The sequence below is a fragment of the Agarivorans sp. QJM3NY_29 genome, from assembly GCF_050870835.2.
Classification (GTDB): domain Bacteria; phylum Pseudomonadota; class Gammaproteobacteria; order Enterobacterales; family Celerinatantimonadaceae; genus Agarivorans.
The window spans coordinates 2027745-2489117 of the sequence record NZ_CP194036.2; the positions used below are offsets into that span (position 1 = coordinate 2027745).

A 461373-nucleotide genomic window follows, 5' to 3' on the forward strand; every position below is an offset into this window, starting at 1 on the left:
CGCGATGTGCTTAGTGTTGTTGGATCGCAACAAAACTGTTTGGGTATTCCTGCCGGATGTAAGATCCACTCTGCCGTATATGGGGTCACGCCAAAGGCGACCGGGATGGTGATTGCAAAGTTGCTACGTGGTGAGATCTTGAGTTTGAAAGTTGCTGAGGTGATGGATATCGATGAACAGGCTTTTCGTCAGGGGCGGGTGCGAGCTAAGTGTTTTGGTGAAATGCGAGTGCCTGATGAGCTTCATTATGTACAAGCGACTAAACAGGGCGGCATGGAAGTCGAAGACCTTGTGTTACAAGATATTGCCGCAGAAGTTATCGAATTAATGGACGACCAGCAGTTTATTGCAGGATCGGGGTCGACTGTTGCCGCAATAATGCAGGAGTTATCACTAGCTAATACGCTTCTGGGAGTAGATTTGGTTAAAGATCGTCAAATCCTTCAACAGGATTTGACCGAAGCGGAGTTGATAAATAGAATAGCCTCCGTAAAAACGCAGTTATTACTAACAATTATTGGTGGCCAAGGTCATTTGTTTGGTCGAGGCAATCAGCAACTCAGCCCTCGGGTGTTGCGATTGATTGGCCGAGAAAATATTGTTGTGGTAGCGACTAAAACTAAACTTAAATCTTTGCATGGACGCCCGTTGATAGTTGATACTGGCGATACAGAACTAGATAAATATTTATCTGGAAGCATCAAGGTAATTACTGGTTACCGCGATTATATTATGTATCGAGTATCGAACCCTGAAAATGAGGTTACCGATGCTCAAAAATTATGTCTCCCTACTTCAGTTGTTCCTGAATAGTTACGAAAATAATCTTAATGCGCCGCCAAAAAATGTGGTGCAGTATTTGAACGATCACTTGGGAGTCGCTGTGACTCAAACAGAGTTAAGTCGCTGTCCGATGATCCATAGTTTAAAGTCTCACATGCATATGGCCTTACTTGATGCTTACTTTAATGGTGAGACTGATGAGACCATGCAGCTGCAAGCAGAAGCATTGTGGCGTGATATGATTCAATTTGCCGACAAACAACAGCAAGACATTACTGCGGTTGCTTAAAAATGGATTCAAGTCGATTTTAGTGTCTGGGTAGGATTATCGTTATACTAAACTCATTACTGATTGATTTTGCTTGCTCAGGTCCACTATGACTAGGTTTAAGTCGATAATTTAATGAGTCGAATGGCTAAAAAAGCAAAGCCTTGGCTTTGCTTTTTTTATTTGTTTTACTCTGGTTGATGGACGCTGGTTTGATTACGGCCTTGATCTTTACTTCGGTACAAGGCTTGGTCGGTATTGCTTAGCCATTCTTTCTCACTCGCTGTCTGTTTGTCTAGTTGGGCGATGCCTAAACTAATCGTAAAGGGGACTTCTACACCTTTAACTAACGGGTTCATCTGAGCTACTTCCAGACGTAACCGTTCAGCAAAAACTAAAGCATGTTTGGCGTCAGTATTGGTGAGGATGATTGCAAACTCTTCTCCGCCATAACGCCCCGCAATATCGGTTTTACGCATAATGTTGCGTAATGTCTCTCCAAGTAAGCTGAGGATTTTGTCTCCCGTGGGGTGGCCATAGTTATCGTTGATATGTTTAAAATGGTCAATATCAAACATCAGCAGCGATGTTGGTTGAGCCGTTCTGACATAGCGCTCATATTCTTGTTCCAAGCGATCTTGCCAGTAGCCACGATTGTAAAGTTGAGTGAGCTTGTCGGTACGACTGAGCACCTTAAGTTTTTCGTTTACTTTTATGGTTTCGAGTCTGTTGACTGCGCTATCGGTAACATCATAAATAATTAAACTAATATGAGTTACCACGCCGGTTAGAGAGGTGAGCGGGATAATGGTGATATTTTGATACATAAAATCTACCGTACCAGTGATTGGCCGATAGTTTTTAAATGGAAATACATGAGGACGTTGCTCCCAGGTTGTGAAAGCGCGGTTTTTTAAAAAAAATACCGAATCGATCTTATGTTTTAACCAGTCTTCGGGAAGCTCTGGAAATAAGCTAAATATGCTTTGGCGCTGGGCTTGGTCGGCGCGAAGACCACTATGCGCCTCCATAAAATTGTTCCAAATTTGAACATTATAGTCTTTGTCTAGTACGACCAAACCGACATCGATGGTTTGTATCATGTCTAGCATCCAGTGGAACTCGTTCATTTCATTTTGATGTTGGTTCATGATGATCAAATAAGTAAGAGATTTTATTGTTAAGTGTTGGCAAGGAATCTTCGGTAATCAACAGTAACAAGTCACATTGAATATTGTGCTTTTCAATGGTGTAGTTGATCTCAATAGCTAAAGTTTTTTGCCAGCGATGGGTATTGTTTGCGATTAGTTCACTAAGATTACAATGTTGACCTAATACAACGGGGTGTCCTTGTGAAAAGCCAAGGTCGAGTTGATCAGAGACGCCTTGTAAACATGCCCCAATCAGAATATTGGCGATGTCCATCAGCACTTCCAGTTGACCGTTATCGTCAAGTTGTCCTTTATATTTCATTAATTTAGACATATCGGTGAAGCTTGAATCATGAAATAGCAGTAACGCCTCTCCGGCAATACCTGCACCAATGAAACCTTGGCATACTGCTGACATTTGTTCATTTTCTTCAACCGAGCTCAGTGCCATATGTAGTTCACTGGTTTCCAAAATGTTGACATTGGGGATGGGTAATACAATAAATGTATCGAGCAAACGCGCGAGTAAATCAGCGGCTCTACCCATGGCAACGTTGGCTATTTCCTGATAATGGTCTCGATAATCAACGATTTTGGGTGACAAAGTGTCTTTTGCAGGCGCGGGCATTTGGTCTAAAGCCGCTAAATCGCTCTCTAACTCGAGTAATTGCTGGGACTCAACGATGCCATAAGCCAATAGTATTTCGTCAATTTTGGCTTTGTTTGTCGGTTTTTTTATAAAATCTAAGGCGCCGAGTTGTTTTACGCGAGAGTAGGCTTCTGGCTGAATATCTCCAGAGACTACAATGATCAGTGCTGGTAAATCATTGCTTTGAACTTGCTGTAGTACTTCGTAGCCATCCATGATTGGCATGTTTAGGTCGAGAAACACCACATCGCCTTTTCCTTGGCGAATTAAGTCTAAGCCTTCTTGTCCATTTGTGGCAAAGCTGATCTCGACATCCCAGCCTGGCGGTAGACTACGTGCCATTTGTTTTCTAGCGAGATTGGAATCATCGCAGATTAAAATAGGTAACGACATAATATATTATCAACTCTCCTTGTCTTTTTACAGTATGAGACGAAATGCCTTGTTTGCTAAGGCGGAAGCGGTAAAAGTTTACATTGAGGGGCTGCGCTTTGACGTTCTTCACAAAAACAGCCTTGGTTTTATATCTAAAGATAAGTTTAGTCGAGAAGTATTTGATTATTCGTTAAAGTTTTATGCTTAACTAAAACAGCTGATATGCTGAAAGCTCAAGTATTTAATATGTCCAATGACTTAAATCTCGATTTCGTGCCGATAATCGATTATCTAGAGGACCAAATGTGAGACGAGCGAAATGGAATGGTAGAGTTATCCTATTGGTTTTTATATTATTTTCTCCAGTAGTCCATGCTGCGTCGGTACAAAGCGAGATCGAATATTATGATGTTAATGCGGGGGATTTAAAGCAACTTCGCGCTCAACTCATGTCTGAAGGCCCGCTGAAAAGAGGGCATCATTATAGTATTTCTGGACAATATTTGTTTAATTGGACTCCGAAAGTTGCGCGTAGAAACGCGCGTTGTGAGTCTTTAAGTCCCGAACTATTGTTACGCGCCGAGTTAATTATGCCGCGCTGGATAAGCCAAAGTAAAGCTGACTTTGCGACTCAACAATCATGGATAAGCTATATTGCTGCGGCCCAGCAATATCATCAAAAAATTGCTTGGCTCATTGAACAAAGTGCAGAACGTTTTGTTCAACAAACCAAAGGCTTGTCGGCTGCTGGTTGCCAACAACTAGAAGCGCTTATCAATGCTAAAGGGCGAGCTGCTTTAGCGAATGCGCGGCAAAAAATCCGAACCTACCAACGTCAAACTGCCTATGGTGAATCATTAGGTTTAACGATACCTTAATTCTAAGGGGCGATTTTTAAGTAGGCGTCGATTCCAAAATCGGTGTGGATGCAGATTATTTAAGGTGGATAGCTTCACAGGGATCGGTTCTTCACAAAGCTGAGCAGCTAACAATTCACCAGCAAAAGGCGCACTACAAATACCACGTGAACCAAAGCCTGTGGCAACAAAACAGCGAGGATAGGCGGGAGGACTTTGCTTCTGCCAGTTCAGTAAATAGTCGGGGTGATAGATCCGTTCTAGATCTGGTAATTGTCCTAATAGCGGGAAGTGGTCTCGCACTACACAGCGTATCGCGGCTCGGCCTTTTAGGTCCGCAAATTCAAGTTGTGTATTCCAACTTTGGGCTTGGCAATCGCGCAACGACTGTAAGTTCTCTTGGCCTTCTTGCTCATTGAGCTGGGTCTCTAAGTTGTTTCTTTTATAGCTCGCGCCAATGCAGTGTTGTTGATGATTGGCTGGCGTGAGGTAACCCTCATAACATAAGATTTTCTTTAGTTTAGAAAGCTGCGGGCTGCTCTGAATATGGCTCACTTGGCCACGCACTGGAGTGAGTGGTAATTGACGGCCTTGCTCTAACGCTAACAATTGGTGCGCATTGCAAAAAACTAGATTGTCATGCTCAATAGTGGCGTTTTCGAAGTGCAGTTGAACGCCTTGCTCTGCAATATCGAGTTTTTTAAGCTGATGCTGATATTGAATATTTAGTAGACCGCTATTTTGTGCCGCAATTAATAGCGCCTCAACACATTGCTTGGCATTGATCCAGCCAGCTTTAGGATAATATAAGGCTTCACTGGATAATTTTAAGCCCGCCAATTCACTCGCTAGTTCGGCAGAAACTATATCGACCAGCTCCTTAGGATAACCTGCTTGCACAATATTTTGATTTTTTTTGGCTGATTTACTATCGTGGCTTAATTGCAGTAGCCCACAATACTGATGTTCGATACTCAAGTTCTGTTGTGTTAACTGGGCAATGATTTGCCGTTGGTAGTTGAAGGCGTGTTGAAAAAAGTCACTCACATGTGGCTGATTAGGACTGAGCAGGGGGTAAACCGCACCTTGTCGATTCCCCGACGCTTCGGCTGCAGCTTGTGTCGCTTGTTCGTAAATGGTGACTTTGATGCCCCGCTTAACTAGCGCATAGGCGAGGCTGGCACCTGCAATGCCGGCTCCGATAATCGCAACATCGTCCTTTGCCTGGATGCCTTTACGATGATATAAACCTTGCGCTAGGCTAGGCAGCTTTTGAGCTGCCTGATATTGGCCGATTAGCATTTCTCGCTTTCGACCATAGCCTTTGGTTTTTCTTGCCTCAAAGCCTGCACTGATTAAGCCTCGTCTGACAAAACCTGCGGCGGTGAAGGTGGCGAAGTTAGCTTCAGGAACGGACAATTTTGCCATACCATTAAATAAATCCTGCGACCACATGTCGGGATTTTTACTGGGAGCGAAGCCGTCGAGAAACCAGCTATGAACTAAACCTTCGTCGGGGCACGGTATTTCGGGAAGGTGCTGATGCACATCGCCGACCCAAATATCTAAGGTGATCGCAACCGGGTGGCTAAAATTTATGCGATGACATCCTGGTGTCATAATCTCTGGATAATATTTCACTAGCTGGCTGGCAAATTCATTTAATTCGGGCCACTGAGCTAAGGCTTGGCTTAGATCTTTTACTGCTAAAGGATGTTTTTCAAAGCTAATAAAATGCAGTCGTTTGACAGCCGTTGATGGCTGCTGAACTAAAAATTGTTGGTAGTGTTGCCAGGTGGCTAGAAAATTAAGGCCAGTTCCAAACCCGGTCTCGGCAATGACATAGCTGGTTTTATTGTGGTTAAGCCAACGTTCAGTAAGTTGATTTTGTTCAATAAATACATAACGACTTTCGGCTAATCCATTATCGATAGAGAAATAGACATCGTCGTAGTCGGTCGCCACTGGTGTGCCTTCGGGACTCCAATGGATGGTTGCAATGGTGCTGTTGTTCTCATTATTTGTCGAAGACAAAATTTAACCTCGATTTTTACTAGAAAGTTTAAGCGTACACGTGTACTCTCATCCGACCAGATTAAGCTGCAAAATGGGTAACATAGCAGCAAATACAATCCGTGAGACCATCTGATGAAAAGAGCAGTTATCACCGGGCTAGGTATTATATCTAGTATCGGTAACAATAAAGAAGAAGTATTAGCATCATTGCAGGCTGGTAAGTCAGGCATTACTCATTCAGCTGAATTTGAAGAAATGAAGTTGCGTAGCCAAGTATGGGGTGATTTAAAAGTTAATCCTGCGGAGCATATTGATCGTAAGGTCATGCGTTTTATGGGCGATGCTGCTGCGTTTTCATATATGTCTATGGAGCAGGCGATAGCTGATGCGGGTTTAGGCGAAGCTCATGTATCTAACGAGCGCACCGGTTTAGTGGTGGGTTCCGGTGGTGCGTCTTCGAAAAACCAAACTGAAGCTGCCGATATCTTACGGACTAAAGGTGTTCGTCGTATCGGCCCTTACATGGTGCCGAGAACGATGTCGAGCACCACCTCAGCCTGTTTAGCAACACCTTTTAAAATAAAAGGTGTGAACTATTCAATTAGTAGTGCTTGTGCAACCAGTGCACACTGTATCGGCCATGCTCTTGAGTTAATTCAATTAGGTAAGCAAGACGTGGTATTTGCGGGCGGTGGGGAAGAGTTGCATTGGAGCCTGGCTATGGAATTTGACGCCATGGGCGCTTTATCAACCAAGTTTAATGAGACACCAGAACTTGCTTCTCGTACCTATGATACAGACCGTGATGGTTTTGTAATTTCAGGTGGTGGCGGTATGGTGGTGGTTGAAGAGCTTGAACATGCACTGGCTCGGGGCGCTAAAATTTACGCTGAAATCGTCGGTTATGGCGCAACTTCTGATGGTTATGACATGGTTGCGCCTTCGGGCGAGGGCGCAGTACGCTGTATGCGTCAAGCCATGCAGAATCTGACGGGTGATATTGATTATGTGAATACTCATGGTACCTCTACTCCTGTCGGTGATGTAAAAGAGTTAGGGGCGATTCAGGAAGTGTTTGCTGGTAATAGCCCTCTGATTAGTGCAACTAAAGCGATGACGGGTCATGCGCTAGGGGCCGCCGGTGTACATGAAGCAATATATTCTTTATTGATGATGGAAAATGACTTTGTTGCACCGAGCATCAACATCAATACCTTGGACGATCAAGCCGAAGGACTGAATATTGTGGTCAATCAAGCTCAACCGGCCAAATTAAATCGTGTGATGTCGAACAGTTTTGGTTTTGGTGGCACAAATGCCACTTTAGTGATGGAACGCTTTCAAGACTAAAAACCTAGTGCTAGGTGAATGAGCCGCCAGCAGGCGGCTTTTTTGTTTTTTAGATCTCTGAACTGGTATTTTTCACTAAAAAATAACGCCGTGTATCTGCAAGCTTAAAGTTCACCGAACTCTCGCTTGTGTTATATTGCTGCTATTGAAAATCGTGGATTGCAGTTGAACGCGAAATGAAAATAGTTGTAGATGAAAATATCCCCTTCGCCCAGCAAATATTAAGTCAACATGGCAAAGTTGTGCCAGTCGATGGACGGACGATGCGGGCTGAGCAGTTGCTTGATGCGGATGCGCTGCTGGTGCGCTCGGTAACCCAAGTAAATCGAAAATTGCTTGCGCAGGCGCAAAATCTGAAGTTTGTTGGCACCGCAACCATTGGTACCGAACATGTCGATCAATGCTATTTGGCGCAGCAAGGGATTGCCTTTGCTAGCGCGCCGGGCTGTAATGCCGTTGCGGTTGGTGAATATGTTATTACTGCTTTGCTGGCTGCGGCTGATTTTCGTCAGCAGCCTTTACAAGGTCAAACGATAGCGATTGTTGGCGCAGGTAATACCGGGAGCCAAGTCGCTAAATGTGCAGCTGCAGTTGGCATGCAAGTGTTGTTGTATGATCCACCTCTGGCCGACCTGGGACAGCTAAGTCACTCGGTAAGCTTTGAACAAGTGCTCGCTGCAGATATCATTAGCTTACACGTACCTTCGACTAAAACTGGCGAATATCCAAGCTACCATTTGTTTAATCAAACGGTGTTAAGTCAGCTGCAGCCTCGGCAAATTTTAGTCAATGCTTGTCGTGGAGAAGTCATCGATAACCAAGCGTTATTAGCTTTGGCCGAGCAGCAATTGGCACCATTACTTATTTTAGATGTTTGGGAAGGAGAACCAGCGGTGCTGACTCCTTTGGTTAAGCATGCATTTATCGCGACACCACATATTGCTGGCTATAGCCTTGAAGGAAAAATGCGTGGTACTAGTATGGTTTATCAGGCCATGTGTCAAGCTTTAGGCTTAAAGGTGAATGATATTAGTGACCAGCTATTGCCGTTGGCCGAGTTTAATGAGATCCGTGTTGCGGCATTATCTAGTGAGGCACAACTGACCAAACTGAGTCAGTTGGTGTACGATATTTTTGCCGACGATCGACGCTTTCGAAGTCATGGTTTAAGCCCAGAAGGCTTTGACCAATTAAGAAAACATTACCCGCAGCGCCGCGAATTTAGTGTATTGCGGGTGGTTAATCAAGAGAAGCAAGCTGAGTTAGCTCAACTTGGTTTTAATCGTTAAGAGAAAAAATAGATGCAACAGTTTCATAATGTCGCCATTATTGGCGCCGAAAGTGAGTTAAGCCAACATTTGTTGAGTGAGCTTGAACAACGTGAGTTTCCTCTGGCGCAGCTTTTTCCCATCAATGTAGAAGCTGAAGTCGAAGAAGATCGCCAGTTAAAGTGGCAAGGGCAGTCAATAGATGCGGCTGATCCGCAATTAGTGAATTGGTCAGAATTGAGTATTGCTTGGTTAATGTCTAATCAGGAATCCGCTCTCGATCTGGCTGAACAAGCCTGTCAGTTGGGTTGTATCGTGATTGATATGGTTGACGCGAAACCTGAAACTGCGACTTGGGTTCATGCAGACCTTAACCCCGAACATATTGCTGAGGGGGTCACCGAGCGTTGGTTGTCTTGTCCTTCTAGTTTGGCCGGACAGCTGTCTTTGTTGTTGCATATCATTCAGCAAGATGTCGAGCTTGAGCGGGTCGAAGTGAACGCGCTGCTTAGTGCGGCCAACAAAGGCAAAGCGGGGGTTGATGAGTTAGCGGGACAAACAGCGCGTTTGTTAAATGGTCTTCCTGTAGAAGCCAAGCTTTTCCCTCAGCAATTAGCCTTTAATATGCTACCTGAACAAGGAAATGAGCTGCTACAGGGGAGCAGTGAGTTTGAAGCTGAGTTAAGTTTGCAATGTCGCTATCTGTTGCAAGCCCCTGAATTAAGTATCAATGTTAGTGCTATGCATGTTCCAGTATTTTATGGTGATAGCTTGTCTGTGCATCTATATGCGACTTATGCTTTAGATAGACTGACTATTTGTGAATACTTGGAGCAACACTCCGCTTTTGAATTGATAGAAAACGAATTGGTGACCCCCGTTAGCAATATTGCGAATAGCGATACCATCTCGATTAGCCGTTTAAGGCAGAATTTGAGTGATGAACGTGGCTTGAATCTTTGCTTGATGGCTAATAATCCATTAGCGGGGGTGGTGAAGAATGCTGCGCAGATCGGCGAAACCTTGATAAAACAATATATTTAATTGAGTAAGCGGTTTAGATTATTGACACTGCGCCGATAACTCTAGTTGAGGAAAAGCGCAGTAAAATGGGATCTAGGCGTAAACTGTTAGCTGTTTAGCTAGATCAGCTTTTGTTAGCTGGTTATATTAAAGAGATAACAAGGATTGAGTTATTCAGTCTAAAGGATGAACACAAGGAAATACTATGGGGCGGAAGATTTCCCTCGTTGCATTGTCAGCCGTTTTATCACTGATGGTATTAAGACCTGCCATTGCCGAAGACAATGGAACCTTTTATGTCGAGTTAGTTGGCCCCGACGAAGTCGTTGGAGAGCCTGAGCCGCAAATTTATGGCCCAGTACGCAGCAACGATACCTTATGGGCGATTGCCAGCCTAAACCGGCCCTCCCGCTCAGTCAGCGTATATCAGATGATGTACGCGATCTTGAAAAAAAACCCACAAGCCTTCAATAACGGTAATATAGATTCGATTATTAATGGTAGCTTCTTAACCTTGCCTGTTGCGGCAGAGGTGGAGTCTGTTAACCATCAAATGGCGGTGAATGCATTAGCGCCAAAACCTAAACCGAAACCTGTCAAAAAGACTGTTGTTACCAATCCTACAGCTAGTTCAGCGGTTGAAAAACCTGTAATGGCCGAGTCAGTAAAGGTTAATGCAGCGGCTTTAGAGCAAACAGAGCACAATTTAGATTCCTTGCGTGACAAGTTAGAAACTCGTATCGACGAGTTAGAACAACTGAAACGTCAAGAATTTGATGTATTAAAACAGCAAATGGATGAGTCTAGCCAACAAATGATGGGTTTGGCTGAAGTCAATCATCGGATGAAGATGCGCATCCAAGAGTTAAGCGATGAATTGGCTGGTATCCGTGAAGAATTAAATGAAAACCGTAAGAATCAGACGCAAATATTACAATTATTAGAAAAGCCCAAAGTTGATGTTCTCGAGAACCAACCGGAAACCTCCTGGATGTCTGAGTTTTTCTCCTCGCCGCTGAATATTGGCTTAGTTGTCTTTATCCCTATTTTGCTCATTGCTTTAGTGATCACCTTAGTGCTTCGGCGTAAGGCTAAACGAGAGTTGGAAGAGCAAGATAAGGAAATGGCTGAGTCGACGATTTCGTTAATGGATGAAGAAGATGAATTTTCTAAGTTATTTAGTGAAAATCTAGATCCTGAAGATGAATCCTCAGATGAATTTGCGAGTGACTTTGCTGAAGAACCCGATTTAAGTGTTGAAGACGCAACATTGGTCGCCGACGAAGACTCGGATGATTTAGAGCCAGAAACAGAGGAAGCTAGTTTTGAAGATTTTGCATCCACTCAGCAGAATTTAGAAGATGAGATAGCGCTTGATGAAAGCGAAATGTCAGCTTTAGATGATTTTGAGATGGATGATTTGGTGCCTGATGATACTGATGCCCCGCTAAATACATCAGAGCCAGAGGAGGACGCCGATTCGATCATTAGTGCCGATGATTTAGCCGCGGCTTTAGCTTTGGACGATGATGAAGATCTATTTGATGTTGCCAAAAGCGAGCCACTCGATGAATCTGAAGAGATATCTTTTGAAGATGCGTTAAAGCAGCAGCAAGCAATGGAGGCGGAACTTTCAGAGGTTAGCGATCAAGATAAAATAGACCTCGATAATATTGATTTATCAGAAGACTTGGTTAATGACGAGCTAACCGAGCAGGCGAGCACTGCAGCGCCTGAAATTCAGGAAGAGTCTCCGGAAGCTGAAGTTGGATCGGAAGATGAGTTTGAAACTGAAACTGAAACTGAAACTGAAACGCCGCTCGCTACAGAGCTGGAATCTGAGTTGGTCGACTTTGATTTAGATGATGATCAAGTCGGCTTGGCAGATATAGAATTAGCAGATCCGACTATCGAAGATGAGAACGATAGTAACCAGTTTGCTGAAGCAAGCCAACCAGAAGCGCCATTAGACGTCGATTTAGCTAACTTAGAGCTTGAGAACAACGTCGTTGACATTGCTGCGGTGTCAGAGGTTTCAGCTGAGCCTGAGCAGGCTATGGATGCTGATGACGATATCGATGGGATGTTTGCTGATTTTGGTGAAGATATCTTTAAGCAAGATGCGGAACCAACGGATAGTGAGCTTCCCTCCCGTAGCGAAATCGAAGCACGCGAGTTTGTGGATATCGACATGTTGCTAAATGATGCCGATGAGCAGGAGGGTGATGATAATGATCCCTACGATAAGCCAAGTTTAGATCTGGAATTAGACTCTTTCCCAGACGTCTTACCGCAGGATGATAAGACTGATGTTGATATTAATGCAGAACTTGCTTCGAAGTTAGATTTGGCGAGAGCCTATTTAGAAATTGATGATCAAGATGGTGCGAAAAAGATTTTACAGGAAGTCATGGTCAGTGATGATCAGTCACTGAAAAAGGAAGCCGAAGACTTACTCGCTCGTTTTAGTTAGCATTAAGACCAACAATGGTTTTATACCATTGTTGGTTCAATTCTGTTCCGACCCGTCCGGCTCGATATTTACAGCATATTGTCGCTATCCCCCTTAACGTTGAATAAGCGGTGACTTTATTCAGTCATTTTTTTATTATATGCGGCTAAAGTTATTACTAGTGGAAAATTATGCGCATTGCTCTGGGCATCGAATATGATGGTGCCGGTTATTTTGGTTGGCAGCGCCAACGAGAAGTAAAATCAATTCAACAAGAATTGGAAGCCAGCTTATCGGTCGTGGCAAATACGAGTATTGGAGTACAGTGTGCAGGACGTACCGATGCTGGCGTGCATGCCACGGGGCAGGTGGTTCACTTTGATTCGCCTGTTGAGCGAAAGATGGCTGCATGGACCCTAGGTGTTAATGCCAATTTACCTAAAAATATTGCGGTACGTTGGGCCCAGCCTGTGAGTGATGAATTTCATGCTCGCTTTAGCGCAACGGCTAGGCGTTATCGGTATGTTATTTATAATAGTCGTTATCGCCCTGCGGTGTTGTCCCAAGGGTTGAGTTTCTACCATCATCCTTTAGATGTAGAATTAATGGAGCAGGCTGGACAAGCATTATTGGGTGAGCAAGACTTTACTTCATTTCGTGCGCTACAATGTCAAAGTCGTAGCCCCTGTCGTCGCTTGGAGCACTTGAAGGTGACCCGGTATAACGATTATGTTGTCGTAGACATTAAAGCGAATGCCTTTGTGCATCATATGGTGCGCAATATCGTGGGTAGCTTACTCAAAGTCGGGCAAAAAGAACGTCCCATTGAATGGATCGCTGAATTGTTGGCCCTGAAGGATCGAGCACAAGCTGCTGCAACCGCGAAAGCTGCGGGCCTATACCTGGTAAAGGTTGATTATCCGCAGCAATTTAATTTACCGGAACAAGCAATGGGGCCGTTGTTTTTGCCAGCAAGTTAAAAAAAATGTAACGTGATGAAGGGTTAGACCAGTTTTAAGTAAAACATTGTGGCTAATTGTGGTTTAATTGCGGCCATTCGATGCATTCTGTATTTTCGGCGTTTAGCGCCTATTGAGAAGTAAGGTTCCCGATGAGTTGGTTAGAGAAAATTCTTCCTAAGAGTAAAAGTGCTTCTGGTAAGCGACGTAACATACCAGAAGGTGTATGGACAAAGTGTGCTTCATGTGAGCAAACTTTGTACCGTGCAGAGGTTGAACGTAACCATAATGTATGCCCTAAATGTGATCATCACATGCGGATTGGAGCGCGTGAGCGTCTAGACGCATTTTTAGATAAAGATGGCCGCGAAGAATTAGGGGCTGATTTAGAGCCGCGTGATAAATTAAAGTTTAGAGATAGCAAAAAGTATAAAGACCGCTTAGTTGCCGCACAGCGTAATACTGATGAAACGGATGCTTTGGTGGTTATCAAGGGTGAACTCAAAGGTTTACCGGTCGTGGCCTGTGCATTTGAATTTGCATTTATGGGCGGTTCTATGGGGTCTGTGGTGGGCGCTCGCTTTGTTGTCGCGGTAGATAAATGTTTAGCGGAAAACCGCGCTTTAATTTGCTTTTCAGCAAGCGGTGGCGCTAGGATGCAAGAAGCGTTGTTTTCGCTGATGCAAATGGCAAAAACTGCAGCTGCCTTAGCAAAAATGAGAGAACAAGGTTTACCTTATTTTTCGGTGCTCACCGACCCTACCATGGGCGGCGTCTCAGCAAGTTTTGCGATGTTAGGTGATATTAACATTGCTGAGCCTAAAGCCTTAATTGGCTTCGCTGGGCCTCGAGTGATTGAACAAACTGTTCGAGAAAAATTACCCGAAGGTTTCCAACGCAGTGAGTTCCTGCTCGAGAAAGGAGCCATCGATATTATTATTGATCGGCGGAATATGCGGGACCGAATCGCGAGCATGGCTTCTAAAATGATGGGGATCGTAGAAAATGAGGTGGCTGTTGAAGTGGTCATCGACACCATCGAAGCCAATGAAGACGCCGTGTTTGCCGAACCGGCCAACGAAAAAGATTAATATGCCAGTTACAACTGAACCATCAAGCCGGTCTCTTGCAGACTGGCTTTGTTATTTGGAAAATCAGCACCATAGTGCCATTGACTTGGGCTTGGAGCGAGTTGAAAAAGTCGCTAAACAGGGTGGTTTGTGTCACGTCAATGCGACGGTTATCACAGTTGCGGGGACGAATGGGAAAGGCTCCAGTTGTGCGTTGTTAGAACAAATATTGTTGTCTCAGGGTTTTCGAGTTGGGGTTTATAGTTCTCCACATATTATTGATTATCGAGAACGGGTTCGAATTAATGGCAACTCACCCGAGGCCGAAGTATTTTGTCGCTCCTTCGCTGCCATTGAGCAGTTACGAGGTGATACTAGTTTAAGTTATTTTGAATTTGGTACCTTGGCCGCAGTGTGGTTATTGGCTCAGTCTCAACTCGATTATTTGATCCTAGAGGTTGGATTGGGAGGGCGTTTAGATGCGACGAATATTGTTGAGCCCGATGTGAGTGTTGTAACCACAGTGGCAATGGATCATATTGATTGGCTAGGTGATGATTTAGCCCAGATTGGTCGAGAAAAGGCTGGGATCTTCCGCCCAAAAGGGAAGGTGGTGATCGGTGATGAAGATATCGTCAGTAGTGTATTGCAATGTTCTGAATCGCTCAACTGCCAGCAGTTGGCTGCGGGTCGAGAATATCATGTCGTGAAGTCCGCTAATAGTTGGAGTTATCAAGGAGAGACACTTTGTTATCAGGAGCTACCTTATCCATTGCTACCTTTAAGCAATGCGGCGACGGTGTTGGCAGTTCTTGAACAGCTGGGCTTAAATATCGACCCCTTGCTTATTCAGCAGGCGATTAGTGAGTGGCGTTTAGCGGGGCGTTTACAAACGATTTCGCAACAGCCTCTGATTGTTGCAGATGTCGCCCATAATCCCCAGTCGGCCACTTATTTAGCATCACAGTTACCTAAATTGGCGCAGGGTCGTAAGGTGTTCGCTTTATGCGCGATGCTTTCTGATAAGGATATTGCTGCATCGGTAGCACCTTTGTTAAGTTTGGTTGAATGCTGGTATATCAGTGGTCTGGAAGGTGCTCGAGGCGATGATGGTACGAGTTTGGCAGCATGCTTAGCGCCTCCAATTAAGCAGCAGCGCTTTACATCGCTGACCGAAGCTTACCAGTCTGCTCGGCGCAGTTTGGATGAACACTCAATGTTAATTGTATTTGGTTCTTTTTTTACGGTTGCAGAGGTATTAGAATTCTCTTCAGCCCCTACTTAGCAGAGAGTCTATTTTGACTGCACAGTTTAAGAATCGCCTCGTGGGCACCATTATTTTGGTAGCTTTGGGGGTGATCATAATTCCTGATATTCTTGATGGGAAAAAAACGAGGGTAGAGGAAGAGTTTAATGCGATCCCCTTTGCGCCGACCGTAAACTCTTTGCCGCCGTTGCTTATTGAACTCGAGAATGAGCAAACCTTAGTCGAATCGTCTGACCAGATAGAGGCTAAATCTAGGGAACAACAAGTCACAGATAAACCTTCTGTTAGTGAAGTTGTCCCTAAGGTTAAATTTGAAAAACCAGCCTATATTGTTCAGCTAGGTACTTTTAAGAATGCCCAAAACGTGCTGCGTTTAGTGACTAAGTTACGCGATGCAGGTTTTCAGGCTCATTCTTTCCCGGAGCCAGCGGTTGAAGGGGAGTTGAATCGGGTATTTGTTGGACCCAACGTGTCGAAACCGACCTTGGCGCAGCAACAAAAAAAATTGAAAGAGCTGACGGGCTTGAGTGGTTCAATTCGCCAGTTTGACCCTTTATTTAAATGAAGATAAAAAAATACATAGACGCATTTGTTTTTGTTTCTGGTAGAATTCGCAGCGTTTTTCAACAAGTAGAAAATTTATGACTTGGGTAGACTACGTCATTCTTGGCGTAATAGTATTATCAGCATTAATCAGCTTGGTTCGTGGCTTTATCAAGGAAGCGCTTTCCTTAGTTTCTTGGGTCGCTGCGTTTTTTATCGCCAGTCAGTTTTATCATGATTTATCTAGTTATTTCACGCTTATCGAAAACCCCTATTATCGCAGTGGTTTAGCCATTGTTTTGCTATTCGTGGCCACCTTAGTGCTTGGCGCATTAGTGAATTACTTATTCAGTCATCTCGTCACTTCCACCGGACTAACTGGGACCGATAGGGTCTTGGGTATTTGTTTTGGTGCAATTCGCGGTGTTTTGGTGGTAAGCGCTTTGCTCTTTGTGTTGTCGTTTACCGGATTTCCAGAATCACTTTGGTGGAAGGGCTCAATATTGATCCCTGAGTTCACCGTGATTGTTCAATGGTTTTTTGAATTTTTAAAAGATTCTTCTAGTTTTTTGCATAACTACCAATCTTAATAAGGAAAAGCTTCATGTGTGGTATTGTCGGTATTGTCGGTGCTAGTCCCGTTAACCAAGCCATTTACGATGCACTAACCGTGTTACAACATCGAGGTCAAGACGCCGCGGGGATTGTGACGATTACCGAAGGAATGTTTAAGCAACGTAAAGCCAACGGATTGGTCAGAGATGTGTTTGAAGTCAAACATATGCAGCGTTTACGCGGTAATTTGGGTATTGGTCACGTGCGTTATCCAACTGCGGGTAGTTCTAGTGCTGCAGAAGCTCAGCCATTTTATGTGAACTCTCCTTTTGGCTTAGCCTTAGCGCATAATGGTAATTTAACCAACGCCAAAGAGTTACGAGAAGAAATGGCACAAAGTGCGCGTCGCCATATTAATACGACTTCGGATTCTGAAGTATTGTTAAATGTGTTGGCCCATGAGTTAGACAACATCGTTCAAGACGAACTTTGTGAAAAACAAGTTTTTCGAGCCATTAGTGCAGTACACAAGAAAGTCCGTGGTGCATATGCGGTTGCGGCCTTAATTATCGGTCAGGGTATGGTCGCTTTTCGTGATCCTCATGGGATCCGCCCTTTGGTCTTGGGTCAAAAAGTTAGTGATGTTGATGCAAATAAGATGGAATATATGGTTGCATCTGAGAGTGTTGCTCTAGATGCTGTGGGTTTTGAGTTTGTCCGTAGTGTCGCTCCTGGTGAAGCGCTGTATGTAACCGAAGCGGGTCAACTCTATACTCAGCAATGTGCAGAGAACCCTAGCTACAATCCTTGTATTTTTGAATATGTCTATTTTGCGCGACCAGATTCGACGATTGATAAAATCTCAGTTTATGGTGCTCGAGTGAACATGGGAACTAAGTTGGGAGAAAAAATTAGCCGAGAGTGGGACGATTTGGATATCGATGTGGTGATCCCAATCCCTGAAACTTCTTGTGATACCGCCTTGCAGATTGCGATGCATTTAAATCTCCCTTATCGTCAAGGTTTTGTAAAAAACCGCTATATTGGTCGTACTTTTATTATGCCAGGCCAAGTTCAGCGTCGTAAATCGGTACGTCGCAAGCTCAACGCAATTGACGTGGAATTTAAAGGTAAAAACGTATTGTTGGTTGATGACTCGATCGTGCGTGGTACAACCTCGGAGCAAATTATCGAAATGGCCCGAGAAGCTGGCGCGAATAAGGTGTATTTTGCATCAGCCTCACCAGAGATCCGCTTCCCTAACGTTTATGGGATTGATATGCCTTCGGCTAATGAGTTGGTGGCCCATGGACGTGAAGTTGATGAAATTTGTCAGCTAATAGGGGCTGATGGGCTCATCTTCCAAGATCTCGATGACTTAATTGAAGCCTGTCGACAAAGTAATCCTGAAATTCATAATTTTGAGACCTCGGTATTTAATGGTAAGTACGTCACCAATGATATTGACCAAGACTATTTGAATTACCTCGATCAGCTACGAAATAACGACTCTAAAGCGTTACAAGCAGAAGAAGATGTCGTTAGCTTAGAAATCCATAACGAAGATAGTTAAGCAGACTGGAAACAGCTGTTGATTGCTACTGTGATAAAAAAAGCACCTTGTTTGGTGCTTTTTTTAAGTACAGGTATTAAATAAACTTAGCGCGAGAAATGCTGTTTACTAAATTCAACACGTTCTATGGCGGAACGTTTGAGACCTTGTTTGGCTTGTTCTTCAACCAGCTTCAAACGAGGTAAAATGCCTTCACCGTTGGCGATTTGGATGGCTAAGCCTGGGCGAGCATTCAGCTCGAGCAACATCGGTCCATCAGACTTATCTAGAACCATATCCGTTCCCAAGTAACCCATTCCAGACATTTCGTAGCAGCTGGATGCCAGTTCTAGCAAGCGTTGCCAATGAGGAACTATCAGCTCTTTTAAGGGCCGATCGGTATCGGGGTGGACTTCGACTGGGCGATCAAACTGTACTGCGTGCAAGGCGCGACCGCTGCCTATATCGATACCGACGCCTACGGCACCTTGGTGTAAGTTGGCTTTGCCATCGGAAGCGGCAGTTGATAGGCGCATCATAGCCATCACAGGGTAGCCCTGAAAAACGATGACTCGTACATCGGGGACGCCTTCAAAACTAAAGCCTTCAAAACAGGAATCAAACTCGATTAAGGCTTCAATTACCGCTACATCTGGGCTACCTCCTAAGGAAAATAAGCCTGCCAGGATGTTTGAGCAGTGTCGTTTTATATCTTCATCATGGCTAGGAGCTCCACTGGGCTTATAAAACACCCCAGATTTTTGTTTGGTGATCACCAAAATACCTTTGCCACCAGAGCCTTTAGCAGGCTTGATGACAAATCCTGAGTGTTTGCGTAACATCGGAATAATGGAGCGAATATCATGTTGGGTACGTACTACACCAATCAGAGCAGGGATGGTGACGTTATCCCGCTGAGCGATAATTTTGGTCTTAAGTTTGTTGTCCACCAGCGGAAAAAGTTTACGTGGATTATAACGGCTAATATATCCGGTATTTCGCTGGTTCATGCCCATAATACCTTTACGAGCAAGGGCAAATGGACTGCAAAATTGATTAAACATCAGTCCTCCCTATCAGCCAATGGTTTGAAGCGACGTAATTCCAATAAGCGATATCCAGTGTAATTTCCTAAAATGAGGATAATGCCAAGAACGATAAATTGAATACCCATGAAGTTAAAGGTTAAGTGGCGTACATATTCGTTGTTCATTGCTAGGAACGCGAGTACCGCAACTAATAAGCTCCCACCGCCTTGTAGTACAACTTCTTTAGGACCTTCTTCTTCCCATAACACCGACATCCGTTCAATCGTCCAAGATAAAATAATCATTGGGAAGAAGGTGATTTTTAAACCTTCGGTCAATCCAACTTTAAAACTAATCACACTAAATATTGAAATAATACCAATCACGGTAATAATGACCGCCGATATTCGCGAGACCAGCAGTAGGTTAAGGTGAGATAAATACCCGCGGATGATTAAACCAGTCCCAACTACCAATAAAAAGCCGATTAAACCGGTGATTAATGAGGTTTGCATAAAGGCCATTGCAATCAGTACGGGCATAAAAGTACCCGAGGTCTTTAAACCGACTAAAACTCGAAGCAATACCACAATCAGCACCCCAATTGGGATTAATAAAATCCCCTTAAATAGGGCTTGTTCTTCCAAGGGTAAGCTGTCGATAGAGAAATTAAGGAAATCAGCCTCGCTAATTTTCGGTGCAACTGCAGATTGAGCGCTTTGTTCAACCAGCAACATCGAAAAGCTGACCCGCGAATTTTGCGCTCCGATGACTTCTAGTAAGCTGTTACCGTTATACTCCCACAATAAAGTATTCTCGGGACGACCTTGGGTCCCAGTGTTTAAGTCGAATATTTGCCAATTATTTTCGTCTTTAAATACCTGGATGTATTCGGTAATTGTTTGCCTGCGTCGCCCATCTTCGAGATGCAAGCCCCTTACAATTCGTGCAGGGACATCGGCATTATTTAACAAATCTACAATTAGGCGATTTTTGGGTTTGTAATCTAAGATGAGGCCAGTATTTTGGTTGCTACTGGCTGCGTCGATAGTCAGCGCTTTGATGAGTTCTCGTGCAAAGCTATAAGCATCTGCAGAGACTTCTTTTGCCTGCTTTGCTAAATGGTTAGCCGCGGTAAAGTAGGGTTCGGGATACTCGGTAAATAGAGTCTCGGGCATTTGACTTTGGTAGGTATCACCAGCCTTTGGATCCACTAAGAAGTCTACTTTGTAATACATTTCTTGATGACCGTTGGCTTGTCGCTTGGTCCAGATCGCGCGAGGGTTGTTTTGCTCATTCACAAAAGACAAGCCGTAAGCTAATGAAGCCGTTGATTCATGGATCCGAGTGTAACCTTGCTGAGTTTGAGGTAGGGCTAGTACGGCTTCAACGCTATCGCCTTTAGCATCAAACTCAACCTTTGCTTCAATTGACCATATTTGGCGTTTCTCTCCTGGAAACCAAGGTACTTCAAAGCTGATATGTCGATAGAAGGTCATGCTGATCCCTAGCAGCATACACAGAGTGACGATGAGGTAAAAAATATGACGAGAACTCATGTAAGTTAATCCTTAAAAGTCGGCTTTGGCTGGCTAAACTTGTGACTGATATCAACGACTGAAATGTCTTTCAAGAAGCTTCGTCCAAGTAATACCGGATAACTTAGATGAGAGCGATCGCTTAGGGTAAACTGCACTTTTTCGGAAATTGGCCCCAGTTTGACTAACATCGATACAACGGGGCGTTTCTCAGCGCTATTGCTGGACGATTGAATCACTTCTGCAGTTCTAATTACTGGACGCTCAATCATGATATCTTGTTTAATTGTGTCATGGCGAAGGTTGAAACGAACCCAGTTTTTCCCATCACGTTCAAATTTTACGATATCGACAGCATTGAGAGAGGAAGTTGCAGCGCCAGTGTCGATCCGCGCTTGAAAGGCCATTTTTTGATGCTCGAGGCTGACCCATTCTGTTTCACCGATTACAGTTTTATTACCCAGTTGGTAGCGACTGATATTGCTGCAACTTGGTTTTGTTTGGGGTTCGCTGATAATTACCGGAGCGGGGGTGATCTCGGAAACTTTTTGTTCGAGTTGTTTAAAATGTTGCTCTTGCTTCAACAATTGACCATTGATGGCTTCACATTGGCTTAATATCGTGGTTTGTTGCTGACTGAGCTGGCTTAACTGTTGTGTTAGTTGTTCAGCTTGTTGGTTCGGTTGCTGAATCGCACAAGCGGTGAGAGCGAGTGAAAATGAAATTACGGAAAGCTTTTTCATAGTTTGAATCCGTCGAATAAAGTAAAAATGACAGTCTAATTATTGCTTTTAGCATAGTCTAACAGCTGTTATTAGTCTGGATTAATGGCAATTAAAACAGCACGTTTGGGGGCTGGTAAGCCTTCCACTGTTCTCGTTTTGTCGCTTGGGTCTAGGTAGTCGTTTAAAGACTCATGAGTCATCCAAGGTGTGCTGCGTTGCTCATCGGTGGAGGTGATGTCGATATCGACAATACGCACGTCGACAAAGCCGACTTTTTCCAACCAAAGTTTTAATGCAGCAGTACTCGGTAAAAACCAAACATTCGGCATCTTGCCATAACGACCGGCGGGAACTAGCACTTGTTGTTCATCACCATCGATCACCAAGGTTTCAAGAACTAACTCTCCTCCAGGTTGGAGTTGTTCTTTCAGCTGGATTAGATGATCCATTGGCGAACGACGGTGGTAGAGTACTCCCATCGAGAATACAGTATCGAAGGCCTTTAATTTAGGTAGCTCTTGGATCCCCAATGGCAGCAGGTGAATGCGTTGATCGCGGTTGGCAAAATTACGAATGGCTTCAAATTGCATCAAAAATAAAGTCGAAGGGTCGATCCCAACGACAAATTCAGCGCCATCCCCCAACATTCGCCACATGTGGTAGCCACTGCCGCAGCCTACATCGAGAACATAGCGGTGCTGAAGCGGGGATATGTGCTTGCGCAGACGTTCCCATTTCCAGTCTGAGCGCCATTCGGTGTCAATATGAATACCGTAGATATTGAAGGGTCCTTTGCGCCAAGGATGAAAGTGGCGTAATAGACTCTCAATTTTTTTTCGTTCGCCCGGTTGGATATCTTCTGCTTTACCGATACTGACTTGGCTTGTTAGATCAATATCAGAGCTGGTTAATGTCGGGAGCTTATTGAGTACTCGCTGCCAGCGAGGAAAATCGCCGTGGGCATGTTCATTTTGCCAATCACCTAACTGGGCAGGGAGCGTATATAACCAATGCTTGAGGCGGTTTTTAGCGATAATTTGGTAGAAGTCAGAAAAATCTATCATGGAGGACAAAGGCTTGATACTGCTTAATTATTTAGTCGGTAATTATAGCAAGTTTTAGCTCAATCGGGCGAGAATTGAGCCTATAAAAGTCGATGATTTATGGTTTTTATCAATCTTTGTTTGTTTATTGCGCTAAGTCTATTTTAATCCAAGCCAATCGATTTGATTTTTGATCTCCGATATAGCCGCTATCACACACTGGGATATCCTTACTCGCAATCAGCTGTTGTCCAAATTGATGTACTTTAAAGTGCTGGGCTTTGAGCCGAGCCAAGTCGGATTGCCTAAATGCTTGTTCACTGGACACAAATAACAAGAGCGGACTGCGTTGTTGAATAAAATCATCCATCAATAGGGTTGTGAGCTGTTGTGGATGACTTAACAAGGCGCTCGCACTAGCCCAAGTTTGTTTATTAATTCGCATTAAAGCCAGGTAAGGACGAGGAGATAATGAACTCTGATTGGAGCGATAGGCTGTAAACCATTCAAAATCGCTAGTTTGCCAAAAATAACTGAGTCTGGTATTCGGTGATTTTGTATTGTTTTGGCTGATGTTTTTATTTGGTAATAAGAAATCGTTATAGGTTTTGCTTTGTCCGTCGATACTTAGCTGGGGAAAACGATTGACCAAGGTGCTGTCATCGATTAAGGCTTTTGTTTCGGTATTTTCATTTCTCAATTGTTGTAACTGCGACTCGTAAGTACTACTGATTGTTATGGCGGCACGAGAGCAGTCATTTGTCAGTAACGAGTCGTAGTCTAAGTGACTTATTTCTACGGCCGCTCCAACAGGAGAAATACAGCAAATCAGGGCTGTTAAAAGTAGTTTTCTGCTAAAGTTATTCATAAATCGAGATAATTTGTAAACGTAAGTAAAGACCAACATTAACATAAATTTGCCTCTTGGTTGTTGGCTTTATATGTTCATTCTATAGATAAGACTGCTAGGTTCGTAAAAGGAAAAACAATAATGGGTAATTTGTCAATTAAGCAGCGCCTGATATTAACGGTGCTGATATTACTAGCGGTATTAAGTGGTTTTCAAGCTTGGTTTCAGGCTAGAAATTTATCAGAGGAAACTCGAGCCGATATTGCGAGTGATGCCAAGCAGTTGGCTCAGGCTGCCAGTGACCAAGTGAGCTTATGGTTTGACTCTAAATTGGCGGTTGCGAAAGCGATGTCGGTCAAACCGAGTTCTAAAGAGTTTTTGTCCTATTTGGTTCAAGCGAAGCAAAGTGGTGATTTCCTATATTTTTACTTTGGCAGTGAGCAAGGTGAAATGACGATGAATGACCCGAATGACACTTTACCCGAGGGTTACGATCCTCGTACCAGACCTTGGTATAAAGGTGCGCAGAGTAACGGATCATATATTTCTGAACCTTATGTTGATGTCACTTCGGGGACGATGGTGATCTCGGTTGCTCAGAGAGTCGCTGGGGGGGTATATGCGGGCGACTTGAGTTTAGATGTGGTCACTCAGCGAGTGCTTAATTTAGCTAATAAACAAGTTTATCCGGTCATTGTGAATACCCAAGGCTCAATCATTATTCATTCGGATAAAAACTTGGTTCTTAAGAATGTCTCAGAACTTTCTGCAGATATGAATGCGAACTTTTTGGCTCAGGAAGCACGTAATGCGCACATGAGCGAGTTGCAGGTTAATGGGAAAGACAGTTTTGTTAGTGTGACGACAATTAGTGGCACCGATTGGTACTTATTATTTGTTTATGATAAACAGCAAGCGATGGCGCCAGTTGTCGATATGGTGAAAAGTTCGGTCATATTTGCAGTGGTTTTATTTGTCCTTGTGGCTTTGGTTATGTTTAAGGTAATTACCGTCATGTTGAAGCCAATCCAAGTCCTCGGGGACGCTATCCAAGATCTTTCTTCTGGCGATGGTGATTTAACCAAGCGTATTAACTTACAACGTAGTGATGAAATTGGTGCACTTGCCGAGGGCGTTGATCGGTTCATTGAGCAGTTACATGACTTAATGATAGAGATTTCTGAGGACGCTGATCATCTGCAACGAGCAGCGGCCTTAACCAGTAAGTCAACCGCTGAGTCGAATACCCAAATTGAGCGTCAGCAGGGTGAGGTGACCCAAGTGGCTACTGCGGTCAACGAGATGGCTGCGACGGCCAATGAAGTGGCAAATAATGCGGAGCAAACGGCCGAAGCGGCTCGACAATCAGCCGATTCTTGTGCACAAGGTAAAGTTTTGATCGGTCGTAATCAGCAGCAAGTCAATAGTTTGGCTGGGCAGTTGGATGGTGCTGCAGATACCGTTCAAGAGTTGGAACGAAACACCAAAGAAATTAGTGATATTTTAACCACGATCCAAGGTATTGCCGAGCAAACCAACTTACTTGCGTTGAATGCTGCTATCGAAGCCGCGCGAGCCGGTGAGCAAGGTCGAGGATTTGCGGTTGTTGCTGATGAAGTTCGTCATCTATCTCAACGAACTCAAAGCTCTACTGAAGAAATTAAAGCGATGTTGGAGCGTTTACAAAGTAACACCCAAAGCACCGTACAAACCATGGACGAAAGTCAGCAGTTAGTCAGAATTAGTGTTGAGGAAGCAACCAAAGCTGCAGAAATGCTAGAAAATATCACCAGCTCGATTACTCATATTAGTGATATGGCGACCCAGATTTCTAGTGCTGCCGAAGAGCAGCGGGCGGTTACTGAAGAAGTTGGGCGAAATACTCAAGGGATCCAAGATGCTTCCCTTGAGTTAGCCGAACAAGCTTCCGGAAGCTCTAAACGTGCGACAGAGTTGGATGCTATTGCCGACAAGTTGCACAAAGAAGTGAGTGCTTTCAAAATCTAAGCTTATAGTGGCTTATTGAGTATGAATGCTGATGAAAAACCGATCAATGCGTCGGTTTTTTTATTGATCATGTGACCCTTTGCGTCTGTAGAACGTTGATGGTCAATTGTTGTCATTCTTCCTTGCGTTAAAGGCCAAACCAGCTGTGGTGCGAATATTTTTTACTCGTTGAAATGAATTGTTCACTGATGAATTTGGTATTGCTCTTAGTGGCTGTGTCATAATGCACTTGCTAGCAAGCAGTAATAATGTGACAAAAATTTTAAGGAATCGAGTTGATGAGTTACGACGATAATAATATTTTTGCGAAAATAATTCGCGGAGAAATGGATTGTTTAAAAGTCTACGAAGACCAACATACTTTGGCATTTATGGATATCATGCCACAAGCCGACGGACACACATTAGTATTACCTAAAGAGTCCGCAGAAACACTGTTTGAGCTTTCAGATGAAGGCGCTGCTGCGACCATCAAAACAGTTAAAAAAGTAGCCTCGGCGGTTAAGCAAGTGATGCAGGCTGAAGGCATCAGCCTCGTCCAGTTTAATGGAGAGGCAGCAGGGCAGACTGTGCCGCATTTACATTTTCATATTATTCCTGGCTCACTCTCGGCGGCACGTAGTCACGCACGAACGGTGGTTGATAGTGACACTCTTAAACCTATTGCGGAAAAAATTGCGGCTTTGCTCGCCAATTAATAGTATGAGAGGGAGCGGGCGGGTGACGCTCGCCTATTTAATCGCGACTAAAGAACCAAAGTTAAAACATTGGAACCACAACTCACTGGCACTAAAGCCTGCGTCTTTAAAGCGTTGTTTGTGTTGAGCAATGGTATCAGGGACTAAGACATTGTCTAAAGAACTGCGCTTTTGGCTAATTTCTAACTCGCTGTAGCCATTTGCGCGTTTAAAATCTATGTGTAATTCGCTAATTAGTTCTTGTACTGCTGGCTCCGCAAAAAGAAACTTTTCACTCAGTACCAATAAACCACCTTTCAGCATACCTTGATAAATTTTTTTGAGCAGCGTTAAACGTTGCTCGGGCGCAATAAATTGCAGGGTGAAGTTAAGCACTACCATTGATGCGTTGCTGATCTCAACATCGTTGATGTCTTCACAGATAACACTGACCGAAGTCTCGGCGCGAAATGCATCTAAGTGTTTCTGGCAGCGTTCGACCATTGCTGGTGAGTTGTCTACTGCGATAATATTTACATTTTTTTGCGTCACGGCACGCCGCATCGCCAGGCTAGCCGCCCCCAACGAACAGCCTAGATCATAGATATTGCTATTGGCTTGATGAAATTGACCACAGAGGTGGCCTATGGTTGAGATAATGTTGCTGTAACCCGGTACCGAGCGTTGGATCATATCAGGGAAAACTTCAGCGACTTGTTCGTCGAAGCGAAATTCTCCAAGTTGGGTTATGGGTTGTGAAAATAGTTTATCTTTGCCTTGCATGGCGGCTTCTCGTACCAGTAATAATGAAAAGATGGCTTAAAGCATCACTTGGCGCGCATTGTAACCAGCTAATCGTGGCTTGTCTTTGTCAAATATAGCTTTTAGTAAAGATTTATTACGGTCTATCTATTCTTATTTACGGCAGATTTCCTTTATACTATCGCCTTTTCTCTCGGTGACAGTTAATTTTGTAGCTGTTATTGGAGTAGAATACTCGCTGAATTTTTAAAACGTAAAACGGGAAAGGCCAAATGCGCACTGTTTACTGTGGACAAGTCACCAAAGAGTTAGTTGAACAAGAAATAAATTTAGTCGGTTGGGTTAACCGTCGTCGTGATTTGGGTGGTGTTATCTTTATTGATTTGCGCGACCGAGAAGGCATTGTACAAGTCGTCTTTGATCCAGATCGTGCTGCGGTGTTCGATACAGCGAATAGCTTGCGGAATGAGTTTTGTGTGCGTTTAAAAGGTCGTGTTCGTGCTCGCCCTAATAGCCAAATTAATCCAGATATGACAACTGGTGAAATAGAATTGTTAGGTTTGGAGTTAGAAGTATTAAACCGTTCTGCGCCATTACCTCTGGATAGTAATCAAGATAATTCAGAAGAACAACGTCTTAAATATCGTTACTTGGATTTACGTCGTCCAGAGATGACTCAACGGATGATGTTCCGTGCAAAAGTCACCGGTTTTGTGCGTCGCTTCATGGAAGAGCATGGCTTCTTAGACATTGAAACCCCTATTTTGACTAAAGCTACGCCTGAAGGTGCGCGTGATTACTTGGTTCCCAGTCGAACTCATAAAGGACAGTTTTTTGCGTTGCCTCAGTCTCCGCAAATCTTTAAGCAATTACTGATGATGTCCGGCATGGATCGTTATTATCAAATCGTTAAATGTTTCCGCGATGAAGATTTACGCGCTGACCGCCAACCTGAATTCACCCAGATTGATATCGAGACTTCATTTATGACTTCGGATGAAGTTATGGCGGTTACGGAGCAAATGGTCCGTGAATTATTTATTGCGATGTTAGGTGTCGATCTCGGTAAGTTTCCAAAGATGACCTATGCCGAAGCGATGCGTTTATACGGCTCAGATAAACCTGATTTACGTAATCCGATGCAACTGGTTGATGTAGCTGACTTACTACAAGAGGTTGAGTTTAAAGTATTTTCTGGCCCCGCAAATGATGAAAAAGGTCGAGTTGCGGTATTACGAGTCCCGGGAGGCGCTTCGCTCTCACGTAAGCAAATTGATGATTATGGTAAGTATGTTGGGATCTACGGCGCGAAAGGCTTAGCGTGGATGAAGGTTAATGATCTTGCTGCTGGTATCGGGGGTTTGCAATCACCGATCCTTAAGTTTTTAACGGAAGATGTTGCCAAGGCCATTGTTGAGCGCTGTAAGGCACAAGATGGCGATTTAATCTTATTTGGTGCTGATAAGGCAACCATTGTTTCCGAGGCGATGGGGGCTTTGCGTCTTAAAGTTGGCGAAGATTTAGGTCTAGTCAGTGATCAATGGAAACCGCTATGGGTGGTCGATTTCCCAATGTTTGAAGAAGTTGACGGTCAATTCCATGCGATTCATCACCCGTTTACCGCGCCTGTTGTAGGCGTGAGTGCTGAACAGCTGGCCCAAAGCCCAGCGGGTGTATTATCGAACGCTTATGATATGGTGCTCAATGGTTGTGAACTTGGCGGCGGTAGTGTTCGTATTCATAAACAGGATATGCAAGCAGCGGCCTTCAAGGTGTTAGGCATAAGCGATGAAGAGGCCCAAGAAAAATTTGGCTTCTTATTAGAAGCGTTACAATACGGCGCTCCACCGCATGCTGGCTTAGCTTTTGGTTTGGATCGTTTGTTGATGTTGATGACAGGAGCCAGTTCGATCCGTGATGTTATGGCATTTCCAAAGACCACGACTGCGGCATGCCCTCTCACTAGTGCTCCGAGTGCCGCTAACCCATTGGCTTTGGCTGAGTTGGCTTTGAGTATCAACAAACCCGCTTAGCAGAGTGGTGCGGTTTTATGTATCAACGGCGAGCTAAGCTCGTCGTTTTTTTGTCAGTATTTATTTTTCAGCTTTTGTTGATTGATGATGGTGATAGGTTTCTTTGCGGTGGGTCAGCTGGCTTCGGTAGTTCAATTACGGGGTAAAGCTTTATCAGTTTACCGTCTTTATCTAACAGGCCGCCTTTATCGCAGCAAGCTTGATAAAAGGCAAGGGCTGCCTCCTTGGTTTGCGGTCGACCAAATAAATAGCCTTGAACTTTGTCAAAACCATTCTTGATTAGCCAATTGGCATGCTCTATGGTTTCCACTCCTTCCACTAATATCTCGTAATTTAAGGTGTACATTAATTTACGCATACTGAGTACGATATTCTGAGTCGGTATGGAAGTGATCGCATTATGACCAAATTCTCGGTCGAATTTTATTTTGTCACAGGCTAGATTACTTAAATAACTGAGTGAGGTGAAGCCTTTACCAAAATCATCGAAGGCAACTCTAATGCCAGCGCCTCGAATCTCCTTGAGTTGATTTTTTACTTGGGGATAGTTTTGTACCGCGACACTCTCGGTAATTTCCAGTTCTAGTAAGTTATTTCCAGGACTAATGGTCCTATATTTACTAATTAGTTTTTGAGCAAAGAGTTTGTCTTCAAACTGGTGGCCGCTAATGTTAAAAGCAACGGTGAGGCCTTGGTAACCAAGAGCATTGAATTCTTCTAACAGTGCCAAAGATTTATCGATGACCCAATAGCCCAGAGGCAGGATGTGACGACCGGATTCGACAATATCTAAGAACTGGCCTGGGTTCATTAAACCTTGGGTCGGGTGATTCCAGCGAAGTAGCAATTCAAAACCAGTTATTTTCTGTTGTTGCATCGATACTTGAGGCTGCAAGAACAGTTCCAGTTCATTGTTACTCATTGCATTTTGAAATTGGTTTTCAATGGTGAACACCATGTCGTTGTTGCGTGCTAATTCGATATCAAAGTGAGTACAGCAATTGCGGCCCTTTCGTTTGGAAGAGTACATGGCTAGGTCAGCATATTTTACCAACAACTGTGGCTCATACTCGGCCTGTTTCGCAGTCGCGATCCCAATACTGAGGGTGACCCGCATCGACACTCCGGAAATTGTAATATCCCGAGATATTTCTCGCGCCAAGCTATAGGCGTAACCTAATACACTGTCTTTATCCTGTTGATTGACTAAGAGGGTGAATTCATCACCACCAAGGCGAAAGGTGTTGGAGGCAAATTGACTTAAACGTAAGATCCGTTTAGCGACTTGAATTAAAAGCAAATCGCCAAAGTCGTGGCCGAGTGTGTCGTTAATTGTTTTAAAGTTGTCGAGGTCTATATAGATGAGGCAGAGCTCTTCGTCTTTTTGTTCAGCGTTTTTTAGGGCCTTGGTTAAGTGTTGTAAGAAGGCACTGCGATTCGGTAATTCGGTCAATGGATCTTCCATTGCCATTTTTTCGAGCACTTTTGTATTCGCAGCAATGTTGGTTCGCATTTCAGTAAAGCTATTGGCTAGCTGAATAGAGATCGAATCTAAGGCATCAAACTCATCATTGAATAGGTGGATATGCTTTTGTGGCTGGTATCCCTTGCCTTCCAATATGCTCGGTAAGTGAGTGGTATGGTAACGTAAACTTTTGACGGGACGGCGCATCAGCAGTAAGCCTATGGAGATACTTAAAAGCATGGTAAACAGCAATAGCAGTGCGAGTTTATTGCGGAAGTCGGTGAGCTGAGAGACTTGCTCACTCCAATCTTTAAGTACCACTAGTTTTAGACTATTCGAAGCACTGTCTTGGATTGAGTAAAGTTTGCCGACAATGGTTTTGTCTTCAACCATAAAGGTTAAATCATCGTGGTTACGGTATTCTATTGCACTGTCAAACCATTTTTGACTCAGTACTTGAGTATTGGTTGCGAGTAGCACGCTTTTGTAGATCGGTCGGTCAACATCAACGATCGCCAATTCTATGTCATCGAGTTGAGTTACATTGATGAGTGCATCGGCCAATTCTAATTGAAATGCCAGAACCCCTAGTTCAGCACTGCGAGTTCGCACCGGGAGTGAAACCCAGAGAAAACATCGTTCTTCACATTCGAGTAATTTCATCGGTTTCGTGTGTATTGTGACCTGTTCGAGTAAGCTTTTAGGTGGCATTATTTCTGGCAAGCTACAAGAATAATTGTCGAGATCGTATACGGTGCAACCATTTACAATGGGAAGTAGCCACTGTAATTCAGGTAATTGTTGGCTTAAATAGTGATCCAACTGAACCATATTCTCAGCCTTGCTAAACAAGGTTTGGGTTTCAAAAATGTAGGTGATGCTGTCACTTAAGCGGTCAATTTGGTCTTTAAATTCCAATGCATAGTTATCAAGATAACTTTGTTTTAATTGAGTTTGTTGATGTTTGTTGTGCTCCATGGCTGTCAAGCCAAAGATAGAGACGACTACGCCAGCAGCTAATACCCATATCAAGGTTAGTTTCAGTCTTACACTGATATAGCGATTTTTAATATCAATTAATGGGAATTTACGGAGCTTCATTGACCATCCCGATGTTTATTATTTTTACTGCGTGGTAAAACAGTCGCCACTTTAATTTATTAAGCATAGAGTTAATTGTCAAAAACGATAACTAAGTTGTATCGCGAATAAGCGCCAATAACGTTCTGGGTTGTTGACTGCGTTTGAATTTAGATCGTTAACTGGGGGGATCATGGAGGTTCCCGTGAGCCAGTGGTGTTCTATTTTTAGTTGGAAATGCTGATGAAAATTCCAGCTAGCTCCGAGGGCTAAATCATCGATATCCCTTAGGTTAGGAGTGATATCCGCATCAACAAAATGGCTATTATCGTAGCGTGCAAACAGGCTCCATTGAGGAGTCAACATGTAAATACCTTGAAGATAATAGGTATTCATATCGATACTGCCGTCAAAATTAGACGCTAAGCCTTGGGCCATAGCATTTTTCCCTTTTGCATAGGTACCACCTCGACGTAGGCTGTATTCAGCCGTGAGTTCATATTTTTTTTGAGCATACTGTAAAGAGAGTATGTACTGGTCAAGGTCGATAAAAAAATCAAAGGGTGCATAAACTAATTCACCATTAGGAGGAATTGGGATGGCAAGGTTAATCGCATCGATAAGTTGAGTTTTTAAGCGTCGATAGTCGAAGGCCACGGACCAATTGGCATTAGGTTGGATGGATAAATGCAGTGATGTGTTCCAATCGGCGGTGAATTTACCTTCTTGACTTCGCCCAAAAAAACGTCGGCTAAAGCTTTCATCGAAGGCTTCTTTGCCAATTGATGCAGCAAAATTGTATTGTTGCCCAGAAGGGCTGAAATAATCGATATCCATACGGAGTCCATCTGCACGTAAGCTTTGTTCTTTAAAAACATGCGGATAAACAGAAAATGGCAAGATAATACTTGGTCGGGTAAACGGAACATCGCGAGTTGCACCGTAAATGCCATTGGCGAGCTTAAAGCGTCCTAACTTAAATGCCAGAGCCCAGTCTTCGCTGGTTTGTGGTTGATAGTTTAGGCTAAGGTAATCGATTGCAAGGCCTGTTTCAAACCAATCCCCACTCTCACGAGCAATCAATAAACCTGACAGCGACCAACGAGGATCGATGTACCAATAGCCATGTAAACCGGCCTCATATAGAGGGCCACTATCACCGGAATTATAGCCATAGTAATTATTTGCACTTACATCGATATAACTGGCAGAGATAAACCCCCCCCAGTATATTTTCGCTTGTGCGAAAGAAACAGGAAGTAAGGTTAGTAAGCTAGTCAAGATTAAAAGAATGAAGTTCTTCATTTTCCACCTCTTGGCTGGCATACCCAATGGCATTAGGATTTAGCTTAATCATATTTAACATGTCATGCTCGGTAGATACAACGATGGGGGCGATGGCGGTACCTGTATAAATTTGTCTCTCCCAGATACGGCTTAATTGATAAGGAAATAATTTAAGGGCATCTAAACAAAAGTCTTTGTGTAAGTCGCTGTTGTTTTCCATAACCACGACTTGAATAGCTCGTCCATTGGACCAATTTTTTTGACGTAAGGAGAAAATTGAACGAATGCTCTTAGGCGTCACTTCTGTTTGATGACTGGGATTACTCACAATCCAAGTTTGGGCATCAATGGCGAAGCTTAAACTGAATAAGCTACAGAACACCATTGTTCTTGTTGCTACCCATATATGTCTCATGAGCAGACTGATAAGTGGCCAACAAATTGCTGTCATAACCTTCCATGGAATACTATTGATAATTTATTCATCTATACAAATATAGGCTGATTTTATCAGCTCGTTAACTTTAGTGATAAATAGTTGTTTATGGCTCACAAATGAACAGTAGAACCGAGACTATCAAAGGTTATTTATCGATGGGTATCAAAAATAATAATAATAGAGTTACTATATTAACTATCTAGTCAGTATTTGACTTGGTGCAAGATGTAAAGTCAATGCTACGACTAGGATTAAGATCCATGTTATGTAAAGATTGCTTTGCTCTTGCAGCCTATTATCACCTTAATTATCAGTATGATAAGGCGCTTTAAGTTCGATGGAGAGGAAGATAATGCTAGGCTTGTCGCGTTTATCGAGTTTATCATTGCAATGTATATTACTTTATAGGGATAACGATGGCCGGTCATAGTAAATGGGCAAATATAAAACACCGCAAAGCTGCTCAAGATGCTAAACGCGGGAAAATTTTTACAAAATTTATTCGAGAACTTACGGTCGCAGCCAGAGAAGGGGGCTCCGATCCCGATGCGAACCCTCGATTAAGAGCCGCAATTGATAAAGCGCTATCTAATAATATGACTCGGGACACTGTGAATCGGGCGGTACAACGTGGAGCTGGTGAGCTTGATGGACAACAACTGGAAACGGTTATCTATGAAGGTTATGGGCCAGGAGGTACTGCGGTCCTAGTGGAAACGATGACCGATAATCGAAATCGTACTGTATCAAGTGTGAGACATGCTTTTAGTAAGAGTGGTGGGAACTTAGGTACTGACGGAAGTGTTGCATATTTATTCGAGAAAAAAGGTATTATTTGTTTTACGGCAGGCAGCGACGAAGAACGGATTATTGAGGTCGCGTTAGACAGTGGTGCGGAAGATATTCAGAGTCACGATGACGGAAGCATTGACGTAATCACTTCCCCCAATGAGTTTGGGACAGTGAAAGATGCGTTCGATGCGATTGGATTTATCGCAGAAAATGCCGAAGTGACAATGATCGCTTCTGTTCAAGCTGAATTAGATGCGACCACCGCGCCTAAACTATTACGTTTAATTGACATGTTAGAAGACGACGACGATGTTCAAGAGGTTTATCATAATGGGGATATTTCTGATGATGTTGCGGCACAGTTATAAGTTATTGTGAGTATAATTTTAGGCATCGATCCAGGCTCTCGGATTACGGGTTATGGTTTAGTTCAGCAAGTACATGGGAAAATAACTTACTTGGGCAGTGGTTGTATTCGTATTAAAGCGGAGGCATTACCATTACGATTAAAGCAAATTCATGCGGGTGTGAGCGAAATAATTGAACAATTCACTCCTGACGAGTTTGCGATTGAACAAGTATTTATGGCCAAAAATGCCGATTCGGCATTGAAGCTTGGTCAAGCGCGAGGGGCTGCAATTGTTGCAGCAGTTTCTCGTGACATCCCAGTATCGGAATACTCGGCTCGGCAAATCAAGCAAGCCGTAGTGGGTACTGGTGCGGCAGATAAATCACAGGTTCAACATATGGTAACCCAGCTATTAAGTTTGTCGGCTAGCCCTCAAGCCGATGCAGCAGATGCTTTGGCAGTCGCTTTGTGTCATTGTCATACTCGGCAAAGTTTAATTAGTATGGCTGGTAAAGTAACTGGTACTGTTCGGCGCCGTTTACGGTAAGTGATTGATTAAAAAAGCAGCGACCTGCAGTTTTTTTGTTAAAAATACTCCAGGTCGAATTGAAACACGAAAAATTGACCCAATATAGCTGATAGAGTCTATTAGCTAAGGTAAAGAGGACGACATGACCTTAGAGCGTTCAGAACGATTTGAAATTCCTGTATTGCCGCTACGTGATGTAGTGGTATATCCACACATGGTTATTCCACTATTTGTTGGTCGTGAAAAGTCTATTCGTTGCTTAGAAAGCGCGATGAACCAAGACAAACAAGTCTTATTAGTGGCGCAAAAAGATGCAAGTAATGATAATCCACAAGTGGAAGACTTATACACTGTAGGCACGGTGGCTAATATTCTGCAGCTCTTAAAACTGCCTGACGGCACTGTAAAAGTGTTGGTTGAAGGTAGTCAACGGGCTAAGTTAGAAGAAATTATTCAAGAAGACGAGTACTATGTGGCCTCTGCTGAGTATGTTGTCTCTGTGCTGCCTGATGAGAAAGAGCAAGAAGTTATGGTTCGTTCAGCGATTAGCCAATTTGAAGGTTACATCAAGCTGAACAAAAAAATTCCACCTGAAGTATTAACCTCAGTCTCTGGAATTGATGATGCTGCACGTCTAGCGGATACCATGGCTGCGCATATGCCGTTGAAGCTTGAAGATAAGCAATCAGTATTAGAGCTCTCTAGTATCCCCGAGCGACTCGAATATTTGATGGCCATGATGGAGTCAGAGATTGATTTGTTGCAGGTTGAGAAAAAAATTCGAGGCCGTGTTAAGAAGCAAATGGAAAAGAGCCAGCGCGAATATTATTTGAATGAGCAAATGAAGGCGATTCAAAAAGAGCTGGGTGAATCTGAAGATGGTCAAGATGAATTTGAACAGCTTTCTTTGCGGATTGACGAAGCTCGCATGCCCAAGGAAGCCAAAGAAAAAACTTTGGCCGAATTAAATAAGTTGAAAATGATGTCGCCCATGTCAGCTGAAGCGACCGTGGTGCGTGGTTATGTTGATTGGATGCTCAGTGTTCCTTGGGTAAAACGCTCCAAAGTTAAACGTGATTTAGCCAAAGCTGAGGAAGTACTGAATCAAGACCACTATGGTTTAGAAAAAGTTAAAGAGCGCATTTTGGAATACTTGGCGGTGCAAAGCCGAGTGAACAAATTGAAAGGACCCATTTTATGCTTAGTGGGGCCTCCTGGCGTAGGTAAGACCTCCTTAGGCCAATCGATTGCTAAGTCCACCGGGCGTAAGTACGTTCGTATGGCTTTAGGTGGCGTTCGCGATGAAGCCGAAATTCGTGGGCATCGTAGAACTTATATTGGTTCTATGCCGGGTAAGTTGATTCAAAAAATGTCGAAGGTTGCGGTGAAAAACCCACTTTTCTTGTTGGATGAAATCGACAAAATGGCCTCTGATATGCGTGGCGATCCTGCTTCTGCGCTACTCGAAGTTCTCGATCCGGAGCAAAACAATAGTTTTAACGATCACTATCTAGAAGTTGACTACGACCTTTCTGATGTCATGTTTGTGGCAACTTCAAACTCAATGAATATTCCGGGTCCTTTGCTCGATCGAATGGAAGTGATTCGGCTATCGGGTTATACCGAGGATGAAAAGCTTAATATTGCCAAACAGCACCTCATTAGTAAGCAAATTAAGCGCAATGGTTTGAAAGAGCATGAGATCGTCATTGACGATAGTGCCATTATTGGCATTATCCGTTATTACACCCGAGAAGCTGGGGTTCGTAACTTAGAACGCGAGATTTCTAAGTTATGCCGTAAAGCGGTAAAAGAAATTTTGTTGGATAAATCGATCAAGAAAGTCGAAATTAGCCAAAAGAATCTCAGTCAGTATTTAGGTGTGCAACGCTGCGATTATGGTAAAGCCGATGAGAATAACCGTGTGGGTATGGTCACAGGCCTTGCATGGACTGAAGTTGGTGGGGATCTACTTACCATCGAAACCGCCTCTGTTCCGGGTAAAGGCAAGTTAACTTATACCGGTTCCTTGGGTGACGTGATGCAGGAGTCAATTCAAGCTGCGATGACAGTGGTTCGTTCGAGAGCCGATAAATGGCGGATCAATAGTGATTTTTATGAGAAGCGCGATATCCATGTGCATGTTCCTGAAGGTGCAACTCCAAAGGATGGACCAAGTGCGGGTGTCGCAATGTGTACTGCTTTGGTGTCTAGTTTAACGGGAAATCCAGTGAAAGCCGAAGTTGCGATGACTGGCGAAATTACCTTACGCGGAGAAGTATTGCCGATTGGTGGTTTAAAAGAGAAACTGTTGGCAGCTCACCGTGGTGGAATTAAAACGGTGCTTATTCCAAAGGAAAATGAACGAGATCTGGAAGAAATACCACAAAATGTCATTGGAGACTTAAAAATCATCCCAGTGCGCTGGATTGAGCAGGTGTTAGAAGCTGCTTTAGAGCAAAATCCTGAAGCCTTTGAGGTAAAAGCTTGAGTCAATGCAAATAAACGCAATTCAATCGTAAAATAATTCTTGCCAGCCTTGTTTAAGGGCTATAGCCTAAGGCTGGCATATAAGCCGTTATGACAAATTAATAGTATATAAATTAACTAACTGTAGACTGACTAGCCTGGTTCTGAGCCGCAAATAATAGGGAACTTTTCCCGCGGTAAAATGAAAAGGAATAACAACAAGGGGAACCCATTGTGAATAAAGCTCAACTCGTAGACAAAATCGCTGAAGGTGCAGATATTTCTAAGGCCGCTGCCGGTCGTGCTCTTGATTCTTTTATCGAAGCTATTTCTGATTCGTTGAAAGAAGGCGATAATGTTGCCTTAGTAGGTTTTGGTACTTTTCAAGTGAAAGAACGTTCGGCTCGTACTGGCCGTAACCCACAAACCGGTGCAGAAATTCAAATTGCCGCTGCTAACGTACCTTCGTTTAAAGCCGGCAAAGCGTTGAAAGACGCAGTAAACTAATTGTCAGCTGTAGATTGATTTGCGGTCTGTCAAAGGCGCATCCTACGATGCGCTTTTTCATTATTTATGTGGTAAAGAGTAACTAAGCATGTTGGAAAAGCTCCGTGAAGGAAGCCAAGGTCCGGTAGCCAAGATCATCCTCGGTCTGGTCATTTTATCTTTTGCACTGGCTGGTGTTGGTAGTTATATTGCGAGTCCAAGCGAACAATTAGCAGCAACCGTGAATGGCGAATCAATTAGTCGTGCCGAATTTGATAAAGCCTATCAAAATGAACGGGCGCGATTAGAAAATCAATTTGGTGACGCCTTTAATCAATTAGCCGCTGACCCAAGCTATATGGCCCAATTTAGAAATAACGTGTTAGACCGTATGGTGTCAGAACGTTTACTTGATCAAGCCGCTGAACAGTATGGACTCAGAATCAGTGATGCACAGCTTAAGTCGCAAATTCTCAAAATGCCAGAGTTCCAAGTTGACGGGCGTTTTGATAATGACCGCTATTTAGCGGTACTTTCTCGAGCACATTTTCAGCCGAGTCAATTTCGCGATATGATGCGTAATGACTTGACTCGTCAACAGTTGCAAAACGCTTTATTAGGCAGTGAGTTTGCGTTACCGAGTGAAGCAGAGCTACTGGCGAAGTTAAATCAACAAACTCGTGATGTTCGCTATGTGACGATCCCAACTGCAAATTTCGTTGCGGCAGAGAAGCCTTCAAGCGAAGATTTAAAGGCTTATTATCAAGCACATAAAGATAGCTTCAAAACAGAAGAGTCGGTTGATGTTGAGTATATTTTAGTTGATGCTGATGAATTGGCTAAAACTATCGCAGTAAGTCCTGAGGAAATAGATCAATTCTATAAGGCAAATAGTCAAACTTATACTCAGCCAGAAAAGCGTAAAGTTGCCCATATTTTGGTTAATTTTGGTGACGACGAAACCGCTGCGCTAACAAAAGCAGAACAGTTATTAGCCAAACTCAATCAAGGTGAAGATTTTGCGGCCTTAGCTGCAGAGTCATCCGACGATAGCTTTAGTGGTGAAAAAGGCGGTGAGCTTGATTGGTTCGAAAGTGGAGTGATGGACCCAGCATTTGATGAGGCCGCCTTCGCGCTTGCACAGAAAGGCGATGTGAGTCCAATTGTTAAATCCGCTTTTGGTTACCATTTAATTAAGTTGCTTGATGTACAAACTGCACAAGTGAAGCCGCTCGACCAAGTGAGTGAGCAAATCAGCCAACAATTACGACATGAAAAGGCACAAACAGCGTTTTATGAACAAGCGCAAAAAGTGGCTGAGCTGTCTTTTGAAGTTCCTGATTCTTTAGTTGAAGTGGCTAGCGAGACAGGCCTTAAGCTTGAAACGGTTAAGGGTTTAAGTCGTACTAATGCAAATGCAGTTTTAGGGCAAGCGCAGGTGATAAGTAAGCTATTCGACCCAGAATTTATTGCTGAAGGTTTAAATAGTGATGTTATTCAACTGGCGGATAATAGCTCTGTAGTGGTTCGTGTTACTGGGCATTCGGCGGCGACCGTGAAACCTTTCGAAGTCGTTGAATCGCAAATTGCCAGTAATTTAACCCAAACTAGAGCGACTCAAGCAGCCCAAGCATATGCTGACAAGTTGATTGCTGCGCTAAAATCTGGTGAAGGCTTAGATGATTTGCTTTATCAGCAACACTTACAGTTTACGACTAAGAGTCAATTGACTCGGGATAGCCAAGAGTTAGAGCCGCAAGTTATTCGGCATTTATTTATGATGGCTAAGCCGTTAGCGCAGAAAGTTGCCGGGCGAATAAGCACAATGAATGGTGATCAGCTAGTATTACAGCTTACCGCTGTCAATGAGGTGGAAACCGTAGAAAGCACAGAGACTCAACGTTGGTTACAACAGCTGGCCAGCATTAAAACAGAAGCGAGTTACCAAACCTTGATTGACTTATTAAAGAGTAAAGCAGAGATTAAAACTTTGCTGTAAACCTTATGTTGAGTTAACAAGCGAATAGAAGGGCGGTTTCGCCCTTTTTATTTATCGGAGACGTTGGTGAAAAAATCCTTAGTATTAATTTCGGCTTTGGTGGTTATCGCCCTAGGGGTGTTAGCATTTTTGTATTTTTCTTATCCTGAGTTAGTTGGAGCAAAGCGAAGAGTGACGATTAATCCTTTAATCGGAACTTGGGAATCTGAGCAGGCATTTTATGGCAAGAAAGATCGCTTGGTATTTGATCAAATAGGACAGCTAAAGTCTGGGAGTCGGGTCGCCACTCAATACGAAATCAAAGGTGAACGCGTGATCGTCACTTCGGCAGACAAAGTGGTAGAGTATAAAATCGCAAAAGACGGTTTATATCTTGATGCTTATTTACCGAGAGCGGGTCGAGTGAGATATAACAAGGTGAATAAATAACATAAATTGAACTCGGGATAATCAATCGCTTGATGACGTTGGTATTACTCTTTCTATATTCCGAATTCTGTTTAAAGTTAAAGAATAAAGAGCCGCTCAATTGTTGGGCGGCTCTTTTGTCATTAGGCGACTTCAATCACGTTGAAAGGAACCAAGGTATTTACGTCTGCCTCATAGTCAATTCCGGCAATACCAAAACCAAATAGTTTCAAAAACTCGGCTTTATAGTAGTCGTAATCCGTATGTTGACGCAGGTTTTCGGTGGTGATTTGTGGCCATAAATCAACACAAGCTTGTTGAATATCTTCGGCTAACTCCCAATCATCAAGACGTAAGCGATTGCTCTCATCAAGCTCTGGAGCATTGCCGTCTGTACGATAGAGGCGTTGACTAAACATCCGATAGATTTGTTCCATACAGCCTTCATGAACGCCTTTTTGTTTCATGATCTTAAACACCATTGAGATGTAAAGTGGCATCACAGGGATCGCTGAGCTAGCTTGAGTCACGACACTCTTCAGTACTGCAACGTTGGCGCTGCCATCACGTGTGGCTAATTTTTCATTTAAAGATACGGCGGCACGATCTAAATCCATTTTGGCTTTACCCAAAGCGCCATCCCAGTAAATTGGCCAAGTTAATGCGGTGCCAATATAACTATAGGCAACGGTTTTACAGCCTTGGGCGAGTACGCCCGCTTCATCCAGCGCTTTAATCCAAAGCTCCCAGTCTTCGCCACCCATTACCGTGATTGTATCTGCGATCTCTTGTTCTGTCGCAGGCTCAACACTGGTTTCAATAATGGTATCTTTATTGGTATCTACGGCGGTTGCGCTGTAGGTTTCACCAATAGGTTTTAGGCTGGAGCGTATTAGTTCTCCGGTATCTGGGAGCTTCCTTACTGGAGACGCTAAGGAATAAACTACTAAGTCAATTTGTCCTAGATCTTGCTTAATCAAGTCAACAGCTGCCTGCTTGGCTTGATGTGAGAAGGCATCACCATTAATGCTTTTGGCATATAAACCAGCTTCGTGAGCTTTTTGATCGAAGGCCGCAGCATTATACCAACCAGCAGTTCCTGGTTTCTTTTCTGTTGCTGCTTTCTCAAAGAAAACACCAATGGTTGCGGCGCCATTGCCGAAGGCCGCTGCGATACGTGAAGATAAACCATAACCGCTGGATGACCCGACAACCAATACTCTTTTTGGCCCATTTTTTATTGGGCCTTGCTGTTTGGTGTAGTCAATTTGCTCTTGGACATTGGCAGCACAACCAAGCGGATGGGTGGTTGTACAAATAAAACCACGGATCTTAGGTTTGATAATCATATTCGTTCCTTAAAGTCACCCAAAGAGGGGGAAGTAGTTTGTTTCATCACTATTTTTTATGCGCCGATTTTAGCACGTTTGTTTATAAAGTGGCATGGCAGCGGGCTGATCAGAGCAGTTGCCTAAAATATTCTGAAGAAAGGTAGATTTGGTTTATTTAAGGTGCTCTTACTGATTATTACAATGCGTCACGCTGGCTTATTGAGTACCAATTACGCGCGTGTACTATCGTCTATTATTATGACATTTATGACTTTAAACTTTGGGTTGGTAGGTAATAGAATTTCTCAATTTATATACTTTGATTTTACTCATGGCTGCGGGTCGTTTTGCAGCTACGCATACAAAGATATGAGTGGTGGACTTATAGCCGCTATTGGTGAGTTCAAGCAAACTTAAAACGATGGCCGACGATTCATAGGCAAAGGAGTTAAACAGCCGAAGATAATTGCCTTTGAAAAGCGAAAGCCCGTCGCTGATTAGGCGACGGGCTTTAATGTGGTCGGTACGAGAGGATTTGAACCTCCGACCCCTGACACCCCATGACAGTGCGCTACCAAGCTGCGCTACGTACCGATTTGAGCTGTGAATTTACTTAGGTATCGGTCCGCTGTCAATACACGGCCTACTAATTTGTGTTCGATTGCTCAGTGAATAGGCAAATTAGGGCTGTGGCTGATAAAAACGTTTTAAATCGTTCAATACTTGTACCAACATCGGGACTGAAACAGAGGCATTACTGGGCTCTAGTTCCCGATTAAATACCCGATAACTTCCGGATTTATTAAACAAGGTAATTTGATTTTGCTGAACAACGGCTTGTTGTTCCTGGTTGCCAATTAATATCCAATCACGCTTGCGTTTTTTGAAGATATTTTGCCCACTGCTATAGCCATTTGGGTTTGAGTTTACGCCGAGCAAACCTTCTAATAGGGTGGGTGCTAGATCGTTATGACTGGTATCACCATGTTGTAGCGTTGGTGTTTGCTTGGGCCAAGATATAAATAACGGAACTTGCGTTTGATAGCGGCTAAAGTTGCTACCATTGCCCCAGTAGTTGCTGTTGTTATCGCCTAATTCGTTACCATAATCAGAGGTGAAGATGAGTATGGTTTTCTCTAGTTGGCCACTTTGGCTTAGTTGTTCATAAACTTTTGCAAGTTGTTGATCGAGCTGCTGGGCTGCTTGTTGATAGCCGCTACGTAATGAGTCGGGGGTGACGACTTGGATGGCGTCACCGTTACCATTATCAAACGCAGCAACGCCATTTAAATAAAGAAAGTTAAACCAAGGTAATTGGGAGAACTTGCTTTGCTGCCAGATTAACCATTTTTGAATCGCTTGTTTATCGCCTTTCGCCCCGCTTGGCCATTCGGTCATATCGAGGTTTTTAACACCGGCGAAGCTGGTTCCGGCGAGTTCAGGGTGGTTTACTCCACGGCTACTGAAGAGCTCGATTTGGTAGTTATGTGCTTGCAGTGCGGATATGAGTACTGGGCTTTGATGTTGCTTGATAATATTAGACCAATAACTGCTTGGGATGCCATAGAACAAGCTGAATAAGCCTTCTTGTGCTCGATTACCACCGCTATAGTGACTAAAAAACTGACTAGAACGTTTGGCCTGTTTCCAGCTGTTGGGCATTGTTTGTTGATTGAGGGCGTCCCAGCGTAGGCCTTCTACGACAATCAGCATCACATTGTAGTGTTGTGCCGTAGGTGCATATTTCAGTGAAGAAATAGGGTAGCGCAATCCGCCTAGCTTTGCTGTCTCGCGTTTATTGACTTGTTGGTAATATGCATCAACATCGAAAATCCCTTGTTCTTGTAAAAAACTACGAGCCGTGAGTGGGTAGAACAATGGGTAGTTGTTTTTTTGTTGAGTAATCGAGCGATAATCGGTTGCGTCTGCCCAAGCGTGCACCAGATGGGTAAGCAAAAAACAAATAAATAGTAATACTGCGATAGGTACGCCTAAATGGGCATGCTCTAAACGTCGTAAATATTTCCAACAGAGTCGGGCCAGCCATAACTCTAGCAAGAAGATGAACGGTACCGCGACAAATAGTAAGTTAAGGGTGTTTGCTTGGCTATTTTGCTCTTTATCGACTAAGAGTTCCAGTAAGACTGGATTAAGATGAAGATTAAAGGAGGCGAATACCTCGGTATCAACAATCAGTAGACTAACCCCTAAAGTGGCAAAGAGCGCGCCAACAAAACGAAGGGTTCGATTGCTGGGGAATACAAAACTGAGGGGGAATAGGGTCACCAAAAAAAGTACAAAGCCAATAAATGAAAATTGGCCCAACCAACTGATCAGTAAATAACTCTGGCCTAAAAATGTCTCTGGCGCTGCGGCCAACACCAAATAACGTAAGCCTACAATTAATGAAAGAATGATATTAGACAAACAAAACCAATGTCCCCAGCTGATTAACTGTGACACCTTGTCTCGGTACTGCTTTGAGTTATTTACCATTGATTGTTCTTAAGTCCTTCAGGGTAGCCTATGATTCACTGATTGAACTTTTCAGTGCTTTTGAGAAACCTTCGGCAAGAGTCTTCCTTTGCTCTGGAGCAACACGTTGATTAATCAGGCAAGTCGTTGCATTACCTAACACCATTAATGCTAAATCGGTGGTTACATTATGGTTGTTGACTACTTTGAGTACATCATTTAGTAATTGTTCCACTTGCTCTGTGGAATATTTTGAAACTATTGCCATTTCTTCTCTGCAAAATTAACGATAAAGACGCGTATAATACCCCACCTTGTCAGTAAACACTAACAGCAAAAACTATGAGTATTTCATTAAAACATCTTATTTTACATTCATTAGAATTGGCAGCCGACGGCCAAATCGCCTTACAGGCCCGCAGCGAAGAAATGCTGCATAGCGAGCAGGCGCTCAGTCTCATTGAGAGTTTACACTTGAACTTTAGTGGCCGTGCAGCCAAAGGCTTTGGCTACTACCCGCCAGAAAACACCAGTACCTTTAAAGAGAAGCTCGATCTGTTATTGAGTAGCGAGTTGGATTTTCATCGGTTTAGTGTTGATAGCGGCTCAGTACTGGTTGAAGAACTCAAAAAATATGAGTTTATAGAGCAGGGGGTTTTGTTACTGGCTCATTATGAACATGTCGCTGGCGAGTATTTATTAATTATGTTGCTCGAAAATAAAACTTCACCGGCGGTTGATGAAAGTCTAGAGCTGACCGCGAGTCGTTATTTGGAAACCAGTTCAATTCAATTAGCAGCCCGGATCGATATTACCGATATGCAGCGTAACGCTGAATCGAGACGTTATGTTTCTTATGTGAAAGGTCGGGCTGGGCGTAAAATTGCAGATTTTTTTGTTGAGTTTCTTGGTTGTGATGATGGTCTTGATGTGAAGTTGCAAAATACCGTATTGATGCAAGCGGTCGATGATTATTGCCAAGCGACGCAGTTAGATAAAGAAGAGAAACAAGCTTATAAAGCTGAAGTGAAAAGTTATTGTGAGCAGCAGCTTAAAGATGGTGAAGAAATCGTTGTGGGTGAACTTGCTAAGGCCTTACCGACCGACGATGAAAATGTCGATTTTTATCAGTTTGCGGCCGAAAACTATCCTTTGGAAGAGCAGTTTCCAGCAGACCGCAGCACTTTGAAAAAACTTGCTAAGTGTTTTGGTCAAGGGAAAGGCGTTTCTATTAGCTTCGAGCAAAAGCTGTTAGGAGAGCGGGTATTTTATGATGAGGCGAGCGATACTTTGACAATTGTTGGTATCCCGCCTAATTTGAGAGAACAACTTAAAAATAACAATTAAGTCAGTAGCTATGTTTGAAAAGGTTGTCAGTTTCATTGTTGTTGTAAAATTACCACATGCAAAGGTTTTCAAGTGCTAATGTAGTTAATTTTGTTGTTTTATTACCAACTTATTGAGATTGGATTGCCTTTAAGGCCCCGTCTTTCCTTGCTTTTTCGTTATGTAGTATAGTTTCAAAATTGCGAGCTGAGTCATGTGAGTTTCAGTTCTGTTGAGCTAGAATCAAGTTCAGCAAGTTACTCTTGCGACTACAATAATCATAACGACAGTTAAGGAAAGGCTAATGAAAAAGACAATTCTTGCATCTGCTATTGCGGTTGCTTCTTTGGGCATGGTATCGAATGCTTTTGCTGCAATTGAGGAAGGTCAGCTCACTATTTGGATTAATGGTGATAAAGGCTATAACGGCTTAGCAGAAGTAGGCAAACGCTTTGAAGCCGATACCGGCATTAAAGTGAGTGTTGCTCACCCAGACGACGCCCCTGGTAAATTTCAACAGGCTGCTTCAACTGGTTCAGGCCCAGATATCTTCTTATGGCCACATGACCGTTTCGGCGATTGGGTTGATGCCGGTTTATTAGCAGAACTGAAACCGAGCGCTGAGAAAAAAGCGGCTATAGAGGACTTTGCTTGGAATGCGGTCACGATTAATGGCAAAGTTTATGGTTACCCTATCTCGATTGAATCAATTGGTCTTATTTATAATAAAGATTTAGTACCGACTCCCCCAAAAACTTGGGAAGAAATTCCAGCCTTAGATGCTCAGCTACAAAAAGATGGTAAACACGCTATTTTATGGGATTACAACAACACTTATTTTTCATGGCCGATATTGGCAGCCAATGGTGGCTACATCTTCAAATTTGAGAATGGTGCTTACGACGTAAAAGATACCGGTGTAGCGAATGCTGGCGCGAAAATGGGCGCGAAAGTAATTAAAGACCTGATCGATGGCGGTCAAATGCCGAAGGGAGCTGATTACGGGGTGATGGATTCAGCCTTCAATAAAGGCGAAGTGGCGATGATGATTAATGGTCCCTGGGCTTGGGATAACCTCGATAAAAGTGGCATTAATTACGGTGTAACTTACATTCCAACGGTTAATGGACAAAAAGCTAAGCCAATGGTTGGTGTATTGGCTGGTGCAATTAACGCGGCCTCACCCAATGCTGATTTAGCGGTAGAGTTTTTAGAAAACTATTTGATAACCGATGAAGGTTTGAAAACGGTAAACGATGATGTGCCGTTAGGTGCTGTTGCTCTTAAATCATTTATGAAACAGTTAGCGGGTGATCCTCGTATTGCAGCGACCTTTGCGAATGCTGAGGATGGCGAGCCAATGCCTAATGTTGCGGCCATGGGTAAATTTTGGTCGGCGATGGCAACATCTCTCACCAACATTACCAGCGGTCGTCAGCCGATTGATAAAGCATTAGACGCCGCTGCGCGTCGTATAGCGAAATAATACGGTCATATTATTTCGATTAGGGGGAGGGGCTTGGTCTACCCTCCTCTTGTTAATTTCGGTCTAACTCAAAGGTTGTACATAAGATGGGTCATTCTGCGTCTCCAGGTTTTATGCAGGGCAAGTATGCTTGGCTAAAACTGCTACTGGTTTCAGCGATTGTGTTGCTCAACGGCTACGCAATTGTGCTGATGTATGCAGGTGGTGAGTATGCATTTGCATTGCTCACCCTTGTTGTTGTTTCTACTGGTGTGTATGTTTTTGTGAATAAAAAAATGTATGCACATCGCTATATTTTCCCCGGCATTGCCGGCATGGTTGTGTTTATTATTTTCCCTTTGGCCTATACCATTGGTATTGCGTTTACCAATTACAGCGGAACAAATTTGTTATCGTTGGAGCGGGTAGAACAATTACATACACAGAAAATATATATGGCGAAAGGTGGCTCGTTTGGCTTTCAATTGCATCGAGCTGAGGATGGGAAGTATATTCTTGCGCTGAAGCAAGATGAAGTGATGTTTATTACACGTCCCATTGACGCTATTTCTAATGCGGACATTAAGGCTAAAAAGCTTAGTTTGGAAACGTCACGACTTAAATTGAAAGTTGTTGATAGTTTGCCAAATTCTCCCGTAACCCCAATTAAGGACATTATTACTCATCGGCAGTTTTTAGGTAGTTTAATTCTTGTGACTCCGAATGGTGATGAGTTAGTGATGAATGGCTTGCGTAAATTTTCTGCGATGAAGCCTTTATACTCTCGTTTACAAGACGGCGTGGTACTGAAAGATAGTGGTGTTATTCTGCCTGGCCCTTCGATCTTACGGAATAACCAGACGGGTCAACTGATGTTGCCGAATATGGAGACTGGTTATTTTCAGTATATTGATGGTGATGGTGAGTTCGTTGGTGAGCGTTTAGCCCCTGGTTTTACTGTGAAAGTGGGTTGGAAGAATTTTGATCGAGTGATGACCGATAAGGGGATTAAAGAACCTTTTATTGAGATCTTTATTTGGACGGTTATTTTTGCGGCCGCTTCCGTTGCCTTCACTCTTGCGATCGGTATGGTTCTCGCCTGCCTCATTCAATGGGAAGAGCTCAAAGGTCGAGCGATTTATCGCGTGGTGCTCATTCTGCCTTATGCTATCCCTGCATTTATCTCTATCTTGGTGTTTAAAGGTTTATTTAATCAAAACTTTGGGGAAATAAACGGCATTTTGGAATCTTTGTTTGGCATCAAGCCGGATTGGTTCACCGATCCCCTTATGGCCAAGTCGATGATTCTGATCGTGAATACCTGGCTAGGCTACCCATACATGATGATCTTATGTTTAGGGATGCTTAAGTCTATTCCTGAAGATCTTTATGAAGCCTCTGCAATGGATGGTGCAGGCCCTATCAGTAATTTTTTAAATATTACTGTGCCGCTGCTGATGAAACCATTGACGCCTTTGTTAGTCGCTTCATTTGCCTTTAACTTTAATAACTTCGTGTTGATTCAGTTACTCACCAATGGTGGGCCCGATATTATCGGTGCCTCAACCCCAGCGGGTACCACCGATTTACTTGTAAGTTATACCTACCGCATTGCCTTCCAAGGCGATGGTGGACAAGACTATGGACTTGCCAGTGCGATTGCTACCCTGATCTTCTTGGTGGTTGGCGCGTTAGCCTTAGTCAATTTGAAATTAACAAAAGCTGATAAAACGGCATAAGGAGGAGTTGTTATGGCAATGGTTCAAGCTAAGTCTTTGAAGTATAGAAAACTAGCAACTCACGTTAGCTTATGTTTATTTCTATGTTTAATAATTTTTCCATTATTGATGGTCATCACTATTTCTTTCCGTACTGGTAACTTTGCTGTTGGAGAGTTGATTCCGTCAAATCCCACGCTCGATCACTGGCGTTTGGCTTTAGGTATTTCGGTGTTGAATCCGGATGGTTCAACCACGCCACCACCATTTCCGGTACTGATTTGGTTATGGAACTCGATTAAAGTTGCGGGCATTTCAGCATTACTGATTGTAGCCCTATCGACGACCAGTGCTTATGCCTTTGCGCGGATGCGCTTTAAAGGCAAGGCAACCATTTTAAATGGGATGTTGATCTTTCAAATGTTCCCCTCGGTATTGGCCTTGGTCGCGATTTATGCCTTGTTCAATAAGATTGGTGAGTATGTTCCATGGTTAGGTTTAAATACTCACGGTGGTTTGATATTGGCTTATCTTGGGGGGATTGCACTACACGTCTGGACGATTAAAGGTTACTTCGAAACCATCGACCCGGCCTTAGAGGAATCTGCAGCAATTGATGGCGCAACACCTTGGCAGGCATTTAGGTTGGTCTTGTTGCCGCTGTCTGTGCCAATTTTAGCGGTCGTGTTTATCCTTGCATTTATCGGTGTGATTACCGAAGTGCCTATGGCTTCTGTATTGATGCAAGATGTCGATAAGCTCACCCTTGCTGTTGGTGCTCAGCAATACTTATACCCGCAAAACTACTTATGGGGTGATTTCGCCGCAGCGGCAGTATTGTCAGGTTTCCCTATTACCTTGGTATTCCTCATGGCGCAACGATGGTTGGTTGGAGGTTTAACTGCGGGTGGTGTGAAAGGTTAAATTATTTGGGCGTAGTTGCAGGTGTAACGACGCAATACAAAATCGATTGATGAATAAAGCAAAGCGCTTTATTCAGTTTGGAGCTGATAATGGCTGATGTAATTTTAAACAATGTACGTAAAAACTATGATCCGAGTATTCACCAAGACACTTTGCGTGACATTAACTTAGATATCAAAGATGGTGAGTTTGTGGTGTTTGTGGGTCCGTCAGGTTGTGGCAAATCAACTTTATTACGAATGATTGCCGGACTTGAAGATATCACTAGCGGCGAGTTAAAGATTGGCGGCAACTATATGAACGACGTACCGCCAGTAGAACGTAATGTTGGTATGGTGTTCCAGTCTTATGCTTTATACCCACATATGGATTTACGTGAGAATATGTCTTTCGGTCTGAAATTGAAGAAAGTCGATAAGGCGATTATTGAAAAACGTGTCTCTAATGCCTCAGATATCTTGGGCTTAGACCCTTTACTTGACCGTAAACCTAAAGAATTAAGTGGTGGTCAACGCCAACGTGTTGCTATTGGTCGTTGTATTGTCCAACAGCCAGGAGTGTTCCTATTTGATGAGCCTTTGTCAAACTTAGATGCAGCGCTTCGAGTGAAAATGCGCATCGAGATAGCGAAGTTACACAAAGAACTTCAATCTACCATTATTTACGTGACTCATGATCAAGTGGAAGCGATGACGTTAGCGGATAAGATTGTGGTCCTTAGCCCTCTAGAGCCAAATGCGTCCAGTAATTTGGAGCAATATGGTTCGCCATTAGAGCTATATCATAATCCGACCAATAAATTTGTTGCTGGCTTTATTGGTTCACCTAAAATGAATTTTATCGAAGGTAAGCTGATTGAAGTCGGTGAGCAAGAAAGCAAAATAAAATTGGTGACAGGTGACATCATTAGTGCTGCAATTGACACCACCCGAGCTAAAATGGGCGATACGGTTGAGTTAGGTTGTCGTCCCGAGCACTTGGTAGAAGATACCCATGCTCATGCAGAGAACTTCATTACAGGTACGGTTGTAGTTGCCGAGCATTTAGGTTCCGAGTCTTACGTTTATATGGACGTGAAAGGCTTTGATTTCACCTTTAAAGCACGTAGCGAATTTCCATCTAACAATGGTGATGATCTTCGTGTTGGCTTGCCAACTAAAGCATGTTACTTGTTTGATAGTAAAGGCAATGCGTTCCCACGTACTGCTAAGTACAACAAAGACTAGAAGTTGACCAGTAATAGCAAAGCGGCCCTTCGGTCGCTTTTTTTATAAGCGTTTAATTTATAGTCAATCTAACTCATTATCTGTTGATTCTTGCGGGCCTAAATCATCGCTAACTGGCTTACGTATTTTGTAATTAGAGCCACGAGTTACTGCACTTCATGCCTCGTTATCGGCAGGTTTATTCTGCGCAACAAGTTGATCATATCATTAATCAGATTGCTATTATTTGGCTTTATGGGTTGGTTTTATTCTCGCGTTGCATCATTTCCAGTAATGCCATTTGAACAAAATTTTTCTTTTCGGCGTTCTTGGCGTTAAAGGTTAAGCCATAGTGCAGACGTTCAGGTGTTCTTTGCTCTAAGTGTTGATTACAAATACTCGCATCAATACTGATGCTTGGATTATTATCGAGGTTTAGTTGTAATTTAAAAGGCAATGAACTCAAAGGTAATGGGATTGGCTCACAAACAAAACCGCCTCCATTAAGTGATAAATCTTTTAGGACCCCATGAAACGACGTCTGTGCTTGGTGCTGACAAAGTAGTGTGCTAGCTAAGGCAATGGGCATGCGGCTATGCTGACGCAAACTTATTTTTTGGATCCGACGAGGGTAATCCACCACCAACCATCGGCCAACACTACTCATCAGTTTTGATATATTGCCTCGATAAGCAAAAATGGTCGCGTTAGGATCGCCTTGATTAACTAGGCGAATCACAATCGACTGACCTTCTCGAATTTTCTCTTTAGCGGCTTCCCACTGTTGATCTATTCCCCTCGAAAGGATCAAACACATACCAGGTTCAATTCCGATTAAACGACTACGTAAACGCAAGGGTTTTGTGGCCGTCGGAATTTGTAAATGGACCTCGGTTTGACAGGGCAGGGCATTGAATTCAGCTAATAAATCTGGGGAAATCGGTTCCACGGCTGGTTCTGTATATTTTGATAATCTTATAACAATATCATATAAATCGTGTTTGTGTTTTAGTGCTGATGAGAAATGTGTAACAAACGGACTATTAGCGCAGCTTACGGTTATAATTAGCGACCTTGGTTAATATGGAAAGTTCTGATGAAATTGTTTGTAAAAGATTTGACCGTAATCGACTCCACCTACCTGTGCCCAGACCGTGGTTTAGTGGGAGAAAGTTGGTTAGTAGACATAGAATTAGCTGGCGCTTTGAATGATATGGATATGTTGTTAGATTTTGGCCAAGTGAAGAAACTAATCAAGCAACTCATTGATCAGGAAGTCGATCATAAGTTGTTAGTGCCTCAGCGGTCACCTTTATGCAAAACCGAAACCCTTAATGGTTATACTCATATTGATTTTGCGCGGCCAAATGGTGGAAGCATCCAGCTGCGTTGTCCTACTCAAGCGTTTGCGTTTATTGACACTCTAGAAGTGACCAACGATGCTTTGACTACTTATGTACAGCGGATCATTTTACAAAAGCTACCTTCGAATATTCAAGATTTAAAAGTTAAATTACGCCATGAAGCGATCGATGGACCTTATTATCATTATTCTCATGGCTTAAAAAAGCATGACGGTAATTGTCAACGGATCGCTCATGGGCACCGTTCGACTCTCGAAATTATGGTTGACGGTGAGCAAGATTTGGACTTAGCAACAAGTTGGGCGATGAAGTGGCGAAATATATATTTGGCGAGCAAAGCTGACCAAATTGAGCCAAGCAATATAAGCTTTTATCAGGCTCAAAATTGGCAAAAGCACTATGCTTTTGCATATCAATCTCCACAGGGTTTTTTTGAGTTGGTATTACCCCAACATGAGACTGATATTCTTCCCTGCGAGACAACTGTTGAGAACTTGGCCGCTTATATTGCAAGTACTTTGTCTGCCGCGATGCCAGAACATTCAATTGAAGTAATTGCTTATGAAGGAGTTGGGAAAGGCGCTATTTCAGAGGTTCATGGTTCGTCATGGTAAATAAAAAGCGCCTGTTGATAGGCGCTTTGAGTGTCATAGAGCGGCGTTATAAAGTAAATCGTTTGACTAACGCATCTTGCTCTTGAGCTAATCCACCTAGTTCTTCACTGGTGCTCGCCACGATTTCAATACTTTCATAGTTTTCGTCACTAATGTCTGAAATTCTATTGAGGTTCGCAGAAATTTCAGCTCCGGTGGCTTGTTGTTGTTCGGCGGCAGCGGCGATCTGACTACTCATATCTGAAATTTGAGTAATAATCCCTTGGATCTCTTCCATTGCTCCATTTGCATCAGAAGTTTGATCAATACTGGCTTGCATTTCTGAAGAACATTCAGACATGACTGTGACTGCGCGTTGTGCACTTTTTTGTAAGTTCTCAATCATGGTTTGAATCTCGGTGGTTGAATTCGTCGTTTTTTGGGCCAGAACTCTAACCTCATCGGCGACGACAGCGAAACCGCGCCCTTGTTCCCCAGCTCTTGCTGCCTCGATAGCTGCATTTAACGCTAGCAAGTTGGTTTGATCGGCGATGCCTCGGATCACATCTAAGATTGAACCAATATTGTTGCTCATTGCATCTACCTCACCAATTACCGCGCTACTATCGTCGAGTCGCTCTGATAACTGATGGGTGGTGGTTATATTGTTACTCATTACAGAGCGCCCTGAATTGGCCGCAGCCTCTACTTCCATCACTTTTTCAAGGGTCATATTGGCACTCTGGGCAACTTCACGAACCGATTGTTCCATTTCAGTCATTGCGGCTGCGACCGACGCAGTTTCTTGCCGTTGATTGTTGAGTTCGGTGGTCGCGGTATGCAACGTCACTGAGTTTCCTTGGGATACATTGGATAAGCTTTCGGCAGCTTCGCTAATATCGTGCAGTACTGATCGCATCTGTTTCATCATGCTATTCGCTGAATCCGCAAGTTGACCAAATTCGTTACTACTTTGATAATCGACGGTTTCAGTCATATTACCTGCAGCCGCAGATTTCAAGGTTTTAAGTAGTAGTTGCAAGGGTACTTTAATCGCACTTGCTACATTCCAGGCAACCAAGAAGGCTAAAGGGATAACGATTGCCATTGCGATATATAATCGTAGCCGACTGGTCGCTAGCATTGTATTCGCATTGGCCGACGCTTCGTCAACCAATTTATTGGCGATTTGATTAATGTTGGTGAGTTGTTCGATGGCTTCGGTAATCAGCAACGCTGTTTCGTCGGTTCGGCGTGAAATTGCCTCTTTGTCTTGTGAGACTTTTAAGTGCTGGGCTAATACACCATCCTTTGCAGTGGTATCTTTAATAAATTGATCGATTTGATGGCCCATGTCGTTGCGTAAGTCTGGGATTTCATCCTCAAGATCGGCATTGGCTGAGTTGAAGTTTTTAAGCAACTTTTGATTACGTTGCAAAATCACTGCAATTTTTTCTGATTCGCTGGTATTGAGTCCATCGAGGGTATTCAATTCGATCACTACCATCGCATTGAGAAAGCTTTCAGAGGCCCAGCGAATATAATCGTCATCTAATTCAACGACTTTATCTGACAAATTTTTCTTCAATTGAGGCAGCATGACTGATAGCTGATTGGTACTGCGTTTTACTGTTTGCAAATCAGCTAGATATTTAATGTTATCTGCCATGACCTGCTTGGCAACTTGAAAGTAACGTTCATCCAGGTTGCTTAAGGAATCTAAATGAGAGCCTAATTCGCTATTCCCCTGAGCCATCTTGCGTAAGGTTGCAAGTGAAGAAACGAACTCTTGTTCGCTCTGTTCAAAGGCTTTGCTACTGACTTTAATCGCATCAGGTTTAGTCGATGTTAATGCATCTTTAAAAAACTTATCCGCGGTGAGTAAATCAACAGCAAAGTCGCTGCTCTGCAGTACCAGTGGTGTTGCTTCTTCGGTAACAACATTTAACTGTTGTTTGAATTGATTCCCCGTTTGCAGGGAAAGGACATTTGTTAGCACCATCATGAGTACTAAAAAACCGAAACCTATATTGACTCGGTGAACAATAGATATGTGTTTATAAAACTGGAGCGATACGCCTAAGCGAGCTGACTTTTTATTCATAATTCCTCGACAAATTTTTTGCTAGCTATTTATAGTTATTATGTTTTTTTATTTATTAAAATTATGCCTTTACTCGTGCTGATATACTAGGTATCAGATCACAACTCTACTCGGATAAACCCTTTGTTTATCAGCTTCGATAAAGAAAGCTTCGATAATTGAGTGTTTGCTATCGTTAGGCGAAAAAATTGTCGGAATATTCACCGGTTAGATGTTGAGAGGTGGTAAATTGGCGCGAAGGTTAGGCGTGGACCGAAAAATGGTTTATAAATAGGCTTTGGACTGCTTATCAATTTGTCGTCTGTTAATTTATGCTAGCTTGATAAGTGAGTTATATGTAGGTGTGTTTTACTACATATTGCGACGAACTTAAAATCCAAGTGATCTGGTTCCTCTGTATTAATTAGTCATTATTGCTTTTTGTTTCAATAGGATAGATGGGCGACTGCTCAGCTAGAGGCTTTCTCTCAGTAGTTTGTCTGTCTTCGTTCTTTGGAACATAAATGCATAGCGAAAGACGAACAGTTTAGGGTTTATTCTCGAGAATGCTTATATTGATTGAATCATAGACTTGATGTTCCATCATGATTAATTCTATGTTGCGAGTATTTGTATTTGGGTATTTGGGATAGTAAATAATGCATCAATTTTGGCGTGTCGATAGCAACATTGGGGACCGCCGTAGCCAGTTGCGGTGTACTTGGCCGAAAATTGCAATATTTGTTATTGCGGCGCTCGTTACTGGTTGTTCAACAGCAGTGTTCAGTGATCTTTTTACCACTTATTCTGAACAGTTAAGAGCGAGTCGTTATCAATTGACCGCAGGACAATTTGAACACGCGGCCGAGTTACTGGCAGAGGGAAAGGTAACGGATAATAGCTATTATTTAAAGCAGTTGGAACTTGGTCGAATGTTGTTTTTAGCGGGAGACTTTGAGGCGAGTCAGCAACACTTTAGTCGCGTCGATCAACAGTTAAAATGGTTATCGAGTCAAGCCGAATATCGCCTTTCCACAGGCTTACAACAGCTTTCTACCTTAGCGACCAACGACAATTTTATTCGCTACCATATTCCAGTGTATGAACAAGTCATGTTGCACCATTATCAAGCGATTAATTACTTGCATAGCGGTGGTTTGGAGTCCGCATTGGTTGAAATTCGCCGCGCAGGACAACTACAGCAGTTGGCGATGGAAGAACAGCCAGTGAGCTTAGAGACGCAATTGCAAGACTATCAACAGCAATACGATGAACTGTTGAAGCAATATCCCAGTCCCGATACAACGCTTCCAAATGCTTATCAGAACGGCCTTAGTTATGCTTTGTCTGCAGTTTTGTATTTGGCGGCGGGTCAAGATAATGATGCCTATATTGATTATCGTAAAGCCTTAGCTTTAGCGCCTAATAATCATTATTTGCAGGCTGAAGTTGCTCGATTGGGGCAAAAACTGGCGATGAGTGATTATCAGCAATATACCCCATTGAAAGCTCAGCCGCTGACTGAAGATCAAGGCTTACTCGTTGTTTTACATGAACAATCTATAGTGGCTGCAAGGCAAGAAGTACGCTTTACTTTACCTCTCTATCACCAGCAGCGTTGGCAAACTTATACCTTGGCACTTCCGGTTATTTCTACCAAACCTCAACTGGCGATCCCGTTAGCTTTGTCTTTGGAAGGACACGATTTTGCAACGCAACAATTAGTTCAAATCGATGCTTTAGCTGCCAAGCAACTACAACAAGATTTACCTGCAGTATTGGTGCGGCAAATTTTACGAGTGCTGGCTAAAGACCAGCTGCGTCGAGAAGTGAACCAAGGCGACGCAAAGAAAGGGGAGAATTGGGCGAATGTTTTCGCAAATGTATACAATATAGTGTCTGAGCGAGCGGATACTCGAAGTTGGCAAAGCTTACCAGCATTGGCGCAAATAGCGATTAAACCGTTTGCTGTGGGAAAACATAAATTGACGATGTCTGGTCTGGGTGAATCAGAAGTTTCGGTTAACATAAGGCCAGGTCGAGTGACCTTGGTGTTGACCAACGATCTTGGTTCTACAGTTCAGTTATTTAACTTATAAAAGAGGAGTTGGTTATGAAATATATACTGATAATGCTGTCGTTATTGCTGGTGGCTTGTACTGCCGATACATCTGGTATGATAGCCAATTCACAAAAGCCAGAGGGGAAACAATGGCTGATTGTTGATAACTTAAATTTAGGACGAAAGTTAACCATCACAGAGGCGAGGAGTACTCAAAGTGCCGATCGACTACTGGGTATCGCAACGCTTCAATCTTTATTTAAAGGCGACTTGAGTTTGCAATATCGATTCAACTGGTATGATAGCGATAATATTCAAATCAATGATGCGAGATCCGCATGGACACCGCTCACTCTACATGGTCGTGAACAGGTTCAGATTCAGTCGGTCGCGTTAGTTGCTAATGCCCACCATTTCAAAGTTTATGTTAGAGAAGTTCAATAACAGAGAGATAAGTTATGAAAACATATGTTTTAGCCGTTTCGATGGCAGCCCTTATGCTAAGTGGTTGTTCTAGCCAGGTAAGTTATGGTGATCCGCAAGCCGTAGAAACGGTGGATGTGGCCTTTGGCTCTACGGATTTACAGACAATTGCAGGTCAAATGACAGACTCAATGGTTGCGTCGCCCTTATTAACGGAATTAACTCGTAACAAACGGCCAATCGTATTTGTTGATAAAATAAAAAATAAAACGAGTGAGCATATCGATACTGAATCTGTTAGCGATACTATCAGTACCCGCTTGTTACAGTCAGGTAAGTTTCGATTTGTAGATATGACCACGGTGAACCAAGTGCGTGAACAGTTGAACTTTCAAAATGACGGTGGTTTAGTTGATCCCGCTAAAGCAATTGCGTTCGGTCAACAAGTCGGGGCAGAGTATATGCTGTATGGCAACTTAGCGAGTATTGTTAAAACCAACAAAAAGACCAAAGATGTTTATTATAAGATGACGATGCGTTTACTTGATCTTAAAACTGGTTTAGTAGAATGGGCCGATGAAACCGAGATCCGTAAGGCTGAAACTAAATCTACCTTTGGCTGGTAGGAGTATCGAGCCGATGGGACCGCTGTTTTTAGATTTATTGGGCGCCGAGCTGAGTGCTGAAGAGCGAGATATGTTACAGCATCCCCTTGTGGGAGGTGTCATTTTATTTAGTCGTAATTATCAGGAGCGTGCCCAGTTAATTGAACTGGTTCGCTCAATAAGAGCTGCGAGTAAACAGTATTTATTGATTGCTGTGGATCAAGAAGGAGGACGTGTACAACGTTTTCGGCATCAGTTTTCTTGCATACCTGCGATGGGGGATATTGATGCAGGGGCAAGGCAACTGAGGATGGCTAGTGTCGATCTGGCTGAACAGTTGGGTTGGTTAATGGCCGTTGAGCTCAGAGCTTGCGATATTGATATTAGTTTCGCTCCGGTGCTGGATATCAACGGTTGTAGTGATGTGATTGGTACTCGTGCTTTTAGTTCTAACCCTGAACAGATCGTTAGTGATGCGGGTGGTTTTATCTCTGGAATGCATCACGCAGGGATGAAGGCAACTGGCAAGCACTTTCCCGGACATGGGAATGTTAAAGCAGACACTCATCACTTTGAAGCCACTGACTCGCGCTCATTTGATGAGATTAAACGTTATGATTTAAGTGTATTTAGGCGTTTAATTAGTCAAAATAAATTGGACGCAGTGATGCCCGCACACGTAATTTATAGTGATGTTGACGATAAACCCGCAGGATTTTCTAAGCGGTGGTTACAACAAGTATTGCGTAAAGATTTAGGTTTCAAGGGGGTTATATTTAGTGATGATTTGTCGATGCAGGGCGCAGCCCTTGCTGGTGATCATGTGCAACGAGCCGAGCAAGCCTTGACCGCAGGCTGTGATTACCTTTTGGCCTGCAACGATCGAGATGCCAGTATTCGCTTATTAGATGGCTTACCACATACTCAGGTTGCACGCCCCGATGCCTTGCGAGCAAAAGCTTATCCTATGACTTGGTCGGAGCTCACAGCATTGACTCAATATCGACAAATCGCTGCGCGCGCCCTAGAAATTCAGCAAATTAGTAGTGAACTGAGTGAGAACTAAATACACTTAGTATTCATGCGGGAATATAAACAAGGAATCGCATCATGATTATTTATTTACACGGCTTTGATTCTACAAGTCCGGGTAACCATGAAAAAGTACTACAGCTTCAGTTTGTCGATAGCGATGTGCGTCAAATCAGTTACAGTACCATTCATCCTCGACACGATATGAGTCACTTACTCAAAGAAGTCCACAAACAGTTAATGTTGAGTGCTGAAGAGGAAGTGGTGATTTGTGGTGTTGGTTTAGGCGGGTATTGGAGTGAGCGGATTGGTTATCTATGTGGAATTCCCTCCGTTTTGTTTAACCCGAATTTGCACCCAGAGCGGAACATGCAGGGCAAAATAGAGCGGCCCGAGGAGTATTTAGATATTGCGACTAAATGTGTTGCAGAGTTTAGAGACAAAAATCGTGGTAATTGTACGGTTGTGTTGTCTGAAAATGATGGTGTGTTAGATAGCCAACTTTCAGCTGAAGAGTTACAAGATTATTATCCGATTATTTGGGATAGCCAGCAAGCACATAAATTTCAAGATATTAGTCGTCATTTACAATTAATTAAGTCATTGCGGAGTCTACCTCGTCTATGAAATGATTGAGATCAGCGAATAGAGGCATTTCCCCCTCGTTTTTATAAGCCTTTTTTTTGTGATCCTACTCTCATTACGTATAATATGACGCAGCAGAGCGATTATTCAAAGGCGTAGTACATAATGATAAAGCCTTTTAAAAAGCGCTAAACACTTCAAGTTGTGAGAAGGAAATAAGCAAGAATGACTAAAATTGTTGTTGTAGGTGGTGGCGCAGGTGGCTTAGAACTCGCGACGAGTTTGGGTCACAAACTTGGCAAACGAGGTAAAGCCAAGATAGTTCTCATTGATAAAAATAGAACGCATTTGTGGAAACCATTACTACATGAAGTCGCGACGGGGTCGCTAGATGCCGGAATCGATGCCTTAAGCTATCGTTCTCATGCGGCCAATCACGGTTTTGAGTTTCAATTAGGTGAAGTTGCTGATATTGATCGCGAAGAGCAGTTGGTGACGCTAAAAGCCATGGTCGAAGAGGAGCAGGAAGTATTACCAGCTCGGCAGATCGACTATGACTATTTAGTGATGGCAATCGGTTCCGTGTCCAATGACTTTAATACGAAGGGTGTCAAAGAGCATTGCATTTTCTTAGATAATCCGAGTCGCGCCAATTTATTCCACTCTCGAATGTTAAATCGATTCTTGCAGTATTCTCAAGGCGATGAATCACAACAGGGAGAAAAGGTCAGAATTTCCATTGTTGGGGCTGGTGCCACAGGTGTTGAGTTATCGGCGGAGTTATACAACGCGCTTGATCAACTGCGGGCTTATGGCGTACCAAATCTTAGCAGTTCAAGTTTGGCGGTTACGCTGGTTGAAGCGGGTGATAAAATTTTGCCAGCATTACCGGTTAGAATTTCTTCGTCAGCGCATTCAGAATTGCAAAAAATGGGCGTTGATGTTCGCACCAGCACCATGATTACCGAAGCCACTGCGGAAGGGTTAACGACAAAAGATGGCGAGTTAATTAAAGCCGATTTGATGGTGTGGGCGGCTGGCATTAAGTGCCCTGAATTTATGAAAGAAATCGGTGGGCTAGAAACCAACCGGATTAATCAGTTAGTGGTTAGGCCTACGCTACAAAGTTCACGTGACAGTAATGTTTATGCGATAGGTGATTGTGCCAGTTGTGCCTTGGGTGAGAAAGGCTTTGTTCCTCCGAGGGCTCAATCTGCACATCAGATGGCTTCCTTAGTTTACAAAAACATCCTACGTCAGCTTGAAGAAAAACCGTTACTTGAATTTGAGTACAAAGATCATGGTTCGTTGGTGTCTTTAAGTCGTTATTCTACCGTTGGGTCACTGATGGGTAACTTGATGCAAGGCTCTATGATGATTGAAGGGCGGATTGCTAGAATGGTCTATATCTCTTTATACCGGATGCACCAAATTGCTTTACATGGTTATTTTAAAACAGGATTAATGATGCTCGTTGGGCGAATTAATCAGGTATTAAGACCGAAGTTAAAGCTCCACTAAATACAGGCTTTAAGATTCTATTAGAAAGGCAATAACTACTGGTTATTGCCTTTCTAATCCGGCTTTTACTACGATAAAAGCGAACATCAAACTCAACCACAGTGTGAGCGCACTCAGCGCTTCAAATCGCCAATGATGTAAATTCATTAAATAGGCCTGGCTGAGAATATCGGCCAGCAATAACACGAATACCCCCCATAACTGAAACGTTAAAGAGACCGTCTGCCACAGCTTGGGCAAGAGAAGACGAGATAGCGGAAGTGCGCCTAAAGCTAAGCCGACATAAAACCAATGATGGTCGGGATATAGTAAGCTGAGCAGCTTTTCTCCCATTTGACGAGAGCTAGCCGCGATTGCTAGCAATAGCCAGGTGCGACTTAATAAGGCGCAGCTGAATAGCACACTTGGTTGGTTCGCAACGACCACTGCAGCGCTTACGAAGCCGTTTGGCTCGCGGGAGCCGTGAATACTGCTTCAGTAGTGGCTGACTCGGCTGAGTTGCCCTCGAGTGATTTCTGTTCTGGTGCAATAATCTCTGCCATGTCGTTGTCCTGACCATCCGCTATGGATGTTGGTGAAAGTGCACTTTGATTTTCTGGACTACGACGAATTTGGATCAGCATGCCCATTAGTGGATGGTCGAAATAATGTATTTCTCCGGAACGGACACGACGTTTTTGATCAAACTTAAAGCTATGTAGCTCCTCTTCTGTTTGATAATTCGCAATTAAACTGCCATCTTCAACTCCCTTTTGTTCTCCACTTAATATCACCACTTGCTGCGGTTCATTATTTGGCAGGGGATTGGGGGGGGTGAGCTGTGTTTGGCGATCAGAGGGAAGAACCTCTCTTTCAACTTCAACAGGACGTTTTAGGATCAGTTGACTCTCGATATACAAGTAGTGTTGCAAGTAAATTCTAATCCCACCGTTTAGCTCCCAAATTTCGGCCGGTACCTGAGCAACGGCGTCGCTGCTAGTTTCACCATTTAGCGGCGTTGCTTGCTCAAACAAGCTGGTTTCACCAAGCTTATTCTGCTCATCGCTCTTGGCGTTAACGATTGCGTCATTATGAGCTGCAAAGTTAATCAGGTGGCCATCGGCTTGAAAGCGTTGCGAAAAGTCTTGGCCTGCTTGCAACTGATAAAATTTGGCTCGATGACGGGGTGCAACGACTTCCCGCCAAGCTAGATGTATGAGCGGTGTAAAGGCTGCGTGCTGATTTAATTTGGCAAATTGTTCACCTAACTCTAGTTGGTCGGCATTCAGCATCTGTCGATGGGTCGCACCAGTGATAGGCCAACCGCGTCCGTCAATGGTTACAGGTAACTGTTCAAATCGAGGCCGAATGCAGGGCTCGGTGTTACAAGCAAACAACGGTGCGAGCAACGGTTCACTGGTATTTACGCTGAACGTTTGTGGTTGCGGCCAATATTCTTGACTGCTTTCGACACTAACATTACGTTTAAAAACGATGACTTCAATGTCAAACCAACGCGGTCCATCTGCCATGCTAGGCGCGCTGGTCGTAACGATTGCGGCCAAGCCAAGAAGCTGTATAGCCTGTTTAAGAGTTGCTCGCATTGGCGTTAAATTGCTCCAATATAGATTCTATGAGGGTGAGGCGCTGTTCGGGACCGTCGCTTGGAACCGCAAATTTTAGCTTGTTGGCGCCTTCCATTCGATAAATAGCTGGCTGAGATTGTAGCAGGCTTACCAGAAAAGCGGCATTAACTTTTGTTGATTCGGCAAACTCGATAACGCCGCCTTTCGGTCCGGCCTCTAAGCGCTTAATACCGAGGTGGTCGGCTTCAATTTTAAGCCTTTGCACGTTGAACAAGTTTTGAGCAGGTTCCGGTAATAAGCCAAAACGGTCAATCAGCTCGACTTGTAATTCGCGCATTTCTGCAGAATTCCCGCAATTAGCAATGCGTTTGTACATAGTGAGTCGAGTTGTGACATCAAAAATATAATCGTCAGGCAGTAGTGCTGGTAAGCGTAATTCAATCTCACATTGTTCGCTTTGACTGAGATCCCAATTGAGATCTTGACCATTTTTGAGGGCTGTTACCGCTCGGTCTAACATTTCCATATATAGGGTAAAGCCAACGGCTTCTATTTGTCCACTTTGGTCATCTCCTAAGAGTTCACCAGCTCCGCGAATTTCCAGGTCGTGGGTAGCTAAGGTAAAGCCTGCGCCTAAGTCCTCTAGTTGAGCGATCGCCTCTAAACGTTTACGTGCGTCTTTACTCAATAGTTTTGGTGGTGGAGTGAGTAAATAGGCATAGGCTTGGTGATGAGAACGGCCAACTCGACCGCGTAATTGGTGTAACTGAGCCAAGCCAAAATTATCAGCACGATTGATAATAATGGTATTAGCACTGGCGATATCAATCCCAGTCTCGATAATGGTAGTACAAACCAGAACGTTAAAACGTTGATGGTGAAAGTCTCCCATAATGCGCTCTAGCTCACGTTCGCGCATTTGTCCGTGGGCCACAGTAATACGTGCCTGTGGCAGCGATTCAGAGAGTTCTTGGGCGACTCGCTCAATGGTTTCAACCTTATTGTGTAGAAAGTAAACCTGCCCCCCGCGCATTATTTCGCGACTAATCGCTTCCTTAATTAGTGCATTATCATATTGGCGCACAAAGGTTTTTACCGCTAAGCGTTTTGCCGGAGGGGTCGCAATGATCGATAGATCACGCATGCCACTCATTGCCATATTCAGGGTTCTAGGTATTGGTGTTGCGGTGAGTGTGAGAATATCAACATTCGCCCGCATCGCTTTTATTTGCTCTTTTTGACGCACTCCAAAGCGGTGTTCTTCATCAATAACCAGCAGCCCTAAATCAGAAAATTTCACATCCTTGCTTAATAACTTATGGGTTCCGATTACGATATCGACACGACCATCAGCCAGTTTTGTGAGTACTTGATTTTGTTCTTTGGTGGTGTTGAAGCGTGATAAAGAAGCGACTTCAATCGGCCAATTGGCAAAGCGGTCACTAAAGTTGTCAAAGTGTTGCTGGGCAAGCAGGGTGGTCGGGACGAGCACGGCCACCTGTTTTCCGCTGTTCACGGCGACAAATGCGGCACGCATCGCCACCTCTGTCTTACCAAAACCAACATCGCCACAAACCAGCCGGTCCATTGCGTTTGGCGTCTGCATGTCTTGTAACATCGCAGTAATAGCTTGCTGTTGGTCGTCGGTTTCTTCAAAGGGGAAATCGGCGCTAAATTGTTGATAGGCCGCTTCGTCAAGTTGATATCCATACCCAGGTTTAGCGGCGCGTTTGGCATATACTTCTAGCAGCTCTGCGGCGACATCACGGATTTTCTCGGCCGCTTTTTGCTTGGCTTTTTGCCATTGTTCATTGCCTAGCTTGTGCAGTGGCGCCGTTTCGTCGTTGGCTCCAGAGTAACGGCTAATTAAATGGAGTGCATTTACAGGTACATATAATTTTGCCTGATTGGCATATTCAAGGCTTAAAAATTCAGTTTTTATGCCGCCGTTTTCAAAGCTGGTTAAGCCCAGATAACGGCCCACGCCGTGTTCTAGGTGCACCACTGGTTGACCAATTGATAGTTCTGCTAAATTGCGGATCAGAACATCGGGATTGAGCGTTTTACTTGAGGCCTTGCGCTGTTTAGCGCGAACTTTGTCACCGAGTAAGTCGGTTTCAGTAATCAACTGCAAAGTTGGTGTGTTTAGTTCAAAGCCTTTTTCGATAGGCGCGACCACAATCGCCAGACTATCGTTACTCGCAACAAAGTTAAAAATGCTTTGATGATTTTTAAGCTTTAACTTGAGGGGGCGAAGTAAATTCTTGAGTGCTTCTCTGCGTCCCTCGGTTTCGGCAATAAAGCAGGTTTTAGGATGCGGGTGATGCTCTAGGTAATGGCTTAGGGCCTGTAATGGTAAATTGAGTCGATGATTGACGCTGAGGTCTGGTAATGCATGAGCGGCTAAATTGAGCCGTCCTTGGGCATTTTTGGCCGGTCCGCTACGCAGCTTAATGCCAGCAAAACTTTTTAATTCCTTAAAACACTGATCAACATTTAAATAGAGTTCATCTGGCGGCAAAATGGGCCGAGAGCGGTCATGGCGACGGTTTTGATAGCGTTCTTCGAGATTTTGCCAAAACTGTTTTCCAGCATGTTCTAAGTCGCCAATTTTTAAGATGATGGTATTGGCCGATAGTTGGTCACTCAGGCTTTCTGTATGTGAGTGAAATAGCGGCAGGTAGTATTCGATACCCGCTGGCATGATCCCTTTTGATACCTGCTGGTAGATTGATTCCGCCTCTCGGCTTGGCTCGAATCGATCACGCCATTGTTGGCGAAAGGTTTCGATGCCGGCTTGATCGGTGGGGAACTCATGGGCTGGCAGCAAGGTAATTTGTTGCTGCGTTTGCTCACTGCGCTGGGTGTCGGGATCAAACTGACGAATGGTGTCTAGCTCATCATCGAAAAAGTCTAAACGAAATGGTTGGCGACTGCCCATGGGGTAAAGATCGAGTAAGCTTCCGCGTAGCGCAAATTCGCCATGTTCCATGACTTGGTCGACATGTTGATAACCCGCGCTAACCAAGCGTTCTTTAAAAGCCGTGATGTTGAGCTGCTGGCCAACCTTAAGTTGCAAACTATGTTTGGCTAAAAATTCGGCCGGAGCACAGCGCTGTAACCAGGTTGCAATCGGTGCGATGACGACACTGTTTTTGTCCTGACTAAGCTGATTAAGACTGAGGATCCGCTGGGAAATGATATCTTGGTGTGGTGAGAAGGTATCGTAAGGAAGCGTTTCCCAATCTGGAAGTAAGTGCACTGCGCGTTGCGGTTGTAAGCCATTCACTTCTCGTTCTATTTGCAGCGCGCTGCGGGTATCTTCCGTTAAAATAACTAAGGGCGCATCTAAGGTGGTTACATATTGATGGACCACCAAGGCCAACGCACTGCCCGGTAAATTAGTGACTTGTTTATTGTCGCCCGCATGCTCAGGGCAAGGTAGATTTAATAACACGACTGACTCATTTTTTTTCGGCTAATAGGCGAGCGTCGGCTCGCGCTTTTAATTGTTGGCTTTGCACATGAAGACTGGCACGGACCAAGGTTTCAATATCTTCATCACGGATCCAGTGGTAATTGATATGCAGTAATTGTTGCTGGCTGTGGGCCACCGATTGTGAACCTTGAACTTGACCATAACAAAATACCGCGCTGGATTCTTCAGGTAAGAATATTTTTAATCTCACCATTTGTCCGGCCTTTAAGGGACTATCCCAAAAACAGTGGATTTCTGAGCCTCCAAACTGATGGCTAGTGGTGCGATGTTCACTACTATCTTGCTGGACTAAGACATAGCTTAAAACCCGATTCAGTTTCTGTTCTTGAGCTTGTAGATAAGCGAGTAGTTGTTCGCCAGCTTCGCCGAGTTGTTTTAGCGCACGTAAACCAAGCAAACCATGGTGGTGGCTACTATTAGCGAGGATGAATGGCTCTGGAATTAGGGCCTCAAACTCGCTGTACGAAGAGGGTAAGTTATCATCTTCAATGAGCTCTAAATTCACATTAAGCTGATGAGTCACACTAAAGTAATGTTGATCTTGCATATTTTCCTACAAGTGCCACGCGGCGAAGTTATTCCATAAAACCATGCATAAAGCCTAGTTGAGGTAGAAATTACAACAAGTTGTGTCATGGAATGCAAATAAACTAATTATCTTTATGTTTTACCGGATTAAGCTTGGGCTGTCACTTGTTGACGGATCATGGGCGCGGTATGATGACCGCGTTTTTTCGCCTACGGATGACCTTAGCCTCGATGAATTTGATTGGCTTTATAGCATGGCGCTTCTCTCGAGGAGCCAAACAGCAACGTTTTGCATCATTTGTGAGTTGGTTTTCAACGCTAGGAATTACGCTTGGCGTGGCGGCATTGATCACCGTCATTTCAGTGATGAACGGTTTTGAGAATCAACTCAAACAACGTATTTTAAACTTGGTCCCTCATCTTACGTTTAGCCAGCAAGTTGAACTACCGCCGTTTTTAGCTAAGTTCCCTCATTCGCCCTTAGTGCTAAGTGAAGTTGTTTTGCAAAGCAGTCATCAACTGACGGCGGTAACGTTGCAAGGAATTGATCCTAAGCAACAGGCCGACATTGATTTATTGCGACAACATTTGTTAATCGGCGAGCTGGATAGTCTTAAGCCAGGTTCTTACAAGGTGGTCATCGGGATTGGTGTCGCAAATGCGCTTGGCGTTCGTTTAGGCGATAGCATTCGTTTGATGGCAACCGACCGGGTGCTATTCACGCCACTTGGTGAAATGCCTTCACAACGTAATTTTGTGGTCTCCGGTATTTTTGAGTTTGCAGCAGAAGTTGATAAGCAGTTTGTTCTGGTGAATATCGATGATAGTGCTCGGCTGTTGCGAAGTTCTGTGGCAGCGGTGAGCCAACAGCGACTCTTCCTCGATGACCCTTTCCAGATCGAGTCTCTCAGTGTTGCCTTGGATCAACAAGGTATTCAATATCAAGATTGGCGGCGTTTTTATGGTGAATTATTTGCTGCGGTTAAGATGGAAAAAAACATGATGGGGATGTTGTTTTGTTTAATTATTGCGGTGGCTGCCTTCAATATCTTATCTAGTCTGGTGATGATGGTTGGAGAAAAACGCAGTGACGTTGCGATCTTACAAACTCTAGGTTTGACGCAACAGAAAGTCGTTTTGGTATTTATGGTTCAAGGTGCCTGGAGCGGTTGTATTGGTGCGGGGGTTGGTGCTTTCGCAGGCTGGCTTTTAAGTCATCATATTAACGGCGTGATGTCTGCCATTGGCTTGAATTTCGCCGCGAGTCTCGGTGGTGCAGGTTTACCAGTATTGCAACGTAGTGAGCAAATCATCTTTATTACGGTGGTTGCAATGTTATTAAGTATTTTAGCAACCATTTATCCTGCTTGGCGCGCCAGCAAAATTTTACCCGCAGAGGCACTTCGTTATGAGTGAGCAAACAGCTCAGCCCGTTTTAGTGGCAACAAATATTGTTAAAACTTATCAAGATGGTAGCCAATTTACTGAAGTATTACATGGCGTCGATTTCACTGTATATCCCGGTGAAGCGGTGGCTATTGTGGGAAGTTCCGGTTCCGGTAAAAGTACTTTGTTGCATATTTTGGGCGGCCTGGATGATGCTAATCAGGGCGAAGTTAGTATTGATAATCAAGCGCTTAACCAAATGAATTCCAAACAGCTTGCTAAGTTGCGTAATCAAAAACTAGGGTTTATTTATCAATTTCATCACCTATTAGGAGAATTTTCAGCCTTAGAGAATGTGGCAATGCCGCTATTGATCGCCGGTGAGACAAAAAAAGTTGCGATGGCTAAGGCCCAAAAGTTATTAGACAGAGTGGGTTTGGGGCATCGATTAGCACATCGACCCGCCGAGTTATCGGGAGGGGAGCGTCAACGAACGGCGATTGCACGAGCTCTGGTGAACCAGCCTCGTTTGGTGTTGGCAGATGAGCCTACGGGGAATTTGGATAGCCATAGCTCCGACGCAATTTACCAATTAATCTTGGAGCTCAACCAAGATTTGGGCACCGCCTTCGTGGTTGTGACTCATGATTTAGCTTTAGCTGCCAAATTTAATCGTCAAGCCTTTATGCAAGATGGCAACTTTAGTGAAGAGGCGCAGTAACGATGCGGCTTCCTTTATCGATTTTAATTGGTTTGCGTTACCACCGCGCTAAACATAGTAATGGGTTTATTTCCTTTATCTCCCGTTCTTCCACTTTAGGGATTGTACTGGGTGTCGCAGTACTCATTATCGGTTTATCGGTGATGAACGGCTTCGAGCGGGAACTTCGGGATCGGTTTTTGGGCATCGTGAGTCATGGCGAATTAGAAGCCGTTAATCCGCCGCTGGTTGATCATCAAGATTTGCTGACCCAAGCAACCAGACACTCCGAAGTTTTAGGTGCAGCACCTTACGTGACGCTGAGCGCCTTAGCGCAAAAAGGGAGGAAGATGAAAGCGATTGCCTTGAAAGGGATCGATCCCGCTATTGAACGCACGGTGACGGACTTACATCAGTATATTGGAGACGATGCGTGGCAAGCGTTACAGTCGGATCTGCCACAAGTTGTGTTGGGTGCCGGTATTGCCCGTTTACTCGAGGTTAGCGTAGGTGATCCGGTGACGCTATTATTACCTAAAGCTGGAACCCGTCAGCATTTGAGCGCGCCCCAGCGAGTTAGAGTTAAGGTGGTTGGCTTAATGAATGCTGGTGGTCAGTTAGATAATCAGCTGGCTTTCATTAACTTAGCTTATGCCCAAAAGTTGATGCAATGGCAAGATGGGGTATCTGGCATCAGTTTGCGCTTAGTGGATCCGCTTGATGCAGACCGCGTGGTTCGCTTAGTCGCCAAAGGGTTTCCCCAACTAGTGTATATTAAAAGTTGGACTCGCCAGCATGGCTATTTATATCAAGATATTCAGTTGGTTAGAACAATCATGTATGCAATTATGTTGCTGATTGTTGCAGTGGCAAGTTTTAATATCATTTCCACACTGATCTTGGCGGTGAGTGAAAAAAGAGGGGATATCGCCATTTTGAAAACAATGGGGGCCACCGATGCAAGTTTGGTGAGAAGCTTTATTGTTTATGGTTCATACAATGGCGTGATCGGCTGTTGTTGGGGGGCAATATTGGGGATCTTAGGCAGTTTAGGACTTCCTAAGTTGGCTGCTGTTGTCGAAAGTATACTGGGTCACAGTCTGTTGTCGGCAGATATCTACTTTATTGATTTTTTACCCACTCAGTTACTATGGCGTGATGTCATTGCAGTGGTGTGCGCAGCTTTGCTACTGAGTATTTTTGCCACGATTTGGCCTGCATGGCAGGCGGCTCGAGTTAAACCAGCGCAAGAACTTGCTTAAGGCTGAAGCACTGTGAACGATTTGAGGTGAGGAGACCCTATGCTATAAGTCTTTTCATTGTGTTTCGTGAGCAACCGTATAAATTACTTTTTGTGACTTCTTCGGGTCCCGAGGTAGCTCTTTTTCATACACAAAGTGTTCGCATATCCAACAAGTGACACAAGCGCTTCAAAGTTCAATTCACCTTCACCGCATCAAGGTTTGTTTATCGACGTTTTTTATAGCGTCGTCTGACCGAGTAACGCCAAGCAGCATTAATTGAAAAATAGCCGAGTGCTGAAAAGAAGATTGAACAAACAAGACAACCTAACAAAAATGCCGGGCCAATAGTGGCTATCAAATGCTCGATACTATGCCATGAAAATTTAAAATGATAGTACTCAATAGGTTGCTGCAATATGCTTGCGCCCACTAAATAGCAAAGATAAAAGATCGGTGGGATGGTTAAGGGGTTGGATACCCATACTAAGGCAACCGATAAAGGTAAATTCACCCGAAACATGATTGCCAATGCAGCCGCAATCACCATTTGTGATGGTAAAGGGACAAACGCAACAAATAAACCGACTGCAAATGCGCCAGCCGCAGAGCGACGATTGAGATGCCATAGGTTTGGGTTATGAAGCCACTGACCAAAAAACTTGAGATGTTTACTGGATTTTAAATCTTCAGTTTTTGGAATAAATCGTTGTAAGGTTTTTTTTGGCATATAGTTTGTTATTGACAATAAACTTTTTATCGCACATGAATGCATTTTTACTAGCAAGTTTGCTAGCTATGACATCATCGTTATTATGGGCTAATTTACTTAGCATACCATCGTTATATAGTTGCTACATCGCTCTATTTGCTTTGTTTTGGCGGCGAAGATATTTTTTAGCAGGCCTCGTATTCGGGATCTGCTGGATAACTAGCCATGCGCTATATTATCAATCTTGGATTGAGAGCATCCATCAAAAAGCGCACAACTCTAGCATAATTGGTCAGGTGTTGGCAGTTCAAAATAACGTTTATGGTCAAAAAATTACTTTAGAAATACATCAGTTAGATGGACGCTCTAGTTGGCTGTGGTGGCGGCCTAAGTTGGTATTGTATCAGTCTAAGCTTAGTGACCGATCGCAGATCGTGCTTGCTGGGCAGACCATTGATGTTGGGGCGCGTTTAAAACCAGCGTTTGCTAGTTTAAATCCTGCGGGTTTTAATTATGCCCGTTGGTTGGTCTCCCAGTCGATTATCGCCCGAGGTTCGGTATTGTCGCTTCGCATTGCGCAGGCGGAAAGCTCTAGTCGGGAGCGATGGCTTGGCTTTCTCAACCAGCAATTACAAGGCCTTGAATACGGCGGCGAGATCCTCGCGTTGATGGTAGGGGATAAGCGCAGCTTGAATCACCAGCATATGCAGTTGTATCGCCAATCGGGTCTGAGTCATCTATTTGTATTATCCGGCTTACACCTTGGCATCGTGGCGTTGTGGTCATGGTATATGGCTAATTTGTTGTTTTTGCTGATGCGTCGGCAGGAACGGTTGTGGTCCTTGACGCTGAGTTTAATGTGTTGCGGGTTTTATTGTTGGTTAGCCAATTGGCAACTGCCGATGTTACGTGCGTTGTTGATGTACAGCTGCGTTATTATAAGTATTGGATTGTTCAATCGGCGGCGAGCTTGGCACGGGGTGCTGATCAGTTTATTTATTATTTTAACGCTATGGCCATTTAGTATGTATGGCAACAGTCTGTGGTTGTCGTTTGCCGCCGTTGTGGTGGTATTACTGGCACTGTGGTGCGGTCCCAGTCACAAACTAATGATGTTGGTATTTATTCAGTTGATGGTTGGTATCATCTTGATGCCGCTTCAAGTCTTGATGTTTGGTGTGATTCCGAGTTGTGCGCTGTTGGTCAATCTTATTGCGGTACCACTGTTTAGCGTGCTTTTGGTACCTGCGGTCATGGCATTATTTGTTCTATATATCGTCGGTTTACCATTGGCTGACTGGTGGGCCGATTTACTCAATGATGTTTTTGGTCTCTTCCATCAAAGTTTGATGGCTTTAAATCAGTGGCAGTTACTTAGCTTTCATTTACCGCGTTTTACTATTGCTATGCTGTTATTGTTTGCTGCTTATGTTTGGGCCTTTGGTTTGTTTAGGAGGCAAGTCCATCTGGCTTGGCTAAGCTTGCTCATGTTCGTACCTGTTTGGCCGTCATCTCTTGCTCCAGACGACTCGTGGCAAATCATAGTATTAGATGTTGGACAAGGCCTATCGGTGGTGGTTATTCAGCAAGATGAAGCGCTGATTTATGACAGTGGTCCTCGCTACCGAAGTGGCTTTAGTTATGCGCAAAGTGTCACCATTCCTTTGTTGGTTGACCAATCGGTGAATCGACTTCCTTGGTTGGTGTTTAGTCATGGAGATAACGATCATGCCGGTGGGCGATTTGTTCTGGAACAGCATTATCCGGAAGCGAAGCGCTATTATGGTAGAGATCCGCGTTTGCCTGAGGCGAATTGTATGGGGGTTCATCAATGGAAAAAACTGCGACTTCAGTTTTGGTTGGCTGAGCGAGGGGAGGGTAATAATGGTTCTTGTGTGCTGAGAATCGATGATGGACATTATAGTTTATTACTTCCTGGAGACATTGAACAAGTGATTGAAGTTGAATTACTGAGCCAGTTTACGGCGCCCGTCACCATGTTGCTTAGCCCTCATCATGGCAGCAATAGTTCTTCTTCTGAGGCATTTGTTCAGCAATTTAAACCCGAAATAGTCATTCACAGCAGTGCTGCTTTTAACCGTTTTGGTTTCCCCAAACCTCAAGTGACACAACGATATGCGGCAAGCCAGCAATTCATAACCGGCAAGGTGGGCGCGATAAACATTAAAATCGATGACCGTTCATATCAAATTAGCTCGCAGCGAGATAAATTATTCAGCCCTTGGTACCAAAAAATCATCAGTTGGTGATTTGTCTATAAACCGCTAAACTAAGGCAATTTTTCCGATGGAATAACTCTGTTCTTATGATTCCAGATACAGCTACTGATACAAAAGCTAACTTTATCCGTTTATTAGGCTATGTGAAAGACCGCAAAATTGGCTTGATTGTTGCCGTTATTGGCATGATTGGTTACGGCGCGGTAGATACTATGTTTGTTTATTCAATTAAACCGTTAATCGATGAGGGATTGTCTGGCAGTAACCCTGCAGTATTAACCTATATGCCGATTTTTGTTCTCGGTATTGTGTTATTGCGGGGAATATGTGGTTTTGCTAGCGGTTACGGTATGTCTTGGGTGGGTGGCCATTTGGTGATGAAAATCCAGCGACAGATTTTTAATCATCTGATGCTCATGCCAGTGTCATTTTTTGATAAAAACCCAACGGGGAGCTTACTCTCAAAAATTACTTATGATTCGAACCAAGTGAGTACTGCTGCCACCGCTAGTTTGGTGAATCTAGTTCGAGAAGGCGCTACCATTATCGGTTTGCTGTGCTTAATGTTTTATAACAGCTGGCAGTTATCCCTGATCTTTTTCTTGATTGGTCCACCAGTTGGTTTTGCAATTAATCTCGTTAGTCGTCGTTTTCGTAAAATTAGCACTCATTTACAACACGCTGTCGGTAATGTGACCACCACTACCGAACAAATGTTGAATGGCCATCGTGAAATTTTGTCTTTTGGTGGCCAGAACAAAGAAGCACAGCGCTTTGATCATGCCAGTAATATGATCCGTCGCCAGCAAATGAAAATGGCAACGGTCAGCGCCATTGCCAACCCTGCTATTCAATTTATTGCCTCGATTGGTTTATCCGTTGTGCTATATGTGGCGTCATTTCCTGAGTTAGTTGACAAATTAACGCCGGGTACGTTTACGATTATTGTCACCTCGATGATGATGTTGTTAAAGCCGTTAAGGGTGGTGACTCAGTTGAACAATGATGTGCAACGTGCGATGGCGGCTTGTACTAGTCTGTTTACGGTCATGGATATGAATACTGAATCTGATACAGGCAGCTACAAAACCAAACGGGCGCAAGGCGACATTTGTTTAAAGCAAGTGAACTTTAAGTACCCGACTAAAAACGAATTAGTACTCAAAGGGATCGATTTAACGATTCAAGCGGGCCAAACCGTTGCTTTGGTCGGGCGTTCGGGCAGTGGTAAAAGCACCATTGCCAGTTTGTTACCCAAGTTTTATGAAGTTACGGCTGGTGAAATCACTTTAGATGGACGTTTATTGCAAGACTATGAGTTGAAGAATTTACGTGACCAGTTTTCTCAAGTGTCTCAAATGGTTCACTTATTTAGTGGTACTATCGCCGAAAATATTGGTTACGCCAAAGATGATGCTACTCGAGAAGAAATAGAGCGGGTGGCCGAGATGGCTAACGTAAGCGCCTTTGTTGAACAATTTGAAGAAGGTTACGATACCATCATTGGCGAAAAAGGGGTGATGTTATCTGGTGGACAACGACAGCGCATTGCCATTGCTCGTGCCTTGTTAAAAGATGCCCCGGTGCTGATCCTCGATGAGGCCACCTCAGCTTTAGATACTGAATCAGAACGTAAAATCCAACAAGCCATCGATCGCGTATGCTCTGACAGGACTGCGATTGTGATTGCGCATCGCCTTTCCACCATTGAGAATGCCGACATCATTGTGGTGATTGATGAGGGATGTATTGTAGAACAAGGTAGTCACTCCGAGCTTATGGCTTTAAAAGGGACCTATTATCAGTTACATCAAATTCAATTTGGCCAAAAATAGTGAAGTTTTGGTACCAAAGCGCTAAGCAGCACTGGTTTAAAATTGTCCCATTGCTGCTATTCAGTTATCTATTTCGCTTCATTGCGAGGCTGCGTCGTTTGGCTTATCAGCAAGGATGGCTGGGTCAATATGTTTGTCCCGTACCGGTGGTGGTCGTGGGGAATATTAGCGTTGGAGGGAATGGCAAAACACCGGTTGTACTGGCCTTAGTGGAAGCTGCAAAAAAGCATGGCTTCAAACCTGGTGTGGTGAGCCGAGGGTATGGGGCCAAGGCTCCACATTATCCTTTTCAAGTCGATGCCTCAAGCGACAGCGAACATTGTGGTGATGAGCCTTTACTGATTTATTTGCGTAGTCGATGTCCGGTGATGGTGGACCCAAACCGAAGTCGTGCTTGCCATGCTATTTTGCAAGCTGGCGTTGACCTTATTATTTGTGATGATGGCATGCAACATTATGCCTTAGCGCGAGATATTGAAATTGCCGTAATTGATGCGCAACGTGGTTTGGGGAATGGCTTGTGTTTACCGGCAGGTCCGTTACGAGAACCAGCTTCGCGTTTAGCTCGCACCGATATTGTGATTAGCAATGGGGAGCCAGCATTCTCGGCGGAGAGTTACATTTTAAGCTTGCAGGCTTCTGCAATTCGAAAAGTAATGGATGATTCGGTGGTGCAAAACTTATCTACGGTAGATCTTGCGCTCGCGGGGATTGGTAATCCCCAACGCTTTTTTTCATCGCTTATCCCTTTAGGGATTCATGCAATAGAGCATATGGCTTTAGATGACCATCGACCCTTAACTTTGCAACAACAACGTGAACTGTTTAATAAAACACTGATTATGACGGAAAAAGATGCGATAAAATATCGCCATACGGCAGGTACTGATTGGTATTATTTGCCTGTAGATAGTGTGCTGCCAGCTGCATTTTATCAGCACTTTTTCTCTTTATTACAGGAAAAAACCAATGTCAGTCGAACATAATTTACTTGAAATAGTCGCTTGCCCTTTGTGTAAAGGTAAGCTTCATTATGATAAACCAAACAACGAATTAGTCTGTAAGTTTGATCGCCTTGCTTATCCCATAAAAGACGCTATTCCGGTGTTATTAACCAGTGAAGCCCGTGAGATGTCTTTAAATGAGTTACCGCAATGAAGTTTGTCGTGGTGATTCCGGCGCGTTATCAGTCAACTCGACTACCAGCTAAACCTTTGCAAGATATTGCTGGTAAAACCATGATCGAGCGAGTTTATCAGCAAGCTTTATTGTCAGGTGCCGAACGAGTCGTGATTGCTACTGATGACCAACGAATTGTTGATGTCGCAGAGTCCTTTCAAGCCGAGGTCATACTCACGGCCCAGAGCCATGAGTCGGGCACTGAACGTTTAGCCGAAGTATGTCAGCGTTTAGCGTTTGCCGCCGATACTATCGTGGTTAATGTTCAGGGGGATGAGCCAATGATCCCACCGAAGGTGATTGCTCAGGTAGCTGGCTTATTAGAAGACGCACCAGCAGTAAAAATGGCTAGCCTTTCAGTGCCTATTCTTGAAGACACTGACATTCATGATCCAAACGTGGTCAAGGTGGTGTGTGACAAGGATAATCACGCTCTCTATTTTAGCCGCGCCCCGATCCCTTTTGAACGGGATGGTCAGTGGCAAGCTGATCTTTATTCAAGGCATATTGGAATTTATGCTTATCGGGCTCATTTCGTGGATGAATATATACAGCTGTCGCCTTCTCCTCTGGAAAAAATGGAAAAGTTAGAACAGTTGCGAGTATTGTGGCATGGCTACAAGATAAAAATGGCAAGGGCTTTAGAAACGCCGGCACACGGGGTTGATACTCCGGAAGATCTTGAAAAAGTCAGAGCCTTATTTAAGCTAAAGTGCTCTTCAATTAAGTCTTTAGACTGATTGAGTGATTTCATTTATTAATTAGAATTATTATGAATTACATTTCTTTAACTGAACATAAAAAATCGTGGATCTTTAGTCGAGCCGATATGCCGATTAGCGAGCAAGATGCTATTGCGATAAAACCAATGACTGAAACTAGGGCGAGTATGCTGTGGAAAGAGTTAGTCAGTAAGCAAGTTGATCATCCTGATTTTTTTCGTAAGGGAGATTGGGCTTTCAGTATCGAAACTTGGCAAGGACAAGGGAACTGGGAGAATGTTTGGGACAGTGAACAAGCGAGTCTTCCTGAAGAATTAGTCACGCATTTACAATGGCAAGACAACACTGTGGTTTATTACTGTAACGATCAACGTCATATTATTGAAACGACATGGAGCACATTTCAACGTTGTTGGAAAAACTTCTTATTTATGGATGATGGCGCTCTGTTGATAGGAAAAAAGCGTAACGAGGTGGTTCAGTTCTTGGCGAACGGTAGTTTTCAGTGGGGAAGTAAGGCCAGCTAAGCATATTTGGTCTTTGATTCGAATAAAAAATCCGAGAACTGAGTCTCGGATTTTTGTGTATATTGATTAGACTAAAATAACAACTTACTTAAACGGCCGTTGAGGCTCACCGGTATAAAGCTGGCGAGGTCGACCAATCCGTTGAGTATCTTCTTCCATCATTTCTTTCCAATGGGCGATCCAACCCACGGTACGAGAAAGTGCGAAAATCACGGTAAACATGCTCACAGGAATACCAATCGCTTTCAGTACGATGCCTGAGTAAAAGTCGACGTTGGGGAACAACTTCTTCTCTTTAAAGTAAGGGTCGGATAATGCAATACGTTCCAACTCCATCGCCACATCTAATAGTGGATCATCAATGTTTAATTCATTGAGAACTTCATGGCAGCTTTCGCGCATTACGGTGGCTCGAGGATCGTAGTTTTTGTAGACGCGATGACCGAAGCCCATCAGGCGGAATGGATCATTTTTGTCTTTCGCGCGTTTAAGAAACTCTGGAATGCGATCAACCGAACCGATTTCTTCTAGCATATTGAGACAGGCTTCGTTAGCACCGCCATGAGCGGGACCCCATAAACAGGCAATACCTGCTGCGATGCAAGCAAATGGATTGGCCCCAGAAGAACCTGCCAAACGGACCGTTGAAGTCGAGGCATTTTGTTCATGATCGGCATGCAGCGTAAATATCCGATCCATCGCACGTTCTACCACTGGACTCACTTTATATTCTTCAGTTGGTACCGAGAACATCATATTGAGAAAGTTTGCAGCGTAGCTCAAATCGTTACGAGGATAGACAAAAGGTTGGCCTGCTGAATATTTGTAGCTCATTGCCGCGAGGGTTGGCATTTTAGAGATCAAACGGTAGGCCGCAATTTCACGGTGACGCACATTCGTGATATCCATAGAATCATGATAAAACGCAGATAGCGCACCAACAACACCGACCATGATTGCCATGGGATGAGAGTCACGACGAAATCCTTGGAAAAAGTGGATTAATTGTTCATGCACCATGGTATGGCGGGTAACAGTTGTTTTAAATCTTTCGTATTGCTCAACGTTTGGTCGTTCACCGAACAATAAAATGTAACAAACTTCAAGGTAATCGGCATGTTTTGCTAATTCTTCTATCGAGTAACCCCGATGTAACAAAATGCCTTTTTCACCGTCGATATAGGTGATTTTTGACTCGCATGAAGCAGTCGCTAAAAAGCCTGGATCGAAAGTAAAATAACCTTTCGAACCTAGAGTTCGAACATCTATTACGTCGTGTCCTGCGGTACCTGACATGATGGGCATTTCGTATGCATCTTGTCCTGGCAGCTTGAGGGTGGCTTTCTTATCAGCCATAGCATGTCTCCCTTGCTTATTCTAATTGTATTAATTTTTTTGGATACAAAGCGAGGTACATTCTGACCTAGAATGACTTCAATTGTCAATTGGCTGTTGTTATGATTTGTGGTTGTTTGTGTCGGATGTGTTAATATTTAGCTTTAATTCGGCTGTTTAGTTGCATTGAAATAGCTAAATGAAGGAAATGTTAATTGTATTTGTGTTATGTGGGCGTTATAATTCTTGCGAAGTATGGCGCTGGCACGAGCATTTTTTGCACAATGGAAATGTATTTTTTAGACTTTAGTCTAGTTTTAGAGCTTAAGTTCACAAAATTAACATTATCGCAACTCAATGCCCTATACTGAGCCTAACTTTATCATCATAATAAAACTCTAGGAACTGAGTGGGCAGAGAACCGTGAAAACAAAACAAAGACCAGTAAACCTCGACCTACAAACCATCCAACTTCCCATCACTGCCATTGCATCTATTTTGCATCGTGTTTCCGGTGTGATTACCTTTTTCGCCTTAGCTATTTTGTTAGGCCTGCTTGCCGAATCCCTTCAATCGGCAGAAGGTTTTGCGAATGTTTTGTCCATCATTGACAATTTCTTTGTGAAATTGATTCTATGGGCGAGCCTAAGTGCGTTGATGTATCACATTGTTGGTGGAATACGTCATTTCATTATGGATATGGGCTATTGGGAAGAGCTAGATACAGCATCTTCTAGCGCTAAAGTCTCATTCATCATCACCGCTGTATTGGCGTTGTTAATGGGAGTAATTGTATGGTAACTAATGCTGCAACATTTGGCCGGAGCGGAGTACATGATTTTATACTCATTCGCGCAACCGCCATCATCTTAACTTTATATACCCTCTATATGCTTGGTTTCATTGCGTGTACCGACGTGACTTACCAATCATGGAGTGGTTTTTTTGCTTGGCTCCCAACTAAGGTATTCACTTTGCTAGCACTCATTTCCATGCTGATACATGCTTGGATTGGTTTATGGCAAGTTTTGACCGATTACGTGAAATTTACAGCATTACGAATGGGTCTGCAGTTTTCTTTAACAGTACTAGCGCTTATTTATGTTGCTAGTGGCTTGTTCATTATTTGGGGGTAGGTCGAGTGGCCATTTCTATCAGAGAATTCGACGCCGTAGTGGTCGGCGCAGGTGGCGCGGGTATGCGCGCAGCTTTACAAATTTCTAAAGAGGGCAAGTCTTGCGCTCTTATTTCTAAGGTATTTCCGACACGTTCTCATACTGTATCAGCTCAGGGTGGAATTACTGTTGCTTTAGGCAATTCGCATAAAGATAACTGGCAATGGCATATGTACGACACCGTAAAGGGCTCTGATTATATCGGTGACCAAGATGCGATCGAATATATGTGTAATGTCGGACCGGAAGTGGTCATTGAACTAGAGAAGATGGGCTTACCGTTTTCTCGTTTTGATGATGGCTCCATTTATCAACGTCCTTTTGGTGGTCAGTCGAAAGAGTTTGGTGGTGAGCAAGCTGCACGGACAGCCGCTGCCGCAGACCGAACTGGTCATGCTTTATTACACACGCTTTACCAACAGAATGTAAAAAATAAGACGACGATTTTTTCCGAATGGTACGCATTGGATTTAGTGAAGAATGCTGATGGCGATGTGGTGGGTTGTACAGCCATGGATATCGAAAGTGGTGAAGTCGTTTATTTCAAAGCGAAAGCAACCGTATTAGCGACTGGTGGGGCTGGACGAATTTTTGCCTCAACGACCAATGCACATATTAATACCGGTGATGGTGTGGGCATGGCGCTACGAGCAGGCGTACCAATTCAAGATATGGAAATGTGGCAATTCCATCCCACTGGCATTGCTGGCGCGGGGGTTCTGGTTACAGAAGGTTGCCGTGGTGAAGGCGGTTACCTGCTCAATAAAGACGGCGAACGTTTTATGGAGCGTTACGCGCCTAACGCGAAAGACTTGGCTGGTCGAGATGTGGTTGCTCGTTCAATGATGACCGAAATTCGTGAAGGCCGTGGCTGTGATGGCCCCTGGGGTCCACATCTTAAGTTGAAGTTGGATCATTTGGGTGAGCAAGTCTTAGAAAGTCGTTTGCCAGGGATCTGTGAATTGTCTCGTACATTTGCACACGTAGATCCTGTGAAGGAACCCATTCCAGTGATCCCAACCTGTCATTATCAGATGGGGGGCATTCCTTGTAATGTGAATGGTCAAGCGATTAGGCAAAATGACAAAGGTGAAGATCAAATCGTAAATGGTTTATTTGCGGTTGGCGAAATCGCCTGTGTGTCGGTTCACGGTGCAAACCGCCTCGGAGGTAACTCTTTACTCGACTTAGTGGTATTTGGCCGCGCTGCGGGTAAATTCTTGGGTGAATACCTGAGCCGCGATATCGATATGGCTGATGCTTCAGAAGCAGATCTGGAAGCGGCAATGCAGCGTTATAATCGCTGGGAAAATTCGAGCCATGATGGTGAAGACCCAGTGCAAATTCGTAAAGACTTACAGCAATGCATGCAACTTAATTTTTCGGTGTTTCGTGAAGGCGAGTCAATGGCCGAAGGTTTAAAAGAGCTGCAAGAGATCCGTAAACGTTTGGAAAACGCTCGCCTCGATGATAAATCGGTAGACTTCAATACCCAGCGGGTTGAGTGCTTAGAGTTAGATAATTTGATGGCAACCGCTATTGCGACTGCTCATGCGGCTAATTTCCGTACCGAGAGTCGTGGTGCTCATAGCCGGTTCGATTACCCCGAGCGTGATGACGCACAATGGTTATGCCACTCTATATTTGAACCGAGCACTGAAACTATGGGACGTAGAGAGGTGAATATGTCACCCAATCTACGTGAAGCTTTTGAACCTAAAATTCGCACTTATTAGGAGGCGGCAATGAACGTTAACTTTTCTTTGTACCGCTATAATCCAGAAACAGATACAAAACCCCATATGAAGTCATATCATCTTGAGGTCCCTGAAGGCTCTGATATGATGGTGCTGGATGCATTAATTCAGCTGAAAGAACAAGATCCTAGCATTGCATTTCGACGTTCTTGTCGAGAAGGCGTGTGTGGTTCAGATGGGCTTAACATGAACGGCAAAAATGGTTTAGCCTGCATCACGCCTTTGTCAGATCTATTAGGTAAAGGTGATATTGTGATACGCCCGTTACCTGGCTTGCCTGTTGTTCGTGACTTAGTTGTCGATATGGGACAGTTTTATGATAATTATGCCCGTATTAAACCCTATTTAATCAGCGAACAGAAAATGCCTCCGGCTCGCGAAAATTTGCAGAGCCCTGAAGAACGTGAAAAATTGGATGGTATGTATGAGTGTATTCTCTGTGCTTGCTGTTCTACGGCTTGTCCTTCATTTTGGTGGAACCCTGATAAGTTTGTTGGTCCAGCGGGTTTGCTTGCCGCTTATCGTTGGCTGGCAGACAGTCGAGATACGGCGACTGATGAACGTTTATCAGAATTAGATGATGCTTTTAGCGTTTTTCGTTGCCATGGCATTATGAATTGTGTAAGTGTTTGTCCTAAGGGATTAAACCCTACAAAAGCGATTGGTCACATTAAGTCGATGCTGATCAAACGGGCTGTTTAGTAATACAGTTAATTTTTAATTAACTGGTTCTAAATAGCCATTTTACCTCGGTAGAATGGCTATTTTTTTATCAAACCCTACAAAGTCTAATATGACGCAAAAAGAAAGGGATAGCGTTTAAATGCAAAATGGCGTAATGAAAGCCTGGCTAGATTCCTCGCATTTAGCTGGTGCTAATTCGACCTATGTCGAAGATCTTTATGAGGCATTTTTAGAAGACCCTTCATCTGTATCTGAACAATGGCAGGCAGTATTTTCAGAGCTCCCTGCAGTCAACGGTGCAGTCGAAGACACCCCCCACGCTCCAATCCGTGATTATTTCCGCCGTTTAGCTAAAGATAATTCACGCTTTAGCTCACCGGTTGAAGACCCTCAGCATAGTGCCAAGCAAGTTAAAGTACTGCAATTGATTAACGCCTATCGTTTTCGTGGCCATCAGCATGCTCAACTTGATCCACTCGGTTTATGGCAGCAAGAGCGTGTAGCCGATTTATCTCCAGAGTTTCATGCCCTAGATAGCGCTGATTTTGAAGAAACCTTCAATGTTGGTTCTTATGCTATTGGTAAAGAAACGATGGCATTAAAAGACCTGCACAAATCTTTACTCAAAACCTATTGTGGTTCGATTGGTGCGGAATACATGCACATTACCGACACTGAAGAAAAACGATGGATCCAAAGTCGTTTAGAATCTGTTGAAGGTCAGGGTGAATTCACTCAAGAGGATCGGTTGCGCTTATTAAAAAGCTTAACTGCCGCTGAAGGTTTAGAGAAATATCTTGGTGCGAAATTTCCCGGAGCTAAACGATTTTCTCTTGAAGGTGGCGATAGCCTATTAGTGATGCTCAAGGAAATCGTTCGTTCTGCTGGGATCCAAGGTACTAAAGAAGTGGTTGTGGGCATGGCTCACCGAGGGCGCTTGAACGTTCTAGTTAATGTTCTAGGCAAAAACCCTTCAGAATTGTTTGATGAATTCGCCGGTAAGCATGATGAAAGTTGGGGCACCGGGGATGTTAAATATCACCAAGGTTTTAGCTCCGATTTTGAAACCCCCGGTGGTAAAGTTCATATGTCTTTGGCATTTAACCCTTCGCATCTGGAAATTGTTAATCCGGTGGTGATGGGGTCAGTTCGAGCTCGACAGGATCGTCGGGAAGGCGAGAACTGCTTACCAATTACCATTCATGGTGACTCGGCTATTGCTGGGCAAGGTGTGGTGCAAGAAACCTTTAATATGTCGCAAGCGCGTGGCTTTAAGGTGGGAGGGACTGTGCGTATTGTGGTAAACAACCAAGTTGGTTTTACCACCTCGAATCCTCGAGATACGCGTTCTACCCAATATTGTACCGATATTGCAAAAATGGTTCAGGCGCCTATTTTCCATGTTAATGGTGACGACCCTGAGGCCGTTGCCTTTGTTAGCCGTATGGCTTTGGACTACCGTAATACTTTTAAACGTGATGTGGTGATTGATTTAGTTTGTTACCGTCGTCATGGTCACAATGAAGCGGATGAACCGAACGCAACTCAACCTTTGATGTATCAACAAATCAAAAAACATCCGACGCCGCGTAAAGTTTATGCTGATTTGTTAATACAGCGTGGACAGCTTGAAAGCACCGATGCGACAGCGCTAGTCAATGGATACCGTGACCAATTGGATAACGGCGATTGCGTGGTTGAAGAATGGCGTCCGATGACACAGCACAGTGTGGATTGGCGGCCATATCTTGGGCATGAATGGGATATGGCTTACGATTCTAGTTTACCCATCGAGGATATTTATAGCTTGGGTGAGCGATTAACCACTGTACCAGAAACGCACAAGTTGCATCCGCGGGTTAAGAAAATTAATGATGACCGGATCTTAATGAGCCGTGGTGAGAAGGCGGTTGATTGGGGCTTTGCTGAAAACTTGGCATATGCCAGTTTATTAGACGCTAAGCAGAATATTCGATTTACTGGACAAGATTCTGGTCGTGGTACTTTCTTCCATCGCCATGCGGTGTTGCATAGCCAAAATGACGCTTCTACCTATATCCCACTCAAGCACCTATCTGAGCAGCAAGGGCACCTAGCCTTATTTGACTCGGTATTATCGGAAGAGGCTGTGCTCGCATTTGAGTATGGTTATACCACTGCAGAGCCCTCAACCTTAGTTATTTGGGAAGCTCAATTTGGTGATTTTGCCAATGGTGCACAAGTGGTGATCGATCAGTTCTTGTCTTCTGGTGAGCAAAAATGGGGTCGGATGTGTGGTTTAGTGATGTTATTACCTCATGGTTATGAGGGGCAGGGTCCTGAACACTCATCTGCGCGTTTAGAACGTTACTTACAGTTGTGTGCTGAACATAACATGCAGGTGTGTGTGCCTTCTACTCCCGCTCAGGTTTATCATATGTTGCGTCGTCAGCAAATCAGACCGATGCGTCGACCTTTAGTCGTGATGTCTCCTAAATCGTTACTGCGTCACCCTCTGGCGGTGTCTTCTCTGGATGAGCTCGCCAATGGTCAGTTCTGCAACGCGATTGATGAGGTGGATGAACTGGATCCGAGCCAAGTTCGTCAAATTGTCATGTGTTCAGGTAAAGTTTACTATGATTTGCTCGAGCAGCGTCGTAAAAATGAACAGACAGATGTTGCGTTAATACGGATTGAGCAATTGTATCCATTCCCAGAGCAAGATGTGAAACAGATTTTTGAGCAATATCAGCATGTTGAACGTTTTGTTTGGTGTCAGGAAGAGCCGCTTAATCAAGGTGCTTGGTATAGCAGCCAGCATAATTTCAAATCGGTTATCCCAGCAGGTGCAAATTTACGTTACGCTGGACGACCAGCCTCGGCGTCGCCAGCAGTGGGTTACATGTCCCTTCACTTGAAACAACAACGCGCCCTAGTTACTGATGCGTTGACCGTTGAATAATTAAGAATTAAAGGAAGCCTTAATGAGCATTGAAATAAAAGTGCCAGACCTACCCGAATCAGTAGCTGACGCAACCATCGCAGTTTGGCATAAGCAACCCGGTGATGCCGTCGCGCGTGATGAAGTGATTGTGGATATCGAGACCGACAAAGTTGTACTTGAAGTTCCAGCAATGGAAGACGGTGTACTTGAAGAAATTATCGAAGCCGAAGGGGCCACGGTATTAGGTCAACAATTAATTGGTAAAATGAAAGCGGGCGCGGTCGCAGGTGAAGAAGCGAAACCTGCAGAAACGGTCGTAGAGAATAAACAAAGTAACGAAGAGCTTTCTCCTTCAGTTCGCCGTTTGGTGGCAGAAAAAGGCCTCGATGCCTCTGCAATTAAAGGAACGGGCCCGAGTGGGAGAATTACTAAAGAAGATGTTGAAGCGCATGTCGCTAAGCCAGCAGCTGCATCAGCCCCTCAAGCTGTTAAAGCTCAAGCTCCGGCTGTCGCTCAACCACCATTATCCTCGCGCAGCCAAAAACGCGTGCCAATGACACGTTTACGTAAACGTGTGGCAGAACGTTTATTAGAAGCTAAAAACACCACTGCGATGTTAACGACGTTTAATGAAGTGAACATGAAACCGATCATGAAGTTGCGCAAGCAATATCAAGAGGTGTTTGAAAAACGTCATGATATTCGACTTGGATTTATGTCGTTTTATGTGAAAGCCGTGGTTGAGGCTCTAAAACGTTTTCCAGAAGTCAATGCATCAATCGATGGGGACGAGATTGTCTATCATAATTATTTTGATGTGAGCATTGCCGTTTCAACGCCACGTGGTTTGGTTACTCCAGTCCTTCGTGACTGTGACTTGCTGAGTGTTGCAGATATCGAAAAAGGGATCCGTGAACTAGCGATTAAAGGCCGTGACGGTAAGTTAACCGTTGATGAGCTGATGGGTGGAAATTTCACAATTACCAATGGCGGGGTGTTTGGTTCATTGATGTCTACACCAATTATTAACCCACCTCAAAGCGCTATTTTAGGGATGCATAAAATTCAAGATCGGCCAATGGCGGTGAATGGGCAAGTGGAAATTTTGCCAATGATGTACCTCGCATTGTCTTATGATCATCGTTTGGTGGATGGAAAAGAGTCGGTTGGGTTTTTAGTCACCATTAAAGAGTTACTCGAAGACCCAACTCGCCTGTTGCTAGACGTTTAACACAAGTTTGTTTTGGGCCTGATCTTCAGGCCCTATTTCGGAAAGGTGTATTACACCTCTAATGTATCCCCTAACACTATGGATAGAACATCATGAATTTGCATGAATATCAGGCCAAGCAATTATTTGCCGATTATGGCTTGCCAGTGCCAGAAGGTTACGCCTGCGATACCCCACAAGAAGCAGCTGAAGCTGCAGGTAAAATCCCTGGTTCAACTTGGGTTGTAAAATGTCAGGTTCACGCGGGTGGACGTGGTAAAGCAGGGGGCGTAAAAGTCACTTCTGATAAAGAAGAGATCAAAGCTTTCGCGCAGCAGTGGTTAGGCAAAAACTTAGTCACTTATCAAACGGATGCGAATGGTCAACCAGTCTCTAAAATTTTGGTTGAAGAAGCTTCCGATATCGCCAATGAGCTATATTTAGGTGCTGTTGTCGATCGCGCTTCTCGTCGAGTGGTTTTTATGGCTTCAACAGAAGGTGGTATGGAGATTGAAAAAGTCGCCGAAGAAACGCCTGAGTTGATCCATCAAATGGCAATAGACCCATTGGTCGGGCCTCAGCCATATCAAGCCCGCGAGCTTGCATTTAAATTAGGTTTAGTTGGGAATCAAATTCGCCAATTTACTAAAATCTTTATTGGTTTGGCTGACATGTTTACCGATCACGATTTAGCCTTACTAGAAATTAACCCGTTAGTGGTCACTGGTAGTGGCGACTTAATTTGTCTCGATGGAAAAATTAATATCGATTCAAACGCGATGTACCGTCAGCCTAAACTGCGTGAAATGCACGATGCTTCGCAAGAAGACGAGCGTGAGGCGCATGCTGCTCAATGGGAGCTTAATTATGTCGCTCTTGATGGTAGCATTGGTTGTATGGTGAATGGTGCTGGTCTTGCGATGGGAACCATGGATATCGTGCAATTGCATGGCGGCTCACCCGCTAACTTCTTAGATGTTGGCGGCGGTGCGACCAAAGAGCGGGTTACTGAGGCGTTCAAGATTATTTTGTCTGATGACAAAGTGAAAGCGGTACTGGTAAACATCTTCGGTGGCATTGTTCGTTGTGATTTAATTGCCGATGGTATTATTGGTGCGGTTGAAGAAGTTGGCGTGAATGTTCCGGTGGTCGTTCGCCTTGAGGGCAACAACGCTGAATTAGGAACCCAACGTTTGGCTGAGTCTGGCCTTAACATTATTGCAGCGACCAGCTTAACGGATGCTGCAGAGCAAGTCGTTAAAGCTGCGGAGGCCAAATAATGAGCATTTTAATCGACAAAAATACCAAAGTAATCTGTCAAGGTTTCACTGGTGGACAAGGTACTTTCCACTCAGAGCAAGCGATAGAGTACGGAACCCAAATGGTTGGCGGAGTATCACCAGGTAAAGGCGGTCAAACGCATTTAGGCCTACCGGTATTTAATACTGTAAGTCAAGCCGTACAAGCAACAGGCGCCGATGCAACTGTTATCTATGTACCAGCCCCATTTTGTAAAGACGCTATCTTAGAAGCGATTGCTGCTGGCATTAAAATCATCATTACGATTACCGAAGGTATTCCAACCTTGGATATGCTTGAAGTAAAAGTGAAGTTAGATGAAGCTGGGGCGCGTATGATTGGCCCTAACTGTCCGGGTGTAATTACGCCTGATGAATGTAAAATAGGTATTATGCCTGGCCATATTCATAAAGCGGGTAAAGTGGGGATTGTATCGCGCTCTGGTACGCTCACTTACGAAGCGGTTAAGCAAACTACCGATGAGGGCTTTGGCCAGTCAACTTGTGTTGGTATTGGCGGAGACCCCATCCCAGGTTCAAACTTTATCGACATTCTAGAAATGTTTCAGAATGATGCTAAAACGGAAGCCATCGTGATGATCGGTGAAATTGGTGGTAGCGCGGAAGAAGAAGCTGCCGCATACATTAAAGCGAATGTCACCAAGCCCGTTGTTTCTTATATTGCGGGTGTTACTGCGCCTCCTGGTAAACGTATGGGCCACGCCGGTGCGATTATTGCCGGTGGTAAAGGAACGGCAGCGGATAAATTTGCTGCTCTTGAAGATGCAGGTGTAAAAACAGTGCGAAGTTTAGCTGATATTGGCAAAGCCTTACGTGAAGTCACCGGCTGGTAATTTCTATTAATCTTATAAAGCGCCTAAGGGCGCTTTTTTTATGTCTCGAATCGTATGACTGACCAGTCATACCAATCTAATTCATTATATGATCAACTTATTGCACAGAATAAATCTGCCGATAACGAGGCATTAAGTGCAGTAACTAGTGGCTCTAATGACTCGATACATCACGCAGTTAGTGGTTATTTAGGTCAGCAAGAACGAAGTGATAATAAGTTTGATGGGTATCACGAAGAGGTTTATGCGAGTCATTCAGTTTCAAATGTCACATCACTTATTCTTAATATCACAATAAGTGATGTTAGCGAGCTGAATCACTTGATTTTATCAAGCGGATCAACAACGATGGGGTACACGGATGCAAATATAATAATCAATAGACTAACGACAAGGAGGCATCATGAAGGATTCTCTGCCTATAGAACATTTGTATTACACGGAAAGTAGCTTAGAAAAGATTTTGAGCAACTTGGATAAGGTGAGACAAAATATCTTTCCCAATTTATCCGAAGAAAAAGACATATTGGAGCAAAGCTTCCCCTCGGTTTGCTTGATTGGCCTCGGCCGATGTGGCTCAAATATCGCGTTGGATGTAGCCACTTTAGTATACAACTCTCGAACGCATTATCTTAAAGAAATTGAGTATCAAGACCAGTTGGCGCAGGAGCGAGAGTTTAAGCCGATGCGCTGGATTAAAAATCATTTACCGATTGATTCTGGTAATGAAGACAATCCTGTTTTCTTGATTGAACCAGTAGTATTAGTCGGAGATTTAGACAAGGATATCGCGGGCCGAATCAAGTATTCCTCACAGTCAGGTCGTCAACAGTTTTTAGACGAATATAAAAAGCTGCAGTTAATGGATTTGTCGGAGGTACACGCGGGTGGTGCCGGTAATGCACCGATCCTAGGGCAATATCTTGCGAAAATCATTTTAAACAAAGACACCGGAAGCTTTAGAAACGAAGATTGGCGGCATATTCATTCTTATTTGGTTGATTCTTGTGGGATAAAAGCTAATCAGTCACGCTTGTATTTTTATATTTTTAGTGCGGGAGGTGGCACAGGCTCAGGCATGGCTTCTGAGTTTGGTTTAGCCCAACAATTTTCCTACCTTAGTAAAACGTTTGATTATCAAGTCAATCCATCAAATCAACCAGACAAGCGCGACTCATTTGTATTTGAGCCTATTTTTACTTCCGGTATCTGTATTTTGCCAAACATCTCAGGTAATAGTATTGAGGTATCCGAAGCCTTACATATTAATGCTGGACGTCTGCTTTGTAAGTATCTATCGGAAGAGTGGGATTTTTCTTATAACGTTGAACGAGAGAGCATCGATACGCCAGACGATGTCATGCGACGGATCCGTCCATGGAACTCAATGATGTTGATTTCTAACGATATTATGCGCTATGTCGAACAGGACGAGAGTGACATTGCTAAAGATATTGATGTCAATACGATGGAGAAACACGCCAACCAATATATCTCTCAGCAGATCTTTAATATTCTAACTGCGCAAGCTGTTACAACCGATTATGATGAAAATTACTTTAGGCGAGCGGGGATTGATATTTCAGAAACCGTTCGTTTAGACGCCAATGATCTATTTATGAGTATGGCGGGTCCCGTGGCCGTTGCCTATGCTGAGAGTGTGGTGAACAAAGCAGTACATGATGATATAGATATTGATGAATTATTCTTTCGGTCTATTGATCTTCCTCATTTCAATCAAGATACGCAAGCCATCGAAGGCATTAGTATTTTGCCGATTGAGTCGCAACGTTATAAGCAGTCATTAAAGAAATATCAAGATAGCCACTACGATGCAGAACAGTTAAATCAATTACACTTCTTCAAGCATTGTTCGTCGGTGATTTCCATTATTTCTCTACCGAAAGACTATAAATTGTCATTCATGGACCTAAATAAATTAAAAGTACATATCAATAAGTTGTTTCCAAATACTACTTTAAAGCGTTATGCCTTGGTGATTGGGGCTTCAGCGAATTTGTCCTTAACGACACTGGTTGCGAAAAGCCCATGCTTGAGTGATGACTTTTTAACCTTGGTTGTCGCTTATATTAAGCGCTGCTTTGCGAAAGATGAGTTCCGTTATAATGACGACATTGATCAAGCTATATTGCGCTTTATTATGGAAGATGAGTTTAAGCCCGAAGAGTTACATGCATTTTTGTGGGAGTTTGAAAATCCGGCTAAAATTCTTGATACGAATTGGTATGCGATTAAGCCTATGTATGAAAAAAAATATCGAGAGCTGATTGGAGACTCAAACAAGTTTGTGTCAATTAACGATATTCGTCTTGGCTTTAAAAATGTGGAGAATGCGGTGAAATATCTACGCGAGATATATCGTCATCGAATTAGTAAGACAAATATTCTTTCCTTGGATACTCAAGCCGATGGCGTGATTCATTTATCGCCAACGTTACATGCAATAGATCCGGTCATTAAAGCTAAGTAAATACAAATACCAGAGGGGGCTGCAAAGCCTCCTTTTTGGTATCTGTGCGCTTGCTTATGCAGAGGTTGTGGTGGCTGCTGTTTGGGACTCGGGCGTAGTATCTTGCTGTTGTTGTTTTAGTAAATTGTAATTCATCACGGCTTTGCGGTTAGTTGCGATGTTTCGTTCAATAATATAGTGAAGTTCAGACTTCATGTGATCTCCTTTTAAAGCATAAAAACTGAAAAATCATTTGTATGACATTCAGTATGTGGGCGCCATGCTACATAAATGTGAATCAAAAATGAACTATTTACTTCGTTTTGTGGTTTAAATTGATGTTTAACTAAATAAATGCGCTGTATGCCTGAATCAATTGGCGATTGCTAATGAGGCTCAGATTAACTTTGGACAAGTATGAGAATTTGTTCCAAAATGTCGGCGTTATCTGATTAGGGTCATAAAAGGTTAACCTTGTGCATGGCACAATGCCGACACAAAAAAGAGTCTCTAATGGCGATGTATATCGCAATAACTCTATTATTTTAAAGATTTTTTGTTCTGATAGATCTGTTTATCACGGTATATCTTTGGTTTAGAAATGATCCTATCGGACATATTTGTTGAATTATTTTTGTAAATTTGGTCAATTCAGCTTTTAGTGAGGGAATGATGGTTAAAAAAATTGGTGTTTTAACTAGTGGTGGTGATGCCCCTGGTATGAATGCAGCCGTACGAGCAGTGGTACGTAGTGCCTTGTCTCAAGGCATTGAAGTTTATGGTATTTATGATGGTTATATGGGCCTGCATGAAGACAATATTAAAAAATTGGATCGCTTCAGTGTTTCCGATGTTATCAACCGTGGTGGTACTTTTCTAGGCTCCGCTCGTTTTCCTGAGTTTAAAGAACTCGCGGTTCGGGAAGTTGCCGTTAAAAACTTAGAAAAACACGGTATTGAAGCTTTAGTTGTCATTGGTGGTGATGGTTCATACATGGGCGCCAAAAAGTTAACTGAAATGGGTTTTCCATGTATTGGTTTGCCAGGTACCATCGATAATGATATTGCAGGGACTGACTATACGATTGGTTTTGATACGGCACTCAATGTTGTGATTGATGCGATTGACCGTATTCGGGATACTTCTTCTTCACATAATCGTATTTCGGTGATCGAGATCATGGGACGTTACTGTGGCGATCTTGCGATGCAGGCGAGTATTGCAGGTGGTGCAGAGTATGTGATTATTCCTGAAAAGGGCTTTAGTCGCGAAGAGTTGCTCAAAAGCTTAAAAGATGGCCAGAAAAAAGGTAAAAAACATGCGATTATTGCCATCACCGAACATATCACTAATGTGAATGAGTTGGCGGCAGGTATTGAAATGGCGACGGGTCGGGAAACTCGAGCGACGATTCTGGGCCATATTCAGCGTGGTGGTACACCAACCGGTCGTGACCGAGTGATGGCCAGTCGTATGGGGGCTTACGCGGTCGACTTGCTACTTGAAGGCGAGGGGGGTCGTTGCATTGGTATTCAAAATAATAAAATGGTCCATCACGATATTATTGATTGTATCGAAAATATGAAACGTCCATTTAATGAAGACTTATACGAACTATCTCGTCGTTTGTTTTAAGCTTTTATTCTAACAAAAACCTGCGGATGCAGGTTTTTTTATGTTTATTGCCTTACTCATAAGCATTGAGTGACCAATCATAATCCAGATAAACAATTGAGGCGGCTTGGAGCTCCCGCGGTTCAGCCTTTAATTCTTTCGAATAATGACTTAAGTAACGTTTTAAGTCAGCACCAAAATCTTCTTTGTACCACTTAAATATCGATGATAACTGTAGTTGGTTATTTGTTGCATGGTAAGTATTTTTGTCACTGTTTAAGAAAGCTCGAAACGCGCGCTCTAGTTGTTGTTGCAGATGCTCCGCACGATAGGCTGTGCTTTGTAAGGGCGGGCAGCTTTTTGCGGCACAAACGACTGCGCTATGGATCCATGGATTATTGTAAACAGGCCTAATCAATTCATGTTCTATATCATCAAGGCTGACCTTTTCCCCAAATAGATCAAAGCGCTTTTTCTTCCAGGGCGATTGAAACCACGATCCTAAGTCTCGAATAGAAGTAATGTTTGGGTAGGCACTTAAGACGAATTGCACTGTATAAGCGTTATAAGCATTAATTAGAAAGGCCAGTTGTTGATCTTGAGTCCAGGCATTAAATTGGACTTGGCTTACCTTCGCAACGGATACCAAGTAACGCTGCAATTTAGCTTGATCAAAATTGCTGTAATCAACTCGACTTTCATGATTAGCAACTGGCCAATGCACATATTCTTGTAGTAATTCATCCCATAGTTGCTGATCAAAGGGCTGGGCAACCGCCATAGGTTGACTAAATAGACTCATAAGGATTAAAACTTGAGCAAACAGACCGATTCTAGGGTGGAAAAGTACTTTTAGCGTTTGCAATAAGGGAAGGCTTAAGCGAGAATAGCCTCGCTTCTTCGGAAGCTCATCTATGGTGGCCCTGTTGGTCCTCCCGCATTGATACTCTGTGAACTCGGCCAGGCCCGGAAGGGAGCAACCGCAGCAGACGACTCGAGTGCCGGGATGTGGCTGATAGGGTTGCCACCCAATCCCATATATTCTATTACATTCCATAAATTTCAATTGAATCAGTCGATTGCTTATATCACTTAGCTTAGTCTTTTTTGCGGCGTAGGCTATATCAATAGCGTTTTGGAGTTTGGGCTGGCCTAATGCCAATCGAACTCATTAATTGTTCATTCTTGTTAACCTAAATCAGCGCTAAATGTATGATGTATATTGTAATTAGAGTCACTAGTTACTGCACTTCATGGCTGGTTATCGGCAGATTTACTCGGCGCAATAAGTTGATCATATAATGAATCAGATTGGTATAAGCTTGCCTCACTAGCACTATTTGAACGTCTATTTATTTGAATAGCGGTCCAAACTTAGTTTTTCTTAGCTTCAATCCGATAGATACGCCTTCGCTAAATGCTTTCTACTTATCATTTAAATTAATGCCTTCATCGAGCTTAAAACTTAGTTTAACACCTGATAAATAACACATTCTATTTTGTGTGAAAGTGATGCTCGTGTTTTATCACTCTCATTCAGATATAGCGCAGCTTCAGCAATCGTGAAGGTTTTTACAGGCATTTTCCCAATGAGTTATAGCCGGTTTTATCCTCAAATGAGATATATCGATTGACATCACATTTTTTGCAATTATCATTGCAGTAACAATAATTGCATAGGCAACTAATGCAGTGGCAATCATTTTGTGAGTGAGTGATGACCGTAACCAAAGAACAAAAAGATTTTATGCTAGATAATATCGGCTTTTTGCTAGGTAAAAGCTGTTACATCAAAGATAGGCTTTTAGACCAACATCTTATCCCCGAGGACATTACGTCTACCCAGGCAAAGGTCTTGTTTCAGATTTATCATTTTCGCCTGAATAGGCCTTCAGAAATAGGAAAATCGCTCAATGTTGATAATAGTGCGATTACTCGAATGTTGGATAGACTTGAAAAAAAATCACTTATAGAACGAGTCCCAGACCCGACGGATCGTCGTTCGCAGATCATCCATTTAACCCCGACAGGGAGTTCGGTGGTCGAACGTTCGCTACCGCTTGCGAAAAGTGCTATCGATGAGTTAACTCAAGCGCTATCGAAGCAAGAAATCGAGCAATTTCGTCATTGTCTGATAAAGATTGTCACTTCTAAAATTCCTGAGAATTGCCAGAAAAAATATTTGAAAGGTACAGACCCTGAATGAGAAAATATACAAAGTTAACGCCAGTGATGGTGACGCTGCTGTTATATGGTTGTGCTGCGCCGAAAAATATCCAGCCCCACAATCAATTGGCCGAAAAATCGATAATTGAGCACAGTGAAGTTCTTAATGCACAGCATTTATCACCTGCACTATGGCCAGCCGAAAATTGGTGGCTACCACTTGATGACCCTCAATTAGAGCGTTTGATTAAAACAGCTTTAAAAAATAGCCCAGATATTCAGTTAGCAAATGCAGCTTTAGTCAATGCGTCGTCGATGGTGATGGCGGCAGACGCTCAATTTGATCCGGTGATTACCGCTGACGCCGGTGTATCAAGAGCGCGTTTATCCCGTTCCCAAGATTATAGTTTGCAGGGGAATCGCTATGGCACTGTTTATAACCTTGGTTTGAATGGCTATTACTCATTTGATTTGTGGGGGGGAGAGCGCGATAGCTGGGAAGCTGCGGTGAATAATCAGCGGGCGGCTGAAGTTGATCATCAGGCCGCGAAAATTACCCTGTCGACAGCGATTGTTCATCGCTATGTTCAACTCTCGAATGCCTACGCTTTGCAAGATTTGGCGCAGAAAGATTTAGATCGTACTGTGGGGATTGTTGATATTACATCACGCCTGTTTAAACACGGTTTAACTTCTGAAGATCGACTCTACACTGCACAAAGCGGTGCTGCGTCGGCTAAGCAAACCCTAAAGAAACGCACACTGGCGGTGAAGCAACTTAAAAATGTCTTAGCGACTTTAGTTGGCCAAGGTCCTGATATTGCTACGAGCATTCATCGTCCAAGCGTCCATATGGATACTCACTTAGCGTTACCGCGCGAGATGCCTGCAAACTTACTTTCTCACCGTCCCGATATTGTGGCTGCGAAGTGGCGGGTCGAAGCCATGAGTAAAGAAATTGATTCTGCAAAAACGCGTTTTTATCCAAATGTGAATCTTAGTGCGACCGCTGGATTTAAAGCCATGCTTGGTGATGCAGTGTTTGAAGATGCGAGTCGTGCTTGGAGCGTGCAACCTGCGATTTCTCTGCCGCTATTCACCACTGGCTTAAAAGCAACATTAATCGAAAAAACAGCGGGTTACGATACTGCTGTCGCGCAGTACAACAAAACCTTGGTGAATGCGCTGGGTGAAGTCAGTGATAGCATTTTGTCCCTCCAGTCTATTCAGACTCAGCTCAAAGATGCTCACGAAAGTATGCACTTGGCAGACAAGAGTTACGTGATCACCGAAAAACGTTACGAAGCTGGGATGGGAAGCCAGCTTGAGGTTCTTATGGCGGAGCAGCAACTTATTCTGGCTGAATCGTCGTTTACATTATTAAAAAATCAGCAGCAAGAACAGCAAGTGCTACTGGTGCGTGCTTTAGGCGGTGGCTTTCGCCAAGAGCAATCAGTTCCCTCTACTCGTGCTGATAACTAGTCGTTATTAAGGTTATAAGAATGCAAGATACACATATTGAAAATGTAGCGTCACCCCAAAAAGGTAAGCGTAAAAAAAGTTTCACTATTTTTGCAGCAGTGCTGTTGCTTGCTGGTGTAGGCGCGAGTTATTACTACACAAATTATGTTGTAGACAATGAAGAAACCGAAGATGCTTATGTGAATGGCAACGTGGTTCAAATCACCCCAGAAATCAGCGGGACTGTGACTAAAATTGTGGCCGACGACGGTGATTATGTTGAAAAAGGCCAAGAATTGGTTCGTCTTGATGATGCCGACGCCGAAGTCGCTTTTGAAAGTTCGATGGCAAACCTAGCACAAACGGTTCGCCAAGTTCGTAGTTTGTTTAACAATGTTGAACAAGCAAAAGCCGTGGTTGATGAGAAGACCATCGCCTTAAATAAAGCTAAAAGTGATTTAAAACGTCGTGCAGATATGGTGAAAGCGGGTGGTCTTTCTCAAGAAGATCTAAGCCATGCCAAAGACATGGTGAATTCAGCCAAGAAAACACTGGCAGTTGCAGAGCAGCAGTTGAAATCCCACCAAGCGATGATCCATAACACCACTGTTGAAACCCATCCCTTGGTCAAAACTGCAATCACTAAAGTGAAACAAGCTTATTTGGCGAAGCAACGTACTCGTTTGGTTGCTCCGGTTTCAGGTTATGTCGCACAGCGCAATGTGCAAGTGGGTCAACGGATTAATCAAAGTTCAACCTTAATGGCTGTGGTTCCATTGGATGAAGTATGGATTGATGCCAACTTCAAAGAGACGCAACTCAATGATATGCGGATTGGTCAGCCAGTGACTCTCACCTCTGATTTGTATGGTGATGAGGTGGAGTTTCACGGGTCGGTTGAGAATTTAGGGATTGGTACTGGTAGTGCCTTTTCTATCCTCCCGGCGCAAAACGCCACTGGTAACTGGATTAAAGTGGTACAGCGCTTACCGGTACGAATTGCCTTAGATAAACGCGAAATTGAAAAATCGCCACTGCGGATCGGTTTATCGATGATGGTACACGTTGATACCAAAGACACCAGTGGTCAGTTATTGGCGCAAAAGAACTCAAAGGCGGTAGCGCGTTACCAAACCGATGTATACGCACAATCGTTGCAAGGCGTTGATGATTTGATCGTTCACATTATTTCTGAAAACGATATTTTGGGCGAGTTATACGTTGCCCAGAAATAGAAAGGTAGTGAAATGAGTGAACAACAGGGGTTTCGACCCGCCAATATGGGCCTGTGTGTATTTGCAATTGCGCTTGGTGTGTTCATGCAAGTACTCGACACTACGATCGCCAACGTATCACTACCGACAATTGCGGGGAATATGGGCGTGAGTCTCAATCAAGGGACTTGGGTCATTACCTCCTTCACCGTGAGTAATGCCATTGGTTTGCCGATTACCGCGTGGTTGAGTCGTAGAGTGGGGGAAGTACAGTTGTATGTTGGTGCGCTAATCGCCTTTAGTGTCACTTCCTTCCTCTGCGGTATTTCGCAAAGTATGGGCGAGCTGGTGTTATTCCGTACTTTGCAAGGTTTTGCCGCTGCACCGCTGTTTCCGATGAGTCAAGTCTTGCTGTTGTCTATCTTTCCCAAAGAAAAACGCAGTATGGCTTTGGCATTGCTGGGGATGGTGGCGGTAGTGGGTCCGATTGTTGGGCCTATCTTAGGTGGGTGGTTAACCTACGACTATAGTTGGCCATGGATCTTCTTAATTAATATTCCTATCGGTATATTTACCGTGATGGTTATTTTGACCCAGCTCAAAGACCGTCCACATAAGCCGGTTAAGTCAAAACTGGATATTATTGGCTTAGCAACCATGGCTTTAGGGGTTGGTGCCTTACAAATTGTACTGGATAAAGGAAATGAGCTGGATTGGTTTGCAAACCCATGGATCATTGGCGGCACCGTATTTGCGGTGATTATGCTGGTATTTATGGTGATTTGGGAGCTCACCGATGAGAATCCAATCATCAACCTGCGCCTTTTTGCCAATCGTAATTTTTGCATTGGTACTATTTTATTGACCTTGGGGTATTCTGGCTTTTTTAGTATTAACTTGATCCTGCCGCAGTGGTTACAAAGTCAAATGGGCTATACCGCTTTATGGGCTGGGTTTGCAGCGGCACCATTGGGCGTGATACCGCTATTTATGACTCCTATTCTGGGACGGTTTGGTAGTCATCTTGATATGCGGAAATTAGCCGCGACATCATTTCTGGTCATTGGGATCAGTTGTTACGCGCGTGCTAAATTCAATATCGAGATTGATTTTGCGAGCATCGCGGCGGTTCAACTGTTTATGGGGATCGGTATTTCGTTGTTCTTTATGCCGATGACAACTATTTTGTTGTCAGATCTTAGTGGGCCCGATGTCTCTGATGCCGCCTCATTGTCGACTTTTATACGCACCATTGGCGCTAGCTTTGCTTCGTCGTTGACCACTTGGATTTGGTCGAGAAATGCTAGCTTACACCATTCGGTTATGACGGAGCATATCTCTCCGTATAATCCTTTGATTGCGCCTTCGCTACAGAGACATTCTGAAACTACCTTAGCCATTTTAAATGGTTCAATTACGACGCAATCATTCATGATGTCGACGATTGACTTGTTTACTATTTTGATGGTGTTATTTATCGCCTTAGTTCCGTTTATTTTCTTGACCAGGAAGGCGGTGAAACATGCTTAAATACTGCTGCTGAGTAAGCTTTCAATCACTCTTTTAAGTGTAGAGCCAGTCAATTGAAATGACTGGCTTTTCTTTTATTTGGGTGTTTTCTGTTTGCAGGTGAGTACTATTTTAACTGTGATTTTTACTTGGTTCTTAATGTTATTCTTCCATCGACAATAACTCTTTTTAGCATAACTTAGTTGTTGATTTATGATTGATGCTACTGAAATCAATATGAAATCGTGATACCACACCTAGTAATCAATGCATCAAATATGAGACAGCAGGAGCCTTATGGAAGAACTTCAAGGTGGTCGAAAAGGCTCGGTTTTTCGTTTAGCAGACAAGGTTTATCGTCCCTGTGGATTTTGGTCGCAATCGATTCATCAATTACTCAGGCACTTAAAACGTGAGCAGTTTTACGGCGCTCCAGAATCATTTGGTTTCGATGAGCAGGGACATGAGATCCTATCTTATATACTTGGTGATGTTTACAACTACCCATTGGTCGGTGCTATCGCAACGAAAGCTGCATTATGTTCTGCAGCCGCTGTTTTACGTCTATATCACGATGCCACCGTTTCATTTGTTCAGTGTGGACAAAGCAATCAATTCAAGTGGTTGCTACCGGCAAGAGAACCACAAGAAGTCATCTGCCACGGTGATTATGCACCGTACAATGTGGCATTAAATGGAAATACAGTGGTTGGTATTTTTGATTTTGATACCGCGCATCCAGCTCCAAGAATTTGGGATGTCGCTTACGCTGTTTATTGCTGGGCACCATTTAAGACTAAACCGAATGATGCCTTGGGGGATTTAAGGCTGCAATCCATTCGTGCAAAGCAATTTTGTGATTCATATGGCTTGCCATATTCCGAGCGTGTCCAGTTAGTTGATGTGATGATATCGAGGATACAAGCCTTGCTTGATTTTATGCACGACCAAGCAGCCAAAGGGAATGAGGCATTTATTGCTAATCTCAAGGATGACCATCATTTGGCTTATATAGCAGACATTGAATATTTAAAGCTGCATCAACAAATAATTACGGACAGTCTAAATGGCGATTAGTTCGGCCAATTGTTGGCGTACAATAAAGTATTGAACAATACATTAAAGTCTGATTATTTTTTGCTGTAAGTGAATAGTTCAGCATTCATGATTTATCTCATTGTTGTCGTATTACTTGTTACGACAAGCCAAAGCTATACTCCTGAAAAACCAGCTTACGCTTAGCTTTTCTTTTTTTATGGGTAAACTACTGTGATGGTATGGCTCTTCACCGTTCTTGGTGGAAAGTCATATCAAGCCCTCCAAAGTGAAATAAAATAGCTCGCTTAAAGCGTTCTTTATTTCTAAAACCCATCGAACGTATTTTTAGGCGCTGAATGTTTCCATTTATCGCTTCTGCCAAGCCATTTGATACCTTATAACGCATCGCATTGATGATGCCCTTTAAGTGCGTTTTCACGGTTTCTGCTGCTGTCATCATCGGCCTGATTTGACTGACCTTTATGAGTGCTAACCAATCATTCCAAGCCGCTTTGGCGTTAGCTGCATGGCCATACCAAATGGCTCTTGCTTGCTCTTTGAATATCCAGCTCAAGGCCAGTATTTTGCATCATCTTGGCCAGCGCATTCACTCTTTCTCTCAATGTCCCATGTAGGTGGCTGTTTCGTTTTAACCATCCATACCGTGTTTGGTGGCACTCTCTTTTTAAATGCTGGGGCAACGCCATGAGTTCGCTTTTTCTCACTTAATTCACCGCTTTAGTGAGCACCTTTGCGATATGAAAATGGTCTATGGCTATCATTTGCTTAGCCCGCTCACCGAAGTAGTCATATGCTGCGTTTATATATGCTCTGCTCATGTCCATCGATATGGAACGTGTAACCATTGTTGACTCAGGGGGCAATGCCTTAAAGCAAGCAGATAGGCTCATGCCTGTTCGACCGTCTTCAACCGATATCACCTGACCATCACGATTGGATAATACCGTGACATAGTCATGGCCTTTCTTAAATGCCGTTTCATCGACCAACAGGTCTTGGTAGTTGATGGTGGTTCTGGCTGTCAGACCGCGTTGAACGGCCCGAGTCATCATCCGGTCAATGGCTCCCCAGCTAAGCCGATAGGTTTTACTCACCGCGTATAAGGAACTGACTTTAAGCATCTCTATAACGCGAGCCTCAAACAGCTCTGTGTAGCGACTGTTACTTGTCGCCCAAGGCTCTTGAAGTGTTTGTACCCCATGCTCTGGGCAATCAGCCCTAGGTACTTCAGCCTCAATGCGCGTTTCAAACTGACAGGTATCTAAATGTCGCCAAACCCGCCGCCGAGTATCGTGTCGACGAACAGCCTTACCGCAAGAGGGGCAAGCCGTTAATGAGCCTCGGTCATAGTCAACGCGTACGGTGATGGTTTGGGTTAACTCATTGAGTTCAACAGATGAAACAGCCCAAGGATGAGTTAATCCAAGAATGGATTGATAAAGCGTCGTGTCTTGCATGGTCGCGAGGTATTCATGAACGTTTACTTATTATCTCGCTCATTAATGTTTGTTGAAAGTGTTTCCACTACATTCGGTGAAGAGCCAATTATATACAGTTAAGTGGATTCCCATCTTTCTGCAAATGCATTACCATCTTTCGCGCATGGTCAAAATGGTGATTCACTGATATGCTGTTGATAAAATTGAATATTAAAGGCTGTGTGAATTTCTGTGCTGCGTGATAGGTGGTAACTTCGCATGCGTGAAAGATGGGAATTTGCATATTAATATACTGTTAGCTATCCAAGTCATGAGGTACAAATAAGTTTGGAATCGGAATTCAATATAAGAGAAGCGACATTAGACGATCGGGCTTGTTCAACATCCGAATAAAGTGTTGGCTGCGTGACACCTATTCTAATTTGTATGGATTTTCTAATCAAGGGCGATTCTCATTTCAAGTAGGCTACTTTCAAAACCTGCTTTTTCGTAAGCTCGAATTGCAGCTTGATTGTCAGCATATACATCTAGATATAAATGATGAACATTTTTAGTTTTACTCCAGCGCTTAAGGGAGTTAAGAATCAACTTATTGATACCTTTGCCTCGATAAGCAGGGGCTACATACATAAAACCAAGATAAGAATGATATTCATGTTCCATATATGGCTTTGACTCTTTAATATCCGCGTATCCTGAACCTACAATATTATTATCCATTTCAGCTACAATAACTTTAGCATTTTCAGACAAAATTAATTCTTTTAAATCATAATATGAAATAGGTTCATCTTTTAAATGTTTATCAAATGAGCGCTCTACAGAAATTATATATTGCTCAAATTCAAGCAGCGTATTCATATCATTTAAATTTGCAGTTCTGATAATAACATCAGTCATATATTACTCCGTGATGGTTAGGAGGATAAACTAACACATAACGTCCACTTCTAGCGACCCCCTGTATCACCAGGGCGGGAGCATACTTTGATGGATTTATAACCCAAAGAAGACTCGTGCCCGATAATCGTCGCTCCATCCCGCTTTCTTCAACTTCACTTTGTGGTGTTAAAGTGGACATCCATGTTAAAGTGGACATCCATATTAAAAACCATAAATACAGTAACAACGTTAGTGAAGTGAACACCACTACAATCATTTAGTTCTGAGGCGATTGTCATGCCGATTAACGGCTAAATTCACAGTAGGTGACTCAGTTTGGTGATTTCTGGGCCAATGTGCGCCTCAGCAAGGTATCACCACCGATACAATACTGATGATTAAGACATAGTTCGAAAGTAAGCTCGCGCTTAAGCGCGGTTTAGCAAACGTTTGCTGCAACTTAAACCGGCCGTTCGTTTATGTCCCATATGCTGATGGTATTCCCTGAGCAAGCTTTCTTGACCGACTGCCCCAGAAAAGTGCCGTTCAAACTCACCGCTTAAAATCAGCCACTGCGCTTCATTTATCCCTAAGCGTTGGATGATGGAACTTTCGCCACTGTCGATGTCACCCCGTTTATCCTCTCTTACCATGCGTCCGGTCATATCAACCAACTCAAGATAGTCTTTCAGCTCAAAGGGTAAGCCTTGGGGCATCGGCTCTCTTGGGTTACCCACAAAGGGAAACAGGTTTGTTGCCTGGGCTTGTTTTAGCTGAGCGGCTTTTGCTCGTCGCTGTACGCTGGTATGGGCCGAGTCCTCTGGTGTACTTGCCATCTTGGCTCTGATGGGGTTTAAGTCTACGTAAGCCATACACGCCATGAGGGCGGCTTCATCCAAAAGCGCTTGGGATTTAAAGCGTCCTTCCCAAAATCGACCGGTACATTGGTCTTCTTGATTGGCGGCTCGCGCAATGTGTTCGTTTAAATGGCGCATAAACCAGCTTAAGTGAAGAGCATGGACATCCATGATAAAAACTACAGGGACAGTAACAGCGTTAGTGAAGTGAACACCACTGCAATTATTTAGTCCTCAGGCTATTGTCATGCCGATTAACGGGTAAGCTTGCCAAAATGGCTCATTTCGTGAAGAGCATGGACATCCATGATAAAAACTACAGGGACAGTAACAGCGTTGGTGAAGTGAACACCACTACAATCATTTAGTTCTGAGGCGATTGTCATGCCGATTAACGGCTAAATTCACCGTAGGTGACTCGGTTTGATAATTTCTGGGCCAATGTGCGTCTCAGCAAGGCAAGGTATCCCCCCATACAAGACTGATGATTGAGGGTGGTTCGAAAGTAAGCTCGCGCTTAAGCGCGGTTTAGCAAACGTTTGCAGCAACTTAAACCGGCCGTTCGTTTATGTCCCATATGCTGATGGTATTCCCTGAGCAAGCTTTCTTGACCGACTGCCCCAGAAAAGTGCCGTTCAAACTCACCGCTTAAAATCAGCCACTGCGCTTCATTTATCCCTAAGCGTTGGATGATGGAACTTTCGCCACTGTCGATGTCACCCCGTTTATCCTCTCTTACCATGCGTCCGGTCATATCAACCAACTCAAGATAGTCTTTCAGCTCAAAGGGTAAGCCTTGGGGCATCGGCTCTCTTGGGTTACCCACAAAGGGAAACAGGTTTGTTGCCTGGGCTTGTTTTAGCTGAGCGGCTTTTGCTCGTCGTTGTACGCTGGTATGAGCAGAGCCCTCTGGTGTACTTGCCATCTTGGCTCTGATGGGGTTTAAGTCTACGTAAGCCATACACGCCATGAGGGCGGCTTCATCCAAAAGCGCTTGGGATTTAAAGCGTCCTTCCCAAAATCGACCGGTACATTGGTCTTCTTGATTGACGGCTCGCGCAATGTGTTCGTTTAAATGGCGCATAAACCAGCTTAAGTCATACAGGCGAGTCCGATACACTTCGGCGGTGGCGCGAATGGCTTGTAGTTGCACCTCACTCAACTGCGGACGTAACTCAAGGTTGAGATACATCTGAGTCAGTAAGGTGCCCTGATGCAAGCTATGCCAGCGTTCTAAGACTTCATCCATTGACCAGGCTTCTGCTTGTTGCGGATTAACATGTAGCACGAGGTGGGTATGATTACTCATGACAGCATAAGCACAAACATCAATGGCGAACACCGACGCCAATTTGAGTAGATAATCCTCGACCCACTGGCGGCGGTGCTCATAGCTTTTACCACTTACCTTGTCTTCGCCACACAGAAACGCCCGTCGAACACAACGGGAAACACAATGATAGTAGAGTGTATCCGATAAGCTCACCTGCGAGCGTCTTGACCGAGGCATAATAATAACTCCCCAAATAAATCACTATTGATAGTTTAGACTATAATAAAGGCGTTTCGTTAGTTGGGGTGGGTGTCTTCTTTGACGTTTTTCGCCATTTGGTTAGTTGGGATGGGTGTCTACTTTGACGCTACTATTGACAGTTTAGACTGTAATAAGCATTTCGTTAGTTGGGGTGGGTGTCTACTATGACGTTTTTCGCCATTTGGTTAGTTGGGATGGGTGTCTACTTTGACGCTAATCTAATAGTAACAACTCTCGGAGAGTTAAGGCATTTTTTGTAAATATTATGACGTAGCTCAATAAGCATTTGGTGTAGAATTTGAATTTCGCGCATCCCGACTGCCTCCGTGTAGGGTTTGATAGAAAAGGTTTTTGGCGAAATTAATGAGATCAAACAACGGGGGGCGCGTCTACTTATATGAATTTCCTAGGGATTATGAGGGGATTCGCTAGCTACGGTGATGAGCACCGTTTGGCTTATTACTTTATAGTTTACTTAAAACTGCAACTTAACCAATCATTAAAGGAAAATATGAAAATATCAATGTTAAAAAATATACTATGCATGCCTATCTTACTTTTGATTCTTATGTCAGTATCATCCGCAAACGCAACTATTATTGAAACTTTTACTAGTGAATCTCATTTTACATCACAGCTAGTTGATTACGATCTTTACAATTTTGACGATTTTCAAGTGAACACCTTAATAAGCACTGAAGTCGAAGGAATTACATTTGCTAATGCAATAGTATATCCAGGTTGCTGTGGAGGAACGTCTAAGTCTGGAGCTAATGTATTGCTAAACAAAGATTTTGTTAATCCAATACAGATTAATTTCGATAGCCTTGTTTTTTCTATTGGCCTTTCAAATACCAGTTTAGCCGATGCAGAGCAATTATCTATTTATGACTCTAATGATTTATTATTGGAGTCTATATATTTAAGAAGTGGTGTCGTTAACTTTGGAGGATTTATTTCAAATGTTGGAATATCAAGAGTGGAAATTAAACCAGCTGCACCTACTAATGGAACAATATATATTGATGATTTAATTGTTGGGCATTCAGGAACAACAAGCGTTCCTGAACCACCTACAATTATATTATTTATGTTGCTTTTGATTTTTATTTTTACCTTTCGTAAATTGAAAGCTAAATAAAAATAGATATCTCATTGAAGATAGAAGATAACAAGACATCCATCTTAACTAGCGAAATGTTAGTCAATATCTAAAATTGTCATTGCGTTTCCCGCTGCGTTCGTTGGACTTTTTTGTGTGGCGAAGACTAACATGCTGGTAAACGCTATGGTAATTCATCCGCGGTGATGACCTTGATTGATGACATTCAATAGGCGCTTCGCCTCTTTTAAGTAGGGCGAAGCCGCTTATTAAACTTTCTCCTAGAAATTAGCAGACATACCAACATAATAAGTGCGTGGCGATTCCACATGACCTAAGGCAATAATATCGTCGCTTAGCTTTTGGTTACTTAGGTTGTCGATCCCTGCGCGAAACTTAAAGCTGTCGTTTAGCTGATAATTTAAGCCGATGTTGATGAGGGTATAAGGTGCTTGGATTAGTTCTTCCCCATTGTCATTTTGTTCGATTATTTTTCGACCGCGATAGTTGGCACTGGTGAATGCTGATAAGTGCTCGCTTGGCTTCCAGTTGAGTTGCAACAGTGAAGAATGCTTATAGCGATTGGTGAGCTGTTGATTGGTAGTCGCATCGCGAGCATCGGTAAAGCTATAGTTTGCTTTAATACTCAACTGTGCTGAAAGCTCAACACTGCTTTCGAGTTCTAAGCCTTGAAATAGGGCTTGCTCTACATTTTCATAGTATTCATAGGGTCTATCGTATTGGCCATCATCGATTTGAGTACCACTACGTTGGATCAGGTTATCGACTTCATTTCTAAATATTGTGGCGGCGAGTGACCACGAGTGCTGATGATATAAAGCCGAGAGTTCGTAGTTGACACTGGTTTCTGGCTGGAGATCTGGGGTACCAACCACATAACAATGGCCGCCACAGCTAGAGAGCGTAAAATCTGGATTCAGCTGTACCATGGTTGGTGCCTTAAAGGCTTTGCCCACACCGCCTTTAATCACTAGATTTGGATTAACTTGGTTAACCAAATAGGCGCGAGGGCTTAGCTCGGTCCCAAAGTCTTGGTGATGGTCGACACGAGCACCTAGCGTGGCGGTCCAGTCTCTCGCAAAGGCCCATTCATCTTGCACAAATAGCGCTTGCTGCTGAACACTAGTTTGTTTGCTATTCGGTAAGTTATTGGGGTCGTCAAGGGAACTATAACGGGCATCACCACCAAAGGTTAAGCTGTGGGTAGCCAGATAAGTGGTGGCTGAAGATTCGAAAATATGATTGGTTTCTAGCGCGTCTTCGCTAGTGGCTTGGCCTTCAACTTTGACTTGTTCGTGAGAATAGCGCGTTTGGCTATCTCCCCAGCGCCAAAAACCGCTGTGAGTCAGTGCTTGACTATGGCGTATTACTTTCTGTTCACTGGCGGTAATCGACGGTTGGCCGCCTTTATTCCCTTCGATTAGGGAGTCTCGAAAGTCATCGCTATAGCTGAGATCCAAATCGATAATTTGCTGATCGTTAAGATACCAAGACAGCGCTCCTTGCATACTTAGAGTATCGCGTTTCTCGATAGCGGTTACATCGGCTCGGTCGTAGGAGCCGTTGCTGGTATTGCCAGTGCCTGTGTAGGGGTTCCAAGAATTTCGATAGCTTTCGTTGAGCGCAAAGCGAGCATATAGCTTGTCGTTGATTAATGCGCCGCCAGTATTTAAGCCAAGTAAGTATTGCTCGCCACCGTTGCCATCGGCTGGGCTTGATAAATTGCCGTTGAGGGTAGATTGCCAAGCATTTTGTGGTGTTTTGGTGATGATATTAATGGTACCGCCCATCCCATCCGAGCCATAGAGCGCCGACATTGGCCCGCGAATAATTTCGATGCGTTCGATGCTGTCGACCGGAATTGTGGAAAGGTCGAAGTCATTTCCTCGCACAATCGCACTGCTAGAGCTCATTCGTCGACCATTCACTAGTACTAATGTATATTTAGCATCCATACCACGAATACTGACTTGCTCACGCCCAGCTCGGCCACTTTCTTTGATGGATTCTACGCCCACCGCTTCTTTAACTATATCTGCCAAGTTGATGTTGGGTTTACTTTGAATTTGTTCGGCGCTAATCACTGAAATAGAGGCAGGGGCTTTTGCCACGCTCGCTTGGGTACGCGATGCCGTGATAACTATCTGTTCAAATTTCTCAGTGGTTTGCTCGCCCTCGTTGGCCAATATGCTGGGGCTACTAAGTGTTGTAAGTGCAGCGACGAAGTAAGTCGGAGCAGTGCGTAAGCGAGCGTTTCCTGACAATGTCATTGGTATATCCATAATGCTAATGAGAATAATTTGCGCTAAAGTCGGTGAATTTCCCGATGAAGTCAACGCGAGTGCCATTGTAAATTTGTATGGTAACTATTCATCTATTGCATACTGGCTCTGATAAGACTAAGCAAAACGTTTAGTTGAGCGGCTTGTCAGCTTTGTTATTGTAAAGTGCTTTAAACTGTTCCCTTACCCAACAACACATTGCGTCGTTATGATGGCGCTTATGCCAGTACAAATAGATGATTGGGTTATTGATTTTTAGTGCTTTTAGGTTTGAGCGGGCCACCAAATTTCGCCCTTGGCAAATGCTGTCGGCAAAGTGGGCAGGCAGCTGGAAAATAATATCACTCACCTCGGCTAGGCAGGCGGCTGCGTTAAAGTTGGTCAGTGTCAGCGGAACTCGAAGCTGTTGCTGCTTTGTTAGTAAGCCGTTATTTCGGAGTTGTTGTTCTAAGGTAAAGCGTTTATCACCTTGAATGGAAATTGCCCCAAAATTGCACTCAAGTAGGTTGTCCAAGTTGATCACTTGCTTGGCTAAGGGGTGATCCTGATTCATCACCAATTTAAATTCCAATTGAGCGATGGGCATGCGATAGAGCTCTTGTTGGCTAGAACTAGGTGTAAATGCAGAGAGTACAAAGTGGGTGCCACCATTTTCCAGGGGACTAAAATGATCTTGCGGGATAGTGTCAACGTCTAGCGTCATATTGGGGGCTTGTTGACGCAGCAGTTTAAAAAAGGGCGGTAGTAGATAGTTGATATCTGGCAGTAGACCGAACATTTTGATGGTTTTTCTACTGTTGGCTGGCTCAAATTGTTGGCCGTCAAACAGGGTTTCCATCTCCGCAATCAGACGCTCTAAATCCTTGAGTAAAACTTTAGCACGATTAGTTAAATCGTAACCTTGATTGGTTCTGACCAGTAGCTCATCTTTAAAAATGACTCTGAGCTTTTGTAGTGCGCGACTCACCGAGGGTTGACTGATGTTGAGAGACCGAGCGGTTTTGGAGACATGCTTTTGATTTAACAGTTGCTGCAATATCAGCAGTAGGTTGAGATCGATACTTCGTAAATTCATAAGATGGATAGCTACTATTAACAATATTCAGTTGACGGATGAAGTCTATTTGTTACTGTTGATGCCAACAAGAATGATTTGCATTTAAATTTAACTTTAAGTTGATCTAGCGCGTGGCTTTGCGATTATTTTTTAGTTTAACTATTTGGATGCTTTATTTTGAACGTGTAATCACGTTGCATATTTTTTGATCTTATAGAGAGTTTGAGTTGAACATGTCTGTCAAAAATCGGTTGTTAGTTTGGGGTAAAGCAGTGCTGGTTACTGCGCTATGTTTGGTGTCTGGCGCAGTATTGGCAGAAAGTCTCACGGTACGTCACCACATGGGGGAACTAAGCCTTGAGAGTTCACCTAAAAGAGTGGTGGTTTTGGGGCATGCCAGCTTAGATTTGGTGGATGCGCTAGGAATTAAGCCCGTGGGTGTTGTTAAAAGCTTGTTACCCGATTACCTAAAGCAATATCAAACCGAGCAATATGGTAGCGCAGGAAGTAACACCGAGGCAGATTTTGAAGCGATATATTCGCTTAAGCCAGACCTGATTATTGCAGAAGCGCGAATGATGAAGGTTTATCAAGAGCTCTCAGCGATTGCACCCACCTATATGTTTTATGTGGAGCCCGGCCACTATTGGCGAGACACCCAAACTAACTGGCGTAATTTAGCCAAGTTGTTCGGTAAGTCAGCTGAAGCAGAAACTTTAATTCAAGGTTTCTCTCAACAATTCACCGCGCAACATCACTTGAGTGAGCAACAACAATTAACAGCGCTCACGGTGATGAATAATGGAAACAATTTAGCCAGTTTCGGAGATAACAGTCGTTTTTCTTTGGTATATCAAGAATTGGGTTTTTTGTCTTCGTTAGCTAAAAATGTTGAATCGACAGTGGGTCCTCACGGAAATCTCATTTCTTTCGAATATATTGCCGATGCAGCGCCCGATGTTTTATTGGTACTAGACCGCGAACAAGCAATAGGACGCAGCTCTGGACGTGCTAAATCACTATTTAATAATCCGTTGGTGGCGAGTACGCCTGCCGCCAAACATCAGCGGATTGTGTTTGTTGATCCCGCAGCTTGGTATTTAAGCGCCGGAGGGCCAAGGGCTACTCAAATCATGTTGGATGATGTTCATAAGGCATTCAATTAATTTAAGGTAGTCCCCTGTCTGGGCAATTTTTACTATGAAAATAAATCGCGTATTGTGCGCACTGCTTGCTTTGTTTAGCTTAGCAAGCTGTTCGCTATTTGTCGGGGTGGCGAGCATTAGCCCGCAAGCCTTATTGCAAGGTGATCACCAAGCTTGGCTTATCTTTATAACAAGCCGCATCCCAAGACTATTGGCCGTTTGTTTGGCGGGCGCTGGTTTAAGCATCGCTGGTTTAATCATGCAGCAAATCGTACAAAATCGTTTTGCTGCACCATCGACCACCGGAACCATCGATTGCGCGATGTTGGGTTATGTGTTGAGCATTATGCTGTTTAGTGATGCGAACAGTTTAGTTCAGCTTGGGGTGATCCTATTATTCTCGCTGCTGGGCACTTTAATCTTTGTACGTTTCCTGCAGCGCTTAAAGTTCAAGAATACGGTGCTGGTTCCGCTCATTGGGATTATGTATGGCAATGTTATTTCTTCGTTAAGCACCTTCATCGCTTATAAATACGATTTAATGCAAACCTTGTCTTCATGGACCGTTGCAAACTTCGCTTCGGTGCTACAGGGGAATTACGAAATTCTCTACTTAGCTTTACCTGTATCACTAGTCGCCTACTATTACGCAAGTCAATTTAGTGCCGCTAGCATTGGTGAAAGCTTCGCTAAAAATATAGGTTTGGATTACCAGAAAATCATCTTGATAGGCGTCATGATTGTTGCATTGTTGGCATCGTCGGTGGTGATGATTGTTGGTGTTATTCCATTTTTAGGTCTAATTGTTCCCAATTTGGTCTCGCTATTCATGGGCGATAATATGAAGCGAAATTTACCTTGGACGGCTTTTTGGGGAGTGGTTTTAGTTCTAATTTGTGATGTACTTGGCCGAGTCATATTGTTTCCCTATGAAGTTCCTATTTCAATGATTATTAGCATTTTGGGTGGGATAACTTTTATTGGATTAGTGTTAAAGGATAAGTCCAATGGCTAATTCGATGAAGGTGACATTACTGGCGATAGCGGCCGCGATTATTATTACATATTTTTTGTCAAAGGGATTAACCCTCGATAATTATCAATTCTTTTTGTCACGGCGGATCCCTAAAGTACTGGCAATGATGCTGGCTGCAGCCGCGATTGGAGCCTCTTCGTTGGCTTTTCAAACCATTACTCATAATAGAATTTTAACGCCTTCTATCCTAGGCTTTGACTCCCTTTACGTGCTGATACAAGTGCTGATTTTACTGCTATTTGGCAGTGCCAGCAGCTTGATGCTGAATAGCAAACTTAACTTTTTAATTGCGACCTTGAGCATGGTGGTTTTAGCCATGGGCCTGTTTACACTTTATTTTCGGCGTAAAAGCAACGATGTGTTTACTTTATTGCTAATTGGCATTGTGTGTAGCAGCTTATTTAGCAGTATGACTAACTTTTTTACGCTGGTGGTTGATCCGAGTGAATTTTCGCTCATTCAGGGGTCGATGTTCGCCAGCTTTAATAATGTGAACGGTGAGTTGGTCTATTGGTGTATCGCTCCCTTACTTTTGGCGCTTAGCTACTTGTATCGACTGTCTGGTCAATTGGATGTATTGCTCTTGGGCGCAGATAACGCCAAAAGCTTAGGGATTGATACACAACGGCTTACCATGAAAGTGATGTTTGTGGTCACAATATTAGTTTCAATCTCTACCGCACTGGTGGGACCGATCTTGTTTTTTGGATTGATTGTGGTGAGTTTGACACATCAATTATTTACGACTTTCAACCATCGTTTCCTGCTGATCGCCTGCTCGTTGTTAGCAACCGTATTGTTGGTTGGTGGACAGTGGTTGGTGGAAAACCTCCTGAGTTTTGAAACCACCCTCAGTGTGATCATTAATTTTATCGGTGGCAGCTACTTTTTGCTGTTGCTGATGCGTAACAAATTTAACTAACGGCTCTCAAGACTAGTCCTATGATAAAACTAACCAGCTTGTCAAAAATCTACAGTAATCACTATGTGGTAAACAACGCCAGTGCACTATTTCCCTTGGGGGAAGTGAGTGCAATCATCGGCCCCAATGGCGCGGGTAAAAGTACTTTGTTGTCGATGGCTAGTCGCTTAACGGACTGTGATGCAGGGGAGGTGCTCATTGCTGGTAAAGAACTGGCGCAGTGGGATAGTGAAGCGCTGGCAAAGCGTTTAGCAGTCTTAAGGCAAGCCAACAATATTCATATGCGTTTTACCGTGCGAGAGTTAGTGGCTTTTGGCCGTTTTCCTCACTCGAAGGGGCGGTTAAACCAGCAAGATCAGCAAATTATTGATCAAGCTTTAGAACATTTAGATATCGAGCATATTCAACAGAGTTATTTAGATCAGCTTAGTGGCGGTCAGCGACAAATGGCTTTTATTGCTATGGTGGTGGCACAAGATACCGATTACATTTTTTTAGATGAACCCCTAAATAATCTGGATATTAAACATTCGGTCGAGATCATGAGTACCCTGCGTCGCTTGGCTCATCAGATGAATAAGGCGGTGGTGATTGTGATCCACGATATTAACTTCGCCTCTTGTTATGCCGATAACATCGTCGCAATGAAAAAGGGCGAGGTGATTAAAAGTGGACCGGTGGCGGAAGTCATCGATGAACAAGTGCTCTCTCAAATTTATGAGATTCCCTTTAAGATCCGGGAAATCGATGGTGAGCGGATCTGCATGTATTATGGAACGGCTATTTAATCGCTTAAGGCACTGTAATAAAAAGAGTTTAACTCGTATTCCACTCGTTAAACTGAACTCGATAATACCGTTGCCTCGGACTTTGATTTTGGAGGCGAGGCCTTAAAGCCGTAATAAATATTAAAGCTGCTTAGTAAGGCAAATAGTCCGATAACTAATCCTAAATGCCAGGCGTAATGCATGCCCATTTTGAGCAATAGCATACTCGCCAGGGCGGCAAACAGCATCTGGCAGCCACCGGCTAAAGCGGCGACAGTACCAGCCTTATCTTTAAAAGGTAATAGTAATAATGTCATGGCGCAGGGCAGGGCAATTCCATTGCCAAGAGCCATTAAAAATTGGCCGCTCATCATCGCCAGCGGTGTTAATGGAGCCATAATCAACCAGATTGCAGCGCAAAGATGAACCACTGGTGAGCAGAACAACATTGCTTTGGTTCCTATTTTTGGCCGAACTCGATTACAAATGAGGCTGCCAGTGAGTAGACCACTGGCCGGTATTAAGGCCCATAAAGCGTATTCTTCCGAAGTCATCCCAATCTGGACTTGCATGATGAAAGGCATCAGTGATACCGAGATCACCACCAAACTGAAGTTAAGCCAATTAATTGCCGCAAAACTGACAAAGTAGCGCGAACGAAACAGTTCAACATAGTCACACACTATTTTTTGTGGCTTAGCCAAAGCAGACTTGGTTTGTAGGGTCTCTGTGAATAAGAAATACAGCAAAACCCAAACTAGCGAAATGTAGCAAAGCAAGCAGATAAACACGCTAAGCCAGCCTAAATTATGATTGATAAACCCACCAATGACAGGCGCGACAATTGGCGTGAATGAGGCGACAACGGTAATCCACGATAGCGCGTTAGGAAGCTCATCCTTAGAATAACTATCTCTTAGCGAGGCTCGTCCTAAAACGGCGCAGCAACCTGCCCCCAAGCCTTGGATAAAGCGGCCTAGCACCAGTAGTTCGAAGTGTTGGCTACCGACCACCGCTACACTTAAACCAAGCAAGGCAAGTAACAGTCCAAATAACAACACCTTACGTCTACCAATTGCATCTGATACCGGGCCATAAATAAATTGTGATGGACCAAAGCCTAGTAGATAAATGGCTATCAGTTGTTGTGCTTCATCGACGCTAATCGAAAAATCTTTGGCTATCCAAGGCAGCGAAGGAAAAACTAAACCCATGCTGAGTTGACCAATGCTTACGACTAAGCTGGCCAACAGAACGGGTTTCCAGTTAAATGAGCGGTTTGTCATCGCGTTACTTCATGTTGTGAGAGAAGGCGTCTGAGTCTTCTTTTTTCAATACTTTGTGACCATCTTCGGTCATCCCTTGTTTCCAATAACTACTGAAATAAGAATTTGAGCGCGGGACTTTTAGCTGGCTAATATACGCCCGTATCTTGCGCATGTCAGTAAATTCGCAAGCACACCAAACAGCAACACTGCCTTGAGGCCATGGATGATTGATCACTACATCTGCTAGCGTTTGCCTGTTGTCTTCTTCAATCAGCCAGTGAATTTGAATGCCTTCTGGTGTTTGGATTGACTGCTTATCGGCTTGATGCTTGAGCAATACGAAGGCTGTTCCTTGGGTGTTGCTCGGCAGTTGAGCTAGTTTTGCTTGCATTGCGGGCAAAGCAGTCATGTCGGCGATCAGCAATACGCTATCGGTATTCATGTCAATCGCTGCATTTGAGTTAGGGCCTGCCAGCTGAATGCTATCACCTACTTTGCAGTGCTGCGCCCAATGGTTGGCATAACCGCCATTTTCTGGGCTCGGCTGGGCATCGCCATGACGCACAAAATCGATGCTCAAGGTTTGTGTGCTTTGATCTAAGGCTTGTACGGTGTAAGTACGTACCACAGGGCGTTGTTCTTCGCTTAACGAACTCAGATCACTGCCACCTTGCGGATGAAATAATAGTTTTAGGTATTGACCTGCGCTATCTTCAGCAAACGACTTGATTGCTTCTCCACTGAGAGTGACCCGCTGCATATTCGGCGATATGGTCTCACTTTTGACCACGGTGAGTTGTTTTAACTGTAATTTTCTTTTCATGATTATTCACTTTGATTCTGTTTGTTGGATTTACGTTTGAGCCGCATATCGCCTAAGTTGCCTTGTTCCGCAATTTTGGCTTTTACGCGCTTCACCGTCGACAGACTGGCGCCACTCTCATCGGCAGTCTGTTGTAAGGTTTTCCCCTCAATTAAGGCTGCTGCGATTTTTTGATGCTTTTCTTGGTCACATTTGCGACCTTGATATTTCTTATTCCATTCGCTTGGATTTTGTCGCAATGCTTCACGGCTCAGTGCTGCTGCTGCGAGTCTGCGACAGCGCTGGTTATTGGCAAAGCCAGTCAATAAAGCATTTATTAAGGATAATTGTTTGCTGTCGGCATGGATGCTGAGTTGTTGGTCATAGGTTTTAATTGTGACCCCTTGTGTCAGCAGTTGGCTTATGGTGCTATGAATATCAGTAAAACTACTACCTAAGCAGTTAATCCACCAAACAATCAGCGTATCTCCAGTTTTGAGTTGCGCCATTAGGGTGCTTAATACCGGACGCTCAAGGGCTGGCACATTACCGCGGATCCCTGTTTCTAACTTCAGTTCGGCTTCTGGGTACTGGCTTTGAATGGTTTGATTTTGTGCTGCCTGCTGTATAAATTTGGGTGACATGCGCGCATAAATATAACTGCGTTCCATGTTTACTCCTCGAGCGTTCGTTGGGTTCTTTTGGTTGAATGGCTCACAATGTACTCCGGTTCATATGGAGTGTAAAGTTAATTTTGAACCCATTTGTTTTTCACTGTTCTATTTCGGTGGTTGTTTGACGACGAAGCTATCCGTTACTTAGCCTGTGATAAGGTATAAGCTAGACCCTGAAAATAGTGTGTATACCCAAGCAAAACAATTTCGCTCATGTTGGCTAAGTTATGCGTTATGTACATCTATTAAATGATAAAAATTCATTTAATACATTATTCAACAAGGATTACACTTCACCTTTGTTTTGTTATTTCAGTCATTTATTCGGAGCATATTTATGTTTAAGGCACTCGTACTCGATCTTGCTGATAAGAAAACCTGCGCTAGCATTTGTCAACTGGAAGACTCGGCGCTTCCAGAGGGAGACGTGGTGGTTAAAGTTGATTATTCCTCGTTGAATTATAAAGACGGCCTCGCAATTACCGGCAAAGGCAGAATTGTTCGTAATTTTCCAATGGTCCCTGGAATTGATTTAACAGGTACCGTAGAAAGCTCTTTAGATCCGCGTTACGCCGAAGGTGATAAAGTGGTATTAACTGGTTGGGGCGTCGGTGAAGGGCATTGGGGGGGAATGGCAGAGAAGGCCAGTTTAAAAGCAGATTGGCTGGTGCCTTTACCCAAAGGATTTGATGGTAAACAAGCCATGATGGTTGGTACGGCTGGTTTCACCGCGATGTTATGTGTACAAGCCTTAATTGATGCGGGGGTCACGCCTGAGTCTGGTGAAATACTGGTGACGGGTGCTAGCGGTGGCGTGGGCTCGGTAGCCGTTTGTCTATTGGCCCAACTTGGATATAGCGTGGCAGCTGTTACTGGGCGTGTTGAACAAAATGGCGAGTTATTGCGTTCTTTAGGTGCCTCTCGGATTATTGATCGAGATGAGTTTGCCGAAGCTGCGCGTCCCTTAGAAAAGCAATTATGGGCAGGTGCGGTAGACACGGTTGGTAGCAATGTATTGGCAAAAGTGTTGGCGCAAATTGATTACAATGGTGCGGTGGCAGCCTGTGGTCTGGCGGGTGGTTTTGACTTACCAACCACCGTGATGCCATTTATTTTGCGTAGTGTGAGCTTATTAGGTATTGATTCAGTGAGTTGTCCGACGGCCAAGCGCATTAAAGCTTGGCAACGTTTAGCTGAATTACTTCCACAAAGTTATTTCCAGCAAGCATGTACCGAAATTGAACTGCCGCAAGTTGCTGCATATGCAGAAGCCATTACCCTCGGTCAGGTGACTGGTCGAGTGGTGATTAAGTTATAATAATTGAGAGCCTTGGTATTGAATACGCCGACAAAGATCGGCGTATTGATTGACGCTTTAGACCAAGCCCATGTCTTGAACTCGTTTACTGATCAGCCGGCTGCACTCTTGTTTAATCAGATTTCGTAGCCACTGCTGTGGCGCAGCATGTTCACAGCGTAAAGGCCAAATTAGTGAATAATCGAAGGGTTCAAATTTAAAGGGTAAAGGTTTGATGAGTAGCTGATGTTTGTCTGCTTGCAAATAAGCTAAATCTGCGGGAACGGTAATGATGATGGGTTGCTTATCGGCAATGGCGATGGCGGCATCTAGGTGATAAGCACGTAATAATAATTTAGGTTTAGGGTGTCCAATCAGGGCTTCGTCAATCAACTGTTTTACGCCGTCACTAATTGCAATCATCGCATGTGGGTAATGGAGATAATTTTGTAAACTGAGTGCTTGCTTGGCTAAAGGATGATGCTTTGAGAGTAAGCAAAATACACTGACTAAGCCTAAGCTTTCACTGAGCAAAGGTGCAACAGGCTTTGTTGGTCGACTTATCGCCATGTCGTAGCCATCACTGGTTAACTGTTTGTTTAATTGGTCGTGTTGTAGCGGAACAAACTCGAGAGTGATGTTAGGCGCTTCTTGATAAATTCGTGGCAAGGCAAAGGGAAGGATCGTTTGCATCGCATAGTCGGTGGTGGCGATCGTGAAGTGTTGTTGGCATTCACTGGGATTAAAATCACTAGGGCTTAAAATTTGCCTTAGCTCTTCTAGGGGATGCTGTAAATGTTGATTCAGCTCGATGGCTCGTTGGGTTGGCACTAAGCCCTGACCCTGACGAATAAACAAGGGATCGTTGAGTAACTCACGTAGACGAGTTAATACTCGACTCATGGCAGATTGGCTTAAATTTAACCTTTGAGCCGCACCGCTTACGCTGCCTTCTTCTAAAAGTATTTTTAATCCGATCAGAAGATTCAGATCGCGTCGATAAATGTCTTCCAATTCCATAGACTAATATTTCACTGTTGCTTTACTTGCTCCGAGACACCCTCAAGCGAGACATTTGTATGAATGACTCTGCATGGTCATTGAATGGAGACGCCAATGACTAGGCTCGTACATGGGTTTCACTATTATTCGCCCAACACTATGCAATTCGTGCCATTACCACTCGATTTTGGGATTGTAAGCTTAGTCCTGAATAATAAGTATTATCTTAGGCTCTGCTCATCGGCAAGAGATCATCATACTAAACGAGTTATTATTTGGCTATTGGCCTCAATATGGTAATAAATTTGTCGCTTATCTCTGTGTTTAAGTATTTTTTATGTATGTTGCTCGATATATTGGTTACTATTAGTCATACTAAAGCCGAATAGTTAATAGCAGTAAAGTGAGTGATAGTTCAGGTCGCTTTATTACTATTAATTTTTATAAAGGTTGTTACATGTCTAACGAATTCAATCAAATAGAAGGGGCATCACGAAGTCTGCATTTACAAGTAGCTAGAGAAATCGCGAGAGGGATCTTATCCGGCGCTTTGGCTCAAGGAAGTATTATTCCTGGAGAAATAGCCCTTTGCGAACAATTTGGCGTTAGCCGAACGGCTTTGCGTGAAGCGATTAAATTGCTCAATTCTAAAGGTTTATTGGAATCTAGGCCGAAGATAGGCACGCGTGTTCGTGATCGGGAACATTGGAACTTCCTCGACGCACAGTTACTCGACTGGATGATGGGTTTAAGTAATACCGAGAGCGCTTATCATGAATTTTTGACACTACGTTGTGCTATTGAGCCTGAAGCAGCGGCTTTAGCCGCGCGTAATGCAAGTGCAGAACAGCGGATGCAGTTATCTGCGGTATTTCAGCAAATGTCGAATGTTGCGAGTGGAGTAGACTCGGAGACAAAATGGACCGATGTAGATATGGAATTCCATCGCTTGGTCTTTTTATCAACCGGAAATAGTTTTTATATTCCTTTTGCAAATGTATTGCGTACGATGTTTGTTGGTTTTATTGATCATGCCTCTCAAGAAGGGGATAAAACTTGTATCGAAGAGCATAAAGCGGTTTACGATGCGATTATGGCGGGTAATGCCGAAAAGGCACGTCAGGCGAATATCGATTTGCTGAACATTAGTAAGGCACAACTGGCAAGCGGTGTAGCTTAGTGTTAAAGCCGAGTTTATGAATATAAACTCGGCCATTTTATTGCTTTGCTTAGTGGTTAATGGCAAAACCTAAACCCAAACTTTGGTTGTGTTTATTGTAATCAATCAGTGATTCTCCATAACCGTTAAAATACTTTAGGTATATCGACAGCTCAGAGCTGATTGGATAAGACCAGCGCACGTCGATGGCACCTTTGTTATCTCGTTTTAGATTGTTACGGGCGAGTAGGTTTAAACGATGATACTGACTAAATTCTAAATCTACGCTTAGCTCGCCATAACCGTAATAGTCTTCCATATTCGGGTTATCATCATCCTCAGCCTCTTCTTTAAATCGATACCAAGGTTTGATTGCCAGATTGAGTTTGCCAATATCTAATGGTTCTCCTAAATCGAAATTAAACTCAGTGTAGATCCGGTTCCAAGAGCGTGAACGTAGCTGTGCCTGTCCGTTTGATTCGTGCACCAAACCTAGCCTTACCCAGCTTGGCGACCATGCGGTTTGACTTAAATCGTTGTCTGGTTGATTCCATTGATAGAATATCTCTGGCTCATAGTTGGTTTCTCTGATTGAATCGCCAGAGCGTTTGTAGGGCTGCCAGAAAGTTTGCTGGCTATAAGCAATGTTTATATTGTCGTTGTCGGTGAACAGCTTGAAGGGCAGCATGATCCCAAAGCTAATTTGAAACTCAACTTCCATGTTCTCGGGCTGTTCGCCGCTGAGCCCACCTTTTAAATCGGGAATACTGGGCGAGGGATTGTATTTGACAGGAAGAATGTAGTTATCGCGGAAAAGACTCATTCCTGCATATTGCCATATTTCGTGATTTTGGATGAGGTCATCACTGGCTGGGATACGGTTTAGACTGAGCCCTAATCCAAAGGATTGATTGTGGAAATTGTAGTCGAGTAAAGATTCACCATAACCATTAAAGTATTTAGCATATAGGGAAAAAGACTGAGAGACGCAGTAGGATAAACGTAAGTCAAATGCGCCTTTGTTATTTGATTTTAGGTTGTTTCGCCCCATGACTCTGACTTTATTTGGGCAGGTCGGCTCTCCAAATAGATAGGCCATTGATAATTCACCGTAACCATAATAATCAGTAAACTCTTCGCCTTGATTCGTTTCTGGGCCAACTGGTAGCCAAGGTTTGAAACTGAGTTGAAAATTGTTATATGCGGCATCAAATTGTGCATAGACACGTTCCCAAGAGCGAGAAAATTCGTCTTGAGAGCCGTTGGCTTGATGACTAAATCCTAGACTAACAGCTTTCAGTTGCCAGCGATTCTTGACGATGCTTTTGTCATTTGGTAACCAAGTGTAGATGAGTTCTGGTTCGTAGTTGGTATCACGGAAGGGCGCAGATACCGGCTTGTTATAGACTTGCCAGAAGCTTTGTTGCGTATAGGCAATACTCAGGTAATCTCGATTGTTGAATAGGGTACTCTTAAGAATTAATTTGCCGCTGATCTGAAACTCGGACTCCAATTTGTCAATCACCTGTTCATCTGTTGAGAGTTCGCTGGCCAGACGGGTTGAGTAATCTGCTAAGGCGGGCGGATCCGGATTGTATTTGGCAAATAGAATGTAAGTATCTCTATAAGCGACCAATCTGGGGGGGGGATCCGCATTATTCGCTTTTGCTATTGTTACGTTAAAAATGATAACCAACATAAGCGAGGTAATCGTTAATTTAGCCATATCTTCCCTGATGGTTAATCGTGTGAGCTGAAAGGTTCACTTATTTTTGGTGTTTGATTTTTGTTCAACTTAAAAGCATTTTGGCTACGGAGTAGACATAAATTGACTCATTATTTTTCGATGGTAGCGGTAAATGGGGAAAGATGCGAGTTAAGGTAAAGTAATTTTTTGGGGTTTTGGGGCGGATTTTAGACACTAATATTTAGGTTATTCTGATTTCATAGGCTAGATTTGGATATTGATGCTGCGATGAGTCATCGTGCAGCGAAAATATCAGCTTGCGCATAGGCTTGCTCAAGCTTGAGTCCATACCTTCCAATGTAAATAGGGGCAAACCTCTCCTTCAAAGTAAACTTACCCGCAGGATCTTGCTATCCATCTTGCTATCCATCTTGTTATGCTGATATTTGCTTGACTAGCTTTTGCTGCACAGCAGTGGTATCAATAAACCGAGAACAATAAATTAGCTTGTGTGAGTTGATTGAAGAAAAACTGGGCAAGTAAATGAAAGATAAGGTTTTAGCGTTTAGTCAAATGTCTCCGGATTACTTAGTGCATCAACAATTCCCGACAGCTTATCAAGCTGGCTGTTCGTTATTTAATTCACCTATATTTCTACAAGCACTGGAACAACAGCGTTGTGTTGGCGATAACAGCGGTTGGTTGCCGCGTCATATAGAATTGTGTGACGCTCAAATACTTATTCCAAGTTATATCAAACAACATAGTTATGGGGAGTATGTATTTGATTGGAGCTGGGCCGATGCTTACCATCGTTATGGCTTGCAGTATTACCCAAAGTTGGTCTCGGCAATTCCCTTTACGCCAATCACTAGCGAAAAGCATCTGGGTCAGCGATTGTCTGAGGCCGCAGTTAAAGATTGGGTGCAAGTGGTGATAAGTATTTGCCAAGAGCAACAACTCAGTTCGTGGCACTGTAACTTTATTGATGTTGATTTAGCTGAGCAATTGGCAGCGCTTGGCTTAATGATTCGTCATGGAGTGCAGTTTGAGTGGTTCAATCACCAGTATCATCATTTCGATGATTTTTTACAGACTTTTACGTCGCGAAAACGGAAAAACACCAATAAGGAGCGGCGCACTGCACAAGGTAGTGTTGAGCATATAAATCGTTTAGTCGGTCAACAAATTAGTCAAACAGCACTCGAAGCCTTTTATCAGTGTTATCAAAGTACTTATTTAAAACGTGGACAACAAGGCTACCTTTCTTTTAGCTTCTTTCAGCAGTTGCTCGAACAACTGGGCGATTCTATGTTGCTCGTGACTGCAGAAAATAATCAGCAAATTGTTGCTTCGGCACTATTCTTTTTTGATGCTGATAACTTGTATGGACGATACTGGGGTTGCCTTGAAGAATCCCCCTGCTTACATTTCGAACTGTGCTTTTATCAAGGGATCGAGTTTGCAATAGAGCGAGGTTTAAAACGTTTTAACCCCGGTACCCAAGGCGAGCATAAACTGTTACGGGGCTTCGAACCGGTCACAACTTACTCGGCGCATTATATTAAACAAGCTGACTTTGCGCAGGTTATCGCCGACTTTTGTGCCCAAGAACGCCAACAAATGGTTGAATATGGCCGCCAATGCCAACAACTGTTACCCTTCAAAACAAAACCCGAAACGTAGCTTTATGCTATCTTTAGGCTCGCAAGGATAGTGATTGCCGCAGATGGTCCATATACTAAGGAAGCTAAGATGGCACAATTAGAACTAAAATGTAAATGTGGTCAAGTGAGGGGGCTTGTACAACAGCTTAAGCCCAATCAAGGCACTCATTTATGCTGTTATTGTAAAGATTGCCAAGCTTTTGCCGCTCAGTTGCAAGCTGAAACGGCCACCCTCAATGAGTTTGGGGGAACCGCTTTATTTCAGATCTATCCCGCTGCAGTTCAAATTATACAGGGCCAAGAGCATTTGGCTTGTCTTCGTTTACATAAAAAAGGCTTATATCGCTGGTATACCAGTTGTTGTGACACGCCCGTGGCTAATACTGTTGGTTTGAATGTCCCCTTTGTTGGACTTATCCATAGCTTTATTGCACCAGATCAAGATATTCAAGAGATTATAGGCCCGTTATATGGTTCAGCTTACCAGCAACAGGCAACCAGTCATTTACCTGAGTCCTTATGGGGTAATAAGTCTCGAGCTCGGATCATTTTTCGGATCATCAGTAAAATGTTACTGTGGAAACTAATGCGCAGGGGGAAACCAAACCCATTTTTTAATGCCAATGGACAGGCGCGAGTTAAACCTAAAATTATTAGCGATGGTCACTAATACCAATCAGATCCATAACCCAGTTAGCGGTGATTTAAGCCCGCAAAAATTAACCGATAAGCAGTTAGATTGGTATAAAAACCTGTAATTTAAGTTGTGATAGCGCTATTTCAAGGCTGCGTATTTATTTATGCGTTCTTTGTTCACGGTATTTTTTCTGGTATCTGTTTTCCGCCACCCAGCATCTGATTTGTTCAATTCAATTTCATCTTCATGTCATTAAGAGCAGCCATGATCTTCTAGTGCGGGTTCATGGTTTGAGGGGTTTTAGATCTTAGAACGAGTCTCTAATGTTAGTTTTGTTTGCTTAAAGGCTCATTTTTATCGTTTCAAATACGCCAATTTTATTATTGTTACTATACTGAAAAAGCTTAATATTTTAATAAGGAAGTGATGATGCGAACAACACTTAAGACTCGCCTACTGCTAAGTAGTCTGTTTGCCGTATTGATCACTGTGGCGGTATTGGTGAGTATTTCCAGTTACTTCATTCGTAGCAATGCTCTCACCAATACTCAGCTCGAAATTGAACATTTGGCGACTACCTTTACCCAAGGAATAGGCCATTGGATTTATGATCGCAAAAAAGCCATTACGGGCCTCAAATCAACCATTGAGGCGCAACCAGATCTCGATCCTGTTCCTTATTTATTGCAAGCGCATAATAGTATCGGTTTTGCTTTAACCTATTTTGGTGATGAGCAAGGCAATATGTATCGTCAAGATCCTCGCTTGAATAAGCCAAATTACGATCCTAGAGTCAGACCCTGGTATAAGAGTGCAAAGGCTGCTGGCAGCATGATTATGACGGCGCCTTATGTGAGTGTGACCTTGCAGAAGCAAGTGGTGACGATTGCCGAGCCGGTGATGGTGGCTGGCCGATTTTACGGGGTTGCTGCGGCTAATTTAACACTTGATCAATTAACGGACGCAGTTCGACAACTAAAGGTCCCTGGAGAAGGTTACTCTATTTTGGTCGATAGCGCTGGTTTGATTATTAGTCACCCAGACAGTGAATTGAATAATCAACAACTAAGCGCGATTGATGGTGAGATGAATCAAAACTGGGTTAAAGCGCGCGCCAATACCAATCTCATAGAAAATCGCATTTTGGATGATACCGCTAAACTGGTATATGTAGAAGCGGTACCAGAAAGTGATTGGTCTTTAATATTCATCATGGGCAAACAGCAAATTATGTCACAGGCTGCTAGCCTCGCATGGTGGATGTCGGCGATGGGCTTTATTTTATTGATTCTATTTGGGTTGGTTTTAGTCGCGATTTTCAAATTTCAATTTAGAGGTCTCGAGCGAGTCGCTCAGGCGCTGAATGATATTGCCGAAGGTGAAGGGGACTTAACAGTACGCATTCAAACAACGAATAGTTACGATGAAATCGGCCAGTTGGCTGGCGGTTTTAACCGTTTTGTTGAACGGGTTCACGGTATGATCTCTCGGATGCATGAAATTGCGGGTCAATTGGGAGGACAAGCCACAACAACCAGTGCATCAGCCACCGATAATAGTCAGCGAATCGCGGTTCAACAAGATGAAGTGACCATGGTTGCCACCGCAGTGACTGAGATGGCCAGCGCAACCGAAGAAATTGCTAGCCATGCAGAGCTTACGGCGAATACCGCACAAGAAGCGGTGACTCTCTCTAGTCATGGTCAAACTCAAGTGATGCAGAGCCAGCAGTCGATTCGCAGTTTGGCGGACGAAGTGGCGACCGCCGGACAGATTATTGGTGAGTTGAACGAGCACTCACAGAAAATTAATAGTATCTTGTTAACGATTAGTGGTATTGCTGAGCAAACCAACTTGCTGGCTCTAAATGCCGCCATTGAAGCAGCTCGAGCTGGCGAACAAGGTCGTGGATTTGCTGTTGTGGCAGATGAGGTCCGAGTATTGTCGCAACGTACCCATTCATCGACCCAAGAAATTCAGGCGATGATCGAGACCTTACAACAGACGGCTGGTAAAGCAGTCACCTCGATGACCCAGAGTCATGATATGGCCGAAACCAGCGTTACCGATGCAAATTCTGCTAGCGAAAGCTTGTCTCAAATTAGTAAGGCGATTAACGATATCTCAGATATGGCGACGCAGATCGCGACGGCAGCAGAAGAACAAACTTCTGTGACCAGTGAAATCAATCGAAATACCGAATCGATTCGCGAAGTGTCGGAAAACTTATCTCAAGAGGCGCAAACCTCGATGACACAAGCCCAGGAACTGGCAAATTTAGCCGAATCGCTACAACAAGAAGTGAGCCGATTTAAATTATAGATTGTTGTTGCAATTTCTTAATCCCGTTGAAGGTTGCTATTTAACGGGATTTTTTATGGTTGGCTTGTGATGGTTCTCAAATCAAATGAGCATAAATGCTAAATTACTTCATGCCATTCTCCTTTGTACTGCGATTCAATATACCGTTTTGAATTCGAATCGAGAATACTCAAAGTTGACAATCTCGATACAATATTTTTATTAAACAAATGCTTAAAAATAGGTTCTAAGTGATTTATATCGTATTATGATTTTTGTCATAAGTATTACATTCCTTTTCATTTCACTGACTGAACGTTTGCTCGTGGATGAGTTTCGTTATGAGGTGAGCTGACAAGCATACTTAGACCTTCCTATAGCCTTGGGAAAATTTTTATAACTTAATTAAGGATTATTAAATGAGAATATCGACGATTTTTGTCATGTTACTGGCTCTTTTATCCTCCGCAAGCTTTGCTGAGAGCATGGGGTCGGCATACATTCCTTACAACTTGTCAGCAACTTCAAAGGCCAGTGAGATGGGGGTGACGATTTCAAATATTACTGACGAAACCGTTAGTGTTGAACTTGAAATGTACGATCTTAATGGCAGTTTAATTAGCAGCCCTTCGGCATTTACGAATTTAAACGGGGTTGCGATAAATATCAGTACTTCACCGGCTGATGCGACGATTAGTTTTGATATTCCAGCTAACGCGACCGCTGCGTTTATCTATGGCAACTGGAATGGTCATGGTTATGGCAAAATCGCTTGGAAACAAGACAGTAACAGGCGTACCGCATTATTAGCCCATGCCTTGAGAAATAATAATGGATCATTTTCAATACCAATTAATGCCGGATTACCATTCTGAAGTTAACTCTAGGAACTGTTTAAGCTAAATATTAGCGCCAAGCCAGCGAAAACAGTGGTATTTCGCTGGGTCGGCACTAGCAGTTTAAGGATTATCTAAACTTTGAAAATACTCATCTTGTTGAGGCTCCCAGTCTTCAGGGTCAAGTTCGACTACCGGGACTGCCTGATTTGCACTGAAATAAATACAAGCGGGAGCGGAATATAAGGGGACACCATCGTAAGAAAATATCGAGTAGTACTTAGGAATATTGGGATTACCAAAATCATCAAAAGTGTATTCATCCTTACCGCCATAAATTTTTACGCCATCTTGAGGTGATTTGGGAGGATGAAAGCGATTCCGCACCACAAAGGCACCCACAAAATCGTCATTGTCAGGGTTTTTCCAGGTGAGTTTCGCTAAGTTTTTTTCAAGCGTGACCGTGAAGTTTGTCGGGGCCGCTAAAGGGGTCTTCGGACGTTCGATATACTCGATGATTAATTTTGGTTGTTGCTGATTACTCGGATCATTAAGCCAATTTATCAGATCATCTTGGCCTTTTTTGCTGGCAGAGGTGGAGCGGATCACAAAACAAATGGGACTATGTTCACTATATAAACGCTCCAGTTCTCCACGACTAAAGCTATCAAAATTGAAGTAGTGTGGCTTTTTATCACGTAGCTCAGTATGACTGACTTCGTATCCAATATATTGAATTCGTTGACGTTCTTTAACTGATTGGTAGCTCAAGTTGTCCACTTCGGCCAATTCGACCGTGAATCGAATATCTTTTTTGGGGCCCAAGAAGTTGGTGTTTTGAATGACGAGATAGGCATCGGTAATCACGGTTCGTTGCGGGTCGGGCATCGCCTGCATAGCGAAGGCCAGTTGCCCATAAACTTTTTCACCTTCAGGGTCATAACCCGAAGCTAATTTGCCATTTTCAATTCCTTGGCGATAGATACTATTGACCATTGTAGGGTAGAGTTCTACACGCTGTGGTCGACGTGTATAGGTGAGTTCAATACTGGGTCGATAGTGAATGCCTGAACCAAAGCGACCAAAGCCAATATCAAACTGCATCATCTGCGATTCGTGCCCTCGGGGAAGCGTCGTGGGGCCGTCGATACGGATCACCAGACTGCCTTGTGCGATAAACTGTTCAAGTAATTTGCGCTCTGCACCGTTAAACGACCAATGACTCCAGACCCCTTGGGTTAACTTATCTGATTCGATAGCTTGACCGGTGTGTAGTACTTTGGCGTTTTTGATGGCTTCAAAATCGCGAATATCGGAAATACTCGCGGGGTCGAGTATTGAAATTCCCCATTCTCCATAGTTTTCTATTTTTGCACCAACACGGTTGAGAGGGTAAAGCGAGAATGATGCGGCTTCAATTTGAGCATTGTCGGGGACTCTATCTAGTTTAAATTCAATGACCCCATAGCAAACGCCTCGAGATTTATTCACTCCAATAAATAACGAGTTGTTCCCAAAATGTTCTCGATTTTTTTCTTGAGTGTATTGCCCTAGATAGCCAATATCGTTGCGCAGCGGAAATAAGGTTCGGCTAAACTGATGTTGCGCGAGGTCGGTTTTTAATTTCACTTCTGGCGCATAGGGGCCGCAGATCTGCTGTTTTGCATGAACCGCCCTAATTTTGTAGTAATAGTAGCTGCCGCTTTGCAGTTGAACATCGGTAAAGCTGGTGGATTTGGTGATGCCCACTAAGTTGTCATCTGTACAGGGACTTTTATGTTGCTGGTTGCGATAAATTTCGAAATAAACATCCTCGTCACCAGAATATTCCCACTCTAAAGTGGCTTCATTGGCGGCAAGAGCGCTAATCGTGAAGTTGCTCACTCGCTGCGGCGCGAGGGAGGAGTAACTGATTGCAGAGTTAAGTGCGAGTACCAGCGCGGGAATGTTTTCGTTCACGCTTTGGGTCATGTTTTCCATGTAATCGGGAATATTACGAGTGCCTACCTCAACAACGGTGGCAATGATGCCTTTGTCGTAATAGTACTCTCGGCCGCTACCATTAATTAAATTGGTGGGGGGCTTGCCACGATGTATCCCATATTGGGTACCAGAGACTTTTTGGATTTCATGTGCCATGTTGGCGCATAGGGTATTTAAGTCAGTGGTATCGACTTCGGCTTCATGATTAAATTTATGCGCAGGGAAAAATACGTTGCCTTGCGAGTGGTAATCTAGCGCGATCGTAATATTGTGGTGGTTGTCGACAAAGTCTCTAATCGCTCGAGTTTCTGGTTCAGAAAAGGCTTCAGGACCACCATAGGTGGTGGCATTGGTATCGTTACGGTGTTTGAAACGAGTGCCAAAATTGCGGTTTAGATCGACGCCAAAGCTACCATCGCCGTTATCTCTGCGGTTTTTTCGCCAAAAAGAAAAATGAGTGCGAGAAAATTCAAAACCATCGGGGTTAAGGCAGGGCACAATATATAGGGTATTGCGACTCAAGGCTTGCTGAAGCTTTGGGTTAAACTGATGATTGTCGATAATGTATTTGATGAAGCTATTGGCCAGCTCGATACCAATCCATTCACGGGCATGAATGGTTCCCGTATATAACAGTGCAGGCTTGGTGTTGGCATTGGCTAAACCTAAGGAGAGAGTGGCTAGAACAATAGGGCGATCTTCCCAAGTATTCCCAATGCTTTGCACGTGGATTAAGTCTGGGTAGTCAGCCATTGCTTGTTCAAGAAAAGCCATCGTATCTTTATAAGAAGTATATTGTTTTTTCATATTTGGCCTATTGCCAGGTTTTTTGCAAAGCCTGCATTTCTTCCTTGAGAGTGTACTTTAGTTACTGTTGTGGTGTTCAATCATCATACGAAGCAAGCTCCGTTCCCCCTTAGTTTACAGAATAAGGGGGATGGTTCGTCAATCATTTAGTCTGGTTGTTGTTGCGGGCTTGATTCGTCTGCTTCTTCTGAAGAGGGAATATCGCTTTGGCTTTGCGTATCAGCACTTTGCATGGTCGCTTGCCGGGGACTTGTGGATGATTGATTTCGCGGGTAGTTATCCTGACGATTCCAAACTTCACTTGGCCACTCTTCTGCACCGGGGATCGGATTTGTTGACACAATGGGGTAATTATCCTCGCTAAGTGCGGTAAAGGTTTCACCACTGTCACAGCTGGGAAAGTACTTTCGGCCAAAGGTGATATACCGCATCGTTCGCAGGATCGAAGCGCTCATTTTGCCCAGCTCTTCCCAGTTGTATAGTGGAATATTAGGCAATTTAAATTGCCCGTCGGATAAGTGCCACATCAGGTATTGGCCTATCCAGTCTCGAATATAGGGGAAGGCGGCAAAGGCGGTGGCGCATTCTAGAATGCGCAATTTACCATCGATACCAACAGCGATGTCACAGGCCCAATACTCGGCCTTGGCGGCTTTGGAGACTTGCACCGCCAAATCTAACACCTCTTTGGGGACATCCTGATAATCCATGCTGCCGCCTTGGCTGGTATTGGTTAGCCAATCGCCTTCGGGAGGACGGCGCCAAAATGCGCATACCGGTTTATGGCCAATCAGCATCACCCGTATATCGGCGCTCATGGGGACAAAGTTTTGCAGGTAAACCGGATAGTATTTTTTTTCGGCGAGTAAGGCTTTGGCTTCTTGAAAGTTGTCTACTTTATGGACAAAGTAACCACCGTAGTTTGATGGCCCGTAAGATTTTTTGATGATCTTGGGGTAAGTAGTGGTCTTTAAGAATGCTTCGGCTTCGGCATATTCATAAAAAATATCGGTGGGCGGAATGGGGATTTGGTATTTTTCACAAAAATGAGTGACATTTTCTTTCGATTTATTGCTGAACTGAGTATCTAGTGAGGGAATAAATCGAACCTCTGGCAATTCGCGTGCAATTTGTCGAAAAGTTTCGTAGGCCGTTGCGGGGATATTACCAATGAGTACTTCGATTTTTTTTTGCTTCACTTCTTCGATAAAGCGATTTTTATCGTGTCCCCAATGGTAAACCACGGTTTCAATTGTAGTTGGCCAGCCTTTAAAATTAGATTTGTCGAAAAATCTTAAGACGTGGTCTAGATAAAGTAGGCCTAGTTTAGGCAGTCTGCTGTTGCTCATATATGCTGTCTTCTATTCGGTCAACTAAGGGGAGAGGTTGGGTGTTGGTAAATATAGTGCGCTCTACTAATTCAACAATGGCATCAATTTTTCTCGAGTTAAAATCGATCCCCAGTTTTTCTTGTTCCGGTGTGGCAAAGGCAGGAATGCCGTTGACTTCCAACACTACATATTCTTCGGTATCTAAGTCATAAAGTAGGTCGACGCCAGCAATCTCTAAGCCGGTAACCTTAGCTGCCTGTATGGCGAGTTCAATCACTTCATCTGAGGGATGGCGGGTAATCACGCTGCCACCACTGGTGATGTTGGTCTTCCAGCTATCGGTGGGCGCTTTACGGCCGTAACAACCGATGTACTTACCGTTGACCACGTCGACACGATAATCAGTTTTATCGTAATTGATGTATTTTTCTAAGTAAAAGTGCGGGACATCGAGTCGATTTAAAAACGGTACCAGCACATCTAAAGAACGCTCGTCTTCGATCTTCACGATCCCTGTTCCGCCCCAGCCATCGGTTGGTTTGTATACAACTCGGCCATTCCATTCACGAACCGTGTCGCGTAGCCCAGAAAAATCTTCACGATTAAATAAGCGATAATCGGCACTGCGTATGCCGGCTTGATTGAGCGCGTAAGCGGTTAAAAATTTATCTTCGGACAGAGAAAAGGCTTCAAAATTATTGATAGTTGGCACCAATTTATTGATCGCTTGATATAAATACATTTGGAAAGGTGTTTGTTGGCCTGCATTATAAGAGAAGAATAAATCGAGTTGCTCCATGGCAATACCATTACAGATAATCTCGCCATTTTGCGCTGAGGCTTGTGCTAAATCTAAGCCGGTAATTACGTTAATCCCACGCTGTGCTAATTGCTTGATAATGTTGTTCTGGATGGTGTCCCCACCGCTGTTTTGATACATCCACATCCCTATGGTAGGGCCATTTTTATCTACTAGATTCTTACCCATAAAAGCCCCTTAAGACCAGAATTCATCACGTTCAAGGTTTATTTCCATTAAACCTATGGCCTAAATCAGCAATATTAATGCCATTAGATGTCGTTACCATTTCAATGGTTCACTTTTTGCAGTAGGCAAATGGCTTCGAATGATATGGGGGCTTAGGGGCACTTAAGGTTTGCGAGCGTTAGCGACCTATAAGGGCCGCTCCTTAAGGGAATATAGCGATTTTTAAGGCTTTAAAAATAATGAGGAACTAAGCGAGATGCTGAACTTTGCCCAATTGAAAAGTATTATCGATTTAAACTCTTATACAAAAAATAAAGCGGGGGTTGACCAAAATGGTGCAGTGTTTCGCGCTTGGATGGAGCAACTCGGCTATATCACCGAAGTTTTTCGGCGAGAGCATATTGGGGATCATTTGCTATTTACCAGTCGATATAACTCGGCATTACCACGGGTATTGCTATTAGGCCATCTTGATACCGTATTTCCTCCCAATAGCTTTGAAGGGTTTCGTGAAGACTCCGACTGGGTGTATGGGCCCGGCGTATGTGATATGAAAGGCGGTAATATTGTTGCTTTAGAATCGCTTAAGGCTGTGCGCTTGGCTCACGGCGGACTGGCTAATATCGATATGTTGTTGGTTAGTGATGAAGAAAGCGGCAGTGATGACAGCAAATACCTGAGTGCGGAATTGGCTAAAAATTATGACATTTGCTTGGTATTTGAAGCTGCCGGGGCCGAGCATGAAGTGGTGACTGAGCGTAAAGGTGTCGGCACGTTTACCATTCACTTTCAAGGCAAGGCTGCTCATGCGGGGAATCATTACGCCGATGGTTGCAATGCTAATTTGGCGGCGGCACAGATGCTGATTGCCTTGACCGATTTAACGGATCTAGCTGCTGGTAGCACCGTAAATGTGGGAAAAATTTCGGGAGGGATCGGTGCCAATACGATTTCACCGAAAGCTTCAATTGTTGTTGAGCTGCGCTATACCCAAATCAAGGAACGAGATCGTTTACTTGCCGGACTTGAACGCATTGTCGCAGAGCCAAAGGTTGTCGGTGTAATCGCTTCGCTGGAAGGGGGGATCCAACGCGATGTGATGCAGGCCTCCGCTGAGCAAGCTGAATTACTATCAACGATAGCCGAAATTTTAGATTATCCATTAAAAACCGAGAAGCGAGGTGGGGTGAGTGATGCTAACATCGTGTCGTCAGCCGGGGTGGCGACTCTGGATGGTTTTGGGCCGTATGGTGATGGTGACCACACGGTTCATGAACGCGCCAGTAAACAGAGTTTTGTGCGACGGATCGACGAGGTCACTAAAATCTTGTTAGCTTTTAATGCGAATGCTTCGCTATAGGTTTCGGAAGATAATAGTGTTTTTAGCATTGTAAATGCTAAAAACAGATCAGTGAGGGGGCTATTGTTCTAATACTCACGATTGGCCAAAACGAGTTTGAGCGGCCACTTATGCAACGGTGTTTGGAATTAGCGTTAGTATGGAATCGTTGGCGGTGACGCGCTTAGCATGGGGGCTGGAAGCGAGTTCAGCCCTCGCTTTTTGTGGGTGGTTTTTAATTGCCTTGTTAAATTTAGATTTTAAATTAAGCTGATAAATCTTTAGTCTCGCGATGCTTTGTTCGATTGAGTTCTGTATTCATGTTTTTTAGTACTTGGGTATTTGACGCCAGTTTACCAGGGAGTGGCATAATAATTTGGACACTGATGGGTGACACGAGGATTTGAGAGGTTTTAATTCAGTGAACTTAATCTGTTTTGTTACCGCATTGATAAGCTATACATCCTGCTGAATCGTTGTATTTGTCATTTTAGCGATGAGTCCACCAACTCGTTTGCGCATCTCACGTCTATCCACAATCATATCTAGAGCACCATGCTCTAAGAGGAACTCACTCTGCTGAAAACTCTCGGGTAATTTTTCTCGAACGGTTTGCTCTATAACACGACGCCCCGCGAATCCGATCCTTGCTTTAGGCTCGCCAATGTTAATGTCACCCAACATAGCTAAGCTAGCTGAGACACCACCAAAAGTTTGATCTGTTAGCACCGATATGTAGGGGAGTTTAGCCATTGATAATTGATTCAAGGCAGCGCTGGTTTTGGCCATTTGCATCAGAGCCATTAGCGACTCTTGCATTCGAGCACCGCCACAAGCAGAAAAGCATACGAACCCACAATTTGCATCAATGGCAGCGTCAACTGCCTGAACGAAACGAGCCCCTACAACTGACCCCATCGACCCTGCCATAAATGAGAACTCGAATGCGCAGGTCACAACAGGTATCCCCATTAGTTTTCCTTTCATCACCACGAGCGCATCTTTTTCTCCGGTGCTTTTTTGAGCTAGAGCAAGGCGTTCCTTATATCGCTTCAGATCCTTAAAATTTAGCAAATCTTTCGGTTCATGTTCACTGCCAATTTCAGTTCGTTCCCCTTTATCTAGAAAACTTTCTATTCGTTGGCGTGCAGCCATCCGCATGTGGTGTTCACATTTTGGACACACCGCCAGATTCTTTTCAAGAGCTATACGGTATAAGATCTGATCACAAGAAGGGCATTTAGTCCATACTCCCTCAGGAATCGACGCTTTACGTGTACGAATGATGTTCTTCTTCTCTAGTAGCTTTTCTAGCCAACTCATGGGAAACCTTATTCAGATACCTTTAGTGAAGGGTATTGTATTAGCCTGTATTTGGTAATAAAGTGGCAATTATTGGTTTAATAATCCCACTTTATGGGACAAATGAGATGCTAGACAAGATTGAACAGCAGTGGTTAAAAAGCTTTCACTGTGTCTATGAGAACAATAGCTTTAAACGGGCTGCAGAATTTCTAGGTTTGCCGACATCAAATGTTAGTCGCCATATCGCTTTGCTGGAAGATCGACTGGATACACGACTATTTGACCGAACGACCCGCAGAATCGCTCCAACAGATGCGGGAGAACATCTTTATTTACGCACACAGCCATTGCTGGACAAGCTTAATGATGCTCTTGAGGAAGTGACTCAGCACTCTCATCAGGTTATGGGTCAGCTTAAAGTCTTAATGCCTGATTCGCCTGCTTTAGCCCAAGCATTGGTTTCTTTTTGTACCCAGCACCCCTCGGTTTCATTATGTTGTGATAGGTAATCCCCCCGAAAATTAATCGCATGCAAAAGTAGAATTTTCTCGTATAGTAAATACAGGAGATTCAACATGAAAAAGTCACGTTACACGGACAGTCAGATCTTATCTATTCTCAAGCAGGCTGAGGCTGGTACACCTGTTCCTGAGCTCTGTCGTGAGCATGGAATGAGCAACGCAACCTTTTACAAGTGGCGTTCGAAATACGGTGGTATGGACGCATCCCTTATGGCGCGGATGAAAGAACTCGAAGATGAAAATCGACGGCTTAAAAAGATGTATGCGGAAGAACGCCTTAAAGCAGAGGTGATCTCAGAGGCGATGGCAAAAAAGTGGTGAAGCCCTGTGAGCGTCGATTGATGGCTCAGCGTTCGGTGGCGAACTATCACATCAGCATTAAAAGTGCATGCTATTGGTTTGGGATCAGCGAGACCTGCTATCGCTATAAATCGAAGCTTCAACCTGAGAATGAGTTGATAGCTCAAGAGTTAGTAACGCTGTGCAACAGTGAAGACTGCTCTGACTGGGGCTTTGGCCTGTGTTTTCACCATTTGCGGAACGTTAAAGGGTATACATGGAACCATAAGCGGGTTTATCGGATCTACTGCGAATTGGCTCTAAACTTACGTATTAGGCCAAAACGACGCCTGAATCGCCATACGCCAGAGCCTCTTAAAGAGCCGATTAAAACAAACCAAGTTTGGTCCGTGGACTTTATGCATGATCAGCTATCTGATGGCCGGAAGTACCGTTTATTCAATGTGATAGATGATTACAAACGTGAAGGTCTGGCGTCAGAACCTGATTTTTCAATGCCCACAGTACGAGTCACTCGGATCTTAGAGCAGCTCATCGAACAACGAACCAAACCTGTTGCGATCCGCTGCGACAATGGTCCTGAGTTCATTAGCCATGCGTTTATTAAATGGGCCAACAACCACGACATTCGAATCGATTATATTCAGCCAGGGAACCCACAACAAAACGCGTATATAGAAAGGTTCAACCGTACTATGAGGTTTGGCTTAGTGAGTAAGTATTTGTTTGACACACTTGAAGATGTTCAAGATCGGGCGACCCAATGGTTATGGTTCTACAATCATCAACGACCACACCTTGCAAATGGAGGGTTCCCACCACTAAAAACGGCAGCATGAATTCTACGAATAAATGCGGTTAATAATGGGAGGATTACCGGAGCAAAGTTGAAGTCTGTTTGAGCGTAGTGTTTACTTCAACGCCCTTGAGAATAAGCAACGCAGGGTTTAAGAAGATGCAGGGCGTGCTTAGCTAAGCTTTGCTCGTTGAAGCTTAATGACGTCGCCGTAGGCTAACCCAGAGCGGGGCAGCGATGAGTTAGCCATAAATGAATACAGAACTATTCATTTATGGCTAACAAACGGTTAAAATTTAATCTATCGCGCAAGCTTTATTGTTTGCCGACAATAAGAGTCTTTGTGATTAAACGATAACGGCAAGCGATGCTTGCCGTTGATTTAGTTTGACTGACGTTGGTGTAAACGTACGTTCAGCATTCGCAAGGTTGCTTGAATACCCGCAAATACCTGGTTTGAGTTGATTCCGCGCGTATGGAACTGTTTGTTTTCATCGCGCCATTGAATCACACATTCGGTTAAAGCGTTGGCTTGACCGCCCGGTGGGATGCGTACTTCATAATCAAGCAGTTCAGGCATGCTCAACTTAGCTTCTGATAAAGGATAAGTTAAGGCCTTCATAAAGGCATCAAAGCCACCATTACCATGGCCAGAGCTTTTATAGATCTCATCTCCAATTCGCAGACGGATGTTGGCCGAAGACTCGAGATCTAAACCACTGGTAATTGAACAGTTAAGCAACTCAATGTGAGCAAAATCGTTACTCTCCATGATGTCTGCAATAATAAAGGGTAGGTCGTCGGGCGTAATGGTCGCCTTCTGGTCACCAAGTTGAACAATCTTTTGGAGTAGTTTCTTTTGATTTTCGGGAGACAGCTCGATCTCCATCGCTTCTAAATTCTTCACGATAGAAGCTTTGCCGGCCATCTTGCCCAGCGCATATTTTCGCTCGCGGCCAAAACGTTCGGGGCTTAATTCGGTAATATATAAGCCCCCTTTATGATCGCCATCGGCATGGATCCCAGCGGTTTGGGTAAACACATCGGCTCCTACAATAGGCGTATTGGCAGCTAAACGTTTACCGGAAAAGCTCTCAACTAATTTAGCAATATTGTGGATTTCTTTCTCATCAATATTAAGTTGAAAGCCGAGTTTATCTTTAAGGACCACCGAGACTTCGGCCAGCGAAGCATTACCGGCGCGTTCGCCCAAACAATTCATGGTGCAGTGCAGGGCTGCGACTCCCGCCTCGGCGGCGGCCATACTATTGGCTGTTGCTAAGCCATAGTCATTGTGGGGGTGAAAGTTAAATTTGATTTGTGGGAAGCGAGTAATCATCTCTGAGATACTGATATACACTTCTTTGGGTGCCATCACACCTAAGGTGTCTGGCAGCATGAAGTGCTCAATGTCGAGGTTGCTGAGCGCTTCTACCAATTGAAAAACATAGTCGGGGCTATCGGCGTAGCCATTTGACCAATCCTCTAAGTAAACGTTGACCGATAAACCTTGGCTTTTGGCATAGTCTACGGTTTGTTTGATATCGATAATATGTTGTTCAAGGCTTTTACCTAACTGATTGGTACAGTGGTTTAAGCTGCCTTTGGTAAGCAAGTTGATGATTTTTGCACCTGAGTCTACGATCCAGTCGACACTCTTAGTGTGGTCAACAAAGCCCAGAATCTCGATTTGCTGTAAATAGCCGGTGGTTTTTGCCCAAGCGGTGAGTTGTTGTACCGCTGCCTTTTCGCCTTCTGAGACACGTGCCGAAGCGACTTCGATGCGGTCAACTTTTAGTGATTGGAGTAAGGCTTTGCCAATACTGACTTTTTCTTGTGGAAAATAAGATACACCTTGAGTTTGCTCGCCATCGCGTAGCGTGGTATCCATGAGTTGAATTGAGCGGTTTTGCTCCATAAAGCCGATCTCTCAGTAAAGAATTAGCTTAAAGAAGTAGGCGCAACCTGAGCTGCGCCTGCTAGATAACTATTGATGTACAAAACGGTACATCGTTGATTAGGCGTTAGGCCATAACCAAGGAAGTTGTTGTTTGTGTTTGGCTTCAAATTCAGAGATCTTGTCTTCGAATTTTAAAGTCCAGCCAATGTCGTCTAGACCTTTAGATAAAGTCTCTTTACGGAATGGGTCCACATCAAATGCTATTTCTTTACCGGCAGGGGTTTGAATGACTTGATTCTCTAAATCAATGGTAATTGAAATCCCAGGGGCCGCTTCGACTTCATCCATTAATGCTTGTAATGTTTCAGCATCAACGATGATTGGTAATATGCCATTTTTAAAGCAGTTGCTAAAGAAAATGTCAGCGTAGCTAGTTGAAATAATAGTATTAAAACCGTAATCGGCAATTGACCAAGGTGCGTGCTCACGTGAGCTACCACAACCAAAGTTATCCCCGGCGATTAGGATTTTTGAACCTTTAAACTCGGGTCGGTTTAATTCAAACTCTGGGTTGTCAGAGCCATCTTCTAGGTAGCGCCAATCGTGGAAAAGGTGAACGCCAAAACCGGTACGCTCCACTTTTTTCAAAAATTGCTTGGCAATGATTTGGTCTGTATCTACGTTGCTACGATTCATTACCGCAGCAACTGAGCTGTGTTTTTTATATGCTTGCATCATAAACTCCAAAAATTTCACTCACATTGATTAATCAACGTGTTTACATTATTTCCAAGTACGTAAATCGACGAACTTACCTTCAATGGCCGCTGCTGCTGCCATTGCGGGTGATACAAGGTGGGTTCGACCCCCTTTACCTTGTCGTCCTTCGAAGTTTCGGTTTGAAGTTGATGCGCAACGCTGTTCAGGTTGAAGATAATCACCATTCATCGCGAGACACATTGAGCAGCCTGGCTCACGCCATTCCCAGCCAGCTTCGATAAGCACTTTATCAATGCCTTCTTTTTCAGCTTGTTCTTTCACAGGGTAAGAACCTGGCACCGCAATCGCTTGCACACCTGATGCTACTTTTTTACCTTTAGATACAGCGGCAATGGCACGGAAGTCTTCGATACGGCCATTGGTGCATGAACCCACAAATACAACATCTACCGGAAAGTCGGTCATTTTCTTACCGGCTTCTAAACCCATGTAGCTAAGCGCACTTTTAGCCGCTAAAGATTTAATTGAATCTTCGATTTGAGTCGGATCTGGAATTGGTTGATCCACTGGTAGTACTTGCTCTGGTGAAGTACCCCAAGTCACTTGTGGCGCAATTTCTGCTGCGTTTAATTCTACTACAGCGTCGTACTCGGCACCTTCGTCGGTGGTCAATGACTGCCAATAGGCAACTGCTTGATCCCAGTATTCAGCTTTAGGAGCGAACTCTTTGCCCTTGAGGAAATCAAAGGTTTTTTGGTCTGGTGCAATCAAACCCGCTCGTGCTCCACCTTCAATGGCCATATTACAAACGGTCATGCGGCCTTCCATCGAAAGAGCTTCAATTGCAGAGCCTGCAAATTCGATGACGTAACCGGTGCCTCCGGCAGTACCAATTTTACCGATAATGGCCAACACAATGTCTTTGGCGGTGACAAACTCGGGTAACTCACCATCCACTTTCACCAGCATAGTTTTTGATTTGCCTTGTTGGATGGTCTGAGTTGCCATAATGTGTTCAACTTCAGAAGTACCAATACCGAAGGCGAGGGCGCCAAAGGCTCCGTGAGTTGCGGTGTGACTATCACCACAACAAACCACCATGCCGGGATGAACAAATCCGTGCTCTGGTACAACGATATGAATTACACCGTTGTTAGCATTGTTCATGTCGTACAGATTAATGCTGTTATCGGCACAGTTTTGCGCCATCACTTGAATTTGTTTCTTGCCAATCGGATCAGGGAGCGTTGCTCGGTCGGCTGCTTTGGTTGGAACACAGTGATCCATTGTTGCCAGAATGCTGTGGGGATTACGAACTGGGCGATTCGCGATGCGTAAACCTTCGAAGGCTTGCGGGCTTGTTACTTCGTGCATGAGGTGACGATCAACAAAAAGGATAGATGCGCTACCTTTAGGTTCGTGGACTACATGCGCGTCCCAGATCTTTTCGTACATTGTTTTTTTCATTGCTTCCTTTACACCCTGTCTGTTGCTCTCACTCGCGCTGTTTTTATTCTTTGTCAAGCTTTAAGCGACTACTAGTAAACTTAAACTGTCTATTTTTTCTGTCTGCAAATTATGCTCATTAGGTAAATTAGACGACCAAATCAGCATAATTAAGACTGTTCATCATAAAACAACATGCTAGGTGCAGCAAGGGGCTGCACCGAATCAATGCGTGATTATTCGCGAACTTGCTGTTTTGCCAAATGAAAGCGCTGTCAGTCATAAAATTAGCAAATAATCGTGCTTTGTTAGTGAAAACTTAACTAGCTTTTGTTTTCATCACTGTTATTGACGGAAAATAGGCCTTTGCAGCTTGTTTTTAGTGCTAAAACGCCAAGGAGTTTGGATGAAAGGTTTTAAATTAGGTCTAATCAGCGCTGCCTTAGTCATGTCCGCAGGTTCGGCGAACGTATCAGCGGCAATGATTAAAAGTCCCCTTTACTTGAATTACGCTGACAGTGGTGTGAATGCCGCACAACGTTTAAAGTTTTCAGGTAAAAGTCGCTATAAGATCACGCTACCGTTTGAAAAAGGCATTTACAAAATTCAAGTTTCAGACCAAGGGCAAAGTTGTGGACTTCGTTTTGGGCCAGAAGATGGTAGCAAGTTTGCTTTTTCTAAGCCTCTAGCGCTGAACGCATGCGCTAATGACCGTTATTTTGAGTTGAATATTCGCTTCGCGGGAAATTATGAACTGATTTTAGATAACTCACAAAGCGACAAACCAACGCTACAAGTGGCGCGTAAGGCCAAGGCCTCAAGTTTTAAACGTAGCCCCCCTGCAGTTGACTGCATTCAGTGGGACGGGCAGCCAATTACGGTTGATGTAAGTTCTACTTTTAATAACGGTCAATTGGTGAAAGATTTTTATTCGGGCCAAACTCAGACGGTGATGAATGGTCAAGTGAGTATGCAGCCCGACCCCGCCAGCGGGGGACTGCTGTTATTAGAAGCTGCAGATGGCAAAGCCAGTGAGTTTTCTTGGGACAATGCTAGCGTTTATTTCATTATGACCGATCGTTTCAATAATGGGGATACGAGTAACGACTTTCCTTTTCATCGTAAAGCAGACGGCAAGCAAGAAGCCGGTACTTTTCAAGGTGGAGACTTTAGCGGCATCACTGCCAAACTGGATTACATCAAAGATCTTGGGATGAACGCAATTTGGGTCACTCCCATTGTTGAGCAAATTCATGGCTTTATTGGTGGAGGCGATCACGGTCGTTTTCCTTTTTATGGCTACCATGGTTATTGGGCCTTAGATTTTACCAAGATAGATCCGAACCTCGGCAGCGAACAAGATTTTGGACGTTTCGTTGATGAAGCTCATAAACGAGGTATTCGCGTGCTGGTTGATGTCGTCATGAATCATGTTGGCTACCCCACGCTGGATGATATGCAAACTATGGGTATTGATGCCTTAGCGCCCCATGCGCCAGTACCTAAGCAATGGACCGATTGGCAGCCAGATTTGAGCAAGGGCCAAAATTGGTATCGCTACACTAATTTTATTCGTTGGAGCTCTAGTGAATGGGTCGATAAATGGTGGGGCCCGGATTGGGTTCGTAGCGGTATGGCGGGTTATACGGCGCCAGGGGGGGATGATATCACGATGAACTTGTCTGGGCTGCCGGATTTAATCACCGAAGGAACCAAGTCGGTGAGTTTGCCACCATTTCTTAAACATAAAAAAGATACCAAAGCCGTCGAACGTGAAGGTTATACGGTGTCGGACTACTTGATTGAATGGCATACCAATTGGGTTCGTGACTATGGTGTTGATGGCTTTAGAGCGGATACAGTGAAGCATGTTGAGCCCGAGGTTTGGGGTAAACTCAAGCAAGCTGGAGTTGAAGCTTTGGCCGATTGGAAAGCCAAACACCCGGATAAAAAATTAGACGACAAACCCTTTTGGATGGTCGGTGAAGTTTGGCATCATGGGGCCTATAAAGATTTTTATTTTGATAATGGCATGGATAGTTTAATTAACTTCGAATATGGCGGTGGTAAAGCGGCGCTGAAAGGGGCGCAATGTCTTCCCCAAAACGAAGGTATCTATGCTAGTTACGCGAAAGAGATTAATCGAGACCCTAACTATAACTTGCTCACCTATATCAGTTCACATGATACCAAGTTGTTCTATTCCAATTATGAAGATTTAACGCTACAGGCTGGGGCCGGAACGGCCTTGATGATGATGCCCGGTGGTGTACAGCTTTACTATGGAGATGAGAGTGCCCGCCCACGAGGGCCTCAATCAGATGCCTTTGATGCTCCCACGCGCTCATTTATGAACTGGCAGCAAATTACTAAAGAAGCGGATCGACAAGCGTTACTGAAACACTGGCAAACGCTGGGGCAATTCAGGAAACGTCACGTAGCCATTGGTGCAGGAGAACACCATAAGATAAGTGATAAACCCTATGCATTTAGCCGCAGCAAGGGGAATGATAAGGTTGTAGTGGTGTTTGCGGGGCTTCAGTAGTCACTCTCACTTAGATTTGACAAAAGGCGGCTCAATTGAGCCGCCTTTTTTATTTAAAATAACTCATTAAACGCGCAGCCATTGCTTGACTCGTTGTTACCTCTTAAAAAGATATCATGTCACAGTCGCAATCTCGTTTGTAAGAGGATGCGCTGCTTGCGATTACGACGAGCTTACTAAAATTATGATGCAGCTAAGCACGATGCTTGGGTTTAGCGAAGTCTATTGCTTGTCTTTCTTTCAGAAGGAGACTGGAGCGTTTACATGGCAGTCGAAAAGCCTGATAAATAGTTAAGGAGTATTTATTGTTGGCTATCATTCAATAAAGTTTGGATATCTTCAAATTTCAGTTTCTTCTTCTCGTTCGTCATAAGTGAACTTATATCAATTGTTTTGCTTATCCAGTCATTTTTTCCAGTTATTAATTCGTTTGACAATGAAGATATGTTTTTTTTGGCAAGAGTTGATTATGCAAACTACGCTTTAGGTTTTACACCTACTAAGACAAGCGCTTGAATATTATTTGAATACGGATCGTTCAATAATTAAACAGGTGAAGCATTGGTTTTATATCCGCACCGCTTTAAATGGAGTCAATATGTTTATATTTTTTAAAAATGTACTCGTGTCATCGCTCTGGTATTAACCACTGTATTTTGTATGAGTATGTTTGCTCGCTCTTAATGTCAGAGTGAAATTGTGAATATTTTCGCTCAACTTCCGCTTAAACATTACTCATTTTTACTCTCAAAATCAGTGAGTTAACCGCGCATCTTTGAATAACGGATGACTATAGAGTTGTGCCGTTCGATGAATAAGCACTCATGCTTTTGTCCTGCTATTCATGTGCTGCTGGGGAAGTGCTACTTATTGTTAATTACGGTGTGGTGTTTCATTTAATGACCAAATGATTATTAAAAGGGATGAGAGTTTATTACTCTATATGTCAATAAAAATGGAGTTATATCGTGTTTGGATTTTCAAAAAAATTATATTTAGGTTTTTCGGTGGTGCTTATTCTTCTCTGTGTCGTGGGAAGCAGCGCTTATTTTGCCCTAATGAATGCGTCATCGGGATTTGAAGATTACCGATCTTTGGCTAGAGCCACTAATGCTGTCAGCCGTATTCAGGCCAATATGCTGATGGTGCGAATGAATGTGAAAGATTTTATTACGACCTCGGCCCAAAAAGATAAAGATGAGTTTGAATCGTATTGGCAGAAAACACAAAACTATATGAATGAGGCAAAAGGCATTATTTCTGACCCTAAACGTATTGGGGTTATTAAGGATATTGATGGTTTGCTCAATGAATATAAAGCAGGTTTTTCACAGGTTGTTGTTCTTAAGGAACAAAGAAATGCACTGGTTAAAAATGTTTTAGATAGCAATGGTCCTTCAATTGAAAAGACACTGACTAAAATACTAATGTCAGCAGCAGCTGAAGAAGATATGCATGTTGCACATAAAACTGCATTAGCGACTCGCAGTTTATTATTGGCTCGATTATATGTTGTAAAATTTTTGATTTCTAATGAGCAATCTGATGTTGATCGAGTACATAAAGAGTTTTCTGATATAGATATGGAAATCAATGAGTTGGCTGATTCTTTGCAGGGTCAAGTACAGATGGAACTACTTAAGGATGCACAAAAAAGTATCAGCGAATATGAAAAAGTTTTTGATGAGGTTGTTCAGGCAATAGCTGATCGTAATGTAATTATTAATGGCACACTAAATCGAATTGGTCCAGTGGTTGCAAAAATGACAGAAGATCTAAAACTGTCGATTAAGAAAGATCAAGACATCCTTGGTCCTCAATTGCAAGAAAGTAATCATAGTGCAGTCGTTATTATCGAGAGCATTGTGGCTGTTGCTTTAATATTTGGTATTGCTATTGCCTTCTTTATTACTCGTTCGACAATGAATAGTTTAGGTGGTGATCCGTTATTGGTCACAAATATTGTTAGGCGTGTTGCCGAGGGGGATTTAGCGGTTGATTTACCCAGTCATAATGAACTCGATACTAGCTTGTATGCTGGTGTACGTATCATGGTTAAAAGTTTGCAAGATAAAGCAGTTCTTGCTCAGAAAATAGCTGATGGGGACCTCTCTTCTAAGATTGTGTTAGCGTCTGATAAAGATGTATTAGGCCTTGCTTTGCAAGAAATGGTACAGAACTTAAATGATATCTTAAGTGAGATCCAAAGCTCGGGAGATCAAATTGCAGCTGGCAGTGCAGAGGTCTCGAGTGTAAGTCAGTCACTTGCACAGGGGGCTACAATACAAAAAGATAGCTTACAAACCATTTCTGTAGCATTAGAGCAGTTGTCAACACAAACAGGCTTAAACGCAAATGGCGCCAATGATGCTCGAAAATTAGCTGAGACGGCTCAGCAAGCGGTATCTGATGGACAGAATCATATGAAAGAGATGGTTGAAGCGATGAATGAGATTAAGGAAGCGGGTGAAAGTATCGCCGTGTTTATCCAAACTATTGATGGCATCGCAGAGCAAACAAATCTACTCGCTTTAAATGCAGCGATAGAAGCGGCACGAGCAGGAGAGCAAGGTAGAGGGTTCGCAGTTGTTGCCGATGAAGTGAGAGGGTTAGCTTCGAGAAGTACGCAAGCGGCATCAGAAACAGCTAAATTGATACAATTATCATCAAATAAAACACTCAACGGTGTTGTGATTGCAGAAAAAACAGAGAAAGCACTGCTCGCTGTGTTTAGTGGTATTAACGAGACCACTGATTTGGTGGCCGGCATTGCTGCGGCCAGCAATGAACAAGCACTTGCGGTTGATGAAGTAACCCAATCAATTGCATCGGTTGGAGATGTTGTTGATCAAAATGCAGCAGCTTCGGTTGAAGGAGCCGCAGCAGCCGAAGAGTTAAGCGGTCAAAGTATTGCGATGAAAGAGGCATTGGCCCATTTCACCTTATAATAGATGATGGGAATAAAACGAATAGAATAAAATGGGTGCTCTTCTTAGTAGGTTTGAGAGCACTCATCATTCTGTGTTCGCTAATTTTGATTAGATGTTTAGGATATCATCCAGACGTCTATCAAAGTGAATTGCCAGTTGAGGCAATGTTATATTTCATTTCGGAATTGGCATTGTCTATTTACTGCAATTTAATATGCCTGCATAAAGAAGCTTAAGAAGCTGCTTTAATCAGGTAACTCCGCTTTTATATGACATGATTATCGATACTTTTTTTACGACTTAATGTTAGCTCGCCATCGATGTGGATGTCTCGCTGTGGGAAAGCAATTACAATATTTTGTTCTGCAAATAGTTCATCGATCCGAAAGCGGATTTCACTGCTTACCTGTCTAAGTTGCCCTTCCATGTTGGCGTCCATCCAGAAGTACACGATAAACGCTAAAGCATTGTCACCAAAATCATTAAATATCACCGTTGGTGCGGGGGTCGTCAGCACTGAAGTTTGTTCTTTTACTGCTTGTTCTATCAGTTGAGCGACTTTTCGGCAAGGAGAGCCATAGGCTACGCCAATGCTAATTGAAGTGCGAGTTTTGTTGTCAATGAGAGTCCAATTAACCACGGTATTTTCAAGTAATTTACTATTCGGAATAAGCAAGTGGACGCCATCAGTGCGTCGGATCCGAGTGGAGCGGGTATTGATGGCCTCTACATTCCCTTTTACATTATCGACTTCCAAAAAATCACCAATTTTAATCGGTCTCTCCCACATTAATATCCAACCGCTTATAAAGTTATTGATGATATTCTGAGCACCAAAACCGACGCCAATTGCAACCGCACCAGAGAGAAAGGCAAAAGCAGTAATCGGGACATTGATCAAATCTAGAGTGGTGATCCCCATGACTAATATACCGAGTACATAGGTGATGCGAGTGACTAAATGAATTAAATCAGGGGCGACTTTTTGCCGAGTCATGCGATTTGTGAGTAGCTTTACAATGGTTCTAAGGGATAAATACCCAACGAATAACAAACAAGGAATGATGAGCAAGTCACCAGCACTAATTGCTTTGTCTTGAATGTGGAATATAGGTGTCTTCAGTAAGCTTGCTAAACTGTCAATGGTCACGGACTATCCTTGTGAAAAATTTGTAGCCGCGTCGGGACGGCCTTTGCCTGTATCTAGCAGCATCTATAAATCAAAGTTAACTTGTAATCAATTGTGTCTAGTTTAAATAAGATGCTAGAGTTGTGAATTAATTTTTACTGCGTGAATGAGTCAGTATTGTGTTATGAACTATTTAAGTCAATTTGTCCAAAATAAACTAGTGCTAACCGTTGGGGTGATTCTTTTTACCTTCCTGGTCAAATTTGTTGCTGTTAAATTGATAGATAAACAGCAAAAAAATAATGGTAAGGACCATCGAGACCTGATTAGTAACGTTAAAAATTTTCTTATTTTCATATTAGTCTTATTGCTATTCAATTTATGGGCTGGCGAATTGCAAAAATTTGCATTTTCTTTAGCGGCATTTGCAGTTGCGATAGTGCTAGCAACCAAAGAGTTTATTCAATGCATCATTGGTTTTTTCTATCTGATGTCAACTCGTCCCTTTCGGGCGGGGGAGTGGATCCAAGTTGATAACACTGTAGGGGAGGTTTCCCAATTGGATTGGATAAAAACCACAGTATTGGAAATTAATATCAATACTTATCAATACACAGGTAAAACCCTGTTTATTCCCAATAATAAATTAATTACCAGCACAATCAAAAACTTAAACTTTATGAAGCGTTATGCGGTGCATCATTTTGTGCTGGTGCGAGATACCATGATTAACCCTTTTAGTTTTGTTGCTCAATTGGCTGAAAATGCTGAAAGCTACTGTAATGACTTTGAAGACGTCGCAGCTCGTTACAACCAGTCTATCGAGCGAAAAATGGGGGGCGCAATCGTTGGGCCGAAACCGCAATTGGAAGTTGGCACCACTGAACTTGGTTATATGAAAATAGAGTTTACAGTGTTTTGTCCGACCGAAAAGGCAATGGAAATAGAGCAACAACTAACTGCTGATTTCATGCGTTTATGTTTGGCTGAGCAACAAAAACTAGGAGAAGTTTTGGCTAAATAAGAGGCCGCTTTTATAAAGCCTATTGAGATAGCGGGTCTTACTATCGATTGAAAGCCCTTTGTTGGGCTTTTTGTCTATGTGTGGTCGAGCACATCATAAGGGATGTGTTTATGCAGGGGGCTCTGCGGAGTCAAAACACTCAAAACAGACACATAGCGGTAAATCGTCGCTTTTATTCGCGCTTTGCGATGATCTTTTCAACGCTTAGTTGATGGTCGCTTGTACTAAGTTAAAGAATCAGGGATTATACGGAATTATTTTGTATGAACTGTTTTTATAGGTAGGCTGGTATGAGTGAGGCGGAAAATCGCCCTAGCAATTTCATTCGTCATATTATTGATGAAGATCTTAAGTCAGGAAAACACACTAGCGTTCATACGCGTTTTCCTCCAGAGCCAAATGGCTATTTACACATCGGCCATGCGAAGTCGATCTGTTTAAATTTTGGAATTGCTCAGGATTACCATGGCGCGTGTAATCTACGTTTTGACGACACGAACCCAGAAAAAGAAGATATCGATTACGTTAACTCGATCCAGCAAGACGTTAAGTGGCTAGGATTCGACTGGGATGGCGAGGTTCGTTATTCATCAAATTACTTTGACCAGTTGTATGGCTATGCGCTAGAGCTGATTGAAAAAGGCTTGGCTTATGTTTGTTTCTTAAACGGAGATGAAGCTCGGGAATATCGTGGCACCTTGAACAAGCCAGGGAAGAACAGCCCATATCGTGATACTTCGGTTGAAGAAAATTTAAGTCTGTTCGAAAAAATGCGCGCTGGTGGATTTAAAGAAGGCGAGTGTTCATTGCGAGCCAAGATCGATATGAGTTCATCGTTCATGTGTATGCGAGATCCGATCATTTATCGAATTCGTTTTGCTCACCACCATCAAACGGCAGATAAATGGTGCATCTACCCGATGTACGATTTTACGCATTGTATTTCTGATGCTATCGAAGGCATCACTCATTCGCTATGTACCTTAGAATTTCAAGACAATCGTCGTTTATACGATTGGGTATTAGAGAATATTACGATTGATAGCATTCCACATCAGTATGAATTTTCACGTTTAAATCTCGAATATACCGTGATGTCTAAGCGCAAGCTAAATACCTTGGTGACAGACCATCATGTAAATGGTTGGAATGACCCTCGTATGTTAACTATTGCTGGCTTACGTCGCCGTGGTTATACCTCAGCTTCTATTGTCGAGTTCTGTAAACGGATTGGTGTCACTAAGATGGAAAACATGGTTGAGATGCCAATGTTGGAAGCTTGTATTCGTGAAGACCTCAATACCAATGCACCTCGAGCGATGGCAGTATTGGATCCGATTAAAGTGGTGATTGAAAATTACCCAGAAAATCAAACTGAGAATTTGCTTGCACCAATTCATCCAAGCGAAGATCGGGGAGAGCGAGTCGTTCCATTTAGTCGAGAACTATATATTGAAGCGGAAGATTTCCGCGAAGAAGCCAATAAGAAATTTAAACGTTTAGTCTTGGGTAAAGAAGTTCGCTTACGTAACGCTTATATGATCAAAGCAGAGCGTTGTGACAAAGACGCAGACGGCAAAGTGACCACGGTTTATTGTAGTTACGATGACACGACGTTAGGTAAAAATCCGGCTGATGGACGCAAGCCTAAAGGGGTGATCCATTGGGTTTCTGCAAAACATGCTAAACCGGCTGAGATCCGTCTTTATGATCGTTTATTCACGGTGCCAAATCCTGCTGCGGAAGAGGATTTCACCAAAGTACTAAATCCTGAGTCCTTGGTCGTTAAAAAGGCTTTTGTAGAACCGAGTTTAATTGATGCGGTTGCCGAACAAGCCTACCAATTTGAACGTCAAGGTTATTTTTGTGCTGATAATGTTGATTCCAGTCGCGAGCATTTAGTGTTTAATCGCACCGTGGGTTTGCGGGATACTTGGGCTAAAACCGGTGAGTAATGCTTTTTGTCAGCTTACAACTCTCAATGATTTGAAGGAATTCTGTCGATGGGCAAGAACCAAATAGTTAGCCAAGCGGATGCCTTAAAAGGCCGAGAAGAGGCGATTTGCTTAGATGGCATTCATGCAGTAAACGGGAGTGATTACCTTGCTGGCGTTTCTAATGGCTTGAGCGAAGCCTATTTTGCTTTGGGTTGTTTTTGGGGCGCCGAGCGTTTGTTTTGGCAACAGCAGGGGGTGGTGTCCACAGCGGTTGGTTACGCGGGGGGCTACACGCCTAATCCTAGCTATGACGAAGTCTGTACTGGGTTAACTGCGCATGCTGAAGCCGTGCGAGTCATTTATGACCCAACGGTGATTACTTATCAAGCGCTGTTAACTTGTTTTTTTGAGCAGCATGATCCCACTCAGGGAATGCGCCAAGGTGGTGATGTTGGCAGCCAATATCGTTCGATGATTTTTACTTTGAGTCGCGAACAGGCAGCACTTGCGGAGCAAGCGCAACGAAGCTACCAGCAGGCATTGAACAGCAAGGGCTTGGCGAAGGCAATTAGTACTGAAATTGTTGAGTTTGATAAATTTTATTATGCTGAGTCAGAACATCAGCAGTATTTGCACAAGAACCCTAATGGCTATTGTGGTTTGGGTGGTTTAGGGGTTTGCCTACCGCCTTGGCTGCAATAAGACTTTGTTGGTTTAAAAAAGCAGCGTATACGCTGCTTTTTTTATTAGCGATGAGGTTAATACCAATCTGAGTACTTATATGATTAATTTATTGCGCAGAATAAATCTGTCGATAACAAGGCATGCAACGCAGTAACTGGTGGCTCTAATTACAAGATACATTACGCAGTTAGCGCTGATTTAGATCCGCAAGAATGAACCGATAATGAGTTAGATTGGTATCAATCGAACTGTCGGAGAGTTATTTATTTTTAGTGGATATTCGCGACGTTATTCAGCTGATTCACCGAGAAATTTAATTTATGAGTGAGAGTACAAGGCGAGCTTTCGGGCTTAAGGCGACCAAATAAAACGATAGACAAAGGGGAGTAAGAACTCCCCTGTGCTTTGGACTAGCCGCGCAGTTTTAAGATACTAATTTGGTGGTTAATACCAAACTGTTCGGCTGCCTGTTTAAATCCGAGCTCCAAGCTTTCAAAACTCAAGCTTGATGTAAACTCCATACACAAAATGTCGCGTTCTTGCTCGATATTCCATAATACGGCTTCATCGGCAGTGGCACTTTGGAGTAATGGTAGAGCTTGGGTAATTGCTGCGCAAATTTTTGCTTTATATCTCATGAATCACCTTTAGGAAAGTAAACTTCGCAGACGGTCTACTTTCTAACATCTAGATATTAATCATTCCAAGGGTAATAGGGTGTAAGCAAATCAGGGCTTTTGCCCTGATAACAGACTTCCGCAAACACGCCTGTCATCATCCATGACTGAATTATAATAAAGCAATTTGCCATTTAAGGCTGTGTAAAAGTTCGCAAATTATAATCAAAATGACACGATTGACTATTTCTTGAGCGTGATGACCTTTTTTTGTGACTGTAGGTCGATGATGTAGAACTGAAACTAAGCTAATCTTCGTCGATGTCAATTTCTGGAAGTAAGTGTAAAACTAAATTACTCAGAGTAGGAAAGTTATTTTCTTTTAAAATTTGGTTCTTTGCGGTGGTTGAAAATGGTAATAGTTCTAGCCAGCGTAATACCACCCAGCGTGGATCATCATAGTCGAGATAATCTGGATGTTGTTTGTAGATTGGATGACGTTCAAGCACTTCTTTGAGTTTGCTTGTCATTCGTTGATTGTTTATTGCCTCCGAGCTGTCTTCCCACTCGGGGATTTTTAGAATGAGTCCACTAAGAAGGTTATCGTCAGCTTGGCTGATATCGGTGATAGAAACACGTTCGATAGCCTGAATGGAAATGCCTAACATCCCATCTTTTAACTGTTCAAAATCTTCGATAAGACAGAGTACACCGATGTCATTATCGGTGTTGTTGTGAGTTGGTTGGCATAATACAAATCCCTGTTGATTTTCACTTGCTAAGGCGACTAAGCGGAGATAACGAGGTTCAAAAATCCGCAGTTTACTTCGTCCGCCGGGCAGCATAAAAAGAGCTAAAGGGAATAAGGGTAGTCGCATAGTTCACCTAAATGGGGCTTGGCTTATTTGGTGCCTGTTGAGCTTTATGTTTTGGGTCAGGGGCAACGCGAGGTTGTCGCGATGCATATCGTTTAATCAGTTAAGCACACATATTGTAACTTTTCCTTGAAAGAATAAGAAACGAGTTTTCTACCGCACCGTTATTACTTGGATGTTTTCCTCGGTGAAAAAACGATGAAATCCTTGTATCAACTAGGTTCACCGAGATATTTGGAATAAAATGAGTGACAGAGGAGTCATGTTGGCAAGGCTATTTTTGTTCAGGCATTGCAAATAGTCTGCCGGCTCATCTTATGCTTAATAAGTAGGGGGTCTTCCCAAGTTCGCAGTAAAGGTGATTTGATATGTTTTACAATGAGAGATTTACGCCATAGCTAATGTCTGGTTTCCGAGATGAGGTCTAACTTGGAATGCGAGTATGTCATTGACTAAGAAATTGTATTTATGGGTATTATGAGATTTAAATAGTGTTTTGAGTATTTGTTTGTTCAATTTAATAATTCTTAGAGTTATTATTCTAAGGTCTATTGAGAGAGAGCCAATTATGCAACAGATCCATCGAGAGTTTGATCAGTTACTATCTCCGCTCGAACAACTTCAATCGCTGTGTGATAGATTACCTGATGCAGAACTAAGATCGCAGTTAATCAAACAAATTGCTTCAATCAGAGAGCAAAATGAACAAGCTAAACAAGAGCTATGTTCGCTGTTAAATCGTAATTCCTAGTGGTTGATATCTATCTGCATATCAATGTCCATAAATGGATCTTCTACTATAAATAGGTCTTCTAGTAGTACGTTATCCATGTTTATCGTTCCCTCGTAGAGGCTTGCCATTGACTGTATTTGATGCTGGGTTAAAAACTGGCGTTGTTCCTGAGTTAAACGACCAAGTTGGTCGGCGGTTAATAATTGGCTGATAAGCTGTTTGCTCTGTTCAAAATCTGTTTGTAAATACTGTTGGCGGGCTGAGCTAAGGCGCAGTTTCTGCTTCAGCTCCCATAGCTTGTAAGAGTTGTCCAAGGCATTGTCGGTCTGTGCGAGGGGGGGCATTGCTTGCTTGCTTGGGGAGATATCTGCCAAGGAGGGGGGCGTTTGGGGAACATCAGCTGCTTGACTGGTGTACCAAGCCCACGCCAAAGCAACATTCATCAGAATTAATAATGCCACTAATAGTGGCATGGTGACTCTTTTTAAAGCCTTGTTTTCTTTTTCTTGTTGCCGTTTAGCGATGGCAATACTGAGCTTTTGAATCGCAAACTGCTGTTGATGAATCGTTTTTTTTAAACTCTGGATCAGTTGTTTATCTTGTTGATTGACCGCTAGACTTAATTGCAGAGCCCCTTCACCTAAGATCAATTTGTGATAACTATTTTGGATCATCACCATTAGCGCCGCCGAACCACCTTTATCGGGGTGGCAACGCATCGCCAATTGCTTATATCGCGTTTTAATTTGTTGCTCGTCGGCATCTTCATTTAAAGCAAAAAGCTGGAAGTGAGTAGTCATTTAGCGTGTAACAATTCCTTTTATACAGGCTATTAGAATACAAAGTTTTGTTGTGCTTGTCTTAATATTTAAATGTGTTGTTACTGAGGATTGATTTGTCGATATTCTCATATTTATGACGAATGACTTGCGGAACTGGTGTTTATCATTTATTGCTGAAGCCATGAACCAATGGGCAATGCTGGTTGCATTCACGTCAAACCTTGTGCTTTGGCTTTATGCTCACTGATGTTGACAGATCCTTCGTCGGGGAGGAGAGGCGAGCCAGTTAGTGCTGATTTATTCGGCGTTGTTGGTGATTCATTTTGGTTGGCACACGTCAACGAGCCTGCCTTGTCTAAATATACAACAGCTCGCCGCAAAAACACGGATCAAAGTTTAACAGGCTCTAGTAGTTGCCACACTTTCTGGTAAAATCTTTGCGCAAATAATCGTTCCCTGTAAAACGCTCATCCTAATTACGGTTAGCGTCGCGTTTTCACTTTCTAAATAGGACTGTTTACCATGAGCCTCGCTGATAAAGTATTAGCAGTGAATAACGATCTTCCCATACGCACCGATAGCCCCGTTCACAGCGGTAAAGTTCGCTCGGTTTATTGGTTGACTGACGCCGATAGCAAACGGTTAATTTTAGAGAAGGGCTATGATGTTGCGCCTGACACTCCATTAGCGATTATGGTGATCAGTGATCGCATTTCTGCTTTCGACTGCATATGGCATGGCGAAGAGGGTCTCAAGGGCGTACCTGGCAAAGGGGCTGCTTTAAACGCTATTTCTAATTATTGGTTTAAGTTATTTAAACAACAGGGATTGGCCGATAGTCATATTTTGGATATTCCGCATCCCTTTGTTTGGATAGTGCAAAAAGCACGTCCAGTGATGATCGAAGCGATCTGTCGCCAATACATTACCGGGTCAATGTGGCGAGCCTACGAAAAAGGTGAACGAAACTTCTGTGGTATCAAATTACCCGAAGGCTTAAAACGCGATCAGAAGTTGCCAGAATTGCTGATTACCCCTTCGACTAAAGGCATTCTTAAAGGGATCCCTGGGGTGCCTGAAGCGGATGATGTGAATGTAACACGGCAAAATATTGCAGATAATTTTAGCGCCTTTAAGTTTCAATCGGCCGATGACATTAGTGTTTATGAAAACTTATTAAAACAAGGGTTTCAGCTGATTAGTCAAGCATTAAGCGAGGTTGATCAAGTGTTTGTTGATACCAAGTTTGAGTTTGGTTATGTGACGGATGCCGATGGAAACGATAAGTTGATCTATATGGATGAGGTTGGGACGCCAGATTCATCGCGGATCTGGGATGGCCCAGAATATCGCCAAGGAAAGGTTGTAGAAAATTCGAAAGAAGACTTCCGTCAAACGCTGTTAAATTATTTCCCCGACCCCGACATTTTGTTAAATAAAAATCGCATGGATGAACGTGAAGCCTTAGCGCGAGATAATAGTTTGCCTGTAGAGGTATTAATGAAGATCTCTAGTACTTATATTGGTATTGCTGAAAAAATTACCGGAAGTGAGATTGTGATAGGCGATAATCCTAAACAAGAGGTGATTGATATTTTGCGTAAAGAATATGACTTGATTGTCGATTAACTTTCTCTTCTCCTTCGACGCCAAATTATACTGGTGTTGTGCGCTGTTATGACCCGCTGAAGTTGGTCATAACAGCATATCGATTTAGCTCCCGCTTGTATGCATCACCTTAAAGCCGCCGTTGGCAGCGGTAGGCTGTTAGCGTTTAAGCTAAACCGCTCTGCTTTTACAAATATTCACTCAAACTTGCTTGGCAAAGCTCTAGGGCGTGACTGTCTTTGTTTAAACTTGCCTGAAGCATTTCGCCTAACAATGTGCTTAGTTTTACATCATCAAATTTTTGAGCACTGAGGATAATTTCTTGAACTTGTTTTTGCACTTCAGGCCATTGTTGTGCTTGCAATTGCCGATTGATCTGCGATAGCCGTTGCCGAGCTTCGCTGCTAAAGATGGGGTATAAGGCCTTTAGGTAACTCGCTGGTGTGCTAGCAGTGACTTGGTTCTCTATCTCTTCTGAGGTGGCTTGTTCTGTTGATGTACAGAGTTGATTAATTATTTGGCTATATTGCTGCTCGGTTTGGTTCAGAGTATCGAGTAGTTGTTCATCTTGAAATAACTGTTCGAAGAGCGATGATTTAAGTTGTTGTTGACTAATCACAGTGTATAGCTGCTCAGCAGTAACGGGTAATTCAATCTGTTGATAGCTTAGTTTTGCAAGGTATTTCGGCAGCTCTTGGAAAGACGAATCCTGAAGAATAATCAAATTTTGCAGTTTATGTTTTAAGGCTAATTGTGCGAGTTGAGGAGAGTGCACTTGGCTGGCATTGATGATTACACTTTCGATAGAGGCCAGATTCGCCAGCCGTTGCTGAGCTTGGTTAATGGTGCAATATTCAGCTTTTAAACCATAGCTTTCATTGAGAACGGCTATATAGTCTGGCGCTTGCGACTCGGTTCCTAGTGAGAAAACCAACCGTGCTTTTTCATTCGATTGGGCCAGCCCTTCTGCAGCGATAGCGGCCAAAGATGAGGCTTTTACTTCACGTTGTTGCTGTTGTTCGCTTTCAGGATTGCTAGTTATGAGTTGTTCATAAAGAAAACTACTCAGTCGTGGCCGTAAACAGTAACGGTGTTCCGATTCTAGTTGTGCCAATGGCGGCGGGGTGTCGACATAGATGAAGTGTTTTAACGATGTCGCAGCTAATTTAGTTATAAATTCAGGCAGCTCCGCTCGCTCACTGACATACCATAATGTTTGTGTGGTATCGATTTGCTCGAGTTGCTCTCGGGTGAGTAGTTGTAAACCAAATAATTGTAGTTGTAGATTAAGACACTGCTGGGCAAAACCGGGTTCTATATCGATAAGTACTTGGATTTGTGTTGCTTGAGTTTTTACCTGCTCGAGCATTGATGTTTTAGCGGTACTCTCTAGAGACATCGTTAAACACAAAGAGTCTTGGTATTGCTGTTGCTCGCCACCAATCTGTTCCAACAAGACTGAACTACAAGCTAACAGGGATTGTTGTATTGGCTGTAAGTGGTTGGCTTGTTCAACATCAATATTCAACTGTATTTGCTGTTGTTGTAAATCGAATTGAAATAGTACCTGAGTTCCCTCTGGATATAAGGAAATTAAATACAGCTGTAGGTCAAATATTGCCTGAGTGAGCGCAAGGTTTAACTGGTAGTAGGGCTTCAGTTCAGGGTTAATAACTAAGCCCCAGTCAATATTTTTACAGGCTAACAGGGGGGCAAATGTGCTGAGGCGCTGTTCAAATAGGTGAATCACAGAATAAGCATCGGTATTGAGTGTTACTGCTTTGTTTTGTACCCAAGGTAAACAGCGTAGCAAGCTCGATAAGCGCAAGCTGCTATCGAGCGCTAGACCTTTGTTGAGGTGATCCGCCAGTAAGGTGTTATTTAACTGGTGCAAGGTGCTGAAACATGCGGCTTTTAGTGGTGAATAAAGCTCAGCTAACTGTAACTGCTGGACGCTACTAGCCAAGCTTGTTTGGCTTGGTTTGGCTTTCGTTATTGTTGGTATTGGTACTAAACGAACTAAATACAAGGCATCGTCATGAAAGTTCAGCGTGATGTGAGTCGCATAGAATTGTTGATCGGAATTTTTACCACGGACTAACAAACAAAATTGTTCTGGGTAGGAGACTAAGAGCTCGATAAAATCAGCTGAATTTTCTGTATCTTGTTGGGCTTTAGGCTGAAAGTGCTCGTTTAAATTAGTGCGCGTTAGTTGCTCTGCAGCGATCCCCAAATAGCTTAAAGCGGATGGGCTCGCTTCGATCACATGATTATGTTCGTCGACCACATAGTAAGCTTGATTCAGCTGTTCTAAGAGGGCTTTTTTTAGACTATTGGCTCGACTTGATAGTGCAACTAATTGTTTGAGCTTTTGCTGATTTTGCAGTTGTGCACTATTAGCTTCACTGAGTTGTTGCTTAAGTTCTTGATATTGTTGTTCTACGGAAGCCGCTGATTGCTGATTTGTCTGTTGCGGTGCTTTTGTTGCATTTGATGTGGTTAAGGGCTTTGCTTGGGAAGTAACTTTGGGCCTGAGTATTCGTGCTGCGATTAAACTAAGTATTAATTGTAGAAAGGCGAGCAGAATAATTGGACGAGCTAATGGTTGTTGATTGGATTTCAACCAATCGACTAGCCTCGTTGGACTACTGAATTCAATTTCAACCCAAGCTAAAGGGTTGATCTGCTTGGCTGGGATCTGCTGATTATTAAATTTTTGGGCTAATTTATGGGCCTTCAGATAATTTTCACGACCCTGTTGCAAGGGTTTTCCGGCCTCCACCATTAGCTGCTGGCTGCTCTCATCTGTCACTTTCACGTAGTTGATACTAGGTGAAAGCAACAGTTGTTGAGCTAACGCTTCCAGCTGGGCTTTATTTTGACTATTTACCGCTTTTCTGGCACTGATTTCAAATAAACTTAAGGCCGTTTTCACTTCATTGACGCTAGCGTTACGTTGTTGTTCAAACAAGACCGGCAGACAAACAAAGCCTAGGCTGGTAATAATGACAAAGCTAACTAAGTTGATGATCAATACAGTTCTAAAAAAGTTATTCACAGTCGTCCTTGCAGTGAAAATATGCGTTTAGGCAAAGCGTTATTTGTGGATCATGATAACTCAAATTCATTGTCTCAGCAGTAATCTTGGCTCGCTTGTTGTTATCGCTGATAATAATAAAATTGTTGAGCTAGGTGAATTTTGCCAAACACACTGTTACATTAGCCTCGCAAAAACCAGTTTAGCGGAATGCCAATGAAATATAGTCCGAGTATCGATCATCTAATCAAATCATTACAAGTCTTACCTGGCGTGGGCCCACGCAGTGCTCAGCGGATGGCTTTTCATTTGCTAGAGCGCAAACGCCAAGATGGTTTGCAATTAGCCGCCAGTATTAATCAAGCCATGGAAGTCGTTGGGCATTGTGAATGTTGTCGTAACTTTGCTGAGGATGATTTATGTCCGATATGCCAGTCGACAAAGCGGATGAATAAGGGGCAGATCTGTGTGGTTGAAACCCCGGCAGACGTTGCCGCGATAGAACAAACGGCGCAGTTTTATGGTAGCTATTTTGTATTGATGGGCCATTTATCTCCCTTAGATGGGATCGGACCAAGTGAGTTAAACTTGGATAAATTGGAGAATCGGCTGCAAAACGAACCTATATCGGAACTGATCCTCGCCACTAATCCGACGGTTGAGGGCGAAGCAACCGCCTATTATATCTCTGATATGGCAAAACGTTACCAGGTAAAGGTGTCGCGTATTGCTCATGGCGTGCCGTTGGGGGGAGAGTTAGACAGTGTTGATGGGACAACTTTGTCTCATTCATTTATTGGTCGTCAGTCTTTCGATTAATTGCTGCCAGCCCCCGTGATCTTTAGACTCCTGCTTCGGCAGCTGTGTTTGTTTATAAGTCTATGTTTTTACAAGAAATCTCTTGCGAATTTGGAATTAACTTGCAGATATTTCGAGTCGCCTCACATAATCAAAAATAATTAGTGACCAGAAACAGTGATTACTGATAAATAGTACTTCATATTTGAAACGCTATTTTATTTTTAAGAGGACTGTTATGGGCTCTGCAAAATGTATGCTCGCTGTTTTGGTTTTAGGCCAGACGATGTTGTTAACAGCTTGTCAATCTCTGGATGTGGGATCGGTACAAGGTTCCGAGAAGATGGAGCCTCAGCTGAGTCACCAGACTGTAGAGCCTTCGGTCAGTCCGTTGCTTTTGAGTCGACCGATGGTCCCTACCTTAGCCTATGATGACCGCTCCTTGGTATTGGCTTGGAACAAACCCGATAATGGACAACAGATTGTTGATTATCGGGTTTATCAAAATGGGCAGCCATTGGGCTTGTCGAGTCAAAATAACACTACTCACAATCCAGCAAAGCCTTATATGGACCAGTTTTTTGCCGAAGATAAGGCTGGTTTTCACCAACGCAGTGTTTATCTAAACTTCAAGGTAAAGCATTTACAGCCAGCAACTGAATATCATTTCTCGGTTGCTGCTATCTATGCCGATGGTCGTGAATCGCCTCGCAGCCCGGTTCTCACAACCGAAACGGCAGCCCCCTTTAGCAGAGTGGTTGATATCCGAGACTTTGGTGCAATTGCAGATGGCCTAACGGTGAATACAAAAGCTATTCAGGCGGCAATTGACACTTGCTCGGTGGCCTCGACCAGTGCTTATGGATGTAAGGTGCTTATTCCATCAACAAACAGTGGCAAGGCTTTTGTGAGTGGGGCATTGTTCTTAAAAAGTAATATGACTCTGGAGATTGCAGCAGGAGCTGTTTTGAAGGGCTCGGGAAATGCCGATGACTATCCTTTAGGCCAGGGTTATCAACTGTATAGCTATCGAACCAATACGACCGATTCACGCCGTCCACCATCATTACTGAACGCCCTCAACCCGCATCAGATGAATGCTGAAAATCACAGCCAACATGGTTACGATTATCGTCGCGGTCGCTTTAACAATATCCGAATTGTTGGTGACGGAACCATCGATGGTGGCGGCTGGTTAAGGGGGAAGGACACTCAAGATGAACTAGGTCAGTCGCTGGCATATTATCCGGCAGGGAGTCGGGCGAAAGTATATCGCTTGGGATTATTGGCAAAAGACCAAATGCAAAAAGCTTATCGACAATTTAACCCCGCTTGGGATGGTGATACCGATGAAATTGACTATCAGGCGCAGTTACATCGTGACTTGTACTCGAATCGGCGCTCTAGCCTGGCAACCTTTCGTGGGGTGCGAGATATTTACTTTGCGGGTTTAACGCTACTCAACCCGGCCTATCACGGGGTGATGTTTCTAGAAGCCGAAAACACGGTGTTTGCTTATAATTCGGTTCAAACCTTTGATATTAACAATGCCGATGGGGTAGAGTTTGGTAATAGTGAAAACTCTCTGATCTTTGCTAATTTTATCGATAGTGGTGACGACTGTATAAACTTCGCTGCTGGTCAGGGGGCGGATTATCATTTGGGCTCTGCGCATGTGCAGGCCACCGATGGCGCTTGGATTTTTAATAACTATACCCGCGAAGGGCATGGCATGGTGGTTGCTGGCAGTCATACTGGTGCCTGGATCCAAAATATTCTGGCAGAAGAGAATGTTGCCTTTATGACCGATAATGGATTGCGAATGAAGAGCACTCCGGCTACTGGCGGGGGAGCGCGCAATATTACTTTTCGCAATAACGCGATGAAAGATATTGGTACCCAAAATTCCCATCAGATTGATGGCCTGATCATTGAAAATCGTGGCCGGGTCGGGAATCCATTTGTATTTACCTTGGCCTATAAAATGGGGGATAACGTATTTGAATCGGCACCCAAGGCTGCTCAATTTCGCGATATTGTGGTGCAGGATGTGAGCTTAGATAATGTTGATAGTGAAAGCCCGGCAAATTATTGGCTCAAAATCGATGGTTACGACGGTGCCGATCAAAGTTTGGTTTATCCAGAAACCTTTCAACAAAACTTTTTGTTTGAACATGTGCGAGTAAAAAATACTAAAGTTAGCCATATCAGTCGTCTGAAAGATGCAGTCTTTCGTGATGTGACGATTGAAAGTTGGGAAAATGCCGCGACTTCCCCATGGCAGCTCAGTGACTCAGAAAACATTCAGTTTATTGACGTCACGCCACCAATCAACCTCTAATCATGCACTCATCAGGCAAGCGATCTTGAATGGCTTGCCTTGTTGTTCGCTTTAACGAGCATCGGAACGCTTAACCCTATATGTTTTAGCCATTCAAAACATATATTCAGATTGACGACTAGCGCTTATACCCATCTGATTCATCATATGATTAATTTATTACGCAGAATAAATCTGCCGATAACCAGGCATTAAGTGCAGCAACTCGTGGTCCTAGTGACAAGATACATCACGCAGTTAGCGGTAATTTAGGCCCCCAAGAACGGCCAGATAATTAGTTCTATTGGATTAGTTAACCATAAACATTTCACGCGATGTTGGCCTTACTGAACGTCCAAACCTTGTTCTAGGTGTCGGTTTGGTAGCCAATATTAGCCATTTGAGCACCTTTAAAGGGGTGTTTTTAAAAGCTTTGTTTTTATTGCGATTTCGGGGGTAGCTGTTAGTCTTCAGGCTCGTGTGGCGCAAGGGCTAGTTATGAACGAAGAATATGAAGTGTTTAATCAAGTTGATTTTTCTCACCAGGATTTGGGTGATGCCCTTTTTAAACGTTGTAAGTTTTATCAATGTGATTTTAGTCGTACAAATCTAAGGGATGCGCAGTTTGTCGATTGTATGTTTATAGAACAAGGTGCGATTGAAGGTTGCGATTTTAATTATAGTGACCTTCGTGACAGTTCTTTTAAAAACTGCCAGCTATCCATGGCTAATTTCACTGGGGCGAAATGCTTCGGCATTGAATTTAGGGGCTGTGATTTGAAGGGGGCTAATTTCATCCAAGCTAGTTTCTCAAATCAAGTGAGTCATCGCATGTACTTTTGTGCTGCGTATATCACGGGATGTAATTTATCCTATGCTAACTTGGAACGCCAATGTATAGAGAAATGTGACTTATTTGAAAATAACTGGATTGGAGCCAATCTACAAGGCGCCTCTTTCAAAGAGTCGGACTTAAGCCGAGGTTTATTTTCTGAAGATTGTTGGACCCATTTTCAGCTGCAAGGTTGTAATTTGTGTCATTCAGAATTGAATGGTTTGGACCCCAGAAAAGTCGACCTTAGTGGTGTAAAAATTTGCGCTTGGCAGCAAGAGCAGTTACTTGAGCAACTTGGGTTGATTGTTTTACCTGATTAGTTGCACTGATATAGTGACATAGTACATCACAGAATTTATCATTTGGATCCGTCACAATTCCGGTCGTCAGTTCTCATGCGTCGTTGTGACAGGAACTGTCTGCTTATCCTAAGCAGGTTTAGCTTCAACAACTTCGCTCAGAGCGCTGTGGTGAATCTCCTAAGGCGACACCCATGACGGATGAGCCGCGCCGTATTTGCGAGTCAGAGACGCGAGTTAAGCGCCTTGAAATGGAAAAAGACATTCTAAAAACGGCTTTTGTCAATGTCTTTCACCATGCGTAATTCTTTGTTTTATTAACGTCATCATTTAAGTTCATCCCGCTCAGACTCTTCCAAGGTAATACCTAGTCGTTGAGCTTCATCTCTAAATTCCTGCGGATAGCTCTTGTATGATTTTTCAAACTCATATAGATCTCTTAACGGATTAACAATACGGTCTCAAAATTAAGTGTCCGATGGCATTAGACCAGAACAGGCTTGTTTTAATCTGAATTGATCTACGGAATTTCTGAATAAATGTGTTCATTTTATCTTCAACGGTCTTGCCAGTCATTTAAGTTTCACTGGCTATTTTTGCTCTTCAACTCACAATTTAAGCCTTTGAGATGTTGAGTGAATATAGTTTTGACTATTTATTGATTTTTGGTGTAGATAATTTTATCAAATTATGATTGATTTATATGTCATTACAAACAACTATTTAAAAAGGATTGGCGATGTCTGAACAACTGAGTGAAACATGCTGTGGAATTAGCTTGCCGTTATCGAAAGGGCCATTTCAAAATAATGGCGCTTCGCCTTGGTATGCGACACTGACTCTGGGGACCGCAAAACCGGGAACCGAAATTCAGCAATTAAAATTTAGTGTTGATACTGGCAGTAACTTTGTTTGGGTGAGCTCTTCGCTATGTGTAGAGAATGAGTGTAAAGAAAATAAATGCCAACATTATGGCGGTGATTTGTTTAATTACCATAATTCAAGCTCTTTTCAGTTCATCTCTCAGCAACCACAAATGGTCGATTTTGGCCCATGGGGGGAGATGCAGGTAGAGCTGGGTGAAGATGTATTCCATTTTATCGATAACCAGCCAACACAAAGTGAGCTTTATCTATCTCGAGCATTTGTTGATAAAGATAGTCAATTTAAGGAGTTAGATTGGGATGGTGGCATCGGTATGCCAAGTTATACTATTCCGACTGACGGAAAATCGGAACACCAAGCGAAGGCTGGTCATTATGGTCTTCGAGCGGTCAATAAATTAGAACCTTCATTTCACATCATGGCTAGCCTGATAGAGCAGCAGCTAGTGGAAGCGCATATGCCGTATGTCGCCTTTGAAACGGATGGGCCAAGCGGGGAAGGAAGTGTTAGTTTGGGTCGACTCGATCGGAGTTATCAAACCAGTAGAGAGTATTTGTTTTTGCCATGGAAAGAATCTTTGATCCCAAGCGTTTCCTACTTATGGTCGACGCAGCTGGAAAGCTTTGCACTGGGTGATCAGATCTTAGCCAAGGATGCAGATTTTATACTCGATTCTGGTTCCTCTCAATATAAAGGCGATGTAGAAGTGATGAATGCGGCGCTTAAAGCCGTGGCTAAAAGTCCAGAAGAGTTAATTATTACTTTCGGTGATACGGGTGAAACGCCTAATGGTGAGCTACGCATTCCTGCCAGTACATATTTGGTGAAGATAGAGGCCGGTCAAGATGAAGGGCAAGTTCAACCTCAATTTAAGCCAATGGAAGGGATCCCTGGGCTAATCTTAACCGGGTCGGTTCTGATGGATTATCTATACACCGTTTATGAATATCGAGTCAGACATATTGCCGGCAAGGTTGCTTTGTTTCCGGTGGGGACTTGGATATTTAATAAACCTGGCGGCTTAAACATTATTCAAAACCGTCAATCTTCTCCCGCAAGAATATTTACCCAAAACAAAGAGAACTAATTTATGACTCACGCAATCGATGGAATGTGGCAAAACAGTTATGGCTCTCAGATGAGACTGAGCGTTCAAAAAGATGGTTTATTGTTGGGAGATTACAGTTCTACGACTGGTTCTTCAGGACGTTATTTAATGATTGGCTATGTGAGTGGTCATGAACCAAATCCTTCGCTGGGCCAAGGCGTCGTGCTCTCTATTTATTGGCGATCTGTGGAACGCTCTGCTCCTGACGCTAGTTGGCATTGGGTGTCAACTTATTGTGGTCAGCTTCAAGCGAATCAGCAGATGGAAGTGATTAATTCGCTGGTTGCATCAACCCAGTTTGAACAAATTATCGTTGGGGACTACATTGATAAACTTGGTTTTCATAAAGTTGAATCAAATGTTAACTTGCAACCCTTCGAGCTAAGTATTAAGGGAGAGCATCCGGATTTGATGAATGGTACTTGGAGTGATCCAAGTAACTCTCTTAGTATCCAATTGGCAGTGACAAACCCTGAGTTAGGTATTGTGAGTGGGTCAGCAAGCTTCCAGCAACAGTGCTTTCCAATTTATGGTTTTACCGATACGCATCGGGCCGATCTTGATTTACAAAGTTTATCGATTAGTGGTTTGATACCTAATGATAAGCAGCCCATCTCGATTAGTGGGACTCTCGATGTCGTGAGTCAACAGTTAAACGTGTCGGCCTGGTTAGGTAATGGCACCGCGCCAGAAGAGAGTTACTTGCAGGCGAGTATGTCTGCTTGGGTTTTAAATAAGAGCTCTAAGTAGCAAGCTATAAGCTGCAGTGTAGTAAAACTACTGCACTGCAGTTTGGCTTTAGCGCATATTTTCCTACTGATGAGGGGATTAGATAAATGTTTATTCAGAACACGAAGCTTCGATTCAAATTAAGGTTTAGTGCGATAAATATGGTTATTTTCCGCTAATTCAATCTCATTATCGTGCATGTCTTCATTGAAGATGCTCACTCTATCTCTGCCTTGTTTTTTTGAGAAATACATTGCTTCATCCGCTCTAGAAATGATCTGCTCCGAGCTATCATCTTGCACTTCTATTTGGGACAAACCAATACTCACAGTGACATGAACGGTATAGTTTTCGACGACACAAGGGCTATTTGATATTTTTCGCCTTAAGCGTTCGGCCATTTCAAGTGCTTGTTGTAGGCTGGTATTACTCAATATGATAGCGAACTCCTCACCGCCGAGCCGGCCAATATAATCCACAGTTCTTATTTCTTTAGAACAGATATCAGTGACATGCTTAATCGCTTGATCTCCTGATTTATGCCCAAGTAAATCATTGATGCTTTTGAATTTATCGATATCAAGCATTAATAAACAAGTGTCACTCTTGTAGCGTTGATAGCGATGTAATTCGCCAGCCAGTTTTTCCATGAAAGCACGGCGATTTAAAATGCCTGTTAGTTCATCTGTTTCAGATAATTTTTTTAGTTGCTCTTGCAGGTGATGCCGTAAGGTGATGTTTCTTGCTGTCCATACTACCCGTTTCAATCCATTTACGAGTGTTGGAAGTGGTTTGATGGTGCTCTCTATCCATAAGGTATCAGGAACAATAAAACTGTCAGGCAGCTTTAACATGGTCTCATTGGCAAAGTGATAGCGTACTACCAATGTTGTGTCACTTTGGATTGTTTTCTTAATATAATCCAGAAATTCAGTCGCTCTATCGTGCGAGAGCACGTCATGTAAGGTTTTACCAATATAGTCTTTAAAATCAAAACCTGTCTCGTTTTCTTCGCCTCCAAACACTTCCAAATATTCACCTGCTTCTGAAAATACGAACACATGGTCGGGTAAGGCATCTAATATTTGGTAATAGTTTTTAGATAATGAGTATTTTTCATCCATAATATGACTTATTTTCTAACTGGTTAGACATCTGTTTGATACATTATCATTAGTGATGTATTTATTCTCTATACACTGAGCTCGGTATGAATAATGCGGTTTTTTTTCAGTAAAAATGAAGCTAAATCATAGATTTTTAGACTTCAATGATCAGATCCTATCTGATGAAAAAATATTCACAAGTGTACATTTTTAAGTGAATATTTGATTAATAGTAGACCTATTTTTTATTACATGCGAAATACAGAGCTGCATATCTAGAAATAGAACAATAAAGTGAAATGAAATTTTGTCCGTTTTTTCAAATGATTACCTTGATGTGAATCGATGATGTTAGTCGTGGATGTGTGTCGTTTGCATATTTTGATACCCGCTGTTTCATCAACGGAGCCATCGCACTTGGTATAGACAATGGTATGTACCGACTAGGAGTCAGCCATTTTAATTGAAAATGATGACTTGGCGCTTAGCCGTCGCAATCAGTGAGCAGCTAAGCTTGGGAAGAGGATTATCATCAGACTTGACTTGCGAGCTTATCAAGCATTGGTTTTTAGGGCGAAAGTTTATAAGTTTTCCACGGTGAATGGCTAGCTTAATGAATGGGAATAACGCGATGAAGGTATTGATAAACGCTCGAGTTCATTAAGCTTTATTTTTACGAATATGGCTATGCTGAGTTAATTCAATCTCATGATTGCAAAGCTCATCGTGGAAAATTCTAACTTGGTCTCGGCCTTGTTTTTTGGCGTGATACATAGCTTTATCGGCTCTCGATATCAGATATTCTGAGCTATCAGCTTCGGTTTCTATTTGAGACAAGCCAATACTCACGGTGATATGAATGGTATAGTCTTCAACGACACACGGAGAACGCGCTATTTTTTGCCTTAAACGTTCAGCCATTTCAATAGCTTGTAGTAGATTGGCATTGCTGAGTAGGATCGCGAACTCTTCACCACCGAGCCGACCAATATAATCGACTTCTCGGATTTCTTTGGAGCAAATATCTGTGACATGTTTAATCACCCGATCACCGGATTGATGGCCTAGTAGATCATTGATACTTTTAAACCTGTCAATATCCAGCATCAATAAGCTGGTATTTTGCTTGTAGCGTTGGTAGCGGTGTAGTTCGATGGTCAATTTTGCCATGAAAGCGCGACGATTTAGAATGCCTGTTAGTTCATCGGTTTCAGACAACTTTTTTAGCTGTTCTTCCAGGTTATGTCGCAGAGTGATATTTCTTGCTGTCCATACGACTCGTTTTTGTCCGTCTTCGAGTAATGGTAGTGGTTTAATAATACCTTCAAACCATAGCTCGTTGGGTACAGAGATACCGTCAGGCAGCGCTAGCATATTCTCATTGGCAAAATGGTAGTGCACCACCAGTGTTTTATTGGTTGCTAGTGTTTTCTTAATATAGCCATGAAATTCTTCAGCTATATCTTGGGAGGTAACATCGTATAAACTCTTACCAATAAACGGCTTGCAATCGAAGCCGGCATCATTGTCTTCGCCACCAAAAACATCTAAGTACACTCCTGATTCCGAAAAAATAAATACATGATCCGGCAAGGCGTCCAATATCTGGTAATAGTTGCGAGATAATGAGTGTTGATCATCCATAATTCTACTCATTTTATAGCGTTTTAGTTATCCAATTTGTACATTAACATTGACATTATTATTATTCACCCTGCATTTTTCCATTCTTTGAGCAGGGGAGGTTTTATAAGATGTAGTTGTGTGATATTGAATCGAAATGCTGGCTATTTTATGGTTAATATCACTAGTTATATATATTTATTGATTGACAAGCCATCTCATGTGGTGCTCGGTTAAATGTTGAACCAAAATATATGCGAAATATTATTGATGCGGTCAATATTACTTCGCTTCATCATTAAGACCAAATTTTACTCAAGCCATCCACTAAGCTTGAGCCGCCGTTATTACCAACATATTGTAAAATAATGGGTGCAAACTGTTCTATCATACTTGCGTCTAAGCCCAATGCTGAAAAAGCACTTTTAACACTGTCCATGCTGCTAATTTTCTGGAGTAGTTGAGCGCTGAGTGAAGCGCTGTTTCCACTTGGAATAATGTCGTTCAACAAAGAGCTTTCGCTACCAGATAGCTGTTGTTGGGCAAGCGCCAGCAAGGCTGCTGTACCACCAGTAGCTTGAGTGTCACTCACGCCTAGCTGGCTAGTTAAATTGTTTAGTAGCTCACTGTTTATGGTGCTTTCTTGGTTACCGGTTAGCGCGGATGCTGAATCAAGCAGTGAACCCAAACCGGCGCTGTGTAGCTGAGGGCTCATGGTAAATAGCCAAGCGCAGACCACTAATCGCGCATATTTTATTTGCTTATTCATTATTATTCCCTCGTTAATGGCTGGATAAACAGGGTTGCTTAGCAAGAGCAACGATCATGCATTGTGCTATGAAATAGTGATATTGGGAACAATTTCACGAAATTATTGTATGGATTAACTGCAAATAAAAATGAACATTGACCAGATAAGCCATGATGCTTATTCAATATTTTGGTTTTTTTGCACTACTTTTGTTTACTAAAGCTTGGAATGGGACGGTATATATTGATTCGTTAAGCTTGCGAGAAATAGATTGGTCTGAAATGGTGGTTTGAGTGGCTGGAACTATTGCCCGCTCATGTAGAATAGTTGGAAGATTAACGTTGTCATGAACGCGGCTTACCGATTAACCGTTGACGATCCGAGTCTGTAGCGCTGAGAAGCTAGAAGTCGACCAAAACTGTTCTATTCACTTACTCTTCGGATCTTGAAAGAGGCTTTAATACGAGCAAAGCCCGTATTAAAGCCTGCGCTTACAAATTAAATTCAGATTTTATTTGCTCTAACCAACCGCTAATGCGTTCGGGGTGTAATTCACTTTGATTATCGTTATCTAAGACTAATCCGGCAAATTTGCCATTTTCTAACAGAGCTGCTGAATCGTCGAAAGTATAGCCATCAGCGGGCCATTCTCCGATTAATTCTGCACCAGTCTCGGCCATCGCGTCGTATAGCTCGCCAAGACCATCGACAAACTCGCTGGCATAGTTCACTTGATCGCCTAGCCCGTATAAAGCAACTTTAATACCGGCAAAATCAGCGTCTTCTAGCTGGGGTAAAAACTCATCCCAGCTTTCTGCTTGACAGTCAGAAGCCAAGCCTGGAAGTTGTCCTTCGCCTAGGGTTGGGGTACCTAGGATCAGCATCTTATAGCTGGTGAGGGTATCTACGTCTACTCGGTTAATATTGAGGGGTTTGTCGCATAAATCCGCTCCGAGTTGTTGCTGGATCATTTTTGCGATTTTGCGGGTTGTACCAGTATCAGTACCAAAAAAAATGCCTATATCTGCCATGGTTAACTCCTTAAAGATCAGACCAATTAGTGTTTTGCAATATTCAAACCAAACAAAAATACTTATATTACAAGGGGTTATTAATATATAGGATGAAGGTTTCCCACAATGTCACCAACACTGATGTCGTAAAGCTCACAAAGTGTTGATTTATTCGTCATCGTCATCATCATCTAGGTCTTCAGGTTGCCAAGTAATCGGTCGATAAATTTCTATTCGGTCACCTTCTACCAATTGGTTTTCTAAGGTGACAAACCTGCCAAAAATGCCTACTTTTTGTTTATCTAAAGCGATTTCTGGACATAGGTCTAAGATCCCCGATTGATGCAGCGCGTTTATTACGCTGCTGTCTTGCACTACATCAACATTGATACATAGTTGCTGGTGAGGGGTGGCATAAGCAATAGAGACTAACATCTTGGTAAGCTCCTAATTTGAGGCCGAAGGATCGACGCAGCAAGCGGCTTGAGTGGTTTGTTTTTGCGCTAAAATTCTTTGGACCTGTCGATGAATGCTAAGCAAACCGCCCAGTACCAAGAAGCCTCCAGGCGGTAAAATTACCAATAGCAAGCCGTGATAGTCGGGAATCACAGTGAGCTCAATCGCACTAAAGGCTGGGCCCAATAAAATATGGGCGTTGGCAAATAGGGTGCCGGAGCCAATAATTTCGCGGATCCCACCGAGTAATACCAAGACCCAAGTAAAGCCGATCCCCATGGCCAAACCATCCACGATGGCTGGCATTACTTTTTGTCGACTGGCGAAGGATTCGACTCGGCCTAAGATAGCGCAGTTGGTCACGATCAGCGGAATAAACAGGCCTAGCACCTTATGCAGTGGGTGAACCCAAGCGTTGAGTACCAGATCGGTGATCGTCACCAGAGTGGCAATCATTAAAATGTTAATTGGGATCCGAACTGCGCGGCTCACATAGTTTTTAATTAGTGCACTAACCGCGTTAGAACTGACCATTACCGCGAGAGTCGCTAAACCTAAACCTAAACCATTGGTGGCGCTAGAGGTTACGGCTAACAACGGACACAGGGCTAAACATTGCCCCAAAACCACGTTGTTATTCCAAAGACCGTCGGCAATAATTTGAGAATAGCGGCTCATTGTTGGCCTCCTTGCTGAGTTTGGATCTGCAAATCGAGTAGTGCTTGGTGTACGGAGTTCACCACTGCACGAGGCGTGATGGTAGCACCGGTAAATTGGTCAAATTCACCACCATCTTTTTTTACTGCCCAGGCTTTTTGGTTGGTATTGTCTAAACTTTTGCCATTAAAGCTAAGCACCCAAGGGGTTTTCTCAAATTCAATTTTGTCGCCCAGCCCAGGCGTTTCGCTGTGGCTTAATACTCGTACGCCCAAAATGGCAAGATCGGCGTCGACCCCAACTAGAAGGTCAATCGGCCCGGCATAACCATTGGCTTGAGTTTGTACCACATAACCGCTAATTTGCTGTTGCTGATTTAAAGCGGTATATAGGGTGTATTGTTGTTTGCCAATGGTAAATGTTTGTTCGGTAGATAACATCGGGTTTTGATAGAGCTGTTTTGGCATAACTAGGTCAATTGCCGCGAGTTTGTCTTCGTTGAGTCGTTCTGCGATAGCGGGGGCAGTGAAGCTATTTAAGGTTAGTAGTAAGATACTGGCGATAGCGACAGCAGCGGCCAACGAGAGCGATTGATACACGGTACTATCGATATGTTTTTCAATACTGGGAAGGGTCATGTTTAGGCTCCTTTTGATCGGCTAAAAGGCTTGGCCATACCAAATATGGTGGGACGTAAATAATGGTCGATGACTGGTGTACAGGCATTCATGATGAGTATGGCAAAGGCGACACCTTCCGGGTAGCTGCCAAAGCAGCGAATTAACCAAATTAATAAGCCGCAAGTTAAACCAAATAGCCATTGTCCGCGGGGGCTAGTGGGTGAGGTCACCATGTCGGTGGCAATAAAAAATGCGGCTAACATCGCCCCGCCACTGAATACATGTAATATTGGTGAGGCGAATTGATTTGGGTCGATGAGGTGAGCGATGCTGGCTGGAAGCACCAAGCCACAAATTAAGGCAGTTGGTATGTAGGGGCGGATCACTCCGCGCCAAATTAGAAACAAACCGCCAATGGCGATTAAAATTGCGCTGGTTTCTCCCATACTGCCCGCGTGTTGTCCTGTGAACAGCATACTCAAATCGTGTATTTGACCGAGATCGGCCAATGGGGTTGCCGCACTGCTACCGTCGATACCAGTCCATTGTGAGTTAAATATTAGGCCAGTTTCGCTTAAAGTTGGTGGGGCAATTGCGCGCCAGTCGGTGAGCTCTACTGGAAAACAAATCAATAACATGACCCGACCCAACATCGCTGGGTTAAAGGGATTATGCCCCAATCCGCCGTAAACATGCTTGCCTAAGAAAATTGCAAAGCTACAACCTAAGGCGGCGACCCACCAAGGTGTTGCCGGCGGTAGACTCATTGCCAGTAGTAGTGCGGTTAATAAAGCCGAGCCATCGAAACTGTGTTGCCAGTTTTTGTTTTGTAGCAGTAAACAGCTTAGCTCACATAACCAGGCGGTGAGGCAACAGCTCACTATCACACTAAGCGCTGGCAGGCCAAACAGCCATACGCCATAAATAGCGGCGGGACTTAGGGCCAAAATCACTAAATACATGATGTTGGTCGTTGAGGTACCGGAGTGGGTATGTGGGGCGGCAACCGGATTGTATTGGGCCATTAGCTTTCTCCTTGAGTACGGCGGGCTCTGGCTGGGCGTTTACGTTTAGATGCCTTGGCTGCTTTTTTCGCTGCGGCTTCTTTAGCCAAGCGTAACTGACGCGCTTCAGTCAACTGGCGAGCTTGATTAGATTTTTGTAGCATGCTGCGCTGCGCATTGACGTTAGATTTAGCGTGTTGAAAATATTGCACCAAGGGAATGCTGGAGGGACAAATATAGCTACAGGCACCGCATAGTAAGCAGGCGTCTAAACCAAATTGTTGAGCGCTTGCAAAATCACCATGATTACTATGAGCCGCCATTTGGAAGGGCATTAAACCCATCGGGCAAACTTTGACGCAATTTCCGCAGCGCATGCAATCTTGGCGTTCACGTTGGTTAATTTGAGAATCGCTAAGCGCTAATAGCCCCCCAATACTTTTGTCGATAGGCACGAAGGGAGAGGGCAGTACTTGGCCCATCATTGGCCCTCCGGCGATCATTCGGTTGGCTTCAACTTTTAAGCCGCCACATTCGGCTAATACCTGTGATACCAAGCTACCAATGGGAACCAGCAAATTGGTTGGGTGTTCAATGGCATCTCCCGACACTGTGAGTACTCGTTCAATTAAAGGGCGCTGAAAACGTACCGCTTGGAAAACCGCCTTAGCGGTCGCTACGTTATGCACCAATATGCCTTTGGCGGTACTCAGTTGTCCGGGGGGAATGGCCAGTCCGGTCACTGCTTTGATTAGATGGCGCTCTGATCCCATCGGGTAGAGGCTAGGAACCATCTTTATCTCCAGCTTGGGCTGTTCCGCACACGCCGATGCCATGGCCGCGATCGCATCAGGCTTGTTATCTTCGATGGCAATAATCGCTTTATTAGCCCCAATTGCTTTGAGCATCATGTTGATACCGCCAATAATCTCGGCAGCGTGTTCTTGCATCAAACGGTCATCACAGGTGAGGTAGGGTTCACACTCGCCGCCATTAATGAGCAGGGTGTGTACCTTGGCTTGTCGGGCGAGCCTGAGCTTGATGCCGCTGGGGAAACCTGCGCCGCCTAAACCGACGACGCCAGCATCTAATACGCGCTGGACAATTTGTTCCGGCTCTAGCTTTGTATAGTCAGAGGGAGGGTGAGCGTCTCCCCAACAATTGTCGCCATTATTAACTATCACCAAGGTTTGACATTTGATCCCCGCTGGATGGCTACTTAAATAGGGCTTAATTTCAAGGACTTGACCGTTTACTGGTGAATGCAGCGGTACGGTCATGTCGTTACTGCCTTTGGCGATTAATTGTCCTTTGAAAACCATGTCTCCAGCGGCAACTAAGCACTGTAACATTGAACCATTCCGCTGCTGCATGCCAAGGTAAACCCGATCAGGGCGAAAGCCTTTGGCAATGCTTTGCTGTTCAGTGAGTTCTTTAAAACCTTTGGGGTGGACGCCGCCACTAAATGGTCTGGGTTTGAATGCAAACATGCTCTCTCCTTAAGCAACTTGGGGTTTTGGCCACTGCCAGGTATTGAGTTTGACGGCGGGAGCTTGCATGGTTAAACAGCCTTGGCTACAAGCCTTTTCGCAGAGACGACAACCGGTACATACATCGCTAATCACGGTATGCATTTGTTTACTGGCTCCAACGATGGCATCAAAGGGGCAGGCTTTAAAGCAGCGGGTACAACCACTGCAGTTACTTTCATCGATATAGGCGACTAAAGGCCCACTGCCTTGTTCGGCACTTAGTTCCACACCAAGTAATGCCGCAATGCTGCTGGCTAAGCCCGCGCCCCCAGGTGGACAGCTCTGAGCCGACAAACGTCCCGCGACCATGGCTTCCGCGGCTTGTCGACATCCTGGCTCACCACATTGCCCACATTGCCCACCGGGCAGCATTGCTTCTAATTCATCAACTCTTGGGTCGCCTTCAACTTTTAAGGCTTTTGATGCCCAACCTAGCAGTCCGCCTAAACAGCCACCCACTAGCATTAGAAAAAAAATGGATAAGTAGATCATTGCTCGTCTCCTGTTATTTGACCATGCCGCTAAAACCAAGAAAGGCCATCGATAATAGTCCTGCGGTTATAAACGCGATTGGTAGGCCTGCAAATGCTGCGGGTACTTTGGCCAGCTTGATCCGCTGGCGTAATCCGGCAAATAGCACGATCACCAGACTAAACCCCAATGCCGAGCCAAAGGCATAACATAGGGTTGCTAAAAAATTCATGTTGTTTTGTACAACTAACAAAGCCACTCCCAATACGGCGCAGTTGGTGGTAATTAAAGGCAGAAAAATACCAAGCGCTTGGTATAAGTCGGGACTATTTTTTTGGATGAGTAGCTCGGTCAGTTGCACCACTGCTGCAATCACAATAATCAAGACCAGAATACGCATCACTTGCAAGCCTAGTGGTGCCAATAATAAGACTTCGATTAACCAAGCGGCGACGGCGGCTAAACACAGTACAAAGGTGGTTGCTAGCCCCATGCCTAAGGCGCTGTCGATGCGATTGGATACGCCCATGAATGGACATAAGCCAAGAAATTTACCCAGCACCACATTATTCACGACCGCGGTGCTAATAAAGATTAAGAGATATTCAGCCATTTGTTTGTTCCAAGGATCACCATGCTTAGTTAATTGCAGGTGTTGTACCAATATGGGGAGTTGAACCAAATTAGGGAGAAAATCCTTGTGGCAGAGCGGATTAGTTCGCTAGGTGGACTGATTATGGCGCTTGAATTTTGGTGTTAAAGCTAACAATTTTTACTGATAAATATCTTATTTTTGTTGTAAATCAAACAATGAATGGTTAATGGAGGCTGAATTTAGGGGCTTTGGCACATGGGAATACCCTTTGCATTGAACAAGGTTAGTCACAACAAGCAGCAATGCAAAAGGTAACAATGACGATGAGCGAACTTCAATCTAAGTTAGAGCAGGCCTTGGCCGTTGTGGGGGATGGCACAATGAGCGATGTGTCTGAGCAGTATTTGCAAGTGGTAGAGCAAGCCCCCATGGCCATATCGATTAGCGACCTAAGTGCTAACATTCTCTACGTAAACCGATATTTTACTGAAATTACCGGATATTCAGTGGAAGAGTTGGAGGGGAAAAAACATTCGGTTTTGAGTTATAAAACCACTCCCATCGAGGTCTACCAACAATTATGGGGGTGTATTTCAGCTGGAAAAAATTGGCAAGGGACCTTGATTAATCGTAAGAAGAATGGTCAGCGTTACTTAGCCGAAGTTTCAATCAAAGGGCTGTATAACCGAGCTGGGGAAATTACTCATTACGTTGGAATGCATCGTGATATTAGCCAACGGCATGATAATCAAACCAAGGTTGCCAATCAAAAAGCGATGGTGGAAGCGGTGTTAAACACGGCACCAGTTGCGATTGCCTTAATTGATGAACATCAATCCGTATTACTCGACAATCTTTCTTATAAAACTCTGGCCTCTGATTTTGGCCGAGAGCCGGTTGATATTGTGTTGCAACAATTAAAACAATCGGCGGGGGATGATGATGAAGGATTATTACACCTCGCCGAAGGGCAGCAATTTAATGTTGAGGTCGGTAGTGGAGGGCACAAACGTTGGTTTTCTTGTTGCTTATCCAGTGTGGAACTTAATGATGGCAATGTTGATGATTATTTTACGCCAACGGTGAGTCGCTTCTTAGTGCTCACACTGAGCGAATTTACTCGGGAGCGACGTCGCCAGGAACGTCAGCGGCTGATTGAATTACAACGCTCAACTGAAGAATCGGAAGCTTTGCACGTGATGCAAGAGGTATTACATGCTGCGATTCACCAGATCCAGGGGCCGATTAATATGATTGATTCGGCCTTAAATATGTTCTGTGGCGGTGCGACCCAATGCGCTCGGATTGATGCCATGCAAGCCGGTTTAAAGGCTGGGCATGCAGCGGTTGATCAATTACAGAATGCTTTACCTGAGCGCCCTCATGAGCCGATGCAGTCGGTCAATATCAACCAGTTAGTTCATGAAGTCACCGAAATGAGTAATCAGCGGCTGCTGGCTCGTAGTATCAGCATGCAACTTAGTTTAAACGGTACGCTACCCGCGTTTACCGGTCAGCCTTCGCGGATCCGAGTGGCCTTAAAGCAATTATTAGATAATGCCATCGATGCCATCGATTACGCCAAAATGCCACGTAGAGAAATTATCTGTTGCACCCAGCGAGTAGATGACGATATTGAAATCACCTTCGAAGATAGTGGCCCAGGGCTTAAAAAGGAATTACAGCTGAAGATATTTGAACCATTTTATAGCACCAAGCCCTTGTCTAGTAACAGTTGCCGTGGCGTGGGTTTAAGCATCGTTCAACAGGTGGTGAGTGAACACAATGGTACGGTGCAATATCAATCAACGTCGTTGGGTGGATGTAAAGCCAAGTTAGTGCTTCCTCTACGAGTTACAAAAAGGGCTTAATCATGGAATATTCAACCGCGAGAGAATCAAAAATAGCCGAACAACACTTGTTGGCGCTCTACGAGGTGAGTAGCGTACTTACCGACAGTTTAGACTACAAACAAAGTGTCACTAAGGTGCTACAGGTGCTGCACGAAAAGGCCATGCTTCAGCATGCGATGTTGGCGCTTATTGCCGAAAATGACCAAATGTTGACCATCGATACGGTACACACACCGAGTCATATTAGTGACAGCATTACTAAAAATGTGCGCTATCGTCCCGGTGAAGGCATTGTCGGAACGGTGTTAACCCAAAAACAGCCGATCGTGCTGAGTCGTGTTTCCAATGATCTACGTTTTGCCGACAAGTTAGACTTATACGCCCTAGATCTGCCTTTTATAGCGGTGCCAATAAAGAAATCAAGTGAAGTGCTCGGGGTACTTGCTGCTCAGCCGCAACTGGATGATCCTCAAAAATTGGCATCCTTTACCCGTTTTTTAGAAATGACCGCTAACCTTATTGCTAAAAGTGTATTGTTGGCAAAAGACGTGGCAGTGCAAACGACTCAGTTAGAAGCAGAGCGCGATCGACTGCGACGGAAAGTGAGAAGTAATTACAGCTTAGACAACATCGTTGGTCATAGTCAGGTGATGCGTAAGGTCTTTGAACAAATTCGTTTAGTGTCAAAATGGGATAGCACAGTATTAATTCGTGGAGAGTCGGGTACCGGTAAAGAGTTGATTGCCAACGCGATCCATTATAATTCCCCGCGAGCTACTGGGCCTTTCATTAAGCTCAATTGCGCAGCCTTACCAGATAACTTATTAGAATCGGAGTTATTTGGTCATGAAAAAGGAGCTTTCACTGGGGCAGTGAAGCAGCGTAAAGGTCGTTTTGAAATGGCCGACGGTGGTACTTTGTTCTTGGATGAAATCGGTGAAATATCAGCGGCCTTTCAGGCGAAGCTATTAAGAGTCTTACAAGAAGGTGAATTTGAGCGTATTGGTAGTACTCAAACTCTGCATGTTGATGTACGGATCTTAGCGGCAACCAATCGCAATCTAGAAGAAGAAGTAAAACAAGAACGCTTTAGGGAAGATTTGTATTATCGACTGAATGTGATGCCGATGTTCCCACCACCACTACGAGATCGGATTGAAGATTTACCTGAACTCGCTGATTTTTTAATCGAAAAATTGAGTAAGCAGCAGCGTCGAAAGTTGTCATTAACCGATAGTGCCATCCGAATGATGATGGCTTACGATTGGCCGGGTAATGTGCGCCAACTAGAAAATTTATTGGAGCGCGCCTCGGTGATGAGTGAAAGCGGTATGATTGATCAGGATCTCATCGTGATTGATGGTCTTGAAGGCCAAAGTTTTACTCGCCGACCGAGTATCGGTGCAGACAAAGCGCTGTTAGACGATTCAGAGATGGACGAACGGGAACGAGTGATAGCGGCCTTGGAGCAAGCGGGTTGGGTACAAGCGAAGGCGGCTCGCTTACTAAACATGACTCCTCGGCAAATTGCTTACCGGATCCAAGTGATGAATATTAATATGCGTCAGCTTTGACAAAAATGTACTGTCGCATTTGTGACAAATGCGACAGTTGTTAGTTTTTTACCTGAATGATTTTGCTTAACCTGTTGTTTTTAATGATTATATTTTCTGGAATGCGCTTTGCAGACTCTAAGTTAAGTCAATTTAGGGAAGCTCTTTATGAAAATCCAGCAACTTAATCATGGCGCGACGGCCAGTTCTTCCCAATCAAAAGCCGATATTCAAACGGCTTTGGTTGCCACCCATCCGTGTTTTTCAAAAGAGGGACATCAATACGCGAGGATGCACCTTCCGGTTGCGCCCGCTTGTAATATTCAATGCAACTATTGCAACAGAAAATTTGATTGTAGCAATGAAACGCGTCCCGGAGTGGTGTCTAAACTACTCTCGCCAGCGATGGCGGCGAAGCGCTTTGCGAAGGTAAAGCAACACGTCCCAGAAACCAGAGTTGTAGGTATTGCAGGGCCGGGAGATCCATTGGCAAATCCCAAGGCGACCATTGCGAGTTTAAAAGCAATTGCCGCGGTCGATCCCGATGTGCACTTATGTATTTCGACCAATGGTCTCGCCTTGATTGACCATTTGGACAAATTACTTGCTGTCGGGGTGAAACACCTCACTATCACCATCAACTGTATCGATGCCGCAATTGGAGAAAAGATTTACCCTTGGGTCTATTTCAAGCAGCAGCGTTTGCGTGGGCGGGCAGGCGCGCAGGCCTTAATCGACCAGCAGCTACTGGGTTTAGAAGCCGCCATAAATGCCGGTATGTTAGTAAAGGTGAATACGGTATTGATCCCCGGCATCAATGACCAGCACATCGAGGCATTGGCCATGGAGCTGGGGCGTTATGGCGCGTTTATTCATAATATTATGCCGCTGATTTCGGATCCTGCTCATGGCACTTATTTTGGATTAAAGGGCCAAGCCGAACCCAACAAAGAACAGTTAAATCAGGCGCGTGCTTTGGCCGGGCAAAGTATGCAGCAAATGACTCATTGTCAGCAGTGTCGTGCTGATGCAGTGGGTAAGCTGGGGCAAGATCTCGATCTCGAAGCTCTTGGCTCGAAAGTGGCGCAACCTGTGCAACAAATTCGGGTGGCGGTGGCGAGTCAAAGTCAGCAACTGGTCGATCAACACTTTGGCCATGCCAATCAGTTTCAACATTATGTCATTACGCCAGACGGTATCACTCAGCAAGCGGCGTTTAGTTGGCAACAATATTGCGAAGGCAGTAGCAGCTGCGATGAAGCGCTAGAAGACAACAGCCGAGAGCTGAGTCTACTCAGTGAGTTTGATGTGTTGCTCTGTAGCCGGATCGGTTTAAGCCCTCGTCAGGAACTAGAAGAATTAGGCATCACGGTAAATACGCAATTTGCCCTTCGTGATATCCAGCCAAGTTTGCAGCAGTTGCAGGCGGACTTGCTTGCAAGTTTGGCTGGGTCTTCGGCTTGCAATTCGAAGGAGTGTGGCTAATGGCTTTAACCATCACTCAAGCCTGTATTGGCTGTTTCGCCTGTAAAGAGGTTTGCCCCAACAACGCCGTGAAGGCTAGTGAACAGGGTTTTAGTATTGTGGCGCATCGCTGTAACGAATGCGCGAACAATGTTCATGGACCACAGTGCGCACAAATTTGCCCGGTGGAAACGGCGATCACCGATAGCGAAGGGGTGGCGCTGAACCCTCCCGGTTCGCTGGGTGGTTTGCCACCGCAGAGTCGTATTATTACCATTGCGAAGTAGGAGTGTTGATATGAGTAGTGCAAACACTCATCTACAAACCCCGTTTATTGGGGCAAGTTGGTTAGAAGCATTATCTAACATCTGTAAGCCTTTGTCGGTGGCAAACCGACATTGGTTTCGCCAAATCATCTTAGCGCAACTCAAGGGCGATACTGCTTTACCGCATGGTCTGGGTTTAGACAATGCGAGTTATTTGGAGCTTAAGCGCGCAATTTGTAGCGGTACGGTTGATAAGCAAGAACGTGCTTGGCTTAAACCAGTGCATAGCCTCTTACGTAAACGCGCCGATACCTTAGATGAACTCATTGATTTGCGTGCTAAGGAGCGTAATGAGCTGATAGCGTTATTGTTTCAGTACGCTAACCAAGATGAGCCCTTTGCTTTAGAAATGGCAATCGTACTGGCCAGTGCCAGTTTGTCTGCATCCCATCTTTGGCGGAGTTTGGGTCTTAAGCAGCGTAGCGATCTAAGTGCTTTGATTAAGCATAATTTTCCTCAGTTACATGCCTTAAACCACGAAAATATGCGCTGGAAACGCTTCTTTTATCGCAGCTTATGTGAACAGGGAGGGGATTATATTTGCCGTGCTCCCAGTTGTGGCGAGTGTAGTAGCTACGACGAGTGTTTTGTGTCGGGCTAACGGCTTTTTGAAACGGTGTTAGTATCGTATTACGGTGAAGCGAGCGCTGAGGCGGATCGCTTGAGTATTACGGGTATAAACCGGCAGTTAAACGGCAAAATCGTTGTTGTGTGCTTGGTTCAGGGGGAAAACAGTTGGCAGCTGCCTCTAAGTTAGTTATTTTAGTCTCCGATTTTAGCCCCAGTTAGGGGTGATAACGTTTAAGGGGACTAAGTTGCTTAAGTGGAAAGTTATTTTTTGGTTGTTAGCTGGATTAACAAGCTCTGATTTTTTTAGCGTCCCAACTTCTGATTCGGTTGATTTACTCGGTGTATTGGGGCTAGTGGCGAGTGCGGTAATGTTAGTACCGTTTTTTGGCTATGCCTACAACGCGATCATTGGCGCTAAGAAAATTTGGCAAGTCGCATTTTGTATTGCGATGCCGATTTTAGCCTGTCAGTTTGTGGTTGAAATTTCGTTTATGTCGGATTTGTTTGTTGCGAATCCCTCTGGCCCTGCAGTTTTTGGCGCGGTGTTTGGTGGCTTGGCTTATTTATTATTATTGCTTCCTGCTTATCGTTACGCTTTCAAATCGAATGAGTTTTGGCTTCAGGCTGAAAAAACAGAGTCTTAAGGGCTATCCGTTAGGGTAGTCGTCGACTACCCATCGCTTTATTGCTGTTACGTTGGGAAAAATTCACGCCATAAATAGGTAAATGGTAATACTAAGATCAACGCCGGTAAAAAGTTTACCACTGCAAAGTGCATGATTTTTGCGATACGTAATCCAACTGCGAGCATGATAATACCGCCCACCGCCGAGAAATCTGCATAAGCAATAGCGTCCATGTAAGGCATAATCGATTGAGCTAGCAAGAATAGTGAGGCTTGAACAACAAACTGTACGACCGCGAGTAATACCACTCCAGGCCCCAACGTGACCGCAAAGATCATCGCGGTGACGAAATCCATCAATGATTTCACTAATAACAGTTGGTAGTTGCCATTAAGACCTTCGGTCATGGCCCCGATGACCCCCAATCCACTGGCCCCAAACAATACAATCAGCGCGGTAAACTGGTGGGAAAACTCTTGTTTGCTTAAGCCTCTAGGCAGTGGCAAAAAACCTTCGCATTTACGCTGGATAAAACTAGCCGCTTTGCTTACGCCTGATTCAAGGTAAATTAATTCGCCTAAAGCGGTGCCTAAGATTAAGGCCATCACGACCACGGTGAGATTATTGACTTTAACAATCATCGAAATACCAATTGCGATAGCCGACAGAGCAAATGTGGCAGGTAAACCTTTTTGGAGCCGTTTGGGAATATAACGAGCCAAAGACGCGCCACCTAAGCCGCCTAAAATAATCGCGCAACTGTTCATAATTGGACCAATCATCATTGGTTAATTTCTCCTTGAATAAAGCAATATCAGTTTGCGTAAAGATAGGTTTCGACCGCAGGTTCAATTCATAAGCCGCATAGCGAGAGCGCTAATTAGCTTTGCTAAGTAGCGAAAAGGGCCCGCGTTGAAAGTAAACTGATAGTTCAGTAAGACCATGTATCGGAGGAGCGAACAGATTTGTAGGACAAGCTCCGATAGAAAGTGGTGATTCTATCATAGGCGAGGTCATGTATTTTGATTTAGCTTGGGTAAATTGATTATTCCCTTTGTTTTTACAGAGAATTATTTAATCTTAGTTTAATTTTACTCATCAGGGGGCGTAGAATATTCAAACAGACAGTATTTATCATGGTGTCTTCCCAGATGACGATCCCAATGTAGGTAGAACGTTTCTGTGGGTTGGGGCGCTGTTGCTCAAATAAGATTGACCCTTCTAGTTTCTGCTAGACCCAATCGTGAAGTCTAAATAGTCTGTATAACAGGCAAAGTAAAAGGCAATATCGCCTTCTTCAACGCCCAGTCTGGATGATGGTGCTTAGGAGGGGAGTCATCATGTGATTCTCTTAGTACCGCTACCGCCCAAAATTTGGGGATAATTTGAGTGATAAATTGTCAACAGGGGCACAAATGTAAGTTTTTTCCGCCTTAGGTAGGCGCTCGTTTTTGTGGCCAAGTAAAAAGTTATTTATCGCTTATGCCACGCGTCTTAGGTTAAACGATCTAAGGGGTTGGTGACGCCATCAGCGCCCATATTCAAAACATGAGTATAAATTTGCGTCGTACGAATATCACTATGCCCTAGTTGGGCCTGAATAGTGCGAATATCGGCACCTGCTTGTAATAGGTGGGTAGCAAAAGAGTGGCGAAGGGTATGGCAAGTAATTGCTTTGCTTATTTTTGCTTGGTGTTTTGCCTGTTTTATAGCTCGGCTAATGTTAGAGGGATCGAGGTAGTGGCGGCGCAAGTGCCTAGCACCGTGCTCGTAACTTAAGCGACTAGAAGGGAAAAGGTAATGCCAGCTTAATTCAAAAGCAGCCTTGGGGTACTTTTTGGATAATGAGTAGGGCAAATATACTCCTGCATATTCCAGATTGGTTTTATCACTAAGGTAATACTGTTCACTGATTGATATTTGTTGCTTTAAGGCGGGGAGTAAATTTCTGGCTAGGGTTACTCTTCTATGCTTACCGCCTTTCCCATCCCAAATAGTGAGGCCAAGGTAATCAAAATCAATATCTTTTACTCGTAGCCTTAGAGCTTCCATTTTGCGTAAGCCACTACCGTACATGAGTTGAGCTAATAAAAGATTGGGCGGTGATAATGCCGCTAAAAGACGTTCAATTTCTGCCTGTGTTAAAACGACTGGTAACTTAGTTTGCTGGTGGCTTGGCTGAAAATTTAACGCGAGTGATAAGGGGTGGTTGATGATGTCTCGGTAAAGAAAAACCAATGCATTTAATACAATCGCTTGGGTCTTTGGCGCTAAATGCTGTGCACTCGCCATGTGAGATAGGAAGGCCTCGACCTGTTGGTTATGCAATTCGCTAGGATGCCGCTTATGATTGAAAATGATGAAACGTTTGATCCACAGCAAATAGGTATTGATAGTTGCCTCACGATAGTGGCGCGTACGCATATGTTCGCTGATATAAGTCAAAAACGGAGATGACATAAATAGCACCCGATACTGTTTTTATATGGCTCTTCACCGTTCTTGGTGGAAAGTCATATCAAGCCCTCCAAAGTGAAATAAAATAGCTCGCTTAAAGCGTTCTTTATTTCTAAAACCCATCGAACGTATTTTTAGGCGCTGAATGTTTCCATTTATCGCTTCTGCCAAGCCATTTGATACCTTATAACGCATCGCATTGATGATGCCCTTTAAGTGCGTTTTCACGGTTTCTGCTGCTGTCATCATCGGCCTGATTTGACTGACCTTTATGAGTGCTAACCAATCATTCCAAGCCGCTTTGGCGTTAGCTGCATGGCCATACCAAATGGCTCTTGCTTGCTCTTTGAATATCCAGCTCAAGGCCAGTATTTTGCATCATCTTGGCCAGCGCATTCACTCTTTCTCTCAATGTCCCATGTAGGTGGCTGTTTCGTTTTAACCATCCATACCGTGTTTGGTGGCACTCTCTTTTTAAATGCTGGGGCAACGCCATGAGTTCGCTTTTTCTCACTTAATTCACCGCTTTAGTGAGCACCTTTGCGATATGAAAATGGTCTATGGCTATCATTTGCTTAGCCCGCTCACCGAAGTAGTCATATGCTGCGTTTATATATGCTCTGCTCATGTCCATCGATATGGAACGTGTAACCATTGTTGACTCAGGGGGCAATGCCTTAAAGCAAGCAGATAGGCTCATGCCTGTTCGACCGTCTTCAACCGATATCACCTGACCATCACGATTGGATAATACCGTGACATAGTCATGGCCTTTCTTAAATGCCGTTTCATCGACCAACAGGTCTTGGTAGTTGATGGTGGTTCTGGCTGTCAGACCGCGTTGAACGGCCCGAGTCATCATCCGGTCAATGGCTCCCCAGCTAAGCCGATAGGTTTTACTCACCGCGTATAAGGAACTGACTTTAAGCATCTCTATAACGCGAGCCTCAAACAGCTCTGTGTAGCGACTGTTACTTGTCGCCCAAGGCTCTTGAAGTGTTTGTACCCCATGCTCTGGGCAATCAGCCCTAGGTACTTCAGCCTCAATGCGCGTTTCAAACTGACAGGTATCTAAATGTCGCCAAACCCGCCGCCGAGTATCGTGTCGACGAACAGCCTTACCGCAAGAGGGGCAAGCCGTTAATGAAGCTCGGTCATAGTCAACGCGTACGGTGATAGTCTGGGTAGACTCATTGAGTTCAACAGATGAAACAGCCCAAGGATGAGTTAATCCAAGAATGGATTGATAAAGCGTCGTGTCTTGCATGGTCGCGAGGTATTCATGAACGTTTACTTATTATCTCGCTCATTAATGTTTGTTGAAAGTGTTTCCACTACATTCGGTGAAGAGCCAATTATATACAGTTAAGTGGATTCCCATCTTTCTGCAAATGCATTACCATCTTTCGCGCATGGTCAAAATGGTGATTCACTGATATGCTGTTGATAAAATTGAATATTAAAGGCTGTGTGAATTTCTGTGCTGCGTGATAGGTGGTAACTTCGCATGCGTGAAAGATGGGAATTTGCATATTAATATACTGTTAAATTTCATTCGGAGAGTCGTCATGTGGAATGGTCCATTTGCCCCTTGGGTAGTTGAAGAGTCTTATTGATATTATCAAGCTTCATTAAGAGTAAGTGAGCTAGGTTATGTTTCTGATGTGAATGCGGCTCTTTCAATGGAAATGCTATTTAAAAGTTATTTGTGTGAAGAAATAGCAATAAATAAAGGTTTCAATTATAAATTCGATCCAAAAGTGCTAAATAAAGAATATAAAGAAAGTAATATTCGTGCTGGTCACGATTTATTTCTTTTGGCGAAGTCTCTACCAAAAGAAATACAATTTTTATTATTTCAGGACTCTGATTTTGAGTTAATAAAAAAAAGAAGAGATACTTTTGTGTCATCTAGATATCTATACGAATCAAAAAATAAAGTTAGTAGCGATGGTATCCTGTTGCATTTAGTATCAGGGTATATTGAAAAGACAATTAATTTGTATAAAGAAAGAGAATGTGATGATTGGTGGATTAATCATTACCCAGAAATTTAATCGGGTAGCCGAAGGTATCTAGCCTCCAGCCCCCACAACACCCCAGGGCGGGAGCATACTTTGATGGATTTATAACCCAAAGAAGACTCGTGCCCGATAATCGTCGCTCCATCCCGCTTTCTTCAACTTCACTTTGTGACTTGGCGCTCCACAATCGCATTGTTTGAGCATGTTCATCACAAAACGTCTAAATAGAGCTATGTTTTCCACCGCTCCGTCTAAAGTAATGCGAGAGTTATCCTCTTTAAAAACAACATCTAATACGTAATGCTGGCTGTTTTCAATTCGCCAATGCTGACGAATATAGTGGCCTAACAATTTGTGATTCGGTGACATTGAGCTTATGTAATACGAGGTATCTACAGTGCCTTTCCCATTTATCACGCGGTGACGTTCCACTGCTATGATACTTCTTACCGTTGGCCATTTCTTTGCTAACTCTTCGGGCAACTTGGCCTTTAGTTGAAAGACGTATCGCTCTTCGCTACGACCATGGTGTTTTTCTTTAATTTCAGTGACGACCTTCTCTTTACCAGCATCAAAGACGGCTTGAAACTGCTCAACAACAGCCGCTCTCAACTTTGGTTGGTTGTTTTTTACTTGAACGACAACATGAGCCTTCTTTTCTGCGATTTTCTCTAGTGTATCGCGCTGACAATGTAGAGCATCAACGGTGACAACACTGCCTTTTACGTTAATAACATCAAGCATTTGGCGCACAACGCTAATCTCGCCGTTCTTGTTCGCTGTCGGTTTCTGACTCAGAACGAGACCACGTTCAGTATCATAGGCTGTAACCAATTGTAATGCTGTTTTCTTGTTATTTCGGTACGAACCACGCAGTACTTTTCCGTCAAATGCGATGATGGCTCTGTTTTGACTCGTTCGCTGCTCGTTAATCCACAGAGCTAATGCCTCAAGCAAAGACTCCGCGACAACAGAACGCAAAATGCGTGCAATCGTGTGTCGTCTTGGGATCCCGTGTTCAAATGGTCTATATTTCCTCAGCCAGCCCAACTTCTCTTCTCCATAATATTCAATGTCTTGCCAGCCTTCACATCCTGATGCGATAGCACTGATAACAAGGAAAATCACGTCAATAAGGTCATGCTTTTGATTGATGTCAGATCGAGTATCCTCGACGACTGATAAATGTTCAATTATGTTCAAAATAACTATGTAGCTTAGGGTTTAGAGGTATTAGATCATATCTGTTAACAAAGTGCGATCCCCCCCTGCACAACACCCTGCATGCGGCTCCGCACAGGGCGTTTCACTTAGAATGGTGAAGCTTAATCCATCCATCTCGAAGCGCAAATAGACCTTGGGATGCTAAATAAGCATTCGATAATGCTTGTTGGATCCCCGGTGTTTTCGAGCTTCTCCATGGGCCTTTACTGGTTATGCCACAGGCTACCGCGGCTTGAACATGTACTCCTCTACGCATCAGATTTCTTACTTTGGTTCTCGGTTTTCGCCACTGTCGCCAGCAGTGTTAAAGTGGACATCCATATTAAAAACCATAAATACAGTAACAGCGTTGGTGAAGTGAACACCACTACAATCATTTAGTTCTGAGGCGATTGTCATGCCGATTAACGGCTAAATTCACCGTAGGTGACTCGGTTTGATAATTTCTGGGCCAATGTGCGTCTCAGCAAGGCAAGGTATCCCCCCATACAAGACTGATGATTGAGGGTGGTTCGAAAGTAAGCTCGCGCTTAAGCGCGGTTTAGCAAACGTTTGCAGCAACTTAAACCGGCCGTTCGTTTATGTCCCATATGCTGATGGTATTCCCTGAGCAAGCTTTCTTGACCGACTGCCCCAGAAAAGTGCCGTTCAAACTCACCGCTTAAAATCAGCCACTGCGCTTCATTTATCCCTAAGCGTTGGATGATGGAACTTTCGCCACTGTCGATGTCACCCCGTTTATCCTCTCTTACCATGCGTCCGGTCATATCAACCAACTCAAGATAGTCTTTCAGCTCAAAGGGTAAGCCTTGGGGCATCGGCTCTCTTGGGTTACCCACAAAGGGAAACAGGTTTGTTGCCTGGGCTTGTTTTAGCTGAGCGGCTTTTGCTCGTCGTTGTACGCTGGTATGAGCAGAGCCCTCTGGTGTACTTGCCATCTTGGCTCTGATGGGGTTTAAGTCTACGTAAGCCATACACGCCATGAGTGCGGCTTCATCCAAAAGCGCTTGGGATTTAAAGCGTCCTTCCCAAAATCGACCGGTACATTGGTCTTCTTGATTGGCGGCTCGCGCAATGTGTTCGTTTAAATGGCGCATAAACCAGCTTAAGTCATACAGGCGAGTCCGATACACTTCGGCGGTGGCGCGAATGGCTTGTAGTTGCACCTCACTTAACTGCGGACGTAACTCAAGGTTGAGATACATCTGAGTCAGTAAGGTGCCCTGATGCAAACTATGCCAGCGTTCTAAGACTTCATCCATTGACCAAGCTTCTGCTTGCGGCTGATTAACATGTAGCACGAGGTGGGTATGATTACTCATGACAGCATAAGCACAGACATCAATGGCGAACACCGACGCTAATTTGAGCAGATAATCCTCGACCCACTGGCGGCGGTGCTCATAGCTTTTACCAGTTTGTTGGTCTTCGCCACACAGAAACGCCCGTCGAACACAACGGGAAACACAATGATAGTAGGGTGTATCCGATAAGCTCACTTGCGAGCGTCTTGACCGAGGCATAATGTTAACTCCCTCAAATAAATCACTATTGATAGTTTAGACTATAATAAAGGCGTTTCGTTAGTTGGAGTGGGTGTCTCGGTTGACGTTTTTTGTTTTGGGGTGGGTGTCTTGTTTGACGTTTTCTTGTTTTTCGTTAGTTGGGGTGGGTGTCTTGTTTGACGTTTTTCCTACCAGCATGGCATCATCTTCTCCTATGAGAATGTCACCTGTTTTAAACGAATGGGATTTGCTTTACTAGCTTGGACTGCAGTAGGCATAGTATCGAATACCTTACTCGGTTTAGTTCTCACCTTTCAAAACCCTGTTGGGGAGCGATTAGTGACCATAGGATTTGGCTCTTCTGATATGATTAACTTAATTATTGGCTCTGTGGTATTACTGATTTCTTGGGTACTGAAAGAAGCTGTCGAAATGAAATACGAACAAGAATATACCGTTTAACATGGCGATTATTATTAACGTAGATGTAATGTTGGCCAAACGTAAGATGAAATCAAACGAGCTGGCTAAACACATCGGAATTTCTGAACAAAACCTTTCTATACTAAAAACAGGTAAAGCAAAGGCAATTCGTTTATCAACACTGGACGCTATTTGCACAGCACTCAACTGTCAACCTGGTGACTTGCTGGAATATCAATCCGAAGAGGATAAATGAAACAAGGGTGAACCTTTAATAAAATAGATTGAAATTGTTGATGACATACTTTTCAAAAAATCTAATCATTTTAAAAATAATAATTCTATTCATGTTAAATATATAATAAAAATGGAAAGTCAAAAAGTAGCTGACTGTTATTTAAAACCTTAGGTACAGAAAGAGGTGACGAAGAAATGATACCAATAGAATCATTAGCAGTTTTTGTGATTGCATCAGCATTGCTGAGCATAGTCCCTGGGCCTGACAATATATTTGTGCTTATGCAATCAGCACTGTACGGAAAAAAGTCTGGTGTGCTCGTTACGTTTGGCCTATGTACAGGGCTTATCGTTCATACAACGGCTGTGGCATTTGGTGTAGCTGCAATTTTTCAAACCTCTGCCGTTGCATTTACGGTTCTGAAAATATTAGGTGCCATTTACTTGGCATTCCTAGCATGGCAGGCATTCCGTGCATCTACTAGCGCACTTCAAGTACCTGGCTCCAATTTGCAGTCGATTGGTGCCCTTTATCGTCGGGGCATCATCATGAATATCACTAACCCAAAAGTTACGATATTTTTCTTGGCGTTTTTACCTCAGTTTGCATCTCTAGAAGAAGGTGCTCTTGCACCTCAAATCTTCTTTCTCGGAGGCGTGTTCATGTGTGTGGCACTGGTAATTTTTTGTGCAATAGCCATAGCAGCAGGACATTTAGGCGGTTGGCTACAAAAGTCACCGAAAGCTCAAGTGTATTTAAACCGTATCGCAGGCACTGTATTCGCAGCATTGGCTTTAAAATTAGCCACAGTTACAAATAATGCTTAGAAGCGCCTAACAAGGCAAACATGCTCGGACTGCCAAATAGCGGCAGCCCTTTATTTAAAGGTTATTGCAATGAAACATAGAATAAGAGCAGGTGGAGTTATTTTAAATAAAAATAATGAAATATTGTTGGTTCGACATGTGGATCATACAGGAGAATGGTGGGTTCCACCTGGTGGAGGGTTTGATGATCAAGATTATTCAACTATAGATACTGTGAAAAGAGAAGTGTTCGAAGAGACTGGTTTAACGGTTCAAGTGGGCCCATTAATATATGTAAGGGAGTATTCAGAGACAAGCACCAGTATTCACCATTTGGAGGTTTTCTATTTAGTCACAGAATATTTTGGAAAGGAGACAATTGATAACCTTAAAGGCTTGGGCGGAGACGAGTTTCTGATCAAAGAATTAAAATGGTTTGCTCAAGATGACTTTGATAATGTAACTGTATGGCCGGAGGAACTAAAAGATGAGTTTTGGCAAGATATCTCAATATCAAATCCTTCTGTAAAATACCTTGGAGTTCATGCAGAACCTTTATAATCAGGGCAAGAGTATGAACGTTTTAGCCCTATTTTAGGTTAAAATTAACCTGCCGAGCTGATTGTGATCTTATGCTCCTCATTTGAGAAGTGGCCATGAATATCGATAGCATCCAAGCATCCAAGCATCCAAGCATTTCAGTATTATTCATGACTGCCGACAAAGCGCAAAAGTAGACTATCCACTGTTTGATATTTTGTTTGGCTCAGTCTGCGCCGAGATAGCCGAGGGTCAAAGCTGGATCGACATTCGTGAATATGCGCTCTGTCATCATGAGTGGTTCTTTAAACAGGGTCTGTTTGAAAACGGTGCGCCAGTTGATGATAGCTTCGCTCGACTGATTGCGAGTATCAAGCCTGCTGAGTTTCGCGACTGTTTTCTGGCTTGGATGAAAGGGGACACAAGTTGACCTCTGGTTAAGTGGTTGCCATTGATGGTCAGTCCTTGCGCGGCTCTTATGGCTGGGACGACGGACAAAGCACCACCGATATGGTAAGTGAGTAGGCCAGCGCCAACCAACTGGTATTGGGTCAACTCAAAACCGACCGTAAGAGTTATGAATTCACCGCGTTACCAGCACCGATCCAGATGCTCGATTTGCGAGGTGCCATAGTGACGATTGATGGCTGTCCAAAATTGCCATGCCAATCACCAGCAAGGGCAAAGATTAGGTATTAGCAGTTCAAAGGTAAGCAGGGTAAGTTAGCAACCGCTGTACAGACCGTCTTCGCCTCGTACCGCCGAGCCCCGATTGACATAACCACTTGTCAAATCGAGAAACAGAAAAGCCGTGTTGAAGCATGTTCTTGCCATGTATTGAATGCGAGTGAGTTAGAGGGGGATTTTTCCACTTGGAGCGGTTCGGTTTGACCAGCATTGTGATGGTCGAAAACTACTCAGTGGTTGCTATTAAACCTAAATAATGGGTTCGTTGGAGGTATTGAGCTTCCAGTTTCGCACAATATCTTACCTGTGGTTCCGCACAGGGCGTTTCACCTAGAATGTTGAAGCTTTATCTACCCATCTCGAATCGATAAATCTCTGATATCTCAGGTTCGCATTAGATAATAGTATGGTGATTTTTAAGCGTTTCATTACTGGCGGCTTAAGCTTGTTTGAAACTATGCTTACCCCGTAGCATGATCTAACAAACACAAGATTAGCTTCTTTCTGTGTTGTTCAAAATGGAAATATTACCGCCGGACTCTCGTCGAAGGCGGTTTACTGTTTGTTCCATTGATTTGATCGCATCGGATTGACTTGAGTGATAGCAATTATCTGCTATATCAAAGCACGGTGTCTGCGCGACTCTGTTGTTTGAGCCAGTCAATAAAGGCGGCGATTCGTGGGCGATGCTCTTGCCCGTTAAGGCAAATTAAATCGTAGCCTCGACCAGCATGGACTCGTTGAAATGGTGCAATTAATTCACCCGTTTGCAGGCTCTTAGTGACCAATGATTCCCGAGCCATGGCAATTCCCATTTCATTCTTGGCGGCAGTCATTGCCATCTCCGAGTGATTAAAAATATAAGTTCGCTCTAATACCTTTAGGGTTTGCAGTGAGTTTTCAGGTTGCGCTTTGAGCCATAATCGCCATTCACGATTCGGTTCATCTGCTTCTAAAGATTCAGAACAATGTATGAACGTGGCTTTGGTCAACTGAGAGGCGATCGCTGAGCTTTGATGTCCGTGTTCGCCAAATAGTTTTCGGTAGTATGTAGGGCTGCATACCGGTGTGAGCATTTCTTCAAATAGTCGGCAGCTATAAAATTCAGGGTAGCTTTTTTCACCGTAATAGATCGCTAGATCGACGGGTTCATGTTGAAAATCTAAACGACTGGCTTTCACTCTAATTTTGACATTGAGATTGGGATACAGGTTTTGAAACTTCGCGAGACGCGGGAGTAACCAGCTTTGAGCAAAGGTAGGCGCAACGCCAATATATAGTTCACCTCTTAACTCATTAAATTTAATGTCTTCAATTTCTGAAAATATGACATCAAAGGATTGGCTGAGAGCGTGTAACAAACGACCGCCTTCTTCGGTGAGTTCTAGGCGGCGGGTCAGTCGTACAAATAGGCTAAATCCTAATTGTTGTTCTAGTGACTTGATCCGTTGACTCACGGCTCCTTGAGTAATAAATAGCTCTTCTGCAGCCTTGGTAAAGCTTAAAAATTTAGCGGCAATACTAAATGTATACATATTGGTGAGTAATAATTGTTTGCGATCCATCGATGCGATCTCCACTACACATTAGTGATTCTAATACATGATGGATTATATCTGGTTTGTTTCACTTGAAAACCAATGCTTTAATTAATTTAACTTGCCTATAGGGGGACGAAAAGATGAAATCGGCTCTTAAGATATGCATTATTGGAGCGGGTTCAAGTTACACGCCCGAGTTGATGGAAGGTCTCATCAAGCTTAAAGATGAGCTAGCGATTGCTGAGTTATGGCTGGTAGATATCGAAGCTGGCAGAGAGAAAGTCGCCATCATTGGTGATTTAACTCGGCGTATGTTAGCTAAGAATGGTATGGACCACATTGCGGTGCATGTCACCTTGGATCGCATTGCGGCTTTGCAGGGGGCTGATTTTGTTTGTTCTCAATTTAGGGCTGGCTGCTTAGAAGGGCGGATCCGTGATGAACGTATCGCCTTGAAGTATGGCATGATTGGTCAGGAAACTAATGGCTTAGGTGGTTTTGCCAATGCTTGTCGTACGATTCCGATTGCTTTGGCAATCTGCCATGAAATGGAGCAATATTGTCCTGATGCATGGCTGCTAAATTTTACTAATCCCTCTGGTATGGTCACCGAAGCGATTCTTAAATACTCTCGAGTGAAAGCTGTGGGTTTATGTAATGTGCCGGTGATCATGCAAAAGGGTGTGGCACAATTACTGGGTGCCGACGAAAAAGATATTGTTTTACAATTAGCTGGGCTGAACCACCTGATTTGGGCGCGGCAAATTCTTTATCAGGGGCAAGATAAGTTAGCGGAAGTGGTGGAACACATTTTGGCTGGCAATGATCCCTTGGTGCCAAAAAACATTCCGCCATTCGCTTGGCCTGCAGAGCTACTGCGTCATATGGGCATGATCCCTTGCGCCTACTTACGCTACTACTACAGCAGCCAAGATATTATGGCGCAGGAACTTACAGAGGCAAATTCTGAAGGGACGCGGGGCGAAGTGGTCAAAGCGATGGAGAAGCGCCTGTTTGACATTTACCGCAACCCAGCGTTAAGCGAGAAGCCTAAAGAACTTGAAAAACGGGGTGGGCAATACTATTCACAAGCTGCTTGTGAGCTGATGAGTGCAATTTACAACGATAAACGGACTATTATGCATGTGAATACGCGTAATCATGGTGCTATAGCAGGGCTTGCCAATGATTGCGTTGTAGAAGTCAGTAGTGTGATAACCAAGTCTGGACCATTACCGCTCAACGTCGCGCCTTTTCCAAGTGATACTTTACGTTTAATCCAGTTGATGAAAGAATTTGAATCGTTGACTGTCGAAGCGGCGGTTACTGGTAATCGTAACGCTGCACATCGAGCCTTGATCCTCAACCCGCTGGTGAATACAGGCTCGGTTTTAGAGCAAGCGCTGCAAGAGACGATTCAGCAAAATTTAGACTTTATGCCGCAATTTCGTTAAGTTTCGACACCTGCTTGGCGAACCAAGGATGCCGAGTCGCAAACGGTTTTGATGTGGTTGTTCCAGATTTTTATCGGGAAGTTATCGCCACGATTCGACAAAATTTATATACACTTTTTTGATGGTGGAGGTTTTGCTCTTTAAATAAGCCTTTCGAAATCATATTTTTCAATCTGGTTTTACGGCTTGGCTTCTAAAATAGCCAGTACTTCTTGCATCGACTGGCGGTACTGCTCTTCATTTGAGTTACGAAATAGCAATAAATCGTCAATGATCTCTGGGTTGTCGATGCTACGGGGAATTGAAAAATCAAGGCCTTGAAGATACTCATCCCAATTATTTAATTTCCAAGTATCTCTAGACGAGTTTCTTTGAATCATCCGTTGTTTAACCACCTCAATATCCGTTTCAACCCAAACCACCGTGAGCCGCGCTTTTTTTTCAATGAGCTTATTCTTTAAGTTATCGATATATGCGGTATCTCTTATTTCACGGGTAAATGGGGCATTGATTAACACAATATCGTCGTAGTCCAATGCCTCCATGGCCAGTGCTAAAGTTGCTTCATATTCGTAGTTGCGAATATGCTCTTCAAAGAAATCTGAACTTCGATTTATTTCTTGGTTCGCTAGCTTGAAAATTTGATGAGATAGTACAATCAAGGTGTCTTTGTCTAAATACACCACATGTTTGAGCGCTTTGGCTAATTGTTTTGAAATATAGGTTTTACCACTGGCCGGTGGCGATGTAACTAAAATCAGTCGTTTCATGATTGTTCCATATTTGACAAAGCAATGATAAAAAATGCTCGCATTTACTGGTGGCTAATTAAGTTGAAATAAATATTGTCGCGATCAACTTAAATCGTTGGTTTTTGAGAAGGAGGCTTCCTTACAGCTTTGTTGCTAAGCTAGCTTAACACTGGTTTGGTATGCTTGGCTCAGGACGTTTGTTTCTCGTCCTGGCTGCTATCATAAGGTTAGTTTTCGGCTCATGTCCTTAAAGTTAATATAGTTTTAATTTGTCGTTGATAATTTGTCAATGATTCGGTTAAATCGAAACTCATTCGCCGAAGGAGTCGCAATGCAAAACCTAGACATAATTGAAATAAAGTCTTTTGTGCCAGCTAAAAATTTCGAGGATTCTAAACGTTTTTATCAGGCCATAGGATTTGAGCTCGCTTCGGATTTCGATGGGATTGCTTATTTTAGAAAAGGCGCATGCTCTTTTTTGCTTCAAGATTTTTATGAGAGTGCTCATTGCCAAAATTTTATGATGCATTTGTTAGTAGAAGATGCTGCGAGTTGGCGTGAACATATAATTAAATCGGAGGTAAGCTCAGCATTTAGCGTGAGCTTGTCTGAATTAGTGAGCCAACCTTGGGGCATGTTGGAGTTTTGTCTGACGGATCCAAGTGGAGTGTTGTGGCGAATCGCTCAGAATCAATCAGTGAGAGATATTGCTTGATAATTTTTAGCAATATCTCTCTTGATTAGCTCAATTCTGAGCGGCAATTTGCTTGAAGAATGAGCAAATTTACCCTCGTCACCAATTAAGCGGGTATTAAACCATTGGAATCACTGATATGACTAACAAACCTGCCATGCAGTAATTAAAAGCTCTTATCTTATTAGGTGCAGTTAAAAAAGTTTGTAATTGTTTCCCCGCAGCGGCCCAAATGCCGACCGAAGGGAGGTTAATTAAGCTAAAGATCAATGAAACAAGGAGCACACTATTTAGTTCGCTGCTTGGTGCATACACACTAATGGCGCTGAGTGCCATAGACCAAGCTTTGGGGTTGACCCATTGAAACGCAGCTGCAGATAAAAAGCTCATTGCTTGATATTGCTGATGTGTCGCGTTCACTGGCTTACTGCGAGCAATTTTAAACGCTAGAAAGAGCAGATAAAGTATGCAGGCAATCTGTAATAGCTGATGAATAAAGGGGTAACGCGTAAACAGCCCCGTTAAACCGAAACCTAACAAGATCACCATCAAGCTGAAACCAAATACCACGCCTAACATGTGGGGGATGGTGCGAATGAAACCGACACTCGCTCCCGAGCTCATTATCATAATATTGTTTGGACCGGGTGTGACCGTTGAAACAAAAGCAAAGCTAACCAGTGCTATAAGTTGTTGATATTCCATGTCTGTTTCTTATTTCAATTGTATTGGGTACTTGTATATTAATTAGATATGCCGTAAATTTTGTGCCTATATTTGTTTAGATCAGCATTAATGCACAACTATTGGTGGTTATGGATAGATTCGACGAAAGAATATTGCGAGAGCTAAAATTGAACGGTCGCTTAACTAATGTGGAGTTGGCAGAACGCATCGGTTTGTCACCTTCGGCGACTTTACGTCGAGTGCAAGAGCTGGAGCGCAGCCAAGTGATTCAAGGTTATCGAGCGGTGCTTAACCCAATCAAATTAGGGATAGGATTCATCGCCTATGTCACGATTGGGCTGTCGAATCATAGCAAACAATCGCAGCTCGATTTTGAAGCGCACATTATGGATGCCAAACAAGTCACCGAATGTCATAACATCACTGGGGCGAATGAGTACCTGTTACGGATCGAGACTGCCGATCTTGCCGCCTATAAACGTTTTCATTCTGACGTGCTGGGTGAGATCCCTCAAGTTAATTCGATTTCAACTCTGGTGGTGATGGAAACGCCGAAAGACCAACGAAGCTAAAGCGCAAAAAAAACCATCGGATTGGCTCCGATGGTTGGTATCATTTTTAGCACTGGTTATTTAAGCGAGATCGAAGCGATCGGCGTTCATCACCTTATTCCACGCGGCTACAAAGTCGTGTAAGAACTTGGTTTGTGCATCACTTTGGGCATACACTTCGGCAAGTGCCCGCAACTGCGAGTTGGAACCAAATACCAAATCAACTCGGGTGGCGGTCCATTTTAATGCGCCATTAGTTCGCTCACGTCCTTCAAATACGCCTTTTTCTGTGGCACTTGGTTTCCACTCGGTTGCCATATCTAGCAGATTCACAAAGAAGTCATTACTCAACTGCTCTGGTCGCTGGGTCAATACCCCATGTTGCGTTTGCTGATAGTTGGCATTGAGGACTCGCATGCCGCCAATCAGTACCGTCATTTCGGGAGCACTTAAACCAAGTAGTTGTGCCTTATCAAGCAATAGTTCTTCCGACGACACGCTGTAGCTCGCTTTTAGATAATTGCGGAATCCGTCTGCGATAGGCTCTAAGGGTTCGAACGCTGTGACGTCAGTTTGTTGCTGCGAGGCATCATTGCGCCCGGCACTAAACGGAACTTCAAGCTTTTGTCCGGCTGCTAGCGCTGCTTGTTCAATGGCAGCGTTACCGCCCAGTACGATTAGATCAGCGAGCGAGACCTGTTTGTTATTGCTCTGGGCTTGATTAAACTCGCTTTGAATGGCTTCTAGTACCGCTAATACCTTGGCTAACTGAGCGGGTTGATTGGCCTGCCAGTCTTTTTGTGGTGCAAGGCGGATCCGAGCCCCATTGGCGCCACCGCGTAGATCCGAACCGCGGAAGGTCGAGGCCGAAGCCCAAGCCGTTGCAACTAGCTCAGATACCGATAGTCCAGAATTTAACAATTTTACTTTGAGCGCCTTAATATCGGCGTCGTCGATGATTGCATGTTCTACCGCTGGAATAGGATCTTGCCAAATTAATTCTTCGGCAGGGACTTCTGGGCCGAGGTAGCGTTGAACAGGTCCCATGTCGCGGTGAGTTAGTTTGAACCATGCGCGAGCGAAGGCGTCGGCAAATTCTTCAGGATTTTGATGAAAATGCTGAGATATCTTGCGATAGGCGGGATCTTCGCGAAGTGCAATGTCTGAGGTTGCCATCATTGGCGCATGGCTTCTCGACGGATCGTGAGCATCGGGGACGCTATTTTTGGCGCTATTGCCTGTTGGTGTCCACTGTTGGGCACCGGCTGGGCTTTTGGTGAGTTGCCACTCGTTACCAAATAGGGTTTCAAAGAAGCTGTTATCCCATTGCGTTGGCGTGGCAGTCCAAGCGCCTTCTAAACCGCTAGAAATAGTGTCCACACCCTTGCCTGAGCCCATACTATTGTGCCAACCTAAACCTTGTTGCTCGATGGACGCGGCTTCTGGTTCGGCACCGACCTGCGCGGCATCACCTGCGCCGTGTGTTTTACCAAAGGTATGACCGCCAGCGATCAGCGCCACCGTTTCATAGTCATCCATGGCCATGCGGGCAAAGGTTTCACGAATATCCTTGGCTGAGGCAAGGGGATCGGGGTCGCCATTGGGCCCTTCTGGATTCACGTAAATTAAGCCCATTTGTACGGCGGCTAAAGGATTTTCTAGATCGCGTTCTCCGTTGTAACGTTTGTCATCTAACCATTCTCGCTCTGTTCCCCAATAGATGTCTTCTTCGGGTTGCCATATATCGACGCGCCCGCCAGCAAAACCAAAGGTTTTTAGGCCCATCGATTCTAATGCGACATTACCGCTTAAGATCATCAAGTCTGCCCAAGAAATTTTGTTTCCGTATTTCTGTTTAATTGGCCAGAGTAAGCGGCGAGCCTTGTCTAAGTTCACGTTGTCAGGCCAACTATTAAGGGGAGCAAAACGTTGACTACCGCTGCCAGCACCGCCACGGCCATCACCGGTGCGATAGGTGCCTGCACTGTGCCATGCCATGCGAATAAAAAACGGTCCATAATGGCCGTAATCGGCTGGCCACCAATCTTGTGAATCGGTCATTAAGGCTTGAAGATCATGTTTAAGTGCTGCGAAGTCGAGGCTTTTAAATGCTTGCGCATAGTCAAAGTTTTCACCGAGCGGGTTTGATTCTTTACTGTGTTGGTGAAGAATATTGAGGTTGAGTTGATTCGGCCACCAATCTTGATTGGCGGTGCCCTTATCAGCAACTTTAGTTCGAGAGCCGTGCATCACTGGGCATTTTCCGGCGCTTACCGCATTATTTTTATCCATTATTCTCTCCACTTTGGTTTATGGTATTGCTTGGTTGTAGGGGTGACCCTTACTGTTCGTAAACATCATAGTTTAATATATCGTAATTGGTGTAACCGTTTGTTTTTATTGCTGTGATAGTTTTTATCTATGGTTTGAATTGGTATTCATGAAGGAGTACATACTCAGATGAAAAGCCTAACAGATTTACCGGGATTGGGGCCAAAATCAGCTCAAATGCTTGAGCAAGCAGGAATTATTTCGCTAGAGGACCTACGTGAGTTAGGCGCAATCCGAGCTTTTATCAAGGTGAAGCAGTTCGGTGCAACTCAGCCTAGTTTAAATCTATTGTATGCTTTGGTAGGAGCCTTAGAGGGAAAACATTGCTTAAGCATCGCCAAACAACAAAAAGCAGAGCTGATTATGGTTTTAGAAGGCTACCAAGAGCTGGAAAAATTATTTACAGAGTAGGGCAAGCCTTTAAGCCTAATATCATCATAGGGTCTGGTCTGCATTTTACTCGTGTTGCCAAGCTGTTGAGTATTTATGGAGCCATTATTGTGAGTGAACAAGGAAGTAGCCATGATTCAAATTTCCAATAGTGTTTGGGTCGGTGAGGGCGAAACGGTGCCATTTTTTGGCTTGCCTTATAGTACCCGTATGACTGTGATCCGTTTATCGTGCGGTTCATTGTGGCTACACAGCCCAATTCGTTGGACAAGTCAGTTACAACAACAATTGGATCAACTTGGTCCGGTTAAGTATTTAGTGGCGCCAAATAAATTGCATCATTTGTTTATTAGTGAGTGGCAACAGCAGCACCCTCAGGCTCAGATTTTTGCTACTAAAGCTTTACAAACGAAGCGCAAAGATATTCGTTTTGACGGATTATTTACGCCAAATATCCCCGGCCCTTGGCAAGCTGATATCGCGCAATTGTTATTTACTGGTTCTGTCGCGATGGAAGAATGTGTGTTTTTTCATAAGCCCTCTCAGGTGTTGATTGTGACCGATCTGGTCGAGAATTTTTCACCCGAGGTTTTTACGCCAATTCAGCGCCATGTCGCAAAAGCCACCGGGATCCTTGCGCCCCATGGCAAAATGCCCATCGATTGGCGCCTTAGTTTTATCTTTGGTAAAAGTGAGGCCAGGCAACACCTACAGCAGATCTTGAGCTGGCAGCCGAAAGTTCTGATCATGGCCCACGGCCTGATCGTTAACCATGAAGTTGACAAGTTTTTACGTCGCTCGTTTGCTTGGCTCGGGTTGACTTAGCGGCTTAGGGGCTCTGTTCGCAGGGAGAGGTCACGATGAACATTTGGCGCACAGGGTATCGCTTGATTTGTTGTGGGTTCTACTGGTCAAGTTTTAGCTAAAATACAAGCCCTGGAGAGATGAGAGCGAGATACCTTCAGCTACCCGATTAAGTTTCTCTGGCAAGTTAAATAACAAACCTACCAGAGCATGTTCTGAGATATTTTACTTATTAGAATTACAACAAAGGTCAAACTTGTTATCAAAGCACCGACTGAAAATTACCTTTGAGGCGCATACAGTCATGTTTGGGCGGTAACCCAAATTGTTTCGAATACTCACGACTGAATTGTGAGGGTTCTTTGTAGCCGACTTCAAACCCCGCTTCTGCGGCGGCATATCCCTCCACCAACATAAGCCGTCTTGCTGCCATCAATCGCAAATGACTTCTGAACCGAATCGGACTTGTCCCAGTGACGTCTTTAAAATGTTTATAAAAACCTGACTGTCCCATATTTGCGATGCTGGCCAGTTTATTGATGGATATCGATTCGGTGAAATGGGTTTCTAACCATGTTATCGCTTTTTTTATACGACGCAGTCGGCTGTTTGCTGTCGCCATCTGAACAAGGACCGTATGAGATTGCGGGTTCTGAAGTAGCCTCCAAATCAGCTCTCTTTCAATTAATGGTGACAACACCGCGATATTTTGTGGGCATTGCAGCGTCTCGGTCAGCCTTACTACAGTATCGACCAATTGATCATCCATTGATCCCAGATTTAATCCGGAAGTCGTGCCTTCACTATCGCTTGTTTTGGTACATAGCTCGGTCAATTCTGCGATGAGTGCAGAATCCAGATCCAGTCGCAGGCAAAGATACGGACTACTTTTTGTAGCTTCTGTGACTGCGCCAAAAACGGGTAGCTGTACAGAGCCTAACAGGTAGTGCGCGGAGTCGTAATGGTAAATCTGATTGTTGAGTCTAGCCTCTTTCCTCCCTTGTGCAACCACACATATTGCTGGTTCGTAAAGAACCAGCTCAGGCGTGGTGGGTATGGAGGATCTCATAATCGAAACCCGTGGAATTGGTGTCTGAAAAATACCATCATCGTTCGAGAAATCGAGTAATAGCTTTGCCAGATCGCATATCGTACGCATATATCAGCACTCCATTCCTGTATTACTTAATTCAGAACACTAATTAGAATATGGAGGATGATACAAGAATTATGGGAAAGAGTCATACCGACTACTTGTGCTTTTCATCCACGATAACTACCAGTGAGCCTTGAGGCTCAAATTTGAAAATTAGCACAAAGGTTACTTATGAAGAAAACATGGTTCATTACGGGCGCATCTCGCGGTATCGGCTTCGAAATTGCACAAGCGGCACTGGTCTCTGGTGACAATGTCGTCGCAACAGCACGTAACGTAAGAAGGCTTCGGGAGCAATTGGGCTCAGAAATCCAACCACAGCTAGAATGTATTGAGCTAGACGTGAATAATTATATTCAGGCGAAAGAGGCTGTCAGCTGGTCAATTGAGCGATTTGCTAGTATTGAAGTTTTGGTGAACAATGCTGGTTTCGGTCAGCTCGGTCACTTTGAAACCGTTGAGCAGCGTGCTATAGAGCAACAATTCTCTACTAATGTTTTTGGTCTGATGCACGTGACCCGTGCAGTATTGCCAGCTATGCGCAGGCAGCAACGCGGGCACATTCTGAATTTGTCATCTATTGGTGGTGCTCTGGGCTTTGACGGCGCTGCCATCTATTGTGCTGCAAAATTTGCTGTAGAAGGATTCTCAGAAAGCCTCGCGTTGGAAGTGGCCCGCTTTGGCATCGATGTCACTATTGTTGAACCAGGCTTTTTTCGAACAGACTTTTTGGATGACTCTTCTGTACGTTATGGCCAAATTGAATTACAAGACTATACGGATGTCGCAAATACTCAAAAATCACAATACGATGAATATAGCCATGCGCAACTCGGTGACCCTAAAAGGCTTGCCCAACTCATTGTGAATACTGCGGGTATAAGCCCGGCACCACTTCGACTAGTCGCAGGTAGCGATGCTCTTTCTATGTCTCGGGACATCCTAAATAATCGTATGAAAGAACTAGAACTATGGGCCGATATTACAGTAACAACAGATCATCAGGAGGAGTAATTCTAGTTGGGACTTGAAAATAAACTAGCTCCATAGCGGCAATGCTGCTTGGCCTTATGTACGCGCAGATCTTCTGTAGGAAGATCAGCGTTTAATCACACGATGATGAATAAACGCTAAGGACTCGCGAATGGCAAGGGCATTACCGTGAGGGAATGTCTGAAGCAAGCGGACGTTTTTTAGATAAAGACTCCCAATGCCGCTTTATTTTGTAATGGTTGGGACACGGTGAAGGCCCAAACCTGAAAATCAATGAGGAGCCTGTGCAGCTCATTCGTTCTATATCCGATCGGACATAGAAACAGTGGCGCAAAATCAGAAGCCGTCATTGGAATGCAAAGGTGCGAATCGGCCGTTGTATTTTAAACATTTTCAGGAAACGCCCTGTGCGGAGCCGCATGCAGGGTGTTGTGGAGGCTGGAGGCTAGATACCTCCGGCTACCCGATTAGCCATTTTCTATGGGTTGCCGTATTACTGTTTTCCAATTTTCAGGGGCAGCTTTACGAATATCACTCAAGTAAATCTCATGGTGCTTACCGGCTTGCGTGTATTCGTTGGCATGGATAAATTCATGGACACGCTCAACCGTTGGTCCCTCTTCTGAAAAAGGTCCAATGTGCATAGTCTGTGCTGATATACCTTCACAAAATAACTCAAAACGAACCTTTGGCAATGCCTCTAAATTCTTTTTTTCCTTTACCTGCTTGTAGGCTTCTAAGAACAGATCTTGTGTCACATGTTTCGGTTGCATAATCATAGACGTCCATTTCCATTTGCTCTTGTCGTTGATGTCAAATAGAGACATGTCATCAACCCACCAAAGCCCTTCCAATGGCATGACGCCGTAGTCAATTTCTAATTCGCCTTTCTTGACCATGAATTTGAGAGCATACGACAAGGCGTAGAGAGCCTCGATTGCGTCACTGTAGTCTTTCGCTGTATTCGGATCACCCTGGCCATCAATCATCAGGAAATTCATTTCTGGGACATCAACAATCTCAACGCTCTTTGGGGAAGGTTTGTATAGGTGTTTCAACTCTTTCTTATAGTCAATTTTCTTCATTATTTATCCTTGGCTAAGGCCTTACTAAGTTGCAGCTAACCGCTATAGAACTCAAGCAAAGCCACCTTAACCATAGACTAAACCTAAAATGCCGAGCGTTCGCTGTCGACTTGAGTAATTTGTGTACGCCCGGCAGGGGCATGAACGAATGATGTGAAAGTCCTCTGTAGGAAGGTCACCGTTTAGTAACTCTTTCATTATTAAACGCTAAGGACTTGCGAATGGCAAGGGCATTACCGTGAGGGAATGTTTGAAGCAAGCCGGACGACTTTTTATTTAAAGAGAGGGCGAGCTGATGAACAAGAACATTATACGAGGCGTAGGCTGGAGGCGAGTTGGCACAAGACAACGTAGCCAAGTGATCTAACGGTCACCGTAAATAATGCAGCAGTGCAGAAAAAAGAGAAAGTGCATGTTCTACTTCTTATAAATAAAGAGTGGGGGAGCTGTAGTGGCATAGTGAATGATTAACTGACTCCATGGCGATTTAAGCAGACGGTTTTTTTAGATAAAGAGTCCCAATACCGTTTTATTGTGTAGTGGTTGGGACATAGTGAAGACCTGAACCTGAAAATCAATGAGGAGCCAGTGCTGCTCACTCGTTCTATATCCGATCGGACTTAGAAACAGTGGCACAAAATCAGAAGCCGTCATTGGAATGCAAAGGCGCGAATCGACCGTTGTATTTTAAACATTTTCAGGAAACGCCCTGTGCGGAGCCGCATGCAGGGTGTAGTGGGGGCTGGAGGCTAGATACCTACGGCTACCCGATTCGGTTTTTGCATACATATAATACTATAAAAACTAAATATGATTAGTTACACTGACGAAAATCTAAACTATTTATAAACTCCACCAGTTTGTTCGCATGAGCAACGGCACGTTGTTCAACTTCCAATTTATCACCGTAACTATCTGGAATGTAAACCATGTTGTGGGAAACAATTGGTGGGTGATATATCATTCCGCAACGCTTAGCCATCTGTTGTAATGGCTTTAGAAACTCTTCAACAGTAAAGCTATTGAGCCCCCCCTCTGAGTAACTCTGATCAGGACCACCAATTGTCGTCGAGATCATAAACGATTTTCCTTTTAATTTATCACCAGTATCTCCGTGAGCAAAACCATGCAAAAATACTCTATCTAACCACTCTTTCAGCATTCCAGGCATGCTATACCAATGAAATGGGTATTGAAAAATAACTATGTCAGCTCCTAACAGTGCTTTTTGCTCCGCATCGACGTTAATGTTAAAGTCAGGATACATTCTATAAAGATCTCTTACTTCAATATTATCTCTATCAACCAGCCTCTCTATAATAATTTTATTAGCGATTGATTGTTCATTTACATCCGGATGCGCAAGTGCAATTAAAACCTTCATAACTTATCCCTTAATTTATTAAACATATACGTAGCATCTCATTGCTACCAATATTGTTGCTCAGACACCTGAAGAGTAAACTAAGTAGAAATTCAAAGTAAGTACGCACATTTTTGGTATGTAGTATCATTTTGTATACTAAGGGAGAGTTATCATGAGTCACAGCGACTATGACTGCAATAATGGTTGTCCAGTTGAAGCCACGTTAGAAGTTATTGGCGGAAAATGGAAAGGGATAGTACTTTACCATCTACTTTCAGAAACGATCCGTTTTAATGAATTACGCCGTTTAATGCCAGAAATTACACAACGAATGCTAACAAAACAGCTAAGAGAACTAGAAGCCGACAATCTGATTTCGAGAAAGATATACGCAGAAGTTCCCCCAAAAGTTGAATACTCAATAACGACCTACGGAAAATCCCTGACTCCCATAATAGAAGCGCTACATGCATGGGGCGTTCAACATTTGAAGAAATAAACTAGACACCCATTCTAAAAACAAAATCAATAATAACACCTTTTCGCGGCACTTAACCTATATAACCTTTAGGCACATCGTGATTGATTCAATGGGTTTAAAGGTGTTTGGTGAAGGAGAATGGAAGGTGCGTAAGCACGGCAAAGAAAAGCGCCGAGTATGGCGTAAACTCCACCTTGCCGTTGATACTGATACGCATGAAATAGTGAGCATGGTGGCATCACTCGATTCAGTGCATGAGTGCGAAGCCTTACCCACACAGCTAAACCCACTTCGTCGCAAAATTCGAAAAGTCTCGGCGGATGGGGATTATGACACTAAACGCTGCTATGGGGTATTGGAACGAAAAAGAATAGCCCCGGTGATCCCACCGAGGCAAAACGCCGCTTACTGGGAGGAAGGCCATCCTCGCAACCAAGCCGTTGAAGCCCTGCAAAATGACCAACTAGAAGAATGGAAAACCCAATCGGGTTATCACGAGTGTTCACTGTCAGAGACGGCCATGTACCGCTACAAACAGCTGACGAGTGATAAGTTGAGCTTACGTCATTACAACGCCCAAGCGGGTGAAATGATGGTAAGTGTCAGTGCATTAAACAAAATGACTAGGCTAGGTATGCCTGTTTGTCAGGTAACTGGCTAAATAAAGTAAGAGCCTAGAATAACTGCACCTTGAGTTTGGATTTGATCAACAAGGCCCATAACAAGCACTCGACGCGAAGACTTTACTTAAGCGTTGATGGGGGGCGAATACTTCGCCACAATCATGGGTGTCTAATATAATTTACGATATGCGTATGATTGCTCATGACCGCATAGGCGCACACATCAATGGCGAACACCTCCGCTAGCTTTAGCAAATAGTCTTCTACCCATTGGCGGCGATGGTCATAACTCTTGCCTGTTTGCTTATCCTCACCACACAAATAAGCCCGACGTACACAGCGGGAAACACAGTGGTAATAAGGCGTATCATCCAAGCTTACTTGCGATTTTCTAGGCTGAGGCATAATGATAACTCCCCCAAATAAACCACTGTTGATAGTTTAGACCATAATAAGCGTTTCGTTAGTTGGGGTATCTTGTCTGACGCGTTGTTTGACGCGATACCGTGCTTAACTAAATGACGATAAAGCCAAAACCCACAAGGCCCAGCTTCATAAACTACACAAAGATGACTAGCCAAGTATTTATGTTTTTGATAGAATTATCGATAAATTTTTTGATAGAGTAAATATTGGTGGGGATGGTGCCATGGAACACGGGCTCATCTCTCGAATTATCAATACAATAAGCGACATCTGTGGTTTCTTTGTGAACGTCTAGTCCAATGAAAAACGTGCTAGATTTAGACGTGTCGATCTCCTGTTCTGTTATGACTTCCATCTAACAGTGTGGCTCTAGTTTGACGAATCCACGATAAACGCAGGAGGTCGACACTTTCACCAGGGGATCATTATGTCTGGGGTGTAAAGGGTTGCATCACGTATATTTATTCACATTAAACTTTACAATTATTAAAGGATTAAAATTGAAAGAGTGTCCAATCATTATTGATTTAAAATTAGATGAAAAAAGCCTAAAAGCTATTGAGGAAATAAAACAAATATACAACTTGAAAAAGATTGGTAGATACGCTCTATTCATGGCCATATTTATTCTATTTTTGGAGGTAGTGTAAAAAGGGGAGCGTCTAGTTCAGGTGTTTCCACTGTTATGAATGCTATTCCTAATGGCACAGCCAAGGAAGTACTAAATGGTTCAGGTAAAGTTGTTATTTCTGAGGCGAATCAAACAAGCTATAATATTTATATGGCTAATTGGGAGTATTTTTACCAATCCTTTGATGCTTTTGATAAAATAGCACAAGAAAGAATTGAATTTATTGCATTTAATCAAGGTCAAGCTCATATCTCTAAGCCTAAAGAATATAAATTTTGGAAGGCTATATATTTAGGTTGTAAATATAATGCTAAATAAAATTATTTTCACATTGTTACTGACACTTCCATTCTATTCTATAGCTGAAATTTCAGAGGAAGCTAAATATGCTTCTTTTTTGGTCCAGGTTAACTTAACTAAATATAGTGAGAAAAGTGAGCGCTGTCGTAATAAAATGAGATCTTTTACGTTGTCATCAACTGACAGAGCCCGCCTAAAAAAATTACCTAAAGAGGCCTCAAAAGGTTTAACGAAGTTACTTGATGACGCGCTTCTACAATGTACTCAGCCTGAAATATTTAATTTAGCTAATTCATTACTTATTCTTGAGGAACAAAATGCTTTAGAAAAATCTTCTGTTATTAAGGAGCAGGTACATTTAATTAGGAAGCTTGTTTTTTCTAAAACTTCTATTCAACCAAATATAGAGTACTCACAATTATCACCAGGATTACAGTCTAAGTTAAATAAAATTGATTTTTTAAAGTATCCTTTTGATATGTTTGTCGTTATTGAAGGTGCTTGGGGCCTCCCTCATTAATGCACCATAACAGGGCGAGCGCATGAGTATTTTTTAAGCATAAAGTGGTTATAGGTTGAATAACATCTTACTAAGCCACAATTAAACTGCCTGCGCTTTTACTCTCTATCCTTTACGCCGTGCTCAATTTGAGCAAAAAGAAGAGCATAGACATCCATGTTAAAAACTACAGGGACAGTAACAACGTTAGTGAAGTGAACACCACTGAAATCATTTAGTCCTCAGGTTATTGTCATGCCGATTAACGGCTAAATTCACAGTAGGTGACTCAGTTTGATGCAATTAACCAGACAGTCATCCCAACGAGCTGCTTTAGAATGACAATCTTGTTATTTCTTGCCATGCCTAGCTAGAATATATAAGGGCTCGCCAAATTGTTGTGAAGTCATGTCCGCATCTCTGCTATACCAACTCCCAACTCCCAACTCCCAACTCCCAACTCTTAGCTGCTAACGCGCCACCTATAACTGCAGTTAATATCGCCATCGGTAAACGTAAGTGAATAATCATGATTTGAACTGAATCTTCACCAGAAATGGAAAGCCAAATAAAGTTAAAGATCGCTTTCAGCCCCCTTGTTGCATCAAGTATAGAGTGTCCAGAAGCAGTACTTTTTATTTTTTCTTAATATTCAATTGCTTAATGTTAATTTCTTGTCAATATATTGCCTATTTTGTGTCAAATGCAAATGATGTTTATTTGCATTATCGTTAGCAAGTGGATAGTGTGACGCAGTCTTCAAGGCAGTTCAGTATTAATCGGTTAGCAAAATAGATAAGGACTCATATAAAATGTACAAAATATTACTTGGCTTAATCGCAGTTATTTTTAGTCAGGTTTCGTTTGCAAAACTCACCACTGTCACGGATGTTATTGATCGTGAAGTCACTTTTAATGCCCCAGCGCAACGTGTAGTTGTTGGCTTTTATCCAGAAGACTATATGGCAATAGGTACTGAAGCGGCATTTGATAATGTTGTTGGGATGGCAAAATACATGTGGGAAACTCGCACTGAAAACTGGGAGTTATATGTAAAACACCGTCCTTCTTTAAAAAATATTCCTGACATGGGTCGAGTGGATACCAACTCTTTCTCTGTTGAAAAGGTCATAGCACTAAACCCTGATCTATTGATGCTAGCCGAGTGGCAATATAAAGCGCTGGGGAGTGAAGTATCACGCTTCGAGTCTGTAGGGATCCCGATTATCGTTGTTGATTACAATGCCCAAACCGTAGAGCGTCATGTTAAGAGTACTGAGCTAATAGGTGTTATTACTGGCCAGGAAGAGCGCGCAGCCAAAATTTCGAGTGAGTACCAGCAAAGTGTAGAGATGATCAACGCTAGGTTAAAAGAAGCCAACCTACCTAAACCAAAGGTTTATACTGAATACGGAGGTGCCGGCGTGGAAGAAATTGGTTATACGTTTGGTAAAAACATGTGGGGTGCTATTTCCACAATGGCTGGCGCAGATAATATCGCAGCTCCTTATGTCGAATGGTGGGGAAAACTCAATCCTGAACAAATTATTGCCGCTAACCCAGACATTGTCGTTATCACTGGTTATGAATCTGGTCGAGCAAATAAAACAGCGATGGTTATGGGACAAGGAGTTGATGAAGAGTTAGCGAAGCAACGTCTTCTCGGCTATAAAAATCGCGATGACTGGACAACGTTAGCAGCTGTGAAAAACAATCGAATCTATGGTGCATATCACGGTGCGGTTCGGACGATTTTGGATGGTGCTATGATCCAATATTACGCCAAGATAATGTATCCGGAAGTTTTTAAAGATTTAGACCCAGTTGAGTATTACCAAAATTTCTATAAAAAATACCTACCTGTTCGTCCGAAAGGCACGTTTATGACTCACTTATAGTTGATTATTTACAAGTAACAATACGGGAGTCAGTGACTCCCTAACAAGATAGCTAGACAGCGATTCCTGTTTTAAAACGTCTTCTTATTTTTCCAGCGTAGAGCTTGTATTGAGAAAACGATCTAGCTTGGTGAGCGCAGCACCACAAAGAACACTCTTGGTTGCAAGTCCCAGAGTGTGAAGACGTTTTTGAGGAATCGAGGGGCGATTCAACATTGCAACGCGATGAAAACTATAACTCAATATGCTTAAACAAAAAGTTGGGAGAGACGCATATTCTAGGACAAGCAATGCTTGACCAGCCACCATGTTATAGGCCAAATTAAGAGTGTGTATTCCCCTCTAACGCTTATTTAAGTAAGTGCTCTACAGACACATTACTTTTAAAAAATTGATACACATACAATCAATCTAATATCAAACTTAGCCGTATTATCTTCATTGGTAAAGATGGAATTGCTTACTGGCTAGTGATGTGAAAAGGTTGATCATGGTAACAAATAACTAGACTGTCATCCCAACTCCCCAAACACATGTTTGCGCTATTGTGAGCAATGATGCAGCAAGCCATTTATAGGATTTAGTCGTGATTTGTCAGAACGTGGGTAAAATCGAGTATGAGCGACTATCCGTTATTGGTTGAGGATACCGCCCCTTATATTAGGCGCTAGCGGTTTATATTGCGGTTAATGCTGTCGCCTATCGTTAGTGGGATGTGTTTGCGCATATCATTGAGTTAAGCCATAACCACGATAAACCGAGAACCACAGCTCTAAGTTTACTGCTGCAAGCATTGCACAATCTGTTGTGGTGTTCACTTAAGCAGCTGAAGCTGCTGGTTAGGTTCGATAATGACATTTAGCCCAGTGGCATGATCGAGCTGCATTTTATATTACTTGTCCTGAACATTTTCTCAATATTGAGTGATTTAATTGTATCTAAGTCATTTATTCATTTGTTGGGGGTCGCTCCGCAAGCACAATCATTCTTACAATGATTGTTGTGTAAGCGACATTGATGAGGGCTTTGTGGCACGCACTTGCGACAAAAACTTCTTAGTGATGATTTATTCTTGTTTTTATTCAACGACTTATGGTTTTTATTCCAGTTGGCTCGGTATTCGCAATAGTTACTGCGGGAACCGTTTATCAAGCTAAAGGAAGAAAATATTATGGCTATTCGTCAATGTGCAATTTACGGAAAAGGTGGTATTGGTAAATCAACTACTACCCAAAACTTAGTAGGTGCTTTAGCAGAAGCTGGCAAGAAAGTAATGATTATCGGCTGTGATCCTAAAGCGGATTCAACCCGCCTTATTTTACATGCAAAAGCGCAAAACACCATTATGGAAATGGCTGCTGATGCGGGTTCTGTAGAAGATATCGAATTAGAAGATGTACTTAAAGTCGGTTACGGCGGTGTTCGTTGTGTTGAGTCTGGCGGTCCTGAGCCAGGTGTAGGTTGTGCGGGTCGTGGTGTGATTACTGCGATTAACTTCTTAGAAGAAGAAGGCGCCTATGAAGAAGATCTCGATTTCGTATTCTACGACGTATTGGGTGACGTGGTTTGTGGTGGTTTCGCTATGCCTATTCGCGAAAACAAAGCGCAAGAAATCTACATCGTGGTATCGGGTGAGATGATGGCGATGTATGCCGCAAACAACATCTCTAAAGGGATTTGTAAATATGCTGCCACCGGTAGTGTTCGTTTAGCGGGTCTGATTTGTAACTCACGTAAATGTGACCGTGAAGATGAACTGATTGAAGCGCTTGCGGCCAAAATTGGTACTCAAATGATCCACTTTGTACCGCGTGACAACGTTGTACAACAAGCTGAAATTCGTCGTATGACCGTGATTGAGTACAACCCTAAATGTAATCAAGCCGATGAATATCGCGCCCTCGCCAATAAAATCATCAACAACAAGTTATTTGTCGTTCCGACTCCTGTGACTATGGATGAGTTAGAAGAGTTGCTTATGGAATTCGGCATCATGGACGCAGAAGACGAGTCGATCATTGGTCAAGTTGCTGAAGAAGTGACCGCCTAATCATTCACCAACCAAGTGATCTTATTGATGCTATAGGAGGCAGCAATGTCTAACAATAAAGCAGAAACTCAAGCGCTGATTGATGAAGTGCTAGAAGTTTATCCAGAAAAAGCCAAAGCGGATCGTAAAAAGCACCTCGATGCCAACGACAGTGGAACGGGTAGTTGTATTACCGCTAACCGTAAGTCGTTGCCAGGGGTGATGACCGCGCGGGGCTGTGCTTACGCGGGTTCGAAAGGAGTTGTGTGGGGACCAATTAAAGATATGGTGCATATCTCTCATGGTCCTGTGGGTTGTGGCCAATACTCACGCGCTGGCCGTCGTAACTATTATACCGGTTATACCGGGGTAAACAGCTTCGGCACCATGAACTTTACCTCTGATTTCCAAGAGCGCGACATTGTGTTTGGGGGCGATAAAAAACTTGCCACCATGATCGACGAAGTGGAAATGTTGTTTCCATTAGCGAGCGGGATTTCTATTCAATCAGAATGTCCTGTCGGGCTGATCGGTGATGATATCGAAGCGGTTGCTAAAACCAAAGGTGCAGAAATCGGTAAAACCATCGTGCCAGTGCGTTGTGAAGGTTTCCGTGGGGTGAGTCAGTCGCTGGGTCACCACATCGCCAACGATACTTTACGAGATTACGTCTTGGATAAGTCGGAAGGTAAAGAAGTCGCGACCACCGATTACGATGTGGCCATCATTGGTGATTACAACATTGGTGGTGATGCCTGGTCTTCACGGATCTTATTGGAAGAAATTGGTTTACGGGTCGTGGCGCAGTGGTCGGGTGACGGTACCTTACCAGAGCTTGAAAATACCCCTTCGGTGAAGCTTAACCTAGTTCACTGTTATCGTTCGATGAACTACATCTGTCGCCACATGGAAGAAAAATACGGTGTGCCATGGATGGAATACAACCTATTTGGTCCCACTAAGTGTGAAGAGTCCTTACGCGCTATTGCGGCCAAGTTCGATGAGAAAATTCAGGCCAAGGCTGAAGAAGTGATTGCTGGTTACAAAGCGCAATGGCAAGCCGTTGTCGACAAGTACCGTCCTCGCTTAGAAGGCAAAAAAGTTATGTTGTATGTGGGTGGTTTACGTCCGCGTCACGTGATTGGTGCCTATGAAGATTTAGGCATGGAAATTGTTGGTGCGGGTTATGAATTTGGTCATAACGATGATTACAGCAAAACCGTCCCTGAAGTGAAAGATGCCACCTTGATTTACGATGACGTAACAGGTTACGAGTTAGAAGCATTTGCCGACAAACTGAAACCCGATCTGATTGGTGCCGGTGTGAAAGAAAAATACATCTTCCAAAAAATGGGGATCCCATTCCGTCAAATGCACAGCTGGGATTATTCCGGTCCTTATCATGGCTTCGATGGGTTTGCTATCTTCGCCCGCGACATGGACATGACGCTGAACAACCCTTGTTGGAATAAGTTAACGCCACCATGGAAGGCGGATAAGACAGAAAATCAAGCAGCTGCTTAAGCGCAGTCTAGTTTGCTTAGCAAGGTCAGGATGAGTGCAACCGCACTTGAGTGTTTAACTCAATCCGTTAGTTCACAGATGAGTGGCGCGGAAGGAGATATAAAATGAGTCAATCAGTAGACGATATCAAAGCTGGCTACCCGCTGTTTCAGCAGCCAGAATATCAAGACATGATGGCGCGCAAACGTGCCGATCATGAAGAAGGCGTGAGTGACGAGAAGATCAAAGAAGTCTTTGAGTGGACCACCACTGAAGCGTACCAAGAGCTTAACTTTTCACGCAAAACCTTAACTATCGATCCCGCAAAGGCCTGCCAACCACTTGGTTCGGTATTATGTGCCTTGGGTTTCGAAAAAACCCTCCCTTATGTACATGGTTCGCAAGGATGTGTGGCTTATTTCCGCACTTACTTTAACCGTCACTTTAAAGAGCCAGTGGCTTGTGTGTCAGATTCAATGACCGAAGATGCAGCGGTATTTGGCGGCCAAAAAAATATGTACGACGGTCTTCAAAACTCCTTGGCATTGTACAAGCCAGAGGTGATTGCGGTTTCTACTACCTGTATGGCGGAAGTTATTGGTGATGACTTGAATGCCTTCATTGGTAATGCCAAGAAAGAGGGTTACATCCCAGAAGACTTGCCAACCCCATTTGCCCATACACCGAGTTTTGTGGGCAGTCATGTCACCGGTTGGGATGGCATGTTTGAGGGCTTTGCCAAGTATTTCACGGGCAAAAACATGGACGATAAGGTGGTCGCTAGTAATGGCAAAATCAACCTTATTCCCGGCTTTGAAACCTACTTAGGAAACTACCGAGTCATCCATAGCATGCTGCAGCAGATGGATGTTAATTACAGTCTATTGAGTGATCCTTCGGAAGTACTCGATACGCCAGCTGATGGCGAATATCGTATGTACGCAGGCGGTACACCGCTGGCTGAGCTAGAAGATGCACCAAACGCGATTACCACCATTTTGCTGCAACCCGATCAGTTGGTAAAAACCAAGAAGTTTGTGGAAGGCGTTTGGAAGCATGAAGTGCCTACGCTCAATATTCCAATGGGCTTAGATTGGACCGATGAATTCTTAATGAAGATTTCTGAACTCACTGGCAAAGCGATCCCTGAATCACTGGCGACCCAGCGTGGCCGTTTAGTAGACATGATGACAGACTCGCATACTTGGCTACATGGCGTAAGCTTCTCTATCTATGGCGACCCAGATTACTTAATGGGTTTAACTAAATTCCTGATGGAATTGGGCTGTGAAATTAAACACATCTTATGTAATAACGCCGCTAAACGCTGGCGTAAGAAGATGGAAGCCTTGATTGCGCAATCGCCAACTACGGCCAATGCTGAAATTCACGTCGGTAAAGATCTATGGCATTTCCGTTCATTGGTGTTCACTAATAAACCTGACTTTATGATTGGTAACTCATACGCCAAATTCATCCAACGCGATACCAAAGCCAAGGGTGAAGAGTTTGAAGTACCCCTGATTCGACTTGGTTTCCCTATTTTTGATCGCCACCATCTGCATCGTAACACCACTTTAGGCTACGAAGGCGGCATGTATATGCTGACCACGCTGGTCAACGAAGTGTTGGCAAAACTCGATGAAGACACTTCAGAGCTGGGTAAAACAGACTACGGTTTCGATCTGGTTCGTTAAACCTCGTTATCTGTATGAAGCAATGGCCGGTGCACTGCTCCGGCCATCTTAAGGAATCTAAGTATGCCAAATCTTATTATTAGCCGTGAAGCTTCCGGTGCGCTGCAGGCTTATATCGCCAAGAAAGACCTGGAACTGCCCATTCAAAATTTACAGTTTGAGCAAAGCGACCAGTGGGGCGGAGAAATCGAACTCAGTGATGGGAGTAAATATTACATAGAACCCGTTAACCCAGAGCCTACCTTGCCTAAAACCTTTCGTGCCCGTCGAGCCTAATGTTTAGTTTTATCATCAGGAGAAAGTTATGAGCGTTTCAATGAGTGACCAGTTAGCCTTAAGGTTAGCCATGGCGTCGAAAGCGATGCCTGATATCGAATTAAAACAATTTGTCGATATCTTGGTGAAACACTGTGGTGAGCCGCTGACCGAGAAAAAGCTTCGTGCTTTAAGTCCCAAGGCTTTACGCGAAGTACTTCAGTCTTCAAGCGCTCATCTTGAACGCGGTCAAGTGAATCAAGTACATGCCATTTTTAGTTCGACTCAGATCAGTGCTATGCAACCACCAGAAGTGCCCGTGAGTCGCGAACTCTCTGGATCGGTGCTGCAATTAGCCGTGAGCTCGAACAATTTGGAAGATATAGACGGTCATTTTGGATCGTGCTTGCGATTTCTGATTTATCAGGTGAACTCACAGGGCTATCAATTAGTCGATGTGCGCCCAGTGGTGGAAAATAAAACAGGGGACGAACGGACCAGCTATTTGATCGAACTAATTGGTGATTGCCAATTGCTCGCGACCCTATCGATTGGCGGGCCAGCGGCGGCACGAGTTAGTCGTGCCGACATTTTGCCGCTGAAGCAATTAACCCCGCAGCCCAGCCAGATTATTTTAGAGCGTTTGCAAGAGGTGATGCAGGCCCCCCCACGATGGTTACAACGCTTGCTTGAGAAGCAACAAGCAATACCTACAGAGGACTGTTTATGCACACTGTAACAAACAAAGACATGAAACAATGCGGCTGTAAGGGTGAAGCGCACAACCATCAACCCAAACATCAACATGAGTGCCAATGCCAGCAAGAAGGGGGAGAGCATACAGCCGAACATCAATGTGGTTGTACTTCAGATCAAGGCGAAACCCAATTTGAAGCGCTGGATATGGCGATGCTCGGTAATTTAGTTCATCGCCTCGCGGACCCAGCCACTTTTGAGCAAAAGTTGAGTTGTTTTACCAAGCATCATCCTGGCGTTCGGGTGATCGTGTGTAGTGAGGACGACATGGCAGAACGTGAACCGTTTCTGGCCTGCGAACACTTTGACATATTTTTAATGGCTAACGGTATGGGCTGCGCCCGTATTACCGACGGTATTGAACTGGCCATTGGTGTAATTATTGCGATGCACGAAGAGTAGACCTTTGCCGCCACTATCAACCAATAAGCCTCCTCAATTTGCTATGAACCTATCGCAAATTGAGTGAGGCTGCCAATTCTGATCTTGAACCATTGCAGGGTTGTGACGAAGTCTGAATGCGTATTTAGAAGGGCTTAACGGTGTGTTATGCAACATTTCAGTTTTATCTTCGGCGTATAATATCAAAACTAAAAGTATCATCAGCGTAGTAATCGTTGGTATAGCAAAAAACTTCGCCTTGATCGCTATGATATATCTCTTCTAACAATATAAAGCTGGCAATTTCAGACTCAAGGTTTTCGATATCACGTCGGGTTAATACTGTCGATCTGATCTTCGTTTTTGCGTAGGAGATAGTGTTACCTGATTTCTCTAAAAAATCGAATAAAGAACCACATAAATCCTCTGTAGAAGCACCGCTGAGGGCATCCATTTTAAAACTGTGACGGTTAAATACGGCTACTTTACCATCGGCGTATCGAACACGCTCAATTTCTAGGTAGTTCTCACCTACATTGATATTTAATTTATTGGCGATGTGTTGGTCAGCGGATTTTACCTTGGTGTAACGTAAATCTGTGGAGGGCATTGCATCACAGCACTTAATCGCATCCGTCACACTAAATAGTTTACTGATATCGAGATTAAGGGTTGTCAGACCGCTTCGCAAATAAGCGCCTTTCCCTCGGACTCGATAAACAACACCTTCTTGGATCAGTTGAGCTAAGGCTTCTCGCAAGGTTGACCTAGATACATCGAATTGTTCACAAAGTGTTAATTCAGAAGGGATTTTTATATCTCCACTAAGCTTTGAATTCGCCGCTATCGCCAATATTTTAGACTTAATACTACCAGCAGCCACTTTCATTTTTCCCACGTTAGTTCTCCTTATAACAAACTTCATATTACGGGTATTTGTAATTAATGGAAAGGCAATTACAAATTTGAGAATTTGATCACGTTAATACTGAACCATTATACCGCACAATGGCATCGTTGTCAGACAGCGATGGGTTATTAAGTGATAAATAGGCTAATAAATAGCTTTTTAACCGTTAAAATTGATTTGGTGTCAGACATCGCGATTGATGGAACATTAATTTAACGATAAAGGACCCTACAGTGAATAAGTATTTTATTGGTATCGATATCGGTACCACCAATATCAAATCTGTACTATTTAATGAAAATTATAATCAGGTCTTCGCGGCTTCTCGAGCGAACTTTACGGCTCAGCAACAGGAGGGGTGGTCGGAACAAAATATGACTATGGTGTTGGAAAAAACCATAGAGACCTTAGTTGAGTTGGTGCAAAGCAGTGGTGTTTCGGCTAATCAAATAAAAGCAATTGGTATCAGTGGCCAAGGTGAGGGGGCTTGGTTAGTCGACAAAAATGGTGAGCCAGTTAGAGACGCGATTATTTGGAGCGACACTCGAGCGTCCGGTCTCATTGATTCATTGAGTGAAGATTTGGTTCAACAGCTCACCGATGAAACTGGTTCGCCACCCCATCCGGGTAATATGTCGATGGTGATGTTGTGGCTTGCAGAAAATGAACCAGAGTCTTTGAATAATGCTAAGTACTGTCTGTTTGCAAAGGATTGGATAAGGCTCGGTTTAACCGCTAAAGCAAATTTAGAAGTTAGTGATACTGGGACATCTATCATGTCTTTACAGCACAGCAAAGTTTCTAACCTCGTTTTGGAAAAACTGGGATTGACACAATACCGCGGACTACTTCCTAAACTCGGACAAAGTGCTGATGTTGTGGGAACGATTACAGCTAGGGTTGCTGAAGCGACAGGGCTTGACCCTGCTACTCAAGTTGTGATGGGGGGCGTCGACGTATCTTGTGCTGCACTTGGTTTAGGTGCCACCAAGCAAGGTGATGTATTCAGCATTTTGGGCACAACTTGTTGTACCGGTGTTATTTCTGAGCAAGCTCATGTGAAAGGTGAGGGGTTACGCTGTATTCCTGATGTTATTCCCAACTTATATATCGATTTAATCGCTACCTTATCAGGCACGCCGAACCTTGATTGGGCGATTGAAAATATCGCTGCAAGCAAAGACTTTTCCGAAGTTGAAAAACTAATTTCCCAAGTATCAGTTGGCAGTGGGGGGGTTTGGTATCACCCCTATATTGGCGGAGAAAGAGCCCCTTTTATGAATGTTAATGCAAGGGCTTCTTTCTTTGGGATCAGTAAAGGGACAACGACAGCCCACCTATTGAGAGCTGTATTCGAAGGAATTAGTTATACCATCAAAGATGCCTTACAAGGGCACCCTCATGGGGAATATATCTACTTAGCAGGCGGTGGCTCAAATTCAAAAACTTGGTTACAAATCATAGCGGATATGACAGGGCGAACGGTGATTGTTGGAAGTGACTCTGAGCTTTCTGCTAAGGGAGCTGCGATGCTAGCGGGAATAGCAATGGGGGACTTAGTTGATTTAAAAAATGAAGCTTATTTTAATGTCGCATTTAAATTAGAACCAATTCCAAAAAATGTCATGAAGTATGAAAAATTATATCAATTGTATCGAGAATTCCGAGTTTCGGTTAACCGTTTATGGGATTTAAGAACAGAGTTAAGGAAAGATAGTTAATGAAAATTTTATTTACAGCAGAGCATGATGATAATTTGTCTGATCTGAAAAAACTAGGTGAAGTACTTATTGAGGGATGGGCTTTAGGTAAGCCAAAATTGAGTGAAAGCGAACTTATTTCATTGGCGTATGATTGTGATGTTATTATTACTTCTTATGATGACATTACTGCTGAAGTTATAAATTCTTGTAAGCAACTAAAATTAATTGCTTGTACTAGAGCTACTCCGGTAAATATTGATTGTGAAGCGGCTTCAGCCGCTAATATACCGGTAATTTACACACCGGGCCGTAACTCTGATGCAACCGCAGAACTTACCATTGCACATATGTTATGTGTTGCTAGAAATATTCCACAGTCACATATGGCGCTAAAAAATAAACAGTTTACTGATCATGGGCAGCGTGAGACAAGCTGTGTACAAAAAGATGCTATTTGGGATGTGACCAAAGAAAGCCCGTACGAAGTTTTTAAAGGTGTTGAATTACACGGGAAAACCTTAGGCATCATTGGCTATGGTTCGATTGGTCGACGAGTTGGCAAGATAGCGCGTGGTTTTGGGATGGCCCTCAAAATATACGATCCCTTCGTATCTTCGGTTGATGTAAATGAGCCTGCAGTGCAACTAGCGAGCCTTGAAGAACTGTTATCTAACGCCGATTTTATTACTTTGCATTTAAAAGTCACAAAAGAAACAGTTGGTTTTATAAACCAAGAACGAATTTCTTTGATGAAAAAAAGTGCTTTTTTAATTAATACCTCTCGGGCTGCCGTGTTAGATGAAGAAGCTGTTATTACCGCTCTGAGAGAAAATAAAATTCGCGGTGCTGGCTTCGATGTTTATTCTCATGAACCAATTTTTTCCGATCACCCGTATATTAACGAATTTGATAATGTGACAATTACACCACATATTGCGGGTGCAACAATTGAAGTGTTAAGTAATCACACGAAAATGATTGTTGATGAAATAAAAAGATTCGTAAACAACCAACCATTATTATATCGATACAACTAGGAAACGATTATGCTTCTGAAAAATGAACGAGAAGAAATTATTGATACATGCAAGAAACTAGTGACTCATGGTTTAACTTTGGGCACTGGCGGTAATATTTCAGTATTTGATCGACAACAGGGAATCATGGCAATTAGTGCATCGGGCGTTGATTATTTTTCAGCCAAGCCAGAGGACATTGTATTAATGGATGTAGACGGCGCTATTGTTGATTCAAAGAGAAAACCTAGTTCTGAATGGGGAATGCATAAAATATTTTATGAACGCAGAGACGATATTAATGCCGTTGTTCATGCTCACTCCACTTATTCAACGGTATTAGCAACGTTAGGGCAGGGGCTACCCGCATCGAATTATCTTGTTGCATTTTCTGGCCTTGATGTGAGATGTGCCAAATACCAAACCTTTGGTACACCAGAACTTGCCGAAGCGGCATTTGAAGCGATGCAAGATAGGAAAGCGGTATTGTTAGCCAACCACGGTTTATTAACCGGGTCAGGTACTTTAGATGCGGCCTTTAACATTGCCGAAGAAATAGAGCATTGCTGCAAAATTCATTGTATCGCATCGAGCGTAGGCAAACCGATGATTCTTCCCGAAGCTGAGATGGTTCTCATGCAAGAGAAGTTTAAAACCTACGGTCAACCACAAAAATAAAAATAGATGACTTTATACATCCTTAGCATATTTTAAGGATGTATAGCCCTACATAAGGTAAAAACTATGGAATACATTCAAGCTTTTATAGGTTTCTTTAGTAAGTGTGGAGAAACTTTCATGGCAATGGCAGGTGGAATTATTCCCATGCTTATTGCGTTACTTGTTGTTGTGAATACCTTCTTTAGATTCATTGGTCAGGAGCGGATGGATAAAGTTGCTGGCCTGCTAGGTAAAAATCGGATCTTAGCCTATGGCGTATTACCGCCCATCTCTTGGTTATTGATGTCTTTTCCTGGCGCTTTAACCATAGGTAAATTGTTACCAGAGAAAAATAAACTAGGGTATCAGGATGCTTTGGTGACGACTGCCCACCCACTTACATCCTTATTTCCTCATGTTCTTCCTTCTGAATTATTTATTTGGTTGGGGGTCTCGGCAGGGATCTCTCAGCTTGGTTTACCGATAGAAGACTTGGCAATCCGATTTATTGCCGCAGCTATTTGTATTGGTATCGTCAGAGGGTTTACTACTGATGCTATTCACACCTTTATGAAAAACCGTGCGGACAAGAAAAAGCCAATTGACGAAACCATCACACTAGACACAGAAGAGGGCGCATAACATGAATGTTAATAAACTAAAAGGGAATGTGTTTCTAGATATTATTGAAAAGTTAGGAGGCAATATAGGAAAGGTAGTCGGCCATGTATTTGAAGCCGCGCAAGACTCCTTTACCTTGGTGATTAAAACCGTATTACCGTTCATGGCATTTGTGGCCATTTTAATTACTTTTGTGAATGAGACTGGCTTGGGGTCATTAATCGCCCACGCTCTCACTCCCTTAGGCGATAGTTTAATTGGATTAGTCATCTTAGCGGCAATTTGCGGTTTTCCTTTAATTGCTCCGATCCTCAGTCCTGGTGCCGCAGTTGCGCAAGTTGTCGGTGTCACCATTGGCGGTTTGATTGGTAGCGGTGTTATTCCACCTATGTACGCTTTACCGGCGTTATTTGCCATCAATGTTCAGGCTGCATGCGATTCTATCCCCTTAATGCTTTCGATGCAGGACGCGAAACCTGAAACCATAGAGACTGGGGTTCCAGCCTTGCTAATATCTCGACAAATCACTGGCCCTATAGCGGTGGTTATCGGTTACATTTTTGCGATTGGTTTGTATTAATTTAGGAGAATTAAGCTGTGGCAATTTTTTTCAACTTACCTAAACAAAGTCTTTTAGGAAGAGGGGCGCTAAACGACTTAGTTGGCCTGTTAAAAACAAAAAACTTTTCGAAAGCATTATTGGTCACCGATAAGGGACTGGTTGAGTGTGGCTTAGTGAAGCAGGTCACTCAGTTATTTGAAGCGAATCAACTGGACTATGTGGTTTACGATAAGGTGCAGCCGAACCCTTCTATACAACAGGTAATGGCGGGCAAAGATGTTTATTTATCGCATGGCTGTGATTATGTCATTGGTTTGGGTGGCGGTAGCGCCATTGACGCTGCGAAAGCAATTAATGTGGTGGTACATAATCCTGGAAGCATTGCTGACTATGTGGTGGGTGGAAGGCCCATTTCTCAGCCTCTTGCGCCGTTAGTTGCTATTACCACAACGGCTGGCACAGCCTCGGAAGCGACTCTGTTTTCAATTGTGACGGATATCGAGAAAAAACTGAAGTTTATGATCGCTGATCCGATAGTGATGGCTGATATCGCAGTGGTTGACCCCGAACTGATGCTAGGTCTGCCTAAGATGACCACGGCTTGTACCGGTATGGATGCATTAACGCATGCGGTTGAAGCTTATGTCTCAAACAGTGCAAATCCTCTCACCGATGCGAATGCTCTGGCGGCAATTAATATTATATTTGAGTGGTTACCAATCGCAAGTCAGCAAGGCGGTGACATTGAAGCTAGAGAAATGATGGCTTATGGTCAATACCTTGCAGGCCTTGCTTTTAATACCGCGGGTGTAGGGTTGGTTCATTCGATGGCGCATCAAATGGGAGCCACTCATGATTTAGCCCATGGTTTATGTAATGCGATCTTGCTTCCTTATGTGTGCGAATATAACGCCAGTCACTCCGATTCAACTCAATTCAAGCTAGCAAAACTAGCTCACCAGTTGGGTTTTGCTAAAGGCTCGGAATCACTGGAGACTGCCTGCAATATTTTTATTCGTGAAGTGTTGTTTCTATCCGAACAGTGTGGCGTTCCGAGAAATTTTGCCGAGTACCAATTTTCGGAGGCCGATATTCAACAATGGTTAGCGCCAGCCTTGAGTGATCCGTGCACTTCTTTTAACCCAGTTATACCTTCCGCGTCAGATGTTCTTGGTTTGTATAAAAAGGTGATCTAATCGGTCAGTACGAGTAATCCTCTTATCCTATGAGGTGGGGGATTGCTATTTATGCCTGATGTAATTTTGCTGCGTAACAGCTCATTACTTGCTATGACTTTGCTTGATGTTCCTTGGTCAAAACATAAGCCGAATATGACCAAAGCTCAGGGGGTTAACATCGATGATATCAAGCCACCAAATAAAGGTGGCTTGATTATTTTGCCATCGTCGCGCTTAAAGACGTTCTATGGCATAAATCGCTCCGGAATCTTTCATTGGTTGGAGTTGATTGAGGTCTATGTATAAAGGTTCGTCATCATAGTAAGTATCAGCTAATGCCTTGCTTTCATTGATATCTTTACGCGCACCAGCGGCCTTGTTGTAGGCAATTTGGCTCACTTGAAACTGAATTTTGTTTTCTGAAACCTGTTTGATCCGGATCAGCCCGTATTTGTATTTGCTGTCTGCTTGGGGAAATATTTTTGTGAAATTAACAATATATATATCGTTAATCGCGGGTTGCTCGATATAAGCCACTTCTTGAAGGCTATTTTGCTGTAAGGAGTAACTTAGCGTTAAGGCCAAACAGGCAATGATAATCAGCCCGGAAAACATCGGTAGAGTGTTTTTTAGATTATAAACAGTCTTCTTGATTTGCTTCGCTAAGTCGCTTGGTAATTCTTTGCCGATGAGTGTTTTTTTGCAATGAGTACATTCGATACCAACCTTTTTGGAGGTAACAAATGTGGGGATCCAATATAGGTGAAAGTATCGAAGTAAGCCGAAAGTAATAAACTGTTCATTTTCACAACTTGGGCACTGGAGTCCTTCTATGACCTGCCCTGATATGGATTTACCCTTTGAGCCAAAAAATATCATTCCTTTCTCCGTTTTTGCTTCAGTTGTTATTACTTTGTGGTTGCTTATGACGACAAAGTCATCAGCTGATCACGATTTCAGCATTAAATAATAGTTTACTTATTAAACGTCTGTCGTTATTCAAAATCAAGAATAAATATCTAATTTAAAGCGGCATATGAATAGCGAATAACTTGGTGAATTTTGGTTTAACTTAAATCTGTATTTATCGCTACGTTTTTGTGACTGATACCGTACATAGTTTTTACAGCTGCCATGCAAAAGCCAATACGAGTCACTCAGTATGAGAGCGATAAAACATCTGGCTCAAGACGTTTCAACTTTTCGCTTGAAGTCATATTGAACGGTATTGACTTGGTTTACGCTCGTCTTTTGGCAAAATTAATAGGTTTTTCTGTGGCACAAACACCGACCTAAAATCAGTCATGGCGAATAAGATCTATTTATCTGTTTGTAATCATCGGTGAAAATACATTCAGTACGAAGTATTGTGCCGCTTGGGAACACTTTATACAGAAACAAGAATGTGTACATAACGCTATGATAACATTGTATTTTATTCGGTTTTAATTACGCCGTTATCAAACTGAATACTTGAAGTTCGTCACAAAAATGTTTAGAGTACATAATAAATATGAATGATTTAGTTTCATACAAAATCAAGGATGTAATTAATGCGAAGCATACTAGAAGTGAAAAGCTTGTATAAAGTGTTCGGTGAAACACCCGAACTCGCTTTTCCTCTAATAGACAAAGGTCTCGATAAAGATCAAATATTCGAGAAAACAGGACTCACCGTTGGTGTGAAAGATGTTTCACTAAGTATTCAAGAAGGTGAAATTTTCGTCATCATGGGCCTATCGGGTTCAGGAAAGTCCACCCTTGTGCGTCTGCTAAATCGATTGATTGAGCCTACTCGAGGTAGCGTATTACTGAATGGAAGAGATATCGCTAAAATATCCGAAGCAGAATTAAGGGAAGTTCGTCGACAAAACGTTTCTATGGTGTTCCAAAATTTTGCGCTGATGCCACATATGTCAGTGATTGAGAACGCAGCCTTTGGTTTGGAACTGGCAGGTATTGAACTCAATCAACGCAATGCCAGTGCGAAAGCCGCCTTGGATAGGGTTGGCTTAGATGCCTACTGTGACTCATATCCAGATGAACTTTCTGGTGGTATGAAGCAGCGTGTTGGTCTTGCAAGGGCTCTGGCGAACGACCCAGATATTTTGTTGATGGACGAGGCTTTTTCCGCTCTCGACCCGCTGATCCGCACCGAAATGCAAGATGAGTTAATCCGCTTACAAAATGATGATAAACGAACGATTGTATTTATCTCTCATGACCTCGATGAAGCCATGCGTATTGGTGATCGAATTGCTATTATGCAAGATGGGATCGTCGTTCAAGTGGGAACTCCTGATGAGATCTTACAAAAGCCAGCTAACGATTATGTGCGGTCATTTTTCCGTGGGGTAAATACGGCGACTATTTTCACAGCCAAAGATATCGCACTTAAAAATCCTGCGGCAGTATTTAAGAAGCATGATAATGACGGTCCGGCGACCGCAATTCAATTGCTGGTAGATAATGATCGAGAGTTTGGCATCGTCGTTGACCGGGCCAACAAATTCTCGGGTATTGTCTCCTTAGATTCACTAAAGGCTGCCAAGAAAGATAATGCATCTTTAAGCAGCGCTTTACTTCCTGACACCATCACTATTGACCCAGAACTATCCGTTAGCGAGCTGATTGGCCCAGTTGCTCAAGTTCCTTATTCGGTGCCAGTTGTCGACCAACATGGTAAGTATTTTGGCGTGATTACTAAATCACGACTGTTAAAAGTATTAGATAGAGAATAGACATGACAACGGAAACAACGCCTGCGACAGAGATAGTAGACCCTTGGGCGACCGCAACTTCAGCGCCGGTTGCCGATCCTTGGGCAACCGCCACGCCTGTAACATCTGCTGCTGATCCTTGGTCCAGTGGTGCCGCAGACACCGCCAGTGCAGCCAATGATTGGCTAACGACCAATGCTGTACCAGAGTCATTTGATTGGCTTCATCCTTTTAAGGAAGCAGTTATTCCTTTCGATCACTGGGTCGAAACCGCTTTAAACTGGTTAGTCGCCCATGGTCGGCCGTTATTTCAAGCCATTCGGGTCCCAATTGACATTATTCTACAATCTTTTGAAACGACCCTAGTGTCAACACCAGCACCGATAATGCTGTTTATCTTATTTTTGATTTCTTGGCAGTTAGCTGGGCGCAAAATGGGCATTGCATCTTTGCTGTCACTGACCATTATTGGTTTAATTGGCGCATGGTCTGAAGCCATGGTGACCTTGGCATTGGTGCTAACCTCAGTATTTTTCTGCTTATTAATTGGGCTCCCCATGGGGATTTGGCTGGCGCGAAGTCAGCGGGCTGCACGCATTATTCGACCTATGCTAGATGCCATGCAAACAACCCCCGCTTTTGTTTATTTAGTCCCCATTGTGATGTTATTTGGTATTGGTAATGTGCCCGGTGTGGTGGTGACGATTATTTTTGCCTTACCACCAATTGTTCGGCTCACCATTTTAGGGATCCAGCAGGTTCCAGAGGAGCTTATTGAAGCGGGACACGCCTTTGGCGCAAGTTCGAAGCAAATGCTTTATCGGATTCAACTTCCTTTAGCGATGCCCACGATTATGGCCGGAGTCAATCAAACCTTAATGCTGTCTTTATCGATGGTGGTTATTGCGTCGATGATCGCTGTGGGTGGCCTTGGTCAAATGGTACTGCGTGGTATTGGCCGTTTAGATATGGGGATGGCCTCGGTTGGCGGTCTCGGTATCGTTATTTTAGCTATTTTACTCGATCGGCTGACTCAAACCATTGGTGTTGAATCGCGTGATCAGAAATCACGCTGGTATCACAGTGGCCCAGCAGCTTTTATTCACTCTATCTATCGTAAAGTTAAATCCTAATTAGACTTGAAACTCAAGGAGAGAAATATGAATACAACATGGAAAAGCTTGCTTACTGCAACGACCATGCTTACGGCGACACTTTCAACTACGGTCTTAGCCGAAAAACTTCCAGGTGAAGGTATTACGGTTCAACCCGTTCAGTCAACTGTGGCAGAAGAGACATTTCAGACTCTGATTGTAAATAAGGCGATGGAAGCTTTAGGTTACACCGTGAGTCCAACTAAAGAAGTGGACTATAACGTTGCTTATACTTCAATTGCTGAAGGTGATGCAACGTATCTAACCGTTGGCTGGTTTCCATTGCATGCCGATAAATATGCAAAAGCGGGCGCTGATAAAAAATTCTTTCGCTCGGGCGAGTATATTTCTGGTGCCGCTCAAGGTTACTTAATCGACAAAAAGACCGCGACTAAATACGGTATTACCAATATTGCTCAATTAAAAGATCCAAAAATCGCTAAGTTATTTGATGCTAATGGTGATGGCAAAGCTGACTTAACGGGCTGCAACCCTGGTTGGGGATGTGAAGGTGTGATTGAACATCAACTTTCCGCTTTCGGCTTAGAAAATACAGTTACGCATAACCAAGGTAATTACTCAGCGATCATTGCCGATACTATTTCTCGTTATAAAAATGGCGGTTCGATCTTGTATTACACCTGGACCCCTTATTGGGTGAGCGGTGTATTGGTCCCAGGTAAAGATGTCGTTTGGTTGGAAGTCCCGTTCTCGTCGCTCCCTGGCGAACGAACAGATGTTGATACCACTTTACCGAACGGTAAGAATTATGGTTTCCAAATGAACTCAATGAATATTGTTGCGAATAAAAAGTTTGCCGCAGAAAACCCAGCCGCAGAGAAGCTATTTTCTATCATAAAACTGAACATTAACGATGTTAGTGCTCAAAACATGATGATGAGTCAAGGGAAAAACAAAAGTAAGGATATTGAAGCCCACGCAAATGGATGGATTAAAGCCCATCAAAAACAATTTGATGCTTGGATAGCGGAAGCGAAAGCCGCTCTCGTGAAATAAGCAACGCTGGTTTTAGTTATCGGTGAACTCTAAAAGTTCTGAGAATTTGACGCTTAAAAGGGTCACAGGCTCAGAACTTTTTTATTGGAAACTAAACACGCATTGAACAGAAAGGTGACTTGTACCATATCGAGCTAAGTTAATTATTGCTGAGTTTACTATTTTATAATTTCTAGATATGCGTATTCATGAGCGATGCTGAACGCCACTAATACCAGTAGTCCTGACATGGATCGATTAAATATTTTGAAGTAAACCGGATTATTTAGCTTTTTTCCAAGTTGCATGCCGATGATCGAGTAGCTAGTCGGCGCGCCAAAAGCAAGCATCGATAAACCCACAGACCAAAGAATCATACTCATTCCATAAATATCTTCTGCCGGGAACTGAATGGTTGCGATAGGCAGCGTTGCAACTAATCCTTTGGGGTTTAATAGTTGTATAAGAAAACCATCCCAAAATGACAAGGTTTTTTTATCATTGGACGAGGGCTTAATATCCACACTCGTTTTCATGATCTTCCATGCGACATATAAAATGTAGCAGCACCCCAATCAACTGAGGTAAGGTAGTAAGACAGGGTTTACCAAGGTCGCACCAAGCAAGCCAAGGCTAATAAAAAGTAGTAACATCGCGAACGCCACACCAGCAAAGAAGCCGATGTGACCACGAGTGTTTCTATTGATACCGCTATGCATGCCTAGTAGATTGACTGGCCCAGGCGAGTACATAATACTAAAAGCATAGATTAGAATGCTTAACATATTGAAACCTCGAATAAATTTATGCAGAAAGTTGGCGTTGGAAGGTTTTTGGCGTCATTCCATATACACGTTTAAAATGGCGGATCAGATGACTGCTATCGGCAAATCCAGCCATGAAAGCCGCTTCATTTAGTGATTGTCCTGACTCGATAATTTTTCGCGCAACATTGACTCGGCAGCTCAATACGTACTGGTGAGGTGTAATCCCAAATTGCTGACGAAATAGCCGAATAAAGTGAAATTTAGACATGTTGGCGGCCATGGCTATATCGTCAATTGATAAATCTTGCGCGAGGCTGGCCAAAATATAATCCTTTGCCCTAAGCAGCAATTTATCGCTTGGTTTATTATTTGGCTTCTCAATGCTTAAAACCCCAGACATTGATACCAGTGATTGCGCAATTCGAAATAAGCAAGATTCAAACTCGATTTTTGAATAGTGGGCTTGGTCGATGATGGACGAAAATTGGAGGATCTGGTGGCGAAGCATCCGGTTTTCGATCAAGGGTTGCTCAAACCTTGGGATCGAATGTTGTGGGTAACCGAGGGCTCGAAATAAGGGATGAAGTTCCTTTGGATGAATATAAAGCATTACATACTTAAGATCTTGCTCTCCTCCGGAATGTCCGTCATGAACTTGTTCAGGGTTGAACAGCAACACTCCACCCTGAGGACTCTTGTGATAAGCTTTTTGGCAGAAAAAATCTTGGCGGCCCTGTAAAGTCACACCCAAAGAATATTCTTCATGGGCATGTTTAGAATAGGAAAAATCACTCATGGTGGCATTTAGCGCGGTGATATTTTTCCAGCTGCTGCTATTGATGAACTGGAATTGATTCTCTTGCGCCATTGGCTTGCCCTTCTCGATTACTCTCCGTTGATCTTGAATATCAGTATAGGGAGACTTGCGGCGAAAAGATTGAACAAAATTGCGAAACTAAGTGCTGAATATTTACGGCATTAGCTTTGTATTTATACCAATGTCACTCATTATCTGCTCATTCTTGTTGGCCTAAATCAGCGCTGACTGTGTCGTGAATCTTATCATTGAGCCTTTAGTTAACGCATTTTATGCTTGGTTATCGGCAGATTTATTCGGCACCATTAGTTTGCAAGATTGGTTTTGCCTGAAAATAACCAAATGGTGATGGTTCGAATTGCGATAAGTTGAGCTTATAGAATCAGACGAGTGATGATCAGCTTTAAATGTGTGAAGGGGTCATATGGCGGGACATGTTGAATGATAATTCCGTTCTGATTTATGTTTACTCCTTTAAATATTAATATTTATCAGTTGCTTAAGAGAAGGATAAAGAGTCTAATTTATCTTTAATAAAGCGTGTACTGCTTGTTACCCCAATGGAGAAAAACTGAGAATGAGCGATGTCATCAATAGTAATTTGTTTTTAGTAAAAGAGCATGTCGGCTTATTCAAAGCTGCCAATAACTTCGATATTTATGACCCTTCTACCGGGGACGTAATCATGCAGTGTAGAGAACCTTCTTTAGGTTTTTTTACCAAGATGCTGCGGTTTACTGACTATAAACGAATGACACCGTTCGACATTCAAATAACCACACCTGATGGGCAGCGCATCGTTCGCCTTCAGCGGGGGATTTCACTGTTTTTATCAAAAGTTACCGTGAGTGATCAAAATAACCAAACGATTGGTGGTTTTGCGCAGAAGTTTTTTTCAATTGGTGGGAAGTTTGATGTGCTTGATAAGCATGATCAAATGATCTGTCAACTGGAAGGAAAATGGACGGGGTGGGATTTCTACTTTAAAAAAGATGGGAAAGAGTTTGCTCACGTCTCTAAGAAATGGGCCGGATTAGGTAAAGAACTATTTACCAGTGCGGATAACTATATTCTTGAAATATCAAATGATGTACCAGAGAACGATGATGTTCGAAAACTCATTTTAGCCGCGGTGATGTGTATTGATATGGTTTTGAAGGAGTAGACGACCGTCCATCAACTGATAGAAGGGCGATGATTGCCTGCGCACTAGCGCTATGTTTCTTCCGGGACTTGGTGCGCTGATCGTTATTTTTTTGAGATAGGTTTTCACAATAAATGGTTAGCGGTAGGGTGAGAGCGTGAGTGTTCGTATTGCAGGTGATCTTAATATAATGGTTTGGATCTGAACTGAACTAATACGGCGTCTGGCGCTCTATGCCTTATGACAACATTGCTAGGTTATAAATATAAAACTGTCAGCAAAATTTTTGATAATAATGCGATTATTGCTAGTAGTTTGATATGAGGAAAGGAAGATCGATATGAGTAAATTTAGCTTTTTTCGTTGTATATGGTTTTTTCTTTTGTGTACTCAATCATACCTTTATATTTAGCAGGAGGGGCTTTTATATTTCTAACTTTTATGTTTAGGTCATATATGCTCTTTGATTTTAAAACCTTTTATCATTTTTATCAAAAAGAAACGAGTATATATGCGTTTGTAAATGTTGTATTTAGTTCATTTTCATTTTTTTCATTATCATTTTTTATTATCTTTTCTCTTTCATATTGGTTTTTGTATGTGGTTAGTCCAGGGGATGTTGTACATGTCATAAAAAACCACAGAACGAGTGTGGCTTTAATCAGAATATAGGTGATTTAGAGGTCGGCATTCCATGTAGACGTATAAAAGATGCAAGATATATTGAAATTAAAAAATTTACCGGTGGGTATCTTTTAAAGATTATTTAGGCTGCAGTGGTCAAAGGATTTAAATTCAAATAAAAAGGTAGCTTGAATAGCTACCTTTTTAAATCAGACTTTGTTTTAGCTAAGGGGTAATTAAACAACCATCGCTACTGTCTGAATTGGTATAAACAATATCACCCACCGGATTGTAGTCTGAGGCGACAATACTGCCCTGTTTTTTGAAGAAATCGTATAACACATCGGCGTCAACATAACCGGTTTGCTGTGGTTCTATCACTGGGTAACCATCACCGCCAGCGGCGCTGAAACTCGGCACGGTTAAGGTGTAGTTATTGCTTGCACTGAATGTTTTACCGTTAATCTCATTAATGTTTACGGTTTGAGCCGTGCAATCAACACTCATTTTAACGCCTGTGATTTGAGCATAACCACCAGAGCCGATTTGGATGCTAGCGACTGGGCCTAAGTAGTCAGTGATTTGTTGACCGGTCATGGTACTGAGCGTTACGGTATTACCGAAGGGTTGCACGGTAAGCACGTCGCGATAACTTATTTCACCTGCCGCAATGGAGGCTCGAACACCACCAGAATTCATTACGCCAATATCTGCGACAACTTTACTACGTTGAGCTTCGGCAACTAGGCGGCCTAAGTTAGTTTGTTTATAACGCACGTTGCTGCGTTCGCCATCGAGTAAGCCATCACTTGTGGCTATCACTTCCCCAAGTTTTTCTTGTCCTTGCTCTTGGTAGTAAGACAGAAGTTGCTCTAAGGCCGCATCGGGCTCGATTTTTTCTCCAGCAAGTACTTCGGCTCCGGTTTCATTACCTTGTGCATCAGTTTCTTTTTTCAATAGGTTCACTGGGATTAATTTGTAGCTAGATAAATGCAGTTCATGATTAAAGTATTCAAAGTCGGCGCGACCGACGTACTTGCCCCATTCATAGGCTTGCATGATGTAGGTGCCGTTTTGTTTATCGGGCACACAGTCGTCTCCGGGCTTGAAGTCGGCGTAAGCACTGCCTTCCATACACACCGGATTTTGTGAGTGACCACCAATAATGGCTTGTAACGCACCGGTTTCTAGATAGTTAGCAAGCGTTACATCTCCCGGGGCGTTGCTGCCGTGAAGGCTTCTTGCGTAGTGGCCCATATGAGTTGATGCCAAAATGACATCAGCGGTTTTTGCCGCTTGAATTTCTTTAATGACCTTGGCAGCTTCTACTTTAGGATCGGTAAATGTGAGTTCTGAAATAAACTCAGGATTGCCAATTTTTACTGTGTCTTCAGTGGTTAATCCAATCACTGCGACTTTAAGACCGTTTACATCGAAAATCTTGTAGGGGTCAAAATAACGAGTCCCATCGGCTTTATAGATGTTAGCGGCGAGCATTGGAAAGTTGGCGATGGAGCGTTGTGAATCGAGGATCTCCAAAGGATTATCGAACTCGTGGTTACCGACTGCCATCGCGTCATAGCCAATTTGATTCATCCCGATGAAATCAGGTACAGCATCTTGTAAATCTGATTCGGGGACGCCAGTGTTAATGTCTCCTCCAGATAGCAACAGTGTCTCTCCGCCATTTGCTTCTACTTCGGCACGGATCTGATCCACCAAGGTTTTACGTGCTGCCATTCCGTATTCATTTTTACTGTTTTTCCAAAAACGGCCGTGATGGTCATTGGTATGCAAAATGGTAAATCGGGTACAAGCATCGCCTGCTTCAGCGCAGCTGTTTGCCTTTGCGATAGCGGCGTCATTATCACTATTATTACATCCTGCTAGTGAAGCTAAAATTGCGCTAGCCACTAGTCCTTTAGTTAATGCGTTTGACATCAAGTTGGATCCTTACTCTATTGTTGTTTGTTAGGTGTGCTTGTATTTTTAGACAAAAGCTCACGACCGCTGCAGTTACGAACGGTTTTAAACACCTTAATCCACTTAGTTTACAAATACATGTCAGTCCATAACTTTATACTGGCCTTGGTTTCTGCCGCAAAACTGATGCGGGGCTTTTTGCTGGTGTTCAGGGTGCTTTTTTATCTCTCGAAGCATGTGTTTTGATGGCTTAAACCGTGCTTTCAATGATGTTATTAGAGTGATTGTGATTTTTGTAAAATATTTGTCAAATGAAGGGGATGACTTTCTCTCTAGGCTCATTTAGGCTTGCCTGAATAATAAAGGGCGCTTTTCCTCGGCTGTCGGCGTATATGCAACTTCGCTTTTGCCTGAATTGGCGTCATAATCCCGACGATGCGCTATTGTCATTGTTTAATTGAAGGCGAATAAATGGAACAAGCTAAAGTAGATAAGAGCTTAATCGGTGTGGGCTCTGCAACCCTAAGTGTATGGGCTGGTGAGCAATCGGGTCACCCCTATGGCGCGACGCAAACGCCCATCGTGGCCAGTGCGGCGCATGCCTATTCTGATATTGATCAATGGTATGAGGTGGCACTAGGTCAACAACCGGGTTTTATCTACAGTCGTATGAGTAATCCAACGGTTGCGGTTTTGGAAGCGAAGCTTAGTGTTTTAGAGCAGGCTGAAGCGGCGGTGGCATTTAGCAGTGGCATGGGGGTGATCAGCAGTGTGCTGTATACGTTTTTGAGTCATGGAAAGCGGGTTGTATCGACTAAAGACAGTTATGGCGGGACTAATAAAATTTTTGAAGAATTTTTGCCGCGTATGGGCGTTGATGTGTGCCTGTGTGACACTTTGGATCATCAGCAAATTGAAGCTCAGATTGCTCAAGGTTGTGATCTCTTGTATTTAGAAACACCCACCAATCCAAGTTTAAAAATATTGGATATTAAACGTTTAGTTGCCGCAGCTAAAAAAGTTGGTGCCTTAGTGGTGGCCGATAATACCTTCGCGACGCCCATCAACCAAAATCCGCTCTCTCTGGGGGTTGATGTGGTGGTACATAGTGCGACCAAATATTTGAGTGGTCATGGTGATGTGATGGGCGGAATTGCCTGTGGTTCTAAGGTCTTGATGGAGCAAGTGCGACATTATCGTGAGATTAATGGTGCTGCGCTCGATCCCTTTGCTGCGTATTTGATTATTCGTGGGATCAAAACACTAGCCTTACGTTTTCGCCAGCAACAGGCGAGTGCTAAAGCCATGGCAGATTTTTTGCTGACACAAGCCTTGGTTGAATCGGTCAATTATCCTGGTCTTGAGCAACATCCAAACCACCTAATCGCCAAGCAACAGATGCGGGGTTTTGGGGCAATAGTGAGTTTTGTGCTGAAAGGTGGAATGGATGCCGTGAAGCTACTATTACCAAAGTTGAAGTATGCCCACTGCGCTGGAAATTTGGGCGCTGTAGAGACAATTTATGGGCCGGCACGTACCACAAGTCATGTAGAAAATACTTTAGAGGAGCGTCAAGCGCTGGGTATTTCTGAAGGATTAGTCCGCATTTCTGTCGGGATTGAAGATACCGACGATCTGCTGGCTGATCTAAAACAAGCACTGGCTGCGACAGCAACCGAATTAGAAAATAAATAATTTATCAATGCAAACAACACCATTTAGTTCAAGGATATACATGAATCCCTTTGTTAAAAACACATTTGCGGGCATTGCCTTTGCAAGTTTGTCACTGATGCATACCACAGCCTCTGCTGCGGAGCCTACCATTGAAACTATTCTGTCCAACGGCGAGTTAAAGGTCTGCTTTGAAGCAGGCTATATTCCCTTCGAGATGAAGAGTAAAGATGGCCGTTATATCGGTTTTGATATTGATATTGCCAAGCTCATGGCGCGTGCTATGAAAGTAAATTTTGTCCCCGTAAATACCGCATGGGATGGTATTATTCCAGCGCTGCAAACGGGCAAGTGTGACATCATTATTGGCGGCATTGCCATCACTCCTGAACGTAATCTCAAGGTGATGTTTTCCAATACCTACATTGAAATTGGTCAAACAGTCTTGTTATCACCAAAGTTGAAAGATAGCGTGAAAAGTTATCGTGATTTAAATGATCCGAAATACACAGTGGTTTCACAAGTCGGCACTACCGGTGCGATTGCGGCGAAGAAGTACCTACCAAAAGCCAATATTGATTTGTTTGAAACTTCGGCGGATGCCGTGTTGCAGGTGAGTAATGGCAAAGCGGATGCGTTTGTATACGACTTACCTTACAACGCTCTATACGCTTCGCAACACCAAGATAAGGTTTATCATTTAGATAGTTCCTTCACCTATGAACCCTTGGGTTGGGCAATTCGTAAACATGACTACCATTTTCTGAATTTCTTAAATAATTATCTTGTTCAAATTAAAAAAGATGGTTCTTACCAGCGGATTTATGACAAGTGGTTTAAGTCGGACGCTTGGCTTAGCAGCATTCAGTAGCCTTCGTTAGGGGGAATGCTTCTTGATAAAAAAGAGCCAGTTTTCGCTGGCTTTTTTTAGGTAACGACTCTCGAGCTTGGTGTCGCGGTATTGATTGGTACCGCAACTCAAGGCTACTAGCTTGTATCTGCGAGTTTGATTCTCGCGGTCACTCTCGTTCGCACAAGCATTATCTCTGGTACCTCATAGGCAATGGTCAGAGTCTTGCTATTGGCGACTCAGTTCATAAAGACGTTGTGCTTGTCGTGTCGCTTCGCTACTCACCTGCCTAAATTCGTCGGCATCACTAACATTTTGATTTGAGATTTCGCGGATCCGTTCTGCAAGCATCTCTACGTTATCAGTGACCTTCGATTGCTCGTTGGTGGCCACGGCAATGTTGTTGGCGCGCTCTTTAATATCATTAAAGGCGCTGACAATTTGCTCGTATTGGCTACGGGTGGTGGTAGAGCGTTGATTCACCGTTTCAGAGTACCCGCGACATTCTTCTATCACCGTAACGCCTTGTTGTGAGGCTTGTTGCAGTTGATTGATCATGGTTTCTATTTCGCCTGCTGATTGCTGGGTTTTTTGGGCGAGAGTTCGTACTTCATCGGCAACCACGGCAAAACCACGTCCAGAATCACCAGCGCGAGCCGCCTCAATCGCGGCATTCAGTGCTAGCAAATTGGTTTGCTCAGAAATACTCATGATGACATCCAATACCTTACTGACCGACTGCGAGTCTTGTGAAAGTTTCTCTATAACAGTGACCGATTCCGCCAATTTATCAAATAGTAAGGAAATGGATTCTGAGTTTTGCTCGATTACGGTAAAGCCTTGATTCACTCGGTCGGAAGAGTCGGTGGTGATCTCCGCCACTGACGCTACATCCTGTGATACCGATGAGGCCGTTGCAGACATCTCATTAATCGCGGTAGCAAGAGTATTATTTTCATCCATTAGTTGTTGCGCTCGCTGTTGGCTTGCCTCGCTCAGGCCATCCATTGAGCTTGCATTATTCTTTACGTTTTCGGCTTCTTGCTTCACACGTTTGAGGATGCCGAGTAAATGATCGCCGTAGTCATTAATCGCTTGCGCTAACTCACTCATCTCATTTTTGCCGTTGATCTTGAGTTTTGTATCGAGCTGACCTTGTATTAATGAGCGAACTTGGTTGGTGGTTAAATTAATGTTGGTAATTAAGCGCTTAGCTGACACCAGTAAGGCAACAATAAACACAAGGATCAAGCCTGCAAAGGCAAGATAGAGGGTGGTGGTTAATGAGCGCATATCTTTTAGTGCCACTTGAGCGGGTAAGATTACCGCCGCAGTCCAGCCTTGATCGGGTAGGGTAAAGCGCACTAGCATCGATGCGTCATTACGAACCACGCCTTGTTTAAACTCAACCATATCCTTATTGTTCGCTTGCAGAGCCGCCGCTAAAGGGGCTAGAGAAGCGTCTTGCTGGCTTAAATCATTTAAGCTGAGCATCGTAATATTTTGCTTACGTAATAAGGGCAGTGAAACAATTTGCCCAGTTTGATCGACAATTAGACTGTAGGTTCCGGTTTCATTGTTTTCAGTGATTAAGCTTTGTTCAATATTAGCTAATTCCACATCGATGGTAGCCACCCCCCAAAATTGGCCATCACGTTGAATCTTGACCGAACAGGTGACCATTGACTCATTGGATACTGGATCAACATACACTTCAGACCAAACACATTGCCCTTGTGTGGCTTGTTTGGCATTGGTGTACCATGATTCCTGCTGGTATGGACTGCTATTTGGCTTATTATAGTCATCTAGGAGGGAGAGCTGGTTTGGCCCTGTTTTGGCCCAAAATAACGAAGCCTTTTGGCTATCTGGGTTAAATTTATTGGGTTCAGGCCAAATGCCACCGCCCACAACGCCTTCACCGCTCTTAATGAGTGGTTCAATGTGGGTAATAAATGTCGCTTTCTCTAGTGGAAGGCCCCCCGCTAGAGCGGCTAAGTTTCGGGTAAGAACGGCGTTTTCGCTGAGATCTTCGGCAATCGCTTTGCCGATGACCTTGGCTTGGAATGTCGCCGTGGTTACGGCTTGGTTCTTAATGACTGGTATAACGACGGTTTGCACGATAGTAAATAACAAAAGTAATGATGCAATCAGCAAAATAGCGCTACCGATATAAAACTTATGTTTAATGGACATGGCGGATACCCTTGTGAAAAATAGAATATTCTTTTATTTGGTTGAGCTTTCTGTTGGTTGAACTTATCGGGAGGTGCTGACCGCAGTTCAAATAAAAAGAGCTACCATTGGCAGCTCTTTTTTATATCAAATGATCATAACTAAATAATTACAGTTTAGCGGCTTCGTCAAATACTTTATGGGTGTAGGCACCTTCGGGCATTTTGGTGATAACCGGTGTTGAATCACTATCGAGTAAGATTTTAACGGTACGGTCAAAGGCTGCGGGTTCGAGGTAACCAATGCCTTTATCGCTATTACTTAACAATTTTGCAACCTCAGTGGCCATGCGAATTTGATGTGCTTCAGTTTGCGCGCCAGTATCATCGTAGTCTAATACAATGAGAGCCGCTTCTTTGGGATGTGCTGCTGCCCATTCCCAGCCTTCAATCGATGCTTTGAGGAATTTGGCATAGGTAGTGACTTTTTTACTGTCTTTTAGACTGTCTTCTAGAACGTACAGGCCATCCTCTAGCGTTGCAACGCCTTCATCTTCATACTTGAATAGCACTAGTTCGTCGTTGCTTAAACCGCCATCAAGCACTTGACCGTATTCGTTGTAGGTCATGGTGGAGACACAATCAGCTTGACCTTGGAAGATCGGATCAACATTAAAGCCTTGTTTCAATACTGTCACGCCATCTTTGCCGCCGGTGGTGGCGTAACCGAGTTTAGACATCCAACTTAGGAAAGGGTATTCGTTGCCGAAGAACCAAACCCCTAAGGTTTTACCTTTAAAATCTGCCGGGCTGTTAATGCCACTCGACTTAAGGCAAGTGAGCATCATGCCTGACTTACCGTAGATTTGACCAATATTGACCAGTGGCAGGCCTTTTTCTCGGGTAGCAAGTGCAGAAGGCATCCAGTCTACAATTACATCGGCACCGCCGCCTGCCAGTACTTGGGCTGGCGCAATATCGGGTCCACCAGGCTTAATGGTTAAATCGATCCCTTGGTCTTTGTAAAAACCTTTATTGAGCGCGACGTAGTAACCGGCAAATTGGGCTTGAGTGACCCATTTTAGTTGTAAGGTTAGTTTTTCAGCTGCGCTTGCGCTGAGGCTAGCGGCCATTAAAGCGACGCCAGATGCTAGTGAAATCAGAGATCGATTCATAGTTAATTCCCTTTATTGCTACAAGTGTTTGAAGTAATTGCCTAGGGGTCTGATGTCCCTAGTGTTTATTCCCACCTCGAAACGAGGGGTGCCAAAATAGCAGTGATTTTTCTAACAAGGCTAAAGCCCCGTAACTTAAAGAGCCGGCAATTGCTGCTACCACAATCGTGGCCCATACCATGTCCATGTTCATTCGGCCAACCTCGGTTGAAATTCGAAATCCCATGCCAACAATCGGGGTACCAAAAAACTCGGCCACAATAGCGCCAATTAAGGCCAACGTTGAGTTGAGTTTTAAGGCGTTAAATATAAAAGGCAGTGCTTGCGGCAGCTGACTTTTGATGAAGATTTGGGTTTTACTGGCGGCATAGGTATGCATCAAATCTCTGTGGATCGCATCTGTTGCCTGTAGGCCGGTTAGAGTATTAATAAACATGGGGAAGAAAGTCATGACCACGATCACTGCGGCCTTGGATTGCCAATCGAAGCCAAACCACATCACCATAATCGGCGCGATCCCCACAATCGGAATGGCCGACATAAAATTACCCAATGGCACCAAACCATTACGTAAAAACGCACTTTTTACCGCCCATTGCGCGACCACAAAACCCGAGGCGCAACCTAGCAAATAACCCGCGAGAACTGCTTTTAAGTAAGTCTGCTTAAAGTCTCCCCATAACATCGGCAGATTATTGATTAAGGCTGTGAAAATTTTAGAAGGGGCGGGTAATAACACTGCAGAGATAGCGTAACCAGTGACGATGCTTTGCCAAGCAAGGATCAGCATAAAAGCAAATAAGCTAGGGATCAGTGGTTTAATATAGCAAGCAAATGCCGGGCGTGAAGTACTCAAATGAGTGAGCTGACTTAACAGCGCCGCAGTGGCGTAAGTCGCTAACAATAAGAGGATAATCAAGCTTGGTGCTCGTTGGTAAAAGCCTGCTTCCACTTTCATCGTCAAAGCCAGTTGCAGTAGCAGCAAGCCAAGATATAAGGCATTAGAAAAATAGTTAAGCATTGCTCAATCCCCCGCGTCGTTTTAATAGCGCCTTTTCAGCCAAACCGACAAGCCATACTAAGAGTGAGCCAAGCAGTGCAGCCATGATTAATGCAGCCCAAATTTGCTGGGTTTGTCCATAATAGGAGCCACTGAGTAAGCGAGAACCTAAGCCACCTTGAGCCCCGGTTGGCAGCTCGGCAACAATGGCGCCAACTAAGGCTGCGGCAATCGCAACTTTTAAACTGGCAAACAGGTAGGGTTGGGCAGAGTACCAGCGTAGTTTCCAGAATACTTGCAGGGTGCTGGCACTATAGGTATACATTAATTCTTCGTGAATGGTGTCGGAGGCGCGTAAACCTTTAACCATACCGATGGTCACCGGGAAGAACGACAAATACATCGAGATCACCGCCTTGGGGACCACGCCCGTAATATTGAGTGCGCCGAGTACCACCACAATGATTGGCGCGATGGCCAAAATGGGAATGGTTTGTGAGGCGATCACCCAGGGCATTAAGCTCGCTTCTAAGGTTTTGTTATGCACAATACCGATGGCAATTAGCATGCCTAATAAGGAGCCAAAAACGAAGCCTAAAAGGGTTGAGTTAAGGGTAATGATGCTGTGAAATACCAAGGAACGCTTAGAAGTTACCGAGGTATCAAAGACCGATTTTTTAAGTTCTAAAGCCACCTGATGGGGGGCTGGTAACATCGGCCTTTTAACTTGATACGCTTGGCTAATGACCTGGCTATAGCTCCAGTCTTGTTTCTTACGTTCAAGGTTATGGATCAGTTGGTTGCCATTCATGATCAATGCGGCTAAATACCAAATGGCGAGTAGCGCGATGATTAAGCTGGCTAAAGACAGCCACTGACGGTCCTTCGTAGTGCTTTGCATAGTTTACTCTCTGCTGTGCTTAGTCAATGGCATGATCGGTGGCCAGTGCGGTACGAATTTCCGCGGCCAGTTCATGAAAAGCCGCTTCATCTCGCAGTGCTAAGGTTTTCAAACGAGGTAAGGGGCTTTCGATGACTTTCACGATCCGTCCAGGGCGCGGTGACATCACCACAATATGGGTCGACAACAGTACTGCTTCGGCAATGGAGTGCGTCACAAAGACCACGGTTTTTTGAGTCTCTTGCCAAATTCTCAATAGTTCTATGTTCATATGGTCACGGGTAATTTCATCCAAAGCGCCAAAGGGCTCGTCCATCAACAACAGGTCGGGATTGAGGCACAGCGCCCGAGCAATGGAGGCGCGCTGTTGCATACCGCCAGATAACTGCCAGGGAAATTTATTATGGAAGTCTTGTAGGCCTACCATCTTCAAATACTTATCGATTTGCTTTTGTTGATGGGTGCCAGTTTGTCCGGAGATTTCCATCGGCAGTGCGCAGTTTTGTTGAATGGTACGCCAGGGTAATAAACCTGGGGCCTGAAACACATAGCCATAAAGTCGATTTAAGCGAGCGTCTCTGGGTGAAGTTCCATCAACCTTTATTTTCCCTGCTGTGGCCTGCTCTAAATCGGCGATCACTCGTAACAAGGTGGTTTTACCGCAACCTGAGGGGCCGATAAATGAAACAAAATCCCCTTCGTTAATATTGAGCTGGATATTCGACAAGGCATTGACCGGTCCATCGTTGGTATTAAACACCAAAGACAAGTCTTCAATGGCAATCATCGAACGATGACTCGGCGCTTTATCGGCAGTGGTTTGTTCAGTGGTCTGTTGTGCTACTGCTAACATAGTCTCTCTCTCATATTTTTATTGTTTTTGGGCGGCTCATTTGAGGCGGCAGCGTTATCGTTCTATTCCAACAGGTGCATGGCTTTGGTTATATTTTTGAACCGCTTCGAAAATCGAGGGAAAGGCTGGACGTTTAATGTAACGTCCGGCACCTTCAACCACGTTTAACTGACCGTTTTTAAAGACGACATTGCCTTGGCTGATGGTGATGTGCGGAGCACCTTGTACTGTTCGGCCTTCGAAAATATTAAAATCTATTTTTTGATGATGGGTTTTGGCCGAAAGGGTATGTGTTTTTGTTGGATCCCAAATCACGATATCGGCATCAGAACCCACAGCAATACAGCCTTTCTGAGGGTAAAGATTGAATATTTTGGCACTGTTGGTGGACGTCACTGCCACAAACTCGCTCTCGCTTAAACGACCTTTATTCACTCCAGAATCCCACAGCACCATCATTCGATCTTCGACGCCAGCAGTGCCATTGGGGATTTTAGTGAAATCGTCTTTCCCATTCGCTTTTTGGTCAGCGCAGAAGCAGCAGTGATCAGTGGCGGTGGTTTGCAGGGTGCCGCCTTGTAGCGCCTTCCATAGAACTTCCTGATGTCCTTTCGGTCTGAACGGCGGGCTCATTACATGCGCAGCGGCACTGGCCCAGTCACTTTGTCGATAGACACTGTCGTCCAACTCAAGATGACCAGCTAAACATTCACCGTAAACTCGTTGGCCTTCATGGCGCGCCCGAGCGATTTCATCCACCGCTTCTTTACAAGAAACATGCACTAAATAGAGTGGCACACCGAGCGATTGCGCAATCCGAATTGCGCGGTTGGCGGCTTCGCCTTCCACCTCGGTTGGGCGCGATAGGGGATGCGCTTCGGGGCCGGTTAAGCCGGCTTTGAGTAATTTCTTTTGTAGGTGATCGACCAACTCGCCATTTTCGGCGTGTACCGTTGGCATTGCGCCTAATTCTAAACAGCGATTGAAGCTATTTACCAGTGTTTCATCTTCGGCCATGATGGCATTTTTATAGGCCATGAAATGCTTGAAACTGTTTACCCCTTCTTGGTTCACGAGTGTGCCCATATCTTGATAAACGCTGTCGTCCCACCAGGTGATGGCGACATGAAAGGAATAATCGCATACTGAGCGAGCCGCCCAGTCCTTCCAGGTTTGGTAGGCTTCCATCAGTGGTTGCTGGGGGTTGGGGATCACAAAATCGATAATCATGGTGGTACCACCGGCCAGTCCTGCGGCGGTGCCACTATAGAAATCTTCGCTGGCGACGGTTCCCATAAAAGGTAATTGCATGTGGGTATGGGGGTCAATACCGCCGGGCATTACCAGCTTACCGCTGGCATCAATCACTTCAGCGTCACTGGGAACATCTAGATCTTGGCCGATGGCTTTGATTAAACCGCCTTCACAGTAAACGTCGGCAAAGATGCTTTGGTCAGCGTTGACCACTTTGCCACCCTTAATTAGTACACTCATTGCTAACTACCTCGTTAATTGATTCAAAGGGGCATCAAGTTGTCTATTGTGATGCAAAACCCTTACCTTAATTAGGTGTTATGCAATAGATTGACCAATTGGACAGTTTGTTGGTTATTGTTAATGCTAAGCCGCATGAACACTGGTTTTATTCGGATAGCCACTGGTTTGCATAGTGAGTCGGATAGACTCGCTTACGCGCCATTGCAGGGCGTATATTCCCACTTTTAGTGCATAAAATTTGAACGAAAATACCGGGTCGTGCTACTGAAAATTAGAATCGAAAAAATAATGCATTATTTAATCCTTAATTATCAGTAGTTTAGTTTTTACCGTCTAACTTCTTGTCCGCTTGGTCAATACTTTGCATGGTTGAGTGCAACGCCGAGGGCGGATTTAACACAAAAATGAAACAGTTTGGTTGAGTGGAGGCCAGTATGAGTAGCTACAAAATTAATAGTGATCGTTTGTGGGACAGTTTGATGCAAATGGCAAAAATCGGAGCCACCGAAAAAGGCGGTTGCCGACGATTAGCATTAACTGATTTAGATAAACAAGGTCGAGAGCTTTACATTAAATGGGCTGAAGAGGCGGGTTGTAGTGTAAAAATTGATGCTATTGGTAACATTATGTGTACTCGCCCCGGTGAAGATATGAGCCTGCCGCCTGTGGGAACGGGCAGTCATTTAGATACTCAGCCTTCGGGAGGAAAATTTGATGGTGTATTTGGCGTATTATCGGGTTTAGAAGTGGTCCGTTCGCTCAATGATCGTGGCATTAAAACCAAACATCCCATTGAGATTTCGGTCTGGACCAATGAAGAAGGCTCGCGCTTCGCCCCCGCGATGATGGGCTCTGGCGTAGTCTCTGGGCGTTTTAGTTTACAAGAAATTTTAGACAGTTTGGATGTAGACGGTTTGCGTTTGGGCGATGAGTTAGAGCGGATCGGCTTTGCTGGCGAAACGCCAGTGACGGGTCGAAAATTTCATGCTTTCTTCGAAACTCATATCGAGCAGGGCCCTTATTTAGAAGCTGAAGAGAAACAGATAGGCGTGGTTACTGGTGGGCAAGGGCAACGTTGGTTTAATGCCACGATTACCGGTCGAGAGTCTCATGCTGGGACGACCCCGATGCACCTGCGAAAAGATGCGTTGCTGGCCAGTGCGCAATTGATGCAACAAGTGGAGCAAATCGCTAAAGCACATCCACCAGGGTGTGGCACGGTGGGTTTTGTGCAGGTGTTGCCAAATTCGCGCAATACCATCCCCGGTAAAATTGAAATGAGTATCGATTTACGCCACCCCATCGATGAAGAACTCAGCGCCATGGATCAAGAACTCAAAGCCGCTGTGGCTGAGCTTGAGCAACAAACTGGTGTTGAAGTTGCGCTCGATCCATTCTGGTATTACGAACCTATCCATTTTGATTCGGCCTGTGTTGATGCAGTGCGAAATGCTACGGTCAGTTTAGGTTATAGTCACATGGATATTATTGCTGGAGCAGGTCACGATGCCTGTTATGTCTCTGATTTTGCGCCAACCAGCATGATTTTCACGCCTTGCTTAAATGGTATTAGTCATAACGAGATAGAAAGCACCACTCAGGAAGAATGTGAAGCGGGTTGCTCGGTGCTGTTAAATGCCATGCTTAGTATGGCTGAACAAGTCACAGAAGCTACAACGGTTGAAGATCTTGCGCTGAGTAAATAGCTGCTTATTCTGCGGTGAAATCTAGCTTTCACCGCAACAAAGAAGGATTAGAAATTATTCTAATCCTTCTTTGTTTTTATGCCTAGTATGCGTCTCTATTCCCTGTTCATTGTTGGCTCAAACCAATTTGCTCAATTTTAATGAAGCATCGATTCGTGGTCGTTGCGAGCATTATTTCGCTAAAGTAACTTGATGCCGCAACCTTTAAGCACCAAGCGAGCAATTAATTCCATACCTTCTTCAAAATCACTATCATCCAGGGCTTCTTTGTTTAACATCAGGCTACTTTGAATGGCGTAGTCGGCATAGGCTTGGGTTGAGGCCCAAATCATGAACATTAAATGTTCTGGATTAATCGGTTCCATCCACTGCTTGGCGATCCAATCTCGAAATACCTGGCAGGTTTTATCAAATTGCTGTTTTAACTCGGTGGCTAACTGTTCTCGCAGGTAGGGGGCTCCGTGTAAGATCTCGGCAGCGAAAATCCGTGAAGCGTTGGGGTGTTGTTTGGATTGCTGCATCTTCTGCAAAATGTAATGGCGTAGCGCCACACTGGGATGTTGCTCGGGCGTCATTTGATCCATGTGGCTCATCCATATGACGAGTTGCTGGCTGAGTACCCCCTTATATAAAGCCTCTTTAGTTTTGAAATAATAAAGGACATTGGCTTTGGGTAATTCAGCTTTTGCCGCAATGGCTGCAATGGTGGTTCCCGAGTAACCGTTTTCGGCAAATAACTGCTCGGCAACTAATAGAATTTGCGCGAGATTGTCTTTACGAATATCTGCTAGCTTACGGCGTTTGGTATTCGTGGTGGTGGTTTTGCTCATGGGCTGATTGCTCTCTGCACTAATATGAAGCTATTTGCCTTGATACTGGGCATGCTTAGTTCTACCCACTGACTGACAGCATAACTCTAATCAAGACTTATTGTTAACTATCTGTTTTTTTCATTCAATGACTATTTATTTTTAGCCTTATTAAACAGATGGTTATATTACTAGCCCCGAACCAAAAATCACATCTCCTGACCGTTTGGTCAGAACATGGTATAGGCTTTGCTTTGTTTTTGTACAAGCAGAGAGTTTTATCTCGGCATTATAAAAAAAATAGGGAGATCCCATGGTGATGAGTATGGAAAAGCCTGAGGGCTATTCACAACAGCAGCTAGCCCTTGATCAGATGTTCAAGGATATCAATCCAGCCTTAAGTGCCCGCCAAGCTGGCATCGAAAGTTCGCGTTGTTACTATTGTTACGACGCGCCTTGTATTACAGCCTGTCCTTCAAAAATTAATATTCCGAGTTTTATTGCCAGTATTCATACTGACGATTTAACTGGAGCGGCTAAAACCATCTATCAGGAAAACATCATGGGTGGCAGTTGCGCCCGGGTGTGTCCAACCGAAATTTTGTGTGAACAAGCCTGTGTGCGCAATAAAGAGCAGGAACAGTCACCGGTTAAAATTGGTTTATTACAACGGCATGCCACCGATAATGCGGTGTTTGAGGGACATCCTTTCGAGCGAGCCGCGCCGACCGGTAAAACTATCGCGGTAGTGGGCGCAGGCCCCGCTGGCTTAAGTTGTGCACACCGCTTGGCGATGCTGGGCAATGAGGTGGAGATCTTCGAAGCGGCAGCAAAAGCGGGTGGCTTGAATGAATACGGCATTGCCAAGTACAAACTTACCGACAATTTTGCTCAGAAAGAAGTTGATTTCATCTTAGGGATCGGTGGCATCACCCTGCATACCGATACCGCCTTAGGCCAAGATGTCAGCTTGAGCGAGTTGAAGCAGCGCTTTGATGCGGTGTTTTTAGCCATTGGCTTACAGGACGTTCAGTCCTTGATGTTGCTCAACGAAAGCCATCCGCAAGTACTCAATGCCGTGGATTACATTAAAGAGCTACGCCAGGCTAAAGATCTCGAGGACTTGGCGGTCCCGCTGGACAGCGCGGTGGTGATTGGTGCCGGTAATACCGCCATCGACATGGCCTGCCAACTCAAACGTTTGGGTACAGAAGAGGTGACGCTGGTTTATCGTCGCGGCGAAGCGCAAATGAGCGCCACCGAGCACGAACAGCAAATTGCCAAAAACCATCAGGTCAGAATAAAAACCTGGGCCAAACCAGAGCAAATTAATCTGGACCAAGATGGGGTATTACGCAGTATGACCTTCCGTAAAACCTATAGTGAAGATGGCCAGCTTAAAGATACTGAGCAAACCTTTGATGTTGCTTGTTCGGCAATATTTAAAGCGGTCGGCCAGAAGTTTGCTTACCCCAACGCCGAGCAGCTGATCCCCACCGTAAGCAATGGAAAAATTGCCACCTTTGGTAAGCAAATCACCAGTATTGACGGCGTGTTTGCCGGTGGGGACTGTACCAGTGAAGGACAAGACCTCACCGTAGAAGCGGTGCAACAGGGCAAGTTGGCAGCTATCGCCATTCATCAACAACTTAACTCAGTGGAGGCTTAATACCATGGCCGATTTATCAATTGAATTTGCAGGGATCAAATCTCCCAATCCATTTTGGTTGGCCTCTGCGCCACCGACGGATAAAGCCTATAACGTCGAACGCGCTTTTGAAGCGGGCTGGGGTGGAGTGGTTTGGAAAACCTTGGGCGAAGATCCAGCGGCGGTGAATGTGTCCTCTCGCTATTCAGCAATCTATGATCATAATGGTGAAGTTTCGGGCTTTAACAATATCGAATTGATCACCGATCGTAGTTTGGAAATCAACCTGCGTGAAATCGAGGCGGTGAAAAAAAGCTGGCCCGACCGAGCCTTAGTGGTTTCCTTAATGGTGCCTTGTGAGGAAGAATCATGGAAAACCATCGTGAAACAAGTGGAACAAACCGGCGCTGATGGCCTCGAACTTAACTTTGGCTGCCCGCACGGGATGCCAGAGCGCGGGATGGGGGCGGCGGTAGGCCAGGTTCCAGAATATGTGGAGATGGTGACTCGTTGGTGTAAAACCTATAGCAAGTTGCCAGTGATCGTGAAACTCACCCCGAACATCACTGATATTCGTTTCTCGGCGCGCGCTGCCAAAAATGGCGGTGCTGACGCGGTTTCATTAATCAATACCATTAACTCAATTACTGGGATCGATTTGGATCAGATGGCTGCGCGGCCCTTGGTGGATGGCAAGAGTACCCACGGTGGTTATTGTGGCCCAGCGGTGAAACCGATTGCCCTAAACATGGTCAGTGAAATCGCGCGTGATCCGCAAACTGCAGGCCTACCTATTTCAGGGATCGGTGGCATTGGTAACTGGCGCGATGCGGCGGAGTTTATCTCCTTGGGCTCAGGTTGCGTGCAGGTGTGTACCGCTGCGATGATCTACGGATTCAGAATTGTCAGCGAAATGCAGCAAGGCCTGTCGAATTGGATGGACAGTAAAGGCTACGAGAAAATCTCCGATTTCCAGGGGCTCGCAGTACCCAATACCACCGATTGGAAATACCTCAATATGAACTATAAGGTGGTGGCCGATATTGATGAAGATAAATGTATCGGCTGTGGCCGTTGTTACATCGCCTGCGAAGATACCTCGCATCAGGCAATTAGCAAGACCGCTCGTCCCGATGGCAGCGTCGCTTTCGAAGTGATCGAAGATAAGTGTGTTGGCTGTAATCTGTGCCAGATCACCTGTCCGGTGGATAGCTGTATCAAGATGGAGCAAAAAGAGGCCGATAAACCCTATATGAACTGGACTCAGGATCCGCGCAACCCTTACCGGGACGTTTCTTAGGCTCTTTATCTTAGGTGCTTGCTCTGCTGCATTGGCGGAGCAAGCGTTGCATCAACAAGATCACCGTTTTCATTCTATTTATTTGTTTTTAAAGCTAGAACAAATAAGTCCCAAACTACTGGGTCCACTTTATTTCATGCTTCAACCCAAATTATATGTAATCACAAAAGTTAATTATGACTCTGTTGTGTATTTTTGACTTTTTGTTGGCTCTGCGCTGCAATGGCGATCTGTTCTAGCAAGGATAAGCGATTAAATGAATTTGGAACGAGTAGTACTTGGGGTGGCGTTGGCCGGTCTATTAATTTCATGTAGTCAGCGACAGTCGGCTCCGACAGCATCTCAGCAGACTGTTGTTTGCTGTCAGGTAAACGTTCCATATAATCGTTCTATGACTTACGGGGGCTTAAGCGACGATATCAGCGCGTTGATGAAGGCCGCTAATACTGCTAGTGTTTTCTCCGTAAAGCAGCTGCTAGAAGTTGAGAAAGTTGATGTTAATCAACTAGATAATAATGGTCAAAATGCTTTGCACCATGTTTCATCCTATTCCATTGCAGCGGGCGAGCCTTACCTGAAAAAAATAGCGGTGTTGTTGATTGAAAATGGTATCAATATTGATCAACAAAATCGGCTAGGGGTCAGCCCCTTAATGGCTGCGATTCGACAGCATAACTCAAAGATTGCGATAGAGCTGATAAAGCGTGGGGCAAATGTCAATCTGGCCGATGAAAAGGCGATAAGCCCCTTGATGTTAGCTGCTTATTATGGACAAATCGCAGTGGTTGATGCGCTGCTTGGTGCCGGGGCTAATATCAACGCCCAAGATCAGCAAGGCAGAAATACACTGCATTACTTGGCGACTAGGTATTTGCCTCGTCAATATGCCGATTCAGAAAAAATTGTCCGGATTTTGAAAACAGCGGGTATAGATAGCGCTGGCACTGCAAGTGATGGTCGCTCAGCCTATCAATGGGCGATTGAAAATCAACTCAATAAATTGGCCTTTGTCATCCGAACGTCACCTGCTCAGGGCAGTCGTGAGGAGCAAATAAAGCGAGCGATTGAGCATTTAGAGCTGCCATTTATCGCGAGCTTAACGGAGACAAATGATGGTCAGCAGCGTTTAAGTTCTGCGTTAGCGGGGTGGCTACCGTTACAGGTACAGATGAATCGCTACGACGGTGAACAATTAGATACTAAACAAGCAAAAATGTTGCAATTAATTGGTCCTTATATGGATATTAATCTGCGGAATTCCCGTGGGCAGACCGCTTTGCATATTGCTTCCACCAATTTGCAAATTGAAAGCATGCGCAGCTTGCTAAAATTTAATCCAGATCTGTCGCTGATTGATCATCGTGGACTTACTGCGCTTGATGTCGCAGCCTTGAGCGGAGAAGAGCGTGTTTTTAATGTGTTTTTTCAGCCGACTCAATTGTCGTTGTCATTCACTTTGTTTAAAGCGGATATCCTCAGTCGCGTCGCAGGGTTAGAGGGTCGAGGAGACTACGGTCCTTCGCAGATCACTGATACGCTTTTGCGTTTAGGGATGGATCCAAACGCCATTAACCAAAAGGGACAAACTGCCTTATGTCTCGCGGTTAAGTTTAATAAACCTAGGACTGCGCGGATCTTATTGGACCATGCTGCAGATGTCGATTTTGCTGATAATCAAGGATTGACACCGGTGATGTACGCGGTGAAATTTGGGCGACTCTCCATGCTTAGGCAGTTGCTTCGCCATGATCCCGATTTGACCTTTCGCAATAATCAGGGCTTAAGCGCCATCGAGATGACTAAACAAGTGAGTAGTGTGGGCGGTCAAGGCGTTCAGGAGATTATGTTTTCTTTGTTAGAGCGTTAATCATATGCGCCGAATCTCACGGCTGCAACAGGGTGTTCGCGCTTGATTCACAGCAAGTCGCCAGATAAGCACAAGTCCGTTTTATGTAGGTTTTTACTTACCGTGCAACTTTATTGTGTGGTATGTATTTGCTTCATCAGCTATCACGATTTTTGAGTGCCAAGCTGGTTCGTTGTTTGATGGGTAAGCTTTGCCATTCTTTGATGGCGGTAAAGTTGTTCAAGACTTTACCGCTAGTCGATTAAACTTATATTTTACTGTTGTTCAAAACGAGGGTAATCAGTTAGACCATGATGGTTACCTCCGAATAGGGTGTTGGGATCATGACTCGCCCAGGCTTGATGGTGTTTAATTCGAGAGGGTAAATCGGGATTCGCAATAAATGGGCGGCCAAAAGCTATCATATCGGCGAGGCCGTCTTCTATGGCTTGGCTGGCGCTTGCTGCCGTGTATTTTCCGGCGTAGATAATGGTCCCTGCGTAGGTTTTGCGTAGTGCCTGTTTAAAATGAAGCGGCATTGGCGGCGCATCGTCCCAATCGGCTTCGGCAATGTGCATATAGACTACTTGATGTTGATTGAGCAACTCGGCCACCGCAGTGTAGGTTTGCTCGGGGTAGGCGTCTACGGTGCCATTTAAGGTGGTGAGCGGAGCTAGTCGCACGGCGACTTTGTCTGCACCAATAGCACCCACTAAGGCTGTAAGTACTTCATCAAGAAAACGTAAACGATTGCTAAGGCTACCGCCATAGGCATCGGTTCGCTGATTAGATTCAGAGTCGATAAATTGATTGATTAAGTACCCATTGGCGGCGTGTAACTCTACCCCATCAAAACCAGCTTGTTGTGCATTGAGGGCCGCTTGGCGAAACTGCTCAATCACTAGATTAATTTCTTTTTGGCTCATTTGTTTGGGCGTGACCACATCTATAAACCCCGGTTGCTGACTACCGTTATCCACAAATACTTTCACGTTTTCGGCTTTAAGTGGCGAAGCGGACCAAGGCTGAGCACCGTTAATATTATCCGGGTGAGTGACTCGTCCTACATGCCATAGTTGCGCAAATATCACACCTGCCTGCTGGTGAACCGCATCGGTCACTAAACGCCAGCCGTCAATTTGTGCTTGAGAATAGATCCCGGGAGTCCAAGCGTAACCTTTAGCCCGTTCTGATATTTGAGTCCCTTCACCAATGATGAGTCCTGCTTCACAGCGCTGCATATAGTACTCGGCCATCATTTGATTGGCGGTGTCTCCAGGCTGAGTAGCACGCGAGCGTGTCATCGGCGGCATGACGATGCGGTTTTTTAATCTAAGTTTACCAAGTTGAATGGCTTGAAAGAGTGTGGCTGTCATGTGTGAGATCCTCGAAAAATTAGAGCATCAGTGTAGCAGTTGAGTGCGCTTGCAATCAGTCCGTAGATGACAAATTATTTTTGTGAATTTCACAATAATTAGTTTTAAGTGAAGCTTTATTTTATAGGCTGAGTCGTGGTTGGATAAAGTCGATAAAAGAAGAGATCCGCCGTGCTAATGAGGAAGACTTGTAATACACCGCGTGTATTTGTTCACGGCCCGTATCGTAAACGGCTTCTGAGCCAAATAAGCGGATCATCGTTCCATGAGCGATATCTTGTTTAACCATAAAACCGGACAAACAGGCAATGCCGTTACCGCTTAATACCAATTGGCGAACGGTTTCGCCGTTACTAGCAATCAGTGAGGGAGCCTCTAAACTAAAACCCTTAAGTGGCCATAAATTGAGGTTTTTGCTGGTGAAACCTAATAAATCATGCTGTTGTAAGTCGGTAATATGCAGCGGCACACCACGGCGTGCCAGATAGTCGGGAGAGGCGACCACGTAAAGAGGGCTTTTACCTAAAGGGCGAGCGTGCAGAGTTGAATCACTTAGGCGACCGATACGGATCGCAACATCAACTCGTTTCTCGAGTAAATCAACATAGCCTTCGTTGGAACTCAGTTCTAAGTCAATGTTGGGATAGGCTTGCTTAAAGTTATGTATTAACGGCACCAGTTGATGCAACACAAATGGACTGGCGGCATCGATGCGTAGCTTGCCTTTGGGAAATGCATCGTTTGCTAACAGCTCTTCTTCTGCATGTTGTAGTTGGAGTAGGCCGAGTCGAACGGCTTCGATAAATCGACGCCCCTCATCGGTCTGGTAGATCCGCCGAGTGGTTCGATTGAGCAGTGTCACACCGATCTGTTGTTCAATCTTCGAGACTGCCCGCGAGACTCGCGCGACTTGAATATTGAGCTGCTCGGCAGCAGCAGAAAAGCCACCGCAATCAACGACAGCAATTAATATTTCAAGATCGTCTGAACGGTTTCTCAAATTTAACATATGGGCTCCAGAGCGAGAATGGTTTGATGATGCTATTGGTTGTTACATTCACAATATTTCTTGTGTAACTTATCTTATTTTGACAAATATTATTAACTATTTTATCCCAGTATCTGGCCTTTGTTGGGGTCGGTTCATCAGCGATATCAGTTTCCGGTGAAATATAAGTTCGCTTGCTAAGGTCTTGTTTGGAACTTACTTAGAACGATTCATTTTTTTGGCATATGGGATCTGTACCTTGAATAAATACATTCCGCTTATTCTGGCGATTTACGTCGCTTTTGTATTCTTACAATCGCTGTTTTTTAAATTTGCAGGTTGGTTTGGCCATCCCGCTGACATTACAGTTTATATTTTTCAAACCGTGGGAACTTGGCTGAGCAGCGGTTTAGGGCTGGAGTCGGTTGGCTCGCTGTTTGCTCAGTATGGTGAAACGCTAATTGGTTTGGTGGAATTGGTTGCCAGCATTCTCATTTTACGTAAAGCGACTCGGTTTTATGGGGCTGCGCTTGCGTTCGTGGTGATGTCTGGGGCGATATTTTTCCATCTTTTCACGCCTTTGGGCTTATTTCCGTTTACTGATCTGAGCTGTTTAAGCGACGGTTGTCCACGTGAATATCCGCTGTTTTTTATGGCCGTGGGTGTTTGGTTGAGTAGTGTTTATTTACTTTACGCAAAAGTGAAGAGAGATCGACTCGGCGCTGATAAACGATAAGGACTCGCCGAGCGAGCCCTTTGTTGTTTTTTAGATTTACCGAGTATAGCCGTTAAATTTCTTCTCGTGACCAATACTCGACATTGGCCCATGTCCAGGTAAGAACTGGTAATCATCATCTAGGCTATAGAGTTGAGTTTTAATGGCATTGATCAGCGTGGGGTGATCGCCCTGAGGAAAATCGGTTCGGCCAATCGAACCATTAAATAAAACATCACCTACGATAGCGAGTTTGGCAGCGTGATCGATAAACACCACATGGCCAGGAGTGTGGCCGGGACAATGTCTGACCTCAAGTTCTATTTCTCCTAGAGCGATGATGTCGCCATGCTCTAACCATTGATCTGGGCTGAAACTTGCAACTTCTGGAAAACCAAACATTTGGCACTGCATTGCCATTTTACTAAGCCAAAAATCGTCGTCTTGATGAGGCCCTACAATGGGAACTTGATAGCGCTGTTTGATTAAGCTGCTGGCTCCTACGTGGTCAAGATGACCGTGGGTTAACAATATTTTAGTCACTTTCACACCCGCTTTGTCGACGGCGGCTTGAATGAGCTGCGGGTCGCCTCCGGGATCGACAATTGCCGCTTCTAAGGTTTGCTCACACCAAATGAGGCTACAGTTTTGTTGAAAAGGGGTCACAGGGATAATTTGATAGGCCATTTTACTCATACTCTGAATTGTCTCCCACTTAGTGTACGGATGCGGCTGAATATTTCTACAGTTGTGTGCAACTAAAACGCGACTTGTGGGTGCTTATGTTTATAATACTAATATCTCACCCAATCGAAGGAGATTCCCTTGATAATCAAAGATATTATGCAGACTAGAGTAGTCAGTGTTGATATGGATCAGCGGCTATTCGATATTAAAGACATTTTTGACAACGTGAGCTTTCATCACTTGGTGGTACTCGATGACGATGATCAAGTGGTTGGCGTGTTAACTGAAGCGGATGTGCTGGCGGCTTTAAGTCCTTTTCTTGGTAAGGCTGCGGAGAATCAGCGAGATATTAAAACTTTAACCCAACGGGTTCACCAATTGATGACGCGCGATCCACAGTGCTGCTTCGCCATCACCAGTGTGACGGATGCGGGGCATTTAATGATTGAACAAGGTTTGAGTTGCTTGCCAGTGATTGATGAACATCAGCATCTGCAGGGTATTGTGACCTGGAAGGACATCTTAGCCTTTTTGTTGGTTAGTAATAATAATTCATGAGTTCTTCATTGAGTATTAAGACCCCAATCATGTTTATGGCTTGCACTGGTGATGCGGGTAAATCTTTTGTGTGCGCCCTGATTTGCCCTTACTTGAGTACTCAAGGGCTTGATGTGGTTCCTTTTAAGGTACAAAACATGAGTCACAATGCGGCCGTCACCGACCAAGGAGGTGAAATTGGTCGTGCTTAGTACCTGCAGGCTTTAGCCGCTCGGCAACGGCCTTGTATTGATATGAATCCGGTATGATTGAAACCGCATAGCGAACTCGGCGCACCGCTAGTGATTCATGGTGAGGTGAGCCATCAGCTCCATGCCATCGACTGGCATCAGCGTAAAGCCGTTCTTTGGCCTGCGGTTTTGGCAGGTGTTCAGCGTTTACCACTGCAACATCAATGTCTCGTGATTGAAGGTGCGGGCAGTCCTGCGAAAGTTAATCTACCTAAAAGCGCTATCGTTAACATGGAACTCGCCCTAGCGTTGCAGGCTTCGGTTTATTTGATTGTGGATATCGACTGAGCTGGTGCTTACGCTCATTTGCTTGGGACATGGATGTGTCTTAGCCAAGTAGAGCAAGCTCGTGTTAAAGGTTTTGTCTTGAACAAGTTTCGCGGTGAACAGATGCTATTCGCGGATGCTAATCAGTGGGTTTTGCAACAAACAGGAATTCCTATCGTAGCGGTGCTCCCTTGGACAGCCCACCAACTGTCGGAAGAAGATAATTTTTTTCATCGAAATCAATGGCAGCCGGGCACCACCAACATTGCCTTAATGGTTTATCCCTTTGCCAGCAATCTGGATGAATTTGACCGATTAATTTATCAAGCGGGTGTTAATCTGGTGCCACTACGCGATGCTCAAGATTCAAGTTATTACGATGCGATTATTTTACCCGGTTCGAAAAATGTTGCAGCTAGCCGAATGCATTTGGCGCAGAGTGGTTTAGATCAGGCGATTATTCACGCGGTGAAACAAGGGGTGAGAGTGACTGGGATTTGTGGTGGCTTGCAAATACTAGGCGAGCAAACTCTAGATCCTTTGGGGGGTGAAGGGCAAGGTTTTGAGGGTTTGGCTTTACTACCAATCATCACCGAATATGCCGATGCTAAGGTGACCACGCAACGCGACGTTGAGTGGCAAGAGCAGCACTTAGCTTGTTACGAAATTCATCACGCTGCAAGCCCTTGCGTTGAAGCGCTAAAGCCTTTTGTTGAACAAGTTACCGGCTGGCAATTAGGTGTGGTGCAGGGGAGTTATCTACATGATTTATTTATCAATCGTAGTTTTCGTCAACACTGGCTCGAAAGTTTAGCTTGGCAGGGAGAATGTGAAGACTGGCAGCAGGTGATTGGTCGGGAGTTGGATCCTTTATGTGAGCACTTGGATTTACCCCTAAGTCAAATAAGCCAGCATGCTGGCTTATCCTGAGTTTAAGTTGATTGTTGCGGCATTATTTCATCCACCCTTGTTCTTGATAATATCTTAGGGCACCTGGGTGCAGTGGCGCCGTGAGATTTGTATGGATCATTTGCTGCACTTTTAAATCGGCTAATGCCGGATGTAAGGCGCGTAAAGTGTCGAGGTTTTCAAAAATTGCCGCGACAAAATCATGTGCCGTTTGCTCCGATAGTTGTTTGTCTGCAACTAAGGTTGCGCTGACGCCAATCGATTGCACATCTTTCGGGTTACCATGATAGGTTCCCCCTTTAATGCTTACCGGGGAAAAATATGGGTATTTTTGGGCTAAAGCGGCGATTGTCGTGGTTGACAGACTCAGCAAATTGGATTCACACATTGTGGTCGCGCGGGTAATCGAGGTATTGGGGTGGCCAACCACATAAACGATAGCCTCGGTTTTATTGCCACATAGCGCGCGGCTTTGTTCGTCTGGTTTTAGATGACCTAGCTGGGTAAAATCGCCATCTTGCCAATGCAGCTGTTGCATGATGAGTTTCATCGTCGAATATTGGCCAGAACCAAGTGGCCCTACATTGACCGAATGTCCTTTCAATTGTTCAACTTGGTTAATCTTTAGCTGGGCCTTCGCTAATACAGTAAAGGCCTCTGGATAAAGGGCTAACAGAGAGCGCATCTCCTTATAGGCTCCTTGTTTGGCAAACTCACCGCTGCCTTTGTAGGCTTGCCAATGCACATCCGACTGAACGATCGCTAAATCGATATCGCCACTTCGTAGTGCTTGGATATTGTCACTGGAGCCCCCGGAACTTTCTGCGGTGCAACTGAGTTTTCTATGGTCACTATTTTGTTCTAGTTGTCGACACAAGGCGTTGCCAGTCGGGTAATAGACCCCGCTTACGTTACCAGTACCCAAAAATAAGTACTCGTTCGCCCCGGTGAAGTTGCTGCTTAAACTAAATATAATCAGCAATAAAAAATTGGAAAATCGTTTCATTTTTTCACCTAAGTTTGCTCTTTATCCATAGTGCAAGTTGGTTAATATACACTCTTATGCTAAAAAACGCTTGTTTGAGAGATTAAGTTTGGTTAGGGAAAACAACAGCTTTTTTAGTCATGAAGTGTTTATTGATGGATCCCGCGAAGGTGCCTAATGCCAGTTTAATTGAAAGTCGAATTGCGATATGTGGCCAATGAAGGGACTTAACTTGTATTTATGTCTTATGTCAATAGCGGTTTCCATGCATTTAGTATCCTTACCTGATGCTCCAAAGATATGAATTTTTAAGAAGTGAGCTTGTTTAGCGGTGCAAGGATTGGAAGTGTTTGGCAGCTGTTCAGCTTATCTCATGCGCTTACTTTGTCTTAATCTGAATCACTAAACCACGATGACCTCGCAGGATAATGGTTTATACTAGGCGTAAATAAAGCCCTATATTGATTGTATTTTGTTAAATAACTCAGTTGTATCATTTCCTTTGTTAGAAGTTTGCTGTTATAGCGTTGCAGATATCGAAAAAGCAATTGCGGGCGGGGCCCATCGTATTGAATTCTGTGCAGGCCAAAGTGATGGGGGGACTACGCCAAGTTATGGCGCATTGCTGCAGGTTCAGCACTATCTCACTCAGATCCCTATCGTGGTTATGGTGAGACCTAGAGGCGGGGATTTTTGTTATCAGCCTCAGGAACTGATGCAGATGGAATCCGATATTTTGCTGATTAAAGAACTCGGTTTTCATGGCGTGGTTAGTGGCGCCCTCAATCCCGACGCGAGTGTGGATGTGAGTGCTTGTCAGCGGCTTGCTAAGGCAGCGCAAGGCATCGATTTTGTGTTTCATCGCGCCTTCGATTGTGTGGCCGAGCCGAGTTTTGCGGCGAAATGTTTAGCCGATATCGGCGTAACTCGAATATTGAGCTCTGGCCAGCAAGATAAGATAGAACAGGGCGTGGAGCTAGTGTTAGCATTACAGCAACAATTTCCCCAGCTAGAATGGCTAGCGGCGGGAGGCGTGAGAGCTCATAATATTGGTGAGTTACTTGAGCGCGGTATTCAGCAGCTACATAGTGCCGCGGCAGAAGACCTACCGAGCGTTTTTGCCACCCAGTATGCCAAGGCAATGGCGTCGGCGAAGGATGTATCAAGTGAACTGACCCGCCAAACAGTATCGCAGTCTTTGGTTCAGTTGATGGTGAAACAGATGGAGCGAGGGCGCTAAGTTAATGTTGCTCGCTCTATGGCATCGCTGTCAGCATTTTTTTTTCTACCTAGCGAATACTCTTAAACACCGCGGTTTGGCAATGTTTGCAGCCTATTTGTTGGTGCAAGCATGCTGGCTCGCGGCCTTCGCACCACTCACCATTGTGGTCAGTGAATCACTGATGTCGTTGTATGGCCTACAGGGCGTTGCAAATCAGCAGTTACTCGGTTTTTTCCTCTCCCCCAGTGGTTATTTGTTTGCGATTTGGCTGGTTGCGATGGCTTTGTTTAACTTCTTTTTGCAACAGGGGGTACTCACCTTATTGTTGGCTCAGCATGAAGTTAATCGGCGTTCAATTTCTCAAGCGATTCATCTATTGCTACGTCGCGCTTGGTCGATTGCGGGTTTAGCTTTTTTGCAATCAGTATTACTGATTAGCATTTGTTGTAGCTTGTTATTTGTTGGTCGTTGGCTGTTTGGACTGATGCTGGCCGATTGGGACATTAATTACTATCTCACCATGCAGCGAAGTCAGCTGTGGTTCTTTCTCAGTGTATTATGTTTAGGCGGTTTGCCGGTCACTTTTTGGCTGGCGAATCAATGGCTGAAGTGGTGGTTTACTTTGCCATTTTGCATGTTACAAAGGCGAACTCTGCTTGGCCAGTTGCGAGATTCTACCGATTTAGCTCAGGGCCAGCGTAAGTGGATTGTACTTATTACAGTAATTTGGTTAGCGCTAAGAACCTTGGTATTTGTGGTGCTGGTTGCTGCATTTATTTGGTTGTTGCATGTGACTATTGATTGGTGGGATCCACAGCAGTTATCCAACTTAGCTTTAGTGCTATTTAGTTTTGCATTGTTGGCGGGGGGATCAGTTTTAAGCTTCTTGGATACTTGGCTCTATGCCTGTATTCAGTTTTATATGTTTAAAGTGTTGGTTAAGCAGACAAGGGGAAAATTAGCCAATGAACATCAAGCGGTATTAAAAGAAAATCATCGCTTACATTTAGGTTTTAGATTGCTATTGCTGGCGAGTCTATTACTTGCGGCGAATGAGTTCGCTGATGAAGTGGACAGTTTTACCCAACGTTTTGCTCAGAGTAGTCAATTCTCGGTTATGGGCCATCGCGCTGGTGGTTATTTGGCTGAAGAAAATAGCTTAGCGGGTTTGCAAAAGTCTATTGAACTGGGTTTAAGCATGACCGAAATTGATATTCAACTCACCGCCGATGGACAAATAGTGGTCGTTCATGACCGTGATCTAGGACGTTTAACTGGCGATCCGAGTGTGGTGCATCTGAGTAATTTTGCTCAGGTTCAGCAGGCTTTTGTTGCTGCCGGGCTCCCGTCTCCTCAGCCTTTATCTGTGTGGTTAGCTAAAAGTGCTGCTCAGATCACGCTGAACCTAGAATTAAAACGTTATGACGATTCTCTAGATTTAGTACCTGCACTCCTGACTCAACTCAAGCGTTACCCATATCCGGTGGTCGTCAGTAGCTTAGATGCGGAGTTACTCAATTATCTTAAGCAATTGATTAAAGGTACCCCGTTGGCGGCGAGAGTCAAAACTGCATTTATTGCGGCTGCCAGCTTTGGTGAATCGAGTTTGCTTCAGAACGCAGATATGTTAATGGTGAATCAACAGTGGGTTAGTCCTTGGCGCTTACTCAGTGCTCAGCAGCGCGAGCAGAAAATCTACGTTTGGACGGTGAACCGAGTCAGTGAGGTTGAACGAATGTACTATCTAGGGGTTGATGGCGTAATTACCGATGAGCCGATCATGGCACTGCAGACTATTCAGCGGCTTGAGCAATTGAGCGAAGTGGAGCACTTGCTGAATGGTTTTCGATATTGGCTAAACTTTTAGTTGTTCATTATTAAAAAAATGCTGAAATTGCAACCAGTATTGACGCTGTTGTTGCCAAGAGCTGAGCTGAAACTTGAGGGTTTGTTTGGCTCGACGTTGGTTGAGCGCATAAAGACTTAAGCGAGAAATACAACCTAACTTTGGATATCCACCGATGGTTTGTTTGTCGATCGATAATACAATGGGGAGTCCGCTGGGAGGCACTTGCACGGCGCCAAGTGCGATAGGTTCTGATTCGCCACTGGCGGGGACGCTATCGAGGGATACTCCATCCAAACGAATGCCCATTCGGTCACTCAGAGCACTCACTCGGTAGGTTTGGTGACATAGGGTTTGGATAGCATGCCTTGAAAACTGATGAAATTGATAGCCGGGGATCAAATTTAAACATAAGGCTTGGTTATAGTCTGGTATGAAACGGTTCGGTGTTTGTTTTCTGGGCTCGATTGCAGAACTTAGATAGTTGAGTTGATCCCCTTGACTTAACCAGCGGCCCATAAAAAGACCTAAACCTTGTCGCATTGAGCTACTAGCACTCCCTAACTGTTTTTTCACTTGTAAACCACCTTTAATGGCGAGGTATGATCGTAATCCAGAGCGTGCAGTGCCAAGATTCAAGCTTTGGCCAGCCAAAACCGTAAAGCTCTGCCAAGGGGCGGGTTGGGGATTGCGACTTGCGCCGCTCACCTTGAGTGGCATATCTGCACCGCAAACCGCGACTTGGCATGTTTGGTTAAATTGGAAAGTTGCGCCTCCAATGGCAATTTCTAGGGCTGCAGCTCCTGGTGCATTACCGAGTAGTCGATTAGCCCAGAGAAAGGCATGTAAATCCGCAGCGCCACCTGGACTGATCCCGATGTCTTGATAACCGCTACGGCCCTGGTCAACTACGCTGGTTTGTGGGCCACTTCTTAATACGCTTAATTGACCTACCGGAGACATGCTTTCGCCTGTAATTGTTGAAATTGCTGAAAATTGATTTGGTAAAAGCGGATCTGATCGCCGACTTTTACCGGACACATATCTTGACTTGAGGGGTCAAAAAAACGCATTGGGCTTTGACCGATGACATGCCAACCGCCGGGACTCGCTGCCGGGTACACAGCACTCATGTCTTCAGCAATCGCGATGCTGCCCGCTGCTACATGGCTTGCAGGGGTGGATTTTCTGGGGAGTTGTAGGGATTTAGTTAAACCTGATAAGTAAGCGAAACCGGGCATAAAGCCGATCGCCTTGACTTGATAGTGACCAGCCAAATGCAACTCGATTAATTGTTTTACATTGAGCTGTAAATGTGCGGCGGTTGCCTCTTGGTCGGGGCCTAAACGCGGATCATAACAAGCTGGAACGTGTATCGTTTTCACGGGTTTTGAGTGACGAGTCAACTGAAAACGGCTTAACAGCGACTCCAGATCATTTAACTCAGTTTGATAATCGAAAATGCAGAGTAGGCTGTCAGACGCAACGATAACATCGTTTACGCCCTTGATATTTTGCTTAAGTTGCTCCGCGAGGCTCGGTAACGCGGCCTGAAATTGGGGGGACTTACAGCTGAGTAAGAGACTGTCTTCATTCACCCAATCGATACAAAACATGTTTTAGAGGCTCTTTGTTTGTGGATCTAGGATTTGTTTAATCAATTTTATTTGCGCAACTGCCGCTGCGTTGTCGCCATGTACGCAGAGGGTGTCTGCGCTAATATTTAGGCGACTGCCATCACTACAGATGACTTGTTGTTGCTGCTGCAGTAAGTTCACTTGAGCCAATAAGTCATTGGGCTGGCTGAGCACCGCACCGTCTAGTTCTCGAGACTGCAGCTGACCATTGGCCAAATAGCGGCGGTCACAAAAAGCCTCTTTGATTAAGCCAACTTGATATTGCTCCGCTAAACGGCTGACAAAACCAGTGCTTAAACTGGCCGATACCATGAGTTTAATTTCGCCTTCTAAACTAGCGACAGCCTTGAGCACCGCCTCAAATATCTGGGCTGAACAATGCATGTCGTTATACAGCGCGCCGTGAGGTTTCACATAGTGGATCTGAGTTGCTTGGTAACGGCATAGCGCTTGTAAACCTCCTATTTGAGCGAGAATGATTTGGCTTAATTGCTCGGGTTGGTAGGCGATGGTTCGACGACCAAACCCAGCGATATCGGCATAACTCGGATGCGCACCAATTTGTACTTGATGCTGTTTAGCTAAAGCAATGGTTTGACTCATGACATGAGGGTCTGAAGCATGTCCGCCACAAGCAATGTTTGCCATGTCGATAAAGGGCATGGCTAGCTCATCGGCGCCCATTTTCCATACACCATAGCTTTCACCCATATCGCAGTTTAATCGCATCTTGACTCCATATTGAGGTTTAAGAGCTGGTTCATCTCTAACGCTGTTTGCTGCATTGTAGTAGTATCTTCGCAAAGTGTTGTCCAGCTGGGCCCAATTGCTCTGGTCGACATATCACTAAATAGGTCACTAAGGTTTTGGCAGCGCCTCCTAGGATATTAAGTTCTACTAAACTTTCATCTTCCAAGTAAGGCGCGACGATATGATCGGGTAACCAAGCGAAACCTAAGCCTTGGTTGAGAACTTCCAGTACTTGGCTAAATCCGCTAAAGGTCCAGCGTTGTTCGGCGCGTAACCAACCACGATCGAGGTGAGGATGACTTCCTGTATCTCTAACCACCAATTGCAGGTGCTGTACTACTTCGTTAATGGATACCGATGCCGCTATTTTTGCCAGTGGATGATTACGTTGTACCACTGGCAGCATCGTGACAGTACCAAATTTCTCGCCAAGTACTCCTTGCGGGAGGATCGGCGTAATCACCATGTCGACAGAATGATCATAAATGGCTTCGTCCGAACCACCTAATACGTTATCCAGCAATTCGATACGAGTGCCTCGACTGTCAGGCAGAAATGCCTTCAGGGCTTTGATCACTGGTGCTTTAGATTGCACGGCGTCGCAGCTTACACTTAGTTTAGGTTCCCAGCCTTGCTCTAGGCTTGCCGCCAGAACTTCCAGCTCTTGAATGTTTTGGCTGAGCAACTTACTACGTCGCAGCATGACTTCACCAATAGGGGTTAAGTAGGCTTTGCGACCTTTTACTTCGAGTAACTGTACGCCTAATAAACCTTGCAGTTTACTCACCGCATGATTGAGCGAAGATTGACTTTTATTCAATTGACTCGCAGCTTGGGCATAACCGCCATAGTCAACAACAGCTTGGAAGATCCGCCATTGTTCCAAGGTGCTTTTTGCGCGAAAAGGAGGGGTCATAGGCAATCCGTTGCTATCAATTACTTGGCTTGGGCATCGATACTTTTGCCAGTAACACCGATGCTGGCGTCACTTAATAAGTATAAATAACTCGGCATGATATCGAGTGGCGTTTTTAAGCTTTTTGGATCTTCTCCGGGATAAGCGCTGGCCCGCATCAGGGTGCGAGTGGCTCCTGGATTGATGCAGTTGCAGCGCAAAGCGCTTTGTTCGAACTCATCGGCAATGACTTGCGACATCCCTTCAATGGCGAACTTTGAGATACTATAAGCCCCCCAGTAAGCACGGCCTTTTTTACCAACACCGGATGATGTAAATACCAAGGACGCATTTTGACTTTTCAGCATCAATGGGATCAACGCTTGACTCAGTAAAAATTGCGATTTTAGATTGACTTGCATTAGTTGATCCCAAAGATCTTCATCAATTTGTAGATATTGGCTTAATACCCCAAGATTGGCGGCGTTAAGCAATGCACCGTCTAAACGGCCAAATTGTGATTCTATGGTGGCAACCATATCGAGGTAATTCTGTTGGCTTGCACCTTTCAGATCTAAAGGAATAATCGCTGGCTGCGGACCGCCTAAAGCTTCGATTTCGTCATAAACCGCTTCTAGTTTTTTTACTGTTCGCCCGAGCAAAATTACGGTCGCGCCATGTTCGGCAAAACTTAAGGCTGCTTGGCGGCCAATCCCGTCTCCGGCACCGGTGACGAGAATGACTTTGTCATTCAATTCATGCTGACTCGCCTGAAATTGTTGAGGAAAGATTTCCTTGCTCATGTTTGATTCCTGTAGATGTGCGACAGCGCACAAATATTACTCAATAGTTAAACAACTGTTTATTCATCTGGTTAGACCTGTTGCAAAAATGTTAAATGGTGTTTATGGTGCTGTTGTGAACCATTACTATTAAAAGGAATTTGCGAATATGCGTTTGTCCCGAATAGCAACAACGATTACTTTATTTGCGTCAGTATCTCTGGCGGGCTGCGGTGGCAACTCGCCATTAGATTTTGCAGATGATAGCACGGCCCAAGTCCCCAACTCAGTAAAAATTCGCTTCAATCCTCTGACCGGCGATGTCTCAACGCCCAATAACTTACTATTTAGCGGCAGCTTAGATGGGACCATTAATTTACCGAGTGAAGCTGAAATTGTGAGTACTTCAGAATACCGAGATATTACTCAGGTGTTAGGCGCATTAGACGGTTGGCAAACCAGCGTACCATTTAGGATCCCGCTGGGTTACGGTGACAATGAGGATGATTATAACGACAAAATTGATGTACAACTTGATAATGCCAGTTTTGCCGATGGGCTGTTGTTATTTAAAGTGAGGGCTTCAGGTTTTGCCGATGATTGTAGTGATGTGAGCGAAAATGGTGGCAGTTTTGTGGCTGGTCAAACTTGTCGCATCGACCAGCAGTTGGTTTACGGGGAAGACTATACCGTTAATTTTGCTGATGGTGAACTGGTAGTCGTACCACTGAAACCTTTCGCCCCCGCGAGTTCTTATATGGTGGTGGTGAGCGAGCAATTGTACGATGAGAATGGACGTTCTGTGGACGCTGGGACGGGTTATTCCTTGTTAAGTGAAGTACCAAAGGCTGAAGATAGTGCGACCGTTCAGTCGCTGAAGAGCTTAACCAATTGGAATAATGCTTTGCTCGCTGCGCGAGGCGTTGAAGGTACAATCAGTTATACGGCAGTATTTACCACCCAGTCTGTTAACCCGGTATTAAGTAGTTTGCAACAGGTATATGGCGGCATGGCGCTGATGGGGCAATTATCATTGTCATCCTTAGTGGATACTGGCAGTACCGCGCAAGATGTTGCCAACACGGTATTAGGGGCCAGCCAGCCAAGTTTTGCAGCTGCAAAATATTACACATCAAGTTTGACGGTGCCTTATTACTTATCCGATTTAGATCATCCCGATCTTGGGGGTGGCGATGTTAATCAGTGGGCACAAGCCAAAACTGACAGCCCAGTAGCCATACTACAACTGCTGCAAACCAATAGTGACTTTGCCAATCAAGGTAGTACCACAAGTTTTTGGGCGCAAGCTGCCGCTAAAGGTTTTGATGTTACTACTTTTGGGACCTTGGTTGGTGCGGGTGATACGACTCGCGCGGCACAAATGTTAGCGCAAGCTGATTTGTCGGGACTGACTTATATCGAAAATGGGAATACGAAGTTGGTTGACGTTCATCATCATCTAACCGCCTATAACCCTTTACCGAAAACTCGTAGCATGGCCAACCTTAAGGTTGATGTATATCTGCCCGATACCAAGCTATTGACTAACCTAACTATGCCTGCCAATGGTTGGCCGGTAGTCATGTTCCAACATGGCATTACCACTTTGAAAGAAACGGCGGCAGGTATTGCTGCTGGGTATGCGGCACAAGGCTATGCTGTGGTGGCGATTGATTTGCCATATCATGGTAGCCGAGCCATTGATTTAGATGGGGATGGTCAGCCAGACCTAAGTGCTAATCTTGATGCTCAAGTGTTTGCCAATCTCAGTAGTTTTTTGAGTATTAGGGAAAACTTGCGTCAGTCGAGTGCCGATATTTTGGCATTGAGGGCCGCTTTACAAGCCACTACCGCGCCTGCTGAATTAGATGGCAGTAAGGTGCATTTTGTAGGGCAATCTTTGGGTTCGGTTGTTGGGATCCCAGTTGCTGCATTGGCGAAAATAGTGACCGTGAATGGAATGGATGTTGATTATCGCTTAGACAGTGCCGCACTTAGTGTACCGGGTGGAGGACTTGCTGGAGTGTTTTTGTATTCCCCTAGTTTTGGACCAGCAGTGGAAGCTGGTTTGAAAGCGAACACTGGTTATCTAGCTCTGGTTGCTGCGGGTTTAGGTTTTGTCGACAACGACAGTGGCACAGCATTAGAGCAATTTGCCGTTTATCAAGCTCGTTACCCTGAGGCGGCGGCACTAGTGATTAATGCCAATTACCCAGCCTTTGCCTCGGTGTTTAGTTCCTTGGCACAAACGGTTGTAGATGGCGCAGATCCGTTAAACTTTAGTCAGAATGGTTTTGCTATGCCAGTGTTACTGCACGAAGTGGTGGGGGATGGCAGTAGCGAAAGTGGTGACCAAACCATTCCCAATCGCGTAGCTGGACTACCGTTAATTGGTACCGAGCCGTTAATTTCAGCGATGGGTTTAGAGGGGACAGAGGTGACCTCCGCAGGCAGTTATGCAGTTCGATTTAGTCAAGGCGCGCATGCTTCCTTAATTAGTCCCAGCGCTAGCATAGCCACTACTTTGGAGATGCAAACTCAGTTTGTTAGTTATGCGGTAAGCGCTGATGCCGGGAATGCCACGGTGGTCGTGAATGATAGCTCAGTGATTGCTGCAACCCAATAGGTCAGTTTATTTGCTACTAGGCCTGCATTGTGCAGGCCTTTTTTGTTACTTGGCTCGTGATTCAAGCTATGGTACTAATAGCTGCTTGAATTGATGAGGGTAAAAGTTTGGATTTCTTGATTGAATTTGGTTTGTTTTTTGCCAAGGCGATAACTATTGTTATCGCCATTATTGCGGTTGTTGTGGTTATTGTGGCGGCTTCCGTTAAGAATAAGCATAAGAGTGGTGAGTTAGAGCTGAAAGATCTGAGTGAGCGTCATCATCAGATCGAGGATCATTTGAATGACTCGCTAATGAATAAAGAACAGCTTAAACAGTATAAAAAACAGCAGAAACAGCAACAAAAAGCCGATAAAAAAAATACCGCAGAGCAGTCAAAACCACGCTTATTTGTGATTGACTTTAAAGGCAGTATCGATGCGAAGGAGGTTGCTAGCCTCCGCGAAGAAGTCACCGCAGTGTTAATTACCGCCAAGCAAGACGATGAAGTGTTGGTTCGGCTTGAAAGTGGTGGTGGTATGGTGCATGGCTATGGCTTAGCGGCATCTCAGCTGAAGCGACTCAAGGCGAAAGGGATTAAACTGACCATTGCCGTTGATAAGGTTGCGGCGAGTGGAGGATATATGATGGCTTGTATTGCCGACCAGATCATCGCTGCTCCGTTTGCGATTGTCGGCTCTATTGGGGTTATCGCTCAAATTCCTAACTTTAATAAAGTCTTAAAAAACCATGACATTGAATTTGAACAACTGACTGCCGGTGAGTTCAAGCGCACCTTGACCATGTTTGGTGAAAATACCGATGAGGCTCGTGCTAAATTTAAAGCGGAGTTGGAAGAAACTCACATCCTATTTAAAGATTTTGTACAAGAGTTTCGTCCACAACTTGATATTGCCAAGGTTGCGACGGGTGAGCATTGGTATGGTACTCAAGCCTATGGTTTGAAGCTTATCGATCAGGTGAGCACCAGTGATGACTACTTGATGCAACACTATGCCGACAAGCAAGTCGTTCAGTTTAAATATCACGGCAAGAAAAAGTTGGCGGAAAAATTAAGTCAAGCAGCTAGTCTCGGGGTAGAGCGAGGCATGATGAAACTGCTGCAATCGCAATCTTGGGATTGGACGAAATAAATTAAGAGGATGTAAAATATTAAGCCTGATCATGTTCATCAGGCTTTTTTGTGTCTTAATTAATCAGTAAGCTAGCTTACGGTTGTAATCACTGTATTAACGTATTGTTTTATTGGTTCTTTTTAGGCTTGTTGGAAAGGATAAATGGATCCAAGCTGAAGAATTTGGGTGAGTTCATCCAGGGCGGTGTTCACCTCGGTGATCAGTTGTGGATCTCGTAGATCATCAAATCTTAAGCTATCTCGGTAGTGTTTATCAATCCAGCAGTTAAGCGTGTTAAACAGTTGCTCATTGAGCAGAGTATGCTGATTCACCGCCGCTAGTTCCATGTCATTAAGGGCGACCCTTAAGCGTAAACAGGCTGGGCCGCCACCGTTACTCATACTCTGTTTTACATCGAAATAATGCACCTGCTTGATCGGCGTGTTGCGAGTCACTAAGTTCTCAAGGTAACGACGAACTGAATCGGATTCTTGGCAGTTTGTTGGGGCGATAATTGCCATTTCTCCAGGCGCAGTGGTAATAATTTGAGTATTAAATAAGTAACTCTTTATCGCCTCACTCACAGAGACTTCTTGATCGTTAACTTCAATAAAATGGAGCTTATCTTCGCCGAAATAATGCTGAATACGCTGAATTTCTTGTTGTGAGTTTAAAAATGCCTGTTGATGATAAAACAGTACATTTTGGTTCCCGACGGCAATCACATCATTATGAAATACGCCTTGATCTATCACCGCTGGATTTTGCTGAATAAACATTGCGGTATCGTTATCTAAACCATGTAAACGGGCGACAGCCTGACTGGCCTCAAGAGTTTGTCGAGCAGGGAATTTACTTGGAGCCACTTGCTGACTATTGGCGGCACTGCGCCCATAGACAAATAGCTCAAGACCTGCCTTACCGTAATTGCTACACAGGCGAGTGTGGTTTGCTGCACCTTCGTCGCCATAGTAATCATTTTCTGGTAGATGTTGGTGATGTTCGAAGTATTTAGGATTCGCAAATACTGCTTTTAAGATGTTGCCTGTCACTCCGGGCTCAATAGAACGGTGTAGTTTATTGGTTAAGTTTGCGGGGGTGAAATGTACTTTACCATTGCCAGTATCGGCGCTTGGTGAAACCGTGGCTGCATTGGCGGTCCACATGCTGGAGGCTGAATAGCTGGCGAGTAGGGCATCTGGTGCTTTCGCAGCGGCTTGCTGCAACAGTTGGCTGTCGTTACCAGTAAATCCGATCCGACGAAGTAAGTTAAGATCGGGGCGTTGTTGTGGCGCGAGTACGCCTTGGTACAGTCCTAGGTCATGCAAGGCTTTCATTTTTAATAAGCCTTGCTTGGCTGCTTGCTGCGGGTTCGATGCATTTTGAGCATTAGAAAGGGAGGCCACGTTACCGAATGACAGTCCTGCATAGTTGTGGGTAGGGCCCACTAAACCGTCAAAATTAACTTCGAAGTGTTTCATAATATTCCTTTCAGTACGCTCATCAAAAATGAGTTATCTTTTATTGAAAATTTTTATAGTAATGGTTATTTATATTGGCATATAAAGAAAATCAAGCGTATAACTCTACGCGATTACGAGACTTTCAGATGTTATCAGTTTGTTTTTAGCTGGTCGAGTGCTTAATTATTCACCCAATAAACCAAAGAATTAAAAAAGTTATTGACCTATGCTGAGTCTCGAGCAATTTTAAAAAGAACACACTGTCTGCTACTCTCCGTACAAAGATAATTGACGGACTTAATCGGTAATAAGAAGAATATGAGTAAATCACTGGTCATCGTGGAATCACCAGCCAAAGCAAAAACGATTAATAAATACTTAGGCCGCCAATACGTGGTGAAGTCGAGTGTCGGCCACATTCGTGATTTGCCCAGTAGCGGCAGTAACACCAATAAAAAGAAGGCGGCACCGATTTCTACCAAAGGCTTAAGCGCAGAAGAAAAAGCCAAATTAAAGCAAGCAAAAGACAAAAAGGCTTTAGTGTCTAGGATGGGCGTTGACCCGGAGAAAGATTGGCAAGCTAATTACCAAATTCTTCCTGGCAAAGAAAAAGTTGTTAATGAGCTTAAAACCCTCGCCGAAAATGCCGACACCATCTATCTCGCGACCGATTTAGACCGCGAAGGAGAGGCGATTGCTTGGCACTTAAAAGAAATTATTGGGGGTGACGACAGCCGCTTTAAGCGAGTTGTATTTAACGAAATCACCAAGTCTGCGATTCAAGATGCCTTCTCTCAGCCCAGTGAACTGAATATGGATCGAGTGAATGCCCAACAAGCCCGCCGTTTTCTTGACCGAGTGGTTGGTTATATGGTTTCTCCATTGTTGTGGAAAAAGATTGCTCGTGGCTTATCGGCGGGTCGAGTGCAGTCAGTCGCGGTTCGGCTTGTGGTGGAGAAGGAGCGTGAAATTAAAGCTTTTGTCCCAGAAGAGTATTGGGACATTCATGCTGACTTAGCCACCCAACAAGCGAAAAACTTTCGTCTTGAAGTTGTCAAAGAAAATGGCCAGCCCTTTAAGCCGGTTACTCAACAACAAGCCTCTACGGCAGTAAGTAGTTTAAAAACAGCGGCTTATAAAGTTGCTAAGCGTGAAGATAAACCGACTCGTTCTAAGCCAAAAGCTCCCTACATAACCTCGACCTTGCAGCAGGCAGCGAGTACTCGCCTTGGATTTGGTGTGAAAAGAACGATGATGTTGGCTCAGCGGCTCTATGAAGCGGGTTACATCACCTATATGCGTACTGACTCAACAAACTTGAGCAACGACGCTGTGGAGGCTGGTAGGGCCTATATCGTCGATAATTACGGGGCAGATTATCTTCCTGAAAATCCTTTGCGTTATTCTAGCAAGCAAGGAGCCCAGGAAGCACACGAAGCGATTAGACCTTCGGATGTGAACGTCTTAGGGAACCATATCGATGGTGTGGATGCTGATGCGAAGAAACTTTACGATCTTATATGGCGTCAATTTGTCGCTTGTCAGATGACCGATGCGCAATATGACGCAACCACTGTGACAGTGAGTGCGGGTCAGTTTGAGTTGCGAGCGAAGGGTAAAATATTACGTTTTGACGGTTGGACGCGAGTACAACCGGTAGGCAAAGCTAAAAAAGATGAAGACGGTGTATTACCAGCGGTTAGCCAAGGTGATGTATTAAACTTGGTTGAGCTTGATTCTAAGCAGCACTTTACTAAACCACCGGCTCGTTTTAACGAAGCTTCCTTAGTCCGTGAGTTGGAAAAACGTGGTATTGGACGGCCCTCAACTTATGCATCGATTATTTCCACAATTCAAGATCGGGGCTACGTGCGTACCGAAAGTCGTCGTTTTTATGCGGAGAAAATGGGCGAAATTGTTTCTGAACGGCTATGTGAAAGCTTTGAAAATCTGATGAGCTACGACTTTACCGCTGAAATGGAAGAGCGCTTGGATGAAGTTGCGGATGGTAGCTTTGAATGGAAGCAGGTTCTCAATGAATTTTATAAGAACTTTAAAGGCCAATTAAGCAAGGCTGATGATGATGAGCATGGGATGCGTAGCAATACCCCCGTCATCACTGACATTAGTTGTCCTGATTGTGGACGTCCCATGGGGATCCGTACTGCCAGTACCGGGGTCTTTTTAGGATGCTCTGGTTATGCGCTCCCTCCCAAAGAGCGCTGTAAATGCACCATTAATCTTATCCCCGGAGAAGAAGCGGTCGCGGCGAATGTAGAAGAGCAAGAAACAGAAGCTCTGCGTGCGAAAGAACGTTGTCCAATTTGTGCGACCGCGATGGATAGTTACCTCATCGATGAAACTCGTAAGTTGCATGTCTGTGGTAATAATCCAGATTGTGACGGGTACGTGGTTGAGCAAGGTAGCTTTAAAATCAAAGGTTACGATGGGCCGATTGTTGAGTGTGAGAAATGCGGCAATGATATGCAGTTACGCACCGGCCGTTTTGGTAAGTATATGGCTTGTACCGGTGAAGATTGTAGTAATACTCGTAAGATATTAAAAAGTGGCGAGGTTGCACCTCCACGCGAAGATCCGGTGCATTTGCCTGAGTTACCTTGTGTGAATAGCGATGCCTATTTTGTATTGCGTGACGGGGCTTCAGGGATATTTATGGCGGCGAGTAACTTTCCACGCTCGCGTGAAACTCGAGCGCCGTTGGTTGAAGAGTTGAAACGCTTTAAAGATCGTTTACCCGAGAAGTTTTACTATTTGGCCGATGGCCCAACGGAAGATCCCGATGGGGTCAAAACTTTGGTGCGTTATAGTCGTAAAACCAAAGAGCAATATTTAAGTTCTGAGGTGGAAGGTAAACCAACTGGTTGGCGGGCCTATTTTACCGATAATAAATGGGTGATTGAAGATAAACGTAAGAAGCCAAAAGCGGCGAAGGCGGATTAAATAAAAAAGGAAGCGAGAGCTTCCTTTTTTAATGTTTATTATTGCTGTTTTCGCTCAGAATAACTGCTTATTTCATCGTAATTGTTGTTGTGCTAGCTTCTTATCCATAGTGGCTTTTAGTAATTTGTAGAGCAGGATCGAAGCATCAATTTCTTCTTTGCGGTTGGTGAGACTCTCGATATTTAAACCCAAGGGGATCCCTAAGGGCAAGCAGGTTTCTAAGATCTGCACCAGATTGTTGTAGCAAATTAAAATTGATTCGTTTAGCGGTTTTTCTGCATTGAGAATACGTAAACTAGTGGCTTCTGGAACCGAAATCCCTAACCATTCAATAAACTCGAGGGTTTTAGCACTACCGCAAGGTGAAAAGGTGAGTATGATCCGCTGTGGCTGCTGCTGGTTTTCACGACATTGATGGGCATAGCGGCTTAACATATCGATGGTTGCTTGAGCGTTATACACTGCTTGTGAGACAAAATAGCGGCAGCCTTGTTCCATTTTGTGCAGTAACCTTAGGTGTTCATCCCCTTTCTTCGCATGACGCTCTGCAATGGTCACGCCGCCTAGGTAAAACTCTGGGGCTTGGTTGGCTAAAGCTTGATAAGCGTCCGCTAAGCTCAGCTTTATTTCCGAATTAGCTGCCGGGCTACCTACTAATACTAAGTCACGAATTCCATATTGGTGCCAGGCCTGTTTTAGCCAGTTTACAAACTCAGTTTCATTTCGTTGTGAGACACTCTTATAAGTGATTACCGAACGTTGGCTTTTTTGCATTAATAATTGTGCATATAGCCTTGGGTCATGGGTTTGCATGTAAGGAAAGGGTCTAGGCTTATCAATTCGACTACTCTCATCTTGAATGTCATAAACAATCAAACCGTCATAATCCAGTTCATCAAGACGAGATAATAATTTGTCTGCAATCGCGCTGACTTTTTCTATATCGGTGTTTTTTTTGGGCGGCGTCGTACCAATAAAGTAGACGCCATGGGAGCTATCACTAGAAATTTGTTGCAGTGTTTTGCGCATGATATGTAAAGCTTATAGGAATAATTGAGTTCATTTTCGCATAGCGAAAGCTAAAAATCCCCAGTTGCGAAAGAGATCGCGTTAAAAATCCGCCCAAACTACCATTTTTTCTTGGGCTGGAATAAGACGTCAAGCTCGTCCGTTTCTTTTTCGGCTAAGTCTTGTACTTGTTGTTGACTGGCCGATTTGAGCTTCTCACTCATTTCCGAATTCATCCGTTTCATGTCGGTGAGCTTTTGTTCTAAGTAGGCGTCGCGATCAGAAATGTTACTCAGTGCGGAAATACTTTTGTTGAGTAATTGGCGAGCGCTGCCCCATTGGCGTAGTGCTTGAGCTTCAATGGCGCGTTTTAAGGCGTTCTCGATATTAATTTTTAGTTGCATTAACTCTAATCGGCGATCTTCTAAGACGAATACTTGAGTATTTAAACGGCCCTTGGCGTGTTCTGAGCGAACAACTGCACGAATTTTTTTAACAATTTGAAGCATTTGTAAAGCATCTTTATCGGTATCTGGGGCTCGGAAGGCACTATCGCTAACCTCGCCACCTGAACCTTTGATTTGGCTTAATTGCCCTTTGGTGGCGCGAATACGATTGTTCAAGCCCTTGACTGTTGGATCGGTAGTACGGATATGGTTTAAGGCTTGTAAAATACGAGAGTGTAGGGTTTCCACCAATTCTTTACTGTAGGGAAGAATGGAAGAATGTAATAATAATTCTTCGGTTTCATTGATGATCGCTTTTTGCTTCGCAATGGCTAAGCGACGTTCTGTTTCTTGTTTTTGTTTAAACTGCTGCACCATGTTATAGCCGATGACTAAAAATAGTAGGGTGCCGACGCCGAGCAATATTAAGGTAAATACCATAATTTAACCGAAAAAATATCCTAAATGTTTGTTCTACGGGAGATATAAGCTAAAACGGCTGCCTTCAAGTAAGCCTCCATTATTTAGTTCAATTCTACCTTCTTTACCTGAATTTATGTGTGCTTTAGCGATCAATTTCGCAAAAAACAAACCTAAGCCACTACGATTATTTAAAAAGTCTAAACTTGGTGCTAATTCAGCGTGGGCCAAATCGATAATCTCTTGGGGAAATCCATCGCCGTCATCATCAATTTGAATACATAAGTAGCTATCGGCTTGTTTCGCTGAAATTTTAATTTGTTTTTTAGAGTAGCGTAGTGCGTTTACTACAATATCATTAAGTAGGTAATCTACCAATACGCCGTCGAGATACCAACTTAAACCTTCTTCTACTTCGATTTGCACGCTCATATTAGCCTGCTCGATAAAGGTTTGGTTTTTGTAATAAATGTCATTGAGTAGATCTTCGATATAACACTCCTCAATGGTCATTGGCATTTGTTCTTTTTCGAAGCGATATAAAGCCAACAACTGCATCAAACTACCATTTAAACGCGATACTTCATAATGAAGTCGCGATAGCTCTTCACTATCTTCGCGACCCAACTGTTTGGAACGAAGAGCGATCGCTTCGGTGGATTGGGTTAACATACACAATGAATTTTTCATATCGTGCACGGCAGTGGCTAACACGGTCGAAAAATCTAGCTGGTTGTGTAGCGGCATCGTCGCTCCTTTTTTATGCTGTCAATACAAGTGTAACTGAAACCAAGCCGCATCCCAAAATGAATCCATATGAGGGAGAGATTGTCTATTTAAGCTGGGTCTCTTCATTAAACGTTTTACTCTGGATGTATTAGTTCTGAACAGTTTGTGGCTAAATAATTTCGAAAGTTTGGTTTCATGGATGATTGTCATCTTGCTGTCATCACCGTTGGTTAAGTGTAATTCACAAGCCTTCGTGATAGAGATAAAGATGCTAAATCGAGTTCTTTTTCCAGAGATGGAGCAACTACAAGCGTTGTTGGCTCAACATCAACGTATGCTACGGGTGGAGACGATTAGCTCGATAACGTACCAAGGTATTAATTATCCAGTACAGGCGATTCGTTTAGGGAGCGAAAATAAACGCGACCCTGCGATTTGTTTTGTGGCTGGGGTACATGGTGTGGAGCGTATTGGCAGCCAAGTGGTGTTGTCTTTTATGCATAATTTGTTCACTCGCTTGGCTTGGGATCAGCAGTTGCAAAATTTGCTGTCACATATGCAATTGTTATTTATTCCCATCGTAAATCCAGTGGGGATGTTATTACAGCGGCGAGCCAACGCAGAGGGCGTGGACTTAATGCGAAACTCTCCGGCAGTCGCCGAGTGTGGCGCCACTTGGATGGTTGGTGGGCAACGTTTAAGTGCTCGCCTGCCTTGGTATCGTGGTGCTGTTAATCAACCGATGCAGCAAGAGGCTGCGGCCTTGTGTCAATTTGTTCAGCAGCACTTATATGGACGGCCTTTTAGCTTAGTGCTCGATTGCCATAGTGGTTTTGGTCATGCGGATAGGATCTGGTTTCCCTATGCAAAATCAGCTGCTGAGCCTATCGATGATATTGCTTGGGTTTATCGCCTAAGGGAAATTTTTTTTGCCAGTTACCCACATCAGAATTACTTGTTTGAGCCGCAGACCAAACATTATCGGTGTCACGGTGATCTCTGGGATTATTGCTATCAGCAATCTTTATCAAGGCCCGGCATATTTCTTCCTCTTACTTTAGAAATGGGATCTTGGCGATGGCTCAAGAAAAACCCTTTGCAGGTTTTTAGTGGTTTAGGTTTGTATCATCCAATGAAGCCGCATCGGGTGCAAAGAGTCATGCGGCGACACTTGGTACTGATGGAGTTTTTAATTAATGTGAGTTATTCATGGCAAAGCTTCGATCAGGTCGACGGCTTGGCGTCGGCGAAACATGCAGCGAGGAAACTGTGGTACTAGTATCATCAAACCATCTTGTAAGTCGGTCGGGTAGGGTTATATTATTGCTACGAGGCTTGATCAGAGAACGTCGTCACTGGGGGGATTTTGCGGAACAATTGCAAGCCCAGTTTCCAAACCGGACGGTGTTGAGTTTTAATCTTCCGGGGAATGGTGATTTAGTCCACTTGCGCAGCCCTCGCTCTATTACGGCGATGCGTCAAAGTTTGCGTATACAGTTACGTTTAAGCTCGCTCAATAACGACAAGATTGATATTGTCGCCATCTCTTTAGGTGGGATGGTTGCCGTTGACTGGCAAGCCCATTTCCCTGAAGAAATAAATTCAATAACTTTGATTAACTCTAGCAACGCCAGCTTTTCTCCTTTTTATCAACGTTTGCGTTGGCAAAGCTTGGGCAAGATTTTGTCGATACTTTTCACGGTTAATCGCTTCCAGCGTCAGCTCAAAATTTTACAGTTAACCAGTTGTGCCCCTATGCAACATTTAGGTGTATTAGCGCGTTGGTTGAGTTGGTCAGAGCAGTATCCGGTGACTTGGCAAAATAGTTTGCGGCAGCTTTGGGCAGCCGCTCGGTTTCGTTGTACCGATAAACCTAAAGTGGCTACTTTGCTCCTCAGTAGTCGCCAAGATAAGCTGGTTGATTGCCGTTGTAGTGAGGTATTGGCGACTCATTGGCAATGTGAGCATAAGCAGCATCCAAGTGCTGGTCATGATTTACCGCTAGATGACGCGGAGTGGACGGTGAATCAATTGAGCTCTTGGTTAAGTTTGGTTGACCCAAGCTAGCGGCTCAACTAGCTTGTACTAAGATGTCTTGTGAATATCAACGCCTAAGGAATGATGATGTTGAAATGGATGATTGCTTTTTTGTTGTGTAGTCCTTTTGGTTTCGCGAATCAGCTATCGCTAAAGGTAATCGAAGGTGCTTATCCTTTATTAAGTTTGACAATTGATCAGGCTCAGTCAATTAAGCTCTCCGCAGATGGTCGCTATAAGATCACCTTACCAACTAGTTCAAGTTGTTTGTCTGATACGTTTCAGCAGTTAAGCGGTCGTTTAGTGGCAGTGCAATTGACCCTAGATCAAATCATTACTCAGCAGTTGCAACAGCTTAGTCAAACTCAGAACTGGCTTGAGTTGTCTTATATGGTTGATTTTCCAAGCTCAGAGCTCGCTTGTTCGACAGCTGAGCTACAGATGATATTTCCGCCATTAACGACTTTTGCTTCGGCCTGGGGAAAATTTGAAGTCAATCAGGGCCGCGGCAGTCAAGCGCTCAGTTTTTTTGTGTTGCATAAATTTGCCAATGATTATCGCTGGCAAGCTGTGTTACCCGAACCCCAGCGAGCACAGCAGTTTTGGCTTGATTATTATGCTCAAATGTCTCGAGACGAGCATAAATAGGCCCTTTTATTAAGGGCTTCATCTAACTGTCATATTGTAGACCGAGAGCTGTGGTTCAATAAGGCGAACCATTTTATCGGGATTTACTGTTTGGACTCTTCACTTGCACTTGAAACGAACTTTAAGCTTAAAAAACTAAAGCGTTATCAGTATGAACGTTATGCGGTGCTTTGCCGTCTGGCTTATCCTTCGGCGCTAGGTAAGATGCAAGATCAGTTGGATAATTATCGTTACCAAGAGATATTTGACCGTTGGGGACGCTCAACCACGCGGGTATTGTGGAAACCCGATAAGAGTGAAGTGATTGTGGTATTTCGTGGTTCTACCAATCTATTAGATTGGCTGGTTAATTTGGCTTTTATCCCCAGACGTTATCAGTTTGAGCATGTTTACTACCATGTGCATTGGGGCTATTTACAGTTATTGGAGCAAATGAGTTGTGATCCAAACCGAGGGAAACAGAAGTGCAGTGTCTACCAGCGTCTGGAGTCAGTATTATTGCCACTGATGACACAAGGGAAAAAAATCACTTTGACGGGACATTCCTCTGGCGGTGCAATGGCGGTTTTAGTCGCCGATCGCTTAGAGCGTAAATATCCCAAAAAAGTGAAGCGGGTGGTAACTTTCGGTCAGCCAGCCACCGGACTGTGGAATTTTAAGCGTCACTATAAACTTCATCGTAAAACCTATCGAATCTGTTGTGACTTAGATATTGTGACTTTCTTACCTCCTTTGCCTTTTGTTTACTGGCATGTCGGGAGGATGCTGTGGTTACATGATGAGAAAATATATGAGAATACGCCCACTTGGTATCGAATGTCGAAGTCGCTAATTAGCTGGATGCTGTTGCCTTTTACTTATCATTACATGCGTAAATATATTCGAAATAAAGATTATTTTGACGAGCATTAACTGCAAAAAAGTATTCCATCAGTTCGCATAAGCGCGCGCTGACTTCAGTTGTGCTTTGTTAATCGTGAGGGTCTCGGTTCGAGGCCAGCGGCCACAGAGTATCGTCAGTTCTTGTTCATTTTCTTTATAATAAACGTAACGTTGCCCCTTACCTAAGCTACAACAAATCGCTTGGTCACCTAGATAGCTGATGCTAATAAAGCCCTTCTCAGAATGAATATTTGGACACCAGTCTTTACTATTGCCACCGTGAGTATTGGGTTGTCGTGCACGCAATACCTCGAGTACATCGATGGTATTCACGGGATGAGTAGAAAACCAATTGAGGTATTCTTTAAGGCTAAGCTGCTTTCCATAAAATTCGGCAAGGGTAACTTTTTGCATTTCCAATATCAGTAGGATAATAGCGAGTATTACGATGATGAAAGGAAATAGTATTCTGTAGAGCAATGTTTGAAGCATGTTTCTGCCATTAATTTCAATAATTGCTGACGATTTTAACAAAAACGTGATGTAAGTCTAATATTTGTTACTTTTTGCGTCTGCCTCTCACTTATACCCGAGTGAACTAGCTTATGGATATTCGGAATTTGTTACGGCCTTTGATTGGTTTAAGCTTAGCTTGCTTAAATGAGGAGCCAATATGTTACAGACTCTGTTGTGGATACTTATCCCTTTATTTTTATTACTATCGGTCTTTAGTGGCGAGTTGATGCGTTTGATTTTTGAATCTTTGGCTTTCCTTAGCTTACTGTTGATTTTGGCTAGCAAGCTTAAAGCTAAGGATGAAAAAGCCAGTCATGAAAGCTGAACATCGTCGATGTTAATAATAAGCGAGGATAATCAGTAATGATGCGCTAGCAATGCTAAACCATAGGCTAAGGCCTAATAGTAAGGGTTTCATCCCAGCCGCTTGAATATTTTTTGTGGTAAGCCCATAACCAATGAAAAACAGACAAACCCCGAGTAGTTGTTTCGATACCTTAAATAAACCTTGATAAAGTGACTCAAATATTGGCACATAGTTACTGACCAACATTGCTAAGATATAAAACAAAATGAAGTAAGGTACCGAAAGCTTACCGTCTTTTTCTTTAAATAATACCGCGCTAATTAAGGCCACTGGAATGATCCATAGAGCTCTTGCCAGCTTGACGGTGGTAGCAACGTTTAAGGCTTGGTCTCCATAACTTGCGGCAGCGCCGACTACAGAAGACGTATCATGAATGGCAATCGCCGCCCAGTAACCAAATTGGACTTGGCTGAGGTGAAGTAAGTGTCCTAGCAGTGGAAAGATAAATAAAGCACAAGCGTTGAGAATAAATACGGTGGCTAAGGCTAAGGAAATCTGCTTGCTGTTGGCCTTTATCGCGGGAGAAACCGCGGCAATTGCGCTACCGCCACAAATCGCGGTACCCACAGAAATGAGATAAGCCGTTTTTCGCTCTACTTTTAGCAACTTTGCGACCACAAAACCTAAACATAAGGTAAAGGCGATAGAGCCAACAATTAAACCAAAGCCTGCTTGGGTATATTCAATGGCTTGCTCGATAGAAATGCCAAAGCCAAGGCCAACTACGGAAATGGCTAACAAACGCTTGGTGACTATGCCGATATTTATGTTGTTTGGCGTCAAGCCTAAACTGGCTAAACATGCACCAATAATCAGCGCTCCCGGCCCATTTACCCAAGGGGTTAATACTGATAAAGCAACCGCAATACATAGATAATCATTAGTCGATAAAAGTTTTAATTTGTTCAGCATAACGTGCCCCTAACTGTGAAGTTTTATTATAGAGCACTGATGGTTTAGTTAAATGGCTAATTAAGACCTGAAAAAAAGCAATAATTGACCATTAATAATTGATTTAATAGAAGTTAATTTGTCGTTATCAATATTATTGATTAAAGTAATCAATAATATTCCTAGATCAATATAGCTGTTTTTATCTCAATTCTTCTTCGATATGTGGTTGTAGTAACTCGGTGACTCGCCGTCCTTCTTGAATCGCTTCTTCGGCGCGGTGGAAATCCATCACACTAATACTACCTAATTTAGGGTTTAACAAAATATCAGGTGGATCGCCGGCCATACGGGCCCGGGTAAGGCGCTCTTGCATAATATTAATTGAGGTCGACATAACGCCGATCATTCCCGGTGACCGATCATCATTATTCTGTTTGATGCTTGCCAGCATTGATGTTAAAAATTCTTTACCTCCGCCCAATAAGCGTAAGAAGGGTTGGTCGGGTTCACTAGTGCTATCTTTAAGCTCATCGTCGAAGTTATTGAGGTGAGACTTGTCACTATTTAGGTTGACAGCAATCACCACATCGGCGCCCATGGCTCTGCATAGCGAAACAGGAACGGGATTGACTAAAGCGCCATCCACCAACCATTGATTATTCAGCTGGTAAGGAGCCATTAAGCCTGGCATGGCACAGGAAGAGCGGACCGCATCGCGGACTCGGCCTTGCTGCAGCCACACTTCTTTCCCCGATCCCAACTCTGTTGCGATAGCACCAAAGGGAATACTTAATTGCTCAATATTGCTACGTCCAATATATTGCTCGGCGGCGTTAAACACTTTTTCACCAGTTAATAGCCCCCCTTTATAGAACGAAAAGTCCATAAGGTTGAATACTTGCCAACTAGATAATCCTAGCGCCCAGTTGGTTAATTGGTCGACACGTTGGCACGCATAAGCCGCGCCAACAAGGGCTCCAATGGAGCAGCCTGCGACTAGGTGGGGACGGATCCCCATCTCACGTAATGCCAAAATTACGCCTAAGTGAGCCCATCCTCTGGCGGCTCCACTGCCAAGTGCTAAGCCGATCACTCTGTCTTTTCGTTTGGCCATGGACTACCTCCTCGGGGGTGATGCACATATTAATGACGCGAAACAAGTCGTTTTCACCGTTTTATATTGAGTTAATTGTGCCAATATATGAGGTGATTTGTGTAGCTATTCAGTAAACTATTCTATAGCTGATGAATAGGAAAAAGTAATGAATTCAAAAAATAAAGTCGGTCGACCGAAAGGTGAGAGTCAAGCCCGGCAACGGTTATTAGAGGTGGCAACAGCGTTATTTATTGAGTTGGACTATGACCGAGTGTCGTTGAGGATGATTGGTAAGCAGGCGCAATTAGATCCTGCCTTAATTGCTTACTATTTCGGATCTAAGGCCGGTCTATTTGGCGAAATGCTAAGCTCGGTATCCAGTCCGGTGTTTGCTACTTTACAGCAGGTTACGGCGCAGCTAGGCAGCCGCAGCTTAAATGACTTAATGCGTATTTATTATCAAACGATGGCCGATAATCCTCATTTTCCGAAGCTAATCTTTCAGTTGGCAAGTATGCCCGGCAACCATGAAAGTCTCGAGCAATTGAATTTAATTTTGCAAAATCTTGGCCGTTTGTTGGGGAAGGGCCTATTTCAACGTTTAGCGGCAGAGGGCTCTTTCGCGGAAGGGGTTGATGCTGAATTAGCTCAGTTGAGCTTTATGAGTTTAATGGTCTTTCCGTTTTTGATCCCGGAGCGTTTATTGCAGGCCAATCACATTAGTCTGCCAAAAGATAAATTATTGAAACTGGCAGAACATAACATTGCTTTGTTGGCTCGTGGACTGTTTAAAAATTAATAGATACCTGAGTCGCTATCGTGGTTAAGTTCTGTGCTACTTTGATTTTAAGCCGCTATTTATGAATCGTTTTGCGCAAAATCCGCTTCGAATACGGAGAAAGACTGGATAAATATCCAGTCTTTGAGTTAAGCTAGCTTCAATTTATCAGCGTAGTGTGCCAGCTTTATGATTGACTTACTCAGGTGAGTTAGCTGGTATTGTATTTAGACGGAGTCATCTTAGTGATAGCCACTATCAAAGGTATTTTAGAAGAAAAAGTACCGCCTTTTGTGTTAGTCGACGTAGCTGGCGTGGGTTACGAGATCCAGTTACCCATGAATTGCTTCTATCAATTGCCCGAATTGGGCGAGCCAGTGCGTTTACTGACCCATTTTATTGTTCGTGAAGATGCTCAGTTGCTTTATGGTTTTCATGATAAATCTTCGCGCGCCTTGTTTCGCGAGTTGATTAAGGTGAATGGAATAGGTCCAAAAGTGGCGCTGGCCATCTTGTCAGGACTCAGCTGTGAACAATTTGTCTATGCGGTAAAACATGAAGATTTATCCAGCTTGGTAAAAGTTCCTGGGATCGGCAAAAAGACGGCTGAACGGCTATTGGTCGAGATGAAAGATCGTTTGAAAAACTGGCATGCAGAACCACCAGCTACGCCATTAAGCGATGGTATTACAGCCAATGGCGATCTACCGCTGAGTCCTGCTACCGATCCCAAAGAAGAAGCCGTTGCAGCCTTAGAATCGCTGGGTTATAAAGGCGTTCAAGCTGAAAAACTCGTGAAGCTAGTATGGCAGTCGGGTATGAGCAGTGAACAGTTGATCCGTGAAGCCCTTAAGGCTGCATTATAATTTAAGGTTCAAAAGATGATAGAAGCAGATCGTTTGGTAGCAGCCTTGCCCGTTGCAGAAGAAGAAACCGTCGATCGGGCTATTCGGCCAAAACGCTTAGGTGATTATACCGGCCAACAGGCGGTTGTTGAGCAATTGGAAATCTTTATTGAAGCCACGCGCCGCCGTGAAGATGCCTTGGATCATTTATTGATTTTTGGCCCGCCAGGTTTGGGCAAAACGACGCTTGCGAATATTGTGGCGAACGAACTTGAAGTGAATATTAAAACCACTTCCGGCCCAGTGCTTGAAAAAGCGGGAGACTTAGCGGCACTGTTAACTAATTTAGAACCTGGCGATGTGTTATTTATCGACGAGATTCATCGTTTAAGTGCAGTTGTTGAAGAGATCCTTTATCCGGCAATGGAAGATTATCAGTTGGATATTATGATTGGTGAGGGGCCAGCCGCGCGTTCTATCAAACTTGATTTGCCGCCGTTCACCTTAATTGGTGCAACCACTCGAGCGGGAATGTTAACCTCACCACTTAGAGATCGTTTTGGGATTGTGCAACGCTTAGAGTTTTATAAAACTGATGATTTGGCTGATATTGTGAAGCGCAGCGCTCATTATTTGAATTTAACCTTGGATGAAGCGGGTGCTTGGGAAGTGGCTCGTCGCTCACGTGGTACGCCGCGGATCGCGAATCGCCTGTTACGTCGGGTTAGAGATTTTGCCGATGTAAAATTTGATGGCAAAGTCACTCAAGAAATCGCAGCACAAGCTTTGGATTTGCTTAGTGTCGATAGTGCTGGCTTTGATTATATGGATACCAAATTGTTGCTTGCCATTACTGATACTTTTGGCGGTGGCCCTGTTGGCTTAGATAACTTAGCCGCAGCTATCGGTGAAGATAAAGAAACCATTGAAGATGTACTTGAACCTTTCTTAATTCAACAGGGTTATCTGCAACGTACTCCTCGCGGACGGATCGCCAGCGACCGTGCCTATTTGCACCTTGGTTTAGATTTACCTAAACGTTAGAAATGCTGTCGTTTATCGGCGACAGGCAAGTCAATAAAACGGCTTAATGTGTTCATTTTTAAGCCGTTGGCCGAAATTTGTATCGCAATTGTTCAAATTAAATGGTTTGAGTCTTAACCTTAAGCACTTGCCTGTGTATAGTATTTTCTAATTGAAATACTTAGGTAGGTGTAATGTCGGTTTTAAGGGTTCGAGTGTATTACGAAGATACTGATGCGGGTGGGGTTGTTTATCACGCAAATCATATTAAGTATTTCGAACGAGGTCGTACCGAATGGTTGCGAGAATTAGGTTACGAACAAGACCGTTTGATGGCGCAAGATCTATGTTTTGTGGTTCGAGCGCTGCAAATTGACTACAAACTACCAGCTCGTTTTAATCAAGTACTCACGGTTGAAACTCGTATTGAAAATATGAAACGAGCCAGCATGGTGTTTGAGCAAACGATTAAAAATGCTGACCAACAAGTTATTGCCCATGGAATGGTTACCGTTGCTTGCGTCACATTGTCGTCAATGAAGGCCACGGCCATTCCCGATCAATTAAAAGAGGATTTACTCGGTGCATTCTGATATGTCATTTATTGGCTTGTTTTGGCAGGCGAGCTTACTGGTTAAATTTGTCATGCTGCTGCTATTGAGCATGTCGGTTTATTCTTGGGCGATGATTATTAATCGTAATAAAATCTTGAAGTCGGCAAAAACTGCCAGTGATAGTTTCGAAAAGAAATTTTGGTCTGGCATTGACCTCAATAAGCTCTATCAAGAAAGTAATGCTAGAGCCGAGCATCTGCAAGGTATGGAACAGATATTTCATTCTGGTTTTAGAGAGTATGTTCGTCTACATAAATCAGGAAATCGAAGTCCCGATGCGGTGATGGATGGTACTTATCGGAGCATGCGAGTCTCCTTGTCCCGCGAAGTCGAGGCTTTAGAGAATCAGTTGCCGATGTTGGCAACGATTGGTTCTATTAGCCCCTATATTGGCTTATTTGGTACGGTGTGGGGGATTATGAATGCTTTTATCGCTCTGGGAGAAGTTCAGCAAGCCAGTTTAAATATGGTTGCTCCCGGGATTGCCGAAGCACTGATTGCAACTGCGATGGGATTGTTTGCGGCGATCCCTGCTGTGATCGCTTTTAACCGTTTTTCTACGGGCGTTGGTAAGTTAGAACATAATTACGCCAACTTTATGGAAGAGTTTTCAAGTATTCTGCATCGCCAAACCCACAGTGGTACAAATTAGGAGGCGTCGTGAATTATTACCAACGCCCCAAGCGCCGCTTGGTTGCTGAAATCAACGTGGTACCTTATATCGATGTGATGTTGGTGCTATTGATTATTTTTATGGTGACAGCGCCTTTGATTACCCAAGGGGTCAAAGTTGATTTGCCACAAGCGAGTGCCGAGGCTTTGCCAGAAGATAGTAAACCGCCGCTAGTGGCGACGGTCACTGAAAGTGGGCAATATTACTTAGATACGGGGAATGACTCTCAATCAGCTACTGAAGTTTTGTCGGGCGATGATCTGCAAGCCTTGGTAATGGCGCATTTACAGCTTGACCCTAAAATACCAGTAGTGGTTCGCGGGGATAAGAACGTTCGTTATGAGCAAATCATCAATTTAATGGTACTGCTGCAAAATGCAGGTGTACCATCGGTTGGCCTTATGACCCAACCTGAAAACAACTAAATTAGGATTAGCATTGAAATCGCCATTTAGCCTGTCGGTTGTTATTTCCATTTTACTGCATGCTTTGTTGTTTATTGCGTTAGTGTGGTCAGTTGATTTTGAGCGCGTTAAGCTCGAAGCAACGCCCAGCGCTCCGATTATTAAGGCTACCGCGATTGATGCGAAACAGATAAGCCAGCAAGTTGAACGTTTAAAGCAACAGCAAAAGGCCGTAACAGACAAAGAGAAACAGCGAGTTGCTCAAGCAGAGAAACAAGCGGAATTGGCCCGTAAGAAACGTTTGTCCGAAGAAAAACGGATTAAGCAGTTGGAATTAGAAAAGCGCCAACATGAACAAGCCAAGAAAAAAGCTGATGAGCAGGCGCGTCGTGCTCAAGAAAAACAAAAGTTAGAACAACAGCGAGCCAAGCAAGCTGAAGCCGAACGGGTCAAACAGGAACAACAGCGCAAGTTGGCGGAGGCGGCAGCAGCCAAAGCAGAGGCGGAGCGGGTTCGTAAGGTTGAGCAACAGCAGAAAGCTGAAGCCGCAGCTGCAGCCGCAGAAGCAGAGCGAACTCGTAAGCTTGAACAGCAACGGCAAGCCGAAATAGCAGCCCAAAAAGCTGAACAGGCAGCGCGCAAAGCTGAGTTGGCTCGTAAGCAAAAAGAGAAGGAAGCTAAATTGGCTGCAGAGAAAGCCGCGAAGGCCGAGGCTGAGCGTCAACGTAAAGCCGAAATCGCTCGTCAAGAAGCTGAATTTGAAAAGCAATTACAAACAGAGATGGCGGCCGAAACGAATGTACGACGTCAACGACAAGTATTAAGTGAAGTGGATAAATACAAAGCCATGATTATGTCGACAATTCAACGAAACTGGCTCACCGATCCAAGTATGTCTGGCAAGCAATGTCGTATTGACATTCACTTAGCCACCAATGGTTTTGTGACAAAAACCAGCGAAGGGCGTGGAGATAAAGCGGTGTGTGAGTCGGCTCGTCGAGCGATAAAAAAGGCAATGACTTTACCGGTTTCTAAAGACCCGGATGTTTTTGCCAAACTTAAAACCATTACTTTAACTTTAAAACCGGAACAGCTGTGATGATTAAAAAACTGTTAACGGGCGTTTGCCTATGGTTTGTCTTTTCAAATCTAGCTCAAGCTAACCTAGAAATTGTCATTACCGAAGGGGTCGACAGTGCCCGTCCGGTAGGCGTGGTCCCTTTTGTTTGGCAAGGACACGGCGAAGCACCTTTGAACTTAGCGAAGGTTGTTGCCGATGATTTACGCCGCAGCGGTAAGTTTAATCCTGTGGCGATTAGCCAGATGCCGCAAACTCCGCAATCAGTGGAACAGATTGACTATCAAGCGTGGGCAGCGCTTGGCGTAGAAGCGGTATTGACCGGTAAAATAGAAGCCTTGGCTGATGGCACTTATAAGGTTAATTATGCCTTAGTCGATGTACTGCGTGGGCAGGTGAGTGCCGGCAATAAGCAACAACTTAAAGACGGTCAATTAGTCACCAGCCAGGATCATGTGCTGCTCGATCGATATAAAAGCGTAGGGAAAGCTCAGTTACGACAGATGGCCCATTTAATTTCCGATGGTGTTTATAAATCTTTGACTGGTGAAAGAGGGGCATTTTTAACCCGAATTGCTTATGTAGTTGTGAATGCCGATGCTAACTATCCATATCAACTTCGTATTGCAGATTATGACGGTTATAACGAAAAGACTTTACTTCGCTCACAAGAGCCACTGATGTCTCCGGCGTGGTCTCCTGATGGTGAAAAGCTTGCTTATGTTAGTTTTGAAAATCGCAGTGCAGAAATCTATATTCAGGATATTTATACCTCGCAACGCACTAAGTTGAGTGCTTTTAGTGGCATTAATGGTGCGCCCGATTGGTCGCCAGATGGACGTCAAATTGCATTGGTATTATCCAAGGATGGCCAGCCAGATATCTATGTGATGGATGTCGCCACTAAGCAACTTAAACGGATCACTAAAAGTCGTCGGATTGATACCGAACCTAGCTGGTTACCATCTGGACATGAATTGCTGTTTTCTTCCGAGCGTGGTGGTAAACCGCAAATCTATCGAGCTAATTTGAATACAAATAAAATTAGTCGGGTGACCTGGGAAGGCGAAATGAACTTAGGTGGGGCGGTGACACCCGATGGCTCCGCGTTGGTAATGGTGAGCCGTGTAAATGGCCAATATCGCATTAGCCGACAAGATTTTGATACCGGTTATGTACAAGTATTAACCCGTACTCAATTAGATGAATCGCCAACCATTGCACCGAACGGCAGTATGATTATGTACAGTACCGTGGCCAATGGTCGCCAAGTATTGGCTTTGGTTTCTATGGATGGAAGATTTAAAGCGACGCTACCAGCAAAAGAGGGCAGTGTTCGCGCACCAGCTTGGTCGCCATTTTTAAACTAAATAACTAAATCTGATCATAAGGGATCCATAATGCAATTTGAAAAGTTAGCTAAAACTCTATTTTTAGGTGTGGTACTCACTGGCTTAGCCGCTTGTAGTTCTACCCGTAGTAGCGATAGTGATTTAAATGAACAAGGCAAGGCTGGCGGAGATTCCTCAATGGAAATCACTGGCACCGAAGCAGCTGGCGGCGTAGAAATGGGTTCAGTTGACCCAGTACTTAGTGCCGACGAGCAAGAGCGTCTCAAGGCTGCTGAGTTACGTCAGAGTCAAATCGTTTACTTTGAGTTTGACCGAACCGATATTCGAGAAGAGTTTGCCGAAATATTAGAAGCGCACGCTAGCTATCTGCGTGATAATCCTTCGGTAACGGTGTTAATTGAAGGCCATACCGATGAAAAAGGGACGCCTGAATATAATATTGCTTTGGGTGAGCGTCGTGGTAAAGCGGTCTCGAAGTATTTACAAAGCTTAGGTGTCTTAGCCTCGCAAATTTCTATTGTTAGTTATGGTGAAGAGAAAACCGTTGATAATTCACACACCGAAGTAGCGATGGCTAAAAATCGCCGCGCGGTGTTAGTTTATTAATAAACTTACAAGTGTAGAGTGAGCTATGAAACTTAAAATGATTACGGCTACTACAGTGGCCGTTTTATTAGCAGCCAGTGTTAATGCCGCTGCGCCAGTCGAAGAGGCGGGTAATAGAACCGCTGTTTCTTTAAATTCTCCCAGTAGTCAACTAAGCCTTGAGCAAAGGGTCGAACGCTTGGAAAGGATGTTGCAGGCTAGAAATCAGGTCCAGTTAGAACTACAAAGTCAGGTCGATGAGCTGTCCAATAGCATGTCAACCATGGTTGGTCAGCTAGAACAGAGTAACTATCAGATTGAACAAATTACTGAACGTCAACGTGAACTCTACCAAGAGTTAGACCGTCGATTTGCTCAGTTGCAAACAGCCGTGCCTAAAGTTGCCGCCACAACTACTGCTGCCCTTGCAGCGGTTGGAGAAGATCAGGCTTACGACGCAGCCGTGGCGCTAGTGATGCAAGATAAAAACTATGATGCAGCGATTCCGGCCTTTCAAGCTTTTATCCAGGATTTCCCTAAGTCTGGCTATGCACCGAATGCACATTATTGGTTAGGCCAGCTACAATATACTCGTGGGCAACGGGAGCAAGCCGCCCAGCAATTCCTTAAAGTTGTTAACGATTATCCCAAATCTAATAAGGTTGCTGAGTCATTGTTAAAATTGGGTATCATTGCGCAGTTTCAAAAAAATAATGATGAAGCCAAAAAATTGTTTACTCGAGTGGTCCAAGAGCACCCTAATAGTAGTGCTGCGAGTTTAGCGAAGAATCGATTAGGCCAACTTTAGTACAGTTTTTGAATAATAAACTTTAGCAAATTCAAAATTCTGTACAAAGTTGAAGCTGGTTGCTTATTTGCTGAACGCTTAGAAAAAAAGATTCAAAATACTATTGCACAACAGTCTTAAATCCGTATCATAGGCCGCCGTTGAGTCGGGTCAATTGCTAACACAGCAGTGAGGCGGATTTAGCTGAAGTTCAAAGCGGGTTGTTAGCTCAGTTGGTAGAGCAGTTGACTTTTAATCAATTGGTCGAAGGTTCAAATCCTTCACAACCCACCACTTTGTAGCTTTAATGTAGTAGATGTATACGGGTTGTTAGCTCAGTTGGTAGAGCAGTTGACTTTTAATCAATTGGTCGAAGGTTCAAATCCTTCACAACCCACCATATCTATTACCACTTTAGTGGGTCGTTAGCTCAGTTGGTAGAGCAGTTGACTTTTAATCAATTGGTCGAAGGTTCAAATCCTTCACGACCCACCACTATTTTGAAACGTTACGGGTTGTTAGCTCAGTTGGTAGAGCAGTTGACTTTTAATCAATTGGTCGAAGGTTCAAATCCTTCACAACCCACCACGCTTTTCGTTTCCAAATAGGTGATTTACAGTTACGGGTTGTTAGCTCAGTTGGTAGAGCAGTTGACTTTTAATCAATTGGTCGAAGGTTCAAATCCTTCACAACCCACCATCACTGTAAATACCAAATATTATGGGTTGTTAGCTCAGTTGGTAGAGCAGTTGACTTTTAATCAATTGGTCGAAGGTTCAAATCCTTCACAACCCACCATCATTTTATCATTACAAATCATGACTCTATTACCTCATCTAATTCTTTAGTCCAATGACTGACATCTGCACTCTCTGCGGTGTATAATACTCTAATTATTTTATCTCAGATGTAGTTATGCAGCAGCCCGAATATTTTAACGAATCAATTTACCCCTTTCCGCCTAAACCCAAGCCTTTGAGTGAGCAACAGCGTTCGGCCCATAAGCAACGTATAAAGCAGTTGTTAGTTGAGCAAGATGCAGTATTAATCGCTCATTATTACACCGATCCTGAAATCCAAGCCCTGGCCGAAGAGACTGGTGGTTGCGTTGCTGATTCTTTAGAAATGGCACGATTCGGTAATCACCATCCAGCAAAAACCTTGCTAGTGGCGGGGGTGCGTTTTATGGGGGAAACCGCCAAGATCTTAACGCCAGAGAAAAAGGTCATCATGCCGACCTTAGAAGCCACTTGCTCTTTGGATTTAGGCTGCCCAGAAAAAGAATTCTCTGCGTTTTGTGACCAGCATCCAGAGCATACGGTTGTCGTTTATGCGAATACTTCCGCAGCTGTAAAAGCGCGGGCCGACTGGGTCGTTACTTCTAGCATTGCCGTGGATGTTGTGGAACATTTAGATGCCGAAGGGCATAAAATTATCTGGGCGCCTGATAAACATTTGGGGGGCTACGTTGCGAAGCAAACCGGTGCCGATATGTTACTTTGGCAAGGCGCTTGTATTGTTCATGAAGAGTTTAAGGCCAATGCCTTGTGGGCGCTTAAGCAGCAGTTTCCTGATGCGGCTATTTTGGTTCACCCTGAGTCGCCAGAAAACGTAGTTGCGATGGCTGATGCTGTGGGTTCGACCAGTCAGCTCATTGCGGCTGCTCAAACGCTGCCGAATAAAAAGTTAATTGTTGCTACCGACCGTGGCATCTTTTACAAGATGCAACAGGCTTGCCCAGATAAAGAGATGATTGAGGCGCCAACTGGCGGCAATGGGGCGACTTGTCGTTCTTGTGCGCATTGTCCCTGGATGGCTATGAATGGCTTGCAGGCCATCGAAGAGGCCTTAATAGACGCAAAGGGTAAAGAGGTATTTGTAGACAATGCCTTGATTGATAAAGCGTTGGTCCCATTAAACAGGATGCTCAACTTTGCTAAAGGTAACCAATTAAAGGTGAAAGGTAACGCTTAGTCTGCGTTGCTTTGCTTGAAAAAACCAGCTTTAGAGCTGGTTTTTTACTTTTAGTGCACTGGATTGAATTCAGTGGCTAGTTATGCCAATTTAACTTTATTCTTAAAAGCCTAAATCATCGTCAGTTGCATTATGTATCTTGTCACTAGAGCCATTAGTTAATGCGCTTCATGCCTCGTTATCGGCAGATTCATCTGCGCAATAAGTTGCTTATATAATGAATCAGATTGGTATTGTTCATGACTTAATATATGGAAGTTATTTGCAAAAATGATCTATTCTGCAGAGTTTCGACGAGTACTTTTTTTGCACTAATATTGGCAAAACTAATTCTCACAGTAATCCTATTTCGAAATCATATTATTAACGTTTTTGTTATCAATAATGGTTTGTTATACTTCGTGGGTTTTGTGCCTAATAACTAGCAGAGAAGTAAATGAGAGTTGAAACAGATATAAAGCTGGGATTTAAAGACGTCTTGATTAAACCTAAACGTTCAACCTTGAAGAGTCGCTCACAGGTTGTACTTGATCGGGAGTTTACCTTCAAAAACAGCAATAGTCAATGGCACGGTGTACCTGTTATTGCGGCGAATATGGATACGGTGGGAACTTTTGGCTTAGCAAAAGCGCTAGCGGAACATCGTATGATGACTGCGGTTCATAAACATTACAGCATTGAGCAGTGGTCACAGTTTTTAGCATCGATGGCACCAGAAAAAATTAAATATTTAATGGTTAGTTGCGGCACATCAGATGCTGAATTTGAAAAAACCAAGCAAATTTTAGCGCTGAATCAGAATTTACAATTTATTTGTGTTGATGTAGCCAACGGCTATTCTGAACATTTTGTCGCATTTGTACGTAAAATGCGTGACAGCTTTACTGACAAAGTCATCGTGGCTGGCAACGTAGTAACGGGTGAGATGGTTGAAGAACTGATCTTAAGTGGCGCAGACATTGTGAAAGTAGGGATTGGCCCCGGTAGCGTGTGTACCACTCGGGTGAAAACTGGTGTGGGTTACCCGCAATTATCGGCCATTATAGAATGTGCGGATGCTGCCCATGGCCTAGGCGGACAAATCGTTGCAGATGGTGGCTGTACTCAGGCAGGGGATGTCGCAAAAGCTTTTGGTGGCGGCGCTGATTTTGTGATGCTCGGCGGTATGCTGGCTGCGCATGCTGAAAACGGCGGCGAACTTGTAGAACAAAATGGTGAAAAATTCATGAAGTTCTACGGTATGAGCTCTCAAACTGCGATGGATAAACATGTTGGCGGTGTTGCAGAGTATCGTGCCTCTGAAGGCAAAACGGTATTACTCCCATATAAAGGCAGCGTGCAATTCACGATTCAAGATATTCTTGGTGGCGTTCGTTCGGCTTGTACCTATGTGGGTGCATCTGAACTGAAAGAACTCACCAAACGAACCACTTTTATCCGAGTTCAAGAGCAAGAGAATCAAGTGTTCGGTATTACTAAAGTGTAATCAATCGAAGGTTTTGTTGAAACAACCATACCTAGAAATGGTATTAAGAGCGTATCATGCTTTTGATAGCTAATGTGGTATGGTTGTTGTTCTATATCCAGTCCTTTTAATTTCAAACCGATGGCTTCTTTGGTTTTGCATCGCTTAAAGTTGACTTGGAACAGGCCAGTGAATTGGATTGGAGTTCGCTATATGTGTTCAGTTAGAACTTTCCGATAAGAGGCTCTAGCCTTCAATAAGTGCCTCAAATCCTCCCGCGATAATACTCTCCAAGTTATGTGAAGCAATGGCGAGCAGTGAAACTTATCTGGTTTAAGGTATTTGCTAGGAGCAACGAGTCATAATGTATCTACACCATTGTTAAAAATAAAGTTGGGTAATTTGGCCTTCAATAGTGTCATTGAAAGCTATGTTAAAATGATCGCTTGATAGCGATCATATCGAGCGACGAGTTATTTAAAAACACCTTCTACCTTGAGCTACGTGAGACGACTATAGAAGGTGTTTTTATTCAGCAGGCTGGCGGATTTCGTTCAGTAAACTGGCCATTCCAATAGGGGTAATAAGGGTAGGGGATTGCGGTCTGGCTGATTTGGTCTAGGCGTTTGACTTGATCCTCGGTTAGACGCCAGCCGAGTGCTTGTATGTTGTCTGTTAGTTGCGATGCATTGCGAGCCCCGATCAGTACCGATGACACACTGGGGCGATAAAGCACCCAATTTAAAGCAATTTGAGGAATGGTTTTTCCTGTTTCCTCGGCGATGTCTTCCATGACATCAATCACCTTATATAAATGTTCGTCGCTAACGGGTGGTGCAAACTGAGCGGTTTCATGTAAGCGACTTTGCGCTGGGATCGGCTTGTTACGGCTGATTTTCCCAGTTAATCGGCCCCACCCTAGGGGACTCCAAACGATAGCCCCAAGTCCTTGATCAAGTCCTAAGGGCATCAACTCCCACTCATAATCACGGCCTAAAAGTGAATAATAGCTTTGATTGGCGACAAAACGACTATAACCGTAACGGTCGGCTATAGCTTGAGATTTCATCACCTGCCAACCAGAAAAGTTAGACACACCAATATAACGAATTTTACCTGATTTCACTAAGTGGTCGAGTGTTGCCATGACATTTTCCATGGGGGTCATAGCATCGAAGTGATGCAGCTGAAAAATGTCGATGTAGTCGGTATCTAAACGTTTTAACGCGTTGTCTATGGATTCGATTAGGCGATGTCGAGAGGCTCCAATGTCATTGGTTCCTTCTCCCATTCTTAAGGTCGATTTTGTAGATACGATAACTTTATCTCTTCGTCCTTTCATGGCGAGACCAAGCAGGCGTTCTGATTCGCCATCGGAGTAAACATCTGCAGTATCAAACAGATTGATCCCGTGGTCTAGTGCGATATCCATCATATGCTTAGCTTCCTTTTCTTGGCTGTTTCCCCAAGCACTAAATAACGGACCTTTGCCACCAAAAGTACCAGCACCAAATCCTAAGGCTGATACTTTAAAGCCGGATTTTCCTAAAAATCGATATTCCATTTTATTTCCTAATTACGATTGAATGGTTTTAGAGTACCCGCTTGCTTTTGTCAAAAAAACAGCAACAATAGAGAAACACTTTCATGATATTGTTGATAATAGCGATGAGTAATTTGGCGGATATATCCCTTTTTCTTCGAGTTCTCGATCTTAAGTCGATCAGTGCGGCTGCCCGCAGTCTTGATATATCACCAGCCCTCGCCAGTAAACGCTTACAGGTGTTAGAACAACAGCTGGGGGTTCGTTTGTTGCATCGAACGACAAGAACCGTTAGCGCCACCGTTGAGGGGAGAGAGCTGGCATTAAGAGGTCGGCATTTGGTTGAGGAATTAGCAACTTTAACCAGTGATCTTAAAAAAGTATCGCAGGAGGTATCGGGAACCCTTCGTATCACCGCGGGTGTTTCGTTTGGTCGTTTGTTTATTTCGCCTTTGTTACCTCAGTTTCTAAAGCAGCATCCCGCTTTAAAAGTACAACTTAATCTGAGTGATGAGCGAGTGAACTTAGTCGACTCGGGGTTCGATCTGGCGATTCGAATCTCAAGTGCTCTAGAAGACTCAAGTTTGCTCGCCAAAAAACTTAATACCAATAAACGAATCTTATGCGCTTCTGCTGATTATTTAGCTAATTTCGGCCAACCCAATAGCCCTGCGGATTTGGCTCAGCATAATTGTTTAATTTTATCGGGAGAATATGGCCGTGAACACATATGGCAACTGATGAATAAACAAGGTCTGGAAGAAAAAATAAAAGTACAAGGGACCTTAGAAAGTAACCTCGGTGAAGCGTTGTATCAGGCAGCTTTATCGGGTCTGGGTATTTCTCTGCATTCAGACTGGCATATTAAAAATGACTTAGAAGCAGGTCGTTTGTGCCATGTATTACCTGATTACTATAAGCAAACTTCCATTTACGCTGTGATGCCACAACGCCAGTTTGTGCCGTTGCGGGTGCGAGCGTTTATCCAATTTATTGAACAGCAGTTAGCTGCTCCCATTGAGAAATAAAAAGTCATTTGTTTGTGTCTGTCTTGGGAGCTCTAAAATAGCTACAGCGCTGACGATGTCTTTGAATAAGATAGAGCATTTACTCATGCAGAAGTAATCATATGCCGCTAGCGAGTCGACTTTATATAATCTTTGGTTATGATGTTGTTTAGAGGAAAACAGAACGCGTGAACAAGCGGAATACGCAGCAGCGTACAGAGTTTTCGGCTTCGGGTAAACTGTCTTAAAGGCTCTCTTTGCATACAAAGACAAACGTCACTTATTGCAGTTTTTTAACGTATGTTTTGTCATTCAATCAATGTAGAAATTAAACAGCCATCTCAAGTACACTTCAATTTGCCCACTATCCCATTCGTGACAAGTCTCCAAAGTAGGTTTTTCCAGTTTTACTCGCTAGGATTACCAAAGCAATGCAGCTTGAATATAAGCTGAATATCGCCCTAATTGGGTAGCCGGAGAGGTTTAGGTCCCTCTACAATCTGTATATGCGCTGCCACACTAGGTGTTTCCTGAGCTAGCAAGTGCTTATCATCTCAGTCGGTAAAGGTGAATTTGGGCGATTTGATCTTCCGCACTGGACTAAGCGGAATATTTTGTTGAGCTTTAGCTTGATTCTGGGTATCCATTTGCCCAAGGCTGCTCAGATCCAATCGGGTGGTTTGAGAGCTGGGATGCTGATTAAACGTAATGTTGGGTTGCTGTGAGATGCTTTGCTGATGAAGCAAGTCCATTGCTTTGCCAACATCCCCTTGCGCAGAACTTAACAAGTGTTTATGAGTTGCTGGAACCAGGCTGTCGCGACCAGCAATCAGCAAGTTTTTGGCAATATGCATTTTATCGGTTTCCCGAACGACTTGTTGCCGTTGTGCGAGCTTGTCAAAGTTTTGCGAGTGAGAGTCTGTAATATCTCCAATATCCGAGAAAACTGAAAAGCGAGCTTGTGGCATGTTTTGCATTTGTAGTTTGCTTGTTTGCAGCTCTTCTGCCGGAGATTGAAATAGCTGAACAGTTGCTAACTTTCCGATAATTGCCAGATCAGATGGTTTACGCTTTGGATCGGTGAGTGTTTGCATCACAATTTTTCCCCTTCGCGTGTCGCGGGTGCCATGCTCCTTAGTTTTTGCACCTTTGGTTCCTTTCACTTGTAGAGATTTCAAGCCTGGTGTATGCGCCGAAAGTGGCTCCGAGTTATCGGTATGATCACCATACATTAAAAGCGTAGGGGAATTGGTTTTCCACACTAATGCGCCTTGATGACTGCGTTGGTTAAAGGCCATTTCCGCTTCAGAGTCAGTCATTTGTGAACGTTTATCGCGTTGGATCTGAGTTCTGATATTTTCGTCGGCACTGACTCCCCAGTCTTCCATATTTCCAGTATTGGCTTTGATCCGAATATCGGTGCTTCTCGGGGATTGCCTCGCAATATAGCTCGGCAGTTGTTTGCTTAATTGCGCCTGTCGGGATTGACTCATTTGCCAAAGACCCATTTGCTTGACACTTTGTTGCTGATTGAAAACACTGAAATCGAAAGGCTTGTGTTGCGATGAAGAAGTGTCGTGGCTCGATGATTGGGGAGCAAACAGATGAGGAAAACCAAAGGGGGATGGGTTTGTGACGAATGGCTGCTTGAGTTTTCGCTGGATCCTTTTATTTCGGGGGAGTTGTGAGGAAAGCTTGCGCAACTGAGATGAGGACCACATCGGGATTGCTTTACCTGAGGCGCTCTTAAATCTTTTTGCTGGTAATTCATAATCATCGAGGCCTGCTTGCGAGGCTGTGCGCTTTCTTCCTTGGTTATACATCGGGTATTACTCATTAGTGTATAGAGCTCTTATGATTAGCAACATTCAGGCCATCACGAATCACTATTTGTGAAGTGCTAACGGAGCACAGTGAATTAGGGAGAAAAGCCAATAGCTTGACGAAGGGAGAGAGCTTAACCTATTTCGCCGTGGGTATAATTTTACCCACTATAAGGTTTACAAAATGAAAAATTTATCAATAACAGATAGATATAAGTTGGCACTGTAACTGCTAATAGCTTGAATAGAAGATTTTCTATGCTACGGAGTTAAGGGTTATATGGCGCTAACTGATGTCGCGATAGCAAGCGAGCGACGCCTAACACGGGCTTTGCAACTCAGAGTGGATGGGATCAGCTCGCTTAATGCGATGACCGATGATTTCTTGCGCTTGTCGTCGCTGCAGGGGCAGGAGGGGATTTCACAGGCCTATCAGTTTAATTTGGAGTTGAGGGCAAATGATGTAGAACAGTTAAACCGACAGCAAGTGGAGCAGTTAGCCAGCTTTAATGCTGCCGCTGTGGTCGGTTTATGGGGAAGTGTCCGGATTGCTTGTGCTTGGCATCAAGACCGTTTTGCCCTCCACCCAGTAGATGACGCTGCCGATTGGGAAGGCAGCACGCCGTCACGCTATTTTCAGGGGATTGTAACTAGCATGACGCTGATGGCCCCTGGTTGTTACCAACTGGCGCTGGGTTCACCTTTACATTTTCTTAATTTACGTAATCGCTATCACATTTATCACAGCATGGATGTTGTTGCTTTGTTTAGTTGTTTACTAGAGCGGGAAACTGCGTCGGGACGCTTAAAGCTTGAATTTCGTCTTGATGAAAGCCTAACCGTGAGTCGGGTGCAAGATTGGTTGCAAGCCGGTGAAACGGATATGGCATTTTTACAGCGCATCGCTGGTCACGTCGCGGTGCATTATTACTTTATACATCACTCAAATGAACTTAGCTTAGTGTTCTCTAATCGGCCGACGGCGCTACGAGAAGTAGATATCCCCAACTGTGAGCAGCAGCCTCTAGCCTTGCGTTACAGTTATTCTAGTGCGGAAAAACTGGGTCTACAGCAAGACGATTTGTTTTGTGACATGAGTTATCAAGTTAAACTGGTGCCTCAGTCAGTGGATGCAATCCTCACCCGCGAAGAGGCGCAGTGGGAGCAAAATGATGTAGCGGGCTTTACCAGTTACAACGGCGACCCAGAACAGCAAGATAACCCACAGTATTTAAGGCATCGTCGCTACGCCTATGGCACGGATCGTAGTGAGGCAGAAGGCCAGTTAAAGAAATTAAAGCAGGAGTTGGCAAGCGATCAAGAAACCTTGTCGGGTAGCTCGACTTCACCCTTATTGAGCCCGGGATATACCTTTCAATTGTCGCAACCGACAGCTGCCAGTAGCAACGAGATGCGTTTAATGCGTCAGTCTTTTAGCGGCAAAACCTTCGTGGTCACCAGTATTCAGCACAAAGCGAGCGATCAACAGCCCTATAAAGGTACACTGCAGGCCAGTGAAGTCAATCCGCAAACCGACAGTAGTCAAGGCACGCTACTCAGTCCTTTTTCGATGGAAAGTACGCAACAGGGAAGTGTGCTGGCCAGGGTGTTAGAAACTGCGGTACCAAGGGGGTGGCGTTACCGGGAAAAAAGTAATTTTCAGGTGGAGCAGGCACAAAATTCTTTTGCCGGGGACGATGAAAAAGAAAAAGGCTGTTTGGTTCAGTTTGCCACCGCGCGTGATAGTTCCGAACAGTTTTGGGTAAGGTTGAGTTCGCATAGTTCATCGGCACCCGAAGTGGGGGCGATGGTGATGGTTTCGCGCGCTAATAACGATAGCGAATTACCCGAGCTTAGCGTTGTCGCATCACACGGTTCAAAGACCGTGCAACCTCCCGATCGGCGTAATCAATCTTGGACGGCCAATACCAATTGGGGTTCCAGTTACTCTTGTAGTTATGGCGATGGCATTAGCCTGCGTTATGGTTATAGCTCGGTGGTTGATTTTGAGCGTGAAAAAGCAATTGTCGAAAGTGCCTATGATAACGCCGATATGCATGGCAACAACTATGATAATGTCAGTTTTTCGCGTGGTGGTGGATATAACCTCTCATTGAGTAATCAAAATGCCGATGGGGTGAGCAATGCCAGTGTCTCCGCTGGTAGTAGTTATAATGAAAATCATGCCAAAGTAAGTTATGGCTACAGTGATACTGGTAGCACGCAAAATTACTCTCAGGTGGGTAAAAGCGTTAGTCGTTCAGTAGTCGGCAGATACGATGGCCAAGTTGATTTAAGTCAGCCGAGCTTCATCAATGGCAGGGTGCCTGAGCAGTCGATTATCGATATCGCCAATACCTTAGCCGAAGGCGATAGCTACAATGAGCACCATGCCAAAGGACGTAGCATATCGCTGAGTGGGCAGGGGATTGCCCCGCCAAGCTTTGGTGGCTCTAGTGCAGTGGTTTACTCCGACAGCATTGTCTGTGGTAATACCGAAAGTAAATCGCAGCACATGGGTAACGCCAGTAATAGTAATCAGCATATTGGTAATAGTAATTCCACCAGCCTTACGCTGGGCAATAGTGACTCCAGTCATACGACGCTGGGGAATAATAGCTCCATATCGGCTCAAATCGGCGATACCTTTGCTATGAACTCCTTTATGGGCAATCGTACCGACATCTCAACAACGCTGGCAACGGTCACCAATATGTCAACCTTCTTAGGTTTGACCTCGCATATCGATACTTATATGGGCTTGAAGAACAATATCTCTACCCAGCTTGCGGCAACGAGTAACATTAATACTAGTATGTCGGCCGTTAGTAATATTGAAACCAGTATTGGAGCTAGCAATACCATCAGTACCAACCTTAGTGCCAGCAATGAGCTCAGTACTAAAATTGCGGCGAGTAATGCCATGGCGACCCATATTGGCGCATCGAATAGCGTCACCACGAACATCAGCGCTAGCAATAATGTGTCAACGACTCTGGGAGTGGCCAATCATACCGAAACCTACTTAGGACTTAAAAACTCAACGTCTACATTTATCGGCGCGACTATGGATAGCAGCGTAAAACTCGGTAGCAGCATTTCGTCATCGGTGGCTTTGGCCAGTGATATCAGTTCGTCTACTTTTATGGGGGCGAAAATTGAAGATTCGAGTTTCTTTGGCATGAAAGCCGAATTCTCAACTTTTATGGGGATCAATATCACCAGTAAAACGGTTGCTTCGGTGGATATTGAAATGAAAAGTGCACCCTTAGCGCTCAAGCCTCTGAAAGCCTCGGTTGAGATTGAAATCGACTCGGGTCCACAAATCAACATGCTGGTCATGCAGATTAATCTATGACGATGCAGCTGATTAAACCTCGATGTTTAGGCCTGATATCGCGGCCTTATCGCTTTGATGAATGGGGCTTAGCCATTGGCGCCTTAAGTTTTTTTTCGCTAGAGAAAACACCCCGCTTGCTGCTTGAAAGTGAGCAATGGCCGCTCATGACCAAAGCGTTGGGGCAAACTCAGGTGCTGGATATGGGATTCGCCAAACCGAAGGGGGAAGTATTGGTCGCGGGCGCGGCATACCCGACCGAAGGTCAGGCTGCCGAGCGTTGTCGGGTTGCGCTGCAGGTGGGGCCTGTAGACAAGAGTCTTGTTGTCGTCGGTGATCGCTACCTCAGGCATCGCTGGTTAACGAAACTCAGCCAGCCGCAGCCTTTTCGTCACATGCCGTTGAGCTATGAGCGGGCCTATGGCGGGCCTAACATGCCCAATAACCCTATTGGTCGCGGTGCCGGTTGTAAAAATCAAGGTACTAAGCTGCAGCCTTTGGCTAACTTTTACTATCCTTCCGATAATCAGCGCTTAGGATATCAACCCAAGCATCCTGCAGGCCTTGGGCCACTGGATATTGGCTGGCCGCAGCGTAGCCGATATCAGGGAACTTATGACGAAAAATGGCTCGCGGAACGCCACCCCGGATTTCCGCAAGACGCTGATCCAAAGTTGTTTTTAGCCGCAGCCGAAGATCAACATTTTAATGCTTTCATTAAGCCTCAAACGACCTTTAAGCTTAGCGGATTGCATCCTGAAATAAGTACCATTGCAGGTATTTTACCCAATATTCGGATTCGTATGTTGGTTCAGCAGCAGTTGGATGGTGCGCTTTATTACCGGGAAGTCGAAAACTATATTGATACCCTATGGTTGTTTCCTGACGCGTTGTTGGGGGTGGCGATACATCGTGGGGTTGTGCCAATTCAGGATGTCGATGGTTTGGACATCAAACAACTACTGTTAGCCTGCGAAGGTGTGGATGACCCCCCTCGCTCGCTGGCCCATTACCAACAGCAACTGGCAGAGCGCAGTGACCCGACATCGGCCACTAATAGTCTGTTGAACGAAGCGCCACTGTTGCCCGAGAAGACGCCGCAGCAATTGGCCCGCCGCAAAACTCTCATCACCAATGCTCAAAATGCGCTGCAAGAACGCAAGCGAGCTAAACTCTCCGCCTTAAAGGCCGGCCAGCCAGAGTTGGGTTTAGCCAGTCCTGAAGACGACTCGGAGCTTGACTCGCTGGCAGCGATCCCCTCTGAACTGATGAGCGAATTCGATTACGATCTATCACCTGTCATGGCAAAGGTAAATAGCTTGTGCGCGAAGCTCAAAGCGAGCAATACCGCTGCGAGCCCTGTGCAAGCAAGCAAGCCACCCGGGCAAAGCAATCAGCAGTTGCGAGCGCGACTCATGCGGATTGCTGGTGAACGGGATGCAACAGCAAGCGGCTTATCCCCGCAGGCACAGGCGGAGCAACTACAAGCGGCGTCAAGCCTGCAAATGCGTCAACTTAGTCCGACCGTGACCGTCGATTATCTCCCCCTGCCAGAGCAACAATCTTCGCTACTTCGAATATGGCTGCAAGAGCTACTTGCTGCAGGCGAAAGCTTGTCAGGGCGAGACTTGGCTGGCGCCAATTTAAGTGGCTTAGATTTTAGCGGGCAAAATTGCCGCAATGTAATGCTGGAGGGGGCAGATCTTAGTGATTGTAATTTCTCGTCCTGTGATCTGAGTGGTGCAGTGCTCACCGGAGCCTGTATTCGTGCCAGTAACTTTAGCAAGGCCAAGCTGCATGCTAGTAATTTGTCTGCAACCACTGGTGATGGGCCTTGTTTCGATGGTGCTGAACTCATTAAAACCCAGTTGCTGGAAGCGCAGCTCAGCAATGCCAGCTTCATTCAGGCTTCGCTTAAGCAAGTCAATGCGACCAAGGCCAAACTAAAAGCCGCCAACTTTAGCGGGGCTGAGCTCATAGACAGCCAGTTGCTGCAAACCGAATTAGTCGGCAGTGTCTGGCAGCATTGCCAGGCTAGCGCCCTCGTTATGTATGGGGCCGATTGCTGTGACAGCAACTGGCAGCATGCTCAGGTAAAGCGTTGCGTCATGGTCAACATGCGGCTGAGTTTTAGTCGTTGGCAAGGGAGCCGTTGTGAACTGCTACAGTTCGGCCCTGGGGGGGAGTGGCAAGGGGTTAACCTGAGTCGCGCAAGCTGGAAAATATGTGGTTTGAGAGCGCTCAGTTTAAAAGATTGCACAGCAAGTTCGGCGGTGTTTGTCGAATGTGATTTTAGTTCGGTGCAGTGGGTCGATTCAGACTTAAGCCAAAGTACCTTCTATCGTTGTTTGATGGGCGATGCCCTGTTTCATTCATTGGATTGGCGAGCCAGCCTACTGCACCAAACCAAGCTACGTAAAGTTAAGGCTAGTCAGGTCGACTGGCGAGGCGCCACTATGCATGAAGTCGATACTGACCATGGTGCTTTTGATCTGTGCCGTGTTCATGGGCTCAAACAAAGCCCGAAACCGAAAAAACTAATTCCTGATCAAGAGGTTAATACTAATGCAGCCCAATGATTTACAAGAATACGCAGCAACAGGCAAACCGGTGATGAATGCCGAATTTTGTGGTCAGAGCTGGCAACAAATTTCGATAGAGGGGCTAACGTTTATTGAATGTAAATTTAACCAGATGAACTTACAGGCATGCCAATTGACACGCTGTGTGTTTATCCGCTGTGATTTTTCCCAAAGCAGTTTAGTTCAGCTTCATTGGCAACAAAGTAATCTGTTGCAGTGTCAGGTTAAAGATACGCACTGGCAAGGGCAGTGTCATGGGGCCACTTTTGCGGAATGTAACTTCACTGGCGCCGTGTTGAATAACTTGGAGATTGAGGCCAGTACTTTTAGCGACTGTCAGCTCGATAAAGTCGCTGTCATGCGTTGCAGTTTTAAAACGACCGCTTTAAACCAGTTATCTCTGGATGGCGCATTGCTCGATAGTTGTCAGTTAAACAACGTGGCGTGGCTGAAGGCTGATTTAAGCGATGCCAAGCTCATCAACTGCCAGTTTAATCAGGTTTTGCTGCTGGAATGTGATCTGAGCGCTCAGGACTTAAGCCAAGGACAATTACAAAATTGCACCTGCTCAGAGAGTCGATTTATTGGGACACAGTTTAAAGACGCCCAGCTTCAGGGGAGTAACTTTTCGAAATGTTTGATTGAAGAGGCTTGCTTTGAAGGGGCGCAATTGCAACGTAGTTTATTCATCGAAGCGACGATTAAAAGCTGTTCATTTAACCAAGCCCACATGCAGGGCGTAAATTTCCAGCAAGCGACGCTTGATGCTTGCTTATTCAATCGATGCCAGTTGAATGAGTCTTGGTTTAAACATGCGGTGATCAGCGATAGCGATTTTTCTGCGAGTGAGCTAAGCAATGCCAATTTTTCCCATGCAGTGCTTAAATCCTGCAATTTTCAGGACGTGACTCTACAGCGTACCAACATTCACGCGATGCAGGACAAAGATTGTAAATGGCCCAAATTTACTGAGGGGACTGTGCTGCAAACCGATGTCGAACTAAATCAGATCGAACAAAAACTAAATCAACTGGGGATCATTCTATGAAGCCATATGTTGCTTATCAACAATTGAGAGTCGAGCTACCACAAACCACAGCAAAGCCTGAACAAGCCGCTTATATAGTGGCTCATGTGACCGCCGTGATTCACGATGAAGCGGGGCGGGCGGTAAAATATCAGCTTGATCATGATGTTGAAGTGGTGTTGGCAATGAGTTCATTAATTCAGCCGGTTCGTGGTGATTTAGTTGCTTATCTTAAGACCGAGGCTGGTTGTTTTCTGCTGCATATCCTGCAACGTAATTGCGAGCAGGTGACGCAAATAAATAGCGTCCATCCGATACAACTGCACGCGCCCAAAATTGTTCTTTCGGCAGAGCAGGAGCTTGAATTGCTTTCACTGAATCGCTTTTCTCTCACCGGTCAACATGGGCTTATTTCGGTGAGCGGAACCTTGGTGAGCTGTGCTGATTTCATGGTGAAACAGGTGAATCAGTTGATGGTCACAGCCAAAGGTTTACTGCGCCTGTCTGGCAGGCAGCAGGTGATTACCGCCGAAGAAGATGTACGTATCGACGGCAAACGGATCAATATGGGGTGAATATTATGTTTGCAAATACCCAAATGACGGCGATTAATTTGGCCTTTCCCGATGTCTGTAAAACTCTGGTAGGGGTGGCACCAGTGCCGCTCCCTTATCCAAATATTGCGACCACCAGTATGGCGATCCCAACGGTGTTTAATCAGTTCACCGAAGCCATGCCAGATCACAACTTGTTGACGACGGTGGTGTTAAGTAATGGTGACGAAGCTGGCCTGTTGTTGGGATTGGTATCGAACCTGATTATGGGGCCATGTAGCCACGTGGTCGGGAGCTTTAAGGTCTTCAAGTCGGTCATGCCTGCAACCAAAATGTTATCGATCACTGGTCAGAATGGCCCCTTGGCTAATGTACCCGGTGTGACCTTAAGCCCCTGCCAGGTGAAGGTGATGATATTGAGTTAGTGGCATGTATTCATGTCTATATAAAGTTTATTGTAGTTTGTTGAGCCGGATTTTTTGGCTGTTGAAAGGAGCACAACATGGAAGATGGGTCAGAAAAAAGAGCGGTGTTAATTGCTGGGGCGGGTAGCTTAAGCCCAAGTCCGTTACTCGAAAAAGCGCGGCAGCTTAGAGCAAATAAAAAAAGTCCAAACAAAGTTCAGCAGTCTGTTCCTGCTCATTCAGAGCCAAGTAAACGACAGCTTAAATCTGATGGGACAGCGGTGTATCCGAATGTATCCTTAGATGTTTCGCAAGGTGCTAGAGCCAAAATCGAGCAAAAACGTAAAGAGTTGGCGCAAAGCCGAACCTTGCCCTCATCAGGTGAGGTTTTTATCGCAACAGGGCCTTCACGTCCAGAGATGACGGTAGATGGGGTTATCATAAAAAATAAGAAAAAGACCAACACGAGCACCAAAATAACTGATCCTACATTTGGTTTTAAAGAAGGTGTTAGCCAGTTTTCAAACGGAGACTCAGAATTTACAAACAGGATATTTACCTCATCAAGCCCCGATTGGACAAAAACCAAATATGGTAGCCACGATGAATTTCTAGAGGCTTCAAAAGCGGTTCAATCGGAGATTGCTTCCGGTGGACATGCTTTATTTCGGGCAGATCCTAGCAACGTTGGCAAGGGGTATTTGGGCAAACATGATCCTGTATTGAGTGTTGCCAATTTACGAGAGCGATTAAATAAGCAAACCATTCTAGGGATTGGCACCGGTATGCCCACATCTACATCCTCAAAATTCACTTCATATAAGGCCTTTAATCAGTCGGAAAACATGGCGAGAACTGAAGCTTCGCTGTTGCTTGCAAAAGATACAGCCAAGGTTGGTGTATTTAAGGGACAAGCTTCTTATAAGGCAACTTCTGATTTTAAAAAGGATATCGGTATATCAGTTGAAAAAGGCAAACCGGGTACCACCATGGTACAGAGAACTCAGGTTTCGCTAAATTCGAGCCTTGACCCCACTCAAGTGAAAACTGAGTTGAATGCGGGCCGGGCATCTACCGTGCCTTGGACGGTTGCTCAACATTTTCCGACAAAATAGACCTAGTGTTATGAGCGGAAACTATTAAAGCCTGAGCCTTTTGAGGAAAAACTCTGTTGATGCTGATGTTTAGGCTGAGCGTGTGCATTTGAGTGGGCCATTGGTGACAGGCTTAAGCTTGGCTCTATCTTGTTACTAAAGCTATGGCTCCCAAGTCCGGTGCGCAGCTTGGTGCCGGGAATGCTGTCATTTCGGCTGACAATGTTGGGGCTTACACCACTAAAATAACCGCGGGTTTGGGGGTTTAGCTGATGATACATAATCGTTGTATCCCGTTTAGAAAACTCGCCGCCACTTACTGTCGGTGCCGGGCGTCGTGGGCTGGAACTGGGCTCGCCAAGCTCTTCTAGAGTGCGCATGCGCAGCTCTGTATGACTTACTTTGGAACCTAGGCCATAGGCGTTTGCCAGCTGGTAGTGGTCGTTAACCCCTTTATCGCGAACAATTCTAACCAATTGTTGATAATCTCGCAGCGGTGCGGCAATGGTAGATTTCATGGTGTTGTTTGCTCCTGTTTGACCGTTTGCTCAGGGGGACTATCAGGCCATTGAACTAGCGATGTTGCTAAGTTGAAGTGCTGCTGTTGCCAATGCTTCGCGTTATCAATCGTGCTAAAAGGACCAAGTAATGCAACATACCATTGTCGCTGATTGTCGTGAGTGGCAAAAATATTAGCGGTTTGACTTAACTCGAGTTTATTCAAGGCGAAGCTGGCTTGTGTTAAATCAGAGTATAGGCCAATTTGAACCGCAAATTGGCGATTGCCGGTATCAGCGACTTTAAGCTGTAAGTCTTGATTGCTGAGAGGCGATTTAAGCGACGCGCTATCAAGTTTAAATTTAAGCGGATTTAATACGGTATTCGGCGGAAGGATGGCAGTTAAACTTACGCCAATCGCGGCAAATAACACGAAGATAGCGAGCAGTGTCTTTGCCATGTTCTTATTCTCTTTATTGTTAATAATGTAAATTTAACAACTTTCGCTGGGTTTGCAATTAATAAGCTGTCATTTTGCCGCTTAGCTGCAAAATAGACTGGCAAAGTTATGGTCGGTGTTAGTTTTTGATGTCCTGAGTTTGAGTGCTGATGTGATGGTAGACAAGGGGATTAGCTGCTTTTCATCGTTCAGGTTAAAGATCTCATGGATCTCCACATAATGCTGATACAAGGTCTTTGGTTTACCTCGATAATAAATCCGTTGGTTGTCATCGGGCGCTGAAAAGGTGAAGGGTAGCATGCTGAATTTTAGCTTGTGCATTGCGCTGATTGAGGCTCGGTTATGGGCAAAAGCACAAGCATAACATGCGCTTATCTTGTGATAGTGTTCTCCCAAATATAGTAAGGTCTGCAATGCTTGAGGACCAAGTTGCTTGCCTTGAAAGTCTTTACCCAGCCAGAAGTAAAAAAAGCCAATGTTCTGCCGGATCCGTAGGCAAACCGATCCCACAAAACCCCAATGATCATGGATCAAGGCGAATACTCGCTGGTCTGGTTGTGATTGATTTTGATGAAGCCAATGTCGCCATTCGGCTTCACTGGCAAAGTTTGGTAAATTGCATAACTCGGCGATTGAGGGTTCATAAAATTGCCAGATAAACGCATTGTAGTGCTCGTAATCCAAGGGGATTAAAGTGAGCAGTTGATTGGAGCAATCGTCAGGGTGGTAAGATATGTTGCACTGACGTTGTTGCAGTAGCGTTATACTCTGGGTTAATTGTTGGGCTTCTGGATAGTGCAATAGTGCATTGCGTAAGCTTGCTTCTGCGTTATTTAGGTTTCCAGTTTTAATTAATGTCACCACGGTCTGATAGCAGTTATCAATCGCATTTTGTTGTAAACCTCGGGTACTTTCTAACCCAGCAATATATTTATGCAGTTGACGTCTTAAAATTAGTAGCAAGGACCAGTCTTCAAGCCAATCAGCTAATTCAATTGCTTTGATGAGTAATTGCGCTGAGGTTTGGCTCACTGGGTAAGCTTCTAATTTTTGTTGTCGTAACCACAGTAACCACGTTATACGCTCACAGGGAGAAATGCCATGTTGTAAGCCGTAGGTAATTTGGCTAGCAACCCGCGAGCCCATTTTATTGTCGAAGATCTCATGGCTTGCTAAGCCGGCGAATTTGAGTGAAAAATTGAATGATTCCATAGGCTTTAACCAAGTCTTTTGGGGATAAATAGCAATTGTTTAGAAAACGGTTCTGAAAATATATTCAAGCTTAATGCCAGTGCGAATAAATCGCAGATTAATTCAAGTAAGCGTCACTCGGACATGGTATTGACCATCAATATTGGATAGCGCTATGGATACCTGGAAATAGATACATTGAGGCGCTGTGCTGGAGGGCTGACTAGATTTCAGGTGATAGATTCATGCAATCATCATCAGCATTATTTACTAACCTATCTGTCAAATAATGAGTTTGTCAACTAATGTATTGTTTATGAGTGAAAGCCGATAGTTTGTTTTTGGTTGTTTATAGGGTAAGGATGAACCCGGCACTATCAATAACTCAAAGATAGGAACAGGGAATAGTGAAAGACATATTGGAACAAAATATTGTTGGTCACTCGTACGCTATCAAAAGGGTGATCAAAGCCATTCGAACTCAGGCTGTATTTCCCACACCAGTGATTATCACGGGTGAAACAGGAACCGGTAAGGAATTGGCAGCACGTGGTTTGCATTATTCTGGAGGCCTTTCCAGTAGGCCATTTATTGCGCTTAACTGTTCCACCTTTAATGATGATTTATTTGTCAGTGAATTGTTTGGTCACAAGAAAGGTTCATTTACCGATGCTAAAACCGATCGTCAAGGCTTGTTAGCTGCGGCAGAGGGGGGCACTTTGTTTCTTGATGAGATCGATAGTTTGTCACTTAAATCTCAGGCGACGTTATTGCGTTTTTTACAAGAAAAAGAATTTCGTCCGGTAGGAAGTAACGACACCTGTAAAGCGAGTGTTAGGCTTGTGACTGCAACCAACTGTGATCTAGCAGAGCAGATCACCAAAGGTTGTTTTCGTGAAGATCTTTACTATCGTCTATTGATTTTGACCATTCATATGCCTCCCTTGCGTGAACGTATCGAAGATATGCCCGAACTGATAGAACACTTTTTGAGTAAGTTCGACAGTCAATACCAGTTAGGGCGAAACAGAGTCAGCGAACGAATCATGCATCAGCTGTGTCAACATAATTGGCCTGGTAATGTTCGAGAGTTAGAAAATACCTTACATCGGCTGTATTTAACCGCAGAACTCCCGCTCATTGATAATGTTGAGTACTTGCTGTTTGCATCAAAAACTTTGCGCGAGACCCAAACTGTGGTTGCTAAATCGAAGATTGCCACTGAGCCGGAAAATTTTGATGGTATTTCTTTCGCCGATGCTAAACGTCAAACAGTAGAGGCTTTCGAACTTGCTTTTGTGAAACATGCCTTGGTGAAGTGTAACGGTAATATTACTAAAGCTGCATCACTTTGTGGAAAAGAGCGCAGGGCATTTGGCAAGTTGGTGAAGAAATACAATATCAGTAAAAATTACCCTGACCTCGGCTTATCCTGCTGAGTTTTTCCTGTGAAACTTGGCGATTACTCAAGGGATCTGGTATCCATTAAAGGCGAACAATAAAAGTAATATTAAACTTTTAATGAATTCATAAGTCATGTTTACCCATCTCGGACCCTATCTATATAGCCTTAGCTACATCTTATGCGCAACTTACTTACCAAAATGACAGCGATACAAACTTAAATGATGGGGTTGCAGCATCACTCAATAGCTCTCTGAATCGAAACGTACCGGGCTACAACTTACCCACTGGGTATTAATTCACGCGTTCCTGATCACCTAAAATATACGCAGATAACATCCAACTATATATATCCCATTGTTCTTACTTGTTAATTATTTGTTTTGTCAATTTGGCATCAGTTTTGCTGAAGGTTTGGTTATGTCGTTTACCACGAGGGTAACTATGACGGACGAAGTACAAGACATCAAGTTGGTGATCTTACGTTACCTGCAACAGCATCCGGGATCAGAAGACTCCCTTGCAGGCATTACCGACTGGTGGGTAAAGCGGCAACGTTTCGATGATTCTATGATGGCGGTAGAGACAGCATTGAAGCGTATGGTAGGGGAACAGATCGTGGTTGAAACAAATCGCAACGGTGTTTCTTATTACCGATTTAATGCGAAGGCATAAGCAAGGACGTGAGTCCGCAATAGTAGTTTTGAGTGCTAGTCATAAGGAGCTTTTGACTAGCCAAATCGTTAAGGAGTGAAGTTTTGGAAAGTTTACAAAAGAAACTGTCACGCGTTCGTTCTCCACGGGTACATATTACTTATGATGTGGAGATTGGAGATGCGATTGAACAGCGCGAGTTACCCCTGATGGTGGCTATTTTGTCAGATCTTTCTGGTGACCTGCCGTCCGTTGCACCAAATGACTCAGCATTAACACCGTTACCCGCGATTAAAGAACGATCGTTTGTTGAGATTGATCGTGACAGCTTCAACGAGGTAATGACGGGCTGTCAGGTGAGGTTAAAGGTTGATGTAGAGGATGTTCTGAGCGAATCGTTGGAGACACCTGCGGCGAAAGAAAAAGGTGGGAAAGCAGCTAAGACGGCTAAGGATGGCGACGTAGAGGAAGGTGACAAAGACCCTGCCTCTGAAGCTGCTACGGACAAGAAAAAGAAAGTCTTTATCCTCGCTTTCAATTCGATTGATGATTTTAGCCCAATGAATCTGGTGAATAATATTGAACCTACCGCTGCTCTCTACCAAGGCCGTTGTTATCTGCGAGACTTTTTAGGTAAGCTCGACGGGAACGATGCGCTTGATGAGCTGTTGGTGAAACTATTTAGCGACAAAAAGTTGCAGGATGAACTGATTGGTACTTTTGCAAAGGCGGATGACTTTTCTGCAGTAACTCCCACAGGCTTCACTCAACTGATGTTGACTGAAGGACATATGGCATTAGATGACTCGCAAATTCCTTATGTTCTTAACCTGATCGGCCAGTTCACGGTTGATGTGGTGCAAAAGCTTGATCCCAATCAGCCTGCTTTTGCGGCGGACCTGATCAATGATCGTATTTCCCACGTCGACAATTTGTTGAGCCTGCAGATTAATCTAGTACTGCAACATCCTAAATTTCAGTCTTTAGAAGCGACTTGGCGTGGCTTGCACTTTTTAGTGATGAATACTGAAACCAGTACTCAATTGAAGTTGAAGGTGTTCAATGTGTCTAAGGCCGATCTACTGAAAGATTTACAAAAGGCTGTTGAATTTGATCAGAGTGCTCTGTTCAAAAAAACCTATGAAGAAGAATTTGGCACTTACGGTGGTGACCCTTTCAGCTTTATGGTTGGGGATTATGAATTTGGTCGCCATCCTGAAGACATTGAACTCCTGGAAAAAATTGCTGGTGTAGCGGCAGCGGCTCACGCCCCATTTATCACCTCTGCTTACGCTAAGCTGTTTGATTTAAAAGATTTTTTCTCTTTAGCTCAACCGCGCGACTTGAGTAAGATTTTTGAAAGTGCGGAGCTTATTAAGTGGCGCAGCTTTCGAGAAACTGACGATTCTCGGTATGTCACGTTGACCTTACCTAAAGTGCTGTTACGTTTACCCTATGGACCCGATACGGTGTCGGTGGAAGGCTTTGACTTTAAAGAAGATGTGGATGGCCGAGATGCATCACGTTATTTATGGGGAAATGCAGCATATATTTTAGCACAGCGGATCACTAATGCTTATGCTAAGTATGGCTGGTTAGCCGCAATTCGCGGTGTGGAAGGTGGCGGGCTGGTGGAAGGCTTGCCAACGCACACCTTTAAAACACCTTCCGGTGATATCAAACTGACTTGTCCTACCCAAGTGACGATTAGTGATCGTCGAGAGAAAGAACTTAACGATTTGGGATTTATGGCCATTCTACACCGTAAGGGCTCTGATAAGGCCGCATTTTTTGGTGGGCAAACAACCAACTTGCCGAAGAAATATAACACCGATGCCGCGAATGCCAATGCCCGTATTTCAAGTATGTTGCCCTATGTATTGAATGCGTCGCGCTTCGCTCACTACATCAAAGTCATAATGCGTGACAAGGTGGGTAGCTTCTTAACCAAGGATAATGCGTCAGACTTCCTTAATAACTGGATTGCGAACTATGTGCTGGTTGATGACTCAGCCCCACAAGTGATGAAAGCGAGTTATCCGCTACGTGATGCAAGGATTAACGTGACCGATGTTCCTGGCTCACCAGGCAAGTATCGTGCAACGGTATTTCTTCGTCCGCATTTCCAACTGGAAGAGTTATCGACCTCGATTCGATTGGTGGCGGAGTTACCGTAGTTTCGACACCGAAATGCAGTACCAAGTAAAGCTTGGCTGCTCAGAAATATGGACAAAATGAGAGATAAATTATGGATTTGATATTGCTACAATTTGGTGATGACAGCTTCACTAAACCCCAAGATCCTGCGGGTAGCGGCTTTCTAGACCCCTCTGGTGGATCACTTATCGACGGTGCCGCCGATGGCGATACTTGGTCAGCACTGGCCGATAATGCGGGTGGCTCGGGTTTCGATGCGAAAAAATGTGTCGAGTTAGTGTCGATTAATCAAGGTCTGCAGCAGCAAGTCACTACCGATGTGAGTAACAGTGCACGAACTTCTGGTCGGCCCATCATCAGTGATTTTACGTGCGTAAAGTATGTTGATGTGAGCTCACCCAAAATGTACGACTATTGTTTACGAGCGAAGCCTCTCGATACCGACCCTAGCAGCCCAACCATTATTTTTGTACTGCGTAACTCTGGGGATCAGCTCAACATTATTATGCGCTTCGAGTTGCGTCTCGCACTGATTAGTGAAATTCAGTTTCAGTCTCATCCGAATGATATGGCGACCGAGCAGTTTAAGCTGAATTTTACTGAAATTACTTGGCATCATCAGTTACAAGGTCCTGGAATGCAGAACAAAGGAACCATGGCAGCGGGTTGGAGTATTGCCAAAAACCGTCCAATTGGTGCTTTGTCAAGCTAACAATCTGAACCACAGGATGGGCCGGGATATGCGCGTGCTAGTCCATGCCATTGCAGGGGGCCAACACTTGATAAGTAAGAGCTTTGTTGCTTAACGAATACCAGCAAAGGAGTTAGAGATGGTGAGTAAAACACTGTTCGAACGCTTATCGTTTCCTGGTGAGGAGATCGTGTTAGTGGATTCTGTTCGACGCAACATTCAAGCAATTTTTGACTCGCGAATGTTACTCGATGGTGATGTGCACAATGCCAATCGTGGTTTAGTGCCGTCTTTAGTAGAGCAGGGCGCGGATAGCCATGCCGATCTCGACACCTATAAAGAGCGCTTAGAGCAGTTGATATTGCGTTTCGAACCGAGGGTTAAGGCTGTTGAAATCAGTGACCTTAGTTTTCGAGAGGTAGGTAATGGTAAATGTGAATTAAAGCTACAGGTGCTTGATATGGATTTAGTTGAAGACTTTCAATTTTGAGTATCGAGTTTTAAGGCAGATGAAAACAGGAATGGTCGTGCATGAATCACTATGACAGCTTTCAACAGGAATTGCAGTTTTTGCGTCATTCGGTGGAGCAGTTTGGTCAAGCTTACCCTGCGGCTGCCGCTGAGCTAAAATTAAGTTCGGGTCGTTCGGCTGATCCTCATGTGGAACAATTATTACAGTCTTTTGCTTACCTTACTGGAAAATTACGCTCTGACATGGCGGAACAGCGCGGTGAAATACCAAATCAGATGCTGCAAACGCTATACCCGAGTCTGGTGCATTCACAACCGTGCATGACGGTGTTGCAGGCTAACGTTGAGACCGACGGCGCAAATTTTGTAAATGGTTATATGTTAAAAAAGGGGCGGCAGTTTGTCACTAAAGCCCGGGCAAGTCATAGCGATAAGAGTTACGACTGTATGATGCAGTGCTGTTATGACACGCCTCTGTGGCCTTTTGACATCACTGGTGTGAAAATTTTACCCAAAAATTATTACAGTCAAATCGATCAACGTCGCGACACTCAGGCCGTTCTTTCGGTCACCGTAGCTAGTCGAGGGATGGATAATGTATATGAATATCCTTTGGATAAGCTGCGATTCTATTTAAACAATACCAGCCAGCGAGCAGAGCTATTTCAACTATTCAATGACAAGTTAAGAGCGGTGGCGCTTAAAGTTGGAGATAACATTCGGATATTACCAGACAGTTCAAAGCAGCATGTACTGAGCTGGCTGGGTTTTGAAGCTTCACATAACGTATTGCCCGATGGCGACGGTAGTCAGCGTGCCTATCGTTTGCTTCAGGAATACTTTGCCTTCCCCGATAAATTTTATTTTTTCGACGTGAATGGTTTAGAACTTGATGGTTGTGTCGATGAGTTTGAGTTGCTGTTTTTACTGGATGAAGCAAAAAGTTCGATTCACCTTGCTCGTAACAGTTTGTCGTTGAACTGCTTTCCGGTGATCAATTTATATCCAAAAACTTTCAAGCCCGTTCAATTGAAGCAAACTGAACATGAATACCGCTTAACAGCAGATGAGCAGCAATACCTGCTGGCAGAGATCCATCAGATTACTGAGGTTCGTAGCATTGGTTTTGATGGCAAGGCCAAATTGGTGGACCCATGGCTGGGAGTCAAGCGTGAAAATAGCGCGGAGCAATACTATATCACTCGCTTAACTTCATTGCTAAAGGCAGAGCAGAGCGGTTGTGACACGATGCTTGCACTTTACGATGGTCAATTTAATACCTGTGATCCGATTGATCAGACCTTGGTGATAAAAGGTTGGTGTAGTAATCGACGTCTCCCAGAGTTTTTGCGGATGGGGAATAAGTTAAAGCCGGTAGGAAGTGCACCAATGATGACTGCTAACGTGATGGAGCAGCCAACCCGATTCAAAGGAGCACGATTACAACCGGGTAACAATGTGAAATTGCTGTCGCAGTTAAGTTTAAATCATTTTGCGCTTGGCGAAGGGCGTAATCGATTAGCTTTGCTCAAACAAATCCTCACACTATATGCTGATAGTTTCGCTTCATCGCAAATGCGCCAAATTGAGGGTCTCATGGATTGGCATGGCGAAAGTGTGGTTAAGCGCATTGGTCGGCAGGCTTGGCGCGGTCACTGCCGAGGAACTCGTATCACGATGACGGTAGACGAACACTACTTTGGTGACGCCAACCCACTATTGTTGGGGCAAGTTCTAAGTCATTTTTTGGGTCTGTATACGACTTTGAACCATTTTGTTCAGTTACAGCTAGTGAGTCATCAACGTGAAGGAGTGTGGAAACAATGGCCACCGCGCATTGGCGAACAGGTTTTACTGTAGCTGACTTATATACTAATCCCGAAGCTGGCTGGTCGTTTTATCAGCTGGTACGTTTACTATTATCTGAAGAATCACAGGATCCTGAATTATCTGAAACAAGCGATTCGCTAGGCGATGCGCAAGCGGTTCTCGGTGAATTAAAAGATGTGAGCCATTTAGAGGCTCATCGTGCCACGCGAGCTTTCTACTTAAGTCAAATAGAACAACCACAGTCTATCGAAAACCAACTCGTTCAATCTTTAGATAAACATTTCTTCTTTAGAGCATCTTATGAAGCTCATTTTCCGGCGGGAGAAGTGAGAGCGGTTACAGTTATCGATTCGGGGCGGGATGATGTTAGCCACAAATATCAAATTGTTAGCTTAGGCAATCATATCAGCGGCTTAGCTGGCCCGTTGCCCGATGGCCTCACCGAGCTGGTGGTTGATGATATAAAAAACCGTCAGGCGGTGTTAGCTCATTTTTTGGATCTGTTTAACCATCGCCTGCAAAGCTTACGATATTTATTCAGAAGCTTGACCGACGCCACTCTTGCCCACGCACCAGCGGAGCACTCAGAAATAGGCCAAATGTCACTGGCTTTAAGTGGCAATCTACTTAAAGTGCACCGCCAGCTGTATCAACAAAATACCGATCGGTTTATTGGGCTTGCAGGCTCACTGGCAAATCGACGCATGTCCTTACCGCTTATTCAAGAGCTATTTCGAGTGACTTTAGATGTCCGTTTAAACCAACTTAAACATTGTATTGGTCGTTGGCTAAGAGTTGAAGTCGAAGATCATATTCGGCTTGGACAAGCCAACCATTGTTTAGGTGGAGAGGCGACTCTAGGAACTCAAATATGGGATCAGCAAGCGGCGATTGGCGTGGTCCTTGGGCCCTTGCCTAATTTGAGCCTTAAGCGTTTGTTACCGGAGGGGGACCGATATTCGCAGTTATATCGCCTACTGTGTTGGATTACCGATCGCAAATGTGATTGTGAGGTCACTTTAGTTAGCGATCAGGCTGTTTCTAAAGCGCTTTGTTTAAAGGGGGAAGGAAACCAATTAGGCCGTCTTAGTCGGTTGGGTGAATTCCAAGGGCGTGAACGGGTGACCTTTATGGTGGATTTAGCGAGAACAAATTTATGAGTCGATCAGTTGGGATTTTGTTGACTTGTATGTTGCTGATGACTGCTTGTTCATTAAAGGAATACCTTGGGCTTAGCCATGCCAATGACTTAAGCAAAGTCTCTGTAAGTAGTACCGCTGATTGTAACCAGAATAATCCAGTGGCGTATGACCTAGTGCTGATATTCGATACTGGGGCAGCCGCGACTTTAAGCACAATGAGTGCCCCACAATGGTTCCAGCAAAAAGAAGCGATGCAATTGAGTTTGGGTAGCAAAATTGCCGTACTGAGTTACGACATTGTTCCACTGACTTCCGAGCAGCCAATCACATTACCCAAGAATTCAAGAGATGCCACTGCCGTGTTGTTGTTCGCTAATTACCTTGCTTCGCTTGGCCAAGTTGCCGCGCGTATCGAGGGTTATCCATCGGTTCGAATTCAGTTCGAGGTGAATCAATACCAGATTATAGCGGGTGGCAAATCATGAAAGATATAGATTGGGAGTCTCTCCCGCAAGCTCTATGTTGGTCTGAAGGGATGATGCTGTCACCGCAGCACTTTCAGCAAAATGATGTGTACTGGGAAAGTCAGTTGCAAGTCCTTAGAAAACTGGTTTCCCCGCATGCTTGGGGCTTAACTCTTTTAGATATCGACCATGGGAAGTTAATGCAAGGTGAGGTCGTGGTAAGGCGGGTCAGGGCGATTTTGCAGGATGGCTTAGTTGTGAACTATCAAGAAAATGAGCATGACCGCTTACAGCTTGACCTGACGACGCTTTCGGGAATTGATCAACTGACTCGGGTTCGTATTCATTTGGTCGCACCCATTCGAACGCCTGGTTGTGTGAGTGATAGTGCCACCATTCAACGCTTTGAAGCGGTTGATGGTCCGCCTTCGGTCGATGATAACACCGGACAAGGTGAGATAGTGACCCAGCGCTTAAGCCCCAAACTGGCCTTGCAGGCAACCGATCGAGTTAGTAGCAAATATGCGAGCGTACCGTTATTTGAGGTTTGCCAACCCGATGTGGGTAATTTTCAACTCGGTGAGTATTGTCCAGCGTTATTAAATATCGCTGCAGAAAGTTTCGTATTTGATCAGAATACTATTGGTACTCGTAAGCCGATTCAACAACGTTGCCAAGCTCTTGCTTTAAGTATACGTAATAAGGCGCGGCAGCTTGCTGGCTATTCTGAGCAGGGGGAAGATCGACTGGGGCATAAAATTGGCCAGCTACATCGGAGTTGGATAAGAGCCTTAAGCCGTAATCTGCCAGAATTTGAATTAGCTAGTGATGATCAACAAACTCACCCACACACACTGTATATGTTGTTGGCGCGTATGGTTGGCATTTTTAGTGAGTTGGATCCAGTTGGGGTGCCCCCTAAACTGGCAGCATATCAACATAGTAATTCTCTGTCTGGCTTCAATCAGGCTTTGGATTACCTGCAACAGCAGCTCTCTAACGTGAATATGCGCTTCACTAGTATTCACTTTGAGCAAAACCGTAAAGGTGTGTTCACCCTGCAGTATGATAAAGCGTGGGCTGGTGGGGAGCTACTTGTAGAGTTGTCGGCTTTTGATGGCGGTAGCACTGAAGAGCTGAGTGAGTGGTTTAAGGCCTGTCGTATTGCATCATTTAAGATGCATGAGTCGTTAGCCAAACACCGCATGCTGGGTGCTTCGGTTCGTCAAGTGAGTGTCGATGAGCAAACTGGTATTGCTGCCGGACCGGGTCGGGCGTTATTTGCCATTCAAGCCGATGAAAAGCTGATCCTGCCGGGGCAACAACTGGTTATTGTATGTACCAGTGGACAGCTGAAGTTGCAGCAACCTCGGCGTATCACCTTGCATGTCCCTCATGAGTTAAGGGTTTAGTATGAAAACTAAAACTGATCAGCTCGACTTACTTTCGTTAATGGTGCAGTTTTACGAACTGATTGCCATATTCAAACAGCAAAATCAGCAAGGCATACTAGATGACGTTGTAAAACGAGAGATAGCGTTAGCCGAAGCTCCGAAACCGGAAGAAATTGCTTACGCTGTTCAGGCGCGTTTGCGATTGTGGTTGGAAGCCACTCGGCACCAATATAACGAGCGAAATACGGCCCGTGAAAATCAATCGATGAAATGTGCGCTTTACGCCATGGTTGCTTTGGCTGATGAGTTGGCTCTATTTGAAATTGACTGGGTAGGGCAAGCTCACTGGCAAGATATATTGCTCGAAAAATCGATGTTTAAGAGTTGCCGAGCCGGCAGCACGATGTTCGAGTTAATTGAAAAACTACTGAATGCGCGCAGCCATACGTCGATGGAACGCCAATTATCGACCGTGTATTTATTCATGTTACGTTTGGGTTTTGCTGGCCGTTATCGTGAACAACCGGAAAAATTGGCAAGTTACCGACAGCGTTTATATCGACTTCTGAGAGCGGAGGCGAACGGACAATCTACTCCGATATGCGCGACTGCTTATAAGCATTTGTTGGTGTCAAATGAGCAGCAACGATTGGCTCCTATCGCCAACTGGTACCGGAAAATGGCTTGGGTAACGCTGACTTATTTAGTACTCAGCTCAGCCATTTGGGCATTACTTAATTTGCCGCTTAGTCAGCTCTCGCTTCTGGGACTGGGTTCGTAATGGCCGAACTATTTGCTAAGTTAAACTCGCTATGGGAAACCTCTGAGTTGTTGCTGAGAGGGGGCAGCGGTGGCTTGCAGCAACGTTTATCCCCGCTGGTGGTTATGCTTGACCCTTACTGGAACGATCCAGTATGGCGTGTCTTATTCATCTTTTTTTTACTGTTACTTATCGTGATACTGGCTTGGTGGCTATTAAAACTTGGATTCACTTGGATTAGCGTTTTGTTTTCAACCATCAATGTAGGAGCGAAAGCCTTACTCTGCTGGTTGGCAAAACCCTTTTCGGTTGCGCGACTGTGGTTTGACAAGTATCGAGAGGCTTATCGTCGAAAAGCGCGTCAGAATTTAAGGCTCAGGATTCGCATGAAACGAATTCGCGACACTTTAAAGTATTTAACCACTAGCCGCCAGTGGCGTTATAAAAGCTCATGGTTTTTGTTGCTTGGCGAACCGGGATCGGGCGGAAATGCGTTACTTGAAGGGATCCGTTCTGGCAAGCGTGCAGCATTGCTGCATCGAGAAAAACAGCAACATGCAGCTGGTAGCCAATGGCATTTCTTTGACAATGGGGTGTTGATTGAAGCCGACCAAGAGCTATTAGTAGAATCTCAAACTGGACACAACCCTAGTGGAGAAATGCCTCGACTGGCTAAACTGTTAGAAGTCATTCACCGATATCGACCAGAGCGACCGCTAGACGGTATCGTTATGAGCATCTCTGCCAAGTCATTGTTAGAGGCCGACAGTATCTACCGCCAAGCGGCGCTGGCTGAGCAGTTATTCAAGCAGTTATGGTTGGTGCAGAAAAAAAGCAGTTTTGTGCTGCCGATTTATCTGGTGGTAACCGAGTGCGATGTTATCGAAGGTTTTGAAGCTTTCTGGCAGGCTCAAAGCGACCAACGTTGGCGGGAGATGATTGGTTGGTCAAACCCACTGCAATTAGAAAGTAGCTTTGATCCGAATTGGATAGATTTGGCATTTGAGCAAGTGGTTGCAGATTTACAGCTCGCTCAACTGGAAGTCGCAGCCTCAAGTCGTGAGATAGTCGATATAGACCGATTTATGTTGTTTCATCAGCATTTTCGTCGCATGCAATCTCCCCTTAAAAAAGTCATGGAAGGGACATTCAGTCGCAGCCAATTTCAGGCACCTCTGCCGTTAAGAGGGGTGTTCTTTTGCGGTGCAGTTGAGCAGGTCCCGGCATTTACTGACCAACTGTTTAACCAAAAAATATTCGCAGAACTGAATTTAGCCACTCCGCTGGAGCGACGGCTGTTGTCCTCGGAAAAGCTCCTACAGCGGTTTCAACTTTCGACTATGGGGTTTGGAGCCTTGTTATTGTTATGGTTGTGCTTTGACAGTGTTCGCATGCTTAACTATAACCACAACTTCACTCGGGTCCTCAAACAAGCAGCGAGTGAAATCAGCGATTCGACTACGAATTGTCCATCACTGGGTCAAAACCCCTACCGCTTATTGGCTCACTTAGCAGAAGTAGGGCACAAGCCTTGGAACCTATCGATGCCAGTATCGTGGTTGGATACCCAATTGTACAAAAATCAGTTGGTTGTTGGCAATCAACTACTGAGTCCTCAATTGTTCAGTAGTCTTGAATGTCGCTTAAGCGTCAAAGCCATAGAATTAAATAAATTGGAACAGCAAAGCTCAAAAAGCCAAGCTAATGAGTCAGCTTTAACTGAGCAACTATTTGTATTTGCAGACTCGATGTCGATATTTAATACCAGTGTTGACGACTTCGTATATTTGGCGGGTCCATTGGGTAGCGATAAGCAAGTACAAGCTAGGCTCACCAGTTTACTCGACTACGCATACGATGTTCCAGTGCCAGAGGCTTCACGCCCTTCATCCCCTCTGGTTACTGGGGCAATACAGGTGATGGAATACAAAGTAAAGCAACAAACTTTAACCGATCCCGAACGAAACATTACTCATTTACTGCAGTCCGCGAAGAGATTACATCAAGCCCTTATTGACAGTACTCATCCTAGATTTTTATCTGAGCTTGGCAAAGATGACGCGCCTACCTCCAATTTATTAATTAGTCAGTTAAGAAGTTTGGGGGAATGGTTAAGCACCAGTAACCTTAAATGGACGGTTCCTTATAGCGCTAGTCCCTGTGGTAAGGTCAATACTCATTTGGCTAGCGCGATCAAGGGATTACGCAAGTCAGGCGATCATCCTGCATGGATCTTAGATGAGATCAGTGAATTATTTGGTGAACAGCGTTGTTACCAGGTTGCGCAGCAGAAGTTATTAGCGGTCAATCTAGCACAGCATGGTTCAGCTTTTGTGTCAGCAGGCAAATTAGTCCGGATGAGCCCAAAACTTGTTACTTTACAGCAAGAAATTAAAGCACTAGAGCAATTGCCATTTGTGATCCAGCAATTATCCGGAACATTGAGTCCGCTGCCAACAACACCGATACAGCGTTGGCGTCTGGGGCCTCTGACTCAGGCATTGGATAGTATTCGTCAGTATCAAGCATTTGAGGCGCGTTACTACCATAGCGCCGATTCTTTCTACGCCAATTCGATTCGACATAAGTTAAGCGATGTCATCACCTACCAGCTTAACGACGCGATGCAACGGCAAGTTCGCTTAGCCAATTCTTTAGAGAATAGCGATAAGGAAGCTGAGCTTGCATTAAGTATCAACAACTTTGTAAATGTACAGGATGCTATTTTAAATCTTGAACAACTACTGATGCAGTTGGGTGATACTCGTAACCGAATTTGGCTGAAACAATCCGCGCGTAATCATGCGCGACAGTTGTTAGAACAGATTGATGAGCTAGTGAGTCTCGATAGGCTTTATGTTGCAGAAAAGAAACCAGATTGGCAGCAATTGAATTTTGCTCAGGCCCTGTTTGCAATTGAGACTGACAAGCAACTTAGCCAATATGCCATTGCTCAGCGCCAGCGCTTGAGTTATCTGGCACAAAGTTATGCGCAGCCACTGGTTAGCTTTTTATTGAATAGTGGGGGAATAGAACAGTTAGGCGGTAGTTCTCAGCGTTGGTTTGATACCTTGAATACCTTAGCGAAGTATCAGCGCAAAGATCCTGATAATGACTTGAGTAAGCTGGAGAGCTTAATTACCACGACATTGCCAGAAATGACGATGCTGCAATGCAGCGATGTGGATGTAAGTCCTCAACGGGGGGGCAGTTGGTTTGGCGAGAAGTTGCAAAGACTTGATCTACAGGTTTGGGCGCACTGTAAAAAGTCAACTCAGGCTCGAGCAATTGATAGTTATTTGGCTATGGCGAGGAGATTTGATCAGCAGCTAGCCGGTCTGTTTCCGTTCTCTGAGGTGAGCGAAGCAGGTAAGAATGACTTGCCTTTAAGTACCGCGGTCGGATTTTTTACGAGCCCAGATAATGACCCTCAGTTGTTGTCTGAGCAATTAGATGCGATGGCCAAAGCTTATCCAGCAAAAATCCCGACCAGCTGGAAGCGCTTTTTAAAGCAGCTTAATCAATTTAAAAACTGGCTCAATAGCGGGCTCGCTTCAGACGGACAAACTTGGTCAGCCGAATTAGATGTGCAATTTAACGCATTGTCAGGGAAGGCCAAAGGAACCAACCAAATCGTTCGTTGGGAACTCAGCAGCAGTCAGCAGCTTATCGGTTTTCCTAATCGAGGCGAAGTCATTCATTGGCAAGTTGGGAGGCCGCTGGCATTAGAGTTATTTTGGGCCGATAGTTCTCCCTACCAGCCTTATACTTTGGCAGACTTACCTCACGCGACATTTGTTTCACAACGTTCAGCGGTACGTTTTGAGACCACGGGTGCTTGGGGTCTGTATGAATGGCTTATTCGTTACGCGGATAGTATGCATATGAAACCTGAAGGCATGGCGGCAGGCACTCAGCTACTGATGTTTAATGTCCCTGTCTCTTATAAAGAAAAACTCCCACAGCAACAAAAATTAGCCTACGTTAGTCAGCCTAATATTGCGCTGACCGGACAATATACCGATGCCAAAGGTCTTCGTCATACCATGAGTTGGCCGCAGACCTTGCCCCAAAAAGCTCCAAATTTTAGTGATAACTGAGGAAATCTGAATGCGATTACCTGCCTCTGGACAGTCAGTTGATGACTATATTCAACAACACTTTGGCATACCGTTAGAGACGCTAATAGCGCCAGTGGGCGATAACCAAGTAGGGGATTCAGTTCGTCATAACGGTGTCTATTTTAACATTAAGAATGCCCGCAAGTCTGACGATCCAAGCCTTCCTATGGGAGTTTGGAGCCACGAACTGAAAGTCGCTGATTGGCAAGAAGTTAGAAAAATAGCCTTGGAAGCATTAAGTGAAAAGTGCAAGGATCTGCAATTAGGTGTTTGGCTGCTTGAATCGAATATTCACTTGTATGGATTTTCCGGTGTTGCTCCCGCATTGGTGCTAATTTTGCAATTGTGTAAGCAATACTGGGACACCATGCACCCTCAAATGGTAGACGGCGATTTAGAGTATCGTACCAACCCGATTAATTGGGTTAATGAAAAGCTCACTTTACAACTCCGTTTAATCAAAATTACCGATACCCCCTTAGATGGAAATGAGTACAGTTGGGATGATTGGGAAAATGCGCTGCGTTATCAACAATTACACAACCAAAACAAGCTATCTAGCGCTTGGGATGGCCCCAATCCTAAGTTATTTAAACAACGTATAGCTGCCACGGCACCAGTTACGCTGCTAGATCTTCATCAGGCATTGGATGATGGCATTGTGGCGGTAGATGAATTTCAGCTGTGGCTCGATGAAACCTGTGATAGTGATAGTCCCAGCTTAAGTGACTTACGTAAGTTGCTAAGTAACGTCAATGAAATGGTCTGTAATGAATTATTTCGCCGGGGCATTTCTTTGGCTAATGCTAGTGAATCAGATGGGCATGATGAGGGAGGAAGCGCAAGTGATACGCCGCCCTCGTCGGCTGGCGGTGGCGGAGGCCACCATAGTGAGCTGCGTGATCGAGCGGATGCGTTTGTGATGTTGCGGCGTGCGGCAGAATTTTTAATGGAAGATGACCCGCATAGTCCCGTTCCTTATTTGGTATATACGGCCTGTAACTGGGGAGAGATGAGCGCGCCAGACTTATATCAGCAACTATTTTTACAAAAAGGTGGTCAATTAAACATATTTGAGTTGATGGGGCTGGAAGTGAGTAGTGATTAGCCTATGTAGTTTAGATAAAATAAGAGGCATCAGTATGAATGACAAAGCGAAAAAAAGGCAAGTTGTCGTTGGCCAAGCGGGTAAGTCCGATAGCGACTTACACCGTCATGTACGACAGCATCTACGTCATATCGCTGCTCAGCCAACATCATCTAGTCTGCAGCCTCCCGTAATCCAGAAGCGACGTGATGCTAAATCGCAGCTTAAACCAGTGACCGAAATTAGCGTCGCACATATTCCTTCGGTCTCGATCATCCGTGATGGTGCGCATGCTGTCTATCAAACAGGCAGCGCATTGCTAGATTTCACTTTAAGAGCAAAGCGAGATTTAAACTTACTGTTAGCCATGGAGTCAGGACAGAAGGTTTTCGATACGATTCATGGTTCGGGCTATAAAGTGAAAATTCAAGATCGAGGCGATAAGCCCAAACACGGAGGCTCACAAAAAGCGTTGGATAGATTAGATGCGAAAACCAACGGTGTAGGTTCAGATTCCTTAGTGCCCCATCAGACTGACCGTTCAGTTCTCGAACCACGGTCGCATGCAGCTCCAAGTTCTTCAGTTATCAGTTTGGGACATGAACTTATTCATGCTACTCATTCCGCAACTGGAACCCTACAAAGCTGTAAACATGATAACTATCATGTTTCGCCAGGGGTAATAAAAGAGGAGCGTGTGACCGTAGGTGCCGCCGATGGAACTGGAGGAAGCAATGGACTACCAACGGAGAATTCCTTGCGGATTGATTTGGCCAAGCAGCATCAAGGGATCACGCCAACATCCAACGGACAATTTATCCCACGATTAAAGTACGGAAAAATGGATTTGAATTTCTAAATAACGAAGTAGGAGAACTGCAATGCCAAGTTATAAAGAAAGATACGCCCGCTATAAAAAAGAAGTAGATGCCAGTATGGGAAAATCACTCGGAGGATGGGGGCAGTTTAAAGCGTTATTTGCCCCAAATAAGAGTTTTTCCACGGCTAGAAAAGCTGCTATTGACCAAGCAGAACAAAATCATCTCGGTGCAACCACTGCTGATAAACAAGCGGATCGCCTTTACCGACCATTTAATCTTATTGGAACCACTGGTACCGATGATGCGCATAAAACTCGCTATTATCGTAGCAGTAGCGGTACTTTTGGGCACATTACTCCATTTCACAGTCCTCATAATGTTGGCCGGGAACCTGCTCGTAAACATGCCGATTACCACATGGAAAATGTAAACGGTCGATTGCATGAATATATAGGCGACAAATTGATACATCCTTCGAGAAACCCCTTTGTTCCGATTACTGATGATACTCAAAGAGGGCAGCATCATGCCCAAGTTGCTCATTTCGATTATATTAAACATCATGGGCGGAGAGACAGTGTTATCTATCGGCATAATCCGATGCCAAATATCCGAGCTGAACCTAAGGACTATCAACAGGGCTAGTGGCTGATAAAACCCGCGAAATCTGGCATTTGTACAAATTGTGATAAATTAACATGGAACAATTAGTGTCTGTGAGTCACCGCAGAGTATCGGAAGGAATAGGTTCTATTTCTAAATTTTAGGCGTTTAATCGATGTTTGTCAGTGAAGATACTGATAGGTTTTGAAGCTTGATTTTCATAAAACATACGGAACCATGGAACGCTACGGGTTTAGTGTTTTTATTGAAAAAATACTAAACCCGTAAATCTCTTGCTCTTAAAATATAAATCAAACTACTCCAAGGCATCCCTTTATTCCCCTCTGCTGATATTCTATTTTTTAGTAACATCTGTTAACTTATTTCTTGATGGCATAACAAACAACTAAAATTTATATTTAGAGATTTTTGGCTTCGTGGTTAATTATTTTTATTGCTCCGCCGATAGATTTTTGCATGTGATTATCGGTCTAATTTTATTCTAGATTCATGCGCGGGTTTGTTTTTTATAAAACAAGTTTCTTTTTTTTAAAACGTTGGTTTGTTTTTATATGGTTATGTATATAGCAGGCGGTTCTTTCTGGTTTAGGATTGCGTTATCGCTGGTATTTATGAATGACAAGCTTAGTTTTATCCTTTAAGTTTTTATTCTATTTAAATTTCATTTATGGCTGTTGGTATAAGGCCTGTCGTCCAATTCACTTCCAGATAAGCGCTAGTTTTAATCCACTCTTATATGATCTATGTAAGTCCTTCACTTTGTATCTTGGAATCATTTAATCGCGCAGTTTTCTGTAATCATCGAAAAGTTAAGATGAACCATAAGTGTTTGATGAGCTAAAAATTCCGTTTTTCGCAATACTTACGTCGGATAAGTTCATCTAATCGAGTTTTGAGTATGATAGGTATTTGTTGCTAGCACTCTGCTGTCAGTACAAAATTAGAAATTATTTACTCGGTAAATACCTGTTCTAAGAGCGAATTTGGAATAGCTTCAGTTTTTCGGTTTAGTTGTCATAGTTGTACTAAATTTAAAGTGTTGTTTTATTACCACAAATAAAAATAACCATAATTGTCTATTTTGTCAAAATAGTTTCTTATTGAAACGTTGTTCTAAAAATATTTGATCAGATTCAAAAAATATACAAAAAATCGTTTTAAATTAAATCGTGGATCACATAGTTGTCTGAGTAAATATTTTTTTAAGGTGCTTCCATATATTGTATTTGTATTGCTAAATGCAACTCATCGATAAGGAAATATTAATGAACAAAAGATTTGTACTCTCTGTTTTAGCTGCATCTATCGGCCTTGCCGGTTGTGGTAGTGACGACGATAGCGCCAGCCGTATCGTGGTTGAGCCTGCTGTTGATAATTGTAAAGATATGGATAATTTATATTTTTGTGACGGCTTCTCAACGGATAACATGGCAACTAATTGGAAAGTATTGGCGGTTGAGGGAGCAAATGATGGTACCGCAGCCGGTACATTTGATATCCCAGCGAACAAAGGCTATTTACGTTATAACGCAGGTGGTAAGGGGGGGGAGATCCTACTTGCTAGTGATGCTGCAATGGCTGATGTTCCATCAGGTAACTATTTTGTGGAAGCGAAAATTCGTCCTCGTCAAAATGGTACCACAGCCAATAAACAAATTTTCTTAATGGGCCGTTACGACAGCGAAGGCAACTGGTTTGGCGGTGGCTTGAATGTGCAAAACTCTCCTTCGAGTACTCAAGTTGAAGCGGTTATAAGTACCGACGGATCGATTAGCCGGCCAGTACAGTCTAAAAGACCGATTGCCTTAGGAACTAGAAATACTGACAGTGAAACCTTTGAAGACGGTACTTGGTATGTGACTCGATTTGAAATGATCGACAATCATCTTAGCGTATATTTGGACGGTGAGTTTATCGGTACAACCGATAGTGATAAGTATCAGTCTACTGGTAAGTTTGGTCTCTTTACGAATAACCGCGCCTTTGAAATCGATTATATTAAGGTAGGTGACCCAACAATCAAACCAGTACAATTGACTTTAGATTATATGTCGACAGCTTGGGAGAACGCCGTTGCAGGGGGAGACCCGTTGGTGGTTAATGTTACAGCTGTACAAAGCGATGGAACTACCGAAGATACTTATGAGGTTTCGTCTAGTGACGAAGATGTTGTGCTGGTAAACGAAGTCAATGGTCAGGTGACCATTGAGCCTATGGCCGAAGGTACTGCGGTGATTACCTTTATCTCAGGTTCGGATGCTGATTTAACCAAGTCTATTGCAGTGACCGTTAATCGCGCATTTGTAATGCCAACAGCTGATTATGGTGATTTGAGTGGTAAATTGATGCCAGCAATCGATAGCACGGAGCAATTTATTGATGGCCAACTTTCTATCACTTTTGATGATGATATAACTTTAGGTGAGATTGGCGAAATCCGTATTTATAAAAACGGTACAACCACTGATCCCGTCGACACGATTAAAGCAATGAATGAGCTGAATGTTCTTGGTTACGAGGGACAGGATAAACGCCGAGTGGTTAACTTTAATCCTTTAAGTGTGGGTGACGATGGTAAGACTTTAAAGATCGCATTGCACGACGGCGTACTCGATTACGGCACAAGCTATTATGTGGTAATTGGCGAAGGGCTGGTTAAAGGCTCTAAATTGAACGGAAATAACTTTGTCGGCCTCGGCGCGAATAGTAATTGGAAGTTCACAACAAAGAGTGCTCCTGCAACTGGTGCAGATGTCACAGTCGGTCCTACTGGTCAGTTTGCCTCTGTTCAAGGGGCGTTAACTTACTTAATGAAGAACGTCGATAAGAATGCAGCCAAAACAGTTACCGTTCAAGAAGGGACCTATGAAGGGCTATTGTTCCTCCGCAGCGTGAATAATGTCACTATCAAAGGTGCTGGTAAAGACAAGACTTTCATTCAATACGATAACTATGACACCTTAAACGGCGGTGGTGGTAAGAGCTCTGCAGGCACTTCTTCAGCCGAAGGTGGACGTGCGGTATTCTTGGTCGAAACCGTGGATAATCTCGTGCTGGAAGATCTTACTCTGAAGAATACCCATGTACGCTCAAGTGCATACTCTAACCAAGCTGAAACCATTTACTTCAATAGTCCATACCGTTTAATCGCGAAAAACGCTAACTTTATTAGTGAGCAAGACACATTGTTATTGAAGGGATACACTTGGTTCTACAATACGCTGGTGGCTGGTAATGTCGATTTTATTTGGGGTTACAGTGTCGCTTCTGTGTTTGAAAATAGCGAAATCCGTACTTTAGGGGATTCAAAATCTGGCGTTGAGGTCGAAACCTCGGGTGGTTACGTATTACAGGCTCGTACGGCAAATGAAGGCGATCCTGGATTTGTATTTATTAATAGTAAATTTACCAGTGGCGTAGGCCCTGTTGGTAATACTGTGAAAGATGGTTCAACCTATTTTGCACGGAGTAGCGGTAAATCGAATGCCTACGATAATGTAGTCTTGATTAACAGCCAAGTAGGTCCACATATCGCAGATATTGGGTGGGCAGGTAAAGATGTGAACGGTCAACCTGCGCCGAAACCAGCATCAGCAACATCTGGCTGGAGAGAGTACGCAAGTCAGGATCTGACAGGTAATGCACTTGATGTAACAAAACGCGAAAGTGGTATTGTGCTGAGTGCTGAAGAAGCGGCACCTTATTTAACTCGTGATAAAGTATTTGCTAGCTATAACGATGGATCTGGTTGGAAACCTCAACCTTAAGCTAAGTTGATTGAGAGGAAGATAATGTTGTTTGCCTCCGGCTTGTCCGGAGGCTTTTTTTGTCTGGCTCGTTATACAATTTGTTGCTCTAGGCTGTGGGATTGTTTTGGCTCTAAGTCGATGGTTGTTTGGGTGAGGGCTGTTTCGATACAGATAAACTGTGTTGAGTACTGTTGGATGTCGACCATATTGCTTGCCAGTTCAGTGCCTGGATTCCAGACCACGACCGAATTATGACCGCGGTGATGAATGTTGACCAAACCGTAAGATGAGTCGAGTCGAGTCGTTGCTTCTGGCTGTAAATAAATTCGGTCGGTTCGGGGTGCTAAAGAGAATGGTTCTGTGACCGTAACATTTTGGCGAGTGACTGAATCAAAATAATGATCGCCCAAACCAGTAATCTGTAGTTTAGCCACATCTGCGCAAAAATAGCTGTGTAGCGCGCCATTAAAACTAAATATTTGCTCGCTGTTATTGGTCGTTGTTAATTGAATACTGGCTTGTTGATTCAGAACATACTCACACTTCAAGTCGATAAGGGGATCTAAACGGCTATTCAAACGGAATATTAGTTTACATTGTTGTTCAGTGGTGTCTATTTCTTCCAGGTGCCAGTCATTGATCCTTGCATATCCGTGCCCCGGCAGACTTGGATTTGAATCGCCAAAACTAGGCCAGCAAATGGGCACGCCACCACGAATAGCGCTACCAGGCTCGAACTTAGTGATTGGACTGAGCCAGAGTTTTTCTTGTCCAAGATTTGGACGAAAACTAAGTAATTGTGCTCCTTGCTGGGAAATGAGCGCTTTCACCTTAGGATGGTCAACCCAATAAAATAACATCCCAGCGGTGTTCATGACTTCGAAGACGGCATTATCGATTTGTTTTACAACCTGTAAGTTCAATCGTTCAAGAATCATTATTTGTTCTCCCCAAAAAAAAAGCGACCCGAAGGGTCGCCTTTGAAAATTTAGTTACAGTTCTTATTTTGAAATGTGAGTAATTAAATCAAGAACTTTGTTTGAGTAACCGATTTCGTTATCGTACCAAGATACAACTTTAACGAATTTGTCAGTTAGGGCAACACCAGCCGTTGCGTCAAATACTGAAGTCTGAGTCTCACCAATGAAGTCTTGAGAAACAACTGCATCTTCAGTGTAACCAAGTACGCCAGCCATTTCGCCTTCAGAAGCGGCTTTCATTGCTGCACAAATTTCTTCGTAGCTTGCTGCTTCTTTAAGGTTAACTGTTAAGTCAACAACAGAAACGTTAGCAGTTGGTACGCGGAAAGCCATACCAGTTAATTTGCCGTTTAACTCAGGAAGAACAACACCTACTGCTTTCGCTGCACCAGTTGAAGAAGGGATGATGTTTTGAGAAGCACCACGGCCACCACGCCAGTCTTTCGCTGAAGGACCGTCTACAGTTTTCTGAGTTGCAGTGGTTGCGTGAACAGTGGTCATAAGACCAGATTCGATGCCCCACTTGTCGTTTAATACTTTAGCAATCGGTGCTAAACAGTTGGTTGTACAAGAAGCGTTAGAAACGATGTCTTGGCCAGCGTAAGACTCTTGGTTTACGCCCATTACGAACATAGGCGTTGCGTCTTTAGAAGGACCAGTTAAAACTACTTTTTTCGCACCAGCGGTGATGTGTTTACGAGCAGTTTCGTCAGTTAGGAAGATACCAGTTGCTTCAGCAACTACATCAACACCAATTGCGTCCCATTTAAGATCTTCAGGGTTACGCTCTGCAGTTACACGAACAACATTACCGTTTACGACTAGGTTACCGTCAACGACTTCTACGCTACCGTTGAAACGGCCGTGAGTTGAATCGTATTTTAGCATGTAAGCCATGTAATCAACGTCGATTAAATCGTTGATGCCTACAACTTCAAGGTTGCTGCGCTCAACAGAAGCACGGAATACGAAACGTCCAATACGGCCAAAACCGTTAATACCAACTTTAATTGTCATAGTGATACCTAATGTTCCTAGTTGTTAGAAGATGTATAATTTGGTTGTAAACTTACAACATTCTGAAATTTCTTCAAGTCGAATCGACAATTAATTTGCGCGATATCAATTAATGATTTAAAAATGACCAAGCCTACTTTCCAAATAGGAAGTATTGGGTGAGTCGTTAAAAAAAACAACCTAAATAGCCTAATCTCAGATAAAATAAATAAAGCGAATGTTGTGCTAGATCGATAAATCGAGCTTTAGGATGAGTACAATACAGACGCAAAAAAATAATAATTAGTTAGATACAAAGCAATAACTTGGGAAATGTTATGTCAGATCAAATCATTGAACAGTTGGTAAAGCTTCGCGGCATAGAAACCAACTACGTTGACGCTTGGGGGAATCCGACTCAGGTCGTGCCTGAAAGCAAAGTAAAATTATTAAAAGCACTGGGTTACCCTGTAGATGATGCAGAGCAATTAGCGCAAAGGTATGAAGAGGATGTATTAAATTACTGGCAGCAGCTTATGCCTACCGTTAAAGTCGTGAGAGTCGCACAGCAATACCCTCTAGAGATTAGAGTTCCAATTGAGTTGGCTAACAAAACTTTTAGTTGGAAACTAGAAACGGAACAAGGTGAGGCGTTTAAAGGCCAAGTTGTCCCCGTCGATGGTGAACTAGTTGAAGCGCATGCGATTCACGATGTTGAGTATCAGACTTACATCGTTCTTTTAACGATTGAGCTTCCGATTGGCTATCACCATTTGAGTTTGGCGTTGAAAGGAGGGCGCAAAGTTCTTGCTGAAACCCGTTATATCGTTGCGCCCCAAGCGGCTTATATTCAACCAGAAATTGCTTCTGGGAAAAAAATATGGGGGCCAAGCGTCCAGTTATATTGTTTACGTAGTGAAACAAACTGGGGTATTGGTGATTTTTCTGATCTCAAATTGTTAGTGAAAAACATCGCAGCTAGTGGTGGTGACTTTGTTGGATTAAATCCTATCCATTCTCTTTATCCAGCTAACCCAGAGGCTGCAAGCCCCTATAGTCCCTCTTCTCGTCGCTGGCTAAACATCGTTTATATCGATGTAGAAGCGATTGCTGAGTTTGCAAACTCAGAGGCAGTGGCTTTGGTCGAGAGTTCGGTTTTCCAGAATCGTTTACAGCAACTTCGTAAAAGTGAATGGGTTGATTACACTGGTGTTACCGAAGCGAAACTTGAAGCTTTGAGATTGGTTTTTAAACAATTTCAAACCATTCAAAAAGGTCGTAGTAAAAGGGCAAATGCATTTCGGTCTTTCATTAAGGAAGGTGGAGAAAGTTTAGCCGCTCAAGCCACCTATGACGCCTTGCAGGAACATTTGTATAATAATATCGGTAATGCCTGGGGTTGGCAGGCTTGGCCAGATGAATATAAAGAGTATCACTTGCCAGGTGTCGCTCAGTGGGTGAGCGAAAATCAAGATGCAGTGGATTTTTATCTATGGCTGCAATGGTTAGCTGATGAGCAACTTGCCGAAGTTGATGCTGTGGCGAAGGCTTCGGGAATGGTGATGGGACTTTACCGCGATTTAGCCGTTGGTGTGAGTGAGGGAAGTGTTGAAATTTGGGCAAACGGTGATCTATATAGTTTAGATGCCAGTGTTGGCGCGCCACCCGATATCCTTGGACCTTTGGGGCAAAAATGGGGTCTTCCTCCTATGGATCCAGCAGTGCTCGAAGCACAAGCTTATCAACCCATGATTGACCTATTCCGTTCTAATATGCGCTCCTGTGGATCTTTACGTATCGATCATGCAATGGCTTTATTGCGACTTTGGTTGGTGCCTGTAGAAGATTCTGCCGATAAGGGTGCATATATTTATTATCCGATCCAAGATCTGTTAGGTATTCTTGCCTTAGAAAGTCACCGTAATCAATGTTTGATCATTGGTGAAGATTTGGGCACCGTTCCTGATGGAATTTTTGAAATCTTACAAGAAAATGGGGTTCACTCTTACCGAATTTTCTTCTTTGAACAAGCTGCTGATGGCGGCTATATTTCGCCGTCTCATTATCCAAGCCAAGCAATGGCCGCGGTGACCACTCATGATATGCCGACTTTACGCGGTTTCTGGCATTGTGATGATTTGGCATTAGGTCGTGAATTGGGGATTTACCCCGATGAAGCAGTGTTACAAAGTCTTTATCAAAGCCGTCATGACAACAAACAGAAGTTACTTGATTCACTGCATGGGCATCACAGTATTCCTGATTATATTTCTCGTGATGTGAATTGGGTCGGAATGGACCGTGGATTGAATTACGGTATTCAAGTTCATATGGCGAAAGGAAGTTGTAATTTACTTTCAGTTCAATTGGAAGACTGGATGGAAATGGATAAACCGGTGAATGTTCCAGGTACATCTAGCGAATATCCCAACTGGCGCCGGAAATTAACTTGGAATTTAGCGGACTTGTTTGGTAATGATGATGTACAACATTTAATGCAGCAACTCACTGACGCTCGCCTTAAAGCCAGTTAAGTTTTGTGTTATATATCATCAAGCGCTCTTTGGAGCGCTTTTTTTTTGCTTATGAAAATGCTTTCGATCTCACTTTAGTGGTCATTTATGCAGAAAAGCAAGGTGACTTGCGCTAACCTAAGCTTAACTTAGTAAATTGTCATATTCTCAGGATCTTAAGGTGAGTAAATAATGAAACGATCTTTGTCTTCTCAGGTTTCTCGGTTAGTTCAACAGTTGTCTAATGTTCGCTTAAAAGAGCCATTTAGTGTGCTTGGTTTAAATCAAGATAAAAATAAATCAGGGCTGGTTTTAAGAGCTTGGCAACCAGATGCTACAGCGATTACGGTTAAATCTTTATCGGGAGAAATCTTAGGTTCAATGCAACAACTCGCTAAGCAGGGGTTGTTTGAGTTGAAGTTCGACACTGAGCAACGTTTCAACTACTGCCTCGAAGTTGATTATGGCAAACACACTCTCGCAGTTATCGATCCCTATCAGTTCACAGAAGAGGCCTATGAGGGATTAGCAACTATGTCCCATGCGCCTGAAAATATTTATCAGGTACTTGGGGCCCAAGTCAAAAGTTTAGTGGTAGACGGCGTATCAGTGAATGGGGTGCGTTTTGCGGTATATGCACCAAGCGCCTTTAGTGTGAGCTTGATTGGTGATTTCAATCAATGGGATGGGCGTCGCATGCCGATGCAGCGTTCTTTAGATGGTCACTGGGTATTATTTGTTCCGGGTTTGGCGGCAGGAACTAAATATAAATATGAACTTAAAGATCTACACGGGAACAGCTTGCCGCATAAAACTGATCCTGTCGGTTTTTACGCGGAGCAATATCCGTCTTTTGCTTCGGTGGTGTGGGATCATAGCCAATATCAATGGAACGACCAAGCTTGGATTGAATCACAGCTGAATGACAAACTTACCCAGCCAATGAGCATCTATGAAGTGCATTTGGGATCTTGGAAACGAAAAGTTGAAGGGCAAGAAAATCAGTATCTTAGTTATCGTGAATTGGCTGTCGAACTCGTTAATTACATTAAGGAGATGGGTTACACCCACATTGAGATATTACCAATCTCTGAGTTCCCTTTCGATGGATCTTGGGGATACCAGCCAATTGGCTTGTTTGCACCCACGAGTCGTTTCGGTAATCCAGATGATTTAAAATATTTGATTGATCAATGTCATCAGCATGGTATCGGTGTGATTGTTGATTGGGTACCTGCACATTTTCCGAGTGATTCCCATGGATTAGCTAAATTTGATGGTACGGCTTTATATGAGTATGAAGATCCCCGTCGTGGTTGGCATAATGATTGGAACTCTTACATTTATGACTTTGGACGCGATACCGTTCGTCAATTTTTAGTGGCGAGTGCCTTAATTTGGTTGGATAAATTTCATGTCGATGGTTTACGCGTTGACGCTGTGGCATCGATGTTATATTGGGATTATTCACGGGAAGAAGGTGAGTGGGTACCAAATGTTGACGGTGGTAATCATAACTATGAAGCAATCAGTCTTCTAAAATGGTTTAACGAAGAGGTATACCGCCAGTATCCACATGCGATGACGATTGCTGAGGAGTCAACTGCTTTTGCTGGCGTTTCTCGTCCAACCTTTACCGGTGGCCTTGGTTTTGGGTTTAAGTGGAATATGGGTTGGATGCATGACTCCCTGACCTATATGCAAAAAGACCCTGCCTTTAGAAAATATCACCACAGTGAAATTACCTTTGCGATGGTGTACAACTACGATGAAAACTTCGTATTACCGATTTCTCATGATGAAGTTGTTCATGGTAAGGGCTCATTGATTGGTAAAATGCCAGGTGATGAGTGGCAGCAAGCGGCAAATTTACGCGCGTATACTGCGTTTATGTTTGCCCACCCTGGCAAAAAACTCAATTTCATGGGGACCGAATTTGCGCAGTCAAGTGAATGGAATCATGACACGAGTCTAGAATGGAACGTCTTGAAATACCCTAAACATCAAGGTCAACAAGCACTGGTTAAACAACTGAATACCGTCTATCGCAGTCATGCTGCTATGTATGAAGGTGACTATGATACCCAAGGATTTACTTGGATAGATTTAGATGACTGGGAAAACAGCATTCTAGCATTTCAGCGTAATGCGTTAAGTTCTCAAGAAAGCTTGTTTGTTGTGTGTAATTTTACACCAGTCCCTCGAGATGGTTATCGTCTGGGTGTGCCAGAGCAAGGTAGCTATCGGATTATCCTTAATACCGACTCAGAGCTGTATTGGGGAGGGAATTATGATGCAGGCATAGAGTTCCAAAGTGAGGCGATTACTGGCCATGGTCGAGAAAATTCCATCATATTAAACTTGCCTCCGTTGGCAACATTGTATTTAATCAAAATAGATTAGTTTTTGACAAGCCCCCTTGTAACACGAGGGGGGAAGTAAGGTTCGCATGTCTATAAAAAGTCAACTTCAAGCACTACCCATTCGGCTGAGTGCAGAGCAAGTCTCACCTGGCTGTAGTTTTCCCCTTGGGGCAAGCCTTGATCAAAATGGCTGTAATTTTTCAATTAACGTGGGTGATGCCAAACACGTTGAATTGTGCCTATTTGACTCGGATGAAAACGAGATATCACGGATTGTATTACCGAGTAAGCAGGGAGGGATAAGGTTTGGTCACATCGCAGGAATTAAAGCGGGTCAGTATTACGGATATCGAGTATTCGGAACTTATCAACCTGAACACGGTTGTTGGTACGATCCCCGCAAGTTAATTCTAGACCCCTATGCTAAAGCGATTTCTCGGCCTTTGATTTGGGATGCAAAGGCCTATCAAGAGGATGATGTGACAATGATTCCGAAGTGTATTGTTGTCGACGACGACTTTGATTGGCAAGGAGTCGGTAAACCCAATATCCCACGCCATGAAACTATTTTATATGAGACCCACGTTCGAGGCTTTAGTCAATTAAAACCGGACGTAGATCCAGAATTACAGGGGCGTTATTTGGGGTTGGTGAGTGCCCCAAGCATTGAGCATTTTAAAAACTTGGGCATTACCAGTATTCAATTAATGCCTATCGCAGCATTTATGTCTGAGCCTCGCTTGAAAGCTTTAGGTTTGAGTAACTACTGGGGATATAACCCGATTTTATTTATGGCCGCGGAGCCGCGTTATGCAGCAAATGATGCCTTAGTTGAATTTAAAACCATGGTCCGTGAATTTCATCGCCATGGTTTAGAAGTGATTTTGGATGTGGTGTTTAACCACACAGCAGAATCGGGTGCGGATGGGCCAACGTTGTGTTATCGCGGACTTGATAACAAAAGGTATTATTTATTTGAGCAGATTGGTGACAGCCCTAATTATAGTCAGTATACGAATAATACTGGTTGTGGGAATAGTGTGAGTTTAGATCACCCCATTGGACTGCGCTTAGTGCTTGATAGCTTGCGTTATTGGGTAGATGTTATGCAAGTCGATGGCTTCCGGTTCGACTTAGCGGTTAGCCTGGGCCGAGAAAATAATCATTTTAGTAGTCATGCTGCATTCTTCAAAGCGATCGCACAAGACCCCATTTTGTCTCAAGCTAAGTTAATCGCTGAGCCTTGGGATATTGGTCAAGATGGATATCAATTAGGTCGCTTCCCTGAGCGTTGGATGGAATGTAACGATCGATTTCGTGATACTTGTCGAGCATTTTGGAAAGGAGAGCACGGTTTGCTCGGCCAGATGGTTACTCGAATGATGGGCTCAAGAGATATGTTTCTTGCTAGCCGAAGAAGTATCCATAGCAGTGTTAATTATATTTGTTACCACGACGGTTTTACTTTAGAAGATTTAGTGAGCTACGAGCAACGTCACAATTATGCGAATGGCGAAGAGAATCGGGATGGACATGGGCATAATATTTCAGCAAATAACGGTGTTGAAGGCGTAACTGAAAATAAGAAAGTCTTGGCATTACGTCGTAAACAGAAACGAAATTTATTGGCGACCCTGATGCTTTCTCAAGGCGTTCCTCATTTTCTTGGTGGGGATGAATTGGGCCGCACCCAGCAAGGAAATAATAATGCTTATTGTCAAAATAATAAGATTAGTTGGTTTGATTGGACCTTGGATAGTGCGCAGCAACAGTTTTTGGATTTTACGCAGAAGCTGATTAAATTACGTAAGCGTTGTCCGTTATTTAATCATTTGCAATTGGAAAATGATAGTTACGAGAAATCCCATTATAGGCACCATAGTGTTCGTTGGTATCGACATGATGGTTTACACATGCGCCAAGAAGACTGGCATGATGCCCACGCATGGTCGGTTGCAGTGGAATTACGTTCTGTTCGAGACCCGAAAGAACGTTGGTTTTGGATCATTAATGCCTGTGATCACCCCATTGATTTCACCATTCCGAATGTAGAAAGTAGTTTTATTTGGGTGCAACAAATGGACACAGCCACTGATAATGCTATTTATTCGAAGAAACTTATTGCCCCCGACAGCCTTAAGTTAAGTGCCAACTCCATGTTACTATTAGAACAAATTCCTTCATGAGTCATCGTGTTTTGTTTAAAGAAGAGCAGGAGTGGCAACAGCTACTTGATCAATTAACTTTCCAAGTCACAAGAAAAGGGGCGACCGAACGTCCGTTTAGTGGCAAGTTATTACATAACAAAGAACAGGGCAGTTATGCTTGTGTTTGTTGTCAACAGGTGTTATTTCAATCTGACGCAAAATTTGATTCTGGTTGTGGCTGGCCGAGTTTTGATCGTGTTTCTGACCATCAAGCAATTAAGTTTATAAGTGACAAAAGTCATAATATGGAACGGGTAGAAGTGCGTTGCCAAGCTTGTGATGCTCATTTGGGCCACGTATTTAATGATGGCCCAACGGAAACTGGCGAGCGCTATTGCATTAATTCGGTAGCGCTCGACTTTAAGGCCAAATAGACGGAGAAGTTTACAAACGATATTGTCTATTTATTATTTGTTCAGCAATGGTCTCGGCTTGTTCTTCCAATTTTTCTTGTTGTTGTTCCGTCAGGTTTAGTTGGTAATTGAGACCTGAATAATCCTGTTGAATATGATCATCAAACTGGGAAGCAATTTGAGCCCAAATATAGGCATTGTTGTAGTCTTTTAATACCATGTATTGAGAAACAATCGCTTCGGCATATTTAGCTGGTATGGTTTCATCTTCAGGAAATAGCTTGAAGGTATTTTCTAATATAGTGATGGTTTTTTTCGCGTTCTTGCCATTGTAATACATGGCAAGTGTCCACTGTAATTCAGGTGATTTTAAAGCATCACTACCTTCTAAAGCCAAGAAACGTTGTTTAGCTTGCTTATCGCGGAGCTGCTTCCAGTGATACATGAGTAAAAACGGATAATCTGAATTTGTAGTTTCGGCTTCTAGGCGGGCCAATTCTTCTATCGACGTTAACATGCCAACCACTCGTTTTGTCTTACGTGATTTGTCGTATCTTGGTTCGATACTCGCTGCTAATTCTATACAAGCATTATAGTCTTTATAATCTTTGATGAGTTGGTATTTGTGCGGGTCATTAGGTTCTTTGGATTCATTATAACGGCTGAGTATGACGGCTGAACGTTCTTTTTTACACCAGCCATCTTGGTTTAGGTCTTCGCATAATTCCGGATTGTTGTTACAGACTTTTTTGGCCGATAGGCTACCAAAATTGAAAATATTAAAGCGGAGATCGCAAGCACTGAGTGCTAACGGTAAGAGTAAACATAAAAAACGTCCAGTTAGTTTCATGGTAGACAAGTCTTATTCCTGTATTATTTTTAGTATATTGCGATGCAGCTAAGGTTAGCATATTTTTATTTTATGTTGTCTTCAGCGTTACTTGAATTTTCTTTTGTTCGCTTGCTTATTGCTTGGCAGTTGGTTACTGGTTTGTTAATGTTCTTATTAGATTATAGGAGTGATAAATGGATGTAGAGAAATTGTTGGCTGCAATGAGCCCCGAAATTTACCAAAACATGCTGAATGCTGTTGAAACCGGGCGTTGGCCTGATGGTAAAAAACTGAATGCTGAGCAGCGAGATCATACTCAACAGTTGGTTATTTTGTATCAAGCCAAGCATAACCATCAACCACAACACTTTACGGTTGGTACTGACGGCGAATTAGTGATGAAGTCCAAACAGGAACTGAAACGACAATATAAAGATGAGCAAGTGATTGTACAACTTACTCAATCTTGATATTCAGACTGAAATCTCGCCGCGAATGTCTTGGCAAAGTAATTCGCGGATTCGCATACTTGGTAGGTTTTTGCTTAGTAAGTAATGCAACTTAGCTAAAGCCGCTTCGGTGGTCATATCCCCACCGCTGATGACCCCAGCTTTAGCCAAGGCATTACCGGTTGCATAGCCCCCCATATTAACTTTTCCGGTTAAGCATTGGCTTAAATTTAAAACAATGATCCCTCGCTCGCTGGCCTGCTCTAGTTGTTCGAGCATCGCTGGATGCTGGGGGGCATTCCCCACGCCGTAACTCAATAGAATCAGGGCCTTAACTGGCTGTTGTAATAAATTAGCTAATACTTCTGCAGAGATCCCTGGATATAAACTGACGACCCCAATTGGTTGTGGGACGATGGGGCTAACCTGTAGTGCACTAATGCCAGTGGGCTTTATTTCTCCGGCAATAACTTCAATATCTATACCGGCTTTCAGTAGCGGGGGGAAGTTTGGTGACATAAACGCATCGAAGCCGTCTGCATGGGCTTTAGTACTGCGGTTACCCCTTAATAGTTTGTTGTTAAAAAATAGACATACTTCATGAACCGGATAGTACGCGGCTAGATACAAGGCATTTAATAAGTTTGTTTGTCCGTCAGAACGCAGCTCACTTAAAGGGATTTGAGAGCCGGTGACTATCACTGGTTTGCTAAGGTTTTCCAACATAAAAGACAGCGCTGATGCAGTATATGCCATGGTGTCGGTGCCATGTAGTACTACAAATCCGTCGTATTTTTCATAATTGGCTTGGATGTCATCGGCGATGAATTGCCAGTGGTGAGGATCCATGTCCGCAGAATCGATTAAGGGTGAGAATTCATGTACGGTAAACAGGGGCATTTCTTCACGCTTAAATTCAGGCATGGCTTCTAAGCAATCGCTCATAAAACCCGCTTGAGGAATGTAGCCTTGTTCGCTGCGTTGCATACCAATGGTACCGCCTGTATAGGCGATATAAATAGATTTTCGGTTCATCAGACTATAATTCAAAAATTTTTTGAAATTATAGTCTGATGCTTTGTTAAAGCAATCACTGCGTAGCGTTAATGCTGTAGTTTATAGCTGTTCACAAATAGCGCAGTAACTGTATTGTCCGAGTGGATCGTTAAACATTTCGAGGGCGGGTGCTTGTTCAGAGAGAGCCTTTAATAAGCGCCAATGGGGAATCAAAGCTTCTAGTGAGCGACTAATTTGGGAGTCAAACAATTGGGCAATGAATTGCTCTCTCGGATTTAGCGGAACGGTTAAGCGGTCGATTTGATAGTCTTGTAGCTCACTCATATTTGCCGCATAGGCGATAGCATCATTCAGATCACCAAGTTGGTCGATTAAACCATTTGCCAAAGCGTCTTTGCCAGTCCAGATCCGTCCTTGAGCCAGTTTATCTAATTTTGCTATTTCGATGCCGCGTCCCTCTGAAACTAAGTTTAAGAAGTCATGATATCCATGTTCAATATTTAATTGAATAAGCTGTTTTAACTCCTCCGGAAGGGCTTGAAAAGGACTTAGTTCTGCAAGCGTGGTGGTGGCGTAGCCATCACTATGGACCCCAAGTTTTGCTAGCGCGTTTTCGATTGTGGCAAACATCCCGAAGATACCAATCGAGCCCGTAATGGTGGTTGGGCTGGCAAAAATTTGGTCGGCACTGGCAGAAATCCAATATCCGCCGCTAGCAGCAACACTGCCCATAGAAACCACGACAGGGATCCCTTTGGTTTGGAATTGCTGGAGTTTATTGCGGATCAGCTCAGAGGCAAAGGCACTTCCTCCAGGGCTGTCAACCCGCATCACCAACGCTTTGACTTGGTCATCTTGCAGGGCTTGGTCGAGTTGTCTTAACACTGTATCAGCGGCAATTACCTTCTCTTCACCTTCGCCCGAAACGATCGGCCCTTGGGCGACTAACAGGGCGATTTTGTTATCGTTTGCCTCGCTATGACTTAAAGTTCTTGATTGGGCGTAATCTTGGTAGCTGAGGTAGTGATAACCTAGCTTGTTATCGGCTTCACCAAATTGTTCAACAAAATATTGTTTTGCTTGATCTCGTGTAACCAGTTGATCAACTAAACCAAAGCGTTCTGCATAGAGGGCTGAATCGCCTTCAACCGTGGTTAAACGCTGTATCAGTCGCTTTGGTTCAGGGACTAGCTGCTGGGCATCAAGTTTACGATTTTGAGCAACGGTAATTAAATAGCCTTGCCACAGCTGATCCATCCAATGGGCTAAATCTTGTTTCGCTTCTGGTGACATATCGTTGCGTATGTAGGGTTCAACAAATGATTTGTGAGTGCCAACCCGAAATACATGAGTACTCACATCAAGCTTGTCGATAACATCTTTATAAAATAAACGACGAGAGTTAATACCGCGCATCAATACTGCGCCTTTAGGGTTGAGTAGCAATTCGTCGGCAAAGCTGGCTAAGTAATACTGGTGTTGATCATAATAGTCAGCGTAACTCAGGATTGGTTTGTTGCTGCTTTTAAATCGTTCCAGAGCTTGGCCAATGATAGCGAGTTTGGTTTGACTGGTCGGTGGAAGTTGGTCCAGTGATAGAATAATACCGGTAATATTGTTATCTGTTGCGGCGGCATCGATGGTGTCAACCAAGCGTTGTAGATCGATTTCTTTTTCCTGAGGATTACCCACTAACTCATTACTTAGTTCCGTCATTGGGTTAAGTCGTTGCCGTTGTTCTACAATTTGACCATCTAAATTGATGCGTAGCGCCGAAGCTTCTGGCTCAGTGCTTGGCGGCTCGCTCACTTGATTTATCGCTACGACAACGATAATTATCATGCCGATAAGTAACAAATTAACGATCAGTGAACGAATAAAATTTAAGCTTTTCCAGAATAGACTGAAGAGGTTTTTTATAAATTTAAACACTGGGACCCACTTATTAAAGTCAACGATGGATAAACGTTAACATAGACCCGATAAACAGGCATCTTGAATTATTTAAACAAATGTTTGAAACGTGAGTTTACTTCCGATAATCTATTAACAGTTTAATAACATTAATCATCAAGTTGAGGTGCCAGAGATGACCAAATACCCGCACTTATTAGCGCCCCTGGATTTAGGTTTCACCCAGTTGTCTAGCCGTGTATTGATGGGCTCTATGCATACAGGCTTAGAGGAAGAGAAAGGCGGTTTTGCCAAACTTGCAGCCTTTTATGCGCAGAGAGCAAAGGGAGGTGTTGGTTTGATCGTCACTGGTGGGATTGCGCCAAACTTTCGCGGCCGATTAACGCCTAATGGTTGCCAGCTCAGTTTTCCATGGCAAATCAAAAAACATCGCCTCATCACCGAGGCAGTTCATCAACAGGGGGGAAAGATAGCACTGCAAATTTTGCATGCAGGCCGCTATGCTTATCATCCATTTTCGGTCAGTGCCAGTAAGATTAAAGCGCCAATTAACCCGTTTAAACCTAAGGCAATGAGCGAGCGACAAATATTGAGCACCATTAAAGATTTTGCAACTAGCGCGAAACTTGCTCAACGTGCTGGCTATGATGGTGTGGAAATTATGGGCTCGGAAGGTTATTTAATTAACCAGTTTATTTGCGCGCGAACCAACCAACGCAATGATAGCTGGGGTGGTAGCTATTGTAATCGTATCAAATTCGCGTTGGCGGTAGTGAAACAAACTCGGGCTCTTGTGGGGCAAAATTTCATCATCATTTTTCGTTTATCGATGTTAGACCTGGTTGAAAAAGGCAGTACGTTAGAAGAAGTTATTCACTTAGCAAAAGCTTTGGAGCTGGCGGGGGTGACACTACTGAACACTGGTATTGGGTGGCACGAAGCCAGAGTGCCTACCATCGCGACGAGTGTGCCGCGTGGTGCGTTTTCTTGGGTGACGGAAAAAATAAAACAACACCTTAGTATTCCTTTGGTCGCGGTGAACCGAATTAATACACCCGAGATTGCTGAGAACATCTTAAGTTCTGGCCAAGCGGATATGGTATCGATGGCGAGACCTTTACTTGCCGATCCGCTGTTTGTACAAAAGGCTAAAGCGGACCAGTCTGAGCTGATTAATACTTGTATTGCGTGTAATCAAGCATGTTTAGATCATGTGTTTAAACAACGGCGCGCCAGTTGCTTGGTGAACCCGCAGGCATGTTACGAAACCGAGTTAACGTTCTCGCCGGTGATGGACGCTAAAAACATTGCGGTGGTGGGCGCGGGTCCGGCAGGATTAGCTTTTGCTTGTAATGCAGCACAACGCGGGCATCGGGTGACTATTTATGATGCGGCAGATCAGATTGGCGGACAATTCAATTACGCAAAGCAGATCCCTGGTAAAGAAGAGTTCTATGAAACTTTGCGGTATTTTTCAAATCAGATTAAACATTTAGGGATAATTTTAAAGCTAAATACTAAGCTAGATTCGGCGATGGTGGCCCAGTTGTCGGTCGATGAAGTGGTGATCGCTACTGGGATTGTGCCGAGAACGCCGCCCATCGAAGGCATCGCGCACCCTAAGGTCTATAACTATTTAGATGTACTAAAGGATCATAAAACAGTAGGGGAGCGGGTTGCAATTATTGGGGCAGGTGGTATTGGTTTTGACGTGGCTGAGTATTTGGTGGAACAACAGCCGTCCTTAGCCACCAATCTTGAGCGTTGGTTAGACAATTGGGGCATTGACTCTTCTATGGCCAATGCTGGTGGCTTGAAAAAGGAGGTCTTAAAGCATCATCCTTTACGACAAGTTTTTCTGTGTCAGCGTAAGGCGAGCAGGGTCGGTAAGGGGCTTGGTAAGACCACAGGATGGATCCATCGTGAAAGTTTAAAGCAAAATGGGGTCACAATGCTTGCTGGGGTTGAATATCTCAAAATTGACGACCAGGGTTTACACATCAAAATCGATGGCGTGCAATCGGTATTGGAAGTTGATCATGTTGTGGTGTGTGCAGGCCAAGAAAGCTTACGTTCGTTGCATGAAGAACTAAGCGCTTTAGGTCGTCATTCGCATCTGATTGGTGGGGCATTTTTGGCATCAGAACTTGATGCAAAAGCGGCTATTCGTCAAGGCGCTGAATTGGCCGCAATGATATAAGCAGTCATGCTGGTTATCTAGGCTTACACATCGCTGAAGAGCAAGCAGTTTGAACCCCACAAGCTATCGTTATAGCTACATTTTTGATTAATGTGGGCTTGTTAATCCTTTAGCTAACAAGGGGCAAGCAGCGCTTTACTTTTATGATATTTCAATCACAATGGTGTTACATTTTAACTCTTAAGGATCACAATGAACGCCTTAGACTTATTATTAGAGCGTCAGTCTTGTGCGCGTTTGGCCGCACCAGCTCCAGAGGGGGCTGAACTAGAAGTAATTTGGAATGCAGGTTTACGAGCGCCTGACCACGGTGGATTAACACCTTGGCGTTTCATCCATGTGAGTGGTGAAGGGCTCACTAGACTCTCCTCCATTTTTGAAAAAGCGGCGTTTGCCGAGCAAGCCGATGAAGAAAAAGCGAGAGCGATGCCTTTTCGAGCGCCGCTGATTACGATTGTGATCGCATCACCTAAATCGCATACCAAAGTTCCTGAGATAGAACAGGTGCTCTCTGCCGGTTGTGCTGTACAAGCAATGCAAATGGCAGCGCTTGCTCAAGGTTATAACGGAATATGGCGCACAGGAGCGATGGCTTATAGCTCAATTGTTAACGACGAATTGGGACTCGCTGAACAAGAGTCTATTGTTGGATTTTTGTATTTAGGCAGTCCCCAAGTAAAACCGAATAAACATAAACAGTTAGCCTTTAAAGATTATATTAGCTGGCTTTAGTTTTCCCGGGAAATGTCATTTGGCTTGTTTATCGATTTCAAGACTTGCAGGGTTGCTTGATACAGAGACATTGATGGCTATTTGAAGTCGCGGGTTATTACGTTTTTTATCGCATGACTGGTTACTTTCAGTCTAAACCTAAGTTACAGTTACTTCGGTTTAGACTGAAAAATAGCGATATCACTTAATCAATAGGTTCAGTCGACAGGCTTAAATACCGAGCTCATCGAGTAAATCTTGATCAATAGTTGCGGTCGCAGTGGCTATACTGGCTTGTTCTGATTTTTTATCGAGAGCTGCTTGCTCAATTAGTGCATCAGGATCAACATCATCTTCTGTTTCAAATTCATGCAACTTAATGAACTCAGTTTTGTCCATCGCCAACTCCAAGTAAAAGATGTTATTTTTTGCGGTGGTAAAGGTTACTCGGCGAGCTTGTGGGCGATCCAAGTTGGTATCGATAGAAATTAATACCTGTTTGTTTAACGCTAACATTTTGGGTTGATTCTGGGTGAGCGAAGTTTGCAATTCTTTGCCGATCACTCCGGTAAAGTAGCCGACCATCTGATTCATCAACTCACCCATAACATTTCCCACTTCGTCGGCTGTATGTTGTTGTGCTAGTTCTGACTCAGGGATCCCCATATGCAACATGTAATTTCTATAAATCTCCATGGCAGCAGGAGCGGTAAAATTAATTACCACTAAACCAGAGAATCCACCATCGAATAACACAAAACAACCAATGTCGGGTTTTAAACAGGTTTTGTTAATTTTTTGCACCATCGCTGAGAATCTAATGTCACTGGCGGTCGCCTTACTTAAGACATTGGTGACGGAATTACAGAGGGTTAATAATACATCTTCAGTGGTGACAACTTTCAATCTTTTCATGTAGGTCCTTCTTAAAATCGCGATGACTTTTACATTATTAATGCGCCTAAGTATGGATGATGTGTCGGGTGCTGTATAGTTTTGTTTATCCTCTATGAGGACTCAATCAAGCTCATGCTTAACAAAGTAGGTACAAAAAAGCCCCAGTCTTTGGGGCTTTTCAAATAACCAATCATACCTGAGAGTTTAGTACTCTGCGTTTTTAGGTGCGCGTGGAAAAGGAATTACATCGCGAATATTGGTCATACCGGTAACATAAGAGACTAAACGTTCAAAACCTAAACCAAAGCCTGAGTGCGGCACAGTACCGTAACGACGTAGATCGCGATACCAAGAGTAGTCATCTTTATCTAAGCCCAGCTCAGCGAGGCGTTTATCGAGCACGTCTAAACGCTCTTCGCGCTGACTACCACCAATTATCTCACCAATGCCTGGTGCTAATACATCCATGGCCGCAACAGTTTTGCCATCGTCATTTTGGCGCATGTAGAAGGCCTTAATGTCTTTGGGATAGTTTTTGACGACCACCGGAGCTTTGAAGTGTTCTTCGGCTAAGTAGCGTTCGTGTTCTGAAGACATATCGATGCCCCATTCTACGTCGAATTCAAACTTGCGACCGGAATCGATTAGAATTTGAATTGCGTCGCTGTAATCGACCTGCGCGAAATCTGCTTCAACAAAATTTTGTAGGCGACTCACGGCTTGTTTGTTGACCCGCTGGGCAAAGAAATTCATATCATCCATGCGCTCGTCCAATACCGCTTTAAATACATACTTAAGCATATCTTCGGCGAGTTTGGCGGCATCGTTTAAATCGGCAAAGGCGACTTCTGGTTCAACCATCCAAAATTCGGCCAAATGGCGACTGGTATTTGAATTTTCAGCGCGAAACGTCGGTCCGAAGGTGTAGACCTTAGATAATGCACAGGCGTAGGTTTCCACATTTAATTGACCGGATACCGTAAGAAAAGTCTCTTTACCAAAGAAGTCTTGTTGATAATCGATTTCACCTTTGTCATCTAAAGGTAAGTTGTTCATGTCTAGCGTGGATACGCGGAACATTTCACCTGCACCTTCAGTATCACTACCAGTAATGATTGGGGTGCTTACCCACATATAACCCTGCTGATGATAGAAGCGGTGAATCGCTTGCGCCAAACAGTTTCGGACCCGGGTCACGGCACCAATGACATTGGTGCGTGGTCGTAGGTGGGCATGTTCACGAAGATATTCAATACTGTGGCGTTTGGCTGACATTGGGTAACTATCGGGATTTTCAACCCAACCCAGCACTTCAACTTGCTCGGCCTGGATTTCAAAGGACTGGCCTTGTCCGGGGGATTCTACCACTTCACCACTAACCATTACCGAACAACCTGCGGTAAGCTTTAACACATCATTCTCGTAATTAGATAGAGTATTGGGAGCGACCGCCTGAATTGCCTCAAAACATGAGCCATCATGAATGGCTAAAAAAGAAAGACCAGCTTTAGAATCGCGGCGAGTGCGGATCCACCCTTTGATAGTAACTTGTTGACCAACGCTGAATTTACCACTCAATACGTCTGTCACTGAAGAATGCGTCATAGCAAACAATTGCTCCAATCTGATAGTGCTAAAATTATAAGGGAACCAATGTTACTTGGTGAGGCCAAAGACTCAAGTAAAAATTGATAAAACATTAGAAATCGCTATGTTATCTTAATTAAACTGCTGAGTATTCAGAATATAGGTAAGCGAATGCCAAAAAAACGAATCGAGCGAAGAAAGGGCCCAGACGGCTTACAAAAATTATTTGTGCTGTTTTCTTTGTTAGCTTGGGGGGCTTTCTTGGCAGCTCTCATCGTTTATCACTACGCTCGTCCGGAAATAGCCTATTCGGCATTTCAACCTAATGATGGGGTGGGTTACCGTGATCACTGGCAAGAAAACCTGCGAACGGTGTTTGTTTATTTGTTGTGGACTTGTTGTGGGATTACTCTGACCACGATCGGCTTCAATTGGAGTCGATCCCGCCGCAAGGGGGATCATTTCATTATTAACATGGGCTTATTAGCTTTGATCGTGTTAACCACTTTGTTTGCATACTACTTAAATGTTTTTTCTTAGTATTGTAGCGCCTTGTCCTTCAAGTTATCGCCAACCAAAGACCCTACTTAGTTAGTCATGTCTTGTATCAAGTTCAGCTAACGCAGTATAGATAGCATGGCATAATTTGCTGAGTTGTTGGGCACTGATCACGTAGGGCGGCATGATGTAGACTAATTTTCCAAAAGGTCTGATCCATACTCCAAGTTCAACAAATTTGGCCTGAATATCAGCGACATTTACCGCCATCTCAGTTTCCACGACCCCGATCGCGCCTAATACCCGAACATCGGCCACCGCGTTAAGCTGTTGGCAAATCGCTAACTGTTTTTTTAGTTGCTGTTCGATAGCCGCGACCTGTTGTTGCCATGGCCCATTTTGGAGTCGGTCGATACTGGCGCAGGCAACGGCACAGGCGAGGGGATTTCCCATAAATGTCGGACCATGCATAAATACACCAGCCTCGCCACTACAGATGGTGTTGGCAATGGTTTTGCTGGTGAGAGTGGCGGCCAAACTCATATAGCCTCCAGTAAGTCCCTTACCTAAACAAAGTATGTCAGGCGCAATATCGGCATGTTCACAGGCAAACAGTTTACCAGTACGGCCAAACCCGGTTGCGATTTCATCGGCAATCAACAGTAATCCGTAGTGGTCGCAAAGACGCCTTAGTTGTTTTAAATACTGAGGATGGTAAATTCGCATCCCTCCTGCACCTTGTACAATGGGCTCGATAATTACCGCGGCGATTTGTGAGTGGTGGGCGTCTAACATCTGTTGCATCGGTATAAAATCTTTTGGATCCCATGCTTGATCAAAGCGAGTTTGTGGTGCAGCGCAAAATAGATGTTCAGGCAGGAAACCTTGATAAAGCTGATGCATGCCGCCTTGCGGATCGCATACTGACATAGCGCCAAATGTATCGCCATGGTAACCGTGACGAATAGTGGCAAACTTAGTCCGTTTTTGGCCTTTAGCATGCCAGTACTGCAAGGCCATTTTCAAGGCCACTTCCACCGCGACGGATCCCGAATCGCTAATAAAAACCTGTTCTAAGGATGCTGGTGTTAAGTCGACTAAACGCTTGGCAAGCTCTACCGCGGGTTGATGAGTTAAACCACCAAACATCACGTGTGACATTTTAGCTAATTGCTCGCTGGCGGCTTGATCTAACTCTTTGACTTGATACCCGTGAATGCAGGCCCACCAAGAAGCCATGCCATCAACCAAACGTCGGCCGTCTTCGAGTTCAATTTCACAGCCGGATGCTGACGCCACCGCATAACAGGGCAGAGGAGCAATTGATGAGGTGTAAGGATGCCAAAGATGGTCTTGATCGAACTGAATATCTGTGCTCATTATTTAACCGTTAGTAAAGTTTTGGGTAATTTGAAGTTGACAGCTGGCTGGCTGTGGATAGACTAGCCGAATACTCTATTTAATGAAAGTTTTAGTTATGACTCAAACACTTCGCCATGATTGGACTGTTAACGAAGTTAATGCGCTGTTTTCGCTGCCATTTAATGATCTGATGTTTCAAGCTCAATGTGTACATCGAGCTAATTTTGACCCAAACCAGGTTCAAGTTTCTACTTTGCTATCGATTAAAACTGGTGCTTGTCCAGAAGATTGCAAGTATTGCCCACAGAGTGCTCACCACAAGACCGATCTAAAAACAGAACGTCTATTGGAAGTTGAGCATGTCCTTAAAGAAGCCGAAAAAGCCAAGGCGAATGGTTCAACTCGGTTTTGTATGGGCGCTGCTTGGAAAAACCCGAAACAGCGGGATATGCCTTACCTCGTCAAAATGGTTGAGGGCGTCAAACAGATGGGAATGGAAACTTGTATGACGCTGGGTATGCTAGAAAAACAACAGGCTGAACGCTTAGCCGAAGCTGGTTTAGATTACTACAACCATAATCTCGATACTTCGCGCGAGTTTTATCAAGAAATTATTACCACTCGTACCTATGATCAGCGCCTAGATACTTTAGAACATGTGCGCTCTGCCGGCATGAAAGTCTGTTCTGGTGGCATTATGGGAATGGGAGAAACCGCCACCGATCGCAGTGCTTTGTTAGTGCAACTGGCGAATCTACCGAGTCATCCCGAAAGTGTACCCATCAATATGTTGGTAAAAGTCAAGGGAACCTTGTTGGAAGATGTTGAAGACATGGACCAGTTTGACTTTATTCGTTGCATCGCTGTCGCTCGAATAATGATGCCGCGCTCTCATGTTCGCTTATCGGCTGGTCGCGAGGAAATGAATCAACAGGTGCAGGCACTTTGTTTTATGGCGGGCGCAAACTCCATTTTTTATGGTTGTAAGTTATTAACCACACCAAATCCAGATGAAAACCAAGATTTACAGTTGTTTAATAAATTGGGCATTCGCCCAGAATCGGCAGAACTCAAGCATGGCACCGAAGAACAAGAGCAAGATCTGTATCAGTCTTTGATTCAACAACAGAATCAAGCCGATGATGCTTTCTTTTATGATGCCTCTTAATGGCTTTCGAGTTTATTCATCAGCAAGTCCAGCAACGTAAAGTTAAACAACTGGTGCGCGAGCGATTTTGCCTCGGTAGCGGCCAGGGTCGCTTCATTCAGGTTTCTGATCAGCAATATTTAAATTTCTCCAGTAATGATTACTTGGGGTTGTCGCAACATCCCAAGGTTATTGCCGGCTGGAAGAACGCAGCTGATCAGTACGGAACGGGCAGTGGTGGCTCACCTTTGGTGACCGGGTATCAATTACCACATCATCAACTCGAACAGGCTTTATGTGAGTGGCAGGGAAAAGCTGCGGCTTTATTATTTAGCAGTGGATTTAGCGCGAATCAGGGGATCATTAAAGCTTTGCTCAGTAAGCAAGACTTGTTGTTGCAAGATAAATTGAATCATGCATCGTTAATGGAAGCAGGGAGTTTATCCGCTGCTCAGTTTAAACGTTTTACGCATAATTCGACGGAACGTTTGCAAACCTTACTGGCTAGCCGTAAGGCGAATAATTGCTTAGTGATCACCGAGGGTGTATTTAGCATGGATGGGGATCAAGCCCCGTTAAATGCAATCAGCCGTCTATGTAAGCAGCATGATGCTTGGCTAATGGTCGATGATGCCCATGGCGTGGGTTGTCTCGGTGATCAAGGGCGAGGCAGTATTCAAGATGCAGACTTAGCAGCAGATGACATTCAATTGCAAATGTTAACCTTTGGTAAGGCCTTAGGGGTCTCTGGTGCGGCGGTGTTATGTGATAGTTCGGTGCGAGATTATCTGATTAATTTTGATCGCAGTTATATCTACTCTACCGCAATGCCAGCAGCACAAGCTGCAGCCGTCACTGAAGCTATCGCAGTGCTGCAAACTGAACCGGAATTTCAAGAAACGCTACACCAAAATATCCGATTATTTAAAAATCTTGGCAGAGATTTAGGCTTACCCTTGCTTGAGTCAGATACGGCAATTCAACCGATTATTTTAGGTTCAAGTGAGCGCGCTTTATGGATCAGCGAGCAACTCAAGTTGCGTGGCTTTTGGGTCAGTGCAATACGTCCACCAACTGTTCCGGTAAATACGGCTCGGTTGAGAGTGACCTTAAGTAGCTCTCATCGGGCTGATGATATCTCTCGTTTATTGGACACTTTGGTTGATTTATTAAGAATTGAATGATGAATATTGATAAGCAGCAGGTTGCTCGGCATTTTTCCAAAGCCGTGATTAGCTATAATGATTTTGCGCAGTTGCAAAGAGATATAGGCGATAATTTATTGATGCATCTGCCTAAAACACCGACCTCTCGGGCACTTGATTTAGGCTGCGGTACTGGCCATTTTGCGCACAAGCTGCAAGCGACAGCATCGCAAGTTGTGGGCATCGATCTCTCGTTCGCAATGGCGCAATACGCACAACAACAGAACCATAATTTTTATGCCATGGTTTGTGATGCGGAATGTATTAGTTTGAGCGACCAAAGTGTAGACATTGTATTTTCGAATTTAGCCCTGCAATGGTGTAATAACTTAAGTCGTGCGCTCCGCGAGATCAAACGAATTTTACGTCCAGGCGGGATCTGTGTTTTTTCGTCATTACTTGATGGTACTTTGTGGGAACTTAAACAAGCTTGGTGTGAAATTGACGATACCCCCCATGTAAATCAATTTATGGCTGAAAATTGCCTATATGAGCAAATCCGTTTGGCGGGGTTTGCTGATCCGCAGGTGCAAACTGAGACCCGTACTTTGTGGTACCCCGATGTTTTTGCCTTGTTGGCTGAATTAAAGGGAATTGGTGCTAACTATGTGGTTGATGCAAAACAAGGCTTAAATACCGCCGCAAAGCTACGTCAATTAGCGAAAGTTTACCAACAGCAATTTGCTCAGAAAAACCAGGTGAGTGCCACTTATCAAGTGTGTTATGGAGTACTGATCAATGATTAAAAGTGTGTTTATTACCGGCACCGATACCGAAGTGGGTAAAACCCTCGTGAGTTGCGCTTTGATGCTGGCCTTACAACGCCAGAATACACAGCTAGTGGTGAATGGTTTCAAGCCGTTAGCAGCAGGAGCGGAACAGGGGCCAGATGGTTTGAATAATGAAGATGGTTTGGCTATTCAACAATACACTTCGTTGCCTTTAAGCTACCAACAGGTTAACCCCGTGACACTACAACAGGCCATTGCACCACATATTGCCGCCCGTTTGGAGAATGCGCCGATTGATATTGCGGCTATGGACAGCGGTTTAGATTTACTACAAGCGCAATCAGACATTTTGTTGGTTGAGGGGGCTGGGGGGTGGCATGTTCCGCTTGACGATCAGCAAGCCACATTCTCACAATGGGTTGTCAAACACCAGCTTCCGGTGATCTTGGTGGTTGGCGTGAAGCTCGGCTGTCTGAATCATGCCTTGCTAACGGTAGAGGCAATTAAGGCTAGCGGTGTAAAATTATTGGCATGGGTTGCCAATCATTTGAGTGATGATTCTGAGATAGCGACGCTAAATATTGAGTATTTAAAAAATGCCATTACGGCACCTTGCATCGCAACCATTCCTTATAAAACAAAGGTAAATCCTGAATTAATAGAAAACTATTTTGATTTGAGGGTTTTTCATGGCGCAATATAAAGTGGAAATTATTTGTTAAACTATTGAAAAATGTGAGCCATACCCCATATATTATGGTGTAGTATTTTCCCATATAAGATAGAGGCAAACGATGAAACGTATATTGTTGTTTTTAGCGACGAACTTAGCCGTAGTATTGATACTTGGTATCGTTATGAACATCGTGTTTTCGGCTTTGGGGATCTCTACCCGAAGTGTCGGTGGTTTGTTGGTGATGGCTGCCATTTTTGGTTTTGGTGGCTCAATTATCTCTTTATTGATGTCTAAGTGGATGGCGAAGCGATCGACTGGCGCACAAGTCATTGGTGCCCCACGCAACGAAACCGAAGCGTGGTTAATCAATACTGTAGCGCGTCAAGCTAAGGCTGCTGGGATCGGCATGCCGGAGGTCGCGATTTACCATGCTCCAGACATGAATGCTTTTGCGACTGGCGCTAAACGTAACGCTGCCTTGGTGGCAGTGAGTAGTGGTTTACTAGAAAACATGAGTCGAGACGAAGTGGAAGCGGTTCTCGCCCATGAAATTAGTCACGTGGCTAATGGGGACATGGTGACCTTAACGTTAATTCAAGGGGTGGTGAATACCTTTGTTATTTTCTTAGCGCGGATTATCGCAAATGTGATTAGCTCGACGATGAGCAACAATAATCAAAATGGTCAAGGTTTAGGTATGTTTGCCTACATGGCGACGGTGTTCGTACTCGAAATGGTATTTGGCATCTTGGCCAGTGTCATCGTGATGTGGTTTTCTCGCCAACGAGAATATCGCGCCGATGAGGGTTCGGCTAAGTTGGTTGGTAAACAGAAAATGATTCGTGCCTTACAACGCTTAGGTGGAAGTCGAGAACCTGAAATGGAAGGTTCGTTGATGGCTTTTGGAATTAACGGTAAACGTTCAATGAGTGAATTATTGTTAAGCCATCCGCCCTTAGAAAAACGTATTGCGGCACTTCGCGCTCTCTAATTTGACTAATTATTCATATTTTTTTGATAAAGCGCCGCATGTGAGGCGCTTTTTTTGACTAGGAACTCATTCTTGAACTGTAAACTTTTAAGTTCGTAATGTTTACTGAAAATTTTAAATAGATTGCTTCCTTTTTACGATTGAGCCAAGCAGAATGGTTGCTTCTGTTTTACTAAATACTCAGGATGAGTTCATAACAAGCTAGGGATATGAGCGTTAACTTACCTTCGATTAACCAGATTCGGTACTTGCTTATACTATTTATGGCAAGTGTTATGGCAGCTTGCCAAGCACCAGCTCAAACTCTGCGCGTTGCGGTGTCGCCTTGGCTCGGCTTTGAATCAATTTATCTCGCTCAGCAACTTGCTTATCCAGGTTTTGACCAATATAGCCTAAACGAATTAACCACTCCCAGTCATGTAATGCATGCTCTTAAAAGTGGGCAAGTGGATGCTGGCTTTTTGAGCCTTACCGAAGTCATTAGTTTATTGGCCGAGCGTGTTGATATTACAGTTGTGGCAGTGATCGACCGCAGCGTTGGTGGTGATGCGCTTATCACACAGCAGCCGATTCGTGATATTGATTCTTTAAAAGGGCAGCGAATTGGCTACGAAAGTCTATCGGTGGCTTCACTGGTGATGGACGATTGGCTCAGAGATAGTGCTTTAAAAGCCGAAGACTTTGTGTTGGTAGAAGCAAAACTAGATGAGCAATTAGCTTTGTTTCGTAAAGGGGAAATTAGCGCAGTGATGACTTCTGGTCCATTGCAGAGCCGCTTAGTCGATAACCTTTCGGCAAACGTTTTATATCAAAGTGCCGCTCATGGACAGCCTTATTATCGAGTGTTGGTGGTTCGTAATGAAGTATTAAAACAGCAACATCAGCATATTCTTAGTTTGCTTGATAACTTTTATTCTGCCAGCTCTTGGTTAGAACAACATTCTCGGGAAGGCTTTAAATTAATTGCCAAGCGAACTCAGCTTTATAGCAAAGAAGTTAAACAAGCCTATAGTAAGATCCAAGTCCTGAATGCTCAGCAAAGTGCTGCCTTATATTCAGATCAATCTATTCTCAAACATGCTCACCTTAAGGCGCAGCGTATGGCTGAGCTCGAGTTAATTCACCGAATTCCTGATTTATCTAATAATTTTTCGAGTGAATGGTTGATGGAGTTAACCGGTGTTTAGATTAAAGAGGATCTCTCTTAGCGTTGTAATTCCAAGTTTTGCACTGGTTTTGTTACTGATTGCTCAAGGTCTACTGTTGCTTGGAACACTTAACCAACAGCATCAACAATTGGCGACTCAAGCGACCCAACGTCTACTCAATATTGGTTATCAGCTACAGCAAAGTTTGTCTGATAGTTTGTCGCGTCATCAATGGGATATTGCCGAACGTCAAATTAGCTTAGTGTCTTTAAACCAACATTTAGATTCACTGCAGGTGATTGATCCTCAAGGTTTGGTTCAATTGTCTAACCATCGTTCCGAAAAAAATGTGTTTGCGGCTGACAATAACAATTATTTTAATGCTGAGATGTTCGCTCAAGTCAAACAGCAGCGCACTCCTATCAGCCAAATATTACCGCAACAGTGGCAGGTGAATTTGTATTTCCCCTTAGATATGGGCCCTCGGGAAGATAGTTTACGCCGAGCAGAGCAGGGCGCAATTTTCTTTAGTTTTAATCTTAAAGATAGCTGGTTGGTGCAGCGTCAAATCATTTTTGATCAGGCGATTAAAAGTTTTAGTTATATGGCGATTGCGATGCTGTTGTTGGTATCAATGTTAAGTCGCGTGCTGGTCAATCCATTGAATAAATTGGTCGGTAAAACCACCCAAATACAAACCCATAATAGCACTTCGATTATTGCGAATAGTCAAGGAGAGCTCGGTGCCTTAGAACTTGCCATTAGTAAAATGGCTGAGGGGATCCACTGTAGTTTTGCTCAGTTGCAACGTAGTGAGCAACGCTGGCAGTTTGCGTTGAATGGCTCGGGTGATGGGATTTGGGATTGGAATTTATTAAGTAATACGGTCTATTACTCCCCCCAATGGAAGTCTATGTTGGGTTACCAAGATGGACAGATTGGCGAAAAGATAGAAGAGTGGGAGTCGCGAATTCATCCTGAAGACTTAGATAAAACTTTGAATGATTTACGAAAACACCTAAAAAAGAACACCAAAGTTTATGAAGCGATGCACCGGATTAAACATAAAGACGGGCATTATCTTTGGGTCTTATCAAGAGGTATGGTCGTTGAGCGCACAGAACGGGATTTGCCTTCTCGAGTGATCAGTACTCAAACAAATATTTCTGAGGTTCGTTCTGCGCAAGAGTTAGTGCGCTTTCAATCTTCCCATGATGATATTACACGCTTATCTAATCGGCGAAAATTGATTGAAAATCTTGATTTGGAAATTGAGCGTGGACGCCGAAGTAATCAAATTGGTGCCTTGATTTATTTGGATATCGATCATTTTAAAAACGTTAACGATATGCTGGGGCATGCCGCCGGTGATTTACTATTGAGGCTGATTGCTCATCGTTTAAGGGAAGGGCGTAATAGTGGAGAAACAGTGGCTCGTTTAGGGGGCGATGAATTTGCTTTACTGGTGCCCAACTTATCTAGTGACCGTGAACAAGCGAAGGCAAAAGCTTCAGAGTTAGCAGTACATTTAGCTAAGGTGATCCATAAAGAGTTTGTGATTAAAGGGAATCAAATTAGCCTTAACTTAACGACTGGCGTCGCTCTATTTCCTAATCTCGACAGCAATGCCACAGAAATTCTTCGCCAAGCCGATATTGCGCTGTATCACGGCAAAGACTTGGCGCGTTCTAGTGTGCATGTATTCTCCGCGAAAATGGCAGATGAGATCCAAGAGCGGCATCAGCTTACGAGCATGATGCGTGAAGCGGTAGAAAAAGAAGATATGGTCGCCTATTTTCAACCGCGTTATAACGCTAATTATGAAATGGTTGGCGCAGAAACTTTATTGCGTTGGTTTGATTCTAAAATGGGTTGGATTTCGCCGGGTCGGTTTATTCCTCTGGCGGAAGAGAGTGGATTGATTGTATTACTTGGTCAATGGGTGATGCGCAGCGCCTGTGAAACCTTAAAAACTTGGCAAGATCGCGGTTTACCCGATAATTTTAAAACCTTATCGATTAACGTCAGTCCTAATCAATTCCATCGCGATAGCTTTATCAAAGAAACCTTAGATATTATTCAGCGTTCTGGCTGTGACCCTCGACTGATTGAATTGGAGATCACCGAAGGGGTACTCGTGGACGATGTTCAGGAAACGGTGGCCAAAATACAAGCGCTGCGTGATATTGGGGTACGCTTTTCGGTGGATGATTTTGGTACCGGATACTCTTCTTTGGCCTATTTAAATAAATTGCCAATTAACTGTCTTAAAATTGATAAGTCTTTTGTGAGTGAACTGCATAGTGGTGGCAGCGAGTGTGCGATTATTACCACGATTATCTCAATGGCTGAGAACTTAGCGCTTGAAGTTATTGCGGAAGGTGTCGAAACTGAGTATCAGCTGGAATTCTTAAAATATCGTCGCTGCACGGTTTATCAAGGCTTCTATTTCAGTGAAGCACTTGAGCCAGAAATCTTTGAAGATCGTTTGTTTATAGATCAGGCTGAAACCGCCTGATCTGATGGTGCGGTTTTTGAAGCTTAAGCCCCTCGATTCCATCGATGATATCTCTCCAATAGACTGAGTAATTTTTGCGGTGCATGATTTCGTTTCCATTCACCGGCGACATATTTATTGGCTTCCATGAGCGTTGGATAAGCATGAATAGTTGACAGTATTTTGTTCAAGCCTAGCTTATGTTTCATAGCGAGGGTAAATTCGGCTAATAGTTCACCTGCATGTTCAGCGACAATGGTTGCACCTAAGATTTTATCTTTGCCGGGAACCGTAAGTACCTTAATAAAACCTTGAGTTTCACCGTCTGCAATTGCGCGGTCTAATTCTTTTAGCTGAAATAGACTAATTTCATAAGCAATTTGTTGCTGTTTTGCTTGCTGTTCGTTGAGTCCAACACGGGCTACTTCAGGATAGCTATAGGTTGCGGCAGGGATCACCGAGTAATCTGCGGCAAAGGTTTTAAAGCGGCCAAACAGTGCATTTACTGCTGCATACCATGCTTGATGAGCTGCAAAATGGGTAAATTGATAGGGACCTGCGACATCTCCCACGGCATAGATGTTCGGATAATTAGTCTGTAGTTTGCGGTTGACTGCTATGGTGCCCTGTGGCGCGAGCAATAAGTCTAGCGCTTCAAGGCCAAAGCCTCGGGTATTCGCGGTTCTGCCTAGGGCTAAAATAACTTTATCAAATACCAGTTGTTGTTGCTGTCCATCTTTTTCTAAGATGACGCTTTGTTCGCCGTTATGTTGGATAAATTGGGTCGCTTTCCACCCCAAGTACAAGTGGATACCTTCTTTGGTAAATTGTTGTTCGATGATAACACTGACTTCAGGATCTTCACGAAGCAATAAATGCTCGCCCATTTCAACTTGACTTACCTGTGAACCGAGCCGAGCAAAACTTTGGCTGAGCTCGCAGCCAATTGGACCTCCGCCCAAGATTAATAAGCGCTGCGGCAATTCAGTTAACTTCCATAAGGTATCAGAGCTGAGATAGTCGATGTTTTCTAAGCCTGCAATTGCAGGAATCAGTGGGCGGGCCCCCGTCGCTATCACAAGGTTTTTTGTGGTGAGCCGCTGCCCATTTATTTCAACCTCCCATGGGCTAACAATGCGAGCTTCTCCCTGTAAACACTCAACGCCCAAATTCGTGTAACGTTCGATGGAATCATGCGGTTCGACTTGTTTTATGACTCTGTGGACTCGCTGCATGACTTCTGCAAAATTTGCCTTGGCGGTTACTTGTTGATAGCCAAAGTGCTGCGCCTGTTGCGCTTGGTATGCAAACTTGGCGCTACGGATTAACGCTTTGGAGGGGACGCAACCGGTATTTAAGCAGTCGCCTCCCATTTTATGTTTTTCTATTAGAGTCACTTTCGCTTTAACTGCTGCTGCAATATAAGAACTCACTAAACCACCAGCACCAGCACCAATCACGATGAGGTTATTGTCAAATTGCTTGGGTTTGGCAAAGCGAGCGTATAGTCGTTGCTGTTTATAACGCTTGATCAAAGCTTGGCTGATATAGGGCAGTAAACCAAGCAGGCTAAACGCCAATATTAGAGAAGGGGATAATATCCCAGCTAAGCCATCTAATTTAGCCAGTTCAGTGCCAGCATTTACATAGACAAGAGTTGCCGGAAACATGCCGACTTGGCTCGCCCAGTAAAAAGTACGCAAGGGCAAGGTCGTGAGTGCCATCACTAAGTTGATTAAAAAAAATGGGAAAATAGGAATCAAACGTAAACTAAGTAAATAAAAGGCTCCTTCCTTTTCAATGCCTTGATTGATTCCTTTTAATTTGTGGGTATAACGGCGTTCTAAACTGGTTCTTAATAGATAGCGGGCCACGATAAAAGCAAGGCTTGCTCCGATGGTGCTGGCAAATGACACGAGGATCACTCCATTTACCACGCCAAATAAGGCGCCGGCTAATAGCGTTAATAACGCCGCGCCGGGAACCGAAAAGGCAGTCACTAAAACATAAAGCAGAAAATAGCCAAGCAAAGACCAGGTGTAGTGTTGCTCAACGATGGTTTGTAATTCTGCTTGTTGCTGCTTAATCGTGGAAAAGCTCAACCATTGCCCTAGGTCAAACCAGCTTGCTGTTGCTATTATCAAGGCGAGGATGACAACTACAACCCATTTATTTTTATTCATATTTTGCTCTATGGTAAGTGCTTATCCCTAATAGACCCTTAACTGAATGATATTCTTTCACTCGGATATTTGGCTGAGATAATCAATAATAAAATCTAGAACCTGTGATGCTTGGTTTAAATCAAGTACTGGTAAAGGTGCATGAAGGGCCTCATTGCAGCTTAGGGCAATAATATTGGGGTCGTTAGGGTAGAGTAGCGCTTTACCGAGTGCCGGACGATGAACTTCAATTTTATCGATGTTACTTTCCCGATAGCCTTCCACCAAAACCAAATCACATTGTTGCCATTGTACCCATTGTAGTTGTTGTTCTAGCTGCTCGCTCTGATGCTGCTGACTAAAGTGATAACGTTGCTGAGGACAAGCTAGAATTACTTCGTTGGCACCACTGTTAAATAAACGATGACTGTCTTTACCGGGTCTATCCAAAAGGATTTCATGGTGACTGTGTTTTATCACGGAGACTCGCAAATCTCGTTGCTTTAACAAAGGTAATACCTGGCAGAGTAAACTGGTTTTTCCACTGCCACTATAACCCGCCAAGCCTAACACTGGTTTGGGCCATTTTTGTCTCATTGAACCTGTCCTGAAAGGGTTTCGATCTAGCTTAGCGAGGCGGAGGATACTTTTCGAGTTTAATTTCTGTCGGAATTTACCATTCACTTTCGATAAGTAGTTTTAAACTGCTTAAAAAACATTAAACTGAGCGCTGCATAAAACTTAATAAGGAATGTTGGCTTGCTTGGTCGTTTATTGCCGATAATTGTTGTGATGATTGCCTTTTCGGTAAAAGCGCTAGACTTTGACTATCAAGGACTCGATGGTTCACTGAAAGACAATGTGAAGGTTTACCTTGAGGCGCAAACTTTCCCCGAGAATAGTAGTGATCGACGCATCATCAGCGCCAGTACTGAACAAACTAAAAATGCTTTACGTGCTTTAGGTTATTACCAAAGTAAAATTTTGGTAAGCCGAACCGATGAGGAGCGATTTTTGGTGGCGGTAGAGGTGGGAAAACCGTTGCTGGTCAATCAATTGAACATTGATTTAACTGGTGCTGCAACGCGTGATAGTCGTTTTAAAAAAGTAATTGTAAACAGTGGATTGGTAAAGGGGCAGTCGTTTTCTCATGTTGCTTACGATAACTTGAAAGCAGAGTTAAATCGTCTGGCTTCTCGTTATGGCTATTTTGATGCGGCTTATAGCCAGGCTGAGATTAAAATTAGTATCAAGCAGAATACTGCCGATATTTTTCTGAGTTACGACTCTGGTCCGCGTTACCATTTTGGCGATATTATTTTTTCCAATCCTGATTTACCTCAGCAAATGTTTGCCAATCTTGCTGATTTTAAGCAAGAGGATAAATATGATGCAAAAAAGGTGGGCCAATTTAATCAGCGTTTAGGGGAAACTGACTATTTTCAGCTGATTTCGGTGCGACCGGATCTGGATAATCGTCATGATCAACAGATTGATCTGTTGGTTGACTTGGGCTTGAAGCCCAGAGACACCATTGAAGTGGGAGGCGGGATCACCACCGACATAGGACCTCGAGTTCGTTTGAAATGGAATCGACCTTGGGTCAATGACAAGGGGCATAGTCTTAGCTTTGAGCTGGAAGCGGCCCAACCGAAGCAGAGTGCATTGTTTGTTTACCGTATTCCTATGAACAATCCGGTGGATGATTATCTCGATATCCAAGCGGGATATCTGCTTGAAAAAACCAATGATACCGAGAGTGACAAGATTGTGATTTCTACCACCCGCCAATGGAGTTGGGATAATGGTTGGACTCCGTCGGTTTTTGTAAAATGGCAGCATGAAGAATATGTGCAGGCCAATCAGCAATCGGTTAGTAATTTGGTATTACCTGGGGTTAATTGGGCTAGGCTGCGCACTCGAGGCGGTCTTGACCCTTATTGGGGAGATAATCTACAAGCCAGTATTGAAGTTGGACACCCTTACTGGGGTTCTGACGTCGAGTTGCTGCGGTATACCTCGTTAGCCAAGTGGTTACGCGCATATCAAAAGCATCGCTTGTTATTGCGTGTGGATTTAGGTGGGGTGTTAGTCGACAACCTTAGTGATGTTCCAGCCTCGATGCGCTTTTTTGCCGGTGGAGACCAAAGTATCCGTGGTTATGATTACAAAACCATTTCGCCTACAAATAACCAAGGCCAGTTGATTGGGGGAAAATACCTAGTCACTGGTAGTGCTGAATACAATTACCAATTTGCCAAGAATTGGCGAGTCGCCACTTTTGTTGACGCAGGTACCGCAACGAATGACTTTTCTGAGCCAACATCTGTTGGGGTTGGCATGGGGATCCGCTGGATCACTTTAATCGGTCCTTTACGTGTCGATATCGCTAAGGGTTTGCAAAATGAATCCGATCCCTGGAGATTGCATTTCTCTATAGGTCCCGATTTATGATCTTTAAATGTATTAAGTTTGTGGTCATCGCCGTGAGTGCGGTGCTTTTTAGTTTGATTATTGCGCTATCATTTAGTCCAAGTACCGAGTGGTTGTTAGTGCAAGTGTCGAAGGCCGTCGATGGTTTAACGATCCTTCAGCCTCAGGGCAATTTCTATCAAGGTATTCAAGCTCGGCAAGTGGTTTGGCAGCAACCAGGTTTGACTGTACAGTTAAACCAGCTCAAGCTTGGCTTTGATTGGGTGTGCATTAGTCAAACCCAGCTCTGTATCGATCACTTGGATACAAGCCGTATTAGGCTTGATCTTGATTCCGAGGTGATGGCGGCTAGCGTGTCGACCACTGAGCCTGCACCAAGCACTTCGCCAATATGGACGCCGCCAGTTCCTTTTGTTTTACAGCGATTGAATGCAGGGGATGCCTTACTCAATCTAGACGGGGTCGCGCTTAGCTGGCATCAGTTGGATTTGCGGGCAAACTGGCAGCACCAGACGATCGAGCTTGAGCAATTATTGCTAGAGCAATGGGCAGTCGTTCTGCCAGAATCTCAGCTTAATACTACTTCAACTCAGCCAAATAGCTCGCCGCTCCCCGATACATTGACAATATCATTACCCGATATTAGCCTGCCTTATCAGGTGAATGTGAAGCAACTTCGTTTTAGTCAGGGGCGGGTCAATGACGGTCAGAATGACTACCTGTTTCCTGAGTTGACACTCGCCGCGACAGTCGGTTTTTCATCGGTAGATATTCAGGCGCTGCACTTACTTAGCCCTTGGGGCGAGTTAGACCTGAGTGGTCGTCAGGGTTTTCAAGCGAGTTTTGCTTCACAATTAATCGGCTCTTGGAAGATGCAAGTAGAGCAGCAGCCACTTGACATCGAATTTTCGTTACACGGCGACGGTACTGATTTAGTCAGCGATATTCACAGTCGTGGTTGGTTGGCCGCAGAGCTACAGTTACAGAGCGCTTGGCTTAAGCCAAATATTCCTTTCCAATTAGACGCCAAGTTGCAACAGAAATTTCCATTATTGTCCGAGCAACTTTCACTGGCCAGTTTCAAGCTTCATGCCGAAGGCGGACTCAAGCAGTATCATTTACAATGGCAAAGTGAGCTTTCGGGTTTACAGGACTTGTGGCTAAACGGGAAAGTGACAGGAAATTTAAGCCAAATAGAACAGTTTTCAATGCTTGGTGAATTGTTGGATGCGCCGCCGGAAAATTCGTCAACAGTGGCGCCAGAATCGACAGCGAAGCCTAAATCTCTGGGCGGGTTTCAGTTACAAGGTTCGGCATCCTGGCAAGCTCAGTTGCAAGCCAAGGTTTCGCTCAATATAGAGCAATTAGCGCTTCATCATTGGTTGGCCCTAAGTGAAGAGTTTGCATTACCTAAAATAGATGGCAAGCTCAACGCGCAGCTCAGTGAGCAACAATGGCAAGTCTCTCAAGCCGATTTTACTGGCCTTTGGTTTGAGCTACCCTTAAGCACATCATTAACGGCTGAGGGAAACCTGAAGGGGCAAACTAACCAAGGCCATTTAGACTTGCGTTTGGGTCACAGTCAATTACTTGCCGACGTAAATCTTGTCGGTGATAAACTACGCTTGAACAGTACTCTAGATACCCCCCAGTTGGCAGAACTGCCTTGGTTGAGTGGGGGGCGCGCAGGCTTAAATTTAAAACTGAAAGGGCCGCTTCATCAGCCTTTCATCGATTGGGCCTTGCAAGCCGATGATATTGAAACTAAGCAGCTTGGTCTCGATTCACTCAGTAGTAAAGGTCAGTTGAATTTAGACTCGGGTTTGACGGGAAAATTTGGTTTGAATTTGTCCCGATTGACGTTAGCAGAGCAGGTAATTGACAATGCCAGTATCAACTATAGTAGTGACAAAAGTCATCAGCAGTTAGCCCTTAAGCTTGAGCAAGTTGCTCGTAAATTAAGTATGTTATTGCAGGGTCAAGGAGATTTGCAGCAATGGAATGGGCAAGTCAGTGATGCTGATATAGAAGCGGAGCTGGGGACTTGGTCTTTGTCTCAGCCGATTGATTTAACCTTGGTTGAGGGAATAGCCACCGTTGGTGCTCATTGCTGGAGTAAGCGACCGAGCCAGTTGTGTTTGAACGCGCCCTTAAGCAGTGATGGGAATAGTACACTCGATTTAAGTATTGAACAGTTCGATTTTGCCAGCCTTAAATTGTTTATGCCGGAAGGACTAGCATTAGAAGGCCGCGCCTCCTTGCACCTCGATTCTAGCTTGAATCGATGGCGACCCAAAAAAGGGAAACTTAAGCTCAAATTTTCACCGGGTCGCATGCTAAGGCATCATGAAAACGAAAACTTAAGTTTGGCGTATCAACAACTGGATCTGAGCGCGGATCTCGAAAACCAGCGCTTACGTTGGCAAGCACGCTTGTCATCGGAGCAATTAGGAACGATTCGCTCTCAGGGGAATGCCGATTTGCTACGTGATGGTGAGCTTGCAGCCGAGCTTCGCTTAGAAGATCTGCAGCTATCTCCCTTGTTACCTTTTGTTGAAGCGTTGAATCATTTGTCAGGCCAGGTGAATGGAACTGTGAGCGTCGCGGGCAAACTTAAATCACCGAAGTTGCAGGGAGAAATTAAGCTTGTCGAAGGAGTAGTCAGTGGCCCCGATATTCCTTTAACGATAGAGCAGCTGCAAAGTCGTCTGATCTTTAATAATCAAACGGCAAGTTTAAATGGCAGTTTTCGTAGCGATGGCCGAGATGCAACTTGGCAAGGTCGATTTACATGGCCAAATGACAAATTACTCGGTGACATCGACTTTACCGCCGATAAACTGTTAGTCAATGTTGATCCTTATGCAAACCTTGTTGTTTCGCCAAATATAACGGTGGCTATTAGCGATAGTTTGATAGCTGTTGGTGGCACGGTTAGGGTGGATGAAGGCGAAATAAAAGTGAAGTCTTTACCTGAGTCAGCGGTAACTGAGTCAAATGATGCGATGGTGATGGAAGAGCAGAGTGGGACTCCGACCACCAAGCATACCTCTTTGGATGTGACGGTTACCTTGTCCGATAGTTTGAGTTTACAAGCTCTTGGATTAGATACTCGCTTGCAGGGGCAGTTAAATTTGAAACAACAGCCCACAGAGCCTTTGATTGCAAATGGACGGATTGAACTCGTTGACGGTAAGTTTATGGCTTATGGTCAAAACCTTATCATAGAGAAGGGTTGGTTAATGTTCACCGGACCTTTAGATCAACCTTACTTAGATTTTCAAGCTATCCGAAATCCCGCCACAATTTCAGACGATGTTACGGTGGGCGTCAAGGTTGTCGGTTTGGCCGATGCGCCTCAAGTCAACTTATACTCTGATCCTGCGATGTCGCAGAATGAAATGTTGTCATATTTGTTACGTGGACGTGCGTTAGGCGATAACGAACAAGATAGTAATGCTCTCTCTGCAATGTTGTTGAGCGCTGGGGTTAATCGTGCTGGTGGTTTGGTTGGCAATGTTGGGAATACTCTGGGGGTTAAAGATTTGTCCTTAGCGACAGCAGGCTCTGGTAGTGCTACTCAGGTTGAGGTAAGCGCTTATATATTACCCGGAGTGCAGGTGCGTTATGGGATGGGAGTATTTGATCCGGTGAATGAATTGACCGTGAAGTATGAGCTATTACCGAAGTTGTTTATTGAAGCCTTCTCTGGCCTAAATAGTGCCTTGGACATCTATTATGAGTTTCATTTGGAGTAAAAAACAAAATGGATCCAAGCCAATATAAGTAGATATTGGCTTGGGTTAAAGAGCCGTCTAGTAGAGTAGGCTAAAGTACTTACGTCTAAATTGAGAGGCCAGAGGATCACCATTTAAGGTCGCCAAAATATCTAAAAAGTTCTTTTTGATCTGACCATCGAGACTTTCTAGGTTTTTTTGTAATATGCTAAACAATAATTCTAAGGCCTCTTGGTTACGCCCTGCTTGTGAATATTGAATGGCTAAGTTTAAGCGGATCTGTTCATTATCTTCAGGGCTGTTTATTTTCGCTTCCAAGGCCTTTATTTCCGGGCTGTCGGCAGCTGCTTGCAATAATTCCAATTGGCTTTTTAAAGCGTGATAATCGGCTTGTTGCTCTTCTAAAGGCAAACCATTTAATAGTCGTTCGGCTTCTTCTGTCTGCTGATTATTTAACAAGGCTTGGATCAATACTAAGATGATGTCGTTGCGTTGCGGAGCAAGTTGATGCGCTTGACGAATCTGCATTAAAGCTTCGACGGGTTGTTCTTCTGCTAACAGAGCCTTTGCCTTATTGAACAGTTGTTCTTCAGGGGGAGGCAGATAACGACCAATGGTTTCACTAATCACTTCAGGGGCGGGGATCTCAGCGAAACCGTCCACTGGGCGTCCTTCTTTTAAAATAACCACGGCGGGTGCTTGAGTCACTCCCAGCTGTTGAGCCAATTGGGCTAATTCATCCATGTTCAAGCGCGCCAAAATAAAGCTAGCGTCGCTTTGTTGGTGAATATTTTGTAATAATTGGAATAGTGCTTCACATTGAGGACTAGCGGGTGACCAAAAATGAACCACCACGGCTTGATTGAATGACCCTTCTATTAATACTTGTTGGGCGTTTTCGAAACTAATATCGATAACAGATGTACTCGGCTGCATAGTGTTTCCTAAAAATTATTTAAGCTTAATTTGGTGATTAATCGCTAGTTTTTCAAGTCAAAGACCAAGATTAGCAAATTAGCGATAATAATGCGGAAATTTAACAGGTAAACTAAGCATCTGTTCAATTTACTCTAACAGGACGTGATGGAATCTTTGTCGTTAGGCGATCTTACAATTTTATTGGTCGAACCATCTAATATGCAGCGCAATATCATACGCACTCGTTTTCACGAAGCGGGCATTGATAACTTTTTAATGGCTGAAAACTGCCAACAAGCGGTGAACTTGGCAATTCAGAGTGCCCCCGACTTAGTCGTAAGCTCGATGTACTTTATGGATGGCACCGCGACGGATTTAGTGCAACAGTTACGCGCTAACGACTTAAGCCGTGATATCGCCTTTATGTTGATTTCGAGTGAAGCCTGCCACCATACCCTAGATGCGATTAAACAGGCAGGGGTGATAGCAATTTTACCGAAGCCTTTTGAATTTACTCATTTGTTAGCCGCATTACAGGCGACGATTAGTTACATAGAACCGGATGCTTCTTATCTGGCTAATATTGATTATTCAAGCAAACGAATTTTGGTGGTCGACGATAGCCAAACCGCGCGGCGGCACATTTCTAAAGTGCTGGAAAACATCGGTATTCGTCAGGTGCTGGTGGCTGAGCACGGACAACAAGCCTTAGCTTTGCTTGAACAGCATCCAGTTGATTTAGTGATTACTGATTACAATATGCCGGTGATGGATGGGGCGGCTCTAATTGAGTCTTTGCGACAGCATCCAAGGTTTTGTGATATTCCTGCCTTGATGGTGACATCGGAAAATAATGGCGCGAAGCTTGATGGAGTTCGTCAAAGTGGTGTCTCAGCTTTAGTCGATAAGCCTTTTGATATTGATGTTGTCAAACAAGTCTTAGCGAGCTTGTTTGACCATCAATAAGTGATTCCGCCATTATTCGAAGATCTGATCACCCATTTGATCGATGAAAGTTTTACATTTATGCACCGCCAGTTCTGCTGCATCTTCAGCGCTGGCGCAGGTATCGGAGCGGATAAAATGATGTTGTTTTACTTCATCAGCAATGGTTTTGCTAATCATTGCTGAGACACGATACTGACCATTGGCTGACTGTGGGCAGGCGGCGATAATAAAACCTTTATATTCTTGCTCAGGGTAGCTTTTGGCTGGTGTGGGTGTAGATTCAAATAATTTCTTAAATGCCGAAAAAATACTCATCTTAGTGAATTTCCTAAAATTAAACTAAAAATATTAGTGCGACGGCGCGTTTAGCCCTCACCCTAAGGTATGATGCATGATAACGAGCATCTCATCTTAAGCGCAATGGAATTACCGTGATATTAGAGTTTATTTCATCCCAGTTTAGTCAATTTAGCGGTCTATCGACCATCTGCCTATTGTTGTTAGTGATTTTGCTTTATATACAAAGGCAGCTTTCTCGACGTTCGATGAAGGAACAATTCGCTGGATTGAAATTACAGCTTGAGCAAACGAGTGCTCAATTAGTTACCACGGGCCAAGCTTTGGAAGACGCGACTATAAGTCTTCATCAGCAACAGTTAAAGAATGCAGCTTGTGAAAATGAACTCCATCATTTACGCGAGTTGTCAGAGCAATTTCAAGCTAACCAACAATTGTTACAACGCGAGCAGCAACGCTGTGCGCTGTTGCAACAAAAAGACCTTAACTTACAAGATCGGATCCGTTACCTAGAACAGAGCGAAGCTCGAGTGAGTGCTCAGTTTGAGCTGTTAGCTAACAAAATTTTCTCGGAAAAAGGTCAAGAATTACAACAACAAAGTAAGCAAAGTATCGAAGCGGTATTGCAACCTTTAAAACAACAGTTAGACGGTTTTAAACAACAAGTTCAAAGCAGTTATGAGAATGAAGCCAAACAGCGACATTCACTAAAAGATCAAATCGTCACTTTGCAACAACTCAATCAGCGAATGAGTGATGATGCGGTAAAACTAACTAAAGCACTTAAAGGCGATAATAAACAGCAAGGGGATTGGGGAGAATTGATCCTCGAGCAAATTTTGCAATCTTCTGGTTTGCGAGAAGGTTATGAGTACCACACTCAAGTGATGGGGGTAAACCAACACGGCCAGAAAATAAAACCCGATGTTGTGGTTAAATTGCCGAATGACAAAGCGGTGATCGTCGACTCAAAAGTCAACCTTGTGGACTATGAGCGCTATTTTAATAGTGAAGACAAAGAGCAGCAGCGTAGTGCTTTAAAGGCACATGTTAAAAGCCTACGTCAGCAAATTATTGGTTTAAGTAAAAAAGATTACCAAACCTTATATCAGCTGAACTCTTTAGATTACGTATTACTATTTGTGCCGATTGAAGGTGCCTACCTTAGCGCGCTGGAGCATGATCCCCAGTTAATTAAGTTTGCGATTGAAGCCAATATTTTGCTAGTGAGCCCTAGTAGTTTGATGGTTGCCTTGCGAACCATTCAGAATTTATGGCGCAGTGAACATCAACAACAGAATGCACAAATCATTGCGCAACGCGCTGGTAAGTTATTTGATAAGTTTGTCGCTTTTACTGAAGATTTAACGACACATGGCCAACAAATACAGCGAGCTTCTGATAGCTATCACAGTGCGATGAATAAACTTAGCTCAGGCAAAGGCAACTTGATTAGGCAGGCTCAACAATTGAAAGACTTACAAATTAGTTCAAGCAAATCGCTAGCGGATAATTTTTTGGAAAACAATAAATTGTCAGATGAAGGGGCGTGAGGGTAGCACTGCCAAGTATTCGTATTGGCAGTGCTTTGAATGTTACTCTACATCGCTGGTCGGTGTTCTATAGAGCTGAATATTTGTGAAGATTGGGCGGCACATTCAATCGTTAATTGATTGTGATTGAGTGTTAATTGTACTCCAGATAATCGTTCAAGGTAGCAGCGTGATTCCAGTACGAAATGTTCTAACGAGATGGTGAGTTCTTGGGCTGGCCCGCGATTGACGACCACAATACTGTGTTGACCAGGTATCCAACGTAGATAGACCCAGATGTCAGCTTGTTCTGCAAGACTTATCAGATCCCCCTGTTGTAGTTCTATACGCTCTTTACGCAATGCGATTAAGCTTTGGTAATGCTTGAACAGCTTGTGATCCCATTGATCTTGATCCCAAGGGAAGCAGCGACGACAGTCTGGATCGTTGCCACCAGTGACTCCCACCTCGTCCCCATAATAGATAGACGGTACACCGATATAAGTGAGTAAAAGCGTTACGGCGATCTGCTTCAGTTGACGATTTTCTTTGACTAGATGTAAAAATCTTGGGGTATCGTGACTGTCTAATAAATTATATTGGGCGAGTTGATTAGCAAATGGGATTGAGGCTCGGGCCTCGGCAAGCCAGGTTGCTAAATCGACTCCGCTTAGGTGAATTGGTGCATGTCTTGGTACGTCGGTGTCGGTGAGAAAGGCAACCACAGGATGGCAAAATCCATAATAATTCATCGCGCCGTCTTGTTGTTCGCCTTGTAACCATTGGCTAGCTTCTGAAAAATGCTCTCCGATCATATAGGCTTGTGGGTTGGTTTGTTTAATCGCATTTCTAAATTGGCGGATGTGATGCGCGTTATTTAGGGCGCTGTTGTGTTCACCGAGCATGTGTGCCACATCAAAGCGCCAACCATCAATTTGATAGGGCGGTTTGAGCCAATGTTTAAGCATGGCGTCTTTTCCAGAATAGATCGCTTGCTGAACTTCTGGCTCAGCAAAATTCAGCTTAGGCAGACTGGTAATCCCCTTCCAAGACCAGTAGTGGCCGTCGTTATCAAAATGATACCAATTACGATAGGGAGAGGAAGGATGATTATAAGCGCCGTTTTTGCCTTGTTGATAGAAGTCGATCCAAGGGTGTTGATTCGAGGTATGATTTACAACAGCATCGAGCATTAACTTCATATGTCGTGTTTTTAAGGCTGCGCTTAATGATATTAGCGCCTTGTTTCCGCCAAAGTGAGGTTCAACTTGCCAGTAATCAACGCAGTCATATTTATGGTTGCTGGGGGAAGCAAATATTGGATTCAGGTAGAGGGCGGTGACTCCCAGTTGTTGAAGATAATCGAGTTGTTGTTCGATGCCTATTAAATCGCCACCGTAAAATTCGGTAGCGCCGGTTCCTGAGTGAGTTTTTGCTACTGGCTCTCCCCATTGTTTTTGCACCACAGGCCGACCATCTTGGTGATATTGATAGGTATCGGCGGACGGGGTTATGTCGGGTTTGCCATTGGCGAACCTTTCAGGAAATATCTGATAAAAAACCTGTTGTTTGACCCATTCAGGAGGCTGAGCATCAGAATGAATTTTAAAGTGATAATGTTTTTGAGGAAGGCGCACCGACTCACCTGCCGCATGCAGATAGACTTGTCGATCGCTATACACAAATTTAAAGCAGTAGAGAGTATGGGGAGCATGAACACTCATCGGAATTTTAACTTGCCATTTTAGCCAAGAGCCACTGGTTGAGCAGGGCTGCATGTCCATGAATAGTTCCTCATGGTCTGGCTCAATTCGAATCAGGAGTTGTTCATATTGCTCTGCTGGATCAGTATACAAGGTAATGAGGTAATGCTCGGCTTGTCGAACGACTTGGCTTTGCGGATGAAATCTAAAACTTGTCATATCTATACCTCGCTGGTTTGCAATCTTGCTTCGTTCGATTCGTTGTCAAACAACAGATTGAGCTTAACACTGTAAATTTACTAATGATTTATGAGTCATTTGGCTTGTTCAAAGCTTGCTATTTCCTGGGGAGTCAAGGTTCTATATTCACCCGGTGCAAGTTGTTCATCGAGCTTTATTTGCCCAACTTGCCAACGATGTAAACCAAGCACTTTATTCCCTAAAGCGGCAAACATACGTTTTACTTGATGATATCGTCCTTCGGTAATTTGTAGGTCAACTTCTGTTGCACTGAGTGGCTCAACTAAAGCGGGTTTGGTTAATTTATCTTCACCACGCAACAAAATACCTTGTCGAAGTTGCTCTAAATCCTGCAAACTGAGCGATTCTGCTAGTTGGACTCGGTAAGCTTTATATTTCCCACTGTTGGGGCTAGTGACGCGATGGGACCATTGTCCGTCAGTGGTAAGCAGTAGTAAGCCACTGGTATCTAAGTCTAAACGTCCGGCTGCATGGAGTGCAACGGGTGCAGCGGTGGTAATTAAAGAGAGCGCACTTGGATGACCGGCTTCCGCGGCAGTACTCAGGTAGCCCGTGGGTTTATGGAGCATGAAATAATGCTGAGAGATTAAGCTTAATAGTTGACCATCTAGATGTACTTGTTGCTCCGCATACAGCGTTTGTTGTGCTTGTACCTTCAATTGGAGGTCAATTGTCACTCGCTTATTTTTGATTAGTTTTTTAGCATCACTGCGGGAAATGGACATTGCTTTTGAAAGGTATTTGTCTAATCGACAAGGGTATTTCATAATGGCCCTAATATAAGCATAAATGAGGATATTAACGTTAAATTGGCTATGACAACAAACGCTTTATGCCGCTCAGATATTGAATTATTGGGCAATATTGTAACCAAGCAAGTGACCCTTCGTTATTTTAGCGATGGGACTGCTATCACTCAATTTGACTTGTTGGTAAAGAAAAAAACGAAACCGCCAGCCAAGGAACGTGTAGATGTGTTCACGGTTACTGCACGCGCAGATGAAGCGGAGCGCTTAAAACAATATGCCAAAGCCGGAGATGGGGTGGTTGTCAAAGGGCGACTTAGATATCAAAAAGACTCTGAAGGGCGGATTATTAGCGCCATAGAAGCAGAACAACTAAGTTTTATTGGCGCGCCTACCCAGTTGTACTGGAACAAGTTAACCTTAGTTGGCCAATTGCTTAGTAAGTCTTCATTACGTCAGAGCGTGAATAACCAAAGTTATTTAAAGTTACAGCTAGCCACTGATGACGCGGAACCGTCACAGCTTACCAGCTGCAATCTGTGGGGTTACCCCGCAGAATTAGTTGATAAGCAATCGAATGTAGGTGACAAGCTAGTGATTGACGGTAGTCTAAAGAAAGCTTTTGCCGAAGACTTGCTCATTTCTCCGGTGCTGGTCGATGGTCATACATGTGTTTTGATCAACCAGTTCTAGTAAGCTTTTAATATCTCGCTGTGGTAATCGTTTATATTAATAACAAGACCTTGTTTTGCGATTGCCTCATCAAGCTGCTGTTCGGATAAATTCAGTTCAGTTAGCATGAGAGTGTTGTCGTCAAGTTGCCAAATTTGACGGCTTCCCTGATAGCTAAACTTGATTGCAGTGAAGGCATTCAATTCAGCTCGATCACAAGCTTGCACGAGAGAAGACATCTTTCGATTAATTTTGTTTAGTTCTTGTTTTAAATTCCAAATATAGACGACCTCATCAAACCAAGGCTGATTTTTGCAATAGCGAACGATTGGAAACATCGACACCACTGCGCTCACGACTCCAAGCAGATTGAATATAAAATTATCATCATTCTTAGAAAATAAGTAAATCCAACAACTTGACCAAACTAAGCTTAAGATAATTAATACCGTAGATATGCCAAAGTAGCAGTATCGGGAGCGAGTCTGATAACGTTGTTTGTCTACTGGTTTTAGTTGCATTATTGTTCCTTCAACGATATTTAAAGAGAATGATTCTAATAAATTATTAGTCATTATATATGACCAAACCGTGACTTTTATATCGCTATTTTTGATGATTTAAAAAAACTATCAATTATTCCAAATTCTCTAGTTTTCAGTTTGTTAGTTAGCAACTATGATAAACTTATAGTTTCCTCTTTTATATTGTTAACAAGGAATATTTATGAAGCGTTCCAAGGAAATAGGCTGCATATCTTCGGTGTTAGGAATGATGCTTTTGTCAGTCTTTTTTGTGAGTGGCTGCGATAACGCACCACCTCCAGCACCAAAGGTCATAGCAAAGGTTAAAGTTTTAGAAGTGACCACCAGAGAAGTCAGACCAAGTAACGAATTTGTTGGCAGAACTGAAGCCACCCAAGATATTATTTTAAAAGCAAAAATTAGAGGTGAATTAGTAAAAATTAATTTTGTTGAAGGGAGCATTGTCGAAAAGGATCAGTTGCTTTTTGAAATTGATCCTGAGCAATATACTACCGCGCTTAACGCTTCAAAAGCTTTAGTGGCTCAAGCGAAAGCTGCATTTGATACCGCGGTTCTCAATTTTAAACGCGGTGAAGGTTTAATTAAAGATAACTTCATCAGTCAATCTGATTACGATAATTTATTATCGAAAAAGCTTCAGGCTGCCGCTGCATTACAGAGTGCCCAAGCTGATTTAGACAATGCCAAGCTAGAACTTGGGTATACCAAGATATATGCGCCATTTACCGGACGGATTAGCCGTTCAGCTGTTTTTACCGGAGATTTGATTGTGCCGGAACAAACTGAATTGGCGAGTTTGGTGCAAATGGAACCTGTTTGGGTAAATTTTCAAATCCCAGAGAAAACTATTATGGCTGCGCAACGTGCCCATAAATCGATATCTACACCTTTCAAATTGGGAGATTTCCCAGTCAAAATGCGTTTCCCTGATGGCAGCATGTATCAAGAAACGGGCAAGATGGACTTTGTGGATAATCGGGTCGATGCAACGACGGGTACTTTGGCGATTCGCGCCGAATTTGCCAATAAAGATGATCTGGTGGTGCCGGGCTTGTATGTCACGGTGATCATTGAGTCACCTAATATGCAACAAGTGATGCTGATCCCGCAGCGTGCGGTTCAAGAAGATCAACAAGGTCGATATGCATTAATTGTGGATAAACAAAATATAGTTCAACGAAAAAACCTTGAGTTAGGGGAACGTTACGGGATTGACTGGGAAGTGAAAAACGGATTGGACAAAGGGGATTTAGTCATCAGCGAGGGCTTACAAAAAGTTCGTATTGGTGCTGAAGTCGAACACGAGATGGATACTATCCAGCCTTTCACTGAAGCTCAATCTTAAGGAGTCGGTGATGATTAGTAAGTTTTTTATTCATCGACCCAAATTTGCCTTTGTTATTTCTATTGTTTTAACTTTGGCTGGCTTGTTGTCGATCCCGGTATTACCGGTTGCTGAATTTCCCAATATTTCTCCGCCTTCCGTTTCGGTGACGACCAGTTATCCTGGTGCGAGTGCCGATGTGGTGGCAGACACTGTGGCCAAGGTTATTGAAGCCGAAGTTAACGGCGTTGAAAATATGATTTATATGGAGTCAAAAGGCGCCAATGACGGCAGTTACTCCTTAAGCGTTACTTTTGAAGTTGGTACCGACGTTGACATGGCGCAAGTGAATGTGCAGAACCGGGTTCAGCAGGCTATGCCTCGTCTACCTTACGAGGTCCAGCGCAGCGGAATTAAAGTTCAAAAGCAAGATCCCAATATTTTGATGATGCTCAACTTGATATCACCCAATGAAGGTTTAGATAATTTATTTCTGAACAACTATTTGGGGATCAACATCAAGGATAACCTTGCCCGAGTGAATGGGGTATCAAAGGTTAGCATTATTGGTGGGATGGATTACTCAATGCGGATTTGGTTAAATCCAGACCGAATGGCTAGTTTAGGTGTTAGCGTTGATGACGCGATTGCGGCTATCGAAGAACAGAATATTCAAGTTGCCGCAGGCCGGATTGGTGCAGCACCTGTGCCCCGGGATCAACAGTTTCAATATACCTTATCCACGAAGGGACGTTTAAGTCACCCCGAAGAGTTTGAAGAAATTATCGTTCGTTCCAATCCGGATGGGAGCGCCGTATATTTAAAAGATATTTCTAGGGTTGAATTGGGGGCGGCAAGCTATGATGCTGAAGCAAAACTGGATAATAAGGACTCAGCATTACTGTTTATTTATCAAACCAGTGGTGCCAATGCTTTAGAAGTCGCAAAAGGTGTTAGAGAAGAACTGGATCGCTTAAGTGTTCAGTTTCCCGAGGATATGGATTACAAAATCCTTTACGACACGACAGAATTTGTTCAAACCTCGATTAATGAGATGTTAGAAACGCTGTTGATTGCGGTGGCTTTGGTTATCTTTGTGGTTTATGTTTTCTTACAAGATTTCAGGCAAACCCTAGTACCTGCTATCGCGATACCGGTCTCATTGATTGGTACCTTTGCATTTCTATTGGCAACTGGCATGAGCATTAATACTGTTTCGTTATTTGCTTTGATCCTTGCAATTGGGATTGTGGTCGATGATGCGATTGTGGTTGTGGAAAATACCACCCGTTTAATGCAAGAAGAAGGTTTGAACGCTGTCGATGCGACTATCAAATCGATGCAAGAAGTGACAGGCCCTGTGGTCGCAACCACTTTGGTACTGTTAGCTGTATTCGCCCCTACCGCTGTGATGCCGGGAATCACTGGACAAATGTATGCTCAGTTTTCCATTACCATTTGTATCTCGGTACTCATTTCTTCCGTGAATGCCTTAACCTTGAGTCCGGCACTATGTGCCTCTTTATTAAAAACCCCTAAAGTTCATGAAAAGGGCTTTCATGCTGTCTTTAACCGCTATTTTGATAAAGCCACTGGGAAATATAGTGGTTTTGTATCGGGGATGGTCAGAAAGTTGTCGATTGTTGGAATTGTTTATGTGCTATTGCTTGGTGCGACTGGCTATTTTGCAACTTCATTACCGACTGGTTTTGTACCGACTGAAGATAAGAAGGCATTTTTTGTAGATGTTCAATTGCCTAATGGTGCATCAATTAACCGAACCAAAGACGTAATTGGCAAAATGGTTGACGAACTCAACCAGTTGGATGGTGTGACTAACGTTATTTCGGCTAGTGGTTATTCAATTATTTCAGGCGCGGTGTCTTCAAATGCGGGGCTTATGGTGGTGATTTTATCCCATTGGGATGAACGTAACGATCCCGCATTAATTGAGTCGAGTATTTTAGCAAAAGCAAATGCTGCGCTGAGTCGTTATGGCGAAGCGCAAGCGATGGGATTTTCGTTGCCGGCTTTACCGGGGGTGGGGACCGTCGCAGGTGTTGAGTTTTATATTCAAGACACCTTGGGGCGAAGTCCTGCGCAATTGGCCAGTGTGATGCGGGCTACCGCAGTAGAAGCCGCAGGCGTTCCGGAACTAGCCGCTGCTTTTAGTACTTATCGTGCGGATGTACCACAACTGTTCGTTGATGTTGATAGACAGAAAGCAAAAGTGCAGGGGGTACAATTGAATAGTATTTTTACCACGCTGCAAACGATGCTAGGCTCTAAATACGTCAATGATTTTAACCGTTTTGGTAAGGTCTTTCGGGTATACATGCAAGCCGAAACTGAATATAGAAACTCTGAACAAGATATTTCTCGTTTCTATATTCGCAATAAGTTTGATGAAATGGTCCCTCTAACAACTTTGGTGACTGTTGAGCCTAAATTGGGGCCGGAGTATATCAACCAATTTAACTTATATGGCGCAGTGAAAATGAATGCTTTCCCAGCACCGGGCTATAGTACAGGGCAAGCGATTGAAACGGTTAAACGAATTGCGGAAAATAGTTTTCCGGTCGGTTATACCTACGAGTGGTCAGGGCAAACTTATCAGGAGTTAAAAGCTGGTAATTTGGCACCGCTTATTTTTTCTCTAGCCCTCATTTTTACCTATTTGTTCTTGGTCGCTCAGTACGAAAGCTGGACGATACCTATTTCAGTGATGCTTGCGGTACCTATCGCGATTTTAGGGGCTTTTGTTTACATTTGGATTATGGGTTCCGATGTGAACTTATATACTCAAATCGGCTTGGTTTTATTGATCGGTTTAGCCTGTAAGAATGCTATTTTGATTGTTGAATTTGCCAAGCAATTGCGAGAAAGCGGTATGACAATTCGAGATGCTGCGGTAAAAGCTGCTCGCCTACGTTTTCGAGCCGTATTGATGACTGCCTTCTCGTTTATTCTTGGGGTGATCCCCTTAGTGATTGCGACTGGTGCAGGGGCGGCTAGTCGCGTGTCTTTGGGTTATGCGGTGATGGGCGGGATGATCGCAGCCACCCTTGTTGGGACTTGTCTGGTGCCCGTTTTTTACGTAATGATGCAAAGTATGAGAGAAAAAGTAAAAGGTAAACAAGACATTATCGAATAATAGTCCAATGACTAACTTAGATAAAAAGCGGAAATCAGTTGATGATTTTCGCTTTTTACCTAGAACACGCGTAAATGAATTTATTTGAAGTGAAGTAAAGCTAAAAATAGTAGGGCTAACGGATTTGAATTATTCTTGCTCGGGGTCGAAGAAATAACAACAGCGAAGTTTAGGGTCGAAATTCTTAATTAGCGCCTGCGGTACGTCTTCCCATTTTACAGTTTGACTAATTTTGACGTCTGACTTACTGAGATCGATGACGCTAGCATTGCTGAAGCTTTTACCTTTTTCTAAAAGTAAAACTCTCGGTTTAAGTTTTTGTTTAGGGTTGCTCGACATCACCATTGCATAAGTTTGATCGGATAAGCTTACTATGGAGCCGGGGGGGTAGATACCTAAAGTATTCATTAACTGCTCTAAGTATAACTTGTTATATTTTGTTCCTGCATACTTATAGAGAAAGGCGAAGGCTTCTTGAGGTGTGAGTTTTTTCTGATTTGGTAAAGGTGAACATAGGTGTTCAAAAGCATCAACAATCGACAGTAACTGAGTGGTTTTATCTAGCTCTTTTGCTTTTAAACCTTTTGGGTAGCCGCTACCATCTAATCGTTCATGATGATTTAGCACCATCGGCAGAATTTCTTTTGGAAATGAACCTGCTTTTTTAATCAGGTCAGCACTAAATTTAGGATGAGTTTCAAAAAAACTCTGTTCTGCGGATTCCCATTCATTGGGTTTTCTGCGGATCTGCTGGGGAACTTTGAGTTCGCCAATGTCATGAACCATCGCCGCAATACACAACATCGAACATTCTTTCTCAGTAAAACCTAAATTCTTGGCCACTAAAGCAGAGAGAACAGCGACATTTACGCTGTGGAAAAAAATATCTTCTTCGCTACTGGGTTCCAAAATAACATAAACACTATGTGGTGATTTAGATTTAAACATCAGTTGTAAAGTGATATTTATTTGTTCGAATATACTGTAATAAGCTTCTTCAGGTTTATTGGTAAATTTAGTCAAGGCCAGACGAAAACTCTCTGAATTACGTAAGAATGCTTTATTCGCACGTTTTTGAGCGTGCCTTAATTCTTCTAGTATTGCTTGTTCCGGATCGATTTCTGCGATTGCTTCTGGTGCTTGCTCGTCGGTCGTAGCCGTGGTCACTAAGTTAACGTTAACGGTTGATTTATTGGGGAAAACTGTAATCACATCTAGGCCTAAAGAACGAACAACAGTTAATTGTTCTTCATTTTTTATTTTGAAGCTATTTCGCATAAAAGGGTGGGCAGTCCAACCAATCGGTAAGCTAATATAATGACCAACCTGTAAGCTGTTGGTGGGGATTTCTACTTTAGACATAAGCCCGTTACATAAATTCCTTTTCCTTATTGTAGTTAATACCTTAGTTTTTATAAATGCTTTAAGCTGTATAATTAGTCGCTTAGCCGAATTAATGACGTTACAATTACCCTCAAGCCGAAAATCTTGGTATAAACCTGCCTCTCTTGCAGGATCGCTCTTAAAATCGAGTACAGTATTTACTGAATGAAAAACAAACATATAACCTTAGCTATTACTGGCGCGTCCGGTGTTATTTATGCTATCCGGGTACTTGAGTTGCTCATCGAAAAGCAATTTACAGTGCATTTATTGATATCTAGTGCGGCAAAGGTCGTTATTGCAACGGAATTAGGCGAACAGTGGCCAACCGCAAAAGATAAAGTAGAACAGTTCATGCAGGAACGTTTTAAAGCTCAAAAAGGGCAAATTTTGTTACCTGGTAAAACGGATTGGTTTTCGCCGGTCGCTTCAGGTTCTGCTGCACCTAAAATGATGTTGGTGTGTCCTTGTAGTATGGGAACTTTGGCATCAATTGCGATGGGCCTATCAGATAATCTGCTGGAGCGAGCTGCTGATGTTGTCATTAAGGAAAAGGGACGTTTAGTCTTAGTGCCGCGGGAAATGCCTTTTTCTGCGATTCACTTAGAAAATATGTTGAAGCTCGCCAGAATAGGGGTTGATATATTGCCAGCTTGCCCTGGTTTTTATCACAACCCACAAAGTATTGAGCAACTCGTCGATCATGTGGCCTCAAGGATCCTCGATCATTTAGGGGTAGATAATCAGCTGGTAGGGCGTTGGGGATATGCTCAATAGAAAACAGGTGTATGTTGTTACACCTGTTTGAGTTGTCAGTTTTCTTCAGAGTTTTCCGTACAATCTTGTTGAATACAGTGCCCATAAAGATAAAGACTATGATTAGTGAGTTGAATACCATTGTTTTTAGCAATGTCGCGCTGGCGTTGCTCGATCACTTCGTCGTTAAATTCGATGACCTTCCCACAATCAAGACAAACTAAGTGGTCATGATGATTTTGAGTATTTAACTCAAATACTGACTTTCCGCCTTCGAAGTGGTGACGCGTAACAATACCTGCATCATCAAATTGATTCAGTACTCGATAAACGGTTGCAAGGCCAATTTCTTCGCCTTGTTCAAGTAGTAATTTATATAAATCTTCGGCACTGATATGCTGGTTATTCGGTGTTTGTAGCAAATCCAGAATTTTCATTCTGGGTAGCGTAATTTTAAGACCCGCTTTTTTTAGTGCGTGATTATTATCAGACATAGGTGATTTTTATCCCTTGCTGTTATCCATTCCATAACTGCCCGTAGTATACGGGCTTACGCACTAAACACAAAGCCCCAAGCTAAAAACTTGCTGCATTGATGTGGGTTAAGCCAGCGAATTTGTGCACTTGGCTTCGTTTTCGCGATGAACCACTACTCGTAGTGACTCGCCGATTACTGATGAAGCTCGCACATAGACTAGCGATGATAGTCACTAGGAAAAACTGACAGGTTTATTCCCGCTATGCCCTCTAACAGTATGCTGTAATAGTTTGTTTCTACATAAGCGCTGCAGATAGATGTGAACTCTTGCAATCAAAGTGGAGCTAAAATGGAACGCTCTGTTAGTTTAACCGCTAATTAGTTTGGCTGAGGTTTTGTTTGTAACGTTTAATGACTTTACGGACATAATCTTGGGTTTCTTGGTAAGGAGGGATCTTAAAACCATAGCGTTTTACGGTATTTTCTCCTGAATTGTATGCGGCAAGCGCTAATTGCAGCGATTGGAACTCATCTAATAACCAGCGAAGATAACGGCTCCCGGCCTCTATATTTTGCTCTGGAACAAAGGGATCGGTGACTGAAAATCGTTTTGCCGTTGCAGGCATTAATTGCATTAAGCCCATCGCGCCACTGCGTGAAACAGCATTGTTTTTATAATTAGATTCAGTTGCAATGATGGCATGGATTAAGGCCGGATCGAGATTGTATCGCTTTGCGGTGTCAATAATCAGTTGTTGATAAGCATTGTTGTTGAGTGGATTTGGGGCCTGTACGATGGATTTTGGTTTTGCAAATGCTTTCGGGGTGCGCATTAACAAACGCCATTTTGAGTCTTTTTTCTCTTGAGAAAAATGCATAACCCCTTGTTGGTCCTGATAAAACCAAACATCGGCATAGCTAGAAAAAGACACTATCAGTGAAATTAATAACAGTAATTTTGGCAATGCTCAACACCTCTAGCCAAAGTTAAGCATAATTATTGCCAATTGTGTTAGTTTATTAAAGAAAAACTGGGCTTTGCCCAGTCACTTAATCTTCTAACTCAGCCAAACACATCTCTTGGTAGACTTGCTGACACCAAGCTTTCACGCGTTCTTGAGTTAACTCCGGCTGGCGATCTTCGTCAATGCCTAAGCCTACAAAATGTTTATCGTCAGCTAAGGCTTTAGATTCTTCAAAATCGTAACTCTCAATTGGCCAATGTCCAACAACGGTAGCACCTTTATTCACGACGATATCGTTGATGGTACCCATCGCATCTAAGAAATACTCAGCGTAGTCTTCTTGGTCGCCGCAGCCGAAGATCGCAACCAGTTTTTCTGAGAAGTCAATTTGTTCCAGGTCAGGGAAAAAATCATCCCAATCACATTGTGCTTCCCCATAATACCAAGTGGGGATCCCTAATAGGATCAGTGAAAATTCATCAATGTCTTCTTTGGTCGACTTGGCGATATCTTTCACTTCAACTAGTTTTTTACCTAACTCTTTTTGGATCATTTGTGCAACGGCTTCGGTGTTGCCGGTGTCACTGCCAAAAAATATACCTACGCTTGCCATATTTTTCACCTGTATTACAAACTATTGATTTATTGAAAATTGACTATTCAATATTTTTTCAATCAATTCACTTCTGCTAATACCTGATTCGTCAGCTAATTGATTCAGTTTTTCGAATAGGTGTTGTTCAACTTTTAATTCTATTCTTTTAAGCCCATTTGCACGATCTCGTTTAAGTTGATTTCGTTTGTTGGCTTTCAATTGATCTTTGCGTTCTAAGGGGTTGGTTCTTGGCCGACCCACTCTTTTTTCGCTCGCAAATAGATCAATTGTGGTTCGATCTGTATTTTGTTTTGCCATTACTTTTAGAAACAACCGTTTAGCCTAAACCACTACCTTCCCAAGATAGCTGAATTAAGCCTTTTGCGACAAAGCCTGCACATCCTAAAAACAATACTAACCATACAACGGCGCGGCCGAAGGGGGGAACATTGCCTTTTTTGAGTACATCTTGAATAGCCATGCCAATAAGAAAAAATAAAATAACAAAGCCAATCGTTAAGGCAAGGCTTTCTATTTGATCGATGTATTGAGCAAACATGGCTATCCTCGGGAGAAAATTCGACGCGCACTATATCACAAAGCACAGCGAGGTGTTAAATATGCGTGCCTAAAAAACGCTCAGTCAAACGATTGAAAGTAGCAGGTTTTTCGGCATGTAGCCAATGTCCGGTCGCCGTTATTACTTTTAATTCAGCTTTGGGGAACTGTTGTACGGTACTGAGTTGCTGCTGACTAACAATATAATCCGAATTTTGTCCTTTGATAAACAAACAAGGCTGATTAAAGACGCCTAAAGGTTCCCAGTCAATAATGTTGTGGTAGCACCGAGATAATCGTTGGACATCAAATAACCAAGTCCAACCATTTTCTGCTTTAATTAAGGACTTAAGCAGAAATTGTCTAACACTTGGTTCATTAATATAGTGGGCTAACAATTGGTCAGCTTCGCTTCGACTGGTTACGGTGGCTACATCAAAGCTGTTTAAACCGCTAAATACCGCTTGGTGGTTATGTTGGTAGGCGACAGGTGCAATGTCTACCACCACAATTGCAGACACCAGGTCAGGGTAAAGCTGGGCGGTGGCCATTGCGACTTTCCCCCCCATCGAATGGCCGACAATAGCACATTGCTCAATCGCCAGTTGGTCGCATAGATCTTTTATGCTATTCGCTTGGGTTTGGTAATTCATTGATTCGCTGCGTGGTGAGAAGCCATGATTGAGCGCATCAACACTAATCACTTGATAATCATTTTCAAGCAAATGTTTCGCTAATATACCTAAATTAGATAAGCTGCCAAATAGGCCATGAATTAGTAAAACGGGGTAGCCCGTTCCTTGTTGTTTGTAGTGCAATTTCAAAATTTACCCTCTGCTCATTCGTCGACTAGTCTGCCTATCTCTCCTCGTATCTACAAGCCCTAAAAGGTGAGTTTAGTGGGCAAAATTTCAGCTTTTAATAGACTTATAAGGGATTAATGATGAGTTATTAACTTTGCTATGTATAATAAATCCATATTTAATCTGGCTTTATAAATAAAATGGCAATGAAGACTATAGAAATTGAAGATGACTTGTATTTATACATTGCGGGACAAACTCAGCACATCGGCGAAAGCGCCTCTGATATCTTAAGACGCTTACTGGATGCACAATCCCAATTAAATGCCAGCTCAGAGTTAAATGATGCTCGCGTTGGTTCTCAAGCACTACCGTCTGTGCCAGCAGAACCAGTGATGGGCGAAGATGTCGAAGCGGATAAAGTTATTTCTTCTATACAGCATGTTGAATTTGATTTTTCTGGTATCGCAGAAGCGGGCAGCTCCACCAAACGATTTTTAGCGTTACTCTCTCAACTTTACTGCTTAGACCACTCTCGTTTTGCTAAAGCTTGTGTGATTAAGGGGAGTAAGCGGGAGTACTTTTCTCAAGCGAAAGAAACATTGTTAGCCTCTGGGAAAACGAGTAAGCCCCAAGCCATTCCTGCCAGCCCTTACTGGGTGATCACCAATACTAATACAGCCCGAAAACGTTACATTCTTCAGCATGTCGCTAGTGAGATGGGCTTGCAAGCAATACAAATAGAGCGTGTATGCGAGGCGCTCTAAACTTTTTTATTTTATAACTTAAGCAACGGAGACGCTATTAATGGCTATTCATCCTTTAGCAGGTAAGCCAGCTCAGGCTGAGCACCTAGCAAACATCCCACGTCTGGTCGCAGATTATTATTTGCTTGAACCCGATGTGAATGTACGCGAACAGCAGGTGGCATTTGGTACATCAGGACACCGCGGAAGTTCGAGTCAGCGGGCTTTTAATGAAAACCATATTTTGGCGGTCAGTCAGGCGATTGCAGAATATAGGGCAGAGCAGGGCACAACTGGTCCTCTATATATAGGTAAGGATACTCATGCTTTATCTGAACCAGCATTTTGCTCGGCAATTGAAGTGTTTGCTGCGAATGGTGTTGAGGTTCGCTATCAGGAAGGCTTGGGCTATACCCCAACGCCAGTTATTTCACATGCGATTTTGGCCTACAATCGTTTAGGTAAAGAACAAGCAGATGGCGTAGTGATTACACCTTCTCACAATCCACCAGAAGACGGTGGCTTTAAATATAATCCGCCAAATGGCGGCCCCGCCGATAGTGACGTGACCAAGCTTGTACAAGATCGGGCCAACGAAATTTTAGCCAATGATCTAAAAGACGTGAAACGTTTAAGCTACGACGCTGCGATTAAAATGCCGTCAATTGAAGCGATTGATTACATCAAACCTTACGTAGACGATCTAGCCAATGTATTGGATATGGATGCGATTGCTAAAGCAAAAGTTAAAATTGGTGTTGACCCTCTTGGTGGAAGTGGGATTGCTTATTGGCCTGTGATTGCCGAGACTTACGGTTTAGATATTGAAGTTGTTAATAAACGGGTAGATCCGACGTTCTCATTTATGACTTTGGACAAAGACGGTCAAATCCGTATGGATTGCTCGTCGCCTTATGCGATGGCGAGTTTAATTGCGCTTAAAGACAAATTTGATGTCTCGGTTGCCAATGATCCTGATTATGATCGCCATGGTATTGTCACCAAAAGCAGTGGTCTGTTAAACCCTAACCATTATTTAGCGGTCGCCATTGATTATCTGTTTTCTCACCGCGAGCAATGGCCTGCCACTGCCGCTATTGGCAAAACACTAGTGTCCAGTTCAATGATCGACCGTGTTGCCGTAAAACTTGGCCGCGAGTTAAAAGAAGTGCCAGTTGGCTTTAAGTGGTTTGTTGATGGTTTGTTCGATGGCAGTATTGCTTTTGGTGGAGAAGAAAGTGCTGGCGCTTCTTTTCTTCGCAAAGATGGTGGCGTTTGGAGTACTGATAAAGACGGCATCATTTTAGCCCTGCTGGCTGCCGAGATTATTGCAGTTACAGGCAAGGATCCTGGTGAACACTATCAAGCTTTTGTCAATCAATTTGGTGAACCTTGTTATAAACGTATTGATGCACCTGCGAGTATCGAGCAGAAGGCAGTACTAAGCGCACTTGATCCAGCCATGGTGGAAGCTCAAACTTTAGCTGGCGAGCCGATCATCGCTAAGTTGACTCGTGCTCCGGGTAATGATGCAGCTATCGGAGGACTTAAAGTTGTCACCGAGAATGGTTGGTTTGCGGCACGCCCTTCGGGCACTGAAGCGATCTATAAGATCTATATGGAAAGTTTTAAGGGTGAACAACATTTAGCCCAGATAGAACAAGAAGCCCAAAGCATCGTTTCGGCGGCCTTAGCGAAAGCTGGTCTATAAGGCCGCTGTCACACCATGTGAATTTAAATTCATATGGTGTGACTTTTTATTCGATGAAAACGTATGCCAGCTGTATTAAATTGCACAAGCTGTAATATTCTTGTTACAAAGTGCTCCTACAATAACCAAGCTGAAAATGTATTTAAACCTGCTCCCAAGACCCCGTATTAATTGATTCCGATCAACATTTTTTGTGATTTGCCAATGAAAGCATTTTCAAGCTCTAGGCTTTTCTAGGGTTTTCTTTACACTTCGTTTCAGTTCTTTTAGTTAAAATGTACTTTTGTAAATAAATGCATAAAAATTTAGTGTTGCGAGAGGCTTTTTTAACTAAATGTGATGTCGAACGTATATAATATTCGTTTGCATCGGTAACATGAGCTTGGAAATTTTTCCGGGCACTTGAAATTCACGACTAGCATTTGTTGTTCGGTTAACCAACTGATGCTACGTTTGAAGATGTCACCACAAAGGTTAGATACAAAGGAAATCCACATGGCCGCTAAAAAGGCAAAAGCAAAAAACGCATTAGCGTTATCGAAAGAGCAATTTAAAGATTCAATCCTGAAGCATTTGCGCAGTACGCTCGGTACTGACGAAGGACGCGCTAATAATAAGGCGTGGTGGAAAGCAACATGTTCGTCAGTCAACGAGTTGGTCTTTGAGCGTTTAACTGAAACCTCAAAAGCAAATGCAGAAAATGATTCAAGGGCTGTTCATTATTTTTCTTTAGAATTCTTGATGGGTCGTTTAACGGTCAACAATCTGCATAATGTTGGTGTTTTCGAAGCCGCTCGCGATGCGTTGAGCGATTTAGGCAAAGATATTAATGACATCTGCGATGAAGAACCAGACATGGCCCTTGGGAATGGTGGTTTAGGTCGTTTGGCGGCTTGCTTCATTGACTCTTTAGCGACTTTAAATTACCCCGCGGTCGGTTATGGCATTCACTATGAACATGGTTTATTCCGTCAAGAAATTCAAGGCGGTCGCCAAATTGAACGCCCCGATAGCTGGCGCGAGTATGGTAATCCTTGGGAAATTTGCCGTCCAGAGTCAGTTCAGGAAGTCCCTTTGTACGGTTATGTAGAAACCGTATTCGGTGAAGATGGCAAAATGCGTAAAGTTTGGCACGCGGGTCGTCAAATTAAAGGTGTGCCATGGGATATTCCAGTGGTTGGCTACGAGGCTAAAACTGTGAACGTATTACGTTTGTGGGAATCTAAAGCCGCTGACTTCTTTGATTGGGATGTATTTAATGCCGGTGGTTATATCGATTCTCAGGCGGAGAAATCTCAAGCCGAAGCGGTCTCTAAAGTACTTTATCCAAATGATGAAAGTGAACAAGGTAAAGAGCTTCGCTTGATTCAGCAATATTTCTTCTGTGCTTGTTCACTGAAAGATATTATTCGTCGTTATAAACGTAATCACACCGACTTCTCACAGTTTTCTAAGCAAGCGGTAATCCAGTTAAATGACACTCACCCAACTGTCGCTATTCCTGAATTGATGCGTATTCTGATCGATGAAGAAGGGCTGGTATGGGACGACGCTTGGAAAGTATGTAGCGAAACCTTCGCTTATACTAACCACACTCTATTGCCTGAAGCTTTAGAAAAATGGGCTGTTTACTTGTTCGAGAAAGTCTTACCTCGTCACCTTGAAATCATTTATGAAATCAACCGTCGCTTTTTAGAAGATCAAGTTGAAGCAAAATGGCCTGGTAACGATGAAATGAAGCGCCATTTGTCTATCATCGAGGAAGGTGAAACACGGATGGTCCGCATGGCTTACTTATGTGTTGTCACTTGTTTCAAAACCAACGGTGTGGCAGCAATGCACTCTGAATTGGTAAAACAGGATCTATTCCCCGAATTCAGTGAATTATGGCCAGAACGTTTTGAAAACGTCACAAACGGTGTCACGCCTCGTCGCTGGTTGCTCGCTTGTAATGAAGAGTTGGCTAGTATGTATACCGACTTAGTTGGCGATCAATGGCCTCGTGATCTGACTTTATTGAGTAAAGCCAACGCTTTTGCGGATGATGCTAAATTCCAGAAGCAATTCATGGATATTAAACACACCAAAAAAGTTCAACTGGCTAAAGTAATCCAAGAGCTATGTGATGTTGAAGTCGATCCAAATGCGATTTTCGATATTCAAATCAAGCGTCTTCACGAGTACAAACGTCAGCATCTAAACGTGCTACACATTTTGGCCCTATACCGTCGCTTGTTGGAAAATCCTAATTATGAAATGAACAAACGTGTGTTCATCTTCGGTGCGAAAGCGGCACCGGGTTACAAGCTAGCTAAAGACATCATTTACGCTATCAACAAGATCGCTGATAAAGTTAATAACGATGAGCGTATTCAAGGTAAGTTGAAAGTCGTATTCCTACCAAATTACCGGGTTACACTGGCTGAAAAATTATTCCCAGCTGCAGATGTTTCTGAGCAGATTTCTACTGCCGGCTATGAAGCTTCCGGCACTGGTAACATGAAATTTGCGCTGAACGGTGCATTAACTTTAGGTACTCTTGATGGTGCGAACGTTGAAATTGCTGAAGAAGTGGGCGAAGACAACATCTTCATCTTCGGTTTAAATTGTGACGAGGTGAAGGCACTTAAAGCAGCTGGCTACAATCCATGGGATTACTATTACGGTAACCCAGAATTGAAAGCGGTTCTTGATTGGTTAGAAACTGACTTCTTTACGCCTGGCGCACCAGGTGAGTTGTCAGCGATTAAGCACAGCCTGTTAGAAGGTGGTGACCCTTACCTATGCTTGGCTGATTTTGCGTCTTACTCTGAAGCAAATATCGCAGTTGATAAGCTATACAGCGACAAAAAAGAATGGGCACGTAAAGCAATTATCAACTCAGCGTCTGTCGGTAAATTTAACTCTGACCGCTCAATTGAAGATTATGTTGATCGTATCTGGCATCTTGAAAAAGTCTTGCCTAACTAAGCTCAGTTTATGAGATACAAAAGGGGGACTTGGTCTCCCTTTTTTTATGTCTATAAAAACCGCATACTGTGTTGTTCTTAACAGAAATGAAGGGATGAGATGTGTCAAAAACCGCATTATTAAAACAAGGTATATTGGCCTATACGCTCGCATCACCACGAAGTACAGATACCTTTAGCTTTTACTTGCAGAATAAAACCAAGGTTACAGTGAAGGGAGCAGGGTTATTTTTATTTGAACCGAAGACGACTGCCCAGCGGGTGGTGATTTTATCTGCGGGGATCCATGGTAATGAAACCGCGCCGATTGAGTGTTTAGATGTTTTGGCTTCTCAGATATTGAGCGAGCAATGGCTTATTTCTCAACCGACTTTAATTATTTTGGGAAATCCGCCAGCCATGATTGAAGCAAAACGAGAATTATCGGTGAACCTCAATCGTTTGTTTACCGGACAATATCAACAGTACCCGGTATGTTATGAAGTGAATCGGGCAAAACAACTGGAACAAATGGTGGCGGATTTTTACCAGCTATATCCTAAGCTGACGCGTTATCATCTTGATCTACACACCGCAATACGCGCATCCAAATACCCTAAGTTTGCAGTTTACCCTTACACTCATGCAAAAGCTTGGAAGCTTAGTAGCTTAGCGCTGTTACAAGCCTGTGGTGTAAATTGCGTATTATTCTCAAATCAAGCAGCGGCAACATTTAGTTTCCACAGTAGTTTTGTTCATGGCGCAATAGCATTTACCGTGGAATTGGGTAAAGTCCAGCCTTTTGGGGAAAATGATTTGTCAAACTTGGCTGACTTACAATGCAGCCTGATTCGTTTAATGAGTGCTGAGCCATTGGATATATGGAATTTTCAAGCTGAGCAGGCTCAGCTGTTTGAAGTGAGCGATGTGATTGAAAAAACCAGTTCAGAATTTCGGTTTAATTTTAGCCCAGAACAAGCCAATTTTAGTGAGTATCCAAGTGGCTATTTATTAGCCCGTGATGGCGTAAACAATATCGTTATTGAGGACGGTCCGAAAGCAATAGTTTTTCCAAATGATAAAGTTGCCATCGGTCAACGCGCAGTTCTGTTGGTAAAAAAAATGAGTCGTCAGTCGCTTTCCCGGGCGTATGTTTCTGGGAAGCTGGTTTAATAAATTTGCAAGAGAGTTGAATGATATATAATCAGGTTTGATTTCTACAGAGTTAAATTTTTATATTCAACCATCTGCTTAACAGGAAGCGCTGTTGTTTAAATGATTTTTAGATGATTGATTTGTTACAACGAAAGGCATGCAGAAGGGCTTTTTGGCGTGATATAATCCCGTCAAATTTTAATACCTTGTGTTGGGACAACGGATTTATGATCCCGAAGTTAAGCCCTAAAAATTCTCTTGAGTCTCTGTATTTAGATTATTTACAAAAACTTGAACAATCATCTTTCACTGGTGAGATAGCAACCTCTTACGCGAGTCGTTTGTCTGTGGCGACAGATAACTCGGTGTATCAGTATTTACCACAAGCGGTGGTGTACCCGAAAGGCACTGCGGACATCAAGCAGCTTTGTCGGATCGCTTCAGCTTCGTCTTTTGAAAGTATTAAATTAACACCGCGTGGTGGTGGTACTGGTACCAACGGTCAATCTTTAACCGAAGGTATTGTGGTTGATTTGTCCAAGTTTATGAACCAGGTATTAGAGCTAAATGTTGAACAACGTTGGGTGAGAGTGCAGACTGGCATCGTAAAAGACCAACTTAATGCAATTTTAAAACCCCATGGTTTATTCTTCTCGCCGGAACTCTCGACCAGTAATCGGGCAACTCTTGGAGGCATGATCAATACTGATGCCTCAGGACAGGGTTCGATGGTTTATGGCAAAACCAGTGATCATGTATTGTCGCTCATTGCGGTGTTGGCCAATGGTGAGGAACTAAAAACCGGCAGATTAGCTGTTGATCAGCTTGATCAGCAGCGTCCTTCGCTTCGTCCTATATTTGATGCGGTCAAGCATGCCTGTATCGATAAACGGCAGCTCGTAGAAGATAAGTTTCCTAAGTTAAACCGTTTTCTAACTGGCTACGATTTAAAAAATGCCTACCATGCGCAGAGTGATAGCCTCGATTTAACGCGTATCTTATGTGGCTCTGAAGGCTCTTTAGCTTTCATTACTGAAGCTACACTTGATTTAACCGAAATTCCCAAATTCAGAAGTCTAATTACGGTTAAGTATGATGCCTTTAGTTCAGCGCTACAGCACGCCCCCAGTTTGGTTGCTGCTCAAGCATTATCGGTCGAAACGGTTGACTCGAAAGTGCTTAATCTTGCTCGCCAAGATGTCGTTTGGGAGAGTGTAAAAGAATTGATCCGAGATGTACCAGAGCATGATCTGCAAGGTATTAATATTGTTGAGTTTGCCGAAAACGATATTGAACTTCAAGGGCAAAAAATTGCGGCACTGGAAGCGATACTATCTCAAGCTGACGCTCGCGAACTTGGAGTGATTGGTTTTCAACGCTGTGACGATTTAACCAGCATCAACGCGATTTACAATATGCGTAAAAAGGCTGTAGGTTTACTGGGGAATACCGATGGTGCTGCAAAGCCTGTTGCTTTCACCGAAGATACCTGCGTCCCACCAGAGAACCTCGCTGACTATATTACTGAGTTCCGCGAGTTATTGGACTCAAAAGGTTTACAATACGGCATGTTTGGCCATGTTGACTCTGGCGTATTGCATGTTCGCCCTGCTTTGGATATGTGCGATCCTCAGCAAGAAATTTTGATGCGCGAAATTTCTGACCAAGTGGTTGCCTTAACCGCTAAATACAAAGGCTTAATGTGGGGAGAGCACGGTAAAGGCTTTCGGTCGGAGTATGGTCCCGATTTTTTTGGGGATGAGCTATTTGCAGAATTACGTAAAATCAAAGCCGCCTTTGATCCGCATAACCAAATTAATCCCGGAAAAATCTGTACTCCTTTACACAGCGACGAGCATTTAGTCTCAGTTGATGGCACAAAACGAGGTCAATACGATCGAGAGATCGCCATTGAAGTAAGAGATAGCTATAAAAATGCCATGGATTGTAATGGTAATGGCTTATGTTTTAATTATGATACGGCTAGCCCGATGTGCCCATCTTTTAAAGCAACAGGAGACCGACGCTACTCTCCCAAAGGTCGTGCGGGTTTGATGCGCGAATGGTTACGGCAATTAGCGAACTTAAAAATAGATCCATTAGAGCAAGAGCAAAAACTCAAAACTCGCTTTGTTGCTCCGGATAATTTGTTGTTAAAAATTCGAAATAGCATCGCCAAGAGTAAAGGTGAGTATGACTATAGCCATGAAGTATATGATGCGATGCAAAGCTGTTTGGCTTGTAAAGCCTGTACTACGGGCTGTCCAATTAAGGTTGATGTGCCGACTTTTCGTTCGCGCTTCCTAAATATTTATCATGGCCGTTATCTACGACCCATTAAAGATTATTTTGTTGCTTATGTTGAAAGCTATGCTCCACTGATGGCAAAAGCGCCAAGACTCTTTAATCAGTTGATGGCACCGCAGTGGGTCGACGCCTTGGTGACCAAAACCATTGGTATGGTTGATATTCCCAAGCTTAGTTTTCCAACCTTAAAACAACGGATCCCCGAATCCTTAGTTAGTCAGTATGACTATAAAATATTGCAAAATTTAAGCGAGCAACAAAAGCAACGTACAGTACTCATTGTACAAGATCCCTTTACCAGTTTTTATGAAGCGGAATTGGTGGAAGATTTTATAAAGTTAGCCCAGAAATTAGGGTTTAATCCGGTATTGTTACCATTTAAGCCCAATGGTAAACCTCAGCATATTAAAGGCTTTTTAAGTAAATTTGAAAAATCTGCGCAAACTTCAGCTGACTTTTTGAATCAGGTGAGTGAATTAAATATACCAATGGTGGGCGTAGAGCCTGCCTTGGTATTGTGTTATCGCGACGAATATTTGCATGCTTTGGGAGATAAACGCGGCAACTTTGAGGTTCAAGTTGTTCAAGAATGGCTGCAGCAGGTTCAAGTTTCTCAAGATTTGAGCTTTGGCGTGAGTGATCATGAGCCGTGGTACTTATTTGGTCACTGTACCGAAAAAGCATTAAAAGCAGATGCTTTTGCTCAGTGGCAACAGGTATTTCAATACTTCGATGCTCAGCTGCAAGATGTTGCTGTTGGTTGTTGTGGAATGGCTGGTACCTATGGTCATGATGCCAAGCAGTTGGCAACTTCTAAAGCGATTTATGATTTAAGCTGGAAACATAAAATGGCAACTTTACCGGTAGAACGTATTATGGTGACTGGCTATTCTTGTCGTAGCCAGGTGAAACGCATCGAAGGTCACAAACCAAAACATCCGCTGCAGATATTATTGGAGATTTTAGTTTGAGTATATGGCAGTTACCGATGTCTCTGGAAAAGCTGAATGCCATGGGCGAGGGCAACATGCTCGCTTATTTAGGTATTGAGTTTATCGAGATTGGTGACGATTATTTGGTGGCAACGATGCCTGTGACAGCCAAAGTAAAGCAACCTATGGGCTTGTTACATGGCGGGGCTAGCGTGGTTCTTGCTGAAAGTATTGCAAGTTGTGCGGCCTATTGTGTTGCGGGGGACGGCGCAATGGTACTCGGCTTGGAAATTAATGCGAATCATATTAAAGCGGTTAGGAATGGCGAGGTCACAGCGAAAGCTCAGCCAATCCAGTTAGGCAAATCGATTCAAGTTTGGCAGATCAATATTACTCAACAGCAGCAATTGGTCTGTAGTTCCCGTCTCACGGTGATGGTTAAGTCAAGCTAAGCTCGCCAGACGGTTCAGTCCTTCTCTTGAGAACTGCGAACAACATCATCATGGGAATGCACCGCATCGATTAACCAGGCAAGGGGAGTTTGCGCAGTAAATTATAGCAATCGAACTCATTATCGCTTGATTCTTGCTTGTCTGAATCACCGCTAACTGCGTCATGTATCTTGTCATGAGAGCCACCAGTGACTGCGCTCCATGCCTAGTTATCGGCAGATTTATTCTGCGCAATAAGTTGATCATATAATGAGTCAGATTAGTATTAGAAAATATTAAATAGAAGGAGGCCGTTCGAAGTCTTTAACTAGTTTTGCTGTGTGGCCAGGCAGCATTGAAGCTGTTGATTTGTGCTAAGAGTTTTCCGGATTCATATTAGGGAAAGCGAACGAGTCAAAATAAAAAGGGATTTGATTGGGCAAAAATTGGTTGCGGGAGCCGGATTTGAACCAACGACCTTCGGGTTATGAGCCCGACGAGCTACCAGACTGCTCCATCCCGCGTCCGGTCTTAACTATAAAAGCTAAGTGATAGTGAATAATTAATTGGCCTAGCTATTCAAACTAGTTAATCGCTACCGAAGTAGAGATTGGTTGCGGGAGCCGGATTTGAACCAACGACCTTCGGGTTATGAGCCCGACGAGCTACCAGACTGCTCCATCCCGCGTCCGGTCTTAACTATAAAAGTTAAGTGATAGTGAATAATTATTTGGTCTAGCTATTCAAACTAGTCAATCGCTACCGAAGTAGAGATTGGTTGCGGGAGCCGGATTTGAACCAACGACCTTCGGGTTATGAGCCCGACGAGCTACCAGACTGCTCCATCCCGCGTCCGGTCTTAACTATAAAAGTTAAGTGATAGTGAATAATTAATTGGCCTAGCTATTCAAACTAGTTAATCGCTACCGAAGTAGAGATTGGTTGCGGGAGCCGGATTTGAACCAACGACCTTCGGGTTATGAGCCCGACGAGCTACCAGACTGCTCCATCCCGCGTCCGGTCTTAACTATAAAAGCTAAGTGATAATGAATAATTAATTGGCCTAGCTATTCAAACTAGTCAATCGCTACCGAAGTAGAGATTGGTTGCGGGAGCCGGATTTGAACCAACGACCTTCGGGTTATGAGCCCGACGAGCTACCAGACTGCTCCATCCCGCGTCCGGTCTTAACTATAAAAGTTAAGTGATAGTGAATAATTATTTGGCCTAGCTATTCAAACTAGTCAATCGCTACCGAAGTAGAAATTGGTTGCGGGAGCCGGATTTGAACCAACGACCTTCGGGTTATGAGCCCGACGAGCTACCAGACTGCTCCATCCCGCGTCCGTAACGAGGTGCGGATATTACGCAGAGCTCGCTTAGATTACAAGAGATAATTTCCTGTTCTTAACCAACTGCCGAATATTTGTCCGAAAGCCCCTTTTACTACTGATCCTCGTTAAAACAGGTATAATCCTTGGGTTAATTTAATTGAGTATCAAAATGGCAGATTTTTTCGCTTCGACCGCTAAAGGTTTAGAAAGCTTATGTTTAGATGAGTTAGTGGCCTTAGGGGCCGACAACTGCAAACAAACCGTCGCGGGTGTGAGTTTTACCTGTGATTGGCCTACCGCTTATAAAATATGTTTATGGACACGTTTTGCTTCGCGGATCCTGTTACGTTTGGTGGAAACCCAAGCGGACAAAGTAGATGACTTATACGATAGTGCCTATCAAGTGCCTTGGGATAAGTACTTTAGTGTCGATCAAACCTTCTCCGTGCATTGTAGTGGCACCAATCATTTCATAGACAATAGTCAGTTTGGCGCATTGAAAGTGAAAGACGCTATTGTCGACCAATATAAAGAGAACTGCGGTACTCGGCCTAATGTTGCCAAGATAGATGAAGATGCGCGGATCGTGGTGCGGATCGCAGGTAAACATTTGGCTATTTCTTTAGATCTATCAGGTAGTGGCTTACATAGACGCGGATATCGAACCGAACAGGGTGAGGCTCCGGTACGCGAAAACCTTGCCGCAGCCTTGGTCACAAGAAGTGCTTGGACAGAAAAATACCTCATCGATCCGATGTGTGGCTCGGCAACCTTACTGATTGAAGCGGCGATGCAGGCTGCCGATGTCGCGCCGGGTCTACAGCGCCAGTTTGGCTTCGAACGTTTAAGTAATTTTGCAGCGTCTGCTTGGCGGGATATTAAAGCCGATGCGCAAGCGAGAGCTGAACTTGGCTTGGCTAATTGTAAACAAAAATTGATTGGCTACGATATTGATAAACGAATGGTGGCGATAGCCAAAGCCAATATCGAGCGTGCAGGTTTAGATAAGTTGATTTCAGTACATGTACATGATGCTGCCAATTTGCCTGTAGCGCCGAGTGAACCAGGGCTAATTTTGTCAAACCCCCCCTATGGGGAGCGATTAGGTGAGTTAACCAAATTGATTGGCTTGTTTCTTTCTTTTGGTGCCAGCGTTAGACAAAACTACGGTGGTTGGCGTTTATCGCTATTTACCGGTGCGCCCGAATTACTTGATTACTTGCGCTTACGTGCCGATAAAACCTATAAGTTTTTCAATGGTTCGTTGGCTTGTGTATTAAAGATTTATCAAATTGCCGAAAGTGGTCAAGCGGAAAATCGCCAATATGCGGCTGATTTTGTCAATCGTTTAATCAAGAATCAAAAAAAGTTACAAAAGTGGATTAAACGCGAGCAGATCAGCTGTTATCGCTTATATGATGCAGACTTACCCGAGTATAATGTTGCAGTTGATCGTTACGACGATTATATGATTGTCCAAGAGTATCGAGCTCCAAAAACCATTGATCCTAACAAGGCTCGCAGACGCTTGCTGGATTTGCTTACCGGACTTTTGCAAAGCGGTTTAGTGGACAACGATAAGCTGGTGATTAAACAACGTGCTCAGCAAAAAGGGAAACAACAATACCAACGTCATAGCGATGAAAAAGAGCGGGTTGTGGTACAAGAGTATGGAGCTAAGTTCTACGTTAACTTAACCGATTATCTCGATACCGGACTCTTTTTGGACCATCGAAATATGCGGCATTATATTCAGCAACACAGTCAAGCGAAGAGCGTGCTTAATCTGTTCGCATATACGGGCTCGGCAAGTGTGCATGCGGCTTTAGGGGGGGCTAAAAAGGTCACCACAGTTGATATGTCGAATACATATCTGAACTGGGCCAAAGATAATTTCCGTTTAAACCAATTGCCAATCAATAAACACGAGTTTATTCGTGCTGATTGTATGGCCTGGTTAAAAACCCAAATATCTCAGCGCTGGGATCTGATTTTTCTTGATCCGCCCACATTTTCTAACTCAAAGAAAATGGATGAAGTATTTGATATTCAAAAAGATCACGTTGATTTGATTGTGTCGGTGGCGCGCTTGCTTAATAAGGGGGGGGATTTAATATTCTCCAATAATAAACGTCACTTTAAGCTTGACCAAGAGGCTTTAGTTAAACATGGTTTGAGCCTGGAAAATATCTCCTCGAAGTCTTTATCTGCAGATTTCGAACGCAATAAACATATCCACAATTGTTGGATGATCCACAAGGAATAGCGCTATGACTTGGGTGTTATACAGTACCGATGGTTGTCATTTGTGTGAAGATGCCAAAGCATTGATATTAGCCAGTCCTAATATCAGCGAACTGAGTGAACAAGATATTATTGATGATGAAGCTCTGACTGAGCAGTTTCGCTATAGTATTCCGGTGCTGTGTCATGTGCCTAGCCAGCAACAGTTAAGCTGGCCTTTTGATGCGAGTCAGTTAGAGCAATTTATAGAGAGTTGTACGTGTTAATTAACTTACAAGATGCAGTTTTGGCTTATGGTGATACACCTCTGCTAAACAAAGCCAATTTACAAATTAATAAGTCAGAAAGAGTATGTTTGGTCGGCCGTAATGGTGCAGGTAAAAGCTCTTTATTACAAGTGATTGAAGGTGCCGTATTACTCGATTCTGGGCAACGGCAGTTGGTGAATGATGTTGTGATTACTCGATTACAACAAGATCCGCCGCAAGCCAGTGATCAACGTATTTTTGATTATGTTGCTGAAGGTAAGCCACATATCGGTAAGTTGCTCAGTGAGTTTCATCACCTAGCTAACCATATTGGGGATGGTAGTGATGAAAAATTACTAAAACGTTTGCAAGATGTTCAGCATCATATTGATGTCGTTGATGGCTGGCAATTTGATAGTGAAATCCAAAAAGTACTTACAACCATGAAATTGGATGGTGATAAGCCTTTACAGGGTTTATCTGGGGGTTGGCTACGTAAAGTTGCATTGGCTAAAGCCTTGGCCGGTGAGCCGGATATCTTGTTGCTAGACGAACCCACGAACCACTTAGACATCACGACAATTAAGTGGTTAGAAGATTTTTTGATTAACTTTAAAGGCACCATTGTCTTTATTAGTCACGACAGAGCATTTATTCGAAAAATTGCCACGCGGATTGTAGATATTGACCGTGGCGTTCTCACTTCTTGGCCCGGTAACTATGATGCCTATCTCGAAGGTAAAATCGAATGGTTGCGGGTTGAAGAAGAGAAAAATGCCTTATTCGATAAACGCCTCGCCGAGGAAGAGAGTTGGATCCGTCAAGGTATTAAGGCCCGTAGAACCCGTAACGAGGGGCGCGTTCGTGCACTTAAGGCAATGCGTAACGAGCGTGGAGAGCGGGTTAACCGTTTGGGTACCAGCAAGATGCAAATCGATGATGGTTTGCGTTCAGGGAAAATAGTCTTTGAAGCCGAGAACATTAGTTTTAGTTACCCTAATCAACAGCCAATTATCTCTCCGGTTGATTTATTGGTGATGCGCGGTGACAAAATTGCCCTTGTGGGTGCCAATGGTTGTGGTAAATCTACATTGATTAAGATATTACTCGGCCAGTTGCAGCCAAGCAGCGGTCATGTGAAGGTAGGCACAAAACTCAGTGTTGCGTACTTTGACCAATATCGCCAAGAACTTGATCCCGAGAAAACACTTATCGATAATTTGGCCGGTGGTAAACAGGAGGTCGAGATCAATGGTGGGAAGCGCCATGTGATGGGCTATTTACAAGATTTTTTGTTTCACCCCAAACGTGCGTTTACCCCGGTGAAGGCATTGTCTGGTGGTGAAAAAAATCGCCTGATGCTCGCCAAGCTATTTTTAAAACCAGCAAATTTATTGGTGCTTGATGAACCAACCAATGATCTCGATGTCGAAACGCTGGAGTTATTGGAAGAATTAGTGAGCCAATATCCGGGTACTGTACTGTTGGTGAGTCACGATCGAAGTTTCATCGATAATACTGCCAGTCATGTTTGGTATTTTCCCGGTGAAGGGCAAGTCGATACTTATGTCGGCGGCTATTCGGAAGTACAGACTTATATCGAGCAACACCAGCAAGGGCAACGCAGCAACTCGGTACAGAAAACAGAAGTGGGTAGCCGTAGTGTTAAGCCCACTAAAAAGTTATCTTATAAATTACAACTTGAGCTTGACCAATTGCCTCAAAAGTTAGAAGCTGCCGAAAACTTACTCGAAAAGCTACAAAAACAAGTAAATGAGCCAGAGTTTTATAGTTTAGAACAAAGTTTGGTTCAGACCACCCTAAGCCAACTGAATGAAGCTGAAACAGAATTAGAAGTGCTTTATTCACGTTGGGAAGAATTGGAAGAATTAAAAAATTCATGAAGAAGTCTATTATTAATCGTTCGTTATCGCTGGTATTTGCGCCCTTATTACTTTCTGCTGGTATGGTCCATGCCGCGCAAGTTGAGGCGTACTATTTGGTTGAAGAAATTCCTATTGAAATGGCGAATGGCTTAGCAGAAGCGAATAGCAGTTTTAATGTCACCGCTGTTAGTGAGGATGGGGAGTATGTTGCGGGCAATGCCTTAACTTTTCGTAGCCCATTTCGTTTTTATGATTTCTCCGACCGCACTAGTTTTGACTACGGCTGTCAATATGCTGTAGAAGTATGTGATCTGTTTTTTGAAGGTGACAATAGTTTTTATGGTACCTATCGACATCGCTTATTTAATCAAGCCTCGGTCTTATATAAGTCTAATGTATTAGCATTCATTGCGCAGCGCAATGTCACAGGGGCTCACCTTAACGGAACTAACAGTGAGATCCCGACCTGGGACACCGTTAACGATAAGTTGTTCATTTTTGACGATAGTAGTCAGCAAACTTATACGACAGATACTCGAGTGAATCGAATTAATAGTTCGCTTGGTTGGGCTGTCGGTTACGATTCCGCACCTTTTAGTAATGGCTCTAGCTCGGTCTATACTCGAGAGTTTATTCAACGCGGGTTTGCGCTGCGCCTTAGTGACGATGCCAAAATTACTTTATTACCAACGCCATTTAGTAGTGATGGACAATTGAGTAGCGACAAAGGTGGTGTTTCGTCGGGTTTACAAGTCATTCAGAAAGACGGTAAGACGCTTGTGATTGGTTTGAGTAGTGTTAGTTACTCGAATAGCGATAGTTTTGGCGAATGTCAAACTGGTGACCAGGATTATTATTATCGCTGTTCTGGTTTTAATACGCAGGCTTGGGTGTGGGATATTACTAACGCCGACGATGGCGATGCGGTGGAAGGCGTGCCCTTGGTTGAAGGTTACGTTCGTTCTCAATATGGCGATGCACCCAATTATAATTTCATCAAGGACTACAACAGTCATGCGGATATATTTGTTGGGATCTCTTCTGACGATGTTTATGATTCAACCGTAGGTTCTCGCGGACGAGCGGTATTTTATAGCGCAAATGACGATGGAAGTTATTCACTAAATCAAATCCCTAACATTAACATCGGTGGTGATAGTGCAGACTTTGAAGACTCGGTCTCACATACTTGGGCAAATGCCGTTAATGATGCGGAATTGATGGTTGGCAACTTGCGTTATACGCAAGTGAAATCACGTAATCGCCCAGTAGAAGCTTTTGTTTATGATAATGATCAAGCTTCTAGTTCTTATCAACAAGTGGTTTGGCCACTGCGTGACTTGCCATTTAATGGCGCTAATAGCGAATTTAGTGATATTAATAATGATAATTTGATTGTCGGTTGGGTTGATGCGGATGGTGAAGAACAGCCTTCTTATAGTGGTACGACTCGTTGGCAGAGTGCAATTTTGCTAGATTTTGATCGTTATAAGAATGGTGAAAGTACCTATAACTGGAGCCTCAATTCCTTAACTTGTTATGAACAAGACGGACAACCACGGATGCCACTATATCGGATTGAGTATGCTTCTCAAATCCTCGATGACGGCACTGTTTACGCGAGTGGGTATCACTACGAAACACCGGATGACCTTATTCATGGTGTTAATCCGAGACCCGTGTTACTGCGTTTAGAGCGTAACCCTGTAGTCACTGATATCAATGATATTGCTAGTTGCCCAATGCTTGAAGAAGCGTCTTATGAGCGCCAAGGTGCAGGCGTTTCTTGGTTTGGTTTATTGTTATTACCCTTAATTTATGTGAGACGCTTCAAAAAACGTTAATCTTTTTGTTGGTTGTAACAAAAAGATCAAATGCTTAGCGAATACTTAAAAATTTGTTTTTGATCTTTGTAAAACGATAGGCGATAGTAGAACGGTGGTCCTAAACGGACCGCTGGTTTATTTTCTGATCTTGATGAGGAATAGTCTATGAAAAGACAAAAACGCGATCGTTTAGAAAGAGCGCATGCCAAAGGTTATCAAGCAGGGTTATCTGGTCGTTCTAAGGAGACCTGTCCGTACGGAGGAGTTGACGCGAGAGGGCATTGGTACGGAGGATGGCGCGAGGCGCTTGAAGAACGCGTTTCAGGATTAGACAATCATTAATGAATAAAAAAAGCCCTGTTGGTTAACAGGGCTTTTTTATAGGAGATGATTTACTTAGAAGCTTGATGTGTCAGTAAATAAACCAACTTTCAGGTCATTTGCGGAATAAATTTCTCGCCCATCGACCTCTACAACACCATTGGCAATACCCATCACTAATTTGCGCATGATTACGCGTTTCATTTGGATTTTATAGGTCACTTTCTTTGCTGTGGGTAAGACTTGTCCAGTAAATTTAACCTCACCAACACCCAGAGCTCGTCCTTTTCCTGGACCGCCACTCCAACCTAAGAAAAACCCAACTAACTGCCACATCGCATCGAGCCCGAGACAACCTGGCATCACTGGGTCGCCAGGAAAGTGGCAACCAAAAAACCATAAATCTGGATCAATATCTAATTCGGCAATAATTTCACCATTTCCAAATTCACCACCTTCATGACTAATTTTGAGAATGCGATCCATCATTAACATATTGGGGGCAGGAAGCTTACTATTTCCTTCACCAAATAAAAGACCTTGGCTACAGTCGAGTAATTCTTGGCGTTCATAGCTAGTTTTACCTAGATCTTTTTGTGAAACCTGAGTCATGATTTAAACCTTTAAAAAATTTGCCGCTACTTTAGCGAACAGGTGTGCGCTAAACAAGTCCGATGACTAATAAATTTGTTAGAGTTTGAATACGCCGAGTATTTTTCTAAGTAAGTAAGCGAAAAAACTGTTGTTTTGGCCTTCAGGATGAATGTTTCTATGGATCTGTCCATAGACACTTTGCGCATCATATAGATCACCGGCAGGTTGATTAAAGAGTAACTGAACGGCTTGTTCAATATGCTCAATAGCAAACAACTTAAGTTTACCTTGAGTGCAGGCCTGTATCACATCGTGATTCAAATTTAACTGATTAAGGTTGGCTTGGGGAAGTATCAATGCAAAGGGGCCTGCAATCTTACTTTGTTGAGCTATCCGATAGAAGCCTTCAATTTTTTCGTTAAGCCCACCAACTGCGAGAATATTACCTTTTTGGTCGAGCGCTCCGGTTACGGCGAAGCTTTGTTTAATGGGAAGGTTCGCCAATGCGCTCATCATCACCAAAGCGCCCGCCATTGAGGCACTATCACCATCGATCTCATGGTAAGATTGTTCAAATACGATGTTACCAGACAGCGGGAAATGGTGTTCTTTGGCAAATAACTCGCTGAGATAACCTTGAATAATCATCATGGATTTTGCATGAATATTGCCGCCGAGCTCAGCTTTGCGTTCAACATCGGTAAAATCACCTTCGCCTTGGTGAGCGGTCGCAGTGATCCGGATTGGCTCTCCAAAAGACAAACCGAGACCGTTAAAGTCAATAACTGATAAGCCATTGATTTGACCTATTTTTTCACCAGAAAGCTCAATCTTAGTTTGTTGATCTCGATAAGCTAGATCACTAAATTGTTGCTGGCTATTGATGTTTCTATGTAGTGTATTTAATGCGCTGGCGAAGCCCTCGGCATTATGGTTCAGCTGTAAATGGGCCAATAAACGAAGTGGCTTGATGATGTGGAGAATATCGAGGCTGAGCAAGTCGTTATGTTCACACAAGCGTGAGGCATAACCAAGTACCGAAGTATAAAGTTTAGCATCGAGTGGTGCTAGTTTCGTATCGCTCAGCGTAGCATTAATCTGACTTAGATAGGCTTCGATATTGACACTGTTTAGTTCAACTTCACTGGGTAGTTCGGTTTCAATCAAGCTGAGTTGATATATTTCTGGGTCGAGTTCTAACAGAGCAGAGATAGCCATCGGCTCACCGAGTAATACGAGCTTCGGTTTGAAGTCTGAGGCTTCTGGTATCATTGTCGCTTTGTGACTCTTCGCTCGAGACCAATCCAAACGGGATGATTTTAAGCAAGCCTTTAATTCAAACCACAATCCGGGATCTGCTATAACATCATCACTATTGAGCACAAATACACCGTGCGGAGATTGTTGGAACAAACCTAAGTCGATGCCTGTTAAATCGGCAGCAGAGCTACCACTGCGAATTGAGCCAAACAGAGCAGCTCTTGAAAACTCTGGACACAGTATTGGCTGATGTTGGCTTTGCCAAACTTTGTAATAAGCTGAAATATCATTCGCCGGCTGTTGTTCAATTAAAGCATGATATAAGTCTTGAACAGCATCAACTAAGCCGAGTTGTTGCTGGCAGCTGTGTAGCTGTATAAATAGCGACTCATTGGCTTCAGCTTGTACGCTTATGCTCGATGCTGGCTCAGCTCTGATGAGTTCGTTTAGTTGTTGCATGAGTTGCTTAAATAACGGTAGAGAGCCTGTTTTAAGCTGAAAATAACTGGGCTGATAGGGCGTTTTTGGCCGGTACAACATGACATAGTTTGATGGAGGCGCGCTGGTTATGGTTGGTGAGCGCAACAGGGCTTGAAGTATTGACTGATGTTGTAGGTAACTGGCTGCTTGGCATAGCATGAGAGGCAGACTAGGATCTTGTGACAAAAAATAATCAAAGCTTGCTTTTGCCAAAGGCATTAAGTCTGCCCATTGGTGATGACTATTGGGAGTCACATTAGCCAAATTAAATGTAGGCTGTAGTTTATCGAGCGGTATTTCAAAGTTGGTCAAGTTGGTGTTCCCATAAAATATTAGTCGTCAGACGCGAGTCGTTAAATCACCAGTAAATCAGATTGTTATCACTTTTTATAAAACAATAACTGCTATCCAGCCAAATACCAATAATGGTAGGTTGAAGTGGATAAATGTTGGTACAACCGTATCCCAAATATGATCATGCTGGCCGTCACTATTTAATCCCGCCGTTGGACCTAAAGTTGAATCGGATGCCGGTGAACCCGCATCACCCAGTGCCGCCGCTGTTCCCACTAAAGCAACGGTTGCCAGTTCCGAAAATCCTAAAGAAATAGCTAAGGGGACATATATAGCGGCGATAATCGGGATCGTTGAAAACGATGAGCCGATCCCCATGGTGATTAACAGACCCACAATCAGTAATACTGCTGCGGCTAACATTTTATTGCTACCTAACATATCTGCGGCGCTCGATACCAAGTCGGGTACTCCACCGGTTTCTTTCATTACGGCGGCAAAGCCCGCTGCGGCAATCATAATAAAGCCAATCAAAGCCATAAGTTTTACGCCTTCAATGAATAAATCTTGGCTGTTTTGAGGGCGGATCCCTGATGCTGTCGTTAATAATAGAAAGCCAGCTAAAGCGCCGATAATGATCGAGTTACTATAAAGCTGAATCGCCAGAGCTGCGAATATAGCAATAATGTTAATCAACAGCTTTTGAGTCGGCATTGCAGGCGCGGAACTCGCCGAAGCCTTAAGCATATCACTACGATATTCGCGTGGTTTACGATAAGAAATAAAAATCGCACTCAGCAAGCCGACAACCATCCCAAGAGCCGGGATGGTCATAGCCAAGGGAAGTTGTGCTTTATCGATACTTAAACCATTGTTTTGTAGATTGGTAAATAAAAGTTGATTTAGGAAGATGCCACCAAACCCAACTGGCAACCACATATAGGTTGTAACCAAGCCAAAAGTTAAACAGCAAGCGATTAAACGGCGATCGATTTTTAGCTGATTTAAAGCACCAATCAGCGGTGGAATTAAAATGGGGATAAAGGCAATGTGCACTGGCACCAGATTTTGCGAAGCGATGGCCATGAGAATGATGGCGCTTAACATCAACCATTTCACTAAGCTTAAGCGGCTTTCTCGGTGTTTGTCTACGCGGCTGATAATCTTTTCGGCAATAAAATCAGTCAGTCCACTGCGAGATATTGCCACAGCAAAAGCACCAAGTAGGGCGTAACTGAGAGCAATTTGAGCACCATTGCCTAAACCTTGTTCGAAGCTAGAAATTGTTTCCGCCAGGGGCAGTCCTGAAACGAGGCCTCCGACTAACGCGCTAATGGTGAGCGCTAATACTACATTTACCCGCATGAGACTAAGTATTAGCATTAAACAAACGGAAACAACAACGGGGTTAAACATGAATGAGATCCTATGGTTCTTCAGGGGTATCTTGTGGAATAGGAAGCGGCCAACCACCTAAGGTCTGCCATTTATTTACTATTTTGCAAAATAGTTCTGCGGTTTTTTGCGCATCGTAAAGTGCCGAATGAGCTTCTTGATTACTAAATTCAATATCAGCTTCCCGACAGGCCTTCGCTAACACGGTTTGGCCGAGCGCTAAAGCGCTCAAACTTGTGGTATCAAAACTCACGAAAGGGTGAAAAGGGTTACGTTTGATCCGACATCGCTCAACCGCAGCGTTAAAGAAACTCATATCAAAAGCGGCATTGTGAGCCACCATGACAGCACGGCTACAGCCGTGGGCTTTCAAGGCCTTACGAATTGGCTTAAACATTTCTTTTAGTGCGAACTCTTCACTCACCGCAGCACGGAGCGGGTTTGTGGGATCGATACCGGTAAACTCTAAAGCAGCTTTTTCTAAGTTTGCTCCCACAAAGGGATCAACGTTAAATTGCACGCTGTCGAGTACATATAACTCGCCATTTGCATCGAAGCTGAGTAAGCAAGCCGCTATTTCCAATAATGCATCGGTGTTGGCATTAAAGCCTGCCGTTTCAATGTCGATAACAACCGGGTAATACCCTCGAAAGCGGTTCGACATAAGCTGAGAGCTGTGTTCTGTAATGGTCATAATCTGGCATAGTATTTACTGAGGCGCGCATTATTACAAAAGCAGCAAAGAATCGCGAATTTGCTTTAAAGATAATTGGCCTTTGGCCGATATTTTAAGGAGAACAGAGGATTTGCGACTATGAAACCTTATTTATTGTTAACTTTGGCGCTTGGGACGACGGTCACTCACGCTAGTGTACGCAGCTATTCAGCATCAATGGACGATTCAACCTGGGTCATGTCCAGCCAATCTCCTATTGAATGTCGTATGGACCATTTTATTCCATCGTTTGGGATCGCTAGTTTTGTTAGTCGCGCCTCGAAGAATGTTAATTTAGACTTCTACTTAGACATGTACAAAATTTCGCCGCAGACACATCAGGTTTCATTACGCAGTGTGCCGCCGATGTGGAAACCTGGGGCAAGTTCTAAAAGAATTAGTGAATTGTCTTTTTACCAGCAATTTGACGGTTACGTGCACGCCCAGCCAGCTTGGCAAATGCTGAGCGAATTAGAAGACGGTAATATCCCCACTTTTTATTTTGACGATTGGTATGCTAATAATGCGACGACATCGGTGGGGATCTCATCGGTTAACTTTAAGCAACAATATAACGATTTTTTGAAGTGTGTGGGGCGATTGTTACCTTACTCATTCGATGATATCGCCTTCACTGTGTTGACTTATCAATCCAATAGTAACGAGTTGACTGCGCGTTCTAAACAACGTTTAAGATTGATTGGTGACTATGTTAAGAATGACCCAGACATTGATGTTGTATTGGTTGATGCTTACACCGATAGTTATGGTGGTAAATGGATAAACCAAGAATTGTCGGATAAACGCGCCAAGCGAATCAAAGATTTTTTTAAATCGAGTGGTTTAGACGACAGCGTGATCGAGGTGGCGGGTCATGGTGAGCGGCGCCATGTCGCAAGTAATGATAATACCTTAGGTCGCGAACGAAATCGCCGAGTGGTTATTTCCTTAGGTAAAGATCTACTCTAAATTTCTATGATGTGCTGTAATAGTGGCGCTTTATGACTCAAGAGCCAACAGCTAATCGCCTAGCGAATGTCGCCCGCAGCTAAAGGCTGCGAGCAGCTTGTTGAGGACGAGCATTAACAGCGTCAACTTAGGCGTAAATACTTAGCTTCTTTGATTAAAACGAACCTGAAAGGTATTACGCTGTTGAGTGCGCGGTAATAAGCGTACCGTCGCGTGATGTAGCTCTGCAATATCTCGGCTAATCGACATCCCTAAACCCGCACCATCGCCTTTTTCGGTATTTGCCCGATAGAAGTTATCAAATAGTTTCTCTCTGGTGTCTTGGCTGATGTCCGTACCACTATCACTGATCGTGACTTCGATGTCATTGGCTTGCGCCTTCAGTTTGACGTCAATTTCACTGTGGCTTCCTGAGTATCGGATTGCATTATCAATTAGATTCCTAAATAAAATACTTAATAGTATTTCATCACCATCAATGTAACAGCTATCGCCTTCAAAACTGAGTTCTTGATGTTGGCGCAGTGCAATGGGGGCTAAATCTGCTAAAGCTTGCTGTAGAACTTTGGCAAGATCAAAATTTTGGCTGATTAAATCTGTGATACTTTCCACTTTGGCAAGTGTGAGTAGTTGATGTAACAAACGATCGGTACGATCAATGCCTTTAAGAATGTTATCTAAATCTTGCCTTAGTTGCTGTGGATTTTCACTAAGAATAGCGTTTTCAGCATTGAGTCGTAAGATGGTTAATGGGGTTTTTAGTTCATGAGCTGCCATACGAGTAAAGCGTTTTTCCCGTTGCCAAGCTTGTTCCAGCTGCACTAGAAGCTGGTTTAAAGCATCCACTAAGGGGGAAAGCTCTCGAGTTTGATTGGTCACATAGATCCGATCTAATTTGTGTGCACTACGTTGAGCAATGGCGGTACCCAATTCGGCAATCGGTTTGAAGTTTTTGTCGATTAGAAGTACCAATAGCATGATCAGGCAGGGGACCAGGATCAATTGCGGTAAGGTTGCGGTAAAGGCAATTTTATCGATCACTTCTTGGCGGATACTTTGTTTTTCTGCCACCACTATATATTGCTGGTGCTCAGAAGTATTCGCCATTGCTAGTTTAAAATATCGCCACTGCTCATTTTTCATCGAAATGTCACCATAGCCAGAAGCGTGTTTTAGCAGTGGCAGTGGTCCAAGTCGCTTGTTTGAACTCCATAGTAGGTGCTCATCTTGATAGAATTGGAATAAGATGTTTTGCTCATAAGGATGGCCGTAAGCAGTCGCAGGGCTGTCATCATCTTCGGTCAATTTTTGAATACGATTCATCCATAAATCAAATTGTTGCTGTTGCTGAGTAAACGTTAAGCGGTCGGTCGCAACAGGACTTACCATGAGCAGCAATTTTGCCGATTGGCCGAGCCGGGCGTCATAGACTTCTTCAATTTCATCGCGAGCAGATAAAAGACTAAAATACAGTGAGACCACCAGTAATAAACTTGCAACTACAATGATCGATATTGTTAATCGGCGCTTTATTGAGAATGTTTTATTTTTCAATGATATAACCCACACCTCGAATGTTCTTGATCACTTTGTTTGGTACTTTTTTACGCAGATTATGAATATGTACTTCAATGGCGTTGTCACTGGTTCCTTCATCCCAGCCATGCAGTGACTGTTGTAGTTTCTCTTTACTCAGAACTCGGCCTGCATTAGTGATTAAACTTGCTAATATTTTGTATTCGTTGCGGGTGAGTTTTAGAGGATTTTGCTGAAAGTTAATGGTTTGTTCAATGAGAGAAAGTGATAGTTCTCCTAATTGGATTGTTTCATTTGCGCTACCGGATTGACGGCGGATCAACACCCGCAAACGGGCTAATAACTCTTCGAGGGCGAAGGGTTTGCCGAGGTACTCGTCGGCACCAGCATCCAGCCCTTTAACGCGGTCGTTAATATCATCGCGGGCCGTTAAGATCATCACCGGTAAGTCAAAACCAGTTCTGCGAATTTCACGCAGTACTTCTAAACCGTCAATGTCGGGGAGTGTCAGATCTAAAATAACGGCAATAAATTGTTCGGCTTTGAGTGTTGCTGCGACCCCCATGCCACGCTCAAGCCAATCTACGGTATAACCGTGGCGCGTCAGTGATGCAGTCATTGATTGGCCGAGTAATACATCATCTTCTACTAGTAACAAACGCATAGGTTATTTTAAGCTCTCCAAACGTAAGGCGATTTGTTGTTGCCGACCTTTGTCTGCCAGCGGTCGATCTGGCCGAGCTGCGGCTTGCTGGGCGCGGGTTAAATATTCAATGGCCTGTTGCTTACGACCATCTTCAGCCAAAAAGTCACCATAAAAATAGTTTGGGTCAATCCCATCGGGATTAAGGGCTAGTGCTTGTTTAAGCATCGCTTCTGCCTTGTCATCGTCGCCAAAACCGATTGGCCATCCTGGCACTTTGTAGTATAGCGAACCTAAGCTGGTATAGGCAGAGCCATCTAAAGTTTTTGGGTTTTTATCAATTACTTGCTCTAAGAGTTGCTTCGCTTCTTTGGCTAAACGTAATGCGGATAAACCGCCTTTGGCGCCAGCTAGTGAGGCTTTGTTAATTGCTAACCAAACTTGTAACTCCAAATCCTTGGGATCGTTATTTACGGCTTGGTAGTTGAGCTCGATGAGTTGTTCAAAACATTGTACTTGTGCTTTGTTTGGTTCAACTTGGTATTGGCAATGCGCCCAGTCACTTTGGATCTGTGGTAAGTTGTCGTTTGCAGCGAATGAAGCGCTGCTAGCGAAAAGGCTACTCACAAGTAAGCCGCTTAAGGTATGAGTCGTTTTCATTGTATGTTCCTTGTTTATTGGCTGTTGTGATTAATGAATTGGTGGATTGTCGCCTGTTGTTTACGAATCGAGTTTGCGACCAGCGACGGGAATATTTGATTCACTCGAGCAAATAGCTTTTCTGGCCAACCGATCCATTTCGCACGGTGTTCATGCTGGAGTATATTCAGCACATGCTGTGCAACAATTTGCGGTAAGTCGCTATGGTTGCCTAATTGTTGGTTGAGTTGACAAACTGCATCGCTATTGAGTTCGGTGTCGGTGGCGCGCGGCGCAAGGTAAAGCATTCTGATTCCGGTACCATCCAGCTCTCTATCCATGGCTTCACTAAAACGATGTACGCCCGCTTTTGCGGCGCAATAGCTTGCGTAGCCTGGATAGCCGATCGAGCCAAAAGTGGAACCAATGTTAAGAATGATCCCTGGCCGGCTAATCCAATCCAAAGCTGCCTGACTTAGTATGATTGGGGCCATTAAATTTAGCTGCATTTCTTGTTGTAGTGACTCAGTGCTTCGTTGCCTGAGAAAGCGAAATTGATTGCTACCAGCATTGTTGATCACAACACTAATCGTTTGCCCCTGTTGTTGGTAGTCAAGCGCCACAGATTTGAGCCGTTTGATGTCGTGAGAGGACAGTAAGTCAATACTTAAACTCTGGTGTCGTTCCGGGGCGCTAAGGGATTGGCGCAGCGCTTCTAGTTTTTGCTGATTTCTTGCCACTAACAATAACCGTGCACCTTGCTCGCTAAGTTGCTTTGCGATGGCTTTTCCAATCCCGCCAGATGCGCCTGTTAGTAACACTGTTTTGTCTTGAATAAGCATTTCTTATCCTTATGCTGCCTGCTCGGCAGCACTAATATTGAGCTCTCTTAACATCTGCCCGTAGAGTGAAAACACCATATTGGCCGAATCAATAATGACCTTTTGATCATCCTGATCTGTGATTTGATTCATTAACCCTTCAAAAAATAAAATGTGTTGTTGGTCTAACTCACTATGCGAAAGCAAGTAACTAAGAGCTTCATCGGGAAGGTCAAGCGTGCTCTTCACTAGCGTTGCTATCTGAGCTCCAACTCCCACGCTAGTGCCTTCCAATACCCAAACCATGCCAAATAAAGCCAAAGGATTATGACGATCAATCTGGTGATACAGGTAGGCAACCATCAGCTCGATAGCTGGGCTCACTTTACCTTGGGCTTGATTGTCTCGAACTAGTTGGGCGTTGCCATGACAAGCTTCGATATCATTCAAGATCCATTCATGATGACCTTGTTCTTCGGTAATATATTCTGCGATTGCTTCTCGTACCCACTCGTAGTCCGCTGATAGTCGGCCACCGCAGGCCATGAGTAAGGGCACGGTATGTTTCACATGGTGAAAGGCTTGAGTGAGAAAGGCGAGGTACATTTCGCGATTAATTTCCCCGCGACTACAAGCAGCGAACACTGGCGCTTGTAACATTTGTTGTTGAGCAGCTCGGGTTTGTTGTTGTAAGGTTTCAAAAAAAAGACTCATTGGACTCTCCTGCAAATTTGCTTAGTTGATTTCGGTTATTTGAATATGGTCGAGTGCGTCACTTGGCGTATCCAAGACTTCCTGTACCCATTGTTCAAGCACCATTCGTTTGGGTCGACCGTTAGCGGTGAACCATTCTTGATGAGAATAAATTGATGGAATCGCTATCACTCGCTTGATTTGCGCGTAATCGGGGAGCTTTTGATTGAGTACTTGTATACGTTGGTTGATGTTTGCTTGGCTCTCAGTGACCGCAGTTAGAAAAGCTTGGGCATCTCCGGTTATGATGAATGGGCGACCAGCAAAATGACTCTGCGCTTCAGATTCAATCCACTCTGGAGAAATATTGCGACCAAAACTAGTAATAAGCTGGTTTTTCTTACGGCCCAGTAATGTGACAAATCCCTGATCATCTATGGTGGCTAAATCTCCGGTTGCGAGCCAAGGGGCGGTGAAAGCCATACCTAAGTAACCAAGTGCAATATTACCTTTTACCAGCAACTCACCGTCATCGGCTAGCTTGACTTCTACATGCTCTAATACTTGGCCGCAGCTCCCAGGTTTATACGATTTCTCGGTGTTAATACATACCACTGAGCCGCATTCAGAAAGACCATAACCCTCATAGGCTGGGATCGAAAGTTGATGAGCGAGCTGGATAAGCTCTGGCGCAACGCGAGCCCCGCCAACAGCAACAAAGCGTAACGATTCTGCCAACTGAGCTTGCTGTTGAACCAGTTGGATAAGCGCCATTAATAATGCGGGTGTCAGCACCAAGCTATTGGGTTTCTCGCGTATTAGGGCGCTGGCAAAAACGTTAGCTTCAAATCGACTGGAACCATGTAAACCGAGGCTCTGGCCATGATAGATCTTCGCCGTAACACCGAGTAATAACGGAACATAAACCCCAGTAATATTTTCTAGTAAGGTTGATAAAGGGAGTAACACTAAATGTTGCTCGCTTTGATCTCGAATTTTGTCGGCTAAAACTTCGCTGGTCCGTTGTAAGTTTTGCTCACTAAGGCAAACCCCCTTTGGGTTCCCGGTCGAGCCGGAGGTAAAGGTAATTTTGCAAGTCTGTTTTAAGGGAAGCACCGCTTGTGTCACTGGTCGTCGATAGGCGGCTAAACCTGCAATTTGTAAGTCTAGTTGAGCGTATTCAGGCCAATCGCCAATTAATAAGTCAGCAGCTGATTGCTCAAGACTATGTTCGACTTGTTGTGCTGCAAAGAAGGTCGGAATGGGGATGATTACCACCCGAGCCTGCATCGCTGCTAAGTCGGCGATCACCCAGTCTAAGCAGTTTTCTGCTTTCAAGGCGATGGCATTCACATTTAGCGAGACGATACTTAAGGCTGCGGCATCAACTTGTTGTTTTAGTTGGCGATAAGTTAAGCTACTTGCTTGACCTTTAACATCGTGACCGACAAAAGCAAGTTGATCTGGGTGATCATTAGCGTGGCGGCTAATTGCTTGTAAAATGCTGTTCATTTAGAGACCTATCTGTTGCATATTTGTTATACCCACGCGACTAGTTAGGTGGTTTAATCCCACTTGCAGATTACCTGCGAAGATCCGTGGTTGATGTTGGTAATAACTCCCCCAACGTTGTTTTGCTCTTGGGACTCGTTGTGGATCCGCTTCAGCAATCAGCGTAGGGACAAGACCAAGGCGCTTCATTAGGGCGTATAAGGGATCTGTTGCGGTGAATATGCACCAAGCAAACCCACGCTCAACTAAGGCTTCAGCCATCAATAAAAAATGTAAGGGAGAAGCGCCTTTGGTAAAAGATGCGAGCTGGCCGAACTCAATTAATTGGTTTCGCTTGATGCTTTGATTGAACGCTTTTGAGAGCAACAGCTCTGCTGTTTGATCTAAGTATTGTTCCAAAAATAAAGGCTCATGATTTGCGAGGCGATAACCGCATAAAGATTTGATTTGACCATTTTCGGTCAGAGCCATATAAGTGGGCATGAACGAGTCTAGTTTGGCATCAAAAGCTTGTTGGTATCGAGTGGTTATATACTGAATAACTTGCTGCCAGAGTGGGTGGGCAGCCGTGATAAATTCCAAACTTACCGAGTCACGTTGATAGTCTTGATTCATTCGCTAACCTCATCTTCATCATTTATTTAAAGATAAGGGGGGAAACTTAAGAAACGCTTAAGAAATGGTGGATTAATGTAGGTATTGTAAGTTACAGATTGTTAGATAAAGTTGCGTGAGATTTTTCGAACTCGGGATTCAGAGCTAGTGCCGCTTTTAAAATATGAGTTAGGTGACTTGATATTTAGGCAAGTGTGGTCCGGGTAAGTACAGGCTAAAGGGCCGGATTAGGCGATACGCATATTGGCTGTCCAATTGAGCTTATCGCAAACGGGGGAGTGGTCACCGTGCTGCCCACTGATATCAGCGAGCAACTCCTTAAGGGATGCTAAAGCTCGGTCTTGTCGGCAAACTCACATAAATCTTCAATCATGCAGGAGCCGCAACGCGGCTTTCGCGCAACACAGGTATAGCGGCCATGCAGAATGAGCCAATGATGCACATCAACTTTAAATTCTTTGGGGACAACTTTAAGTAATTTTTGTTCGACCTGCTCAACATTTTTGCCCATGGCAAATTTTGTACGGTTTGAAACGCGATAAATGTGAGTGTCGACAGCTATGGTTGGCCAGCCAAAAGCCGTATTGAGCACAACATTCGCCGTTTTCCGCCCCACACCGGGCAGCGCTTCTAAGAATTCTCGATTTTCAGGCACCTTTCCCTGATGCTGATCGATTAAGATCTTACAGGTCTTCAGTAGGTTTTCAGCTTTAGAGTTATATAAACCAATGGTCTTAATGTAGCTTTTCAGCGTGTCTAAGCCGAGTTCTAAAATAGCTTTTGGCGTATTGGCCACTGGGAATAGCTTAGCCGTTGCCTTATTTACTGACACATCGGTTGCTTGTGCCGATAGTAATACCGCGGTTAGCAGCTCAAAAGGGCTTGAAAAATTAAGCTCCGTTGTGGGATGCGGGTTATCGTTACGTAGTCGCGTTAAGATTTCTCGTCGTTTACTGTTATTCATTGTGTTGAAGATCTTCCATGACTAAGTCAGTGGCTTGTTGTTTGGTTTTTACTCGATGATCGATGATATTCTTCAAGGCGATAATAAACCCCATGACTAAGAAAGCGCCCGGCGGAAGGATCGCAACTAGAAAATGTTCGTTGAAATTGATGACTTGTACATGTAAAACCGATGCCCAGTCACCCAGTAACAGCTCGATACCTTCAAACAAACTGCCATTGCCTAATAGTTCACGAATGGCCCCGACCAGAGTTAATACTAACGCAAAACCTAAACCCATCATTAAACCATCGAAGGCTGCGGCGGGGACAGGGTTGCGAGCCGCAAATGCTTCGGCACGGCCGATAATAATGCAGTTAGTCACAATTAAAGGAATAAAGATCCCCAGATTTTGGTACAAGCCATAGCTGTAGGCATTCATTAATAACTGAACGCATGTTACAAAAGAGGCAATAACCATCACAAATACGGGAATGCGAATTTCTTTGGCGACCCATTTCCGGATCAATGACACGGTCGTGTTTGAGGCGATAAGTACCAACATGGTGGCAAAACCTAAACCTAAAGCGTTACTGATAGTAGACGTCACCGCGAGCAGGGGACATAGGCCCAGTAATTGAACTAAACCGGGATTGTTTTTCCATAGCCCTTGCCAAGCTATTTGTTTGTAATCACTCATCGCTTTTCCTTCGGGTTAACAATCAACAGCAGAAATGCCGATGGTTTGATGATTTTTGGCATGATAAATCAAAGCTTTCTTAACCGCCTTAACTACAGCTCTAGGCGTGATGGTTGCTCCGGTAAAAGCGTCGAATTGACCTCCATCTTTTTTAACCGCCCAACGACTATCATTTTCATCTAACAAGAACTGTTGATTAAATTGATAAATCCAATCCGATTTACGGGTTTCTATCTTGTCACCTAAGCCTGGAGTTTCATTATGTTGGACAACTCGTACCCCACTTATCTTACCGTTTGCCTCAACCCCAACTAACAAGGAAATTGCACCGCCATAACCATCAGGCGCAGTAATTGGGTATACATAGGCTTGAACTTGGCCTTTGTTAGAGATCACACGAATGGTTTGCGCCTTATCACTCCCTAAGTACCCTAAATTAGTGTCGATATAACATTGCTGCTGATAGGCAATACTCGTTAATTGAGTGGGAAGAACTTCATTCATCGATTTTCGACGTTGCTGTTCAATCTGGTGCTCGATTTGTGGTGCAGTAAAGTAGTTCACCACGACGACTAGCAAGGTACAGCAGAAGGCAAAGGTGGCCAACATAATGGCATTGCTGCTGATGGATTGGCTCTTAGTGCTCATGTTTGTTTCCTTCGCCGTATCCGTAAACTTTTGGTTTGGTAAAATGGTCAATCATTGGCACCGCCATGTTACTCAGTAAAACGGCAAAGGCTACGGCATCAGGATAGCCGCCGTAATTTCGGATCAGAAAAACGAATAAGGCGACTAAAGCACCATAAATAATCCGGCCTCGGTTGGTTGTGGAAGCACTGACCGGATCCGTCAAAATGAAGAAGGCGCCAAGCATTGTTGCGCCAGAAAAGAGCTGTAGCAAGATTGGCGTCGTATGATCTGGGTTAATTGCGTTAGAGATTAAACTTAGTAACAATAAGATTGATAAAAAAGCTAGTGGAATATGCCAGCGAATAACTTTCAAGTAAAGTAGCGCTAAACCTCCGAGTAAGTAAGCGAGGTTTATCCACTGCCAACCAACACCAGCTAAGGCGCCATAGATTGCTTTACTTGCGATCTCTGATGAGGTGAAGCCAAGCTTGAGCTGGGTTTTCATTTCATCGAGTGGAGTGGCAATGGTATGTCCATCGATGCTGGCAATTTGTTTTAAGCTAAAGCCGTCGACTGTGAAACCATTAAAAATTAAGCCCAAACCGTCAACACTGCTAAATGATTCGTGTAATAAGGCCTGGGGTGGCATCCAACTGGTCATGCTGACTGGAAAAGAGACCAGCAACAATACATAAGCCGCCATGGCTGGATTAAAAATGTTATGACCTAAGCCGCCATATAAGTGTTTGACCACGATAATGGCAAAGCAAGAGCCTATTAGAGTCATCCACCATGGCGCATAAGCGGGTAGGGCTAAACCGAGTAATATTCCGGTGACTAATGCGCTGTTGTCACTTAACGTTGGCCATAGGGGACGTCGACGTAGTAACAGTATTAATGTTTCACTTGCGATCGCGATGCTACTAGCTAACAGCACTTGCACTAATGTGCCGATCCCAAATTGGTAAGTTTGTACCAAGAAACCGGGAACAAGACATAAAATAACCCAAAACATCAAAGTCTTGGTTTTTACAGGCTTGTGTACAAACGGCGAGCTTTGCAGGGTATTACTGGTCATTTGGCTTGGTCTCTTGTGGTTTGGTTTGCTCTGCACGTTTCTTCGCTTTAGCCTTGGCAATCGCAGCTAGGACTGCAGGATTTGTTGTTGCCGACTTGGCTTTCAGATCTACGCTGGCATCATCAGCGACTGGGGTCTCTGTTTGTGCTGCGTCGGTTGCGGCTAGCTTTTTAGCCTTGGCGCGAGCAACTGCAGCCACCGCAGGATTAGTCGATTTGGCTTTGACTGCTACCTTGGCATCGTCAGCGACTGGGGTCTCTGTTTGTGCAGCGTCGGTTGCCGCTAGTTTTTTAGCCTTGGCGCGGGCAATTGCTGCGGCCACCGCGGGATTAGTTGATTTGGCTTTGACTGCTACCTTGGCATCGTCTGCGACTGGCGTTTCAGTTTGCGCAGCGTCGGTTGCCGCTAGCTTTTTAGCCTTGGCGCGGGCAATTGCTGCGGCCACCGCGGGATTAGTCGATTTGGCTTTGACTGCTACCTTGGCATCGCTTGCGACTGGCGTTTCTGTTTGTGCAGCGTCGGTTGCCCCTAGCTTTTTAGCCTTGGCGCGGGCAATTGCTGCAGCCACCGCAGGATTAGTTGATTTGGCTTTGACTGCTACCTTGGTGTCGTCAGCGACAGGGGGCTCTGTTTGCACCGTGTCGGTTGCGGCTAGCTTTTTAGCCTTGGCGCGGGCAATTGCAGCGGCCACCGCAGGGTTAGTCGACTTAGTGGTGGCAGCTACCTTGGTGTCGTTTGCGACTGGCGTTTCTGTTTGTGCCGTGTCGGTTGCGGCTAGCTTTTTAGCCTTGGCGCGAGCAATTGCTGCGGCCACCGCAGGGTTGCTTGATTTGGCTTTGTCACTGTGGCTTTCAGCTTGAGTCTCGTTTGAATCACTAGAGGCCTTGAGTCCTTGTTCTTTAGCCAAACGGCGCTGTTGTTTACGAGCTTCACGTTCGGCGATTGCTTGTTGATTATCGGGGATCCATTCTCCGCTGGTCGTTTGTATCGCTGCCGGAGCTTGAGCTTTCGATTGTTTTACCCGCGCCAAGGCCGCAGCAACAGGATCAGGCTTGTTGGCCGAAGAGTTGGCATTGGTTTGCTCTTGTCTACGGAGCGCAGCTTGTTGATGTTTGGCTTTTCGCTCTAATTTATCTTTTTCTAAACGCGCGAGGCGGGCTTCAAAACGTTGTTTGGCAATATCAGCTTCTTGTTTCGCTAGATCTTCGGCTCTAATTTTAGCTTTGGCAGTGCGGTAGTGCTGCACTAGCGATATTTGACTGGGACAAACAAAGGCACAGGCACCACATTCGATACAATCCATCATGTTGTAGCTGCGGGCTTTGTTGAGCTCATCCGCTTGGCTAAACCAGTAAAGTTGTTGCGGTAATAAGCCCATAGGACAAGCTTGAGCACATTCACCGCAGCGAATACAAGGGGATTCCGTCGCGGCTGCTTGTGGGTGGTTGACAATTAAACAGTTACTGGTTTTTACGATAGGAGCCTGATTATTGGGCAGCATGAACCCCATCATCGAACCGCCCATAATTGTCGGAGTATTGTTGGCGACTTGCAGTTTTTCACTCAATATATGTGCGACGCTGGTCCCGAGGGGTAGCCAGTAGTTAGCTGGCTGCTCAACCAAATCTCCGGCGATAGTTACGATTCGAGAGATCAATGGTTCACCGATATCAACTGCACGATGAACCGCATAGGCAGTTCCAACATTCTGCACCAACATTCCTAAATCGATAGGTAGTTGACTGGCAGTGACTTGTTGTCCGGTTAAAATTTCGATCAGTTGTTTTTCCCCGCCAGAAGGGTACTTGGTGGGAATGCTACGGATGATGATCGAATCATTGGTGTGCTTGCTTAAGGCTTCAATTGCTTCCGGTTTATCATTTTCAATGGCAATAATTGTTAACTTCGGCTGCAGCGCTGTTTGTAATATTTGTACCCCTTTAATGACTTCGGCTGGGTAATTGCGCATTAAACAGTCATCAGCCGTAATATAAGGCTCACATTCGGCGCCGTTAATAATGAGTATATCTAAGGGCTTATGTGGGCTTATTTTTAGAGCCGTGGGGAATCCAGCTCCGCCCATACCGGCAATCCCAGATTGATGGACTCGCTGGCAAATAAGTTCTGGGGTTTGTTGATTTTGGCTAAGGGGGGCAGGCCAAACCGCATCTCGTTGTTGTTCATCGACCTTAATCACGATCGCTAACTCTGGAATCGCTGAGGCGTGCGCTGTGACACGAGGTTCTATCGCAACAATGGTACCGGAGCATGAGGCATGCACCGGAGGCGCTTGATAAAACTGCGACTCATTTAATGCTTGTCCACGGAGTACTTTTTGGCCGACGACAACTAATAATTTGGCAGCGCTGCCAATGTGTTGCTGTACAGGAATGGTGAGATACTCCGGGTTCGCCAGCCACTCTGGTTTTTCGCAATTAATCAGCTGTTTATTGGTTTCAGGATGAACCCCACCTTGGTAGTTCCAGGTAAAGCCTTGTTTTATTTTTTCTAGCCAAGCCACCATCTATTTCATTTCCTCAATGATTGAGACGTCAATTTGGTTTAATTTCCAATCCCAATTTTTGGTGGTTGTCTCAATTGGACGCATTTCGATACAATCAGTTGGGCAGGGGGCAACGCACAACTCGCAACCGGTACATTCTTTTGCGATCACCGTGTGCATGTGTTTATTGGAACCCATAATCGCGTCTACTGGACAAGCTTGAATGCACTTGGTGCAACCGATACAAGCATCTTCAATAATAAAGGCGACTTTTTTACGGTCGTCTTCTTTCACTGCAGCTGCATCTAAAGGGATTGCTTCCACACCGAGTAAATCTGCGATTTTAGCGATAGTTTCGTCCCCGCCGGGAGGGCACTTATTGATGGGCTCACCATTGGCGATGGCTTCGGCGTAGGGACGACATCCAGGGTGACCACACTGGCCACACTGCGTTTGCGGCAATAAGCTTTCGACTTGATCCGCAATTGGATTGCCTTCCACCTTATATTTAATTGCGGCATAACCAAGAATGGCGCCAAATACTAAGGCCAATAGAGTAATGGTAATTAAGGCTACTAACATGCTGTGGTTACTTAATTAGGCCGGCAAAACCGACGAAGGCTAAAGACATGAGTCCAGCGGTGATCATCGCGATCGCAGCCCCTTTAAAAGGGAGGGGAATATCGGCAACGACTAAACGTTCGCGCATGGCAGAAAATAGTATCAGTACTAATGAGAAACCGACCGCAGCCCCAAAACCATAAATGATGGACTCAAATAGATCATGCTGCTCATTTATATTTAATAGCGCCACGCCCAACACCGCACAGTTGGTGGTAATTAAGGGTAAATAGATCCCCAATACGCGGTGCAATGCGGGGCTAGCTTTTTGGACAAACATTTCCGTAAATTGAACCACAACTGCGATCACAAGGATAAAACTCATGGTACGCAAATAGGTGATATCTAGTGGTGCCAAAATATACTGTTCGACCAGATACGAGCACATAGAAGCCAGAGTCAATACAAATGTAGTGGCTAATGCCATTCCTATAGCGGTTTCTACTTTGCTAGAAACCCCCATGAAGGGACACAGGCCCAAGAACTTAACCAGTACAAAGTTGTTAACCAGTACGGTACTAATCAATAACAACAGATATTCAGTCATTTATATAAGATGCAGCCAAACAAAAGCGTATTATCCCCGTTTGTGGTCTTTATAACAACCGTGAGATCACTGTGGAAAAAGGCCATAAATTTTGCCGTGATTTGTGGAGCATTTTTAGGCAAATAGATCAGCTTTTTTAGCTTAGCTTGATCTTGATCATTTGATTTTGCTTTAACGTTTAAACTTCTCGACTACCATATCTAGTGGGAACTACAATTCTCAACCACAATATATGGTTATCCGATCATCCAGATGCTTTTTTATACAATATCGACAGCTAAGCCTTTGGTAGCGCGGGTTCCGCAATTTTCTAATGAATGAGTGAGTAAAATTGGAGCGTAAATCGTGAAAACAGTCGTGATCAAGCGAGACGGAAGCCGTGTACCTTACGACGCTAAACGGATTGTTGACGCCGTATTGAAAGCCGCAGAGGCTTTAGGCGTAAAAGATAATCTTGTCGCATTACAAATAGCGCAGCAGGTGACCGAACAATTTATCAATCTGGCAGAAGTTGATATCAACGACATTCAAGCCTCAGTTGAAAATTGCCTGATGGAAAATGACAATAAGACTTTGGCTCGCGCCTATATTGAGTATCGTCATGATCGAGATGTTGCCCGCGACAAACGTAGCGTTTTAAATAACGAAATCAGAGGACTGGTCGAGCAAAGTAATGCCGCCTTGCTTAATGAGAACGCCAATAAAGATAGCAAAGTGATCCCGACTCAACGTGATCTTTTAGCCGGGATTGTTGCAAAGCATTATGCGAAAACCCATTTGTTACCTCGAGATGTTGTTAAGGCTCACGATAGCGGTGAGATCCACTTCCATGACTTAGACTACGCTCCATTTTTCCCGATGTTTAATTGTATGCTAATTGACCTTGAAGGCATGCTCACTGGTGGTTTTAAAATGGGCAATGCTGAAATTGAGACGCCAAAGTCCATTTCTACAGCAACTGCGGTGACAGCGCAGATTATTGCTCAGGTTGCGAGTCATATTTATGGTGGCACGACTATCAATCGAATTGATGAGATTCTGGCGCCTTATGTTCTCAAAAGTCATGAAAAGCATTTAGCTACTGCTAAACAATGGGAAATAGCGGATCAAGAGGCTTATGCGAAAGCACAAACTGAGAAAGAATGTCATGATGCTTTTCAGTCTTTAGAGTATGAAGTGAATACTTTACATACAGCCAACGGGCAAACACCGTTTGTCACCTTCGGTTTTGGTTTAGGCTCCTGTTGGGCGGCACGGTTGATTCAGCGCTCAATTTTGCAAAATCGTATTGCAGGTTTAGGCAAAAATGCCAAAACCGCAGTATTCCCTAAATTGGTCTTTGCGATTAAAGATGGTTTAAATCATAAGCCTGAAGATCCGAGTTACGATATTAAACAACTTGCCTTAGAGTGTGCATCCAAACGAATGTACCCTGATATTTTGAACTACGACAAAGTCGTTGAAGTGACCGGTTCTTTTAAAACCCCAATGGGGTGTCGCAGTTTCTTGGGACCTTATCAAGAGGGCGGTAAAGAAGTCCATGATGGTCGAAATAACCTCGGTGTTGTCAGTTTAAATTTACCGCGGATAGCCATCGAAGCAAAAGGGGATGAACAACGATTCTATGAGTTGTTAGACCAACGTTTAAGTATCGCCAAGCAAGGTCTTGATACCCGAATAGAGCGTCTAAAAGGGGTGAAAGCCAAAGTTGCTCCTATTTTATATATGGAAGGAGCTTGTGGTGTTCGCTTAAACGCCGAAGACGATGTCTCCAAAATATTTGAAAATGGTCGAGCTTCTATTTCATTGGGTTATATTGGTCTACATGAAACAGTAAATGCTTTATATGCTGATGACCAACATGTTTACGATAGTAAACAGTTACGACAAAAGGCCCTTGGGATCGTAACGGCGCTGAAACAAGCAACTCTGCGTTGGGAGAAAGAAAGTGGGTATGCTTTCAGCTTGTATAGTACGCCTAGTGAGAATTTATGTGACCGTTTCTGCCGTTTAGATGCGAAGAAGTTTGGGGTGATAGCAGGAGTCACGGATAAAGGTTATTACACCAATAGTTTCCATTTGGATGTAGAGAAACAGGTCAATCCGTTTGATAAGATCGACTTTGAACAACCTTACCCTGCGATCTCTAGCGGCGGGTTTATTTGCTATGGTGAATATCCAAATATGCAACATAATACAGAAGCCCTAGAAGACGTTTGGGACTATAGCTATGATCGGGTGCCTTATTATGGGACAAATACACCGATTGATGAGTGTTATGAATGTCATTTTACGGGCGAATTTAACTGTACCAGCAAAGGCTTTGAATGTCCTTCATGTGGCAATAGTGAAGCTAGTAAGGTATCGGTTATTCGTCGGGTTTGCGGTTACTTAGGTAGTCCTGATGCACGTCCGTTTAACTATGGCAAACAAGAAGAAGTGAAACGTCGGGTCAAACATCTGTAAATGCATTATCTTAGCTACCATACGATCGACGTGGTGAATGGACAGGGTACGCGTTGTACCTTGTTTGTTGCTGGTTGTGAGCATCAGTGTAAGGGCTGTTATAATCAGAAGTCTTGGCGTTGTGATGCGGGGCATGAATTTACCGATGCCTTAGAACAGAAAATTATTGATGATCTAAATGACCCTCGAATTAAACGCAAAGGTTTAAGTTTGACTGGTGGCGATCCACTGCATCCTAACAACCTCGCAGCGATTAAACGTTTAGTATTACGAGTTAAAACTGAATGTATTGGCAAAGATATTTGGTTATGGACTGGTTATCGCTTAGCCGAGCTTAATCCTGCGCAACAAGATATCGTACGAATGATTGATACACTTATCGATGGTAAGTTCGAACAAAGCTTAGCCGATGCTAAGTTAGTTTGGCGGGGCAGTAGTAATCAGGTTATATATCAACACCCCTTGCGTGACTCAATGTATGAGCTTGGGTCGGGCAATTAAATAGCCTTGCAAGCTATCAACATACATCGATTCCAAAAGTTGTTTTTGTTCTAATGTCTCAACGCCTTGAGCGATAACTTGGCAGCCTAAGCGGTGCGACACTTCCACCAGCATACCGACCAGTTGCTGGTTGGATTTGTCATTTGCAAGTTGTTGCACTAAATCGCTGCTAATTTTTACATAGTTTGGCTTCAATTCTTTAAATAGCTTAAAAGAGCCGATCCCCGTACCAAAGTCTGCAATAGCGGTATGGCAACTGTTTTTCCTTAATATTTCGAACAATTTTTTTGCATTGCTTAAGTGCAAATTCAGAACTTCTTCTTCTAGTTCAAATACGACTCGTGATTGCAGGTTGGGGTATTTTGACAATTCTTGACTTAACCAAGTGCAAAAACTCGGTTCGATTAAAACTAACTTACTCAGGTTGATCCCCCAGCGATATTCTGCATTCTGTTCGGCGATGGTTTGCAATACATAAGCAAGGGTCGATTGTTCGAGTTTTGCAATTAACCCAAGACGTTCAGCCATAACTAAACATGTTTCGGTAGGCAATTGTTGCTGGTCTTCAGATAAGAAACGAATGAAAACTTCATGATAAGCGGGCATTGTACGATGCAGTGATTGAATGGCCTGAGAAGCGATACGAAAGCGCTGGTGTGTTAATAATGAACTGAGGGTCGTATGCCATTGTAGTTCGCTACTCTCGAGAGTATGGCTATCTTCGAGTACCAGCTCCCAAGCATTTGGAGAAAGACTTTGGGCGATTTCTAAGGCGGCATCTGCTCGGGTGATGATTCGCTCGATAGTATCTCCATTTTTAAATTCGGTGATACCGATGTAGGCGGCACTTTGCATTTGTTTACGATGACTCAAATCACTAAATGACGCGCTTAAGTTTTGCGCAACTTGACTGATTCGAGTCGCAGGTAGTCTTGGAATGATCAACGCAAATTCAGCGCCAAGCAAACGGTATAATAAGCTGTTGTGGTATTCTTTACGGTTGTAATCGATGATATTAGCCACTTCTTGTATATATTTATCTCCGGCTTGATGACCTCGCACTTTATTAATTTCTTGTAACTGAGAAGCTCTGACTAAAAATAGTACCGTATCTTTGAGTTCAGATTTTAATAGACTTTGCATTTTCTGGCGAAATGAATGGCGATTTAACTGGCCAGTTAAAGGATCTAATGCAACTTGTTTTTCTAATTGGCCAATCGCATGTTTTTGTTCGCGGATTTGCTGAGTGAGTTGTAATTTTTGTTCTTTAATCAATTCTCCCACGGAGCCTAATACGGGTTGTTCATCGACATAACGTTCGGTATTTAGTAGCGTTTTAAGTTTACTTTTTACGCGCGAGATTGAACGCAAGAATAGAAGGCTGGTTAATACATAACCAAATAAACAAATACCAGCAATGGTTAAATAGAGCTTAAGGTAGTTGTCGCTGACAAATTCGAAAGACGGTTTATAGTTAACCTGGTAATTGTCGACGGTGATCGTTTGTAGTTTTGTTTTATTGGGTTCAACCAGCTCTACCAACCAATGTTGGGGAGGGCCAACTAAGGCAAGGTTGTTATCAATGGCTAACTGCGTTGAAATAAAACTGAGTTTATGCTGCTCAAGCAGCTGTTGTAAGTAAGTTTGCTTGAGCTGTGCGTCATCATTTAATTGCAGCTGTAGTAGGGTATTAATTTGTTGATTTTCGTGTGCTAAATCTTGCTTAAACAGTTGCACATGAACACTGACTAATCCACCCCATAAAGCGATAAATAAAAGAGCGTTTACAACAAAGAATGTTCTAAGGCCTTTCATAATCTACCTGTTCATTAAATCAGCAATATTTAATGATAATACATGTAAACAATAGACTTATCTATCAGATGGTTAGTGAATTGAGATCAACTAGCTAGAATAAACAATATTTAACAGAAGAGTGAGCTAGATAATGGCTCCCCAGGTTGGGCTTGAACCAACGACACATGGATTAACAGTCCACCGCTCTACCAACTGAGCTACTGGGGAATTATCAGCATTTACCTACGATAGTTTTGATGTGGCTCCCCAAGTTGGGCTTGAACCAACGACACATGGATTAACAGTCCACCGCTCTACCAACTGAGCTATTGGGGAATTATCAACACTATCTGCTTATATGATTGGCTCCCCAAGTTGGGCTTGAACCAACGACACATGGATTAACAGTCCACCGCTCTACCAACTGAGCTATTGGGGAATCATATAAGGTCTAACTTATTGTCATCAAGATTGGCTCCCCAAGTTGGGCTTGAACCAACGACACATGGATTAACAGTCCACCGCTCTACCAACTGAGCTATTGGGGAATCTTGATATGTACTAAAGCGAAACAGATTGGCTCCCCAGGTTGGAGTTGAACCAACGACACATGGATTAACAGTCCACCGCTCTAACCAACTGAGCTACTGGGGAATCGCTTTGCTTAAGTGCGGGGCGCATAGTAATAATTGCCCTGATAGCTGTCAACTAATTCTACCTCAAAAATGATAAATAGTGTTTGTTTGCTCAAACTACATCCACATATCACCCATCTTCGATCAAATCTTGCTCAGCGGTGATGAAAAACTGCTGAATTGGCGTCTGATGTAATTCGTTGTACGTAACCAACAAAGTCATGCTGGCTGCCTATCGTAAAGTAGTTTGTGATGCCTTGCCTAAAGTGTCGCGTTGCTATGTTTACTTACTGCAGAGCTGGTCGTTTATGCCTGTCTTAAATAATAGGCAGTGGTTAGCATTACCTTATGCTTGTATTGAATCGTTACCTTAAAACATGCGTCAATAATGGGAAAATAGTGGGGTGAGCCTAAACGATGTTGTTCACGAATCTGCCGTAAATTGAAATAGCCAACAACGCTCACTTTATTTAGGTGTCGAATAACAAAGGTCTTATACCTACACATGGCGCTAAAAAGTCGTTTTAACCAAATACCCTAAAACCAATTTGAAGGCTTGCTCTGCACTGCGCTTGTCACGCATTTAGCACCAGGCTGCCGTTTAATTCATAGCAAAAGTTTGCGGTGAGCTTAGGAAGATAGTTTTGCGAAGCTCTGTGACATCGGGTTTGCGATATTTTCAAAATTGCTTGCCAAAATTTTTTAAACTCGGTGTGTCATCATGGTTAAACTCTTGCAGTGCGCTACACTTTATTGCTGAGATTTATACACAATCCCGCAAAGCCTTTGGTTGTGGATGTTTCTATGACTTATCCACTGATTTTGTGGATAACTATGTGCATTAAAATATTATATCTGGCTGCAGGCCAATAAAGACGCGGGGTCAAGAGAAATTAAACGAAATTCAAAAATAAGCTTAACTCTATATATAACAAACACTTATTGTTATTTCTAGGATAAAAGCTCAAAATTCGACCGAGAAAATAAATATTGCATTTAACAAAAAAATCGGTGTGCATTACTTTTTGTTACAAGAAGTTTACTGTACACAATTCAGCAATTTCTGCTGTTAATTATACAAAACCGATATTCTCTACTGAACCGCAATAAATTGGCTGATAGCTATCGCGCGCTTATTTAAACTGAGCGACATTCGAGTAGAATGACGCTCATCTGGTTTTTAGTTGGTTATCGATTTATGAAAAAAACTTTCGATTTGGTTTCTGAATATACGCCTGCAGGCGATCAACCTAAAGCGATTGAAAGTCTAAATGAAGGCTTAGCAGATGGCTTAGCTCACCAAACCTTGCTAGGTGTCACTGGCTCCGGTAAAACTTTTACCATAGCCAACGTGATTGCCGAACAAAACCGTCCAACAATTATTTTGGCGCCAAACAAAACTTTAGCTGCGCAGCTATATGGTGAAATGAAGGAATTTTTCCCTCATAACGCCGTCGAGTTTTTTGTATCTTACTACGATTATTACCAACCAGAAGCCTACGTACCGACCACTGATACCTTTATTGAGAAAGATGCTTCGGTTAACTCGCATATTGAACAGATGCGACTCTCGGCCACTAAGGCGCTATTAGAGCGTAGGGACGTGGTGTTAGTTGCTTCAGTTTCTGCAATTTATGGTTTGGGAGATCCACAGTCGTATTTACAGATGATGTTGCACTTGAGTGTTGGGGATATGATTGACCAACGGGCCATTTTACGACGTCTCGCGGAATTACAATATTCTCGTAATGATGCGGCATTTCAACGCTCAACCTTTCGGGTTAGGGGAGATGTAATCGATGTTTTTCCTGCTGAATCCGATAAAAATGCTTTACGTATAGAATTATTTGACGGTGAAGTAGAACGACTCAGCAGCTTTGACCCGCTCACCGGAGTAGAAGAAGCTTCGATGGTCAGGGCAACTATTTTTCCTAAAACGCACTATGTTACTCCTCGCGAAACTATCGTTAACGCAATTTCTTCCATTAAAGAAGAGTTAAATGAGCGTAAAAGGCAGTTGCTTGACGTTAATAAGCTTATTGAAGAGCAACGAATTTCCCAACGGACTTTGTTTGACATCGAAATGATGAATGAATTGGGATATTGCTCTGGGATTGAAAACTACTCCCGATATCTCTCCAGTCGCGCCCCCGGCGAGCCACCACCAACCTTATTAGATTATCTTCCTGCTGATGGGCTGATGGTGATAGATGAGTCGCACGTCACCGTACCGCAAATTGGCGCGATGTATAAAGGTGACCGTTCACGAAAAGAAAATTTAGTGAATTACGGTTTTCGCTTGCCTTCAGCGCTGGACAATCGACCATTAAAATTTGAAGAATTCGAGTCGATTGCGCCGCAAACTATTTTTGTTTCGGCGACGCCGAGTACCTATGAACTTGAGAAAACTAATCAAGAATTTGTTGAGCAGGTCGTTAGGCCCACAGGGTTGCTGGATCCGGTCATTGAAGTGCGACCCGTTGCCACCCAAGTAGATGATTTACTATCAGAGATCCGAATTAGAACAGCGATTGATGAACGAGTGCTTGTAACTACGCTGACCAAGCGAATGGCCGAGGATTTAAGCGAGTATCTGGCAGAGCATCAAGTTAAAGTGCGCTATTTACACTCCGATATTGATACTGTAGAGCGGGTTGAAATCATTCGAGACTTACGTATGGGGATCTTTGACGTACTGGTTGGGATTAACTTGCTACGAGAAGGCTTAGACATGCCGGAAGTTTCGTTAGTCGCTATTCTAGATGCGGATAAGGAAGGCTTCTTGCGTTCAGAACGGTCTTTGATCCAAACCATTGGCCGTGCTGCCCGACATCCGCAAGGCAAAGCTATTTTGTACGGGGACAAAATTACTGGTTCGATGGATAAAGCTATCTCTGAGACCAACCGACGTCGTGAAATTCAGCATGCTTACAATCAAGAGCGGGGGATTATTCCGCAAAAACTCAACAAAAAAGTTGTCGATATTAGTAACTTTGGAAAATCAAAAGCGCTGCAAGCTACAGAACCACAAGCACAATATCGAACTCTGACTCCAGAGATGATGTTAAAGAAAATTGCTGATTTAGAAAAGCAAATGATTGGTCATGCTAAGGAACTTGAGTTTGAACAAGCCGCAAGCTTGCGTGATAGTATCGCAGAGTTACATCAACAACTTATAAAAATGAGTTAAAAAAAAGCCGCGATGCTAAACGTCGCGGCTTAATAACAATGAATCGTGATTAGTTCGCAGCAAGAATAATTGCGCCAAACTCTTCAGCCATTAATGAAGCTCCGCCAACAAGCGCGCCGTCAATGTCAGCTTGAGAGAACAATTCTTTTGCAGTCGCAGCTTTTACGCTACCGCCGTAAAGAATTTGAACTTTTTCTGCAACACTTGCGCTTTGTGCTGCTAACCAGCCACGGATATGAGCATGAACCGCTTGTGCTTGCTCAGACGTTGCTGACTTACCAGTACCAATGGCCCATACCGGCTCGTAAGCAATCACTGCATTAGCTAGGGCATCAATACCACAAAGCTCAATTACAGCTTTTAATTGAGCTTCAACAACAGCTTCAGTTTTTCCGCTTTCATTCTCTTCAAGCGTTTCACCAATACAAAGAACAGGTACTAATTGGTTTTCCTGAATTGCTTTGAATTTTGCGGCTACGACTGCGTCAGTTTCGTTATGGTATTGGCGACGTTCGCTGTGGCCAACCAAGCTGTAAGTACAGCCGAATTCTTTTAACATGACGGGTGAATTTTCACCTGTAAATGCACCAGAAACGTTCACACTAGCATCTTGCGCGCCGTAAGCGATAGGAGCGTCACCGACTAAGGCTTCTACTTGACCTAAGAAAATCACTGGGGGGCAAATCGCTGTTTGTACATTGGTTGCAGCTTTTGCTGGCTCAATTAAACCATTCACTAACGCAGTAACTGAATCTTTCGTACCGTTTAGCTTCCAGTTACCCATTACAAGAGGTGTTCTCATCACGCTTTCTCCTTTAAGTAAATTGGCTCGATTATAGAGAATAAATTACAAAATCGTAGTGTTTACACGAAATTATCTGGTTAAAACTGAAAGTAGCTGATCTAAAACAAACGATTATGAAAAATGGTCACGAATTTTTTGCCACCAAATCCCCAATTTCTCGTGCCAAACCGCATCATAACGATAGATGAAGCGAGCATCCGGTAAAAATTCGTAAAGGCGTTGTTTTCCTTGGGCTTCTTTCCCTAAGTAATCCGTGGGAACAGGACTAATGTTGTTCGAGTATTGACGGAAGTACTGCAGTGCGCGTTGCATATGGGTTGCACTGGTAATCAGCGCTGTAGGTCGTTGACCAATATAACTAGCGATGACTGCGGCTTCTTGCTCTGTATCCATCGCTTTTGGAATGGTGATAATATTGGCTGGCGGAATATTAGCTGCTGTAGCAACCTTTTGCATTAATTCAGCATTACTATTGGGATCGCTTCCACCATAACCAGATACGATTAAGCGGCTCTGTGGATTCACAAGACTCAATTCGATGCCCTTAGTGATGCGGGCAAAAGATGAACGACTGAGTTGCTCAGTAGGGGACAACAAGGGGTCACTGATATGTCCGCCCCCCAAGACCACAACAAAGTCAAAACTATTGACCAGCTGACTCGGAGGCAGAACTTGTCGCTCGTTTGCGATTAACTGCTGATTAACCCACCAAGGATTACTGGTAAGCAATAATATGACTAAAGCAGGTAAAAGGGTGATCGCGGCGCGATAAGGCCGTTTAGTGAGGCAAAAGTAAAGTGATAACACCAAAAAAAATAGCGAAATGTTGAGAGGCATCAGTAACGAACCTAACCATTTTTTTACAATAAAACCTAAACTTAAATCCATATAGCTGGTTCTCTAGTTTGCGATGCAAGCATCTTAATCTATCCTTATTCATAGGTGTTTAAAATTATCAAAAATCTCGACTTAATCCAAATTAATGCGTTAAATCAAAATTTACTTGTTATTTTTTCCTCTACATAAAGACAGCTTTCTAAACTTAAGGTAATCTTCGCTCAATACAGGCAAGTAATTAGCAGTGAGGAAAGTATGTTTGAGCGTGTTTCCGCGGCCGCGGCAGATCCCATTTTAGGTTTAACTGAAGCTTTTAAAGCCGATCCCCGTCCTAACAAGATTAATCTAGGAGTCGGTATTTATAAAAACGAAGCTGGTGCAACTCCAGTTTTAAAGACCGTTAAAATTGCAGAGCAGAAGTTACTGGAAACGGAAAGTAGTAAGTCTTATCTTAGTATTGAAGGTAATCCTGCTTATGGCTTGGAAGTACAGAAACTGTTGTTTGGTGAAAATAGTGAAATCGTAAGCAGCCAACGCGCTTTTACGGCTCAGTCGCCAGGTGGTACCGGGGCTCTGCATAATGCCGCTGAATTCGCTTATAATCATTTAGGTGTACGTACTGTTTGGGTGAGTAACCCAACTTGGGCCAACCACGGCAATATTTTTAAAGCCTTAGGCCTTGAAGTAAAAGCTTACGATTACTACAACCCAGAGACCCAAGATCTCGACTTTGCAGCGATGTTAAGTTCTTTAGAGCACGTTAGTGCGGGCGACTTAGTGCTTTTCCACGGCTGTTGTCATAATCCTACTGGCATCGACCCAACAATTGAACAATGGCAGCAATTAGCCAATTTAGCAGCAAGCAAAAAGATATTGCCATTGTTTGATTTCGCTTACCAAGGGTTTTCTATAGGTGTGGAAGAAGACGCCGCTGGTTTGCGACTTTTTGCCGAACAAATTAAAGAGTTAATGGTTGCCAGTTCTTTTTCTAAAAACTTTGGCTTATATAATGAGCGGGTGGGTGCATTCACTTTGGTTGCTCAAAACAAAGAGCAGGGCGCCGCGGCATTTAGCCAAGTAAAAGCAGGTATTCGAGCGAACTACTCGAACCCACCATCTCACGGCGCTGCTGTGGTGACTACAATTTTGCAAAACCCAGAGCTAAAAGCGCAATGGCATAGCGAAGTCACAGAGATGCGTGAGCGGATTAAAGAAATGCGTGACTTGTTTGTTGCCACGTTAGCTGAAAAAGGCGCTGAGGGTGATTACAGCTTTATTCAGCGCCAGAATGGTATGTTCTCGTTCTCTGGTTTAAGTAAACAACAAGTGCAAATCTTAAAAGAGCAACATGCGGTATATATTGTTGGCTCGGGTCGGATCAGCGTCGCCGGGATGACCAAAGACAATATGCAAGCATTATGTGAAGCGATAGCAGCGGTTGTGTAGCAAGTAAACAATAAGGCTTAGCTTGCTAAGCCTTATCCTATCACGACATTGCGCCCCTTCTTTTTCGCTTCATACAAGGCATTATCTGCATCTTTTATCACTTCCTCTGCACTGGCGTGTAGATTAGATTTCTCTGCCACTCCAATACTTACCGTAATTTGTACCGTATTTTTAGGCTCGGGTTGTTCCCCTCGGCGTGATTTATCGCTGGTATTACGACTGTTATTATCACGAATAGCGAAAGGGGTTTGAGCAATGAGCTCGCGTATGTCATCTAAAAATATTTTGGCATGCTCGAGTTGCTTGCCCTTAAATAATACAGTGAACTCTTCTCCCCCATAACGAAACACTTGACCTCCACCTTCAATTTGGTCTAGCTTTGCTGCCACCATCGCCAAGACATCATCACCCACATCATGGCCATAGGTATCATTAAATTTTTTGAAATGGTCAATATCCACCATGGCTAGGCAATAGTTTTTAGACAATCCAGCTAAGCGCTCGAATAACATGCGTCGACCTAATAATCCGGTGAGCTCATCGCGATAAGCCAGTTCATGTGAAGCATTAAATCCACTGAACAACATGATTAACATCGATGCCGTAAAAAAAATTGAAGAAATTGCTTCTCTGTCGAGAAAAATCAGCGGAAAGGTACTGGCTAAGAAACTAAAAAACAGTCCAATCGAAATACTGGTTGGTTTATTGATGAAACGAACAAATGAGATAACCAAACAAAACATGATGAACCCGAGCGCATTTAGGCTAATCACGAGGCCTTCGAGCGGGTGGGGGCTAAACCATTGTTTAATCATACCTTGCATATCGAGGGCTAAAAAGTCGATGATGATTGGTATGCTTAGCATTTGTAATGCTAAGCAAATATACCAAACAAGAGCTCGCCGAGTTATCCAGCCGTTATCTTTGACTAATTGATTAAGAAACAAGTTGAAAGGAATGAATAAACCGAGCACAGTGAAGCAGGTCGAAGCTGTTGGCTCTGCAAGCGGTTGTTGTAAGTAGTTGACTATTAACCAATAACTAAAAGTATTTACAAGTGCTACCACGAATAACTGCCGTCGGTTAAACTGCAGTGCCAGCATTGTAATAATGGTAGCGAAGCCATAGGGTAACCAATAAATGAGTTCGCGAATATTAGTAGACAAGCTTGAATACCAAATTAGTGCCCCTGTCGCTATCATCAAAATGGCGAGGGACGGGAATACATTATGGCTTGTTAAGCGACTTTCCATAAATTTCAAGTAATTGAGTTTGGAATGATTTTATAGAATATTTAACTAATTTAAAATCGATATAGGCCAATAAGCAGTCTGGCCTCGAAGTTTTCTACAGTAACTGCATATTAGTCTTTGATATTATGCAGTTACTGTTCTAATTTTACTGTAACGAAAAAATACGGAGCAGCGCATGAGTGACTTTCTGTTCATTGATGATACTGAAGAACCAGTAAAAAAAGTTACCAAAGCATCTTGGAAGTTATTGGTTATTGATGATGAAGCTGAAATTCACTCGGTAACGCGCTTAGTGCTGTCTGGGGTTGAAATTGATGGTTATCAGTTAGAGTTTCTTTCTGCTTATAGTGCGGAGGAGGCGCGCCAAATATTTAATGAGCATGATGATATCGCGATTGCTTTAGTCGATGTGGTGATGGAAACCGATCATGCTGGCTTGGAATTAGTTCGCTGGATCCGCGAAACCAAAGAAAACCATGCTACGCGGTTGATTTTAAGGACCGGTCAGCCAGGGCAGGCTCCAGAAGAGTCGGTGATTAAAGATTACGATATCAATGATTATAAGAGCAAAACAGAATTAACCGCCACCAAGTTAAAAACCATTACTTATTCAGCGATCCGTTCTTACCGAGATATTCTATTCATCGAACGTCATCGCTCTGGTTTGTTGAAGGTTATCGAGTCCACATCCTTAGTTTTAAAGAGTAAAACACTTTACCACTTCGGATCAGCGGTGTTAGAGCAGTTGGTTGAATTGTTTCAGTTAGAAACGTCGGCAATGTATATCACCACCTTAACTGAAGACGTATTACATCATCAGTCGTTTAATGTATTGGCTGCGACCGGTGATTTTGTGACGAATGAGCACAATGAATCTGATTTTGATCAGAGTAAGATCCCTGATAACGTAAAAGCATTGCTCAAACACGCGTTACAAGAGCGTAGAACCATCGTAAATGAAGACTGTTATGTTGGATTTTACTCAACCGATAATCGTAGTGTTAGTCTGCTTTATGTACAACATGAGAAACCGCTTGATGATATAGAAAAGGGCTTGTTAGAAGTATTTGCGACTAATATCGCATTAACTTTCGAAAACCTCACGATTAAAGAAGAGATCCAAGATACCCAAAAAGAACTTATTTTTATTATTGGTGACGCCATTGAACAACGTAGTAAAGAAACTGGATCGCACGTTAAACGGGTGTCGTTGATTTGCGAACTAATGGCTAAAAAATTAAATTTTGACCCTGAATTTGTTGAATTGTTTAAATACGCGGCCCCATTACATGATTTGGGTAAGATTGCTATACCGGAGTCGATTCTGCATAAACCTGGTAAGCTAGATGCTCAGGAGTGGGAGGTGATGCAAACTCACGCTCAAGTTGGTCACGATTTGCTTGCCGATTCCAATAAGATTATTGCCCGTCTCGGAGCCGAAATATCTATTTGCCATCATGAAAAATGGGATGGTAGCGGATATCCTCGTCAATTAGCGGGGGAAGACATTCCTTTAGTGGGCCGAATCATGGCTATTACCGATGTATTTGATGCTTTGGGGTCGAAGCGCTCTTATAAAGAGCCCTGGTCGAACGCAGAAATCAAACAATTTATCATCGAACAAAAAGGAAAACACTTTGATCCAACCTTAGTTGATCTGTTAATCGAGAATTTTGACGAGTTCTTAGAAATTCGCAACAGCCATCCGGATTAACGATCGATAGCTAATAGGCCAAAGGCTAATATTTTCGTGTTATTGCATTGAATTTACTTAATAAAAAGCGCATTCTCTTCATTTAACTAGCTCTGTGCCTAAGCGCTCAGAGCTCAGCTATATCGAATAGGCGCTACAGTGGCACTAAAACCCACCATCTATAAATTGCGGATCTCTCTCTCTGATTTAAACCGTAATTACTATGACACACTCAATTTAACCATTGCCCAACACCCTTCTGAAACGCTTGAAAGGATGATGGCTCGGGTAATGGCTTATTGCCACAGTGCAGAACAAGGTTTGGAGTTTACCAAGGGCTTAAGTGAAATCGAACAGCCCGACCTTTGGTCGAAGTCTCTCGATGGTCAGGTTCAACTATGGATTGATGTGGGGGAACCCAGTGCTGAACGCATTAAGAAGGCGACGCGTCTCGCGGAAACGGTAAAAGTGTATAGTTTTAACTCTAAATCAAATACTTGGTGGCAACAAATCCAAGGAAAACTGACTCGGTTGGATTTGCAAGTTTGGCAACTTGATTGGCAAGAGGTTTGTAAACTGGCATCTTATGTGGAGCGAACCATGGATCTATCGGTGACGATTACCGAACAATCTGCCTATGTCACGATTGGTAGTCATGAATTAGATATTAACTGGAAGCCGCTTCAGTTGCCGATTTCAGATTAAGTGAGAGTTAAAATATTCAAGCTTAATTCCACCAGCATTATTAACTATATGAATCGCTTAACCACAACATTTTTTATATTTTTTACCGCTGCCACAATCGCAAGGGTCATTGCGTTTTGGGGTTTTATCAAAAATAGCTGTTTGCGGTGTATCTAATAAAACTTTTAGCGCTTGGATATCTTCCTCGGTCTCAGGTGCTAAGACGATATTGGCAATCAGTTGTAGCTCTGATAACTGGGTTTCAAGCTCAAGCTTTCGCGCCTCAGTTTGTACTCTCAGCTGAAGAGGATTTTCAGCCGAACCTGGCTTGATGTTTCGTTTTGTACTAAAACCAAAACTCTCATATTTAGGTCTTTTCTCGATTTTTCCCTTATAAAAAAACTTTGACATCACTCGAGTCCTCTCGCTAAAAAATAATACGGAGCATGCTTATACAGCAATTACGAGGCTAAAGAAACCTTCTCGTTAGGTAAAGTTTAATAGCTTGTGGACCCGACTTAACTCATAAGGCAATGCAAATTTATCATTGGCATTTTTTACTCTAGCCAAGAGTGAAGTCTAAGACGGCAAGCATAAGCTTTCTATAGAGAGGTCATTTGCATCGGGACGTTCAATGGATAAAAAAAAACCACTACATAATAGAGTGGTGTCCATAAGGGAGGATTTGTTTTCAGCCATCACTGAAAATGTATCGTCATCAAGCAAACAGTGACGATGAAAGTAGTTTAAAAACGCGAGAGCTAATCAAATATTTGATAAGTTCTATTTGATTAAAGCAGAGCATCTCAGTTTTATTAACTGTAAACATTAACAGTTGTGAAACCGAACGACTTGTACGCGATATTTATGTCTTTCTATTTAGTACAAAAATTGACATGTCTTTCACTTATAGGGCAGTCTATCAAGCAAACTTTCCCTTGATTATGGTTGGGATAGATTGGTGAATAGTGTATATATGTAGCCAATGCCATTTATGTAGATTTAACAATGCCTAGACCCAAAATACCTCGCAATATATGCGGTACGGCAGCAGATAGCTGTTTTAAGCCAAATCGGATCCCAATGAGTGAACTGGAGAAGGTTCAGTTGGATAAAGACGAATTTGAAGCTTTACGTTTGGTTGACCAAATGAAAATGCAACAGCAAAAAGCGGCAATAGAAATGGGGGTTTCACGGCAAACTCTTGCCAATATTCTTAAGTCAGCTCGCTTTAAGGTAGTCGATTGCTTAAGTAATGGTAAAGCGTTAATGATGCATAGTGAAAATGATGAGAATATTGAGTGAAGCTAAAGCGGAGCATGTTTAAAACAAAAACGCTGAGATAACAAATTGTTGCTTCACTTAAAGGCTCCAATCCTATCGGGCATGGTTATCTACATGTCGTTTTATCGAAGAGCACCAGGGTGAAACCGATTGCAATCGTTATAGGGCTAAGTAAAATCTTGTTCGCTCGTTTAGAACAACTATAGGTATCGGCATGTCAGAAGTTATAATTAACAGTTTTTATTGTCATTTACGGGCAAAAACTAAGTATATAAATTGGATTATTCCTTTCTGCGTTTGTGTATGTGTTGTGTTTGCGGTTCATTACGTGTTAGTTCACCGTGAGTTAAAATTATTAGAAAGTTATGGTGATTCTGCTTTTGCAACAGCAATGGATATTGGAAACGAGGTCGATCACAGTATCCGCATCGCAAATAGTGTTAAAGATGACTTTTGCTCTAGTAGCGATATCCGTTTTTTGACAGAAGTGATGTTTGCGTATGAGTATATAGTCGATGTTGGTCGAGTTGATAATGGCCATGTGGCTTGTACCGTTAAGCTTGGTTCCTTAACCCCCCCAGTAGAGCTTGGCACCTACACTATTAAACACAAAGAAAAGCTGATTCAACAGGATAATGGTCTGTCTGCAAAAGAAGCGAGTAATATAAGAGTATTTTCCAAGGGAAGTGTGATTGTCAGCGTTAACGACATGTTTTTTCATAATGTTGACTTATCGTCTCTATCTTTACATGGCATGGGGGGGATCTTATACAACAAACAAACTAAGCAAGTGGTTCAAAAGTTTGGAGAAGTTTCCGAGATAGATGTTTCTAGTCTATTAGGAAAGCAAAACTTTAATTGGTTACCGTTACCGAATAACTTCTTGGAGCATCGAGAATGTAACGATGACTATAATATTTGCTTAGTGGTGTTTCAAATCAAGCCCGGCATTTATCAATTGGATCTATTTTTGATAGTCTTTCTTGGTCTGATTGGATTCTCAATTGGTAAGTTATTTTTATGGAAATATAAAGATTACTACTACGGGCAGCAAGCATTTACCAGAGCCCTGAGTCATGCGATAAACAATAATCAAATCTATCCGGTTTATCAGCCAAAGGTTCATTTAAGCAACGGTAAAATGGCTGGGGTTGAGGCGTTAGCGCGATGGCACGATCCGCAATTAGGGCAGATTTCGCCAGAAATCTTTATTGCTGCAGCAGAACAATCACTACTGATTAGTAAACTAACGCGTAAGTTTATCGTGAAGGTTTTCGATGATCTAAATACCCCTGAGTTTGTGAATGCTGGTTATACCGTGAGTATTAACATTGCAATTTCAACCTTGTTAGAAGAAGATTTTTTCGATTTTATTGAAAGTCAGCGGATTAAAACGCAACTGCCAACAGAAAATATTATTTTAGAAATCACGGAACGTTCTTCCGCTGACTTCAAGCAGATGTCTGCCTATGCCAAGCGATTTTCGAGAGCGGGTTATAAAATATCTTTAGATGACTTCGGTACGGGAATGTCCAACCTTACTTGGATAAATACCTTTGAACCGAATGAAATCAAAATAGACAAAGAGTTTACTCAGGCGATTGACTGCGACACTCTAAATAAATTAACTCTGGAAGGTATATTTGGCTTGTTAGAGAAGTTCAACGTGCACGTTGTTTTTGAAGGGATCGAAACACAAGTGCAATTGAACTATATATTGCAACGTTCACCTCAAGCGATCGGCCAAGGCTGGCTGTTTGCTAAGCCGCTAGAGCCATCGGCTCTATTTGATTATATTGAGCGAGATGGTTAATACCTCGATTGTTTGAAGTCTGCATGTTGCTTTTTATTCGAGGGTAATTGAGAGCCGTAGCTAACAGCTTCTTAGTATTTTTTCTACACCGAGTTGTATCGCAAACAGCATCGGCTTAAGCTCGAGTGGTAGGCTTACAATAAGCGGTGTCGAGATTCTAATAAGGAAGAACCAGCTTGCTTGATGCAGAAAGTAGCGGTTTTTCAGTTTTATCGAAAGCAATATATTTAGAATAAAAAGCCCAAGCTGGTGCCTGGGCTTTTAACTTGGTGAACTTAAGCTGGAAGTGAAGCGTGAGCTTTTCGTCTAAATCCCATAACGCCAAGCCCCATCAACAACATCGCCAGTGACGCTGGTTCTGATACTTGAGGCGTGTTGGCGATTTGGTCACCAAATGAATCTGCGATATAGACGTTTATTAACTCAAATGATTCGGCTGAAAAAGCCGACTGAGCGGTAAAGCTCGCACTGGCTAGTTCAAACACGCCAACCGGAACGTCTAGGCTATCAAACCATAGGCTGTAAACACTTAGTGTATTACTGGCTGATAAGAACGCATCGGTTACCATTGCCCACTGGGTGTTTAAGACATTAAATCCGCTGTCTTGGTAGCTGGCCAAGGTTTCATCAAAGCGCAGACCAAAATCTAGTTCGGCGATATCTGCTGCCGAATTATCAACCATCATACGTACATCCACTAAGTCACCAGTGGCATATTGACTGGCATTTGTTTCCAGTGAGATAAACGCTGCATTGGCTTGTAATGTGAACAATGTTGCAAGCAGTGTGATTATATATTTCATCGGTAATTCCCTTAGTGAGTTGCACAACGAGCGCGAGTACAAAGATCCATTAAACCACGTAGGTCACGGCGATTAATCTGGCCATCGTGATTGAAGTCGTAAGCTAAGTCGCTTATCAAAGCCGAGCGGATCGCTTGATAAAACAAAGATACATCCAATGAATCAATATCAAGATCTCCATCAAAGTCCCCAATCAATTCCTGAGGTTTAAAACTCAAAGCAACAATCACGGGGTCATGGTCTGACGCTCGGTAGGCGTCAGCGTACTTTGGCAAATCGCCGCTGTACTCGGATGAATATTCAAATAAGCTCGACTCAACGGCGTTAATGTTCCATTCGGCAGCATCTACCAGATGTGATATCAAACTAGGAGACGCCAATATGTAATCTAAGGTGCCGACTTCATCATTGTAAGAGTAGCCATAGGCGTTTGGATGGAATGCTTTTACCACATTGGTGTATCCATAGGATTTGGTGATAACAGCCCCCTCATCACCGTGTAATGGGGTCTCTCCCACATAAGTGCTACGAGCAGTCTTCACTTCGTAGTCGGTTGGTAAATGAGCGATATCGGTTAATACGCTAATTGGATCTTCAGCCGCGTATGAGTTTAAATCGCCAATAATGAGCTTGTGTCCTGACACCGCCATTAAGCTTTCACCCAGTTGATAAGCAGCCGATACTCTTAGATTCTCACATGAGCCTTGACGGTTTGGATCTTGTCCTTGTTGTATTGCCACGTCTTCCCAGCAGGTTGAGCCCTTTGACTTGAAATGATTGACTGCAACCGTCAGCGTTTGGTCGCTGCCATTAATGCTAAAAGTCGGAGTGATCGCATCGCGCTGGTAGTTATTACCATCTTCATCGCCTACAGCAGGCGCATGTTGTTCTGGCATTTGCAGTACCTGCATTTGCTTCAGAGTCACCTTCGCGGGTTTATAAATCACTTGATTGGTGATTGCATCGGTGCCGACTTGTTCAAGCTCTCCGTCCCAAGCAATCTGGTATTGATCCGCTAGCGGTAATTCAGCATTTAGCTGGCTAACCAGATCAACAATGGCTGAGTTAGCCCCAAAGCCATTGTTCTCTATCTCCATTAAACCGACAATATCTGCGTTCATCGCTTTAAGTGCCGCCACTATCTTATCGGCCTGCATTTCAAACTCTACCAGTGTCGTTGCGCCCCGGTTTTGCCCTTTAGGGTTAGCTGCTCCACCAAATGGTGAATTAAAGTAATTCAGCACATTGAAGGTTGCCACCTGTAGGTCCCCTTTGGTGAGTTCAGGCGTATTAGTACGGTCATTCTCTTCATGAATAAAGCTATCTGTGTGAGCTTGGTTGGTCACATATAAGCGATATTCTGCATATGAATATCCCAGCACACCGTGAAGGCCGTCCACTAAGTCGCCAATTCGAATGTAATCCTCGGTCGAGCCGTTTTGATCAATGTCAGTAACACCAAACTCAGGATACCAAGGCACAACGCCATTGCTTGCTTTTTCAAAACTTTCGATAACGATTCGTTGGTCTTTATTATTAGCCAATTGCTGCTCTGCAGGGCTATCAATCACATCATCGTAAGTAACTGGCGTATTCAACTGATTAGGATGGAAGTTGACTCGTTGATGAGCGACTACCATATTGTTGCGGTAAGCACTGTAATCAAAGCCGTAAGTTCGAGTGACTCGCAGATCAGATGTTTTCTCTAATGATACGAGCATGCCTTCGTAGCGTTCTAAGGTCTCACGGAAACTCTCATCTGAACTCAGGGTTTGTAGCGGCGTTGCTTCAATTGATTCCCCAGAAGAAACTCGTTCTACTTGAGATCCTAATAAAGTCGTCCAACCATAGTTTTCATTCACCTTACCAATCACCACCACTTTATCGCCAACATTCAAGCCGGCTAAATCTGCGTAGTCAACAAACAGACCGTCTGAGGTTAGTGGGTTGTTGTCACCTTGTTGGTCTTGGATAAAAAAGCCTTGGTTAATGTCGTTACCAAGCGCTTTGTTTTGGATCGCAGTGATCACACCTTCAGTTTGATAATTTTCAGTTGATAGATAACCGGAATCAATTAATGGCGAAAACCAAGAGTCGCCTTGGATATCCATAATAGTCACTTCGCTTGCTTCTACAGCTGGGCTATTTCCATCAGCCAGCTGCCCTAAATCAGAACTATCGTTTTTGCGGCGAACTTCCCATTGCGCCAGATTAAACGCTGTACTAGGTGTGTAGTCGATACGCACTAGTGTTTGATCTTTCCCAAAATTAATGTCACCCATAACACCAATGATGTCGACGATGGTATCGTTTAAAAATAGCGCGATAGGATCATCGCCATTAAAGTTAATAACATTAGCGTCTGACTGATCTGTCACTAGCTGAATATCGCTGTTTGCACTGGGGTGAGACAGTACAAATACAGAATGAGGCGCGATAGTCACATTATCGAGAGCCATTGATTGCCCCCAAGTATCTCGACCATTGGTTGCTTTTTTTAGACTATAACCGTTGAGGGTTATTGCATTCTCTGAATCATTGGCAATTTCAATCGCCTTGTTATACGAGCTACCTTCAATGTACTCCGACAAGAAGATTGTCGATTGCGCCTGCGGTGCCAGCAATGTGGCCACCGTAGCCGCAAGAATATTCATTTTCATAGTCAATCCATTTTCTATTGGTTAAAAACATGCACAAAAATTCAAGGAAACCGCGTCAGCTAAAAGCAAGTGCATTTTCCTTGGATAAATAGTGGTGAGGCCTAGCATTAAGGATGTTTTGTTGCATTGATTAGGGATTCGGCTTCTGCCGTGACCAACGAAACTGAGAAATATCGCGCAGAAGGGCACAGCAATTAGATTTGCGTGATAATTCATTTCAAACTCCATTTTGAACGAATAACTAGGGCTTCTAAATTATGGAACGCATAAGATCTGCAACAAATTCAGGGCTTAGCGACGAGGATTAAAATAGAATGATTTTTTGACAGTTGTGTGTCAATCGGGTGAAGTTATTGTCAATACTAAGTTTGTATCGTGGATGCATCTAGATGCTGGCAGGCCAATATCTGATTGAAAGCGCAGTATCTCATCGTTTGTTAAATACGCTTAAAAATCTGTGGGAGTGAGAAAGTGTCTTTAATTTAAAAGCTCGCCACATAGCGAGCTTTTAAGGCTTATAGGTGATTAGGTCTCAGTTTTGTCGTTATTGAGGGGGGGATGTTTCCGCTTTATTACATCGGGCACCACGGCTAAGCCATGTTGAGTCGCTGATGCGCCTCTGAAGGCTTATCGGCTACTGACTGAACGATGTCTTTCCAAATCTGCTGAAAATGACCGCGAAGACACTCGCTTTGCGTGGTTCATTGAATATAGGCGAATGAATGATCAGATGAAGATCCCGATATAACTTGGCAAGATTCCCAACAACCCGTAATTTTGCCATCCTGAAGTTGGAAATGTGCCAGCACCTCCAGTAATGACTCTGAATTGTCTTGTTTGACAAGATGGACATAATGATGAGTTAGTACATCAGATCCTTGTTCTGCAATGGCCTTAAACTCTATAGTCAGGCTTTTCGTTTCATTTTTCAGTTTTTTTAAATGTAAATAAAATTCTTCATAATTGAGTTGATGTCCATCCGCATATTGGCGGTAGGTCTTTGAAAAAAAACGCTCGACCACCGACAGTTCTATAAGTTCTGAACTAAACAACGTTTTAAAAACATGGCGAACTAAATCTCGATTATTTGAATATTTCATGCTGGATCTCATTAGAGGGGAATTGAGTGCCTATGCTACCTGCGTATTTAGCGGTATTCTTTCTACATTAGGACAACTTATATAGAATATAGGCCAACATGAATCGCATGAAGATCTCCAATATTCAGCATATACACGATCACGAAACTGATTGGCATCGCCACGCCAGAGGCCAGTTATTCTGGGTGACTAAAGGTATACTTAGCGTGGATACTGTTGAATCCAGTTGGACTTTAGCACCCGGTTGTTTAGGTTGGATCCCCGCTGAGTGTTCACATCGGGCAAAGGTTATCGTTGGTTGTCAGGGAAAAATACTAAGATTGGATCCAGACGTCATTACGGCTGATAACACGATGGAAAAACTAGTAAAAACACCGTTGCTTATACATGCAATATTGCTTCGCTTAACCGCCACAGAGCATTTAGTCATGGAGGGGGCGATGCACCGTTTACTGGGTGTTCTGTTTGATGAAATATCATCAGCGGAGCGAACTAACTTTGAGCTTCCAATGCCTCGTGATAAACGATTAACAAAGTTAGCCGCTTATTTATTGTCTACTCCCGATGCTCCTTTCTCAAAAGCAATGCTCGAAAAAAGATTTGCCTTAAGTGGGCGTTCAATTTCTCGCTTGTTTATGCAACAAACTGGGATCACTTTTAAGCAATGGAGAGCATTAGCAAAATTACAGCATGCGCTTCGTTTACTTGAGAGTCCGTTATCGATTAGCGATATCGCCTTATCTTGTGGCTACAGTAGTACCAGTAGTTTCATATATGCATTCAAACAACATCTTGGTGAGACACCGAATTATTATAGGAAGGGCCAATTGAGTGGCAGGCTTAACCAATCATAAGGCAGTGCAGTGATGTAATTGAGAAGGCATTTAGTAAATTTAATGATTCTGGATAGCTGTTGTATTGATGGACACTCGATATACAAAATAAAAAGCCCAAGCTGGTGCTTGGGCTTTTAACTTGGTGAACTTAAGCTGGAAGTGAAGCGTGAGCTTTTCGCCTAAATCCCATCACGCCAAGCCCCATCAGCAACATCGCCAGTGACGCTGGTTCTGATACTTGAGGCGTGTTGGCGATTTGGTCACCAAATGAATCTGCGATATAGACGTTGATTAACTCAAATGATTGGGCTGAAAAAGCCGACTGAGCGGTAAAGCTCGCACTGGCTAGTTCAAACACGCCAACCGGAACGTCTAGGCTATCAAACCATAGGCTGTAAACACTTAGTGTATTACTGGCTGATAAGAACGCATCGGTTACCATTGCCCACTGAGTGTTTAAGATATTAAATCCGCTGTCTTGGTAGCTGGCCAAGGTCTCATCAAAGCGCAGACCAAAATCTAGTTCGGCGATATCTGCTGCCGAATTATCAACCATCATACGTACATCCACTAAGTCACCAGCGGCATATTGACTGGCATTTGTTTCCAGTGAGATAAACGCTGCATTGGCTTGTAATGTGAACAATGTTGCAAGCAGTGTGATTATATATTTCATCGGTAATTCCCTTAGTGAGTTGCACAACGAGCGCGAGTACAAAGATCCATTAAACCACGTAGGTCACGGCGATTAATCTGGCCATCATGATTGAAGTCGTAAGCTAAGTCGCTTATCGAAGCCGAGCGGATCGCTTGATAAAACAAAGATACATCTAATGAATCAATATCAAAATCTCCATCAAAATCGCCAATCATTTGCTTACCCCATTTATTGAGGATCGCCCGATACTCTTTTGCGGTGACTGGTAACACGGTTCCGTGGCGTGGTCGCGACGGTAAAGTGTAATCCTTGGCTAAGCTCCAGTTACCACTGGATAGGTCGGTTGTTTCAAAGGGAATGTAACCACGGCCACCAAATTCATCGATAAACAAGTACCACTTCTGCTCGGTATTGGATTTAAATACTAAGGGACCTTCACCTTGGCTCATATCCCCTTTACCAATACACTCACTTTGGAAATCCCAATTATCGTTATTAAGAGTCGTTGATGTTTCCGAAAGAATGAACTTACCACAGGCCGACTCCGACGCTGAGCGCTCGTCTTTAGTAAACCGGTAATAAACATCATCATGTTTGATCAAGGTTGAATCGATAGTGGAGTAGCCTTCATCGACCCATACCTGAGCGTCACTAAAGTTCACAAAGTCACGGGTGAGGGCATACATCATTTTATTGTAGGTACCATTGGAATGGCTGGCGTCGTTATATATTTTAGAGGCCCAAAAAACCACGTACGCATTTCGCTCGGGATCCCAAAAGGCTTCTGGTGCCCAGGTATTACCAGCAGTGTCTGGTGAGACTTGCACCAGGCGTGCATCACTCCAGTTCACCAAATCGTTAGATTCCCAAACGAGTAGCGAACGAGACCCCCAAGTTTGAGAGCGTCCCCAATCCCAATTACCGTAGATTTTCAGATCGGTTGCAATCATGAAGAACTTATCGCCTTCGGGGGAGCGAATAATAAATGGATCGCGAGCTCCTTTTTCTCCTAATGTGGTGGATAGTACTGGCTGTTCGCTATTTAAAGTTTGCCAATCGAGCGGGTTGTTACCATTAGACAGGGCGAAATAAACCTGCTCTCCATCGGCTGTTCCTTCACCAGTAAAGTAGCTGAACATATACGCTTCGAAATCGTCTAATGTGGTGAGTGGCGGTACGGTCGCAATAAAGGTTTTGGTAGCCGACTCTTCGCCTTTAGTTATCGTAGCTGTTAATGTCACGGTTTGAACTAAACCGCAGAGCTTGTTACGCGGTTCGGCAACACAGACCGGAGCCCGTGTGACGAGACCATCGGGGGTAATCACATCGGTATTATCTGATGACCAAGAAATGTTGGTTTCATATTTACCCTGGGTTGCGAGAAATATATGTCCACGCACATCATCAACATTAACGATTGCTAACGCTTCGCTATCAGCCGCGACAGACTCGGCATCATCGAGCTGAATTTCAGCAAGCGCTTGTTCTGCGGTAGTGGCTATCACGCTGGCGCTTAGAGCCCCATTCCAAATTTGGAAGTCGTCAAAGCGACCATGTAAGAAGTTATCGCCGCTGTAAAGTGACCGACCGAGGAAATTGGCAAGGGTGGTCCCATCACCGATGTCGGCAGGTGTGATTGTGATATTGGTGTTGCGCGCAACTTCTACGCCGTCTAAGTACACAATCCCAATACTGCCTTTTAAGCTATAAGCTAAATGATGCCATTCGCCCCGACTCAAATTACTACCAGAAGTCCCGGTATTTTGCTCACAAGACCAATGACAAGTTGACAGGGTGGTTCGGTAATAGTTACCCGTAGTGAACAGATATCCGTTACCATTACTCCCCGAAGTATTTCCTAAACCATAAATGAAATAGGGAGATGGCTGGTCGTTTTCGATAAAGACCTTAGTCATCACCGTGATTTCATCGAGGCCCGCCATTAAGTTATCGGGCAGATCGATATAAGCATCTTTACCGTCTAGTTCTGCAACGTCGCCGTCTAAAGTAACCCCTCCTTCAACGGTTCCATGGTGGTTGTTACCGGAAGCATCGGTGATCACACTTGAGGTTGGTGCGTCATCGAAGGGATACCACAGCACCAGTTGCGGTACCGTTGCGGCTATTTCTTCCGGACTTAAGGCACCGTTCCAGATTTGGAAATCCGCAAAATCACCATAGAAGTAATTATCGGCACTATACAGCGAGCGTCCCAAGAAGTTATCTAAGGTGATACCGTCGCCAATGGTGCCTGGCATGAGAGTGATAGCATCGTTTCGAGCGACTTCAACCCCATTCAAATATAAAATGCCGAGGTTATTGTCTTGGGTATAAGCAATGTGTTGCCAAGAACCCCTTGGTAAATTAGCACTCGCAGTTGCGGTACTTTGTTCGCAACTCCAGTGACAGCTAGACAGCGTGGTACGGTAATGATTGCCGGTGGTGAACAAATAACCATCACCATATGCGCCAGAAATATTGCCTAATCCATAAATAAAATACGGAGAAGGCTGACTGTTCTCGATAAAAATTTCAGCGGTAATCGAAATCGCGTTTAAGCTTGTGAGTAAATTGTCTGGCAGGTCGATATAACCGTCTATGCCATCAAAATGCGCGGCTCCGCCAGTGAGCGTGACGCCGCCAATAATGTCAGCATCATAGCCATGACCAGAGGCATCAGACAGAGTAGTTGAACCGGCAGGATCGTCAAACGGATACCACAATATTTGCTCAGCTGCATTGGCTGCATATGAAGCACTTAGCAGGGATACCGCGATACCGACTGACCGCATAATATTGCAGGGTCGCCATCGGCTAACATGTGGTAAGTTCAGTTGTATTTTCATCTCGTATATTCCTTATACTTATTATTTTATTTGTAGAGTTATCAATTACCAACATCAGGGTTTGAGATTGGTAATCTGAAAGACTAGACCAATTCAGAAGGTTTGACCTATTTTTATTTCGACTGGTGTATTAAATTAGAATAGACCTCCAAAAATTTAGCCTATTAAGGTAAATCAGTTGCTGATCACCGCTGTGATTTTTTAGTTAACGAAGGTCTCGAATAACGTTTGCTGGAAGTGAAAGCAAATGATAATGACAGTCTGAACTGCGCATATTGGTCGCCAGTGCTGCTGTTCATTTAGCAATTGCCCTTGAGTTACCCTCACAGCCTTAGTCTCAAGACTAAAAAGGGTATTAACCTCAACTTAGCTTGAGGTTTTATCTTTATCCCAAATAACGACGAAGGGATAAAGAATGCAAAATAATTACGTAAAGGAACTTGCCAAGAGAAGTTTTCAAGAAGGTCCGGTAAAAGCGCCTTATAAGAAGCGTAAAGGTTTTAATCAAGGACCGAATATCTTTATCGGCGTATTCGCCTCGGTGATGTTAAGTGCAGTTGTTTACTTCATTTAATATAGAATCAAGTTGCTACGCCAGCCTCAGTCGGTTAATTGTAGCCGCGACTAATCGCGCTAAACCTTGGTTTCTTCGGGTATGCTTTAAGTAAGGTACCAGTAGGCATTCTATTCATGTAGTACAGGTAAAGGTTGTAGAGTAGGGAAGGCGAGAGTCTGCACCAAGAGCATGAGAAGAGCATGGACATCCATGATAAAAACTACAGGGACAGTAACAGTGTTAGTGAAGTGAACACCACTGCCATTATTTAGTTCTCAGGCGTTAATCATGCTGATTGGCGGCTCGCGCAATGTGTTCGTTTAAATGGCGCATAAACCAGCTTAAGTCATACAGGCGAGTCCGATACACTTCGGCGGCGGTGCTCATAGCTTTTACCGGTTTGTTGGTCTTCGCCACACAGAAACGCCCGTCGAACACAACGGGAAACACAATGATAGTAGGGTGTATCCGATAAGCTCACTTGCGAGCGTCTTGACCTAGGCATGATGATAACTCCCCAAATAAATGACTATTGATAGTTTAGACTATAAAACGTTTCGTTAGTTTGGGTGTCTTGTTTGCCGACCCCCGGACTGTGATGCAAATTCAATAACAGGTGTTAACCCTTTATTTCCATTCAATAACCACATAGAAAGTGGTAGATTGTTGTTTGCGTAATCATGAAAGAATAAGGACATTCTGTATGAAGCTTGCGAACATCCTCTCTGCTGTCAACCAAGTCGAAAAATCTAAGTTTATCAATTTCATTGATCGCATCTGTAATGATGCTATAGAGCACGATAAAGAGCTTGCTCGTCGAGTCCGAAACCTAGATGGCCAGATAAAGAACGCCTCTAGTAGTGAAATCACGCAACTGTTCAAATTGGTACTCCCATATTACGAAAAGAGTGTCAAAGCGCAGCTGGCAATGCTTGGAGTTCAGGCATCTTTGTTAGTAAACATACTAAGTCGAGATGGCAATTGTATCGCTAGAATTTCCTGGATCGAGTCGCTGTACACAAAAGAGTGGAAGCTTATTAACCAACGTTCTAAAGAGTTGGCGGAAACCATGCAGAGAACAAGTGAGCAAGATGCCTTTGATGAATCGAAAAGATTGGATATTTATTTCTCATGTCTCAGCGAAGCTTACACAAACGATGAGAAAAACAATCGTGAAGCGAAAATTACTGATGACGAACGAGGGGTCCTAAATTTACTCGCACACAAGCTTGACATTACATCCGACGATAAATCTGCTCTAGAGCATTTAGTAAATGCTATTCCCCAGACTGGCGTACAAGATGCGTTAAACACATTGCGCGAAATTGGCTTACTGTTTATCAGCCGAAAGCGCCACATGGTCTATGTGCCAGATGAAATTGTGTCCATGCTTAACAACATGCTAGGTAAAGATCTTGCGGATAAGCATGTCCTGAGAATCTTGCGGACATTCAGCGATGCAGAACTGTCAAACATCCTTAAAAATCATGGAAAACGAATCCGTGGGGTAGAGCGCTTACAAAAAATAAGCACCGTAATGCATATGTGTTTACCGTGTGCTCAGCTTTTACAGAGCGACTTGTTTAGCACTGATGCCGCGCTTAATGAACGTAAGGAGCGCCTCAAACAACTCATCGTAGATCTCGATTTGACGGTCGATAAACTCGGCTCGACTATCGAAGAACGTACCAACCTCATCGTATCTGCTTTAAATAGTTCAACAGAAGCTGAGTTTAATTCGCTTAGCGCAACAGGATTTCGAGAGTTGTTTAATGGGTTACAAGCTCACTTTTCACCTTTATCTAAACGCCTGCGACAAGAGTTTGAGCTGGAAAATAACGACGAAATTGATGTCGACATGCTTAGAGCTTTAAGCATCACGCCACATGACATTTTGTACATGCTGACCAATGATGAAGTAAAAGATGTAAAAGACAGTATGGGCATAAGCAAGCGAGGTAACCCTCGTCTCGTCATTCTGGAAAGCTTTGCAGATGCGACAGATAAGTTGATAGACAACTATGACGTGCTAGCACGTAGAGATTTACAAGAGCTCAAAAAGCAAGGAATTGAGCTACCTGAAGCCGAAATTGGCGTTAAATTTGAGGAAGTTACCAAGGCCATCTTTGAGCAACTAGGTCTGGAAGTAGACGAAGATTTACGGCGTTCGATTAATACAGCCAAAGATAAAGCCGATATCCTTATTGCATTAAGTGACGATGACGTAATTGTAGGCGAAGCAAAAACATGCAAAAACGGTGATTTTGCCAAATACTCAACTACTTCTCGCCAGGTGAAAGCTTACGTAAACCGCTGTGAAAATACTGGTAAACGTGTAGCTCAAGTACTTATCATCGCTCCTTCATTTTCGGATGACTTTGTTGAGTCAGCCGAAATGGATACTGAAGTAAATATTTCCTTGCTCGAAGCTTCCGGTCTCAAGCAGATCTTAGATGCATACAAAGCGCGAAGAGCCCCCAAATTCTCTGCAAAATTGTTTACTAAAGGTGGATTACTGAAGTCTTCACTGATAGCTAAGAATATATAGATGCCAAAGGGTTTAAGTACAGTTACTTAAAGTGGAAAAACTTGCTCTAGGGAGTATTAGCATGCTGAGCTTAAAAACCCATAAGGATAAATAATGACAAGCGTCAGATTGATTAATGGTGGTTTTTATATTTACGATTTAACATAATATACATTATGCGCCTTAATGGCGTAGGTTTGTAATCTGACACGATTTATGAGTCTAGTGTGGTTATTCTCAGTTTTCAGCTAAATGATCCAAAGGCTTATGTTCTGCAGATTGGTGACGCTCTACTCGGGAGACATGAAGATATTGAGAAGTTGTTTCGATACTATCGTGGCCTGCGTCGGCTTGCACATGCGCCAATGGTCGGCCTACTAAATTAATATCGTGAGAAATCCCCGTATGACGAATACTGTGTGGTGTAAGTTGGCGCATTTCTAAAGCATCTTGAGTAAAGCCATCTTTTTCGGCTATCTCTGCGGCGTGCTCGATCACGATATATATTTGTTCGCGCAACTGTCTTATCCCAAGGTTCGCATTGAGTAGTCCACTTTGGCGACCTCTACCTGGCGCTCGGTGGCGAACAAATAAAGGTGTATCTTCGCTCGGCGCTGGTAATGGCGTTAAACCAAGAAATAAGCGATATCGTTTAAGCGCTGCAAGTAGTTGCTTAGAAACTGCGACGGTTCTTTTTTTGCCACCTTTGCTGCGAGGAATGAAAAAACCCCAGACTCCAGTTTTTTTATCTCGGCGAAATTGTCCCATGACAGGTGAAAATCCTGGTCGCGCTGCAGCTTCCGATATTCGCAAATAACAGCCGTAAATAAGGCTAACTAAAAACAATAAACGTTCATTCTCTGATGGATTCATCTTGGCGAGTTGTTTTGCGCTACTCATGACATAAGACCACTGCAAGTCGCTGAAGGACTTAATATCTTCTTGATCTTCATGGCTAACAAGGTGTTGGCTACTGGAACGAAAACGGCCATTTTTCATCAGCATCATTGCTGGGTTTATTTCGCTGTATTCTTCGTTAATCAGATAACTATAAAATGACGATAATATCGCCAGCTTTGTTTTTAGTGCTTTGTCACTAATAGTATAGCTTTGTTCGACACCGTCCTTTTTTTTACCTAGAAACGGTCGCCATGCTGGGTTTGGACGACGTAATTTTAGTTCTTTGTCGAGTACAAATTGCGCAACATTACGATAAGCCACCAAATACTTTGGCGGATTACAACAGTAATCGATGTATTTAGATAAGCTACGGCGCTTGATTTCTCCTACCGAGATTTGTTCAACGCTGTAAGCCCAATGCAAAAAAGTCGTGAGTTCACTACGGTAGGTTTTGTAATTGTTTTCGCTAAAACGCTGCTCCAACAACCACTCAACAGCAAATTCATAAACATAAGCCGCGTCATTTACCGCATTCATGGTGATGTTGGCTAAATAGAGGTTCACTTCAGCATTGCCATCTTCTAGATGATGAACTGAATCAAATAAAGGTAAGGCGGGTGGTAGTTCTAGCATAAGCGGTCTCGAAGAAATTAATGATTTTACTTAAAAATCAATGAAATGGCAATTGCCGATAAATAGCATTATCGGCAATGCAGGGTCTAAACATTGGTAGATTTAAAAACAAATGTTTTTACAATGGTAACGACTAGAACTGTTATAATGCACCACTAATAACTCTATGTGTCTTACGTTCTATTTTATTTGTATTGAGATCAGTAATGAATTTAAAGAAAGAAATCCAAGAAATTAGCAATAAATTGGATTCAGCTAAGCGAAAACTTAATGCCGCTCATGAGCGCGGAGATAAGGTGATGATTCAGCAATTTAATCACACCATTGAAGTTTTAAATAAACGCTTGAAAAGTGTGAAAGGCCAGCACACTCAGCAGTTGAGTAAAAAAGGGGGGGAAATAAAAGGCCTACCCTACAGTCGCGTACTCACCAAGACTGAACAAGCAGATATGGGCAAGCTTAAGAAGTCGGTGAAGGGTTTAGTGGTTGTTCACCCTATGACAACGCTTGGCCGTGAAATGGGAGTAAAAGAAGTCACGGGGTTTGCGCCTAAAGAGTTTTAAGCCTTATTCTTCGGGACCGAGTGATCCTGCTTTGTCCCCTACTCTTTTGGTTATTGCCTCACATAGTTTAACTTGCCTCCCTTCGACCCTTACGCAAGCACGTCAGCTTGTTGTTTGCTTTCAGGCTGATGCACTGGTGATTCCTTAAATTTTTCTTTCACTTCTAGAATTTCATCGGTTGCTGCAATAAATAAGGGGACAAGTTTAGGGTCGAAGTGCTTACCGGATTCTCGTTCAAGTAAATCAAAGGCTTTGGCTACAGGCCAGGCTTCCTTATACGGGCGAGCAGATGTTAAAGCGTCAAATACGTCAGCAATTGCGACGATCCTGCCGACAATTGGGATGGAGTCTGTTGTGAGCCCATGAGGATAGCCACTACCATCCCATTTTTCATGGTGACTTAGAACAATGGTTCTGGCAAGTTCGATTAGTTCTGGGTTATCGTTGTTGCCAAGAATCTCGGCGCCAATATAGACATGGCTTTTCATAATAGCCCACTCTTCTGAGTCTAATTTCCCCGGTTTTTGTAATATTTTATCTGGTATCCCAATTTTACCTATATCATGCATCGGCGCTGCGTTCATGAGCATATCTGCGTCCGCTTCGCTCATCCCAGCGGCTAGGGCTAGGATCTTAGCGTAATAACTCATCCGTATTACATGCATACCGGTTTCATTATCTTTATATTCTGCGGCTCGCCCTAAACGTTGAATTATTTGTAAACGGGTATCATGAATAACCCTCGTCTGCAATTTTACCTTTCTGTCTAACTCTCGGTTTTGGTTAAACAGTGCTAATTGGGTTTTTACTCTTAGTTTAACCACTGGTGGGCTAACTGGTTTGGTGATGTAGTCTACAGCACCTAATTCAAGGCCTCTTAGCTCATCGGCAGGAGTAATTTTGGCCGTCACAAAAATAACGGGAATGTGGCGCGTGGTAAGATCTTGTTTGAGGCGATGGCAGACTTCATAGCCATCAATCCCCGGCATCATAATGTCTAATAAGATTAAATCTGGTTTGTTCGCTTTTGCCGCAATTTTGAGGGCCATGTCGCCATTCCTAGCGACTTGTAGTTTATATTCGTCACGTAAAATACCGGCTAATACATCAATGTTCTCAGGGGTATCGTCCACAATCAGAATCGTCGCTCGGTTTTCAATCATATGTCCCTTCCTGAAAATTCGGATCTACTTAAGTGTTGAATTAAACTATAGTCATCAAATCAACAATACAGTAACAAGATGAGGTACTTTCATGTTAAATCTATCAGCGTATATAATTTTTGCATTTCATGAATTCGGGTAAAATTCATTCACAAAGGCAGAGGCGATAAGCTTAAGAGCTGACTATGCTCGTTGGCAGTTAATGTCATTAAGATGTGAGTTTAAAGCCAAAAATAATTATTGATCTAGATCAATGGAGTACATGGATTGGAAAGAAATTGTTAATAATTTGGCTTAGGTATGCAAATAACTAGTTTTTCAATCTGTTATTTGCTGTATCGATCAAGTATGATCTTGCGGTTAGTTTAGCGTTGGTGTTTGAGGACTCTGCGCAATCATTCGTTAAACTAGCATGTCGTTCCATTTTGTTAATGCACCCGCATTTAACTCGCTTTAACAAATAATAATAGCAACGGAAGCATCTATTTATGAACCAAGCAGCTAGCACAGAATTGGACTACAACTATACGGTTGTACGCCAATTCACTGTAATGACCATTGTTTGGGGTATAGTTGGAATGAGTGTTGGGGTATTAATTGCAGCGCAATTAGTTTGGCCCGCACTAAATTTCGATACCCCATGGCTAACCTATAGCCGACTCCGCCCACTTCATACCAATGCGGTAATTTTTGCATTTGGTACCAGTGCATTAATGGCCTGTTCTTTTTATGTGGTACAGCGTACCTGTCAAACCCGGTTATTTGGCGGTTCCCTCGCCGCCTTCGTATTTTGGGGGTGGCAAGCTATTATTTTGTCAGCCGCAATCACCTTGCCGATGGGCTTAACGTCCTCTAAAGAGTATGCCGAACTTGAGTGGCCTATCGATATCGCAATCGCTGTGGTATGGGTGGTATATGGCATCGTGTTTTTTGGCACGATCGTGAAGAGAAAAACGTCTCACATTTATGTGGCAAACTGGTTTTTTGGTGCCTTTATTATCACGGTTGCGGTGCTGCACATCGTTAATAATGCTGCCATACCGTTAACGATGACCAAGTCCTATTCGGTTTATGCGGGTGCAGTTGATGCCATGGTGCAGTGGTGGTATGGCCACAATGCCGTAGGCTTCTTACTTACCGCTGGTTTCTTAGGTATGATGTACTATTTCGTACCGAAACAAGCTGGGCGTCCGGTTTATAGTTATCGTTTATCGATTGTGCATTTTTGGGCGTTAATCTCTATTTATATTTGGGCTGGCCCTCACCATCTTCATTACACTGCGCTACCTGATTGGGCGCAATCGCTTGGTATGGTTATGTCTTTGATTCTATTTGCCCCCTCTTGGGGCGGTATGATTAACGGTATTATGACCTTGTCGGGTGCTTGGCATAAGTTGCGTTATGACCCTATTTTACGGTTTCTTATTGTTTCATTGTCTTTCTATGGTATGTCCACCTTTGAAGGTCCGATGATGGCGATTAAAACGGTGAACGCCTTATCTCACTACACTGACTGGACGATTGGTCATGTTCACTCCGGCGCTTTAGGTTGGGTGGCCATGGTATCGATAGGCAGTATTTACCACCTTATTCCTGTGTTGTTTGGCCAAAGTCGCATGCATAGCGTTAAATTAATCAACGTGCATTTCTGGTTAGCAACCATTGGCGTGGTTTTGTACATCGTTGCGATGTGGATTTCTGGTGTTATGCAAGGTCTAATGTGGCGCGCAGTCAACGAAGACGGTACCTTAACTTATTCTTTCGTTGAATCGCTGCAAGCGTCTTACCCATTCTATATTGTCCGCTTTATTGGTGGCCTATTCTTCCTTTCTGGCATGTTGGTTATGGCATATAACGCCTACAAGACTATTTTCGCCGAGAAAGGCTCATTAGAAGCCATCGAGCAGGCATAGGAGGCATAACATGAAGCACGAGTTAATCGAAAAAAATATAGGCCTACTTGCTATTTTCATCGTTATTGCCATCAGCTTTGGTGGTTTGGTGCAGATTACGCCGTTAATCTTTCAACCTGAAACGACCGAGCCAGTTGAAGGTTTAGTGCCCTACACTGCTTTGCAAATGGAAGGTCGCGATATCTATATTCGCGAAGGCTGTAATAACTGTCATAGTCAGATGATTCGTCCATTTAGGTCAGAGACCGAACGTTATGGCCATTACTCAGTGGCTGGCGAAAGTGTTTGGGAACATCCCTTTTTGTGGGGTTCTAAACGGACAGGTCCTGATTTAGCACGAGTTGGTCAACGTTATTCAGACCAGTGGCATCATGTACACTTAATGAATCCGCGGGATGTGGTTCCAGAATCGAATATGCCGGGATTCCCTTGGTTGGCTGAAAATATGGTTGATAGCTCATTGACCAGTAAAAAATTAAGCCTATTTAGAAACCAATTTGGTGTTCCCTATACCGATGCCGATATCGACGGCGCAGCAGCAGCGGTTCAAGGTAAAACAGAAATCGAAGCACTTATTGCTTATCTACAAGTGTTAGGTACTGCACTGAAATAAGGAGTTAGTTATGGACTTTGGCACATTCAGTGGCCTTTACACTGCGTTCTTGATGGCTATTTTCTTTGGCATTATTGCTTGGGCTTATAGTAAAAAACGGAATAAAGATTTTTCTGAGGCCGCTAACTTAGTGTTTGCCGATGAACCGGCAACTAAGCTCGAAAAGGATTTTGAAGGAGCACAGAAAAAATGACAACATTTTGGAGCGTGTGGATTACGGTAATAACCCTAGGTAGTATCGCTGGATGCTATTGGTTATTAAGGACTTTCACAAAAAATGATACTGGGGTTAAAGAAGGCGAATCAATGGGCCACAGCTTTGACGGAATTGAGGAATTAAACAACCCTCTTCCGAAATGGTGGACCTATCTATTTCTTGCAACCATTATTTATTCATTGGGTTACTTAGCGCTTTACCCTGGTTTAGGAAATTGGGAAGGCCTATTTGGTTGGAAAAGTGCCGAAAAAGACATCAAAACTATCGCTGAAGGTCAACAACGTGAAGCGGCTTATGATGGAACGGTTGCCAACCAATACCACAATGAAATGGGTAAAGCAGACCAACGTTTTGGCGAAGTTTTTCGCAAAGTTGCATATAACGATTCTGGTGAGTATCGCAGCGTGGAAGAGTTATCAACCGATCCTGATGCGATTAAGATTGGACAACGTTTATTCTTACAAAACTGTTCTCAATGTCATGGTGCTTCGGCTCGTGGCGGGAAGGGTTTCCCTAATTTGACCGATAATGACTGGCTATATGGTGGTAGTGGTGAAACCATTAAAACAACCATCATGAATGGTCGCCAAGGGCAAATGCCAACCTGGGAAGCCGTTTTGGGTGACGATGGTATCAGAGATGTCACTGCATACGTATTAAGCTTATCGGGACGTAAGGTGAATGACGTTGATGCGGCGAATGGTAAAAGTCGGTTCGTTATTTGTGCCGCTTGTCACGGTGCTGATGGAACTGGTGGTCAGGCGGTCGGTGCACCGAATTTAACGGATAGCATTTGGTTATATGGCGGTTCTAAACGGGCGGTTGAACAAACCCTACGTTATGGCCGTAACGGTGTGATGCCTGCGTGGAAGGATATTCTAGGCGAAGATAAGATCCAGCTTATTTCTGCTTATGTTTATCAGCTTTCTAAAACTGAATAAACTAAAAACTTATTAAAGGCGACGCTTTCGCGTCGCTTTTTTTGTTATATTTAAACCCTCTTATTTCTGGAATCCTATCCTTATGCAACAAGCATGGTACAAACAGTTTTGGCCTTGGTTCTTGATTACTCTTCCCATGTGTGCAGTTGTCGCGAGTTTTTATACTCTGTATCTAGCACTGACAAGCAACAACGACCTGGTGGTTGAGTCTTATTATAAAAAAGGTAAAGCCATTAACGCTGACCTTTCTTTGCTTCACCGAGCACAAGAACTAAATATTACAGCGAAATTAAGCCAAGTTGCTTCAGGTCTTATTCTGAACATAGATCTACCCGATACGATTAAAAACCAACCTTTAAAAATAGCTTTAGCCCATAAGACTTTAGCTAAGTACGATCGCAACTATATTGTGACCGCCGATGCAAATGGCTTATATCGTTTTGGGGATGACTTAACCGATGATAGTCGCTGGTTTATTAGTGTTAGTCCAATGGACGATAGCTGGCGTTTACAAGAAGAACTACAACTACCGCTGTATAAGGTAGAAGAGATTGATGGCCAATAAAGGGAGTCACTGTTTTCATTGTAATGAATTAATTCCTAAAGGTTTTAAGCTAGATGTAATGATTTTGGGCAAGCCACAACCAATGTGTTGTCAGGGTTGCGCCGCAGTTGCTAAAACCATCATCGATAGTGGCTTAGAAGATTATTATAAACATCGCACAGCAGCAGCGCCCAGCGCGCAAGATCTGGTGCCAAGTGCCTTGATGAAGATGCTCGAATATGATGATGAGAACGTTCAATTAGAGTTTGTTGCAAATACTGAACAATATAAAGAAGTATTGCTGTCTATCGAAGGTATTAGTTGTGCCGCTTGTGCATGGTTAATTGAGAAACAGTTATCACAAATGGATGGGGTTCACAAAATTCATGTGAACTCTACCACGCAACGCGCCACGTTGCTGTGGGACGACCAACAAGTAAAACTGAGTCAGTTGTTAAATGCTGTTCAGCATATTGGTTATCAAGCCACTCCCTTTCAAACGGATGAACAAGAAAAGATAGACCGTAAGCTTTACCGCAGTCATCTACTTAAACTCGGAGTGGCGGGCCTTGCGAGTATGCAGGTGATGATGTTTGCAATTGCCTTGTATGGCGATTTTTTTGATGAAATGGATTTGCTGTATCGGGATTACTTTCGTTGGGTGAGCCTAATTATGGCAACGCCGGTATTGCTTTTTTCTGCTCAACCATTTTACTTTGGTGCTTATCGCAGTTTAAAAGCCAAGACGCTGAATATGGATGTTCCAGTCTCCATTGCGTTACTAAGCGCGTATAGCGCCTCTTTTTATGCCACCTTGAAAGGAACCGGAGAGGTTTATTTTGAATCGGTGTCAATGTTTACATTCTTCTTATTATTAGGTCGTTTGCTGGAACTTAGAGCGAGACGAAAATCCAGTGAAACCAGTTCCAATCTATTGAAGTTGATCCCTAAGTTAGCACAGCGTTTACGCGATGATGGCAGTCAAGAAAGAGTCGCAGCAAGCCAATTAAAAGTTGGTGAGCGTATTGTGATCATGCCGGGCGAAGCGGTCGCTGCTGATGGTGATATTTGCTTTGGCGAAAGTGATTTCGATGAGTCTTCGCTTACTGGAGAATCTTTACCGGTAAACAGACGTTTAAATGATAGGGTATATGCGGGCACGATTAATCACGAGCAAACGGTTCACTTAAGGGTTCGGGCAGTGGCTCAGAATACCTTTGTCGCAAATATATTACGCTTACAAGAACAGGCGCAAAGCGAAAAGCCTAAAATAGCGACCATTGCAGATCAGGTTGCACGTTACTTTATTTTTGGTTTATTACTTATTGCGGCCGCAACTTATACTTTTTGGCACTATTATTCGCCACAAGACGCCTTTTGGATCACGCTTGCAGTATTAGTCGCAACCTGCCCCTGCGCCTTATCGTTAGCCACCCCTGCCGCATTGACTGCTG

At 43.7% G+C, this 461373-nt stretch carries 385 protein-coding genes, 18 tRNA genes, 1 other RNA gene and 7 pseudogenes (2 of these 411 running past the window's edge); 238 read left to right on the forward strand and 173 right to left on the reverse strand.

The annotated features are described in order from the left end of the window. Together ACRRS0_RS09365 and ACRRS0_RS09370 are read left to right on the forward strand one after the other, a co-directional pair. Window positions 1–813, forward strand: partial view of an ATP-NAD kinase family protein gene (locus ACRRS0_RS09365; protein ID WP_432453471.1) — the 3' portion only. Its footprint begins 351 nt before the window's first position; 813 of the gene's 1164 nt are visible here — the last part of the coding sequence; its start codon lies beyond the left edge, outside the window; the stop codon is at window positions 811–813. 70 nt (window positions 814–883) lie between these two features. Then, entirely contained in the window at window positions 884–1072 is a 189-nt protein-coding gene (locus ACRRS0_RS09370) for a hypothetical protein (RefSeq protein ID WP_432459192.1), read from the forward strand. 167 nt (window positions 1073–1239) lie between these two features. Here the strand turns inward: ACRRS0_RS09370 and ACRRS0_RS09375 are convergent, their stop codons facing one another. Continuing rightward, complete coding sequence (locus ACRRS0_RS09375) at window positions 1240–2202, reverse strand: diguanylate cyclase (protein WP_432453470.1); 963 nt, start codon at window positions 2200–2202, stop codon at window positions 1240–1242. Continuing rightward, the gene (locus tag ACRRS0_RS09380; protein ID WP_432453469.1) at window positions 2183–3244 is read right to left on the reverse strand and encodes a response regulator; all 1062 of its coding nucleotides are present in this window, start codon (window positions 3242–3244) and stop codon (window positions 2183–2185) included. The genes ACRRS0_RS09375 and ACRRS0_RS09380 overlap by 20 nt, the downstream gene beginning before the upstream one ends. Before the next feature lie 287 nt (window positions 3245–3531). Between ACRRS0_RS09380 and ACRRS0_RS09385 the strand changes: the two genes are divergently transcribed. Beyond that, entirely contained in the window at window positions 3532–4104 is a 573-nt protein-coding gene (locus ACRRS0_RS09385) for a DUF922 domain-containing protein (protein WP_432453468.1), read from the forward strand. On the opposite strand, the gene mnmC is transcribed toward ACRRS0_RS09385, so the two are convergent. Beyond that, window positions 4090–6117: a bifunctional tRNA (5-methylaminomethyl-2-thiouridine)(34)-methyltransferase MnmD/FAD-dependent 5-carboxymethylaminomethyl-2-thiouridine(34) oxidoreductase MnmC gene (gene mnmC / locus ACRRS0_RS09390; RefSeq protein WP_432453467.1), complete on the reverse strand. Its 2028-nt coding sequence runs from the start codon at window positions 6115–6117 to the stop codon at window positions 4090–4092. The two genes, ACRRS0_RS09385 and mnmC, sit on opposite strands and share 15 nt — an antisense overlap. Window positions 6118–6231: 114 nt before the next feature. Here mnmC and fabB point away from each other — a divergent pair, with 114 nt between their 5' ends. From fabB to purF, 10 genes are all read left to right on the forward strand, one after another. Then, a complete protein-coding gene (fabB, locus tag ACRRS0_RS09395; protein WP_432453466.1) occupies window positions 6232–7449 on the forward strand; it encodes a beta-ketoacyl-ACP synthase I in 1218 nt (405 codons plus the stop codon). Between the two features lie 176 nt (window positions 7450–7625). After that, window positions 7626–8738 (forward strand): 4-phosphoerythronate dehydrogenase, encoded by a 1113-nt coding sequence (locus ACRRS0_RS09400; protein WP_432453465.1) that lies wholly within the window; start codon window positions 7626–7628, stop codon window positions 8736–8738. A gap of 12 nt (window positions 8739–8750) precedes the next feature. After that, the gene (locus ACRRS0_RS09405) at window positions 8751–9761 is read left to right on the forward strand and encodes an Asd/ArgC dimerization domain-containing protein (RefSeq protein ID WP_432453464.1); all 1011 of its coding nucleotides are present in this window, start codon (window positions 8751–8753) and stop codon (window positions 9759–9761) included. 184 nt (window positions 9762–9945) lie between these two features. Next, the gene (locus tag ACRRS0_RS09410; RefSeq protein WP_432453463.1) at window positions 9946–12213 is read left to right on the forward strand and encodes a FimV/HubP family polar landmark protein; all 2268 of its coding nucleotides are present in this window, start codon (window positions 9946–9948) and stop codon (window positions 12211–12213) included. A gap of 170 nt (window positions 12214–12383) precedes the next feature. Continuing rightward, window positions 12384–13172 carry a tRNA pseudouridine(38-40) synthase TruA gene (gene truA, locus ACRRS0_RS09415; RefSeq protein WP_432453462.1) on the forward strand — a complete coding sequence of 263 codons (789 nt, stop codon included), beginning with the start codon at window positions 12384–12386 and terminating at the stop codon, window positions 13170–13172. 131 nt (window positions 13173–13303) lie between these two features. Then, the gene (accD, locus tag ACRRS0_RS09420; protein ID WP_432453461.1) at window positions 13304–14242 is read left to right on the forward strand and encodes an acetyl-CoA carboxylase, carboxyltransferase subunit beta; all 939 of its coding nucleotides are present in this window, start codon (window positions 13304–13306) and stop codon (window positions 14240–14242) included. Window position 14243: 1 nt separating this feature from the next. Further along, window positions 14244–15506, forward strand: coding sequence for a bifunctional tetrahydrofolate synthase/dihydrofolate synthase (gene folC / locus ACRRS0_RS09425; protein ID WP_432453460.1), 1263 nt, complete (start codon window positions 14244–14246; stop codon window positions 15504–15506). A 13-nt stretch (window positions 15507–15519) separates the two neighbouring features. Continuing rightward, the gene (locus ACRRS0_RS09430; protein ID WP_432453459.1) at window positions 15520–16053 is read left to right on the forward strand and encodes an SPOR domain-containing protein; all 534 of its coding nucleotides are present in this window, start codon (window positions 15520–15522) and stop codon (window positions 16051–16053) included. Between the two features lie 76 nt (window positions 16054–16129). Next, window positions 16130–16621, forward strand: coding sequence for a CvpA family protein (locus ACRRS0_RS09435; RefSeq protein ID WP_432453458.1), 492 nt, complete (start codon window positions 16130–16132; stop codon window positions 16619–16621). 14 nt (window positions 16622–16635) lie between these two features. Next, complete coding sequence (gene purF / locus ACRRS0_RS09440) at window positions 16636–18159, forward strand: amidophosphoribosyltransferase (protein WP_432453457.1); 1524 nt, start codon at window positions 16636–16638, stop codon at window positions 18157–18159. A gap of 86 nt (window positions 18160–18245) precedes the next feature. On the opposite strand, the gene ACRRS0_RS09445 is transcribed toward purF, so the two are convergent. From ACRRS0_RS09445 to ACRRS0_RS09465, 5 genes are all read right to left on the reverse strand, one after another. Next, complete coding sequence (locus ACRRS0_RS09445) at window positions 18246–19202, reverse strand: alpha-L-glutamate ligase-like protein (protein ID WP_432453456.1); 957 nt, start codon at window positions 19200–19202, stop codon at window positions 18246–18248. Continuing rightward, on the reverse strand, window positions 19202–20725 hold the full coding sequence (locus ACRRS0_RS09450) for an inactive transglutaminase family protein (RefSeq protein WP_432453455.1): 1524 nt from the start codon (window positions 20723–20725) through the stop codon (window positions 19202–19204). Before ACRRS0_RS09450 ends, ACRRS0_RS09445 begins: the two co-directional genes overlap by 1 nt. Before the next feature lie 5 nt (window positions 20726–20730). Next, window positions 20731–21447 carry an ATP-dependent zinc protease family protein gene (locus tag ACRRS0_RS09455; protein WP_432453454.1) on the reverse strand — a complete coding sequence of 239 codons (717 nt, stop codon included), beginning with the start codon at window positions 21445–21447 and terminating at the stop codon, window positions 20731–20733. A 71-nt stretch (window positions 21448–21518) separates the two neighbouring features. Beyond that, window positions 21519–22493 carry a tRNA 5-methoxyuridine(34)/uridine 5-oxyacetic acid(34) synthase CmoB gene (gene cmoB / locus ACRRS0_RS09460; RefSeq protein WP_432453453.1) on the reverse strand — a complete coding sequence of 325 codons (975 nt, stop codon included), beginning with the start codon at window positions 22491–22493 and terminating at the stop codon, window positions 21519–21521. A 124-nt stretch (window positions 22494–22617) separates the two neighbouring features. Beyond that, a complete protein-coding gene (locus tag ACRRS0_RS09465) occupies window positions 22618–23385 on the reverse strand; it encodes a hypothetical protein (RefSeq protein WP_432453452.1) in 768 nt (255 codons plus the stop codon). A 78-nt stretch (window positions 23386–23463) separates the two neighbouring features. Between ACRRS0_RS09465 and ACRRS0_RS09470 the strand changes: the two genes are divergently transcribed. After that, window positions 23464–25329 (forward strand): methyl-accepting chemotaxis protein, encoded by a 1866-nt coding sequence (locus tag ACRRS0_RS09470; RefSeq protein ID WP_432453451.1) that lies wholly within the window; start codon window positions 23464–23466, stop codon window positions 25327–25329. 278 nt (window positions 25330–25607) lie between these two features. After that, on the forward strand, window positions 25608–26027 hold the full coding sequence (locus ACRRS0_RS09475; RefSeq protein WP_432453450.1) for an HIT family protein: 420 nt from the start codon (window positions 25608–25610) through the stop codon (window positions 26025–26027). Between the two features lie 33 nt (window positions 26028–26060). On the opposite strand, the gene cmoA is transcribed toward ACRRS0_RS09475, so the two are convergent. Beyond that, on the reverse strand, window positions 26061–26789 hold the full coding sequence (gene cmoA, locus ACRRS0_RS09480; protein WP_432453449.1) for a carboxy-S-adenosyl-L-methionine synthase CmoA: 729 nt from the start codon (window positions 26787–26789) through the stop codon (window positions 26061–26063). Between the two features lie 251 nt (window positions 26790–27040). Here cmoA and aspS point away from each other — a divergent pair, with 251 nt between their 5' ends. Further along, window positions 27041–28801, forward strand: coding sequence for an aspartate--tRNA ligase (aspS, locus tag ACRRS0_RS09485; RefSeq protein WP_432453448.1), 1761 nt, complete (start codon window positions 27041–27043; stop codon window positions 28799–28801). A gap of 67 nt (window positions 28802–28868) precedes the next feature. On the opposite strand, the gene ACRRS0_RS09490 is transcribed toward aspS, so the two are convergent. The 3 genes from ACRRS0_RS09490 to ACRRS0_RS09500 form a co-directional block, all read right to left on the reverse strand. Continuing rightward, window positions 28869–31367 carry a putative bifunctional diguanylate cyclase/phosphodiesterase gene (locus ACRRS0_RS09490; RefSeq protein ID WP_432453447.1) on the reverse strand — a complete coding sequence of 833 codons (2499 nt, stop codon included), beginning with the start codon at window positions 31365–31367 and terminating at the stop codon, window positions 28869–28871. A gap of 78 nt (window positions 31368–31445) precedes the next feature. Further along, window positions 31446–32651: a hypothetical protein gene (locus tag ACRRS0_RS09495; protein WP_432453446.1), complete on the reverse strand. Its 1206-nt coding sequence runs from the start codon at window positions 32649–32651 to the stop codon at window positions 31446–31448. Beyond that, window positions 32620–33084, reverse strand: a complete 465-nt coding sequence (locus ACRRS0_RS09500; protein ID WP_432453445.1) for a hypothetical protein — start codon at window positions 33082–33084, stop codon at window positions 32620–32622. Before ACRRS0_RS09500 ends, ACRRS0_RS09495 begins: the two co-directional genes overlap by 32 nt. A gap of 404 nt (window positions 33085–33488) precedes the next feature. On the opposite strand from ACRRS0_RS09500, the gene ACRRS0_RS09505 reads away from it, so the two are divergent. The 6 genes from ACRRS0_RS09505 (at window position 33489) to ACRRS0_RS09530 (ending at window position 40125) form a co-directional block, all read left to right on the forward strand. Continuing rightward, on the forward strand, window positions 33489–34232 hold the full coding sequence (locus tag ACRRS0_RS09505; protein WP_432453444.1) for a YebC/PmpR family DNA-binding transcriptional regulator: 744 nt from the start codon (window positions 33489–33491) through the stop codon (window positions 34230–34232). 6 nt (window positions 34233–34238) lie between these two features. Further along, window positions 34239–34760, forward strand: coding sequence for a crossover junction endodeoxyribonuclease RuvC (gene ruvC, locus ACRRS0_RS09510; RefSeq protein ID WP_432453443.1), 522 nt, complete (start codon window positions 34239–34241; stop codon window positions 34758–34760). Window positions 34761–34884: 124 nt separating this feature from the next. Continuing rightward, complete coding sequence (gene lon / locus ACRRS0_RS09515; RefSeq protein ID WP_432453442.1) at window positions 34885–37233, forward strand: endopeptidase La; 2349 nt, start codon at window positions 34885–34887, stop codon at window positions 37231–37233. 212 nt (window positions 37234–37445) lie between these two features. Further along, window positions 37446–37718 (forward strand): nucleoid-associated protein HU-beta, encoded by a 273-nt coding sequence (gene hupB, locus ACRRS0_RS09520; protein WP_432453441.1) that lies wholly within the window; start codon window positions 37446–37448, stop codon window positions 37716–37718. A gap of 88 nt (window positions 37719–37806) precedes the next feature. Continuing rightward, on the forward strand, window positions 37807–39696 hold the full coding sequence (ppiD, locus tag ACRRS0_RS09525; RefSeq protein WP_432453440.1) for a peptidylprolyl isomerase: 1890 nt from the start codon (window positions 37807–37809) through the stop codon (window positions 39694–39696). Window positions 39697–39762: 66 nt separating this feature from the next. After that, entirely contained in the window at window positions 39763–40125 is a 363-nt protein-coding gene (locus tag ACRRS0_RS09530; protein ID WP_432453439.1) for a hypothetical protein, read from the forward strand. Between the two features lie 122 nt (window positions 40126–40247). Here ACRRS0_RS09530 and fabV read toward each other — a convergent pair whose 3' ends face one another. From fabV to ACRRS0_RS09550, 4 genes are all read right to left on the reverse strand, one after another. Next, a complete protein-coding gene (gene fabV / locus ACRRS0_RS09535) occupies window positions 40248–41453 on the reverse strand; it encodes an enoyl-ACP reductase FabV (RefSeq protein WP_432453438.1) in 1206 nt (401 codons plus the stop codon). Between the two features lie 499 nt (window positions 41454–41952). Next, window positions 41953–42029 (reverse strand) — tRNA-Pro (locus tag ACRRS0_RS09540). Window positions 42030–42116: 87 nt separating this feature from the next. Continuing rightward, a complete protein-coding gene (locus ACRRS0_RS09545) occupies window positions 42117–43931 on the reverse strand; it encodes a DUF3413 domain-containing protein (protein WP_432453437.1) in 1815 nt (604 codons plus the stop codon). A gap of 28 nt (window positions 43932–43959) precedes the next feature. Beyond that, window positions 43960–44178: a DUF1414 domain-containing protein gene (locus ACRRS0_RS09550; protein ID WP_432453436.1), complete on the reverse strand. Its 219-nt coding sequence runs from the start codon at window positions 44176–44178 to the stop codon at window positions 43960–43962. Between the two features lie 74 nt (window positions 44179–44252). Between ACRRS0_RS09550 and yejK the strand changes: the two genes are divergently transcribed. The 5 genes from yejK (at window position 44253) to ACRRS0_RS09575 (ending at window position 50569) form a co-directional block, all read left to right on the forward strand. Then, window positions 44253–45257, forward strand: a complete 1005-nt coding sequence (gene yejK, locus ACRRS0_RS09555) for a nucleoid-associated protein YejK (RefSeq protein ID WP_432453435.1) — start codon at window positions 44253–44255, stop codon at window positions 45255–45257. A gap of 283 nt (window positions 45258–45540) precedes the next feature. After that, window positions 45541–46722, forward strand: a complete 1182-nt coding sequence (malE, locus tag ACRRS0_RS09560; RefSeq protein ID WP_432453434.1) for a maltose/maltodextrin ABC transporter substrate-binding protein MalE — start codon at window positions 45541–45543, stop codon at window positions 46720–46722. Window positions 46723–46808: 86 nt separating this feature from the next. After that, window positions 46809–48440, forward strand: coding sequence for a maltose ABC transporter permease MalF (gene malF, locus ACRRS0_RS09565; protein ID WP_432453433.1), 1632 nt, complete (start codon window positions 46809–46811; stop codon window positions 48438–48440). A 12-nt stretch (window positions 48441–48452) separates the two neighbouring features. Beyond that, window positions 48453–49343, forward strand: coding sequence for a maltose ABC transporter permease MalG (malG, locus tag ACRRS0_RS09570; protein WP_432453432.1), 891 nt, complete (start codon window positions 48453–48455; stop codon window positions 49341–49343). Between the two features lie 89 nt (window positions 49344–49432). Beyond that, the gene (locus ACRRS0_RS09575; RefSeq protein ID WP_432453431.1) at window positions 49433–50569 is read left to right on the forward strand and encodes an ABC transporter ATP-binding protein; all 1137 of its coding nucleotides are present in this window, start codon (window positions 49433–49435) and stop codon (window positions 50567–50569) included. Window positions 50570–50801: 232 nt separating this feature from the next. Here ACRRS0_RS09575 and ACRRS0_RS09580 read toward each other — a convergent pair whose 3' ends face one another. After that, complete coding sequence (locus tag ACRRS0_RS09580; RefSeq protein WP_432453430.1) at window positions 50802–51497, reverse strand: PilZ domain-containing protein; 696 nt, start codon at window positions 51495–51497, stop codon at window positions 50802–50804. Between the two features lie 147 nt (window positions 51498–51644). Here ACRRS0_RS09580 and ACRRS0_RS09585 point away from each other — a divergent pair, with 147 nt between their 5' ends. After that, the gene (locus ACRRS0_RS09585) at window positions 51645–52526 is read left to right on the forward strand and encodes a 6-carboxytetrahydropterin synthase (RefSeq protein ID WP_432453429.1); all 882 of its coding nucleotides are present in this window, start codon (window positions 51645–51647) and stop codon (window positions 52524–52526) included. Window positions 52527–52572: 46 nt separating this feature from the next. Here the strand turns inward: ACRRS0_RS09585 and ACRRS0_RS09590 are convergent, their stop codons facing one another. After that, window positions 52573–54609 carry a methyl-accepting chemotaxis protein gene (locus tag ACRRS0_RS09590; protein WP_432453428.1) on the reverse strand — a complete coding sequence of 679 codons (2037 nt, stop codon included), beginning with the start codon at window positions 54607–54609 and terminating at the stop codon, window positions 52573–52575. 638 nt (window positions 54610–55247) lie between these two features. Here ACRRS0_RS09590 and ACRRS0_RS09595 point away from each other — a divergent pair. The 6 genes from ACRRS0_RS09595 to ACRRS0_RS09620 all read left to right on the forward strand — a co-directional run bounded on the left by ACRRS0_RS09595 (window position 55248) and on the right by ACRRS0_RS09620 (window position 60816). Then, entirely contained in the window at window positions 55248–56687 is a 1440-nt protein-coding gene (locus tag ACRRS0_RS09595) for a COG3014 family protein (RefSeq protein ID WP_432453427.1), read from the forward strand. 14 nt (window positions 56688–56701) lie between these two features. Then, the gene (locus ACRRS0_RS09600) at window positions 56702–57094 is read left to right on the forward strand and encodes a YcfL family protein (protein WP_432453426.1); all 393 of its coding nucleotides are present in this window, start codon (window positions 56702–56704) and stop codon (window positions 57092–57094) included. A gap of 14 nt (window positions 57095–57108) precedes the next feature. After that, complete coding sequence (gene lpoB, locus ACRRS0_RS09605) at window positions 57109–57699, forward strand: penicillin-binding protein activator LpoB (protein WP_432453425.1); 591 nt, start codon at window positions 57109–57111, stop codon at window positions 57697–57699. A 13-nt stretch (window positions 57700–57712) separates the two neighbouring features. Continuing rightward, on the forward strand, window positions 57713–58744 hold the full coding sequence (nagZ, locus tag ACRRS0_RS09610) for a beta-N-acetylhexosaminidase (protein WP_432453424.1): 1032 nt from the start codon (window positions 57713–57715) through the stop codon (window positions 58742–58744). Window positions 58745–58788: 44 nt separating this feature from the next. Continuing rightward, window positions 58789–59337: an alpha/beta hydrolase YcfP gene (ycfP, locus tag ACRRS0_RS09615; RefSeq protein WP_432453423.1), complete on the forward strand. Its 549-nt coding sequence runs from the start codon at window positions 58789–58791 to the stop codon at window positions 59335–59337. Window positions 59338–59520: 183 nt separating this feature from the next. After that, a complete protein-coding gene (locus tag ACRRS0_RS09620; RefSeq protein ID WP_432453422.1) occupies window positions 59521–60816 on the forward strand; it encodes an NAD(P)/FAD-dependent oxidoreductase in 1296 nt (431 codons plus the stop codon). A gap of 42 nt (window positions 60817–60858) precedes the next feature. Here ACRRS0_RS09620 and ACRRS0_RS09625 read toward each other — a convergent pair whose 3' ends face one another. From ACRRS0_RS09625 to ACRRS0_RS09640, 4 genes are read right to left on the reverse strand one after another with little or no spacing between them, the layout of a single operon-like run. Then, entirely contained in the window at window positions 60859–61242 is a 384-nt protein-coding gene (locus ACRRS0_RS09625; protein WP_432453421.1) for a DUF2919 family protein, read from the reverse strand. Between the two features lie 8 nt (window positions 61243–61250). Further along, on the reverse strand, window positions 61251–62399 hold the full coding sequence (locus ACRRS0_RS09630) for a peptidoglycan binding protein CsiV (protein WP_432453420.1): 1149 nt from the start codon (window positions 62397–62399) through the stop codon (window positions 61251–61253). Then, the gene (gene mfd / locus ACRRS0_RS09635; protein ID WP_432453419.1) at window positions 62383–65838 is read right to left on the reverse strand and encodes a transcription-repair coupling factor; all 3456 of its coding nucleotides are present in this window, start codon (window positions 65836–65838) and stop codon (window positions 62383–62385) included. The genes ACRRS0_RS09630 and mfd overlap by 17 nt, the downstream gene beginning before the upstream one ends. 7 nt (window positions 65839–65845) lie before the next feature. Continuing rightward, window positions 65846–66427, reverse strand: coding sequence for a PilZ domain-containing protein (locus tag ACRRS0_RS09640; protein WP_432453418.1), 582 nt, complete (start codon window positions 66425–66427; stop codon window positions 65846–65848). Window positions 66428–66597: 170 nt separating this feature from the next. On the opposite strand from ACRRS0_RS09640, the gene ACRRS0_RS09645 reads away from it, so the two are divergent. From ACRRS0_RS09645 to lolE, 3 genes are read left to right on the forward strand one after another with little or no spacing between them, the layout of a single operon-like run. Then, window positions 66598–67824: a lipoprotein-releasing ABC transporter permease subunit gene (locus ACRRS0_RS09645; protein ID WP_432453417.1), complete on the forward strand. Its 1227-nt coding sequence runs from the start codon at window positions 66598–66600 to the stop codon at window positions 67822–67824. After that, window positions 67817–68515 carry a lipoprotein-releasing ABC transporter ATP-binding protein LolD gene (gene lolD / locus ACRRS0_RS09650; RefSeq protein ID WP_432453416.1) on the forward strand — a complete coding sequence of 233 codons (699 nt, stop codon included), beginning with the start codon at window positions 67817–67819 and terminating at the stop codon, window positions 68513–68515. Before ACRRS0_RS09645 ends, lolD begins: the two co-directional genes overlap by 8 nt. Window positions 68516–68517: 2 nt before the next feature. After that, window positions 68518–69756 (forward strand): lipoprotein-releasing ABC transporter permease subunit LolE, encoded by a 1239-nt coding sequence (lolE, locus tag ACRRS0_RS09655; protein WP_432453415.1) that lies wholly within the window; start codon window positions 68518–68520, stop codon window positions 69754–69756. 205 nt (window positions 69757–69961) lie between these two features. Here lolE and ACRRS0_RS09660 read toward each other — a convergent pair whose 3' ends face one another. Beyond that, on the reverse strand, window positions 69962–70465 hold the full coding sequence (locus ACRRS0_RS09660) for a DUF2062 domain-containing protein (RefSeq protein ID WP_432453414.1): 504 nt from the start codon (window positions 70463–70465) through the stop codon (window positions 69962–69964). 68 nt (window positions 70466–70533) lie between these two features. Between ACRRS0_RS09660 and ACRRS0_RS09665 the strand changes: the two genes are divergently transcribed. Genes ACRRS0_RS09665 through ACRRS0_RS09690 form a run of 6 tightly spaced genes read left to right on the forward strand, consistent with a single transcriptional unit; the run spans window position 70534 to window position 76950 of the window. After that, a complete protein-coding gene (locus ACRRS0_RS09665; protein WP_432459214.1) occupies window positions 70534–72717 on the forward strand; it encodes a DNA internalization-related competence protein ComEC/Rec2 in 2184 nt (727 codons plus the stop codon). A 56-nt stretch (window positions 72718–72773) separates the two neighbouring features. Then, window positions 72774–74522 carry a lipid A export permease/ATP-binding protein MsbA gene (msbA, locus tag ACRRS0_RS09670; RefSeq protein WP_432453412.1) on the forward strand — a complete coding sequence of 583 codons (1749 nt, stop codon included), beginning with the start codon at window positions 72774–72776 and terminating at the stop codon, window positions 74520–74522. Beyond that, on the forward strand, window positions 74522–75508 hold the full coding sequence (gene lpxK / locus ACRRS0_RS09675; protein ID WP_432453411.1) for a tetraacyldisaccharide 4'-kinase: 987 nt from the start codon (window positions 74522–74524) through the stop codon (window positions 75506–75508). Before msbA ends, lpxK begins: the two co-directional genes overlap by 1 nt. Continuing rightward, the gene (locus tag ACRRS0_RS09680) at window positions 75492–75680 is read left to right on the forward strand and encodes a Trm112 family protein (RefSeq protein ID WP_432453410.1); all 189 of its coding nucleotides are present in this window, start codon (window positions 75492–75494) and stop codon (window positions 75678–75680) included. The genes lpxK and ACRRS0_RS09680 overlap by 17 nt, the downstream gene beginning before the upstream one ends. Then, complete coding sequence (kdsB, locus tag ACRRS0_RS09685; RefSeq protein WP_432453409.1) at window positions 75677–76441, forward strand: 3-deoxy-manno-octulosonate cytidylyltransferase; 765 nt, start codon at window positions 75677–75679, stop codon at window positions 76439–76441. Before ACRRS0_RS09680 ends, kdsB begins: the two co-directional genes overlap by 4 nt. A 32-nt stretch (window positions 76442–76473) precedes the next feature. Further along, window positions 76474–76950, forward strand: coding sequence for a DUF2947 family protein (locus ACRRS0_RS09690; RefSeq protein ID WP_432453408.1), 477 nt, complete (start codon window positions 76474–76476; stop codon window positions 76948–76950). Between the two features lie 84 nt (window positions 76951–77034). Here ACRRS0_RS09690 and gltA read toward each other — a convergent pair whose 3' ends face one another. Next, window positions 77035–78306 (reverse strand): citrate synthase, encoded by a 1272-nt coding sequence (gene gltA / locus ACRRS0_RS09695; RefSeq protein WP_432453407.1) that lies wholly within the window; start codon window positions 78304–78306, stop codon window positions 77035–77037. Window positions 78307–78708: 402 nt separating this feature from the next. On the opposite strand from gltA, the gene sdhC reads away from it, so the two are divergent. The 9 genes from sdhC (at window position 78709) to ACRRS0_RS09740 (ending at window position 90677) form a co-directional block, all read left to right on the forward strand. Beyond that, window positions 78709–79086 (forward strand): succinate dehydrogenase cytochrome b556 subunit, encoded by a 378-nt coding sequence (gene sdhC / locus ACRRS0_RS09700; protein WP_432453406.1) that lies wholly within the window; start codon window positions 78709–78711, stop codon window positions 79084–79086. Continuing rightward, the gene (gene sdhD / locus ACRRS0_RS09705; RefSeq protein ID WP_432453405.1) at window positions 79080–79421 is read left to right on the forward strand and encodes a succinate dehydrogenase, hydrophobic membrane anchor protein; all 342 of its coding nucleotides are present in this window, start codon (window positions 79080–79082) and stop codon (window positions 79419–79421) included. Before sdhC ends, sdhD begins: the two co-directional genes overlap by 7 nt. A gap of 5 nt (window positions 79422–79426) precedes the next feature. Further along, window positions 79427–81196, forward strand: coding sequence for a succinate dehydrogenase flavoprotein subunit (gene sdhA, locus ACRRS0_RS09710; protein WP_432453404.1), 1770 nt, complete (start codon window positions 79427–79429; stop codon window positions 81194–81196). 9 nt (window positions 81197–81205) lie between these two features. Beyond that, window positions 81206–81919, forward strand: coding sequence for a succinate dehydrogenase iron-sulfur subunit (locus ACRRS0_RS09715; RefSeq protein WP_432453403.1), 714 nt, complete (start codon window positions 81206–81208; stop codon window positions 81917–81919). Between the two features lie 121 nt (window positions 81920–82040). After that, complete coding sequence (sucA, locus tag ACRRS0_RS09720) at window positions 82041–84842, forward strand: 2-oxoglutarate dehydrogenase E1 component (RefSeq protein ID WP_432453402.1); 2802 nt, start codon at window positions 82041–82043, stop codon at window positions 84840–84842. 22 nt (window positions 84843–84864) lie between these two features. Beyond that, entirely contained in the window at window positions 84865–86055 is a 1191-nt protein-coding gene (gene odhB / locus ACRRS0_RS09725) for a 2-oxoglutarate dehydrogenase complex dihydrolipoyllysine-residue succinyltransferase (RefSeq protein ID WP_432453401.1), read from the forward strand. Between the two features lie 92 nt (window positions 86056–86147). Then, window positions 86148–87314, forward strand: coding sequence for an ADP-forming succinate--CoA ligase subunit beta (sucC, locus tag ACRRS0_RS09730; RefSeq protein WP_432453400.1), 1167 nt, complete (start codon window positions 86148–86150; stop codon window positions 87312–87314). Further along, a complete protein-coding gene (gene sucD, locus ACRRS0_RS09735; RefSeq protein ID WP_432453399.1) occupies window positions 87314–88186 on the forward strand; it encodes a succinate--CoA ligase subunit alpha in 873 nt (290 codons plus the stop codon). The genes sucC and sucD overlap by 1 nt, the downstream gene beginning before the upstream one ends. A gap of 403 nt (window positions 88187–88589) precedes the next feature. Then, the gene (locus ACRRS0_RS09740; protein WP_432453398.1) at window positions 88590–90677 is read left to right on the forward strand and encodes a hypothetical protein; all 2088 of its coding nucleotides are present in this window, start codon (window positions 88590–88592) and stop codon (window positions 90675–90677) included. A 54-nt stretch (window positions 90678–90731) separates the two neighbouring features. Here the strand turns inward: ACRRS0_RS09740 and ACRRS0_RS09745 are convergent, their stop codons facing one another. Further along, the gene (locus tag ACRRS0_RS09745; protein ID WP_432453397.1) at window positions 90732–90872 is read right to left on the reverse strand and encodes a hypothetical protein; all 141 of its coding nucleotides are present in this window, start codon (window positions 90870–90872) and stop codon (window positions 90732–90734) included. Window positions 90873–91328: 456 nt separating this feature from the next. Between ACRRS0_RS09745 and pfkA the strand changes: the two genes are divergently transcribed. Next, window positions 91329–92291 carry a 6-phosphofructokinase gene (pfkA, locus tag ACRRS0_RS09750; RefSeq protein ID WP_432456189.1) on the forward strand — a complete coding sequence of 321 codons (963 nt, stop codon included), beginning with the start codon at window positions 91329–91331 and terminating at the stop codon, window positions 92289–92291. Between the two features lie 52 nt (window positions 92292–92343). Here the strand turns inward: pfkA and ACRRS0_RS09755 are convergent, their stop codons facing one another. Further along, window positions 92344–93072: a DUF547 domain-containing protein gene (locus ACRRS0_RS09755; protein ID WP_432453396.1), complete on the reverse strand. Its 729-nt coding sequence runs from the start codon at window positions 93070–93072 to the stop codon at window positions 92344–92346. Between the two features lie 122 nt (window positions 93073–93194). Between ACRRS0_RS09755 and ffs the strand changes: the two genes are divergently transcribed. The 6 genes from ffs (at window position 93195) to ACRRS0_RS09785 (ending at window position 99697) form a co-directional block, all read left to right on the forward strand. Continuing rightward, window positions 93195–93291: signal recognition particle sRNA small type (ffs, locus tag ACRRS0_RS09760), an RNA gene on the forward strand. 696 nt (window positions 93292–93987) lie between these two features. Beyond that, window positions 93988–94476, forward strand: coding sequence for a MarR family winged helix-turn-helix transcriptional regulator (locus tag ACRRS0_RS09765; protein ID WP_432453395.1), 489 nt, complete (start codon window positions 93988–93990; stop codon window positions 94474–94476). Then, on the forward strand, window positions 94473–95918 hold the full coding sequence (locus ACRRS0_RS09770) for an efflux transporter outer membrane subunit (RefSeq protein WP_432453394.1): 1446 nt from the start codon (window positions 94473–94475) through the stop codon (window positions 95916–95918). Before ACRRS0_RS09765 ends, ACRRS0_RS09770 begins: the two co-directional genes overlap by 4 nt. Before the next feature lie 20 nt (window positions 95919–95938). Beyond that, window positions 95939–97132 carry an efflux RND transporter periplasmic adaptor subunit gene (locus ACRRS0_RS09775; RefSeq protein WP_432453393.1) on the forward strand — a complete coding sequence of 398 codons (1194 nt, stop codon included), beginning with the start codon at window positions 95939–95941 and terminating at the stop codon, window positions 97130–97132. 12 nt (window positions 97133–97144) lie between these two features. After that, entirely contained in the window at window positions 97145–98641 is a 1497-nt protein-coding gene (locus tag ACRRS0_RS09780) for a DHA2 family efflux MFS transporter permease subunit (RefSeq protein WP_432453392.1), read from the forward strand. Between the two features lie 276 nt (window positions 98642–98917). Continuing rightward, window positions 98918–99697, forward strand: a complete 780-nt coding sequence (locus ACRRS0_RS09785; protein ID WP_432453391.1) for a phosphotransferase — start codon at window positions 98918–98920, stop codon at window positions 99695–99697. A gap of 208 nt (window positions 99698–99905) precedes the next feature. Here the strand turns inward: ACRRS0_RS09785 and ACRRS0_RS09790 are convergent. From ACRRS0_RS09790 to ACRRS0_RS09805, 4 genes and pseudogenes are all read right to left on the reverse strand, one after another. After that, window positions 99906–101136 (reverse strand): annotated as a pseudogene (locus ACRRS0_RS09790) (ISL3 family transposase). Window positions 101137–101553: 417 nt separating this feature from the next. After that, window positions 101554–102018, reverse strand: a complete 465-nt coding sequence (locus ACRRS0_RS09795) for a GNAT family N-acetyltransferase (RefSeq protein WP_432453390.1) — start codon at window positions 102016–102018, stop codon at window positions 101554–101556. A gap of 410 nt (window positions 102019–102428) precedes the next feature. Continuing rightward, a pseudogene (locus tag ACRRS0_RS09800) lies at window positions 102429–103007 on the reverse strand (transposase); the annotation flags it as partial. 367 nt (window positions 103008–103374) lie between these two features. Next, the gene (locus tag ACRRS0_RS09805) at window positions 103375–104367 is read right to left on the reverse strand and encodes a transposase (protein WP_432453389.1); all 993 of its coding nucleotides are present in this window, start codon (window positions 104365–104367) and stop codon (window positions 103375–103377) included. 535 nt (window positions 104368–104902) lie between these two features. Here ACRRS0_RS09805 and ACRRS0_RS09810 point away from each other — a divergent pair. Next, window positions 104903–105532, forward strand: a complete 630-nt coding sequence (locus tag ACRRS0_RS09810) for a PEP-CTERM sorting domain-containing protein (protein WP_432453388.1) — start codon at window positions 104903–104905, stop codon at window positions 105530–105532. A gap of 242 nt (window positions 105533–105774) precedes the next feature. Here ACRRS0_RS09810 and ACRRS0_RS09815 read toward each other — a convergent pair whose 3' ends face one another. Next, window positions 105775–107784, reverse strand: coding sequence for a TonB-dependent receptor domain-containing protein (locus ACRRS0_RS09815; protein WP_432453387.1), 2010 nt, complete (start codon window positions 107782–107784; stop codon window positions 105775–105777). Window positions 107785–107926: 142 nt separating this feature from the next. Continuing rightward, a complete protein-coding gene (locus ACRRS0_RS09820) occupies window positions 107927–108871 on the reverse strand; it encodes a LysR substrate-binding domain-containing protein (RefSeq protein ID WP_432453386.1) in 945 nt (314 codons plus the stop codon). A gap of 215 nt (window positions 108872–109086) precedes the next feature. On the opposite strand from ACRRS0_RS09820, the gene ACRRS0_RS09825 reads away from it, so the two are divergent. The 4 genes from ACRRS0_RS09825 to ACRRS0_RS09840 are packed head-to-tail and all read left to right on the forward strand — an operon-like array spanning window position 109087 to window position 112744. Then, window positions 109087–110019, forward strand: coding sequence for a siderophore ABC transporter substrate-binding protein (locus tag ACRRS0_RS09825; protein ID WP_432453385.1), 933 nt, complete (start codon window positions 109087–109089; stop codon window positions 110017–110019). Between the two features lie 34 nt (window positions 110020–110053). Beyond that, a complete protein-coding gene (locus tag ACRRS0_RS09830; protein ID WP_432453384.1) occupies window positions 110054–111013 on the forward strand; it encodes an ABC transporter permease in 960 nt (319 codons plus the stop codon). Further along, window positions 111006–111956, forward strand: a complete 951-nt coding sequence (locus ACRRS0_RS09835) for an iron chelate uptake ABC transporter family permease subunit (RefSeq protein WP_432453383.1) — start codon at window positions 111006–111008, stop codon at window positions 111954–111956. Before ACRRS0_RS09830 ends, ACRRS0_RS09835 begins: the two co-directional genes overlap by 8 nt. Window positions 111957–111976: 20 nt before the next feature. Continuing rightward, window positions 111977–112744, forward strand: coding sequence for an iron ABC transporter ATP-binding protein (locus ACRRS0_RS09840; RefSeq protein WP_432453382.1), 768 nt, complete (start codon window positions 111977–111979; stop codon window positions 112742–112744). 47 nt (window positions 112745–112791) lie between these two features. Here the strand turns inward: ACRRS0_RS09840 and ACRRS0_RS09845 are convergent, their stop codons facing one another. Genes ACRRS0_RS09845 through ACRRS0_RS09855 form a run of 3 tightly spaced genes read right to left on the reverse strand, consistent with a single transcriptional unit; the run spans window position 112792 to window position 115464 of the window. Next, window positions 112792–114009, reverse strand: a complete 1218-nt coding sequence (locus tag ACRRS0_RS09845) for a multidrug effflux MFS transporter (RefSeq protein ID WP_432453381.1) — start codon at window positions 114007–114009, stop codon at window positions 112792–112794. A 4-nt stretch (window positions 114010–114013) separates the two neighbouring features. After that, window positions 114014–114814: a siderophore-interacting protein gene (locus ACRRS0_RS09850; protein ID WP_432453380.1), complete on the reverse strand. Its 801-nt coding sequence runs from the start codon at window positions 114812–114814 to the stop codon at window positions 114014–114016. Between the two features lie 2 nt (window positions 114815–114816). Next, entirely contained in the window at window positions 114817–115464 is a 648-nt protein-coding gene (locus ACRRS0_RS09855) for a recombinase family protein (RefSeq protein WP_432453379.1), read from the reverse strand. A 340-nt stretch (window positions 115465–115804) separates the two neighbouring features. Here ACRRS0_RS09855 and acuI point away from each other — a divergent pair, with 340 nt between their 5' ends. Continuing rightward, window positions 115805–116785: an acrylyl-CoA reductase (NADPH) gene (gene acuI / locus ACRRS0_RS09860; RefSeq protein WP_432453378.1), complete on the forward strand. Its 981-nt coding sequence runs from the start codon at window positions 115805–115807 to the stop codon at window positions 116783–116785. Between the two features lie 57 nt (window positions 116786–116842). On the opposite strand, the gene ACRRS0_RS09865 is transcribed toward acuI, so the two are convergent. Further along, on the reverse strand, window positions 116843–117784 hold the full coding sequence (locus ACRRS0_RS09865) for a LysR family transcriptional regulator (RefSeq protein ID WP_432453377.1): 942 nt from the start codon (window positions 117782–117784) through the stop codon (window positions 116843–116845). A gap of 439 nt (window positions 117785–118223) precedes the next feature. On the opposite strand from ACRRS0_RS09865, the gene ACRRS0_RS09870 reads away from it, so the two are divergent. After that, window positions 118224–118946, forward strand: coding sequence for a FadR/GntR family transcriptional regulator (locus ACRRS0_RS09870; protein WP_432453376.1), 723 nt, complete (start codon window positions 118224–118226; stop codon window positions 118944–118946). 49 nt (window positions 118947–118995) lie between these two features. Here the strand turns inward: ACRRS0_RS09870 and ACRRS0_RS09875 are convergent, their stop codons facing one another. Then, the gene (locus ACRRS0_RS09875; RefSeq protein ID WP_432453375.1) at window positions 118996–120651 is read right to left on the reverse strand and encodes a phospholipase A; all 1656 of its coding nucleotides are present in this window, start codon (window positions 120649–120651) and stop codon (window positions 118996–118998) included. A gap of 504 nt (window positions 120652–121155) precedes the next feature. On the opposite strand from ACRRS0_RS09875, the gene ACRRS0_RS09880 reads away from it, so the two are divergent. The 4 genes from ACRRS0_RS09880 to ACRRS0_RS09895 all read left to right on the forward strand — a co-directional run bounded on the left by ACRRS0_RS09880 (window position 121156) and on the right by ACRRS0_RS09895 (window position 126092). Beyond that, on the forward strand, window positions 121156–122298 hold the full coding sequence (locus ACRRS0_RS09880) for a GNAT family N-acetyltransferase (protein ID WP_432453374.1): 1143 nt from the start codon (window positions 121156–121158) through the stop codon (window positions 122296–122298). Between the two features lie 69 nt (window positions 122299–122367). Then, complete coding sequence (locus tag ACRRS0_RS09885) at window positions 122368–122949, forward strand: DUF6151 family protein (RefSeq protein ID WP_432453373.1); 582 nt, start codon at window positions 122368–122370, stop codon at window positions 122947–122949. Between the two features lie 396 nt (window positions 122950–123345). After that, a complete protein-coding gene (locus tag ACRRS0_RS09890) occupies window positions 123346–125238 on the forward strand; it encodes a methyl-accepting chemotaxis protein (RefSeq protein WP_432456188.1) in 1893 nt (630 codons plus the stop codon). A 398-nt stretch (window positions 125239–125636) separates the two neighbouring features. Beyond that, window positions 125637–126092 carry a hypothetical protein gene (locus ACRRS0_RS09895; RefSeq protein ID WP_432453372.1) on the forward strand — a complete coding sequence of 152 codons (456 nt, stop codon included), beginning with the start codon at window positions 125637–125639 and terminating at the stop codon, window positions 126090–126092. An 84-nt stretch (window positions 126093–126176) separates the two neighbouring features. On the opposite strand, the gene ACRRS0_RS09900 is transcribed toward ACRRS0_RS09895, so the two are convergent. The 3 genes from ACRRS0_RS09900 to ACRRS0_RS09910 form a co-directional block, all read right to left on the reverse strand. Continuing rightward, the gene (locus ACRRS0_RS09900) at window positions 126177–128843 is read right to left on the reverse strand and encodes a M14 family zinc carboxypeptidase (protein WP_432453371.1); all 2667 of its coding nucleotides are present in this window, start codon (window positions 128841–128843) and stop codon (window positions 126177–126179) included. Between the two features lie 146 nt (window positions 128844–128989). Further along, window positions 128990–130192: an ATP-grasp domain-containing protein gene (locus ACRRS0_RS09905; RefSeq protein WP_432453370.1), complete on the reverse strand. Its 1203-nt coding sequence runs from the start codon at window positions 130190–130192 to the stop codon at window positions 128990–128992. Further along, complete coding sequence (locus tag ACRRS0_RS09910) at window positions 130170–131162, reverse strand: ATP-grasp domain-containing protein (RefSeq protein WP_432453369.1); 993 nt, start codon at window positions 131160–131162, stop codon at window positions 130170–130172. Before ACRRS0_RS09910 ends, ACRRS0_RS09905 begins: the two co-directional genes overlap by 23 nt. Before the next feature lie 256 nt (window positions 131163–131418). Here ACRRS0_RS09910 and ACRRS0_RS09915 point away from each other — a divergent pair, with 256 nt between their 5' ends. Then, entirely contained in the window at window positions 131419–132522 is a 1104-nt protein-coding gene (locus ACRRS0_RS09915; RefSeq protein ID WP_432453368.1) for a M20 family metallopeptidase, read from the forward strand. Between the two features lie 435 nt (window positions 132523–132957). On the opposite strand, the gene accD (ACRRS0_RS09920) is transcribed toward ACRRS0_RS09915, so the two are convergent. After that, a complete protein-coding gene (gene accD, locus ACRRS0_RS09920) occupies window positions 132958–133824 on the reverse strand; it encodes an acetyl-CoA carboxylase, carboxyltransferase subunit beta (protein ID WP_432453367.1) in 867 nt (288 codons plus the stop codon). A gap of 107 nt (window positions 133825–133931) precedes the next feature. Between accD (ACRRS0_RS09920) and ACRRS0_RS09925 the strand changes: the two genes are divergently transcribed. Both ACRRS0_RS09925 and ACRRS0_RS09930 read left to right on the forward strand, forming a co-directional pair. Beyond that, the gene (locus ACRRS0_RS09925) at window positions 133932–134315 is read left to right on the forward strand and encodes a LysR family transcriptional regulator (protein WP_432453366.1); all 384 of its coding nucleotides are present in this window, start codon (window positions 133932–133934) and stop codon (window positions 134313–134315) included. A gap of 66 nt (window positions 134316–134381) precedes the next feature. Further along, window positions 134382–135466 (forward strand): IS3 family transposase gene (locus ACRRS0_RS09930; RefSeq protein WP_432451743.1). Its coding sequence is split into 2 segments (ribosomal slippage): window positions 134382–134631 and window positions 134631–135466, totalling 1086 coding nucleotides; the frame shifts between segments, so codons are not numbered across the junction. 339 nt (window positions 135467–135805) lie between these two features. Here the strand turns inward: ACRRS0_RS09930 and ACRRS0_RS09935 are convergent. The 3 genes from ACRRS0_RS09935 to leuC form a co-directional block, all read right to left on the reverse strand. Then, complete coding sequence (locus ACRRS0_RS09935) at window positions 135806–137341, reverse strand: alpha-isopropylmalate synthase regulatory domain-containing protein (protein WP_432453365.1); 1536 nt, start codon at window positions 137339–137341, stop codon at window positions 135806–135808. Between the two features lie 99 nt (window positions 137342–137440). Then, complete coding sequence (gene leuD, locus ACRRS0_RS09940; protein ID WP_432456187.1) at window positions 137441–138058, reverse strand: 3-isopropylmalate dehydratase small subunit; 618 nt, start codon at window positions 138056–138058, stop codon at window positions 137441–137443. A 48-nt stretch (window positions 138059–138106) separates the two neighbouring features. Continuing rightward, complete coding sequence (leuC, locus tag ACRRS0_RS09945; protein WP_432453364.1) at window positions 138107–139510, reverse strand: 3-isopropylmalate dehydratase large subunit; 1404 nt, start codon at window positions 139508–139510, stop codon at window positions 138107–138109. 385 nt (window positions 139511–139895) lie between these two features. Here leuC and ACRRS0_RS09950 point away from each other — a divergent pair, with 385 nt between their 5' ends. Together ACRRS0_RS09950 and ACRRS0_RS09955 are read left to right on the forward strand one after the other, a co-directional pair. Further along, window positions 139896–142034 (forward strand): alpha-amylase, encoded by a 2139-nt coding sequence (locus ACRRS0_RS09950; protein ID WP_432453363.1) that lies wholly within the window; start codon window positions 139896–139898, stop codon window positions 142032–142034. Window positions 142035–143002: 968 nt separating this feature from the next. Next, window positions 143003–144982, forward strand: coding sequence for a HAMP domain-containing methyl-accepting chemotaxis protein (locus tag ACRRS0_RS09955; protein WP_432453362.1), 1980 nt, complete (start codon window positions 143003–143005; stop codon window positions 144980–144982). A 247-nt stretch (window positions 144983–145229) separates the two neighbouring features. Here ACRRS0_RS09955 and ACRRS0_RS09960 read toward each other — a convergent pair whose 3' ends face one another. Beyond that, a complete protein-coding gene (locus ACRRS0_RS09960) occupies window positions 145230–146114 on the reverse strand; it encodes a mechanosensitive ion channel family protein (RefSeq protein WP_432453361.1) in 885 nt (294 codons plus the stop codon). A 163-nt stretch (window positions 146115–146277) separates the two neighbouring features. Here ACRRS0_RS09960 and ACRRS0_RS09965 point away from each other — a divergent pair, with 163 nt between their 5' ends. The 3 genes from ACRRS0_RS09965 to msrA all read left to right on the forward strand — a co-directional run bounded on the left by ACRRS0_RS09965 (window position 146278) and on the right by msrA (window position 149756). Continuing rightward, entirely contained in the window at window positions 146278–147117 is an 840-nt protein-coding gene (locus ACRRS0_RS09965; protein ID WP_432453360.1) for a mechanosensitive ion channel family protein, read from the forward strand. Between the two features lie 290 nt (window positions 147118–147407). Next, entirely contained in the window at window positions 147408–149072 is a 1665-nt protein-coding gene (gene glnS, locus ACRRS0_RS09970; RefSeq protein ID WP_432453359.1) for a glutamine--tRNA ligase, read from the forward strand. A gap of 48 nt (window positions 149073–149120) precedes the next feature. Further along, complete coding sequence (msrA, locus tag ACRRS0_RS09975; RefSeq protein WP_432453358.1) at window positions 149121–149756, forward strand: peptide-methionine (S)-S-oxide reductase MsrA; 636 nt, start codon at window positions 149121–149123, stop codon at window positions 149754–149756. Between the two features lie 392 nt (window positions 149757–150148). On the opposite strand, the gene ACRRS0_RS09980 is transcribed toward msrA, so the two are convergent. Together ACRRS0_RS09980 and ACRRS0_RS09985 are read right to left on the reverse strand one after the other, a co-directional pair. After that, window positions 150149–150376 carry a hypothetical protein gene (locus ACRRS0_RS09980; RefSeq protein WP_432453357.1) on the reverse strand — a complete coding sequence of 76 codons (228 nt, stop codon included), beginning with the start codon at window positions 150374–150376 and terminating at the stop codon, window positions 150149–150151. 287 nt (window positions 150377–150663) lie between these two features. Further along, the gene (locus tag ACRRS0_RS09985) at window positions 150664–151233 is read right to left on the reverse strand and encodes an LON peptidase substrate-binding domain-containing protein (protein ID WP_432453356.1); all 570 of its coding nucleotides are present in this window, start codon (window positions 151231–151233) and stop codon (window positions 150664–150666) included. Between the two features lie 565 nt (window positions 151234–151798). Here ACRRS0_RS09985 and ACRRS0_RS09990 point away from each other — a divergent pair. Further along, window positions 151799–151981: a hypothetical protein gene (locus ACRRS0_RS09990; RefSeq protein ID WP_432453355.1), complete on the forward strand. Its 183-nt coding sequence runs from the start codon at window positions 151799–151801 to the stop codon at window positions 151979–151981. On the opposite strand, the gene ACRRS0_RS09995 is transcribed toward ACRRS0_RS09990, so the two are convergent. Then, on the reverse strand, window positions 151978–152763 hold the full coding sequence (locus tag ACRRS0_RS09995) for a J domain-containing protein (RefSeq protein ID WP_432453354.1): 786 nt from the start codon (window positions 152761–152763) through the stop codon (window positions 151978–151980). The genes ACRRS0_RS09990 and ACRRS0_RS09995 overlap by 4 nt on opposite strands. A gap of 504 nt (window positions 152764–153267) precedes the next feature. On the opposite strand from ACRRS0_RS09995, the gene ACRRS0_RS10000 reads away from it, so the two are divergent. Further along, the gene (locus ACRRS0_RS10000; protein WP_432453353.1) at window positions 153268–154374 is read left to right on the forward strand and encodes a phosphoribosylaminoimidazolesuccinocarboxamide synthase; all 1107 of its coding nucleotides are present in this window, start codon (window positions 153268–153270) and stop codon (window positions 154372–154374) included. A gap of 166 nt (window positions 154375–154540) precedes the next feature. Here ACRRS0_RS10000 and ACRRS0_RS10005 read toward each other — a convergent pair whose 3' ends face one another. Beyond that, window positions 154541–157411, reverse strand: coding sequence for a hypothetical protein (locus ACRRS0_RS10005; protein ID WP_432453352.1), 2871 nt, complete (start codon window positions 157409–157411; stop codon window positions 154541–154543). A gap of 195 nt (window positions 157412–157606) precedes the next feature. Here ACRRS0_RS10005 and recR point away from each other — a divergent pair, with 195 nt between their 5' ends. From recR to ACRRS0_RS10030, 5 genes are all read left to right on the forward strand, one after another. Then, window positions 157607–158209, forward strand: a complete 603-nt coding sequence (gene recR, locus ACRRS0_RS10010; protein ID WP_432453351.1) for a recombination mediator RecR — start codon at window positions 157607–157609, stop codon at window positions 158207–158209. Between the two features lie 217 nt (window positions 158210–158426). Then, complete coding sequence (locus ACRRS0_RS10015) at window positions 158427–160529, forward strand: glycosyl hydrolase family 28 protein (protein WP_432453350.1); 2103 nt, start codon at window positions 158427–158429, stop codon at window positions 160527–160529. A 477-nt stretch (window positions 160530–161006) separates the two neighbouring features. Beyond that, window positions 161007–161663 (forward strand): Qnr family pentapeptide repeat protein, encoded by a 657-nt coding sequence (locus ACRRS0_RS10020; RefSeq protein ID WP_432453349.1) that lies wholly within the window; start codon window positions 161007–161009, stop codon window positions 161661–161663. A 718-nt stretch (window positions 161664–162381) separates the two neighbouring features. Further along, a complete protein-coding gene (locus tag ACRRS0_RS10025; RefSeq protein ID WP_432453348.1) occupies window positions 162382–163614 on the forward strand; it encodes a pepsin-like aspartic protease in 1233 nt (410 codons plus the stop codon). Window positions 163615–163617: 3 nt separating this feature from the next. Continuing rightward, window positions 163618–164385, forward strand: coding sequence for an avidin/streptavidin family protein (locus ACRRS0_RS10030; protein WP_432453347.1), 768 nt, complete (start codon window positions 163618–163620; stop codon window positions 164383–164385). Window positions 164386–164504: 119 nt separating this feature from the next. Here ACRRS0_RS10030 and ACRRS0_RS10035 read toward each other — a convergent pair whose 3' ends face one another. The 11 genes from ACRRS0_RS10035 to rsxA (ACRRS0_RS10085) form a co-directional block, all read right to left on the reverse strand. Further along, a complete protein-coding gene (locus ACRRS0_RS10035; protein ID WP_432453346.1) occupies window positions 164505–165488 on the reverse strand; it encodes a diguanylate cyclase in 984 nt (327 codons plus the stop codon). Window positions 165489–166130: 642 nt separating this feature from the next. Further along, window positions 166131–167114: a diguanylate cyclase gene (locus ACRRS0_RS10040; protein WP_432453345.1), complete on the reverse strand. Its 984-nt coding sequence runs from the start codon at window positions 167112–167114 to the stop codon at window positions 166131–166133. A gap of 277 nt (window positions 167115–167391) precedes the next feature. Further along, window positions 167392–167862, reverse strand: coding sequence for a DUF2780 domain-containing protein (locus ACRRS0_RS10045; protein ID WP_432453344.1), 471 nt, complete (start codon window positions 167860–167862; stop codon window positions 167392–167394). A 473-nt stretch (window positions 167863–168335) separates the two neighbouring features. Then, on the reverse strand, window positions 168336–168875 hold the full coding sequence (locus ACRRS0_RS10050) for a flavodoxin (RefSeq protein WP_432453343.1): 540 nt from the start codon (window positions 168873–168875) through the stop codon (window positions 168336–168338). Window positions 168876–169025: 150 nt separating this feature from the next. Beyond that, window positions 169026–169292, reverse strand: coding sequence for an RnfH family protein (locus tag ACRRS0_RS10055; RefSeq protein ID WP_432453342.1), 267 nt, complete (start codon window positions 169290–169292; stop codon window positions 169026–169028). A 12-nt stretch (window positions 169293–169304) separates the two neighbouring features. After that, the gene (locus tag ACRRS0_RS10060) at window positions 169305–169991 is read right to left on the reverse strand and encodes an electron transport complex subunit E (RefSeq protein WP_432453341.1); all 687 of its coding nucleotides are present in this window, start codon (window positions 169989–169991) and stop codon (window positions 169305–169307) included. Continuing rightward, window positions 169988–170608 (reverse strand): electron transport complex subunit RsxG, encoded by a 621-nt coding sequence (gene rsxG, locus ACRRS0_RS10065; protein WP_432453340.1) that lies wholly within the window; start codon window positions 170606–170608, stop codon window positions 169988–169990. The genes ACRRS0_RS10060 and rsxG (ACRRS0_RS10065) overlap by 4 nt, the downstream gene beginning before the upstream one ends. A gap of 2 nt (window positions 170609–170610) precedes the next feature. Further along, window positions 170611–171615 carry an RnfABCDGE type electron transport complex subunit D gene (locus tag ACRRS0_RS10070; RefSeq protein ID WP_432453339.1) on the reverse strand — a complete coding sequence of 335 codons (1005 nt, stop codon included), beginning with the start codon at window positions 171613–171615 and terminating at the stop codon, window positions 170611–170613. Continuing rightward, a complete protein-coding gene (gene rsxC / locus ACRRS0_RS10075; protein ID WP_432453338.1) occupies window positions 171615–173084 on the reverse strand; it encodes an electron transport complex subunit RsxC in 1470 nt (489 codons plus the stop codon). The genes ACRRS0_RS10070 and rsxC (ACRRS0_RS10075) overlap by 1 nt, the downstream gene beginning before the upstream one ends. A 9-nt stretch (window positions 173085–173093) precedes the next feature. Then, window positions 173094–173618, reverse strand: coding sequence for an RnfABCDGE type electron transport complex subunit B (locus ACRRS0_RS10080; protein WP_432453337.1), 525 nt, complete (start codon window positions 173616–173618; stop codon window positions 173094–173096). A gap of 13 nt (window positions 173619–173631) precedes the next feature. Next, the gene (gene rsxA / locus ACRRS0_RS10085; protein WP_432453336.1) at window positions 173632–174210 is read right to left on the reverse strand and encodes an electron transport complex subunit RsxA; all 579 of its coding nucleotides are present in this window, start codon (window positions 174208–174210) and stop codon (window positions 173632–173634) included. Between the two features lie 305 nt (window positions 174211–174515). On the opposite strand from rsxA (ACRRS0_RS10085), the gene nifL reads away from it, so the two are divergent. From nifL to ACRRS0_RS10115, 6 genes are all read left to right on the forward strand, one after another. Then, complete coding sequence (gene nifL, locus ACRRS0_RS10090; protein ID WP_432453335.1) at window positions 174516–176063, forward strand: nitrogen fixation negative regulator NifL; 1548 nt, start codon at window positions 174516–174518, stop codon at window positions 176061–176063. A gap of 2 nt (window positions 176064–176065) precedes the next feature. Then, window positions 176066–177619: a nif-specific transcriptional activator NifA gene (gene nifA / locus ACRRS0_RS10095; protein WP_432453334.1), complete on the forward strand. Its 1554-nt coding sequence runs from the start codon at window positions 176066–176068 to the stop codon at window positions 177617–177619. A gap of 147 nt (window positions 177620–177766) precedes the next feature. Further along, on the forward strand, window positions 177767–179083 hold the full coding sequence (nifB, locus tag ACRRS0_RS10100; protein WP_432453333.1) for a nitrogenase cofactor biosynthesis protein NifB: 1317 nt from the start codon (window positions 177767–177769) through the stop codon (window positions 179081–179083). Further along, window positions 179083–179349 carry a ferredoxin gene (locus ACRRS0_RS10105; protein WP_432453332.1) on the forward strand — a complete coding sequence of 89 codons (267 nt, stop codon included), beginning with the start codon at window positions 179083–179085 and terminating at the stop codon, window positions 179347–179349. Before nifB ends, ACRRS0_RS10105 begins: the two co-directional genes overlap by 1 nt. Before the next feature lie 10 nt (window positions 179350–179359). After that, the gene (locus ACRRS0_RS10110) at window positions 179360–179989 is read left to right on the forward strand and encodes a nitrogen fixation protein NifQ (protein WP_432453331.1); all 630 of its coding nucleotides are present in this window, start codon (window positions 179360–179362) and stop codon (window positions 179987–179989) included. A 214-nt stretch (window positions 179990–180203) separates the two neighbouring features. Then, a complete protein-coding gene (locus tag ACRRS0_RS10115; protein WP_432453330.1) occupies window positions 180204–180602 on the forward strand; it encodes a hypothetical protein in 399 nt (132 codons plus the stop codon). A gap of 47 nt (window positions 180603–180649) precedes the next feature. On the opposite strand, the gene ACRRS0_RS10120 is transcribed toward ACRRS0_RS10115, so the two are convergent. From ACRRS0_RS10120 to ACRRS0_RS10130, 3 genes and pseudogenes are all read right to left on the reverse strand, one after another. After that, complete coding sequence (locus ACRRS0_RS10120) at window positions 180650–181369, reverse strand: DUF554 domain-containing protein (protein ID WP_432453329.1); 720 nt, start codon at window positions 181367–181369, stop codon at window positions 180650–180652. Window positions 181370–182078: 709 nt separating this feature from the next. After that, window positions 182079–183044: an integron integrase gene (locus ACRRS0_RS10125; protein WP_432453328.1), complete on the reverse strand. Its 966-nt coding sequence runs from the start codon at window positions 183042–183044 to the stop codon at window positions 182079–182081. Window positions 183045–183077: 33 nt separating this feature from the next. Beyond that, window positions 183078–184308 (reverse strand): annotated as a pseudogene (locus tag ACRRS0_RS10130) (ISL3 family transposase). A 397-nt stretch (window positions 184309–184705) separates the two neighbouring features. Between ACRRS0_RS10130 and ACRRS0_RS10135 the strand changes: the two are divergent. Continuing rightward, complete coding sequence (locus ACRRS0_RS10135; RefSeq protein WP_432453327.1) at window positions 184706–185098, forward strand: hypothetical protein; 393 nt, start codon at window positions 184706–184708, stop codon at window positions 185096–185098. Window positions 185099–185167: 69 nt separating this feature from the next. On the opposite strand, the gene ACRRS0_RS10140 is transcribed toward ACRRS0_RS10135, so the two are convergent. From ACRRS0_RS10140 to ACRRS0_RS10150, 3 genes and pseudogenes are all read right to left on the reverse strand, one after another. Continuing rightward, window positions 185168–186268, reverse strand: coding sequence for an ISAs1 family transposase (locus ACRRS0_RS10140; RefSeq protein WP_432452595.1), 1101 nt, complete (start codon window positions 186266–186268; stop codon window positions 185168–185170). Window positions 186269–186371: 103 nt separating this feature from the next. Beyond that, window positions 186372–186587, reverse strand: a pseudogene (locus ACRRS0_RS10145) (group II intron reverse transcriptase/maturase); the annotation flags it as partial. A gap of 232 nt (window positions 186588–186819) precedes the next feature. After that, window positions 186820–187812, reverse strand: a complete 993-nt coding sequence (locus ACRRS0_RS10150) for a transposase (protein ID WP_432453326.1) — start codon at window positions 187810–187812, stop codon at window positions 186820–186822. Window positions 187813–188034: 222 nt separating this feature from the next. On the opposite strand from ACRRS0_RS10150, the gene ACRRS0_RS10155 reads away from it, so the two are divergent. From ACRRS0_RS10155 to ACRRS0_RS10175, 5 genes are all read left to right on the forward strand, one after another. Continuing rightward, window positions 188035–188256 (forward strand): DUF2975 domain-containing protein, encoded by a 222-nt coding sequence (locus tag ACRRS0_RS10155; protein WP_432453325.1) that lies wholly within the window; start codon window positions 188035–188037, stop codon window positions 188254–188256. A 1-nt stretch (window position 188257) separates the two neighbouring features. After that, on the forward strand, window positions 188258–188473 hold the full coding sequence (locus tag ACRRS0_RS10160) for a helix-turn-helix domain-containing protein (RefSeq protein WP_432453324.1): 216 nt from the start codon (window positions 188258–188260) through the stop codon (window positions 188471–188473). Window positions 188474–188649: 176 nt separating this feature from the next. Then, entirely contained in the window at window positions 188650–189282 is a 633-nt protein-coding gene (locus tag ACRRS0_RS10165) for a LysE family translocator (protein WP_432453323.1), read from the forward strand. A gap of 69 nt (window positions 189283–189351) precedes the next feature. After that, window positions 189352–189822, forward strand: coding sequence for an NUDIX domain-containing protein (locus tag ACRRS0_RS10170; protein ID WP_432453322.1), 471 nt, complete (start codon window positions 189352–189354; stop codon window positions 189820–189822). Between the two features lie 142 nt (window positions 189823–189964). Continuing rightward, window positions 189965–190231, forward strand: coding sequence for a transposase family protein (locus ACRRS0_RS10175; protein WP_439025081.1), 267 nt, complete (start codon window positions 189965–189967; stop codon window positions 190229–190231). An 877-nt stretch (window positions 190232–191108) separates the two neighbouring features. Here the strand turns inward: ACRRS0_RS10175 and ACRRS0_RS10180 are convergent. Next, a complete protein-coding gene (locus ACRRS0_RS10180; protein ID WP_432453321.1) occupies window positions 191109–192053 on the reverse strand; it encodes a LysR substrate-binding domain-containing protein in 945 nt (314 codons plus the stop codon). 116 nt (window positions 192054–192169) lie between these two features. On the opposite strand from ACRRS0_RS10180, the gene ACRRS0_RS10185 reads away from it, so the two are divergent. Beyond that, on the forward strand, window positions 192170–193483 hold the full coding sequence (locus ACRRS0_RS10185) for a 6-phospho-beta-glucosidase (protein WP_432453320.1): 1314 nt from the start codon (window positions 192170–192172) through the stop codon (window positions 193481–193483). Between the two features lie 179 nt (window positions 193484–193662). Here ACRRS0_RS10185 and ACRRS0_RS10190 read toward each other — a convergent pair whose 3' ends face one another. Beyond that, the gene (locus ACRRS0_RS10190; protein ID WP_432453319.1) at window positions 193663–194253 is read right to left on the reverse strand and encodes an AAA family ATPase; all 591 of its coding nucleotides are present in this window, start codon (window positions 194251–194253) and stop codon (window positions 193663–193665) included. Window positions 194254–194566: 313 nt separating this feature from the next. Here ACRRS0_RS10190 and ACRRS0_RS10195 point away from each other — a divergent pair, with 313 nt between their 5' ends. After that, window positions 194567–194950, forward strand: coding sequence for a VOC family protein (locus ACRRS0_RS10195; protein ID WP_432453318.1), 384 nt, complete (start codon window positions 194567–194569; stop codon window positions 194948–194950). Window positions 194951–195046: 96 nt separating this feature from the next. Here the strand turns inward: ACRRS0_RS10195 and ACRRS0_RS10200 are convergent, their stop codons facing one another. After that, entirely contained in the window at window positions 195047–195634 is a 588-nt protein-coding gene (locus ACRRS0_RS10200) for a LysE family translocator (protein ID WP_432453317.1), read from the reverse strand. 110 nt (window positions 195635–195744) lie between these two features. On the opposite strand from ACRRS0_RS10200, the gene ACRRS0_RS10205 reads away from it, so the two are divergent. Continuing rightward, entirely contained in the window at window positions 195745–196188 is a 444-nt protein-coding gene (locus ACRRS0_RS10205) for an Lrp/AsnC family transcriptional regulator (RefSeq protein WP_432453316.1), read from the forward strand. A 60-nt stretch (window positions 196189–196248) separates the two neighbouring features. Here ACRRS0_RS10205 and katG read toward each other — a convergent pair whose 3' ends face one another. Then, entirely contained in the window at window positions 196249–198459 is a 2211-nt protein-coding gene (katG, locus tag ACRRS0_RS10210; protein ID WP_432453315.1) for a catalase/peroxidase HPI, read from the reverse strand. A gap of 168 nt (window positions 198460–198627) precedes the next feature. On the opposite strand from katG, the gene ACRRS0_RS10215 reads away from it, so the two are divergent. Beyond that, window positions 198628–198909 carry a TfoX/Sxy family protein gene (locus tag ACRRS0_RS10215; RefSeq protein ID WP_432453314.1) on the forward strand — a complete coding sequence of 94 codons (282 nt, stop codon included), beginning with the start codon at window positions 198628–198630 and terminating at the stop codon, window positions 198907–198909. Between the two features lie 111 nt (window positions 198910–199020). Continuing rightward, complete coding sequence (locus tag ACRRS0_RS10220; RefSeq protein ID WP_432453313.1) at window positions 199021–199713, forward strand: DUF4336 domain-containing protein; 693 nt, start codon at window positions 199021–199023, stop codon at window positions 199711–199713. A 241-nt stretch (window positions 199714–199954) separates the two neighbouring features. Here the strand turns inward: ACRRS0_RS10220 and ACRRS0_RS10225 are convergent, their stop codons facing one another. After that, the gene (locus ACRRS0_RS10225) at window positions 199955–200851 is read right to left on the reverse strand and encodes an AraC family transcriptional regulator N-terminal domain-containing protein (RefSeq protein WP_432453312.1); all 897 of its coding nucleotides are present in this window, start codon (window positions 200849–200851) and stop codon (window positions 199955–199957) included. A gap of 168 nt (window positions 200852–201019) precedes the next feature. Between ACRRS0_RS10225 and ACRRS0_RS10230 the strand changes: the two genes are divergently transcribed. Further along, window positions 201020–201862, forward strand: coding sequence for an SDR family NAD(P)-dependent oxidoreductase (locus ACRRS0_RS10230; RefSeq protein ID WP_432453311.1), 843 nt, complete (start codon window positions 201020–201022; stop codon window positions 201860–201862). A gap of 446 nt (window positions 201863–202308) precedes the next feature. Here ACRRS0_RS10230 and ACRRS0_RS10235 read toward each other — a convergent pair whose 3' ends face one another. Both ACRRS0_RS10235 and ACRRS0_RS10240 read right to left on the reverse strand, forming a co-directional pair. After that, window positions 202309–202926 (reverse strand): GyrI-like domain-containing protein, encoded by a 618-nt coding sequence (locus ACRRS0_RS10235; RefSeq protein ID WP_432453310.1) that lies wholly within the window; start codon window positions 202924–202926, stop codon window positions 202309–202311. An 814-nt stretch (window positions 202927–203740) separates the two neighbouring features. Next, window positions 203741–204310 carry an NAD(P)H-dependent oxidoreductase gene (locus ACRRS0_RS10240; protein ID WP_432453309.1) on the reverse strand — a complete coding sequence of 190 codons (570 nt, stop codon included), beginning with the start codon at window positions 204308–204310 and terminating at the stop codon, window positions 203741–203743. A 154-nt stretch (window positions 204311–204464) separates the two neighbouring features. On the opposite strand from ACRRS0_RS10240, the gene ACRRS0_RS10245 reads away from it, so the two are divergent. Continuing rightward, complete coding sequence (locus ACRRS0_RS10245; RefSeq protein WP_432453308.1) at window positions 204465–204791, forward strand: winged helix-turn-helix transcriptional regulator; 327 nt, start codon at window positions 204465–204467, stop codon at window positions 204789–204791. A gap of 73 nt (window positions 204792–204864) precedes the next feature. Continuing rightward, window positions 204865–205434: pseudogene (locus ACRRS0_RS10250) on the forward strand (IS5 family transposase); the annotation flags it as partial. 133 nt (window positions 205435–205567) lie between these two features. On the opposite strand, the pseudogene ACRRS0_RS10255 reads toward ACRRS0_RS10250, so the two are convergent. Continuing rightward, window positions 205568–205801: pseudogene (locus tag ACRRS0_RS10255) on the reverse strand (transposase); the annotation flags it as partial. 706 nt (window positions 205802–206507) lie between these two features. Between ACRRS0_RS10255 and ACRRS0_RS10260 the strand changes: the two are divergent. The 9 genes from ACRRS0_RS10260 (at window position 206508) to ACRRS0_RS10300 (ending at window position 215792) form a co-directional block, all read left to right on the forward strand. Then, on the forward strand, window positions 206508–206771 hold the full coding sequence (locus ACRRS0_RS10260) for a hypothetical protein (RefSeq protein WP_432453307.1): 264 nt from the start codon (window positions 206508–206510) through the stop codon (window positions 206769–206771). Beyond that, window positions 206761–207273 (forward strand): hypothetical protein, encoded by a 513-nt coding sequence (locus ACRRS0_RS10265; protein ID WP_432453306.1) that lies wholly within the window; start codon window positions 206761–206763, stop codon window positions 207271–207273. Before ACRRS0_RS10260 ends, ACRRS0_RS10265 begins: the two co-directional genes overlap by 11 nt. Before the next feature lie 791 nt (window positions 207274–208064). Continuing rightward, complete coding sequence (locus ACRRS0_RS10270; protein WP_432453305.1) at window positions 208065–209150, forward strand: ABC transporter substrate-binding protein; 1086 nt, start codon at window positions 208065–208067, stop codon at window positions 209148–209150. Between the two features lie 1171 nt (window positions 209151–210321). Beyond that, window positions 210322–211200: a nitrogenase iron protein gene (nifH, locus tag ACRRS0_RS10275; RefSeq protein ID WP_432453304.1), complete on the forward strand. Its 879-nt coding sequence runs from the start codon at window positions 210322–210324 to the stop codon at window positions 211198–211200. 45 nt (window positions 211201–211245) lie between these two features. Then, window positions 211246–212703 (forward strand): nitrogenase molybdenum-iron protein alpha chain, encoded by a 1458-nt coding sequence (gene nifD, locus ACRRS0_RS10280; RefSeq protein ID WP_432453303.1) that lies wholly within the window; start codon window positions 211246–211248, stop codon window positions 212701–212703. 104 nt (window positions 212704–212807) lie between these two features. Next, window positions 212808–214379 (forward strand): nitrogenase molybdenum-iron protein subunit beta, encoded by a 1572-nt coding sequence (gene nifK, locus ACRRS0_RS10285; protein WP_432453302.1) that lies wholly within the window; start codon window positions 212808–212810, stop codon window positions 214377–214379. A 63-nt stretch (window positions 214380–214442) separates the two neighbouring features. After that, window positions 214443–214655 (forward strand): putative nitrogen fixation protein NifT, encoded by a 213-nt coding sequence (gene nifT, locus ACRRS0_RS10290; RefSeq protein ID WP_432453301.1) that lies wholly within the window; start codon window positions 214443–214445, stop codon window positions 214653–214655. A 28-nt stretch (window positions 214656–214683) separates the two neighbouring features. Further along, the gene (locus ACRRS0_RS10295; RefSeq protein ID WP_432453300.1) at window positions 214684–215373 is read left to right on the forward strand and encodes a NifB/NifX family molybdenum-iron cluster-binding protein; all 690 of its coding nucleotides are present in this window, start codon (window positions 214684–214686) and stop codon (window positions 215371–215373) included. After that, on the forward strand, window positions 215361–215792 hold the full coding sequence (locus ACRRS0_RS10300; protein WP_432453299.1) for a hypothetical protein: 432 nt from the start codon (window positions 215361–215363) through the stop codon (window positions 215790–215792). Before ACRRS0_RS10295 ends, ACRRS0_RS10300 begins: the two co-directional genes overlap by 13 nt. A gap of 163 nt (window positions 215793–215955) precedes the next feature. On the opposite strand, the gene ACRRS0_RS10305 is transcribed toward ACRRS0_RS10300, so the two are convergent. Then, a complete protein-coding gene (locus ACRRS0_RS10305) occupies window positions 215956–216660 on the reverse strand; it encodes a GntR family transcriptional regulator (protein WP_432456185.1) in 705 nt (234 codons plus the stop codon). A 254-nt stretch (window positions 216661–216914) separates the two neighbouring features. On the opposite strand from ACRRS0_RS10305, the gene ACRRS0_RS10310 reads away from it, so the two are divergent. From ACRRS0_RS10310 to ACRRS0_RS10335, 6 genes are all read left to right on the forward strand, one after another. Beyond that, window positions 216915–218402: an FGGY-family carbohydrate kinase gene (locus ACRRS0_RS10310; protein WP_432453298.1), complete on the forward strand. Its 1488-nt coding sequence runs from the start codon at window positions 216915–216917 to the stop codon at window positions 218400–218402. Beyond that, the gene (locus ACRRS0_RS10315) at window positions 218402–219421 is read left to right on the forward strand and encodes a 2-hydroxyacid dehydrogenase (RefSeq protein ID WP_432453297.1); all 1020 of its coding nucleotides are present in this window, start codon (window positions 218402–218404) and stop codon (window positions 219419–219421) included. Before ACRRS0_RS10310 ends, ACRRS0_RS10315 begins: the two co-directional genes overlap by 1 nt. Before the next feature lie 9 nt (window positions 219422–219430). Continuing rightward, on the forward strand, window positions 219431–220078 hold the full coding sequence (locus tag ACRRS0_RS10320) for an L-fuculose-phosphate aldolase (protein WP_432453296.1): 648 nt from the start codon (window positions 219431–219433) through the stop codon (window positions 220076–220078). A 66-nt stretch (window positions 220079–220144) separates the two neighbouring features. Next, window positions 220145–220702 (forward strand): PTS glucitol/sorbitol transporter subunit IIC, encoded by a 558-nt coding sequence (srlA, locus tag ACRRS0_RS10325; RefSeq protein WP_432453295.1) that lies wholly within the window; start codon window positions 220145–220147, stop codon window positions 220700–220702. 1 nt (window position 220703) lies between these two features. Beyond that, window positions 220704–221261: a hypothetical protein gene (locus ACRRS0_RS10330; RefSeq protein WP_432453294.1), complete on the forward strand. Its 558-nt coding sequence runs from the start codon at window positions 220704–220706 to the stop codon at window positions 221259–221261. A gap of 17 nt (window positions 221262–221278) precedes the next feature. After that, a complete protein-coding gene (locus tag ACRRS0_RS10335) occupies window positions 221279–222439 on the forward strand; it encodes an iron-containing alcohol dehydrogenase (protein ID WP_432453293.1) in 1161 nt (386 codons plus the stop codon). A gap of 216 nt (window positions 222440–222655) precedes the next feature. Here the strand turns inward: ACRRS0_RS10335 and ACRRS0_RS10340 are convergent, their stop codons facing one another. Then, window positions 222656–223300: a hypothetical protein gene (locus ACRRS0_RS10340; protein WP_432453292.1), complete on the reverse strand. Its 645-nt coding sequence runs from the start codon at window positions 223298–223300 to the stop codon at window positions 222656–222658. A 674-nt stretch (window positions 223301–223974) separates the two neighbouring features. Between ACRRS0_RS10340 and proV the strand changes: the two genes are divergently transcribed. From proV to proX, 3 genes are read left to right on the forward strand one after another with little or no spacing between them, the layout of a single operon-like run. Further along, window positions 223975–225162: a glycine betaine/L-proline ABC transporter ATP-binding protein ProV gene (gene proV, locus ACRRS0_RS10345; protein WP_432453291.1), complete on the forward strand. Its 1188-nt coding sequence runs from the start codon at window positions 223975–223977 to the stop codon at window positions 225160–225162. 2 nt (window positions 225163–225164) lie between these two features. Further along, window positions 225165–226274 carry a glycine betaine/L-proline ABC transporter permease ProW gene (gene proW, locus ACRRS0_RS10350; protein ID WP_432453290.1) on the forward strand — a complete coding sequence of 370 codons (1110 nt, stop codon included), beginning with the start codon at window positions 225165–225167 and terminating at the stop codon, window positions 226272–226274. Window positions 226275–226301: 27 nt separating this feature from the next. Then, entirely contained in the window at window positions 226302–227312 is a 1011-nt protein-coding gene (proX, locus tag ACRRS0_RS10355) for a glycine betaine/L-proline ABC transporter substrate-binding protein ProX (protein ID WP_432453289.1), read from the forward strand. Window positions 227313–227470: 158 nt separating this feature from the next. Here the strand turns inward: proX and ACRRS0_RS10360 are convergent, their stop codons facing one another. Genes ACRRS0_RS10360 through ACRRS0_RS10370 form a run of 3 tightly spaced genes read right to left on the reverse strand, consistent with a single transcriptional unit; the run spans window position 227471 to window position 228926 of the window. Then, window positions 227471–227827: a LysE family translocator gene (locus tag ACRRS0_RS10360; protein WP_432453288.1), complete on the reverse strand. Its 357-nt coding sequence runs from the start codon at window positions 227825–227827 to the stop codon at window positions 227471–227473. A 39-nt stretch (window positions 227828–227866) separates the two neighbouring features. Beyond that, entirely contained in the window at window positions 227867–228076 is a 210-nt protein-coding gene (locus ACRRS0_RS10365) for a hypothetical protein (protein ID WP_432453287.1), read from the reverse strand. A gap of 19 nt (window positions 228077–228095) precedes the next feature. Then, window positions 228096–228926, reverse strand: a complete 831-nt coding sequence (locus ACRRS0_RS10370; RefSeq protein ID WP_432453286.1) for an AraC family transcriptional regulator — start codon at window positions 228924–228926, stop codon at window positions 228096–228098. Window positions 228927–229452: 526 nt separating this feature from the next. Here ACRRS0_RS10370 and ACRRS0_RS10375 point away from each other — a divergent pair. After that, complete coding sequence (locus tag ACRRS0_RS10375; RefSeq protein WP_432453285.1) at window positions 229453–230040, forward strand: phospholipid scramblase-related protein; 588 nt, start codon at window positions 229453–229455, stop codon at window positions 230038–230040. An 828-nt stretch (window positions 230041–230868) separates the two neighbouring features. On the opposite strand, the gene ushA is transcribed toward ACRRS0_RS10375, so the two are convergent. After that, entirely contained in the window at window positions 230869–232584 is a 1716-nt protein-coding gene (gene ushA, locus ACRRS0_RS10380; protein WP_432453284.1) for a bifunctional UDP-sugar hydrolase/5'-nucleotidase UshA, read from the reverse strand. Window positions 232585–233037: 453 nt separating this feature from the next. Between ushA and ACRRS0_RS10385 the strand changes: the two genes are divergently transcribed. Both ACRRS0_RS10385 and ACRRS0_RS10390 read left to right on the forward strand, forming a co-directional pair. Continuing rightward, window positions 233038–234261 (forward strand): cystathionine gamma-synthase family protein, encoded by a 1224-nt coding sequence (locus tag ACRRS0_RS10385; RefSeq protein WP_432453283.1) that lies wholly within the window; start codon window positions 233038–233040, stop codon window positions 234259–234261. A gap of 40 nt (window positions 234262–234301) precedes the next feature. Further along, the gene (locus ACRRS0_RS10390) at window positions 234302–235111 is read left to right on the forward strand and encodes a transporter substrate-binding domain-containing protein (RefSeq protein ID WP_432453282.1); all 810 of its coding nucleotides are present in this window, start codon (window positions 234302–234304) and stop codon (window positions 235109–235111) included. 207 nt (window positions 235112–235318) lie between these two features. On the opposite strand, the gene ACRRS0_RS10395 is transcribed toward ACRRS0_RS10390, so the two are convergent. The 6 genes from ACRRS0_RS10395 to hydA all read right to left on the reverse strand — a co-directional run bounded on the left by ACRRS0_RS10395 (window position 235319) and on the right by hydA (window position 242687). Next, window positions 235319–237286 (reverse strand): methyl-accepting chemotaxis protein, encoded by a 1968-nt coding sequence (locus ACRRS0_RS10395; protein WP_432453281.1) that lies wholly within the window; start codon window positions 237284–237286, stop codon window positions 235319–235321. Between the two features lie 148 nt (window positions 237287–237434). Continuing rightward, the gene (locus ACRRS0_RS10400; protein WP_432453280.1) at window positions 237435–238439 is read right to left on the reverse strand and encodes an ABC transporter substrate-binding protein; all 1005 of its coding nucleotides are present in this window, start codon (window positions 238437–238439) and stop codon (window positions 237435–237437) included. Between the two features lie 58 nt (window positions 238440–238497). Continuing rightward, window positions 238498–239460 (reverse strand): ABC transporter permease, encoded by a 963-nt coding sequence (locus ACRRS0_RS10405; protein ID WP_432453279.1) that lies wholly within the window; start codon window positions 239458–239460, stop codon window positions 238498–238500. Next, on the reverse strand, window positions 239453–240340 hold the full coding sequence (locus tag ACRRS0_RS10410; protein ID WP_432453278.1) for an ABC transporter permease: 888 nt from the start codon (window positions 240338–240340) through the stop codon (window positions 239453–239455). Before ACRRS0_RS10410 ends, ACRRS0_RS10405 begins: the two co-directional genes overlap by 8 nt. A 19-nt stretch (window positions 240341–240359) precedes the next feature. Next, a complete protein-coding gene (locus ACRRS0_RS10415) occupies window positions 240360–241193 on the reverse strand; it encodes an ABC transporter ATP-binding protein (protein ID WP_432453277.1) in 834 nt (277 codons plus the stop codon). Between the two features lie 54 nt (window positions 241194–241247). Continuing rightward, the gene (gene hydA, locus ACRRS0_RS10420) at window positions 241248–242687 is read right to left on the reverse strand and encodes a dihydropyrimidinase (protein ID WP_432453276.1); all 1440 of its coding nucleotides are present in this window, start codon (window positions 242685–242687) and stop codon (window positions 241248–241250) included. A 437-nt stretch (window positions 242688–243124) separates the two neighbouring features. Between hydA and ACRRS0_RS10425 the strand changes: the two genes are divergently transcribed. After that, a complete protein-coding gene (locus tag ACRRS0_RS10425) occupies window positions 243125–244396 on the forward strand; it encodes a Zn-dependent hydrolase (RefSeq protein WP_432453275.1) in 1272 nt (423 codons plus the stop codon). A gap of 179 nt (window positions 244397–244575) precedes the next feature. On the opposite strand, the gene ACRRS0_RS10430 is transcribed toward ACRRS0_RS10425, so the two are convergent. After that, on the reverse strand, window positions 244576–245226 hold the full coding sequence (locus ACRRS0_RS10430) for a TetR family transcriptional regulator C-terminal domain-containing protein (RefSeq protein ID WP_432453274.1): 651 nt from the start codon (window positions 245224–245226) through the stop codon (window positions 244576–244578). Window positions 245227–245530: 304 nt separating this feature from the next. On the opposite strand from ACRRS0_RS10430, the gene ACRRS0_RS10435 reads away from it, so the two are divergent. The 3 genes from ACRRS0_RS10435 to ACRRS0_RS10445 all read left to right on the forward strand — a co-directional run bounded on the left by ACRRS0_RS10435 (window position 245531) and on the right by ACRRS0_RS10445 (window position 250020). Further along, window positions 245531–246874: an NAD(P)-dependent oxidoreductase gene (locus ACRRS0_RS10435; RefSeq protein ID WP_432453273.1), complete on the forward strand. Its 1344-nt coding sequence runs from the start codon at window positions 245531–245533 to the stop codon at window positions 246872–246874. Window positions 246875–246878: 4 nt separating this feature from the next. Then, entirely contained in the window at window positions 246879–248153 is a 1275-nt protein-coding gene (gene preA, locus ACRRS0_RS10440; RefSeq protein WP_432453272.1) for an NAD-dependent dihydropyrimidine dehydrogenase subunit PreA, read from the forward strand. A gap of 256 nt (window positions 248154–248409) precedes the next feature. Continuing rightward, window positions 248410–250020, forward strand: a complete 1611-nt coding sequence (locus tag ACRRS0_RS10445; protein ID WP_432453271.1) for an ankyrin repeat domain-containing protein — start codon at window positions 248410–248412, stop codon at window positions 250018–250020. A 254-nt stretch (window positions 250021–250274) separates the two neighbouring features. Here the strand turns inward: ACRRS0_RS10445 and ACRRS0_RS10450 are convergent, their stop codons facing one another. After that, a complete protein-coding gene (locus ACRRS0_RS10450; RefSeq protein WP_432453270.1) occupies window positions 250275–251375 on the reverse strand; it encodes an alkene reductase in 1101 nt (366 codons plus the stop codon). Window positions 251376–251496: 121 nt separating this feature from the next. Next, entirely contained in the window at window positions 251497–252375 is an 879-nt protein-coding gene (locus ACRRS0_RS10455) for a LysR substrate-binding domain-containing protein (protein WP_432456184.1), read from the reverse strand. A 247-nt stretch (window positions 252376–252622) separates the two neighbouring features. On the opposite strand from ACRRS0_RS10455, the gene ACRRS0_RS10460 reads away from it, so the two are divergent. Next, the gene (locus ACRRS0_RS10460) at window positions 252623–253099 is read left to right on the forward strand and encodes a hypothetical protein (protein ID WP_432453269.1); all 477 of its coding nucleotides are present in this window, start codon (window positions 252623–252625) and stop codon (window positions 253097–253099) included. A gap of 36 nt (window positions 253100–253135) precedes the next feature. On the opposite strand, the gene ACRRS0_RS10465 is transcribed toward ACRRS0_RS10460, so the two are convergent. Beyond that, the gene (locus tag ACRRS0_RS10465; RefSeq protein WP_432456183.1) at window positions 253136–253765 is read right to left on the reverse strand and encodes an MBL fold metallo-hydrolase; all 630 of its coding nucleotides are present in this window, start codon (window positions 253763–253765) and stop codon (window positions 253136–253138) included. A 138-nt stretch (window positions 253766–253903) separates the two neighbouring features. On the opposite strand from ACRRS0_RS10465, the gene ACRRS0_RS10470 reads away from it, so the two are divergent. From ACRRS0_RS10470 to ACRRS0_RS10485, 4 genes are all read left to right on the forward strand, one after another. Next, window positions 253904–254323 carry a CBS domain-containing protein gene (locus ACRRS0_RS10470; RefSeq protein WP_432453268.1) on the forward strand — a complete coding sequence of 140 codons (420 nt, stop codon included), beginning with the start codon at window positions 253904–253906 and terminating at the stop codon, window positions 254321–254323. After that, window positions 254320–254514 carry a nucleotide-binding protein gene (locus tag ACRRS0_RS10475; RefSeq protein ID WP_432453267.1) on the forward strand — a complete coding sequence of 65 codons (195 nt, stop codon included), beginning with the start codon at window positions 254320–254322 and terminating at the stop codon, window positions 254512–254514. Before ACRRS0_RS10470 ends, ACRRS0_RS10475 begins: the two co-directional genes overlap by 4 nt. Window positions 254515–254571: 57 nt before the next feature. Next, window positions 254572–254841 (forward strand): hypothetical protein, encoded by a 270-nt coding sequence (locus tag ACRRS0_RS10480; protein ID WP_432453266.1) that lies wholly within the window; start codon window positions 254572–254574, stop codon window positions 254839–254841. 78 nt (window positions 254842–254919) lie between these two features. Continuing rightward, window positions 254920–255750 (forward strand): hypothetical protein, encoded by an 831-nt coding sequence (locus ACRRS0_RS10485; protein ID WP_432453265.1) that lies wholly within the window; start codon window positions 254920–254922, stop codon window positions 255748–255750. A 22-nt stretch (window positions 255751–255772) separates the two neighbouring features. On the opposite strand, the gene ACRRS0_RS10490 is transcribed toward ACRRS0_RS10485, so the two are convergent. Further along, window positions 255773–256735 (reverse strand): TAXI family TRAP transporter solute-binding subunit, encoded by a 963-nt coding sequence (locus tag ACRRS0_RS10490; RefSeq protein ID WP_432453264.1) that lies wholly within the window; start codon window positions 256733–256735, stop codon window positions 255773–255775. A 451-nt stretch (window positions 256736–257186) separates the two neighbouring features. On the opposite strand from ACRRS0_RS10490, the gene ACRRS0_RS10495 reads away from it, so the two are divergent. Together ACRRS0_RS10495 and ACRRS0_RS10500 are read left to right on the forward strand one after the other, a co-directional pair. Further along, window positions 257187–257954, forward strand: coding sequence for a copper homeostasis protein CutC (locus ACRRS0_RS10495; protein WP_432453263.1), 768 nt, complete (start codon window positions 257187–257189; stop codon window positions 257952–257954). 4 nt (window positions 257955–257958) lie between these two features. Further along, the gene (locus tag ACRRS0_RS10500; RefSeq protein ID WP_432453262.1) at window positions 257959–259803 is read left to right on the forward strand and encodes a glycerophosphodiester phosphodiesterase family protein; all 1845 of its coding nucleotides are present in this window, start codon (window positions 257959–257961) and stop codon (window positions 259801–259803) included. Here the strand turns inward: ACRRS0_RS10500 and ACRRS0_RS10505 are convergent. Genes ACRRS0_RS10505 through ACRRS0_RS10525 form a run of 5 tightly spaced genes read right to left on the reverse strand, consistent with a single transcriptional unit; the run spans window position 259792 to window position 263867 of the window. Next, the gene (locus tag ACRRS0_RS10505) at window positions 259792–260745 is read right to left on the reverse strand and encodes a biotin-dependent carboxyltransferase family protein (RefSeq protein WP_432453261.1); all 954 of its coding nucleotides are present in this window, start codon (window positions 260743–260745) and stop codon (window positions 259792–259794) included. The two genes, ACRRS0_RS10500 and ACRRS0_RS10505, sit on opposite strands and share 12 nt — an antisense overlap. Next, complete coding sequence (locus ACRRS0_RS10510; RefSeq protein WP_432453260.1) at window positions 260733–261398, reverse strand: 5-oxoprolinase subunit B family protein; 666 nt, start codon at window positions 261396–261398, stop codon at window positions 260733–260735. Before ACRRS0_RS10510 ends, ACRRS0_RS10505 begins: the two co-directional genes overlap by 13 nt. Before the next feature lie 3 nt (window positions 261399–261401). Beyond that, entirely contained in the window at window positions 261402–262148 is a 747-nt protein-coding gene (locus ACRRS0_RS10515; RefSeq protein ID WP_432453259.1) for a 5-oxoprolinase subunit PxpA, read from the reverse strand. Window positions 262149–262185: 37 nt separating this feature from the next. Beyond that, on the reverse strand, window positions 262186–263085 hold the full coding sequence (locus tag ACRRS0_RS10520; protein WP_432453258.1) for a LysR family transcriptional regulator: 900 nt from the start codon (window positions 263083–263085) through the stop codon (window positions 262186–262188). Window positions 263086–263105: 20 nt separating this feature from the next. Then, window positions 263106–263867 carry a YciK family oxidoreductase gene (locus ACRRS0_RS10525; protein ID WP_432453257.1) on the reverse strand — a complete coding sequence of 254 codons (762 nt, stop codon included), beginning with the start codon at window positions 263865–263867 and terminating at the stop codon, window positions 263106–263108. 148 nt (window positions 263868–264015) lie between these two features. Here ACRRS0_RS10525 and ACRRS0_RS10530 point away from each other — a divergent pair, with 148 nt between their 5' ends. Both ACRRS0_RS10530 and sohB read left to right on the forward strand, forming a co-directional pair. Then, complete coding sequence (locus tag ACRRS0_RS10530; protein WP_432453256.1) at window positions 264016–266472, forward strand: VolA/Pla-1 family phospholipase; 2457 nt, start codon at window positions 264016–264018, stop codon at window positions 266470–266472. Between the two features lie 107 nt (window positions 266473–266579). Then, window positions 266580–267605 (forward strand): protease SohB, encoded by a 1026-nt coding sequence (sohB, locus tag ACRRS0_RS10535; RefSeq protein ID WP_432453255.1) that lies wholly within the window; start codon window positions 266580–266582, stop codon window positions 267603–267605. Between the two features lie 122 nt (window positions 267606–267727). On the opposite strand, the gene astB is transcribed toward sohB, so the two are convergent. Continuing rightward, window positions 267728–269068 carry an N-succinylarginine dihydrolase gene (gene astB, locus ACRRS0_RS10540; RefSeq protein WP_432453254.1) on the reverse strand — a complete coding sequence of 447 codons (1341 nt, stop codon included), beginning with the start codon at window positions 269066–269068 and terminating at the stop codon, window positions 267728–267730. 300 nt (window positions 269069–269368) lie between these two features. On the opposite strand from astB, the gene topA reads away from it, so the two are divergent. Beyond that, window positions 269369–272011 carry a type I DNA topoisomerase gene (gene topA / locus ACRRS0_RS10545; protein ID WP_432453253.1) on the forward strand — a complete coding sequence of 881 codons (2643 nt, stop codon included), beginning with the start codon at window positions 269369–269371 and terminating at the stop codon, window positions 272009–272011. 72 nt (window positions 272012–272083) lie between these two features. Here topA and ACRRS0_RS10550 read toward each other — a convergent pair whose 3' ends face one another. The 3 genes from ACRRS0_RS10550 to ACRRS0_RS10560 all read right to left on the reverse strand — a co-directional run bounded on the left by ACRRS0_RS10550 (window position 272084) and on the right by ACRRS0_RS10560 (window position 274632). Continuing rightward, window positions 272084–273040 (reverse strand): methylenetetrahydrofolate reductase, encoded by a 957-nt coding sequence (locus ACRRS0_RS10550; RefSeq protein ID WP_432453252.1) that lies wholly within the window; start codon window positions 273038–273040, stop codon window positions 272084–272086. A gap of 98 nt (window positions 273041–273138) precedes the next feature. Beyond that, entirely contained in the window at window positions 273139–273906 is a 768-nt protein-coding gene (locus tag ACRRS0_RS10555; RefSeq protein WP_432453251.1) for a DNA repair protein, read from the reverse strand. Window positions 273907–273939: 33 nt separating this feature from the next. Next, complete coding sequence (locus ACRRS0_RS10560; RefSeq protein WP_432453250.1) at window positions 273940–274632, reverse strand: sensor histidine kinase; 693 nt, start codon at window positions 274630–274632, stop codon at window positions 273940–273942. A 250-nt stretch (window positions 274633–274882) separates the two neighbouring features. Between ACRRS0_RS10560 and ACRRS0_RS10565 the strand changes: the two genes are divergently transcribed. The 4 genes from ACRRS0_RS10565 to ACRRS0_RS10580 all read left to right on the forward strand — a co-directional run bounded on the left by ACRRS0_RS10565 (window position 274883) and on the right by ACRRS0_RS10580 (window position 278211). Further along, window positions 274883–275893, forward strand: coding sequence for a DUF2817 domain-containing protein (locus ACRRS0_RS10565; RefSeq protein WP_432453249.1), 1011 nt, complete (start codon window positions 274883–274885; stop codon window positions 275891–275893). 44 nt (window positions 275894–275937) lie between these two features. Next, window positions 275938–276681, forward strand: a complete 744-nt coding sequence (locus tag ACRRS0_RS10570; RefSeq protein ID WP_432453248.1) for an alpha/beta fold hydrolase — start codon at window positions 275938–275940, stop codon at window positions 276679–276681. 57 nt (window positions 276682–276738) lie between these two features. After that, the gene (locus tag ACRRS0_RS10575; RefSeq protein WP_432463263.1) at window positions 276739–277299 is read left to right on the forward strand and encodes a hypothetical protein; all 561 of its coding nucleotides are present in this window, start codon (window positions 276739–276741) and stop codon (window positions 277297–277299) included. 90 nt (window positions 277300–277389) lie between these two features. After that, the gene (locus tag ACRRS0_RS10580; RefSeq protein ID WP_432453246.1) at window positions 277390–278211 is read left to right on the forward strand and encodes a lipase family protein; all 822 of its coding nucleotides are present in this window, start codon (window positions 277390–277392) and stop codon (window positions 278209–278211) included. Window positions 278212–278229: 18 nt separating this feature from the next. Here ACRRS0_RS10580 and ACRRS0_RS10585 read toward each other — a convergent pair whose 3' ends face one another. Then, window positions 278230–278673 carry a hypothetical protein gene (locus ACRRS0_RS10585; protein ID WP_432453245.1) on the reverse strand — a complete coding sequence of 148 codons (444 nt, stop codon included), beginning with the start codon at window positions 278671–278673 and terminating at the stop codon, window positions 278230–278232. A gap of 181 nt (window positions 278674–278854) precedes the next feature. Here ACRRS0_RS10585 and ACRRS0_RS10590 point away from each other — a divergent pair, with 181 nt between their 5' ends. Next, on the forward strand, window positions 278855–279022 hold the full coding sequence (locus ACRRS0_RS10590; protein WP_432453244.1) for a hypothetical protein: 168 nt from the start codon (window positions 278855–278857) through the stop codon (window positions 279020–279022). Between the two features lie 12 nt (window positions 279023–279034). On the opposite strand, the gene ACRRS0_RS10595 is transcribed toward ACRRS0_RS10590, so the two are convergent. Next, the gene (locus ACRRS0_RS10595; RefSeq protein ID WP_432453243.1) at window positions 279035–279976 is read right to left on the reverse strand and encodes a YeiH family protein; all 942 of its coding nucleotides are present in this window, start codon (window positions 279974–279976) and stop codon (window positions 279035–279037) included. A gap of 181 nt (window positions 279977–280157) precedes the next feature. Further along, window positions 280158–281072, reverse strand: coding sequence for a patatin-like phospholipase RssA (gene rssA / locus ACRRS0_RS10600; protein ID WP_432453242.1), 915 nt, complete (start codon window positions 281070–281072; stop codon window positions 280158–280160). A 148-nt stretch (window positions 281073–281220) separates the two neighbouring features. On the opposite strand from rssA, the gene ACRRS0_RS10605 reads away from it, so the two are divergent. The 18 genes from ACRRS0_RS10605 to ACRRS0_RS10690 all read left to right on the forward strand — a co-directional run bounded on the left by ACRRS0_RS10605 (window position 281221) and on the right by ACRRS0_RS10690 (window position 292653). Then, complete coding sequence (locus tag ACRRS0_RS10605) at window positions 281221–281853, forward strand: TetR/AcrR family transcriptional regulator (RefSeq protein ID WP_432453241.1); 633 nt, start codon at window positions 281221–281223, stop codon at window positions 281851–281853. Window positions 281854–282077: 224 nt separating this feature from the next. Next, entirely contained in the window at window positions 282078–282698 is a 621-nt protein-coding gene (ruvA, locus tag ACRRS0_RS10610) for a Holliday junction branch migration protein RuvA (protein ID WP_432453240.1), read from the forward strand. A gap of 15 nt (window positions 282699–282713) precedes the next feature. Further along, entirely contained in the window at window positions 282714–283721 is a 1008-nt protein-coding gene (gene ruvB / locus ACRRS0_RS10615) for a Holliday junction branch migration DNA helicase RuvB (RefSeq protein ID WP_432453239.1), read from the forward strand. A 173-nt stretch (window positions 283722–283894) separates the two neighbouring features. Beyond that, window positions 283895–284293 carry a tol-pal system-associated acyl-CoA thioesterase gene (gene ybgC, locus ACRRS0_RS10620; protein ID WP_432453238.1) on the forward strand — a complete coding sequence of 133 codons (399 nt, stop codon included), beginning with the start codon at window positions 283895–283897 and terminating at the stop codon, window positions 284291–284293. Next, window positions 284283–284966: a protein TolQ gene (gene tolQ, locus ACRRS0_RS10625; protein ID WP_432453237.1), complete on the forward strand. Its 684-nt coding sequence runs from the start codon at window positions 284283–284285 to the stop codon at window positions 284964–284966. The genes ybgC and tolQ overlap by 11 nt, the downstream gene beginning before the upstream one ends. 8 nt (window positions 284967–284974) lie before the next feature. Beyond that, window positions 284975–285412: a protein TolR gene (gene tolR / locus ACRRS0_RS10630; RefSeq protein WP_432453236.1), complete on the forward strand. Its 438-nt coding sequence runs from the start codon at window positions 284975–284977 to the stop codon at window positions 285410–285412. 13 nt (window positions 285413–285425) lie between these two features. Beyond that, window positions 285426–286490, forward strand: a complete 1065-nt coding sequence (gene tolA, locus ACRRS0_RS10635; protein ID WP_432453235.1) for a cell envelope integrity protein TolA — start codon at window positions 285426–285428, stop codon at window positions 286488–286490. Then, on the forward strand, window positions 286490–287839 hold the full coding sequence (gene tolB, locus ACRRS0_RS10640; RefSeq protein ID WP_432453234.1) for a Tol-Pal system beta propeller repeat protein TolB: 1350 nt from the start codon (window positions 286490–286492) through the stop codon (window positions 287837–287839). The genes tolA and tolB overlap by 1 nt, the downstream gene beginning before the upstream one ends. A 30-nt stretch (window positions 287840–287869) precedes the next feature. Beyond that, window positions 287870–288427, forward strand: a complete 558-nt coding sequence (gene pal / locus ACRRS0_RS10645) for a peptidoglycan-associated lipoprotein Pal (RefSeq protein ID WP_432453233.1) — start codon at window positions 287870–287872, stop codon at window positions 288425–288427. Window positions 288428–288452: 25 nt separating this feature from the next. After that, window positions 288453–289214: a tol-pal system protein YbgF gene (gene ybgF, locus ACRRS0_RS10650; RefSeq protein ID WP_432453232.1), complete on the forward strand. Its 762-nt coding sequence runs from the start codon at window positions 288453–288455 to the stop codon at window positions 289212–289214. 197 nt (window positions 289215–289411) lie between these two features. Then, a tRNA-Lys gene (locus ACRRS0_RS10655) sits at window positions 289412–289487 on the forward strand. A gap of 30 nt (window positions 289488–289517) precedes the next feature. Next, window positions 289518–289593 (forward strand) — tRNA-Lys (locus ACRRS0_RS10660). A gap of 19 nt (window positions 289594–289612) precedes the next feature. Next, a tRNA-Lys gene (locus ACRRS0_RS10665) sits at window positions 289613–289688 on the forward strand. Between the two features lie 17 nt (window positions 289689–289705). Beyond that, window positions 289706–289781 (forward strand) — tRNA-Lys (locus tag ACRRS0_RS10670). A 35-nt stretch (window positions 289782–289816) separates the two neighbouring features. Next, window positions 289817–289892 (forward strand) — tRNA-Lys (locus ACRRS0_RS10675). Window positions 289893–289915: 23 nt separating this feature from the next. Continuing rightward, window positions 289916–289991: transfer RNA gene (locus ACRRS0_RS10680), tRNA-Lys, on the forward strand. Window positions 289992–290108: 117 nt separating this feature from the next. Beyond that, window positions 290109–291167, forward strand: coding sequence for a quinolinate synthase NadA (gene nadA, locus ACRRS0_RS10685; RefSeq protein WP_432453231.1), 1059 nt, complete (start codon window positions 290109–290111; stop codon window positions 291165–291167). Window positions 291168–291603: 436 nt separating this feature from the next. Beyond that, window positions 291604–292653 carry a GMP reductase gene (locus ACRRS0_RS10690; protein ID WP_432453230.1) on the forward strand — a complete coding sequence of 350 codons (1050 nt, stop codon included), beginning with the start codon at window positions 291604–291606 and terminating at the stop codon, window positions 292651–292653. Window positions 292654–293164: 511 nt separating this feature from the next. Here ACRRS0_RS10690 and ACRRS0_RS10695 read toward each other — a convergent pair. Continuing rightward, window positions 293165–294196 (reverse strand): aldo/keto reductase, encoded by a 1032-nt coding sequence (locus tag ACRRS0_RS10695; protein ID WP_432453229.1) that lies wholly within the window; start codon window positions 294194–294196, stop codon window positions 293165–293167. Window positions 294197–294279: 83 nt separating this feature from the next. Here ACRRS0_RS10695 and ACRRS0_RS10700 point away from each other — a divergent pair, with 83 nt between their 5' ends. Next, entirely contained in the window at window positions 294280–295203 is a 924-nt protein-coding gene (locus ACRRS0_RS10700; RefSeq protein WP_432453228.1) for a LysR family transcriptional regulator, read from the forward strand. Between the two features lie 533 nt (window positions 295204–295736). Here the strand turns inward: ACRRS0_RS10700 and ACRRS0_RS10705 are convergent. After that, window positions 295737–296675, reverse strand: a complete 939-nt coding sequence (locus tag ACRRS0_RS10705; RefSeq protein WP_432453227.1) for a hypothetical protein — start codon at window positions 296673–296675, stop codon at window positions 295737–295739. A gap of 610 nt (window positions 296676–297285) precedes the next feature. On the opposite strand from ACRRS0_RS10705, the gene ACRRS0_RS10710 reads away from it, so the two are divergent. From ACRRS0_RS10710 to ACRRS0_RS10735, 6 genes are all read left to right on the forward strand, one after another. Then, complete coding sequence (locus tag ACRRS0_RS10710) at window positions 297286–300363, forward strand: contractile injection system protein, VgrG/Pvc8 family (RefSeq protein WP_432453226.1); 3078 nt, start codon at window positions 297286–297288, stop codon at window positions 300361–300363. Further along, window positions 300360–302921, forward strand: coding sequence for a DUF2169 domain-containing protein (locus ACRRS0_RS10715; protein WP_432453225.1), 2562 nt, complete (start codon window positions 300360–300362; stop codon window positions 302919–302921). The genes ACRRS0_RS10710 and ACRRS0_RS10715 overlap by 4 nt, the downstream gene beginning before the upstream one ends. Next, on the forward strand, window positions 302908–303972 hold the full coding sequence (locus ACRRS0_RS10720) for a pentapeptide repeat-containing protein (protein WP_432453224.1): 1065 nt from the start codon (window positions 302908–302910) through the stop codon (window positions 303970–303972). Before ACRRS0_RS10715 ends, ACRRS0_RS10720 begins: the two co-directional genes overlap by 14 nt. Next, on the forward strand, window positions 303969–304526 hold the full coding sequence (locus ACRRS0_RS10725) for a hypothetical protein (RefSeq protein WP_432453223.1): 558 nt from the start codon (window positions 303969–303971) through the stop codon (window positions 304524–304526). The genes ACRRS0_RS10720 and ACRRS0_RS10725 overlap by 4 nt, the downstream gene beginning before the upstream one ends. 5 nt (window positions 304527–304531) lie before the next feature. Next, on the forward strand, window positions 304532–304930 hold the full coding sequence (locus ACRRS0_RS10730; RefSeq protein ID WP_432453222.1) for a DUF4150 domain-containing protein: 399 nt from the start codon (window positions 304532–304534) through the stop codon (window positions 304928–304930). A 77-nt stretch (window positions 304931–305007) separates the two neighbouring features. After that, window positions 305008–306024, forward strand: coding sequence for a hypothetical protein (locus ACRRS0_RS10735; RefSeq protein ID WP_432453221.1), 1017 nt, complete (start codon window positions 305008–305010; stop codon window positions 306022–306024). 8 nt (window positions 306025–306032) lie between these two features. Here ACRRS0_RS10735 and ACRRS0_RS10740 read toward each other — a convergent pair whose 3' ends face one another. From ACRRS0_RS10740 to ACRRS0_RS10750, 3 genes are all read right to left on the reverse strand, one after another. Continuing rightward, on the reverse strand, window positions 306033–306521 hold the full coding sequence (locus ACRRS0_RS10740) for a hypothetical protein (protein ID WP_432453220.1): 489 nt from the start codon (window positions 306519–306521) through the stop codon (window positions 306033–306035). After that, on the reverse strand, window positions 306518–306961 hold the full coding sequence (locus tag ACRRS0_RS10745) for an SPOR domain-containing protein (RefSeq protein ID WP_432453219.1): 444 nt from the start codon (window positions 306959–306961) through the stop codon (window positions 306518–306520). The genes ACRRS0_RS10740 and ACRRS0_RS10745 overlap by 4 nt, the downstream gene beginning before the upstream one ends. Window positions 306962–307042: 81 nt before the next feature. Continuing rightward, window positions 307043–308173, reverse strand: coding sequence for a GNAT family N-acetyltransferase (locus ACRRS0_RS10750; RefSeq protein WP_432453218.1), 1131 nt, complete (start codon window positions 308171–308173; stop codon window positions 307043–307045). Window positions 308174–308559: 386 nt separating this feature from the next. Between ACRRS0_RS10750 and ACRRS0_RS10755 the strand changes: the two genes are divergently transcribed. The 15 genes from ACRRS0_RS10755 (at window position 308560) to ACRRS0_RS10825 (ending at window position 329539) form a co-directional block, all read left to right on the forward strand. Further along, window positions 308560–309591, forward strand: coding sequence for a sigma 54-interacting transcriptional regulator (locus tag ACRRS0_RS10755; RefSeq protein WP_432453217.1), 1032 nt, complete (start codon window positions 308560–308562; stop codon window positions 309589–309591). Window positions 309592–310000: 409 nt separating this feature from the next. Then, complete coding sequence (locus ACRRS0_RS10760) at window positions 310001–310231, forward strand: hypothetical protein (protein WP_432453216.1); 231 nt, start codon at window positions 310001–310003, stop codon at window positions 310229–310231. An 83-nt stretch (window positions 310232–310314) separates the two neighbouring features. After that, complete coding sequence (gene tssC / locus ACRRS0_RS10765; RefSeq protein WP_432453215.1) at window positions 310315–312387, forward strand: type VI secretion system contractile sheath large subunit; 2073 nt, start codon at window positions 310315–310317, stop codon at window positions 312385–312387. Window positions 312388–312458: 71 nt separating this feature from the next. After that, window positions 312459–313079, forward strand: coding sequence for a type VI secretion system tube protein Hcp (locus ACRRS0_RS10770; protein WP_432453214.1), 621 nt, complete (start codon window positions 312459–312461; stop codon window positions 313077–313079). Between the two features lie 118 nt (window positions 313080–313197). Continuing rightward, on the forward strand, window positions 313198–313548 hold the full coding sequence (locus tag ACRRS0_RS10775) for a hypothetical protein (protein WP_432453213.1): 351 nt from the start codon (window positions 313198–313200) through the stop codon (window positions 313546–313548). A gap of 41 nt (window positions 313549–313589) precedes the next feature. Beyond that, a complete protein-coding gene (gene tssF / locus ACRRS0_RS10780) occupies window positions 313590–315389 on the forward strand; it encodes a type VI secretion system baseplate subunit TssF (protein ID WP_432453212.1) in 1800 nt (599 codons plus the stop codon). Then, window positions 315353–316519, forward strand: a complete 1167-nt coding sequence (gene tssG, locus ACRRS0_RS10785; RefSeq protein WP_432453211.1) for a type VI secretion system baseplate subunit TssG — start codon at window positions 315353–315355, stop codon at window positions 316517–316519. The genes tssF and tssG overlap by 37 nt, the downstream gene beginning before the upstream one ends. Continuing rightward, complete coding sequence (locus ACRRS0_RS10790; protein ID WP_432453210.1) at window positions 316516–316986, forward strand: hypothetical protein; 471 nt, start codon at window positions 316516–316518, stop codon at window positions 316984–316986. Before tssG ends, ACRRS0_RS10790 begins: the two co-directional genes overlap by 4 nt. After that, window positions 316983–318377 carry a type VI secretion system baseplate subunit TssK gene (gene tssK / locus ACRRS0_RS10795; protein ID WP_432453209.1) on the forward strand — a complete coding sequence of 465 codons (1395 nt, stop codon included), beginning with the start codon at window positions 316983–316985 and terminating at the stop codon, window positions 318375–318377. Before ACRRS0_RS10790 ends, tssK begins: the two co-directional genes overlap by 4 nt. Before the next feature lies 1 nt (window position 318378). Further along, a complete protein-coding gene (locus ACRRS0_RS10800) occupies window positions 318379–319140 on the forward strand; it encodes a DotU family type IV/VI secretion system protein (protein WP_432453208.1) in 762 nt (253 codons plus the stop codon). Further along, window positions 319140–323219 (forward strand): type VI secretion system protein, encoded by a 4080-nt coding sequence (locus ACRRS0_RS10805; RefSeq protein ID WP_432453207.1) that lies wholly within the window; start codon window positions 319140–319142, stop codon window positions 323217–323219. Before ACRRS0_RS10800 ends, ACRRS0_RS10805 begins: the two co-directional genes overlap by 1 nt. Before the next feature lie 10 nt (window positions 323220–323229). Beyond that, window positions 323230–324348, forward strand: a complete 1119-nt coding sequence (tssA, locus tag ACRRS0_RS10810; RefSeq protein WP_432453206.1) for a type VI secretion system protein TssA — start codon at window positions 323230–323232, stop codon at window positions 324346–324348. 34 nt (window positions 324349–324382) lie between these two features. After that, window positions 324383–325186 carry a M91 family zinc metallopeptidase gene (locus tag ACRRS0_RS10815; RefSeq protein ID WP_432453205.1) on the forward strand — a complete coding sequence of 268 codons (804 nt, stop codon included), beginning with the start codon at window positions 324383–324385 and terminating at the stop codon, window positions 325184–325186. Window positions 325187–325208: 22 nt separating this feature from the next. Next, window positions 325209–325793 carry a hypothetical protein gene (locus ACRRS0_RS10820; protein ID WP_432453204.1) on the forward strand — a complete coding sequence of 195 codons (585 nt, stop codon included), beginning with the start codon at window positions 325209–325211 and terminating at the stop codon, window positions 325791–325793. Between the two features lie 1244 nt (window positions 325794–327037). Continuing rightward, entirely contained in the window at window positions 327038–329539 is a 2502-nt protein-coding gene (locus tag ACRRS0_RS10825) for a pectinesterase family protein (protein ID WP_432453203.1), read from the forward strand. A 71-nt stretch (window positions 329540–329610) separates the two neighbouring features. Here the strand turns inward: ACRRS0_RS10825 and ACRRS0_RS10830 are convergent, their stop codons facing one another. Both ACRRS0_RS10830 and gap read right to left on the reverse strand, forming a co-directional pair. Continuing rightward, window positions 329611–330459, reverse strand: a complete 849-nt coding sequence (locus ACRRS0_RS10830; protein WP_432453202.1) for a D-hexose-6-phosphate mutarotase — start codon at window positions 330457–330459, stop codon at window positions 329611–329613. 63 nt (window positions 330460–330522) lie between these two features. After that, window positions 330523–331518 (reverse strand): type I glyceraldehyde-3-phosphate dehydrogenase, encoded by a 996-nt coding sequence (gene gap / locus ACRRS0_RS10835; RefSeq protein ID WP_432453201.1) that lies wholly within the window; start codon window positions 331516–331518, stop codon window positions 330523–330525. 317 nt (window positions 331519–331835) lie between these two features. Between gap and malQ the strand changes: the two genes are divergently transcribed. The 4 genes from malQ (at window position 331836) to msrB (ending at window position 338954) form a co-directional block, all read left to right on the forward strand. Further along, window positions 331836–334031, forward strand: coding sequence for a 4-alpha-glucanotransferase (malQ, locus tag ACRRS0_RS10840; RefSeq protein ID WP_432453200.1), 2196 nt, complete (start codon window positions 331836–331838; stop codon window positions 334029–334031). Window positions 334032–334202: 171 nt separating this feature from the next. Next, on the forward strand, window positions 334203–336413 hold the full coding sequence (glgB, locus tag ACRRS0_RS10845) for a 1,4-alpha-glucan branching protein GlgB (RefSeq protein WP_432453199.1): 2211 nt from the start codon (window positions 334203–334205) through the stop codon (window positions 336411–336413). A 46-nt stretch (window positions 336414–336459) separates the two neighbouring features. Further along, a complete protein-coding gene (gene glgX, locus ACRRS0_RS10850; RefSeq protein ID WP_432453198.1) occupies window positions 336460–338559 on the forward strand; it encodes a glycogen debranching protein GlgX in 2100 nt (699 codons plus the stop codon). Then, window positions 338556–338954 (forward strand): peptide-methionine (R)-S-oxide reductase MsrB, encoded by a 399-nt coding sequence (msrB, locus tag ACRRS0_RS10855; protein ID WP_432453197.1) that lies wholly within the window; start codon window positions 338556–338558, stop codon window positions 338952–338954. Before glgX ends, msrB begins: the two co-directional genes overlap by 4 nt. Before the next feature lie 10 nt (window positions 338955–338964). On the opposite strand, the gene ACRRS0_RS10860 is transcribed toward msrB, so the two are convergent. Next, entirely contained in the window at window positions 338965–339783 is an 819-nt protein-coding gene (locus ACRRS0_RS10860) for a DUF2989 domain-containing protein (protein ID WP_432456182.1), read from the reverse strand. A gap of 176 nt (window positions 339784–339959) precedes the next feature. On the opposite strand from ACRRS0_RS10860, the gene ACRRS0_RS10865 reads away from it, so the two are divergent. Continuing rightward, window positions 339960–340235, forward strand: coding sequence for a YeaC family protein (locus tag ACRRS0_RS10865; protein WP_432453196.1), 276 nt, complete (start codon window positions 339960–339962; stop codon window positions 340233–340235). A 3-nt stretch (window positions 340236–340238) separates the two neighbouring features. Here the strand turns inward: ACRRS0_RS10865 and ansA are convergent, their stop codons facing one another. Further along, a complete protein-coding gene (ansA, locus tag ACRRS0_RS10870; protein WP_432453195.1) occupies window positions 340239–341249 on the reverse strand; it encodes an asparaginase in 1011 nt (336 codons plus the stop codon). Window positions 341250–341330: 81 nt separating this feature from the next. Further along, on the reverse strand, window positions 341331–343163 hold the full coding sequence (sppA, locus tag ACRRS0_RS10875) for a signal peptide peptidase SppA (RefSeq protein WP_432453194.1): 1833 nt from the start codon (window positions 343161–343163) through the stop codon (window positions 341331–341333). Between the two features lie 157 nt (window positions 343164–343320). Here sppA and ACRRS0_RS10880 point away from each other — a divergent pair, with 157 nt between their 5' ends. Together ACRRS0_RS10880 and ACRRS0_RS10885 are read left to right on the forward strand one after the other, a co-directional pair. Next, window positions 343321–345345: an oxidoreductase gene (locus ACRRS0_RS10880; protein WP_432453193.1), complete on the forward strand. Its 2025-nt coding sequence runs from the start codon at window positions 343321–343323 to the stop codon at window positions 345343–345345. Between the two features lie 192 nt (window positions 345346–345537). Continuing rightward, on the forward strand, window positions 345538–346077 hold the full coding sequence (locus ACRRS0_RS10885) for an NAD(P)H nitroreductase (RefSeq protein ID WP_432453192.1): 540 nt from the start codon (window positions 345538–345540) through the stop codon (window positions 346075–346077). A 210-nt stretch (window positions 346078–346287) separates the two neighbouring features. On the opposite strand, the gene ACRRS0_RS10890 is transcribed toward ACRRS0_RS10885, so the two are convergent. Together ACRRS0_RS10890 and asnS are read right to left on the reverse strand one after the other, a co-directional pair. Next, on the reverse strand, window positions 346288–346971 hold the full coding sequence (locus ACRRS0_RS10890; RefSeq protein ID WP_432453191.1) for a DUF3334 family protein: 684 nt from the start codon (window positions 346969–346971) through the stop codon (window positions 346288–346290). A 186-nt stretch (window positions 346972–347157) separates the two neighbouring features. Next, entirely contained in the window at window positions 347158–348558 is a 1401-nt protein-coding gene (gene asnS / locus ACRRS0_RS10895; RefSeq protein WP_432453190.1) for an asparagine--tRNA ligase, read from the reverse strand. A 153-nt stretch (window positions 348559–348711) separates the two neighbouring features. Between asnS and ACRRS0_RS10900 the strand changes: the two genes are divergently transcribed. After that, window positions 348712–349080 (forward strand): hypothetical protein, encoded by a 369-nt coding sequence (locus tag ACRRS0_RS10900; RefSeq protein ID WP_432453189.1) that lies wholly within the window; start codon window positions 348712–348714, stop codon window positions 349078–349080. Between the two features lie 51 nt (window positions 349081–349131). Here the strand turns inward: ACRRS0_RS10900 and bioA are convergent, their stop codons facing one another. Next, on the reverse strand, window positions 349132–350418 hold the full coding sequence (gene bioA, locus ACRRS0_RS10905; RefSeq protein WP_432453188.1) for an adenosylmethionine--8-amino-7-oxononanoate transaminase: 1287 nt from the start codon (window positions 350416–350418) through the stop codon (window positions 349132–349134). A 97-nt stretch (window positions 350419–350515) separates the two neighbouring features. Between bioA and bioB the strand changes: the two genes are divergently transcribed. From bioB to ACRRS0_RS10940, 7 genes are all read left to right on the forward strand, one after another. Beyond that, complete coding sequence (gene bioB / locus ACRRS0_RS10910; protein WP_432453187.1) at window positions 350516–351568, forward strand: biotin synthase BioB; 1053 nt, start codon at window positions 350516–350518, stop codon at window positions 351566–351568. After that, window positions 351568–352731 carry an 8-amino-7-oxononanoate synthase gene (gene bioF / locus ACRRS0_RS10915; protein WP_432453186.1) on the forward strand — a complete coding sequence of 388 codons (1164 nt, stop codon included), beginning with the start codon at window positions 351568–351570 and terminating at the stop codon, window positions 352729–352731. Before bioB ends, bioF begins: the two co-directional genes overlap by 1 nt. Continuing rightward, window positions 352728–353498: a malonyl-ACP O-methyltransferase BioC gene (gene bioC, locus ACRRS0_RS10920; protein ID WP_432453185.1), complete on the forward strand. Its 771-nt coding sequence runs from the start codon at window positions 352728–352730 to the stop codon at window positions 353496–353498. The genes bioF and bioC overlap by 4 nt, the downstream gene beginning before the upstream one ends. Further along, on the forward strand, window positions 353491–354186 hold the full coding sequence (gene bioD, locus ACRRS0_RS10925) for a dethiobiotin synthase (protein WP_432453184.1): 696 nt from the start codon (window positions 353491–353493) through the stop codon (window positions 354184–354186). Before bioC ends, bioD begins: the two co-directional genes overlap by 8 nt. 91 nt (window positions 354187–354277) lie before the next feature. Beyond that, a complete protein-coding gene (gene htpX, locus ACRRS0_RS10930) occupies window positions 354278–355150 on the forward strand; it encodes a protease HtpX (protein ID WP_432453183.1) in 873 nt (290 codons plus the stop codon). Between the two features lie 275 nt (window positions 355151–355425). Next, window positions 355426–356337 (forward strand): ABC transporter substrate-binding protein, encoded by a 912-nt coding sequence (locus tag ACRRS0_RS10935; RefSeq protein ID WP_432453182.1) that lies wholly within the window; start codon window positions 355426–355428, stop codon window positions 356335–356337. Continuing rightward, on the forward strand, window positions 356330–358816 hold the full coding sequence (locus ACRRS0_RS10940) for a putative bifunctional diguanylate cyclase/phosphodiesterase (protein ID WP_432453181.1): 2487 nt from the start codon (window positions 356330–356332) through the stop codon (window positions 358814–358816). The genes ACRRS0_RS10935 and ACRRS0_RS10940 overlap by 8 nt, the downstream gene beginning before the upstream one ends. A gap of 23 nt (window positions 358817–358839) precedes the next feature. On the opposite strand, the gene ACRRS0_RS10945 is transcribed toward ACRRS0_RS10940, so the two are convergent. Together ACRRS0_RS10945 and mobB are read right to left on the reverse strand one after the other, a co-directional pair. Continuing rightward, the gene (locus ACRRS0_RS10945) at window positions 358840–360978 is read right to left on the reverse strand and encodes an FAD-dependent oxidoreductase (protein WP_432453180.1); all 2139 of its coding nucleotides are present in this window, start codon (window positions 360976–360978) and stop codon (window positions 358840–358842) included. Window positions 360979–361035: 57 nt separating this feature from the next. Next, window positions 361036–361554: a molybdopterin-guanine dinucleotide biosynthesis protein B gene (gene mobB / locus ACRRS0_RS10950; RefSeq protein ID WP_432453179.1), complete on the reverse strand. Its 519-nt coding sequence runs from the start codon at window positions 361552–361554 to the stop codon at window positions 361036–361038. A 162-nt stretch (window positions 361555–361716) separates the two neighbouring features. Between mobB and tamA the strand changes: the two genes are divergently transcribed. After that, entirely contained in the window at window positions 361717–363411 is a 1695-nt protein-coding gene (tamA, locus tag ACRRS0_RS10955; RefSeq protein WP_432453178.1) for an autotransporter assembly complex protein TamA, read from the forward strand. Continuing rightward, the gene (gene tamB / locus ACRRS0_RS10960; RefSeq protein WP_432453177.1) at window positions 363408–367148 is read left to right on the forward strand and encodes an autotransporter assembly complex protein TamB; all 3741 of its coding nucleotides are present in this window, start codon (window positions 363408–363410) and stop codon (window positions 367146–367148) included. The genes tamA and tamB overlap by 4 nt, the downstream gene beginning before the upstream one ends. Window positions 367149–367205: 57 nt before the next feature. Here tamB and ACRRS0_RS10965 read toward each other — a convergent pair whose 3' ends face one another. Further along, window positions 367206–368063, reverse strand: coding sequence for a tetratricopeptide repeat protein (locus tag ACRRS0_RS10965; RefSeq protein WP_432453176.1), 858 nt, complete (start codon window positions 368061–368063; stop codon window positions 367206–367208). A 147-nt stretch (window positions 368064–368210) separates the two neighbouring features. Between ACRRS0_RS10965 and ACRRS0_RS10970 the strand changes: the two genes are divergently transcribed. Further along, the gene (locus ACRRS0_RS10970; protein ID WP_432453175.1) at window positions 368211–369011 is read left to right on the forward strand and encodes a response regulator; all 801 of its coding nucleotides are present in this window, start codon (window positions 368211–368213) and stop codon (window positions 369009–369011) included. A 12-nt stretch (window positions 369012–369023) separates the two neighbouring features. Here the strand turns inward: ACRRS0_RS10970 and ACRRS0_RS10975 are convergent, their stop codons facing one another. Continuing rightward, complete coding sequence (locus tag ACRRS0_RS10975; protein ID WP_432453174.1) at window positions 369024–369308, reverse strand: HlyU family transcriptional regulator; 285 nt, start codon at window positions 369306–369308, stop codon at window positions 369024–369026. 116 nt (window positions 369309–369424) lie between these two features. Between ACRRS0_RS10975 and rmuC the strand changes: the two genes are divergently transcribed. Then, a complete protein-coding gene (gene rmuC / locus ACRRS0_RS10980) occupies window positions 369425–370843 on the forward strand; it encodes a DNA recombination protein RmuC (protein ID WP_432453173.1) in 1419 nt (472 codons plus the stop codon). Window positions 370844–370890: 47 nt separating this feature from the next. Here the strand turns inward: rmuC and malZ are convergent, their stop codons facing one another. Together malZ and ACRRS0_RS10990 are read right to left on the reverse strand one after the other, a co-directional pair. Continuing rightward, window positions 370891–372744 (reverse strand): maltodextrin glucosidase, encoded by a 1854-nt coding sequence (malZ, locus tag ACRRS0_RS10985; protein WP_432453172.1) that lies wholly within the window; start codon window positions 372742–372744, stop codon window positions 370891–370893. Between the two features lie 95 nt (window positions 372745–372839). Then, window positions 372840–373553, reverse strand: a complete 714-nt coding sequence (locus ACRRS0_RS10990) for a pseudouridine synthase (RefSeq protein WP_432453171.1) — start codon at window positions 373551–373553, stop codon at window positions 372840–372842. A gap of 48 nt (window positions 373554–373601) precedes the next feature. Here ACRRS0_RS10990 and ACRRS0_RS10995 point away from each other — a divergent pair, with 48 nt between their 5' ends. Beyond that, window positions 373602–374225 carry a single-stranded DNA-binding protein gene (locus ACRRS0_RS10995; RefSeq protein WP_432456181.1) on the forward strand — a complete coding sequence of 208 codons (624 nt, stop codon included), beginning with the start codon at window positions 373602–373604 and terminating at the stop codon, window positions 374223–374225. Here ACRRS0_RS10995 and ACRRS0_RS11000 read toward each other — a convergent pair. Continuing rightward, the gene (locus tag ACRRS0_RS11000; RefSeq protein ID WP_432453170.1) at window positions 374222–374725 is read right to left on the reverse strand and encodes a DUF3087 family protein; all 504 of its coding nucleotides are present in this window, start codon (window positions 374723–374725) and stop codon (window positions 374222–374224) included. The genes ACRRS0_RS10995 and ACRRS0_RS11000 overlap by 4 nt on opposite strands. A 205-nt stretch (window positions 374726–374930) precedes the next feature. Here ACRRS0_RS11000 and ACRRS0_RS11005 point away from each other — a divergent pair, with 205 nt between their 5' ends. After that, window positions 374931–376094 (forward strand): efflux RND transporter periplasmic adaptor subunit, encoded by a 1164-nt coding sequence (locus ACRRS0_RS11005; protein WP_432453169.1) that lies wholly within the window; start codon window positions 374931–374933, stop codon window positions 376092–376094. Between the two features lie 10 nt (window positions 376095–376104). Further along, a complete protein-coding gene (locus tag ACRRS0_RS11010) occupies window positions 376105–379227 on the forward strand; it encodes an efflux RND transporter permease subunit (RefSeq protein WP_432453168.1) in 3123 nt (1040 codons plus the stop codon). 129 nt (window positions 379228–379356) lie between these two features. On the opposite strand, the gene ACRRS0_RS11015 is transcribed toward ACRRS0_RS11010, so the two are convergent. Continuing rightward, a complete protein-coding gene (locus ACRRS0_RS11015) occupies window positions 379357–380589 on the reverse strand; it encodes an HD-GYP domain-containing protein (protein WP_432453167.1) in 1233 nt (410 codons plus the stop codon). A 186-nt stretch (window positions 380590–380775) separates the two neighbouring features. Between ACRRS0_RS11015 and ACRRS0_RS11020 the strand changes: the two genes are divergently transcribed. Then, complete coding sequence (locus tag ACRRS0_RS11020) at window positions 380776–381387, forward strand: flavin prenyltransferase UbiX (RefSeq protein WP_432453166.1); 612 nt, start codon at window positions 380776–380778, stop codon at window positions 381385–381387. 35 nt (window positions 381388–381422) lie between these two features. Here ACRRS0_RS11020 and fur read toward each other — a convergent pair whose 3' ends face one another. The 6 genes from fur to ACRRS0_RS11050 all read right to left on the reverse strand — a co-directional run bounded on the left by fur (window position 381423) and on the right by ACRRS0_RS11050 (window position 384786). Beyond that, window positions 381423–381860, reverse strand: coding sequence for a ferric iron uptake transcriptional regulator (fur, locus tag ACRRS0_RS11025; protein ID WP_432453165.1), 438 nt, complete (start codon window positions 381858–381860; stop codon window positions 381423–381425). Window positions 381861–382218: 358 nt separating this feature from the next. After that, window positions 382219–382809, reverse strand: a complete 591-nt coding sequence (locus tag ACRRS0_RS11030; protein ID WP_432453164.1) for a lytic transglycosylase domain-containing protein — start codon at window positions 382807–382809, stop codon at window positions 382219–382221. Window positions 382810–382894: 85 nt separating this feature from the next. After that, window positions 382895–383422 carry a flavodoxin FldA gene (fldA, locus tag ACRRS0_RS11035; RefSeq protein ID WP_432453163.1) on the reverse strand — a complete coding sequence of 176 codons (528 nt, stop codon included), beginning with the start codon at window positions 383420–383422 and terminating at the stop codon, window positions 382895–382897. A gap of 21 nt (window positions 383423–383443) precedes the next feature. Beyond that, on the reverse strand, window positions 383444–383722 hold the full coding sequence (gene ybfE / locus ACRRS0_RS11040; protein ID WP_432453162.1) for a LexA regulated protein: 279 nt from the start codon (window positions 383720–383722) through the stop codon (window positions 383444–383446). 19 nt (window positions 383723–383741) lie between these two features. Next, the gene (locus ACRRS0_RS11045) at window positions 383742–383963 is read right to left on the reverse strand and encodes a DUF2788 domain-containing protein (protein WP_432453161.1); all 222 of its coding nucleotides are present in this window, start codon (window positions 383961–383963) and stop codon (window positions 383742–383744) included. Window positions 383964–384018: 55 nt separating this feature from the next. After that, entirely contained in the window at window positions 384019–384786 is a 768-nt protein-coding gene (locus tag ACRRS0_RS11050) for an alpha/beta fold hydrolase (protein ID WP_432453160.1), read from the reverse strand. 185 nt (window positions 384787–384971) lie between these two features. Between ACRRS0_RS11050 and ACRRS0_RS11055 the strand changes: the two genes are divergently transcribed. From ACRRS0_RS11055 to ACRRS0_RS11080, 6 genes are all read left to right on the forward strand, one after another. Further along, on the forward strand, window positions 384972–385532 hold the full coding sequence (locus ACRRS0_RS11055) for a replication initiation regulator SeqA (RefSeq protein ID WP_432453159.1): 561 nt from the start codon (window positions 384972–384974) through the stop codon (window positions 385530–385532). A 40-nt stretch (window positions 385533–385572) separates the two neighbouring features. Next, window positions 385573–387222 (forward strand): phosphoglucomutase (alpha-D-glucose-1,6-bisphosphate-dependent), encoded by a 1650-nt coding sequence (gene pgm, locus ACRRS0_RS11060; RefSeq protein ID WP_432453158.1) that lies wholly within the window; start codon window positions 385573–385575, stop codon window positions 387220–387222. A 495-nt stretch (window positions 387223–387717) separates the two neighbouring features. Beyond that, window positions 387718–390192 carry a glycogen/starch/alpha-glucan phosphorylase gene (locus ACRRS0_RS11065; RefSeq protein WP_432453157.1) on the forward strand — a complete coding sequence of 825 codons (2475 nt, stop codon included), beginning with the start codon at window positions 387718–387720 and terminating at the stop codon, window positions 390190–390192. A gap of 101 nt (window positions 390193–390293) precedes the next feature. Beyond that, on the forward strand, window positions 390294–391343 hold the full coding sequence (astE, locus tag ACRRS0_RS11070) for a succinylglutamate desuccinylase (RefSeq protein WP_432453156.1): 1050 nt from the start codon (window positions 390294–390296) through the stop codon (window positions 391341–391343). Between the two features lie 209 nt (window positions 391344–391552). Further along, the gene (ydiJ, locus tag ACRRS0_RS11075) at window positions 391553–394603 is read left to right on the forward strand and encodes a D-2-hydroxyglutarate dehydrogenase YdiJ (protein ID WP_432453155.1); all 3051 of its coding nucleotides are present in this window, start codon (window positions 391553–391555) and stop codon (window positions 394601–394603) included. Beyond that, window positions 394600–395016 (forward strand): hotdog fold thioesterase, encoded by a 417-nt coding sequence (locus tag ACRRS0_RS11080; protein ID WP_432453154.1) that lies wholly within the window; start codon window positions 394600–394602, stop codon window positions 395014–395016. Before ydiJ ends, ACRRS0_RS11080 begins: the two co-directional genes overlap by 4 nt. 426 nt (window positions 395017–395442) lie before the next feature. Here the strand turns inward: ACRRS0_RS11080 and ACRRS0_RS11085 are convergent. The 6 genes from ACRRS0_RS11085 to ACRRS0_RS11110 form a co-directional block, all read right to left on the reverse strand. Next, window positions 395443–395519: transfer RNA gene (locus ACRRS0_RS11085), tRNA-Met, on the reverse strand. 87 nt (window positions 395520–395606) lie between these two features. After that, window positions 395607–395683: transfer RNA gene (locus tag ACRRS0_RS11090), tRNA-Met, on the reverse strand. Window positions 395684–395770: 87 nt separating this feature from the next. Then, window positions 395771–395847 (reverse strand) — tRNA-Met (locus ACRRS0_RS11095). Window positions 395848–395934: 87 nt separating this feature from the next. Beyond that, window positions 395935–396011, reverse strand: a tRNA-Met gene (locus tag ACRRS0_RS11100). 87 nt (window positions 396012–396098) lie between these two features. Then, window positions 396099–396175, reverse strand: a tRNA-Met gene (locus tag ACRRS0_RS11105). A gap of 87 nt (window positions 396176–396262) precedes the next feature. Then, window positions 396263–396339, reverse strand: a tRNA-Met gene (locus ACRRS0_RS11110). A 159-nt stretch (window positions 396340–396498) separates the two neighbouring features. On the opposite strand from ACRRS0_RS11110, the gene rlmKL reads away from it, so the two are divergent. The 5 genes from rlmKL (at window position 396499) to rmf (ending at window position 402875) form a co-directional block, all read left to right on the forward strand. After that, a complete protein-coding gene (rlmKL, locus tag ACRRS0_RS11115; protein WP_432453153.1) occupies window positions 396499–398595 on the forward strand; it encodes a bifunctional 23S rRNA (guanine(2069)-N(7))-methyltransferase RlmK/23S rRNA (guanine(2445)-N(2))-methyltransferase RlmL in 2097 nt (698 codons plus the stop codon). Window positions 398596–398599: 4 nt separating this feature from the next. Next, the gene (locus tag ACRRS0_RS11120; protein ID WP_432453152.1) at window positions 398600–398839 is read left to right on the forward strand and encodes a glutaredoxin family protein; all 240 of its coding nucleotides are present in this window, start codon (window positions 398600–398602) and stop codon (window positions 398837–398839) included. Beyond that, window positions 398833–400725 (forward strand): ATP-binding cassette ATPase Uup, encoded by a 1893-nt coding sequence (uup, locus tag ACRRS0_RS11125; RefSeq protein ID WP_432453151.1) that lies wholly within the window; start codon window positions 398833–398835, stop codon window positions 400723–400725. Before ACRRS0_RS11120 ends, uup begins: the two co-directional genes overlap by 7 nt. Continuing rightward, entirely contained in the window at window positions 400722–402551 is a 1830-nt protein-coding gene (locus tag ACRRS0_RS11130; RefSeq protein ID WP_432453150.1) for a DUF3466 family protein, read from the forward strand. The genes uup and ACRRS0_RS11130 overlap by 4 nt, the downstream gene beginning before the upstream one ends. Window positions 402552–402698: 147 nt before the next feature. Next, complete coding sequence (rmf, locus tag ACRRS0_RS11135; protein WP_432453149.1) at window positions 402699–402875, forward strand: ribosome modulation factor; 177 nt, start codon at window positions 402699–402701, stop codon at window positions 402873–402875. A 54-nt stretch (window positions 402876–402929) separates the two neighbouring features. On the opposite strand, the gene fabA is transcribed toward rmf, so the two are convergent. The 4 genes from fabA to rnt form a co-directional block, all read right to left on the reverse strand. Further along, window positions 402930–403466: a bifunctional 3-hydroxydecanoyl-ACP dehydratase/trans-2-decenoyl-ACP isomerase gene (gene fabA, locus ACRRS0_RS11140; protein ID WP_432453148.1), complete on the reverse strand. Its 537-nt coding sequence runs from the start codon at window positions 403464–403466 to the stop codon at window positions 402930–402932. A gap of 78 nt (window positions 403467–403544) precedes the next feature. Then, entirely contained in the window at window positions 403545–405500 is a 1956-nt protein-coding gene (locus ACRRS0_RS11145; protein ID WP_432453147.1) for an AAA family ATPase, read from the reverse strand. A 75-nt stretch (window positions 405501–405575) separates the two neighbouring features. Then, window positions 405576–406898, reverse strand: a complete 1323-nt coding sequence (locus ACRRS0_RS11150; RefSeq protein ID WP_432453146.1) for a Na+/H+ antiporter family protein — start codon at window positions 406896–406898, stop codon at window positions 405576–405578. 10 nt (window positions 406899–406908) lie between these two features. Next, window positions 406909–407571 (reverse strand): ribonuclease T, encoded by a 663-nt coding sequence (gene rnt / locus ACRRS0_RS11155; RefSeq protein ID WP_432453145.1) that lies wholly within the window; start codon window positions 407569–407571, stop codon window positions 406909–406911. 120 nt (window positions 407572–407691) lie between these two features. Here rnt and ACRRS0_RS11160 point away from each other — a divergent pair, with 120 nt between their 5' ends. After that, window positions 407692–408561, forward strand: a complete 870-nt coding sequence (locus tag ACRRS0_RS11160) for a flagellar protein MotY (RefSeq protein WP_432453144.1) — start codon at window positions 407692–407694, stop codon at window positions 408559–408561. A gap of 141 nt (window positions 408562–408702) precedes the next feature. Here the strand turns inward: ACRRS0_RS11160 and ACRRS0_RS11165 are convergent, their stop codons facing one another. The 14 genes from ACRRS0_RS11165 to rsxA (ACRRS0_RS11230) all read right to left on the reverse strand — a co-directional run bounded on the left by ACRRS0_RS11165 (window position 408703) and on the right by rsxA (ACRRS0_RS11230) (window position 422042). Next, on the reverse strand, window positions 408703–410115 hold the full coding sequence (locus ACRRS0_RS11165) for an ATP-binding protein (protein WP_432453143.1): 1413 nt from the start codon (window positions 410113–410115) through the stop codon (window positions 408703–408705). Beyond that, on the reverse strand, window positions 410105–410761 hold the full coding sequence (locus ACRRS0_RS11170; RefSeq protein WP_432453142.1) for a response regulator: 657 nt from the start codon (window positions 410759–410761) through the stop codon (window positions 410105–410107). The genes ACRRS0_RS11165 and ACRRS0_RS11170 overlap by 11 nt, the downstream gene beginning before the upstream one ends. Window positions 410762–410764: 3 nt before the next feature. Beyond that, window positions 410765–411400 (reverse strand): tetratricopeptide repeat protein, encoded by a 636-nt coding sequence (locus ACRRS0_RS11175; RefSeq protein WP_432453141.1) that lies wholly within the window; start codon window positions 411398–411400, stop codon window positions 410765–410767. A gap of 14 nt (window positions 411401–411414) precedes the next feature. Next, entirely contained in the window at window positions 411415–412221 is an 807-nt protein-coding gene (locus ACRRS0_RS11180; protein WP_432453140.1) for an SDR family oxidoreductase, read from the reverse strand. Between the two features lie 9 nt (window positions 412222–412230). Then, on the reverse strand, window positions 412231–412914 hold the full coding sequence (locus ACRRS0_RS11185) for a TenA family transcriptional regulator (RefSeq protein ID WP_432453139.1): 684 nt from the start codon (window positions 412912–412914) through the stop codon (window positions 412231–412233). 21 nt (window positions 412915–412935) lie between these two features. Continuing rightward, window positions 412936–414405, reverse strand: coding sequence for an AMP-binding protein (locus ACRRS0_RS11190; RefSeq protein WP_432453138.1), 1470 nt, complete (start codon window positions 414403–414405; stop codon window positions 412936–412938). After that, the gene (locus ACRRS0_RS11195; RefSeq protein ID WP_432453137.1) at window positions 414406–415020 is read right to left on the reverse strand and encodes a thermostable hemolysin; all 615 of its coding nucleotides are present in this window, start codon (window positions 415018–415020) and stop codon (window positions 414406–414408) included. 328 nt (window positions 415021–415348) lie between these two features. Continuing rightward, entirely contained in the window at window positions 415349–415984 is a 636-nt protein-coding gene (gene nth / locus ACRRS0_RS11200) for an endonuclease III (RefSeq protein WP_432453136.1), read from the reverse strand. Then, window positions 415977–416663 (reverse strand): electron transport complex subunit E, encoded by a 687-nt coding sequence (locus ACRRS0_RS11205; RefSeq protein ID WP_432453135.1) that lies wholly within the window; start codon window positions 416661–416663, stop codon window positions 415977–415979. The genes nth and ACRRS0_RS11205 overlap by 8 nt, the downstream gene beginning before the upstream one ends. A gap of 15 nt (window positions 416664–416678) precedes the next feature. Further along, on the reverse strand, window positions 416679–417311 hold the full coding sequence (rsxG, locus tag ACRRS0_RS11210) for an electron transport complex subunit RsxG (RefSeq protein WP_432453134.1): 633 nt from the start codon (window positions 417309–417311) through the stop codon (window positions 416679–416681). After that, entirely contained in the window at window positions 417301–418371 is a 1071-nt protein-coding gene (gene rsxD, locus ACRRS0_RS11215) for an electron transport complex subunit RsxD (protein ID WP_432453133.1), read from the reverse strand. The genes rsxG (ACRRS0_RS11210) and rsxD overlap by 11 nt, the downstream gene beginning before the upstream one ends. After that, the gene (gene rsxC, locus ACRRS0_RS11220; protein ID WP_432453132.1) at window positions 418361–420895 is read right to left on the reverse strand and encodes an electron transport complex subunit RsxC; all 2535 of its coding nucleotides are present in this window, start codon (window positions 420893–420895) and stop codon (window positions 418361–418363) included. The genes rsxD and rsxC (ACRRS0_RS11220) overlap by 11 nt, the downstream gene beginning before the upstream one ends. Beyond that, a complete protein-coding gene (gene rsxB, locus ACRRS0_RS11225; protein ID WP_432453131.1) occupies window positions 420896–421456 on the reverse strand; it encodes an electron transport complex subunit RsxB in 561 nt (186 codons plus the stop codon). It abuts the gene before it with no gap. A 7-nt stretch (window positions 421457–421463) separates the two neighbouring features. Next, window positions 421464–422042 (reverse strand): electron transport complex subunit RsxA, encoded by a 579-nt coding sequence (gene rsxA / locus ACRRS0_RS11230; RefSeq protein ID WP_432453130.1) that lies wholly within the window; start codon window positions 422040–422042, stop codon window positions 421464–421466. A 345-nt stretch (window positions 422043–422387) separates the two neighbouring features. Here rsxA (ACRRS0_RS11230) and nrdD point away from each other — a divergent pair, with 345 nt between their 5' ends. Both nrdD and nrdG read left to right on the forward strand, forming a co-directional pair. Next, window positions 422388–424508 carry an anaerobic ribonucleoside-triphosphate reductase gene (gene nrdD, locus ACRRS0_RS11235; protein WP_432453129.1) on the forward strand — a complete coding sequence of 707 codons (2121 nt, stop codon included), beginning with the start codon at window positions 422388–422390 and terminating at the stop codon, window positions 424506–424508. Continuing rightward, a complete protein-coding gene (gene nrdG / locus ACRRS0_RS11240) occupies window positions 424509–425009 on the forward strand; it encodes an anaerobic ribonucleoside-triphosphate reductase-activating protein (RefSeq protein ID WP_432453128.1) in 501 nt (166 codons plus the stop codon). On the opposite strand, the gene ACRRS0_RS11245 is transcribed toward nrdG, so the two are convergent. The 6 genes from ACRRS0_RS11245 to ACRRS0_RS11270 all read right to left on the reverse strand — a co-directional run bounded on the left by ACRRS0_RS11245 (window position 424980) and on the right by ACRRS0_RS11270 (window position 427460). Then, window positions 424980–426824: an EAL domain-containing protein gene (locus ACRRS0_RS11245; protein ID WP_432453126.1), complete on the reverse strand. Its 1845-nt coding sequence runs from the start codon at window positions 426822–426824 to the stop codon at window positions 424980–424982. The genes nrdG and ACRRS0_RS11245 overlap by 30 nt on opposite strands. A 134-nt stretch (window positions 426825–426958) precedes the next feature. Continuing rightward, window positions 426959–427034 (reverse strand) — tRNA-Asn (locus tag ACRRS0_RS11250). A 32-nt stretch (window positions 427035–427066) separates the two neighbouring features. After that, window positions 427067–427142: transfer RNA gene (locus tag ACRRS0_RS11255), tRNA-Asn, on the reverse strand. 27 nt (window positions 427143–427169) lie between these two features. After that, window positions 427170–427245 (reverse strand) — tRNA-Asn (locus ACRRS0_RS11260). A gap of 33 nt (window positions 427246–427278) precedes the next feature. Then, window positions 427279–427354, reverse strand: a tRNA-Asn gene (locus ACRRS0_RS11265). A 29-nt stretch (window positions 427355–427383) separates the two neighbouring features. After that, window positions 427384–427460: transfer RNA gene (locus ACRRS0_RS11270), tRNA-Asn, on the reverse strand. A 1179-nt stretch (window positions 427461–428639) separates the two neighbouring features. On the opposite strand from ACRRS0_RS11270, the gene uvrB reads away from it, so the two are divergent. Next, window positions 428640–430631, forward strand: coding sequence for an excinuclease ABC subunit UvrB (gene uvrB, locus ACRRS0_RS11275; protein ID WP_432453125.1), 1992 nt, complete (start codon window positions 428640–428642; stop codon window positions 430629–430631). Window positions 430632–430680: 49 nt separating this feature from the next. On the opposite strand, the gene tpiA is transcribed toward uvrB, so the two are convergent. Further along, a complete protein-coding gene (gene tpiA, locus ACRRS0_RS11280) occupies window positions 430681–431433 on the reverse strand; it encodes a triose-phosphate isomerase (RefSeq protein ID WP_432453124.1) in 753 nt (250 codons plus the stop codon). 114 nt (window positions 431434–431547) lie between these two features. Further along, the gene (locus ACRRS0_RS11285) at window positions 431548–432324 is read right to left on the reverse strand and encodes an ElyC/SanA/YdcF family protein (protein WP_432453123.1); all 777 of its coding nucleotides are present in this window, start codon (window positions 432322–432324) and stop codon (window positions 431548–431550) included. A gap of 204 nt (window positions 432325–432528) precedes the next feature. Here ACRRS0_RS11285 and ACRRS0_RS11290 point away from each other — a divergent pair, with 204 nt between their 5' ends. Next, entirely contained in the window at window positions 432529–433719 is a 1191-nt protein-coding gene (locus ACRRS0_RS11290; RefSeq protein ID WP_432453121.1) for an amino acid aminotransferase, read from the forward strand. Between the two features lie 32 nt (window positions 433720–433751). Here the strand turns inward: ACRRS0_RS11290 and ACRRS0_RS11295 are convergent, their stop codons facing one another. Further along, window positions 433752–434885: a GGDEF domain-containing protein gene (locus tag ACRRS0_RS11295; protein ID WP_432453119.1), complete on the reverse strand. Its 1134-nt coding sequence runs from the start codon at window positions 434883–434885 to the stop codon at window positions 433752–433754. Between the two features lie 262 nt (window positions 434886–435147). Between ACRRS0_RS11295 and ACRRS0_RS11300 the strand changes: the two genes are divergently transcribed. Both ACRRS0_RS11300 and ACRRS0_RS11305 read left to right on the forward strand, forming a co-directional pair. Beyond that, a complete protein-coding gene (locus ACRRS0_RS11300; RefSeq protein WP_432453118.1) occupies window positions 435148–436686 on the forward strand; it encodes a DUF3369 domain-containing protein in 1539 nt (512 codons plus the stop codon). A gap of 138 nt (window positions 436687–436824) precedes the next feature. Continuing rightward, window positions 436825–437370, forward strand: a complete 546-nt coding sequence (locus ACRRS0_RS11305; protein WP_432453116.1) for a YaeQ family protein — start codon at window positions 436825–436827, stop codon at window positions 437368–437370. Window positions 437371–437427: 57 nt separating this feature from the next. Here ACRRS0_RS11305 and ACRRS0_RS11310 read toward each other — a convergent pair whose 3' ends face one another. Next, the gene (locus ACRRS0_RS11310) at window positions 437428–437760 is read right to left on the reverse strand and encodes a PBPRA1643 family SWIM/SEC-C metal-binding motif protein (protein WP_432453115.1); all 333 of its coding nucleotides are present in this window, start codon (window positions 437758–437760) and stop codon (window positions 437428–437430) included. Window positions 437761–438357: 597 nt separating this feature from the next. Between ACRRS0_RS11310 and ACRRS0_RS11315 the strand changes: the two genes are divergently transcribed. Together ACRRS0_RS11315 and ACRRS0_RS11320 are read left to right on the forward strand one after the other, a co-directional pair. Next, window positions 438358–438654, forward strand: a complete 297-nt coding sequence (locus ACRRS0_RS11315) for a DUF134 domain-containing protein (protein WP_432453113.1) — start codon at window positions 438358–438360, stop codon at window positions 438652–438654. Window positions 438655–438847: 193 nt separating this feature from the next. Further along, window positions 438848–440446, forward strand: coding sequence for an EAL domain-containing protein (locus ACRRS0_RS11320; RefSeq protein WP_432453112.1), 1599 nt, complete (start codon window positions 438848–438850; stop codon window positions 440444–440446). A gap of 275 nt (window positions 440447–440721) precedes the next feature. Here the strand turns inward: ACRRS0_RS11320 and ACRRS0_RS11325 are convergent, their stop codons facing one another. The 3 genes from ACRRS0_RS11325 to ACRRS0_RS11335 form a co-directional block, all read right to left on the reverse strand. After that, window positions 440722–441249, reverse strand: coding sequence for a PEP-CTERM sorting domain-containing protein (locus ACRRS0_RS11325; protein ID WP_432453110.1), 528 nt, complete (start codon window positions 441247–441249; stop codon window positions 440722–440724). Window positions 441250–441260: 11 nt separating this feature from the next. Beyond that, window positions 441261–443909, reverse strand: coding sequence for an ExeM/NucH family extracellular endonuclease (locus tag ACRRS0_RS11330; RefSeq protein ID WP_432453108.1), 2649 nt, complete (start codon window positions 443907–443909; stop codon window positions 441261–441263). 701 nt (window positions 443910–444610) lie between these two features. Next, window positions 444611–445009, reverse strand: coding sequence for a hypothetical protein (locus tag ACRRS0_RS11335; protein WP_432453107.1), 399 nt, complete (start codon window positions 445007–445009; stop codon window positions 444611–444613). Window positions 445010–445107: 98 nt separating this feature from the next. Here ACRRS0_RS11335 and ACRRS0_RS11340 point away from each other — a divergent pair, with 98 nt between their 5' ends. Beyond that, window positions 445108–445863, forward strand: a complete 756-nt coding sequence (locus tag ACRRS0_RS11340) for a helix-turn-helix domain-containing protein (RefSeq protein ID WP_432453106.1) — start codon at window positions 445108–445110, stop codon at window positions 445861–445863. Window positions 445864–445993: 130 nt separating this feature from the next. On the opposite strand, the gene ACRRS0_RS11345 is transcribed toward ACRRS0_RS11340, so the two are convergent. Beyond that, the gene (locus ACRRS0_RS11345) at window positions 445994–446521 is read right to left on the reverse strand and encodes a PEP-CTERM sorting domain-containing protein (protein ID WP_432453105.1); all 528 of its coding nucleotides are present in this window, start codon (window positions 446519–446521) and stop codon (window positions 445994–445996) included. Window positions 446522–446532: 11 nt separating this feature from the next. Then, a complete protein-coding gene (locus ACRRS0_RS11350) occupies window positions 446533–449349 on the reverse strand; it encodes a LamG-like jellyroll fold domain-containing protein (protein ID WP_432453104.1) in 2817 nt (938 codons plus the stop codon). Window positions 449350–449764: 415 nt separating this feature from the next. Between ACRRS0_RS11350 and ACRRS0_RS11355 the strand changes: the two genes are divergently transcribed. Next, complete coding sequence (locus ACRRS0_RS11355) at window positions 449765–449923, forward strand: hypothetical protein (protein ID WP_432453102.1); 159 nt, start codon at window positions 449765–449767, stop codon at window positions 449921–449923. Window positions 449924–450187: 264 nt separating this feature from the next. On the opposite strand, the gene ACRRS0_RS11360 is transcribed toward ACRRS0_RS11355, so the two are convergent. Both ACRRS0_RS11360 and ACRRS0_RS11365 read right to left on the reverse strand, forming a co-directional pair. Then, window positions 450188–450322, reverse strand: a complete 135-nt coding sequence (locus tag ACRRS0_RS11360) for a hypothetical protein (RefSeq protein ID WP_432456201.1) — start codon at window positions 450320–450322, stop codon at window positions 450188–450190. Continuing rightward, window positions 450264–450410 (reverse strand): annotated as a pseudogene (locus ACRRS0_RS11365) (transposase); the annotation flags it as partial. The gene ACRRS0_RS11360 and the pseudogene ACRRS0_RS11365, both read right to left, overlap by 59 nt. Window positions 450411–450608: 198 nt before the next feature. Between ACRRS0_RS11365 and ACRRS0_RS11370 the strand changes: the two are divergent. Beyond that, the gene (locus tag ACRRS0_RS11370) at window positions 450609–452453 is read left to right on the forward strand and encodes a hypothetical protein (RefSeq protein WP_432453101.1); all 1845 of its coding nucleotides are present in this window, start codon (window positions 450609–450611) and stop codon (window positions 452451–452453) included. 216 nt (window positions 452454–452669) lie between these two features. On the opposite strand, the gene ACRRS0_RS11375 is transcribed toward ACRRS0_RS11370, so the two are convergent. After that, window positions 452670–453965 carry a tyrosine-type recombinase/integrase gene (locus tag ACRRS0_RS11375; RefSeq protein ID WP_432453100.1) on the reverse strand — a complete coding sequence of 432 codons (1296 nt, stop codon included), beginning with the start codon at window positions 453963–453965 and terminating at the stop codon, window positions 452670–452672. A 206-nt stretch (window positions 453966–454171) separates the two neighbouring features. Here ACRRS0_RS11375 and ACRRS0_RS11380 point away from each other — a divergent pair, with 206 nt between their 5' ends. Continuing rightward, on the forward strand, window positions 454172–454528 hold the full coding sequence (locus ACRRS0_RS11380; RefSeq protein ID WP_432453099.1) for a YibL family ribosome-associated protein: 357 nt from the start codon (window positions 454172–454174) through the stop codon (window positions 454526–454528). 89 nt (window positions 454529–454617) lie between these two features. On the opposite strand, the gene ACRRS0_RS11385 is transcribed toward ACRRS0_RS11380, so the two are convergent. Then, complete coding sequence (locus ACRRS0_RS11385) at window positions 454618–455691, reverse strand: HD-GYP domain-containing protein (protein ID WP_432453098.1); 1074 nt, start codon at window positions 455689–455691, stop codon at window positions 454618–454620. Window positions 455692–456179: 488 nt separating this feature from the next. Between ACRRS0_RS11385 and ccoN the strand changes: the two genes are divergently transcribed. From ccoN to ACRRS0_RS11415, 6 genes are all read left to right on the forward strand, one after another. Next, entirely contained in the window at window positions 456180–457604 is a 1425-nt protein-coding gene (ccoN, locus tag ACRRS0_RS11390) for a cytochrome-c oxidase, cbb3-type subunit I (RefSeq protein WP_432453097.1), read from the forward strand. 10 nt (window positions 457605–457614) lie between these two features. Beyond that, window positions 457615–458217 (forward strand): cytochrome-c oxidase, cbb3-type subunit II, encoded by a 603-nt coding sequence (gene ccoO / locus ACRRS0_RS11395; RefSeq protein WP_432453096.1) that lies wholly within the window; start codon window positions 457615–457617, stop codon window positions 458215–458217. Window positions 458218–458227: 10 nt separating this feature from the next. Further along, a complete protein-coding gene (locus ACRRS0_RS11400; protein WP_432453095.1) occupies window positions 458228–458410 on the forward strand; it encodes a cbb3-type cytochrome oxidase subunit 3 in 183 nt (60 codons plus the stop codon). After that, a complete protein-coding gene (gene ccoP / locus ACRRS0_RS11405) occupies window positions 458407–459375 on the forward strand; it encodes a cytochrome-c oxidase, cbb3-type subunit III (RefSeq protein WP_432453094.1) in 969 nt (322 codons plus the stop codon). The genes ACRRS0_RS11400 and ccoP overlap by 4 nt, the downstream gene beginning before the upstream one ends. Window positions 459376–459457: 82 nt before the next feature. Further along, window positions 459458–459940 (forward strand): FixH family protein, encoded by a 483-nt coding sequence (locus tag ACRRS0_RS11410; RefSeq protein WP_432453092.1) that lies wholly within the window; start codon window positions 459458–459460, stop codon window positions 459938–459940. Continuing rightward, on the forward strand, window positions 459930–461373 hold the 5' portion of the coding sequence (locus tag ACRRS0_RS11415; protein ID WP_432453090.1) for a heavy metal translocating P-type ATPase. The gene runs 941 nt beyond the window's last position; only the first 1444 of its 2385 coding nucleotides appear in the window; it begins with the start codon at window positions 459930–459932; the stop codon falls past the right edge of the window. Before ACRRS0_RS11410 ends, ACRRS0_RS11415 begins: the two co-directional genes overlap by 11 nt.

Coding starts and splice junctions, on each gene's coding strand:
- ACRRS0_RS09375 (WP_432453470.1), bottom strand. CDS start 2,202: ATGAACCAACATCAAAATGAAATGAACGAGTTCCACTGGATGCTAGAC.
- ACRRS0_RS09380 (WP_432453469.1), bottom strand. CDS start 3,244: ATGTCGTTACCTATTTTAATCTGCGATGATTCCAATCTCGCTAGAAAA.
- fabB (WP_432453466.1), top strand. CDS start 6,232: ATGAAAAGAGCAGTTATCACCGGGCTAGGTATTATATCTAGTATCGGT.
- ACRRS0_RS09400 (WP_432453465.1), top strand. CDS start 7,626: ATGAAAATAGTTGTAGATGAAAATATCCCCTTCGCCCAGCAAATATTA.
- ACRRS0_RS09405 (WP_432453464.1), top strand. CDS start 8,751: ATGCAACAGTTTCATAATGTCGCCATTATTGGCGCCGAAAGTGAGTTA.
- ACRRS0_RS09410 (WP_432453463.1), top strand. CDS start 9,946: ATGGGGCGGAAGATTTCCCTCGTTGCATTGTCAGCCGTTTTATCACTG.
- truA (WP_432453462.1), top strand. CDS start 12,384: ATGCGCATTGCTCTGGGCATCGAATATGATGGTGCCGGTTATTTTGGT.
- accD (WP_432453461.1), top strand. CDS start 13,304: ATGAGTTGGTTAGAGAAAATTCTTCCTAAGAGTAAAAGTGCTTCTGGT.
- folC (WP_432453460.1), top strand. CDS start 14,244: ATGCCAGTTACAACTGAACCATCAAGCCGGTCTCTTGCAGACTGGCTT.
- ACRRS0_RS09435 (WP_432453458.1), top strand. CDS start 16,130: ATGACTTGGGTAGACTACGTCATTCTTGGCGTAATAGTATTATCAGCA.
- purF (WP_432453457.1), top strand. CDS start 16,636: ATGTGTGGTATTGTCGGTATTGTCGGTGCTAGTCCCGTTAACCAAGCC.
- ACRRS0_RS09445 (WP_432453456.1), bottom strand. CDS start 19,202: ATGTTTAATCAATTTTGCAGTCCATTTGCCCTTGCTCGTAAAGGTATT.
- ACRRS0_RS09450 (WP_432453455.1), bottom strand. CDS start 20,725: ATGAGTTCTCGTCATATTTTTTACCTCATCGTCACTCTGTGTATGCTG.
- ACRRS0_RS09455 (WP_432453454.1), bottom strand. CDS start 21,447: ATGAAAAAGCTTTCCGTAATTTCATTTTCACTCGCTCTCACCGCTTGT.
- cmoB (WP_432453453.1), bottom strand. CDS start 22,493: ATGATAGATTTTTCTGACTTCTACCAAATTATCGCTAAAAACCGCCTC.
- ACRRS0_RS09465 (WP_432453452.1), bottom strand. CDS start 23,385: ATGTTAATGTTGGTCTTTACTTACGTTTACAAATTATCTCGATTTATG.
- ACRRS0_RS09470 (WP_432453451.1), top strand. CDS start 23,464: ATGGGTAATTTGTCAATTAAGCAGCGCCTGATATTAACGGTGCTGATA.
- ACRRS0_RS09475 (WP_432453450.1), top strand. CDS start 25,608: ATGAGTTACGACGATAATAATATTTTTGCGAAAATAATTCGCGGAGAA.
- cmoA (WP_432453449.1), bottom strand. CDS start 26,789: ATGCAAGGCAAAGATAAACTATTTTCACAACCCATAACCCAACTTGGA.
- aspS (WP_432453448.1), top strand. CDS start 27,041: ATGCGCACTGTTTACTGTGGACAAGTCACCAAAGAGTTAGTTGAACAA.
- ACRRS0_RS09490 (WP_432453447.1), bottom strand. CDS start 31,367: ATGAAGCTCCGTAAATTCCCATTAATTGATATTAAAAATCGCTATATC.
- ACRRS0_RS09495 (WP_432453446.1), bottom strand. CDS start 32,651: ATGAAGAACTTCATTCTTTTAATCTTGACTAGCTTACTAACCTTACTT.
- ACRRS0_RS09500 (WP_432453445.1), bottom strand. CDS start 33,084: ATGACAGCAATTTGTTGGCCACTTATCAGTCTGCTCATGAGACATATA.
- ACRRS0_RS09505 (WP_432453444.1), top strand. CDS start 33,489: ATGGCCGGTCATAGTAAATGGGCAAATATAAAACACCGCAAAGCTGCT.
- lon (WP_432453442.1), top strand. CDS start 34,885: ATGACCTTAGAGCGTTCAGAACGATTTGAAATTCCTGTATTGCCGCTA.
- ppiD (WP_432453440.1), top strand. CDS start 37,807: ATGTTGGAAAAGCTCCGTGAAGGAAGCCAAGGTCCGGTAGCCAAGATC.
- fabV (WP_432453438.1), bottom strand. CDS start 41,453: ATGATTATCAAACCTAAGATCCGTGGTTTTATTTGTACAACCACCCAT.
- ACRRS0_RS09545 (WP_432453437.1), bottom strand. CDS start 43,931: ATGGTAAATAACTCAAAGCAGTACCGAGACAAGGTGTCACAGTTAATC.
- ACRRS0_RS09550 (WP_432453436.1), bottom strand. CDS start 44,178: ATGGCAATAGTTTCAAAATATTCCACAGAGCAAGTGGAACAATTACTA.
- yejK (WP_432453435.1), top strand. CDS start 44,253: ATGAGTATTTCATTAAAACATCTTATTTTACATTCATTAGAATTGGCA.
- malE (WP_432453434.1), top strand. CDS start 45,541: ATGAAAAAGACAATTCTTGCATCTGCTATTGCGGTTGCTTCTTTGGGC.
- malF (WP_432453433.1), top strand. CDS start 46,809: ATGGGTCATTCTGCGTCTCCAGGTTTTATGCAGGGCAAGTATGCTTGG.
- malG (WP_432453432.1), top strand. CDS start 48,453: ATGGCAATGGTTCAAGCTAAGTCTTTGAAGTATAGAAAACTAGCAACT.
- ACRRS0_RS09575 (WP_432453431.1), top strand. CDS start 49,433: ATGGCTGATGTAATTTTAAACAATGTACGTAAAAACTATGATCCGAGT.
- ACRRS0_RS09585 (WP_432453429.1), top strand. CDS start 51,645: ATGAAATTGTTTGTAAAAGATTTGACCGTAATCGACTCCACCTACCTG.
- ACRRS0_RS09590 (WP_432453428.1), bottom strand. CDS start 54,609: ATGAATAAAAAGTCAGCTCGCTTAGGCGTATCGCTCCAGTTTTATAAA.
- ACRRS0_RS09595 (WP_432453427.1), top strand. CDS start 55,248: ATGCATCAATTTTGGCGTGTCGATAGCAACATTGGGGACCGCCGTAGC.
- ACRRS0_RS09600 (WP_432453426.1), top strand. CDS start 56,702: ATGAAATATATACTGATAATGCTGTCGTTATTGCTGGTGGCTTGTACT.
- lpoB (WP_432453425.1), top strand. CDS start 57,109: ATGAAAACATATGTTTTAGCCGTTTCGATGGCAGCCCTTATGCTAAGT.
- nagZ (WP_432453424.1), top strand. CDS start 57,713: ATGGGACCGCTGTTTTTAGATTTATTGGGCGCCGAGCTGAGTGCTGAA.
- ycfP (WP_432453423.1), top strand. CDS start 58,789: ATGATTATTTATTTACACGGCTTTGATTCTACAAGTCCGGGTAACCAT.
- ACRRS0_RS09620 (WP_432453422.1), top strand. CDS start 59,521: ATGACTAAAATTGTTGTTGTAGGTGGTGGCGCAGGTGGCTTAGAACTC.
- ACRRS0_RS09630 (WP_432453420.1), bottom strand. CDS start 62,399: ATGCGAGCAACTCTTAAACAGGCTATACAGCTTCTTGGCTTGGCCGCA.
- ACRRS0_RS09640 (WP_432453418.1), bottom strand. CDS start 66,427: ATGCAAGATCAACATTACTTTAGTGTGACTCATCAGCTTAATGTGAAT.
- ACRRS0_RS09645 (WP_432453417.1), top strand. CDS start 66,598: ATGATGACCGCGTTTTTTCGCCTACGGATGACCTTAGCCTCGATGAAT.
- lolD (WP_432453416.1), top strand. CDS start 67,817: ATGAGTGAGCAAACAGCTCAGCCCGTTTTAGTGGCAACAAATATTGTT.
- lolE (WP_432453415.1), top strand. CDS start 68,518: ATGCGGCTTCCTTTATCGATTTTAATTGGTTTGCGTTACCACCGCGCT.
- ACRRS0_RS09660 (WP_432453414.1), bottom strand. CDS start 70,465: ATGCCAAAAAAAACCTTACAACGATTTATTCCAAAAACTGAAGATTTA.
- ACRRS0_RS09665 (WP_432459214.1), top strand. CDS start 70,534: ATGACATCATCGTTATTATGGGCTAATTTACTTAGCATACCATCGTTA.
- msbA (WP_432453412.1), top strand. CDS start 72,774: ATGATTCCAGATACAGCTACTGATACAAAAGCTAACTTTATCCGTTTA.
- ACRRS0_RS09680 (WP_432453410.1), top strand. CDS start 75,492: ATGTCAGTCGAACATAATTTACTTGAAATAGTCGCTTGCCCTTTGTGT.
- kdsB (WP_432453409.1), top strand. CDS start 75,677: ATGAAGTTTGTCGTGGTGATTCCGGCGCGTTATCAGTCAACTCGACTA.
- ACRRS0_RS09690 (WP_432453408.1), top strand. CDS start 76,474: ATGAATTACATTTCTTTAACTGAACATAAAAAATCGTGGATCTTTAGT.
- gltA (WP_432453407.1), bottom strand. CDS start 78,306: ATGGCTGATAAGAAAGCCACCCTCAAGCTGCCAGGACAAGATGCATAC.
- sdhD (WP_432453405.1), top strand. CDS start 79,080: ATGGTAACTAATGCTGCAACATTTGGCCGGAGCGGAGTACATGATTTT.
- ACRRS0_RS09715 (WP_432453403.1), top strand. CDS start 81,206: ATGAACGTTAACTTTTCTTTGTACCGCTATAATCCAGAAACAGATACA.
- sucA (WP_432453402.1), top strand. CDS start 82,041: ATGCAAAATGGCGTAATGAAAGCCTGGCTAGATTCCTCGCATTTAGCT.
- odhB (WP_432453401.1), top strand. CDS start 84,865: ATGAGCATTGAAATAAAAGTGCCAGACCTACCCGAATCAGTAGCTGAC.
- sucC (WP_432453400.1), top strand. CDS start 86,148: ATGAATTTGCATGAATATCAGGCCAAGCAATTATTTGCCGATTATGGC.
- sucD (WP_432453399.1), top strand. CDS start 87,314: ATGAGCATTTTAATCGACAAAAATACCAAAGTAATCTGTCAAGGTTTC.
- ACRRS0_RS09740 (WP_432453398.1), top strand. CDS start 88,590: ATGAAGGATTCTCTGCCTATAGAACATTTGTATTACACGGAAAGTAGC.
- ACRRS0_RS09745 (WP_432453397.1), bottom strand. CDS start 90,872: ATGAAGTCTGAACTTCACTATATTATTGAACGAAACATCGCAACTAAC.
- pfkA (WP_432456189.1), top strand. CDS start 91,329: ATGGTTAAAAAAATTGGTGTTTTAACTAGTGGTGGTGATGCCCCTGGT.
- ACRRS0_RS09755 (WP_432453396.1), bottom strand. CDS start 93,072: ATGAGTCTATTTAGTCAACCTATGGCGGTTGCCCAGCCCTTTGATCAG.
- ACRRS0_RS09765 (WP_432453395.1), top strand. CDS start 93,988: ATGACCGTAACCAAAGAACAAAAAGATTTTATGCTAGATAATATCGGC.
- ACRRS0_RS09770 (WP_432453394.1), top strand. CDS start 94,473: ATGAGAAAATATACAAAGTTAACGCCAGTGATGGTGACGCTGCTGTTA.
- ACRRS0_RS09775 (WP_432453393.1), top strand. CDS start 95,939: ATGCAAGATACACATATTGAAAATGTAGCGTCACCCCAAAAAGGTAAG.
- ACRRS0_RS09780 (WP_432453392.1), top strand. CDS start 97,145: ATGAGTGAACAACAGGGGTTTCGACCCGCCAATATGGGCCTGTGTGTA.
- ACRRS0_RS09785 (WP_432453391.1), top strand. CDS start 98,918: ATGGAAGAACTTCAAGGTGGTCGAAAAGGCTCGGTTTTTCGTTTAGCA.
- ACRRS0_RS09795 (WP_432453390.1), bottom strand. CDS start 102,018: ATGACTGATGTTATTATCAGAACTGCAAATTTAAATGATATGAATACG.
- ACRRS0_RS09805 (WP_432453389.1), bottom strand. CDS start 104,367: ATGCCTCGGTCAAGACGCTCGCAGGTGAGCTTATCGGATACACTCTAC.
- ACRRS0_RS09810 (WP_432453388.1), top strand. CDS start 104,903: ATGAAAATATCAATGTTAAAAAATATACTATGCATGCCTATCTTACTT.
- ACRRS0_RS09815 (WP_432453387.1), bottom strand. CDS start 107,784: ATGACATTGTCAGGAAACGCTCGCTTACGCACTGCTCCGACTTACTTC.
- ACRRS0_RS09820 (WP_432453386.1), bottom strand. CDS start 108,871: ATGAATTTACGAAGTATCGATCTCAACCTACTGCTGATATTGCAGCAA.
- ACRRS0_RS09825 (WP_432453385.1), top strand. CDS start 109,087: ATGTCTGTCAAAAATCGGTTGTTAGTTTGGGGTAAAGCAGTGCTGGTT.
- ACRRS0_RS09830 (WP_432453384.1), top strand. CDS start 110,054: ATGAAAATAAATCGCGTATTGTGCGCACTGCTTGCTTTGTTTAGCTTA.
- ACRRS0_RS09835 (WP_432453383.1), top strand. CDS start 111,006: ATGGCTAATTCGATGAAGGTGACATTACTGGCGATAGCGGCCGCGATT.
- ACRRS0_RS09840 (WP_432453382.1), top strand. CDS start 111,977: ATGATAAAACTAACCAGCTTGTCAAAAATCTACAGTAATCACTATGTG.
- ACRRS0_RS09845 (WP_432453381.1), bottom strand. CDS start 114,009: ATGACAAACCGCTCATTTAACTGGAAACCCGTTCTGTTGGCCAGCTTA.
- ACRRS0_RS09850 (WP_432453380.1), bottom strand. CDS start 114,814: ATGAAAAGAAAATTACAGTTAAAACAACTCACCGTGGTCAAAAGTGAG.
- ACRRS0_RS09855 (WP_432453379.1), bottom strand. CDS start 115,464: ATGGAACGCAGTTATATTTATGCGCGCATGTCACCCAAATTTATACAG.
- acuI (WP_432453378.1), top strand. CDS start 115,805: ATGTTTAAGGCACTCGTACTCGATCTTGCTGATAAGAAAACCTGCGCT.
- ACRRS0_RS09865 (WP_432453377.1), bottom strand. CDS start 117,784: ATGGAATTGGAAGACATTTATCGACGCGATCTGAATCTTCTGATCGGA.
- ACRRS0_RS09870 (WP_432453376.1), top strand. CDS start 118,224: ATGTCTAACGAATTCAATCAAATAGAAGGGGCATCACGAAGTCTGCAT.
- ACRRS0_RS09875 (WP_432453375.1), bottom strand. CDS start 120,651: ATGGCTAAATTAACGATTACCTCGCTTATGTTGGTTATCATTTTTAAC.
- ACRRS0_RS09880 (WP_432453374.1), top strand. CDS start 121,156: ATGAAAGATAAGGTTTTAGCGTTTAGTCAAATGTCTCCGGATTACTTA.
- ACRRS0_RS09885 (WP_432453373.1), top strand. CDS start 122,368: ATGGCACAATTAGAACTAAAATGTAAATGTGGTCAAGTGAGGGGGCTT.
- ACRRS0_RS09890 (WP_432456188.1), top strand. CDS start 123,346: ATGCGAACAACACTTAAGACTCGCCTACTGCTAAGTAGTCTGTTTGCC.
- ACRRS0_RS09895 (WP_432453372.1), top strand. CDS start 125,637: ATGAGAATATCGACGATTTTTGTCATGTTACTGGCTCTTTTATCCTCC.
- ACRRS0_RS09900 (WP_432453371.1), bottom strand. CDS start 128,843: ATGAAAAAACAATATACTTCTTATAAAGATACGATGGCTTTTCTTGAA.
- ACRRS0_RS09905 (WP_432453370.1), bottom strand. CDS start 130,192: ATGAGCAACAGCAGACTGCCTAAACTAGGCCTACTTTATCTAGACCAC.
- ACRRS0_RS09910 (WP_432453369.1), bottom strand. CDS start 131,162: ATGGGTAAGAATCTAGTAGATAAAAATGGCCCTACCATAGGGATGTGG.
- ACRRS0_RS09915 (WP_432453368.1), top strand. CDS start 131,419: ATGCTGAACTTTGCCCAATTGAAAAGTATTATCGATTTAAACTCTTAT.
- accD (WP_432453367.1), bottom strand. CDS start 133,824: ATGAGTTGGCTAGAAAAGCTACTAGAGAAGAAGAACATCATTCGTACA.
- ACRRS0_RS09925 (WP_432453366.1), top strand. CDS start 133,932: ATGCTAGACAAGATTGAACAGCAGTGGTTAAAAAGCTTTCACTGTGTC.
- ACRRS0_RS09935 (WP_432453365.1), bottom strand. CDS start 137,341: ATGGAGCAAAACCGCTCAATTCAACTCATGGATACCACGCTACGCGAT.
- leuD (WP_432456187.1), bottom strand. CDS start 138,058: ATGCAAGCATATAAAAAACACAGCTCAGTTGCTGCGGTAATGAATCGT.
- leuC (WP_432453364.1), bottom strand. CDS start 139,510: ATGAAAAAAACAATGTACGAAAAGATCTGGGACGCGCATGTAGTCCAC.
- ACRRS0_RS09950 (WP_432453363.1), top strand. CDS start 139,896: ATGAAAGGTTTTAAATTAGGTCTAATCAGCGCTGCCTTAGTCATGTCC.
- ACRRS0_RS09965 (WP_432453360.1), top strand. CDS start 146,278: ATGAACTATTTAAGTCAATTTGTCCAAAATAAACTAGTGCTAACCGTT.
- glnS (WP_432453359.1), top strand. CDS start 147,408: ATGAGTGAGGCGGAAAATCGCCCTAGCAATTTCATTCGTCATATTATT.
- msrA (WP_432453358.1), top strand. CDS start 149,121: ATGGGCAAGAACCAAATAGTTAGCCAAGCGGATGCCTTAAAAGGCCGA.
- ACRRS0_RS09980 (WP_432453357.1), bottom strand. CDS start 150,376: ATGAGATATAAAGCAAAAATTTGCGCAGCAATTACCCAAGCTCTACCA.
- ACRRS0_RS09985 (WP_432453356.1), bottom strand. CDS start 151,233: ATGCGACTACCCTTATTCCCTTTAGCTCTTTTTATGCTGCCCGGCGGA.
- ACRRS0_RS09990 (WP_432453355.1), top strand. CDS start 151,799: ATGCAACAGATCCATCGAGAGTTTGATCAGTTACTATCTCCGCTCGAA.
- ACRRS0_RS09995 (WP_432453354.1), bottom strand. CDS start 152,763: ATGACTACTCACTTCCAGCTTTTTGCTTTAAATGAAGATGCCGACGAG.
- ACRRS0_RS10000 (WP_432453353.1), top strand. CDS start 153,268: ATGAGCCTCGCTGATAAAGTATTAGCAGTGAATAACGATCTTCCCATA.
- recR (WP_432453351.1), top strand. CDS start 157,607: ATGAAATATAGTCCGAGTATCGATCATCTAATCAAATCATTACAAGTC.
- ACRRS0_RS10015 (WP_432453350.1), top strand. CDS start 158,427: ATGGGCTCTGCAAAATGTATGCTCGCTGTTTTGGTTTTAGGCCAGACG.
- ACRRS0_RS10020 (WP_432453349.1), top strand. CDS start 161,007: ATGAACGAAGAATATGAAGTGTTTAATCAAGTTGATTTTTCTCACCAG.
- ACRRS0_RS10025 (WP_432453348.1), top strand. CDS start 162,382: ATGTCTGAACAACTGAGTGAAACATGCTGTGGAATTAGCTTGCCGTTA.
- ACRRS0_RS10030 (WP_432453347.1), top strand. CDS start 163,618: ATGACTCACGCAATCGATGGAATGTGGCAAAACAGTTATGGCTCTCAG.
- ACRRS0_RS10035 (WP_432453346.1), bottom strand. CDS start 165,488: ATGGATGAAAAATACTCATTATCTAAAAACTATTACCAAATATTAGAT.
- ACRRS0_RS10040 (WP_432453345.1), bottom strand. CDS start 167,114: ATGGATGATCAACACTCATTATCTCGCAACTATTACCAGATATTGGAC.
- ACRRS0_RS10045 (WP_432453344.1), bottom strand. CDS start 167,862: ATGAATAAGCAAATAAAATATGCGCGATTAGTGGTCTGCGCTTGGCTA.
- ACRRS0_RS10050 (WP_432453343.1), bottom strand. CDS start 168,875: ATGGCAGATATAGGCATTTTTTTTGGTACTGATACTGGTACAACCCGC.
- ACRRS0_RS10055 (WP_432453342.1), bottom strand. CDS start 169,292: ATGTTAGTCTCTATTGCTTATGCCACCCCTCACCAGCAACTATGTATC.
- ACRRS0_RS10060 (WP_432453341.1), bottom strand. CDS start 169,991: ATGAGCCGCTATTCTCAAATTATTGCCGACGGTCTTTGGAATAACAAC.
- rsxG (WP_432453340.1), bottom strand. CDS start 170,608: ATGACCCTTCCCAGTATTGAAAAACATATCGATAGTACCGTGTATCAA.
- ACRRS0_RS10070 (WP_432453339.1), bottom strand. CDS start 171,615: ATGGCCCAATACAATCCGGTTGCCGCCCCACATACCCACTCCGGTACC.
- rsxC (WP_432453338.1), bottom strand. CDS start 173,084: ATGTTTGCATTCAAACCCAGACCATTTAGTGGCGGCGTCCACCCCAAA.
- ACRRS0_RS10080 (WP_432453337.1), bottom strand. CDS start 173,618: ATGATCTACTTATCCATTTTTTTTCTAATGCTAGTGGGTGGCTGTTTA.
- rsxA (WP_432453336.1), bottom strand. CDS start 174,210: ATGGCTGAATATCTCTTAATCTTTATTAGCACCGCGGTCGTGAATAAT.
- nifL (WP_432453335.1), top strand. CDS start 174,516: ATGAGCGAACTTCAATCTAAGTTAGAGCAGGCCTTGGCCGTTGTGGGG.
- nifA (WP_432453334.1), top strand. CDS start 176,066: ATGGAATATTCAACCGCGAGAGAATCAAAAATAGCCGAACAACACTTG.
- nifB (WP_432453333.1), top strand. CDS start 177,767: ATGAAAATCCAGCAACTTAATCATGGCGCGACGGCCAGTTCTTCCCAA.
- ACRRS0_RS10105 (WP_432453332.1), top strand. CDS start 179,083: ATGGCTTTAACCATCACTCAAGCCTGTATTGGCTGTTTCGCCTGTAAA.
- ACRRS0_RS10110 (WP_432453331.1), top strand. CDS start 179,360: ATGAGTAGTGCAAACACTCATCTACAAACCCCGTTTATTGGGGCAAGT.
- ACRRS0_RS10120 (WP_432453329.1), bottom strand. CDS start 181,369: ATGATGATTGGTCCAATTATGAACAGTTGCGCGATTATTTTAGGCGGC.
- ACRRS0_RS10125 (WP_432453328.1), bottom strand. CDS start 183,044: ATGTCATCTCCGTTTTTGACTTATATCAGCGAACATATGCGTACGCGC.
- ACRRS0_RS10150 (WP_432453326.1), bottom strand. CDS start 187,812: ATGCCTCGGTCAAGACGCTCGCAAGTGAGCTTATCGGATACACCCTAC.
- ACRRS0_RS10155 (WP_432453325.1), top strand. CDS start 188,035: ATGGGATTTGCTTTACTAGCTTGGACTGCAGTAGGCATAGTATCGAAT.
- ACRRS0_RS10160 (WP_432453324.1), top strand. CDS start 188,258: ATGGCGATTATTATTAACGTAGATGTAATGTTGGCCAAACGTAAGATG.
- ACRRS0_RS10165 (WP_432453323.1), top strand. CDS start 188,650: ATGATACCAATAGAATCATTAGCAGTTTTTGTGATTGCATCAGCATTG.
- ACRRS0_RS10170 (WP_432453322.1), top strand. CDS start 189,352: ATGAAACATAGAATAAGAGCAGGTGGAGTTATTTTAAATAAAAATAAT.
- ACRRS0_RS10180 (WP_432453321.1), bottom strand. CDS start 192,053: ATGGATCGCAAACAATTATTACTCACCAATATGTATACATTTAGTATT.
- ACRRS0_RS10185 (WP_432453320.1), top strand. CDS start 192,170: ATGAAATCGGCTCTTAAGATATGCATTATTGGAGCGGGTTCAAGTTAC.
- ACRRS0_RS10190 (WP_432453319.1), bottom strand. CDS start 194,253: ATGAAACGACTGATTTTAGTTACATCGCCACCGGCCAGTGGTAAAACC.
- ACRRS0_RS10195 (WP_432453318.1), top strand. CDS start 194,567: ATGCAAAACCTAGACATAATTGAAATAAAGTCTTTTGTGCCAGCTAAA.
- ACRRS0_RS10200 (WP_432453317.1), bottom strand. CDS start 195,634: ATGGAATATCAACAACTTATAGCACTGGTTAGCTTTGCTTTTGTTTCA.
- ACRRS0_RS10205 (WP_432453316.1), top strand. CDS start 195,745: ATGGATAGATTCGACGAAAGAATATTGCGAGAGCTAAAATTGAACGGT.
- katG (WP_432453315.1), bottom strand. CDS start 198,459: ATGGATAAAAATAATGCGGTAAGCGCCGGAAAATGCCCAGTGATGCAC.
- ACRRS0_RS10215 (WP_432453314.1), top strand. CDS start 198,628: ATGAAAAGCCTAACAGATTTACCGGGATTGGGGCCAAAATCAGCTCAA.
- ACRRS0_RS10220 (WP_432453313.1), top strand. CDS start 199,021: ATGATTCAAATTTCCAATAGTGTTTGGGTCGGTGAGGGCGAAACGGTG.
- ACRRS0_RS10225 (WP_432453312.1), bottom strand. CDS start 200,851: ATGCGTACGATATGCGATCTGGCAAAGCTATTACTCGATTTCTCGAAC.
- ACRRS0_RS10230 (WP_432453311.1), top strand. CDS start 201,020: ATGAAGAAAACATGGTTCATTACGGGCGCATCTCGCGGTATCGGCTTC.
- ACRRS0_RS10235 (WP_432453310.1), bottom strand. CDS start 202,926: ATGAAGAAAATTGACTATAAGAAAGAGTTGAAACACCTATACAAACCT.
- ACRRS0_RS10240 (WP_432453309.1), bottom strand. CDS start 204,310: ATGAAGGTTTTAATTGCACTTGCGCATCCGGATGTAAATGAACAATCA.
- ACRRS0_RS10245 (WP_432453308.1), top strand. CDS start 204,465: ATGAGTCACAGCGACTATGACTGCAATAATGGTTGTCCAGTTGAAGCC.
- ACRRS0_RS10260 (WP_432453307.1), top strand. CDS start 206,508: ATGAATGCTATTCCTAATGGCACAGCCAAGGAAGTACTAAATGGTTCA.
- ACRRS0_RS10265 (WP_432453306.1), top strand. CDS start 206,761: ATGCTAAATAAAATTATTTTCACATTGTTACTGACACTTCCATTCTAT.
- ACRRS0_RS10270 (WP_432453305.1), top strand. CDS start 208,065: ATGTACAAAATATTACTTGGCTTAATCGCAGTTATTTTTAGTCAGGTT.
- nifH (WP_432453304.1), top strand. CDS start 210,322: ATGGCTATTCGTCAATGTGCAATTTACGGAAAAGGTGGTATTGGTAAA.
- nifD (WP_432453303.1), top strand. CDS start 211,246: ATGTCTAACAATAAAGCAGAAACTCAAGCGCTGATTGATGAAGTGCTA.
- nifK (WP_432453302.1), top strand. CDS start 212,808: ATGAGTCAATCAGTAGACGATATCAAAGCTGGCTACCCGCTGTTTCAG.
- nifT (WP_432453301.1), top strand. CDS start 214,443: ATGCCAAATCTTATTATTAGCCGTGAAGCTTCCGGTGCGCTGCAGGCT.
- ACRRS0_RS10295 (WP_432453300.1), top strand. CDS start 214,684: ATGAGCGTTTCAATGAGTGACCAGTTAGCCTTAAGGTTAGCCATGGCG.
- ACRRS0_RS10300 (WP_432453299.1), top strand. CDS start 215,361: ATGCACACTGTAACAAACAAAGACATGAAACAATGCGGCTGTAAGGGT.
- ACRRS0_RS10305 (WP_432456185.1), bottom strand. CDS start 216,660: ATGAAAGTGGCTGCTGGTAGTATTAAGTCTAAAATATTGGCGATAGCG.
- ACRRS0_RS10315 (WP_432453297.1), top strand. CDS start 218,402: ATGAAAATTTTATTTACAGCAGAGCATGATGATAATTTGTCTGATCTG.
- ACRRS0_RS10320 (WP_432453296.1), top strand. CDS start 219,431: ATGCTTCTGAAAAATGAACGAGAAGAAATTATTGATACATGCAAGAAA.
- srlA (WP_432453295.1), top strand. CDS start 220,145: ATGGAATACATTCAAGCTTTTATAGGTTTCTTTAGTAAGTGTGGAGAA.
- ACRRS0_RS10330 (WP_432453294.1), top strand. CDS start 220,704: ATGAATGTTAATAAACTAAAAGGGAATGTGTTTCTAGATATTATTGAA.
- ACRRS0_RS10340 (WP_432453292.1), bottom strand. CDS start 223,300: ATGATATTTTTTGGCTCAAAGGGTAAATCCATATCAGGGCAGGTCATA.
- proV (WP_432453291.1), top strand. CDS start 223,975: ATGCGAAGCATACTAGAAGTGAAAAGCTTGTATAAAGTGTTCGGTGAA.
- proW (WP_432453290.1), top strand. CDS start 225,165: ATGACAACGGAAACAACGCCTGCGACAGAGATAGTAGACCCTTGGGCG.
- proX (WP_432453289.1), top strand. CDS start 226,302: ATGAATACAACATGGAAAAGCTTGCTTACTGCAACGACCATGCTTACG.
- ACRRS0_RS10360 (WP_432453288.1), bottom strand. CDS start 227,827: ATGAAAACGAGTGTGGATATTAAGCCCTCGTCCAATGATAAAAAAACC.
- ACRRS0_RS10365 (WP_432453287.1), bottom strand. CDS start 228,076: ATGTTAAGCATTCTAATCTATGCTTTTAGTATTATGTACTCGCCTGGG.
- ACRRS0_RS10370 (WP_432453286.1), bottom strand. CDS start 228,926: ATGGCGCAAGAGAATCAATTCCAGTTCATCAATAGCAGCAGCTGGAAA.
- ACRRS0_RS10375 (WP_432453285.1), top strand. CDS start 229,453: ATGAGCGATGTCATCAATAGTAATTTGTTTTTAGTAAAAGAGCATGTC.
- ushA (WP_432453284.1), bottom strand. CDS start 232,584: ATGTCAAACGCATTAACTAAAGGACTAGTGGCTAGCGCAATTTTAGCT.
- ACRRS0_RS10385 (WP_432453283.1), top strand. CDS start 233,038: ATGGAACAAGCTAAAGTAGATAAGAGCTTAATCGGTGTGGGCTCTGCA.
- ACRRS0_RS10390 (WP_432453282.1), top strand. CDS start 234,302: ATGAATCCCTTTGTTAAAAACACATTTGCGGGCATTGCCTTTGCAAGT.
- ACRRS0_RS10395 (WP_432453281.1), bottom strand. CDS start 237,286: ATGTCCATTAAACATAAGTTTTATATCGGTAGCGCTATTTTGCTGATT.
- ACRRS0_RS10400 (WP_432453280.1), bottom strand. CDS start 238,439: ATGAATCGATCTCTGATTTCACTAGCATCTGGCGTCGCTTTAATGGCC.
- ACRRS0_RS10405 (WP_432453279.1), bottom strand. CDS start 239,460: ATGCTTAACTATTTTTCTAATGCCTTATATCTTGGCTTGCTGCTACTG.
- ACRRS0_RS10410 (WP_432453278.1), bottom strand. CDS start 240,340: ATGCAAAGCACTACGAAGGACCGTCAGTGGCTGTCTTTAGCCAGCTTA.
- ACRRS0_RS10415 (WP_432453277.1), bottom strand. CDS start 241,193: ATGTTAGCAGTAGCACAACAGACCACTGAACAAACCACTGCCGATAAA.
- hydA (WP_432453276.1), bottom strand. CDS start 242,687: ATGAGTGTACTAATTAAGGGTGGCAAAGTGGTCAACGCTGACCAAAGC.
- ACRRS0_RS10425 (WP_432453275.1), top strand. CDS start 243,125: ATGAGTAGCTACAAAATTAATAGTGATCGTTTGTGGGACAGTTTGATG.
- ACRRS0_RS10430 (WP_432453274.1), bottom strand. CDS start 245,226: ATGAGCAAAACCACCACCACGAATACCAAACGCCGTAAGCTAGCAGAT.
- ACRRS0_RS10435 (WP_432453273.1), top strand. CDS start 245,531: ATGGAAAAGCCTGAGGGCTATTCACAACAGCAGCTAGCCCTTGATCAG.
- preA (WP_432453272.1), top strand. CDS start 246,879: ATGGCCGATTTATCAATTGAATTTGCAGGGATCAAATCTCCCAATCCA.
- ACRRS0_RS10445 (WP_432453271.1), top strand. CDS start 248,410: ATGAATTTGGAACGAGTAGTACTTGGGGTGGCGTTGGCCGGTCTATTA.
- ACRRS0_RS10450 (WP_432453270.1), bottom strand. CDS start 251,375: ATGACAGCCACACTCTTTCAAGCCATTCAACTTGGTAAACTTAGATTA.
- ACRRS0_RS10465 (WP_432456183.1), bottom strand. CDS start 253,765: ATGGCCTATCAAATTATCCCTGTGACCCCTTTTCAACAAAACTGTAGC.
- ACRRS0_RS10475 (WP_432453267.1), top strand. CDS start 254,320: ATGAGTTCTTCATTGAGTATTAAGACCCCAATCATGTTTATGGCTTGC.
- ACRRS0_RS10490 (WP_432453264.1), bottom strand. CDS start 256,735: ATGAAACGATTTTCCAATTTTTTATTGCTGATTATATTTAGTTTAAGC.
- ACRRS0_RS10500 (WP_432453262.1), top strand. CDS start 257,959: ATGTTGCTCGCTCTATGGCATCGCTGTCAGCATTTTTTTTTCTACCTA.
- ACRRS0_RS10505 (WP_432453261.1), bottom strand. CDS start 260,745: ATGTCTCCGGTAGGTCAATTAAGCGTATTAAGAAGTGGCCCACAAACC.
- ACRRS0_RS10510 (WP_432453260.1), bottom strand. CDS start 261,398: ATGTTTTGTATCGATTGGGTGAATGAAGACAGTCTCTTACTCAGCTGT.
- ACRRS0_RS10515 (WP_432453259.1), bottom strand. CDS start 262,148: ATGCGATTAAACTGCGATATGGGTGAAAGCTATGGTGTATGGAAAATG.
- ACRRS0_RS10520 (WP_432453258.1), bottom strand. CDS start 263,085: ATGACCCCTCCTTTTCGCGCAAAAAGCACCTTGGAACAATGGCGGATC.
- ACRRS0_RS10525 (WP_432453257.1), bottom strand. CDS start 263,867: ATGAGCAAGGAAATCTTTCCTCAACAATTTCAGGCGAGTCAGCATGAA.
- ACRRS0_RS10530 (WP_432453256.1), top strand. CDS start 264,016: ATGCGTTTGTCCCGAATAGCAACAACGATTACTTTATTTGCGTCAGTA.
- astB (WP_432453254.1), bottom strand. CDS start 269,068: ATGAAACACTTCGAAGTTAATTTTGACGGTTTAGTGGGCCCTACCCAC.
- topA (WP_432453253.1), top strand. CDS start 269,369: ATGAGTAAATCACTGGTCATCGTGGAATCACCAGCCAAAGCAAAAACG.
- ACRRS0_RS10550 (WP_432453252.1), bottom strand. CDS start 273,040: ATGCGCAAAACACTGCAACAAATTTCTAGTGATAGCTCCCATGGCGTC.
- ACRRS0_RS10555 (WP_432453251.1), bottom strand. CDS start 273,906: ATGGTATTTACCTTAATATTGCTCGGCGTCGGCACCCTACTATTTTTA.
- ACRRS0_RS10560 (WP_432453250.1), bottom strand. CDS start 274,632: ATGCCGCTACACAACCAGCTAGATTTTTCGACCGTGTTAGCCACTGCC.
- ACRRS0_RS10565 (WP_432453249.1), top strand. CDS start 274,883: ATGCTAAATCGAGTTCTTTTTCCAGAGATGGAGCAACTACAAGCGTTG.
- ACRRS0_RS10575 (WP_432463263.1), top strand. CDS start 276,739: ATGTTGAAATGGATGATTGCTTTTTTGTTGTGTAGTCCTTTTGGTTTC.
- ACRRS0_RS10585 (WP_432453245.1), bottom strand. CDS start 278,673: ATGCTTCAAACATTGCTCTACAGAATACTATTTCCTTTCATCATCGTA.
- ACRRS0_RS10590 (WP_432453244.1), top strand. CDS start 278,855: ATGTTACAGACTCTGTTGTGGATACTTATCCCTTTATTTTTATTACTA.
- ACRRS0_RS10595 (WP_432453243.1), bottom strand. CDS start 279,976: ATGCTGAACAAATTAAAACTTTTATCGACTAATGATTATCTATGTATT.
- rssA (WP_432453242.1), bottom strand. CDS start 281,072: ATGGCCAAACGAAAAGACAGAGTGATCGGCTTAGCACTTGGCAGTGGA.
- ACRRS0_RS10605 (WP_432453241.1), top strand. CDS start 281,221: ATGAATTCAAAAAATAAAGTCGGTCGACCGAAAGGTGAGAGTCAAGCC.
- ruvB (WP_432453239.1), top strand. CDS start 282,714: ATGATAGAAGCAGATCGTTTGGTAGCAGCCTTGCCCGTTGCAGAAGAA.
- ybgC (WP_432453238.1), top strand. CDS start 283,895: ATGTCGGTTTTAAGGGTTCGAGTGTATTACGAAGATACTGATGCGGGT.
- tolB (WP_432453234.1), top strand. CDS start 286,490: ATGATTAAAAAACTGTTAACGGGCGTTTGCCTATGGTTTGTCTTTTCA.
- pal (WP_432453233.1), top strand. CDS start 287,870: ATGCAATTTGAAAAGTTAGCTAAAACTCTATTTTTAGGTGTGGTACTC.
- ybgF (WP_432453232.1), top strand. CDS start 288,453: ATGAAACTTAAAATGATTACGGCTACTACAGTGGCCGTTTTATTAGCA.
- nadA (WP_432453231.1), top strand. CDS start 290,109: ATGCAGCAGCCCGAATATTTTAACGAATCAATTTACCCCTTTCCGCCT.
- ACRRS0_RS10690 (WP_432453230.1), top strand. CDS start 291,604: ATGAGAGTTGAAACAGATATAAAGCTGGGATTTAAAGACGTCTTGATT.
- ACRRS0_RS10695 (WP_432453229.1), bottom strand. CDS start 294,196: ATGGAATATCGATTTTTAGGAAAATCCGGCTTTAAAGTATCAGCCTTA.
- ACRRS0_RS10700 (WP_432453228.1), top strand. CDS start 294,280: ATGATATTGTTGATAATAGCGATGAGTAATTTGGCGGATATATCCCTT.
- ACRRS0_RS10705 (WP_432453227.1), bottom strand. CDS start 296,675: ATGAGTCAATCCCGACAGGCGCAATTAAGCAAACAACTGCCGAGCTAT.
- ACRRS0_RS10710 (WP_432453226.1), top strand. CDS start 297,286: ATGGCGCTAACTGATGTCGCGATAGCAAGCGAGCGACGCCTAACACGG.
- ACRRS0_RS10715 (WP_432453225.1), top strand. CDS start 300,360: ATGACGATGCAGCTGATTAAACCTCGATGTTTAGGCCTGATATCGCGG.
- ACRRS0_RS10720 (WP_432453224.1), top strand. CDS start 302,908: ATGCAGCCCAATGATTTACAAGAATACGCAGCAACAGGCAAACCGGTG.
- ACRRS0_RS10725 (WP_432453223.1), top strand. CDS start 303,969: ATGAAGCCATATGTTGCTTATCAACAATTGAGAGTCGAGCTACCACAA.
- ACRRS0_RS10730 (WP_432453222.1), top strand. CDS start 304,532: ATGTTTGCAAATACCCAAATGACGGCGATTAATTTGGCCTTTCCCGAT.
- ACRRS0_RS10735 (WP_432453221.1), top strand. CDS start 305,008: ATGGAAGATGGGTCAGAAAAAAGAGCGGTGTTAATTGCTGGGGCGGGT.
- ACRRS0_RS10740 (WP_432453220.1), bottom strand. CDS start 306,521: ATGAAATCTACCATTGCCGCACCGCTGCGAGATTATCAACAATTGGTT.
- ACRRS0_RS10745 (WP_432453219.1), bottom strand. CDS start 306,961: ATGGCAAAGACACTGCTCGCTATCTTCGTGTTATTTGCCGCGATTGGC.
- ACRRS0_RS10750 (WP_432453218.1), bottom strand. CDS start 308,173: ATGGAATCATTCAATTTTTCACTCAAATTCGCCGGCTTAGCAAGCCAT.
- ACRRS0_RS10760 (WP_432453216.1), top strand. CDS start 310,001: ATGACGGACGAAGTACAAGACATCAAGTTGGTGATCTTACGTTACCTG.
- ACRRS0_RS10770 (WP_432453214.1), top strand. CDS start 312,459: ATGGATTTGATATTGCTACAATTTGGTGATGACAGCTTCACTAAACCC.
- ACRRS0_RS10775 (WP_432453213.1), top strand. CDS start 313,198: ATGGTGAGTAAAACACTGTTCGAACGCTTATCGTTTCCTGGTGAGGAG.
- tssF (WP_432453212.1), top strand. CDS start 313,590: ATGAATCACTATGACAGCTTTCAACAGGAATTGCAGTTTTTGCGTCAT.
- tssG (WP_432453211.1), top strand. CDS start 315,353: ATGGCCACCGCGCATTGGCGAACAGGTTTTACTGTAGCTGACTTATAT.
- ACRRS0_RS10790 (WP_432453210.1), top strand. CDS start 316,516: ATGAGTCGATCAGTTGGGATTTTGTTGACTTGTATGTTGCTGATGACT.
- tssK (WP_432453209.1), top strand. CDS start 316,983: ATGAAAGATATAGATTGGGAGTCTCTCCCGCAAGCTCTATGTTGGTCT.
- ACRRS0_RS10800 (WP_432453208.1), top strand. CDS start 318,379: ATGAAAACTAAAACTGATCAGCTCGACTTACTTTCGTTAATGGTGCAG.
- ACRRS0_RS10805 (WP_432453207.1), top strand. CDS start 319,140: ATGGCCGAACTATTTGCTAAGTTAAACTCGCTATGGGAAACCTCTGAG.
- tssA (WP_432453206.1), top strand. CDS start 323,230: ATGCGATTACCTGCCTCTGGACAGTCAGTTGATGACTATATTCAACAA.
- ACRRS0_RS10815 (WP_432453205.1), top strand. CDS start 324,383: ATGAATGACAAAGCGAAAAAAAGGCAAGTTGTCGTTGGCCAAGCGGGT.
- ACRRS0_RS10820 (WP_432453204.1), top strand. CDS start 325,209: ATGCCAAGTTATAAAGAAAGATACGCCCGCTATAAAAAAGAAGTAGAT.
- ACRRS0_RS10825 (WP_432453203.1), top strand. CDS start 327,038: ATGAACAAAAGATTTGTACTCTCTGTTTTAGCTGCATCTATCGGCCTT.
- ACRRS0_RS10830 (WP_432453202.1), bottom strand. CDS start 330,459: ATGATTCTTGAACGATTGAACTTACAGGTTGTAAAACAAATCGATAAT.
- gap (WP_432453201.1), bottom strand. CDS start 331,518: ATGACAATTAAAGTTGGTATTAACGGTTTTGGCCGTATTGGACGTTTC.
- malQ (WP_432453200.1), top strand. CDS start 331,836: ATGTCAGATCAAATCATTGAACAGTTGGTAAAGCTTCGCGGCATAGAA.
- glgB (WP_432453199.1), top strand. CDS start 334,203: ATGAAACGATCTTTGTCTTCTCAGGTTTCTCGGTTAGTTCAACAGTTG.
- glgX (WP_432453198.1), top strand. CDS start 336,460: ATGTCTATAAAAAGTCAACTTCAAGCACTACCCATTCGGCTGAGTGCA.
- msrB (WP_432453197.1), top strand. CDS start 338,556: ATGAGTCATCGTGTTTTGTTTAAAGAAGAGCAGGAGTGGCAACAGCTA.
- ACRRS0_RS10860 (WP_432456182.1), bottom strand. CDS start 339,783: ATGAAACTAACTGGACGTTTTTTATGTTTACTCTTACCGTTAGCACTC.
- ACRRS0_RS10865 (WP_432453196.1), top strand. CDS start 339,960: ATGGATGTAGAGAAATTGTTGGCTGCAATGAGCCCCGAAATTTACCAA.
- ansA (WP_432453195.1), bottom strand. CDS start 341,249: ATGAACCGAAAATCTATTTATATCGCCTATACAGGCGGTACCATTGGT.
- ACRRS0_RS10880 (WP_432453193.1), top strand. CDS start 343,321: ATGACCAAATACCCGCACTTATTAGCGCCCCTGGATTTAGGTTTCACC.
- ACRRS0_RS10885 (WP_432453192.1), top strand. CDS start 345,538: ATGAACGCCTTAGACTTATTATTAGAGCGTCAGTCTTGTGCGCGTTTG.
- ACRRS0_RS10890 (WP_432453191.1), bottom strand. CDS start 346,971: ATGAAAAGATTGAAAGTTGTCACCACTGAAGATGTATTATTAACCCTC.
- asnS (WP_432453190.1), bottom strand. CDS start 348,558: ATGACGCATTCTTCAGTGACAGACGTATTGAGTGGTAAATTCAGCGTT.
- ACRRS0_RS10900 (WP_432453189.1), top strand. CDS start 348,712: ATGCCAAAAAAACGAATCGAGCGAAGAAAGGGCCCAGACGGCTTACAA.
- bioA (WP_432453188.1), bottom strand. CDS start 350,418: ATGAGCACAGATATTCAGTTCGATCAAGACCATCTTTGGCATCCTTAC.
- bioB (WP_432453187.1), top strand. CDS start 350,516: ATGACTCAAACACTTCGCCATGATTGGACTGTTAACGAAGTTAATGCG.
- bioF (WP_432453186.1), top strand. CDS start 351,568: ATGGCTTTCGAGTTTATTCATCAGCAAGTCCAGCAACGTAAAGTTAAA.
- bioC (WP_432453185.1), top strand. CDS start 352,728: ATGATGAATATTGATAAGCAGCAGGTTGCTCGGCATTTTTCCAAAGCC.
- bioD (WP_432453184.1), top strand. CDS start 353,491: ATGATTAAAAGTGTGTTTATTACCGGCACCGATACCGAAGTGGGTAAA.
- htpX (WP_432453183.1), top strand. CDS start 354,278: ATGAAACGTATATTGTTGTTTTTAGCGACGAACTTAGCCGTAGTATTG.
- ACRRS0_RS10935 (WP_432453182.1), top strand. CDS start 355,426: ATGGCAGCTTGCCAAGCACCAGCTCAAACTCTGCGCGTTGCGGTGTCG.
- ACRRS0_RS10945 (WP_432453180.1), bottom strand. CDS start 360,978: ATGAATAAAAATAAATGGGTTGTAGTTGTCATCCTCGCCTTGATAATA.
- mobB (WP_432453179.1), bottom strand. CDS start 361,554: ATGAGACAAAAATGGCCCAAACCAGTGTTAGGCTTGGCGGGTTATAGT.
- tamB (WP_432453177.1), top strand. CDS start 363,408: ATGATCTTTAAATGTATTAAGTTTGTGGTCATCGCCGTGAGTGCGGTG.
- ACRRS0_RS10965 (WP_432453176.1), bottom strand. CDS start 368,063: ATGCAGCCGAGTACATCTGTTATCGATATTAGTTTCGAAAACGCCCAA.
- ACRRS0_RS10970 (WP_432453175.1), top strand. CDS start 368,211: ATGGAATCTTTGTCGTTAGGCGATCTTACAATTTTATTGGTCGAACCA.
- ACRRS0_RS10975 (WP_432453174.1), bottom strand. CDS start 369,308: ATGAGTATTTTTTCGGCATTTAAGAAATTATTTGAATCTACACCCACA.
- malZ (WP_432453172.1), bottom strand. CDS start 372,744: ATGACAAGTTTTAGATTTCATCCGCAAAGCCAAGTCGTTCGACAAGCC.
- ACRRS0_RS10990 (WP_432453171.1), bottom strand. CDS start 373,553: ATGAAATACCCTTGTCGATTAGACAAATACCTTTCAAAAGCAATGTCC.
- ACRRS0_RS10995 (WP_432456181.1), top strand. CDS start 373,602: ATGACAACAAACGCTTTATGCCGCTCAGATATTGAATTATTGGGCAAT.
- ACRRS0_RS11000 (WP_432453170.1), bottom strand. CDS start 374,725: ATGCAACTAAAACCAGTAGACAAACAACGTTATCAGACTCGCTCCCGA.
- ACRRS0_RS11005 (WP_432453169.1), top strand. CDS start 374,931: ATGAAGCGTTCCAAGGAAATAGGCTGCATATCTTCGGTGTTAGGAATG.
- ACRRS0_RS11010 (WP_432453168.1), top strand. CDS start 376,105: ATGATTAGTAAGTTTTTTATTCATCGACCCAAATTTGCCTTTGTTATT.
- ACRRS0_RS11015 (WP_432453167.1), bottom strand. CDS start 380,589: ATGTCTAAAGTAGAAATCCCCACCAACAGCTTACAGGTTGGTCATTAT.
- ACRRS0_RS11020 (WP_432453166.1), top strand. CDS start 380,776: ATGAAAAACAAACATATAACCTTAGCTATTACTGGCGCGTCCGGTGTT.
- fur (WP_432453165.1), bottom strand. CDS start 381,860: ATGTCTGATAATAATCACGCACTAAAAAAAGCGGGTCTTAAAATTACG.
- fldA (WP_432453163.1), bottom strand. CDS start 383,422: ATGGCAAGCGTAGGTATATTTTTTGGCAGTGACACCGGCAACACCGAA.
- ybfE (WP_432453162.1), bottom strand. CDS start 383,722: ATGGCAAAACAAAATACAGATCGAACCACAATTGATCTATTTGCGAGC.
- ACRRS0_RS11045 (WP_432453161.1), bottom strand. CDS start 383,963: ATGTTTGCTCAATACATCGATCAAATAGAAAGCCTTGCCTTAACGATT.
- ACRRS0_RS11055 (WP_432453159.1), top strand. CDS start 384,972: ATGAAGACTATAGAAATTGAAGATGACTTGTATTTATACATTGCGGGA.
- pgm (WP_432453158.1), top strand. CDS start 385,573: ATGGCTATTCATCCTTTAGCAGGTAAGCCAGCTCAGGCTGAGCACCTA.
- ACRRS0_RS11065 (WP_432453157.1), top strand. CDS start 387,718: ATGGCCGCTAAAAAGGCAAAAGCAAAAAACGCATTAGCGTTATCGAAA.
- ydiJ (WP_432453155.1), top strand. CDS start 391,553: ATGATCCCGAAGTTAAGCCCTAAAAATTCTCTTGAGTCTCTGTATTTA.
- rlmKL (WP_432453153.1), top strand. CDS start 396,499: ATGGCAGATTTTTTCGCTTCGACCGCTAAAGGTTTAGAAAGCTTATGT.
- ACRRS0_RS11120 (WP_432453152.1), top strand. CDS start 398,600: ATGACTTGGGTGTTATACAGTACCGATGGTTGTCATTTGTGTGAAGAT.
- ACRRS0_RS11130 (WP_432453150.1), top strand. CDS start 400,722: ATGAAGAAGTCTATTATTAATCGTTCGTTATCGCTGGTATTTGCGCCC.
- rmf (WP_432453149.1), top strand. CDS start 402,699: ATGAAAAGACAAAAACGCGATCGTTTAGAAAGAGCGCATGCCAAAGGT.
- fabA (WP_432453148.1), bottom strand. CDS start 403,466: ATGACTCAGGTTTCACAAAAAGATCTAGGTAAAACTAGCTATGAACGC.
- ACRRS0_RS11150 (WP_432453146.1), bottom strand. CDS start 406,898: ATGTTTAACCCCGTTGTTGTTTCCGTTTGTTTAATGCTAATACTTAGT.
- rnt (WP_432453145.1), bottom strand. CDS start 407,571: ATGACCATTACAGAACACAGCTCTCAGCTTATGTCGAACCGCTTTCGA.
- ACRRS0_RS11160 (WP_432453144.1), top strand. CDS start 407,692: ATGAAACCTTATTTATTGTTAACTTTGGCGCTTGGGACGACGGTCACT.
- ACRRS0_RS11170 (WP_432453142.1), bottom strand. CDS start 410,761: ATGCGTTTGTTACTAGTAGAAGATGATGTATTACTCGGCCAATCAATG.
- ACRRS0_RS11175 (WP_432453141.1), bottom strand. CDS start 411,400: ATGAAAACGACTCATACCTTAAGCGGCTTACTTGTGAGTAGCCTTTTC.
- ACRRS0_RS11180 (WP_432453140.1), bottom strand. CDS start 412,221: ATGCTTATTCAAGACAAAACAGTGTTACTAACAGGCGCATCTGGCGGG.
- ACRRS0_RS11185 (WP_432453139.1), bottom strand. CDS start 412,914: ATGAGTCTTTTTTTTGAAACCTTACAACAACAAACCCGAGCTGCTCAA.
- ACRRS0_RS11190 (WP_432453138.1), bottom strand. CDS start 414,405: ATGAACAGCATTTTACAAGCAATTAGCCGCCACGCTAATGATCACCCA.
- ACRRS0_RS11195 (WP_432453137.1), bottom strand. CDS start 415,020: ATGAATCAAGACTATCAACGTGACTCGGTAAGTTTGGAATTTATCACG.
- nth (WP_432453136.1), bottom strand. CDS start 415,984: ATGAATAACAGTAAACGACGAGAAATCTTAACGCGACTACGTAACGAT.
- ACRRS0_RS11205 (WP_432453135.1), bottom strand. CDS start 416,663: ATGAGTGATTACAAACAAATAGCTTGGCAAGGGCTATGGAAAAACAAT.
- rsxG (WP_432453134.1), bottom strand. CDS start 417,311: ATGAGCACTAAGAGCCAATCCATCAGCAGCAATGCCATTATGTTGGCC.
- rsxD (WP_432453133.1), bottom strand. CDS start 418,371: ATGACCAGTAATACCCTGCAAAGCTCGCCGTTTGTACACAAGCCTGTA.
- rsxC (WP_432453132.1), bottom strand. CDS start 420,895: ATGGTGGCTTGGCTAGAAAAAATAAAACAAGGCTTTACCTGGAACTAC.
- rsxB (WP_432453131.1), bottom strand. CDS start 421,456: ATGTTAGTAGCCTTAATTACCATTACTCTATTGGCCTTAGTATTTGGC.
- rsxA (WP_432453130.1), bottom strand. CDS start 422,042: ATGACTGAATATCTGTTGTTATTGATTAGTACCGTACTGGTTAACAAC.
- nrdG (WP_432453128.1), top strand. CDS start 424,509: ATGCATTATCTTAGCTACCATACGATCGACGTGGTGAATGGACAGGGT.
- ACRRS0_RS11245 (WP_432453126.1), bottom strand. CDS start 426,824: ATGAAAGGCCTTAGAACATTCTTTGTTGTAAACGCTCTTTTATTTATC.
- uvrB (WP_432453125.1), top strand. CDS start 428,640: ATGAAAAAAACTTTCGATTTGGTTTCTGAATATACGCCTGCAGGCGAT.
- tpiA (WP_432453124.1), bottom strand. CDS start 431,433: ATGAGAACACCTCTTGTAATGGGTAACTGGAAGCTAAACGGTACGAAA.
- ACRRS0_RS11285 (WP_432453123.1), bottom strand. CDS start 432,324: ATGGATTTAAGTTTAGGTTTTATTGTAAAAAAATGGTTAGGTTCGTTA.
- ACRRS0_RS11290 (WP_432453121.1), top strand. CDS start 432,529: ATGTTTGAGCGTGTTTCCGCGGCCGCGGCAGATCCCATTTTAGGTTTA.
- ACRRS0_RS11300 (WP_432453118.1), top strand. CDS start 435,148: ATGAGTGACTTTCTGTTCATTGATGATACTGAAGAACCAGTAAAAAAA.
- ACRRS0_RS11310 (WP_432453115.1), bottom strand. CDS start 437,760: ATGTCAAAGTTTTTTTATAAGGGAAAAATCGAGAAAAGACCTAAATAT.
- ACRRS0_RS11315 (WP_432453113.1), top strand. CDS start 438,358: ATGCCTAGACCCAAAATACCTCGCAATATATGCGGTACGGCAGCAGAT.
- ACRRS0_RS11320 (WP_432453112.1), top strand. CDS start 438,848: ATGTCAGAAGTTATAATTAACAGTTTTTATTGTCATTTACGGGCAAAA.
- ACRRS0_RS11325 (WP_432453110.1), bottom strand. CDS start 441,249: ATGAAATATATAATCACACTGCTTGCAACATTGTTCACATTACAAGCC.
- ACRRS0_RS11330 (WP_432453108.1), bottom strand. CDS start 443,909: ATGAAAATGAATATTCTTGCGGCTACGGTGGCCACATTGCTGGCACCG.
- ACRRS0_RS11335 (WP_432453107.1), bottom strand. CDS start 445,009: ATGAAATATTCAAATAATCGAGATTTAGTTCGCCATGTTTTTAAAACG.
- ACRRS0_RS11340 (WP_432453106.1), top strand. CDS start 445,108: ATGAATCGCATGAAGATCTCCAATATTCAGCATATACACGATCACGAA.
- ACRRS0_RS11345 (WP_432453105.1), bottom strand. CDS start 446,521: ATGAAATATATAATCACACTGCTTGCAACATTGTTCACATTACAAGCC.
- ACRRS0_RS11350 (WP_432453104.1), bottom strand. CDS start 449,349: ATGAAAATACAACTGAACTTACCACATGTTAGCCGATGGCGACCCTGC.
- ACRRS0_RS11355 (WP_432453102.1), top strand. CDS start 449,765: ATGCAAAATAATTACGTAAAGGAACTTGCCAAGAGAAGTTTTCAAGAA.
- ACRRS0_RS11370 (WP_432453101.1), top strand. CDS start 450,609: ATGAAGCTTGCGAACATCCTCTCTGCTGTCAACCAAGTCGAAAAATCT.
- ACRRS0_RS11375 (WP_432453100.1), bottom strand. CDS start 453,965: ATGCTAGAACTACCACCCGCCTTACCTTTATTTGATTCAGTTCATCAT.
- ACRRS0_RS11380 (WP_432453099.1), top strand. CDS start 454,172: ATGAATTTAAAGAAAGAAATCCAAGAAATTAGCAATAAATTGGATTCA.
- ACRRS0_RS11385 (WP_432453098.1), bottom strand. CDS start 455,691: ATGATTGAAAACCGAGCGACGATTCTGATTGTGGACGATACCCCTGAG.
- ccoN (WP_432453097.1), top strand. CDS start 456,180: ATGAACCAAGCAGCTAGCACAGAATTGGACTACAACTATACGGTTGTA.
- ccoO (WP_432453096.1), top strand. CDS start 457,615: ATGAAGCACGAGTTAATCGAAAAAAATATAGGCCTACTTGCTATTTTC.
- ACRRS0_RS11400 (WP_432453095.1), top strand. CDS start 458,228: ATGGACTTTGGCACATTCAGTGGCCTTTACACTGCGTTCTTGATGGCT.
- ccoP (WP_432453094.1), top strand. CDS start 458,407: ATGACAACATTTTGGAGCGTGTGGATTACGGTAATAACCCTAGGTAGT.
- ACRRS0_RS11410 (WP_432453092.1), top strand. CDS start 459,458: ATGCAACAAGCATGGTACAAACAGTTTTGGCCTTGGTTCTTGATTACT.